This window comes from Citrobacter amalonaticus (assembly GCF_037053465.1).
Taxonomy (GTDB): Bacteria; Pseudomonadota; Gammaproteobacteria; order Enterobacterales; family Enterobacteriaceae; genus Citrobacter_A; species Citrobacter_A amalonaticus_H.
Window position 1 is genome coordinate 1 of the sequence record NZ_JBALIF010000006.1, and the last position, 331,298, is coordinate 331,298.

The 331,298-nt window shown below is 52.7% G+C and carries 311 protein-coding genes, 2 tRNA genes and 7 pseudogenes; 178 read left to right on the forward strand and 142 right to left on the reverse strand.

Going from position 1 to position 331,298, the window contains the following annotated elements; genetic code table 11:
- The 5 genes and pseudogenes from WB371_RS23810 to acnA all read left to right on the forward strand — a co-directional run.
- Positions 1-74 (forward strand): annotated as a pseudogene (locus WB371_RS23810) (IS200/IS605 family transposase); the annotation flags it as partial.
- Positions 75-400: 326 nt separating this feature from the next.
- The gene (locus tag WB371_RS11475; protein WP_336220486.1) at positions 401-541 is read left to right on the forward strand and encodes a YmiA family putative membrane protein; all 141 of its coding nucleotides are present in this window, start codon (positions 401-403) and stop codon (positions 539-541) included.
- 2 nt (positions 542-543) lie between these two features.
- Positions 544-714, forward strand: coding sequence for a hypothetical protein (locus WB371_RS11480; RefSeq protein ID WP_336220195.1), 171 nt, complete (start codon positions 544-546; stop codon positions 712-714).
- Between the two features lie 130 nt (positions 715-844).
- On the forward strand, positions 845-940 hold the full coding sequence (gene ymiC / locus WB371_RS11485) for a small membrane protein YmiC (RefSeq protein WP_336220196.1): 96 nt from the start codon (positions 845-847) through the stop codon (positions 938-940).
- 173 nt (positions 941-1,113) lie between these two features.
- Entirely contained in the window at positions 1,114-3,789 is a 2,676-nt protein-coding gene (acnA, locus tag WB371_RS11490; RefSeq protein ID WP_336220197.1) for an aconitate hydratase AcnA, read from the forward strand.
- 58 nt (positions 3,790-3,847) lie between these two features.
- Here acnA and ribA read toward each other — a convergent pair whose 3' ends face one another.
- Positions 3,848-4,438, reverse strand: a complete 591-nt coding sequence (ribA, locus tag WB371_RS11495) for a GTP cyclohydrolase II (protein WP_044257729.1) — start codon at positions 4,436-4,438, stop codon at positions 3,848-3,850.
- 196 nt (positions 4,439-4,634) lie between these two features.
- On the opposite strand from ribA, the gene pgpB reads away from it, so the two are divergent.
- The 5 genes from pgpB to yciH all read left to right on the forward strand — a co-directional run bounded on the left by pgpB (position 4,635) and on the right by yciH (position 8,271).
- Positions 4,635-5,399 carry a phosphatidylglycerophosphatase B gene (gene pgpB, locus WB371_RS11500; protein WP_336220198.1) on the forward strand — a complete coding sequence of 255 codons (765 nt, stop codon included), beginning with the start codon at positions 4,635-4,637 and terminating at the stop codon, positions 5,397-5,399.
- Between the two features lie 150 nt (positions 5,400-5,549).
- Entirely contained in the window at positions 5,550-5,858 is a 309-nt protein-coding gene (locus WB371_RS11505) for a LapA family protein (protein ID WP_336220199.1), read from the forward strand.
- 6 nt (positions 5,859-5,864) lie between these two features.
- Positions 5,865-7,034 (forward strand): lipopolysaccharide assembly protein LapB, encoded by a 1,170-nt coding sequence (gene lapB, locus WB371_RS11510; protein WP_336220200.1) that lies wholly within the window; start codon positions 5,865-5,867, stop codon positions 7,032-7,034.
- A gap of 173 nt (positions 7,035-7,207) precedes the next feature.
- The gene (gene pyrF / locus WB371_RS11515) at positions 7,208-7,945 is read left to right on the forward strand and encodes an orotidine-5'-phosphate decarboxylase (protein WP_336220201.1); all 738 of its coding nucleotides are present in this window, start codon (positions 7,208-7,210) and stop codon (positions 7,943-7,945) included.
- Positions 7,945-8,271 carry a stress response translation initiation inhibitor YciH gene (yciH, locus tag WB371_RS11520; RefSeq protein WP_336220202.1) on the forward strand — a complete coding sequence of 109 codons (327 nt, stop codon included), beginning with the start codon at positions 7,945-7,947 and terminating at the stop codon, positions 8,269-8,271. The genes pyrF and yciH overlap by 1 nt, the downstream gene beginning before the upstream one ends.
- A gap of 122 nt (positions 8,272-8,393) precedes the next feature.
- Here yciH and osmB read toward each other — a convergent pair whose 3' ends face one another.
- The 9 genes from osmB to WB371_RS11565 form a co-directional block, all read right to left on the reverse strand.
- Entirely contained in the window at positions 8,394-8,612 is a 219-nt protein-coding gene (gene osmB, locus WB371_RS11525; RefSeq protein ID WP_336220203.1) for an osmotically-inducible lipoprotein OsmB, read from the reverse strand.
- A 258-nt stretch (positions 8,613-8,870) separates the two neighbouring features.
- Complete coding sequence (locus tag WB371_RS11530) at positions 8,871-9,620, reverse strand: DNA-binding transcriptional regulator YciT (RefSeq protein WP_336220204.1); 750 nt, start codon at positions 9,618-9,620, stop codon at positions 8,871-8,873.
- Between the two features lie 79 nt (positions 9,621-9,699).
- Complete coding sequence (locus WB371_RS11535) at positions 9,700-9,882, reverse strand: hypothetical protein (RefSeq protein WP_336220205.1); 183 nt, start codon at positions 9,880-9,882, stop codon at positions 9,700-9,702.
- A 176-nt stretch (positions 9,883-10,058) separates the two neighbouring features.
- On the reverse strand, positions 10,059-12,050 hold the full coding sequence (gene pdeR, locus WB371_RS11540) for a cyclic di-GMP phosphodiesterase (RefSeq protein WP_336220206.1): 1,992 nt from the start codon (positions 12,048-12,050) through the stop codon (positions 10,059-10,061).
- Positions 12,051-12,298: 248 nt separating this feature from the next.
- Positions 12,299-14,233: an exoribonuclease II gene (locus WB371_RS11545; protein WP_336220207.1), complete on the reverse strand. Its 1,935-nt coding sequence runs from the start codon at positions 14,231-14,233 to the stop codon at positions 12,299-12,301.
- Between the two features lie 89 nt (positions 14,234-14,322).
- Positions 14,323-15,462: a CMD domain-containing protein gene (locus tag WB371_RS11550; RefSeq protein WP_336220208.1), complete on the reverse strand. Its 1,140-nt coding sequence runs from the start codon at positions 15,460-15,462 to the stop codon at positions 14,323-14,325.
- A gap of 197 nt (positions 15,463-15,659) precedes the next feature.
- Positions 15,660-16,448, reverse strand: coding sequence for an enoyl-ACP reductase FabI (gene fabI / locus WB371_RS11555; RefSeq protein WP_336220209.1), 789 nt, complete (start codon positions 16,446-16,448; stop codon positions 15,660-15,662).
- 229 nt (positions 16,449-16,677) lie between these two features.
- Positions 16,678-17,304: a helix-turn-helix domain-containing protein gene (locus WB371_RS11560; RefSeq protein ID WP_336220210.1), complete on the reverse strand. Its 627-nt coding sequence runs from the start codon at positions 17,302-17,304 to the stop codon at positions 16,678-16,680.
- A 78-nt stretch (positions 17,305-17,382) separates the two neighbouring features.
- Positions 17,383-18,048 (reverse strand): helix-turn-helix domain-containing protein, encoded by a 666-nt coding sequence (locus tag WB371_RS11565; RefSeq protein WP_336220211.1) that lies wholly within the window; start codon positions 18,046-18,048, stop codon positions 17,383-17,385.
- 343 nt (positions 18,049-18,391) lie between these two features.
- Between WB371_RS11565 and WB371_RS11570 the strand changes: the two genes are divergently transcribed.
- The 5 genes from WB371_RS11570 to WB371_RS11590 all read left to right on the forward strand — a co-directional run bounded on the left by WB371_RS11570 (position 18,392) and on the right by WB371_RS11590 (position 23,704).
- The gene (locus WB371_RS11570; RefSeq protein WP_336220212.1) at positions 18,392-18,922 is read left to right on the forward strand and encodes a fimbrial protein; all 531 of its coding nucleotides are present in this window, start codon (positions 18,392-18,394) and stop codon (positions 18,920-18,922) included.
- Between the two features lie 63 nt (positions 18,923-18,985).
- Positions 18,986-19,660 carry a molecular chaperone gene (locus tag WB371_RS11575; RefSeq protein ID WP_336220213.1) on the forward strand — a complete coding sequence of 225 codons (675 nt, stop codon included), beginning with the start codon at positions 18,986-18,988 and terminating at the stop codon, positions 19,658-19,660.
- Between the two features lie 51 nt (positions 19,661-19,711).
- Positions 19,712-22,222: a fimbria/pilus outer membrane usher protein gene (locus WB371_RS11580; protein ID WP_336220214.1), complete on the forward strand. Its 2,511-nt coding sequence runs from the start codon at positions 19,712-19,714 to the stop codon at positions 22,220-22,222.
- Between the two features lie 10 nt (positions 22,223-22,232).
- On the forward strand, positions 22,233-23,180 hold the full coding sequence (locus tag WB371_RS11585) for a fimbrial protein (protein ID WP_336220215.1): 948 nt from the start codon (positions 22,233-22,235) through the stop codon (positions 23,178-23,180).
- 11 nt (positions 23,181-23,191) lie between these two features.
- Positions 23,192-23,704 carry a fimbrial protein gene (locus WB371_RS11590; RefSeq protein WP_336220216.1) on the forward strand — a complete coding sequence of 171 codons (513 nt, stop codon included), beginning with the start codon at positions 23,192-23,194 and terminating at the stop codon, positions 23,702-23,704.
- Between the two features lie 58 nt (positions 23,705-23,762).
- On the opposite strand, the gene sapF is transcribed toward WB371_RS11590, so the two are convergent.
- The 6 genes from sapF to pspF form a co-directional block, all read right to left on the reverse strand.
- On the reverse strand, positions 23,763-24,569 hold the full coding sequence (gene sapF / locus WB371_RS11595; protein ID WP_336220217.1) for a peptide ABC transporter ATP-binding protein SapF: 807 nt from the start codon (positions 24,567-24,569) through the stop codon (positions 23,763-23,765).
- A 1-nt stretch (position 24,570) separates the two neighbouring features.
- Entirely contained in the window at positions 24,571-25,563 is a 993-nt protein-coding gene (sapD, locus tag WB371_RS11600) for a peptide ABC transporter ATP-binding protein SapD (RefSeq protein WP_336220218.1), read from the reverse strand.
- Positions 25,563-26,453, reverse strand: a complete 891-nt coding sequence (gene sapC, locus WB371_RS11605; protein WP_336220219.1) for a peptide ABC transporter permease SapC — start codon at positions 26,451-26,453, stop codon at positions 25,563-25,565. Before sapC ends, sapD begins: the two co-directional genes overlap by 1 nt.
- Positions 26,440-27,405 carry a peptide ABC transporter permease SapB gene (gene sapB / locus WB371_RS11610; RefSeq protein ID WP_336220220.1) on the reverse strand — a complete coding sequence of 322 codons (966 nt, stop codon included), beginning with the start codon at positions 27,403-27,405 and terminating at the stop codon, positions 26,440-26,442. Before sapB ends, sapC begins: the two co-directional genes overlap by 14 nt.
- Positions 27,402-29,045: an ABC transporter substrate-binding protein SapA gene (gene sapA, locus WB371_RS11615; RefSeq protein ID WP_336220221.1), complete on the reverse strand. Its 1,644-nt coding sequence runs from the start codon at positions 29,043-29,045 to the stop codon at positions 27,402-27,404. Before sapA ends, sapB begins: the two co-directional genes overlap by 4 nt.
- A 112-nt stretch (positions 29,046-29,157) precedes the next feature.
- A complete protein-coding gene (pspF, locus tag WB371_RS11620) occupies positions 29,158-30,132 on the reverse strand; it encodes a phage shock protein operon transcriptional activator (RefSeq protein WP_336220222.1) in 975 nt (324 codons plus the stop codon).
- Between the two features lie 166 nt (positions 30,133-30,298).
- On the opposite strand from pspF, the gene pspA reads away from it, so the two are divergent.
- From pspA to WB371_RS11695, 15 genes are all read left to right on the forward strand, one after another.
- Positions 30,299-30,967: a phage shock protein PspA gene (gene pspA / locus WB371_RS11625; protein WP_336220223.1), complete on the forward strand. Its 669-nt coding sequence runs from the start codon at positions 30,299-30,301 to the stop codon at positions 30,965-30,967.
- 52 nt (positions 30,968-31,019) lie between these two features.
- Positions 31,020-31,244, forward strand: a complete 225-nt coding sequence (gene pspB / locus WB371_RS11630; RefSeq protein ID WP_336220224.1) for an envelope stress response membrane protein PspB — start codon at positions 31,020-31,022, stop codon at positions 31,242-31,244.
- Positions 31,244-31,603: an envelope stress response membrane protein PspC gene (pspC, locus tag WB371_RS11635; RefSeq protein WP_336220225.1), complete on the forward strand. Its 360-nt coding sequence runs from the start codon at positions 31,244-31,246 to the stop codon at positions 31,601-31,603. Before pspB ends, pspC begins: the two co-directional genes overlap by 1 nt.
- Positions 31,604-31,621: 18 nt before the next feature.
- Complete coding sequence (pspD, locus tag WB371_RS11640; protein WP_336220226.1) at positions 31,622-31,846, forward strand: phage shock protein PspD; 225 nt, start codon at positions 31,622-31,624, stop codon at positions 31,844-31,846.
- Positions 31,847-32,007: 161 nt separating this feature from the next.
- Positions 32,008-33,717, forward strand: coding sequence for a sugar phosphorylase (locus WB371_RS11645; protein ID WP_336220227.1), 1,710 nt, complete (start codon positions 32,008-32,010; stop codon positions 33,715-33,717).
- Positions 33,718-33,730: 13 nt separating this feature from the next.
- Positions 33,731-35,023, forward strand: a complete 1,293-nt coding sequence (locus WB371_RS11650) for an ABC transporter substrate-binding protein (RefSeq protein ID WP_336220228.1) — start codon at positions 33,731-33,733, stop codon at positions 35,021-35,023.
- A 20-nt stretch (positions 35,024-35,043) separates the two neighbouring features.
- A complete protein-coding gene (locus tag WB371_RS11655; protein WP_336220229.1) occupies positions 35,044-35,925 on the forward strand; it encodes a sugar ABC transporter permease in 882 nt (293 codons plus the stop codon).
- Entirely contained in the window at positions 35,912-36,754 is an 843-nt protein-coding gene (locus WB371_RS11660) for a carbohydrate ABC transporter permease (protein WP_336220230.1), read from the forward strand. The genes WB371_RS11655 and WB371_RS11660 overlap by 14 nt, the downstream gene beginning before the upstream one ends.
- A gap of 28 nt (positions 36,755-36,782) precedes the next feature.
- Positions 36,783-37,835: a zinc-binding alcohol dehydrogenase gene (locus WB371_RS11665; protein ID WP_336220231.1), complete on the forward strand. Its 1,053-nt coding sequence runs from the start codon at positions 36,783-36,785 to the stop codon at positions 37,833-37,835.
- Between the two features lie 19 nt (positions 37,836-37,854).
- Positions 37,855-38,643, forward strand: coding sequence for a sugar phosphate isomerase/epimerase (locus WB371_RS11670; protein ID WP_336220232.1), 789 nt, complete (start codon positions 37,855-37,857; stop codon positions 38,641-38,643).
- A 9-nt stretch (positions 38,644-38,652) separates the two neighbouring features.
- Positions 38,653-39,708 (forward strand): Gfo/Idh/MocA family oxidoreductase, encoded by a 1,056-nt coding sequence (locus WB371_RS11675; RefSeq protein WP_336220233.1) that lies wholly within the window; start codon positions 38,653-38,655, stop codon positions 39,706-39,708.
- A complete protein-coding gene (locus WB371_RS11680; protein WP_336220234.1) occupies positions 39,705-41,966 on the forward strand; it encodes a glycoside hydrolase family 65 protein in 2,262 nt (753 codons plus the stop codon). The genes WB371_RS11675 and WB371_RS11680 overlap by 4 nt, the downstream gene beginning before the upstream one ends.
- 11 nt (positions 41,967-41,977) lie before the next feature.
- Positions 41,978-42,640, forward strand: coding sequence for a beta-phosphoglucomutase (pgmB, locus tag WB371_RS11685; RefSeq protein WP_336220235.1), 663 nt, complete (start codon positions 41,978-41,980; stop codon positions 42,638-42,640).
- A 10-nt stretch (positions 42,641-42,650) separates the two neighbouring features.
- Positions 42,651-43,730 carry an ABC transporter ATP-binding protein gene (locus WB371_RS11690; RefSeq protein WP_336220236.1) on the forward strand — a complete coding sequence of 360 codons (1,080 nt, stop codon included), beginning with the start codon at positions 42,651-42,653 and terminating at the stop codon, positions 43,728-43,730.
- A gap of 74 nt (positions 43,731-43,804) precedes the next feature.
- Positions 43,805-44,710 (forward strand): OmpG family monomeric porin, encoded by a 906-nt coding sequence (locus tag WB371_RS11695; RefSeq protein ID WP_336220237.1) that lies wholly within the window; start codon positions 43,805-43,807, stop codon positions 44,708-44,710.
- Between the two features lie 135 nt (positions 44,711-44,845).
- Here the strand turns inward: WB371_RS11695 and WB371_RS11700 are convergent, their stop codons facing one another.
- On the reverse strand, positions 44,846-45,856 hold the full coding sequence (locus WB371_RS11700; protein ID WP_336220238.1) for a LacI family DNA-binding transcriptional regulator: 1,011 nt from the start codon (positions 45,854-45,856) through the stop codon (positions 44,846-44,848).
- Positions 45,857-46,026: 170 nt separating this feature from the next.
- Positions 46,027-46,818, reverse strand: coding sequence for a PhzF family phenazine biosynthesis protein (locus tag WB371_RS11705; RefSeq protein WP_336220239.1), 792 nt, complete (start codon positions 46,816-46,818; stop codon positions 46,027-46,029).
- 143 nt (positions 46,819-46,961) lie between these two features.
- On the opposite strand from WB371_RS11705, the gene WB371_RS11710 reads away from it, so the two are divergent.
- From WB371_RS11710 to WB371_RS11725, 4 genes are all read left to right on the forward strand, one after another.
- Positions 46,962-48,359, forward strand: coding sequence for a YcjX family protein (locus tag WB371_RS11710; RefSeq protein ID WP_336220240.1), 1,398 nt, complete (start codon positions 46,962-46,964; stop codon positions 48,357-48,359).
- Positions 48,356-49,417, forward strand: coding sequence for a YcjF family protein (locus WB371_RS11715; RefSeq protein WP_336220241.1), 1,062 nt, complete (start codon positions 48,356-48,358; stop codon positions 49,415-49,417). Before WB371_RS11710 ends, WB371_RS11715 begins: the two co-directional genes overlap by 4 nt.
- A 149-nt stretch (positions 49,418-49,566) precedes the next feature.
- Positions 49,567-51,111, forward strand: coding sequence for a transcriptional regulator TyrR (gene tyrR / locus WB371_RS11720; protein WP_336220242.1), 1,545 nt, complete (start codon positions 49,567-49,569; stop codon positions 51,109-51,111).
- An 895-nt stretch (positions 51,112-52,006) separates the two neighbouring features.
- Positions 52,007-54,052, forward strand: coding sequence for an autotransporter outer membrane beta-barrel domain-containing protein (locus WB371_RS11725; RefSeq protein ID WP_336220243.1), 2,046 nt, complete (start codon positions 52,007-52,009; stop codon positions 54,050-54,052).
- Positions 54,053-54,129: 77 nt separating this feature from the next.
- Here the strand turns inward: WB371_RS11725 and tpx are convergent, their stop codons facing one another.
- Positions 54,130-54,636 carry a thiol peroxidase gene (gene tpx / locus WB371_RS11730; RefSeq protein WP_336220244.1) on the reverse strand — a complete coding sequence of 169 codons (507 nt, stop codon included), beginning with the start codon at positions 54,634-54,636 and terminating at the stop codon, positions 54,130-54,132.
- A gap of 121 nt (positions 54,637-54,757) precedes the next feature.
- Between tpx and ycjG the strand changes: the two genes are divergently transcribed.
- Entirely contained in the window at positions 54,758-55,723 is a 966-nt protein-coding gene (gene ycjG, locus WB371_RS11735) for an L-Ala-D/L-Glu epimerase (protein WP_336220245.1), read from the forward strand.
- Here the strand turns inward: ycjG and mpaA are convergent.
- A complete protein-coding gene (mpaA, locus tag WB371_RS11740; protein ID WP_336220246.1) occupies positions 55,698-56,426 on the reverse strand; it encodes a murein tripeptide amidase MpaA in 729 nt (242 codons plus the stop codon). The two genes, ycjG and mpaA, sit on opposite strands and share 26 nt — an antisense overlap.
- A 183-nt stretch (positions 56,427-56,609) precedes the next feature.
- Here mpaA and mppA point away from each other — a divergent pair, with 183 nt between their 5' ends.
- A complete protein-coding gene (gene mppA / locus WB371_RS11745; RefSeq protein WP_336220247.1) occupies positions 56,610-58,223 on the forward strand; it encodes a murein tripeptide ABC transporter substrate-binding protein MppA in 1,614 nt (537 codons plus the stop codon).
- A 33-nt stretch (positions 58,224-58,256) separates the two neighbouring features.
- Here mppA and WB371_RS11750 read toward each other — a convergent pair whose 3' ends face one another.
- Positions 58,257-59,027, reverse strand: coding sequence for a DeoR/GlpR family DNA-binding transcription regulator (locus WB371_RS11750; protein WP_336220248.1), 771 nt, complete (start codon positions 59,025-59,027; stop codon positions 58,257-58,259).
- Positions 59,028-59,124: 97 nt separating this feature from the next.
- Here WB371_RS11750 and WB371_RS11755 point away from each other — a divergent pair, with 97 nt between their 5' ends.
- A complete protein-coding gene (locus tag WB371_RS11755) occupies positions 59,125-59,508 on the forward strand; it encodes a VOC family protein (protein ID WP_336220249.1) in 384 nt (127 codons plus the stop codon).
- A gap of 58 nt (positions 59,509-59,566) precedes the next feature.
- Here the strand turns inward: WB371_RS11755 and WB371_RS11760 are convergent, their stop codons facing one another.
- Both WB371_RS11760 and WB371_RS11765 read right to left on the reverse strand, forming a co-directional pair.
- Entirely contained in the window at positions 59,567-60,124 is a 558-nt protein-coding gene (locus tag WB371_RS11760) for a LuxR C-terminal-related transcriptional regulator (protein WP_336220250.1), read from the reverse strand.
- A 131-nt stretch (positions 60,125-60,255) separates the two neighbouring features.
- Positions 60,256-61,284 carry a mechanosensitive ion channel family protein gene (locus WB371_RS11765; RefSeq protein WP_336220251.1) on the reverse strand — a complete coding sequence of 343 codons (1,029 nt, stop codon included), beginning with the start codon at positions 61,282-61,284 and terminating at the stop codon, positions 60,256-60,258.
- A gap of 239 nt (positions 61,285-61,523) precedes the next feature.
- Here WB371_RS11765 and WB371_RS11770 point away from each other — a divergent pair, with 239 nt between their 5' ends.
- Positions 61,524-61,784: a DUF2534 family protein gene (locus tag WB371_RS11770; protein WP_336220252.1), complete on the forward strand. Its 261-nt coding sequence runs from the start codon at positions 61,524-61,526 to the stop codon at positions 61,782-61,784.
- Between the two features lie 48 nt (positions 61,785-61,832).
- On the opposite strand, the gene uspE is transcribed toward WB371_RS11770, so the two are convergent.
- The 3 genes from uspE to ogt form a co-directional block, all read right to left on the reverse strand.
- Positions 61,833-62,783 carry a universal stress protein UspE gene (gene uspE / locus WB371_RS11775; protein ID WP_336220253.1) on the reverse strand — a complete coding sequence of 317 codons (951 nt, stop codon included), beginning with the start codon at positions 62,781-62,783 and terminating at the stop codon, positions 61,833-61,835.
- A 151-nt stretch (positions 62,784-62,934) separates the two neighbouring features.
- Positions 62,935-63,687 (reverse strand): fumarate/nitrate reduction transcriptional regulator Fnr, encoded by a 753-nt coding sequence (gene fnr, locus WB371_RS11780; protein ID WP_336220254.1) that lies wholly within the window; start codon positions 63,685-63,687, stop codon positions 62,935-62,937.
- 194 nt (positions 63,688-63,881) lie between these two features.
- The gene (ogt, locus tag WB371_RS11785; protein WP_336220255.1) at positions 63,882-64,397 is read right to left on the reverse strand and encodes a methylated-DNA--[protein]-cysteine S-methyltransferase; all 516 of its coding nucleotides are present in this window, start codon (positions 64,395-64,397) and stop codon (positions 63,882-63,884) included.
- A 418-nt stretch (positions 64,398-64,815) separates the two neighbouring features.
- Here ogt and smrA point away from each other — a divergent pair.
- A pseudogene (gene smrA, locus WB371_RS11790) lies at positions 64,816-65,380 on the forward strand (DNA endonuclease SmrA).
- On the opposite strand, the gene WB371_RS11795 reads toward smrA, so the two are convergent.
- A complete protein-coding gene (locus WB371_RS11795) occupies positions 65,377-66,183 on the reverse strand; it encodes an IclR family transcriptional regulator domain-containing protein (RefSeq protein ID WP_336220487.1) in 807 nt (268 codons plus the stop codon). The pseudogene smrA and the gene WB371_RS11795 overlap by 4 nt on opposite strands.
- A 170-nt stretch (positions 66,184-66,353) precedes the next feature.
- Between WB371_RS11795 and WB371_RS11800 the strand changes: the two genes are divergently transcribed.
- The 6 genes from WB371_RS11800 to pcaC are packed head-to-tail and all read left to right on the forward strand — an operon-like array spanning position 66,354 to position 71,417.
- The gene (locus WB371_RS11800) at positions 66,354-67,043 is read left to right on the forward strand and encodes a 3-oxoacid CoA-transferase subunit A (RefSeq protein WP_336220256.1); all 690 of its coding nucleotides are present in this window, start codon (positions 66,354-66,356) and stop codon (positions 67,041-67,043) included.
- Between the two features lie 10 nt (positions 67,044-67,053).
- A complete protein-coding gene (locus WB371_RS11805) occupies positions 67,054-67,710 on the forward strand; it encodes a 3-oxoacid CoA-transferase subunit B (RefSeq protein WP_336220257.1) in 657 nt (218 codons plus the stop codon).
- Between the two features lie 9 nt (positions 67,711-67,719).
- Positions 67,720-68,922 carry a 3-oxoadipyl-CoA thiolase gene (gene pcaF, locus WB371_RS11810; protein WP_336220489.1) on the forward strand — a complete coding sequence of 401 codons (1,203 nt, stop codon included), beginning with the start codon at positions 67,720-67,722 and terminating at the stop codon, positions 68,920-68,922.
- A 9-nt stretch (positions 68,923-68,931) separates the two neighbouring features.
- Positions 68,932-70,296: a 3-carboxy-cis,cis-muconate cycloisomerase gene (locus WB371_RS11815; RefSeq protein WP_336220258.1), complete on the forward strand. Its 1,365-nt coding sequence runs from the start codon at positions 68,932-68,934 to the stop codon at positions 70,294-70,296.
- On the forward strand, positions 70,274-71,038 hold the full coding sequence (pcaD, locus tag WB371_RS11820) for a 3-oxoadipate enol-lactonase (protein ID WP_336220259.1): 765 nt from the start codon (positions 70,274-70,276) through the stop codon (positions 71,036-71,038). The genes WB371_RS11815 and pcaD overlap by 23 nt, the downstream gene beginning before the upstream one ends.
- Positions 71,028-71,417 (forward strand): 4-carboxymuconolactone decarboxylase, encoded by a 390-nt coding sequence (gene pcaC / locus WB371_RS11825; RefSeq protein WP_336220260.1) that lies wholly within the window; start codon positions 71,028-71,030, stop codon positions 71,415-71,417. The genes pcaD and pcaC overlap by 11 nt, the downstream gene beginning before the upstream one ends.
- 41 nt (positions 71,418-71,458) lie before the next feature.
- Here the strand turns inward: pcaC and WB371_RS11830 are convergent, their stop codons facing one another.
- On the reverse strand, positions 71,459-72,691 hold the full coding sequence (locus WB371_RS11830) for a sensor domain-containing diguanylate cyclase (RefSeq protein WP_336220261.1): 1,233 nt from the start codon (positions 72,689-72,691) through the stop codon (positions 71,459-71,461).
- Positions 72,692-73,480: 789 nt separating this feature from the next.
- On the opposite strand from WB371_RS11830, the gene WB371_RS11835 reads away from it, so the two are divergent.
- From WB371_RS11835 to dbpA, 4 genes are all read left to right on the forward strand, one after another.
- Positions 73,481-74,605, forward strand: coding sequence for a methyl-accepting chemotaxis protein (locus WB371_RS11835; protein WP_336220262.1), 1,125 nt, complete (start codon positions 73,481-73,483; stop codon positions 74,603-74,605).
- A 115-nt stretch (positions 74,606-74,720) separates the two neighbouring features.
- Complete coding sequence (zntB, locus tag WB371_RS11840) at positions 74,721-75,704, forward strand: zinc transporter ZntB (RefSeq protein WP_336220263.1); 984 nt, start codon at positions 74,721-74,723, stop codon at positions 75,702-75,704.
- A 275-nt stretch (positions 75,705-75,979) separates the two neighbouring features.
- On the forward strand, positions 75,980-76,162 hold the full coding sequence (locus tag WB371_RS11845; protein ID WP_336220264.1) for a hypothetical protein: 183 nt from the start codon (positions 75,980-75,982) through the stop codon (positions 76,160-76,162).
- A 29-nt stretch (positions 76,163-76,191) separates the two neighbouring features.
- On the forward strand, positions 76,192-77,565 hold the full coding sequence (gene dbpA, locus WB371_RS11850) for an ATP-dependent RNA helicase DbpA (protein ID WP_336220265.1): 1,374 nt from the start codon (positions 76,192-76,194) through the stop codon (positions 77,563-77,565).
- Between the two features lie 45 nt (positions 77,566-77,610).
- Here dbpA and ttcA read toward each other — a convergent pair whose 3' ends face one another.
- From ttcA to nifJ, 5 genes are all read right to left on the reverse strand, one after another.
- Positions 77,611-78,546 carry a tRNA 2-thiocytidine(32) synthetase TtcA gene (ttcA, locus tag WB371_RS11855; protein ID WP_336220266.1) on the reverse strand — a complete coding sequence of 312 codons (936 nt, stop codon included), beginning with the start codon at positions 78,544-78,546 and terminating at the stop codon, positions 77,611-77,613.
- Between the two features lie 195 nt (positions 78,547-78,741).
- On the reverse strand, positions 78,742-79,176 hold the full coding sequence (gene uspF / locus WB371_RS11860) for a universal stress protein UspF (protein ID WP_336220267.1): 435 nt from the start codon (positions 79,174-79,176) through the stop codon (positions 78,742-78,744).
- A gap of 81 nt (positions 79,177-79,257) precedes the next feature.
- Entirely contained in the window at positions 79,258-79,470 is a 213-nt protein-coding gene (locus tag WB371_RS11865) for a KTSC domain-containing protein (RefSeq protein ID WP_336220268.1), read from the reverse strand.
- Between the two features lie 154 nt (positions 79,471-79,624).
- Complete coding sequence (gene ompC / locus WB371_RS11870; protein ID WP_336220269.1) at positions 79,625-80,764, reverse strand: porin OmpC; 1,140 nt, start codon at positions 80,762-80,764, stop codon at positions 79,625-79,627.
- A 358-nt stretch (positions 80,765-81,122) separates the two neighbouring features.
- The gene (gene nifJ, locus WB371_RS11875) at positions 81,123-84,647 is read right to left on the reverse strand and encodes a pyruvate:ferredoxin (flavodoxin) oxidoreductase (protein WP_336220270.1); all 3,525 of its coding nucleotides are present in this window, start codon (positions 84,645-84,647) and stop codon (positions 81,123-81,125) included.
- Between the two features lie 351 nt (positions 84,648-84,998).
- On the opposite strand from nifJ, the gene WB371_RS11880 reads away from it, so the two are divergent.
- The gene (locus tag WB371_RS11880; RefSeq protein ID WP_336220271.1) at positions 84,999-85,718 is read left to right on the forward strand and encodes a C40 family peptidase; all 720 of its coding nucleotides are present in this window, start codon (positions 84,999-85,001) and stop codon (positions 85,716-85,718) included.
- A gap of 147 nt (positions 85,719-85,865) precedes the next feature.
- Entirely contained in the window at positions 85,866-86,138 is a 273-nt protein-coding gene (locus WB371_RS11885; protein WP_336220272.1) for a DUF333 domain-containing protein, read from the forward strand.
- Positions 86,139-86,145: 7 nt separating this feature from the next.
- Here WB371_RS11885 and hslJ read toward each other — a convergent pair whose 3' ends face one another.
- Positions 86,146-86,568: a heat shock protein HslJ gene (gene hslJ, locus WB371_RS11890; protein WP_336220273.1), complete on the reverse strand. Its 423-nt coding sequence runs from the start codon at positions 86,566-86,568 to the stop codon at positions 86,146-86,148.
- Positions 86,569-86,678: 110 nt separating this feature from the next.
- A complete protein-coding gene (locus WB371_RS11895) occupies positions 86,679-87,668 on the reverse strand; it encodes a 2-hydroxyacid dehydrogenase (protein WP_336220274.1) in 990 nt (329 codons plus the stop codon).
- A gap of 197 nt (positions 87,669-87,865) precedes the next feature.
- On the opposite strand from WB371_RS11895, the gene WB371_RS11900 reads away from it, so the two are divergent.
- From WB371_RS11900 to WB371_RS11935, 8 genes and pseudogenes are all read left to right on the forward strand, one after another.
- Positions 87,866-90,505 (forward strand): YdbH family protein, encoded by a 2,640-nt coding sequence (locus WB371_RS11900; RefSeq protein ID WP_336220275.1) that lies wholly within the window; start codon positions 87,866-87,868, stop codon positions 90,503-90,505.
- Positions 90,502-90,693, forward strand: coding sequence for a YnbE family lipoprotein (locus WB371_RS11905; protein ID WP_336220276.1), 192 nt, complete (start codon positions 90,502-90,504; stop codon positions 90,691-90,693). Before WB371_RS11900 ends, WB371_RS11905 begins: the two co-directional genes overlap by 4 nt.
- A 4-nt stretch (positions 90,694-90,697) precedes the next feature.
- The gene (locus WB371_RS11910; RefSeq protein WP_420704045.1) at positions 90,698-91,024 is read left to right on the forward strand and encodes a YdbL family protein; all 327 of its coding nucleotides are present in this window, start codon (positions 90,698-90,700) and stop codon (positions 91,022-91,024) included.
- Between the two features lie 89 nt (positions 91,025-91,113).
- A complete protein-coding gene (locus WB371_RS11915; protein WP_336220277.1) occupies positions 91,114-91,722 on the forward strand; it encodes a CDP-alcohol phosphatidyltransferase family protein in 609 nt (202 codons plus the stop codon).
- Positions 91,719-92,636: a phosphatidate cytidylyltransferase gene (locus tag WB371_RS11920; protein WP_336220278.1), complete on the forward strand. Its 918-nt coding sequence runs from the start codon at positions 91,719-91,721 to the stop codon at positions 92,634-92,636. The genes WB371_RS11915 and WB371_RS11920 overlap by 4 nt, the downstream gene beginning before the upstream one ends.
- 145 nt (positions 92,637-92,781) lie before the next feature.
- Complete coding sequence (locus tag WB371_RS11925; protein WP_336220279.1) at positions 92,782-94,539, forward strand: bifunctional alpha/beta hydrolase/class I SAM-dependent methyltransferase; 1,758 nt, start codon at positions 92,782-92,784, stop codon at positions 94,537-94,539.
- Between the two features lie 481 nt (positions 94,540-95,020).
- The gene (locus WB371_RS11930; RefSeq protein ID WP_336220280.1) at positions 95,021-95,908 is read left to right on the forward strand and encodes an aldo/keto reductase family oxidoreductase; all 888 of its coding nucleotides are present in this window, start codon (positions 95,021-95,023) and stop codon (positions 95,906-95,908) included.
- A pseudogene (locus WB371_RS11935) lies at positions 95,901-96,396 on the forward strand (GFA family protein). The gene WB371_RS11930 and the pseudogene WB371_RS11935 overlap by 8 nt, the downstream one beginning before the upstream one ends.
- Here the strand turns inward: WB371_RS11935 and azoR are convergent.
- Positions 96,344-96,949, reverse strand: coding sequence for an FMN-dependent NADH-azoreductase (azoR, locus tag WB371_RS11940; protein ID WP_336220281.1), 606 nt, complete (start codon positions 96,947-96,949; stop codon positions 96,344-96,346). The pseudogene WB371_RS11935 and the gene azoR overlap by 53 nt on opposite strands.
- 201 nt (positions 96,950-97,150) lie before the next feature.
- Here azoR and hrpA point away from each other — a divergent pair, with 201 nt between their 5' ends.
- The gene (hrpA, locus tag WB371_RS11945; RefSeq protein WP_336220282.1) at positions 97,151-101,053 is read left to right on the forward strand and encodes an ATP-dependent RNA helicase HrpA; all 3,903 of its coding nucleotides are present in this window, start codon (positions 97,151-97,153) and stop codon (positions 101,051-101,053) included.
- Between the two features lie 405 nt (positions 101,054-101,458).
- Entirely contained in the window at positions 101,459-102,073 is a 615-nt protein-coding gene (locus tag WB371_RS11950; protein WP_336220283.1) for a helix-turn-helix domain-containing protein, read from the forward strand.
- 24 nt (positions 102,074-102,097) lie between these two features.
- Here WB371_RS11950 and WB371_RS11955 read toward each other — a convergent pair whose 3' ends face one another.
- Both WB371_RS11955 and WB371_RS11960 read right to left on the reverse strand, forming a co-directional pair.
- The gene (locus tag WB371_RS11955) at positions 102,098-102,961 is read right to left on the reverse strand and encodes a LysR family transcriptional regulator (RefSeq protein WP_336220284.1); all 864 of its coding nucleotides are present in this window, start codon (positions 102,959-102,961) and stop codon (positions 102,098-102,100) included.
- Positions 102,962-103,658: 697 nt separating this feature from the next.
- On the reverse strand, positions 103,659-104,978 hold the full coding sequence (locus WB371_RS11960; protein ID WP_336220285.1) for an MFS transporter: 1,320 nt from the start codon (positions 104,976-104,978) through the stop codon (positions 103,659-103,661).
- A gap of 389 nt (positions 104,979-105,367) precedes the next feature.
- On the opposite strand from WB371_RS11960, the gene WB371_RS11965 reads away from it, so the two are divergent.
- Positions 105,368-106,162: a YdcF family protein gene (locus WB371_RS11965; protein WP_420704051.1), complete on the forward strand. Its 795-nt coding sequence runs from the start codon at positions 105,368-105,370 to the stop codon at positions 106,160-106,162.
- A gap of 30 nt (positions 106,163-106,192) precedes the next feature.
- On the opposite strand, the gene gap is transcribed toward WB371_RS11965, so the two are convergent.
- A complete protein-coding gene (gene gap, locus WB371_RS11970; protein WP_336220286.1) occupies positions 106,193-107,194 on the reverse strand; it encodes a type I glyceraldehyde-3-phosphate dehydrogenase in 1,002 nt (333 codons plus the stop codon).
- A gap of 187 nt (positions 107,195-107,381) precedes the next feature.
- Between gap and cybB the strand changes: the two genes are divergently transcribed.
- From cybB to WB371_RS12000, 6 genes are all read left to right on the forward strand, one after another.
- Positions 107,382-107,915, forward strand: a complete 534-nt coding sequence (gene cybB / locus WB371_RS11975; protein WP_336220287.1) for a cytochrome b561 — start codon at positions 107,382-107,384, stop codon at positions 107,913-107,915.
- Positions 107,916-108,138: 223 nt separating this feature from the next.
- Positions 108,139-108,420, forward strand: a complete 282-nt coding sequence (locus WB371_RS11980) for a hypothetical protein (RefSeq protein ID WP_336220288.1) — start codon at positions 108,139-108,141, stop codon at positions 108,418-108,420.
- A gap of 46 nt (positions 108,421-108,466) precedes the next feature.
- Positions 108,467-109,126, forward strand: coding sequence for a helix-turn-helix domain-containing protein (locus tag WB371_RS11985; RefSeq protein WP_336220289.1), 660 nt, complete (start codon positions 108,467-108,469; stop codon positions 109,124-109,126).
- A gap of 179 nt (positions 109,127-109,305) precedes the next feature.
- A complete protein-coding gene (locus tag WB371_RS11990) occupies positions 109,306-109,581 on the forward strand; it encodes a metal/formaldehyde-sensitive transcriptional repressor (RefSeq protein ID WP_336220290.1) in 276 nt (91 codons plus the stop codon).
- A gap of 28 nt (positions 109,582-109,609) precedes the next feature.
- Positions 109,610-110,728: an S-(hydroxymethyl)glutathione dehydrogenase/class III alcohol dehydrogenase gene (locus WB371_RS11995; RefSeq protein WP_336220291.1), complete on the forward strand. Its 1,119-nt coding sequence runs from the start codon at positions 109,610-109,612 to the stop codon at positions 110,726-110,728.
- A gap of 165 nt (positions 110,729-110,893) precedes the next feature.
- A complete protein-coding gene (locus tag WB371_RS12000; RefSeq protein WP_336220292.1) occupies positions 110,894-112,582 on the forward strand; it encodes a methyl-accepting chemotaxis protein in 1,689 nt (562 codons plus the stop codon).
- 51 nt (positions 112,583-112,633) lie between these two features.
- Here WB371_RS12000 and WB371_RS12005 read toward each other — a convergent pair whose 3' ends face one another.
- On the reverse strand, positions 112,634-113,557 hold the full coding sequence (locus tag WB371_RS12005; protein ID WP_336220293.1) for a LysR substrate-binding domain-containing protein: 924 nt from the start codon (positions 113,555-113,557) through the stop codon (positions 112,634-112,636).
- Positions 113,558-113,682: 125 nt separating this feature from the next.
- Here WB371_RS12005 and WB371_RS12010 point away from each other — a divergent pair, with 125 nt between their 5' ends.
- Positions 113,683-114,585: a manganese-dependent inorganic pyrophosphatase gene (locus tag WB371_RS12010; RefSeq protein WP_336220294.1), complete on the forward strand. Its 903-nt coding sequence runs from the start codon at positions 113,683-113,685 to the stop codon at positions 114,583-114,585.
- A gap of 428 nt (positions 114,586-115,013) precedes the next feature.
- Here the strand turns inward: WB371_RS12010 and pcaG are convergent, their stop codons facing one another.
- Together pcaG and pcaH are read right to left on the reverse strand one after the other, a co-directional pair.
- Positions 115,014-115,634, reverse strand: a complete 621-nt coding sequence (pcaG, locus tag WB371_RS12015) for a protocatechuate 3,4-dioxygenase subunit alpha (protein ID WP_336220295.1) — start codon at positions 115,632-115,634, stop codon at positions 115,014-115,016.
- Positions 115,631-116,371 (reverse strand): protocatechuate 3,4-dioxygenase subunit beta, encoded by a 741-nt coding sequence (gene pcaH / locus WB371_RS12020; protein ID WP_336220296.1) that lies wholly within the window; start codon positions 116,369-116,371, stop codon positions 115,631-115,633. The genes pcaG and pcaH overlap by 4 nt, the downstream gene beginning before the upstream one ends.
- 237 nt (positions 116,372-116,608) lie before the next feature.
- Here pcaH and WB371_RS12025 point away from each other — a divergent pair, with 237 nt between their 5' ends.
- The 3 genes from WB371_RS12025 to WB371_RS12035 all read left to right on the forward strand — a co-directional run bounded on the left by WB371_RS12025 (position 116,609) and on the right by WB371_RS12035 (position 120,295).
- A complete protein-coding gene (locus WB371_RS12025) occupies positions 116,609-117,952 on the forward strand; it encodes a VOC family protein (protein WP_336220297.1) in 1,344 nt (447 codons plus the stop codon).
- A 296-nt stretch (positions 117,953-118,248) separates the two neighbouring features.
- The gene (locus WB371_RS12030; RefSeq protein ID WP_336220298.1) at positions 118,249-119,904 is read left to right on the forward strand and encodes a glucan biosynthesis protein; all 1,656 of its coding nucleotides are present in this window, start codon (positions 118,249-118,251) and stop codon (positions 119,902-119,904) included.
- Between the two features lie 166 nt (positions 119,905-120,070).
- The gene (locus tag WB371_RS12035) at positions 120,071-120,295 is read left to right on the forward strand and encodes a YdcH family protein (RefSeq protein WP_336220299.1); all 225 of its coding nucleotides are present in this window, start codon (positions 120,071-120,073) and stop codon (positions 120,293-120,295) included.
- Positions 120,296-120,343: 48 nt separating this feature from the next.
- Here WB371_RS12035 and WB371_RS12040 read toward each other — a convergent pair whose 3' ends face one another.
- From WB371_RS12040 to ydcK, 8 genes are all read right to left on the reverse strand, one after another.
- A complete protein-coding gene (locus tag WB371_RS12040) occupies positions 120,344-121,120 on the reverse strand; it encodes a DeoR/GlpR family DNA-binding transcription regulator (RefSeq protein ID WP_336220300.1) in 777 nt (258 codons plus the stop codon).
- A 15-nt stretch (positions 121,121-121,135) separates the two neighbouring features.
- Positions 121,136-121,768, reverse strand: a complete 633-nt coding sequence (locus WB371_RS12045) for a ribulose-phosphate 3 epimerase family protein (protein WP_336220301.1) — start codon at positions 121,766-121,768, stop codon at positions 121,136-121,138.
- Between the two features lie 11 nt (positions 121,769-121,779).
- Complete coding sequence (gene sgcA, locus WB371_RS12050) at positions 121,780-122,211, reverse strand: SgcA family PTS sugar transporter subunit IIA (protein ID WP_336220302.1); 432 nt, start codon at positions 122,209-122,211, stop codon at positions 121,780-121,782.
- A gap of 130 nt (positions 122,212-122,341) precedes the next feature.
- Positions 122,342-123,148 carry a BtpA family protein SgcQ gene (gene sgcQ / locus WB371_RS12055; RefSeq protein WP_336220304.1) on the reverse strand — a complete coding sequence of 269 codons (807 nt, stop codon included), beginning with the start codon at positions 123,146-123,148 and terminating at the stop codon, positions 122,342-122,344.
- A 12-nt stretch (positions 123,149-123,160) separates the two neighbouring features.
- Entirely contained in the window at positions 123,161-124,474 is a 1,314-nt protein-coding gene (gene sgcC / locus WB371_RS12060; RefSeq protein ID WP_336220305.1) for a PTS sugar transporter subunit IIC SgcC, read from the reverse strand.
- A 12-nt stretch (positions 124,475-124,486) separates the two neighbouring features.
- Positions 124,487-124,765, reverse strand: coding sequence for a PTS sugar transporter subunit IIB SgcB (gene sgcB, locus WB371_RS12065; protein WP_336220306.1), 279 nt, complete (start codon positions 124,763-124,765; stop codon positions 124,487-124,489).
- A complete protein-coding gene (locus tag WB371_RS12070) occupies positions 124,762-125,883 on the reverse strand; it encodes a M42 family metallopeptidase (protein ID WP_336220307.1) in 1,122 nt (373 codons plus the stop codon). Before WB371_RS12070 ends, sgcB begins: the two co-directional genes overlap by 4 nt.
- 223 nt (positions 125,884-126,106) lie before the next feature.
- The gene (gene ydcK / locus WB371_RS12075; protein WP_336220308.1) at positions 126,107-127,084 is read right to left on the reverse strand and encodes a YdcK family protein; all 978 of its coding nucleotides are present in this window, start codon (positions 127,082-127,084) and stop codon (positions 126,107-126,109) included.
- A 112-nt stretch (positions 127,085-127,196) separates the two neighbouring features.
- Here ydcK and tehA point away from each other — a divergent pair, with 112 nt between their 5' ends.
- The 3 genes from tehA (at position 127,197) to WB371_RS12090 (ending at position 129,618) form a co-directional block, all read left to right on the forward strand.
- Positions 127,197-128,201 carry a dicarboxylate transporter/tellurite-resistance protein TehA gene (gene tehA, locus WB371_RS12080; protein ID WP_336220309.1) on the forward strand — a complete coding sequence of 335 codons (1,005 nt, stop codon included), beginning with the start codon at positions 127,197-127,199 and terminating at the stop codon, positions 128,199-128,201.
- The gene (gene tehB, locus WB371_RS12085) at positions 128,198-128,794 is read left to right on the forward strand and encodes a tellurite resistance methyltransferase TehB (RefSeq protein WP_336220310.1); all 597 of its coding nucleotides are present in this window, start codon (positions 128,198-128,200) and stop codon (positions 128,792-128,794) included. Before tehA ends, tehB begins: the two co-directional genes overlap by 4 nt.
- A gap of 155 nt (positions 128,795-128,949) precedes the next feature.
- The gene (locus tag WB371_RS12090; RefSeq protein WP_336220311.1) at positions 128,950-129,618 is read left to right on the forward strand and encodes a DUF3313 domain-containing protein; all 669 of its coding nucleotides are present in this window, start codon (positions 128,950-128,952) and stop codon (positions 129,616-129,618) included.
- A gap of 34 nt (positions 129,619-129,652) precedes the next feature.
- Here the strand turns inward: WB371_RS12090 and WB371_RS12095 are convergent, their stop codons facing one another.
- Positions 129,653-130,546 carry a DMT family transporter gene (locus tag WB371_RS12095; RefSeq protein ID WP_336220312.1) on the reverse strand — a complete coding sequence of 298 codons (894 nt, stop codon included), beginning with the start codon at positions 130,544-130,546 and terminating at the stop codon, positions 129,653-129,655.
- A 172-nt stretch (positions 130,547-130,718) separates the two neighbouring features.
- Between WB371_RS12095 and WB371_RS12100 the strand changes: the two genes are divergently transcribed.
- Positions 130,719-131,594: an AraC family transcriptional regulator gene (locus WB371_RS12100; RefSeq protein ID WP_336220313.1), complete on the forward strand. Its 876-nt coding sequence runs from the start codon at positions 130,719-130,721 to the stop codon at positions 131,592-131,594.
- On the opposite strand, the gene WB371_RS12105 is transcribed toward WB371_RS12100, so the two are convergent.
- Positions 131,571-132,737: a benzoate/H(+) symporter BenE family transporter gene (locus tag WB371_RS12105; RefSeq protein ID WP_336220314.1), complete on the reverse strand. Its 1,167-nt coding sequence runs from the start codon at positions 132,735-132,737 to the stop codon at positions 131,571-131,573. The genes WB371_RS12100 and WB371_RS12105 overlap by 24 nt on opposite strands.
- 92 nt (positions 132,738-132,829) lie before the next feature.
- Between WB371_RS12105 and WB371_RS12110 the strand changes: the two genes are divergently transcribed.
- Both WB371_RS12110 and WB371_RS12115 read left to right on the forward strand, forming a co-directional pair.
- Positions 132,830-133,366, forward strand: a complete 537-nt coding sequence (locus WB371_RS12110; RefSeq protein WP_336220315.1) for an XRE family transcriptional regulator — start codon at positions 132,830-132,832, stop codon at positions 133,364-133,366.
- Positions 133,367-133,444: 78 nt separating this feature from the next.
- Positions 133,445-135,406 carry a U32 family peptidase gene (locus WB371_RS12115; protein ID WP_336220317.1) on the forward strand — a complete coding sequence of 654 codons (1,962 nt, stop codon included), beginning with the start codon at positions 133,445-133,447 and terminating at the stop codon, positions 135,404-135,406.
- Between the two features lie 3 nt (positions 135,407-135,409).
- On the opposite strand, the gene WB371_RS12120 is transcribed toward WB371_RS12115, so the two are convergent.
- From WB371_RS12120 to WB371_RS12135, 4 genes are all read right to left on the reverse strand, one after another.
- A complete protein-coding gene (locus tag WB371_RS12120; protein WP_336220492.1) occupies positions 135,410-135,640 on the reverse strand; it encodes a DUF2554 family protein in 231 nt (76 codons plus the stop codon).
- A 125-nt stretch (positions 135,641-135,765) separates the two neighbouring features.
- Positions 135,766-135,894, reverse strand: a complete 129-nt coding sequence (locus tag WB371_RS12125; RefSeq protein WP_336220318.1) for a DUF2474 domain-containing protein — start codon at positions 135,892-135,894, stop codon at positions 135,766-135,768.
- Positions 135,894-136,904: a cytochrome d ubiquinol oxidase subunit II gene (gene cydB, locus WB371_RS12130; RefSeq protein ID WP_336220319.1), complete on the reverse strand. Its 1,011-nt coding sequence runs from the start codon at positions 136,902-136,904 to the stop codon at positions 135,894-135,896. The genes WB371_RS12125 and cydB overlap by 1 nt, the downstream gene beginning before the upstream one ends.
- The gene (locus WB371_RS12135) at positions 136,904-138,307 is read right to left on the reverse strand and encodes a cytochrome ubiquinol oxidase subunit I (RefSeq protein ID WP_336220320.1); all 1,404 of its coding nucleotides are present in this window, start codon (positions 138,305-138,307) and stop codon (positions 136,904-136,906) included. The genes cydB and WB371_RS12135 overlap by 1 nt, the downstream gene beginning before the upstream one ends.
- A gap of 168 nt (positions 138,308-138,475) precedes the next feature.
- Between WB371_RS12135 and WB371_RS12140 the strand changes: the two genes are divergently transcribed.
- The 6 genes from WB371_RS12140 to patD all read left to right on the forward strand — a co-directional run bounded on the left by WB371_RS12140 (position 138,476) and on the right by patD (position 145,572).
- Positions 138,476-139,885, forward strand: coding sequence for a PLP-dependent aminotransferase family protein (locus tag WB371_RS12140; RefSeq protein ID WP_336220321.1), 1,410 nt, complete (start codon positions 138,476-138,478; stop codon positions 139,883-139,885).
- A gap of 323 nt (positions 139,886-140,208) precedes the next feature.
- Positions 140,209-141,354: a putative ABC transporter substrate-binding protein YdcS gene (gene ydcS, locus WB371_RS12145; protein WP_336220322.1), complete on the forward strand. Its 1,146-nt coding sequence runs from the start codon at positions 140,209-140,211 to the stop codon at positions 141,352-141,354.
- Between the two features lie 17 nt (positions 141,355-141,371).
- The gene (locus tag WB371_RS12150; protein ID WP_336220323.1) at positions 141,372-142,385 is read left to right on the forward strand and encodes an ABC transporter ATP-binding protein; all 1,014 of its coding nucleotides are present in this window, start codon (positions 141,372-141,374) and stop codon (positions 142,383-142,385) included.
- Positions 142,386-143,330, forward strand: a complete 945-nt coding sequence (locus WB371_RS12155; RefSeq protein WP_336220324.1) for an ABC transporter permease — start codon at positions 142,386-142,388, stop codon at positions 143,328-143,330.
- Positions 143,320-144,126 (forward strand): ABC transporter permease, encoded by an 807-nt coding sequence (locus WB371_RS12160; RefSeq protein ID WP_336220325.1) that lies wholly within the window; start codon positions 143,320-143,322, stop codon positions 144,124-144,126. Before WB371_RS12155 ends, WB371_RS12160 begins: the two co-directional genes overlap by 11 nt.
- 21 nt (positions 144,127-144,147) lie before the next feature.
- Complete coding sequence (gene patD / locus WB371_RS12165) at positions 144,148-145,572, forward strand: aminobutyraldehyde dehydrogenase (protein ID WP_336220326.1); 1,425 nt, start codon at positions 144,148-144,150, stop codon at positions 145,570-145,572.
- Positions 145,573-145,666: 94 nt separating this feature from the next.
- Here the strand turns inward: patD and yncL are convergent, their stop codons facing one another.
- The gene (gene yncL, locus WB371_RS12170; RefSeq protein ID WP_336220327.1) at positions 145,667-145,762 is read right to left on the reverse strand and encodes a stress response membrane protein YncL; all 96 of its coding nucleotides are present in this window, start codon (positions 145,760-145,762) and stop codon (positions 145,667-145,669) included.
- 190 nt (positions 145,763-145,952) lie between these two features.
- On the opposite strand from yncL, the gene WB371_RS12175 reads away from it, so the two are divergent.
- Positions 145,953-146,126 (forward strand): GhoT/OrtT family toxin, encoded by a 174-nt coding sequence (locus WB371_RS12175; protein ID WP_336220328.1) that lies wholly within the window; start codon positions 145,953-145,955, stop codon positions 146,124-146,126.
- Here WB371_RS12175 and WB371_RS12180 read toward each other — a convergent pair.
- The 3 genes from WB371_RS12180 to WB371_RS12190 are packed head-to-tail and all read right to left on the reverse strand — an operon-like array spanning position 146,123 to position 152,551.
- The gene (locus WB371_RS12180) at positions 146,123-148,270 is read right to left on the reverse strand and encodes a virulence factor SrfC family protein (RefSeq protein WP_336220329.1); all 2,148 of its coding nucleotides are present in this window, start codon (positions 148,268-148,270) and stop codon (positions 146,123-146,125) included. The two genes, WB371_RS12175 and WB371_RS12180, sit on opposite strands and share 4 nt — an antisense overlap.
- Positions 148,267-151,248, reverse strand: coding sequence for a virulence factor SrfB (locus tag WB371_RS12185; RefSeq protein WP_336220330.1), 2,982 nt, complete (start codon positions 151,246-151,248; stop codon positions 148,267-148,269). The genes WB371_RS12180 and WB371_RS12185 overlap by 4 nt, the downstream gene beginning before the upstream one ends.
- 4 nt (positions 151,249-151,252) lie before the next feature.
- The gene (locus WB371_RS12190) at positions 151,253-152,551 is read right to left on the reverse strand and encodes an SrfA family protein (RefSeq protein ID WP_336220331.1); all 1,299 of its coding nucleotides are present in this window, start codon (positions 152,549-152,551) and stop codon (positions 151,253-151,255) included.
- A gap of 243 nt (positions 152,552-152,794) precedes the next feature.
- Between WB371_RS12190 and WB371_RS12195 the strand changes: the two genes are divergently transcribed.
- Positions 152,795-153,028, forward strand: a complete 234-nt coding sequence (locus WB371_RS12195; protein WP_336220332.1) for a YdcY family protein — start codon at positions 152,795-152,797, stop codon at positions 153,026-153,028.
- Positions 153,029-153,118: 90 nt separating this feature from the next.
- On the opposite strand, the gene WB371_RS12200 is transcribed toward WB371_RS12195, so the two are convergent.
- Positions 153,119-153,568: a DMT family transporter gene (locus tag WB371_RS12200; protein ID WP_336220333.1), complete on the reverse strand. Its 450-nt coding sequence runs from the start codon at positions 153,566-153,568 to the stop codon at positions 153,119-153,121.
- The gene (locus tag WB371_RS12205; RefSeq protein ID WP_336220334.1) at positions 153,565-154,083 is read right to left on the reverse strand and encodes a GNAT family N-acetyltransferase; all 519 of its coding nucleotides are present in this window, start codon (positions 154,081-154,083) and stop codon (positions 153,565-153,567) included. Before WB371_RS12205 ends, WB371_RS12200 begins: the two co-directional genes overlap by 4 nt.
- A 38-nt stretch (positions 154,084-154,121) precedes the next feature.
- On the opposite strand from WB371_RS12205, the gene WB371_RS12210 reads away from it, so the two are divergent.
- Together WB371_RS12210 and WB371_RS12215 are read left to right on the forward strand one after the other, a co-directional pair.
- Positions 154,122-154,697, forward strand: a complete 576-nt coding sequence (locus tag WB371_RS12210; protein WP_336220335.1) for an XRE family transcriptional regulator — start codon at positions 154,122-154,124, stop codon at positions 154,695-154,697.
- Between the two features lie 230 nt (positions 154,698-154,927).
- Entirely contained in the window at positions 154,928-155,593 is a 666-nt protein-coding gene (locus WB371_RS12215; protein WP_336220336.1) for a GntR family transcriptional regulator, read from the forward strand.
- Positions 155,594-155,649: 56 nt separating this feature from the next.
- Here WB371_RS12215 and pqqU read toward each other — a convergent pair whose 3' ends face one another.
- Complete coding sequence (pqqU, locus tag WB371_RS12220; protein WP_336220337.1) at positions 155,650-157,770, reverse strand: TonB-dependent receptor PqqU; 2,121 nt, start codon at positions 157,768-157,770, stop codon at positions 155,650-155,652.
- A 263-nt stretch (positions 157,771-158,033) separates the two neighbouring features.
- On the opposite strand from pqqU, the gene WB371_RS12225 reads away from it, so the two are divergent.
- Positions 158,034-159,095 carry a YncE family protein gene (locus WB371_RS12225; RefSeq protein WP_336220338.1) on the forward strand — a complete coding sequence of 354 codons (1,062 nt, stop codon included), beginning with the start codon at positions 158,034-158,036 and terminating at the stop codon, positions 159,093-159,095.
- Positions 159,096-159,252: 157 nt separating this feature from the next.
- On the opposite strand, the gene ansP is transcribed toward WB371_RS12225, so the two are convergent.
- Entirely contained in the window at positions 159,253-160,695 is a 1,443-nt protein-coding gene (gene ansP / locus WB371_RS12230; RefSeq protein ID WP_336220339.1) for an L-asparagine permease, read from the reverse strand.
- 324 nt (positions 160,696-161,019) lie between these two features.
- Between ansP and WB371_RS12235 the strand changes: the two genes are divergently transcribed.
- Positions 161,020-161,637: a glutathione S-transferase family protein gene (locus tag WB371_RS12235; protein WP_336220340.1), complete on the forward strand. Its 618-nt coding sequence runs from the start codon at positions 161,020-161,022 to the stop codon at positions 161,635-161,637.
- A gap of 96 nt (positions 161,638-161,733) precedes the next feature.
- Here the strand turns inward: WB371_RS12235 and WB371_RS12240 are convergent, their stop codons facing one another.
- Both WB371_RS12240 and WB371_RS12245 read right to left on the reverse strand, forming a co-directional pair.
- A complete protein-coding gene (locus WB371_RS12240; protein WP_336220341.1) occupies positions 161,734-163,044 on the reverse strand; it encodes an MFS transporter in 1,311 nt (436 codons plus the stop codon).
- A gap of 73 nt (positions 163,045-163,117) precedes the next feature.
- Positions 163,118-164,314 carry an L-talarate/galactarate dehydratase gene (locus WB371_RS12245; RefSeq protein WP_336220342.1) on the reverse strand — a complete coding sequence of 399 codons (1,197 nt, stop codon included), beginning with the start codon at positions 164,312-164,314 and terminating at the stop codon, positions 163,118-163,120.
- A gap of 318 nt (positions 164,315-164,632) precedes the next feature.
- Here WB371_RS12245 and WB371_RS12250 point away from each other — a divergent pair, with 318 nt between their 5' ends.
- On the forward strand, positions 164,633-165,637 hold the full coding sequence (locus WB371_RS12250) for a LacI family DNA-binding transcriptional regulator (RefSeq protein ID WP_336220344.1): 1,005 nt from the start codon (positions 164,633-164,635) through the stop codon (positions 165,635-165,637).
- Positions 165,638-165,701: 64 nt separating this feature from the next.
- Positions 165,702-165,929 (forward strand): tautomerase PptA, encoded by a 228-nt coding sequence (pptA, locus tag WB371_RS12255; protein WP_336220345.1) that lies wholly within the window; start codon positions 165,702-165,704, stop codon positions 165,927-165,929.
- A 46-nt stretch (positions 165,930-165,975) separates the two neighbouring features.
- Here the strand turns inward: pptA and WB371_RS12260 are convergent, their stop codons facing one another.
- On the reverse strand, positions 165,976-166,338 hold the full coding sequence (locus tag WB371_RS12260) for a DUF4406 domain-containing protein (protein ID WP_336220346.1): 363 nt from the start codon (positions 166,336-166,338) through the stop codon (positions 165,976-165,978).
- A gap of 151 nt (positions 166,339-166,489) precedes the next feature.
- Between WB371_RS12260 and WB371_RS12265 the strand changes: the two genes are divergently transcribed.
- Complete coding sequence (locus WB371_RS12265; RefSeq protein ID WP_336220347.1) at positions 166,490-167,245, forward strand: DeoR/GlpR family DNA-binding transcription regulator; 756 nt, start codon at positions 166,490-166,492, stop codon at positions 167,243-167,245.
- Here the strand turns inward: WB371_RS12265 and WB371_RS12270 are convergent, their stop codons facing one another.
- Entirely contained in the window at positions 167,246-167,815 is a 570-nt protein-coding gene (locus WB371_RS12270; protein WP_336220348.1) for a flavin reductase family protein, read from the reverse strand. It abuts the gene before it with no gap.
- A gap of 139 nt (positions 167,816-167,954) precedes the next feature.
- Here WB371_RS12270 and nhoA point away from each other — a divergent pair, with 139 nt between their 5' ends.
- Positions 167,955-168,800 carry an N-hydroxyarylamine O-acetyltransferase gene (nhoA, locus tag WB371_RS12275; protein WP_336220349.1) on the forward strand — a complete coding sequence of 282 codons (846 nt, stop codon included), beginning with the start codon at positions 167,955-167,957 and terminating at the stop codon, positions 168,798-168,800.
- A 36-nt stretch (positions 168,801-168,836) separates the two neighbouring features.
- On the opposite strand, the gene narI is transcribed toward nhoA, so the two are convergent.
- The 7 genes from narI to WB371_RS12310 form a co-directional block, all read right to left on the reverse strand.
- Complete coding sequence (gene narI / locus WB371_RS12280) at positions 168,837-169,517, reverse strand: respiratory nitrate reductase subunit gamma (RefSeq protein WP_336220350.1); 681 nt, start codon at positions 169,515-169,517, stop codon at positions 168,837-168,839.
- Entirely contained in the window at positions 169,514-170,209 is a 696-nt protein-coding gene (gene narW, locus WB371_RS12285) for a nitrate reductase molybdenum cofactor assembly chaperone (protein ID WP_336220493.1), read from the reverse strand. The genes narI and narW overlap by 4 nt, the downstream gene beginning before the upstream one ends.
- Positions 170,209-171,753, reverse strand: a complete 1,545-nt coding sequence (narH, locus tag WB371_RS12290; RefSeq protein ID WP_336220351.1) for a nitrate reductase subunit beta — start codon at positions 171,751-171,753, stop codon at positions 170,209-170,211. The genes narW and narH overlap by 1 nt, the downstream gene beginning before the upstream one ends.
- The gene (locus tag WB371_RS12295; RefSeq protein WP_336220352.1) at positions 171,750-175,490 is read right to left on the reverse strand and encodes a nitrate reductase subunit alpha; all 3,741 of its coding nucleotides are present in this window, start codon (positions 175,488-175,490) and stop codon (positions 171,750-171,752) included. Before WB371_RS12295 ends, narH begins: the two co-directional genes overlap by 4 nt.
- A 131-nt stretch (positions 175,491-175,621) precedes the next feature.
- The gene (locus WB371_RS12300; protein ID WP_336220353.1) at positions 175,622-177,010 is read right to left on the reverse strand and encodes a NarK family nitrate/nitrite MFS transporter; all 1,389 of its coding nucleotides are present in this window, start codon (positions 177,008-177,010) and stop codon (positions 175,622-175,624) included.
- A gap of 214 nt (positions 177,011-177,224) precedes the next feature.
- Entirely contained in the window at positions 177,225-177,803 is a 579-nt protein-coding gene (locus tag WB371_RS12305) for a TetR family transcriptional regulator (protein ID WP_336220354.1), read from the reverse strand.
- A 67-nt stretch (positions 177,804-177,870) separates the two neighbouring features.
- Positions 177,871-178,668 carry an IclR family transcriptional regulator domain-containing protein gene (locus WB371_RS12310; protein ID WP_336220355.1) on the reverse strand — a complete coding sequence of 266 codons (798 nt, stop codon included), beginning with the start codon at positions 178,666-178,668 and terminating at the stop codon, positions 177,871-177,873.
- Between the two features lie 259 nt (positions 178,669-178,927).
- Between WB371_RS12310 and WB371_RS12315 the strand changes: the two genes are divergently transcribed.
- The 8 genes from WB371_RS12315 to WB371_RS12350 all read left to right on the forward strand — a co-directional run bounded on the left by WB371_RS12315 (position 178,928) and on the right by WB371_RS12350 (position 186,755).
- Positions 178,928-180,052: a muconate cycloisomerase family protein gene (locus tag WB371_RS12315; protein WP_420704046.1), complete on the forward strand. Its 1,125-nt coding sequence runs from the start codon at positions 178,928-178,930 to the stop codon at positions 180,050-180,052.
- Positions 180,053-180,064: 12 nt separating this feature from the next.
- Complete coding sequence (gene catC, locus WB371_RS12320) at positions 180,065-180,355, forward strand: muconolactone Delta-isomerase (RefSeq protein ID WP_336220356.1); 291 nt, start codon at positions 180,065-180,067, stop codon at positions 180,353-180,355.
- Positions 180,356-180,421: 66 nt separating this feature from the next.
- The gene (gene catA, locus WB371_RS12325) at positions 180,422-181,348 is read left to right on the forward strand and encodes a catechol 1,2-dioxygenase (protein WP_336220495.1); all 927 of its coding nucleotides are present in this window, start codon (positions 180,422-180,424) and stop codon (positions 181,346-181,348) included.
- Between the two features lie 52 nt (positions 181,349-181,400).
- A complete protein-coding gene (locus WB371_RS12330) occupies positions 181,401-182,783 on the forward strand; it encodes a Rieske 2Fe-2S domain-containing protein (RefSeq protein ID WP_336220357.1) in 1,383 nt (460 codons plus the stop codon).
- On the forward strand, positions 182,783-183,268 hold the full coding sequence (gene benB / locus WB371_RS12335) for a benzoate 1,2-dioxygenase small subunit (RefSeq protein WP_336220358.1): 486 nt from the start codon (positions 182,783-182,785) through the stop codon (positions 183,266-183,268). Before WB371_RS12330 ends, benB begins: the two co-directional genes overlap by 1 nt.
- Positions 183,269-183,277: 9 nt before the next feature.
- Complete coding sequence (gene benC, locus WB371_RS12340; protein ID WP_336220359.1) at positions 183,278-184,294, forward strand: benzoate 1,2-dioxygenase electron transfer component BenC; 1,017 nt, start codon at positions 183,278-183,280, stop codon at positions 184,292-184,294.
- A gap of 9 nt (positions 184,295-184,303) precedes the next feature.
- A complete protein-coding gene (locus WB371_RS12345; RefSeq protein WP_336220360.1) occupies positions 184,304-185,077 on the forward strand; it encodes a 1,6-dihydroxycyclohexa-2,4-diene-1-carboxylate dehydrogenase in 774 nt (257 codons plus the stop codon).
- Positions 185,078-185,267: 190 nt separating this feature from the next.
- Positions 185,268-186,755, forward strand: coding sequence for an MFS transporter (locus tag WB371_RS12350; protein WP_336220361.1), 1,488 nt, complete (start codon positions 185,268-185,270; stop codon positions 186,753-186,755).
- A gap of 1 nt (position 186,756) precedes the next feature.
- Here the strand turns inward: WB371_RS12350 and WB371_RS12355 are convergent, their stop codons facing one another.
- The 3 genes from WB371_RS12355 to yddG form a co-directional block, all read right to left on the reverse strand.
- The gene (locus WB371_RS12355; RefSeq protein WP_336220496.1) at positions 186,757-187,143 is read right to left on the reverse strand and encodes a GFA family protein; all 387 of its coding nucleotides are present in this window, start codon (positions 187,141-187,143) and stop codon (positions 186,757-186,759) included.
- Between the two features lie 139 nt (positions 187,144-187,282).
- Positions 187,283-188,389, reverse strand: a complete 1,107-nt coding sequence (gene ompC, locus WB371_RS12360; RefSeq protein ID WP_336220362.1) for a porin OmpC — start codon at positions 188,387-188,389, stop codon at positions 187,283-187,285.
- Positions 188,390-188,918: 529 nt separating this feature from the next.
- On the reverse strand, positions 188,919-189,800 hold the full coding sequence (gene yddG, locus WB371_RS12365) for an aromatic amino acid efflux DMT transporter YddG (protein ID WP_336220363.1): 882 nt from the start codon (positions 189,798-189,800) through the stop codon (positions 188,919-188,921).
- A gap of 236 nt (positions 189,801-190,036) precedes the next feature.
- Between yddG and fdnG the strand changes: the two genes are divergently transcribed.
- The 3 genes from fdnG to fdnI are packed head-to-tail and all read left to right on the forward strand — an operon-like array spanning position 190,037 to position 194,630.
- Positions 190,037-193,084 (forward strand): formate dehydrogenase-N subunit alpha, encoded by a 3,048-nt coding sequence (gene fdnG / locus WB371_RS12370; RefSeq protein ID WP_336220364.1) that lies wholly within the window; start codon positions 190,037-190,039, stop codon positions 193,082-193,084.
- A 12-nt stretch (positions 193,085-193,096) separates the two neighbouring features.
- The gene (gene fdxH, locus WB371_RS12375; protein ID WP_336220365.1) at positions 193,097-193,981 is read left to right on the forward strand and encodes a formate dehydrogenase subunit beta; all 885 of its coding nucleotides are present in this window, start codon (positions 193,097-193,099) and stop codon (positions 193,979-193,981) included.
- On the forward strand, positions 193,974-194,630 hold the full coding sequence (gene fdnI, locus WB371_RS12380; RefSeq protein ID WP_336220366.1) for a formate dehydrogenase-N subunit gamma: 657 nt from the start codon (positions 193,974-193,976) through the stop codon (positions 194,628-194,630). The genes fdxH and fdnI overlap by 8 nt, the downstream gene beginning before the upstream one ends.
- A gap of 90 nt (positions 194,631-194,720) precedes the next feature.
- On the opposite strand, the gene WB371_RS12385 is transcribed toward fdnI, so the two are convergent.
- From WB371_RS12385 to sra, 5 genes are all read right to left on the reverse strand, one after another.
- On the reverse strand, positions 194,721-195,005 hold the full coding sequence (locus WB371_RS12385; protein WP_336220367.1) for a HigA family addiction module antitoxin: 285 nt from the start codon (positions 195,003-195,005) through the stop codon (positions 194,721-194,723).
- Positions 195,005-195,283: a type II toxin-antitoxin system RelE/ParE family toxin gene (locus WB371_RS12390; RefSeq protein ID WP_336220497.1), complete on the reverse strand. Its 279-nt coding sequence runs from the start codon at positions 195,281-195,283 to the stop codon at positions 195,005-195,007. Before WB371_RS12390 ends, WB371_RS12385 begins: the two co-directional genes overlap by 1 nt.
- 179 nt (positions 195,284-195,462) lie before the next feature.
- Positions 195,463-197,175: an ABC-F family ATP-binding cassette domain-containing protein gene (locus tag WB371_RS12395; protein ID WP_336220368.1), complete on the reverse strand. Its 1,713-nt coding sequence runs from the start codon at positions 197,173-197,175 to the stop codon at positions 195,463-195,465.
- A gap of 308 nt (positions 197,176-197,483) precedes the next feature.
- The gene (locus WB371_RS12400; RefSeq protein WP_336220370.1) at positions 197,484-199,181 is read right to left on the reverse strand and encodes an NAD-dependent malic enzyme; all 1,698 of its coding nucleotides are present in this window, start codon (positions 199,179-199,181) and stop codon (positions 197,484-197,486) included.
- A 170-nt stretch (positions 199,182-199,351) separates the two neighbouring features.
- Positions 199,352-199,495 (reverse strand): stationary-phase-induced ribosome-associated protein, encoded by a 144-nt coding sequence (gene sra, locus WB371_RS12405; RefSeq protein ID WP_336220371.1) that lies wholly within the window; start codon positions 199,493-199,495, stop codon positions 199,352-199,354.
- Positions 199,496-199,723: 228 nt separating this feature from the next.
- Between sra and WB371_RS12410 the strand changes: the two genes are divergently transcribed.
- The 3 genes from WB371_RS12410 (at position 199,724) to WB371_RS12420 (ending at position 202,810) form a co-directional block, all read left to right on the forward strand.
- Complete coding sequence (locus tag WB371_RS12410) at positions 199,724-200,155, forward strand: OsmC family protein (RefSeq protein ID WP_336220372.1); 432 nt, start codon at positions 199,724-199,726, stop codon at positions 200,153-200,155.
- Between the two features lie 239 nt (positions 200,156-200,394).
- Positions 200,395-200,724: an acid-activated periplasmic chaperone HdeB gene (hdeB, locus tag WB371_RS12415; protein WP_336220373.1), complete on the forward strand. Its 330-nt coding sequence runs from the start codon at positions 200,395-200,397 to the stop codon at positions 200,722-200,724.
- Between the two features lie 154 nt (positions 200,725-200,878).
- Positions 200,879-202,810: a methyl-accepting chemotaxis protein gene (locus WB371_RS12420; RefSeq protein WP_336220374.1), complete on the forward strand. Its 1,932-nt coding sequence runs from the start codon at positions 200,879-200,881 to the stop codon at positions 202,808-202,810.
- A gap of 197 nt (positions 202,811-203,007) precedes the next feature.
- Here WB371_RS12420 and WB371_RS12425 read toward each other — a convergent pair whose 3' ends face one another.
- From WB371_RS12425 to ycgZ, 3 genes are read right to left on the reverse strand one after another with little or no spacing between them, the layout of a single operon-like run.
- The gene (locus tag WB371_RS12425; protein ID WP_336220375.1) at positions 203,008-203,274 is read right to left on the reverse strand and encodes a biofilm development regulator YmgB/AriR family protein; all 267 of its coding nucleotides are present in this window, start codon (positions 203,272-203,274) and stop codon (positions 203,008-203,010) included.
- 44 nt (positions 203,275-203,318) lie between these two features.
- A complete protein-coding gene (locus WB371_RS12430) occupies positions 203,319-203,624 on the reverse strand; it encodes a hypothetical protein (protein ID WP_336220376.1) in 306 nt (101 codons plus the stop codon).
- A gap of 50 nt (positions 203,625-203,674) precedes the next feature.
- The gene (gene ycgZ, locus WB371_RS12435) at positions 203,675-203,914 is read right to left on the reverse strand and encodes a regulatory protein YcgZ (RefSeq protein WP_336220377.1); all 240 of its coding nucleotides are present in this window, start codon (positions 203,912-203,914) and stop codon (positions 203,675-203,677) included.
- A gap of 340 nt (positions 203,915-204,254) precedes the next feature.
- On the opposite strand from ycgZ, the gene WB371_RS12440 reads away from it, so the two are divergent.
- Positions 204,255-205,475 carry a diguanylate phosphodiesterase gene (locus tag WB371_RS12440; RefSeq protein ID WP_336220378.1) on the forward strand — a complete coding sequence of 407 codons (1,221 nt, stop codon included), beginning with the start codon at positions 204,255-204,257 and terminating at the stop codon, positions 205,473-205,475.
- A 150-nt stretch (positions 205,476-205,625) separates the two neighbouring features.
- Positions 205,626-206,360, forward strand: a complete 735-nt coding sequence (locus WB371_RS12445) for a MerR family transcriptional regulator (RefSeq protein ID WP_336220379.1) — start codon at positions 205,626-205,628, stop codon at positions 206,358-206,360.
- Here WB371_RS12445 and WB371_RS12450 read toward each other — a convergent pair.
- Positions 206,357-207,694: a glycoside hydrolase family 10 protein gene (locus tag WB371_RS12450; RefSeq protein ID WP_336220380.1), complete on the reverse strand. Its 1,338-nt coding sequence runs from the start codon at positions 207,692-207,694 to the stop codon at positions 206,357-206,359. The two genes, WB371_RS12445 and WB371_RS12450, sit on opposite strands and share 4 nt — an antisense overlap.
- 184 nt (positions 207,695-207,878) lie before the next feature.
- On the opposite strand from WB371_RS12450, the gene WB371_RS12455 reads away from it, so the two are divergent.
- Positions 207,879-208,058 (forward strand): helix-turn-helix domain-containing protein, encoded by a 180-nt coding sequence (locus WB371_RS12455; protein ID WP_420704047.1) that lies wholly within the window; start codon positions 207,879-207,881, stop codon positions 208,056-208,058.
- Positions 208,059-208,311: 253 nt separating this feature from the next.
- On the opposite strand, the gene WB371_RS12460 is transcribed toward WB371_RS12455, so the two are convergent.
- Positions 208,312-208,764, reverse strand: coding sequence for a hypothetical protein (locus WB371_RS12460; RefSeq protein ID WP_233992252.1), 453 nt, complete (start codon positions 208,762-208,764; stop codon positions 208,312-208,314).
- 205 nt (positions 208,765-208,969) lie between these two features.
- Positions 208,970-209,674, reverse strand: coding sequence for a hypothetical protein (locus WB371_RS12465; protein WP_336220381.1), 705 nt, complete (start codon positions 209,672-209,674; stop codon positions 208,970-208,972).
- A gap of 488 nt (positions 209,675-210,162) precedes the next feature.
- Between WB371_RS12465 and tam the strand changes: the two genes are divergently transcribed.
- Positions 210,163-210,921: a trans-aconitate 2-methyltransferase gene (tam, locus tag WB371_RS12470; RefSeq protein ID WP_336220382.1), complete on the forward strand. Its 759-nt coding sequence runs from the start codon at positions 210,163-210,165 to the stop codon at positions 210,919-210,921.
- 153 nt (positions 210,922-211,074) lie between these two features.
- Here the strand turns inward: tam and WB371_RS12475 are convergent, their stop codons facing one another.
- From WB371_RS12475 to glsB, 5 genes are all read right to left on the reverse strand, one after another.
- Positions 211,075-212,532 carry a tagaturonate reductase gene (locus tag WB371_RS12475; RefSeq protein ID WP_336220383.1) on the reverse strand — a complete coding sequence of 486 codons (1,458 nt, stop codon included), beginning with the start codon at positions 212,530-212,532 and terminating at the stop codon, positions 211,075-211,077.
- A gap of 103 nt (positions 212,533-212,635) precedes the next feature.
- Complete coding sequence (locus WB371_RS12480) at positions 212,636-213,166, reverse strand: GNAT family N-acetyltransferase (RefSeq protein WP_336220384.1); 531 nt, start codon at positions 213,164-213,166, stop codon at positions 212,636-212,638.
- A gap of 85 nt (positions 213,167-213,251) precedes the next feature.
- Entirely contained in the window at positions 213,252-214,688 is a 1,437-nt protein-coding gene (locus WB371_RS12485) for a GGDEF domain-containing protein (protein WP_336220385.1), read from the reverse strand.
- A gap of 184 nt (positions 214,689-214,872) precedes the next feature.
- The gene (locus WB371_RS12490; RefSeq protein ID WP_336220386.1) at positions 214,873-215,235 is read right to left on the reverse strand and encodes a DUF4186 domain-containing protein; all 363 of its coding nucleotides are present in this window, start codon (positions 215,233-215,235) and stop codon (positions 214,873-214,875) included.
- Positions 215,235-216,161, reverse strand: coding sequence for a glutaminase B (gene glsB, locus WB371_RS12495; protein ID WP_336220387.1), 927 nt, complete (start codon positions 216,159-216,161; stop codon positions 215,235-215,237). The genes WB371_RS12490 and glsB overlap by 1 nt, the downstream gene beginning before the upstream one ends.
- Positions 216,162-216,441: 280 nt before the next feature.
- Between glsB and WB371_RS12500 the strand changes: the two genes are divergently transcribed.
- Entirely contained in the window at positions 216,442-217,641 is a 1,200-nt protein-coding gene (locus WB371_RS12500) for a sugar transporter (protein WP_336220388.1), read from the forward strand.
- A 35-nt stretch (positions 217,642-217,676) separates the two neighbouring features.
- Here WB371_RS12500 and WB371_RS12505 read toward each other — a convergent pair whose 3' ends face one another.
- Positions 217,677-218,342 carry a MarC family NAAT transporter gene (locus WB371_RS12505; RefSeq protein WP_336220389.1) on the reverse strand — a complete coding sequence of 222 codons (666 nt, stop codon included), beginning with the start codon at positions 218,340-218,342 and terminating at the stop codon, positions 217,677-217,679.
- A 257-nt stretch (positions 218,343-218,599) separates the two neighbouring features.
- Between WB371_RS12505 and marR the strand changes: the two genes are divergently transcribed.
- Genes marR through marB form a run of 3 tightly spaced genes read left to right on the forward strand, consistent with a single transcriptional unit; the run spans position 218,600 to position 219,686 of the window.
- Positions 218,600-219,034 (forward strand): multiple antibiotic resistance transcriptional regulator MarR, encoded by a 435-nt coding sequence (marR, locus tag WB371_RS12510; RefSeq protein ID WP_336220390.1) that lies wholly within the window; start codon positions 218,600-218,602, stop codon positions 219,032-219,034.
- A 19-nt stretch (positions 219,035-219,053) separates the two neighbouring features.
- The gene (gene marA / locus WB371_RS12515) at positions 219,054-219,434 is read left to right on the forward strand and encodes an MDR efflux pump AcrAB transcriptional activator MarA (RefSeq protein WP_336220391.1); all 381 of its coding nucleotides are present in this window, start codon (positions 219,054-219,056) and stop codon (positions 219,432-219,434) included.
- 33 nt (positions 219,435-219,467) lie between these two features.
- On the forward strand, positions 219,468-219,686 hold the full coding sequence (gene marB, locus WB371_RS12520; RefSeq protein ID WP_336220392.1) for a multiple antibiotic resistance protein MarB: 219 nt from the start codon (positions 219,468-219,470) through the stop codon (positions 219,684-219,686).
- A gap of 35 nt (positions 219,687-219,721) precedes the next feature.
- Here the strand turns inward: marB and eamA are convergent, their stop codons facing one another.
- Entirely contained in the window at positions 219,722-220,624 is a 903-nt protein-coding gene (eamA, locus tag WB371_RS12525; protein ID WP_336220393.1) for an O-acetylserine/cysteine exporter, read from the reverse strand.
- A gap of 195 nt (positions 220,625-220,819) precedes the next feature.
- Here eamA and ydeE point away from each other — a divergent pair, with 195 nt between their 5' ends.
- Positions 220,820-222,007: an efflux MFS transporter YdeE gene (gene ydeE, locus WB371_RS12530; protein ID WP_336220394.1), complete on the forward strand. Its 1,188-nt coding sequence runs from the start codon at positions 220,820-220,822 to the stop codon at positions 222,005-222,007.
- Positions 222,008-222,045: 38 nt separating this feature from the next.
- Here the strand turns inward: ydeE and urtE are convergent, their stop codons facing one another.
- From urtE to WB371_RS12560, 6 genes and pseudogenes are all read right to left on the reverse strand, one after another.
- The gene (gene urtE / locus WB371_RS12535; protein ID WP_336220395.1) at positions 222,046-222,744 is read right to left on the reverse strand and encodes an urea ABC transporter ATP-binding subunit UrtE; all 699 of its coding nucleotides are present in this window, start codon (positions 222,742-222,744) and stop codon (positions 222,046-222,048) included.
- Positions 222,745-222,753: 9 nt separating this feature from the next.
- Complete coding sequence (gene urtD, locus WB371_RS12540) at positions 222,754-223,551, reverse strand: urea ABC transporter ATP-binding protein UrtD (protein WP_336220396.1); 798 nt, start codon at positions 223,549-223,551, stop codon at positions 222,754-222,756.
- The gene (urtC, locus tag WB371_RS12545) at positions 223,551-224,624 is read right to left on the reverse strand and encodes an urea ABC transporter permease subunit UrtC (protein ID WP_336220397.1); all 1,074 of its coding nucleotides are present in this window, start codon (positions 224,622-224,624) and stop codon (positions 223,551-223,553) included. The genes urtD and urtC overlap by 1 nt, the downstream gene beginning before the upstream one ends.
- Positions 224,624-226,198, reverse strand: a complete 1,575-nt coding sequence (gene urtB / locus WB371_RS12550; RefSeq protein WP_336220398.1) for an urea ABC transporter permease subunit UrtB — start codon at positions 226,196-226,198, stop codon at positions 224,624-224,626. Before urtB ends, urtC begins: the two co-directional genes overlap by 1 nt.
- Before the next feature lie 186 nt (positions 226,199-226,384).
- Positions 226,385-227,644, reverse strand: a pseudogene (gene urtA / locus WB371_RS12555) (urea ABC transporter substrate-binding protein); the annotation flags it as partial.
- A gap of 283 nt (positions 227,645-227,927) precedes the next feature.
- Positions 227,928-228,329, reverse strand: a complete 402-nt coding sequence (locus WB371_RS12560) for a rhodanese-like domain-containing protein (RefSeq protein ID WP_336220399.1) — start codon at positions 228,327-228,329, stop codon at positions 227,928-227,930.
- 73 nt (positions 228,330-228,402) lie between these two features.
- Here WB371_RS12560 and ftrA point away from each other — a divergent pair, with 73 nt between their 5' ends.
- Together ftrA and mgtS are read left to right on the forward strand one after the other, a co-directional pair.
- On the forward strand, positions 228,403-229,395 hold the full coding sequence (ftrA, locus tag WB371_RS12565; protein WP_336220400.1) for a transcriptional regulator FtrA: 993 nt from the start codon (positions 228,403-228,405) through the stop codon (positions 229,393-229,395).
- A 104-nt stretch (positions 229,396-229,499) separates the two neighbouring features.
- Entirely contained in the window at positions 229,500-229,595 is a 96-nt protein-coding gene (mgtS, locus tag WB371_RS12570) for a protein MgtS (RefSeq protein ID WP_336220401.1), read from the forward strand.
- A gap of 460 nt (positions 229,596-230,055) precedes the next feature.
- On the opposite strand, the gene WB371_RS12575 is transcribed toward mgtS, so the two are convergent.
- Together WB371_RS12575 and dcp are read right to left on the reverse strand one after the other, a co-directional pair.
- A complete protein-coding gene (locus tag WB371_RS12575) occupies positions 230,056-230,994 on the reverse strand; it encodes a diguanylate cyclase (RefSeq protein WP_336220402.1) in 939 nt (312 codons plus the stop codon).
- Positions 230,995-231,272: 278 nt separating this feature from the next.
- Positions 231,273-233,318: a peptidyl-dipeptidase Dcp gene (gene dcp, locus WB371_RS12580; RefSeq protein WP_336220403.1), complete on the reverse strand. Its 2,046-nt coding sequence runs from the start codon at positions 233,316-233,318 to the stop codon at positions 231,273-231,275.
- Positions 233,319-233,454: 136 nt separating this feature from the next.
- On the opposite strand from dcp, the gene ydfG reads away from it, so the two are divergent.
- The 3 genes from ydfG (at position 233,455) to ydfZ (ending at position 235,360) form a co-directional block, all read left to right on the forward strand.
- Positions 233,455-234,201 (forward strand): bifunctional NADP-dependent 3-hydroxy acid dehydrogenase/3-hydroxypropionate dehydrogenase YdfG, encoded by a 747-nt coding sequence (gene ydfG / locus WB371_RS12585; protein ID WP_336220404.1) that lies wholly within the window; start codon positions 233,455-233,457, stop codon positions 234,199-234,201.
- 87 nt (positions 234,202-234,288) lie between these two features.
- A complete protein-coding gene (locus WB371_RS12590) occupies positions 234,289-234,975 on the forward strand; it encodes a GntR family transcriptional regulator (RefSeq protein WP_336220405.1) in 687 nt (228 codons plus the stop codon).
- Positions 234,976-235,156: 181 nt separating this feature from the next.
- Positions 235,157-235,360, forward strand: a complete 204-nt coding sequence (ydfZ, locus tag WB371_RS12595; RefSeq protein WP_336220406.1) for a putative selenium delivery protein YdfZ — start codon at positions 235,157-235,159, stop codon at positions 235,358-235,360.
- Between the two features lie 49 nt (positions 235,361-235,409).
- On the opposite strand, the gene WB371_RS12600 is transcribed toward ydfZ, so the two are convergent.
- The 4 genes from WB371_RS12600 to WB371_RS12615 all read right to left on the reverse strand — a co-directional run bounded on the left by WB371_RS12600 (position 235,410) and on the right by WB371_RS12615 (position 240,245).
- Positions 235,410-236,876 carry a mannitol dehydrogenase family protein gene (locus WB371_RS12600; protein ID WP_336220407.1) on the reverse strand — a complete coding sequence of 489 codons (1,467 nt, stop codon included), beginning with the start codon at positions 236,874-236,876 and terminating at the stop codon, positions 235,410-235,412.
- Between the two features lie 188 nt (positions 236,877-237,064).
- Positions 237,065-238,402: an MFS transporter gene (locus WB371_RS12605; protein ID WP_336220408.1), complete on the reverse strand. Its 1,338-nt coding sequence runs from the start codon at positions 238,400-238,402 to the stop codon at positions 237,065-237,067.
- 58 nt (positions 238,403-238,460) lie between these two features.
- Positions 238,461-239,675 (reverse strand): starvation-sensing protein RspA, encoded by a 1,215-nt coding sequence (gene rspA / locus WB371_RS12610; RefSeq protein ID WP_336220409.1) that lies wholly within the window; start codon positions 239,673-239,675, stop codon positions 238,461-238,463.
- 243 nt (positions 239,676-239,918) lie between these two features.
- On the reverse strand, positions 239,919-240,245 hold the full coding sequence (locus WB371_RS12615) for a YnfA family protein (protein WP_336220410.1): 327 nt from the start codon (positions 240,243-240,245) through the stop codon (positions 239,919-239,921).
- A gap of 153 nt (positions 240,246-240,398) precedes the next feature.
- Here WB371_RS12615 and WB371_RS12620 point away from each other — a divergent pair, with 153 nt between their 5' ends.
- Both WB371_RS12620 and speG read left to right on the forward strand, forming a co-directional pair.
- Positions 240,399-240,740 carry a DUF1283 family protein gene (locus WB371_RS12620; RefSeq protein WP_336220411.1) on the forward strand — a complete coding sequence of 114 codons (342 nt, stop codon included), beginning with the start codon at positions 240,399-240,401 and terminating at the stop codon, positions 240,738-240,740.
- Between the two features lie 35 nt (positions 240,741-240,775).
- Positions 240,776-241,336: a spermidine N1-acetyltransferase gene (gene speG, locus WB371_RS12625; protein ID WP_336220412.1), complete on the forward strand. Its 561-nt coding sequence runs from the start codon at positions 240,776-240,778 to the stop codon at positions 241,334-241,336.
- Between the two features lie 16 nt (positions 241,337-241,352).
- Here speG and WB371_RS12630 read toward each other — a convergent pair whose 3' ends face one another.
- Positions 241,353-242,063, reverse strand: a complete 711-nt coding sequence (locus WB371_RS12630; RefSeq protein WP_336220413.1) for a YnfC family lipoprotein — start codon at positions 242,061-242,063, stop codon at positions 241,353-241,355.
- A gap of 104 nt (positions 242,064-242,167) precedes the next feature.
- Here WB371_RS12630 and WB371_RS12635 point away from each other — a divergent pair, with 104 nt between their 5' ends.
- From WB371_RS12635 to osmV, 9 genes are all read left to right on the forward strand, one after another.
- Positions 242,168-242,473 (forward strand): DUF1161 domain-containing protein, encoded by a 306-nt coding sequence (locus WB371_RS12635; RefSeq protein ID WP_420704048.1) that lies wholly within the window; start codon positions 242,168-242,170, stop codon positions 242,471-242,473.
- Positions 242,474-242,702: 229 nt separating this feature from the next.
- The gene (gene ynfF, locus WB371_RS12640) at positions 242,703-245,138 is read left to right on the forward strand and encodes a selenate/tellurate reductase subunit YnfF (RefSeq protein WP_336220414.1); all 2,436 of its coding nucleotides are present in this window, start codon (positions 242,703-242,705) and stop codon (positions 245,136-245,138) included.
- A gap of 10 nt (positions 245,139-245,148) precedes the next feature.
- Positions 245,149-245,766, forward strand: a complete 618-nt coding sequence (gene dmsB / locus WB371_RS12645; protein WP_181821597.1) for a dimethylsulfoxide reductase iron-sulfur subunit DmsB — start codon at positions 245,149-245,151, stop codon at positions 245,764-245,766.
- A gap of 1 nt (position 245,767) precedes the next feature.
- Positions 245,768-246,625, forward strand: coding sequence for a dimethyl sulfoxide reductase anchor subunit family protein (locus WB371_RS12650; protein ID WP_336220415.1), 858 nt, complete (start codon positions 245,768-245,770; stop codon positions 246,623-246,625).
- A gap of 42 nt (positions 246,626-246,667) precedes the next feature.
- Positions 246,668-247,282: a Tat proofreading chaperone DmsD gene (gene dmsD, locus WB371_RS12655; RefSeq protein ID WP_336220416.1), complete on the forward strand. Its 615-nt coding sequence runs from the start codon at positions 246,668-246,670 to the stop codon at positions 247,280-247,282.
- Between the two features lie 295 nt (positions 247,283-247,577).
- Positions 247,578-248,288, forward strand: coding sequence for an osmoprotectant ABC transporter permease OsmY (gene osmY / locus WB371_RS12660; RefSeq protein WP_336220417.1), 711 nt, complete (start codon positions 247,578-247,580; stop codon positions 248,286-248,288).
- A gap of 27 nt (positions 248,289-248,315) precedes the next feature.
- Complete coding sequence (gene osmX, locus WB371_RS12665) at positions 248,316-249,218, forward strand: osmoprotectant ABC transporter substrate-binding protein OsmX (protein WP_336220418.1); 903 nt, start codon at positions 248,316-248,318, stop codon at positions 249,216-249,218.
- A 9-nt stretch (positions 249,219-249,227) separates the two neighbouring features.
- Positions 249,228-249,875 (forward strand): osmoprotectant ABC transporter permease OsmW, encoded by a 648-nt coding sequence (gene osmW, locus WB371_RS12670; protein WP_336220419.1) that lies wholly within the window; start codon positions 249,228-249,230, stop codon positions 249,873-249,875.
- Entirely contained in the window at positions 249,875-251,029 is a 1,155-nt protein-coding gene (gene osmV, locus WB371_RS12675; protein WP_336220420.1) for an osmoprotectant ABC transporter ATP-binding protein OsmV, read from the forward strand. The genes osmW and osmV overlap by 1 nt, the downstream gene beginning before the upstream one ends.
- 77 nt (positions 251,030-251,106) lie before the next feature.
- Here osmV and bioD read toward each other — a convergent pair whose 3' ends face one another.
- The 3 genes from bioD to WB371_RS12690 all read right to left on the reverse strand — a co-directional run bounded on the left by bioD (position 251,107) and on the right by WB371_RS12690 (position 254,176).
- A complete protein-coding gene (gene bioD, locus WB371_RS12680) occupies positions 251,107-251,802 on the reverse strand; it encodes a dethiobiotin synthase (protein WP_336220421.1) in 696 nt (231 codons plus the stop codon).
- A gap of 125 nt (positions 251,803-251,927) precedes the next feature.
- A complete protein-coding gene (gene mlc / locus WB371_RS12685; protein WP_336220422.1) occupies positions 251,928-253,148 on the reverse strand; it encodes a sugar metabolism global transcriptional regulator Mlc in 1,221 nt (406 codons plus the stop codon).
- A 128-nt stretch (positions 253,149-253,276) separates the two neighbouring features.
- Positions 253,277-254,176, reverse strand: a complete 900-nt coding sequence (locus WB371_RS12690) for a LysR family transcriptional regulator (protein WP_336220423.1) — start codon at positions 254,174-254,176, stop codon at positions 253,277-253,279.
- Between the two features lie 121 nt (positions 254,177-254,297).
- On the opposite strand from WB371_RS12690, the gene WB371_RS12695 reads away from it, so the two are divergent.
- Positions 254,298-255,551, forward strand: a complete 1,254-nt coding sequence (locus WB371_RS12695) for an MFS transporter (RefSeq protein ID WP_336220424.1) — start codon at positions 254,298-254,300, stop codon at positions 255,549-255,551.
- A gap of 53 nt (positions 255,552-255,604) precedes the next feature.
- On the opposite strand, the gene WB371_RS23815 is transcribed toward WB371_RS12695, so the two are convergent.
- A complete protein-coding gene (locus WB371_RS23815) occupies positions 255,605-255,715 on the reverse strand; it encodes a KPN_01571 family protein (protein WP_420704049.1) in 111 nt (36 codons plus the stop codon).
- 113 nt (positions 255,716-255,828) lie between these two features.
- Here WB371_RS23815 and WB371_RS12700 point away from each other — a divergent pair, with 113 nt between their 5' ends.
- The 4 genes from WB371_RS12700 to WB371_RS12715 all read left to right on the forward strand — a co-directional run bounded on the left by WB371_RS12700 (position 255,829) and on the right by WB371_RS12715 (position 258,889).
- Positions 255,829-257,313, forward strand: coding sequence for a carboxypeptidase M32 (locus WB371_RS12700; RefSeq protein WP_336220425.1), 1,485 nt, complete (start codon positions 255,829-255,831; stop codon positions 257,311-257,313).
- 149 nt (positions 257,314-257,462) lie between these two features.
- Positions 257,463-257,789 (forward strand): acid resistance repetitive basic protein Asr, encoded by a 327-nt coding sequence (asr, locus tag WB371_RS12705; protein WP_336220499.1) that lies wholly within the window; start codon positions 257,463-257,465, stop codon positions 257,787-257,789.
- Positions 257,790-257,886: 97 nt separating this feature from the next.
- Positions 257,887-257,967 (forward strand): hypothetical protein, encoded by an 81-nt coding sequence (locus WB371_RS12710; RefSeq protein ID WP_336220500.1) that lies wholly within the window; start codon positions 257,887-257,889, stop codon positions 257,965-257,967.
- A gap of 100 nt (positions 257,968-258,067) precedes the next feature.
- Positions 258,068-258,889, forward strand: coding sequence for a serine protease (locus tag WB371_RS12715; protein WP_336220426.1), 822 nt, complete (start codon positions 258,068-258,070; stop codon positions 258,887-258,889).
- Between the two features lie 38 nt (positions 258,890-258,927).
- On the opposite strand, the gene mdtI is transcribed toward WB371_RS12715, so the two are convergent.
- From mdtI to pntA, 5 genes are all read right to left on the reverse strand, one after another.
- Complete coding sequence (gene mdtI / locus WB371_RS12720; protein WP_336220427.1) at positions 258,928-259,257, reverse strand: multidrug/spermidine efflux SMR transporter subunit MdtI; 330 nt, start codon at positions 259,255-259,257, stop codon at positions 258,928-258,930.
- A complete protein-coding gene (gene mdtJ / locus WB371_RS12725; protein WP_336220501.1) occupies positions 259,244-259,609 on the reverse strand; it encodes a multidrug/spermidine efflux SMR transporter subunit MdtJ in 366 nt (121 codons plus the stop codon). Before mdtJ ends, mdtI begins: the two co-directional genes overlap by 14 nt.
- A gap of 107 nt (positions 259,610-259,716) precedes the next feature.
- Positions 259,717-259,887 carry a hypothetical protein gene (locus WB371_RS23820; RefSeq protein WP_420704050.1) on the reverse strand — a complete coding sequence of 57 codons (171 nt, stop codon included), beginning with the start codon at positions 259,885-259,887 and terminating at the stop codon, positions 259,717-259,719.
- Positions 259,888-260,082: 195 nt separating this feature from the next.
- Positions 260,083-261,471, reverse strand: coding sequence for a Re/Si-specific NAD(P)(+) transhydrogenase subunit beta (gene pntB, locus WB371_RS12730; protein WP_336220428.1), 1,389 nt, complete (start codon positions 261,469-261,471; stop codon positions 260,083-260,085).
- Between the two features lie 10 nt (positions 261,472-261,481).
- Positions 261,482-263,011, reverse strand: a complete 1,530-nt coding sequence (pntA, locus tag WB371_RS12735) for a Re/Si-specific NAD(P)(+) transhydrogenase subunit alpha (RefSeq protein ID WP_336220429.1) — start codon at positions 263,009-263,011, stop codon at positions 261,482-261,484.
- Between the two features lie 526 nt (positions 263,012-263,537).
- On the opposite strand from pntA, the gene ydgH reads away from it, so the two are divergent.
- The 3 genes from ydgH to folM all read left to right on the forward strand — a co-directional run bounded on the left by ydgH (position 263,538) and on the right by folM (position 266,831).
- The gene (ydgH, locus tag WB371_RS12740; protein ID WP_336220430.1) at positions 263,538-264,482 is read left to right on the forward strand and encodes a DUF1471 family protein YdgH; all 945 of its coding nucleotides are present in this window, start codon (positions 263,538-263,540) and stop codon (positions 264,480-264,482) included.
- Positions 264,483-264,668: 186 nt separating this feature from the next.
- Complete coding sequence (locus tag WB371_RS12745) at positions 264,669-266,051, forward strand: amino acid permease (protein WP_336220431.1); 1,383 nt, start codon at positions 264,669-264,671, stop codon at positions 266,049-266,051.
- 57 nt (positions 266,052-266,108) lie between these two features.
- Entirely contained in the window at positions 266,109-266,831 is a 723-nt protein-coding gene (gene folM, locus WB371_RS12750) for a dihydromonapterin reductase (RefSeq protein ID WP_336220432.1), read from the forward strand.
- Here the strand turns inward: folM and WB371_RS12755 are convergent.
- Positions 266,828-267,163, reverse strand: coding sequence for a GlpM family protein (locus WB371_RS12755; protein ID WP_336220433.1), 336 nt, complete (start codon positions 267,161-267,163; stop codon positions 266,828-266,830). The two genes, folM and WB371_RS12755, sit on opposite strands and share 4 nt — an antisense overlap.
- Positions 267,164-267,289: 126 nt before the next feature.
- Here WB371_RS12755 and rstA point away from each other — a divergent pair, with 126 nt between their 5' ends.
- From rstA to tus, 3 genes are all read left to right on the forward strand, one after another.
- On the forward strand, positions 267,290-268,036 hold the full coding sequence (gene rstA / locus WB371_RS12760; protein WP_336220434.1) for a two-component system response regulator RstA: 747 nt from the start codon (positions 267,290-267,292) through the stop codon (positions 268,034-268,036).
- The gene (gene rstB / locus WB371_RS12765) at positions 268,037-269,338 is read left to right on the forward strand and encodes a two-component system sensor histidine kinase RstB (protein ID WP_336220435.1); all 1,302 of its coding nucleotides are present in this window, start codon (positions 268,037-268,039) and stop codon (positions 269,336-269,338) included.
- A 74-nt stretch (positions 269,339-269,412) separates the two neighbouring features.
- Positions 269,413-270,345, forward strand: coding sequence for a DNA replication terminus site-binding protein (gene tus, locus WB371_RS12770; protein WP_336220436.1), 933 nt, complete (start codon positions 269,413-269,415; stop codon positions 270,343-270,345).
- On the opposite strand, the gene fumC is transcribed toward tus, so the two are convergent.
- The gene (gene fumC / locus WB371_RS12775; protein WP_336220437.1) at positions 270,339-271,742 is read right to left on the reverse strand and encodes a class II fumarate hydratase; all 1,404 of its coding nucleotides are present in this window, start codon (positions 271,740-271,742) and stop codon (positions 270,339-270,341) included. The two genes, tus and fumC, sit on opposite strands and share 7 nt — an antisense overlap.
- A gap of 140 nt (positions 271,743-271,882) precedes the next feature.
- Positions 271,883-273,529 carry a class I fumarate hydratase gene (gene fumB, locus WB371_RS12780; protein ID WP_336220438.1) on the reverse strand — a complete coding sequence of 549 codons (1,647 nt, stop codon included), beginning with the start codon at positions 273,527-273,529 and terminating at the stop codon, positions 271,883-271,885.
- 215 nt (positions 273,530-273,744) lie between these two features.
- Between fumB and manA the strand changes: the two genes are divergently transcribed.
- On the forward strand, positions 273,745-274,920 hold the full coding sequence (gene manA, locus WB371_RS12785; protein ID WP_336220439.1) for a mannose-6-phosphate isomerase: 1,176 nt from the start codon (positions 273,745-273,747) through the stop codon (positions 274,918-274,920).
- A 101-nt stretch (positions 274,921-275,021) separates the two neighbouring features.
- Positions 275,022-276,509 (forward strand): YdgA family protein, encoded by a 1,488-nt coding sequence (locus tag WB371_RS12790; protein ID WP_336220440.1) that lies wholly within the window; start codon positions 275,022-275,024, stop codon positions 276,507-276,509.
- 242 nt (positions 276,510-276,751) lie between these two features.
- Here the strand turns inward: WB371_RS12790 and WB371_RS12795 are convergent, their stop codons facing one another.
- Entirely contained in the window at positions 276,752-277,780 is a 1,029-nt protein-coding gene (locus WB371_RS12795) for a Mal regulon transcriptional regulator MalI (RefSeq protein WP_336220441.1), read from the reverse strand.
- A gap of 176 nt (positions 277,781-277,956) precedes the next feature.
- Here WB371_RS12795 and malX point away from each other — a divergent pair, with 176 nt between their 5' ends.
- The 3 genes from malX to add all read left to right on the forward strand — a co-directional run bounded on the left by malX (position 277,957) and on the right by add (position 281,837).
- Complete coding sequence (gene malX / locus WB371_RS12800; RefSeq protein ID WP_336220442.1) at positions 277,957-279,549, forward strand: PTS maltose transporter subunit IICB; 1,593 nt, start codon at positions 277,957-277,959, stop codon at positions 279,547-279,549.
- 10 nt (positions 279,550-279,559) lie between these two features.
- Positions 279,560-280,732, forward strand: a complete 1,173-nt coding sequence (locus tag WB371_RS12805; RefSeq protein WP_336220443.1) for a MalY/PatB family protein — start codon at positions 279,560-279,562, stop codon at positions 280,730-280,732.
- A gap of 103 nt (positions 280,733-280,835) precedes the next feature.
- Positions 280,836-281,837: an adenosine deaminase gene (gene add, locus WB371_RS12810; RefSeq protein ID WP_336220444.1), complete on the forward strand. Its 1,002-nt coding sequence runs from the start codon at positions 280,836-280,838 to the stop codon at positions 281,835-281,837.
- 40 nt (positions 281,838-281,877) lie between these two features.
- Here add and WB371_RS12815 read toward each other — a convergent pair whose 3' ends face one another.
- Complete coding sequence (locus WB371_RS12815; protein ID WP_336220445.1) at positions 281,878-282,918, reverse strand: oxidoreductase; 1,041 nt, start codon at positions 282,916-282,918, stop codon at positions 281,878-281,880.
- A gap of 242 nt (positions 282,919-283,160) precedes the next feature.
- On the opposite strand from WB371_RS12815, the gene blr reads away from it, so the two are divergent.
- From blr to gstA, 12 genes are all read left to right on the forward strand, one after another.
- On the forward strand, positions 283,161-283,286 hold the full coding sequence (gene blr / locus WB371_RS12820) for a division septum protein Blr (protein WP_336220502.1): 126 nt from the start codon (positions 283,161-283,163) through the stop codon (positions 283,284-283,286).
- A gap of 298 nt (positions 283,287-283,584) precedes the next feature.
- Positions 283,585-283,800 (forward strand): transcription modulator YdgT, encoded by a 216-nt coding sequence (gene ydgT / locus WB371_RS12825; protein WP_336220446.1) that lies wholly within the window; start codon positions 283,585-283,587, stop codon positions 283,798-283,800.
- A 78-nt stretch (positions 283,801-283,878) separates the two neighbouring features.
- Complete coding sequence (locus tag WB371_RS12830) at positions 283,879-284,319, forward strand: DUF2569 domain-containing protein (RefSeq protein ID WP_336220447.1); 441 nt, start codon at positions 283,879-283,881, stop codon at positions 284,317-284,319.
- Between the two features lie 76 nt (positions 284,320-284,395).
- Positions 284,396-284,977 (forward strand): electron transport complex subunit RsxA, encoded by a 582-nt coding sequence (gene rsxA / locus WB371_RS12835; RefSeq protein WP_336220448.1) that lies wholly within the window; start codon positions 284,396-284,398, stop codon positions 284,975-284,977.
- The gene (gene rsxB, locus WB371_RS12840) at positions 284,977-285,555 is read left to right on the forward strand and encodes an electron transport complex subunit RsxB (RefSeq protein WP_336220449.1); all 579 of its coding nucleotides are present in this window, start codon (positions 284,977-284,979) and stop codon (positions 285,553-285,555) included. Before rsxA ends, rsxB begins: the two co-directional genes overlap by 1 nt.
- Positions 285,548-287,482, forward strand: coding sequence for an electron transport complex subunit RsxC (gene rsxC / locus WB371_RS12845; protein WP_336220450.1), 1,935 nt, complete (start codon positions 285,548-285,550; stop codon positions 287,480-287,482). The genes rsxB and rsxC overlap by 8 nt, the downstream gene beginning before the upstream one ends.
- Positions 287,483-288,541 (forward strand): electron transport complex subunit RsxD, encoded by a 1,059-nt coding sequence (gene rsxD / locus WB371_RS12850; RefSeq protein ID WP_336220451.1) that lies wholly within the window; start codon positions 287,483-287,485, stop codon positions 288,539-288,541. It abuts the gene before it with no gap.
- A 3-nt stretch (positions 288,542-288,544) separates the two neighbouring features.
- Complete coding sequence (rsxG, locus tag WB371_RS12855; protein WP_336220452.1) at positions 288,545-289,165, forward strand: electron transport complex subunit RsxG; 621 nt, start codon at positions 288,545-288,547, stop codon at positions 289,163-289,165.
- A 3-nt stretch (positions 289,166-289,168) separates the two neighbouring features.
- The gene (locus WB371_RS12860) at positions 289,169-289,867 is read left to right on the forward strand and encodes an electron transport complex subunit E (protein WP_336220453.1); all 699 of its coding nucleotides are present in this window, start codon (positions 289,169-289,171) and stop codon (positions 289,865-289,867) included.
- Positions 289,864-290,499, forward strand: coding sequence for an endonuclease III (gene nth / locus WB371_RS12865; RefSeq protein ID WP_336220454.1), 636 nt, complete (start codon positions 289,864-289,866; stop codon positions 290,497-290,499). The genes WB371_RS12860 and nth overlap by 4 nt, the downstream gene beginning before the upstream one ends.
- 606 nt (positions 290,500-291,105) lie before the next feature.
- Entirely contained in the window at positions 291,106-292,611 is a 1,506-nt protein-coding gene (dtpA, locus tag WB371_RS12870; protein ID WP_336220455.1) for a dipeptide/tripeptide permease DtpA, read from the forward strand.
- A gap of 104 nt (positions 292,612-292,715) precedes the next feature.
- Complete coding sequence (gene gstA / locus WB371_RS12875; RefSeq protein WP_336220456.1) at positions 292,716-293,321, forward strand: glutathione transferase GstA; 606 nt, start codon at positions 292,716-292,718, stop codon at positions 293,319-293,321.
- A 45-nt stretch (positions 293,322-293,366) separates the two neighbouring features.
- On the opposite strand, the gene pdxY is transcribed toward gstA, so the two are convergent.
- From pdxY to anmK, 5 genes are all read right to left on the reverse strand, one after another.
- Positions 293,367-294,227 (reverse strand): pyridoxal kinase PdxY, encoded by an 861-nt coding sequence (gene pdxY, locus WB371_RS12880; protein WP_336220457.1) that lies wholly within the window; start codon positions 294,225-294,227, stop codon positions 293,367-293,369.
- A 65-nt stretch (positions 294,228-294,292) separates the two neighbouring features.
- Positions 294,293-295,567, reverse strand: a complete 1,275-nt coding sequence (gene tyrS, locus WB371_RS12885) for a tyrosine--tRNA ligase (protein WP_336220458.1) — start codon at positions 295,565-295,567, stop codon at positions 294,293-294,295.
- A gap of 126 nt (positions 295,568-295,693) precedes the next feature.
- A complete protein-coding gene (gene pdxH / locus WB371_RS12890; RefSeq protein ID WP_336220459.1) occupies positions 295,694-296,350 on the reverse strand; it encodes a pyridoxamine 5'-phosphate oxidase in 657 nt (218 codons plus the stop codon).
- A gap of 58 nt (positions 296,351-296,408) precedes the next feature.
- Positions 296,409-296,732 (reverse strand): C-type lysozyme inhibitor, encoded by a 324-nt coding sequence (gene mliC / locus WB371_RS12895; RefSeq protein ID WP_336220460.1) that lies wholly within the window; start codon positions 296,730-296,732, stop codon positions 296,409-296,411.
- Between the two features lie 93 nt (positions 296,733-296,825).
- Positions 296,826-297,947 carry an anhydro-N-acetylmuramic acid kinase gene (gene anmK / locus WB371_RS12900; protein ID WP_336220461.1) on the reverse strand — a complete coding sequence of 374 codons (1,122 nt, stop codon included), beginning with the start codon at positions 297,945-297,947 and terminating at the stop codon, positions 296,826-296,828.
- Positions 297,948-298,217: 270 nt separating this feature from the next.
- On the opposite strand from anmK, the gene slyB reads away from it, so the two are divergent.
- Positions 298,218-298,685, forward strand: coding sequence for an outer membrane lipoprotein SlyB (slyB, locus tag WB371_RS12905; protein WP_336220462.1), 468 nt, complete (start codon positions 298,218-298,220; stop codon positions 298,683-298,685).
- A 44-nt stretch (positions 298,686-298,729) separates the two neighbouring features.
- On the opposite strand, the gene slyA is transcribed toward slyB, so the two are convergent.
- Positions 298,730-299,170: a transcriptional regulator SlyA gene (slyA, locus tag WB371_RS12910; protein ID WP_336220463.1), complete on the reverse strand. Its 441-nt coding sequence runs from the start codon at positions 299,168-299,170 to the stop codon at positions 298,730-298,732.
- Positions 299,171-299,365: 195 nt separating this feature from the next.
- Between slyA and WB371_RS12915 the strand changes: the two genes are divergently transcribed.
- From WB371_RS12915 to WB371_RS12925, 3 genes and pseudogenes are all read left to right on the forward strand, one after another.
- Positions 299,366-299,602: a DUF1656 domain-containing protein gene (locus WB371_RS12915; RefSeq protein WP_336220464.1), complete on the forward strand. Its 237-nt coding sequence runs from the start codon at positions 299,366-299,368 to the stop codon at positions 299,600-299,602.
- A gap of 2 nt (positions 299,603-299,604) precedes the next feature.
- Positions 299,605-300,462, forward strand: a complete 858-nt coding sequence (locus WB371_RS12920) for an HlyD family secretion protein (RefSeq protein ID WP_336220465.1) — start codon at positions 299,605-299,607, stop codon at positions 300,460-300,462.
- Positions 300,463-302,503, forward strand: a pseudogene (locus WB371_RS12925) (FUSC family protein). It begins immediately after the preceding gene.
- On the opposite strand, the gene sodC reads toward WB371_RS12925, so the two are convergent.
- From sodC to WB371_RS12940, 3 genes are all read right to left on the reverse strand, one after another.
- Positions 302,479-303,000, reverse strand: a complete 522-nt coding sequence (sodC, locus tag WB371_RS12930) for a superoxide dismutase [Cu-Zn] SodC (protein WP_336220466.1) — start codon at positions 302,998-303,000, stop codon at positions 302,479-302,481. The pseudogene WB371_RS12925 and the gene sodC sit on opposite strands and share 25 nt — an antisense overlap.
- Positions 303,001-303,079: 79 nt before the next feature.
- On the reverse strand, positions 303,080-303,976 hold the full coding sequence (locus tag WB371_RS12935) for an aldo/keto reductase family oxidoreductase (protein ID WP_336220467.1): 897 nt from the start codon (positions 303,974-303,976) through the stop codon (positions 303,080-303,082).
- Positions 303,977-304,025: 49 nt separating this feature from the next.
- Entirely contained in the window at positions 304,026-304,265 is a 240-nt protein-coding gene (locus WB371_RS12940) for a DUF1289 domain-containing protein (protein WP_336220468.1), read from the reverse strand.
- 101 nt (positions 304,266-304,366) lie between these two features.
- Between WB371_RS12940 and WB371_RS12945 the strand changes: the two genes are divergently transcribed.
- The 5 genes and pseudogenes from WB371_RS12945 to WB371_RS12965 all read left to right on the forward strand — a co-directional run bounded on the left by WB371_RS12945 (position 304,367) and on the right by WB371_RS12965 (position 312,197).
- The gene (locus WB371_RS12945) at positions 304,367-304,966 is read left to right on the forward strand and encodes a TetR/AcrR family transcriptional regulator (protein ID WP_336220503.1); all 600 of its coding nucleotides are present in this window, start codon (positions 304,367-304,369) and stop codon (positions 304,964-304,966) included.
- Positions 304,967-305,023: 57 nt separating this feature from the next.
- Positions 305,024-306,121 carry an alkene reductase gene (locus WB371_RS12950; protein ID WP_336220469.1) on the forward strand — a complete coding sequence of 366 codons (1,098 nt, stop codon included), beginning with the start codon at positions 305,024-305,026 and terminating at the stop codon, positions 306,119-306,121.
- A 98-nt stretch (positions 306,122-306,219) separates the two neighbouring features.
- Positions 306,220-306,627 (forward strand): lactoylglutathione lyase, encoded by a 408-nt coding sequence (gene gloA, locus WB371_RS12955; protein WP_336220470.1) that lies wholly within the window; start codon positions 306,220-306,222, stop codon positions 306,625-306,627.
- A gap of 101 nt (positions 306,628-306,728) precedes the next feature.
- Positions 306,729-307,376, forward strand: a complete 648-nt coding sequence (rnt, locus tag WB371_RS12960; RefSeq protein WP_336220471.1) for a ribonuclease T — start codon at positions 306,729-306,731, stop codon at positions 307,374-307,376.
- 145 nt (positions 307,377-307,521) lie between these two features.
- Positions 307,522-312,197, forward strand: a pseudogene (locus WB371_RS12965) (ATP-dependent helicase).
- 61 nt (positions 312,198-312,258) lie between these two features.
- On the opposite strand, the gene grxD reads toward WB371_RS12965, so the two are convergent.
- Positions 312,259-312,606, reverse strand: a complete 348-nt coding sequence (gene grxD, locus WB371_RS12970; protein WP_042319226.1) for a monothiol glutaredoxin 4 — start codon at positions 312,604-312,606, stop codon at positions 312,259-312,261.
- Between the two features lie 336 nt (positions 312,607-312,942).
- On the opposite strand from grxD, the gene WB371_RS12975 reads away from it, so the two are divergent.
- A complete protein-coding gene (locus tag WB371_RS12975) occupies positions 312,943-313,776 on the forward strand; it encodes a C40 family peptidase (RefSeq protein ID WP_336220472.1) in 834 nt (277 codons plus the stop codon).
- Between the two features lie 126 nt (positions 313,777-313,902).
- Positions 313,903-314,484 (forward strand): superoxide dismutase [Fe], encoded by a 582-nt coding sequence (sodB, locus tag WB371_RS12980; RefSeq protein ID WP_336220473.1) that lies wholly within the window; start codon positions 313,903-313,905, stop codon positions 314,482-314,484.
- Positions 314,485-314,528: 44 nt separating this feature from the next.
- Here sodB and WB371_RS12985 read toward each other — a convergent pair.
- Both WB371_RS12985 and WB371_RS12990 read right to left on the reverse strand, forming a co-directional pair.
- Positions 314,529-315,694, reverse strand: a pseudogene (locus tag WB371_RS12985) (MFS transporter).
- Positions 315,695-315,864: 170 nt separating this feature from the next.
- Positions 315,865-315,954, reverse strand: a complete 90-nt coding sequence (locus WB371_RS12990) for a YnhF family membrane protein (protein WP_336220474.1) — start codon at positions 315,952-315,954, stop codon at positions 315,865-315,867.
- A gap of 294 nt (positions 315,955-316,248) precedes the next feature.
- Between WB371_RS12990 and purR the strand changes: the two genes are divergently transcribed.
- Positions 316,249-317,274 (forward strand): HTH-type transcriptional repressor PurR, encoded by a 1,026-nt coding sequence (gene purR, locus WB371_RS12995; RefSeq protein ID WP_336220475.1) that lies wholly within the window; start codon positions 316,249-316,251, stop codon positions 317,272-317,274.
- Here the strand turns inward: purR and punR are convergent.
- On the reverse strand, positions 317,271-318,203 hold the full coding sequence (gene punR / locus WB371_RS13000) for a DNA-binding transcriptional activator PunR (protein ID WP_336220476.1): 933 nt from the start codon (positions 318,201-318,203) through the stop codon (positions 317,271-317,273). The genes purR and punR overlap by 4 nt on opposite strands.
- A 110-nt stretch (positions 318,204-318,313) precedes the next feature.
- Between punR and punC the strand changes: the two genes are divergently transcribed.
- Both punC and cfa read left to right on the forward strand, forming a co-directional pair.
- Positions 318,314-319,519 (forward strand): purine nucleoside transporter PunC, encoded by a 1,206-nt coding sequence (gene punC / locus WB371_RS13005; RefSeq protein ID WP_336220477.1) that lies wholly within the window; start codon positions 318,314-318,316, stop codon positions 319,517-319,519.
- Between the two features lie 290 nt (positions 319,520-319,809).
- The gene (cfa, locus tag WB371_RS13010) at positions 319,810-320,958 is read left to right on the forward strand and encodes a cyclopropane fatty acyl phospholipid synthase (protein ID WP_336220478.1); all 1,149 of its coding nucleotides are present in this window, start codon (positions 319,810-319,812) and stop codon (positions 320,956-320,958) included.
- A gap of 38 nt (positions 320,959-320,996) precedes the next feature.
- Here cfa and WB371_RS13015 read toward each other — a convergent pair whose 3' ends face one another.
- The gene (locus tag WB371_RS13015) at positions 320,997-321,638 is read right to left on the reverse strand and encodes a riboflavin synthase subunit alpha (RefSeq protein ID WP_336220479.1); all 642 of its coding nucleotides are present in this window, start codon (positions 321,636-321,638) and stop codon (positions 320,997-320,999) included.
- 217 nt (positions 321,639-321,855) lie between these two features.
- On the opposite strand from WB371_RS13015, the gene mdtK reads away from it, so the two are divergent.
- From mdtK to WB371_RS13030, 3 genes are all read left to right on the forward strand, one after another.
- Positions 321,856-323,229 carry an MdtK family multidrug efflux MATE transporter gene (gene mdtK / locus WB371_RS13020; protein ID WP_336220480.1) on the forward strand — a complete coding sequence of 458 codons (1,374 nt, stop codon included), beginning with the start codon at positions 321,856-321,858 and terminating at the stop codon, positions 323,227-323,229.
- 151 nt (positions 323,230-323,380) lie between these two features.
- A tRNA-Val gene (locus WB371_RS13025) sits at positions 323,381-323,457 on the forward strand.
- A gap of 11 nt (positions 323,458-323,468) precedes the next feature.
- A tRNA-Val gene (locus WB371_RS13030) sits at positions 323,469-323,545 on the forward strand.
- A 243-nt stretch (positions 323,546-323,788) separates the two neighbouring features.
- On the opposite strand, the gene WB371_RS13035 is transcribed toward WB371_RS13030, so the two are convergent.
- From WB371_RS13035 to WB371_RS13055, 5 genes are all read right to left on the reverse strand, one after another.
- Positions 323,789-324,715: a LysR family transcriptional regulator gene (locus WB371_RS13035; RefSeq protein ID WP_336220481.1), complete on the reverse strand. Its 927-nt coding sequence runs from the start codon at positions 324,713-324,715 to the stop codon at positions 323,789-323,791.
- 79 nt (positions 324,716-324,794) lie between these two features.
- Positions 324,795-325,544: a helix-turn-helix transcriptional regulator gene (locus WB371_RS13040; protein WP_336220482.1), complete on the reverse strand. Its 750-nt coding sequence runs from the start codon at positions 325,542-325,544 to the stop codon at positions 324,795-324,797.
- An 82-nt stretch (positions 325,545-325,626) separates the two neighbouring features.
- Positions 325,627-326,595 carry a hypothetical protein gene (locus tag WB371_RS13045; protein WP_336220483.1) on the reverse strand — a complete coding sequence of 323 codons (969 nt, stop codon included), beginning with the start codon at positions 326,593-326,595 and terminating at the stop codon, positions 325,627-325,629.
- A complete protein-coding gene (gene bamE / locus WB371_RS13050) occupies positions 326,592-327,407 on the reverse strand; it encodes an outer membrane protein assembly factor BamE domain-containing protein (RefSeq protein ID WP_336220484.1) in 816 nt (271 codons plus the stop codon). The genes WB371_RS13045 and bamE overlap by 4 nt, the downstream gene beginning before the upstream one ends.
- Before the next feature lie 67 nt (positions 327,408-327,474).
- Positions 327,475-331,298, reverse strand: a 3,824-nt coding sequence (locus WB371_RS13055) for a YadA-like family protein (RefSeq protein ID WP_336220485.1), incomplete at its 5' end; no start/stop codon positions are given.

A 331,298-nucleotide genomic window follows, 5' to 3' on the forward strand; every position in this document is an offset into this window, starting at 1 on the left:
GATATGTACGGTACCAGGACAAGGTAGCCAAAGAGGAAGAAGAAAGACAAATACAGCTGGGACTGGAAGGGTAGTGTTTAAGCCCCCTTTTAGGGGGCTGTGTCAAAGCCACCTGCTATGCAGGTGGTTTTTTACTAAATCACACTCCGCCTTATAACCGGCAATGAGAATATCATATCCCTACTTATTTTATGGAAATGATGTCATAAAGTAGTGTCTTATTCCCCGCCTCGCAAATTTCCCCTTTCAAATATTTATTTTTGATCAAAAGATTGATTTATTCTCGGGAAACGATGCGTAAATTCACTGGATCTTTGGCTAAAGTTTCATTAGGATTTGTCTCATCTGATGATTAATTGTGCCAATTGTTGGTGCTGAAATGATAAGTGATACCGATTATATGAGGTTGGCAATGCCGTCTGAAAACCAGGAACCACGTCGGGACCCTGAGATGAAACGCAAAGCGTGGCTTGCGGTCTTCCTGGGCTCAGCGCTGTTTTGGCTCGTGGTTGCGCTGCTGATCTGGAATGCATGGGGGTAGAGATGGCTGTTCATGAGCAGCAACAAACCTCACCCCCTACATGTCAGCCATGTGACAGCTCGGGTGAAGAAAAAATCGCGCGCGTGAAGACCACTCCTGAATCCTGGAAATTGACGCAACAGCAGCAGGCTTTTATTGATTTATTCAATGAAGACGAACAACCGAAACAATAATCGGCCCCGTTCCTGTTACCGTTTTTTTGTACACGCGAAGAACGCGCAGTGCATTTTTATTTATACACCACAGCAATAAAGCGTTGAGACAATCTCAACATAATGTATTAATCACAGGTTGGTGTAGCCTATGCTTACTTCAAATATGAAATACTGGTCCTGGATGGGCGCATTTTCCGTTTCTCTGCTCTTTTGGGCGGAACTCATCTGGATTGTGACCCGTTAAGCTCAAACCTCGCTACGGCGAGGTTTTCGTTTCCCCTTATTGTACTTCCCGTCAGTTTTTTCCTCTTTTATCAATTTGGGTTGTTATCAAAACGTTACGATGAGTTTGTGTTATCTTTAATATTCACCCTGAGGAGAATCAGGGCTTCGCAACCCTGTTATTAAGGAGGAGCTATGTCGTCAACCCTACGAGAAACCAGTAAGGACACGCTACAGGCCAAAGACAAAACTTATCATTACTACAGTCTGTCGCTGGCTGCGAAATCTCTGGGCGATATCACCCGTCTGCCCAAATCACTTAAAGTCTTACTGGAAAACCTGCTGCGCTGGCAGGATGGCGATTCCGTGACGGAAGAAGATATCCAGGCGCTGGCGGGCTGGTTGAAAAATGCCCATGCCGATCGTGAAATTGCGTACCGTCCTGCACGTGTGCTGATGCAGGACTTCACCGGCGTGCCGGCGGTGGTGGATCTCGCCGTGATGCGCGAGGCGGTAAAACGTCTGGGCGGCGATACCGCAAAAGTGAACCCTCTTTCACCCGTGGATTTGGTTATCGACCACTCCGTCACCGTTGACCATTTTGGTGACGACGATGCTTTCGAAGAAAACGTTCGTCTGGAAATGGAGCGTAACCACGAGCGCTATGTGTTCCTGAAATGGGGCCAGCAGGCATTTAGCCGTTTCAGCGTCGTCCCTCCGGGAACCGGGATCTGCCACCAGGTTAACCTTGAATATCTCGGCAAGGCGGTCTGGAGTGAATTGCAGGATGGCGAATGGGTCGCTTATCCGGATACGCTGGTCGGCACCGATTCACACACCACTATGATCAATGGCCTGGGCGTTTTAGGCTGGGGTGTCGGCGGCATCGAAGCGGAAGCGGCAATGCTCGGCCAGCCTGTCTCCATGCTGATTCCGGATGTGGTGGGGTTCAAACTGACCGGAAAACTACGTGAAGGGATCACCGCAACAGACCTCGTGTTAACCGTTACCCAGATGCTGCGAAAACACGGTGTCGTCGGTAAATTTGTTGAATTTTATGGTGACGGTCTGGATTCTTTACCATTGGCCGATCGCGCCACTATCGCCAATATGGCGCCAGAATACGGCGCGACCTGCGGCTTTTTCCCCATCGATGGCGTGACGCTGGATTACATGCGTCTGAGCGGTCGTACTGAAGATCAAATCGATCTGGTCGAGAAATACGCGAAAGCGCAGGGCATGTGGCGCAATGCCGGTGATGAACCGGTCTTTAGCAGCACCCTGGCGCTGGATATGAATGACGTCGAGGCGAGTCTCGCCGGACCAAAACGTCCACAGGATCGCGTTGCATTGAGCGATGTGCCGAAAGCGTTTGCCGCCAGCAGTGAACTGGAACTCAATACGGCTCAAAAAGATCGCCAGCCAGTGGACTATGTGCTGAACGGTCATACATACCAATTGCCTGACGGGGCGGTGGTGATTTCAGCGATCACGTCCTGTACCAACACCTCTAACCCCAGCGTGCTGATGGCCGCAGGTCTGCTGGCGAAAAAAGCCGTAACGCTGGGGCTGAAACGTCAGCCGTGGGTCAAGGCCTCGCTGGCACCCGGTTCAAAAGTGGTGTCGGATTATCTGGCGAAAGCCAAACTGACGCCGTATCTCGATGAGCTGGGGTTCAATCTGGTGGGTTATGGCTGTACCACCTGCATTGGTAATTCGGGCCCACTGCCGGAACCGATTGAAACCGCCATCAAAAAGGGCGATCTGACCGTCGGCGCTGTACTCTCTGGTAACCGCAATTTTGAAGGCCGTATTCACCCTTTGGTTAAAACCAACTGGCTGGCGTCGCCGCCGCTGGTCGTTGCCTACGCGCTGGCCGGGAATATGAACATCAACCTGGCAACCGATCCGCTCGGGCATGACCGTAAAGGCGACCCGGTTTACCTGAAAGACATCTGGCCGTCAGCGCAGGAAATTGCGCGAGCAGTCGATCTGGTCTCCAGCGAGATGTTCCACAAAGAATATGCGGAGGTATTTGAAGGGACACCAGAGTGGAAGGGGATAAACGTTGATCGTTCAGATACCTACGGCTGGCAAAACGACTCGACCTATATTCGGCTGTCACCCTTCTTTGATGATATGCAGGAACAGCCAGCGCCGGTGAGAGATATTCACGGCGCGCGAATTCTGGCGATGCTGGGGGATTCGGTGACCACGGACCATATTTCACCTGCCGGAAGTATTAAAGCCGACAGCCCGGCCGGGCGTTATCTGCAAAGTCACGGGGTGGAACGTAAGGATTTCAACTCCTACGGTTCACGGCGCGGTAACCATGAAGTGATGATGCGCGGGACGTTTGCCAACATCCGTATTCGTAACGAAATGGTACCCGGTGTGGAAGGGGGAATGACGCGGCATCTGCCCGGCGCAGACGTGGTGTCAATCTATGACGCAGCAATACGGTATCAACAAGAAAACATTCCGCTGGCGGTGATTGCCGGGAAAGAGTATGGCTCAGGCTCCAGTCGTGACTGGGCGGCCAAAGGTCCGCGTCTGCTGGGGATCCGCGTGGTGATCGCTGAATCATTCGAACGAATTCACCGTTCCAACCTGATCGGAATGGGGATTTTGCCGCTGGAATTTCCAAAAGGGGTGACGCGCAAAACGCTGGGGCTGACCGGTGAAGAGTCAATTGATATTGCCAGTCTGCAAAACCTGACGCCTGGCGCCGCGGTTGCGGTGATATTAACCCGTGTGGATGGTCGTCAGGAGGTGGTGCAATGCCGTTGTCGCATCGATACGGCGACCGAGCTCACCTATTACCAGAACGACGGGATCTTGCATTACGTTATCCGTAATATGCTGAAGTAAGACGTAAAAAAGCCTGCATTCTGTATGCAGGCTTTTAATGACTGCGGGTTACGCCGCGCTATTTACTCAGCAGGTGCCCCATCTTGGCGGCCTTGGTATCCAGGTAGTGTTCATTATTGGGATTACGACCGACAATCAGCGGCACGCGCTCAACAATGTTAATTCCCGCTTCGGTGAGAATTTCGACTTTCTTTGGATTGTTGGTAAGCAGCCGGACTTCATCAACGCCCAGCAGTTTAAACATATCCGCGCAGAGGGTGAAGTCGCGCTCATCAGCAGCAAACCCTAACTGGTGATTGGCTTCAACGGTGTCATAACCCTGATCCTGCAACGCGTAGGCGCGAATTTTATTGAGCAGGCCGATATTGCGTCCTTCCTGGCGGTGATAGAGCAGAATACCGCGGCCTTCTTCGGCGATATGGGTCAGCGCCGCTTCCAGTTGAAAACCACAATCGCAGCGCAGACTGAACAGGGCATCGCCCGTCAGACATTCTGAATGGACACGCGCCAGCACGGGCGTTTGACCTGAAATATCACCATACACGAGCGCGACGTGATCGTGTCCGGTTGCCAGTTCTTCAAATCCCACCATCAGGAAATCGCCCCATGGGGTTGGCAGTTTGGCTTCTGCCACTCGTTTAAGCTGCATGTGTTTCTCCAGATAATGCAGGCACGCAATGTTGTGCCGTCGCCTGTTGGCTTATCTGTTTATTTTGCCATAAGGCGACGGAGTTCACCTAATCGCTGCCGCGCAATCGTCATGCGAATGGCACAAATCTGTCAATTTTTCCGGGCGGGTGATTTTTCAGTTATGATTGTGAGACTTATCGGTCAAAGAGGTGTTCATGCTGTCGATTGCAAAGCGTACTGCGGTGGGGGCGGGATTATTGTTAATAATGCCCGTCGTCGTGTGGGTTTCCGGATGGACCTGGCAACCGGGTCATCATGTCGCGTGGCTCAAAGCGATGTACTGGATAACGGAAACTGTTACCCAACCGTGGGGCATTATCACGCATGTCACTCTTTGCGGCTGGTTTTTCTGGTGTTTACGTTTTCGCCTTAAAGCGGCGGTGATGCTATTCGCCATTCTGGCGGCAGCAATTCTGATTGGGCAGGGCGTTAAGTCATGGGTGAAGGACCGGGTCCAGGAGCCGCGTCCCTTTGTTATCTGGCTTGAAAAAACACACGATATCCCGGTCGATGAGTTCTACACTTTAAAGCGTAAGGAACGCGCTAATCTGGTGAAGGAACAGCTCTCGACGCAGCCGGAGATCCCGGTGTTTTTACGTCAGCACTGGCAAAAAGAGACGGGATTTGCCTTCCCGTCGGGACATACCATGTTTGCGGCGAGCTGGGCGTTACTGGCCGTTGGATTACTCTGGCCGCGCAGGCGAACGGTCACGATTGTCATTCTGCTTGTATGGGCAACGGGGGTGATGGGCAGTCGTTTGCTGCTTGGCATGCATTGGCCGCGCGATTTGGTGGTGGCAACGTTGATGTCGTGGGTGCTGGTTACGCTGGCAACCTGGCTTGCGCAGAAGATTTGTGGGCCGCTTGCCCCTCCGCCACAAGAGAAGCAAGAGATTGCTGAACGCGCACAGAAAATCTGATTTCGCTTGATTTTATGGGGTTTGCCCCCAAATCATCCGTTAACGGGGCGCTTCCCCATTTCGCACGCGCCATGAAAATGGTAATTTAAAAGGCTAACTGCGGTAAGTTGAACACGATTTATTCGCTTAAACCACATAACGGGAAGTAATGTGAAATATTTACTCATTTTCTTACTGGTGTTGGCGATATTTGTTATCTCGGTAACATTGGGTGCGCAGAACGATCAACAGGTCACCTTCAATTACCTGCTCGCTCAGGGTGAATATCGTATCTCTACGTTACTGGCCGTTTTGTTTGCCGCTGGTTTTGCCATCGGTTGGCTGGTTTGCGGTCTGTTCTGGCTACGGGTTCGTGTTTCTCTGGTGCGCGCAGAACGCAAAATTAAACGACTGGAAAACCAACTTTCGCCGACGACGGACGTGGTGGTGACACCGGGTACGTCGGTCGTGAAGGAATAATCGTTTATGCTGGAGTTGTTGTTTCTGCTTTTGCCCGTCGCTGCCGCCTACGGCTGGTACATGGGCCGCAGAAGTGCGCAACAAACAAAACAGGATGAAGCTAACCGTCTCTCCCGCGATTACGTTGCGGGCGTTAACTTCCTCCTGAGCAACCAACAGGATAAAGCGGTAGACCTGTTCCTCGATATGTTGAAAGAGGACACCGGTACCGTTGAGGCCCATCTTACCCTCGGAAATCTGTTCCGCTCTCGCGGTGAAGTTGACCGCGCCATCCGTATCCACCAGACCCTCATGGAAAGCGCCTCGCTGACTTATGAACAGCGGCTGTTAGCCGTCCAGCAGTTAGGGCGAGATTACATGGCGGCCGGACTGTATGACCGGGCAGAAGACATGTTCAACCAGCTCACTGACGAAACGGATTTCCGCATCGGTGCGCTACAGCAGCTATTGCAGATTTATCAGGCCACCAGTGACTGGCAGAAAGCCATTGACGTGGCGGAGCGGCTGGTCAAACTGGGGAAAGAGAAGCAGCGTATCGAAATCGCCCATTTCTACTGTGAACTGGCGTTGCAACAGATGGGCAGTGACGATATGGATCGGGCAATGGCCTTGCTGAGAAAAGGCGCCGCGGCGGATAAAAACAGCGCCAGGGTTTCGATCATGATGGGCCGGGTCTGGATGGCGAAAGGCGATTACGCTAAAGCGGTTGAGTGCCTCCAGCGCGTCATCTCCCAGGATAAAGAACTGGTCAGTGAAACGCTGGAAATGCTCCAGACCTGCTATCAGCAATTAGGTAAAAATGACGAGTGGGTGGAATTTTTACGTCGTGCGGTAGAAGAGAACACCGGAGCGGCCGCGGAGCTGATGCTGGCAGACATTCTCGAAGCCCGCGAAGGAAATGATACCGCGCAAGTCTATATTACCCGCCAGCTCCAGCGTCATCCGACGATGCGCGTTTTCCACAAGCTGATGGATTACCACCTTAATGAAGCTGAAGAGGGCCGGGCGAAAGAAAGCCTGATGGTACTGCGTGATATGGTGGGCGAACAGGTACGCAGCAAGCCGCGCTACCGCTGCTCAAAATGCGGCTTCACCGCCTATACCATGTACTGGCATTGTCCTTCCTGCCGCGCGTGGTCAACGATTAAGCCTATTCGTGGACTTGATGGGCTGTAATTTTTAAAAACATCGCATTTTAGTTACAACATACTCATGGTTTTTTGCGCCGCTATTCAGGCATCAGAGCCACATCGCCTGGCAGAGGCACAATCGCGGCTGTTAATTTTTACGTCTGAACGGTAGAATGCACGCCGTTTACCCATTTGCCCCCTTAGCAAGAAGGCCTGGTTATGACGTTTACTGCTTCATCCTCTTCCCGCGCTGTTACCGATTCTCCTGTCGTTGTTGCTCTCGATTATAATAACCGTGATAACGCCCTGGCGTTTGTTGACCGAATCGATCCGCGCGACTGTCGTCTGAAAGTCGGCAAAGAGATGTTCACCCTGTTTGGGCCGCAATTCGTTCGCGAGCTTCAGCAACGTGGGTTTGATATCTTCCTGGACCTCAAATTCCATGATATCCCCAATACCGCAGCACATGCCGTTGCCGCTGCCGCGGAGCTGGGCGTGTGGATGGTGAATGTCCATGCGTCAGGCGGGGCGAGAATGATGACCGCAGCGCGTGAAGCGCTTCTGCCGTTTGGCAACGATGCACCGCTATTAATCGCCGTGACGGTATTAACCAGCATGGAAGCCAGCGATCTGGTTGATATTGGCGTGACACTGTCACCTGCTGAGCATGCGGAACGTCTGGCGGCACTCACGCAGAAGTGTGGTCTTGATGGCGTGGTCTGTTCCGCGCAGGAGGCTGTCCGTTTCAAACAGGCCTTTGGTCAGGATTTCAAACTGGTTACGCCAGGTATCCGCCCTGCGGGCAGTGATGCGGGCGATCAGCGGCGAATTATGACGCCTGAGCAGGCATCTGCCGCAGGTGTTGATTATATGGTGATAGGTCGTCCGGTGACGCAGTCTGCGGACCCTGCACAGACGCTCAGCGCGATCAATGCATCACTGAAGCAGGGGGCGTAATGAACGATTCCAATAGTCGTCTGGTTTACTCTACAGAGAGCGGGCGAATTGATGAGCCGAAAGCTGCGCCTGAGCGCCCGAAAGGAGACGGTATTGTTCGTATTCAGCGCCAGACCAGCGGCAGGAAGGGAAAAGGCGTTTGCCTGATTACCGGCGTTGACCTCAATGATGCCGAACTTACAAAACTGGCGGCCGAGCTTAAGAAAAAATGTGGTTGTGGTGGCGCCGTAAAAGACGGCGTTATTGAAATCCAGGGCGACAAACGTGATTTAATTAAGTCCTTACTGGAAGCAAAAGGCCTGAAAGTAAAACTGGCGGGCGGATAACGAAACAGCCACGATATATTCTTATCGTGGCTTTTATATTTACTGTTAATTAGCGTGTAGTACAGACCTGAAAAAATAATCGAATTATTATATCGAGCCGGTCAACCGTAGATTATTTACGATTATTTACCTACCTGGTGTCCGATAATACCCCCCACAGCGGCGCCACCCAGCGTACCCAGGGTGCTACCATCGGTTAAGACAGCACCACCTAATGCCCCAGCGCCCGCACCAATAGCGGTATTTCGGTCACGTTTAGACCAGTTAGAACAGGCACTCAGAGACATTGCCAGGGCAACAGCCAGTACTGCGGCGGTCATTTTTTTGCTCGTTATTAACATAATACTTTCTCCTGAATTAACGATTCATGAAAGTAAGCTCTCTTTAACTATAGTTAAAATATCCGCATTAAAAAGAGTATTCATGAAACCTTATTGCACAGGGTAATATCACGCAGGTGATAGTCACTTCCTGTTATATCGCTAATAACAATTTTACGACTTTTGCGGGTGAACAACAGGTAAATAGTCTTAAACAGGTTGTCAGAATGGTCTTAGAGCGCAAATGATCTACGTAAAGGCAAATCATTTGCGGAGAATTTATTCAGCGTTGATGATATTCACGATCAGACCGCGATTTTTCATATGCATCTGATCGCTGGCGCTGATTTTTGCATCAGTAATAACACGGCTAAACCGCTCAATCGGGCCCAGGGGATAGGGATGAACGGCACCAAACTTAGAACTGTCGGTCAGAACGATGGCCTCAGAGCCTTTTTCCAGAACCGCATTGACCACATCCGCACGCATCATATCGCGTCCAGTAAAGCCCGTATCGCTCTGCCAGCCATCAATGCCAATAAACGCCTTACTGAAATGGACCTGCTGGATAAACTGGCGCGTTAACGGACCCACCATGCTTTCGCTTTTTTTCTGATAAATGCCGCCGAGTAAAATGACTTCGCAGGGCGTCTCTTTCAACAGATGGGCAATATAGCTGCTGACAGTAATGATGGTGACGTTTTTCTGTTCTGCCAGCGTTCTCGCCAGAAGCGCATTACTGCTGCCATTTTCGATAAATACCGTCTCGCCCGGGTTGACCAGCGAGGCTGCAAACTCCGCAAGCTGGCGCTTGAGGGTGTAGTGGGTCATCATTCGGGTTTCCACGTCTTCACTGTCCAGTGAAACCGCAAAACCGTGGGCACGACGCAGATAGCTCTGCTTCTCAAGGGCATTCAGATCCTGTCGAATGGTGACTTCTGAAACGCCGGTGATTTTTGCCAGTTCAGAAACGCTCATCTGGCCTTTATCAATCACCATTTGCAAAATGGATTGTTGTCGGGAGTTCATAACGTTTAATTTTTATAGCGGTAATCATACCGGGGTTTATACACATGCGGCGGCGTGACAACACCGTGCACGAAAAAACTCAGATCTCCCACGGAGCCCTGGGTTTATTCGCTGTCGTGGCGGCGTTTTCCTGCACCTGGTTTAATAGTTCTGCCTTCAGTATTTCAAGGTTATTGATGGCGGAATGAACATCACCCGCGACCAGGATATCAAGCACGGTATCAATTCGTTCAGCAACCCGTTTAGCGTCGATATCAGACATGAGAGGATCCTTGGGCAAAATAGTATTGAATTTAATGATGCAAAAAATAGCGACAAAAGAGAAGGGAAAATTCAGCCTCGGCCAAATCATTGAGTAATATTATATATTCTGTGATGACCAACAGATTGGGTGTACCGCCACCCCCACAATCTGGCATTGTACGGGGTATCGGCAAACTAGCGTGTTTTCTTATTGAGATAACGTTTGTACCAGCGCTCAAACGCCACGGCAGGCATTGGTTTTGCGAACAAAAATCCTTGTCGCTCGTTCACGCCATTTTTTGTCAGGAACGCATCCTCTTTAGCGCTCTCCACGCCTTCTGCAATCACCTGAAGATTTAACGCCTGCGCGACAGCGACGATGGCGCGCACCATGGATTGCGACACCGAATTTTTATGAATGTCCCTGACGAAAACCTGATCCAGCTTGATGGCATCAATGGGGAAACGCGCCAGTTGCGAGAGAGAAGAATAGCCCGTCCCGAAATCATCGAGATGCACCTGGGCCCCTAACCGACTGAACTGCTGAATGACCGATAACGCAAGTTCCTCGTTCTCTATCAGGCAGCTTTCTGTCAGCTCGACATCGATAGGGCAGTATTCAAAATTCAGCTCATGCAGCACCTGCTTCAGGTCAGTAAAAATGGTCTGATCCGCCAGTTGGCGGGCGGAAATGTTAACCGCCACGCGCAGGTTTATCCCCTTATCGCGCCATTTCGCGACCTGACGCACAACGTCAAGAAGCACCCAGCGACCGAGCGGTACGATTAGCCCGGACTCCTCAGCATAGGAGATAAAATCCATCGGCGGGATCAGTCCGCGTTCAGGGGATTGCCAGCGCACCAGCGCTTCCAGACTGCGGACTTCACCGCGCCAGGTCAGTTTGGGCTGGTAGTGAATCAGTAACTGATCGTTTTCCAGCGCTTTACGTAGATTAGTATCCAGCCACAGATATTCGAACACACGTTCGTTCATTTCGGGGGAGAAGACGCAGAACTGACCGCGTCCACCTTCTTTTGCGGTGTACATCGCCGTATCGGCATTACGAATCAGGTCGTCACTGTCTTCGCCATGTTGTGGGGCCATGGCAATGCCAACAGAACAACTGATATACACCTCTATTAAGCCGATACGGAAGGGCTGGCGCAGTCGGGTCAAAATGCGCGATGCGACTGCCTCAAGCGAACTCTGAGAGGTCTGACTGGCAAGGATAATAAACTCATCGCCACCAAGGCGCGCCAGCAACTGGTTTTCCTCCAGACAGCTCAGCAGGGCGAGCGACACCGCCTGTAACAGTTGATCGCCAAACATATGCCCGTAGGCGTCGTTGACCTTTTTGAAGTTATCCAGGTCGAGGTAGACAAGACCCACCTGGCCGTCACCAGTCTGTTCGAGGGCGTCATTGATCAACTCGTGGATGGCGTTGCGGTTAGGCAACCCGGTGATGGTGTCGGTATTCGCCAGTACGCGTAGACGTTCCTGCGCGCGACGTTCTTCGGTAATGTCGGTCCCGGAACAGATAAGGTAAATTTCGTTCTTCCCGCTGCCGCTGTGTACGAATTTATTGCGAAACAGAAACAGGCGTTGACCTTTGCGGGTCTTTACCCAGCGTTCGACCTCATAGGCGTTACCGTTGCGAAAAAAAGCGCCGATGTTATGACGTGATACCGCGGCTTCCCGACGACTCATAAAAAGTTTAAAGACGCTCTGGCCGATCACTTCCTGTTCTTTGAGGCCGGTGTACTCTTCACATAGCCGGTTAAAGCGTTGAATCTTGCCCTTGCTGTCGAGGATCACGATGGCGGAGTGAGCTTCCGAAACCACCTGCTCGGCAAACGACAGTCCTTTCACCAGATCGCGCGCCACGGAAGGGGTATCGTGCCAGGCTGAGGCACTGCCTGCCCACTCATGCTTACTAATTTTACGCCCGACGAGATGAACAGGCACATCGCTGTTCTTGATGGGGAGCGTCATCATCAGGCTGGAGGTGATAACGGTCATGTCGCGAATCTGCTCTGCCTGAGCAGGAGAAAGTTCAACCTCCTGGGGGCCGTCAGCACTTTCGGTGACGGACAATTGCAGGACGTTTGAATCTTCTGACAGACGCCAGTAAGGCGTGTGCGTGCCCATATAGCTATACAACGTCGCAGACTCCCGAGTATCTTTCATGTTGCACACCATCCCGCTTAACGCGCATGGGATCCTCAATGGAAGGGTCGCCACCGTTCATGAAAACTTACGTAGGCTGAACATCTTGTTTTGTTTATGTATTTATTTGTAATTCAGAACCGAAAAAAAGCATAGGAACGGATGAAAATATATTCAGCCGACAGTCAAAGTGTAGTGAGTGAAAAGGGAATTGCAGAAAAAGAAAACGGCCTTTCTGAAGGGAGAAAGGCCGTTGCGAAACCGAGAAGTCAGGCTACCGGGCGGGCGATGATGCTACGTGTTTCCATCCGCACTTCGGCGATGGTGACATCAATGACATCCGTCACTTTCCAGACGGCTTCCCCTTTAATCTGGATGGTGCCGCTCTCCTGGCTGCAAACCAGTTCGTCACGAACAGCGTGCAGGAACGGCGCAGGGATAAAGGCAATGGCGCCGTTATCCACCAGACGCACGCGCATACCACCCCGACTGACATCAATAATCTCTGCCGCGAAACGCGTATCCGTCCCGGCCTTGTCGCTCAGGAAACGGGCATAGAGCCAGTCGCCGACATCACGTTCCGCCATGCGATTCAGACGACGACGCTCGGCCATTTGTACGGTCGTCTCTTCCTGCGGGCGATCAATGCTTTCACCTTTGATCACCGCTTTCAGCAGGCGGTGGTTGATCATATCGCCATACTTACGAATGGGGGATGTCCAGGTGGCATAAGCTTCGAGGCCCAGCCCAAAGTGAGGACCGGGTTCGGTGCTGATCTCCGCGAAGGACTGGAAGCGACGGATCCGGCTGTCAAGGAAGCCAGACGGTTGTGCATCCAGTTCACGGCGCAGTTTGCAGAAACCTTCCAGCGTCAGCACTTCTTCTGCATTCACATGCATACCGTGAGATTGCAGCAGCGCGGCCAGCGCATCGGCATTGGCCGGGTCGAAGCCGAGGTGAACGTTGTAAATGCCAAAACCGAGTTTGTCGCGCAAAACGCGTGCGGCGCAGATATTTGCCGCAATCATGGCTTCTTCTACCATGCGGTTCGCAATACGGCGCGGTTCTGCGACAATATCGAGCACTTCGCCTTTTTCGCCGAGAATAAAACGGTAATCCGGGCGATCTTTAAACACCAGCGCATGGTTATGACGCCACTCGCCCCGGCTCAGGCAGATGCGCTGCAGCAGACGGATTTGCTGTGCGATCGCTTCGCTTTCAGGCTGCCAGCTACCGGTATTTTCCAGCCAGTCAGAGACGTTGTCATAAGCCAGTTTTGCTTTTGACTCAATGGTGGCGGCAAAAAAGGTGATGTCATCTTCGATAGTGCCGTCAGCGGCAATGGTCATGCGACAGGCGAGAGCCGGACGCACTTCATTGGCACGCAGGGAGCAGAGGTCGTCAGACAATTCACGCGGCAGCATAGGGATATTGAATCCCGGCAGGTAGTTAGTAAACGCGCGGATTTTCGCCTCGTTATCGAGTTTGCTGCCTTCGGCAATCCAGGCGGTGGGATCCGCAATCGCAACGGTCAGTTGCAGTTTGCCGTCAGCCAGCGCTTCGGCATACAGCGCATCGTCCATATCTTCGGTGCTGGCGCTGTCGATGGTGACGAAATTCAGCGCCGTCAGGTCCTGACGTTCCAGACCTTCATCCAGCATTTCAGTCGCCACGCCGTCCGGTGCTTCTTTTTCAAGATTGTGGCGCGCCAGCGTCACCCACCACGGCACGAAGTGATCGTCTGCAAAGGTGATGAACTGGGTTAATTCGGCGTAAAACGTACGGTCGCCTTTAAGCGGATGACGGCGCATTTCAGCAACAGCCCAGTCACCCTCTTTGAATTCATGTTCCACACCGCGCGCTGCGCGGCAGGGGATGGCGTCTTTCAACAACGGATGGTCCGGGACGATAGACAGACGATCGTTCTTACCCTGAATTTTACCGACAAAGCGAGTCAGGAACGGCTCAACCAGTTCTTCTGGCTCTGCCGATTCACGATCTTTTTCCGTGTGGATGACAGCGATAATGCGGTCGCCGTGCATCACTTTTTTCATCTGCGGCGGCGGAATGAAATAACTTTTTTGCGCATCGACTTCCAGGAAGCCAAAGCCCTTTTCCGTCGCTTTTACTACCCCTTCAGCACGGGGCGTCTGGGAATGCAGTTGCTGTTTAAGCTGCGCTAGCAGCGGGTTGTCCTGAAACATATTCGTCTATTTTCGTGGCCAAAAGAGCGGCTGACAGTTTTACGCGAAAGTACCTGATGCGGCAAGCGCTCTTTATCGTATTGGCAGGGTTAATCAGTCTCACCCAGCGCAATGGTCAGACGATTCAACCATCCACATAAACCTGACCACGCCAACAGTGTGATGGCCTGGTCAACGGATGCACAGTCGTCCACCAACGGGATGAACTGGGCGGCGCTGAAACGGTCGGGTGCCCGGGTGAGTAATTGTATCGCCTGGGACAATGCACGCTCCTGAGGATGCTGTCGCTCCCAGTGCTCAATCTCGCGCTCGTTCTGACGTAGTGATTCAGCTACAGGTGAAGATTTTGCCTGTTGATAAAAGCAGAATGCACTGCCGTTGATTCGCGCGGTCAGCAGCGTAGCGAAGGTCTGTGAGGTAGATTCGCTCGACAGCGTACTCGTTAACAGGGTAGCCAGCAGGGCGAGCAGCGCCGGTTGATGCGCCAGATTAGGCGCGATGTGCTGAAGCTGGGGGAGTGGTTGATAGCGTGACAGACACTCAAACTGCTCAGGTGTGGCATAGCATGGTTCAACCTGTTCATGCGCTGAACGCCACCGGATATCTTGCTGCTGGAACAAACCCTGATCGGCAAAGGATTGCGTATCCAGTCCTGGAACCCAACGAACAGCCTGTCCCAGCCATGCCTGAAAAGTGGCAATCACCCGCGCCTGAAACCCGATATAACCAATGATTTGGTTCATCAGTACGATATCCCAGGCAGAAAGCCCCACGTCGCTCAAATGCTGGCGCGCCCGGTTATCAATCACCGACGGTGAATGAGCAAGCTGGCGTGCGTACTGGGTAATTTGCGCCAGCCGGTGATTACTCTCGCGGGACGAATCCGGTCCGGGAAGCGGCGTCAGGCGGGCGGCATAGTGATTGCAAAGTCGCTGCACGCCATACACCTGGGCGACCGTTAACGCCGTACTCATTCGCTCATAGGCGCTAAAAGTATGCAGGCGGTTGAGCAAAACGGTGTCGGGAAATAATTCGCAAGCCAGTTGACGGGCAGGTTGCAGCCAGGACTGAAAGGGTAACAGCGACGCTTCGGGTATCCCCAAATCCAGCAAAAATCGGTCATCAACATGCGCGGCTTCCGGGACCAGTGGCAGCACGTCATGCGGCCCGGTACTGGATTGCGTTTCATGATACCAGTGGCTTTTACCGCTGAATCGGCGTTGTTCCATGGGCGTTCCTTGGTCTGTATGTGGCGACCCGGACACGTCGTCAATTCACGCCGGATCGTTTTCGCTGCTTAATCCTGGCGTAAGCGGGGGAAGGGATAAAAGATTGTTGCGTGATAACAAATATCAAAAAGCTATATTGCGGAGAAAATGAGAGCGCAGGGGCGGCATGACGCCGCCCACAAGGGAAGTGCGAACGATTATTTCAGTTCCAGTTCGTTCATTGCGGCGATGCTGAAGCCGCCGTCAACGTGAACCACTTCACCAGAAATACCGCCGGACAGGTCGGAACACAGAAACGCCGCAGTGTTACCGACATCTTCGATAGTGACGGTGCGACGAATCGGGGTAACTGCTTCGCAATGCGCCAGCATCTTACGGAAATCTTTAATACCGGAAGCCGCCAGAGTACGGATCGGACCTGCAGAGATGGCGTTTACACGCACACCTTCCGGACCCATCGCATTCGCCATATAACGAACGTTGGCTTCCAGAGACGCTTTCGCCAGACCCATCACGTTGTAGTTCGGGATTGCGCGCTCAGCGCCCAGGTAGGAGAGCGTCAACAGGGCAGAGTCCGGATTCAGCATAGAGCGGCATGCTTTTGCCATTGCGACAAAGCTGTAGGCGCTGATGTCGTGGGCAATTTTAAAACCTTCGCGGGTGACTGCGTTCACATAGTCGCCGTCCAGCTGATCGCCAGGGGCAAAACCGATGGAGTGAACGAAACCGTCAAATTTCGGCCAGGTTTTTGCCAGTTCTGCGAACAGGGTATCGATGCTTTCATCTTCTGCCACATCGCACTGCAGAACGATGTTTGAACCCAGTTGAGCAGCAAATTCTTCCACGCGGCCTTTCAGTTTGTCGTTCTGGTAGGTGAATGCCAGCTCCGCGCCTTCGCGGTGCATTGCCTGTGCGATACCCCAGGCGATGGACAGTTTGCTGGCAAGACCGGTTATCAGAATGCGCTTACCGGAAAGAAAACCCATAGCTTAAATCCTTATGTTGTCACTTATCTTTGGCTTTATATTCATATAGTTATGGTATAAAAAGCCATAATAAATCGAGAGCAGGCCGAAATTATAGCCCACTATACGCATGGATTGTCACGTGATTTTTACATTGAATCCGCTCAGAAACGAATGGCAGAACACCAAATCGGTACCGTCCGTTTCTATCTGGACCGGTGTACGAAGAGTTCCCGGCCCATCATGACCGTCAGTATTTAGCGGGCAGGCGACGTATCCTTAGCAGCCGGCCGTCTTCTATTTCGATATAACCGCCAGCTTTCAGGTTGGCGAGAATCTTCATAATACTGCTGCGTGATACATGCATTTTCTCGCGAATGTAGCGTTCAGCGGCGATGTTCAGGCGAATCGACTCGGGCTCGTTGCTGAGCGCCATGAGCTGCTTGCAGATCACTTCATAAACCGTCGGGGCGCACAACTGACAGCTATGGGCGTAAAGTTTATTGTTCAGCTCCATCATGTGGCGGCTGAGCGTCTCCCAAAGCCCCTTGTTCTCAATAATGCGATGGGCCTCTTCCTGCTTCAGTATCGCGATTCTGGAGGTCATCTTCGTCACTATATAGGCATCATGCAGCGCGAGTCCGACGATGTTTTTTGCCGCGACCGTCGCGATGAGAAGATTATCGCTATTGCGATGGATCTCAACCGTTCCTGTTATCAGGACATAACAGAAGACAATACCATCCTTAACAAGAGGTAATCTGAGTCCTTTTCCATAACTTCTGGTTGGCGCCCGATCCGCCAGGGCTTCTGCAAGTTCTGTGCTGAAAGAAGAAGACGGGGTCAGCGATGTTGTGAGTGAAAGGTTATCATTCATATAGACAAAATCAATAACTGATTAAAATTTAGTTGCGAAAGATATAAAACACTGAGCAGTAATAGATTTTCAGGCTAATTAAAATTTTTTCGGTAAAAAATTGATTTTTTTTAGCTTGCTTTCGCTGAGTTCAATATATCCGCCAGTACACAGTTCTGAAAGGATTCGCAGAATACCACTACGTGACAGGTAACTCCGGCTTTGAATGTAGTGAAGAACCGTTGTCGATTCGCGGATATTTTCAGGCTCTTCCAGTAACTCATGCAGGAGCGTTCTTATTGTTTCATAGGAGTTAACTTGCGACAAACGGACGTAATGTTCGTAAATGCGACTTGAGATATAAATGAGCAGAAAGGCAAGTGAGGGCCATAACGCCTTTTTCCCAATAATATCTAATGCTTTTTCCAACGGAAGGGTGCTGATAACTGCATCCTCTGAGGGAACGAGAATTAATCTGCTATCAGTCATCGACAGGTTTGATAGCCCAAAAATAAAAGGTGCATTTTCGGTATTCAGCACCAGTTTGTCTGACTGACGGCAAAGGTCTACATGCCCGTTGTGCAGCAGGACACACTGAGGTTGGCCATCTTCGGATAATTTCAATGACAAATCTTCATGTATCGGCATGTATGCTGAAACGGCAGAAAGCGCATCAATTATATCATGTAAGTGTTGTAAGGGTTTTAATTCTCTATGCATATCTCGATCATAGGTTTTCTTTTTAACAGGGGTAATTTTTTCCATAATTGAACATCCGGTTGTAAATTATATTCCAGGTGCGGGATTATGAATGGATAATTTCATTTGATGAAGAGGAGGTTGGCTCTAAAAATACACAATGAATATGTTGAGAGTATTCTAAAGATGCTGTATTTGACGGTGTATTTTTGGACCAACAAAGCAATTGAAATGATGCCGCTCAATGAATTATATTTACTGCGTTCGCCGTAAGTGGCTAAATATAAACTTATTGGTCGAAAATAAGTTCTGAATATTTTCAGTGCATTAGTGTAATAATGGCGTCGGCATTTGCTGACGTTAATTAGGTGTAATTTAAAGTAATCTAGCTCTAAAAAGGAAATTTGTAATGAAAATGAATTTAATCGCTTTTGCTCTGGCGGCGACTGCTGCTGTTTCTATGTCCAACGCTTTCGCAGCAGCCGGCACTGTGAATTTTTCTGGTCAGATTCTTGATGCTGCTTGCACCGTTGACGTTGCGTCTCAGAATCAGACCGTGACACTCGGACAGTACAATAAATCTGAGTTTACTAACGCTGGCGATGTCACCGCTGCTAAAAAATTCAGCATCGTATTGAAAGATTGCCCGGCTGCTGTAACGCAGGCGCACGTCCGTTTTGATGGTACTCCGGAGACCACAGACTCTACGCTGCTGGCTATTGACAGCTCTGCAGCAGGTGCTGCTACGGGTGTCGCTATCAACATGATGAGTGCTGATATGACTCAGTTGCCGCTGCACGGTGATAATAACTACCGCTATACGCTGAGCAGCACTGCTCCAAACTCTCTGGATTTCTACGCACAGTACAAATCCACTGCACAAACCGTGACTGCGGGTCCGGCAAACTCTGTTGCCAGCTTCTCAGTGGTTTATAACTAATTTCTTTGATCGGAAATGCCCGTGAGGCCGTTTACGGCCTCATTTTTTTACCCGAGGTTTAAAATGAACTTTCTCCGCAATATTTTTATTGTCAGCACCCTGATGGCTGCTGGTGTGTCTACAGCAAATGCCGGGGTTGTTATTGGCGGCACGCGCGTGATTTATGATGGCAATAAAAAGGAAGCATCCATCAGTGTGAATAACCCGGATACGAAGCCTTATTTAATTCAGTCCTGGATCGAAACGCAGACTGGTGGAGCAGAGAAAGCGCCTTTTATTATCACGCCCCCCCTTTATCGTCTGGATAAAGATCAACAGAACGTTGAGCGAATTATTTTAACCGGAGCACTCCCCCAGGACAAAGAAAGTCTGTACTGGCTAAATATTAAAGCCATCCCGTCTGCGCCCAAAGTTGAGAATTCCCTGCAAATTGCGGTGAAGACCAGTATTAAATTAATTTATCGTCCGGCGAGCCTGAAGGGTTCTGCACCCGAAGACGTGGCCGATCAGCTTCGCTGGAGCCGGGCAGGTAATAATCTGCAGGTCACCAACCCGACGCCGTATGTTATCAACTTTAACAGTATCAGCGTGGCGGGAAAAAAACTGGACGACGTAAGTTATGTGCTACCAGGGGCGAGTGCGCAGTTTAAATTGCCGGGGGTTACCGCTGGCGCACTGACCTTTACCGTTATTAACGACTTCGGTGGCCCAGGCAAAGAACACCACGCATCGCTGTAACAGCTATGCCGCATTAATTAATGGATTTTGAGTTTAATGATTATAAATAAAATGCATTCATTCAAACCTGCCAGGCTGGCGTTGTGCATTGCGGTTGCGGTCTGTGGTACTGCCTGGTCCGTATATGCTCGTGACGAATTCAACCCCGAACTTCTTGAGATGGTTAATTCGGCGTCAGGAAAAACCGATCTATCAGTATATGAATCGGGTTCGCAGGCGCCGGGCATCTACCATGTTGATGTTATTCTCGACGAGCAGCAGGTGGATACACTGGATATTACCTTTCGCAGCGTCACTGACAAGAACGGTGATACTCTCCTGCAACCCTGTCTGAGTGTCGAACAACTGAAAAACTGGGGCGTGAAAACAGCACTGTTTCCGCACCTCGACGCCGGGGATAAATGTGCCGATCTCAGCGCCATTCCACAGGCGTCAACGGATTTCCAGTTTAGTACCCAGCGTCTGCTCATCAGTATCCCGCAAGCCGCGCTGTCACCTCAGGCGCGCGGCTACGTCCCTCCGGAACAGTGGGACGAAGGCATCACCGCAGTGATACTGAACTATGCCCTCAGCGGTGCAAATAGCTGGCAGCGGGGTAATAACGGGCAAAGCACTGACAGCCAGTTCGCTAACCTGCGTCCTGGCATCAATATTGGGCCGTGGCGCTTAAGAAATTACACGACCTGGAGCCGTGATAGCGAAGGGCAGGATAACTGGGATACCGTTTACACTTATGCTCAGCGGGACATTATCGCGCTGAAGTCTCAGCTTACTGCTGGCGATAGCTCTGCGCCGTCCGATGTTTTTGATGCGATATCGTTTCGTGGGATCCAACTTGCCTCTGATGACGATATGCTGCCCGATTCACTTAAAGGCTATGCGCCGGTGGTACGTGGGATTGCACGCACCAATGCGCAGGTCGTGATACGTCAAAACGGTTACCAGATTTACCAGAGTTATGTCGCACCAGGCGCGTTTGAAATCACTGACATGTACCCGACCGGTGGCGCAGGCGATCTTGACGTGACCATTAAAGAAGCAGACGGTAGCGAGCAGCACTTTGTGGTGCCATTCGCTTCTCTGCCAGTATTGCAGCGTGAAGGGCGATTGAAATACGCCATCACTGGCGGGCAATACCGCTCTTATGACAGCAGTGTCGAGAAAACGCCCTTTGCCCAGGGCACCGTGATCTACGGTCTCCCGAAAGGCTTTACCTTGTACGGTGGGGTTGAGGAATCGAGCAAATACCAGGCTCTGGCTGCCGGTATTGGTAAAAACATGGGTGAGCTGGGTGCGCTCTCAATGGATGTCATCCAGGCCTGGTCCACACCGCAAGACGTAGAAAAGTCGAGCGGCCAGTCCTGGCGGGCACGCTACAGCAAAAACATTCTTGAAACGGGTACCAACTTTGCCATTGCGGGCTACCGGTATTCAACCAGTGGCTATTACGGAATGCAAGAAGTTCTCGACTCCTACAGCAACCAAAGCACGATGATTGATCGCCGTCGCAACCGCATGGAGCTGACCATGAGCCAGACCCTCGGTCAGGATCTGGGATCGCTGATGCTGAGCGCTGTCCGGGAGGATTACTGGAACTCTGAACGCTCCATGCAGTCCTGGAGCGTTGGCTATAACAATGCCTGGAATGGAATTAACTATGGGCTGACGTACACCTACACCAAAAACGGTTCTTCAACGGGAAATGGTGATGAAGCGTACTACGACAAGGATCAGCAACTGGCGCTGAACGTCAGTATCCCGCTGGATAAATTCCTGCCGCAGACGTGGGCTAATTACAGCATGAACGCCAGTAAAGAGAGTGGTACAACGCATACCGTGGGTCTGAGCGGGATGGCGCTGGAAAACAATGCCCTTAACTGGAACGTGCAGCAGGGTTACGGCACCAACGATGTTGGCTATACCGGCAGTATGAACGCTGACTACAAAGCGACCTACGGCGAAGTGACCGCCGGGTATAGCTACGACAAAAACAGCGATCGCCTGAACTACGGTCTGCAGGGCGGGATTCTGGCGCATGCCGACGGTGTGACGTTCAGCCAGCCGTTAGGGGAAACGAATGTGCTGATTAAAGCCCCTGGCGCCAAAGGTGTGAGCGTTCAAAACCAGAGTGGGGCAAAAACGGACTGGCGTGGCTATACCGTCGTCAATAACGTAACTGTGTTCCGTAAAAACGATGTGGCGCTCCTGACCGACTCTTTGCCGGATGACGTTGAGCTTGAGTTAACCAATAAAACCGTGATTCCAACCCGTGGCGCGGTGGTGCGGGCAGATTATGTGGCTAATGTCGGGATGCGGGTGTTAATGACGCTGACCCAGGCAAATGGGCAACCGGTGCCGTTTGGTGCCGTGGTAAGTATTGGTGGACAGAATCAGCAGAGCTTTATTGTGGGTGATGGTGGGCAAGTTTACATAACGGGTTTGAAAAATCAGACCGGAAACTTAACTGTGCAGTGGGGAGAACAGAAACGTTGCATTACAAAATATTCTGTTCCTGAGCATAGTCAAAACAATTTAATTTCTTTATCTGAAATTTGCCGTTAAGGTAAACATTATGAATTTAAGCAATATATTGAAATTTTTTATTATTACCTTATTATTTTCTGTCAAAGTTATGGCAGCCTGCAATAATAACATTAGCACGTACACCAAAACGGTAAGCTTTGGTAATGTTATTGTGCAACGTGACACCGCACCAGGAACTGTAGTGGCGACACAGGCTGTAAATGCACCAGTTAATTTTTCTTGTGGTGGTGCTGGTCCATATCTTTATCAGGAATCAATGCGCACATCATTAACATCTTACGGAAATAATATATACGAAATTGGTGTTCCGGGGTTTGGGATAAGGGTGTCAGAGAATGGCACCGATGGTACTTTGCATCACTACTTCCCCATATCTATTAATGGCTGGACGAATGGATCTGGTACGAATCAAACAAATCTATATAAATTTGAGTTGGTAAAAACTTCAGCAATATCCTCTTCTGGCAATCTTAGGGTTGGAACTATTGCTGATACAGCAATGTATAACCAATTTTATATTGGATATTTCAATGTGGGTGGCGGTACGATACAAGTCGTACAGTGTAATATAAATACACCAAACTTAAACTTTCCTATTGGCAACATATCAGCTTCCTCTTTCGGAAGTACAGTAGGTACTACGCCATCAGGCGCCCAAAATACCCAAAACCTGGGGTTGAATTGCGACGCAGGCACCAATATTAACGTCAGCTTTACGGGGACACAAAACCCGGATGTCGGCACTACAAGCGTACTGGCATTGACAGGACAGGGCAATACAGACGTCGCGAAAGGCGTCGGCGTACAGATTCTTTATAACGGCTCACCGCTGGTACTGAATAATCGTATTGTATTGAAGCAATCCTCAGGCGGTCAGGAAACGTTTCCGTTAACGGCGCGCTATTACCAGACTAAAACTTCAGTGACGCCAGGGACGGCGAATGCCTCGGCCACACTTAATTTGACGTATCAATAATGGAAATAATTATGAATAAATTTAAAATAGCCGCGGTTAGCGCAATACTGACGGGAATGTCCGCAGCTTATGCCGCCGATCCGGTCACGCTGTATATTATGGGCAATGTGGTTGCTTCACCTTGCCAGATTAGCAGCGACAGCGTGACGAAATCTGTGGATTTAGGCCAGAACCTTCAGGCATCGGATTTATCCACTGCGGGTTCATCAACAGCATGGGTTAATTTTAATATCAACCTGACGTCATGCCCGGCCGGAACAACTAAAGCCACCATGACGATGCATGGTTCAGCGGATACCAATAATCCGGCGGATATGTATGCGAGCACCGGAACAGCCAATAATATCGCTGTCCAGTTGCAAAGTCAGGCTGGCGATCTGCTTGGGGACGGAAAGTCAATCACTGGAAATATAGCGAACAACGCTTATTCCTATGCCCTGCGAGCGCGTGCCTATACAAAAAATGGCGGCGTAACGCCGGGAACAATTATTTCAACCGTCACAGCCACGTTTGTATATCAGTAATTATTGTCTGGTTCAGTTCAGGTAATATTAAAGAGGCGAGAATTCTCGCCTCTTTAGTTTACCTGTCTTTCCGCCACGCATCTGCGGTCAGTGCCTCACCAAAGTGACCCGCGATGAGTCGTTTGGTCAGTTCATGCAGCGGGGAGGCCAGAACGTCTGCGGTACTGCCGCGCTCGACAACTTCCCCCTGGTGCATCACCAGCACCTGATCGCTGATGTGCTTCATCATGCCCAGATGCTGGGTGACGTAAATATAAGAGATACCCTGTTTCTCCTGCAATTCCAGCATCAGATTGATTAACTGCGAACGCATCGACATATCGAGCGACGCCAGCGCTTCATCGGCAATAATCACTTTCGGACGCAGGATTAATGCACGCGCAAGGCCCAGACGCTGTTTTTGCCCCGGCGCCAGCATGTGCGGGTAGTAGCTGACGTGATCGGGCAGCAATCCCACCATACGCATGGTCTCAATAATCTGTTTACGCCGCTGTTCCGGGTCAAGATCCGTATTCAGGCGCAATGGAAAATCGAGGATTTGCGAAATACGCTGGCGCGGGTTAAGCGACGTTGACGGATCCTGGAAAATCATACGGATACGCTGGCTGCGAAACGAATAATCGCCAAAGTTAAGGGGAGTGTCATCAATCAGCAACTCACCGCTGGTGGGTTCAACCATACCTGCCAGCATTTTTGCCAGGGTAGATTTCCCGGAGCCGTTTTCACCAATGATCGCCAGCGTCTGGCGCTCGCGCAGCGTAAAACTCAGCGGCTTTACCGCCTCAACGGTCTGACGGCGAAACCAGCCAGTCCGGTAGCGGAACGTTTTACTCAGATTGCGCACTTCAAGCAACGTCTCGACCATGTCACTCACTCTCCATGTTTAACGGGAAATGACAGGCGTAGAGATGATTCTTTGCACCGGTCAGACGCGGCGTTTCAATACATTCTCGCTGCGCGTAGGGACAGCGTGGACCCAGGCGGCAGCCGATAGGTAATTGTTCCAGCAAAGGAATGGCTCCGGGCATCGTATTAAGACGACTTTTGTGCGGCATGGCGCTGCCAAAATCAGGAATGGCGCGGATCAACGCCTGGGTATACGGGTGATGTGGCGTCGTTACCAGCTCTTTGCTGGGGGCGGTTTCCACCGTCTGACCACAGTACAGAACGTTGATTTTGTCCGCCCACTGGCTGAGCATTTGCAGGTCATGGCTGATCAGCAGAATAGTGGTATTACTGTTCTGGTTCAGTCGCGTCAGCAGGCGGAAGATTTGCGCCTGCGTGGTGGGTTCCATGGCGTTAGTCGGCTCGTCGGCGATCAACAGACGCGGCTGATTGGCCAGCGCAATGGCAATCATCACCTTTTGGCATTCACCCTCGGTCAACTCATAGGGGAAGCTACGCATCGCGTCCTTGTGATCTTTAATACCGACACGGTGCAACAGTTCTATCGCGCGACGTTTTCTCCAGCCAATGCGTTGCCACCAGCGGCCTTTGTAGGTCCAGGCCGGAATGTTTTGCATCAACTGACGGCCCACCCGCTCTGAGGGATCGAGACACGACTGCGGCTCCTGGAAGATCATCGAGACGTTATGTCCCACCAGCTTACGGCGTTCGCGCGCAGAGAGGCGCAGCAGGTCGATATCGTCAAAACGCATACGGTCGGCGGTAACGCGCCAGTTATCTTTGGCAACGCCGCAGATGGCTTTGGCTATTAAGCTCTTGCCGGAGCCGGACTCACCCACCAGCCCACGAATTTCACCTTCGCTGAGCGTCATACTGACGCGGTCAACGGCTTTAACCCACTCTTCGCCCGTTTTGAACTCAATCGTCAGGTTGCGGATATCCAGTAATGGCATTATTCCACCCCCGCAATAATGGCGCGACGGATCCCGTCACCCAACAGATTTACCAGCAGGACGCTGATCATGATCGCCGCGCCGGGCAGCATGACGGTCCACGGCGCAACATAGATCAGTTCCAGTGCATCGCCCAGCATTGCACCCCATTCCGGAGAGGGGAGTTGCGCGCCAAGATCGAGAAAGCCCAGCGCGGCGATATCGAGGATAGCCATCGACAGCGCGCGCGTGATTTCAGTGATAAGGCCCGCGGTAATGTTGGGCAGAATGGCGAACCAGAGAATATTCAGCGTGGAGGCGCCATCAAGGCGTGCGGCGATAACATACTCTTTTTCCAGCTCATCGTGGACCATGCTGTAGACCGAACGGACCATGCGCGGCAGCAGCGCCAGCCAGACGGCAAACATAGCATGGGTCAAATGCGGTCCGGCGAAGGCGACCACAATAATCGCCAGTAGCAGAGACGGAATTGATAACAGCGTATCCAGGATATGGTTCAGCACGGCAGAGCGCAGACCGTGCGTCGCGCCGGCCACCACGCCGAGCAGCAAACCACACAGCGTGGCAGCCACGGTCACAATAAACGCGCCGCCGACGGTAGGGGCCGCGCCACTCAGCAGTCGGCTGAGTACATCGCGGCCAAGATCGTCAGTACCGAGAAAGAAAGAGACTTCGCCATAGCGCGACCAAGAAGGCGGCAGCAGTTGATAGCCGAGAAATTGCTGATCGATGCCATAGGGCGCAAACCAGCCGCCAAACAGGCACAACACCACCAGCCCCGCGCAGCCATACAGACCGATCATCGCGGTGGTATCACCATAAAATTTGCGCCATGCGGTGCGCAGCGTACCCGGCGGTCGCTTTTCGCTATAAACGCTATCGTAAGGCATACCATTCCTTATGTTTCAGAGGGTTAGCCATAGCACCCAAAATATCGGATATTACGTTAACGATGATAACCAGCGAACCCACCACCATCACACCGGCGGAAATGGCGGCGTAATCCTGTTGGCGAATCGCGTAAATCAGCCAGCGGCCAAGTCCCGGCCAGCTAAAGACCATCTCGGTAATCATCGCCAGCGTCAGCATGGTTGAAAATTGCAGGCCGAGACGTGGAATAACCGGCGGCAGGGCGTTATGCAGCACATGACGGCGCAGAATGGTAAAGCGCGACAGACCCCGCGTCGCCGCCGCTTTAACATAGTTTTGATCAAACACTTCGATGGTACTGATGCGCATCAGGCGAATCACCTCAGTGGTCGGCGCCACCGCCAGCGTCAGCACGGGCAAGACCATATGCCGTAAGGCGCTCATCAGCATCTCATCACGCCAGGGGGAATCAGAAATCCAGGCATCGACAAGGGCAAGACCGGTGACAGGCTTGACCTCGTAGAGCAGATCAAAACGCCCCGAAACGGGCAGCCAGCCGAGCGTAAGCGAAAAGAAAAGCGTCAGCAGGAGCGCCAGCCAGAATACCGGAATAGAAAAACCAAGCAGGGCGAGGGCGCTGATGAGGTGATCTTGCCATTTGTTACGGGTGATCCCCGCCAGCATTCCCACCGGGATGCCAACCATCAACGCAAAACCGAATGCCAGCGTACACAGCTCCATAGTGGCCGGGAACACCTCTTTTAGCTGTTCGGAGATAAGCTGTCCATTGATGCTCGAAACACCAAAATCCCAGTGAATGAGACCATTGAACCAGAATACCCAGGCATTCCACAACGATGCGCCCTGTAGCGGCGCATGGGGAGTGAAATAGCTGAGGCTGAAGCCGATAAAGGTCAGAAAAAACAGGGTAACCATCAGCAACAGCAAACGACGCAGGGTGAAGATAATCATGGTTTTTTCACCTCATCGTTTTTCTCGCGCGACACCCCCGCGAAAGAGGCGCTACCAAACGGACTCAGCACCAGACCTTTAATATCGTAACGATAGGCCTGCAAACGTAATGACGAGGCAAGCGGCAGAATAGGTAATTCTTTGGCGAGAATGTTCTGCGCTTCATCGTAAGCATCGATGCGGGCGGAAAGTTGCTGAGAAGAGAGCGCCTTACGAAGCACGCTGTCGAACTCCGGATTACACCAGTGGGCGAAATTGGTTTGCGAATTGATGGCCGCACAGCTGAGCAGCGGGCGGAAGAAACTGTCCGGATCGTTACTGTCGGTTGCCCAGCCGGACAACGTCAGATCATGGTTCATGTCCATCAACCGCGCCTCCTGAAAGCGACCTTCAACCGGCACAATCACCACTTTTACGCCCACCTGCGCCAAATCCGCCTGGATAAGCTCGGCAGTTTTCAGCGGGCTGGGGTTCCAGGCCTGTGAGCTGGTGGGTACCCACAGTTGGAGCGTCAGGTTTTCCAGGCCCAGCGCCTTTAATTGCTCGCGGGATTTGGCCGGATTGTATTCTGTAATTTTAGCTTCGTTGTCATATGCCCACGAGGCGCGAGGTAAAATTGAGGCCGCTGTTTCTGCGGTGCCGTAATAGATAGACTGCATCAGACGCTGGTTATTAATGGACAGCGCCAGTGCATGGCGAACCGCCGGATTATTCAGCGGCGGTTTGTCGGTGTTAAAGGCGAGGTAGGCGATGTTCATCCCCGGGCGCAGCGTCAGACGCAGGCGCGGATCGTCGCGCAGGATCGTTAGCTGACTGGCGGCAGGCCAGGCCAGTACGTCACATTCGCCGGTGAGCAGTTTTGACAGACGACCGGTTCCACCGGAACCTAAATCCACAACCACCTGCGGCATCAGCGGTGTACCACGCCAGAATTTTTCATGGCGCTGCAGACGGATAAATTGCCCGGCGCGATATTCGGAAAGCTGAAATGGGCCGGTGCCAACCGGCTGGCGATCGAGCAACTCCTGACGATCCTGCTTTGTTAGCTGGGCTGCATACTCGGCGGACATCACCGAAGCGTAGTGCGTTGCCAGATGCCATAAGAAAGAGGCATCCGGCTGCGTCAGGCGAAATTCAACGGTGTTATTGTCGAGTTTGCGCACGCTTTGTACGTTGTCGGCAAATTGCAGACTGTCGAAATAGGGGAAATTGCTGCCATTAACGTTATGCCACGGGTGTTTGCGATCAAAGATGCGCTGAAAGGTGAACACCACGTCGTCGGCGTTCAGTTTACGCGTCGGGGTAAACCACGCGGTTTTCTGAAACGGCACGTCACTTCGCAGGTGGAAACGGTAAGTGGCGCCGTTGTCCAGCACCTCCCAGCGTTCAGCCAGTTCTGGCACCAGGCGATAGGTATAAGGATCGACATCGAGAAGTCGGTCATAAAGTTGTGCCGCAAGCGTGTCGACAATCAGCCCGCTGCTTGCTTTCTGTGGATTGAAGGTGTTGACCTGTCCACTCACGCAATAGACAAAGCCGCTGCCGCGGATATCTTCACGCGAAGGCATTTCAGGCGCAGCAACAGCCTGACCACCCAGGAGTCCAGCCATCACGATCAGAGACGATAAAACCAGGCGCATAATTTTTAAGGTTTTTAGATTCGATTTGCAAAGTGTATCGCACTATCGCCCGCCAGGTACAAATGTCTGCGGGCGACTGACGTAAATATGCGCAATTATGCAGAAGGACGCGCTAAATCTGATGTTTTTTGAGCAGTGCGCGCAACTGGTGATAGGTCAGACCCAGCAGTTCTGCCGCCCGCTTCTGGTTAAATTTTGCCTGTTGCAGACTGGTTTGCAGCAACGCTTTCTCCTGTTGCTGCTGAAATTCACGTAAATCGAGGGGCAGAGAGGGGCCGGTTGTCGTCGTTTCCACCCCCTCGCTTTTAATGGTTTGTCGCTGAAAAGGATCAATAACAATGTCATCCAGTGGCGCATCGCTGGTGCCATGGCGATACACCGAGCGTTCCACCACGTTCTTCAGTTCACGTATGTTTCCCGGCCAGGTGTAATTCAGCAGCATCTCTCTGGCGTGTGGGGAGAAGCCAGGGAAGAGGGGCAAACGAATTTCACGGCACATCTGAATAGCAAAATGGTCTGCCATGAGCATGATATCCGCCTGTCGTTCTCGTAGCGGCGGCAGTTGCACAACATCAAACGCCAGCCTGTCGAGCAGATCGGCGCGGAAAGTTCCTGCTTTGACCATTGCCGGGAGATCGGCGTTAGTGGCGCAAACCAGACGCACATTCACCTGTAAAGGCTGGCTGCCGCCGACGCGTTCGAGTTCGCCATACTCAATCACCCTGAGCAGTTTTTCCTGCACCAGCATAGGGGCGGTGGCCAGTTCATCCAGAAACAGCGTGCCGCCATCGGCGCGTTCGAAACGTCCTGGGTGACGCTTTTGCGCGCCGGTAAACGCGCCGGCTTCATGGCCGAACAGCTCACTGTCGAGCAGGTTTTCGTTCAACGCGGCGCAGTTAAGTGAAATAAACGGACCTTGCCAGCGAGAGGAGAGGTAGTGCAGACGGTTGGCTATCAGCTCTTTCCCTGTTCCGCGTTCGCCGATAATCAGCACGGGCTTATCCAGCGGCGCCAGGCGGGAAACCTGTTCCAGCACTTCCAGAAAGCTGTTCGCTTCCCCTAACAGATTATCTTTATATTCGGCCATGATGAATTTCACCACTTGTTAGTGTATTTCACCACTTTACCCTGTTTGTTGGTTAAGGTAAAACGATGAATATTAATTAAAATCAATTTGTTAAAAAGTTGGCACGCGGATTGTATTAGAGAATCAGCAGGGCATCGCCCGACATCAAAAATGTGAGGATTGAATTATGGGTATTTTTTCTCGTTTCGCCGACATCGTGAATGCCAACATCAACGCACTGCTTGAAAAAGCGGAAGATCCGCAAAAGCTGGTTCGTCTGATGATTCAGGAAATGGAAGATACGCTGGTTGAAGTGCGTTCTAACTCAGCACGCGCACTGGCGGAAAAGAAACAGTTATCACGCCGCATTGAGCAGGCCACGACGCAGCAGGCAGAGTGGCAGGAAAAAGCTGAACTGGCGTTACGTAAAGAGAAAGAGGATCTGGCGCGCGCTGCGCTGATCGAAAAACAGAAGCTGACCGACCTGATTGCTTCTCTGGAGCATGAAGTGACGCTGGTGGATGACACGCTGACGCGCATGAAAAAAGAGATTGGTGAGCTGGAAAATAAACTCAGCGAAACTCGCGCTCGTCAGCAGGCGCTGACTCTGCGCCATCAGGCGGCAAATTCGTCACGTGACGTGCGTCGCCAGCTTGACAGCGGTAAGCTGGACGAAGCGATGGCGCGTTTTGAATCGTTCGAACGCCGTATCGATCACATGGAAGCTGAGGCGGAAAGCCACAATTTTGGCAAGCAAAAAACGCTGGATCAACAGTTTGCCGACCTGAAAGCGGATGATGAAATCAGTGAACAACTGGCGCAACTGAAAGCGAAAATGCAGCAAGACAAGCAATAATAAAATCTGGCGGTGCCCAGGCGCCGCCGATCATCACCTGTAAGGAGTACTCATGAGCGCGCTATTTCTGGCCATTCCGTTAACCATTTTCGTGCTGTTTGTCTTACCGATTTGGTTATGGCTGCATTACAACAACCGTTCCAGTCGGGGGGATTTATCGCAAAGCGAACAGCAACGTTTAGTCCAGTTGACTGACGACGCGCAGCGCATGCGTGAACGTATCCAGGCGCTGGAGGCCATTCTTGATGCGGAACATCCAAACTGGAGGGATCGCTAATGAGCGGAATTGATCTGAATAAAAAATTGTGGCGCATCCCGCAGAAGGGGATGGTGCGGGGTGTGTGTGCCGGGATCGCGCAATATCTGGATGTGCCGGTCAAGCTGGTGCGCATCCTGGTGGTGCTGTCTGTCTTCTTTGGACTGGCTTTTTTTACGCTGGTCGCCTACCTCATTTTGTCGTTTGTGCTTGATCCGATGCCGGATGACCTGGCCGCAGGAGAGCAGCAGCCGACCAGCGGTGAACTGTTAGATATCGTCGATAAAGAACTGGCCGCAGGCGAGAAGCGTTTGCGTGAAATGGAACGTTATGTCACCTCGGACGCGTTTACTTTACGTAGCCGCTTCCGTCAGTTGTAAGTCATTAAGAGGGCTGAGATGAATAATCGCTGGCAACGTGCCGGGCAGAAAGTAAAACCCGGCATCAAAATCGCAGGAAAACTGGTGCTTCTGACTGCGCTGCGCTATGGCCCGGCTGGAGTTGCTGGGTGGGCGGTGAAATCCGTCGCCCGACGTCCACTGAAAATGTTGCTGGCGTTGGCGCTGGAACCGTTATTGAGCCGTATGGCGGCGACGCTCTCAAAACGCTACGCTGGTCGTTAACCGCTATCGGTTATTATCGTAACAATTAAATCACATCTGGCTTATTAATTTGCGGCAGCTCACAAATACGATTGTTGGGCTGCGCAATTGCTTTTAATTCTCTGGTAATTCCCCCTTTGCTGCATTGACAGGTAATTTTTGCGGGAGTAGTCTCTTTTGTCATGGGACCGCTACCACGGAAAAGTAAAGTGAGTCAGAAAATACAGTGTTACCTGAGAGATATCTATGGCGAGACATTTACAGTGCGTCACTATGAAGTGCTAAAGGCGCGCATAGATAAGTCTTGTCGTTTAATTAATAAAAGGCGCAAACTGCATTGGGATGAGGGTGATGTGGTTCTGATTACCTATGCCGATCAATTTCGCAGTCATAACCGCAAGCCGCTGCCGACGTTTAATCTGTTTTATCGGCAATGGCTGGAAACCCTATTTTCTCATGTTCATTTATTACCTTTTTATCCATGGTCGTCCGATGATGGATTCTCAGTGATTGATTATCATCAGGTCGGGAAGGAAACAGGGGAGTGGAAGGATATTGATGAGTTGGGGCATTCCAGCAGACAGATGTTTGATTTTGTCTGCAACCATATGTCGGCGAAAAGCGAATGGTTCAAAAACTATTTAAATCAGAATCCTGAATATGATGATTTCTTTATTTCCATCCATCCCGACATTGATCTCAGCGCCGTTACGCGGCCACGCGCACTCCCGCTGTTGACCCCGTTTACGCTGAAAGATAATACGGTACGGCATCTCTGGACCACTTTCAGTGACGATCAGATTGACCTTAACTATGCGAATCCTGACGTTCTGCTCGCGATGATTGATGTCTTGCTGACCTATCTGGAAAAAGGGGCCGATTATGTCCGACTGGACGCCGTGGGCTTCATGTGGAAAGAGCCTGGCACGTCGTGCATTCATTTGCCGAAAACCCACCAGTTAATCAAACTGTTCCGCGCAATTGCCGATGAAGTCGCACCAGGAACGGTCATCATTACAGAAACCAACGTTCCGCATCGGGACAATATTTCGTATTTCGGCAATGGTAAAGATGAGGCGCAGATGGTGTATCAATTTTCGCTGCCGCCATTGGTATTACATGCCATTCACCGCCAGGACGTGTCGACGCTATGTGCCTGGGCCACGTCATTACAATTACCTTCCCGACAGACCACCTGGTTTAACTTTCTTGCTTCCCATGATGGGATTGGGCTTAACCCACTGCGCGGTCTGTTACCGGAAGAGGAAATTTTAAATCTGGTGGCCGATTTACAACAGGAAGGGGCGCTCGTTAACTGGAAAAATAATCCTGACGGTACGCGCAGTCCCTATGAAATTAATGTGACTTATATGGATGCGCTCAGTCCTCAGCGCGCCAGTGACGACGAACGACTCAACCGTTTTTTACTTGCGCATGCTATTTTGCTCAGTTTTCCTGGCGTTCCTGCTATTTATATTCAAAGCGTTATGGGATCGCGAAATGATTATGAGGGTGTGAAGACGCTGGGATATAACCGGGCGATTAATCGTAAAAAATATGACGCTGAAAGTATCTCGGCTGAGCTGGAAGATAATAATACGTTACGTCATCATGTATATCATGAGTTATCCCGGCTTATAAAACTTCGACGCCACCATAAAGCCTTTCACCCGGATAGCTTTTTTGCGATAAACACTATTACGCCTGCCGTGATGCAAATTAAGCGTGAAACGGATACAGGAGAAAGTGTCACTGCTTTATTTAATGTCAGCGATAAAAATCAAACGATAACTTACAACGGTCAACAGGGATTTGACCTTATCAGTGAAGCGAATATTCTGGATGGGGAAATAACGCTGCGCCCCTGGCAGATTATGTGGATTAAAAAATAAAAAGGAACGTCTGATGCTCAAAACGAAAATTGTGCTGTTATCAGCACTGGTTTCCTGCGCCCTGATTTCAGGATGTAAGGACGATAAATCCGCCCCTGTTTCAATTGAATTTATGCACTCCTCGGTGGAACAGGAACGCCAGGCCGTGATTACGAAACTGATCGAACGCTTCGAAAAAGCGAATCCGGGGATCAGCGTAAAACAGGTGCCAGTGGAAGAAGATGCTTACAACACGAAAGTCATTACCCTGGCGCGAAGCGGCGCTTTACCGGAAGTCATCGAAACCAGTCATGACTACGCCAAAGTGATGGACAAAGAATCGCTTATCGACCGTGATGCGGTGGCGAATGTGATCCATGAGGTGGGCGAGTCGGCATTCTATGACGGCGTGTTGCGCATTGTGCGTACCGAAGATGGCGAAGCGTGGACAGGTGTACCGGTCAGCGCGTGGATCGGGGGTATCTGGTATCGCAAAGACATACTTGCACAGTCCGGCCTGCCGGAACCTAAAAACTGGCATGACTTGCTCAATGTCGCGCAAAAACTTAACGATCCGGCGAAGAAGAAATATGGCATTGCGCTGCCGACGGCGGAGAGTGTACTGACCGAGCAGTCTTTCTCGCAGTTTGCGCTTTCCAATCAGGCCAACGTGTTTGACGCCCAGGGAAAAATTACCCTCGACACGCCAGAAATGACTGAAGCGCTGGCGTTTTACCGGGCGCTTGCCGCCAACACGATGCCGGGTTCTAACGACATCATGGAGGTGAAAGATGCGTTCATGAACGGCACGGCGCCAATGGCGATGTATTCCACCTATATCCTTCCTGCGGTGATCAAAGAGGGTAATCCGCAAAATGTAGGCTTTGTGGTGCCGACAGAAAAGAGCGCGGCGGTATACGGTATGTTGACTTCGCTCACCATCACCGCGGGTCAGAAGACTGAAGAGACCGAAGCGGCTGAGAAGTTTGTCGCGTTTATGGAGCAGGCGGACAACATCGCTGACTGGGTCATGATGTCGCCTGGCGCGGCGCTGCCAGTGAATAAAGCCGTGGTGGGAACCGCGACATGGAAAGATAACCCGGTGATCAAAGCACTAGGAACCTTGCCAGATCAACTGATTGCCGAGTTACCTCACATCCAGGTGTTTGGCGCGGTGGGCGATAAGAACTTTACCCGCATGGGGGATGTCACCGGTTCCGGCGTGGTGAGTTCGATGGTGCATAACGTCACGGTTGGCAAGGCCGATCTTCCTGCAACCATCAAGGCAAGCCAGAAAAAGCTGGATGACCTTATCGAGCAACGCTAACAGGGAAATGGAACGCCGTGATGAAAAGGTTCTTTTCAGGTCGCTCTGATATGCCATTTGCCATGTTGCTACTGGCGCCCAGCTTGCTGTTGCTGGGCGGTCTGGTGGTCTGGCCGATGATATCGAATATTGAAATCAGTTTTATGCGCCTGCCGCTTAATCCGCGATTTGAGGCCACCTTTATCGGGTTGAGCAACTACACCCGTATTTTATCCGATCCCGGCTTCTGGCATTCGTTGTGGATGACGGTCTGGTATACCGCACTGGTTGTGCTGGGAAGCACGGTACTCGGGCTGGGCGTGGCGCTGTTTTTTAACCGCGAGTTTCGTCTGCGTAAAACGGCGCGTTCACTGGTGATCCTCTCCTATGTCACGCCCTCGATTTCGCTGGTTTTCGCGTGGAAATACATGTTCAACAGCGGTTACGGCATCGTGAATTATCTCGGGGTCGATCTTCTGCATCTTTACGATCAGGCGCCGCTGTGGTTCGACAACCCCGGCAGCAGCTTCGTTCTGGTGGTGTTGTTCGCTATCTGGCGCTACTTCCCGTATGCCTTCATTTCGTTCCTGGCGATTTTACAGACTATCGATAAATCGCTGTATGAAGCCGCCGAAATGGATGGGGCGAATGTCTGGCAACGTTTTCGGATCGTGACGCTGCCCGCCATTATGCCTGTGCTGGCTACCGTGGTGACGTTACGCACTATATGGATGTTTTACATGTTTGCCGACGTTTATCTGCTGACCACTAAAGTCGATATTCTCGGGGTGTATCTCTATAAAACAGCCTTTGCCTTTAATGACTTAGGAAAAGCTGCGGCGATCTCTGTGGTGCTCTTCGTCATTATTTTCGCTGTCATCCTGCTGACCAGAAAACGGGTGAACCTCAATGGCAACAAATAAGCGCAAGTTAGAACGTATCGGCTTTTACTGCGGATTGATCGTCTTTTTGATTATCACGCTGTTTCCCTTTTTCGTGATGCTGATGACGTCGTTTAAGAGTGCGAAAGAGGCGATATCGCTCCATCCCACGTTGTTACCGCAGGAGTGGACGCTGGAGCACTATATCGACATTTTTAATCCGCTGATTTTTCCCTTTGTCGATTATTTCCGTAACAGCCTGGTGGTGTCCGTCGTCTCGTCGGCGGTGGCGGTATTCCTTGGCGTACTTGGTGCCTACGCGCTCTCGCGTTTGCGCTTCAAGGGACGGATGACCATTAATGCCAGTTTCTACACCGTGTATATGTTTTCCGGCATTTTGCTGGTGGTGCCGTTGTTCAAAATCATCACCGCACTGGGCATTTATGACACCGAAATGGCGCTGATTGTCACTATGGTGACCCAGACGTTACCTACCGCCGTGTTCATGTTGAAAAGCTATTTCGACACGATCCCGGATGAAATAGAAGAAGCGGCGATGATGGATGGCCTGAACCGCCTGCAAATTATCTTCCGCATCACTGTGCCGCTGGCAATGTCCGGGCTGGTCTCGGTGTTTGTCTACTGCTTTATGGTGGCCTGGAACGACTATCTGTTTGCTTCGATTTTCCTCTCCAGCGCCAGCAATTTCACCTTACCCGTCGGTCTGAATGCGTTGTTCAGCACGCCGGATTATATCTGGGGACGCATGATGGCGGCGTCGCTGGTGACGGCACTACCGGTCGTCATCATGTATGCGCTTTCGGAACGTTTTATTAAGAGTGGGTTGACCGCTGGTGGCGTGAAGGGCTAAAGCGGCCTGTTTAATCAAGGAGTTGTAAATGAAAAAGTTAGTAGCGACTGCACCGCGTGTTGCGGCGCTGGTGGAGTATGACGATCGTCCAATCAGCGCCAATGAAGTTCGCATCAAAGCGGTCTATGGCGCGCCAAAACATGGGACCGAAGTGGTGGATTTCCGCGCCGCCAGTCCGTTTATTGATGAAGATTTTAACGGCGAATGGCAGATGTTTATGCCGCGTCCAAAAGATGCGCCTCGCGGCATTGAATTCGGTAAATTCCAGCTCGGCAATATGATTGTTGGCGACATTATTGAACGCGGCAGCGACGTGACGGAGTATGCCGTCGGCGATCGCGTATGCGGTTACGCCCCGCTTTCTGAAACGGTGATTATTAACGCGGTAAACAACTATAAACTGCGCAAAATGCCGCAGGGAAGTTCATGGAAAAATGCCGTCTGCTATGACCCGGCCCAGTTCGCCATGAGTGGCGTGCGCGACGCCAATGTGCGTGTAGGGGATTTTGTCGTTATTGTCGGCCTGGGCGCCATCGGCCAGATAGCCGTACAACTGGCGAAAAAAGCAGGCGCGTCCATTGTGATTGGCGTTGACCCGATTAGCCATCGCTGTGAAATTGCCCGTCGTCATGGCGCTGACTACTGTATGAACCCCACCGGAATGGATGTCGGTAAAGAGATCAAAGCACTCACCGGCAAGCAGGGCGCGGACGTGATAATCGAAACCAGCGGCTTTGCGGATGCCCTGCAGTCGGCGCTGCGCGGGCTGGCCTACGGCGGCACCATCTCCTACGTCGCGTTTGCCAAGCCGTTTGCTGAAGGCTTTAACCTGGGACGCGAAGCGCATTTTAATAACGCCAAAATTGTCTTCTCCCGCGCCTGTAGTGAACCGAACCCGGACTATCCGCGCTGGAGCCGCAAGCGTATCGAAGAGACCTGCTGGGAACTGCTGATGAACGGTTATCTGAACTGTGAAGATCTCATCGATCCGGTGGTGACCTTCGCCAACAGTCCGGAAAGCTATATGCAGTATGTCGACAGACATCCGGAGCAGAGCATCAAAATGGGCGTCACCTTTTAATCGTCAGGGAAGATAACAGATGAAAATCGGCACACAGAATCAGGCATTTTTCCCGGAAAATATTCTGGAGAAATTTCGCTATATCAAAGAGATGGGTTTTGATGGTTTTGAAATTGACGGCAAACTGCTGGTTAACAACCTTGCGGAAGTCAAAGCGGCGATCAAAGAAACGGGCCTGCCGGTGACGACCGCCTGCGGCGGCTATGACGGCTGGATTGGCGATTTCATCGAAGAACGTCGTCTCAATGGCCTCCGGCAGATTGAACGTATTCTTGAAGCGCTGGCGGAAGTGGGAGGAAAAGGCATTATCGTTCCCGCTGCATGGGGCATGTTTACCTTCCGTCTGCCGCCTATGACGTCGCCGCGCAGTCTGGAGGGCGACCGAAAAGCGGTCAGCGATTCGTTACGCTATCTGGACAAGGTGGCGGCGCGCACAGGAACAACTGTTTATCTGGAGCCGCTCAACCGTTATCAGGATCACATGATCAACACCCTGGCGGATGCGCGTCGTTACATCGTAGAAAATGCGCTGGAACATGTGAAAATCATCGGCGATTTCTATCACATGAATATCGAAGAAGATGACATGGCGAAAGCGCTGCACGACAACCGCGACCTGCTGGGGCACGTGCATATCGCGGACAACCACCGCTATCAGCCAGGTACTGGCACCCTGAACTTCCACCGACTGTTTGATCAGCTGCGCGAAGATAATTACCAGGGGTATGTGGTGTATGAAGGTCGGGTGCGCGCAGACAATCTGCCTGAAGCCTACCGTCAGTCTTTGGCCTGGCTGCGTACCTGCTAAGAGGTTGCCGTGAAAAGTGCAATGAAACGTCCTCCGCTGCGCGTCGCCATTATTGGCGCCGGGCAGGTTGCGGATAAGGTTCATGCTTCGTATTACGGCACGCGTGAGGATCTGGAACTGGTGGCTGTCTGTGACAGCCGCCTGTCTCAGGCACATGCGCTGGCGGAGAAATACGGTTCAGCGCAGGCCTGGGAAGATCCGCAGGTGATGTTACAGACGGTGAAGCCCGATATCGTCAGCGTCTGTTCGCCAAATCGCTTCCACTTTGAACACACCCTGCTGGCGTTAGAAGCGGGTTGTCATGTCCTGTGCGAAAAGCCGCCCGCGATGACGGCGCAACAGGCACTGACCATGTGCAAGACCGCGCGTCGGATGGGCAAAGTGCTGGCCTATGATTTTCACCACCGTTTTGCCCTGGATACACAACTGCTGCGCGAGCAGGTCATGGCAGGTGTGCTCGGCGAAATTTATGTGACCAACGCCAGAGCGCTTCGTCGCTGCGGCGTACCCGGGTGGGGTGTTTTCACCAATAAAGCCTTACAGGGCGGCGGGCCGCTGATCGATCTGGGCGTCCATATGCTCGACGCGGCGATGTATGTCCTGGGCTTCCCGTTGGTGAAGCGGGTATGGGCGCACAGTTTCCAGAAAATCGGGACACAGAAACATTGTGGACAATTTGGTGAGTGGGATCCGTCAACCTATACCGTTGAGGATTCGCTCTTTGGCACCATTGAGTTTCATAACGGCAGCATACTGCGTCTGGAAACCTCCTTTGCGCTGAATATTCCCGAACAATCCATTATGAATGTGAATTTTTGTGGCGATAAAGCGGGTGCCACCCTGTTTCCCGCCCAGGTGTACACCGATCGCAATGGCGAACTGGAGACGCTTTTTACGCGTGAGCAGGCTGACGATCAGCGCCATTTCCGCAGTATGGAGGCCTTTGTAAACCATGTGCAGGGCGCCCCCGTCACCATCGCAGATGCCGAGCAAGGATTCGTGATACAGCAACTGGTGGCCGCGCTTTATCAGTCTGCCGAAACAGGGATGTGTGTGGAACTATGAGCAAACCAGTCAAATTATCAGAACCGGGATTTTGCCCACAACAGTTGAATAAATACGCCTCATTAATGACCGTGGGTAACGGCTATATGGGTATTCGTGGCAGCCACGAGGAGGCCTACACCCAACAAACGCGGGGGATGTATCTGGCGGGGTTGTATCATCGTGCGGGAAAGGGCGATATCACCGAAATGGTGAATTTGCCGGATGTGACCGGTGTTGACATCTTCCTGAACGGCGAGGCTTTTACTTTACTTGCCGGAACACTTGAACACTGGCAGCGTGAAATTGACTTCTCTGGCGCAGAGCTGGTGCGGTCGCTTATCTGGCGTGCGCCGGACGGGGCGCGATATGCCATTGAAAGTCGCCGTTTCGCCTCGGCTGAACAGTTGCCATTGCTGGCGATGACATTATCCATTACGCCCCTTGATGGCGATGCCACCATAACACTCTCCACCGGTATCGACGCGACCATGACCAACCATGGTCGTCAACATCTGGATGAAGCACAGGTGCGGGTCTTCGGTCAGCATTTGCTGCAGGGGATCTACACAACCCAGGATGGCGCGAGCGATATCTCCGTTTCGACACACTGTTCCGTCAACGGGGAAGCGCATCCCTGCTTCACGGCAAAAGAACGACGGCTGATGCAGCATACTCACGCGCAGGTGAAAGCGGGTGAACGACTGACGCTGGAAAAACTGACATGGCTGGAATGGACAACAGGACGCGATGTGTCACTCGACACCTGGGGACAGCAGGGACTCAGGCGTCTTGAGGCCTGTGCTGCTCAGGGTTACCAGGCGCTGCTGGCGCAATCGGCGGCTAACTGGCGAAACTGGTGGCAGCATCATCGGGTCCAGGTGAGCAGCGTCAACGAAGAGGATCAGCGAGCGCTGGATTTTGCGCTTTATCATCTGCGTATCATGACGCCTGTTCATGATGAGCGTTGCAGTATCGGCGCAAAGGGCATGACCGGTGAGGGGTATAAGGGCCATGTTTTCTGGGATACCGAAGTGTTCCTGTTGCCTTTTCATCTGCTCACTGAACCGGCGATTGCGAGAAACTTACTGCGTTATCGTTGGCGTAATCTGGCGGGAGCACGCAAAAAGGCACGCACGAACGGCTGGCAGGGTGCGCTGTTTCCGTGGGAAAGCGCGCGCAGCGGAGAGGAGGAGACGCCAGAATTCGCCGCCATCAATATTCGAACCGGTTTACGTCAGAAGGTCGCTTCCGCCCTGGCGGAACATCATCTGGTGGCTGATATCGCCTGGGCTGTGGTGAATTACTGGCAGGCGACAGGTGATGAGCAATTCATGTCCCGCGAAGGGCTCACGCTGTTGCTGGAAACAGCGCGGTTCTGGATCAGCCGTGCCGTTGAGGTGAATGGCCGGCTTGAAATTCATGATGTCATTGGCCCGGATGAGTACACCGAACATGTCAATAACAATGCCTTCACCAACTACATGGCGTATTACAACGTGATGCAGGCGCTCTGTTTCGCCCGTCGTTTTGGTGTTACGGATGAGGCGTTTATCGCGCGCGCGGAGCACTTTTTGCAGCACCTCTGGCGACCGGAACGGCAAAAAGACGGCATTTTGCCCCAGGACGATACGTTCCTCAGCAAGCCTGTGATTGACCTGGCAAAGTACAAGGCAAAGGCCGGAAAGCAAACGATTCTGCTGGATTACTCGCGGGCGGAAGTCAACGAGATGCAAATCCTGAAACAGGCGGATGTGGTAATGCTGATGTATATGCTCCCGGAGCTTTTCACCCCGGATGTCTGCCAGGCGAACCTGAATTTCTATGAGCCGCGGACCATTCATGACTCCTCTTTAAGCAAAGCCATCCACGGGATTGTGGCTGCGCGTTGCGGGAATACCCGTCAGGGGTATCAGTTCTGGCTCGATGGCGCACAGATCGATCTTGGCGATGATCCGCACAGTTGCGATGACGGCATCCACGCTGCCGCAACGGGGGCCATCTGGCTGGGGGCGATTCAGGGATTTGCTGGCGTACAGGTGTGTAACGGCGAGTTGCATTTCAATCCGGCTCTGCCTGATGAGTGGCAGCAACTGACGTTTCCTCTTGGCTGGCAGGGAAGTGAACTCTCCGTTTCCCTGACGCATCAGGATGTCCATATTGAAAGTTCAGCGCCAGTGACGCTGTTTCTGAAGGGGAAGCCCGTTACCGTGGCGAACGAATACCACGTTTCATGGGCCGATTTTATTTTATCTGCCAATGGGACCGCTACCACCTAGCGGGAGGATGAATGAAACCACAGGCCGTTATTTTTGATCTCGATGGTGTGATTACCGATACCGCCCATTTGCATTTTCTGGCCTGGCGGCAGGTCGCCACAGAGCTGGGTATTGGAATTGATGAGGCGTTTAACGACACCCTGAAGGGCATCAGTCGCCCGGAGTCGCTGCGGCGTATTTTGCGCCACGGCGGAAAAGAGGGCGTTTTCACCCAGGCTGAGTGCGACAAGATTGCCGCGCGCAAAAATGCGTTGTACGTCGATTCACTTCAAACGTTGACACCAAATGCGGTATTGCCCGGTATTCGGGAACTGCTTCAGGCATTACGCACGGAGCGGATCAAAACGGGACTGGCGTCGGTCTCGCTAAATGCCCCTGCGATCTTACAGGCGTTACAGTTGACGCCCTGGTTTGATTTTTGCGCCGATGCCGCACAAATCCAGCGCTCAAAACCCGATCCAGAGATTTTTCTGGCGGCGTGCCGCGGTCTGGATGTTAACCCCCGTGAATGTATTGGGATCGAGGATGCGCAGGCGGGTGTTGAGGCGATCAATGCCTGTGGCATGCGCTCCGTGGGGATTGGTGTCAACTTAACCGGCGCAGACTTGCTGCTACCGACAACGGAATGTCTGACGTGGTCACGGTTATCGACTTTCTGGCAACACGACAAATAAAGGAATCAACATGGCACAGCTTTCGTTACAGCATATTCAAAAAATCTATGACAACCAGGTGCATGTGGTGAAAGATTTTAACCTGGACATTGAAGATAAAGAGTTCATCGTTTTTGTCGGTCCGTCAGGATGCGGTAAATCGACGACCCTGCGCATGATTGCCGGGCTTGAGGAGATAAGCGCTGGCGAACTCCTGATCGACGGCAAGCGGATGAACGATGTTCCCGCAAAGGCGCGCAATATTGCGATGGTCTTTCAGAACTACGCGCTGTATCCACACATGACCGTTTACGACAACATGGCGTTCGGTCTGAAGATGCAAAAGATAGAGGCCGCCACCATCGACGAACGCGTTAACTGGGCGGCGCAAATTCTTGGTCTGCGCGACTATCTGAAGCGTAAACCCGGCGCGTTGTCTGGAGGACAGCGCCAGCGTGTGGCTCTCGGACGCGCGATTGTCCGGGAAGCGGGTGTGTTTCTGATGGACGAGCCGTTGTCGAATCTTGATGCCAAACTGCGGGTGCAGATGCGTGCCGAGATCAGCAAACTGCATCAGAAATTGAATACCACCATGATCTACGTGACGCATGACCAGACGGAAGCGATGACGATGGCGACGCGGATCGTGATTATGAAAGACGGTATTGTTCAGCAGGTAGGGGCGCCAAAAAGGGTTTATCACCAGCCCGCAAATATGTTTGTTGCCGGTTTTATTGGCTCTCCGGCGATGAATTTTATCCGTGGCACGCTTGATGGCGATAAATTTGTTACTGAAACCCTTAAATTAACGCTCCCGGAAGATAAATTAAAAATATTAAAAACGAAAGGGTATGAACATAAAGCCGTTGTCATGGGGATTCGTCCGGAAGATATTCATCCTGAATCTAAAGAGTTAAATAGTGTACCTGCGAAAATCAGCGTCGCAGAGCTGACGGGCGCTGAGTTTATGCTGTACACCACCATTGGGGGGCATGAGTTGGTCGTCCGTGCCGGTGCGGTAAATGACTATTCAGCAGGAGATAACATTACTATCCATTTTGATATGGCGAAATGCCATTTCTTCGATATGGAAACTGAACTCGCAATTTAATAATAATTTATCCGGGGGGAAACCCCTGGTTTTAACAACATTTTATATTTTTTGAAATTTCACAAGGAATAAAAATGAAAACCTTACTGACCTCTACAGCGCTATTGCTGGGCGCAACCATACCCTGCGTGCAGGCCGCTGAAAACAACGACTGGCATTTTAATATCGGCGCCATGTACGAAATTGAAAACGTCGAAGGCTATGGCGAAGATATGGACGGACTTGGCGAACCTTCGGTGTATTTTAATGCCGCAAACGGTCCGTGGAAAATATCGCTGGCCTATTATCAGGAAGGACCGGTCGATTATAGCGCTGGTAAACGTGGCACCTGGTTTGATCGCCCGGAACTGGAAGTTCGCTATCAGGTTTTAGACAGCGACGATTTCAGCTTTGGCTTAACCGGCGGTCTGCGTAACTACGGTTATCACTATGTGAATGAACCAGGGAAAGACACGGCTAATATGCAGCGCTGGAAAGTCCAGCCGGACTGGAATGTGAAACTCACTGATGACTTACGTTTTAGTGGCTGGTTTGCGATGTACCAGTTTGTGAACGATCTGAGTACCACAGGCTATTCGGACAGTCGTGTCGAAAGCGAAACCGGGCTGAATTATACCTTTAATGAAACGGTTGGGCTGACGGTTAACTATTACCTGGAGCGCGGCTTTAACCTTGCCGATCACCGTGATAATGGCGAGTTTTCAACCCAGGAGATCCGTGCGTATTTACCCATCTCGCTTGGCAATACTACGTTGACGCCCTATACCCGTATTGGCCTCGACCGCTGGACAAACTGGGACTGGCGGGACGATCCGGAGCGTGAAGGGCACAATTTCGACCGTCTGGGATTACAGTACGCGTATGACTTTCAGAATGGGCTATCAATGACCCTGGAATATGCCTATGAGTGGGAAGACCATGATGAAGGTGAAAGCGACAGATTCCATTATGCGGGCGTAGGGGTTAACTACGCATTTTAACGATAGCGGGGCAGATAGTGCCCCGCAGATTGTTGATATAAGATGGTAATATTAATTCGTTATACAACCTTGTAGGGCCGATAAGCTTGCGTCATCGGGCATTTCATCTATTTCAGCAGTTTCTGGGCCAAATTGTTATGCCAGCGCTCCCGTAAGGGAAAGTTGTGTTTTCACCGTAATATTCTGCTGCCCCTTTTTGCCACGGATTAACCTGAAAAGCAGGGCGCAACTCTCTTCACCCAACTCCTGCGTTGGAATATCAATCCCGTCGGGGGCGGGGTTTAAAATAAATGACAACATTTCATTACTGTAACCGACCACGGCAAGTTGCTGAGGAATAGAAATAGCTAATTCAGCCGCAGCGCGATATAAGCTCATCAGTTTTAAACTGTCTGTAGCGAATACCGCGTCAGGTAATTCGGCGCTGGTTAACAGTTTTCTGGCGGCACAGAGCGCGCTTTCATGGGTGTAGCCACCATCAATAATCCATTCGTCACGCACCGCAATACTATGCGCAGTCAGGCTGGCTTTATAGCCGTTAACCCGATCGACTGAAACATGGTATTCAAGCGGAGCGTGTAAACAGGCGATATGGCGATGACCACGGTTAATCAATGCGTCCGTGAGCGCAATACTGTCACGGTAATTATCCGTATCGACCGAATAGACATGATGATATTCACCTTCAACCTTACCAATCACCACCACCGGAATATCGTATTTATCCAGCCGCGCGAAAAATGACTCATCCGCTGGCGAACTGAGCATGATAATCCCTTTGATCATCTTCTGCTTAATTTTGCTCTCGCACTTTTGCAGGTCATCTTCGGTACTCCGCGAGGTTTGCAATATCACATCGAAACCTTCTTCTTCCGCTTTCGCGGTAATGGCGTGCAGCACTTCCGAGAAGAACGGATTTCCGGCGGTCGTTTTGGCAGAACGCGTGGAAATAACCATAATGGCATCGAAACCTGAGGAGGTCAGGGCGCGGGCCAGCTTATTGGGTTGGTACTGCAATTCATCGATCGCGCGCAATACCTTTTCCCGCGCTTCCGGTGAAATGTTTGTTTGCTTGTTCAGTACGCGTGAGACTGTCGATTTTGATACACCCGCCACGCGGGCAATATCATAAATAGTGGGGGACATAGTCCTGAAACTCCATCGGAGAGTTAATACCCTACATCTTATGAAGTTAGCTCCCTAATGACAACACAGCGTGGTTAATTGTGCAGCGCAGGGCTGAACAGGCGTGGGGTATTTTTTCTAAACTATCCGCACGCGCTTTGTTATTGATACGCTGAAAATATGAGCGGTGTTCAGTGCAACAAGATTTTCCCGATCAGATACGTTGTGGCTTGCCCACTGATGTAAACCCGGTCACCGCCGTACTGGCAACGTAGCACACCGCCACGCTCAAGTCCCTGCCAGGCTAACATCACCGCTTTATTGCGTTTTTCCGCCCAGTAAGGAATGAGCATACTGTGCGCTGAACCGGTGACAGGATCTTCGGCAACGGCTTCACCCGGACAGAAAAAACGGCTGACAAAATCATAGTCTCCATCGCCCGGGGCCGTTACACACACCATTTTCCCTAAAGGCAGCATGGCATTGATGTCAGGACGTAACGACATGACCTGCTGTTGACTCTCCAGCACGACCAGATAATCCCGCGCGACGCGCACCTCTTTCCATTGCTGAATCCCCAGCGCTTCGGGCAATAAAGACGGTGGCGCAACGGGATCGGTTTGCCATGCCGGAAAATCCAGCGTCAGCCAGTCGCCGTTGCGGGTTACGTTCAGTGGGCCGACAAAGCGGGTAGCAAAATGAATAACCGCGTCAGGATAATCGAGATGCTGAAAGATAACGTGCGCGGCGGCGAGTGTGGCATGTCCACACAGATTGATTTCCCCCTGAGTGGTAAACCAGCGCAGTTCAAAACCCTTATCTGTTGCGACGAAATAAGCGGTTTCAGACTGGTTATGCTGCTTCGCCATTTTCAGCAATGTTTCATCGGGTAACCACTCGCTCAGGGGACAGACTGCCGCGGCATTGCCACCAAACGTGGTGGTAGTAAACGCATCCACCATGTAAAAATCGATTTGTTGCATGGCTAAACCTCTTTATTTCACTCGGGGTGGAGACACTCTATCACGCCTCGGTCTGACAACACGGTTGAATATCAACGACCTGACCCCATATAAAAAGCCATGCGTTATACTTTTTTCTGGTCTTCAGGCACAACGGGATGGCGATGAAGAGACTCACTACTGAACTCAATGCGCTGGTCAATCGCGGCGTAGACAGGCATTTGCGCCTTGCGGTAACCGGGTTGAGCCGGAGCGGAAAAACCGCTTTTATTACCGCGATGGTTAATCAGTTGCTCAATATCCACGCGGGCGCACGATTGCCTCTGTTAAGCGCGGTACGGGAAGAGCGCCTTCTTGGTGTAAAGCGTGTGCCGCAACGTGATTTTGGCATCCCGCGTTTTACCTACGATGAAGGACTGGCACAGCTCTACGGCGATCCGCCCACGTGGCCGACGCCCACCCGGGGTGTCAGCGAAATCCGTCTTGCGCTGCGCTACAAATCCAATGATTCGCTACTGCGCCATTTTAAAGAGACCTCCACGCTCTATCTGGAGATCGTCGATTATCCCGGGGAATGGCTGCTTGACCTGCCGATGCTGGCGCAGGATTACCTGAGCTGGTCGCGGCAAATGACCGGACTGTTGACCGGACAACGCGCAGCGTGGTCGGCGAAGTGGCGGCAGATGACCGAGGGGCTGGATCCCTTAGCGCCCGCCGATGAGAATCGTCTCGCAGATATCGCCGCTGCCTGGACGGACTATTTGCACCAGTGCAAGCAGCAGGGGTTGCATTTCATTCAACCGGGGCGGTTTGTCCTGCCCGGCGATATGGCTGGCGCCCCGGCACTGCAATTCTTTCCGTGGCCGGATGTGGACGCGTGGGGTGAATCAAAACTGGCACAGGCAGATAAACACACTAACGCCGGGATGCTGCGGGAGCGTTTTAATTACTATTGCGAAAAGGTGGTGAAAGGGTTCTATAAAAACCACTTCCTGCGTTTCGACCGCCAGATTGTGCTGGTGGATTGCCTGCAGCCGCTCAACAGCGGGCCGCAGGCGTTCAACGACATGCGTCTCGCCTTAGCCCAGTTGATGCAAAGTTTCCATTATGGTCAGCGTACGCTGTTTCGTCGGCTGTTTTCGCCGGTCATCGACAAACTACTGTTTGCCGCGACCAAGGCGGACCATGTCACAATTGATCAGCACGCCAACATGGTATCCCTGCTACAACAACTGATTCAGGATGCCTGGCAAAACGCAGCATTTGAGGGCATCAGCATGGATTGTCTGGGGCTCGCTTCCGTGCAGGCAACAACCAGCGGACTGATTGACGTTAACGGTGAGAAGATCCCGGCGTTACGCGGCAATCGTCTAAGCGATGGCCTGCCGCTGACGGTTTATCCCGGTGAAGTTCCGGCACGACTGCCGGGACAGGCATTCTGGGACAGCCAGGGTTTTCAGTTTGAGGCGTTTCGACCGCAGATAATGGATGTTGATAAGCCGTTGCCGCACATTCGACTGGATGCTGCGCTGGAATTTTTGATAGGAGATAAATTGCGATGAGCGAGCCGTTAAAACCGCGGATTGATTTCGCCGGTCCGCTCGACGTCGAGCAGAAGCCGGCATTTAAGGCACAACAAACGTTCAGTGATGCGCAAGCGCAAACTTTTGCCCCCGCCACCGTAGATGAACCTCTGGAAGAAGAGGGGCAGGCTGAAGCGGTAATTGATGCGGCGCTACGCCCGAAGCGCAGTTTGTGGCGCAAGATGGTGATGGGCGGTCTGGCGCTGTTTGGCGCAAGCGTGGTCGGGCAGGGCGTGCAATGGACGATGAACGCCTGGCAAACCCAGGACTGGGTCGCGCTCGGAGGATGTGCGGCCGGGGCGTTGATTATTGGCGCGGGCGTCGGGTCGGTGGCAACCGAATGGCGGCGTCTGTGGCGTTTACGCCAACGCGCCCATGAGCGTGACGAAGCCCGCGAACTCCTGCACAGTCATGGGACCGGAAAAGGTCGGGCGTTCTGCGAGAAACTGGCGCAACAGGCTGGCATCGATCAGTCGCACCCGGCGCTGCAACGCTGGTATGCCTCAATTCATGAAACGCAAAACGATCGTGAAGTGGTCAGTCTGTATGCCCATCTGGTGCAACCGGTGCTGGATGCCCAGGCGCGTCGTGAAATCAGCCGCTGTGCGGCGGAATCGACGCTGATGATCGCAGTCAGTCCGCTGGCGCTGGTGGATATGGCCTTTATCGCCTGGCGTAATTTGCGGCTGATTAACCGCATCGCCACGCTGTATGGTATCGAGCTGGGTTACTACAGCCGGTTACGTTTGTTCCGTCTGGTGCTTATCAATATCGCGTTTGCGGGCGCCAGTGAACTGGTGCGCGAAGTGGGGATGGACTGGATGTCGCAGGATCTCGCTGCCCGCCTGTCGACCCGTGCTGCGCAGGGGATTGGGGCAGGGCTGTTAACGGCGCGTCTGGGTATTAAAGCGATGGAACTCTGTCGTCCGCTGCCGTGGCTGGATGATGACAAACCGCGCCTGGGTGATTTCCGCCGTCAGTTGATTGGTCAGGTCAAAGAAACGCTGCAGAAAAATACAGCTCCACGAGAGAAGTAATCACACAGCAGGCGTTGAACGCGTAACTTTACGCCAAAACGCCTGTTTTTCCGTCATGCTGTCAATATTTGTTGACAGAAACCTTCCGGCTTACCCATTCCTGGCTTATCATCTTATTCAAAGCTCATTATTCAGGTGAAGGTTCCTCCATGCGTCTGGAAGTGTTTTGTGAAGACCGACTTGGTCTGACCCGCGAATTACTCGATTTACTGGTGCTGCGCAGCATTGATTTACGCGGTATCGAGATTGACCCGATTGGGCGAATCTACCTTAATTTTGCCGAACTGGAGTTCACAAATTTCAGTAGCCTGATGGCGGAAATCCGCCGAATTTCCGGCGTCACGGACGTGCGGACTGTGCCGTGGATGCCATCCGAGCGTGAACACCTGGCGCTGAGTGCCTTGCTTGAAGCGCTGCCTGAACCCGTTCTTTCACTGGATCTGAAAAGTAAAATTGAGATGGCGAACCCGGCAAGCTGCCAGCTTTTTGCCCTCAATCCTGAGCGGATGCGAAATCACACCGCTGCGCAACTGATTAACGGTTTTAACTTCCAGCGCTGGCTGGAGGGCAATCCGCAGGCTTCCCATAACGAACATGTGGTGATCAACGGACAGAATTTCCTGATGGAAATCACGCCGGTTTATCTGCAAGGGGAAAGCGACGAAACGATGCTCACCGGAGCTGTGGTGATGCTGCGTTCCACCATCCGGATGGGGCGCCAGTTGCAGAATCTGGCGACCCAGGATGTCAGTGCTTTTAGCCAGATCGTCGCCGTGAGCGCGAAAATGAAGCACGTGGTTGAACAGGCGCGTAAACTGGCCATGCTCAGTGCGCCGCTGCTGATTACCGGCGATACCGGGACGGGTAAAGATCTGTTTGCTCACGCCTGTCATCAGGCGAGCCCGCGAGCGAGTAAACCTTATCTGGCGCTCAACTGCGCCTCGATTCCGGAAGATGCGGTAGAAAGCGAACTGTTTGGCCATGCGCCGGAAGGGAAAAAAGGCTTCTTTGAGCAGGCGAACGGCGGCTCTGTACTGCTTGATGAGATTGGTGAAATGTCGCCACGCATGCAGACAAAGCTGCTGCGTTTTCTCAATGACGGTACGTTCCGCCGCGTCGGTGAAGATCACGAAGTGCATGTGGATGTGCGTGTGATTTGCGCCACGCAAAAAAATCTCGTCGAACTGGTGCAAAAAGGGTTGTTCCGCGAAGATCTCTATTATCGCCTTAACGTGCTGACACTGAACCTGCCGCCACTGCGCGATTGCCCACAAGACATCATGCCGCTGACTGAGCTGTTTGTGGCGCGATTCGCCGATGAGCAGGGCGTACCACGGCCTAAACTGTCTGCCGATCTGAGCACCGTCTTGACCCGCTATGGCTGGCCTGGCAACGTCCGGCAGTTGAAAAACGCCGTTTACCGGGCGCTGACTCAGCTTGAGGGCTACGAACTGCGGCCACAGGATATTTTGCTGCCGGATTACGATGCCACTACCGTTTCGGTAGGTGAAGATGCGATGGAAGGTTCGCTGGATGATATTACCAGCCGCTTTGAACGCTCCGTGTTAACGCAGTTATACCGTAATTACCCCAGCACGCGTAAGCTGGCGAAACGTCTTGGCGTCTCCCATACCGCCATTGCTAATAAGCTACGTGAGTATGGTCTGAGCCAGAAAAAAGGTGAAGAGTCGTAATAACGAAAGAGAGTGGGACTAATACCGACTTAAGCCACGAATTAAAAGAACCAATAATTAAATAATTGGTTCTTTTTGTTTCTAAATATGAATAACTGAATTATATATACACAGAATTAAGACTGTACTCAACTTGGTCTGTATTGATAAAAGTGATATTTAACAATGCATTAGGTGTTTTTTAATTTGCAGGTAAGCCATTGTCCGAAATTGGATGTATTTTCAGTGGTGTTTTTGATTAGCTAACGCTACCTTTCTGTTTGTTCGTTATTTATAATTTTATTAAGGAGGCGTGTGCCTAATGGAAAAGGTAAGGTCAGGAACTTTTAAATTCAAACGTAAATTTAATCCAATTAATATATTTATTTTAGGTGTGTTGTATTCTGGTGGTTCTGTTGTTGCAAATGCACAGGAAATTACCAGTGATACAGATATTACCACAGGGACAATAACAGATGGGCTGCTAATTGACACATCTCCGGTTACATTAAATATAAGTGGCAGTAATACAGTTATCAGTAATTCTGACAGCAATGCAATATATTTAAAAAATTCGGCAGGCGCGGGTTCAATTATCAATATTTCTGATGGCGTACAGATATATGGTTTTGGTAGCGATCATGATGGTATTTTGATTGAGGCGTCAGGAAATGAATTAAATATCACCGGCTCATTTGTGATGGGAGGATACTCAGGTGTTGAAATGGGTACTCCCTCTAATACTGATACTAAGATGACTGTTGATGATTCCATCATTGGAAGCTCCGGAGGAGTAGCTAATGATACTGGAATGAAAATCAGTGGTATAAATTCAGAATATGTTATTAAAAATAGCACGATAGTCAGTAAAGTAGGTCGTGCTATTGACTTTACAGTACCAAATACCTCATCCCTGATGATAAGTAACTCGAACATCCTGGGTGGCACATATGGACTGGAATATGTCGATGGCAATGCGAGCACTGTAGTATTTGATAATTCTATAGTAACCGGAGATAGCGCTGTTTATGAGCAGCTCTGGCAACAGAACGATGATAGTAACATCAATAACAGCCTGACATTTCAGAATGGTACGCAAATCAAAGGTGTGACAAATGGTATCCTCGGCGATGATTTTGGTTCAAATAATACTATTAACGTAGATGCGTCTTCAGTTCTTGCGTCACAAGGCAATGCTATTAAATTAGGCGGCGGCTATACATTACAGGTGACTAATGGCTCAACCATCACTGGTGATAATGCCATTGTGCTGAACGGCACCACCACTGGCACAACTGTCGAAATTGTTGATTCTACGGTCACGGGGACAACAAATCTGTTGCAGTATGACGATATTGCCAGTCAGACCGATACGGTCAGCTTTACCGGCTCGACGCTGTCCGGCGCCATCACTTCCGGTTCCGCGGCTGACCAGTCGGTCACCATTGACAGCTCGAACTGGCACGGTAATGCCAGCAGAACGGGTACCGGCGCTCTGGCGCTAAATCTGAGCAATGGCGCAACCTGGACCAACACCGCGGATACAGATGTTTCCAGTGTGAGTCTTTCCGGCGGAAGTACTCTGGTTATGGATGGTGGAAATGTCACCACGGGTAGCCTGACGGACACGATTCCCCCCAGACCCGCCCCCGGGAACACACTGGGTGCGACAGCCGATCCGGCTGCATCGACGATTTACTCGACCTGGAACGCGGCAACGGGGTCGGCATACATTCTGACGGCGGATACTGCGACGGGTACTTTCAATGCGGGTGTGACGTCGAATTCCAGCGGTGCAGCAGGTGATATGACCGGTAACACCATTGTGCAAGTGGCGGATGCTTCCGGTGCGACGTTCAATGATATGCAGAGTGATGTCGGTGTGTATCGCTATCAGTCCCGCACAATCAACAACGCGGATGGTTCAACCAGCGTGATTCTGGATAATATTTCGCCAGACCCAACGCCAGCTCCGACACCAGACCCGACACCAGACCCGACACCAGACCCAACGCCAGATCCGGCACCGACGCTCTCGACGGCGGCACAGGCGGTGGTGGATACGCGTGCGGCGGCTCTGAATCTGTGGAATGACGAACAGGACGCCCTGAATTTGCGTATGGATAACGAACGTCGCACGGGCACGTCTGACGGTAATCTGAACGCGTGGGGTAGCTATTATGGCGGCTATCACCGTCAGCAGATGAACATGGCAAGCTCCAGTTACGACCAGACCAATAATGGTTTTATGGTCGGCGCGGATAAGCGTGTGGATATTGCCCCGGGCAATCTGTTGTTCGGTTTTGCCGTGACCCGGGGCTTCTCCGATGTGAACATGCATGATGGCGGCAGCGTGGGGACAGACATTGACAGCTATGGCGCCTCGCTCTATACCTCGCTACGCATGAACAATGGTCTGTTTTTTGATGCCAGCATCAAAGGGACGCATCTGAAAAATGATCTCAGCGTGACCTCTCTGGATGGTGGAAAAACCAGCGGTGACTACGCCACCAACGGCTTTGGCGGGTCACTCAAAGCGGGCTATCACCAGCAAATTAACGCATGGTATGTCGAGCCTTATGCCCAGGTCTCTTACGCCCGCTACAACGGCGTGGATTACACGCTGAAAAATGGCCTGCATTCGGAAGATAACGGCTATACCTCTCTGGCCCTGGAAGGAGGGGCAAATGTCGGTATGACGCTGGCGCTGAACAATGGTGTGGAAATTCGCCCGTATGTTCATCTGGCCGTGGCGGGAGAAACGGAAGACAACAACGACATGCACATCAACGGCGTGAAAATTGACGACAGTACCGATGGTTCACGCGGTATCGCCGGTTTAGGTGCGGATGTGAAGTTCAGTAAGAATCTGGGTGCATGGGCGGGTGCAAACTACGCTAAAGGAGAAGACAATTACGAATCTCCATGGCAACTGAATGCCGGTGTCAGCTACACCTGGTAATGGCACAACCTCATAAATGAAAAAGCCACCGGACAGCAATGACATCCGGCGGCTTTTTTTATTGGCCCAGCCAGGCCTTACGCTTTCAGCACATCCAGCGCTGCGACATAGTCAGGCTCAAGGGTGATTTCATTCACCAACTGGCTGAAAATGACGTTGTCGTTTTCATCAAGAACCACGACCGCACGCGCCGCCAGACCTTTCAGTGGGCCTTCACTAATTTCGACACCGTAATTTTTCAAAAACTCAGCGTTACGCAGAGTGGACAGCGTGATAACGTTGCTCAGACCTTCTGCGCCGCAGAAGCGAGACTGCGCGAATGGCAGATCAGCGGAAATACAAAGTACGACGGTGTTGTCGATTTCGGTGGCCAGTTGGTTAAACTTACGTACCGATGCCGCACAAACGCCGGTATCAATGCTTGGGAAAATGTTCAGCACTTTACGTTTACCAGCAAACTGGCTCAGTGTGACGTCAGACAGATCTTTTGCCACGAGGGTAAAAGGCTGCGCTTTGCTACCCGCTGGAGGAATGGCGTTGGCGACTGCCACCGGGTTGCCCTGGAAATGAACGGTTTGTGACATGGTTATCTTCCTGTTTACATATAATTAACGTTGCCGCTAGTTTATGCCAACAGTTAATAACACGGCAAACGCTATTTCTGCATAGCGCACAATCGACCACGTTGATGTCTAAGGAGAACAAATGAGATCTGTGAAGGTGTATGAGGAAGCCTGGCCGCTACATACCCCCTTTGTCATTGCGCGTGGTAGTCGCAGCGAAGCGCGTGTTGTCGTGGTTGAACTCGAAGAAGATGGGATAAAAGGTGTAGCGGAATGTACACCCTATCCGCGCTATGGTGAAAGCGATGCCTCAGTACTTGCGCAGATCATGAGTATTGCGCCACAACTTGAAAAAGGATTAACACGAGAGGACTTACAAAAACTGCTTCCGGCAGGTGCGGCCCGTAATGCCGTAGACTGCGCGCTGTGGGATTTAGATGCGCGAAAGCAGGGGATAACCCTTGTGGAAACGCTGGGTGTCACGTTACCCAAAACGATTGCGACCGCGCAGACGGTAGTGATTGGGACGCCGGAGCAAATGGCCGCGAGTGCGGTAGCCCTGTGGGAAACGGGAGCAACGCTACTGAAAGTTAAACTCGACGATCGGTTGATTAGCGAACGCATGGTTGCCATTCGCGCCGCGGTACCCGAGGCGACGATTATTGTTGATGCTAATGAATCATGGCGGGCAGATGGACTGGCGGCGCGTTGTCAATTGCTGGCCGATCTGGGCGTAGCGATGCTGGAACAACCGCTTCCTGCTCAGGATGACGCAGCGCTGGAAAACTTTATTCATCCCTTGCCAGTCTGCGCTGACGAGAGTTGTCACACCCGCAGCAGCCTTAAAGCTCTCCATGGGCGCTATGAAATGGTCAACATCAAGCTGGATAAAACCGGCGGACTAACCGAAGCGTTGGCGCTGGCAACGGAAGCGCGCGAGCAGGGGTTTACGCTCATGCTGGGTTGCATGTTATGCACCTCGCGCGCAATCAATGCGGCCTTACCCTTAACGCCACAGGTCAGCTTCGCCGATCTCGATGGCCCGACCTGGCTTGCTGTCGATGTGGAACCTGCGCTGCACTTTACGACAGGTTTACTGCATCTTTAGGATGCCAGCGCAGTAGGTTTGACATCGCCCCCAGGTATTTCTCGCTGGCTTCATCAGATGAAATCGGCGGGAATTCTGCAGTAATACAGCGCAAACCGAGATCGGCACACCAACTACCGAAAGAACCCGGCGTCTCGTAACCGACGCTGGTAACCAGCGGCAGTTCGAATGCCTGAGCCAGCCATTCCCCCAGTTCACTGCTGCCAGGATCTTCAATACAGGTCAGTGGGTCATGAAAAGAGACCACCCAGGCAGGCTGAACATGGTGAATCAACTGACATAACGCCTGGGTTTCAGGTTCCGATCCCGGATGCTCACCCGTTAATAACACCACATCCCGGGCTTCGGCTGCGCTGTTCCAGCGATAGACCGTTTCACCCGCTTTCCAGTTAGCCGCAGGGAAATTGCGATTGAGATCGACGCCGTTGGCATTGGCCCGTAAACCCAACTGGCAACCATCCGGATTGACCGAAAGGATCACATGGTGACGGCGCAGTGCAGGGGTTAGCGTGCGTAACGCACAGGAGAGGGTCACCACGGAAGAGTTTTCGTCACCATGGGTTCCCGCAATAATCAACCCACTGTCACGGTCGGCCGCGGGGGCAGGAAACCAGATGAGCGGCGCACCCAGCAGTGAGCGCCCGTAATGTTCGGTTCCGGGCGGGAAGGCGCCGCGTTCGGCACGAGGACGGGTAACGGTCATAAGCGTCTCTGAATGCAGGGATAATTACTCGCAGTGTTGTGCATAATTTACCGATAATCAAATCGTTTTGTTCAACATACGTTTTTAGTCGCAATATCAATTTTCTGCAGGAAGTTATTTGCATTTCCATAAGCTGAAACAAATAATTACGCCATTATTGATAAGCCGGATTGAGGGAACCTTATGAAGCACTCTGTTTCAGTAACCTGTTGTGCGCTGTTGGTGAGCAGCATTTCACTGTCTTATGCTGCGGATGTTCCTGGCGGTACAGTACTGGCAGAGAAGCAGGAGCTCGTTCGCCATATTAAGGATGAACCCGCCACGCTGGATCCGGCGAAAGCCGTAGGGCTACCGGAAATACAGGTGATTCGCGATCTGTATGAAGGTCTGGTAAACCAGAATGAGAAGGGCGAAATCATTCCGGGTGTCGCCACCCAATGGAAGAGCAATGATAACCGTATCTGGACCTTTACACTGAGAGACAATGCCCGGTGGTCCGACGGCACGCCCGTGACCGCACAGGATTTCGTCTATAGCTGGCAACGTCTGGTGGATCCTAAGACCCTTTCGCCTTTTGCGTGGTTTGCGGCACTGGCGGGAATCAATAACGCGCAGGCGATTATTGATGGTAAAGCCGCACCGGATACCCTGGGGGTGACCGCCATTGATGCGCGCACGCTGAAAATCCAGCTTGACAAACCGTTGCCGTGGTTTGCCAACCTCACCGCCAGCTTTGCGTTTTATCCGGTGCAAAAAGCGAACGTCGAAAGTGGCAAAGAGTGGACAAAACCGGGAAATCTGGTGGGTAACGGCGCCTATGTACTAAAAGATCGCGTCGTAAATGAAAAACTGGTGGTGGTCCCGAATACGCACTACTGGGATAACGGCAAAACCGTGCTGCAAAAAGTGACGTTTCTGCCGATTAACCAGGAGTCCTCGGCCACCAAACGCTATCTGGCAGACGATATTGATATCACCGAATCATTTCCGAAAAATCTCTATCAAAAGCTCCTGAAAGACATTCCGGGGCAGGTGTATACGCCGCCGCAACTGGGCACCTATTACTACGCTTTTAATACGCAAAAAGGCCCGACGGCGGATTCCCGCGTGCGACTGGCGCTAAGTATGACCATTGACCGTCGGATCATGGCGGAAAAGGTACTGGGAACCGGGGAAAAACCGGCCTGGCATTTCACACCTGATGTGACTGCTGGCTTTACCCCGGAGCCGTCACCTTTTGAACAGATGAGTCAGGAGGAGTTGAATGCGCAGGCGAAGACGCTGTTACGCGCCGCAGGGTACGGCCCACAGAAACCGCTTAAGCTGACGCTGCTGTATAACACTTCAGAGAATCACCAGAAAATCGCTATTGCCGTGGCATCCATGTGGAAGAAAAACTTAGGTGTGGATGTAAAACTGCAAAATCAGGAGTGGAAAACGTATATTGATAGCCGCAATACCGGTAACTTTGATGTCATCCGCGCCTCCTGGGTGGGGGATTACAATGAACCCTCCACTTTTTTGTCGCTGCTGACGTCAACGCACTCCGGTAATATTTCCCGCTTTAATAATCCGGCATATGACAAAGTTATAACCCAGGCGACGATGGAAAATACCGATAAAGCGCGAAACGCGGACTACAATGCGGCGGAAAAAATACTGATGGAGCAGGCGCCGATTGCGCCGATTTATCAATACACGAATGGCCGTTTGATAAAACCGTGGCTGAAAGGTTACCCAATCACCAACCCGGAAGATGTGGCCTACAGCCGCACGATGTATATTATTAAGCACTAAATCTGTCAGCGGGCGCGTTAACGCGCCCGCTGTTCATACGGTATAGATGCGAATATCATGTTCGCGAAACGCTTCGCAGTACTCCTTGCTGATGTTTTCTTCCACCACAATGACATCAATTTCACTGCTTTTGGCGACCACGTAGCGCGCTATCGCCGGGATCTTATCGGCTGTCAGCGCCACGATCGTTTCGTTGCACTGCCCGATCACCGCACGTTTGAATTCACAGTCGGCGTAATCAAAGCCGGTCAGTCCCGGTTCTGGCGCCATTGCGCAACCACCGATAAATCCCTGGTCGAATAACATTCCCTGAAGCTGGGCGATTGCTGTCGCACCGACCGATCCGCCGGAAGCGCGTTGTAATTGCCCTCCGAGTATAATGACGTCATAAAACGGTTTTTTCAGCAGTACAGCGGCAATTTCAGGTGAGTTTGTCACCACGGTTAAGGAAAGCTCGGACGGAAGCGCCTCGGCCAATGCCAGATTGGTGGTTCCCGTATCGATAAAAATGCAACCCCCGGATTTGACCAGTCTTGCACATTTTTGCGCGATACTGCTCTTTTTGTCTGATTTCTTTGTTTTACGCTCTGAATAGTCAACTGACTCCGGCAGCATTAACACCGCGCCGCCATACACTTTTTTGCAAATCCCTTCTTTGCTGAGTTCATGCAGGTCGCGACGGATCGTGTGTTCTGACACGTTCAGCCGCGAGGCGAGATCGCTGCACACCACACGACCATTTTTCTCCAGAATCTGTTGAATAAGAGCTTGTCGCTGCTCCGGGAAAGCTGCATAATCGAGCATAATAAGAACCTTTAATAGGTATCATCGAGCAATAAAAATCATAATCGGGCATCGGCGGCGTGCTGTCAACCTGAGTGATTACTGAGGAGAAAGGAAAATGAAAATTGCGCATATAGCGTTATGGACCACTGAACTGGAACAGCAGGCGCAGTTCTGGTGCGAGTTTTTCGATGGAGTCACCAATGAGAAATATTGCAGCACCAACAATCCAGGATTTGAGTCGTACTTTGTGACGATTGGCGAGGGCATTTCGATTGAGCTGATGACCAGGCCCGATTTGCGCTCAGTGCGTTCTGACAACCAAACGACAGGGTGGGCGCATCTGGCGATGAGTGTCGGTAGTAAAGAAAAAGTCGATGCGCTGGCGAAAAAAGCGCAGGAGCAGGGGATACTGGTTTCATCTCCGCGAACAACCGGAGATGGCTATTATGAAGCGGTAATAAAAGATCCTGATGGGAATTTGATTGAAATTGTTCTGTGAGTTGATGACGAAACGTGCGAAGCGCAAAGCCTCAGGCGCTGTGCCTGAGGCCAGAAAATTAATGATAATGGCACCAGTGTCTGATCAGACTGATTTTATCACTAAGCCCCATTTTTCTCATTGCCAGACTTTTATAGGTATACACAGTCTTGTAATCTAACTGCATTACCCCGGCTATCTGCCTGACAGAATTTCCGCTGATATACAGTGAGATAATCATGAATTCTTTCCAGTTCAGTTTTTTTTGCGACTCAACTGGTTTTTTATCATCACATAAACGTATCGCTGTTTTTCGTTTAAGCAGGAATTGCGTCAGTTTGAGTTCTAACTCAGCCAGAGTACTATTAATTTCACAGTATGACATTCTTCTGTCTGCTATTTTTAATGACAGAAAATTTAATAGCTGTGAATTACCAATAATCAACGTTTTTTCTGCTTTACTACAGGTTAAAGCATGTAATTCAGAGACGTCAATCCATGGCTTCTCAAAAATAAAAATATCAATGTTTAATGAAGAGTTAACGTCTGGAGTGATTTTTGTTATTATTTTTTGAATTATATGCTCTACCGCAATCCTGGCGTAACTGCCATCGCCATAAATAGAAATGTTTCCCATCTGGTATCATCCATAAATATAATATAAACATGCCGCTGAGGTTGTTGAAGAGGCATTGCGGCAAGAAAGCATATTCTGGAGAAGGGAAGTCATTATATCAAATGCAATACTATCCATTTTTAGACTTAATTTTAGTGCATTCTCTTGTCACGGTTTTGTTGCACATAAAGTGTCTGACTGGGGAAGGCGAAATCGGCGCCATGGGCTTGAACAATATCAATAATTTCAAGGTAAACCTGTTGCTGAACTGCCAGCCACTCTTCCCAGATTATGGTTCGTGTAAAGCAATAAACCATAATATTTAATGAAGAGTCGCCAAAACCGTTGAAATAGACCAGCAGCGTTTGTTGTTGATCGATATCGGAACGGCATTTCAACATTTGTCGTACCGCTTCAACGACAGCACCGATTTTACTGGCGTCCTCGTAACGCAGACCAATCACAGTCTCAATTCTGCGGTTAGTCATGCGACCGGGATTTTCCACACTGATTGAGGAGAAAATCGAGTTAGGTACGTATAACGGTCGGTGATCAAAGGTGGTAATTTTTGTCATTCGCCAGCCGATTTCGGTCACGGTTCCTTCAATATTCCGGTCCGGAGAACGAACCCAGTCACCGATGCTAAAGGGACGATCAAAATAGAGCATAATGCCAGAAAAGAAATTACTTAAAATATCCTTACCGGCCATACCCACGGCAATACCACCAATACCACCAAAGGTGAGGAGTCCTGACAAACTCATTCCAAAATGCTCACCGTAAAGCAGAATGATGACGATAATGAGCGTGATTTTGATAATCCGCGACAAGATCCTGGCGCTGGTAACATCCCGTCCTTTTTTGATCTGCGATTTTTCAAACTGATTGATAACAAGAAATACTTTCACGGTCAGAATCAGGGCGATTAATGAGGTACAGATAAAATCAATCATGCCTGATGAAACAACGGTGATGTCATAATGCGCAATAAGCGTGTTGGCGATACGGCCAATTGTACCGATCATCAGGACGTAAATAAGAAACTGTCCCGCATGAAAAATGAATCCTTTTCTTCGCTTATGTGCATGGCGAAACCAAAAGTTCATCAGTACTAACCCCATGACGCTACTCAAAATGATCGTCATGTTAACGATGTTTTTTACGAACAGATCGGCAAACATATTTATATCTGTCCTGGCGGACCCTCAAAAATAACCACAATAACCCTTTATTTATTAATGATACTCAGAATAAACAGTCGAGTCATCATTCAAAATGGGTAATAAATAGCGGTATCAGCGCGTTTACATCATGATATTTTTATTGTAATAAATATGTCGGTTGCTTTGTGGCAGACAATGGCTTGTTGTCATGGTATTGTTATGTATTAGTAACGGGTTTTTACAGGCAGAAGGACACGATGATGATGAACAAGCTGAAGACGGCAAAGGGTAAAAAGTTTCTGTTTTGCCTGCTGGGTGTATTTATCATTGCTGCATCGGTGGTGACGCGCGCCACCATTGGTGGGGTGATCGAGCAATATAATATCCCATTATCTGACTGGACGACATCGATGTATGTTATTCAATCATCAATGATTTTTGTATACAGTCTGGTCTTTACTGTGCTGCTTGCCATTCCGTTGGGGATCTATTTTCTCGGTGGCGAGGAGACGCATTAAAAAATCAGGCCCGAATTTTCGGACCTGATTTACTGCATCTTTCGCGAATTAATCGTCTTCGTCGTCGTCCAGTTCAACGGGCGTCTGATACTGATCGGGTTTGATGACCAGCAGGTCACAGCGCAAATGGTCGATCACCTGTTCAGCGGTATTACCGAGGAACGCGGCAGAAATTCCGGTACGACCCACGGTGCCCAGTACAACAATCCCCGCCTGTAAATGTTCTGCCAGGTCCGGGATCACTTCTTCCGGCAATCCTTTCTCAACATGCGTAACTTTCTCGTCAATGCTGAATTTCTGGCGTAATGCTTTCATAGCCAGAAGGTGTTGACCGCGAATCGCATCGTTATACACGCTGGGATCAAATTCCGGTAATTCGATAGCGATATTAATGGGGGTTACCGGGTAGGCTCCAACCAGATGCACTTCTGTATGATTGACCTGCTCAGCAAGCTGGAGTGTTTCTTTGACCAGCTTTTCATTCAGCGCATTGTGGTAGGGTTCTTCGCTGGCGAGGTTGACGGCGACCAGCGCTTTGCCGCCTTCTGGCCAGGGCTGGTCTTTCACCATCCATACCGGGCTTGGGCATTTACGCAACAGGTGCCAGTCGGTTGGGGTAAAGATGACCGCCTCCAGTCTGTCGTGTTGGTGCGTCATCTTGAGGACCAGATCGTGTCCACCGCTGATGACTTCCTGGATAATGGCTTCAAACGGACGGTTGTGCCAGACCACTTTAATCTCAATCGGAACACCTGTTTCGAGATAGTATTTTGCTTGTTCGCGTATCCAGGCTGTTCGTTGGCTAATGACGCCCTGGCGCATTGCCGTCCGCTCATCGGGCGACAGCAGGGTGGTCATTTCGTAAGAAAAGTCATAGATCGGCAAAAAGGCTTTAATTTTGCCACCAATCCGTTGATGCAAATACACCGCACGCCGTAAAGCAGGTTGATCGTCCTGATTCGGATCGATAACCACCAGCATGTTTTGATACATAGCCATACAGGGTCTCCTTACAACTGTCATCGCAGTTTGTAACTAAAAGAGTAACCCAAGAATGTGAATTGAAACAGGGAAGAACCTTCTGCCAGATCAATAAATCAGGAAAATTTAACGATTTGACAGAAGGGTATCAGAAGGAATTGCAGAAAGATTAGGCAACGTTACGCGTATGACCTGCAAGTTCGGCCAACGCATCACTATTTTCGATGGTGATGTATTTACCTTTCACTGCCAGCATCCCGCTTTTCTGGAACCGACCCAGCAGACGACTGATCGTTTCAACCGTCAGGCCCAGGTAGTTGCCAATATCGCCACGGGTCATGGTCAAACGGAACTCACGTGGTGAAAAGCCGCGCTGCGCAAAGCGACGAGACAGATTATAGATGAATGCAGCCAGACGCTCTTCCGCATTTTTCTTGGACAACAACAGGATCATGTCCTGGTCGCCTTTGATTTCACCGCTCATCAGACGCATCATTTGCTGACGCAGGTTCTGCATTTTACCGGAAAGATCGTCAAGGGTTTCGAACGGGATTTCACAGACCATTGAGGTTTCCAGCGCCTGCGCAAAGCTTGGATGGTGACCGCTGCCAATCGCATCAAAGCCAACCAGGTCACCCGCGAGATGGAAGCCAGTGATCTGCTCATCGCCTTGCTCAGTAATGGTGTAGCTCTTGATGGTGCCGGAACGAATGGCATAGAGCGACTTCAGCTCATCACCCGCTTTAAACAGCGTCTGGCCTTTCTGAATCGGCTTTTTACGCTCGATGATATTATCAAGCTGATCAAGCTCATGCTCATTAAGTGTGAACGGGATGCAAAGCTGGCTGATGCTGCAATCCTGGCAATGGATAGCACAACCGCCAGACTGAATGCGCCGTATAATTCGCTTTTCCGGGATCATAGTTCTGCTCAAGCCGTAATTGATATTTGTCAATTTTAACATCTTTTTGCTGACCACGTAAGTCTGAGCGAACTGCATTAGCGGATTATTCCGACATGTACGAGTGGAATATTTCTATCTCATTGAAAAACCATGTTTTTACTGTGACATCATTGTGCAAAAGTGTGAGCAAGAAGGCACGAATTGCCTGGAATCTAGAGCAACAGATAACCTTCATGGCGTAATAACCACTCTTTTCGCTGCACGCCGCCTGCATATCCGGTCATCGTACCGTTTCGACCAATGACGCGATGGCAGGGCACGACAATACTGATTGGGTTTGAGCCGTTTGCCGCACCTACTGCGCGTGCTGCGCCAGGACGTCCTAACTGTTCGGCCATTTGCCCGTAGTGCATGACCTGGCCACAAGGAATGGTGCGCAATGTCTGCCAGACTTCACGTTGAAAGGGCGTTCCGCCCGTTGCCGTTGGCAGTGTGTCGATCACGCCGAGGTTGCCAGCAAAGTAGTCAGACAGTTTATCGCTCAGGCCGCCAGGATTTGTCGCGCTGATACGGGTGTAACCCTGCACGCGATAGTGAATATCCAGCAATTGCGCCATGCGATCGCTGTGCTGTTCCCACTCAACGGCGCGCAAATTGAATTGTTCGTCGCAGATAATCCACAGCGGACCAAGCGGGGTCGCAATCTTATCTTCCAGTAACGTTAACATCTGTCGCCTCTAAAGCGTGAAATTCGTCGTGTATCACACTATCACGACAATTGTCAGGGGCGCTATCCCTCTGATTGGGGATAAAAAAATAGAGCCTGTCGACATCCGCCAGACTCTACAGTACACACAGCAGTGTATCCTTCATCATTGCCCGATCTTTTCCTGAGCGGTTAAGTTTTTATAGCAAGAACAGATTGGCTCTGCCAGCGATCAAGAGTGACTGATTTCACGAAAATCTAAGTCAAATCAAGCGGATTAAATGACAGTGTTGCACCTGTTTAACACGGCTTAACTCGCAGGGATAAGCAGACCAAAAAAACAGGGCAAAACGCGGTTTACTGGAAACATCTGTAAAGCGTTGTCGCATCAGAGGGGGACAGCTATGATAGTCACTGTCTTAACAAGCGGGGGAGAAAACATGAACCTTGACGACAAATCGCTGTTTCTTGACGCCATGGAGGATGTCCAGCCGCTAAAACGATGTGACGACGTGCGCTGGCAGCCTGTGCGCAATACGCGGGCACCACGGCGTATTGATACCCTCCAGCTTGATAATTTCCTCACCACCGGCTTTCTGGATGTGGTCCCGCTGGCGCAGCCGTTAGCATTTCGTCGCGAAGGGTTGCAACAGGGGGGTACTCGATAAACTACGTAACGGAAAGTACAGTCAGCAGGCCAGTCTGAATCTGTTGCGCCAGCCAGTAGAAACCTGCCGCCAGCAGCTATTTAGCTTTATTCACCAGTCCTTACAGAATGGGTTACGCAACGTGCTGATAATCCATGGCAAAGGGCGAGACGATCGCTCTCATGCCAATATCGTGCGAAGCTATGTGGCGCGTTGGCTGACAGAATTTGACGACGTCCAGGCCTATTGTACCGCGCTGCCGCATCATGGCGGCAGCGGTGCCTGTTACGTCGCATTGCGTAAAACCGTACAGGCGAAGCAGGACAACTGGGAGCGCCACGCCAAACGCAGTCGCTAATTTAACAATAACGACAGCTCCTGCGCGGCTTTTTGCAGTTCGGGAAGGACACGAGAGCATAATTCTTCCGCAGACACCTGCCCGGCGTGGACGCCCACGTTCAGCGCCGCCAGAACCTGCCCCTGGCTGTTGATCAGCGGTACGGCTATCGATCGCAACCCCATTTCCAGTTCCTGATCGTTCAGGGCATAGCCTTGTTGACGAACTTTTTTCAGCTCCACGCGTAGCGCAGACACGGAATCCACGGTTTGTGAGGTGTAGCGGATCATCGTAATTCGCCCGAGGATATCGTTCAGCTTCTCTTCAGAAAGATGGCTAAGTAAGACGCGCCCCATCGAGGTGGACCACGCAGGCAGACGGCTGCCGATATCCAGATCAATCGTCATGATGCGTGAACTGGACGCGCGAGCAATATACAGAATGTCGTCACCGTCGAGAGTAGCGATAGAGCAGGACTCATTAAGCATTTCGCTCAGATGCTTCAACACCGGTTGCGTGGTCCTCGCCAGCGGCGTGGAGGCCAGATAGGCGTGCCCAAGCGCCAGAATGCGTGGACGAAGTTCGAAATTCTTTCCATCCTCGGCATAGACAAAGCCCAGTTTTCCCAGCGTATACAGACAGCGTCTTACCGCTGCCCGCGGGATGCCCGTTTTCTGGCTAATCTGCGATATCGACATAACCCGGCGTTGAGCTGTAAACGCCTGAATCACCTCCAGGCCGCGCGCCAGCGAAGCCATATAATTCGGATCGCCTTTAAACGGATCCGCTTCATTGTTCAGTCGGTCATCAGGGTGTTTTTCCACTGTTTTTGCCTCGGAGTTCGCCATGGATCACATTCTTCAAACAAATATAAATGATGTTCGATTATCGCACCATATTTCGATTATCGCCCTTGCCTGACTCCGTTAAGTGGGTCACATTTTGTGCGAACAACGCAAAAATGTGCGAAAACCGCACCACGAGGAGCGAACGGATGATTGATAAAAGTGTGCCTTCGGTGGAGGAGGCCATTGCCGGGATCCCGGACGGCGCCACCATTATGATCGGGGGTTTTGGCACCGCCGGGCAACCAACCACGCTGATTGACGCGCTCATTGCGCAGGGGGCGCGCGACCTTACCATCATCAATAACAATGCGGGTAACGGTGAAATTGGACTGGCGGCACTGTTGAAGGCGAAGCGGGTGCGCAAAATGATTTGCTCCTTTCCGCGCCAGGTTGATTCGCAGATTTTCGATGGCCTGTATCGTCGTGGGGATGTGGCGCTGGAGCTGGTGCCGCAGGGCAATCTGGCGGCGCGAATTCAGGCTGCCGGAGCAGGATTAGGCGCAATCTACACGCCCACGGGATACGGTACGCCGCTGGCGGAAGGTAAAGAAACGCGGCATATCGACGGAAAAGATTATGTACTCGAATATCCAATCAGAGCGGATTACGCGTTGATAAAAGCACATCAGGCCGATCGCTGGGGAAATCTGGTGTACCGCAAGGCGGCGCGCAATTTTGGTCCCATCATGGCAACCGCGGCGCAAATCACCGTGGTGGAAGTGAATCAGATTGTGCCGCTGGGAGAACTGGATCCGGAACACATCATCACGCCCGGAATTTTTGTCCAGCGCGTATTTTCTCTGGAAAACGAAACCCACACGGCCTTACGCGCTTAAGGAGTAAACGATGAAAAAATTGTCCCGCGACGAAATGGCCAAACGTGTCGCGCAAGATATCCCGGAAGGGGCATACGTTAATCTGGGAATCGGTCTGCCAACTCGCATTGCCAACTATTTACCCGCCGAAAAAGAGATTTTCCTGCACAGCGAAAATGGCTTGCTCGGCATGGGACCAAAACCGGCGGAAGGCGAGGAAGATCCGGAACTGATCAACGCCGGAAAAGAGTACGTCACGCTGTTGCAGGGAGGCTGTTTTTTTCACCACGGCGATTCCTTCGCCATGATGCGTGGCGGTCATCTTGATATCTGCGTTCTGGGGGCTTATCAGGTCTCGGCGACGGGCGATCTGGCCAACTGGAGCACCGGCGCGCCGGATGCTATCCCCGCTGTAGGAGGCGCAATGGATCTGGCCATTGGCGCGCGTCAGGTGTTCGTGATGATGGATCATCTCACCCGCGATGGGGAATGCAAACTGGTCGAACACTGTACTTATCCGCTAACCGGCATAGGCTGCGTCAGCCGTATTTATACTGACCTGGCGATTATCGATATTACCGAAAAAGGTCCGGTGGTCCGCGAAATCGTTAACGGGCTTTCCTTCGAAGAACTACAACGTCTGACGCCCGTCAAACTGGGTTTTGCAGAGCTGGCGCACAGCGCATAAGGAACTATGATGAATCAGGCATTTATCTGTGATGCAGTGCGAACGCCGTTTGGTCGCTTCGGAGGGACGCTGGCAAGCGTCAGAGCTGACGATCTGGCCGCCGTCCCGTTAAAAGCGTTGCTTGAGCGGCATCCGGCGCTGGATCCGGCGCTGATTGATGATGTGGTTTACGGCTGCGCAAATCAGGCGGGGGAAGATAACCGCAACGTCGCGCGAATGGCGCTGCTGCTGGCCGGGTTGCCAGAAAGCGTACCGGGCAGTACGGTAAACCGCCTGTGCGGCTCCAGCCTCGATGCGATTGGTATTGCGGCAAGAGCCATCAAAAGTGGCGAAACGCAGATAATGATTGCCGGTGGTGTTGAGAGCATGTCCCGCGCGCCTTTTGTCATGGGCAAAGCGGAAAACGCATTCAGCCGTAACATGAAAATCGAAGACACAACCATCGGCTGGCGCTTCATCAATGCGCACATGAAAGCATTGTACGGTGTGGATTCCATGCCGGAAACGGCGGAGAACGTCGCCCGGGAATTTGGCATTTCGCGAGCCGACCAGGATGCTTTCGCACTGCGTAGCCAGCAGCGTAGCGCACTAGCCCAGCAACAAGGTCTCTTTACTGATGAACTGATTTCAGTGACAGTGTCACAAAAAAGAGGCGAGCCGCTAATTTTTAGTCGCGATGAGCACCCTCGCCAGACGTCGCTGGATGCGCTCGCCAGATTAAAAGGCGTGGTCTGCGCCGACGGGTCAGTGACTGCAGGCAACGCGTCAGGCGTTAACGACGGGGCCTGTGCGCTGTTAATTGCCAGTGAGCAGGCTATAACGCAACAGGATCTACAACCGCTGGCGCGTATTGTTGGCGTGGCAACCGCCGGAGTGGCGCCCCGAATCATGGGCTTTGGCCCGGCGCCTGCGGTGCGTAAAGTGCTGGCGCAGACCGGGTTAACGCTCGGTCAGATGGATGTTATTGAACTTAACGAAGCGTTTGCCGCGCAAGCGTTGGCGGTGATGCGTGACTTAGGGTTGCCGGATGATGCTGCGCATGTCAATCCAAACGGCGGCGCGATTGCTCTGGGTCATCCTTTGGGAGCATCAGGTGGACGTCTGGCGATGGCGGCCGCTTATCAGCTACAGCGAACCGGTGGCCGCTATGGTCTTTGCACAATGTGCATTGGCGTGGGTCAGGGGATCGCACTAATTATTGAACGCGTGTAAGGAGCCGGAATGACCTTGCTAACGCCGTTGATGCGCGGAAATGCGCTGACGGCTGAATTTACAGACTCGCAGCTTCTACAGGGAATGCTGGATTTTGAGGCGGCGCTTGCCCGGGCGCAGGCAGACTGTGGCGTGATCCCGGCAACGGCAGTCGCGCCGATTGCACAAAGCTGTCGCGCCGAATTGTTCGATCTGCCCGCGCTGGCTGAATCGGCGCGATCTGCCGGGAATCTCGCCATTCCGCTGGTCAGACAGTTAACGGCCAGGGTAAAACAAATCGATCCTGAGGCGGCGCGTTACGTCCACTGGGGAGCGACCAGTCAGGATGTGATTGATACCGGTCTTATTTTACAACTGCGTTCAGCGTTGAATCACACGCAGCGGTCGCTGGCCAATCTGATGGAGGCTTTTGCCCAACAGGCGCTACGCTATCAGCACACGGTGATGCCCGGACGCACCTGGTTGCAACAGGCGTTACCGGTGACCTGGGGATTGAAGCTTGCCGGAACGCTCGATGCATTGCTTCGCTGGCAGGAGCGTCTGCGGCAATTGCGGCCGCGCGTGCTGGTATTGCAATTCGGCGGGGCGGCGGGAACGCTGGCGTCGCTGAGGCAAGACGGACTGGCGGTGGCAGAGCGGTTAGCGCAGGAACTTACGTTGACGCTCCCGGATACGCCCTGGCACACCCAGCGGGACCGCCTGCTGGAAGTGGGGGGGTGGTATGCCGGGGTCGGTGGCACGCTGGGAAAGTTTGCCCAGGATTTCTCGTTACTGATGCAAACCGAGGTGGCTGAAGTCAGCGAGCCTGCTGTTGCGGGCAGAGGCGGTTCGTCGGCGATGCCGCACAAACGAAACCCCGTCAGTTGCGCAGCGATTTTAACCAGCGTGCAGCGAACGCCTGGTTTGATGGCAACCCTTTTCAGCGCTCAGTTACAACAGCATGAACGTGCCCTTGGCGGCTGGCAGGCTGAATGGGAAGTGCTACCGGAAATTGCCATGCTGGTTGGACATGCGCTGGAGGAGACCCAACAGCTTGCCCTGAATATGCAGGTCTTCCCACAAAAGATGCGTGACAACCTGGAGATAACTCACGGCCTGATGATGGCGGAATCCGTCACGCTGGCGTTAGCGGCTTTTATCGGTAAACAGGATGCGCATCATTTGATGGAGGCGCTTTGCCAGCAGGCCGTTGAGCAGGGCCGTTCGTTGCGTGCTGTGTTAGTCGAAAATCCGCGCGTTATGGCGCATCTCCGAGAATCTCAATTAACGGCGTTACTGGATCCAATGACGGCGACCGGTAGCGCGGAACCGTTTGTTCAACGTGTGCTTACACGCTTTAAGGAACAGCAGCATGGAACTGAATTACCAGATTGATGGGCCAGAGAATGCGCCAGTGGTGGTGTTGTCCTGTTCGCTGGGAACGACGCTTGCCATGTGGGAACCCCAGATGGCAGCACTGGCCGCGTGCTACCGGGTATTGCGCTATGACACGCATGGTCATGGCGCAACACGTCAGTCGGGGCAAACCAGCCTCGCGCAATTAGGTCAGGATGTGATTGATCTGCTGGACCACCTTGATATTCCAGCGGCGCATTATTGCGGGATTTCGATGGGCGGTCTGACAGGCCTTTGGTTGGCGCGTTTTCACCCTCAGCGCATGTTAAGTGTGACAGTGATAAATAGCGCTGCGCGCATTGGTAATGAAACGGGATGGCAAAGCCGGGCACAGAGCGTTCGCCAGGCGGGGCTACGCGATATTGCCGCCAGTTCGCCGCAACGCTGGTTTACCCCGTCATTTTGCCAGTCAGCCCCGGAAACGGTCGCCGCATTGTGTCAGCAACTGGCCGCATCGAATGCAGAAGGCTATGCCGCCTGCTGTGATGCGCTGGCGGCAGCCGACTTGCGGGAGGAGATTGGGCAGATAGCCTGCCCGGTACTGTTGATTGCCGGGGAACGTGATCCCGTCACCACCGTTGCCGACGCGCGGTTCATGCATCAGCGTATCAGCGGTTCGCAAATGACCGTGGTGAATGCGTCACATCTGTCCACCATTGAAGCGCCAGAGGCTGTGAACGCGGCGCTATTATCATTTCTGGGAGATCAGTATGAACGATGAAGAGCGTTATCAGCAGGGAATGCGCGTGCGCTGCGCGGTGCTGGGCAATGCGCATGTCGATCGCACAGTGGAAAATTTGACGCCGCTGAATGAAGAGTTTCAGGATTTCATTACCCGGTATGCGTGGGGCGATATCTGGAGTCGCCCTGGACTTGAGCGGCATACGCGCAGCATGATCACCATAGCGATGTTGATTGCGCTTAACCGGGAGGCGGAACTCAAAATGCATCTTAACGCCGCATTCAATAACGGTGTGACGCGTGAGGAACTGAAAGAACTGATTATGCATTCGGCGCTGTACTGCGGTCTGCCTGCGGCAAATGCGACGTTGCACCTGGCGCAGCAGGTTTTTGCCGAGCGGGATGCTGGCAAAAAGTAACGTAGCCCTGGCGACGGGGAATGTTGCCAGGAAACAGATTCTCAGGCCGCCAGTACCCGGTTGCGTCCGCCATTTTTGGCCCGGTATAACGCCGAATCAACGCGTTTAAACAGGTCGTCAATACTCTCATTCGGTTCATGATGGGCGACGCCAATGCTCACGGTAAAACGCGGCAGGCCAGCAAGACCAATTTTGGCCACAGACGCGCGAATATCTTCGGCTAGCTGGAGTGCGGTCTCCAGCGGGGTGCGCGGCAGCAGCAGGACAAACTCCTCGCCGCCCCAGCGGAACACCAAATCGCCTTTGCGGGCACAGGACTCCAGATTTCTCGCCAGCGCGCAGAGCACTTCATCGCCTTTCAAATGGCCATACAGATCGTTAATACTTTTGAACCTGTCGGTATCAATGAGCAATAAACTGTAATCCTGCGTGATCGACAGGTGTGACATCTGCCCCTGGTCGGTTAATTGAAAGAACTGACGACGATTGAGTAGCCCTGTCAGCGCATCATGCATGGCTGCTTCCTCAAGCGCCTGTTCGAGGCGCTTTTGTTCAGTGATATCGTGAATGATGCAGAGCATTAACCGTTCGCCATAGATTTCGAGCGGTCCGGCATAGGTCTGAACATGGCGGGTCGAGCCATCCGCGATTTTGTGAACAAAATTTAAGGGCTTATGTCCGCCGGGCAGCCGCGCGATCTCCTGCATTACCGGTAAAATCTGTCGACCCAGCATGTTGATTTCCCAGGTGTGCTTTTGGCACATTGCGTCGAGGCTGTAACCATAGAAATTCAATGCTGCCAGATTGGCATCCACAATCAGTCCTTCTCTGGCGGGATCGATAAGAAGCATTGGGGCCGAATTGGTCAAAAAGAAACGGGCATAAAATCCCTGTTTTTTTCGTTGGTAGCTTGCCGAACGGCTCGCTTTCAGTCCCTGCATTGCGGAATTTTCCATCCCTTCATAAAAAATGACCTCTCCCGTTTCCGGTAGCTCTTTAACGGAAAGCCGACAGCTAAGCGCGACCGGGGCATCTGCGCGTACCACCGTAAGAATTTCAACAATATCGCGCTGGTTGCGTAAATCTGAAACATAGCTAACTAACTGGCATTGTGCATGGGTTGAAAAACACCCTTTGCGCAGTTGGCTGAAGGTGAGGTGCTGCATCATTTCTTTTGCGCTGCGATTCGCGAAATATAATTCCTCGGTACACGGAGAGACAACCCAGACCGGGAAGGTTAATAAATCGAGTGCATTGAGGTTGTGTGCAATCATAAGTAATCCTGTTATTTTTTTATTACGTTGCGGTCATGCGACACTATTTATTCAAGCGTGATGCATTTGCTGCTGACAACGCGCTGAATACTCCGGGATTGCGAGTAAACAGAGTACGATTTGCCTGCGGTTGGCTAAACCGGTTAGCGGCAGTTTTGTCAGTCGCTTATTGAGAGGGCGTACAGAAATCGCAACATGTATCGCAAACATCGCTGTGGATAAACAGCAGAGCAGGGATTCCCGATGCACAGAAACAGCCACTTTACCCATGCTATCAAGGGATACAAAGGCAGCAATGAAAGCAACAAGGTATGAGATCCCGATTAATAGTGGGCCCCATGATATGTGCAGCATCGGGCTTTCCATCGAAAAAATGGTGTGATGTTAAATCTAGCAGGGATTCATGCTTTCGCATGGTAGAGAAAGCGACAAACCTATAACTTTTTCGTATTGCCGAACGCCTCCGTTTGCATCTGGCGAATAAACGGGTAAATCGACGCATCAAAACATTAAATGATTTAATCATTTAAGCAATTTTTAACTTTCATTATTAATGATGTTGCATGGCTTAACTTTTCAGGAGAGCAATCTTATGATTCAGGCAGGAAAATCGCGATTCAAAAGCAGAACAGGGTGACCTAAGGCAAATCAAAGAGTCATAATTCGAAATTAAACTAAATTTAACGTTTCCAGGATTGATTATTGCCATATCGTGAAAAGCGCGTGAAAATCACCATGCCTGATGCTATATAAATATGACCAGCAATATATAATCCTAACAGGCTTAAAATGTTAAAAAACATTAGCGTCAGAACATTTATTATTGTATTCATGTTGCTCACATTCTTTCTGCTTAATATTGTTCAGATAATGAATTTCGTCAGTCTCAAAATATTAATTCCGGTCAATGTGATCTATCTTGTGGCGGCGATCTCACTCTGGTGTTATATGACAATATATCTGGTCACGCCCATCAATACCGTCAAAAAAAGTATAGAAGATGTCACCTCGGGAAATCTTGCGGTGAATATTCCTGAATTTGGCAATAACTGTGCGGGGCGGCTGATTCCAGGTATTAATAGCTTATCCTGCAATATTGCCACACTGGTGCGTGAAATCCGGAGTTCATCGAAAACAGCATTGTCACTCTCGGAGCAACTGGCTGCTCGCAGCGCGGAATTATCTGTGAAAACCGAGCAGCAATCCGCGTCGCTTATCCAGACTGCCGCCAGTATGGAGCAGATGGCGGCCAGCACCCGCAATAACGCAGACAATACCCGGCTTGCCAACCAGCAGGCTGACAGCGCAACACAATGTGCGCAACGGGGCAGTGAATTAATGGTTCAGGTTGCCAGTAATATGCATTCCATAACGGAATGCGCCCAGGAAATGACGGAAATAATCACCCTGATTGATGACATTGCATTTCAGACCAATATTCTGGCGCTGAATGCTGCTGTTGAAGCTGCACGCGCGGGAGAACACGGGAAAGGATTTTCAGTAGTGGCGACGGAAGTCAGAAACCTGGCGCACCGAAGTGCGCAAGCGGCAAAAAATATCCGGGTGCTGATCGACGTCACTCATCAAAATGTCCGGCAAGGCGCTAGTGTGGTGGGGGAAACAGAAAAAAATATGCAGGAAATTGTCCAGGGAGCCGGGCAATTAAGTCAGTTGATTAGTGAAATATCAGCAACAACATCGGAGCAAGAAAAAGGGATTAATCAGATCGCTCAGGCAATGAGTGAACTGGAAAAAGTCACCCAAAGTAATGCATTGATGGTGGATGAATTATCCGGCTCCTCCGATGTACTGAAATCTCAGGTTGTCGATCTGCAATCGAAAACACATAAATTTTATTTAAGCGATATGACAGAAGACATTTCGTCCCCCTCCCGGGTAGGATTCGCGCGTTGAGGCACGCAGGAACATCGTTTTTATGAATCATTTCAGCACAATGGGATAATAACAGGTTGCTTAACATACGCCGAAGGCTAGACTAACCAGAAAAGCGCGATGTATGGGAGGCGAAATGGAAGCCATTAAAGGGTCTGAAGTGAGTGTGCCGGATGCGGTGTTTGCATGGCTACTCGATGGCAAAGGCGGCGTGAAGCCCTTAGAAGATGACGATGTTATCAGTAACGAACATCCGTGCTGGCTTCACCTGAATTACACACATACGGAAAGCGCGCAATGGCTGGCTACCACCCCGTTACTACCAAATAACGTCCGGGACGCGCTGGCAGGCGAAAGCCTTCGCCCGCGTGTCAGTCGCATGGGTGAGGGTACACTCATCACGCTGCGTTGCATCAATGGCAGTACCGACGAACGTCCGGACCAGTTGGTGGCAATGCGTTTGTACATGGATGAACGGCTGATTGTCTCTACGCGACAACGTAAAGTGCTGGCGCTGGATGATGTGGTTAGCGACCTGCAGGAAGGGACCGGGCCTGTCGATTGTGGCGGCTGGCTGGTTGATGTGTGTGATGCGCTGACGGATCATGCCAGTGAGTTTATCGAAGAACTTCACGATAAAATTATCGATCTTGAGGATAATCTGCTCGATCAACAGATCCCTCCGCGCGGGTTTCTTGCTCTGCTGCGTAAACAATTGATTGTCATGCGCCGCTATATGGCGCCTCAGCGTGACGTCTATTCCCGACTGGCCAGCGAGCGTCTGCCATGGATGAACGATGATCAGCGTCGCAGGATGCAAGATATCGCCGACCGTCTGGGAAGAGGACTGGATGAAATTGACGCCTGTATCGCCCGCACAGGCGTGATGGCCGATGAAATCGCGCAGGTTATGCAGGAGTCTCTGGCAAGGCGTACTTACACCATGTCGTTGATGGCAATGGTTTTTCTGCCCAGTACGTTTCTGACCGGTCTTTTTGGCGTTAACCTCGGGGGGATCCCCGGTGGAGGATGGCAATTTGGTTTTTCACTTTTTTGTATTCTGTTAGTGGTTCTGATTGGTGGTGTTACTTTATGGTTGCATCGTAGTAAATGGTTGTAAAAACGAGCGTTTTAAGAGATTTCGGAGCCTAAAAATGGCTTTTAAATTGAGCAAAGTCAATAAATGAGATTTTTGTTCGGGGCAATATTCCTCTTGCAGGTGAATGCAACGTCAAGCGATGGGCGTTGCGCTCCATATTGTCTTACTTCCTTTTTTGAATTACTGCATAGCACAATTGATTCGTACGACGCCGACTTAAATAAGTCGGCTTTTTTTTGTCTGCCTGTTTTCAACGGCTACCCTAAAAGGGAGTCAATGAAATACAGGAGGCCCTCATGTTACGTATCTTCCCTCACGATCATAACGCTATTCACTTCTCTGACCCGGTGCCCACCGATCCGGTTCCGATACCTGATCCTATACCCCGACCACAGCCGATGCCGGACCCACCGCCCGATGAAGAACCGATTAAAATGTCGCATCGCGGGCGCGAATCTGCGAGGATACGCGCCTGCTGACTGTGAGTCGTTAACCGCGAGAATAAATTGTGACCGCTTTTTCTACCCTGAATATGTTGCCTGCTGCCCAGATTGAGAATTTGAACGAGTTGGGGTATTTATCCATGACACCTGTCCAGGCGGCGGCGCTACCGGCGATTCTGGCGGGAAAGGATGTTCGGGTGCAGGCGAAGACCGGGAGTGGGAAGACGGCGGCGTTTGGCCTCGGCTTGCTGCAACAGATTGATGCCAGTCTGTTTCAGACGCAGGCGCTTGTACTCTGTCCGACGCGTGAACTGGCTGACCAGGTTGCAGGGGAGCTACGTCGCCTTGCGCGGTTCTTGCCGAATACCAAAATTTTAACGCTTTGTGGTGGACAGCCGTTTGGCGCGCAGCGTGACTCGCTTGCGCATGCACCGCATATTATCGTGGCGACGCCCGGACGTTTGCTGGATCATCTGCAAAAAGGCACAGTTTCTCTCGACACGCTGACGACGCTGGTCATGGATGAAGCGGATCGGATGCTGGATATGGGATTCAGTGATGCCATTGACGACGTGATTCGCTTCGCTCCTGAATCGCGTCAGACATTACTCTTTTCCGCTACCTGGCCCGACGCGATTGCGGCCATTAGCGGCCGTGTTCAGCGTAATCCGATAGCTATCGAAATTGATACGGTGGATGCGCTTCCCGCCATTGAACAACAGTTCTTTGAAACGTCTGCGAGCGGCAAAATTCCGCTGCTGCAAAAATTACTCAGCCAACACCAACCGGCTTCCTGCGTGGTGTTTTGTAATACCAAAAAAGATTGTCAGGCGGTATGCGATGCGCTGAATGCGGCAGGGCAAAGCGCGCTTGCGCTGCATGGCGATCTGGAGCAACGCGACCGCGATCAGACCCTGGTGCGTTTTTCCAACGGCAGCGCCCGCGTGCTGGTGGCGACGGATGTGGCCGCGCGCGGGCTTGATATCAAATCGCTGGAGCTGGTAGTGAATTTCGAACTGGCGTGGGATCCGGAAGTGCACGTGCATCGTATCGGGCGTACTGCGCGCGCCGGGAACAGTGGTCTGGCGATCAGTTTTTGTGCTCCTGAAGAAGCGCAGCGGGCGAACATTCTGTCAGAAATGTTACAGCTCAAACTTAACTGGGTTTCAGCGCCGGCGAATGTCACGGTGACCCCACTGGAGGCTGAAATGGCGACGCTGTGTATCGACGGTGGTAAAAAAGCCAAAATGTGTCCGGGCGATGTATTAGGCGCACTGACGGGCGATATTGGTCTGGATGGCGCGGATATTGGCAAGATTGCCGTTCATCCGGCGCATGTTTATGTCGCGGTACGCCAGTCAGTGGCAAACAAGGCCTGGAAACAGTTGCAGAACGGTAAAATTAAAGGCAAAAACTGCCGGGTTCGGCTGTTGAAATAAGGCTGTCGCTTTGCCGGATGCGCGCTGCATCCGGCATATTGCAACTTACTTCACTTCCACGACGTTCAGCCGTAATTCATCACGCTGATTGTCGTCTTCTTCCGGCTGCCAGCCCGCGGGCTGAAGCGGGATCTCTTCGCGGTCAAACGCCAGATCGCCACCGTCGACGACTTCGGCACCGTGTTTAATCCCTTTGAAATCGAACAAATTAATGTCGCTCAGGTGCGAGGGAACAACGTTCTGCATTGCGCTGAACATGGTCTCGATACGACCTGGATAGCGCTTATCCCAGTCACGCAGCATGTCAGCGATGACCTGACGCTGCAGGTTCGGCTGCGATCCACACAGGTTGCAGGGGATGATAGGGAACGCTTTTGCCTGGGCAAAACGCTCGATGTCTTTCTCGCGGCAATAAGCCAGCGGGCGGATCACGATGTGTTTACCATCATCGCTCATCAGCTTCGGTGGCATACCTTTCATTTTCCCGCCGTAGAACATATTCAGAAACAGAGTTTGCAGGATGTCGTCACGGTGATGGCCCAGCGCGATTTTCGTTGCGCCCAGCTCCGTTGCGGTACGGTAGAGGATCCCGCGCCGCAGGCGTGAGCAAAGAGAGCAGGTGGTTTTACCTTCCGGGATCTTCTCTTTGACGATGCCATAGGTATTCTCTTCGACGATTTTGTATTCGACACCAAGCTGCTCAAGGTATTCAGGCAGAATATGCGCCGGGAAACCGGGTTGTTTCTGGTCCAGGTTAACCGCCACCAGTGAAAAATTGACTGGCGCGCTTTGCTGCAAATTGCGCAAAATTTCCAGCATGGTGTAGCTGTCTTTGCCGCCAGAGAGACAGACCATAATGCGATCGCCTTCTTCAATCATATTGAAATCGGCAATCGCTTCGCCCACGTGACGACGCAGGCGCTTTTGTAATTTGTTCAGGTTGTACTGATCTTTCTTGCTAATATCTTGATTTTGCGACATTTAATAGAGGCTCAATTCATAGGATGGCATCAGAAGAGTATGCATCACGCCGGAAAGTCCGGCAAAGCTGTCTGATATAAAAACTGTGGTCTGTATGGTACGGATAAGCGAGAAAAATGTCAGCACATTTAGCGCGTATGGGAGGGGGGATAAAATGAAGAAACAAAGCCCGCACCGGGATGCGGGCTGAAGAGATTAACGCACCACAAGGACTGAGCATGAGGCATGCCGTACAACGGCTGCCGCGTTAGACCCTAACAGATAAGTGGCAATGTCCGGACGGTGAGAGGCAATAATCACCATATCTGCTGGCAACTTTTTCGCCATTTCAAGGATTTTGTCTTTTGGCGAACCTTCAGCGACGTGGATTTGCACTCTGTCTGACGGGATAGCGAACTTCTTGATAATCTCTTCCAGTTGAGATTTCGCTTCGGCTTTCAGATCGTCCATGGCGGGCAACTCAGCAGAGTAGGCCAGGCCCAGCGAAGCATAGTAAGGCAGTGAAGGGATAACGGTCAGGAAATGAACCTGTGCATCGTCAATTTTCGCCTCAGCTTCGACGTGGTTAATCACGCGTTGAGTTAATTCTGAATCTGAAATATCGATGGGGACAAGAATCGTTCTGTTCATAAAACCTCCTGTTTTAGTATCCATATAAAGTGTAACGCTTTATCGCAGGTTAAGCATAATGACAGAGCTCACATTTTGGCATCACTTACTTTTGATTTCCGGGAATTTGCCTTTAATGACGCCGTCATAAAAGCGTCCTTTCGATACAACCGTCAGGAAATTTTGATAAATATGCGGCGGAACGCCGCGATAGCGCAAAATGCCCGTCTGATAGAAACGAATTTCCAGCGTAGCGGTCTTTTCGTCATAGCCGACGGAGGCGATACGTGATGAGTTTACAGGCTGGTGGTTCATGATGGCACCCTCGGCGGCAGATCGTATTAATAATGTATCATCTAACCGGCAGGGGGATTAGTCTCTGAGATATAGCGTTTTGCTATAGGCGACAGATTTTGGTTATAGGAAATATTGAAAAGGAGAGCCCGCCGTTGCCAGCGGGCGAAATAACTTAGAACTGATATACCATACCTACAGCAACAACGTTATCGGTGTTGATGCCGTTGCTACGATAGAAATTATCGTTGTCATCTAACAAGTTAATTTTGTAATCAACGAAGGTAGACATATTCTTGTTAAAGAAGTAATAGGTACCTACGTCAATATAATTAACCAGCTCCTGGCTATTATCAGCACCCTGGCCCGTCAAGTCTTTGCCTTTGGAGACGACGTATCCCAGAGACGGACGTAAGCCGAAGTCAAACTGATATTGCGCAGTGGCTTCGAAGTTTTGCGTTTTATTCGCAACACCGTTATCATCACCGTAAGGCGTCATATTACGGGTTTCGGAATACATGGTCGCCAGGTAGATGTTGTTCGCATCGTATTTCAGACCTGCTGTCCACGCATCTGCTTTATCGCCACCTGCAACTTTACCGCCCGCAGTGACTTGTTCATTAGTACGGTCAGAAGTGGTATACGCCGCACCCATGCTAAAGCCCATGCCGAAATCATAGGTAGAGGAGATACCGAAACCGTCACCGTTGGAATTCTGCAGATTACGTGAGCCACCGTTAGCCGTTCCTGACTGAGAGAAATCATCTTCATTGGTAGACTGGTTTTCGTTTTTACCCTGATACTGCAGGGCGAAGCTCAGGCCATTGACCAGTCCGAAGAAATCGGTGTTGCGGTATGTGGCCACACCATTCGCACGACCCACCATAAAGTTGTCTGCATAGGTGTAGGAGTCGCCGCCGAACTCAGGCAGCATATCGGTCCAGCCTTCGATGTCATACATAACACCGTAGTTACGACCGTAATCGAATGAACCGTAATCACCGAATTTCAGACCAGCAAAGGCCAGACGAGTAAAGCTGTTGCCATGATCGCTTTCAGTGGTGTTGGTATTCACCTGATATTCCCACTGACCAAAGCCCGTCAACTGGTCGTTGATTTGCGTTTCGCCCTTAAAGCCGATACGCATATAGGTTTCGTCGCCATCACTGTTTGAATTGTTGGAGAAATAATGCTCAGCGTCAACTTTACCATAAAGATCAAGCTTGTTACCGTCTTTATTATAAATTTCAGCGGCATGTGCTGCGCCTGCAGCTAAAAGCGCAGGGATGATAAAGGCCAGTACTTTTCTATTCATGGGAATAATCCTTTCGTTTTTATTTGACTCCCGGAGAGGAGTTAAAACATGCTAAAGGAGAAGTTCCGTAAAAGGATAAATATCAATTGTTACACGCTGAGTAAAACCTTTAATAATTAATTCAGTTGAAATGATGATAATTATTATGAATATTTTTACTCGAAATATACAAAATAAAAATTATACAACGCATTAAGAATGCGATATTCTGCGCGCGTTATATGCCTTTATTGTCACAGATTGCTTTTTTGTTGGTCAATTGCTAAAAATACTGATTTGCGAACTAACAAAATGACAAGCCCGAACGGATGTTCGGGCTTTTTTTTGGGCGTCGAGACAGTTAGCGACGTCGATGCGATCAGTCGCTACCGGTTTTTTCCGCTTTACCGGCCAGTTGCGCCAGAAAATCGTACCGTTTTTGCAGATCCGCCGCCGCATCTTTCCATAACTGCTCAGCAACCTCTGGCTGCTGTGCGTTCAGACGACGGAAACGTTGCTCGTTGAGCAATGTTTCTGCCAGCGCGTCTGACGGTGGGCGAGAGTCCAGCGCCAGCGGCAGTTTACCTTCATCTGCACGGCGTGGGTCAAAGCGGTAAAGCGGCCAGAAGCCCGTTGCGGTCAACTGACGCATCTGATCGTGACTCAATGCCAGGTCGTAACCGTGTTCCTCGCATGGACTGTAGGCAATGATTAGCGACGGACCAGGATACGCTTCCGCTTCCTGAATAGCCTTAACGGTCTGGTTGAGCTGTGCGCCGAGCGAAATCTGCGCCACATATACATGGCCGTACATCATTATACTGACGCCCAGATCTTTACGCGCTTTACGCTTACCGTGCTCACCAAATTTCGTTACAGCGCCCAGTGGCGTCGCTTTTGATGCCTGCCCCCCGGTATTGGAATAGCACTGTGTATCGAGCACCAGAATATTGACGTTTTCGGTGAGGCTCAGCACATGATCCAGCCCGCCGAAACCAATATCGTAAGCCCAGCCATCGCCACCAATCAGCCAGATCGACTTCTCGACCAGCGCATCGGCATCGGTGAGCAGTTCACGCGCGCCGTCGACATCTTTAAGGTGCTGACGCAGAGCGGTCACCTGTTCGCGGCGCTCTTCAGGCGTGGCGTCTGCATGAAGCGCGGCATTCAGTTCCGCAGGGAGCCTGTCGGCAAACTGTTCCAGCAGACGCAGAACGCGTACCCGATGCTGATCAACTGTCAGACGAAAGCCCAGACCGAACTCTGCGTTATCTTCGAACAGCGAGTTCGCCCACGCGGGGCCGCGACCATTGGCATCCGTGGTATAAGGTGTCGAAGGGAGGTTGCCGCCGTAGATAGATGAACAACCGGTAGCGTTGGCAATCAGCATTCTGTCACCATAAAGCTGGGTCAGTAGCTTGATATACGGTGTTTCGCCACAGCCGGAGCAGGCACCCGAATACTCGAAAAGTGGTGTAATGAGCTGCGACGTGCGGATATCGATGCGTTCTAGTGTGCTGCGATCAATTTCCGGCAGGTCGAGGAAGAAATCATAATTCACTTTTTCTTCCTCTACGTGTTCAAGGCGGGACATCATATTGATGGCCTTGATCTCCGGGTTCTGGCGATCTTTTGCCGGGCAGACTTCTACGCAAAGATTACAACCCGTACAGTCTTCCGGCGCGACCTGCAGCACGTATTTCTGTCCGCGCATATCGCGGGACTTCACATCCAGAGAGTGCAGGCTGGACGGCGCATTCTCCATCGCTTCGGGAGAAACCACTTTGGCGCGAATTGCCGCGTGCGGGCAGGCGGCGACGCAGTGGTTACACTGAGTACAAAGCGCTTCTTTCCAGACTGGGATCTCTTCGGCGATATTGCGTTTTTCCCATCGGGTAGTGCCCATTGGCCAGGTTCCATCAGGAGGGAGTGCTGAGACGGGAAGGGCATCGCCTAGGCCGGCAAGCATCGCGGCGGTGACGGTTTTTACAAAATCTGGCGCCGCATCGGACACCACCGGAGGACGGTTAGCACTGTGCGGATCGACCGCCAGCAGCGGCACTTCAGCTACCGACTCGCGTGCCAGCGCCAGCGCCTGCCAGTTGCGCTCAACCAGATCCTGACCTTTGCTGCTGTAACTTTTGGCAATCGCGCCCTGCAGTTCAGCCAGCGCGCTGTCGCCGGGCAGGATTTGCGTCAAATGGAAAAATGCCATTTGCATGACGGTGTTAATACGTGCCGCCAGTCCACATTCGCGGGCGATTTTGGCTGCGTTAATGACGTAGAAACGGGCTTTTTTCTGATTCAGCACCGCCTGTACTTCCTGTGGCAGTCGCGGCCAGACCTCATCGGCCGGATACGGTGTGTTCAGCAGGAAAATGCCGCCCGGTTTCAGGCGCTCAACCATCTGGTATTTGTCGATAAACTGTAACTGATGACAGCCAACAAAATCGGCCTGAGAAACCAGATACGCCGAGCGAATAGGTTGTTCACTGACGCGCAGATGCGAAACCGTCAGGCCGCCGGCCTTTTTAGAGTCGTAAACGAAGTAGCCCTGCGCATACCACGGCGTTGAGTTACCGATTATCTTGATGTTGTTTTTGGTCGCCGATACGCTACCGTCGCTTCCCAATCCATAAAATAGCGCTTCGAGCTTCGCGGTGGCAGGTAAGGTGTTATCTGGCAGCGGGAGTGAGAGATTGGTGACATCATCGTAGATACCGACGGTAAACCGTGGTTTGGGTTTCGCCTGGTTCAGTTCATTAAATACCGCCAGCACGCAGTCCGGACCAAATTCTTTAGATGAGAGGCCATAACGACCGCCAATAACGCGGGGCAGCGTTTCGCGTTCGCCACTATTAAACGCTTCCGCCAGGGCGGTCATAACATCAAGATACAACGGTTCGGCCTGTGCGCCCGGCTCTTTGGTTCGATCGAGAACGGCAACTGCCCGTACGGACTCAGGCAGGGCCTGCAACAAATGTCTGGCTGAGAACGGGCGGAAGAGACGAACCTTCAACACGCCAACTTTTTCACCGCGCGTCAGCAGTTCATCAACCACTTCTTCACTGGTGCCGATGGCTGAGCCCATCAAAATAATGACCCGTTCCGCCTGCGGGTGGCCATAGTACTCGAACGGCTTGTACTGGCGACCTGTAGCCGCGGCAAAATCATTCATCGCCTGTTCGACATGATCGTAAACGGCGTTATACCACGGGTTGGTTGCCTCACGGGACTGGAAATAGGTATCCGGGTTTGCCGACGTTCCGCGAATCACCGGATGTTCAGGATTGAGCGCCCGGGCACGGTGCGCGTCGATTTCGGCCTGAGGCATCAGGTCCAGGATGGTGTCATCCGCCAGGGGAACAATTTTGTTAATTTCATGCGACGTGCGGAAACCATCGAAAAAGTGAATAAAAGGCACCCGGCTTTTCAATGTGGCGATTTGCGAAATTAAGGCAAAGTCCTGCGCTTCCTGTACGCTCGCGGCGCACAACATCGCGCAGCCGGTCTGACGCACGGCCATTACGTCTGAATGATCGCCAAAAATGGAGAGCGCATGTGTTGCCACCGTACGCGCTGCGACATGCAGTACAAACGGCGTTAATTGTCCCGCCAGTTTGTACAGCGTAGGTATCATCAACAATAACCCCTGGGAAGAGGTAAAGGAGGTCGACAGCGCGCCCGTTTGCAATGCGCCATGAACGGTGGCGATAGCCCCCGCTTCGGACTGCATTTCGACAACGCGAGGGGTATCACCCCAGACGTTTTTTAGCCCGTTGCCAGCCCAGGCATCCGCCTGTTCAGCCATCGTGGAACTGGGCGTAATGGGGTAGATGGCGATAACTTCACTGGTACGAAACGCCACTGAGGCGACTGCACCATTACCGTCAATAGTAATCATATGACACCCTTACATTGCGCAAAAAGAGGGACGCACGAAACCACTCAGCGTCCTGATAGTTATTCTTTCAGTATAGGACTTTCCTGTATTCCCTTGAAGTTATGCGGCTTTCGAGTGCACAAATTGACACAAAGGTCGCAAAAAAGAACCTGTTGTTTATCCGTCGGCCACGGTTCCGGCCTTTAAATTATTAACAATGAGTTAACCCATTGCACAGAATTACTCTCTCTCTGTCCAATACTGGATTCCAATTTTGTTTGAGGATTTACTTAATCCGTTTATTATCCTCGCCGCTGTCCTGAAGACGTGAATGTTTTACTCAGACTTTTTAAGTTTGCGTTCATGTCGATAGTGTCTGTACTCAACACGCTTCATAACGGATATGTCTTACAAATCCATAAGTTAGCTGCAGTTGGTGAGCGCTGTTTAATCACGGATACAAGCGTTAAAAACATAATAATTTCAATTCACCCTGAGGGTGGATTTTTTTGTGCGCAAAAAAGGTCTGGATGTGATTATTTAATTAAATGTTTTTATCAAATTATGATTCGTATATTTTTACTTGCATTACTTATTTCTGCCTCGTCATCGTCATTTGCTTTCGTAAAAACTCAGGTAAAAGACTGGGGCTGGAATACACCTTCTCAACTCTCTTATTCTGAAGGGTACTTTTCACAAGCGCCTGTTCCGAATAAGAAAGCGCAACTTAAGCGTCGCATTATGAATGAATTTGCGGTGTGGAGAGGAACGGATTATCGCTGGGGTGGGGATAGCCGCAACGGTATTGACTGTTCAGCGTTCACTCGCAGAATAATGGCATCGGTTATTCACCGGCATTTGCCACGTACCGCGCTGGAGCAAAGCCACATCGGACTGAGAGTGAGTCAACGTGAACTTAACGTCGGCGATCTGGTGTTTTTTGAGACCAAACCGCATGTTCAACACGTGGGCGTTTATGTTGGTAATGATTCTTTTATTCATGCGTCGAGTTCAGAAGGTGTGACGTTGTCACATTTATCGAATCAATACTGGCAGGATCACTATGTGACCGCCCGTCGCATCAGCGCATAATGCCGCTGCGATCATAAACCGGGCAGTATTATGCAACAAAATGCGAACGAGGCGCATAATTGAGCGTATTGACTCTCGACGCGCTGGATTCAGATGCCTATTATTAGTGCGGTTTTAGTTACGCTTTCGAAATATGAGGGGAGTCAAATGCGTGCAGCGTTTTGGGTAGGATGTGCCGCGTTATTATTGTCGGCATGCAGCAGCGACAATGAACCTGTTCAGCAAGCGACGGCAGCACATGTCGCGCCGGGGTTAAAAGCGTCAATGACCAGTACCGGAGAGGCCAATTGTGCCATGGTTGGCGGTTCGCTGTCCGTTGCTCGTCAACTGGATGGTTCTGCCATCGGCATGTGCGCACTCCCCAACGGCAAACGTTGCAGCGAACAATCCCTTGCCGCGGGAAGCTGTGGCAGTTACTAAGCCCTGATTACTGCACTAAATCAGCCAGTTTATAGCTGAGCGTATGTTCCGCCGTTGCCAGGGTCAACTGGTTAGCCGTGAGATCGACCTGCGCGCCATTTTTGAGCATCGTGCTCAGCGTGTTATCGAGCGTATTGAGCTGCGGGTCGGCGCACATCATGCGCGTCATGGCCATCTGTTTGACTTTCAGTTCACCGTCTGAAAGCGATCCCTGGCCGTTGAACCGGTTGCACATGTTGCCGGAGACCGTCATCTTTTCTCCAAAGCTGAGCTCCAGAGGTTGAGGCGTCGTAGTGACCGGCTTACCGTCCACGCTCTCCAGAACAAAGCGGTGGTGCTGTAACTGTTCAGGGCTGACAGACACTTTTCCATTACTTACACAGCCTGCTGCCAGCAGGCTTAGCGCAATCAGCGCGACGCTCTTCTTCATATTCACTCTCTGGTGTAAATGGTAATTACCTTCGACAGGATAACGCTTTTATCCGTTCAGGCATTGGGGATAATCTGAAATGCCCTCCTGCAAACAGGAGGGCGACAGGATCAAAACAGTGCGTTAGGACAGGTCTCTCCGTTCGCTAACTGCTGCAAATTTTGCAGGGTGGTTTCAGAAATACTGGTCAACGCCTCTGCGGTCAGAAAAGCCTGATGCCCGGTAAACAGCACGTTATGGCAGGCTGACAGGCGACGGAATACATCATCCTGGATGACGTCATTGGATTTGTCTTCAAAGAAGAGATCGCGCTCGTTCTCATACACATCCATGCCCAGCGAACCAATTTTCTGATTTTTCAGCGCTTCAATCGCCGCCTGAGAATCGATTAACGCACCGCGACTGGTGTTAATCACCATCACACCGTCTTTCATTTGTTCAAACGCGGCATGGTTTAGCAGGTGATAGTTCTCCGGCGTTAACGGGCAGTGCAGCGAAATGACGTCAGATTCGGCAAACAGCGTCGTCAGATCGACATATTCCACTCCGATTTCCAGTGCCGCCGCGCTGGGATACGGGTCGAAGGCCAGAAGACGCATGCCAAAGCCTTTCAGAATGCGCAGGGCAGCAATCCCGATTTTGCCAGTACCAACCACGCCAGCCGTTTTTCCGTACATGGTAAAGCCCGTCAGCCCTTCCAGTGAGAAGTTAGCGTCGCGGGTACGTTGATAAGCGCGATGGATGCGACGGTTCAGGGTCATCATCATTCCCACTGCGTGCTCCGCGACAGCTTCCGGGGAGTAGGCCGGGACACGAACCACCTGCAAACCCAGCTCTTTCGCGGCGTCCAAATCGACGTTGTTAAAACCGGCACAGCGTAGGGCGATATACTTAACGCCATGCTTTTTCAGTTCTTCCAGTACCGGGCGGCTGCCATCGTCGTTAACGAAGATACACACGGCTTCGCAGCCATGGGCGGTCCTGGCCGTTTTTTCCGTTAGCAGAAAGTCAAAGAATTCAAGCTCAAAGCCATAAGTCTCGTTAACCTGTTGCAGGTACTTCTTGTCGTACTGTTTGGTACTGTATACGGCGAGTTTCATAAGACTTTCTCCTGTGATGTCAAATCACACTTATCGAATTCAAATTATTTTATATAATATCAAATATTATTGAAAGTAATACATGGTATGAATAATTTTAGAGCATCTATTCTTAATCTGGGCATGTTTCACCAAACATGCCACAATAGCGGCCTAATTCGGCTTAATTTTTCGCTAAATCAGGATATTAACTGCCCATGAAGGGTAAATATAAAGTCGCTCTGGCGCTTCTTTTACTCGTGATCCTCATTCCTCTCACACTGGTGATGACGCTGGGATGGTGGGTTCCGACGCTGGCAGGCATCTGGCTGCCGGTCGGGACCCGTATCGCGCTGGATGCAAGTCCACGTTTTACGCGCCAAGGGTTATATATTCCCGATATACGCTATCTGGCAGGCGAGTGTCAGTTGGCGCGGGTCAGTCAGGCGCAACTGTCTCATCCCAGCCGTTGGCAGTTAAATATAGGCACTCTCGAAATCGATTCTGCCTGTCTGGCAAAATTGCCACAGTCCGAAACGTCTCCCGCGGCTCCGCGCACTCTTGCTGAATGGCAATCGATGCTGCCGAATACCTGGATAACCATCGATAACGTCATTCTGGCGCCCTGGCAGGTCTGGCAGGGCAAACTGAACGTCTCACTGACACCCACGATTCAGCAACTTCGTTATCAGGGTGAGAAGGTGAAATTTCAAGGCCAGTTGCGTGGGCAAACGCTGACGGTGAGTGAGCTGAATGTGATGGCATTTGAGGGGCAACCTCCTGTTAAACTGGTCGGTGAATTTACGTTGCCGCTGGTGCCGGACGGGCTGCCGGTCAGCGGCCATACTGTTGCGACGCTCAGTTTGCCGCAGGAACCGTCGCTGGTTGATGCCGAACTGGAGTGGCGAGAAAACGCCGGGCAACTGATTGTCATGGCGCGGGACAATGCCGATCCGCTGCTTGATTTACCCTGGGAACTGACGCGCCAGCAGGTGACCATCAGCGATGGCCGCTGGTCCTGGCCCTATGAAGGTTTTCCGCTGAGCGGTCGTCTGGGCCTGAAAGTGGAGAACTGGCAGGAAGGTACCGAGAAAGCGGTCATCAGCGGGCGGATGAATGTGTTGACGCAGGGGGACGCGGGCAAAGGAAACGCAGTGCTTTCATTTGGCCCGGGCAAACTGAGTATGGATAACAGCGCTATGCCGCTGCAACTGGTCGGCGAAGCGAAACAGAACGATTTAATTTTCTATGGCAAACTGCCTGCGCAATTAAGCGGAAGTCTCGCCGATCCCATGCTGGCATTTGAACCCGGCGCACTGCTGCGCTCGCGCGGACGCGTGATTGACTCACTGGACATTGACGAAATTCGTTGGCCGTTGGCAGGCGTCAAGGTGACGCAGCGGGGTGTGGACGGGCGATTGCAGGCTATTTTACGTGCCCATGAAAATCAAATGGGTGATTTTGTCCTGCATCTGGATGGCCTGGCGAATGATTTTCTGCCTGATGCCGGTCGCTGGCGGTGGCGTTACTGGGGCGAGGGCAGCTTTACCCCGATGCATGCCAAATGGGATGTTGCCGGGAAAGGTGAGTGGCATAACAACACCATCATCCTGACGGATCTCTCCACGGGTTTCAATCAGCTTCAGTACGGCACAATGAAAATAGAGACACCGCGACTGGAGATGGATAAGCCAATCGAGTGGGTGCGTGATGATGCGCATCCTCGCTTTAGTGGCGCGATGTCCTTTGATGCGGGCAAAACCCTCTTTTCTGGCGGCAGCGTTCTGCCTCCCTCGACGCTTAAATTCAGCGTCGAGGGACGCGATCCAACGTTTTTCCAGTTCAAGGGGGACTTGCATGCCGGTGCGATCGGACCTGTCAGGGTAAACGGCCGCTGGGATGGTCTGCGGTTACGCGGGCAGGCATGGTGGCCGAAGCAGTCTCTGGAGGTATTCCAGCCGCTGGTTCCGCCGGACTGGAAAATGACATTACGGGAAGGCGAGCTGTATGCCCAGATGGCGTTTTCAGCCGCCGCAGAGCAGGGGTTTGAAGCGGGCGGTCACGGTGTCTTAAAAGGCGGTAGCGCCTGGATGCCGGATAACCAAATTAATGGCGTCGACTTTGTGTTGCCGTTTCGCTTCAACGCAGGCACGTGGCAGTTAGGTACACGTGGGCCGGTTTCACTGCGTATTGCCGAGGTCGTCAACCAGGTCACCGCCACGGATATTACCGCCGATCTGCAAGGGGCGTACCCGTGGAGTGAAAGCAATCCACTGCTGCTGACCGATGTCAGTGTGGATGTCCTTGGCGGTAAAGTCTCCATGCAGCAGCTACGTTTGCCGCAGCACGATCCGGCTCTGGTGCGAGTACAAAATATCTCCTCCAGCGAACTGATAAGCGCTGTAAATCCAAAACAGTTCGCCATGTCAGGCCCGGTGAGCGGCGCGCTGTCTTTGTGGCTCGATAATGAAAAATGGATAATTAAAGACGGCTGGCTGACCAATCCTGGTCCTATGACGCTGCGAATTGACAAAGACACCGCGGATGCCGTGGTAAAAGACAATATGGCGGCAGGTGCGGCGATCAACTGGTTGCGATATATGGAGATTGCGCATTCATGGACCAAAATTAATCTGGATAATCTGGGGGTTTTGACAATGCAGTCACAAATCACCGGGAACAGTCGGGTGGATGGCAAAGTCGGAACGGTGAATCTGAACTACACCCACGAAGAAAATGTGTTTACGCTTTGGCGCAGCCTGCGCTTTGGCGATAATTTACAGGCGTGGCTTGAACAAAACGCGGCGCTGCCAGAAAAGACCTGTCAGGCAGGCAAGGAATGTGAGGAACCTCAATGAAAACGATGACCGCTGTGCTGGCGCTTCTTTCGCTATTGACATTAACCGGCTGTACGCCGCGTATTGAAGTCGCCGCGCCAAAGGAGCCAATCACTATCAATATGAACGTCAAAATTGAGCATGAAATATACATCAAAGTCGATAAAGACGTTGAGAGTCTGCTCAAATCGCGTAGCGACTTGTTCTGAGGTCATGATGAAAAAAATCGCACTACTGTCAACGTTGATTCTGAGTCTACTGGGCGGAAACGCCTTCGCGCTGACCTTAAATGAGGCCAGAACCCAGGGGCGAGTCGGTGAAACCCTGGACGGTTATCTGGTGGCGCTGAAACAGGATGCGCAAACGCAGGCGCTGGTAAATGAAATCAACAAAGCGCGAAGCGTAAGCTATCAGCAACTCGCTGAAAGCCATCATCTTCCCGTCGATGAAGTGGCGAAACTGGCCGGGCAAAAACTGGTTGAGCGTGCAAAGCCGGGAGAATACGTGCAGGGCATCAATGGTAAGTGGCTCAAAAAATAGCATCCAGAGTCTGAATTTTCAGCTGGAGGTGGTTAAAGCACATAGAATGGTGGCAATATCATAGGGTCAATAATTATCAGGGAACGATAATGACCCTCTATCAGATTAAACCTGTATTTCAGACTCTTTTACGCCCCCTCATGTTTTGGCTACACCGTCATCGAGTGACAGCCAATTACATCACGCTTGCTGCGGTCGCTCTCTCTGTTCTTACCAGCGTAACGCTCCTTTTGTTTCCCAATTGTGAGTTACTCATTCTTCTGCCTGTCGTGCTGTTTGTGCGAATGGCGCTCAATGCTCTGGATGGGATGTTAGCAAGAGAATGCAACCAACAGTCTCGTCTGGGAGCCATTCTCAATGAAACGGGGGATGTTATTTCTGACATAGTACTCTACCTGCCATTTATATTGCTTCCGCAGAGCAGCACGATTCTTGTCCTTGTCATGCTGTTTTGCTCAGTGATGACAGAATTTTGTGGCGTGTTAGCGCAAGTGGTCAATGGGATCCGAAGCTATGCAGGCCCCCTGGGAAAAAGCGATCGCGCGCTAATGTTTGGTGCGTGGGGCCTTTTATTATCTGTCTGGCCGCATCTTGCGCAATGGAACAATCTGGTATGGGGTGTTGCTATCATCTTACTGCTGTGGACGGTTTATAACCGATGTCAGGACGGACTCCACAATAATGAGGAAGCAAGATGATGTTACTCGAGAAATCGTTGGCGATCGTTTTTGCGCTGTTACTTGTGGCGAGTATGGTGAATGTGCTTCTGACGCGGATCTTCCCGCAGAAAAACTGGCGTGAATTGACGTTACGTATCAGGACATGGTGGCTTATCGTCGTTGTATTCTCTGTGGCGTTGCTAAGCCCAACTTGGTTAGCGCTGACTTTTTTTGCCTTAGTCAGTTTTATGGCATTTAAAGAATTTCTGACGTTGACACCGTCACGACAATCCGATCGAATGCCACTGTTGTGGATGTTTATTGCCATTCCCGTTAACTATTGGCTGATTGGCATTAACTGGTATGGCATGTTTGTCGTGTTTATTCCCGTCTTCGTTTTTTTATTTTTACCTGTAAGGATGGTTATTACGGGAGATACGCAGGGATTTTTGCGTATAGCCTCCCAACTCCACTGGGGTTTAATGACCACCGTTTTTGCTTTAAGTCATGTTGCATTTTTACTGGTCTTACCCGCGGATGGTAAACAAACCGGGGCTTTATTGGTTCTGTTTCTGGTCGGACTGACAGAGATCAACGACATTACGCAATATCTATGGGGTAAGTCACTTGGGCGGATTAGGGTCACGCCGAAGGTGAGTCCTAATAAAACGTTAGCGGGGCTGGTTGGGGGCGTTGTCACGACTGCGCTGGTTGCCATGCTGTTGGGACCTCTGCTTACGCCACTCAGTTGGTCAATGGGGTTATTGACGGGTGTGATTATTGGGATAACCGGTTTTTGCGGCGATGTGGTGATGTCTGCGGTGAAGCGGGACATTGGCGTAAAAGACACGGGTACGCTATTACCGGGTCATGGAGGGATCCTTGACCGACTGGATTCGCTCATTTTTACCGCCCCTGTTTTCTTCCATTTCATTCGTTACTTCTATTACTAACTGATGATTACTCGTTTACTTCGCGTTATGTTCACGCTGTGCATTGTCTGGCCAATAATCTGGACATGACCCCTTGGCGTGTTTATGAACGATCTTAAACGTCAGTTGCTGGCACTCTCACACAAAACACAAGGAAATTATCCCAATGACCGAGACAAGGATGCCTGAAGAGAGACACTTTTTAACCAGCGATAATACAACACTGTTTTATCGTTACTGGCCTGCAACATCGTCAGTCGCTACCCCGAAAGTCATTGTTCTGTTTCACCGTGGACATGAGCATTCTGGTCGGTTGCAACATATTGTCGATGAACTGGCGATGGCAGACACCGCATTTTATGCCTGGGATGCCCGCGGTCATGGGCGCTCGCCAGGTCAGCGCGGATATAGCCCATCCCTGGCACGCTCAGTACAAGATGTTGATGAGTTTGTCCGCTTTGCGGCAAGCGATAGTCAGGCGACTCTGGAGGATGTGGTGGTTGTGGCACAAAGTGTCGGCGCAGTGTTGGCTGCCACCTGGGTACATGATTATGCCCCAACTATTCGGGGTCTGGTGCTTGCATCGCCAGCCTTTAAGATAAAGCTGTATGTGCCCTTTGCGCGTACCGGGTTGGCGGCGCTGTATCGTTTGAGAGGTCTTTTTTTCGTCAATTCTTATGTGAAGAGTAAATTACTGACACATGATCCTGAACGGGTCGCGAGTTTTGATTCTGATCCCCTGATTACCAGACCTATCGCGGTTAACATACTGCTTGAGCTTAACAAAACGGCGAAGCGGATCGTCAGCGATGCCAGTGCAATCACTTTGCCGGTGCAAATGCTGGTCTCCGGGGAGGATTACGTTGTTCACCGCCAGCCGCAGATCGACTTTTATCAACGCCTGCGAAGTCCGTTGAAAGAGTTGCATGTGTTACCCGGTTTTTATCACGATACGCTGGGCGAGAAAGAGAGACATCTGGCGTTGGATAAAATGCGCGAGTTTATCCATACGCTTTTTGCGCGCGCTCTTATACGCTTTGACTACTGTAATGAAGATCGCTGGAGCCCTGGCGCCGATACCTGGAGAATGCTAAGCGGTGGGCCGGAACCGTATTCCCTGGACGACATCGCCTATCGCGGTTTGCGCTATGGCATGAAGATGCTGGGAACACATTCCACAGGACTTCGTCTGGGGTTTGAGACTGGTTTTGATTCCGGAAGTACGCTCGACTATGTCTATCGTAACCAACCTCAGGGCAACAACGTGCCTGGGCGTTTAATTGACAAATACTACCTCAATAGCATTGGGTGGAAAGGGATTCGGCAGAGAAAAACGCATTTGCAGATCCTGATTCGACAGGCCGTTTCCAGACTTATTGAGCAAGGAAAAGCCGTACGCGTAGTGGATATTGCCGCTGGGCATGGACGCTATGTTCTCGATGCACTCGAAAGCGAAACGGCAGTGGAAGAGATTGTATTGCGGGACTACAGCGAATTGAATGTCGCAAGAGGTCAGGAAATGATTGCCGCCCGTGAAATGTGCTCTCGTGCTCGTTTTGAACAGGGCGATGCCTTTAATCGTAATGAATTAGCCGCACTTAAGCCTCGTCCAACGCTTGCCATCGTTTCGGGTTTATATGAATTGTTTCCGGATAACACGTTGGTGCGCAATTCACTGGCTGGTCTCGCAGATGTCATCGAGCCAGGAGGGATATTGATCTACACCGGACAGCCCTGGCATCCGCAGCTAAAAACCATTGCCTGGTCACTTACCAGTCATAAGGATGGCAAGGCGTGGGTGATGCGTGTGAGGACACAAGGTGAAATGGATGCGTTGGTACGAAATGCCGGTTTCGAGAAATGTACTCAGCTCATTGATGAATGGGGCATTTTTACCGTATCTATGGCGGTGCGCCGGGCATGATGACAATTCAGCGTACTGTGTATATTCAGGGTATGGGCTGGCTTCTCTTATTGCCTGTGTTGGGTGCTATGGGGTCAATGGCACTTGCGAATCGTTACGGGTAATCGCAGGGTTATGGCTGTGCGTTATCTGTGCGGTTCGCGTTTGTAAGAAAGACACTGAACAGTTGGCGTTTTTATTTACGCACTCCTATTTGTCCCTCATTAACGAAGAAAATAATGCTCTTGCGGGTGAAGCACTTTCCGCTATCTGGCAGCCTGAGAAATTACTGGCATTAACCTTAACACAGAGAGAAAAGGGGGCCATGAAAATGTGCCGTACTTCGTTGTACTGGGTTATCGTTTTGTGGGTGGGGTGGTTGCTGCTACTTTTTTAATACCAGGCTGATGGCTTTGCTGTTTTGTTGCGCCAGGCGTAATAATTTGCAGGGTAAGTTCCTATACTCTCTTTTCTTACGCGCTATTGAGCAGAAGGGGCAGTTATGACAAGTCACGGCAATTCAGACACGTTTTCTCTTGGTTCCCGGCAGGTCAAACGCTTAGGTTATGGGGCAATGCAACTGGCTGGGCCGGGGGTTTTTGGACCACCCAAAGATCGTCATGTCGCATTAACGGTGCTTCGGGAAGCGATTGCCCTGGGCGTCAACCATATTGATACCAGCGATTTTTACGGTCCGCACGTTACCAACCAAATCATTCGTGAAGCGCTGCATCCGTATCCGGATGATCTGGTGATTGTTACCAAAATCGGTGCCCGGCGCGGAGAGGACGCTTCCTGGCTACCCGCTTTCTCACCTACAGAACTCAGGCAGGCGGTTCACGACAACCTGCGTAATCTTGGACTGGAGGCGCTGGATGTCGTTAACTTCCGCGTGATGATCGGTGACGGCCACGGTACGCAGGAAGGGCCGATTGAAGAGAGTTTCTCCGTTTTAGCGAAGATGCAACAGGAAGGGTTGATTAAGCACCTGGGGCTGAGCAATGTCACGGCAAAACAGGTGGCGCAAGCGCGTGATATTGCGGAGATTGTCTGTGTGCAGAATGAATACAACATTGCAAACCGTCAGGATGATGCGCTGATTGACGCGCTGGCAGCTGAGCGCATTGCGTTCGTTCCCTTTTTCCCGCTCGGTGGATTCACACCGCTGCAATCCTCCACGCTTTCAGAAGTGGCGATGAGCCTGAATGTAACGCCGATGCAGGTCGCGTTGGCCTGGTTGCTTCATCGTTCACCGAACATTCTGCTGATACCAGGAACCTCGTCGGTCGCGCATTTGCATGAAAACATGGCGGCAGGGAAACTTCATCTTTCAGATGACGTTCTGGCGACGCTGGATGGAATATCACTAAAAGGGCAGACGAATGGCTGAGAAAAGAGCGGCACAATGCCACTGCGGCGCCGTCAGATTTACCGTTGAGCTGAGTGACGGATTTAATACTGTCCGACGCTGCAATTGTTCATTTTGTCGGATGCGGGGAGCGGTTGTGGTCTCTGCTCCCCTGTCGGGAATTGAGATCCTCGCAGGAGAGGACAAGCTCACGGAGTACCGTTTCAACACCGGTACGGCAAGGCACTTCTTTTGTTCTGTGTGCGGGATTTACACCTTTCATCAACGACGGTCCAGTCCGGATCAATATGGCGTTAATGTCGCCTGTATTGAAAATGTGTCGCCGTTTGATTTTTCCTGTGTGGAGGTCACCGACGGGATGAACCATCCCAGCGATGGGGCAAGTCAGGGAGTGGTGGGGTATTTACGCTATCAGAGTAAATAAAAGGCCTCCCGCATGGACGGGAGGCCTTTTAATCAGGCTGCAACGACGCTGTCGATCGCAGCTTTCGCGTCAGACTGGGCCTTAGACGCCACTTCCGGACCGTAGGCGATCCCTTCTGCGAACACGAAGTTCACATCCGTGATACCAATGAAGCCGAGGAACACTTTCAGGTACGGGGCGATCAGATCGGTCGGCGTGTCTTTGTGAATACCACCGCGGCTGGAAAGGATCACTGCGCGTTTACCGGTCACCAGGCCTTCCGGACCTTTCTCGGTGTAACGGAAGGTGACGCCAGCACGAGCAATCAGATCGAAGTAGTTTTTCAGTTGTGTCGGGATATTGAAGTTGTACATCGGCGCGGCGATAACAATCACATCATGCGCTTTCAGTTCGGCAATCAGCTCATCAGAAAGCGCCAGCGCCTCTTGTTGACGGGGGGTCAGCGGCGTATCGCTCGGGCGCAGGGCACCTACCAGCTCGCCATCCAGCACCGGAACCGGGCTGGCAGCCAGATCGCGGACGGTTACCCGATCAGCCGGATGCTTTTCACGCCACTGTTCAACAAAATAATCAGACAACTGACCAGACTGAGAGTACCCTGCCAGAATACTGGATTTAAGAACTAAAACCTTGCTCATGGGTGATTCCTTACATGTGTTTGAATGGGCGATGCGCCGTTGCGTGTTGCCACTTTATTCACAATCCTGTCGCAGAGATAGCGCAATATATCGAAGTCTATGTTCGAATTTATTGAACAACACATAAAATGCGCTGATGTGGTACGCTATACCTATTATTTTGAAGAGATTTAACCAGGCAGAGCACTGCCTTTTAACGCTATGACAGAACAACAAAAATTAACCTTCCACAGCTTGCAACAGCAACTCGACTCGCTGATGTTGCGCGACAGGCAGCGATTTTCGCGTCGCCTGCAGGGGGTAAAGAAGGTTAAAAATCCTGATGCACAACAGGCCATTTACCAGGAGATGGCAAAAGAGATCGAACAGGCAGCCGGTAAAGTCGTGCTGCGTGAAGCGTCGCGCCCGGCGATTACCTACCCGGAAAATCTGCCCGTCAGTCAGAAAAAACAGGCGATTCTGGAGGCCGTCCGCGATCATCAGGTCGTCATTGTGGCCGGGGAGACCGGGTCCGGTAAAACGACGCAGTTGCCGAAAATTTGTATGGAACTTGGACGCGGTGTGAAAGGGCTGATTGGTCACACCCAGCCGCGTCGCCTGGCGGCGCGTACGGTGGCGAACCGTATCGCGGAAGAGCTGCAAACAGAACCTGGCGGCTGTATCGGGTACAAGGTTCGTTTCAGCGATCACGTCAGCGACAACACTATGGTCAAGCTGATGACGGACGGTATCCTGCTGGCTGAAATTCAGCAGGATCGTTTACTGATGCAGTACGACACGATCATCATCGATGAGGCGCATGAACGCAGCCTGAACATCGATTTCCTGCTTGGCTATCTGAAAGAGCTGCTGCCGCGCCGTCCGGACCTGAAAATAATCATTACTTCCGCGACTATCGACCCGGAGCGCTTTTCACGTCATTTTAATAACGCGCCAATTATTGAGGTCTCCGGCCGCACGTATCCTGTTGAAGTACGCTATCGTCCGATCGTGGAAGAGGCTGATGACACCGAGCGTGATCAGTTGCAGGCAATTTTCGACGCGGTCGATGAACTTGGACGGGAAAGCCCCGGCGATATTCTGATCTTCATGAGCGGAGAGCGTGAAATCCGCGATACAGCTGATGCGCTGAATAAGCTCAATTTGCGCCACACCGAAGTGTTGCCGCTGTATGCGCGACTGTCGAATAGCGAACAAAACCGCGTTTTCCAGTCGCACAGCGGTCGGCGTATCGTGCTGGCGACCAACGTGGCGGAAACCTCGCTGACGGTGCCTGGCATCAAATACGTTATCGATCCAGGGACTGCGCGTATCAGTCGTTACAGCTATCGCACTAAAGTGCAGCGTCTGCCGATTGAACCCGTCTCGCAAGCCTCTGCGAATCAGCGTAAAGGACGCTGTGGGCGTGTCTCCGAAGGGATCTGCATCCGGCTCTATTCGGAGGATGACTTTCTGTCGCGTCCGGAATTTACCGATCCGGAAATTCTGCGGACCAACCTGGCGTCCGTCATCCTGCAAATGACCGCACTGGGGCTCGGTGATATCGCCGCGTTCCCGTTTGTTGAAGCGCCGGATAAGCGCAATATTCAGGACGGTGTGCGCCTGCTGGAAGAACTGGGGGCGATTACCACGGATGAACAGGCTTCAGCGTACAAACTGACTCCCCTGGGTCGGCAACTGTGCCAGCTTCCGGTGGACCCGCGTCTGGCGCGGATGGTGCTGGAAGCCCAACAGCACGGCTGTGTGCGTGAGGCGATGATCATCACCTCAGCGCTGTCAATTCAGGACCCGCGTGAACGACCGATGGATAAGCAGCAGGCCTCTGATGAGAAACATCGCCGCTTCCATGACAAAGAGTCCGATTTCCTCGCGTTTGTGAATCTGTGGAATTATCTTGGCGAACAGCAAAAAGCGCTGTCATCCAATGCGTTTCGCCGTTTGTGCCGGACGGATTACCTGAATTATTTGCGCGTGCGTGAGTGGCAGGATATCTACACCCAGTTGCGTCAGGTGGTAAAAGAGCTGGGGATTCCGGTGAACAGCGAACCGGCTGAATACCGCGAGATCCATATCGCGCTGCTCACCGGGTTGCTGTCGCATATTGGGATGAAAGATGCCGATAAGCAGGAGTATACCGGCGCGCGTAACGCCCGTTTCTCTATCTTCCCTGGTTCCGGCTTATTCAAAAAGCCGCCGAAATGGACAATAGTGGCTGAACTGGTGGAAACCAGCCGTCTGTGGGGACGCATCGCCGCGCGAATCGATCCGGAATGGGTGGAACCCGTCGCCCAACACCTGATTAAACGCGCCTACAGTGAACCGCACTGGGAGCGTGCGCAGGGGGCGGTCATGGCAACGGAGAAAGTGACCGTATACGGTCTGCCCATTGTCGCCGCGCGTAAGGTGAACTACAGCCAGATTGACCCGGCCTTGTGCCGCGAGCTGTTTATCCGTCATGCGCTGGTGGAAGGCGACTGGCAAACGCGTCATGCTTTCTTCCGCGAAAATCTCAGATTGCGCGCGGAAGTGGAAGAACTGGAACACAAATCGCGTCGTCGGGACATTCTGGTGGATGACGATGCGCTGTTTGAGTTCTATGACCAGCGCATCAGCCACGACGTCATTTCTGCCCGTCATTTCGATAGCTGGTGGAAGAAAGTCAGCCGTGAAACGCCGGACCTGCTCAACTTTGAAAAGAACATGCTGATCAAAGAGGGGGCGGAAAAAATCAGCAAGCTGGATTACCCGAATTTCTGGCATCAGGGCAATCTTAAGCTGCGGTTAAGCTATCAGTTTGAACCGGGCGCTGATGCGGACGGGGTCACCGTGCATATTCCGCTCCCGCTGCTCAACCAGGTGGAAGAGAGCGGATTCGAGTGGCAAATTCCGGGATTGCGCCGCGAACTGGTGATTGCACTGATTAAATCATTGCCAAAACCGATACGCCGCAATTTTGTGCCTGCGCCGAACTACGCCGAAGCGTTTTTAGGCCGCGTAACGCCACTGGAGCTACCGCTGCTTGATGCTCTTGAGCGCGAGCTGCGGCGCATGACCGGCGTGACGGTTGACCGTGAAGACTGGCACTGGGATCAGGTGCCCGATCATCTGAAAATCACTTTCCGGGTGGTGGATGAGAAGAACAAAAAGCTACAGGAAGGTCGGTCGTTACAGGATCTTAAAGAAAGGCTGAAGGGGAAAGTGCAGGAAACGCTTTCTGCCGTGGCGGACGACGGCATCGAACAGAGCGGGCTGCACATCTGGAGTTTTGGCAAACTTCCGGAAAGCTATGAGCAAAAGCGCGGCAACTACAAAGTTAAAGCCTGGCCCGCGCTGGTGGATGAGCGCGACAGCGTGGCGATCAAGCTGTTTGATAATCCGCTGGAGCAACAGCAGGCTATGTGGGCGGGTCTGCGCCGTTTGCTGTTACTGAATATTCCGTCGCCTATTAAATATCTGCATGAAAAGCTGCCCAATAAAGCCAAACTGGGGCTCTATTTCAACCCGTACGGGAAAGTACTGGAACTTATCGACGACTGTATTTCCTGTGGCGTAGATAAGTTGATCGACGCCAACGGCGGTCCGGTCTGGACGGAAGAGGGCTTTGCCGTTCTGCATGAAAAAGTTCGCGCCGAACTGAACGAGACCGTTGTGGAGATTGCCAGACAGGTCGAACAGATCCTGACTGCGGTCTTTAATATCAACAAAAGGCTGAAAGGGCGTGTGGATATGACGATGGCGTTGGGCCTTTCGGATATCAAAGCGCAGATGAGCGGTCTGGTGTACCGCGGCTTTGTCACCGGCAACGGCTTTCGACGTCTGGGGGATACGCTGCGCTATCTGCAGGCGATTGAAAAACGTCTTGAGAAACTGGCCATCGATCCTCATCGCGACAGGGCGCAGATGCTCAAAGTCGAAAGCGTCCAGCAGGCGTGGCAACAGTGGTTGAACAAGCTGCCACCGGCGCGCCGTGAAGACGAAGAGGTCAAAGAGATCCGCTGGATGATTGAGGAACTGCGCGTGAGCTACTTTGCCCAGCAACTGGGAACGCCGTACCCGATCTCGGATAAGCGTATACTCCAGGCGATGGAGCAAATTTCACTTTGACCATGACGCCAGCGTTGAGGTTTTCAGCGCTGGCGTCATTCATACAGTATCGCTACTTATGCCATCTCGCCGGCCTGCGCGCACGTCAACATAAACCCACCCAATAACAAAAACCAGGTATATATCGGCCGCGAATCTCTCGTTTGTGCAAGGTGATAAGTCGGCTAATAACGATGAGTAATGCACATACCTCACAGAATGTTCGAATACCCATTTGGCGTGCCCTGTTTATTTTAAAGACAATTTAGAAAGAATTAATTCAGCAGCAATGTGTAATATTGTGAGGAACAGGAGATAATATATGAATTATTTATTTACATTTTTTCGTAAAAATACATATGTCGACAGCACACTTTTCAGAACCTGCTGGATATGATGAAAGCAATGCGGAGGAGGGTAGATATAATGCAAAAACCAATTGAAGACATTGATGCGGTGGTCAACCATTTTTTAAATAATCAGGACAGGCAATCAGAGGTTTTGACATTTAGCGGGGAAATGGATAGTTGTAATTTACTCGATAATGATTCAGTCATCATTATTCTTGAAGGACATTTAAACCTGGAGAGGACATCTGATGGAATAGTGATAGCATCACTCTCCGGTAAAAACGTAATAAAACTATTTCATGTCGAGATTTATAAGCATTTGCGATTAACGGGTGACAGTAGTTTTTCCTATCTGCAATACCGCAGAGAGGACTTTTATAATGGCATTGAACGTCACTGTTTGTGGAAAAATCTTTATCACATAATGGCGTATGCATCCATGCTTATTTATTCCAGAATGAATATGTTAATGAACTGTAGTGTCTACGATATGGTAAAGTATTACTTGTATAAAATTGAATCCAGCACCGAACTCAAATTAAAAGAAAATATTTGCACATATATTATCCTCAGAACCGGATATTCAAGGAGCGCCGTAATGACTGTTCTTAACGAATTAAAAAAAGGCGCCTACATAGAAATCAATCGTGGCAAATTAAAGAAGATTAATTTTTTGCCAGTAAAATTTTAACCCGATTAATTATCAGGTGAGTGATTAAAACAGCCTGTCTATGTATTTGATGATGTTCTTAATCGCTGGAGCATGTTTCGTTTTCGTCTGATAATAATAATGCATATTCATTTTCATGTGGTCCATCAGAATAGTGTTCTGGCGATTGATATTCATCATCTCGCAGGTGGTAAGGGGCAGTAACATGAAGCCGGCTCCGTTGCTGGTCATCACCATGAAGTCCAGCAGAGAGCCTTGCACAGCCTGCACCTTCGGGTGGAAGTTAACGTACTTTTCCAGCCAAAAGGCGATTCTTTGATGGCTGATTGTCAGCATGTTTTCCCTGACAAGCAGAGGGATTTTTTCCAGATTTTTTAGGTCATCTTTATTTTCTTTATTAGTGATCAGAAGCATTGCACTACTGTGATGGCATTGGGTGGCAATTTTATCTGGAACAGGAAAGTGAGTGGTGCTAATGATGATGGTACGGTTATTCAGTTCATCGTTTTCCAGCGTTTCTTGTCGGACGTTCATCCTGACTACGGTATAACTAAAATCGCTTTTACCTAAACTGCATTCAAGTATATCAGCCAGGTTGTCGGGGAATGATTTATCAATCACGATAGTGATCCTGTTGCCTTGCATTGGACCGAGAAGTTCTTTTTCGGTATTGACGATTTTGCGATACAGTGGCTCGGTCTGCTCATAAATCTCTTTAGCATAATCGGTTGGGCTGAATAAACCATGTTGACGCAGAAAAAGTTTCTTGCCAAAAAATGTTTCTAGCTCGTTAATTGTTTTTCCTAAAGGTGAGCGAGTAATAAATAACTCTTCACAGGCTTTATTTAAACACTGCTTTTCCATGACGGTCATAAAGTATTTGAGTTTCTTGGTTAATAGAAAATTCATGTTCAACCCCATTTTAGTAGTGTGATGGCGATCTCAACACCTTTAAATGTTAAATAACGGACAACTTCTGATTTTTTTCTTTATGAAGTTGCTCCTTCATTACTTAAAGCTATCACTCAATTTTACTCCTGAAAATGCCTGTTTTGCTCATTTCTGCGCTTTTTTTGCAGAATGTTGTAATAGTCATTTGCGCAACCTCTTGTAGTATGGGTGTTAATGTTTTGTCACATATTGTGTGCATTATTGGATGTTGTGGCACAAATGATTTTTGTGTCAAAGGGATTATGATAAAAGTAATAATAAAATTTTACTGTCATGGATTGTTACGACAAATGGCCCATCTGTCATCATCATTAAAAATGATGGAAATGGAAAGAAATTAATGAGTGGGTGGATGATGTAATTATATTTTCATCTAATGGGTGAACGCTGGAGAATTTATTTTCAGGAAGTGGTTGGTCTGATTGTAAATAATATTCCAGATACTGATTCCCTTATTGCTGACATTTGCCGTTGTTGTTGATCCGTCACTCGCTCAATCTCAGTATTCACCACTCAGTGACGAGTTGAATAAAAGTGCACGCTGCTCGTTGCAAACCCTCTTTAGCAATCTATTGATCAGGCAAGACCAGTCAGGCCTATTAACCGTCATTGAGTTCAATAAAATCAGCGGCCCGAAGAACGGGCCGCAGGCCTGTTACACCCTGTCAGGCTGGGCATTGATCGCCGGGCTACGTTTTACCCGGCTGGCAAAGAAAATCGCCACCAGTGAAATCGCCACGGTGGTGACCAGATACCATGCGACTGGCACCCAGTCGCCGTCATATTTTGCCAGCAAGCCGGTCGCGATAAGCGGAGCCGTACCGCCCGCCAGCGCTGCGCCAATCTGATAACCAAGAGTAATGCCGGTGTAGCGCACATTTGCGCTGAAAATTTCTGAGCACAATGTGCCGAGCACGGCTGTGACCGGCGACCAGAGAATACCGAACATCACTATCGTTGCCAGCATAATTCCCCAGGTGGTGCCGGTATTGAGCAGCAGGAACCATGGCACGATAAACAGGCCCAGCAGGAAGACACTTATGGCATACATGCGCTTACGGCCAATTTTGTCCGACAACAATCCCATCAGCGGGATCATTACCGTGGCAATAAGGGCACCCACGGTAACCGCTTCCAGCGCCTGGGATTTCTGATACGCGAGCGTGGTGGTGGCGTAGCTGACCACAAAGGTCGAGAAAATGTAGAACGGCGCGGTTTCGACCACCTTCAGTCCGGCGGCGATTAAGACTTCACGCCAGTGGTGGGTTAGCGTGTCACGTAGCGGCGCTTTCGCCACCTGGCCGGAGGCTTTAACTTTTTTGAAATCTGGCGTTTCATCAATATCCCGGCGTATCCACAGTCCTAACAGCACCAGCACGGAGCTGAGCAGGAAGGGAATACGCCAGCCCCAGGAGAGAAAATCATCTTCACTGAACAGGGTCATCAACGACACGATAAACGTCGCCATGAGCATACCGATGGTGACACCCGCCTGTGGAATGCTGCCGAAAAAACCTTTGCGCTTTTCCGGGGCGTATTCATACGCCAACAGCAACGCGCCGCCCCATTCGCCGCCAATCCCCATCCCCTGAATAATACGCATCAGGATCAGCAGGACAGGCGCCCAGATGCCAATCATGTCGTAGGTCGGCAACAGACCAATCATTACCGTGGCGCCGCCCATCAGCGAAAGCGTTAACACCAGCGTTTTCTTGCGCCCAATGCGATCGCCTATGTGCGCGAAAATCACGCCGCCAATCGGTCGAATGAAAAAGGTTAGCGAGAAAGAGAGGTAGGAGAGGATAAGTCCTATGACCGGATCGACCATTGGGAAGAAAATTTTATTAAATACCAGCGCCGCAGCGGTGCCATACAGGAAGTAGTCAAACCACTCAATCGCGCTACCGGTAAGACTGGCGATGAGTACCTTCTTATTTTTTTTCAGAATTGCCGTGCTACTTTCATGGGTTGTCATTGACGGAAAACCTCGACCAGAGAATAAAAGGGTGGCACCCCATAGTGCGACAGGTGCAACTTGTTACGTGGAGAAGTTGTTAAATTGTTAATTAAACTAGGTGTGTTTGTAACATTTAACAAGCAATGCCGTACGGTAACAGGTTAAAAAGAGGGCAATTTGCCAGGGGAATTTTCTGTTATGACAGAAGATTTGACGTCGATGATTTAAGAAATGATAAATAAACAGCATAATCCACAGGTGCAACCGGCCGATTTTTAGACGATTTGTGTTATTTCACCGGGATGACAAAAAAGCGCCGATATTTCAAGCATAAACCTTTCAGAGAGATCTGCTGTTTATCCGATTCCGGTGCGGTACTCTGCAGGGAACAGAAGAGGAGCCTGATGATGCAACCTTTCCCGACACTTTCCGCCACGACCGTTGAGGCGATCAATACCCTGGGGCAATGGCTGGCACAGGATGACTTTTGCGGCGAGGCCGACCGTCCGGCAGATTGTGTGGTGCTGGCGGGCAATGCCGTTATTCCGACCATTGAGGCAGCTTGCCGCATCGCCTCGCAACAGCGTATCCCGTTACTTATCACCGGCGGAATTGGGCACTCTACAACGTTCCTGTATGCCGCTGTAGCTCAACACCCGCGCTATAACACCATTCAAACTACTGGCCGTCCGGAAGCCGCTATTCTGGGCGATATCGCCCGTCAGTTCTGGCAGATCCCGGCGAAGAACATCTGGCTGGAAGATCGGTCAACCAACTGCGGGGAGAATGCCCGTTTCAGCGCAGATATCATTGCGCAGGCCGCCGGACCGATTAATACCGCCATCGTTGTGCAGGATCCCACCATGCAGCGGCGCACCGTAGCAAGCTTTCGCCGCGTCACCCGCGATAATCTGGACGCGCCGCGCTGGTTAAGCCATCCTGGATTCACCCCCGTTTTGTGCCAGCATGACGATGGCGTGAGGCTGGCAAACGCCAGTGAAGGTGTCTGGACTGTTGATCGCTATCTGGCGCTGGTTGTCGGTGAAATCCCACGTTTGCGAAATGATGAAACGGGTTACGGACCGCGTGGTCGCGACTTCATCGTGCAGGTGGATTTTCCGCCAGAAGTTGAGGCGGCCTGGCGGATCCTGCGCCAGGATAACGCGTTGAACGATGCCATGAACCATCGCTCACTGTGCTAAATGGGGCGGAGGTTATCCTCCGCCTGCTGACTAGAGTTTGACGAATTTATCCAGAGTGCGAATAAGCTGCGTCACAAAGCCGTATTCGTTGTCGTACCAGGCGACGGTTTTCACCAGTTGCAGATCGCCCACTTCGGTTATTTCGGTCTGTGTGGCGTCAAATACGGAGCCGAAGTGCGATCCGATGACGTCGGACGAAACAATCTCCTCATCGGTGTAGCCGAAAGATTCATTGTTTTGCGTTGCTTTCTTCAGTGCGTTGTTAACTTCTTCAGCCGTCACTTTCTTATCCAGAATGGACACCAGTTCGGTGACCGACCCGGTTTTAACCGGTACGCGCTGGGCGTGGCCTCTTAATTTGCCGCTCAGCTCTGGAATGACCAGCCCAATCGCTTTTGCCGCGCCAGTGGTATGCGGAATGATATTTTCCGCAGCCGCTCGGGAGGCGCGTAAATCTTTGCCACGTGGCCCATCGACCAGCGACTGTGTTCCGGTGTAAGCGTGAATGGTGGTCATGGTCCCCACTTTGATGCCAAAGCTGTCATGCAGGGCTTTGGCCATTGGCGCCAGGCAGTTGGTGGTGCAGGAGGCAACCGAAACAATGACATCGCTGGCGTTAAGCGTGTCATCATTGACGTTGTAGACGATGGTTTTCATCTCGCCAGCCGGCGCGGAGATAAGCACCTTTTTCGCACCAGCATCAATATGGGCCTGCGATTTTTCCGTTGAGGTATAGAAGCCGGTGCATTCGATAATGACTTCGGCACCCCTGGCTTTCCACGGGATGTTTTTGGCGTCTTTCTCTGCATACACCGCAATCTCTTTACCATTAACGATCAGCGCATCTTCGGTGAAGTCGACGCTCCACGGGAACGGCCCGTAGTTCGAATCATGTTTAAGCAGATAGGCGAGGATTTTAGGGGAGGTGAGGTCATTAATCGCGACCACATCAACATCGCTTTTGACTTCCAGTAAACGACGCAACACCAGACGACCAATACGACCAAAACCATTAATGCCAATTTTACTCATGATTTACTCCTGTGAGGATGTAGCGGAGGTGCATTTTCCCTTACAGGCATAGTCCAGTATGGCGTGGTGGGCAATCGCAGTTCTTGCCGTTAAGGGTAACTTACTGATTAGCAGCGAAGAAAAATTAATGAATTTTTAACAAAACCTCGTTATGTTGTCGCTTTGTCGTTTTTACTCAGGAAGTGTTATGGGCAATAAGTATTCAAGCCTGCAAATTGGGATTCATTGGCTGGTCTTTTTACTGGTGATAGTGGCGTACTGTGCGATGGAGTTTCGCGGTTTCTTTCCACGAAGTGACCGACCTGTCATTAATATGGTGCACGTGTCATGCGGAATCGCCATTCTGCTTCTGATGGTGGCGCGTTTGCTGATCAGACTGAAATACCCGGCACCGCCAATTGTGCCGAAACCCAGGCCGATGATGACCGGGCTGGCGCATCTGGGGCATCTGGTCATTTATCTGCTCTTTATCGTGCTGCCGATCGTTGGCCTGGTGATGATGTACAATCGCGGTAATCCCTGGCTGGCGTTTGGTATCGTAATGCCCCATGCGGCGGAAGGAAACTTTGACCTGGTTGACACGTTAAAATCCTGGCATATCACGCTGGCTAATATCGGCTACGTGGTGATTGCCCTTCATGCCGCTGCCGCACTGATGCATCACTACTTCTGGAAAGATAATACCTTGTTACGCATGATGCCGCGCAAACGGCAGAAATAACCCCTGCGTCGCCAGTATCCGCGGGTGTGACGGCCCGCGATTTTTCAACGCTGGACGGTGCCTGGTTCTGAATCATCTCATCCGTTGTTCTGAACAGGATACCTGTACTCCGGGTGCAAGGATTTTCTTAACTTCATAATCCATATTTAAACCCTGAATAGATTGTTATGCGTTACCTATTAAATTAGCCTCAGCGCACCCGTCAAAAACAGAGGCTCGCGTTATGAAATCATCAGGCAAAACTAACGTCACGGCGAATGAAGCGAACAAAAACGCGGTCGTTCTTCGCTGTGATGAAGATTTTGAACATTGGTATCTTAAACAATTTGATTATACGATGTTTACCGATATGGAAATCCAACAAGCTATGGAAGAGGTGAGGCCGGAAAAATATCCCTGTATCCCGTTAATCCAGGATGGGGGAAATGAGGTGACCTATCTCGGTGAAGACCTGGTAACATTTTTGTTCCGAAAGCTATGCACCGTCACACTGTCACCACAATAACGGCTTCTCTGCTAATCTACTTATAAACACTTCTGTGGGTAACAAAATGATCAGCAATGTCGATAATTCGGAACTGTCCTGGCCTGTGAGCTCGCGTATAGATGACACTTATCTTAAGATTTTGTTTGAAACGCTGGAACCTTACTTAACCTATGCAAGTTATCCTGCCGGAAAACGCATTAGCTTCAGTGCCGCCCGACAGACGGACTGTTTCTTTATCCGTACAGGCGCGATCACACTCTATCGCCAGCCGGATGATATTCTTCTTGATGTCATTGAAGCGCCGACCATCCGTGGGATTATTCCCGTTCACAAAAACTCTGAATCGATGTTTGTCATGCGGGCCATTGATGCTGTCGAGATTGCTACTCTTGCAAAAGAACAGTTTTACGACTTACTCACAAAACACAGTTTATGGGAAGCCTATGCCCGGCATCTGCAGCTTATCGCCAGCATAGCGACAGAGATATTGTTTAAAATCGCGTCGCCGACCGTTTTTCAGGTTGTTCGTTACCAGCTTTATGAGCTGATAAGTAAACCGGAGGAAATCAGGCTGGCGATCACGGCTGAGAGTTACATTCGCGGTAAAACACGACTTTCGCGTTCGGCCATAATGAACACGCTTTCTGCATTAAAGACGGGTGGATACATCAGTATTGAGAATGGACATCTGATGAGTATTAAGTACATTCCGGCACAGTTCTAAGCCTCTTCAGTCCGCAACAAGCCACGGCGCATAACGCTTAATCATTTGCTGATTACGTGATGCGTCACTCGACCCTATCCGCGTGTTATCACCCACTAATCTGTTTAAATACAGTCTTTACATTTCATTAACTCAGTGACTCTGATACCATACCCCCCTATAGTATTGAAGGGGACGGTATGCCGCATTCACCAGAAGATAAAAAACGTATTCTGACTCGCGTCCGGCGAATCCGGGGGCAGGTCGAGGCCCTGGAGCGGGCGCTGGAATCGGGAGAACCCTGTCTGGCTATTTTGCAACAAATTGCCGCCGTACGGGGCGCATCCAAAGGCTTAATGGGCGAAATGGTAGAAATTCATCTGCAAGATGAATTAGTCAGCGGTGACACCACCGCCGATCAGCGCGCCCTACGGATGGCTGAAATCGGCCATCTTCTTCGCGCCTATCTAAAATAAATCCATCACCTCGCAAAAGGGAAGAGATATGAAATCACGTGCAGCAGTCGCTTTTGGCCCCGGTCAGCCGCTCAAAATCGTTGAGATTGACGTCGCGCCGCCTGCAAAGGGCGAAGTTCTGGTCAAAATTACCCATACCGGCGTGTGTCATACCGATGCGTTTACGCTGTCGGGAGATGACCCGGAAGGCGTTTTTCCGGCGGTACTGGGACATGAAGGTGGCGGTATTGTGGTGGAAGTCGGTGAAGGCGTTACCAGTCTGAAACCTGGCGACCACGTTATTCCACTCTATACCGCAGAATGTGGTGAGTGTAAATTTTGTAAATCAGGAAAAACCAACCTTTGCCAGGCGGTACGCGCCACGCAAGGGAAAGGTCTGATGCCGGATGGCACCACCCGTTTTTCATACAACGGCGAACCGATTTACCACTACATGGGCACCAGTACGTTCAGCGAATACACGGTTTGTGCGGAAATCTCTCTGGCAAAAGTGAACCCGCAGGCGCCGCTGGATAAAGTGTGTCTGTTAGGCTGCGGTGTTACTACGGGGATTGGGGCGGTACACAATACCGCAAAAGTGAAAGAAGGAGATACCGTCGCGGTCTTTGGTCTTGGTGGTATTGGTCTGGCAGTAATTCAGGGCGCGGTACAGGCGAAAGCTGGCCGAATTATCGCCGTCGACACCAACCCGGAGAAATTCACGCTTGCGGGTGAAATGGGGGCGACCGATTTCATCAACCCGAACGACTACGATAAACCGATTCAGGACGTGATTGTGGAACTCACCGACGGCGGCGTGGATTTCAGCTTCGAGTGTATCGGCAATGTAAACGTCATGCGCGCGGCGCTGGAGTGTTGTCATAAAGGATGGGGTGAAAGCATCATCATTGGCGTAGCTGGCGCGGGACAGGAGATTAAAACGCGTCCGTTCCAGTTGGTAACGGGACGGGTGTGGCGCGGTTCTGCCTTTGGCGGGGTCAAAGGCCGTAGCCAGTTGCCGGGCATGGTGGAAGAGGCGATGGCCGGGAAAATCCAGTTGGATCCCTTTATTACACACCGTTTACCGCTGGAGCAGATCAACGAGGCATTTGATCTGATGCACGAAGGAAAATCCATCCGCACCGTTATCCACTTCGGCGATAACTGATTCATCCGCCAGCGGAAATCTCCGTTGGCGCTTTCCGTTTTTAACATAAATGTTGTCAAAGTGTGACGAATCCGGCGCTTTTTGCGGTAAGTAAACGCCTCTGAATGCCGATGACTATCTTACGGGCGTGTATCACGCATAAATCCTACAAGAGAGTCGACGGTCATGGACAACACATCATCGATGCAAGCACCGCATAAGCTGGGCTTCCTGCATCAAATACGGCTGGTTCCGCTGTTTTCCTCTATTCTCGGTGGCATCCTGTTACTGTTCGCACTGAGCTCAGGGCTGGCGGGGTATTTCCTGATGCAGGCCGACAGCGATCAGCGCGATGTCACGGATGAGATCCAGGTGCGGATGGGATTATCTGACAGTTCAAACCATCTTCGCACGGCGCGAATCAATATGATTCATGCCGGTGCCGCGAGCCGAATCGCTGAAATGGATGACATGAAAGCGAACATTGCCGAGGCGGAAAAACGCATCAAACAATCTGAAGAGGGGTTTAACACGTACATGTCGCGTGCGGTGAAAACCCCGGCAGATGAAGCGCTGGATGGTGAACTGAACAGCAGCTTCAAAGCTTATGTTGCCGGTATGCAACCGATGCTTAAGTTCGCCAGAAACGGCATGTTCGAAGCCATCATCAATCACGAAAGCGAGCAGGCAAGAAAGCTTGATGACAATTACAACAACGTCCTGCTGAAAGCGATTGAACTGCGTACCGCGCGCGCGAACCAGTTAAGTGAGCAGGCGCAACAGCGTATGCAACTCGGTGTGATGTTTATGATTGGCGCCTTTGCACTGGCCCTGGTGCTGACGCTGATGACGTTCGTTGTGCTACGTCGTACCGTAATTCGTCCCTTGCAGCGCGCGGCCCAACGTATTGAGCAAATTGCCGCGGGCGATCTCACTGTGCAGGATGAACCGACAGGGCGCAGCGAAATTGGGCGTTTGAGCCGTCATCTGCAACAGATGCAGCGCTCGCTGGTGCAAACCGTTGGTACGGTGCGTCAGGGAGCGGAAGAGATTTATCGCGGCACCAGTGAAATCTCGGCGGGCAATACCGATTTATCTTCGCGTACGGAGGAGCAGGCGGCAGCCATCGAGCAGACGGCGGCCAGCATGGAAGAACTGACCGCTACAGTGAAGCAGAATGCTGATAATGCGCACCATGCCAGCAAACTGGCGGAAGACGCCTCCGGTAAAGCCAGCCGGGGCGGGGAAATGGTGTCCGGCGTGGTCCATACGATGGGGAATATTTCAACCAGTTCGAAAAAGATCTCTGAGATTACCGCCGTCATCAACAGTATCGCTTTTCAGACCAATATTCTGGCGCTGAACGCCGCGGTTGAAGCCGCGCGTGCCGGTGAACAGGGGCGCGGGTTCGCCGTCGTCGCCAGTGAGGTTCGTACGCTTGCCAGCCGAAGTGCCCAGGCGGCGAAAGAGATTGAAGGGCTTATCAGTGAATCTGTCCGGCTGATCGAAAAAGGTTCCGGTGAAGTGGTTGCAGCGGGTAATACCATGACCGACATCGTGGAAGCGGTGAAACGCGTCACTGACATTATGCTGGAAATCGCCGCGGCCTCGGACGAACAAAGCCGCGGTATTGTCCAGGTCAGTCAGGCCATCTCCGAGATGGATAAGGTGACCCAACAGAACGCCTCGCTGGTAGAAGAAGCTTCTGCGGCGGCGGCATCGCTGGAGGAACAGGCTGCTCGACTGACCGAAGCCGTAGGGACATTCCGTTTGCCGGGCAGTCGTACAGTCAAACGGGCCGCGACCGTGAACACGCCGCTTCAACCTGTCACATCCCCCGTCACCGATCGCGAAGAAAACTGGGAAACATTTTAAGGATAATCCCGGAAGGAATGCGAAAGCGTCCCTTCCGGCCAGTCTGAGTGGTTATAACGGCATCGATTTACGAATGGCGGCGATCAGGCTCTGCGCGCCCGTGGAGAGCGGGGAATCCACGCGGGTCAGAATGCCAATCGGCTCGCCTGCGCCCTGCGTCGGAACCGGCAGTGACACCAGCGTCGCCTGACGCAAATCCTCTTTTACTGCCCCTGACGGGACAAACCAGACGTAGTCATAATCGACGGTCAGTTGCCGGGATAGCGATGCAGAAAGCGTTTCGATACAGCCCGTTGGCATCTTACAGCCCTGACTTTGCAACAGGGTTTCGGCATTCTGCCGGGGAACCGTTCCTTTTGGCGAGACCACCACCGGCCACTCCATCACGCGACTGAGCGTCACATTTTCCTGTAACAGCGGGTGGTCAGGGCGCACAACCAGCTTTAACGACTCCAGAAACAGCAGTTCGTAGTTCAGGCCGCTCATCAGTTCCGGATCGGACATCCGGCCGATGCCAATGTCAATCTCAGCGGATTTCAGTCCTGCCAGCAGCATGGTGTTATTCATCGTCGCCACCTGCAGCGTGGTCTCTTTCTGCTGCTGATGAAACGCCCCGATGACCGAAGGAAGAATACCCAGCGCTGCGGTGGGCAACGCGCCAATTCTTACAACATCATTGTTAAGGCCTTCTTTACGATTCAGCGCCTGACCCGCGGTGTTAAGCGCATCAAGCACTTTCACCGCGTGCGTTAAAAACTGCTCTCCGGGTAGCGTCAGCTGCGCGCCGAGACGTCCGCGTTCGAACAGGCGGGTTCCGGTGAGTTGCTCCAGTTCATTAAGCGTCTTGGAGAGCGCAGGCTGGCTAAGGTTAAGGGTTTCGGCTGCGCGCCCCAGGGTTCCTTGTTGAGCGACAGCGACAAATGTATGAAGATGGCGCAATCGGATGCGCTGACTGAACAGACTATTTTTTTCCATAAGTGATGTTAAGAACAGAGCGATGACGGTGACAAGTAAAGTTGTTTGTTTTTGATAACTTGATTGCAAAATATTATTAACATTTAACTTATTTAAGTAACAGCACTTTCTCTTCGGAGGGTAAAATGATCCATGTCATAGGCCACCTTAATCCCGATAGCGACGCCATTTGCAGCGCTTACATGACCGCTCGCTGGCTGAATATGCGCGGCCTTCAGGCCACGGCCTGGCGCCTGGGAGAAGCGAATCGTGAAACCCGTTTTTTGTTCGAGCGCGCAGGGCTGGAAATGCCTGCGCTGCTGGAGATGCCGCTAACAGACCTTGACGTCTGGCTGGTGGACTTTACCGAACCGACGCAGGGGCCAGAGACGCTTCAGGACAGTAATATTGTGGGCATTATCGACCACCACCGTTTAGGGGGACTGGTCACGCGTTTGCCGCCTGAAGTGTGGGTTAAACCGGTTGGCAGTAGCGCCACGCTCCTCTGGCAACTGATGTCGGAAACGGAGAGAGCGCAGATAACCTCTGCACAGGCATTATTGCTGCTGGGTGCCATGTTGAGTGACACTGTCGCGCTTCGCTCGCCGACCACCACTCCCGACGACCGCCAGGCAGTCGACGAGTTGGCGACGCTTGCCGGTGTCGATTTGACGACCTTTAGCGCCGATCTGCTGAGTGCGAAAACCAGCGTGGAAGGGCTCAGTGCGAGCGAACTTCTGCAAAAAGACATCAAGCGTTTTACCATTCACGGCCAGCAGGTGAGCGTCGCGCAGATTGAGCTGTATGCGTTGAGCCAGGTCGCCGACATGATGGTGCCACTGCGAGAAGAGATGGCGGATTACGCAATGCGTAGCGGGGCGGATCTGGTTGTGCTGATGCTTACCGATATCAACGCTGAGAATTCACAGCTCTGGTTTGCCGGTCAGCGCCAGCCTCAACTGTCACAACCGGTGACAGTGGAAGGGATGTTGAGTCGTAAAAAGCAGATGCTGCCCTGGCTGGACAGTCACGTCAGCGCGGTTAAATAGGGATAACGGGCTAAGAGGCTCAGCCCATTGATGCCCTATGGTTGTAGGCCGGATAAGGCAACAGCCGTCATCCGGCAAGAGCTGAAATGCCCGATGACGCAAGCTTATCGGGCCTACGGGATTTGTGGCCGGATAAGGCGACAGCCGTCATCCGGTAAGAGCTGAAATGCCCGATGACGCAAGCTTATCGGGCCTGGGAGATTTGTGGCCGGATAAGGCAACAGCCGCCCTCCGGCAAGAGCTGAAATGCCCGATAACGCAAGCTTATCAGGCCTGGGAGATTTGTAGGCCGGATAAGGCGACAGCCGCCCTCCGGCAAGAGCTGAAATGCCCGATGACGCAAGCTTATCGGGCCTGGGAGATTTGTAGGCCGGATAAGGCGATAGCCGTCATCCGGCAAGACCTTCAGACTCAGCCCGTTTTTCTCATCAGACGTCAAAAAAGACGGTTTCGTTTTCGCCCTGCAAATGAATATCGAAGACATACACGATGTCGCTGCCGCGCTGTTCACGGCGGGCAATCAGGGTCTGACGGCGAACCTCCCACTCAATCAGATTGAGCACCGGATCGCGCTGGTTCGCTTCGTGCTCATCGGCAAAGTACATGCGGGTGTTCAGGCCAATGTTGATACCGCGCGCGACAATCCATAAGTTGACGTGGGGGGCCATCATCCGCCCGTCGCGGCCGACCACGCTGCCTGGTTTGATGGTATCAAAGCGCCACACGCCGCTGTCGAAGTCTGAACAGGTTCGTCCCCAGCCGCGAAAATCCGCGTCGAGCGGTTTCTCTTCCTGACGGTCAGCCGGGTGGTTATAACGCCCGTGAGCATTGGCCTGCCAGATCTCCAGCAATACATCGCGTACCGGCGTGCCGGAGCCATCAATCACCCGGCCTTCGATCACAATTCGCTCGCCTGCGGTATGGCTGTTAGTCAGCGTGGAACTGACGTTTTTCTCGAAAATATGAAAACCTGCCGCGTCCGGGGCGAGGCCGATATGCACATACGGTCCGGCCGTTTGCGACGCGGTTTCTGCTAAATAGTTTTTCATCGTGCTGCTCCCTGCGTCCGGTTTTCAAACAAGGTCGCGCGCTGCCCGCGCAGGACCAAATCAAAGCGATACGCCAGACAGTCAAGCGGGACGGCGGCGTGCGTATCCAGTTCGGCAATCAGCGTGCGGATAGCGTCATCATTGTTGAGGGTTTTCACAATGGGGCACTGTTTGATCAGCGGATCGCCTTCAAAATACATCTGGGTAATTAAACGCTGGGCAAAGGCATCGCCAGAGAGCGAAAAATGGATGTGTGAAGGTCGCCAGTCGCTGGCCTGATTGCGCCAGGGATAGGGGCCTGGCTTGATAGTACGGAAAAAGTAATAGCCGTTCTCGTCCGTTAACACGCGTCCGCAGCCGCCAAAGTTAGGATCGATCGGCGCCAGATACTGATCCTTTTTGTGGCGATAGCGTCCGCCCGCATTGGCCTGCCAGACTTCCACCAGCGTATTTTTCATCGGGCGGCCAAAACCATCACGCACGTAACCGTGGACAATAATACGTTCGCCAATCGGCAGGCCATCCTGGACGTAATTCATGATGAGATCATTATCCAGCGGACCGAGATCGTTGTTACTGAACACGGGGCCGGTGATTTCAGATAATGAGTTTTGCAGCGAGATCAACGCGTTGCGTGGTGACCGCAATACGCTGGTTTTATAGCCGGGGGCAAACGCCGGTGGATGGCAGTTGTAGTCGCGATGGATCACCTCACGAGGAAACACCTTTTCTGACATAGCGAACTCCAGTACAGGGAAGAAAATTATTGTTTTAGTGATGCCTGATGGAGTGTGTGTAAAAATATTGTTAATTAAAAGTGAATTTATACCGTTTATTTCATAACCTTTGGCTATGAACTTGCATGAGCGCAGCGACCGGGCGAATTCTGGTGAGATCACACTTTGTAAATTCTTCCCACCAGAGTGAATGGCGTTTCCTACACTCCAGGTAACATTCACTGGAGACATGACATCATGGCGAACACCATCACGGCAGATGAGATTCGGGAACACTTTTCGCAGGCAATGTCAGCGATGTACCAGCAGGAAGTTCCGCAATACGGCACGCTACTGGAACTTGTGGCGGATGTGAATCTGGCCGTCCTCGAAAATAACCCGACATTGCACGAAAAGCTGGCGAATGCGGATGAACTGGCGCGCCTTAACGTGGAGCGCCATGGGGCTATTCGTGTCGGCACGGCGGCAGAGTTATCGACGCTGCGGCGTATGTTTGCCGTTATGGGGATGTTCCCGGTCAGCTATTACGATCTCTCGCAGGCGGGCGTTCCTGTTCACTCGACAGCGTTTCGTCCCATTGACGATGCTTCGCTGTCGCGAAACCCGTTTCGCGTCTTTACGTCGCTATTGCGCCTGGAACTGATAGAAAACGCGACATTGCGCCAGCGCGCGGCGGAGATCCTCGCTCAGCGCGATATCTTTACGCCACGCTGTCGTGAATTGCTCGACGTCTGGGATGAACAACAGGGGTTCAGTGACTCACAGGCGCGGGAGTTTGTGAAAGAGGCGCTGGAGACATTTCGCTGGCATCGTCATGCCACCGTGGATGAGCCGACTTATCATGCGCTCCATAGCGAACATCGCCTGATTGCCGATGTTGTCTGCTTTCCTGGCTGTCATATTAATCACCTCACGCCAAGAACGCTGGATATCGATCGGGTGCAGTCAATGATGCCGGAGTGCGGGATTGAACCCAAAATTCTTATCGAAGGGCCTCCGCGTCGTGAAGTCCCGATTTTGCTGCGCCAGACCAGCTTCAAGGCGCTGGAAGAACGGGTATTGTTCGCGGGGGAAACCCAGGGAACGCATACCGCACGCTTTGGCGAGATAGAACAGCGCGGCGTGGCGCTCACCCAAAAAGGCCGTCAGCTCTATGATGAACTGCTGCATAAAGCGGGCACCGGTAAAGATAACCTGACGCATCAGCTGCATCTGCAGGAGGTGTTTAAGGCCTTCCCGGATAGCGAGTTTCTTTTGCGTCAACAGGGACTGGCGTGGTTTCGCTATCGTCTGACCCCGTCAGGCGAGGCGCATCGCCAGGCGATTCATCCTGGCGACGACCCGCAACCTTACATTGAACGTGGCTGGGTACAGGCGCAGCCCATCACTTATGAAGATTTCCTGCCGGTGAGTGCCGCAGGTATTTTCCAGTCGAATCTGGGCAATGAAACGCAGGCGCGCAGCCATGGTAATGCCAGCCGTGATGCTTTTGAGGAGGCGCTGGGTTGCCCGGTATATGATGAGTTTGCGCTTTATCAGAAAGCGGAAGCGCGAAGCAAAAGGCGTTGCGGTCTGCTTTGAGCCAGGTATCCCTTATATTGCCCCGCTGACGGGCGAATAACGCTGACGGGCACCTCTGCCCGTCGGCATCGATTCGCTTTGCAAAAGTTTAACGTTTATGCGGGAAACTTTACCCGGGAATCAGTTTGTTCTCATCGACGCTAAATATTTTCCGTTTTGTTCAGATTTGCAGCGGCCAACAATTGGATTATTAATGAATTTTGTCTAGAGTGGGCGGTCAGAAATATTCATTCTCTTGCCGCTGCCAGGTGCCAGCGCGGGATTCTTCACATGACCAGAAGGATTTACTTTCAGGTATGAATCGCAGACGTTTTATTAAAGGTTCAATGGCAATGGCCGCCGTGTGCGGCACCGGCGGCATGGCTTCACTCTTTACCCGTGCGGCCTGGGCGGCGGAATCCGATATTGCAGACGGGCAAACCGTGCGGTTTGATTTTTCCGTATTGCAGTCCATGGCGCATGATTTAGCGCAGAAACCGTGGGGTGGCGCCCCGCGCGCATTGCCGAATACGCTGGCTAATCTGACACCGCAAGCTTACAACAGTATTCAGTATGATGCGGCGCAGTCCCTGTGGAATAACGTGGAAGGCCGCCAATTGGATGCACAGTTCTTCCATGTCGGGATGGGCTTTCGTCGCCGCGTGCGCATGTTCTCTGTGGACGCCAGCACCCATCTGGCGCGTGAGATCCACTTCCGTCCGGATCTGTTCAAATATAACGATGCCGGTGTCGATACCAAACAACTGGAAGGGCAAACCGATCTCGGTTTTGCCGGATTCCGGGTATTTAAAGCGCCAGAACTGGCGCGCCGCGACGTCGTCTCTTTCCTGGGCGCGAGCTATTTCCGGGCGGTTGATGATACCTACCAGTACGGTTTGTCCGCCCGCGGCCTGGCGATTGATACCTACACTGACACCAAAGAAGAATTTCCTGACTTCACCGCGTTCTGGTTTGACACGGTTAAACCCGGCGATACCACTTTTACTGTTTACGCGTTACTGGACAGCCCGAGTATCACCGGCGCTTACAAATTCGTGATTCACTGCGAAAAGAGCCAGGTGATCATGGATGTCGAAAACCGTCTGTATGCCCGCAAGGACATCAAACAGTTGGGCATAGCGCCGATGACCAGTATGTTCAGTTGCGGCAATAACGAACGCCGCATGTGCGACACTATTCACCCGCAAATTCACGATTCCGATCGCCTGGCGATGTGGCGTGGCAACGGTGAGTGGATTTGCCGCCCGCTGAATAACCCGCAGAAGCTGCAATTCAACGCCTACTCCGATAACAACCCGAAAGGGTTCGGCCTGCTGCAACTGGATCGCGATTTTACCCACTATCAGGACATCATGGGCTGGTACAACAAACGTCCAAGCCTGTGGGTGGAGCCGCGCAATAAATGGGGCAAAGGTACCATCGGCCTGATGGAGATCCCAACGACAGGCGAAACGCTGGATAACGTGGTGTGTTTCTGGCAGCCGGATAAAGCCATCAAAGCGGGGGATGAACTGCAATACCAATACCGTCTTTACTGGAGCGCACAGCCGCCGGTGCGTTCGCCCCTGGCGCGGGTGATGGCGACCCGCACAGGTATGGGTGGATTCCCGGAGGGGTGGGCACCGGGCGAGCACTATCCGGAGAAATGGGCGCGTCGTTTTGCTGTTGATTTCGTGGGCGGCGATCTGAAAGCCGCCGCGCCGAAGGGTATTGAGCCGGTGATCACCTTATCAAGCGGCGAAGCGAAGCAGATCGAAATTTTGTACGTTGAGCCGTTCGACGGTTACCGCATCCAGTTTGACTGGTATCCCACCTCGGACTCAACCGACCCGGTTGATATGCGGATGTTCCTGCGCTGTCAGGGGGAGGCAATCAGCGAAACCTGGCTTTATCAGTATTTCCCACCGGCACCCGATAAACGACGCTATGTCGACGATCGCGTGATGCGCTAATCTGCTCAAACGCCCTTTGTATCCCAGAGGGCGTAAACCTTTAAATCGCCTGAAATCGCTGTCAGGAATTAAACACGATCTCGTTCGCATTTTTCCCTAAGTTAAATGGGTAAGCTGAGGATGTGTATTTCTTATACACATGGTTTATTACTCACAGGGAGAGCATATGTTTCCAGAATACAGAGATCTGATTTCCCGACTGAAAACCGAGAATCCTCGCTTTCTGTCTCTTTTTGAAAAGCACAATAATCTTGATCATGAAATTGCCAGGCTGGAAGGTGCCGATGGTCGGGGTTACAATCTCGATGTCGTTCGTCTGAAAAAACAGAAACTCCAGCTAAAGGACGATATGCTCAAAATTTTGCAGCAAGAGAGTATGAACGCGGAATAGTCTATGTTCATAAGCCGCCTGAACGGGCGGCTTTTTTGTGTCTGAAATTTAGCGGGAGGGCAGCACTAACTGGCATCCCGCCTGCCGGTAGCGTTGAGCAATGCTTTGCGGCAACGCGCTGTCACTGATAATGGTTTTAATGCAGGACAGCGTTGCAACGGCATGCGGTTCGACGGCATCAAATTTTGAGTGATCGGCCATCAGTATCACCTCGCGGGAACGTTGAATAATCCGCGTTTTGACCCCGACTTCAAACATGGTGGCATTTGTGATCCCCGTTTCCAGCGACAGGGCATCACAGGAGATGAAAGCGCGTTCGACAGAAAACGCGTTGATCATCTCCAGCGCCAGACTTTCCCCTACGGAAAAGTAACCCGGTCGAATCAGTCCGCCGATGATATAGCTTTCCACATGCGGGAAGCAGCCTAACTCGTTGGCGATTTTAATGTCATTACAGATGACTTTCACCCGTGCGTTAGCCAGACATTTCGCCAGCTCAAGACAGGTTGAACCAGAATCAAGAAAGAAGCAGTCGCCGTCTTTAATCATGGTTCGGGCCAGCATCGCTATCTCTTTTTTCGCTTCCGCCTGCAGCGTGCGTTTGACATCAAAAACGTACTCTTTGTCATCGGTGCTGTCGTCAAAATCCAGGCAGCCGTGTCCCCGAATCATGCCGGGATACTGGCTGGCGATATACTGGAAATCGCGGCGAACGGTGGCTTCTGCATAGCCAAACAATTCCATCGCCTGCTGGGTGGAGAGATGACGATGTTGCCACAGGTAGTGCAGCATCTGTTTGATTCGATCGGGGCGCTGTTGGCTCATCGCAGATATCTCCTTCTACAGGGCCGCAAACCGGGATAACGTGGCGTGATAGTCCTCCGAAGAGAACAGGGCGCGGCCAATAACGACATGCTGTGCGCCGGCGTTTGCCAGTAATGACGCCGCAGAAAGCGTGATGCCGCCATCGGCCCAGCATTCTGCATCAGGAAACAGCGCGCGCGCGACACTGACCTTCCTGCACATGGCGGGAATAAACGCCTGGCCTCGTCCATCCGGTTCACTGGTCATTACCATCAGTGCATCCAGGTGTGGAGCCAGATAATCATACGCCTCAACCGGCGTGGCGGGATTAAACGCCAGCCCGGCTTTCGCGCCGAGGTGCCGAATGTCCGCCAGCGTTTCAGAGGGGTATTCCAGTGTCTCAGCATGGACGAAAACCCATGCAGGCTTGTACGCAGCGAGTGCGGAAAGCCACGTCTGCGGGCGGGAAATCATCAAATGAAATGAGAGCGGAAGGTGCGTCTGGCGGGCAACGGCCTGCACGGTTTTAAGGCCAAAAGTGATGTTATTTATAAAGCTGCTGTCTTCAATATCCAGATGCAGGGAACCGATATGAGCATCGGCGAGCGCGGACAGTTCGCTGCCGTATTGCAGTGGATTGGCCGAGGCGAGAGAGGGGTGAACAATCATGATAGTCTCCGTCAACCGGACACCCGCGCAAACAGCGCGTCATCGCTGGCGGCTTCCCGCACCGCTGCGAGCCGTTCAGGTGAATCAATAAACTGGCTGATCCGCTGAATGGTATGAATATGCGCATTGGCATCGGTCGCGCTGACGCACAGCAGGAGCCAGACCGGATCACACTCTTCATTGCCAAAACAGACGGGCGTGCTGAGGGTTGTGATACTCACCTGGTTATAATTTGCGCCTTGTTCCGGGCGGGCGTGGGGCAAAGCAATGCCGGGCGCAATGAGATAGTACGGCCCCCAGTTCAGCGTGTTGTCAATGATACCGTCTACGTAGCCGGGCTGCGCCGCTCCGAACGCGACCAACGGGCGAGCCGCGATTGCCACGGCTTCTCGCCAGTCTTTAGCCTCACGTTGTGCCTGTACCCACTTAACATCGTTAATCATCAGTCGTTGACTCCTTGCCGGTTAGGGTTACTCTGGTAGCGATCCCCGTCGGGACTTTTGACGAAGACGACAGGGATCGCAGAAGGGTAATGACTCTCTGCCGGGGATAAGCGCTCTGCTTATCCCCTTTTTATTGCCGGATCTGGTGTACTTTCTCCATAAACTGACTGACGCGCGCCTGGTCGACAAAGTTGGCGAATACGCCGTCTTTTTTGAAGGTTGTCGCCGTGACGCAGCCGTCGGCGATGCTCAGTTGCTCTTCCACGTTTTCCAGACACACGCCGGTATTGGCCAGCACGACAGTTTCCGGAACGGTTTCTTTCACTCGTTTCAGCAGTGCGCTGTCGGTGCGTGCGCCTGCGGTCAGGCCAGAGACGCAAAGCGCATCCGGATGGTTGTTAAACACCGTCGATTTTGCAATTGAACAGATATCGCGGTTGCCAAGATAAACCGCTGCTTCAGGCACAATATTGAACAGGGTTTTGACATGGCCTGCGCCTATACGGTGCTGATGACGGATGGTTTCCCCGACGTTGGTATCCCAGACGCCAAAATCGCTGGCGTAGGCGCCGGTAAATATTTCGCGGATAAATTTCGCCCCGGTTGCCATGGCGAGATCGAACGAGGCGACCGGATCCCACAACACGTTTACGCCAAACGGAATACGGATCTCGTTCATTAATTGCCCGATGATTCGCGCCATGGCTGCGGTGGTTTCCGGACGGACTTTGGTCAGATAGGGGAGACTAAACTCGTTGGAAAACATAACGGCATCCACACCGCCATTCTGTAACGCCATGAGATCGTCATGGGCGCGGTCGGTCACCCAGTTCATCCCTTTTTGCGCGTCAAAACTCGGGTCGCCAGGCAATGCGCGCAAATGGCACATGGCGATGACGGCTTTTTCCGTTCCAATGACTTCTTTAAGCCAACTCATTGAAGCTACTCCTTATTCCGATAATTCACGTTTACGTAAGAACAACACAACACTGGCCACAAGACCGACAGCGACGACAACGCCAATGATCCCAAGCGACATCAGTTCCGAAATCGACCAGCCAAACAGATTGCCAACGGATAGCGCGGAGATTTGCGCACTCTCACCGGCAAAGCTGAAACCGCCTTTCAGCGCCATCTCAGTAAAGTACGGGGCAAATTGCGTGGCGATGAGCAGGACGGTAATCATGACAATTACGCCGCTGATTAAGGTGCGAATCAGGTCGCCGCGATGGATAACCGTCGCCATACAGATAAAGAACGGCGCCACCGGCAGGTCAGCAAGCGGCAGCACTTTATTGCCCGGTAAGATACTCGCCAGAATCAACATGATAGGGATCAGTAACAGACCGACCGCAATGGTGGTGGGGTGGCCCAGCGTCACGGCGGTATCCAGACCGATGTACACTTCACGTCCTTTGAAATGCGTCTGGAAGAATTTTCGCGCCCCGTCGGAAATGGGCAGCAATCCTTCGACAATCAGACGGATCATGCGCGGGAACAGCACCATAATCGCAGCGACGGTAATCATCAGGCTGGCGCAGCCTTTGAAACCTTCTCCGGCGGCAAGACCAAAGATCAGCCCAAGCACCACGCCGATGATGACCGGGTCGCCCACCATCCCGTAGCGCTTCTGGATCTCCTGTGCGTCAATGTTGCGTCCTTTCATAAAGGGGATTTTTTCGTAAATCGCATCCAGCAGGACGAACAGCGGCACCGAGCTTGAACCATAGCCCTGTGGGATGGAAATCCCTTCCAGACCAACAATGTTTTGCACCCGTTTGGCGGTCCAGTCGGCCATTTTTAGCGACAACGCCGCATGGCAAATCGCGCCCAGAACACCATAAATCAGACTGCCGGTCATTAACTGGACGACGGTGCCGGTAATGGCGTAGTGCCAGTAGTTATAGATATCGACGTTCATGGTTTTGGTCAGGCGGGTGACCAGCATCGCGACGTTGAGCAGGAAAATCACCGGAATGATCATAGCGCCAATAGCGGTTGCATACCCCACGCCGGAAGCCGGTCCTGCGCCGACGTCAAACACGTGCAGCGTCAGGCCGAAGCGTTCAATCATCACTTTGATAGGCGGGCTGAGGCTGTCGATCGCCATCACGATCACCAGCCCCATGCCCACAAACCCAATACCAACCGTCACCCCGGCTTTGATGGCCTGAAGCCAGGGGATGCGGAAGATCAGACCTATCACAATCATGATGATGGGAACGAAAACGGTACCGCCGAGAGACAGGATGTAGTCAAACATATTGCCTCCTTGCTACTGCGTTAACAGTGCCTTGATTTGTTGTTTCAGCGCGTCATCGTTAATGCCCGTCAGCAGGGCCGCGCCGTTTAAGGTCGGTACGCCATAGTCACTGTTGGTGCGCATGGACGTGACAATAAGGTCCATACCGTTACAGTTAAGCGGGATCTCATTGAGGCAACACTGCGCTGTGCTTGCCGCAATGCCTTCCTCAGCCAGAAACTCCTGCAGCTTGTGCGCAATCATGGTGGAGGTGGACATGCCAGTACCGCATGCCACAAGGATCTTTTTCATAGTGGGTGTGCCTCTTGTGTAGTGCCTGAATCAGGCTCAACGGGAAAATGCTCTGCGGGCATGCCGGTAAGAGCGGTTAATAAGCGAATGCAGTCAGTCAAATCGCGCAGACTGGCGACCTCCGCGGGAGAATGGGTATAGCGACAGGGAATAGAGAGGCTGGCGCAGGGAATGCCGTCCTGTTCAACCTGTATGTAGCCCGTTTCGGTAATCACGCCTGGCGCCACTTCACGCTGGACAGGGATGTTGTGCTCACGGGCGGTTTGCTCCAGCATCCGGATGAGGCGCGGCGGGGTGATGAGTCCTGCCAGCGTTCCACGACCGTGGTAGTTCAGACAGGTAATGCCAACTCCCTGATTAATCCGTACCTCGGAATAGTCATGCAGATCCGGCGTATCGCAGGATGGAGTGATATCAATACCAATGGCGAGGTCTGGCTTCACGCGGCGTAATACCGGCACGATGCCCCGGATATTGAACTCTTCCTGTACGGATGCCACCAGCCAGACGGCGATATCCAGCGATGCCACGCCAATCGCCTCGGCAACACCCAGCAGCGCAGTACAGCCCAGGCGATCGTCCAGCGCTTTACTGCACACCAGATCGTTTGCCAGCAACTGTGGCGGGTTATACAGGGTAACGGGCGTTCCCACCTGAATACCCATGCGCATCGCATCGGCTTTATCCTTAGCGCCGATATCGATCCATAACTTATCAACAGAGGGGGATTGCGTGCGTTCATCCCCCTTCGCAAAGTGATAAGCCTTGATGCCAATACAACCCATCACCGGCCCGTGGTCTCCGGCCAGCGTGACCACTGAACCCGACATGGTGACCTGCGCCGGACCGCCCACGCGCTCGAAGCGCAAAAATCCGGATGGCTCAATTTTTCGCACCATAAAGCCGACTTCATCCATGTGCGCAAAGATCATCAGCCGCAGCGCATTGGGGTTATCACTGCCATAACGAGCAACGACATTGCCCAGCCGATCGCGCCAGACCTCTTTCGCCTGGCGTTTAAATTCGCGTTGCATGAGGTCAGCAACGCTGTTTTCATGCCCCGAAATGGCGTTAAGTTGCAACAGCGAGAAGAGCGTTTCCTGCACAGAAAATGACATAGGTTTCTCCGTAGAACGTAAAACAATCACTCATTGAGCGTTTTATAGGCGCTGGGTGGCTGAATAATTGTGATAAATCTCACGTGAAATGACCGAAAGCAGGAGGAATAAAAAATAATGTGATGAAGATGGAATAAAAACGCTCAAATTAAATGAAAGAGTGAAGGGGAATGACAGGGGTTAGAAGAGTGTGCATGCAAAAGCGCGCTGGCGGCGCGCCTGGCTACAGTGAACCGACTAACGGTGTGCGGGTGATCTGCTCACCGTTACAGACTTTCGGCCCGCGCAGGTGAATGGCATCACCGGGCGTCGCGTCCACCGTTGTCTGCCCGCGAATATCGACATGGTTTTCAATCAGCACTTCTCCCTGAATGCGCGAATCGCCCTCAATCAGAATGTGGTCGTCAAGTAAAATGGGCCCTCCGCGCAGCAGGGCGTTCCCCCCGACCAGAACATGATGTTTCAGCACACAGTTGCCTTCCACTCGCGCCTGTTCCGCCACCTGTGAGCTGTAACGCAGCGTCGGGATAGCGTCTTCTTCTGTGCCCGCCACGACCTGCGCGCAGCCGTAAACTTTTGCACAATCGCAGATCCAGACGTTATTTTCCTCGTTACCCTCTATCACCGCGTTGTCAAAAACCTCGGCCCGGTGCTCAATGAACGCATAGCGGATACTGGCGTCGCCGTAGATTTGCACCTGATGAACGATGCGCGAGCAACTGATGGTCGCACGGTCGTAAATTTGCAGGGTTCGATCGCGCTCGACGGTCAATCCCCGCGCTGCAATGATCTCCGTTTGCTGCAGAATGCGGGCATCACCAGACAGGCGGCAGTCGCCGCGAACAATGGATGACTGAATAGTGACGTTGTCACTTATCGTGGCGCCATGACTTAACTCCGCATGGTCAATCCAGGCGTTATCGCTGATGCGCACATTGTCATGAATCAGGCAGGGCTGGGTTACCCGGACATCCCCGGAGATAACGCTTCCGCCGAAGGCCAGCGTATTTTCATCATAAATCCAGCAGTGTCCGGTCTGAGCCAGAACGCTTTCATCGTCCACCCAGCCTCCCGCGTCACCGGCTTTCACATCATTAAAGTCAGCAACGGCGATAATCTGGCGTAGTAATACGCTCTTTTTATTGCCATTATCCTGATAGCTGAAGGCACGCTGCGTGTTGCTGAGTCGGTATTTATGCATGAAGGTATTCCGCCTGGTTGCTTACTATAACCGTAGCAAATTTTGCGGTGCTGGCTAAAAGCGGCGACATTCCATAAAATGCATCTAAAATATACTTTAAAATATAAACAAAATGAGTAACAAAAAAGACAGTGATTGTGTTCTCAATCTTCCCGCAGGCTACTTTGGCATGGTGTTGGGAACGATTGGAATGGGGTTTGCCTGGCGCTACGCCAGTCAGATTTGGCCCGTCAGCCACGGCATTGGCGACGGTCTGGTGATTCTGGCGATGGTTATCTGGGGGCTGTTGACGCTCGCATTTATCACCCGTCTGCTCCGTTTCCCGCACAGCGTACTCGCTGAAATTCGCCATCCGGTGATGAGCAGTTTTGTCAGTCTTTTTCCTGCGACAACCATGCTGGTGGCGATTGGCTTTGTGCCCTGGTTTCGCGCGCTTGCCGTCGGTCTGTTCAGTGCAGGAGTGGTGATCCAACTGGTTTATGCCGCCTGGCAAACCGCCGGGCTGTGGCGCGGTTCGCATCCGCATGAGGCGACGACGCCAGGACTGTATTTGCCAACAGTGGCCAACAACTTTATCAGCGCGATGGCCTGCGGAGCGCTCGGCTATACCGATGCCGGTCTGGTCTTCCTGGGCGCTGGCGTCTTTTCCTGGCTGAGTCTGGAACCGGTAATTTTACACCGTTTACGCACTGCCGGAGAATTACCCACCGTGTTGCGAACCTCGTTAGGAATTCAACTTGCCCCTGCGCTGGTGGCCTGCAGCGCCTGGCTGAGTGTTAATGGCGGGGAGGGCGATACGCTGGCGAAAATGCTGTTTGGCTATGGCTTGTTGCAACTCCTGTTTATGCTGCGGTTGATGCCCTGGTATCTGTCACAACCGTTTAATGCCTCATTCTGGAGCTTCTCGTTCGGCGTGTCGGCGCTGGCGACCACCGGATTGCACCTGGGCCACGGCCGCGAGTCGGGTTTTTTCCATGCCCTGGCGTTGCCATTGTTCATCTTTACCAACGTTATTATTGCATTACTGCTGATACGCACGTTCGCATTGCTGATGCAGGGAAAACTGCTCATTCGCACAGAACGCGCGGCATTACTGAAATCTGAGGATAAAAAATGACCCTTCGTGATGAAAATTATTTTACTGAAAAATACGACCTCACCCGAACCCACTCCGAAGTGTTAGACGCGGTGAAAGTCGTAAAACCAGGTAAAACACTGGATTTAGGCTGTGGGAATGGTCGCAACAGTGTTTATCTGGCAGCAAAGGGATATGACGTGACCGCGTGGGATAAAAACCCAATGAGCATCGCCAACGTCGAGAGGATTAAAGCACAGGAAGGGCTGGATAATTTACAGGCGAAGGTCGTCGATCTCAATGCGCTGACGTTCGGGGGGGAATATGATTTTATTCTTTCCACCGTAGTGCTGATGTTCCTTGAGGCAAAAACTATCCCGGGTTTAATCGATAACATGCAGCGCTGCACGAAACCAGGCGGATATAACCTGATTGTGGCTGCAATGGATACCGACGACTTTCCCTGCACGGTCGGTTTCCCGTTTACTTTTAAAGCAGGGGAACTTCGTCGTTATTATGACGGATGGGAATTGCTCAAATACAATGAAGATGTCGGCGAATTACACCGCACGGACGAAAACGGCAATCGGATTAAACTGCGTTTCGCCACGCTGTTAGCCCGCAAAATAGCGTAAATGAAATCCTTCTAACCCCCTCTGCGCCCGAGGTTTTTCTGAAATGTGGGCGCGCTGAAAAAAATGTGCTTTGCATTACATTTTTAGTCCAGCGCAGGTGGTTTCCCTTTGCTACTATTTCAATTGCATATCTGCATATTTTAAGGGATCGATTCATGCGTACTCATACTTTATTTAAAGTTGCAGCGCTAACTGGTTTATTGGTGTTATCTGGCTGTGCGTCAAAAGTCACGCAGCCTGAGAAATACTCTGGGTTTTTAAAAGACTACTCCGGCCTTAAGGAGACAAAATCTGCAACGGGACAGCCCGTTCTGCGTTGGGTGGATCCTGCCTACAACGAAGCGAAATATGACAATATTGTCTGGAACCCGATAACCTATTATCCGGTTCCAAAGCCGACGACTCAGGTCGGACAGAAAGTCCTCGATCAGTTATTGAACTATACCAACACGAAAATGAAAACGGCCGTTGCTCAGCGTAAGCCGCTGGTGACCACGCCCGGGCCGCGCAGCCTGATTTTCCGTGGAGCTATTACCGGGGTCGACACCAGCAAAGAAGGGTTGCAGTTCTATGAAGTGGTGCCAATTGCGCTGGTGGTGGCAGGTACGCAAATGGCTACCGGTCACCGCACTATGGATACGCACCTCTATTTTGAAGGTGAGTTGATTGACGCGGCAACGAATAAGCCGGTGATTAAAGTCGTACGTCAGGGTGAAGGTAAGGACCTGAATAACCAGAGCACGCCAATGGCGTTTGAAAACATGAAACAGGTTGTGGATGACATGGCGACAGACGCCAGCATGTTTGATATCAACAAGAAATAATCCTCTGATGCGCCATCGTCTGATGGCGCATCTTTTACGCCAGCCGGCGACGTAGCAACGTGGTTGGGCGAGCGAACATCACCAGATTACCGAGCAGAATCAGCACCAGTCCCGCTACCGCATTCATCTGCCAGACATAGCCTTCATATACTGTGGAAATTGACAGGGCGACCAGCGGAAAAAGCAGCGTACTGTACGCGGCGTTGCCCGGACCAATGCGTCCCACCAGGGTAAAATAGGCCCCGAAAGCGATAACCGATCCGAAAACGGCCAGATACAGCAGGGCGCCAAGGTAGCTGAAGGTCCACTGAGGGCTGAAATTATCCCCGCGAAGCAGCGCAATAACGGCGATCATCAGCGTGCCGTAGAGCATGGCCCAACTGTTGGTGGTCATAATCTCCAGCCCTTTTTTCTGATGGCGCAGGCTAATCATATTTCCCAGTGAGAAGCCAAACGTCCCCAGAGCACTCAGTCCAATCCCCAGCAGCAGTGTTCCACTGAAACCGCTGTTTGTCAGATCCTGCCAGAAGAGGGTGACGATACCAGTGAGGCCGAGTATGGCGGCGCAGTAAAAGCGCAGCGGTGGTTTTTGCCCAAAAAAGAAGAAGCTGTTCACGGCGTTAAAAAGTACCGCCATCGAGAAAATAACCGATTCAAGTCCGGTACTGATCCAGGCTGCGGCGGTGTAAAAACACCAGAAATTAAAACAGAAAACACAGCTTCCTTGCAGCAGACAGAACAGGTGATCGCGCGCTGAGAGCTTACGCAGTTTGCCGCGCACCAGCATAATTAACATCATCAGCGCCGTTGCTACCGCAAAACGCCAGAAAATAGAGACCGGTGCGGGCACGGGCCCTTGTTGCAGATAAATGGCGATCCACGTCGTACCCCAAATCACCACCACCAGACAGTACAGTAATGCGTTCATTGCGCTTTTCCTTTTTCAACCGATAACTGACTGTCGCAGTTTTCACGAACAATGCGCTTTCACCATGTTGCGCCAGACTTGCAAAATCTTGCGCTTTTTTCACCCGGACCGCTGGTAACGCCAGTAACCTGCGATAGACTGAAAGCCTGCTCAATGTCGCTAATGTGGTGGTATGTCCCGGTCCTACGAAGCCTTTGAAAAATTGCGTCGGCACAATGCCGTGCTGCATGAATCGGTTGCCTTGCAGTCGGGTATTCAACTGGCAGCGTGGTCGAACAAACGCGACACCATCACCCAGTATTGCGATCACCACACGCTCAGCTTGTACGTGGCGGATGGCTATGAGAGCTACCATAAAACGGCGACGGGCTGGAAGAATGGCGGGGGACCGGACCGCTTTTGCCTGCTGCCGAAAGAGAGTGAATCCACCTGGGATATCCGTGACGATCTTTCGTTTGTACATCTCTACTGTACAGACGAGCATCTGCGGGAAGTGGGTGAAAAAGTCTGGGATAAAAGCCCGTATAGCTTCACGCTGGATGAGCGCACGTTTGGTAACGACCCGGGGATTACCGCAGTTTACCGACAGTTTTTGTTGGGTAACGACTGGCAGCAACCGGCAAATCACCTGACGCTCAGCGCGGCCTCGTCGCTGCTGATGACACATTTGATTCAGCATTACAGCAATGTGCAGTGGCGGTTGCCGACCGTCACCGGGGGACTGGCGCCGGTGACCTTACGCAATGTGCTTGCGTATATCGATGCACATCTGGCAGAACCGTTAACCCTGGCCGATCTGGCCCATGAAGCGGCACTCAGCGAATTCCATTTCGCCCGAATGTTCCGCCAGTCGATGAACATGGCCCCGCACCAGTACGTGATGCAGCGGCGTATGGCGCTGGCTAAACAACTGGTGTGTCATACGCAGCGCCCCCTTACGGAGATTGCGCTGGCCTGCGGCTTCAGCTCGCCGAGCCATTTCAGTAATCGCTTTAAGCAGGTAACAGGAACGACGCCATCGCAGCTACGCGCGGCGCGCCAGGCGTAAAACACAGTAACTGATCCCGCCTGCGGCCAGTCCCCAGAATGCCGGACCAACTCCCCAGAGTGTCAGTCCACTGGCCGTCACCAGAAATGTAATGATGGCAGCATCTCGTTCATTTTCATGGTTCAGCGCCTGATGCAGACTGCCTGACAGCGTTCCCAGCAGTGCCAGCCCTGCCAGCATTTGCATACCACTCACCGGCAACGCCGCCATAATGCCGGTAATGGAGCCACCAAAAAAACCGGCTAACAGATAGACCCCCCCGGCTGCCGCCGCTGCCAGCCAGCGCTTTGTTTTATCAGTGTGGGCCTCCGGACTTTGGCAAATGGCGGCGGTGATGGCTGCAATGCAGATGGAGTAGACGCCGAAGGGTGAAAACAGCAGCGCCAGCAATCCCGTGACCACGATAAGCGGTGAGACAGGGACATCGTAGCCCGCCGCTTTCAGGGTAGCCACACCAGGGGCATTCTGTGATGCCATCGTCACCAGAAAGAGGGGCACAGCAATACCCAGAGCGTGCGACAGTGAAAACGTCGGGGCAATAAACGTGGGAAGAACAGGAGAGAGAACAATGGATGAAGTGACAATGTCACCTTTAAGTGAGGCAATGAGCGCGCCGACGACCAGTGCGGCAATCACCGCATAGCGTGGGGCAACGCCCTTCAGTATCAGCCAGGCCAGCAGCATGCTGCCACAAAGAATGAAATCGCCATCCAGACTGGAAAAGGCCTGTAAGCCAAAACGGAGCAGAATACCTGCCAGCATTGCCGCCGCCAGCGAATGCGGAATGATATTCATCAGACGTGCAAACAGCCCCGTCACGCCGAACAGCACGATCAGCGCGTTGGCGACAATAAATACCCCAATGGTTTCCGGTAATGTCAGCCCCTGCAATCCGGTCACCAGCAGCGCAGCGCCAGGCGTTGACCATGCGGTGAGTATCGGGGCGCGATACCACAGGGTTAACGCCAGCGTACTGACACCCATCGCAATCCCCAGTGCGGTCATCCACCCCGCGATTTGCGCTGCGCTGGCCCCGGCAGCGACCGCCGCCTGCCAGATGATCGCGGCGGAACTGGCGTAGCCAACCAGCACGGCGACAAAACCAGAAAGCAGAACAGGTAACGGAAGGGAAAATGAACGCATAGCCACCTCTTGTGCGTTATAACGGTCATTTAATCTAACATTTGAGCGTTATAACGTACAAGTGGTAAGCTGGCCTTTTAGGGAGAACGCAAATGGATAATCTGACTCACTATCTGGCGAAAACACTCAGAACGCTACGTAAAGAGCGGGAGTGGAGCTTATCGCGTCTGGCGGACGCGACGGGCGTTTCAAAAGCGATGCTCGGGCAAATCGAGCGCAATGAATCCAGTCCAACCGTCGCAACGTTATGGAAGATTGCCACCGGGCTGAATGTCCCATTTTCCACCTTTATTTCCCCCCCGGAATCTGAGCCGCTGCCGACGTTTGACCCGCAGCAGCAGGCGATGGTCGTGACGCCGTTATTCCCGTGGGATCCGCAACTGTGCTTCGATCATTTTTCCATTTTGCTGGCCCCCGGCGCGCTCAGCGAATCCACGCCGCATGAAGCGGGGGTGATTGAACATGTCGTGGTGATTCACGGTGAGCTGGAGATGTGCATTGATGGGCACTGGCACACCATCCGCACTGGTGAAGGGGTTCGGTTTGCCGGTGACAAAGCCCATGCCTATCGCAACAGCAGTGAACAACCGGTTCACTTTCATTCGCTCATCCATTACCCGCGCAGTTAAGCGGGAAAACTATTTCGTAACGCCGCGCTTCTGACTACAATAGCCGCCATTTTGCTGCTACTGGATAAGAACAACGCTATGCGCCAGCACCCACATCGCCTCGAATTGTTAAGCCCGGCTCGGGACACCGCGATTGCCCGCGAAGCCATTTTACACGGTGCTGACGCCGTTTATATTGGCGGCCCCGGTTTTGGCGCCCGTCACAACGCCAGCAATAGCCTGAAAGACATTGCTGAGCTGGTGCCGTTTGCCCATCGTTTTGGCGCAAAGATCTTTGTCACGCTAAACACCATTCTTCACGACGATGAGCTGGAGCCCGCGCAGAAACTGATTACCGATCTCTATCAGAGCGGCGTTGATGCGCTTATAGTGCAGGATATGGGCATTCTGGAACTCGACATTCCGCCCATCGAACTGCATGCCAGTACCCAGTGCGACATTCGCAGCGTTGAAAAAGCGAAATTTTTATCTGATGTCGGCTTCACCCAGATAGTGCTGGCGCGCGAACTGAGCCTGGAGCAGATTCAGGCCATCCATCAGGCCACCGACGCTACCCTTGAATTCTTTATCCACGGCGCGCTGTGTGTGGCCTATTCCGGGCAGTGTTACATCTCTCATGCGCAGACGGGACGTAGCGCCAATCGCGGCGACTGTTCCCAGGCGTGCCGTTTACCGTACACCCTGAAAGACGATCAGGGACGGGTGGTGTCGTACGAAAAACATCTGCTGTCGATGAAAGATAACGATCAGAGCGCCAATCTGGGCGCGCTGATTGACGCCGGTGTACGCTCCTTCAAGATTGAGGGGCGTTACAAAGACATGAGCTATGTGAAGAACATCACCGCCCACTACCGTCAGATGCTTGACGCGATCATTGACGAGCGTGACGATTTGGCCCGAGCCTCTGCCGGACGCACAGAACATTTCTTTATTCCGTCGACGGAGAAGACGTTTCATCGCGGCAGCACCGATTATTTCGTGAATGCGCGCAAAGGCGACATTGGCGCATTCGATTCGCCGAAATTTATCGGTCTTCCGGTCGGCGAAGTCCTGAACGTAGCGAAAGATCATATCGATGTGGAGGTCAGTGAACCGCTGGCCAACGGCGATGGGCTGAACGTGCTGATTAAACGCGAGGTTGTCGGTTTTCGTGCCAATACCGTTGAGAAAACCGGGCATAACCGTTACCGCATCTGGCCAAACGACATGCCCGCAGAACTGCATAAACTTCGGCCGCACCATCCGCTGAACCGCAATCTCGATCATAACTGGCAACAGGCGTTGACCAAAACGTCAAGTGAGCGTCGGGTCGCGGTGGATATTGAACTGGGTGGCTGGCAGGAGCAGCTAATCCTGACGTTGACCAGCGAAGAGGGCATCAGCATTACGCATATGCTGGAAGGACAGTTTGATGAGGCCAACAACGCAGAAAAAGCGCTGAGCGGGCTGAATGAGGGACTGGCCAAACTGGGGCAGACGATTTACTTCGCCCGCAACATCACGGTGAATCTGCCGGGGGCGCTGTTTGTGCCTAACAGCCAGTTGAATGCCTTCCGCCGGGAAGCGGTAGACATGCTCGATGCCGCACGTCTTGCAGGCTATCAGCGCGGCGTTCGCAAAGCGGTCTCAGATCCTGCGCCCGTTTATCCGCAGACGCATCTCAGTTTTCTCGCCAACGTCTACAACCACAAGGCGCGCGAGTTCTATCATCGCTACGGTGTTCAACTGATCGACGCGGCCTACGAAGCGCATGAAGAGAAGGGAGATGTGCCGGTGATGATCACCAAACACTGCCTGCGCTTCGCGTTTAACCTGTGCCCGAAACAGGCGAAAGGCAATATCAAAAGCTGGAAAGCGACCCCCATGCAACTGGTGAACGGCGACGACGTATTAACGCTGAAATTTGACTGTCGCCCGTGTGAAATGCATGTGATCGGCAAAATCAAAAATCACATTCTGAAAATGCCGCTGCCAGGCAGCGTAGTGGCATCCGTCAGCCCGGAAGAGCTGATGAAAACCCTGCCGAAGCGAAAGCGTTAAAATTTAACGGAAGTGAGTCTCAGGCTTGCGTGATTTTAGCCAGTGATGGTGCTCACGCAGGCTTTCGGCAGACTCTTCGGCCCTGGCACGCAGCTCATCGCTGTCCGCCTCATGACGTAACTGATGATCCACATTTTTCACCCACAGGAATTCGTGACCGTTATGGCCTGCCATAAGCTGACCGGAAAACAACGCGCAGGTGAGTAAAATAACGGAAAACGCTTTTGTAAACATCATGCCACACTCTGGTTCAGTCTGCGGGTATGATGCCAGTCATTTCGTCTGGTTATTATTCAACTTCTCAAGTTAGTGCAAAGGGTTTGTCAGCAACGGGTAAGCGTGAAGCCTACCCGTTATACTTAGTGAGATTTAAAGCCTGCAGCCGTCATGATCACACGGAAGAACATGCCCACCGCAGCCAGCGCCAGCACGCTACCGCCCCAGATGATCGCCAGCCACATCAGGCGCTTCCAGACAGGTTGTTGCATCAGTGATACCCCTCGCCATGTTGAACTTTTCCACGGAACACGTAGTAGCTCCAGAAGGTATAGACCAGAATAATCGGGATTATCAGTAAGGCGCCGACCAGCATAAAGCCCTGGCTCTGCGCGGGCGCTGCCGCCTGCCAGAGGGTAACAGACGGCGGAATAATATGAGGCCAGATACTGATCCCCAGCCCGCTGAAACCGAGAAAAATTAACCCCAGCGTCAGTACAAACGCCAGCGCGTGGCTGTCTGGTTGATTCAGTGTTCGCCACAGCCAGAAACCGATCGCCGCGACCAACAACGGTACTGGCAACAGGAACCACAGGTTGGGCAGTGTAAACCAGCGCTCAGCGATAGCCGGGTGCGCCAGCGGCGTCCACAGACTGATGATGGCGATCACCACAAGCATCGCCAGCAACAGCTTTTTCGCCACGACACGCATCTTATCCTGCAACGGGTTTTCACTCTTCATCACCAGCCAGGTAGCGCCCAGCAGCGCATACGCGACCACCAGGCCCACGCCGCAGAACAGTGAGAAGGGCGTTAACCAGTCAAACGGACCGCCGCTGAAACTGCGACCCGTGACCGGGAATCCGTTAATCACCGCGCCAACCACTACGCCCTGGCTGAATGTCGCCAGAACCGACCCGCCGATAAACGCTTTATCCCAGAATGGGCGATGAGCCGGTGTCGCCTTAAAACGAAATTCAAAGGCGACGCCGCGAAATATCAGCCCGATCAGCATCAGGGTCAGCGGGATCGTCAACGCATCAATAATCACCGCATAGGCCAGCGGAAAAGCGCCAAACAACCCGGCGCCGCCAAGAACCAGCCAGGTTTCATTACCGTCCCAGACCGGAGCGACGCTGTTGACCATCACATCACGATCCTCTGCGTCGCGCGTAGAGGGAAACAAAATACCAATGCCTAAATCGAATCCATCCATCACGATGTACATCAGCGTGGCGAAGACGATGATGACAAACCAGATAACCGATAAATCAATACCCATTAGCGATGTGCCTCATGTTGAGAATCGAGGACGGCAGCCGACAGCGGTCTGGCAGGCGTGCCGGTTGGCGGTGTCGTGGCGTCATCATCCTGCGGCCCTTTGCGGATAAGACGAATCATGTAGCTGTAGCCGACGCCAAACACGGAGCTGTAGACAACAAAGAACGCCAGAAGCGAAATACTCATGTGCAGGTCGCCGTGAGCGGAAACCGCATCAGCAGTGCGTTGCAGACCGTAGACCACCCACGGCTGGCGGCCCACTTCGGTCGTCACCCATCCGGCCAGAATGGCGATAAGTCCGGACGGTCCCATCCATAACGCAAAGCGCAAGAAAGGACGCGAAGTATACAGCCGCTGTTTGTAGCGTAACCACAGTGCGCAAACGCCCAGCAGAATCATCAGCATGCCGAGGCCCGCCATAATGCGAAACGACCAGAAGACGATCGTTGAGTTCGGGCGATCTTCTTTCGGAAATTCTTTTAACGCCGGAACCTGTTTATCCAGACTGTGGGTCAGGATCAGACTGCCCAACGCCGGGATTGCCAGTCCGTAACGGGTGCGCTCTTGTTCCATATCCGGCCAGCCAAACAGCAGCAGTGGGGTGGCCTCTCCTGGCGGGTTTTCCCAGTGACCTTCAATCGCCGCAATTTTGGCGGGCTGATGTTTGAGGGTGTTCAGACCGTGCATGTCGCCAATCAATGCCTGAACCGGAGCGACAATCAGCGTCATTGCCAGTGCCATCGAGAACATGGCGCGAATGGCAGGAGTGTTGTTTCCACGCAGCAGATGCCAGGCTGCCGAAGCGCCAACAAACAGCGCGCTGCTCAGAAACGCCGCCACCGACATGTGCAGCAAACGATAGGGGAAGGACGGGTTAAAAATGACCGCAAACCAGTCCACGGGCACGACCTGTCCATTCACAATCTCAAAGCCCTGTGGCGTTTGCATCCAACTGTTTGAGGCCAGGATCCAGAAGGTGGAAATAATAGTGCCTAGCGCAACCATGCAGGTGGAGAAAAAGTGCAGGCCGGGGCCGACTTTATTCCAGCCAAAGAGCATCACGCCGAGAAAACCGGCTTCCAGGAAGAACGCAGTGAGCACTTCATAGGTCAGTAATGGCCCGGTAATACTGCCCGCGAACTCGGAAAACCCGCTCCAGTTCGTGCCAAACTGGTAGGCCATCACCAGACCCGAAACTACGCCCATCCCAAAGTTGACGGCGAAGATTTTCGACCAGAAGTGATAAAGCGAACGCCAGACCGGATTTTTGCTTTTCAGCCAAAGTCCTTCCAGCACGGCAAGATAACTGGCAAGGCCAATGGTGATTGCCGGAAAAATTATGTGGAAGGAAACCGTAAATGCAAACTGGATCCTCGCCAGGTGAAACGCATCAAGACCAAACATGCAAAGCCCCACACTTAAAATTGATTCAGCGCAATTTTATGCCTGTAGCGTATTGAGTGGCAGGAACAGTCCAGGCTTTTAAAACCATAACAGTTACCAGGATGTTGAGTATTTTATTCACTGATATACACTCAGGTGTCACCTGCATGGACATTCGAGCGTATAACGATGAAAAAATATCAACGACTGGCAGAACAGATCTGCGAGCAGATTGCGTCTGGCGTCTGGCAACCCGGCGATCGACTGCCGTCACTGCGTGAACAGGTCGTCAGCAGCGGAATGAGTTTTATGACGGTGGGCCATGCCTATCAGCTACTGGAAAGCCAGGGGCGGATTATTGCCCGTCCACAGTCCGGCTACTACGTCGCGCCTCGTCCCGTACGTCAGCCAACTGTCCCCCCGGCGCAGATCATGCGTGATGAGGCGGTGGACATTAACACCTCTATTTTTGAGATGCTCCAGGCCAGCCGTGACGCGTCGGTGATGCCATTTGCCTCGGCGTTTCCGGATCCGCGTCTGTTTCCGCTACAGCAACTGAACCGCTCGCTGGCCCAGGTCAGTAAAACGGCCACCGCCATGAGCGTGATTGAAAACCTGCCGCCGGGTAACGCAGAGTTACGCCATGCCATTGCCCGTCGCTATGCGTTACAGGGGATGACCGTCTCACCTGATGAAATTGTGATTACCGCCGGGGCGCTGGAAGCGCTCAATCTGAGTCTGCAGGCGGTGACGGAACCGGGTGACTGGGTGATTGTGGAAAACCCCTGTTTTTATGGCGCGCTGCAGGCGCTGGAACGGCTGCGGTTAAAAGCGCTGTCGGTGGCGACAGATGTGAAAGAGGGGATCGATCTGACGGCGCTGGAACAGGCTTTACAGGATTATCCGGTGAAAGCCTGCTGGCTTATGACTAACAGCCAGAATCCGCTCGGCTTCACCCTCAGTCCGGAGAAAAAAGCGCGCCTGATTGAGATACTCGATCGCCATAATGTGATGTTGATTGAAGATGATGTTTACAGCGAACTCTATTTTGGCCGGGAAAAACCGCTACCGGCCAAAGCATGGGATCGCAAGGATAACGTGCTGCACTGCTCGTCGTTCTCCAAATGTCTGGTGCCGGGATTTCGCATTGGTTGGGTCGCCGCAGGTAAGCATGCTCGCCTGATCCAGCGCTTACAACTGATGAGCACGTTATCGACCAGTTCCCCCATGCAACTGGCGCTGGTGGATTACCTCTCCACGCGTCGCTATGACGCCCATCTTCGTCGCCTGCGTCGCCAGCTTGCAGAGCGCAAACAGCAGGCCTGGCAGACGTTACTGCGCCACCTGCCTGCGGAGGTGAAAATTCATCATAATAACAGCGGCTATTTTCTCTGGCTGGAACTGCCGGAATCGCTGGATGCGGGAGAACTCACTTCGCTGGCGTTGGCTCATCAGATAAGCATCGCGCCGGGAAAAATGTTTTCGACATCGGATACCTGGAAATGTTTTTTCCGTTTCAATACGGCCTGGGGATGGGGAGAACGCGAAGAAGCGGCGGTAAAACAACTCGGCCTGCTTATTCGTGAACAAATGAAATAAATCCAGCGCGCCATTCAATATAAACGCGTGGCGCGTTGTTATTTTAAAATAGCGGTAATATGGCTTCGACCTTATTTCCTCCGCGCCATCACAGGAACCCGCAATAGCGTTCATTTTTTCGACGTTTTCCCTAACCCCTTGTCTGTACACCAGAAGATGACCACATATCGGCCTGTTTCAGGGCGATATGCGCGTTATGTCACAACCTGATTAAATTTTTTCACCCCGGGAGGTGCGCTGCAGACGCGCCGACTATTCTCAGGAAAGGACATATATTTACGGCAAGGCTGCCGCTCAATATTTTGCGACAGGAGTAAGATCTTATGTGCAAGAAATTTGCCCGCAGCAGCCTGTGTGCGCTCAGTATGACGCTTTTCACCGCTCACGCCGCCGAACCACCAACCTCATTAGATAAACCGGAAGGCCGCCTGGACATTATCGCCTGGCCGGGATACATCGAGCGCGGTCAGACCGATAAACAGTACGACTGGGTGACGCAATTCGAAAAAGAGACGGGCTGTGCGGTAAACGTCAAAACGGCCGCCACGTCGGATGAAATGGTCAGCCTGATGGCAAAAGGCGGTTACGATCTGGTTACGGCTTCCGGTGATGCCTCGCTGCGTTTGATCATGGGGAAACGTGTGCAGCCGATTAATACGGCGCTTATTGCGAACTGGAAAACCCTCGATCCGCGCTTAGTCAAAGGCGACTGGTTCAACGTGAAGGGTAATGTCTACGGCACACCGTATCAGTGGGGACCCAACCTGCTGATGTACAACACCAAAACGTTCCCGACGCCGCCTGATAGCTGGAGTGTGGTGTTTGTCGGGCAAAACTTGCCGGACGGCAAGACCAACAAAGGCCGCGTACAGGCCTATGACGGACCGATTTACATTGCCGATGCTGCGCTGTTCGTCAAGGCAACGCAGCCGCAACTGGGTATCAGCGACCCGTATCAGCTCACGGAAGCGCAGTATCAGGCGGTACTGAAAGTTCTGCGCGACCAGCACAGTTTGATTCACCGGTACTGGCACGATACCACCGTACAGATGAGCGACTTCAAAAATGAAGGTGTGGTGGCCTCCAGCGCCTGGCCGTATCAGGCAAATGCCCTGAAAGGCGAAGGACAACCCATCGCCACCGTCTTCCCGAAAGAGGGCGTCACTGGCTGGGCGGATACCACCATGCTGCACAGCGACGCGAAACATCCGGTTTGCGCCTACAAATGGATGAACTGGTCGCTGACGCCTAAAGTACAGGGCGATGTCGCGGCGTGGTTTGGGTCGCTTCCGGTTGTCACCGAAGGCTGTAAAGCCAGCACGCTGCTCGGTGAAAACGGGTGTGAAACTAACGGCTACAGTTACTTCGACAAAATCGCCTTCTGGAAAACACCGGTTGCCGAGGGCGGAAAATTCGTGCCGTACAGCCGCTGGACGCAGGACTATATCGCCATTATGGGCGGTCGCTGATTTCACTGGGGTGATTTATGACGTACGCAGTGGAGTTTGATAACGTCTCGCGTCTTTACGGTGACGTACGGGCCGTCGATGGCATCAGTATTGCGATTAACGACGGTGAATTTTTTTCCATGCTGGGGCCATCCGGCTCCGGCAAAACCACCTGTCTGCGCCTGATTGCCGGATTTGAACAGCTCTCCGGCGGATCGATTGCGATCTTTGGCAAGCCGGCGAGCGAGTTACCGCCGTGGGCGCGGGATGTGAACACCGTGTTTCAGGACTATGCGCTGTTTCCGCACATGTCGATCCTCGACAATGTCGCCTATGGCCTGATGGTTAAAGGCGTCGACAAGAAGCGTCGTCACACGATGGCACGTGACGCGCTGGAAAAAGTCGCCCTCGGATTTGCGTATGAGCGTAAACCCTCGCAGCTCTCCGGCGGCCAGCGTCAGCGGGTGGCGATTGCCCGCGCGCTGGTGAACGAACCGCGCGTGTTGCTGCTGGATGAACCGCTCGGCGCGCTGGATCTGAAACTTCGTGAACAGATGCAACTGGAGCTAAAAAAGCTCCAGCAGTCGCTTGGGATCACCTTTATTTTTGTCACCCACGATCAGGGTGAGGCGCTGTCGATGTCTGACCGCGTGGCGGTATTCAACAACGGGCGAATTGAACAGGTGGATTCGCCGCGCGAGTTATATCTGCGCCCGCGCACGCCGTTTGTCGCGGGATTTGTGGGCACATCCAACGTCTTCGACCCGGTGATGTCATCAACGGTCTGTGGCATGGCGGGCAGCTATTCGCTGCGCCCTGAGCATATTCGGCTGAACGTTCCTGGTGAGATCCAGACGCTGGGAGTGATTCAGGCAGTACAGTTTCAGGGGGCGGCAACCCGCGTGGAGTTAACACTCTCAGGCGGTGGAAAGCTGCTGGTCAGTCAGGCCAACCAGAGCGGTGAATCACTGTCAGCAACCCTTGTACCCGGTCAGCAGGTGATGGCGTCATGGCCGCGTGAGGTCATGGTGCCGCTGGTTGAGGAGAGGTAAATGGCAATGAATGTCCTCTCTGCGCCTTCTCACACTGGCAGGCTGAGTCAAATTTCTGGCTTATTCTGGCGCAAGCCAGGACTGGGACTGTTTCTGCTGCTGCTCGGACCGCTGATGTGGTTTGGCATTGTCTACTTCGGCTCGCTGATGACGCTGCTGTGGCAGGGGTTTTATACCTTTGATGATTTCACCATGTCAGTGACCCCGGATCTGACGCTGGCGAATCTCCGGGCGCTGTTTAACCCGGCCAATTACGACATCATCATCCGCACCCTGACAATGGCGATTGCGGTCACCATCGCCTGCGCGATTCTGGCGTTTCCCATGGCGTGGTACATGGCGCGCTACACCAGCGGGAAAATGAAAGCCTTTTTCTATATTGCCGTGATGCTTCCGATGTGGGCGAGCTACATTGTGAAAGCCTACGCATGGACGCTGCTGCTGGCTAAAGACGGCGTGGCGCAATGGTTTTTAACCCATCTCGGGCTGGAATCCGTATTGACCAGTATTCTGACGCTGCCTGCGGTGGGCGGAAACACGCTCTCAACATCCGGATTGGGCCGGTTTATGGTCTTCGTTTACATCTGGCTGCCGTTCATGATTTTACCGGTGCAGGCGGCGCTTGAGCGTCTGCCGCCGTCGCTGCTTCAGGCGTCCGCCGATCTGGGGGCGCGTCCCCGGCAAACTTTCCGCTATGTGGTTTTGCCGCTGGCAATCCCCGGTATCGCTGCGGGTTCAATTTTCACCTTTTCCCTGACCCTCGGCGACTTTATCGTGCCGCAACTGGTGGGCCCGCCGGGTTATTTTATCGGCAACATGGTCTATTCCCAGCAGGGGGCGATTGGCAACATGCCGATGGCCGCCGCGTTCACGCTGGTGCCGATTGTACTGATAGCCCTTTACCTGGCGTTCGTGAAACGCCTGGGAGCATTCGATGCACTCTGAACGCGCACCGTGGTTCCTCAAACTGGCCGCCTGGGGCGGGGTGGTTTTCCTGCACTTTCCGATTCTGATTATCGCAACCTATGCTTTTAATACGGAAGACGCGGCCTTTAGCTTTCCCCCGCAGGGGCTAACGCTGCGCTGGTTCAGCGTCGCCGCGCAGCGTAGCGATATTCTGGATGCAGTGACGTTGTCACTTAAAATTGCGGCGCTGTCGACTGCGATTGCACTGGTGCTTGGCACACTGGCTGCGGCGGCGCTCTGGCGGCGTGATTTCTTTGGAAAGCAGGCCATCTCCCTTTTACTGCTGCTGCCGATTGCGTTGCCAGGGATAGTCACCGGGCTGGCGTTACTGACCGCGTTTAAGGCGATGGATCTCGACCCCGGCTTTTTGACGATTGTCGTGGGGCACGCCACGTTCTGTGTGGTGGTGGTGTTTAACAACGTGATTGCGCGCTTTCGCCGGACCTCATGGAGTCTGGTTGAAGCATCAATGGATCTGGGGGGGAACGGCTGGCAAACCTTCCGCTACGTGGTACTACCGAATTTAGGGTCGGCACTGCTGGCGGGGGGAATGCTGGCGTTTGCGCTGTCGTTCGATGAAATCATCGTGACGACCTTTACCGCTGGTCATGAACGGACGTTACCGCTGTGGTTGCTCAATCAGTTAGGGCGACCGCGCGATGTGCCGGTGACGAACGTCGTGGCGCTGCTGGTGATGCTGGCGACAACGTTTCCAATTTTAGGGGCCTGGTGGCTAACGCGTGAAGGCGACAGCGTCGCCGTAAACGGTAAATAAACAACGACATGGGAAATTGCTATGCAACATCAATTACTGATTAACGGCGAGCTGGTCAGCGGTGAAGGTGAAAAACAGCCCGTCTATAACCCGGCCACCGGCGAGATATTGCTGGAAATTGCCGAAGCGTCAGCGGCTCAGGTGGACGCCGCAGTCCAGGCTGCCGATCGGGCCTTTACTGAGTGGGGCCAGACCACGCCAAAGGCGCGCAGCGAAATGTTGCTGAAACTGGCGGATGTGATCGAGGCGAATGCGCAAGAGTTTGCCGAACTGGAATCCCGTAACTGCGGCAAGCCGTTGCACTGCGCGCTCAATGATGAGATCCCGGCGATTGTCGATGTGTTTCGCTTTTTTGCCGGGGCCGCCCGTTGCCTGAACGGACTGGCGGCCGGGGAGTATCTGGAAGGGCACACGTCCATGATTCGCCGCGATCCGGTGGGCGTGGTGGCCTCCATCGCGCCGTGGAACTATCCGCTGATGATGGCGGCGTGGAAGCTGGCGCCCGCGCTGGCGGCCGGTAACTGCGTGGTGATCAAACCGTCGGAAATTACGCCCCTGAGCGCGCTGAAGCTGGCGGAATACGCGAAAGATATTTTCCCTCCGGGGGTGCTCAATGTGCTGTTCGGCAGAGGCAAAACGGTGGGCGATCCGCTGACGGGGCACAAAAAAGTCCGGATGGTCTCGTTAACCGGTTCGATCGCCACCGGTGAGCACATTCTCAGCCACACCGCGCCGTCAATTAAGCGCACCCATATGGAACTTGGCGGGAAAGCGCCGGTGATTGTGTTTGACGACGCCGATGTGGATGCGGTGGTGGAAGGCGTTCGCACCTTCGGTTTTTACAATGCCGGACAGGACTGTACCGCCGCCTGTCGCATTTACGCACAGAAGGGGGTTTATGATGCGCTGGTTGAAAAACTGGGGGCCGCGGTTGCCAGCCTGAAAACCGGCGCGCCGGAAGAGGCGTCAACAGAACTGGGGCCGCTGAGTTCGCAGGCTCATCTTGAACGCGTCACCAGCGCGGTCGAAGAGGCCAAAGCGCTGGGCCATATCCAGGTCATTACCGGCGGGAAAAAAGTGGACGGGCCAGGCTATTACTTCGCGCCAACGCTTTTGGCCGGCGCTAAGCAGGAGGATGCCATCGTTCAGCGGGAAGTGTTTGGTCCGGTGGTCAGCGTGACGGTATTCGAGGACGAAGAGCAGGTGCTGGAATGGGCAAATGACTCGCAATATGGGCTGGCTTCCTCCGTCTGGACGCGTGACGTGGGCCGGGCGCATCGGGTCAGCGCGCGACTGCAGTACGGTTGTACGTGGGTCAACACCCATTTCATGTTAGTCAGCGAAATGCCGCACGGTGGTCAGAAACTTTCGGGTTATGGCAAGGACATGTCACTTTATGGGCTGGAGGATTACACCGTGATCCGCCACGTGATGGTTAAACATTAAGGATAATTGACGCCACAGGGCGACAGCAGGATCGTCAGTCGAAGGCAGAGAGAGACGTTCTCTCTGCCCGTCTGCGCTGCAAGTATTCAGAGGATTAAATAAACCAGCCAAATCTCAATGAGATAAGAGCAAACAAAACGACAGCAGCAAAGAGATTTATCAACACAACGGTTTTACTGGAAACATTCATTTTTGCCACCCTGGGTTATTGCCCCTATCTGTATAGTCCGGTATTGCACAATCTGCAATAGTACAAAACGAAGACTTAACGTCAGTGGTGATAAAAAACGGAAAATTCCTAACCAGGGATAAAACTTGATGTACGTCAAAAAAAAGAGCATATTGCGCGCGTTTTATTGCTCTGGCGGGATGCCCTGTAAATGTCTTTGTACCAAAAAATGTTGATGTTCTATGCCGCGATGTCGGCGATTGCGTTTCTGATCACCTGGTTTCTCTCACACGATAAAAAACGCATCCGCTTTCTGAGCGCCTTCCTGGTCGGGGCGACCTGGCCGATGAGTTTCCCGGTGGCGCTGCTGTTTTCACTGTTTTAACTCGCCAGCAATGCCATCAGCGCCTGCCTGTCGGCATCAGTCAGATCCTGCGGGTGCTGATACCCCTTGTTCTCATTTGCCCGGGTATACAGCGCGACCAGCCAGTCATAGACATAGCGGCTGGCGGCGTGGACTGGCTGATCTTCAAGTTGCGTTAAACGCGCCATCGGCTGGCGTTTTTCCGCGCTGAAGATTGTCGCGCCTTGCGAAATTCGACTGGCGGGGCGATCTTTCTCTTCTGAACCAGCATAGCCAAGCCAGGCGATGAAATTGGCGATACAGGCGTGTAACTGTGCGCCGCAAACCTCTTCACGCTGCAATATTTGTTGTAATTGCTGTGGTAGTTGCAGGCGGTAGCTGGTTGTAATCAGAATGTCGATCACCTGTCTGAGCGTTGCCGGGGAGAGTCCCAGACGCTGGGCGTGGCTGTCATCCCGGCTCCACTGGCGAAGATGGTTAAGCCACAGCCGGTGCGCCTGATAGCCTGTCTCGTGGTGCTCAAATGTTGCTGGCGCGTCGCGAACGTCCGCAAAAAGATCAATAGCGTCATTGAACAGGCTGCTGACCTGTTCTTCACGCGGTTGCTGGACGCGAAGCAGGGTTTCAAAATGATGAACCGCCGGTAGCAGTCCGTTGAGCAGATCGCCGTGATGCGCTGCCTGTTGTTGAAGCTGGCGTATCACCGCTTCGTGGCTGACCGGTCCGGCAGGCTGAGACAACATCAGTTCACGAAGATGCTGCTGATGTTGCTTACACAACGCCTGTAAACGCGCCTGCCTTTGCGGTGCTGAAGTGGCCTGCGACAGCCATTCAATTAACCGCAACAGGCTGTGTTTATCCAGCGCCTGTAAGGTTCCCCAGTGTTGTCCTGGTTTGCCCATCAGATGCTGAACGGCCTCATCCAGATTTTGCCCTGTCGTGAAACGCGCATCCTGTGGCGTAATCGCCCACACCACGCCGGGCAACGCCGTTTCGCGTACAGGCTGGGTGTCATGAACCCAGTTAAGGAGTGTCCTCGCCGCAGCGGATGTCTGTGTCCGGGTCGCGGTGGCATTGCAGATCACCAGCACATCGGGTTGCAGGTGCTGCCGGTAATGCTCCAGCAGCCAGCCAAGCTTAGCCTGCCAGAGCGGCTGTGTGTGGTGAGGAGGGGCGACGGGAATATCGACAATATCGACGTTGTCCAGCACGCCATCATCGACGTTCAGCACCAGTTCCCGGGTGAGCAGGGCCAGCGATTCCTGCGCCAGACTGACGGCGTTAAGCCGCGTTTCATCCCCAAGCGGATGGACGACCACATCGCTTTGCACCTCTTGCGATGCCAGAGCATTTTGGGTGATAAAACTTTCTGACGGCAAACCAAACTGGTCGACCAAAAGACTCAGCGGCGCTGCGACGACGCCCGCGTGACCGGTTTGCTGGAGAATCTGCGCCAGTTTCAGCCACTGCTGCGTCAGTTCCGGTTGCTCTCCCCACAACAGCGACCATGCGCTGGCGCGGGTGGCGAGATCGACGGTCGGTAGCAATTGGGCAAACTGGTGCCACAGGCCGTCATCAATGTGCTGTTGCGACGCCGGGACGCAACGTCGCCAGAAACGGGCAATATTCGCCACCTCCTGCGCCGTCACGCCCTGATCCGGGTGCAACTGGCGCAGCGACTGCCACTTCTCCATGCGCGATTCAATAATCGCCTTTTCGACCTGCCGGTTACCGGGCTGGCTATACGCCTGGGCGATAAAAATCTGTACCAGTTCCGCTTCCGTGATGAGATGCAGACGCAGCGGCCACTCATCGTCAGATGCGCTTTGTTGTCGCGTAAAGCGCAGCGCCATGTTAGTGGGGGCGTGACCGGGATTAAGGTGGCTGAAATAGTCGAAGCTACGATCTGGCGTTATCACAGTAACCTTGCCATTTCCGTTACCGCACAGTGCGGTAATGAGATGCGCTTTTGCCGCCTGCGAATAGCCATACAATCCAATGCTGGCGCGGATATCCCGGGCGTTATTAAGGGCAGACTCCACCGCCGCGGCGGCGTTAAGCTGTGCCAGCAGCGCATCCGCTTCATCATCCAGCGTCGTTGCGTGCTGGCGGGTACGGTTAACCCACGCGATGGCGGCCTGAGTGGTATTCAACGTCTTGCTCATTTCAGGTACACGCTCCCGCTGTCAATCCAGTAGTGGCTGCCGCTGTGTCGGCGGTCGGCCAGGGTATTTAATTTCAGTGTCAGAAAGGAAGCCGGGACCGGCGTGCCGTCCTGCAACCAGGCGTCGCTCAGGACAAATGACTCCGGCCCGCTCTCTTTGTTACCGCCGCGCAGTTGCAGACGGACGTTTAACACGCCGTCCCCGGCAATATTTTTCGCCAGTTCGGCAGAGTTGATACTCAGGGTATACAGCGGCGTTGCAGGCCAGCGGCTGTTCGCCAGTTGGCGAAATCCGAGGGTGACATTACCGCGAAGCGGGAAGTGAACGCGGGTATCAAGCTTCGCGCCGGGCTTATCCAGGTCGATATCCTGATACCAGACGTTTTCGTCACGCAGCGTATTCACCGTATTGTCGAGCACGCCGAGATAGCGTACGGTCGAGTAAGCGCCAATATCAGCGGCTTTAAAATTGAAGCGCGGCAAGCGCAGATCCAGCGCCAGACTGCACAGCATGGCGCCGACGGCGGCGGTGGATTTCGGATTACCGATGCGTCCCTGTTGGCTGAACGGATACCATTCATGCACCCGGTAGTTGTCCATCCACACCATCCGGTTAACGGGGACGGGCTGCAAATGGCGGATCAGCGCCTGAACAGCAGGAAGGCAGGCCGGTCTGCCGGTGACCAGGAGCACATCGCAGCAATAGTGTGAAATGGCTTCACACACCGCATGCAGCGGCGAGGTCAATGTGAACTGACCGGCCAGCATCGCCTCCTGAAGTTCGCTGAACTGGACCTGTAACGGGACGCTAAAGAGATCAAACGCCGCTGACCCTGTTGGTAACGCATGTTCAATCGCCTGCTGAACATAGTTGAGCACGTTGCGGGTCGGGCGGTGGTTCAGCAGATCGCCAAAGGTTGCATGAAGTCCGGCTAACGGATCGTTAGCGTCGCTTTTTTCCCAGGCTGACAGCACCGCATGACCGAGGGGCATAAAGAGTTGCAGCGCGGTTTGTTGGCGCAAAACCGCCTGGGTGTCAATGCGTCCGGAGTCGCCAAACAGCGTGGCGAGCAGGGCGGCGGCGTCGGTGACGCCCGCCTGTTGCAGGCGAGTTTGCAGCGCGGGCAGGATGCATTTCTGAATAACGTCCAGCAGCAGGTCGTCTCCTGCAACCTTGAAACCTTCCCGGAATAACAGGTGCGGGGTAATTTTTACGTTCGCGCCAATACCGTCATCCAGTTGATAGTGGACAATGGCCATATCGGTGGTGCCACCGCCGATATCAATTGAGGCCACGCGCAGCGCCCGCCCTTTGGTCTCTCCCGGCTCCGGCAGCCGATCCGGGCGGGCAAGGGTATTAAAGAACGCTTCGTTGCGCCCGGCGTAATGCGAAATCGCTTCGTTATATAACCAGACCAGTTGCCCACAGCTTGCCTCATCCCATTCCATCTGGATCTCCGGTACCGGAACGAGGCTCTTTTCCTGTTGCTTACGGCTGCTGAAATCGTCGTCCTGCGGGTGCCAGCCCATTGCTTTCCAGACAATGGCAATCGCCTCGAACATGCGCAGGCGGAAGATCTCGCGTTCCTGTTTTGGCATTGCGGAAGGAAGCGTGAGGATGAGCGTTCGCAACTGGCGGGGCGACGCCGGAAACCCCAGACGCAGGCGGGTGGCGACGCTGTTAATTTGCCCCAATGCCTGCGCGAGGATCTCGCAGAGCATGTGAGTCATTAGCGTGCTGCGGCTGTACTGCGGAGAAAACACCGGCAGACGGTCATCCTGCGGCAGCGAGTAGAGCGGCTGGCCGTCGTCGTTCATCAGGTTCATCAGCGGAAAGGCGGTGGCGAGCGGTTCACGCTGGGTTTTGCTGTTCATCTGACTGAAGCGCCAGTCATGCAGGACCGGCGTTTCGTCCCACAGATAGCGCCGGGGGCTGGAGATGCCGCTGTTACCATCGGTTCCGACGCGCTGCATGGCCAGTTTGCGCGCCTCATCCCCGACGCGCACAATAGACGGCCAGATAAACGCATCTTCACGCCCGCTTTCGACGGAGAAATGCTGTTTGCCAAATCGTGCTTCGGAAAACTCAAGCCGACTGGTGAACAAAGGATCGTTAAGATACTGCGGTTCGCTCAGCGACCGGACCTGCAATTCCGCCGTCTGGCGCAGCCCGTCGTTGGCGTCACCGTGATCTTCAATCAATACGCCACAGGTATGGGTGTTTCCAACATCCAGAATCAGGTCCACCGGGATCGCCGGGGTACTCAGCGTGTGCGTCACCAGTTTAACTTCCGGGACCGTGAGCTGTTCACCCAACAGCGCCAGTAAATTCAGCCAGTGCGCCTGGTACTCAAAGTTACGCAGCGCCTGATTAATCGCCTGCTCGGTCCGGTTTTCCACCTGTGTGACATGATGGAGAAACGCTTCACGCAACCAGCCGTCGATCCAGGTCTGATCGAGAAAATCAGCGATCTCGTCATCCCGCCATGCCAGTGCAAAACGAGTTCCGTTCAGCAAATCGTTTTCGCACGGAGCGAGGGCGGCGGGCGTATTGCCGCTGAGCTGGCTGTCCAGGGCGAGCGTCAGGCGATGGGTATTGCCCGCGCTATCGGGTGCGGCGAGTTTACGTACCTGCACCCGTGCCCAGTTATCTGGCCCCTCAACGAAGGTTCGGGGGGGGTTAAAACGCAGGAAGGGCAGCGGCAGCCAGACGCCGTCCAGGACGTCCAGTGAATAATGCAGCGTTTGCGTACTTTCCGGTTTCACCACTTCCGGCTGCGAACCAGGGCGCGCTGGCAGGGTATAGCGGCCGTTAGCCAGATCGTAATCCAGGCGCAGCAGCGGCCCGTTCGCGGTTTTACGCACAAAGCGACCATGATGCGCGGATTCTTGTGGCGTCAGTCCAAAATCAAGAAACTGAACGCCGCTGTTTGCAATGAGCGAGACGCTCTGTTTGTAATCACACAAATTTACAAGCATAAAATCAGGCACCTGTCTTTTTGAACGTCAACGGGATCTCTGCTTTTGCATCAAAGCGGGCAGTACAGACAGCGACGTCATTGGTCCCGGCTTTACAGGTAATTTCCGGCATCGGGTAACGTGAACCGTCCGTGCAGCGCGCGTTACCGCGACTTTTAATCATTAATTCACCATTCTGATGCAGGCCAGAGAACAGCTCCGCGCGGCAGACGATGTTATCGCCATGAACCACCCGCGCCGTGCCTTTGTTGTTTTGAATCTGATAGCGCAGCGACGGCGCTTTTCCGGTGACGGGATCTTTCACCTCAATCATCACGCGCCAGTTACCATTCAGAAAACGGGTCGTTCCGGCTTTCATCTGGCTTGCGTCCATGACCAGCGCGTCTTTCGGGATGGCGGCAATCACCACGGGTTCGTCCACAGGTTTCGTTTTTTTAGCGACCGCGATGACCTCCGCCTGGTGCAGCGGCAGCGTGGCGAGCGCGGGCAACGGGGCCATGTCTGGCTGCGGCATATTGACAGTCTCTGTTGGTACGGCGGGTGTCTGTGTCTGCCACAGCACAGGGGCGGCAATCGCCGCGACGATCACGGCGGCAACCGGCAGGCTCCACAGCGGCAAACGACGCGTCGGTTTAGCGGCGACGGGCGGGGTATTTTCTTCGGTTACGGTAAGCACAGGCTCCGGCATGATGACCGGTTCAGGCTCGCTGACAGGAACTATCGGCGCAGAGAGTAGCGGTTCATCCGCGCGGGCAAAAGTGACGTCTGGCGCCGGTTCTTCGGTCACTTCCGGTTCTGTATGCAACTCGGGTTGCGGCTCTTCCTGCTTGCGCAGGCACGCAAGGACATCCTCACGGCTGTTCTCATTGAGATTGATAAAGCCCCAGAAGGTAATCACCGGCTTGCCATCCACCAGAAAAACGTGATTCTCCCCAGGGAACTGGACGGCTTTTTCCAGCAGTGAGCCGAACAATTGCAGCGCGGTTTTACCGGACTGGAGGCTCTTGCGACTCAGGACGGCAGCGCTTTCCAGGGTGGCGGAAAGGTGGCGCAGCGCGCGAAAACGGGTCTCATCATCGGCGGCTTTCCATGCGATGGGCTGGCCTTCAAGGGGGGAATACCAGTCGACCCGGTCGCCACCGTCATTCACTTGTGGAATGGCGAGACAATCAACCATCGCCAGTTGTTTACGCAGACGGAGCGTTTCGCGAATTTGTAGCGCTGAATCAAAGACGGCCTGACCGCCACCGCCGACGGCCTGATAGTCGTCCAGATTGCCGCTACGCAAGAGTGTTTTTGCCACGTTTTAATCCCTAAGACTTTTTCACCCATCTACTTTACGGTTTCGTGCTGCGAGCAAACGGCGGAAGAGAGGCCAAAAGGGGCGAATTTTCACGGCATAGATAGATTGACGAGTTCAAAAAGACTTAAGGGAAATTCAGCCCTAATGAGCAGATTATTAGCGTAAACTGAGACGGATTTGCTATAAGTGGCAGAGCCTGATGGCAGTGATTTTTCAAAAGCGAAACTGAATTAAGGAGTTTTTATGTCAAATCTGGAAGAGGTGAGTGCCCGTGTGGACGCCGCCATTGAGGAGTGTGTGGTAAGCCATATGAACGAACTGTTGATCGCGTTAAGCGATGACGCGCAGTTGAGCCGTGAAGATCGCTATACGCAACAGCAACGTTTGAGAACGGCTATTGCGCATCACGGTCGTCAGCACAAGGAAGATATGGAAGCACGTCGCGAACAGCTAACCAAAGGCGGCTCGATTCTTTAATTTTGGTGCAGTGTGCCGGATGACGCTGCGCTTATTTGGCATAGGGCGATGAGGATGTGTAGGCCTGATAAGCGTAGCGTCATCAGGCGTTCAAAACTGGCGTCTGGCGACCAGCCAGGCGCCGACCACCAGCATTACGGCACCGCAAACCGGGCCGATCAAGGATTTGAGCGGGATGCCGTGGCTGCGTAGAATATCCAGCACCAGACCGCCAATCAACTGACTGGCAACCAGTACGGCGATGGTGGTCGCTGCCCCCAGATGCTGATAACCGCTGATGCTGGCGAAAACGAAGAAGGATCCCAGCAGACCGGGGATCAGTGTCCACCAGCGCACGCTGGCAACCAGTTCACCGAATCCTGCCATTCCCTGTTTAAACCACAAAATGCTGACGAACAGTACGATACCGACCAGCGAGTTCAGCAACATGGCGATAAGTATTGTTGACGACGTCTGGGTGATCCGCACCATCAGCGTGTTCTGCACCACCAGCCCAATGCCAGCGGCAATCAGAAAGGCGAGGGTGAGCGACTGGTTCATCCGCGGGCGTCCGGTTGCTGGCGGTCGTCAAGCTGCAACTGCATAAAGGTCAGGTCGAGCCAGCGCCCAAATTTAGTGCCGACCTGCGGCATTTGCGCGGTAGTTTTAAATCCGAGCGTGTCATGCAGGTGCAACGAGGCGTGGTTTTGCGATTCAATTCCGGCCACCATCACATGCTTACCGCAGGCGCGGGCTTGCTCAATCAACCGGCTGAGAAGTTGACGCCCCAGACCTTTACCCTGATGCGCCGGATGAACATAAACGGAATGTTCCACAGTGTGGCGAAAGCCATCGAAATTGCGCCAGTCGCCAAACGAGGCATAGCCCGTGACAACGTCACCTTCAACGCTCACCAGGACCGGATAACCCAATGATTGTCGCGCTTCATACCAGGCGATGCGGTTATCGGTGTCGACGGTCTGGTCGTTCCAGATAGCCGCCGTATGCACTACCGCATGGTTGTAGATCTCTGCGATGGCGGCGCAGTCCTCTTTAGTGGCGAATCGAATGGACATGTTGAACCTCGGGAAGGTGTTCACTATAGTGTTACGATATGAATACTATTGAAGACAGCATAAATCAACGGATCAGTGCAAGAATTCGCATTGAACGAGAGTCTCGCGGCTGGTCGCTGACCGATCTGGCCGAGCGGGCAGGCGTGTCGCGGGCGATGATCCACAAAATTGAGCGCGGCGAGAGCAGCCCGACGGCGACGCTACTTGGCAGACTTTCCGGCGCGTTTGCTATCAGCATGTCCACGCTGATTGCGCGTGCTGAAATGCAGGAGGGCAAACTCTCCCGCTTTGCCGATCAACCCGTCTGGCACGATCCGCAGAGTCATTATCTGCGCCGCCATGTGTCTCCGCGTAGCGATCTGCCGATTGATCTTGTGCAAATCGAGCTTCCGGCGGGCAGTGACATCCCGATGCCCGCGTCATCCTACGTTCAGGCCCGTCAGTTGATCTGGCTGCAACAGGGAGAACTGATATTTGTGGAAGGTGAAACGCGACACGAGATGAAAGCGGGAGACTGCCTGGAACTGGGGCCGCCAAACGACTGTCGTTTTATCAATGAGACGACGCAACCCTGCGTTTACCTCGTTGTGCGCTTAAACCTGAGCGGGAGTTAAAGATCAACGTCGTGGAATATCGCTATGGCGGCACAGGCCGCCATAAAAAATGTGCAAAACTGAAAAACCCAGCTTTAATTATATCACCGCGTAGCAGACGGAAAATCTGATAAGGCAGTTAACATAACGCGGATAAATTATTTTTTTACTATTTATAAACCAGGCGAAACTTTACCAATTAAACCCGGAGGTTTAATTGCGATTGGCTATTTTATGAGGTGAAGAAATAAATGCCTGGTCTGGAAAAGTTGCAACACATCAGTCTCACTACGCAAGTTGAAAAAGGGCTAAAAGACAGACTCAGTATTGGTGCGCTACGCCCTGGCACCAGACTTATCACGAAGAACATTGCAGAGGAGTTAGGGATCAGCATTACCCCGGTACGGGAGGCGCTTTTACGCCTGGTTTCCTCGAGCGCATTAGCCATTGCCCCCGCACAGGCTTTTATGGTTCCGGACATCAATATGATGCGGTTTAACGAAATTATTCATATTCGCAGTGAACTGGAAGGTATGGCGGTGGCAGCGGCCGCCGGGCAGGTTACACCGGAGCGAATGGAGATTCTGCAATCGCTACTGGCGGCTTACCAGCAGTCGTTTGTCAATGGCACAACAGAAGAGCGTCTTCTGGCGAATCGGGCTTTTCGCTTTAAAATCTACCAGTTTGCCAATATGCCGATATTGACGGAATTAATTGAACAGCTCTGGGTGAGAATGGGCCCGAGCCTGCATTTTCTCTATGACGCAGCAGAAAAAGAGACACTCAGGAATAACGTGGAGCAGTATCAACATTTGCTGGACAGGATAAGTGTGGGAAATAAAGAGGACAGTTGCCAGTGTTTATTGGATATCATCCATGAGAATGTAGCAATAATTAAACAACAATATATTAATTAAGTATCAATAAAATATAGCGGGGTTTTTCCCCGCTATTGTCGCATTAATCTGCAGGCTTACTCAAAATGCCAGGCCAGATTGACCCCGACACCGTAGTTACGTCCCGGCGCGGGTTCGTAGTAACGGCCATTCGATTCATTGACGATGACCGAGCTGACATACTCTTTATCGAACAGGTTGTCGACGCGACCAAACAGGTCCACCGTAAGGCTGCTGACGTTGAATTTATAGCCCGTGTTCAGGCCCACGACGGTATAAGAGGGTGCTTTGGCGGTATTCTCATCGTCGGCCATGATATCCCCCATGTAGTGTGCATCCGCTCCTGCATACCAGCCTTCGTCCGGTACGTAGCCCAGAGAGGCGAAACCCATGTTCCGCGCGATGCCTGGCATCCGGTTACCATTGCAGTTTTGGTCGCTGCATACGTTGCTGCGATAGGTTGCATCAAGCCAGGTCCAGGAGGCGTTGAATCGCCAGTTGCCGGCAAAGCGCTGGTCCCAGGCAAGTTCTGCACCCTGGCGGCGGGTTTTTCCGGCATTTTTGTACGTTGTGCGCCCGCCGCTGCTCGAATCCACCACCAGTTCGTCATCGGTATCCGTCTGAAACAGGGCGGCGGTGAGTAATCCATCGCCAATCCGGGTTTTACTGCCCATTTCCAGCGTGTTGTTGGTCGACGGTTTGAGATCCAGATTCATCCCGCTTTGACCGTCAGCGCGATAAGACAGCTCATTAATGGTCGGTGTTTCGAAGCCACGGCCTGCGGCAAGATAGACGTTCCATGCGTCCGTTAACGCATATTTCAGCGACGCGGCAGGCAACCATTTGTGATAGCTGGCATCTCCGCTGTCATCGCCATTGCCTGGCGTGATGTAATGGTCGTTGGAGTCAAACCAGACCGAACTGTAGCGGACGCCCGCATCCAGCGACAGTTTCTCGGTCAGTTGCCATTGGCTCTGCAAATAGGGATCCACGTTCCACATCAAATTGCGTTCATCGCGGCGCAGGTCGCCTTTCTGACCGTACTCTGGTACACCGTTATTCAAACGATAGTTGTTATAGCCCTTACGGTTTTCACTCATATTTTCGTAGTTCAAACCGGTAGTGAAGGTGACGGGAACGCCAAACACGCCACGGTGCGTCCAGCGACTGTCGATCCCCTGGTAATGCCGCTGCAAGCTGATAACGCCACCGGCATGAGAAGGGCGAAGCTGCGGTGCCATCGGGATCGACTGATACTGAGTAGTTTCCCGTTCACCGGCGTACAGCATTACGCTCATGTCATCAAAGGCACTGAGCTGGCGCTCATAGCGCAACCCGGCCTGCGTCTGTTTGATTGTCTTTCGCGTGTGGTATTGCTCTGCGCGGGGAGATTGCTGCGGATTGTCCCGCCACTCCGATTCCGTCAGCCCGCCGGGATCGTCAGCGTGGATATCAACGCTGTTAACAATCAGGCTCAGTTTGCTGGCATCGTCAATCCGCACGCCCAGCTTTGCATTCGCCAGATTTTTCTGCGCGCCGCTGCGATCGCGATAACCGTGCGTGGTGAAACGCGTGGTGGAAACCGTGTAATCCACATCGCCTGCCTGGGTGCCGTCACCCATCGCACCAGTCGCTTTCAGACCGTAACGCCAGCTACCGAAACTGCCGTAATAGCTGCTCGCTTCAATCGTCGGCGGCTGCTGTCCGGTTTGTGTCGTGACATTCATCACGCCGCCGGAGGCGTTGCCATACAGGGCAGAGAAGGGGCCACGCAGCACGTCGACATTCTGCACGCTCGTGAGATCGATATTTGATGTCTGGCCCTGTCCATCCGGCATGGTGGCCGGGATCCCGTCGACATACAGACGGATGCCCCGAATACCATAGGTGGAGCGTGAACCGAATCCACGTATGGAAATCTGTAAATCCTGCGCATAGTTTTGCCGGTTTTGCACCTGAAGTCCGGGTACGCGGGTCAACGATTCAGACAGGTTGATGCGTGGCGTTGCCAGCCGCATATCTTCACCGTCCACCACGCTGACGGCGGCCGGGGTATCGAGTTCTGAAATTGCCTGTGGCGAGGCGCTGACGATGAGGGTCTGTTCTTCTGCGGCATCGTCTGCGACAACCTGTGAGGAGAACACCAGCGGGAGAAAAAATGCGGGAACTGCAGTGTATCGTGTGGAAATCATCTTCATGAAAAAGGCCAGTTAAAGTGAACGTACCCAGCGGTATGTGAGTTCAATGTTAACGAATTTGTAAATGTTTGAAAATTTTAACGGCACGATGCGTTAAAAATTAAGGAAAAATTTAAAAAGATTGTAGTCAGGATGCGAAGAAATGCTCCACATTCATATGAATAATGATTACCATTCCCATCTATAAAGCAGAGCAATACCATGATGTTGCTCATTGAAGCGATGTGAAGCAGCAAATTAGCGATTTATCAAAGGGAGTCGTCATGCATTTTCGTCATCTGTTTTCACCGCGTCTGCAGAGTACTTTGCTGTTAGGTTCACTGCTGGTTGCTTCTTCGTTTAGTGCTCAGGCTGCAGAAGAAATGCTGCGTAAAGGCGTGGGCAAGGGCGCCTACGAAATGGCCCTGAGCCAGCAGGAAAACGCGCTGTGGTTGGCCACCTCCCAGAGCCGCAAGCTGGATAAAGGCGGCATCGTCTATCGTCTGGATCCTGTTACGCTGGAGGTGACTCAGGTTATCCATAACGATCTCAAGCCGTTTGGTGCCACCATCAACAATACGACGCAGACGCTGTGGTTCGGTAACACGGTGAACAGTGCCGTCACCGCCATTGATGCGAAAACGAGCGAAATAAAAGGTCGTCTGGTTCTCGATGCCCGGAAGCGTTCAGAGGATGTGCGTCCGCTGCAACCGCGTGAACTGGTGGTTGATGAAGCCACTAACACGGTCTACATCAGCGGTCTCGGCAAAGAGAGCGTCATCTGGGTGGTGGATGGAGACAAGATCGCGCTGAAAGAGACGATTCAGAATACCGGTAAGATGAGCACCGGTCTGGCGATTGACAGCAACGCGAAACGTCTGTACACCACGAATGCGGACGGCGAGTTCATCACCATTGATACCGCCACTCACAAAATCCTCAGCCGTAAAAAACTGCTGGATGACGGCAAGGAGCATTTCTTTATTAACCTGAGCCTGGACACTGCCGGACATCGCGCGTTTGTGACCGACTCGAAAGCGGCAGAAGTGCTGGTCGTCGATACCCGCAATGGCGCCGTCCTGGCGAAAATCGCCGCGCCGGAATCACTGGCCGTGTTGTTTAACCCGACGCGTAATGAAGTGTACGTGACACATCGTCAGGCGGGTAAAGTGAGCGTGATTGATGCGAAGAGCTACAGCGTGGTGAAGACGTTCGATACGCCAACCTTCCCGAACAGCCTGGCGCTGTCGGCCGACGGGAAAACGCTGTACGTTAGCGTGAAGCAGAAATCGACGCGCGAGAAAGAAGCCACCGAGCCGGATGATGTGATTCGTATCGCCCTGTAAGACGCCGGGAGGTTATGAAGACTACCGCCTGATGGCGCTTCGCTTATCAGGCCTACGCCTGAATGGTGTTGTAGGCCGGGTAAGGCGAAGCCGTCACCCGGCAGATCCGTGAAGGGACAATCTGATAAGGCCTGCCCGAAAGTGCAGGCCTTATTATTTATGGCGCGTTACGGTGTATTTCCGCTACGCGCTTACGCACACCATACCAGCCGGCGACCAGCAGAATGGCGATGAGCGGCAATGAAGCAATGGTATACGTCCCGTTCGGGTAATCGAACGCCATCAGCACCAGCACGCTTATCAAAAACAGCAGCGTTAACCACGAAGTAAACGGCGCGCCTGGCAGTTTAAAACTGACATCAGCCGCTTTCCCTTCTTTGATTGCCTGACGTAACCGTAGCTGGCAAACGACGATAAAACCCCATGACGCGATAATGCCCAGCGAGGCAAAGTTCAGCACGATTTCGAAGACCTGCGAAGGGACCAGATAGTTAAGGAATACCCCCACCACATACACGACCAGCGTTGCCAGGATCCCGGCATACGGAACATGCTGGCGGCTCATCTTACTCATGAATTTCGGTGCAGAACCGCCCATCGCCATCGAACGCAAAATACGTCCGGTGCAATACAAACCGGAATTCAGGCTGGAGAGCGCGGCAGTCAGCACAACGATGTTCATGATGCTGCCGATATAGGGAACGCCCAGTTTCGAGAAGAAGGTGACAAACGGGCTTTGGCCCGCCTGATACGCATTCCACGGCAGCAACAGCACCAGCAGCAGCACAGAGCCGACATAAAACAGGCCGATTCGCCAGATAACACTGTTGATGGCTTTTGGCACCATCGTCTGCGGATCCTTACACTCACCCGCGGCGGTTCCGACCAGTTCGATGGAAGCGAAGGCAAAAACCACCCCTTGCACCAGCACCAGCGCAGGCAGCAAACCGTGAGGGAAGAAGCCGCCATTATCGGTAATCAGATGAAACCCCGTGGCGTTTCCATCCAGCGGTTTTCCTGAGCCAAGGAAAAGGGTTCCCACCACCAGAAAAAGAACAATGGCCAGCACTTTAACCAGCGCAAACCAGAACTCCATCTCGGCAAACCACTTCACGCCGATCATGTTCATGGTGCCGACAATCGCCAGCGCCCCCAGCGCAAAGACCCATTGCGGTACATCGCCAAATGCGCCCCAGTAGTGCATATACAGCGCCACCGCGGTGATGTCGACGATACCGGTCATCGCCCAGTTGATGAAGTACATCCATCCCGCAACATAGGCCGCTTTCTCACCAAGAAATTCACGTGCCCAGGAGACAAAACTGCCGCTGGAAGGGCGGTGTAAAACGAGTTCGCCCAGCGCACGAAGAATAAAGAATGAGAAAATCCCACATACCAGATAAACCAGCGCCAGCGCAGGGCCAGCCATCTGCAGGCGCGCGCCTGCGCCCAGAAATAAGCCCGTACCGATGGCGCCGCCGATGGCGATCATCTGTACCTGGCGGTTGCCCATTGCTTTGTGATAACCCTCTTCATGGGCATTCAACCAGCGGCGTTTCGCAGCGCGCTGTTCCGACGCCGTGGTGTCTTGTGTATTCATTACGTTTTCTGTTCCCCTGTCTGATTGCTAAGGCTATTTATCGCGCACCAGGTGCTGCGATGCCGGTGAGTTTTCCCGTCATTCTGTGTAGGGATAAAGACACCGGCGGAGCATCCTACCTGCAAATAATACCCGGTGCAAAATAGTCGTTTTCGAATGGTCATATCGGGTAATAATCAATCAAAACTGATGACAGAATCTGGTTGGGAGGTGTGTGTTCTGGCGGAACGTGAATGCGCATGCCATTTTCCATTCAGCCCCCAGAAAGCGATACCAGAAGTGCAGTCTGCTCTACACTTAACCTTTTACCCTGTAGGAGGCAGCATGATAAAGGTGTATGGGGCACCGGGCTGGGGGTCCGCAATCAGTGAATTAATGCTTACGCTGGCCGACATTCCGTATCGCTTTGTTGATGTCAGCGGATTTGATCGCGAAGGACCGCAGCGCGACCTGCTGAAAAAAATCAATCCGTTGTGTCAGGTGCCAACCCTGACGCTGGAAAATGGCGAGGTGATGACCGAAACGGCGGCGATAGCGCTGATGGTACTCGACAGACGCCCCGATCTCGCTCCGCCAATTGGCCGTACTGAACGCCAGCAGTTTCAGCGTTTGTTAATCTGGCTTGTGGCGAATGTCTATCCCACGTTTACCCTGGCGGACTATCCCGAGCGCTGGGTTACCGATGCGCCTGCACAGTTGAAAGCAAGCTGTATTGAATACCGCAAATCACTTTATCGCTGGCTGAATGCGCAATTGAGCGCAGAACCGTATGCGTTTGGCGAACAGCTCACGCTGCTGGATTGCTATCTCTGCGTTATGCGCACCTGGGGACCTGGACATGACTGGTTCCAGGACAATACGCCTAATATCAGTGCGATAGCCGATGCCGTGTGCCAGCGCCCTGAACTACGCCAGGTCCTGAAAAACAATGAAATTATCTGAGAACGGGCGACTGCGGCAGGAAATGACATAAAAAACGCTGTTCCGACGGAGTGCAATCCCGGAACAGCGGGGGCGAAGCATTCGCCATACGGACAATCAGGCAACTGACGGTGTCAGTGTAATGCGATCCAATGGTCCGACAATAAACAGATAGGAGATGAGACCAATAAGTCCCATTGCACCGACATACAGGATTGCAAAGTCGAATGACTGGGTATTAGCCAGAATTACCCCAATCACCAGTGGCGTAATGATACTTGCCATGTTGCCACACATATTGAATACCCCTCCGGCGATGCCCAGTACCTCTTTCGGTGAGGTATCACTGAGGACACACCAGCCGAGGTTGCCGAAACCTTTAGCAAAAAATGCCAGACTCATCGCGGCGATCACCACGAATTCCGACGAGGTGTAGTTGGCAATAACAATGACACAGGAGAGCAGCATCCCGCAGATAACCGGCAATTTACGCGCGACAGTCAGGTTGTAACCGCGCTTGAGTAACCAGTCGGAAAAAACGCCCCCCAACAGGCCGCCAATAAACCCGGCAATGGCCGGAATACTGGCGACAAATCCCACTTTCAGAATCGACATCCCCTTGGCCTGATACAAATAAGTTGGAAACCAGGTCAGGAAGAACCAGGTGATGGAGGTGACACAGAACTGCCCAATGTAGACTCCAATCATCATCCGGTTGACGCAAACGCTTTTGATTTGTGCAAAAGTGACTTTTTGCGGCTCTTTTTTACTGCCGAGCATCGGTTCACCACCGCCATCGCGAATATAGTCAATTTCTTGTTGGTTGACTTTAGGGTGGTGCATAGGGTCTTTGACGTTAATTAACCAGAATATGCCAAGGATCACGCCAATAGCACCGATATAATAAAAGACAAAATGCCAACTTAAATTATGCAGAATAATGGTCATCAGCGGGGTAATAATCCCCAGCGAGATATATTGTGCTGCCTGATAGACCGACGTCACAAAACCGCGTTCATTATTCGGAAACCACTGCACGCTCAAGCGGCTGTTTGCCGGGAAAGCCGGGGCTTCAATAGCACCCATCAGTAAACGCAAAATAATCAGAACAATCAACGGGCTGGCATACAGATAAATGGTGCCCTGAAACATGGTGACCAGCGACCATCCGATGAGTGCGCAGCCATAGACGAGGCGAGAACCGTACCGGTCTAATAACCAGCCGCCGGGTAATTGCATAATGACATAGGCAATCCCAAAAGAGGAAAAAGCCAGACCCATAGCTTCCGGGTCAAAACCCAACTCTTTACTCATAATAGGCGCGACGACAGATAACGTGGCGCGATCGGCATAATTAAAGACGGTTGCGAGAAATAAAAATATCAGAATGCTGTAACGCACTTTGCTGCGCTTTATTATAGTGTTCATTCTCTACTCCTCAGGTAAGGGCAGAAAGCGTTGTGTAGGGTAAGCGAGCGGGAAGGCGTCCCGCCCACAGACATTAAGGACGTTTACCAAATTCGCAGCTTAATTGTGTCCAGCGGCGAGCCTGTTCGCTCAGGGTGAAGCCCAGACCATGACGATCCGAAATCCACATACGCCCGTCGCGCAGCTCAAGCTGCTCATTAAACAGTGGGTTCAGCCATTCGAAATGTTCCAGCCACGGTTCCAGCGGATAGGCTGCAGAGAGATGAAGGTGAACTTCCATGGCAAAATGTGGGGCGAGTTTACGACCGTGCTTTGCAGCCAGATCCATGATCTTCAGGAACGGTGAGATACCGCCAACACGTGGGGCATCGGGCTGAACGAAGTCGCTGGCGTTGCCGAGAATGAGCTGTTCATGTTCACGGAAGCTGGTAAGCATTTCGCCGGTCGCGATGGGCGTGTCCAGTGCGGCGGCAAGCTGAGCGTGGCCTTCTACATCGTAGGCGTCCAGTGGCTCCTCAATCCAGATGAGATTGAACTGCTCCATTTTTCGTCCCATGCGAATGGCGGTTTCACGATCCCATTGCTGGTTGGCGTCCACCATTAGCGGGAAGTCGTCACCCAGGGCTTCGCGCACGGCGGTTAAGCGGCGGATATCCTCAGCGCAGTCTGGCTGTCCCACTTTCAGCTTGATACCGCCGATGCCGTTTTCACGTGAAATCACCACATTTTTCAATACCTGATCGAGCGGTGTATGCAGGAAACCGCCTGAGGTGTTGTAGCACTGCACGGAATCGCGGTGCGCGCCTAACAATTTAGCCAGTGGCAAGCCGGCACGTTTGGCTTTCATATCCCAGAGGGCGATATCGATAGGGGAGATGGCCTGAACCGCCATGCCGCTACGTCCTACAGATGCGCCAGCCCACAACAGTTTGGTGTAGATCTTATCGATGTCATTAGGATCTTCCCCCAGCAGATTGTCGGCAATCTCTTTCGCATGCGCATAAATGCCCTGACCGCCTGCACGTTTTGAATAGCTGAATCCCACGCCATCGAAGCCATCACGGGTACGGATCTCGGCGATGATGATAGCTACCTCGGTGAGAGGTTTCTGGCGTCCGGTCAACACTTTCGCGTCACTTACCGGCGTTGCCAGTGGGAGAAACGCCAGTGACAACTTTACCCACTCGATACGGTCACCGGTTTCCGCTGCGGTACGTGCATTGGCCGCTTTGGCATAGGTTACCGCTTCAGAATTCGCGCTTAAAGACATGTTACTCTCCTTATTGATACAAAATGATTGCGCTAACATTTCTATTATTAGGCTTTTTATAAATCCAGAGAGTTGATGTTGATTTGAACAATTGATCACATATGGCGAATAAAGAAGGAGATTTCCTGCAAACAATGTCACGTTCCAGACGTCTCTGTTAAAATGCACAACATACAATGATGGCGCTAACATTTTATGTATAGCACGTTACAGCTAACATGCTGTATTTGCGGCGTTTCCGGGGTTGAAGCTGGAATTAGCCCTAAGCATGATGAATAATGCATCGATAAATCAGCAATTTTTACAAGGGCATCAACCGTGAAGAGCACTAAATCCCCTCGCGCGCCGACGCTGGAAGATGTTGCCCGCAGCGCTGGATTATCGTCCATGACGGTGAGCCGCGCGCTGAACACGCCGCAACTGGTGCGTCCGAAAACCGTTGAAAGAGTGATGCAGGCGGTGCGTACCACGGGCTATATTCCCAACGCACTGGCAGGAGGGCTGGCGTCGCGGCGCAGCAAATTAATCGCTGTCGTCGTACCACAAATCAATAACAACATGTTTGTGGATACCATTCAGTCGTTGAGCGATGAGCTGGCAAGGCGTGGCTATCATATTCTGCTGTGTGTCGCGGGTTATACCGAACAAACGGAAGCGGAACTGGTGGCGACGTTGCTTTCTCGCCGTCCCGACGGCGTGGTATTAACCGGCATTCATCACACCAGCGAACTAAAAAAAGTGATCCTGAACGCAGCCATTCCGGTAGTCGAAATTTGGGATCTGACGCCAACGCCGCTCGATATGCTGGTCGGCTTCTCCCATGAAAAGGTCGGCCAGGCTACGGGTGAGTATCTGTTGCGTAAAGGGTATCGTCGACCCGGTTTACTGTGGACGGCCGATCGCCGGGCCGGCCAGCGTAAACAAGGGCTGTGCAGCGTACTGGCTGGACATAATATCTCTGAAGTGCCGCAGATCGATGTGCCGCTTCCTGCCTCACTGTCACTTGGACGCAGCGGACTCTCGCAGCTTTTTGCCGAAGGGGCGTTCGATGTGATTGTCTGTAGTTCCGACACCCTTGCGCAGGGGGCGATGATGGAAGCGGAAAGCCGGGGCTTACGCATTCCGCAGGATCTGGCCGTCATCGGGTTTGGCGATCTCGATTTTGCCGCCAGTAACCGTCCGTCAATCACCACTGTCAGCGTGGACCGGCGTGCCATTGGACAGCGCGCTGCTACGCTATTGGCTAACCGGATAGAACAGAGAGCGGGCGAAGAGGCCATTATCGATATTGGTTTTCACCTGGTTGAGCGTGAGTCCGCATAAACCGACACAGGCTTCAGTTCAACTGTGCTAGTTTTACTCGCACACTACCAATAAGGAATCTGCCATGCCGCACGTTGATATTAAATGTTTTCCCCGCGACCTTAATGATGAACAAAAAGCGGCGCTGGCCGCAGACATTACCGACGTCATTATTCGTCATCTGAACAGTAAAGAGCGCTCGGTGAGCGTGGCGCTTAATCAAATTCCCGAAGAGCAGTGGCAGGGGATTTGGGACAGCGAAATTAAGCCGCAGATGGAAGAATTGATTAAAAAACCCGGCTACAGCATGTAAAAAATTATGCCCGGACGCGAACGCTGACCGGGCGTACATTTTACCGTCAGAGCAACGGAATATCCTCAAGCGCGGTATAGATGTTTAGCCCATGCTCACGGGCGACCTCAATATCCATATCGGCCCCGCGTGACGCACCCGCAATTCGATATATCGCATCACAGCGCGTAATAAGACGGTGGGCGACCGGGTAGATCATTGACTCGCTGATGTCGTCATCCAACGCGGTGGATCCGGCTGCTTTTGCCAGCGGTAACGCCAGCCATTCGCCAATCACCGGAACATGCCCGCGCTGATATACCGCCAGGGCCGCTTCTTCGAGACGCAGAAGGTTGGCGTCCATCAGTTCTTGTTTACCTTCCGTACCACTTCGCCAGGGGCCAGCGATTAAAATTAATTGTGCGGTCATGTCGAGTTCTCATTCAGTGTTTGCATGAAGCAGAAATGCGTATTTCTGCACGTTTTGATTGCCTGATCGGCTTTCTGTTTGTACAGTAAACATCATAAACAGCAAATTCGTGCACGATCAAGATCAATCGTGCATATTCAGGAAAAAACGTATGCTCACCGATCAGCGTAAGAAAGTGATACTGGAGCTGCTGGCCGCAGAAGGTCAGGTGTTGTCGAAAGCGCTTAGCCAACGGTTTGCGGTCTCTGAAGACACTATCCGACGCGATTTGCGGGAACTCGCTGCCGACGGTTTTTTACAGCGCGTGCATGGCGGGGCGCTGCCATCCTCGTCCGCCACTGGCTCCTTTCTCGAAAGAAAGTCGTTGAAAACGGATGCAAAAAGGCGACTTGCGCAGAAGGGGGCCACGCTCATTTCCCCAGGCCAGGTGGTGATTATTGACGGCGGTACAACGACCACAGAGCTTATCGCCTGTCTGCCTGACGATCTCAATATCACTGTGGTGACCCATAGTCCGGGGATCGCGCTGGGCCTTGTTAATCATCCACTTATCGAGATCATACTGATCGGCGGTCGGGTGTTTAAACACTCCATCGTCACGGTTGGGGCGGCGGCGATGGAGGGAATTGGCAACATTCAGGCCGATCTCTTTTTCATGGGGGTCACGGGCATCCACCCGGAGGCGGGCTTAACCACCGGAGATTACGAAGAAGCGTGCATCAAACGTGCATTTTCCGGCAGAGCCGCAGAAACCATTGTCCTCGCCTCACCGGAAAAGATAAGCACCGCCTCGCCATTTACGATTGGCAGCGTCTCCCTCATCAATACCGTCGTCGTTGAGGAAAACACCGACGACGGCTGGGTTAAGGCGATGGCGGCGAAAGGGATTACGGTAGTGAAAGCCTGATTATCCCGCGGTGACGCGTTTGCCGCTGGTGACAAAGGTCCCTGCGCCGAGGTGATGCAGGGTATTGAGTTTGTCGTCATCAAACTGCCAGCGGCCATCGATAAATACCCGTTCGTCCGCGGCGGCGCTGACCACTTCACCGAATAAGGTGTCGTACTTCTCCTGCGCTGCCGTGGCGGGCAGCAGCCGACACTCCATCCAGGCGAGACATTTCTCCTCTACGACCGGCAAGCCTAATACCGGCCCCGTAACCACCGGAATGCCATAACAGTTGAATTTATCTTCGTCGCGCCCGGTCACGCTGCCGACGGCATACGTCCAGTTAGTTGCCGCCACGCCGGGAATGACGATGCCAAACATACCGCTGTATTCAATTAATTCACGCGACCAGGCCGTTTTATCAACCACAATCGCGATTCGCGGCGGCGCAAATTCAACGGGCATTGACCAGGCGGCTGCCATAATATTTCGCCTGTTGCTGATAGTGTCACGGCTGGTAATCAGCACCGTAGGGCCATGATTGAGCAGGCGGCTGGCATGGCGTAATTCGACAGGATGGAATCGGCTCATAAGATTGTCTCGCAACGGTTTTTTCTGAGTATTAATGAAAACCGGCATTGCGCCAACCGGGGAATAACATCTGTCTCACTCTTTTGGGACATCGTTTATACTCGGTGAATTAACTGAAAGTCTCACCACAGGAAACCTGATGACACCGATCCTGAATGCGTATTTTGCCCGATTAAACTGGTCCGGGCGCACTGAAGTTGGCATCGAGACGCTTCGGGCACTGCACCTGCAACATAACTGTACGATCCCCTTTGAAAATCTGGATGTTCTGCTGCCGCGGGAAATGCAGCTTGACGATCTGTCGCTTGAGGAGAAACTGATTACGGCGCGTCGCGGCGGCTATTGTTTTGAGCAAAATGGCGTGTTTGAACGGGTGTTGCGCGAACTGGGCTTTATGGTCCGCAGTCTGCTGGGACGCGTGGTGCTGGCGAATCCGCCAAGCCTGCCGCCACGTACACACCGTCTGCTGCTGGTTGAACTGGACGGCGAAGCCTGGATTGCCGATGTCGGTTTTGGTGGTCAGACGCTGACCGCGCCGATTCGTTTACAGGCGGATATCGCACAGCAAACACCGCACGGCGAATACCGCTTGTTGCAGGAGGGGGATGACTGGATATTGCAGTTCCGCCATCACGAACACTGGCAGTCGATGTACCGTTTCGATTTGGTTACGCAGCAGCAAAGCGATCATGTGATCGGTAATTTCTGGTCAGCGCACTGGCCGCAGTCGCATTTTCGCCACCATCTGCTGATGTGCCGTCATTTGCCGGACGGCGGGAAGCTGACGCTGACCAACTTTCATTTCACCCATTATGAAAATGGGCGGGCGGTCGAGCAGATCCATCTGCCGGATGCTTCATCACTATATTCGCTGATGCAGGAACGTTTTGGCCTGGGTGTGAATGACCCCAGACATGGCTTTACCGAAGCGGAATTAGGCAGAGTGATGGCGGCGTTTGATACCCATCCGGAAGCCGGAAAGTGAGATGTCGCCCGGCAGATTGCCCGCCGGGCAGAAGCATTAGCGGCGGGAACGGACCATCTGGTAGCGGCGCGTAAAATACTCAAACGGCGCGCTCCAGACGTGAACCAGACGGGTGAACGGGAAGAGCAGGAAGATAGTCATCCCCAGCACCAGATGCACGCGGAAGACAAACGCCACGCCCGTCAGCATTTCAGATGAACCACCGCGGAAGGTCACAATACTTTGCGCCCAGCCCACCAGTTTCATCATTTCGCTGCCGTCTGGATGCTGTGCGGAAAACGGGATGGTGCTTAATCCCAGCAGACACTGAATCAGTAAAATACTCATGATCAGAATGTCTGCCGTTGTGGAGGTTGCGCGTACGCGTTGATTGGTCAGGCGGCGCCAGAGAAGTCCCGCACCGCCAATCAGCGTCAGCACGCCACACACGCCGCCCATGATCATGGCCATTTGTTGTTTAACCGCGATGGGCAGAAACCAGGCATACATCCAGTGCGGGGTTAACATGCCGAACAGGTGCCCAAAGAAGATCCCCAGAATGCCGATGTGGAAGAGGTTTGACCAAATCACCATTCCGCGCTTATCCAGCATCTGGCTGGATGAGGCGCGCCAGGTGTATTGCCCATAGTCATAGCGCAGCCAACTGCCGAGGAAAAAGACCGTCGCACAGAGGTAAGGATAAATGTCGTAAAAAAAGACGTTCAGGTACTGTATCATTTCGGGCCTCCCGCGCTGACATCGACATATTGCGGTGCGACGTCCTGGCTAAAGCGTCGTTGATAGTGCTGCAACGGAGAACTGTCACAGGCCGTGGCGTTGTCTTCAATAAATTTCACCTGTTCTTCTTCCCAGACGGCGTCGAGTGCCTGACGGGTATCGTCACGCGTTTCGTTGTCGACCTGCTTAGTGACACTGTCACTGGAAAGCGGGCTGCCAGCCAGTGAAAGCAAAGCGTCAAATAGCTGATACCACGGCGTGCCGCGCTGTTTTAATCGTCCGCCCAGCAGCGCCAGAATCGGGGCGACGTTCTGCAATCCTTCGCGGGCTTGCGCTTCCGGCAGCACGCTCAGGTATTCGAGATATAACGGCAGATGATCCGGAAGTTCGCGACAGTCGAGCTGCAAACCCACTTTTTCGTACTGCGCCAGCAGGTCAACCATCGCCTGACCGCGATCGCGGGATTCCGCATGCACATGCTCAAACAGCAGCAATGAGGTGGCACGGCCACGGTCAAAGACTTCGCACCACTGCGCCTGTTTATCGAGCAGCGGCGCGCTGAGCAGTTCGCGGGTGAACCCGGTGAGCATCGGTGCATCGTGGCGCACCAGGGCGAGCGCATCGTCCTTACATTCCCACAGTAGTTCATCCGGGTATTCCATCAGCAGGCCAATCACCTTGAGGATTTGCATCATTCCCCCTCCGCCTTGTCACGCACTTCGGTGATGTTGATGGCGTCAATGCGGCTGCTGTTGAACAGATTGAATTTGGTATCTGAACCGTGGCAACCGTCGCCAAAGGTGAAGCCGCAGCCGTTGCGTTCCGGGAAAGCATCACGTGCCATTTCGCGGTGGCTGGTCGGGATCACAAAGCGGTCTTCGTAGTTGGCGATCGCCAGATAGCGGTACATCTCTTCAATCTGCTCCACGCTTAAGCCCACTTCATCGATCGCCCGGGTGTCGGTAACCCCTTCCACGGTTTGTGAACGCATGTAATGGCGCATTGCCATCATGCGTTTCAGCGCGCGCAGCACCGGGCCGGTATCGCCCGCGCTGAGCATATTGGCGAGGTACTGTACCGGGATACGCAGGCTTTCGATCGCCGGAAGAACGCCGTCGCTTTTCGGCAGGCCACCGGCGTCGGCATACGACTGAATGGGCGACAAAGGCGGTACGTACCAGACCATCGGCAGAGTGCGGTATTCCGGATGCAATGGCAGGGCCAGCTTCCAGTCCATCGCCATCTTATAGACCGGTGAACGCTGCGCCGCGTCGATGACATTTTGCGGAATGCCCTGTTTAAGCGCCTCTTCAATAACCGCCGGGTCATTTGGATTCAGAAACACGTCGCACTGGCGCTCATAGAGATCGGTTTCGTGTTCTGTGCTGGCGGCTTCTTCAATGCGATCCGCATCATAGAGCAGGACGCCAAGATAGCGGATACGTCCGACGCAGGTTTCGGAACAGACGGTTGGCTGACCGGATTCAATGCGCGGATAGCAGAAAATACATTTTTCCGACTTACCGCTTTTCCAGTTGAAGTAGATTTTCTTGTACGGGCAGCCGCTGATGCACAACCGCCAGCCCCGGCACTTATCCTGATCGATCAGCACAATGCCATCTTCTTCACGCTTGTAGATAGCGCCGCTCGGACAGGTGGCGACACAACTGGGGTTGAGGCAGTGTTCACACAGGCGCGGCAGATACATCATGAAGGTGTTTTCAAACTGCCCGTACATCTCTTTTTGCATGTTGTCGAAGTTACGGTCGCGGGCGCGTTTTTCAAATTCGCCGCCAAGCAACTCTTCCCAGTTCGGCCCCCAGATCACTTTGTCCATGCGCTTGCCGTCTATCAGCGAGCGGGGACGGGCGGTGGGCACATGTTTTCCTTCCGGCGCGCTGTGCAGGTGCTGATAGTCGAAGGTAAACGGCTCGTAATAGTCATCGATTTGCGGGATGACCGGGTTAGCAAAAATTTTGGTAATCACACCCATTTTGCCGCCCAGACGGGGTCTGATCTTGCCGTTTACGTCGCGCATCCAGCCGCCTTGCCATTCTTCCTGATCTTCCCAGTTTTTCGGGTAACCGATGCCCGGTTTGGTCTCGACGTTGTTAAACCACGCGTACTCCATGCCTTCACGTCCGGTCCAGACGTTTTTACAGGTGACGGAGCAGGTATGACAGCCAATGCATTTATCGAGATTCAGTACCATGCCAACCTGTGAACGGATCTTCATTTTTTCGTCTCCTGTACCTGATCCCGACCTTCATCATCCAGCCAGTCAATATGTTTCATTTTTCGAATCATGATGAACTCGTCGCGGTTGGAGCCGACGGTGCCGTAGTAGTTAAAACCGTAAGCGAGTTGCGCATAGCCGCCAATCATATGGGTTGGTTTAGGGCACACGCGGGTGACAGAGTTGTGGATACCCCCGCGCATGCCGGTAACTTCCGAACCGGGGATATTCATGATGCGCTCCTGGGCGTGGTACATCATGGTCATGCCTGGCGGGACGCGCTGGCTGACCACCGCACGGGCCGTCAGTGCGCCATTGGCGTTGAACGCCTCGATCCAGTCGTTATCTTCAATACCCAGTTCTTTCGCGTCCGTTTCGCTGATCCAGACAATTGGTCCGCCGCGCGATAAGGTCAGCATTAACAGGTTTTCGCTGTAGGTGGAGTGGATCCCCCATTTCTGGTGCGGCGTCAGGAAATTCAGCGCCTTCTCCGGAAAGCCGTTGGGTGGAATTTCGCGCATTTGACTGACGCTGCGGGTGTCGATCGGCGGACGATATGCCACCAGGCTTTCGCCAAACGCCCGCATCCATTGATGATCCTGGTAGAGCTGCTGACGGCCCGAAAGCGTGCGCCACGGGATCAGCTCATGAACATTGGTATAGCCCGCGTTATAGGAGACATGCTCACTCTCCAGACCGGACCAGGTCGGGCTGGAGATGATTTTTCGCGGCTGCGCCTGAATATCGCGGAAACGAATTTTTTCGTCTTCTTTGTTCAGCGCCAGGTGCGTATGCTCACGGCCGGTCATTGCGCCGAGCGCTTCCCAGGCTTTCACCGCCACCTGACCGTTGGTCTCCGGCGCAAGAGCGAGGATCACTTCCGACGCATCCAGCGCCGTTTCAATCAGCGGGCGGCCTTTGGCCGGGCCTTCACGTTTGGTGTAGTTAAGCTTGCCGAGGAAATCGACTTCCGTCTGCGTATTCCATGAGATCCCCTTGCCGCCGTTGCCAAGCTTATCCATCAGCGGCCCGAGTGACGTAAAACGCTCATAGGTGGCGGGATAGTCACGTTCCACCACCGCGATATTCGGCGCGGTTTTACCGGGGATCAGCTCGCATTCCCCTTTACGCCAGTCCTGAATATCAAAAGGCTGTGAGAGTTCCGCCGGCGAGTCGTGCTGTAGTGGTTGCAGCACCACGTCGGTTTCTTGTCCAAGATGGCCGACACAGACTTCGGAAAAGACTTTCGCGATCCCTTTGTAGATTTCCCAGTCGCTTTTCGACTCCCACGCCGGATCCACCGCCGCAGACAACGGGTGAATAAACGGATGCATATCCGAGGTATTCATGTCGTCTTTCTCGTACCAGGTGGCGGTGGGCAACACGATATCGGAGAAGAGACAGGTGCTGGACATGCGAAAATCGAGCGTCACCAGCAGGTCAAGCTTGCCCTCAATGGCCGACGACTGCCATTCCACTTCTTCAGGTTTAATTCCGTCGCTGGAGCCCAGCGCGTCCCCCTGAATACCGCTTTCGGTGCCCAGTAAATATTTGAGCATGTATTCATGGCCCTTACCGGAAGAACCGAGCAGGTTAGAACGCCAGATAAACATATTGCGCGGGTGGTTTTTGCCGCTGTCGGGCTGTTCGCAGGCAAAACGGATATCGCCGGATTTCAGCGCTGCAACAGTATATTCCACAGGCGTTAACCCGGCTTTTTCGGCGCGGGCTTTGACCGTCAGCGGATTGAGGTTGAGCTGAGGTGCCGAGGGGAGCCAGCCCATGCGTTCCGACCGCACGTTGAAATCGATCAGATGACCGGAGAATGTTGAGGCATCCGCCAGCGGCGAGAGCAGTTCCTGCGCGGTCAGTTTTTCATAGCGCCACTGGCTGGCGTGATTATAGAAAAATGAGGTGCTGTTCATCTGGCGCGGCGGACGGTTCCAGTCCAGCGCGAAGGCCAGTGGTAACCAGCCGGTTTGCGGACGCAACTTTTCCTGACCGACATAGTGCGCCCAGCCGCCGCCGCTTTGTCCCACACAGCCGCAGAAGACGAGAATGTTGATCATCCCGCGGTAGTTCATGTCCATGTGATACCAGTGGTTAACACCGGCACCGAGGATAATCATCGAGCGTCCGTGGGTTTTATGCGCCGTATCAGCGAACTCACGGGCGATGGTTTCAATCTGGAAACGCGGCACGCCCGTTATCTGTTCCGCCCATGCCGGGGTGTACGCTTTCACCTCGGAATACGCTTTCGCACCGCAGGCGTCTTCCAGACCGCGATCGAGGCCATAGTTTGCCAGTATCAGATCGTAAACGCTGACCACTGGAGAACGACGACCATCGGCAAGCGTCAGGTATTTCACCGGTAACTGGCGCACCAGCACCGGCTCTTGCTTCACGCTGCGAAAATGCGGGTTTTCATTGCCGCCAAAATAGGGGAACGCCACGCCCAGCACGTCATCGCGCTGCTCAAGTAATGACAGCGTCAAGGTGATGTCTGCGTCAGCCGCCAGCGATTCCAGATTCCATTTGCCTTTTTCTCCCCAGCGAAAGCCGATTGAACCGTTGGGAACCACCAGTTCGCCGTTATGATTAACCGCAACGGTTTTCCACTCCGGGTTATTGCTTTCGCCCAGGCCATCGACCAGATCGGAGGCGCGCAGCATCCGTCCCGGTACAAAACTGCCATCTTCGCGGGGATCCAGTAATACCAGCATTGGCATGTCGGTATAGCGGCGGCAGTAGTTGAGGAAGTAGTCGCTGGGATTGTCGAGGTGGAACTCTTTTAAGATAACATGACCCATTGCCATCGCCAGCGCGCTGTCGGTGCCTTGCTTTGGTGCCAGCCACTGATCGCTCAGCTTAGCAACTTCGGAGAAGTCGGGGGTAATAGCCACTGTTTTCGTGCCTTTGTAGCGAACTTCGGTAAAGAAGTGCGCATCCGGGGTGCGCGTTTGCGGCACGTTAGACCCCCAGGCAATGATGTAACTGGAGTTATACCAGTCAGCAGATTCCGGTACGTCCGTCTGCTCTCCCCAGGTCATGGGCGAGGCGGGCGGTAAGTCGCAGTACCAGTCGTAGAAACTGAGACAGGTGCCGCCCAGCAGTGAAAGATAGCGCGTACCGGCCGCATAAGAGACCATCGACATCGCCGGGATCGGCGAAAAACCAGCGACACGGTCTGGTCCAAACGTTTTGATGGTCCAGACGTTGGCGGCAGCAATCAGTTGATTGAGCTCTTTCCAGTTCGAGCGAATAAATCCACCACGACCGCGCACCTGTTTGTAGCTCTGGCATTTTTGCGGGTCATTCATGATCGATTCCCATGCCAGTACCGGATCGGTATGCGTGGACAGCGCTTCGCGCCACAGTTCAATAAGACGCTTGCGCACCAGCGGGTATTTCAGACGGTTGGCGCTGTACAGATACCAGGAGTAACTGGCGCCGCGCGGGCAGCCGCGGGGCTCGTGGTTGGGCAGGTCGGGGCGGGTGCGGGGATAGTCGGTCTGCTGGGTTTCCCAGGTGACCAGACCATTTTTGACGTAAATTTTCCAGCTACAGGAGCCGGTACAGTTCACGCCGTGGGTTGAGCGCACAATTTTGTCGAATTGCCAGCGCTGACGATAGCTGTCTTCCCAGTCACGGTTGGTATGCATCACCTGGCCGTGCCCCTCAGCAAAGGTATCGCCTTTTTGTTTGAAGTAACGGAAGCGATCCAACAGTTTACTCATGACATTTCTCCTGCTCCGTAAGGTCCTGTAGGCCAGATAAGACGCCTCGGCGTCGCCATCAGGCATAAAATTCTTGCCGGATGGCGGCGCAAGCGCCTTATCCGACCTACAAACCATCGGTGAATATGTTGTTATTTTTGCTTCGGTTTACGGCGACCATAAACCAGCCAGGTTATCAGGACGCAGACGATGTAAAACACCAGGAAAATCTTCATTGCGCCGACGGGGGAGCCGGTCATTGCCAGCGACGTGCCGAACGCTTTGGGGATGAAGAAGCCGCCAACGGCACCAATGGCTGAGATAAAGCCCAGCGCGGCGGCGGTGTCAGTCACCGCCTCACGCTGGGCTTGTTCGTCGCTGCCACCACGCAGTTTCACCTTATAAATCGTGAGCTGGCGGAAAATAACGGCAATCATCTGGAAGGTGGAACCACTTCCCAGACCTGCGGTTAAGAACAGCCCCATAAAGACCAGATAGAAAGCGATAAAGCTCCCGGATCCGGAGCCAGGAAGCGTCAGGAACAGCAACGCTGAAAAGAGGGCCATAAAGATAAAGTTAATCAGCGTCACGCGAACGCCGCCGAATTTGTCGGAGATAACGCCACCAGCAGATCGAGCCAGCGCGCCAATGAACGGGCCAAAGAACGCCAGTTTGAGGATGTTCACATCCGGGAACTGTGTTTTCGCCAGCATGGCGAAACCGGCTGAAAAACCAATAAACGATCCGAAGGTCGCCAGATAGAGCAGACTCAACAGCCAGAGATGAAACCGCTTCAGCACCGGGAGCTGAGAGGCAATTGACGCTTTGGAACTGGCAATATCATTGGTGCCAAGCCACGCAGCAAGGGTGGCAATGGCTAATAGCGGTACCCAAATCCAGGCGGCGTTTGCCAGAGAGAGCAGCGAACCATCGGGTTGCGGTACGCCCTGAACGCCAAGAAAAGCAAACATGGGCAGGAAGATCACCAGCGGGGCGACCAGTTGCATTACACTCACGCCAAGATTTCCCAGACCACCGTTCACGCCCAGGGCGCTGCCTTGTTTTGCTTTCGGGAAAAAGAAGCTGATGTTGCCCATGCTGGAGGCAAAGTTTGCGCCGGCGAAACCGCATAACAGCGCAATCACAATAAATACCCCGAAAGGGGTGGCCGTGTTTTGCACTGCAAAACCCAGCCAGACGCACGGAATAATCAGGATGGCGGTACTAAAAACGGTCCAGCGGCGTCCACCAAATAGTGGCACCATAAAGGAGTAGGGAACGCGTAATATTGCGCCAGAAAGAGACGGTAATGCGGTTAATAAAAAGAGTTGGTCGGTGGTGAAATTAAAACCAATTTTATTGAGATTAACGGCGACGGCGCTGAATAGCATCCAGACGCAGAAAGCCAATAATAAGCAAGCAACTGAAATGCATAGATTTCTTCGTGCAATGTGTTTTCCTTTATTCTCCCAAAATGCCGGATTCTCGGGTGCCCAGTCACTCAACAGATAACGGTTGTTTTTCTCATTTTGTTGCGCCATATACCCTCTCACATGCCCATGTCGTTCATGAAAAAAGACAAAACGGTTTCGTAAAGGGCGCTATTCGCCCTTTTTAGAATTTATTAATACTTTTATGAATATTGATGAAAGGATAGATAAAAAAGCGCAACTACGCGGAGTGAAGGGGAGATAACAGGTTGCTTAAGTGTTACTGAATGTAAATAAAAGATGTATGCATTTAACATCTTAACCATCAGGAAAAGAGTTCGAGGGTAATCATATGATCCAGATGCCGCTCAAATGCGGGATCGGCCATTTCCTGGATGCCAAGCACATACATACCATCAAGACCGCACACCAGCGCGATTAAGCGCCAGGCAACGTCCGCAGGTGTTGCACGGGTAGAAAACTCACCGGCGGCGAGTCCTTGTTCAATAAGCGCGGTGGTTTCCTCATGCCACATTCGCATGGTCAGAAGATAGGCGCTTTTAATGTCCGGATCTTTGTCCGCGAGGATTTGCGCTTCCCGCCAGAGCTTAATGTAGGGTTCGAATCCGCCGTCGTCGCTACCCAGCATCGCGTGTAATCGCAGGCGCCAACTGGCGTCATCCGGCACCACCCCGGCATCAAGCAGCGTTCGAATAAGGCGAATAAAGGCCTGAGACTTCAGTTCTCCTGCGCAGGTGAAGTGGTGATGGACTTGTCCGGTCGCAACGTTAGCCTCTGTGGCAATTCGCCTGACCGTCATGGCAGAAAAACCCTCTTCCAGGGCCACGCGCATGGCGGCCTGTAAAATAACGTCGCGACGCTCGTCTTTGTTCAGATAACTCATACACCATCCTCATCTTCCTGATGGTGCAGTGTAACAATAAGCTGGACAACCGTTCAATTGTGACAGGCTACAACTGAAGCGAAAGCTCCATGGCGGCTCGCCGCAGGGGGGCCAGCGCTTTCTCTTTCAGTGCCGCGGCGCTCATTGACGATGCAGGAACGCCCACGTTCAGCGCGGCGACCACCGTACCCGCCCGCGAGAGCAGTGGAACGGCGAGCGAACAGAGTCCGACTTCCATTTGCCGATCAGCCAGGGCGTATCCCTGAATACGCACTCGCGCAATTTCTTCCCGCAGTGAGGGCAAATCGCAGAGGGTGTGCGGGGTGTAGCGCAGTAGCTGTGCTCGTGACAACGTCACTTCAAGCTGTTCCTCTGGCAGGGCGCTAAGCAATACGCGCCCCATGGAGGTCGCCCAGGCGGGCAATCGGCTGCCGCGGCCGATGTCGATGCTGAGCAGGTTATTGACCGCTGCGCGGGCGATATACAGGACGTTATCGCCATCGAGCGTGGCCGCCGAGCAGGATTCGCCGAGCGATTTTCCCAGATTATCCAGCACCGCCTGTGCCACTTTTGCCAGCGGCGTGCCCGCGAGATAGGCATGCCCCACGGCGAGGACGCGTGGCAATAATTCGTAACTGCGTCCATCAGGGCTGTGCACCATTCCCAGCGCCGCCAGGGTATAGAGACAACGACGCACTGCGGCGCGGGAGATCTGCGTTTTCTGGCTTAGCTGGGAAATGGTCAGCCGCTGACGCTGGGGGGTAAAGGCATTAAGCACCTCCAGACCGCGGGCCAGAGACAGCATAAAGTTAGGATCTGACTTCACGGCATCATTGCTGATAACCGACTGATTTTTATCGCTCATTGAGTCTTTCTCCTGCGCAATGCAAATCTTCAACCGCTCAACTATACCGTGAGTCGTGGTGCTGGCAGGGGAATATCCCCGTTTTACCACAGGGATCACATTATTAACTTCAACGTAACAACCGCGCCGATTATCGCACAACATTTCGATAATCGCCGTTGACCATGTCAGTAACGCGCACCTATTGTCAGAAGCATCGTCACCCCAGGTTATCGCCGGTGACACAAAAAGTGATGACATAGCTGCTCAGGAAGAAACGATGACTGCGACCATTGAACGTATTGAAAGCTGGCTGGTTGATGTACCAACCATTCGCCCGCACAAACTGTCTATGACCACCATGGGCTGCCAGACGCTGGTGATTGTCCGCCTCACGCGTTCTGATGGAATTTTCGGCATTGGCGAAGCGACCACCATTGGTGGACTGAGCTACGGCGTTGAAAGTCCGGAGGCCATCCAGTCTGCCATCACTCACTATTTCACTCCACTGTTGAAGGGGCAGCCAGCAGACAATCTCAACGCGCTGACCGCACGTATCAATAGTGCAATCAAAGGCAATACATTTGCCAAATCAGCCATTGAAACCGCGTTGCTGGACGCGCAGGGGAAAGCGCTGGGGTTGCCGGTTTCCGCACTGTTGGGCGGCGCGCTGAACACGACATTATCCGTATTATGGACGCTGGCGAGCGGAAATACCGAGAGCGATATTGCGGAGGGGCAGCGCCTGCTGGACGAAGGGCGGCACCGGGCGTTTAAGTTGAAAATCGGCGCCAGGGAGCTGGCGACCGACCTGCGCCATACCCGCGCCATTGTGGAAGCGCTGGGCGATCGCGCCAGCATCCGTGTGGATGTCAACCAGGCGTGGGATGCCACTTCCGCCGCCAGAGGATGCCGGGAATTGGCCGCCATGGGCGTTGAGTTGATTGAACAACCGGTGAGTGCTCAGGACAGCGATGCGCTGGTTCGTCTCAGCCAGACGATTGAAACGGCGATCCTCGCGGATGAATCGGTGGCGAGCCATTTCGACGGCTATCGCCTGGCCCAACACGGTTTCAGCGGGGCGTACGCGCTGAAAATTGCCAAAGCGGGCGGACCTGACAGCGTAGTAAAACTGGCGCACGTGGCGCAGGCGGCGGGCATCGGGCTGTACGGCGGCACCATGCTGGAAGGCACTATCGGCACCGTGGCGTCACTGCATGCGTGGTCCACGTTGCCACTGCCGTGGGGGACGGAAATGTTCGGACCGCTGCTGTTAAAAGACGACATTGTCAGTACGCCCTTATCCTTTGCCGATGGCGGCGTGACGTTGCCGCAGACGCCGGGACTTGGGGTCGAACTGGATGAAGAAAAACTGCATTTTTATGCCCGCAAGCGTCGGGAATAACAGGAGACCAGCATGTTATTTAAAGTGGATATGACCGTGAATATTCCTCACGGAATGCCGACAGATGAAGTCGAAGATATTAAATCACGGGAAAAAGCCTATTCCCAACAATTGCAACGCGACGGGAAATGGCGACATATCTGGCGCGTGGCGGGTCTGTATGCCAATGTCAGCATATTTGATGTCGAGGATGCCGAGGAATTACATCAATTATTAATGGCGCTGCCGTTATATCCCTTTATGGATATTCGTGTCGAAGCATTATGTCGCCATCCTTCATCGATTCACAGTAACGACCAATAGTAGCAAATACATCCTGCCGGATAATACCGGCATAAACCCTACAGACAATAATAAGCGAGAAGCATGATGAGCCACTCCTTTATCCAACAAGACGACGTGCAAAAATTATTACGTGAAGGTGCCGGGTTAAATGGCCCTGAAGGTAATGAACGTTTTAAATCCATTATTCACCGCCTGCTCAGTGATATTTGTACACTTATTGACGATTATAATGTCACCCAGGAAGAATTCTGGCAGGCGGTGAATTATCTCCATGAACTGGGCGGACGCCAGGAGGCGGCGCTGTTAGCGGCGGGACTGGGGCTTGAACATTTTCTCGATCTGCGCCAGGAGGCCATCGAGTCCCGTTTGTCCTCTGAATCCGGGACGCCGCGTACCATCGAAGGGCCGTTGTATGTCGCCAATGCGCCGCTGGCGGAGGGTTACGCGCGAATGGATGATGGTAAAGACGCGGGGGAAGTGATGTGGTTGTACGGACAGGTCAAAGACGTTCATGGGCAACCGGTAGCTGGCGCGATTGTCGATATCTGGCATGCCAATACGCTGGGGAACTACTCGTTCTTTGATCAAAGCCAGAGTGAGTACAACCTGCGTCGGCGCATTCGTACCGATGCCGGAGGGCGCTACAGCGCGCGCAGTATTCTGCCTTCGGGTTACGGTTGCCCGCCGGATGGCCCAACGCAGAAACTGCTTAATCAACTGGGTCGCCACGGCAACCGCCCGGCGCATATCCATTTCTTTGTCGCAGCACCGGGCTTTAAGCATCTGACCAGCCAGATTAACCTGAGCGGCGACCCGTATTTGTGGGATGACTTTGCGTTCGCCACGCGCGAAGGACTGATTGCCGGGCCGGTGAAGGTCAGCGATCCGGCACGGATCCAGCAACGCGACCTGGACGGTGAACATACCGAAGTGTGCTTCGATTTTACCCTGTGTGCGGCGCAAAACGCGGATGAAGAGCAGCGAATTACCCGACTGCGCGCGCAGGAATAACGAATAACCCCACTGTTTTATTAATCCTGAATTGTGCAGGAGGGATCAACGCATGCAAAAAACGCTGTCGGCATTACAAGACAAAATCACGCAGGCATTAATTGTCGACCGTGATAAACATATTTATCGCTGTCATCGTTCGATATTTACTGACGAGCAGCTATTTAATTTAGAAATGAAACATATTTTCGAAGGTAACTGGGTGTTTCTGGCGCATGAAAGTCAAATTCCGCAGCCGGGTGATTATTTTACCCTGACGCTGGGCCGCCAGCCGGTCATTATTACCCGCGATAAAAAGAACGATCTGCATGCCTTAATTAATAGCTGTGCGCACCGTGGCGCCATGTTATGTCGGCGCAAAACGGGCAATAAAAACTCATTTACCTGTCCGTTTCATGGCTGGACGTTCAGCAATAACGGCAAATTGTTGAAGGCAAAAGATGAAAGTACCGGCGGTTATCCAGAAACGTTTAAGCACGAAGGATCGCACGATCTGAAGGCGCTTCCGCGCTTTGCTGAATATCGCGGTTTTTTATTCGGTAGCCTGAGTGACGATGTGCTGCCGCTTGAAGAATACCTCGGTGAGACGCGCAAAATCATCGATCTGATTGTCGACCAGGCCCCGGAAGGGCTGGAGGTGCTGAAAGGCTCATCCAGCTACGTCTATGAAGGCAACTGGAAGCTGGGCGCGGAGAACGGGGCCGATGGCTACCACGTCAGCGTGGTGCACTGGAACTACGCCTCCACAATGTCACGGCGTAACTATGAAGCGGAAGGAACTCGCGCGGTCGATGCCAATGGCTGGTCAAAAAGTCCTGGCGGCGGCTACGGGTTTGAACACGGGCATATGCTGCTGTGGACGCGCGCCATGAACCCGGAAGTGCGCCCGGTTTACGATCATCGCGAACGGCTACAGGCGGAGTTTGGTGAGAATCGCGCCGACCAGATGGTCAATGAGACACGCAATTTATGCCTCTATCCCAATGTGTATCTGATGGATCAGTTTTCGACGCAGATCCGCGTGGTTCGCCCACTGGCGGTGGATAAAACAGAAGTCACCATCTGGTGCTTTGCGCCGAAAGGGGAATCCGATCAGGCGCGGGCGTTACGAATTCGCCAGTATGAGGATTTCTTCAACGTTAGCGGCATGGGAACGCCGGACGACCTGGAGGAGTTTAGCGCCTGTCAGCGCGGTTATCTGGGCGAAAATCTGCCCTGGAGCGATCTCAGCCGTGGCGCATTGCACTGGGTGGATGGGCCCGACGCGCACGCAGAACAGGCGGGCTTTACGCCGGTGTTAAGCGGCGTCAAATCCGAGGATGAAGCGCTTTACATTGCACATCATCACCACTGGCAAAACGTGATGCTGGCGGCGGTGGCAAAGGAACAACGGCAGTATGAGCAGTCGATTACCCAACGCGTGGAGGTGAGCTGATGTTTACGCTTGAACAGGTTCGTCAGTTTCTTTACTACGAAGCGCAACTGCTGGATGACCGCCAGTGGGACGCATGGCTGGATTGCTACAGCCCAAAAGTGGTCTTCTGGATGCCGGCGTGGGGGGACGACGACAAGACCACGCAGGACCCGCAGCGTGAGATCTCGCTGATCTACTATCCCAACCGCGATGGGCTGGAAGACAGGGTGTACCGCATTAAAACTGAACGATCTGGCGCCAGCACGCCGGAGCCGCGCACTACCCATATGATTAGCAACATTGCGTTGCTGGGCGAAACCGAAAACGGCTGTGAAGTGCGCTACAACTGGGCGACCTACAGCCATCGCTATCAGCAAACCGATGTTTACTTCGGTACAACGCACTGCACGCTGATTGAGTGTGACAACCAGCCGCGAATCACGCGCAAAACCGTCCGACTCAATAACGATTACATCCGTCAGGTGATTGACGTTTACCATATTTAAGAGGTGCTTATGAGCTTTACAATTGCCCTCAATTTTGAGGACGGCATCACCCGCTTCATTCAGTGCAATGCGGGTGAAAAGGTACTGGATGCCGCGTATCGCCAGAAGATGAATCTGCCGATGGACTGCTCTGACGGCGTTTGCGGCACCTGCAAATGCCACTGTGCCAGCGGCGATTATGCCCTTGGTGAAGACTTTCTGGCAGAGGCCCTGAGCGACGAGGAAGCCGCTGCGCGTCAGGTTCTGACCTGTCAGATGATCCCCTCCAGCGACTGTGTCATTGACGTTCCGGTAGCCTCCGCACAGTGCAAAACGGGCATCACCACCACCGACGCAGACGTCGTGGCGATCAATGCGCTTTCCGATACGGCGATTGAACTGGTGGTGCGCCCAGAGACGCCGCTTCACTTTCTGTCCGGGCAGTATATTAATATCCAGATCCCCGGGACGCCGCATCTGCGCGCCTATTCGTTCAGTTCGCTGCCGGGAAGTCAGGAAGGGCGGTTTTTAATCCGCAATGTTCCCGGCGGGCTAATGAGCCAATGGCTGACCCAGCGCGGCCAGCCCGGAGATACCCTCACCCTCAGCGGTCCGATGGGCAGTTTTTATTTGCGGCATACCGTGCGCCCGGTCTTGATGCTTGCCGGTGGAACGGGGCTTGCCCCCATGCTCTCGATGCTGGAAACGCTCGCGCAGAGGCAAAGTCAGCGCCAGATAACCTTACTTTATGGGGTGACCAGCGATGTCGATCTGGTGAAAACCGAGGCGCTGGACGCTTTTCGGCAAAAACTTCCCGGCTTTCGCTGGCTACCGGTGGTGACGGATGCGCAAAGCGCTTGTCCACAGCGCGGCTTTGTCACCGATCACCTGAGCGATGAAATGCTCAATCAGGGCGAGGTGGATATCTATCTTTGTGGCCCGCCGCCGATGGTGAATGCCATCACAATGGCGCTGCGTGAGCGCAATATTACGCCCGCGGGTTTCTGGTATGAAAAATTTATTGCCAGCCAAAGTGCGGCGGCGTGAGGAGCGAAGATGCGATTTAACCATAAAGTCGTGGCGATTACCGGGGCCGCCCAGGGGATTGGCCGGCAAACCGCTATTCAGGCCGCGAAGGAAGGGGCGCGGTTGTTGCTTATCGATCGTGCCCGTCATGTCCACGAACTGGCGGCGGAGCTTGCTTCAGAAGGTTGCCAGGCGCTGGCGCTGGAGGCGGATCTTGAGCAATGGGAAAGTACAGAACGGGCTTTTGCTACCGGCGTCGCCCACTTTGGTCAACTGGATGTGCTGGTGAATAACGTCGGCGGAACCATCTGGGCAAAACCGTTTGCGGAGTATCAGCCGGACCAAATTGAAAAAGAGATCCGCCGCTCGCTGTTTCCGACACTCTGGGGCTGCCGGGCGGCACTACCGTGGATGCTGAAACAGGGACGCGGCAGTATTGTGAATATTTCCTCTGTCGCCACCGGCGGGGTGAACCGCGTGCCATATTCAGCCGCAAAAGGCGGTGTGAATGCGTTAACGCGCGCGATTGCGATGGAGTACAGTACGAGCGGCATTCGCATTAACGCGGTGGCGCCTGGCGGGACAGAGGCACCTGCACGCGTGGTGCCACGCAACGTGGAGAAACCTTCCGCACAAGAGCAGGTCTGGTATCAGCAGGTGGTGGATCAAACGATCGACAGCAGTCTGATGCAGCGTTACGGCACGCTGACGGAGCAGGCCAATGCGATTTTATTTCTTGCCAGTGACGAAGCGAGCTATATCACAGGCATCACCTTACCGGTTGCCGGGGGCGATCTTGGTTAGTGTCACCAGACAGTAAGCCAGGCATACTGTCTGGCTTGCCGTCGTCCTCATCGGCGTCACCTTTCCCGCACACGGCAATCCTTCATTATTGATAATCACGACGCTGAACAAAAAGTTGGACATATGTTCAATTTCCCGTAGGATCGTCAGAGCTGGACATGTGTCCAGCTTTGTACCGGAAGGGAGTTTTATGTTTCGTCAGTGGTTAACGTTAGTGATTATTGTGCTGGTCTACATTCCTGTTGCGATAGATGCAACGGTGCTGCACGTTGCCGCGCCCACGCTGAGCATGACGCTGGGCGCCAGTGGTAACGAACTGCTGTGGATCATTGATATTTACTCGCTGGTGATGGCAGGGATGGTTCTGCCGATGGGCGCGCTCGGCGATCGCATCGGTTTTAAACGCCTGCTTATCCTCGGCGGGGCGCTGTTTGGTCTTGCGTCACTGACCGCGGCATTCGCGCACACGGCCAGTTGGCTTATCGCCACCCGTGCAGTTCTGGCGATTGGCGCGGCGATGATCGTTCCGGCGACGCTGGCGGGGATCCGCGCGACATTTTCCCAGGCGCGCCATCGTAATATGGCGCTTGGCGTCTGGGCGGCGGTCGGATCGGGCGGCGCGGCATTCGGTCCGCTGGTCGGCGGTATGCTGCTGGAGCATTTCTACTGGGGCTCGGTATTCTTAATTAATGTGCCGATTGTTCTGGTCGTTGTGGCGCTCACCGCACGTTACGTTCCGCGTCAGGCAGGACGTCGCGATCAGTCGCTGAATCTGGGGCACGCCATTATGTTGATCGTGGCCATTTTACTGTTGGTTTATAGCGCGAAAACCGCACTGAAGGGACATATGGCGACCAGCGTTATTGCGCTTACGCTGTTGACTGGGGCGCTTTTGCTGGCCCAGTTTGTACGCATTCAGCTTGCCGCCTCGCGCCCAATGATCGATATGCGTCTGTTTACCCACCGTATCATCTTAAGTGGCGTGGTGATGGCCATGACGGCGATGATCACGCTGGTCGATTTTGAACTGTTAATGGCACAGGAGCTGCAGTTTGTACACGGTCTGTCGCCCTATCAGGCGGGGCTGTTCATGCTGCCGGTGATGCTTGCCAGCGGTTTTAGCGGTCCGATTGCCGGAATGCTGGTCTCACGGCTGGGGTTGCGGAAGGTCGCCACCGGGGGAATGGCGTTAAGTGCGCTCAGTTTCTATGGTCTGGCGGCGACAGATTTTAGCACGCAGCAATTTCAGGCCTGGGTGCTAATGGCGCTGCTGGGTTTCAGCGCCGCCAGCGCGCTACTGGCCTCAACGGCGGCGATTATGGCTGCCGCGCCCGCCGAAAAAGCGGCGGCGGCGGGGGCAATCGAAACGATGGCCTACGAACTGGGAGCGGGTCTGGGAATTGCTATTTTTGGTCTGCTGCTCAGCCGCAGTTTTTCAGCGTCGATTGCGCTTCCTGGAGGTCTGGATGCAGAGGAAATTGAACGCGCCTCGTCTTCAATGGGCGAAGCCGTGCAGTTAGCGAAGACGTTCCCTGACGCCATGGGTGAAAGTATTCTGTTGGCCGCGAAACAGGCGTTTACCTGGTCACACAGCGTGGCGCTCAGCAGTGCCGGAAGCATGCTTATCGTGCTTGCTATCGGCATGTGGTTCAGCCTGGCGAAAGTGAAACGCGATTAACTCAGTGGGTAAGCTGACAGAGGTTATCCATTGCTTCAACCTCTTTGCCGCTCAGACGAGCGTACTGTCCGGTGAGTCGCCAGAACGCCGGTTGTGTCTCGGTATAGATCTCGGCGGCCAGGATCAGGCGGCGGCGATCGACCTCGTTGAATTCGAGCAGAGTCCAGGGGACGAAGTAGCGTAGGGTGTCAGTCAGCTTTATCCACAGCGGACAGCCGCATCCGGAGCAGAAGTAGCGTTCACCGCGTGCAGAAGAGGAAAAATAAGCCGGTTCGGGCGCATCAGGGTCCATCATAGGGTGCCCACTGGCTTCCAGATACATGGCGATACCGCCGGACCATTTCTGGCATAACGTACAGTGACAGGCATAGACATCAAGTGACTCAATGTCCACGGTGAAATGGCTTTGCCCACAGAGACAACGTCCTGTATACGTTTGCACGGCATACTCCTTATGACCGGTTTACTCTCTGGAAAAAAAACCAGCCCGTAGCGGGCTGGCTTCTTGTACTGCTCAATTCTACAAATTAGAACTGATAGGTCAGGCCAACAGCAACGATGTCGTCGGTGGAGATACCGGCAGCACGGGTGAAGTTGTTGTCATCCAGCAGGTTGATTTTGTAATCAACATAGGTAGACATGTTTTTGTTGAAGTAGTAGGTCGCGCCAACATCAACATATTCAACCAGATCCTGGTCGCCGTAACCGCCAATGTCTTTACCTTTGGATTTCAGGTAAGCCAGGGACGGACGCAGACCGAAGTCGAACTGGTACTGAGCAACCACTTCGAAGTTCTGCGCTTTGTTAGCAATACCGTTTACATCACCGAAAGTGGTCATGTTACGGGTTTCAGCATAGGTGGTTGCCAGGTAGATGTTGTTCGCATCATATTTCAGACCAGCAGCCCATACTTCAGCGTTTTTACCCGCTGCATAGAATACGTTGTCGCCGTTACGAGTCTGGGAATCGGTACGGTCAGATTTCGCGTACGCAGCAGTTGCAGCGAAGCCTTCATATTCGTAGCTGGTGGACAGACCGAAACCGTCGCCGTTTTGCTCAACGAGTGCAGAACGACCGTTGTTGGTTTCGCCAGAAGCGCCATTTTTGCCCTGATACTGCAGCGCGAAGTTCCAGCCTTCAACCAGACCGAAGAAGTCGGTATTACGGTAGGTTGCAACGCCAGTAGTACGGCCAGTCATGAACACGTCAGTCTGGGTCCAGGTGTCACCACCGAACTCAGGCAGAACGTCGGTCCATGCGCCAACGTCGTATGCTACGCCGTAGTTACGACCGTAGTCGAAAGAACCGAAGTCAGCGAATTTCAGACCAGCAAACGCCAGACGGGTTTTGTTGCTGTTTGAACCACCGGTAGATTCGGCACGGTTACCTTTGAATTCATATTCCCACTGGCCGAAACCGGTCAGTTGGTCATTGATCTGAGTTTCGCCTTTGAAGCCCAGACGCGCATAAGTTTTGTCGCCGTCATCACCGTTGTTGTCAGAGAAGTAGTGCAGAGCGGTAACTTTACCGTACAGATCCAGTTTGTTGCCGTCTTTGTTGTATACTTCTGCTGCATTTACAACGCCTGCTGCCAACAGGCTAGTCACTGCCACTGCAACTAATTTAAGTTTCATTATAAAAATCCTTATAATTTTCTTGGTATGATTCCTGAACCATTGCTAAACGAGGCTGCTCATCAATGGCAAACTATTTTTAAATTAGGGGGCAGTACGAATTCAATAATAAGTTTCATAACATTGCTAAATATTTATAGTTGTGTGATCCAGATCGCTTTAATACACAGCAAGAAATTAATCGCCATATGAGATAACCCTGAATGAAATATTTCCGCACGGAACTATATGTGCGTAATTTGTTATTATCTCAATTAGTTCGCAATGTATACTATATGCGGTGAATTTATTTGATTTGCATTATAAAATTCATTTTTTATCATTATTTTATCAATTCATTAACACACGAGCTCGTCTCAGAAGCGGTTCAGTCACGAATTTAAATGAATCCTGAATGAGTTCTAAATTAAGGTATGGCAGTCATATCAGAAAAAGGCAAATAAGAAGAAGGGAATGAAAATAAACATTGCAGGTTAATTATTGATTGTTGAATTATATGCGTGCCAGTGAAAAACTGACACGAAGCCTTTTATACCCGTCGTGTTGCCCACCAGCAAAGCAGAGATCCGGCACAGACCATCATGGCACCCTGCCAGAAGGAGAACGACAGCGGGGCGCTCAACAGCACAGCGGCAAGCGCTGACGACAGGACAGGTGTGAAATAGGAGCCCACCGCCATAATGGTGACATTACCGTGCAAAATACCGACGTTCCACGCCGCATAAGCAAACCCCAGGGTTAATGCCGCAGAAAAGAGTTTAATCACAACAGGTGTACTGAATATCATTTCAGGTTGTGGCGTCAAAAAATAGTGGAACCACAAACTTAACGCTGTCAGCAGGACAAACACGGTAATTCCATTAAATCCTCGTGCATATTTGTTGGTCACGGTGCAGTAGGTTGCCCAGATAAACGCGCCGAGAAACGCAAGAAAATAGCTTAATGGACTGGAGGTGACATTGCTGAGAATTTCATCGGGATTAAGTCCATTCTCACCACCAAGAACCCAGCAAACCCCAATCAACGCAAGGAATAATCCTGGTATGATGCCCCAGTTTGTCTTTTGTCCATTAAACAAAATGGCGAATAAAATAGTCAGGCTGGGCCATAAATAATTGACCATTCCCACCTCAATGGCCTGATGACGCGTTGCGGCATACCCCAAAGACAATGCCAGACAAATTTCATAACTGACAAACAGCATGCTACCGGCGATCAAATAGCCAATGGGAAAGCGACGAATATTGGGAAATCCAACGGTAAATATCAACAGCAGTCCACTTAATGAATAGATAGCCGCCGCGCCACCCACCGGGCCAAGACCTTCACTGACGCCACGAATCAGACCGACCATTGTGCTCCATAGCACAATAGCGATAAGCCCAATGAGCGTTGCTTTTTGTTTCGTCATTCTGATTGCCGTGTTTCATAACTTGCGAAAAATGAAGCTGAACTATATAGCACTTTTTTACCTGAACACGCCAGACACAAGGTGAAAGAGCGATACCACTATGGTGGTACATAAAACAGACATAAGGGGCTATTTAGTAGCGGAACCGTTTCGTTATTGATTTGACTCAAAAAAAATACGGCCTTTGCTGTTAGTTTCCGGGCGGAAATTACCACTGTGGAAAAAAGGGGAAAGCAATGGACGTCAGCCGCAGAAAGTTTTTCAAAATCTGCGCGGGCGGTATGGCCGGAACAACAGTTGCTGCACTGGGATTTACCCCCAAAATGGCGCTGGCTCAGTCGCGAAATTATAAGTTATTACGTGCGAAAGAGATCCGAAACACCTGCACATACTGTTCCGTGGGTTGTGGGCTATTAATGTATAGCCTGGGTGATGGAGCAAAAAACGCCAAAGAAGCGATTTACCATATTGAAGGGGATCCGGATCATCCGGTGAGCCGCGGAGCATTGTGTCCGAAAGGCGCAGGCTTGCTGGACTACGTCCATAGCGAGAATCGCCTGCGTTATCCGGAGTATCGCGCGCCGGGTTCCGACAAGTGGCAACGCATTAGCTGGGATGAAGCCTTCACCCGCATTGCGAAGCTGATGAAAGCCGATCGCGACGCCAACTTTATCGAGACAAACGAACAGGGGGTGACGGTCAACCGCTGGCTTTCAACAGGGATGCTTTGCGCTTCCGCAGCCAGTAATGAAACCGGTATGTTGACGCAAAAATTTGTGCGCTCGCTCGGCATGCTGGCCGTCGACAACCAGGCACGCGTCTGACACGGACCAACGGTAGCAAGTCTTGCTCCAACATTTGGTCGCGGTGCGATGACCAACCACTGGGTTGATATCAAAAACGCCAATGTCGTCATGGTCATGGGCGGTAACGCTGCTGAGGCTCATCCGGTGGGATTCCGCTGGGCGATGGAAGCGAAAAACAACAATGACGCCACGCTGATTGTGGTCGATCCCCGTTTTACCCGTACTGCCTCGGTTGCAGATATTTACGCGCCGATTCGTTCCGGTACGGACATTACCTTTCTGTCCGGCGTACTGCTGTACCTGATAGAAAACAACAAAATCAACGCCGAATACGTCCGCCATTACACCAACGCCAGCCTGCTGGTACGGGATGATTTTGCCTTTGATGATGGTTTATTCAGCGGCTATGACGCGAATAAACGCCAGTACGATAAGTCATCCTGGAACTACCAGTTCGAAGAAAACGGCTACGCTAAACGCGATGAAACCCTGTCGCATCCACGCTGTGTGTGGAATTTGCTGAAACAACACGTCTCCCGCTATACGCCGGACGTGGTGGAGAACATTTGCGGTACGCCAAAGGCCGACTTTCTGAAAGTCTGTGAAGTGCTGGCCTCAACCAGTGCCGCCGATCGCACCACAACCTTCCTGTATGCGCTGGGCTGGACCCAACATACCGTCGGTGCGCAAAACATCCGCACAATGGCGATGATCCAGTTGCTGCTGGGCAACATGGGCATGGCCGGTGGCGGCGTCAATGCACTGCGAGGTCACTCTAATATTCAGGGGTTAACCGATTTAGGTCTGCTCTCTACCAGTCTGCCTGGCTATCTGACGCTGCCTTCAGAGAAACAGAGCGACTGGCAAACGTGGCTGAATGCCAACACGCCAAAAGCAACGCTGGCGGACCAGGTTAACTACTGGAGCAACTATCCGAAGTTTGCCGTCAGCCTGATGAAATCGTTCTACGGCGATGATGCGCGCAAAGAGAATGACTGGGGCTTTAACTGGCTGCCGAAATGGGACCAGGCCTACGACGTCATCAAATACTTCAACATGATGGATAGTGGGAAAGTGACCGGCTACATCTGTCAGGGCTTTAACCCGGTTGCGTCCTTCCCGGACAAAAACAAGGTGGTTCGTAGCCTGAGTAAACTGAAGTATATGGTGGTGATCGACCCGCTGGTGACCGAAACATCAACGTTCTGGCAAAACCACGGCGAATCCAACGATGTCGATCCGGCGGCTATCCAGACCGAAGTGTTCCGTCTGCCGTCCACCTGTTTTGCTGAAGAAGATGGCTCTATTGCCAACTCTGGCCGCTGGTTGCAGTGGCACTGGAAAGGGCAGGATGCACCGGGTGAAGCGCGTAACGACGGCGAAATTCTGGCCGGGATCTTCCATCGTCTGCGCGACATGTACCGTACGGAAGGCGGCAAAGGCGCAGAACCGCTGCTCAAAATGCGCTGGGACTACAAACAGCCGGATCATCCGGAGTCAGAAGAAGTGGCAAAAGAGAATAACGGCTATGCGCTGGCCGATCTCTATGACGCTAACGGTGTGTTGATCGCGAAGAAAGGGCAACTGCTCAGCAGTTTCGCGCAGTTGCGTGATGACGGTACGACGTCGTCTTCCTGCTGGATTTATACCGGTAGCTGGACGGAGCAGGGCAACCAGATGGCCAACCGCGACAATGCCGATCCGTCTGGGTTAGGTAATACGCTGGGTTGGGCATGGGCGTGGCCGTTGAACCGTCGCGTGCTGTACAACCGTGCGTCTGCGGATATCAACGGTAAACCGTGGGATCCGAAACGGATGCTTATCCAGTGGAACGGAACGAAATGGGCGGGGAATGATATTCCTGATTTCAACACCGCGCCTCCGGGTAGCGCTACCGGTCCATTTATCATGCAGCCGGAAGGCATGGGGCGACTGTTTGCTCTGGATAAACTGGCAGAAGGTCCGTTCCCTGAACACTATGAGCCGATGGAAACGCCGCTCGGCACTAACCCGTTGCATCCTGACGTGGTTTCCAGTCCGGTGGTGCGAATCTATGAAGACGATGTGCAGCGTTTAGGTAAGAAGGACAAATTCCCGTATGTCGGAACGACCTATCGCCTGACCGAACACTTCCACACCTGGACCAAGCATGCGTTGTTGAATGCGATTGCGCAGCCGGAACAGTTTGTGGAAATCAGCGAAACGCTGGCGGCGGCAAAAGGTATCGCCAATGGCGATCGCGTCACGGTAAGCAGCAAGCGCGGGTTTATCCGTGCGGTGGCGGTCGTTACGCGTCGTCTGCGTACGCTGCAGGTTAACGGTCAACAGGTTGAAACCGTCGGTATTCCGCTGCACTGGGGTTTTGAAGGGGTGGCGCGAAAAGGCTATATCGCCAACACCCTGACACCAAACGTCGGTGATTCAAACTCGCAAACGCCGGAATACAAAGCGTTTTTAGTTAACATCGAGAAGGCGTAAGGGGGCGAACATATGTCTTTGGAAACGCAGGACATCATCAGACAGTCCGCAACCAACACCATCACGCCGCCGCCGCAGGTACGTGATTATAAAGCGGAGGTCGCCAAGCTCATTGACGTCTCCTCCTGCGTAGGCTGCAAAGCCTGCCAGGTGGCCTGCTCTGAGTGGAACGACATTCGTGACGAGGTGGGGCATTGTGTCGGGGTGTACGACAATCCCGCCGATCTCAGCGCCCGCTCCTGGACGGTGATGCGTTTTAGCGAAACCGAACAGAATGGAAAACTGGAATGGCTGATTCGTAAAGATGGCTGTATGCACTGTGAAGATCCGGGCTGCCTGAAGGCGTGCCCGTCTGCGGGGGCAATCATCCAGTATGCCAACGGGATTGTCGATTTTCAGTCCGAACATTGCATTGGCTGCGGCTATTGCATCGCCGGGTGTCCGTTTAATATCCCGCGCCTCAATAAAGAGGATAACCGCGTTTACAAATGTACGCTTTGTGTCGATCGTGTCAGCGTCGGCCAGGAACCGGCCTGTGTCAAAACCTGTCCGACCGGGGCGATTCATTTCGGCACCAAAAAAGAGATGCTGGAGCTGGGTGAACAGCGCGTGGAGAAGCTGAAAGCGCGTGGTTATGAACATGCTGGCGTCTATAACCCACAGGGCGTCGGCGGCACCCACGTGATGTATGTTCTGCATCATGCGAGTCAGCCAGCGCTGTATCACGGCTTGCCGAACGACCCGAAAGTCGACACCGCAATCAATCTGTGGAAAGGGGCGCTGAAGCCTTTAGCCGCCGCCGGGTTTATCGCAACCTTCGCCGGATTGATTTATCACTACATCGGTATTGGCCCGAACAAGGAAGTGGACGATGACGAGGAGGATCATCATGAGTAAGTCGAAAATGATTGTGCGCACGACGTTCATCGATCGCGCCTGTCACTGGACGGTGGTGATTTGTTTCTTCCTGGTGGCGCTGTCGGGGATTTCGTTTTTCTTCCCGACACTGCAATGGCTGACGCAAACCTTCGGCACACCGCAGATGGGACGTATTTTGCACCCGTTCTTTGGTGTGGCGATCTTTGTCGCGCTGATGTTCATGTTTGTCCGCTTCGTTCATCACAATATTCCGGATAAGCAAGACCTTCCGTGGCTGAAAAACATTGTGGAAGTGCTCAAAGGCAACGAACACAAAGTGGCGGATGTCGGTAAGTACAACGCCGGGCAGAAGATGATGTTCTGGTCAATTATGAGCATGATTTTTGTGCTGTTGGTGACCGGGGTCATCATCTGGCGTCCGTACTTTGCGCAATTCTTCCCGATGCAGGTAGTGCGTTACAGCCTGCTGATCCACGCGGCAGCGGGCATCATTTTGATGCATGCCATCCTCATCCACATGTATATGGCCTTCTGGGTGAAGGGGTCAATTAAAGGGATGATCGAAGGGAAGGTAAGTCGCCGTTGGGCGAAGAAACATCACCCGCGCTGGTATCGTGACGTTGAGAAGGCCGAAGCGAAGAAAGAGAGCGAAGAAGGGATAGTGTAACCGCTTTCTGACGATAAGGCGCTACGCAGGTAGCGCCTTAAATGACTTGCCGGATGGCGGCTAACGCCTTATCCGATCAACACAGATCGCTTACTGTACAGCCAGCCGCCGTAAACGAGAAACGTCCACGTTTTTTTGCGCTTCCGCCAGGCTCCAGGCATTTTGCAGATTCAGCCACATCTCAGGCGAACTGCCGATCACCACAGAGAGCTTAATTGCCATTTCCGGGGTCAGCGCGGCTTTGCCCGTCAACAGACGGCTGGCCGTTGAGGGCGCAATCTCCATTGCTCTGGCAAATTCACGCAAACTGACGTTCAGCTCGTCCAGCGCTTCCTGAATAATATCCCCGGGGCGGGGATGGTTCGCCATTTTCATCAGTGATAATCCTCGTAATCCAGAATGTACGCATCGCCATTGACGAATTCAAACGTCAGACGCCAGTTGCCCGAAACCGATATCGCCCAGACCTGGTCACGATCGCCATTCAGACAATGCAACCGGTAGCCGGGCATATTGATATCGTTCACACAACCTGCGGCGTCAATCACGGCAAGGCGGTGTCGTAAACGTTTGACGTGTTTTGCCATCACGCCAGACGTTTTGCCGAGAAGAAACAGGTCGCGTAGTCCTTTATGTCTGAAGCTCATGATCATCCATCTCACCTCGTTCCCTCAGAAGGAACAGTATCATTACGTTGCGTGTGGCGCAACAACTTTCGCCACGGTTTAGCGAATTGTCGGGGTAAACAAAACAAGAGAAAAGGTGAGGGGATGAATTCTGGAAAGCGTTACGCAAAATGCCCGGTAAACAGTGCGCTACCGGGCGTTGAGGGTTAAAGTCGCGCCATGATGTCGGCAATTTCCTTGCGCCATTGCACCTGCAACTGTGGCTTCTGGTGTCGGGGTTTACGCGCCAGATCGTCCGCCAGCCGCTGTTCCAGCGCGATCAGTTTCTCCAGCAGCGCGTTCTCATCAGCCTGCTCAGCAACACCCTGCACAGCCGCCTTATCATCAGAGAGCGGTTCCACAACGGTTTCGCGGATTCGGGCATTCATCGCGTCCAGATCGTGCCATTCGCTCAGTTCCCCCCCATCCACAAACCAGAAGCGATTACAGCTTTGACGAATGAGCTGGCGATCGTGACTGACCAGCAACACGCCGCCTTCAAAGATTTGTAATGTCTGCGCCAGCGCTTCTTTGCCTTCCATATCCAGATGGTTAGTCGGTTCATCGAGCATCAGCAGGCTGAAACGTGCCAGGGACAACCCAACAAACAGCAGGCGCGAGCGCTCGCCGCCGCTTAGTGTACTCACCATTTGTTGATGGCGTATCCAAGGGAACCCCGCGCCGATCAGCGCCATTTTGCGAATATCTGGCGGTGGGGCGAAGGGTTCAAGGGCATCGAACAACGTCGCATCATCCGGAAGTTGATGCAACGTCTGGTCGTAATAGCCCAGCGAAACGCGAGGATGCAGCACCAGTGAGGCCGACGTTTGTGCGGTCTGATAGTGTTGCCAGATGAGCTTCAACAGCGACGATTTACCACAGCCGTTACGTCCGACAATGGCGACTCGATCGCCACTTTTCAGACGAATTCCGGCAATGTTAAACAGCGTTGAAGCCTCCGGAGCCGGTTTGACCGGCAGATTAGCCATTTCAAGCAGACGATCGGCGCGCAGCGCATCGCCGTGCAAGGTTAGCGTCCACGGACTTCCTGCCGTCAGTTCCGTTTGCACCGCTTTCAGGCGAGAAACCTGCTTTTCCATCTGTTTGGCTTTACGGGAGAGGTCTTCGTTGTCATACACCTGACCCCAGGTTGCCAGTCGTTTAGCGCTGGCGGTGACGCGATCGATCTCCTTTTGTTCCGCTTTATAGCGCAATGCATCGCTGGCATCCCGCTGTGCAAGAGCCTGACGGGCTTCACTACAGGGTTGTGCAAAGCCATGCAGGGTGCGATCCCGCAGGACCCACGTTCCATTAGTCACGGCATCCAGAAGCTGCGGATCGTGAGACACCACGACAAAACTGCCGGACCAGTGCTGTAAAAACTGCTCCAGCCACAAAAGCGTAGGCAGGTCCAGATGGTTACCCGGTTCATCAAGCAGTAACAGATCCGGATTACGCATCAGTGCGCGGGCCAGCAGCAGTCGCGTATGCTGACCGCCGCTCAGGGTCTGCGCCGTTAAGGTTAAATCTTGTGGACGAAAACCCATCTGTGCGAGCAGGGCTTCGATCCGCCAGAGCTGTCCGGCGCGATCCTGTTCAGGCAGTTGCGCCAGCACCGCCTCCTGCAACGTCAGCGGCAGAATTTCGTCGGGCAAATGCTGTTCAGCGCGGGCAAGGTGGCAGTGATTCGCTACGGCGAGCGTTCCGCTGGTCGGGGCTATCGAGCCGTCGAGAACTTTCAGCAGTGTACTTTTGCCACAGCCGTTATCGCCGATTAACCCAATACGGTCGCCTTTTTTCAGGGTAAAGGTCAGGCCGTCGAAAAGCGTGCCAAACGCCGTATCAACGTGGAGAGATTGCGCGGTTAGTAATGTGCTCATTGTTGCTTACTCAAGAGTTACAGGCGTCAAAACGCCTCGTCAAACATCGCTGACGATAACCCGGTAAGCCCGAGAGAAGGGGAATTCAGAAGGTAGCTTCGCTCAAGCAGAAGTTATCGCAGCACGATACCGATAACGCTTGAGCACTGGCGATCGCCAAAAGCATGTGAAACGATCAAACGTTCACAGTACAGCATAAGTATCCTCCTTTTATTTATCCGAATGTTAATCGATGGTGAAAGTGTAAACGCAAGAGGCGGGATGACGCAAGGAGGAAGGCCCGGCAGCGTGCGCCACCGGGCAGAGTGTCAGATGGAGGTGCGACGGTAATCGCGATATTCCGCCTGCCAGAAGTTTTCCTCGATCGCCTGTAACAGCGCTTCGGCGGAGGTTTTCACCGCCACACCTTGCTGCTGCGCCATCTTACCCACTGCGAAAGCAATGGCGCGGGAAACGGTCTGAATGTCTTTCAGCTCCGGCAGTACCAGACCTTCACCGTTAAGCACCATCGGCGAGTACTGCGCCAGCGTTTCACTCGCAGACATCAGCATCTCATCAGTAATGCGGGAGGCGCCGGAGGCAATCACACCCAGTCCGATTCCCGGGAAAATATAGGCGTTATTACACTGGGCAATGGGATAAACGTTCTCTTTCCAGACCACAGGCGCAAACGGGCTGCCGGTGGCAACCAGCGCATTGCCTTCCGTCCAGGTAATGATGTCCTGCGGCGTGGCTTCCACACGCGAAGTGGGGTTAGACAGCGGCATCACGATAGGGCGCGGGCAATGCTTGTGCATTTCGCGGATGATCTCTTCGGTGAACAGTCCCGTTTGTCCGGACACGCCAATCAGGATATCCGGCTTGACGTTACGCACCACATCGAGCAGGGAAAGCACATCGTTATCAATGTCCCAGCTTTGCAGGTTTTCGCGCTTCTGCACCAGTTTAGTCTGGAAGGAGAGGAGATTCGGCATCTGGTCGGTCAGTAGACCAAAGCGATCCACCATAAAGACTTTCTGGCGGGCGGCCTCTTCACTCAATCCTTCACGCTGGGTCTGGGCGATGATCTGTTCAGCGATACCGCAACCGGCGGAGCCTGCGCCAAGGAAGACAATTTTCTGCTCGCTGAGCTGGCTGCCCGCCGCACGGCTGGCGGCAATCAGCGTACCGACGGTGACGGCTGCGGTGCCCTGGATATCGTCGTTGAAAGAGCAGATTTCGTCGCGGTAGCGGGTCAGCAGCGGCATGGCGTTTTTCTGTGCGAAGTCTTCGAATTGCAGCAGAACGTTCGGCCAACGCTGTTTAACGGCCTGAATGAATTCATCGACAAACGCATAGTATTCGTCGTCAGTGATGCGAGGATTACGCCAGCCCATATAGAGTGGGTCGTTGAGCAGTTGCGGGTTGTTGGTCCCGACATCCAACACGACGGGCAGGGTGTACGCCGGGCTGATCCCACCACAGGCGGTATAAAGGGACAGTTTGCCGATAGGAATCCCCATCCCGCCAATTCCCTGGTCGCCAAGACCAAGAATACGCTCACCGTCGGTCACCACGATCACTTTGATGTTATGGTTCGGTACATTTTGCAGGATGTCGTCCATATTGTGACGGTTCTGATAAGAGATAAACACGCCGCGCGCACGACGATAAATCTCAGAGAAGCGTTCACAGGCGGCACCAACGGTTGGGGTGTAAATAACCGGCATCATCTCTTCGAGATGGTTATGCACCAGCCGATAAAACAGGGTTTCGTTGGTATCCTGAATATTGCGCAGGTAGATGTGTTTATCGATTTCGGTTTTAAATCCCTGATACTGGATCCAGGCACGTTCCGCCTGTTCTTCGATTGACTCGACCACTTCCGGCAGTAACCCCAGCAGGTTGAAGTTACGGCGTTCTTCCATGCTGAAGGCGCTTCCCTTATTCAGTAAGGGAAATTCCAGCAGTACAGGGCCAGCGTAAGGGATATAAAGGGAACGCAGTTTTTTGCTTTTGGTTTCCATGTCACTCACTCTTTTTTGACGATACGTCCCTGGCGCTTTTTATAATATGCTGCCATTCCACCAGGGTATCGGGCACAGAGTATAAAGCATTGCTAATGGATAAAGGCTTTTGTAAGCAAAAACACCATCGCGGTTGCGATGGTGTTTATCGTCATATTCGGGCTGTCAGGTTACTTCTTACTGTCTGCGTGGCGTTTTCTGCCGGTTGAATGTTTCACCACGCTGGATTTTTCACCTTCGCTCACCAGTTTGCGCTGATTGGAAATTTTGTGGTCCAGTCCAAGAATATGACGGGCCTGACGGTTCGATTTCATTCTAACTCCTTAATCCTGTTAATGGTTTCAAGGATGAGTCCATGTGACGCTGGACGAAATACAACCCTTAATATCGTCGGTAGCACAGGCTACCAACCTGGTTGATGGTCGGACAAATTGTCTGAAAGGTCAATGTTTCACCCGGAAATTAAGAAGCCTCTGTTATCTGTCACGAAACAGCGTGAGCATCCTATACTTGTAGTCCCGACGACAAAAAGGAGAGTAATAATGACAATCCATAAGAAAGGTCAGGCACACTGGGAAGGCGACATCAAACGCGGTAAAGGAACCGTTTCGACAGAAAGCGGTGTGCTGAACCAGCAGCCTTATGGTTTCAATACCCGTTTTGAAGGGGCGAAGGGCACCAACCCGGAAGAGCTGATTGGTGCCGCGCATGCGGCCTGTTTCTCGATGGCGCTCTCGTTAATGCTTGGTGAGGCGGGTTTCACGCCGGATGCTATCGACACTACGGCGGACGTGTCGCTGGATAAAGTCGATACAGGCTTTGCCATCACGAAAATTGCCCTCCACAGTGAAGTGAAAGTACCGGGTATCGATGCCACGACGTTTGACGGCATTATTCAGAAAGCGAAGGCCAGTTGCCCGGTGTCGCAGGTGCTTAACGCCGAAATTACCCTCGATTACCAGTTGAAGTCCTGACCGCTGGTTTGCCCGGTCATACACACTAGCTGACCGGGCATACACGCAGAGGCGCTCCTACTATCGCGGTGAAATAACCATCAAACATCAGGATCGGTATCGCGAAATATCAAAAACAGCCATAACAAGTGTGCGTGTATTTATTTCTGTGAGGGGAAGGGTATTATTCTCTTCGTTCTACATTAACGGTTTAAAGCGCTCATGTAGAGGTTATTTATATCATTAACGGAGTAATAATAATGAACAAATTTTCCCTTTCTACTGCCGGTATTTTAGTCGCAGCGCTATTGACCAGTGTCAGTGTAAATGCAGCCACTGCTAACGCTAAAACTGACGTTACACCTAAAAATATGAGCTGCCAGGAATTCATCGACCTGAATCCTCAGACCATGGCGCCGGTTGCCTTCTGGGTTTTGAACGAAGATGAAGACTTTAAAGGCGGCGACTATGTCACCTTTGATGAAACGGTTACCACCGCCGTTCCGCTGACGGTTGATATTTGCAAAAAACACCCGCAGAGCGAATTAACTAAAATAAAAGACGAAATTAAAAAAGAATTAAGCAAATAAGATTAAGATCTTATTTAAACCCAGCCTGAGTGCTGGGTTTTGCTATTTGTGACAATGTCACGCCATCATTTTTGTCAATCGTGGATTTTGTTTAAAGCTCTAATAATGCGTGCCGATACTGAATATAAATTAGCCTGAAAAAAAGGATGTTTATATGGTCTGGTATCCGTCTCGTATTTCTACACGTTTAACACTCGGGGGGATTGCGTTACTTGCGGTAACGACATTACTCATAGTTGTGACTATGCTCTGGCGCGGGCAGCCTCGCGTCGTTGACATCAATACGGCGTTAATTGAGGAGACCGGGCACGGCCTGACGCGCCAACTCAGCAACGTACTTTCCCGAATTGAGGGTGAAACCGTCACGCTGTCGCGGCTGGCAGAGGTGTTGCCGAACGATGAAGCGCTTTATCGCGCCGTGGTGCCACATCTACTCGGCGATGCTGATAATTCGATTATCACCGGAGGCGGGATCTGGCCTGAACCGGATGCGTTTACCCCAGGCATTGAGCGCCGCAGTTTTTTCTGGGCGCGTGATACGCACAATAAACTCGTCTTTTCCGATGAATATAATGCACCGGGCGGCAACGGTTATCACGGTGAAAGCTGGTATCAGGGAGCGAAAGGGCATTCGCAGGATACCTGCGTCTGGTCTGATGTTTATCAGGATGCTATCTCCGGGATCAACATGGTGACCTGTAGTATCCCTTATTTGCAGGAAGGGAAGTTTGCCGGTGTGGCGACGACGGATATTCGTCTCGATAATGTTGCCCGTTTTATGCAGCAACAGGGCGGGCAGACGGGCGGGTATGCATTTGTTGTCGATAAGCAGGGGCAGATTCTCTATTTTCCGCACAACGAACAGGATTCGTTCAAAACCGTCGCTGAGCTGGTGAAGGCTTCGCAATGGCTTACGCCGGTTGCTCAACGTTTAAACTCGCTGCGCAGTGCAACCTCTGAGATTGCTTCCGTGACACTTGTACACGACGGAATTCTCAATGTACCTTCACGCGTGATGTTGTTCCCTATGGCTGACACCGGTTGGGTGATAGGTCTGGTGACGCCGCAAGAGCGGATTGTCGGGCTGGCAAAAGTGATGATGCGTGATGTCCTGGAAGTGTTGATTCCTGTTATGACGTTGCTGCTGGTGGGTTCATGGATGGTTGTCCGTCGGCTCATTTCTCGTCTTGATGACACACGTCGCGCGCTGGACGATATCGCGCAGGGCGAGGGAGACCTGACCCGTCGTTTAGACGTAAAAGGCAAAGATGAAATATCGGCCATTGCGCAAGCGTTTAACCTCTTCGTCGATAAAATTGCCGCCATTATGCTAACCGTGCGCAGCAGTAGTGAAGTCGTGGCAAATAACGCCGTGAGTCTTGCCGACAGTAATACCGAACTGTCATCTCGTGTGACCCAGCAGGCAGCAGCCCTGGAAGAAAGCGCGGCTGCGATGGAGCAACTCAATGCGACCGTTCATCAAAATACAAGCAATACGCAACTGGCGGACGAACTTGCAGAAAATACGGCGCAAACCGCTAATCGCTGTGGTGAAGTGATGCAGGGGGTCATTTCGACTATGGATAATGTCAGTGCCTCATCGGGCCGGATGGTCGAAATTGTTTCGGTAATCGACAGTATTGCATTCCAGACCAATATTCTGGCACTGAATGCGGCGGTGGAAGCCGCCCGGGCCGGTGATGCCGGACGGGGATTTGCCGTTGTTGCCTCCGAAGTAAGAACGCTTGCCCAACGCAGTGCCACCGCCGCGCAGGAGATAAAAGCCCTCATTGATGAGTCGGTATCACATGTTGATGACAGCAGTCAGCACATTCATCACGCCGGCGATCGCTTGCAGGAGCTGGTGGGCCACGTTCGTCAGGTGCGCCAACTGATGGGAGAGATTCGCATCGCTGGTGAAGAACAGCGTAAAGGCGTCGCGGAAGTCACGCTCGCGGTCACGGAAATGGACAGTACCGTTCAGCAAAACGCGTCGTTAATTGATGATGCCGCCGCGCGGACGCAAATCTTAAAAGCGGAAGCGGAAGAACTGGCAGCGCAGGTATCCTCGTTCAAACTGCCGTAACACATTGAGACTGGCCCGGTGAGTCTCTGTCTCACCGGAGCTGACTTTATGTGAAATACAAAAGGCAAGCCGGAAAAGGAAGAACGGGAACAGCGGGATAATAAGCACAGGCAGGGCGGTGAACGGTCAGAGATAACATGCTCATACCAGAAGGTGGTGGCGTTCTGGTATGAGCCATCAGCGATGTCAATGAGTTGTCAGATATCGTCCATGGTATAGCCCACGACAATCTCCAGCGTTTTGCGCAGGATATCCGCATTCACAACGCTGTTCGTTGTTTCCAGCTCATGAACAAGCCACAAAATAATCGACTTATGGGTAATGTGCCCGTCAGAGGCCAGAATACTGCTAATAGCGTTTTCTAAAACGGCTGACTCATCCGCAAGGCGATCGCCAGCATTGCGGAAGAACTCTGACATAGCTGTGTCGGGTAGAGCTGCGTAAAAATCGGACTGTTTAAGCATTGCTTGTCTCATGCGCTTTTACCGTAATGTTGATGAGAGAGAGGCTAGTGCATTTTTTTTGCGCTATTTGGCCCACGTGAACCGAATAGCTGTAGCACATTGCCCGGTTTATTTTCTGCATTTGAATCTGATACACGTGCATCTTTACGTCGGCGTGAGATCATCATGTTGACCTCAGCAATGACGCTCCGTATGGCTTCACACCGTTTGCTGTCGCTTTCATTAGCCTCCATATTTCCCAGCGTGATAATCAACGCCTGGCTGCTAATGGGGCTATGGTTTTTCAGCAGCGTTAATACGGCTTCACCGATAATTTCATCTGTCAGTTGCTCAATTTCACTTCTGTTCATAACTGCATCTCTGGTTGCCGCCTGAATAGTGCGGTCGGCGTGAACCTCCACTAACGATCAAAAAGCAGACCGATCAGCGTGTGATAGTGGTGTTCCTCTTCCTGACTGTTCGCTTGCTCCAGACGACTCAGCAATTTTGTACAAAGCGATTTCCTGTTCAGGCTCTTGCCGTCGGTGAGGATTTCCACCACAACTTGACCCAGGGTTTCCTGCTGAGTCGGCAGATTAGCTTTATTGAAGTACTGAGCAATCGCATTTGCTGAATCGGAAAGGGTGCTGTTGTGATGCATTTGTGACTCCCGTTGTTCAATAATCAATAAAGTTGTTATTTAAGTTATACAACTATAGAAAACATGTACACAGAACGCGTACAAATTAGCATACTAATTTTTATCGATTTGTGCTATTTGTTAAATATCATAATGTTACACTATCAAATGTGACTTTTAATCCTGCATTCAATTTGTACAATATTCGCGGTGATTTTTTACATACAGATAAAAAATCTGCACAGAAGAAGATGGGGATTTTTCTTTGTGAACAAAGTGTTACCTACTGGTGAAGTTTTACGGGACTGACAGAACATGTTCTGTTAGGGTGTTTTTTCACTTCTACCTGTCTGGAAAACTCATGCTCATCACGGTCATTTACCGTAGTCATATATGCCACAACCTCTCTTTTAGTGCTGTGCAGGAGATGGTCGTCACCGCCAGCAGTAACAATGAACGCGCAAACGTCACCGGAATTCTGTTATTCAATGGTAACCATTTTTTCCAGTTGCTTGAGGGACCGGAGGAGGGGGTGCTGTCTATCTATAACAGCATTTGTAACGATAACCGACACCACAATCTGGTGGAGTTAATGCGAGACTACGCTCCATCACGACGCTTTGGGAAAGTGGGGATGGAATTGTTTGACCTCAGGGAGCACAACCGGGAAGACGTTCTGCAAACGGTACTCGATAAGGGGACGACAAAGTATCAGCTCGCCTTTAACGACCGGGCGCTTCAGTTCTTTCGGACATTCGTCGAATCTACTGAAACAGAGAACTATTTTGAGATCCCTCCCGCCAACACCTGGGAATTCATTGCTGACGGAGAGGGATGGGTACACGAGACGTCCGGGAGAACCGATAACGCGGCCTGTCGGTTTGCTTTTCAGCCAATTGTTGATCCGTTCAGCCGCCAGATCGTCTCCCTGGAAGCCTTAGTCAGAACCCATGACGGCAAGGGACCAGAGGTTTGGTTTGCAGAACTGACGGGCACAGCGCTTTATGAAGCGGATCTTGAAGCTAAAAAAGTAGCATTCGCCGTTGCCGGGAAGCTCAGTTTTAACGATCTGGCGCTCTCTGTTAATCTTTTACCTATGACGCTGGTGAACATTCCCGGTGCGGTAGAAACACTGCTTCATGCCATTGAAAGTAATGGACTGGTGGCAGAGCAGGTAACCGTCGAGTTTACGGAAAGCGAGGTGATATCACGCTTAGATGAATTTACGGGAGCCGTGAGACAGCTCAAAAGCGCAGGGATCAGTGTCGCCATTGACCACTTCGGTGCCGGGTTTGGCGGACTTTCGCTACTGACGCAGTTTCAACCGGATCGTATTAAGATTAACCGCGCGCTTGTCGGCGATGTGCACAAAAGTGGTCCTCGTCAGGCCATCGTCCAGGCTATCGTCAGATGCTGTTCGTCACTGGAAATAGCCGTCTCGGCGGTGGGCGTTGAGAAACCCGAAGAATGGATGTGGCTGGAATCGGCGGGGATCAGCCAGTTTCAGGGACATTTATTCGCCAGCCCGCGACTGGAAGGGGTTTCCCCCATTTGCTGGCCAGAGAGAACCACCGATCTTTAATCTCTTGTTAAATTCAGTGACATTTTTCCCGACCAGCAATCACTAAGCAAAATGCCGTACAGAGCACTGTACAGATAAATTATATTTGTACAGTGTGACCGCATTGGTTAACTTATAAAAGGAAAGACGGTTTTCAGTAAGAGGGATGCTATGGCTTATTACAGTATTGGTGATGTAGCAGAACGATGTGGAATCAACCCCGTCACACTGCGCGCCTGGCAAAGACGCTATGGATTACTGAAACCTCAACGCAGTGAAGGGGGGCACCGTCAGTTTGATGAAGACGATATCCGGCGCATCGAAGAAATTAAACGCTGGATAAAAAGTGGTATCCCTGTCGGCAAGGTCAAAGCCTTACTGGAAGAGAACCACATTGCAGCGCATGATGGCTGGCTGGCATTGCAGGAAGAGGTGATGGCGCTGCTTCGCCGCATTAATCCTGACAAACTGCGTATGCGCATTAGCGAACTGGGCGAAACGTTGCCCGTTAATGATGTCATCGACCATATCCTTGTTCCTGTCCGTCAACGACTCAATCTTGAACAGGCCACGGCGCGAATTATGGGAAGTTTGCTGGATGGCGTTCTGATTGATTATGTCGTGTCGCGGCTGATTGATTTGCGTCAGCATGCTGATAAAGAAGCGTTTTTGATTTCCTGGGATGCAGAGGATCGCACGCGACTCTGGCTTGAAGCATGGCGACTGGCGCACAAGGGATGGAACATTCATGTTCTTCCTGAGCCTCTTGAATCACCCCGTCCCGAGATGTTCCCGGGACAGGATATTTTTGTCTGGATAGGCAAAGCACCGTCACGACGTCAACAAGAGCAACTGGCAAGCTGGCGAGAGCAGGGATATAGCGTTGCTCTGCACGCTGACAGTTAATGATTCGCGACCGCCCAGCGATTGCGTAAGTAACTGACGGCCTGCTGTGTTTGCGGTTGATTCAGATTATTTTCACGAAACAGAATCGTGCCGCTAATTTGTGGCATTGATTCGTTCAGGTCGAGCTGTTTCTTGAGTTCCGGAACGCCACCATTCACCGCCCAGTCAGGTTCATTGCGCGACGGTTCACCCACCTTATACAGGGCAACGCCAATATAGAGCCGCGTTTTTGTCGGCTTCACCACATCCGCCCACCATTTTGCCAGCACATCATAGCGGGCCGCATCGCGTGAGAAGGGCCAGTAGATTTGCGGGGCGATATAATCGAGCAGTCCCTGCTGAACCCAACGTCGGGTGTCAGCGTAAGATTCATCATACGCCGCAGCGCCGCGGGTATCAGACCCGGCAGGATCGTGTGAACGGTTGCGCCAGACGCCTGCCGGACTTACGCCGAATTCTACATCAGGATTAATTTGTCTGATCGTGCGCGAGACTTGTTCGATTAACTGCTGGGTGTTATGCCGCCGCCAGTCTGCTTTTGAAGCAAATCCCTGACCGTATCGCTGCCAGGTGACACTGTCGTTGAGGGCAGAGCCAGGGGATTCCGCGTAAAAGTAGTCATCAAACTGAACGCCATCAACGGGATAACGTTTCACCACTTCAGCAACAATGCTGGTGATCCAGTCGCGCGCTTCCGGAATGCCGGGGTCAAGCACATAACGGTCGCCCGCGGTACGGATCCAGTCGCGATGCAGAACAAACACACTCGCAGGTTGAAGTGATACGGTCCGGTTAAGTTCAGTGGTTGTCGACGGTTTAATATTGGTCGAAACGCGATAAGGGTTGAACCAGGCATGAACGAGCATCCCGCGTTTATGTGCCTCATCCAGCATAAATTGTAGTGGGTCGTAGCCCGGATTTTCGCCGATTTTGCCGGTAAGCATATCTGACCAGGGCAAAATGGATGAAGGCCAAAGGGCCGTGCCGTCCGGTTTCACCTGGAAGAAAACGGTATTAATACCCAGCGTCTGTAAATTATCGAGCTTGTCGGTTAACGCTTTTTTTTGCATAGCAATACGCGTCGATGCGCTACCGACATTGATCGATTGCACGGGCGGCCAGTCGAGGCGGGAAACCGTCGCCAGCCAGACACCGCGAACCGGTTGTTTCATTTTCTGCGCTTTAGCAGGCGAACTGGGGGTTGATAAAGGTGGCGACACCAGAGAGACGGGCGGTTTTGATGAGCAACCCGCAAACAAAATGGCTGCGGCCATCAATGCGCTGATTTTACTAACACGACCACAAAAGACAAAGCCACGAGAACCGATATCCATATACGCCAGTTTTCCGATTATCACCAAAGAGAAATTATTGTGGCCCGAATCGGTGTTAAGTCAAGCAGGAGAGCAGGGAATGCAAGTTCATGGGCTGTCGGGCCGTCTAATTTAACATAATATACATTATGCGCACTTATCACAAGGAGTTTTCTATGGCTATACATACGCCGGGATGTTCAACGTGAAAGAAATCAACCGCCTCAAAATCCTTCAGGATGTCATCGATCGCAATCTGCGTCCTGGCCAGGCTGCGGAGATGCTCGGCATTACACCACGTCATTGCAGCCGACTGCTGAAACGCTATCGTCAACTCGGACCGCTTGGCAGGCATGAACAACCAGAGTCGTGGCCGCACTGGTAACCGTCTGTTGCCAGCGTCACCCTTCAGGACCGACTGGTTAAGGAACTCAGGCTTAAGGGAATCTGTACTATAGGAAGCGGCCAATGGATTTGCAGAAGAATACATTGCGGATTACAACCGACGCTTTGCCAAAAGCTGGCGCAAAGCAAAATGGATGAACTCGAACGCGATGGTAAGCGTGATCGGAGCAAAAAGATGCCCAGAGGAATTCAGGGCCAGCCTAAAACGCTGACCCCTGCTCTTTTGTATTCAACTACACAAAATAGTCAGGACACTGCTTGCTAATTGTTTCAGAAATTTCTCGGATCAGTTCAGCGCACCCAAGAATAAAAGCATCATCTGCTTTGATGAGAGATCTTACCGCTGAAACATCCCCTTCTTCGTAAACTGGAGTGTGGGGCGTTTCAACAGCAAATTCAAGAACATTGATCTTGGTTACAAGTTGCCTGTAACTTGCACCATCTCCGTGTTTTAACGCATTAATAGCAAGGTAGTAATTATCAAATTTTTCTTTAAGCTCATGCTTTCCTGCAGCATCAAGAATAGTGCGAACTTCTTTAAATCCATTTTGGCAACTCAATCCATTTTGTAAATGCGCTTCAAAAATGGAAAACATACCAACGGCAAAAATTGACCTCTGGAGTTGCAGCATCTGCAGCTGTTTAATGTGTACGGTTGCTGAACTTGTTTGAAGTTGTTCAATCACTTCAGTTTCTGCCTGTTCAAGACTATAGAGTGTAAACGAGGTACTTCTTTCAATAAGTTCACAAAAGGAATGCATAGCTAATCCACGCGAATAAGACGTACAAAACCACTTTTGATCGCCTTTCAGAAATCGACCGGGGCGCTATAGTCGGCAACAAGCGCCCCGGACGCATACTTGAATTTGTCAAACCATCGATTAATTACTTTTAGCGACCTTTCATTGATGCCAGGGTTGCAATGCCAACAAGAGGCAGGCCAATTAATTGCAATGGTGATGTAATAACATCCGCAGCAATAGTTGCAGGATACAAGATCACACCAGCGGCAGCTGGGGATATAGACATTTTTGTCTTGTAAAATTCAATTTTGACTGGCTGATGGAAAATCAATATTTTGCTATTATCTTGTTGGGTGTTTTTCTTATGGATATTACCTGAAAGGAAACGTACTAACTCACACGCATTATCGGCATAACAATGAAAACCATAATTTTTCAATGAATTACGAACCGTATCAATTATTGGCGTGGCACTTTGATATTCAACATAAATATTTCCAGTAAATGAACTACCATTTTCTGTAATAGCAAAGCTCCCTCCGGCGCTGGCTGTAAGGTTTTTTTTATCAATTGTGTCATCATTAAGAATACTTATAATTGACTCACCTCCGCTGGATAATAAGTAATCAAAATTTCTCCCAATAAAAACCCAACCTTCCTTTTTATTACTGTCTATCCCTTTTGAAAACCCAACGATTTCATCATTACTATATGTTGTGTGTTGTCTTTTACCATCACCAATCATCTCATGGAGAGAGTAAGTTAAACACCCTGATAAATTTAGAGTCAACAACAGTAAGAATAAAAACCTACAAACATTGACATTAACGTTAAATATTCTATTCATTTTCACTATTTCAATCCATTTTAGTCTAATGACATTTCCGCGCGGCATCCATATCGCAGCGTATGTGACCTGCACTTCTGGCACCTTGTCCGGCAGGCTCTGATAGTTCAATATTCATTTGTAAAAATAATGACATTTCCAGTTGCTATAAAAATTTTATATAAATCTCCACCAAATTCTCTTGCAAAACTCACCTCTCAATACACCTCCTGAAAGAGATTATGCACGAACTCGTAAAATACATGAAATAGTCCTTGTATAAAAAAGGATTAAATACTGCTTTCTGACCCTGTTAAAGCCGCAACTTGAATTGCCACATCTGAAAAATACACACTAATTAATAGAGATAGCAGTTATAAAGATACACAGATTGCAATATTAACGGGTAAGCTGCCCTGTCCGATTGAATGGCATCCGGACTTTCGGCAACGTTGTTATACTATGATGAGTAGAGTTCACGCTATGCGCGCTTTTTCATCACAGGAGAATGGCCAATGTCCGACTGGAATCCGTCGCTGTATATGCAATATGGCGCTGAACGCTCCAGACCTGCCGCAGAATTGCTGACACGCGTTCAGCCTGCGACCGTCACTTGTGCAATTGATTTGGGTTGTGGCCCAGGTAACAGCACCGCATTACTGCAACATCGCTGGCCTGCTGCGAGTATTACTGGCGTCGATACGTCACAAGCAATGCTAGATGAAGCACGTAAGGCATTGCCACAGTGTCATTTCGTGCAGGCGGATATTCGCCAGTTTCAGCCCATCACAGCACCTGATGTCATTTACGCCAACGCATCGCTTCAGTGGATCCCCGATCACTATACGTTGTTTCCGCATTTGGTTTCGTTGTTGAAAAATGAAGGTTTTCTGGCCGTACAGATGCCGGACAACTGGCTGGAACCTTCACATGTCCTGATGCGCGAGGTGGCTTTCGAGCAGGATTATCCCAATCGTGGTCGCGACCCCCTGCCCGGCGTTCATGCTTATTACGATATTCTGAGCGAAGCCGGCTGCGACGTGGACATCTGGCGAACGACTTACTACCACAAAATGCGTTCCCATCAGGCTATCATTGACTGGGTCAGCGCCACCGGACTGCGTCCATGGCTACAGGATCTGAACGAACATGAGCAACAGCGATACCTGATGCGTTATCACCAGTTATTGCAGGAGCAGTATCCGCTCCAGGAAGATGGGCAGATACTGCTGGCATTTCCGCGCCTGTTTATTGTTGCTCAGCGCAAGTTCTGAGTTCCTGGTAAGCCATTTTAAGTGACGTTGTCACATATTCTGTTTATTCCCTTTTGTGGTGAAGCTTCAGGGTTCGGGGGTTGGTGCGGAATTTTCAGAATGTTGTAACTACTGTTATTCAATGAAAAACCCGGCCAGCGCCGGGTCAATCTTTTAACCTTCACACAGCGGCCTTACCGCCTCACGCATGCCTTTGGTCAGGATCGCATCGAGATCGGCAGCCACCTGCCCGACTAATCCCTTAACCGGGGTCAGGTCCAGCCCCCAGTGTTCCCCGTCGGTCAGAACTGCGCTCACCAATTGTTGTGTCGTGATCTGACGGGCGCCATGCTGGCTCCAGAGTTGCCGGAAGCGGTCAATCCAGTGAACATCATCCTGAACGGGGTAAGTTTCACCGTTACGTTCTCCACGATAAAATGCTATCAGCGCGGCTAACGCAAAGGTCAGACGTGCCGGAAGCCGGCCATTCGCCTGCTGCCCCGCCAGCAACTGCGGAAGAATGCGCGTACGGAATTTCGTCATTCCATTCAGGGCAATGGATAATAACTGGTGCTTAATGTACGGGTTGCGAAAACGTCCGGTGACTGCACGGGCAAACGATTCCAGTTCGTCCCGAGGCAAATCGAGAACCGGAATAATCTCTTGATAAATAGCGTTCTCAACAAAGGCGCAAATTTCAACGTCATTCATCGCCTCGCCCACGGTATCCAGCCCAGCCTGGAAAGCAACCGGCACCAGCGCCGTGTGCGCCCCGTTCAGAATAGCGACCTTACGCTCCTTATAAGGTTTGATATCGTCCACAATCAGAACATTCAGCGAGTATTTGTCGAGACGCAGTTCTGTTGCCAGTGATTTCGGCCCCTGAATGACAAACAGATAAAAGTGCTCCGCTGTATCCAGGAAATTATCGTGATAACCCAACCCGGCTTCCAGTTGCGCCGCTTCATCGCGCGGATAACCCGTGACGATTCGGTCCACCAGCGTGGAACAGAAGACGTTTGCCTCTTCCAGCCAGGTAATAAATGCCACCGGCAATGCCCACTCTTGCGCATAGCGCAGCACCAGCTCGCGCAGCGCTTCACCGTTATAATCAATCAGTTCACAAGGGATGATGATCCAGCCTTTATCCAGTGCCCCATTGAAATGGCGGTAGCGTTCAAACAGCAAACGCGTCAGTTTCGCCGGGTAGCTTACTGCGGGCGCGTCATCAAATTTATCGCCGGCGTGGTAACTGATCCCCGCCTCTGTGGTATTCGAAAAAACAAAGCGCATCTCAGGATTGTGCGCCAGCTTCAGGAATTCATCGTAATCACTGTAAACGCTGATTTCGCGATTCACCGAGCGAATCAGACGCGCATCGCTGACGGCGTCGCCCTGCTCATTCAGACCACGGATGATCGTCGTATACAGGCCATCCTGAGTACTGAGTGACGGTGGGAATGAACTTTCGATGGGACGAACAATGACCACGCCGGCATTCAGGTCGGTATGCTCATTCAGCAAATCAATTTGCCAGTCTACAAAGGCTCGCAGGAAATTACCTTCACCAAACTGAATGATGCGTTCAGGATAGTGGGCACCAGGAAAATCGCAACGGTTAAGTGTTTTCACAATGGGTTCCCTTTCGATTAGTCATACAACCTGATTAAATTGGTAGAACAGGTTAGCAAAACTTTTCGTCAGTGAAACCCTGTTTTGATCAATTCACTATGACTTATTCGACTGCTTTATAGAAAACTGTCGTCCCCGTTAGCGCGCCATCAGGCATCAGGGCATAGTCGGGTATCACCCCCGCCTTCTGCCAGCCGCAGGAGTGGTAGAACAACTCGGCGTCACTGCCTGTTGCCGTATCCAGCACTAACCGTGTTTTCTGCTGTTCGCGGGCCAGCCGTTCGAGCCTGTTCATGAGCTGTCGGGCCAGGCCCTGACGCCTCGCGCTGGAATGAACAAGCAGTTTGGCAACGTCGGCACGATGCGGCTGGTTTTCCGGCTGCTGGAGAATAAGTTGCACTGTACCGACAATCCCGCCTGCGCGATCATCAACCGCAAGGACAAGGCGCTCTCCTCTCTCCACGCTGTGTGCGACATCCTCCCAGAACGCCAGTGCTTTGGCTCGTTCAAAGGGTAAAAGAAAGCTGACCGACGCGCCGTGATTCACACAGTCGGTTAATACTTCACAGAGCTCATCAATTCTTGAGCGAATAGCGTGCGCATCGAGTAGATAACAGGGTTTAGATGGGGTCATGCTGTCTCCTTAGGTGAGCCAACACGATGCACTTAACATTGCGATAACACAATAAGACGTGTCATAGGTTATTGTTATTACGAACTTATGCCAGATCCCGTTGCGCGAAAGCATCGGTTTCGGCTTTACGGGCACTGGTGCGATTTCGCCCCTCGTTCTTGGAGCGGTAAAGGCATTCATCTGCTTCGACCATCAACGAGTTAAACAGGTCAGTCAGGGTATTCTCCCCCATTGTGCCATTGCCAATCCCGATACTGACCGTCAGAAAAATGTTTTGTTGATGCCATTTGAAAGGCCTTTGCGCCACGGCATTGCGAATATTTTCTGCCAAGAGCATGCCCTCTTCAGGCGATGACGACGGCACAACGACAGCAAACTCTTCGCCTCCCATGCGCGCCACCAGCCCGCGCTCTCCCACCGTTTGCTGGATATGTTGGGCGAAGACGCTGAGCACCTGATCGCCGCATTCATGCCCATAGCTGTCATTAATGCTTTTGAAATAGTCGATATCCAGCAGCATGGTGGTTATGTGCTGCGTGGTTGGATATTCCTGGCGTTTCAGCGCTTCATAGAGGCCGGAACGGGAATAGACCTGCGTCAGGAAATCGAAGTCGGCACGTAACGAAACCTGCTTCATCAATGAATTGATCGCCGCCACGCTCACCGACACCATAATGGGGCAAATCGCCATAGTGGCAATGCCCAGACGGGCGGAAAACATCTGCGGTACATAAAGTGGAGACGCCACGGCGATATTGATAATTGAATTGGCCACCAGCACAATTTCCACCGCACCGGTAATAAACGTTAATAAGCAGGTTACCTGCGGCGTATACCGCACGGCGCACCAGATAAGCGCAGGCAATGGAAAGGCCAGACTTCCCGCTCCCCCAATAATAACCGATGCCATGACTGAGATAATCAGCGCCACCATCGGCATCAGTTGTTCTGCCTTAAAGCGTTTTACGACCCCCGGGATCCCGAGGGTTAACATACAGGGAACAATCAGCACCCCTGTTGAAAATTGCTCACTAAACCAGTCGGCGAACAGCGGCCAGAATGTCAGCCTGTCAATGCCGACCGAGCCAATGGCCCCTATTAGTGCGCAGGCCAGCGCCGCCAACAGACAATAATTAAACAGGCGTAAGGCACTGACGGGCTCATATTTATTTTTGCCCAGACGTTTATCACGAATCACCAGTTGGGCGACGATGACGATAAAGATCATATTGGATAAATTAATCACCAGGGACACCCAGCCCCATTCGGTGGTTACCGCATCATAACCCAACATTGCCACGTAACTGACCGCATAATAATGCAGCTTATTGAGCCAGACATAACGAGCAAACACACCTGCCATCACGCCATTGAGCGGCCAGAACAATGACAGTTCATGGACCAGACGCAGTTCTGCGCCAATAAAATAGAACAGAGTGGTTAACGCAAAAATAGCGATAATATTACGAAGCGGGCGCTCTTCCTGAAACAAACGGAAAGAAGGAATGTGAAGTGCAAGCATTAACTATCAATCCATATATTTGCCACAGGCAATTATCTCTGCGTAATTGATTAAATTAATGATGAGAATAGCATGATTTGTTCTCAAAGATAGCCGCCCCATTGACGTTGTCAGTATTTATTTAGCGCAATCCTTGAGTAATAAACCTTGTTTATTATAAGGGATTTCAGTAACTGGTTAATTATTACGGTTTATTCATTTGAATAACCAGCCAGTGATGAATGACGGCCACCACATACTGTTGCTGTTCTTCGCTTAGCGGCTCGCCCTGAGCGATATAGTGCCATTTTGCCAGACACCCCCGGCAACAGGTCGCAGTGGCATGTTGAGCGATAAACACCGGATGTCCGCGCATGGGGGTTTGTTTGCCGTCATTAGCAGGCATCGCCGGCGCCAGACGCTTCGCCACAAAATCCGCCGCATGCTGATCGATAACCGCCGCGCCTTTATCCCAACAATATTGCCGCTCTTTCGTCCCCAATCGAAAACGGGCACGAAACGGTGAACGCGACAGCCGGGCAAAGAGGGAATCAAAGGAGGTATTCATCAGTAAACCGAACGTCCTAAGCGCTGGGTGAGCTGTTCCAGCGCCGCAATTCCCGCCAGCGAATTGCCGGTCGGATCCAGCTCCGGGCTCCACACCGCGATAGCCATCTCATGCGGTACGATGGCGACAATTCCACCGCCGACGCCTGATTTTGCCGGTAATCCCACGCGCCAGGCGAACTCCCCGGCATTCTGATACATTCCGCTGGTCGCCATCAACGCATTGATCTGACGCGCCTGTAGCGGGGTCACGACCGGTTCTTCCAGATGAAACGCCTTCCCCTGACTGGCGAGAAAAACAAATGTCTTTGCCAGCTCAACACAACTCATTTTCAGGGCGCAGTAATGGAAATAATTCTGCAACACGGTGGTGACGTCATGATGAAAGTTACCGAACGATTTCATCAGCCAGGCGATAGCCGCATTGCGGGCGGAGTGCTCGAACTCCGAGCGCGCAACCACCATATCATAGGCAATATCAGGGACGCCGCTGAGCGAACGGACCACTTCCAGCATCCGCTGGCGCGGCGCGCTCAGCCGTCCCTGTAACATGTCGCAAACCACCAGCGCCCCGGCATTAATAAAGGGGTTACGCGGGATCCCCTGCTCCATTTCTAGTTGCACCAGCGAGTTAAACGGCGAACCCGACGGATCTTTCCCCACGCGTTGCCAGATCTCATCTTCTGAATAGTGGCGCATCGCCACCACCAGACTGAGCACTTTCGAAATCGACTGTATGGAGAAACGTTCTGTGGCATCTCCCGCCTGCCAGAACTGCCCCTCTACGGTACAAACGGCAATTCCCAGGCGGGAACCGTCAACCGAGGCAAGCGCAGGAATATAATCAGCAACCTTTCCCTGACCAATGAGCGGACGAACTTCCGCCAGAATGGTCTCTAAAATTGAATTGTCCAGGGCGATAGCCACACCAGGTTCCTTGCATGCAAATCTGAAAAGGCCTGCGAGTATAACAGAGCGAAACCGGCCACGTCAGGGAGATCCCGCCAGGCATGCGGGAAAGTATGCCCGGTCATGTCAATGTCTGGTCTGGCGTCCTGGGTCGATGACGCCACAACTGGAAGCCTTTTTGCGTTGCTAACAGCGTCGCGCTAAAAACGAGATCCGAATCACAAAGCGTTTGTCTTTTCGCCAGCAAACGTTTTAAGATCGACCTCTCACCTTTTCGCAACGAATCCGATACCCCTTTATGACAATGAACCCGGTTTCCCGCAAAGTCGCCTGGCTACGGGTAGTGACGCTGGCTATTGCGGCGTTTATTTTTAATACCACCGAATTTGTTCCTGTGGGTCTGCTGTCCGACATCGCACAAAGTTTTCATATGCAGACGGCGCAGGTTGGGATCATGCTGACGATCTATGCCTGGGTTGTCGCCCTGATGTCGCTGCCGTTCATGCTGCTGACCAGTCAGGTTGAGCGTCGCAAACTGCTGATTGGACTGTTTATTCTGTTTATCGTAAGCCACGTGCTCTCTTTTCTGGCGTGGAATTTCACCGTCCTCGTTATTAGCCGCATCGGCATTGCCTTTGCCCATGCCATCTTCTGGTCAATTACCGCGTCGCTGGCGATTCGCCTCGCGCCGGCAGGCAAGCGCGCACAGGCGCTGAGCTTACTTGCCACCGGTACGGCGCTGGCGATGGTGCTGGGCCTGCCTCTCGGACGTATTGTCGGCCAGTATTTTGGCTGGCGTACCACCTTTTTCGCCATCGGCCTGGGGGCGTTAATTACCCTGATTTGTCTGATTAAGCTGCTGCCGCCACTGCCCAGTGAGCATTCCGGATCGCTGAAGAGTCTGCCGCTGCTGTTTCGTCGCCCGGCGCTGGTGTGCCTTTATCTGCTGACCGTCGTCGTGGTGACGGCCCATTACACGGCCTACAGCTACATTGAGCCTTTTGTACAGAGCGTCGCCGGGCTTAGCGCCAGTTTCGCTACCGTACTATTACTGCTTCTGGGCGGTGCGGGGATCATCGGTAGCGTCATCTTTGGTAAGTTCGGTAATCAGTATGCTTCGGTGCTGATAAGCGTTGCGATCGGCCTGCTGGTGGTATGCCTGTCGTTGCTGCTGCCTGCCGCAGACAGCGAAATGCATCTTGCCGTTCTCAGCATCTTCTGGGGAATTGCCATTATGGTAATTGGCCTCGGGATGCAGGTTAAAGTGCTGGCGCTGGCGCCCGACGCCACAGATGTTGCAATGGCGCTGTTTTCCGGCATTTTCAATATTGGTATCGGCGCGGGTGCGCTGGTGGGGAATCAGGTGAGCTTACACTGGTCGATGGCGAGTATTGGCTATGTCGGTGCGGTTCCGGCGGTCGCCGCCTTGATCTGGTCGGTCATTATCTTTCGCAAGTGGCCCGTTTCCTTAGACAATCAGGAACAGCCACAGCATTGACAGCAAGAGGCCCGGTTATCACAACCGGGCTTCTTTTAATGGTAGGTTTTAATAATTTCCAGCACGCCGTTGATAATAAACTGCACGCCCATACAGACCAGCAGGAAGCCCATCAGACGAGAGATCGCTTCAATACCGCCTTTGCCCACCAGACGCATAATCGCACCGGAACTGCGCAGACATCCCCACAGAATCACTGACACCAGCGCAAAGATCAGCGGCGGTGCGACGGTAATCACCCAACCTGGGAAATCACCGCCATCGCGAACCGTCGAGGCGGAGCTGATGATCATCGCGATAGTCCCCGGTCCCGCCGTACTGGGCATGGCCAGCGGAACAAACGCGATATTTGCCGTTGGTTCATCTTCCAGTTCTTCCGACTTACTCCGGGCCTCAGGCGATTCATGGGCCTTCTGCTGAGGAAACAGCATACGAAAACCGATAAACGCCACAATCAGTCCCCCGGCAATACGCAAGCCCGGAATGGAGATCCCAAAGGTATTCATCACTAACTGACCGGCATAGTAAGCCACCATCATAATGGCAAAAACATATACCGAGGCCATATATGACTGGCGGTTACGTTCCGCGCTGTTCATGTTCCCGGCAAGGCCGAGAAACAGCGCAACGGTGGTCAACGGATTCGCCAGGGGGAGAATCACCACCAGTCCCAGCCCTATTGCTTTAAACAAATCGATCATTATGGCGTCAATTCCTGTTTCATCTGTGTCAGCGGCAAGTATAAGTGGAAAACCATGACCTTAGCCATCTTGCCGCTGTAAGCATTCGTTATGCCCGTCAAACATAACAGGTAATTATCATTAACTTATTAAAATGTGACGTGGCGCAGGTTTGAACCGTTTTAGCAAATCGTGTGATCGGTAAATCCATCCGTTTGACTTATGATTGCCTGGGCAATATTATCTGCCGTAACTAAATACTTGCCAGGGCAACCATCGTGAAAAGCACCAGTGACTTATTCAATGAAATCATCCCACTGGGGCGGCTGATCTACATGGTCAACCAGAAAAAAGATCGTCTGCTCAACGACTATCTTTCGCCACTGGATATCACCGCATCGCAATTTAAGGTGCTTTGCTCTATCCGTTGCGCGGGTTGCATCACCCCGGTTGAACTGAAAAAAGTGCTGTCCGTCGATTTAGGCGCGCTGACGCGTATGCTCGACCGTCTGGTCTGTAAAGGCTGGATCGACAGACTGCCTAACCCGAATGACAAACGCGGCGTGCTGGTGAAACTCACTGAACACGGCGCAGCAATTTGTGAGCAATGTCATCAATTAGTAGGACAAGACCTGCACCAGGAATTAACAAAAAACTTAACGGCCGACGAAGTGGCAACGCTTGAGCATTTGCTTAAGAAAGTACTGCCGTAAAACAAAATGAGGTATGACGATGTCCAGACGCAATACTGACGCTATCACCATTCATAGCATTTTGGACTGGATCGAAGATAACCTGGAATCGCCGCTCTCACTGGAAAAAGTGTCTGAGCGTTCAGGTTACTCCAAATGGCACCTGCAACGGATGTTCAAAAAAGAGACCGGCCATTCATTAGGCCAGTACATCCGCAGCCGTAAAATGACCGAAATAGCGCAGAAATTAAAAGAAAGTAACGAGCCGATTTTATATCTGGCCGAACGTTACGGTTTTGAGTCACAGCAAACGCTGACCCGAACCTTCAAGAACTATTTCGACGTTCCGCCGCATAAATACCGTATCACCAATATGCATGCGGAATCCCGGTATCTGCTGCCGCTGAACCACTGTAATTAATCATCGCCTGTAAACGACGTAATCGAGGAAATCATGAAACTGTTGTCTTCTGCAATGCTGGCCCTGCTGCTTGTTGTCTCAGGTCAGAGCGTTGCGGAACAGTCCGCGCAGCCCACCACGACAAACAGTCGTGACACGATGATTGTGCCTGGGGCACAGGAGCAATCGCCGTTCGATTTTAATCATATGGACGCGGGAAGTGATAAGTCCGACGAACTGGGCGTGCCCTATTACAACCGGCACCGCCGCTGATTCGTTTTCGCCCTGCTGACAAGCGGGGCTTTTTTTTATCCTCTCAGCTGTGCCGTTCTGCGTCGCCAGCGCATGCCAAACACGTTAATGTACAGCCCGGCCATAATCAGCACTGCGCCCAGCAGTTGCAGCGCGCTTAACGTTTCGCCCAGCAATACCGCGGCGCTCGCCAGCCCCACCACCGGCACCAATAGCGAGAGCGGCGCCACACGCCAGGTCTCATAGCGACCGAGCAGCGTTCCCCAGATACCGTAACCCACAATGGTTGCCACAAACGCCAGATAGACCAGCGATAAAACCGTCGTCACATCCAGCGCATAAAGACTCTGTATCATCTGCGCGGAACCGTCGAGGAACCACGAGGCCAGAAAGAAAGGGATAATCGGAATCAAGGCACTCCAGACCACCAGTGACATCACCGCCGGGCGTGAGGCGTGCTGCATGATTTTTTTGTTAAAGATATTGCCACAGGCCCAGCAAAATGCCGCTGCCAGCGTCAGCATAAAACCGAGCAGCGCCACCTGCTGTCCGTTGAGGCTGCCTTCAATCAGCACCAGCACGCCAAAAACGGCAAGCGCAATCCCGGCGACTTGTTTGCCCTGCAAACGTTCGCCAAACGTGAACGCGCCGAGGACGATGGTGAAAAACGCCTGTGCCTGTAACACCAGCGAGGCCAGTCCGGCGGGCATACCGAATTTGATCGCGCAAAAAAGAAAGGCAAACTGGCCGAAGCTTATCGTCAGGCCATAGCCCAACAGCAACGAAAGCGGAATACGAGGACGCGCGACGAAGAAAATCGCCGGAAAAGCCACCAGTAAAAAACGTAGCCCTGCCAGCATCAGCGGCGGCATCGCGTGCAGACCGACCTTGATCACGACGAAATTGAGTCCCCAAACCACGACTACCAGTAAAGCCAACAGCCCGTCTTTACGCGTCATACCGCCGCTCCGCGAAGTTTAAATTTTTGTAAACAGGTTAAAGTAACGGAAATCATTGTCATGTAACAGATCATTAATTCTGGTAGGGGATCCTGCTCATTTTCCGGCCGCTTATCAGGTATACATCACAATTTTGCCGTGCTATTTCTTTACGTCATTACAAAAAAATAACGAAACGCACTGTCGGGCAGCTAAATGAACACAACACTGAGACGATCCACCCTCGCCTTACTCGCCTCCTCACTGTTACTGACCATTGGTCGAGGCGCCACGCTGCCTTTTATGACCATTTATCTGAGTCGCCAGTACGACCTGAGCGTGGATTTAATTGGCTATGCCATGACCATCGCGCTGACCATCGGGGTGGTATTTAGCCTCGGCTTTGGCATTCTGGCGGATAAATTCGATAAAAAGCGCTATATGCTGCTCGCCATTTCCGCGTTTGCGCTGGGCTTTATCGCCATTCCGCTGGTTCATAGCGTGGTGCTGGTGGTGCTGCTCTTCGCGCTGATTAACTGCGCCTATTCGGTGTTTGCCACCGTACTGAAGGCGTGGTTTGCCGATAATCTTTCGCCCGGCGCGAAGGCGAAAATCTTCTCGCTGAACTACACGGTGCTGAATATCGGCTGGACCGTCGGACCACCGCTCGGTACGCTGCTGGTGATGCAAAGCATTAATTTACCCTTCTGGCTCGCCGCCTTCTGTTCCGCCTTCCCGCTGGTGTTTATCCAGATGCTGGTCCGGCGATCCATGGCGCCCGTCAACGCCGAAAACAGCGTGGCGTGGTCGCCATCCGTGTTGTTGCACGATAAAGCGTTATTCTGGTTCACGCTGTCGGCTTTTTTGGCCTCGTTTGTCAGCGGCGCGTTTGCTTCCTGTATCTCCCAGTATGTGATGGTCGTTGCCGACGGCGACTTCGCCGAAAAAGTCGTTGCGGTCGTATTACCGGTAAACGCCGTGGTGGTGGTCGGATTGCAGTACGCCGTAGGCCGCCGACTGACCCCGGCGAACATTCGCCCGCTGATGGGCTTTGGCACGCTCTGTTTCGTCATTGGCCTCGGCGGTTTTATGATTTCCGGCGACAGCTTACTGCTCTGGGGAGCCGCCGCGGCGATTTTCACCCTGGGCGAGGTGATCTACGCGCCGGGCGAATACATGTTGATTGATAACATCGCCCCCGCAGGCATGAAGGCCAGCTATTTCTCGGCGCAATCACTGGGCTGGCTGGGGGCAGCGGTCAACCCGCTGGCAAGCGGGGTTATTCTGACCTCTTTTCCTGCCTGGACCCTGTTCGCGGTGCTGATCGTGGCAATTATCGCCGCATGGCTGTTAATGCTCAAAGGCATGCGCGTGCGGCCCTGGGGACAACCGGCCCTGTGCTGATCGCCTGCCGTGCAGGCGCAGACCTGCACGGTTGCTCGTCAGATAGCCACTAACCCGCGAACGCCTTCTGACGCCATATTTTCGCCGCGTCCGCGTTGAATAATGCTGCCACGCGACATCAGGAGATACTGGTCCGCCAGCTCTGCGGCGAAATCATAAAACTGTTCAACCAGCAGTATCGCCATATCGCCGCGACGGGCAAGCTGGGTGATCACCTGGCCTATCTCTTTGATAACCGAAGGTTGAATACCCTCCGTGGGCTCATCAAGGATCAGGAGCTGCGGTCGGCTCGCCAGCGCCCGCCCGATGGCAAGCTGCTGCTGTTGCCCACCTGAGAGATCCCCGCCGCGCCGCTGCTTCATCTCGTTGAGTACCGGAAACAAGGCGTAGATCTCCTCTGGCACCGACCTGGCTTCCCGGGAGGAAAAGCGCGACAGCCCCAGCAGCAGGTTCTCTTCGACGGTCAGTCGCGGGAAAATCTCCCGCCCCTGCGGGACATAAGCCACACCCGCCTGTACCCGCTGATGCGGCTTGCGATGGGTAATCTCTTTCTCCTGCCAGATAACCGTACCGCTACGCGCAGGAACCAGCCCCATCAGACATTTGAGCAACGTCGTTTTCCCTACGCCGTTACGTCCCAGCAGACACGTCACCTCGCCGGGCTGCGCGTCAAAGGTGACGCCGCGCAGAATATGGCTGCCGCCATAGTATTGATTCAGTTCCTTCACCTGTAACATCTGCACTCCTTAACGCCCGAGATAAACGTCAATGACCTGTTCATTGGCCTGCACTTCGCGCAGACTGCCCTCCGCCAGTACGCGCCCCTGATGCAGTACCGTGACATGGTCGGCGATGGTTTCAACAAAGCCCATGTCATGTTCCACAACCATCAAAGAGTGCTTGCCCGCCAGCGTGCGGAACAATTCGGCGGTATATTCGGTTTCGGCATCGGTCATCCCTGCGGCCGGTTCATCCAGCAGCAACAGATGAGGTTCCTGAACCAGCAGCATGCCAATCTCCAGAAACTGCTTTTGTCCGTGTGAGAGTAGCCCGGCACGGCGGCTCCGTTCCGCCCGCAGGCGCAGCAGTTCGAGCATCTCATCAATACGGTCGCGCTGTTCGCCATTGAGGGTGGCCCGCAGCGACGCCCACACCGATTTATCGTTTTTCATCGCCAGTTCGAGGTTTTCTTCCACGGTTAACGCTTCAAACACCGTAGGTTTTTGAAACTTACGGCCAATTCCCTGACGGGCGATAGTGATGGGGTCCAGCGTGGTCAGATCCGTAGTCTGGTCATACAGCGCCTTACCGCTTTGCGGTCGCGTTTTGCCGGTAATCACATCCATCAACGTGGTTTTACCGGCGCCGTTAGGACCAATAATGCAGCGCAATTCACCGACGCCGATGTTCAGCGTCAGATCGGTTAACGCCTTAAATCCCTCGAAGCTGACGTTGATGTTTTCCAGTTGCAACACCGGGTCCGTTTGCCGGCGATAGCGGTCGCCCGGCATCTGGCGAGTAAAAAGTCCTTCATCTGGCTGCATTATTTTTCTCCTTTGCGGAACAAACCCATTACGCCACGCGGTAAAAACAGCGTGACACCAATGAAAATAAGCCCCAGAAATAACTGCCAGTATTCCGGCATCATGACGGTGAAGAGGCTTTTCGCGCCGTTGACCCCTACCGCGCCGATCACCGGGCCAATCAGGGTGCCGCGTCCGCCGAGCGCCACCCAAATGGCGGCTTCAATAGAGTTCGTCGGCGACATTTCGCCAGGATTAATAATCCCGACCTGCGGGACATACAGCGCTCCAGCCAGTCCGCAGAGCACCGCAGAGAGCGTCCACACCAGCAGTTTGAAGCCTTTCGGATCATAGCCGCAGAACATCAGGCGGTTTTCCGCATCGCGCACGGCGGTAAGGATCCGGCCGACTTTACTGCGCGCCAGAGCAAAGCCCAGCCACAGTGCCAGCACCAGCAGCACCACCGTTGCCAGAAACAATCCAATACGGGTGGTGGTTGCGGTGATCGGTAATCCTAATAAGGTGGTAAATCCGGTGAAACCGTTGTTGCCGCCGAATCCGGTCTCATTACGAAAGAACAGCAGCATCCCGGCAAAGGTCAACGCCTGGGTCATGATCGAGAAATAGACGCCTTTGATTTTTGAGCGGAAAGCAAAATAGCCAAAGAGCAGCGCCAGTCCCCCAGGAACCAGCACCACCAGCGCCATCGCCCACGCAAAATGCTGCGTTCCCCACCAGAACCAAGGCAGCTCGCTCCAGGAAAGAAAGGACATAAAGGCAGGCAACCCGTCTCCGGATGCCTGACGCATCAGATACATTCCCATCGCATAACCGCCAAGCGCAAAGAAAATACCGTGTCCCAGCGACAGCATACCGGCGTAGCCCCAGACCAGATCCAGCGCAACCGCCACCACGGCGTAACAGAGGATCTTTCCGGCAAGCGTCAGCGTCCATACCGGGATCGCCAGCGGATTTTCAGCAGGCAGTAGCGCCAGAAACGGCAGGATAATCAGCGCCAGCAGGATAAATACCCCCAGCAGTTGACTGACGCGCGGGGCTTTCCGCGCCAGGGTTAACGTCATTGGCATCGTCATTACTCGGTGACCCTCCCTTTTAAGGCAAACAGTCCCTGAGGACGTTTCTGGATAAACAGAATGATCAGCACCAGAATTGCGATCTTCCCAAGTACCGCGCCCATCTGTGGCTCAAGGATTTTGTTGAATACGCCGAGTCCAAACGCGGCGGCCACGCTCCCTGCAAGCTGGCCCACGCCACCGAGTACAACGACGAGGAAGGAGTCGATGATATAGCCCTGACCCAGTTCTGGCCCGACGTTGCCAAGTTGCGACAGCGCAACGCCGCCCAGCCCGGCAATCCCCGAACCCTGGCCGAACGCCAGCATATCCACGCGTCCGGTCGGCACGCCACAGCAGGCAGCCATGCTGCGGTTTTGCGTGACGGCGCGAACGCGCATGCCCAGCCGCGTTTTATTTAATAAAAGCCAGGTGAAGAACAGCACCAACAGTGCGAAACCCAGCACCACAATGCGGTTCCACGGCAACACCAGGTTGGCGTAGACCTGCACACCGCCGGAGAGCCACGCCGGATTAGCGACTTCAAGGTTTTGTGCGCCGAAGGTCATGCGCACCATCTGGATCAGCATCAGACTGATCCCCCATGTTGCCAGCAGCGTTTCCAGTGGGCGTCCGTAGAGATGGCGGATCACGCTACGTTCGAGGATCATGCCTGCCACGGCGGTAAACAAAAAGGCGACGGGCAAGGCGACAAGCGGATAAAAGGCCAGCCACTGAGGCGTAAACTGGGCCATCAGTTGCTGAACCATCCACGTACTGTACGCCCCGAGCATCAGCATTTCGCCGTGGGCCATATTAATGACGCCAAGCAGACCGTAGGTGATCGCCAGCCCCAGCGCCGCCAGCAGCAGCACCGATCCCAACGAGAGCCCCATAAATGCCTGGCCGAGCAGATCGCCGATCGCCATCCTTTTTTGTATGCGTTTGAGACTGTCACTCGCCGCTTCCCGCACGCTGGCGTCTGGCTCATGCGCTTTGTCAGTAAAAGCGTACAGCCGAGTCTGCATTTCCGGGTCGCCGGAGTCCCCCAGCAACGTTATCGCCTGGCGGCGAATGTCGGCAGACGGACTGGCCAGTTGCAGAGAAGCCAGTACGTGGTTCAGACGAGATTTCACCTCCGGATCGGTTTCCTGCGCCAGTCGCTGCTGGATAAACGGCAGCATGGCAGGCTGCGCGTCCCGTTGCAGCGTTTGTGCTGCCGCCACTCTTTTCGTGACACTGTCACTCATAAGTTGATGTGTTGCCAGCGCTCCCGCGACGAGATTGCGCAGGCGGTTCGTCAGGCGCAGCTTTTTCAATTCACCCGCGGGCTGACTCGCGCTTCCCAGTGCCACGGCATGCGCACCTTTCAGGGTGAAAGCCTGTTTTGCGCTGTCATAAAGCACATTTTCCTGGTTTAGCGCCGTCAGGAAAGGCAGACGCTGTTGTTCAGGCGATGCCGCCCACTGCGCAAGCAGTTGCGCCTGGCTGGTCCGGCTGGCGGCGACAAACCTGTCGGCGTCATTAGCCTGCGCAAACCACGGTAAAAGACCGGTTGCCAGCAGCACACCGCGAAGAAAACTCAAGGCTTTCATATCGGGATCTCCAGAAGTCGCCCTCCGTGGGAGGGATAAGAACGTTGACAAACCTTGCGGCGCTTTCGTCGGATGACACCTTACCCGGCCTGCATCGGCTTACCCTTGCTCCGTCCAGGCCCGATAAGCTTGCGCCATCGGGCATTTCGCCGTCTGTCCTGCGAAGGGCTTATCATTAGTTCTGGCGGTTTTCACCGGCTGTTCTGACTTCTTATCGTTGCCTGCAATAAACGGGCTCCACGGCTGGGCGCGAACCGGTTCTTCGGTTTGCCACACCACGTTAAACTGACCGTTGCCTTCGATTTCACCAATCATCACCGGTTTATACAGATGGTGGTTGGTGGCATCCATTGTCAGGGTAAAGCCAGACGGTGCCTGGAACGATTGCCCGGCCATCGCCGCACGGACTTTATCGACATCCGTCGTCCCCGCTTTTTCCACCGCCTGCGCCCACATATGCAATCCGACGTATGTCGCTTCCATCGGATCGTTGGTCACCACGGTGTCGGCATTTGGCAGCTTGTGCGCTTTGGCATACGCCCGGTAATCGTCGACAAATTTCTTGTTGGTGGCGTTATCAACCGATTCGAAGTAGTTCCATGCCGCAAGATTACCGACCAGTGGTTTGGTATCGATACCGCGCAGCTCCTCTTCTCCAACCGAGAATGCGACAACCGGAACATCGGTGGCTTTTAAGCCCTGATTCGCCAGTTCTTTATAAAACGGCACATTGGAGTCACCATTAATGGTGGACACCACCGCGGTTTTACCGCCCGCCGCGAACGTTTTAATATTGGCGACGATGGTCTGATAATCACTGTGACCGAACGGGGTATAAACCTCTTCGATATCCTTATCGGCTACGCCTTTTGAATGCAGAAATGCACGCAGGATTTTGTTGGTAGTGCGGGGATAAACGTAATCGGTGCCGAGCAGGAAGAAACGTCTGGCGCTCCCGCCATCCTCGCTTAGCAGGTATTCCACCGCCGGAATGGCCTGTTGGTTTGGCGCTGCGCCCGTATAGAAAACGTTCGGCGACATCTCTTCCCCTTCGTACTGAACGGGATAAAACAGCAGGCCGTTCAGCTCTTCAAAGACCGGTAATACCGATTTACGCGACACCGACGTCCAGCAGCCGAAGACCACCGCCACCTTATCCTGGCTTAATAACTGCCGCGCCTTTTCAGCAAACAGCGGCCAGTTTGAGGCCGGATCAACCACCACAGGTTCCAGCTTTTTGCCTAATACGCCCCCTTTGGCGTTGATCTCATCAATCGTCATCAGCGCCACATCTTTCAGCGGCGTTTCGGAGATAGCCATCGTGCCGGACAACGAGTGCATGATCCCCACTTTGATGGTGTCGGCGGCCTGAACGCTAAAACTGAGCCCCATTGCGGCAACCGAGGCTGAGAGGGCAAAAGCTTTGAGTAATGTACGACGCTGCATAATTTCACTCCTGAAAATAAAACGGCTGTGAGTTCTGGTGCGATCCGACAAACAACACGGCGCAAAAAGAGATTCAGGAGAGATAAGGCAAAAAGGATGCCAGGATGGTAAAAGAGATGAAAAGAGCGCCCTCGCCCGTACTGAAAGGCTTCAGGCAAGGGATGAACCATGGTGAATCAGCGTTGCATTATTTATGTGCAACGCTGTGTTCATTATTGAGGCAACTCACCAGACCTTGTGGGCCATTTCGGTGATACGTTTAATGAGGCAAAATATTCACGTTTCAGTCACTACCGCTGGCAAATGCGTAGCCTTCATCTTCCCAGCCGGTAATCCCGCCAATCATGACCTTCACCGGCAATCCCAATTGCGCAAGTTTCACCGCTGCGCGGTCAGCGCCATTGCAGTGCGGCCCGGCGCAGTAAACCACAAAAAGCGTTTGCGCCGGCCACTGAGCCATCCGCTCTGCGGAGATCTGCGCATGCGGAAGATGAATGGCGCCGGGGAGATGGCGACGGGCAAACATCTCCGGTTTCCCCACCACGTGCAATAAAACGAAATCCTGCTCTCCGGGTCTGATGCTTTCATACACATCGGCGCAATCCGTCTCCAGACTCAGACGTGTGCGGAAATGGTTCAGGGCTATCTCAGATGCAGCGGCGGGAAATTCGGTGACATAACTCATTGTGCTTTCTCCTCAGGGATAATTGTGTTTACAATAATTTAACCAACCGAGTGAGCTTGCACCGCTGTCAACTATGCCAAAAAACGCCAGGATCATGCCAAAATCAACGCGCCCGCTTGTGGTTGCGCTCGCCTATGACGGACTTTGTACCTTTGAGTTTGGCGTCGCGGTCGAAATCTTTGGTCTGCCACGCCCGGAAATGGGCGATAACTGGTACCGGTTTGCCGTCGCAGCCGTAGAGGATGGCCCGCTCAGCGCCACTGGCGGCGTGCGGATTGTGGTGGATGGCGGGCTGGAGCTGTTAGCGCAAGCCGATATTATTATCGTTCCAGGCTGGCGGGACAGCGATGCGCCGGTGCCGGACGCCCTCTGTGATGCCCTGCGTGCCGCCTGGTCACGAGGCTGCCGGCTACTGTCAATTTGCTCCGGCGTTTTTGTGCTGGCCGCCACGGGCTTACTGGACGGACAAAAGGTCACGACCCACTGGCGCTATACGGAAAAACTCCAGCAGCGTTTCCCGAAAATCGACGTGCTGGAGGATGTCCTCTATCACGACGCAGGCCAGCTATTGACGTCAGCCGGTAGCGCGGCGGGTATCGATTTGTGTCTCTATCTGGTCCGGGGAGATTATGGCCTCGACATTGCCAATAGCGTCGCCAGACGCCTGGTGGTCCAACCCCATCGCGACGGGACTCAGCCGCAACAACTGCTGCGCCCCGTCGCCCGCGATCGTGAAAGCCAGACGCTGGGCCGATTGTTTGATTTTCTGCATCAGAACCTGACGCTCAATCATGACACTGCATCGCTGGCGAAACGTGCGGGAATGAGTCCGCGTACCTTCCTGCGCCGCTTTACTGACTGTACGGGCATGACGCCAGCGCGCTGGATCCTCAACGAACGGTTATTGCGGGCGCGTGATTATCTGGAAAATTCGCCGCTCAGTGTTGAACTGATCGCGGAGCAAACGGGTTTCGGCAGCGCTGCGCTGTTACGTCATCATTTTCGACACACATTTAGCGAATCCCCTTCCCGGTATCGTAAAAAATTTACTTTTCATGGTAAATAATCACTTAATTCAGCTTTTGTTTAGGTTCAATCTGCTATTATCCCTTCACACCAACAGAAATAAGGTAAGCGAGGAAAAACACTAGCCAATAACTGGAGGCAACTATGCTGGGTAATATGACCGTTTTTATGGCCGTTCTGGGCGTTATTTTATTTTCCGGTTTTCTGGCCGCATATTTCAGTCACAAATGGGATGACTAATGAACGACGATAGTTCCACACCGATAAGGCCCCTTGTCGCATGATTGCACAAGGGGCCATTTTTATATGGGCGAGCATAAAAAAAACCGCCGGAAATCCGACGGTGAATGCTTGCATGGATAGATTTGTGTTCTACTTTTTTCGTTGTCCTGCAATCCCTGCAGTAACACCGAATCACACTCACTTTATCATGGCGTTTCTCAATGAATGTTAAACGACGGGATTCAGGACTCGCGAGTTTCTCGCTTCCACTCTTTTTTGCTCTCGCAGCAGGCGGTACGGGAAGGCCACGGCCCGGCTGAGCGCGTATGGTTTAAGTCCTGCGTTTCGGGACGAGAATTCCAGCGTTTCCTCTTTAATTTTTTCCGCTCGACTTGCTGCATACCACCTCCGGCTTTTGCTGTTTTAGTCCATTAATCAACTTGTTAATTGAAATTAGCATAACAAATGCAGACTTATGTCAGGCAACGGCCTGTTTTGTAAAGACGGCGTGCGCCGGCGCATAATTGACAACATTCACAATCCGCTGGTGGTTATCAATAAACATGCAGCGATTTCTGCCCGTCTGTTTTCCCTCGTACATCGCTTTGTCAGCACGCCCTAAAACGGTATTCAACGACTCGCCAGGCCAGGCGCGGGTGACACCGCCGGTGGCGGTAATATCCAGTGTCCCTCCAGGATAATGAACCGGAGTCGCGGCAATGGACTGACACAGACGTAAACCTGCCTGCCTCGCCTCTTCATCACATTTTGCTCTGATGGCAATAACAAATTCCTCCCCACCGTAGCGGTATGGGGTCTCATCATGACGCGTCCAGGCCGTCAGATTAGCCGACAGCATCCGTAACACCACATCGCCCACCAGATGACCGTAAGCATCATTGATCGATTTAAAGCGATCGATATCTAACAGCAACACGTATAAATTCAGCGGTCCTGACTCTTTCAGTTGACGGTCAAAGGTCTCATCAAGGATACGGCGTCCTGGAAGACCGGTTAATATATCCATATTACTGCGTAAATTGACCAGATATATTTTATACTGCATCACATTTGCGGTGAAAGTTAATAAACTTTCCTCAAAGCGTTCGAAATGGGATGTCGTCCAGCATTTTTCTGTCACCGCCTGCATTAATTCACGCCCTGTCATATGCATTTCCATATGCGCCTGCTTTATTTCGTGTACATATTCCCGTTCGTCATTTTTAATGACGGAATGATTTTTCAGCCACTGGCCGAAATGGCACTTGCAATGTGCGCGGGAATCAACAATATCTGGCTGTGACTTATCCCCGGTGACGACACAGCGAAACATTTTCACCAGCCACTGGTAATGCGCGTCAACAGACCGATTCAGATCCAAGAGAATGGTATCAATTTCTACTGTTTTTTTAATCATCGCCGCTCCTTATCACCTTTTCCATTTGTAAAAAGAGTGTAACGAGATAAAAGCAAGGTTATGTCAATTTATTCATAGAAAAGAGGAAAGCCGTGCTTCAGAGCAATATGCTAATTTAAACCCGATACCACCGCCCCAAGCTGGAATTATCTTCTGTCTGTCCACTGCAGAATAACGGTATGGACGGATAACTGAGTCAAAGGGTTAAACAACGGGCTTCGAAAAAGAAGCCCGCATAGCATATCGACAATACGCTCCGCTCGCTTTACCCAAAGGGATTATTCCGCCAGCCCACGGTGTTTGAGCATATGGCTGATGTCCGGGGTATTTCCGCGCCAGGCGGGATAGAGGCTCTCAAGATCCTCGCTGTTTCCGCGTGACAAAATCAGCTCACGAAAACGCTGACCGTTTTCCCGCGTCAGACCACCGTTCTCAACAAACCACTGATAGCCGTCATCCGCCAGCATCTGCGTCCACAAATAGGCGTAATAGCCCGCCGCGTAGCCGCCACCAAAAATATGGGCAAAATAGCTGCTGCGATAACGAGGTGGAATGGCAGGGAGATAGAGTTGCTCATCTGCCAGCCGCTGTTGTTCGAAACAATCGACGTCTTGTTTCGACGCGTCAACCGACAAACTGTGCCAGGCCATATCCAGCAGCGCGGCGCTGAGCAGTTCGGTCATGTCATAGCCCTTATTAAACAGGCTCGCCCGGCGCATTTTCTCCTGGACTGCCTCTGGCATTTTCTCGCCTGTCGCATAATGACGGGCATAGCGGTCAAAGACCACAGGATGACTCGCCCAGTGTTCGTTGATCTGCGACGGAAACTCTACGAAGTCACGCGGCGTATTGGTGCCCGAGAGCGAGGCGTAGCGCTGTGAGGCGAACAGCCCGTGCAGGGTATGGCCAAACTCGTGGAACAATGTAATGACATCGTCCCAGAATAACAGCGCCGGCTGGCCCGCTGAGGGTTTCTGATAATTGCAGACGTTATAAATCACCGGGAGCGTCTCGTTAAGCGTCGATTGCTCGACGAAATTGCCCATCCACGCCCCGCCGCTTTTTGAGTCCCGGGCAAAGAAATCGCCGTAAAACAGCGCCATTCCCTTGCCATTATGGTCAAAAATTTCCCAGACGCGGACATCCGGGTGATAAACCGGAATATCAAAGCGCTCGATAAATTTGATATCAAACAATTGGTTAGCGGTCCAGAACACGCCTTCGCGCAGAACAGTATTCAGTTCGAAATACGGCTTGAGTTGCGATTCATCTAACGCATATTTCGCCCTGCGCACCTGCTCAGCATAAAACGACCAGTCCCAGGCCTGCGCGGTGAATCCGCCCTGCTCATCATCGATCACCTGTTGAATATCGGCCAGCTCACTCAGTGCCCGCTTGCGCGCTGTGGGCACGATTGCCCGCATGAAGGCCAGCGCCGCCTCGGGTGTTTTTGCCATCTGGTCGGCGATTTTCCACGACGCATAGTCTGGAAAACCCAGTAATTTCGCCTGCGTGGCGCGAATAACCACCAGCCGCTGAATCAGTGTCCGCGTGTCGTTTTCGTCGCCCTTTTCTGCGCGCGTCCATCCGGCGTTAAACAGGTTCTCCCGCGTCTGGCGATCGCGCAGCGAACTCAATGCCGGCTGTTGCGTGGTGTTGAGTAACGGAATCAGCCACCCTTCGGTCAGCCCTTTTTCACTGGCCGCCTCGCGCGCGGTGGAAATCTCTTCCGCGCTGAGTCCTTCCAGTTGATGGGCATAATCCACGACCAGTCCACCGGATTTGTTCGCCGCCAATAGCCGCTGGTTAAACTGACTGGTCAGGGTCGCCGCCTCTGTATTGAGCGCCCGGAGCGTGGTCTTATCCGTGTCGCAAAGTTTTGCCCCGGCAAGAACAAAACGCTGATGCATCACCTCGGTCAGGCGCACGGACTCGCTATCGAGACCTGATGAATGACGCTGTTGCCAGACCAGGTCGACGCGGGCAAACAGCGCGCTGTTAAGCCAGATATCGTTCGCCAGTTCAGCCAGTTCTGCAGAAAACGCTTCATCAAGACGCTGAAGTTCATCGCTGGTATGTGCGGCGGTCATGGCGAAGAAGACACTGGTTACGCGCGTGAGCAGTTCGCCGCTTTTCTCCAGCGCCAGCAGCGTATTGGTAAAATCCGGCGCATCGCTATTGGCAATAATGGCGGCGATGTCCGCACGCTTCTGCTTCATCCCTTCGTCAAATGCGGGACGGTAATGTTCGATCTTAATCAGATCAAAGCGCGGAGCCTGATACGGCAACAGGCTGTGGGTAAAGAACGGATTCGTTAACGACATCTTTCACTCCTGAAAACGATTTGTTCATTAGAGTAGGCTTCATGGTCTAAGACCGCAATCCTGTAAACCAGCATTACCCGCGAGGGGAATCGCGTGCTATGGTAGTACCACGTAAAAAGCGTTGAGGAACAGTGAGATGATCGTTTTAGTAACCGGAGCAACCGCAGGTTTTGGTGAATGCATTACACGTCGTTTTGTTGAGAACGGGCATAAAGTCATTGCCACTGGTCGTCGCCAGGAACGTCTGCAGGAACTGAAAGAGTCGCTGGGTGATAATCTGTATATCGCGCAACTGGATGTCCGTAACCGTGCAGCCATCGAAGAGATGCTGGCATCCTTACCCGCCGGGTGGCGTGACATCGACCTGCTGGTCAACAACGCCGGTCTGGCGCTCGGTCTTGCACCGGCGCACAAGGCCAGCGTTGAAGACTGGGAAACCATGATCGACACCAATAATAAAGGGCTGGTTTATATGACCCGGGCCGTTCTGCCGGGCATGGTGGAGCGTAACCGCGGCCATATCATCAACATTGGCTCTACGGCGGGTAGCTGGCCTTATGCCGGTGGCAACGTCTACGGCGCGACGAAAGCGTTTGTTCGCCAGTTCAGCCTGAATCTGCGCACAGACCTGCACGGCACCGCCGTTCGCGTTACCGATATTGAACCCGGTCTGGTTGGCGGCACGGAATTCTCAAACGTTCGCTTTAAAGGCGATGATGATAAAGCGGGTAAAACCTATGAGAACACCGTCGCCCTGACGCCGGAAGATGTGACTGAAGCCGTCTGGTGGGTCGCCACACTCCCTGCGCATGTCAATATCAACACGGTAGAAATGATGCCTGTCACCCAGTCCTTCGCCGGACTGAGCGTTCATCGCAGTTAATTTTGCCTCCCGGCCTGCGGGCCGGGTATAGCTCGCAGTAAAAAAGTGGTAGAATTGGCGGGTTAACTTTCTAAAAAGTAAGAGCGAATGACCGTCGAAACGCAACTCAACCCTACACAGCCCGTAAATCAGCAGATTTATCGCATTCTTCGTCGTGACATTGTGCACTGCCTGATTGCACCGGGTACGCCGCTGTCCGAAAAAGAGGTGTCCGTTCGCTTCAATGTCTCTCGCCAGCCGGTGCGCGAAGCCTTTATCAAGCTCGCGGAAAATGGTTTGATCCAGATCCGCCCCCAGCGCGGCAGTTACGTTAACAAGATCTCCCTCTCCCAGGTGCGAAATGGCTGTTTTGTTCGCCAGGCCATTGAATGTGCGGTTGCTCGCCGTGCCGCCGCGCTGATGACCGATAGCCAGTGTTACCAACTGGAACAGAATCTCAGCCAGCAGCGAATGGCTATCGAACGCAAGCAGTTGAACGATTTCTTCGAGCTGGATGACGATTTCCATCAGAAACTGGCAACGATTGCGGACTGTCAGCTTGCCTGGGACACCATTGAAAATATCAAAGCGACCATCGACCGGGTGCGTTATATGAGTCTTGATCACGTCTCTCCGCCCGACATGTTGCTCCGCCAGCATCTGGATATTTTTTCCGCCCTGGAGAAACATGATGCCGATGCCGTCGAAAAAGCCATGACGCAGCATCTGCAGGAAATTGGCGAGTCGGTCCTGCTGATTCGCCAGGAAAACAGCGACTGGTTCAGCGAAGAGTGATTCTCCTGCCTCATCTCCGCCGGGATGAGGTTCTGCCTCCTCCAGCATGTCCACATCAAAAAAGATGTGAGATTGATCAAAAACAAAAAATATCCTGACTGATAAGCGTATTTATATAGCGCCCGTTACGTGGGACCAGAGCCCACGGGCTTTGACGGTAAGTTAGAAAGGAGAAAACACCATGATGACATACGATCGTAACCGCAACGCAATCACCACTGGCAGCCGCGTCATGATTAGCGGTACAGGCCACACCGGTCGCATCAAAGCGATTGCAACCGAAGGTCTGGATGCTGCTCAAATTCGTCGTGAAAAAACGGTAGAGGTGGAAGGTTGTGAAGGCAAGTTCGCGCCCGTTGAACTGATTCGTCTCGGCATGAACTAATGGTGTGAGTGCCGGATAATGCCATGATTATCCGGCAGTCTTAGCGCCGTTACTTGATGTTAGCGGCATACTTCGCCACGGTGGCTTTCGCGCCTTCCGCAAGTAAGGCCTGATAAGCCTCTTTTACCGCCTTCGTGAACCGTTCTTCATGTGGCAGTTCATTGCCGAAGATCGCCTCAATACCCAGCAATGCCTCGACGCGGCGTTCACCATCCGCACTGTTTTGCACCGCCTGCTGAATCACCGGCAATAGCGGGTCGTTGACCTCAATAGCATTCCCCTGCTCATCCACCCCGCCGACATAACGCATCCAGCCCGCCACGCCCAGCGCCAGCAAATCAAAACGGCGATTGTGCGTAAGGTGCCAGCGCACAGAATCCAGCATACGCTGAGGCAGTTTCTGGCTGCCGTCCATGGCAATCTGCCAGGTCCGGTGGCGCAATGCCGGGTTGCTGTAACGCTCAATAAGCAGATCGGCATAACGGGTCAGATCCACGCCCTGTACTTTCAGCGTTGGCGCCTGTTCGTTCAGCATCAACGCGCGTGCGGCAACACGGTAATTCTCGTCACCCATACAATCGTTAATATGCTGATAACCGGCAAGATATCCAAGATAAGCGAGGAATGAGTGGCTGCCATTGAGCATACGCAGTTTCATCTCTTCAAATGGAATGACGTCAGAAACCAGCTCGGCCCCTGCTTTTTCCCACTGTGGACGACCAGCAACAAAATTATCTTCAATCACCCACTGACGGAACGGTTCACAGGCCACGCCTGCCGGATCGCGAACCCCGGTCAGTTTTTCGATTTTATCCAGCGTCTCTGGAGTGACCGCCGGAACAATGCGATCCACCATGGTGGACGGGAACGTCACGTGTTGTTCGATCCATGCCGCAAGGTCTGCATCCACTGCGCGCGCATAGGCAGTGACCACATTTCGCATGACATGACCGTTTTCCGGCATGTTATCGCAGGACATCACAGTGAACGCAGGGAGGCCCGCCGCCTTACGGCGCGCCAGCGCTTCAACCACTACGCCCGGAGCCGATTTCGGCTGATGCGGGTTTTGCAGATCGGCGGCGATCATCGGATGATCCAGCATCAGTTGCCCGGTCGCCGGAGAATGGCAGTAACCTTTTTCAGTGATTGTTAATGAAACAATGGCAACCTGCGGTTCACACATTGCTGCCAGTACGGTTTCCAGTCCATCAACTTGCGCATGCAGCGCCTTCTTCACCACACCCACTACTCTTGCGGTCCATGCATCGGCTGACATTTCTGCCACGGTGTAGAGGTTATCCTGCTGCTTCAGATCGGCAATCTGCTGTTCTCCGCCAATCAGGTTAACTTCGCAATATCCCCAGTCGCTGTTGTGCTCTGCCGCGAGGATGTCGGTGTAAACCCCCTGGTGGGCGCGGTGAAAGGCACCAAAGCCCAGGTGAACAATACGCGGAACCAGTGCGTGACGATCGTAGAGAGGAAGCGTCGCTTTTGCCGTTAAGAGCTTGTTTTGCATTGTATGGCCTACTTTGAATGTGATCAGGACAGTCTCAGGGTAACGCCTGCAGGGTTGTCTGTTTTGATTTGAATTAAGCTTTTTGTAATTGGTATGACATCATTTTTAAGTTATGTGACAGGATTCTTTTCCTTATCCTCCTGATTCTCCTGGGCTGGCTGCTTACATGCAGCCAGCCCGGATTGGGATTAACCGTGTTTGTGCCAGTCCTGGTACTCACGTTTGAGTCGCAGCGGCGCCGTTTCCGGCATCATCAGCAGACCAATAATCGACACAACACCGAGGACAATCACGTAGCTGGCTAAACCGTAGTAATGTCCACCCGTCACCTGCAAAATTTTCACCGCAACCAGTCCCAGCACTCCGCTACCGATAAGCGATCCCAGTTGCCAGATTAGGGCAATGCCACTGCAGCGGATGTGGGTCGGGAATAATTCCGGGAAGAATGACGCTTGTGGTGCGTAACACATACTGTGACCGAAGCTAATGACGATTATCATCACCAGTTGCGTCAACCAAAAGCTGTCCTGGTTAATAGCCAGGAAGAACGGAATAATCATCACGACCTGGATCAGCGCCCCCATGATATACACCGGTTTGCGGCCAATTCTGTCGCAGAGCGCCCCCATCATCGGGATGGCAAGCACCTCGATAACCACAGCGATAATCATGGTTTCCATCAGGATATTGGCATCCAGATTGTTAGCCTTGCCATATGCCAGCACAATCACCGTGAACATGGCGAAGGTACAGGCTTCAATAAGCTTGGCGCAGACGCCTTTCACAACAATCCCGGGGAAATCGCGAACCACCTCAATCAACGGACGAGATTCTTCCGCTTTCGTTTCACGAATCTGGGCGAATACCGGCGATTCATCGATTCGCAGGCGGATAAAGAGGCCGACGATAACCAGCAGCAGGCTTAACAGGAACGGAATACGCCAGCCATAATCCATCATGGCGTCCGCAGATAAGGTGGCATTGAGTAAGGCAAACAGCGCCATTGGCAACAGAAAGCCCACCGGCGCGCCGATTTGTACCCAACTGGCGAAGAAACCACGGCGTTTCGGTTCTGCGTATTCAGCGGTCATCAGGACTGCCCCGGCCTGCTCACCGCCGACACCAAATCCCTGCAATACGCGGATGAAAATCAGCATAACCGGAGCCCAGACGCCGATTTTTTCATATGTCGGCAATAAACCAATGCAGAACGTTCCCAACCCCACGATTAAGATCGTAATCACCAGCGCTTTTTTACGTCCGACCTTATCGCCGATATGACCAAAGACAATACCGCCCAGCGGCCTTGCCAGAAAGCCCACGGCATAAGTTGCAAAAGCGGCCAGCGTACTGATTAAAGGATCGTCACTGGGAAAGAACAGATGCCCAAAGAACAGTACCGCCGCCGTGCCATAGGCAAAAAAGTCATAATATTCGGCTGCAGTACCAATCGCCGAGGCAGACGCAACGCGACGTACGACGGGTTTGCTATCAACATCATTTTTAATATCAACGGAACTAACCATAAATATTTACCTTCGTTGGTCCAGAGGTGATCAACATCCCTGTTGCAGAAATTTTAACTTACCAGTTCCACAAGGTGCCATCTTCAAGCCGGGCGACCGGCAGACAGGCGGGGTCATAGGGATATTTCGCCGCCAGTTTTTCATCGAACCCGATACCCAGTCCCGGCTTATCGCCCGGATGCATATAGCCGTTATCAAAGCGCCAGTTGTGCGGGAAGACCTCCAGCATCTGCTCTGAATAGCCCATGTATTCCTGCACGCCGAAGTTCGGCACCCACAAATCAAAGTGCAGCGCAGCGGCCATACAAACCGGAGAAAGATCGGACGGCCCATGCGATCCGGTACGCACCTGGTAGAGAGAGGCAAAATCAGCGATACGGCGCATACCGGTAATCCCACCCGCGTGGGTGATCGTCGTGCGGATGTAATCGATAAGCTGTTCTTCGATAAGCTGTTTGCAGTCCCAGATGCTGTTAAAGACTTCCCCCACGGCAACTGGCGTGACCGTGTGCTGACGAATCAGACGGAAGCACTCCTGGTTCTCGGCGGGCGTCGGATCTTCCATCCAGAACAGGCGGTAATCTTCAATGCTTTTGCCAAAGCGCGCGGCTTCAATGGGTGTCAGACGATGGTGCATGTCATGCAGCAGATGTTCGTTAAAGCCGAACGTATTGCGCACCGCGTCGAATAATTTCGGTGTGAAATCGAGATATTTTTCCGTCGACCACAGTTGTTCTTCCGGCCACTGGCCTTTGGTGGCAGGTTCATAAGCCTGCCCTTTCCCTTTTGCCATGCCGTAAGTGGTTTTCATACCCGGCACGCCGCACTGCACGCGAATGGCTTTAAAACCCATTTCTTTATGACGCGCGTAATCTTCAAGCACTTCATCAACGGTATGGCCGGTCGTGTGGCAATAAACCATTACTCCCTCGCGCGACGCCCCACCCAACAGTTGATAGAGCGGCATATTGGCGGCTTTCGCTTTGATATCCCACAGCGCCATGTCGACCGCAGAAATGGCCGACATAGTTACCGGACCGCGACGCCAGTACGCGCCTTTATAAAAGAACTGCCAGATATCTTCGATGCGATGCGCGTCACGACCAATCAACTGCGGACAAAGATGATCCTTCAGATAAGACACCACGGACAACTCACGTCCGTTGAGCGTGGCATCGCCCAGACCGGTGATACCGTCATCAGTGGTGATTTTCAGCGTGACAAAGTTACGCCCCGGACAGGTGACAAAAACCTCAGCCCCTACAATCTTCATTTTCTCTTCCTGACTCAGTGTGGTGATGGGGCTAACTTACGCAATACACATACTACCATACAAGTATAATTAGCCTGTTTTTCCAGCAAGATCACAAAAATGCCGAAGGTTACCGGATGAGATTTAACGAGGAATTATCAGGGTTGTGACGGTTCATTCAGCCTGAACCGTCTGATTTTTAAGTCAAAATAACGTTCGTGACGCCATTTGGATTAGCAATATCACCAGCAAGGAGAACAAGGTTTAAGCGCGTCCCCAGCCTGCGACAATAATCAACATTCCACACAATGCGATAACCGCGCCGGTCCAGTCATAGAGGCTCAGCTTTACGCCATCCACTACCCGCAGCCAGATAAGCGCGGTACAGACATAAACGCCGCCATAGGCCGCATAGACACGGCCACTGGCCGCCGGATGCAGCGTCAGTAACCAGACAAACAGCGCCAGTGCAATACCTGCCGGAATAAGCAACCCGATGGTTGCGCCTCGCTTCAACCAGAGCCAGGGCAGAAAGCAACCTATGATTTCGCAGAGCGCAGTGGCAAAAAACAGCAATGTAGTTTTGATCATTGGAATCGTTCATTTATCTGTGGTTAAGGCATGATACGACATAATCTTTGTCTCTTATCCATCTCCTTCTGCCGGGTATTCCCGACACCGGGAATGGTGTAGAATTTCACTGCCAGTGATGATTTTTTACCCCACTCATGAAAGGAATTTGCCATGAATATTACACTTAGCAAACGCCTGTGCCTGACGGCAGCGCTGCTGCTTGGTGCTGTCGTATACACCACTTCTGTGCAGGCGGAGACCAGCAGGCTGGTGATTGAATCCGGTGACAGTGCCCTGAGCCGTCAGCAAGCGACAATGCAGAAAGAACAGTGGAATGACACCCGCAACCTGCGTCAGAAAGTGAACACGCGTACGGAAAAAGAGTGGGATAAAGCCGATGCCGCCTTTGACAACCGCGACAATTGCGAACAAAGCGCCAACCTGAATGCGTACTGGGAGCCCAACACCCTGCGTTGTCTGGATCGTCGAACCGGTCGCGTTATCGCACCATAAAATATACGATTGAGAAGAGAAGTTAAGGATTCAGTATGACAAGCGCCCTCAGTGTTAAGTTGCGCCCGCTGGAGCGTGAAGATTTACGTTTTGTTCATCAACTTGATAACAACGCCAGCGTGATGCGCTACTGGTTTGAAGAGCCTTACGAAGCGTTCGTTGAGTTGTCCGATCTTTACGATAAACATATTCACGATCAGAGCGAGCGCCGCTTCGTCGTGGAATGTGACGGTGAAAAAGCCGGCCTGGTTGAACTGGTTGAGATCAACCATGTTCACCGCCGCGCAGAGTTTCAGATCATTATTTCCCCGGATTATCAGGGTAAAGGGCTCGCCTCACGAGCTGCCCGTCTGGCAATGGACTACGGGTTTACCGTCCTTAACCTCTATAAGTTGTATCTGATCGTCGATAAAGAAAACGAAAAAGCTATCCACATCTACCGAAAGCTGGGCTTTAAGGTTGAAGGTGAACTGATTCATGAATTCTTTATTAATGGTGAATATCGCAACACCATCCGGATGTGCATCTTCCAGCATCAGTACCTGGCCGACCATAAAACACCAGGAGCAACGATGCTAAAACCGACCGCGCAGTAACCGCTGCGCGGCGGTTTCAGTAGTAATCGATTGTATTCTTGATGGTGTAATTTCGTTTAACCGAAGGCTTAACACTCTCATCGGTTATGACCAGCGTGCAGTCCGTGGGATTGGCGTGGTAGTCATAGTCACAGGTCTGCGTAACATTCCCCAGCGGATGGTTGTTAAGCAGACTGACTGCCGTGTAATCGAGCTTTTTGCGCGGATCGTTTGACGGTCTGGCGCTGACCGTCAACGTTTGATCCTGACTTACGGTTGTCTTGCCGAGTGGATAGCCGTCCGCATCGTAGCGATATTGCACCTTCATCTCTTTTCCGGTCGCCGAGACCACGAAGCCATTGTCATCGGTATCCCAGACGACACCGGCGGAAGGCAGTTCCGCAAGTTGACATTTCCCCTGCAGGCGCACTTTTTTCTCCATCGTTTCGGCATCACGATAAAAGTTTGCGTCAAGCACCAGCGCCACGCCGGTATTGTTTTCGAGATCGTGTAACTCCAGTGACTCAAAACAACCTTCTTTTGAGAGTATCCCATTGACGCTTTTCGCCACTTCGCCCTTCTCATTAAGCAACGTCTGGCTGAAATCTTTAACCGGCCCGCGCAAAGGGTCAAAGTCGAATTCATTGGAGAAACTGGCCATTTCCGGCGTAAAAGAGAGCGTCACTGTACTGTTGTCACAGCCCGCCAGACCGATGCCGATCGCGAAAAGAAAGATCTGATTTTTCACAGGTTCTCCAACAGCAAAAGATGATTCTCAATCATATTAGCAAATACAGATGTTTACATTAGAAATGCTATGCTTATTTTGTCCATATCTAACAGGAGTTGCTGATGAAATTATCCCGAGGAATACTGACATGTCTACTGCTGAGCGCTTCTCCGCTGGTGTTTGCTGCCCCTGACTCATGCGAACGTGTGAAAAGTGATATTCAGCAGCGCATCATCAATAACGGCGTCCCTGAAGCGAATTTCTCACTGACTATTGTGCCAAACGATCAGGCGGACCAACCGGATTCACAGGTCGTCGGTCACTGCGCGAACGATACGCATAAGATCCTCTATACACGAACCAGCAGTGGCAACGCGCCAGCCAACAGCGCGCCAGCTCAGGAAGGCTCCACCACGGAACCCCAGTAATACCAGCGATTTTCGGCCCTCCGCTCCCGGAGGGTTACCTCACTTTGATATGGATTAATAACCCTTACCCATTAAGGGGTACACTCATCACATCATCAGTATGTGAATGATTACGCTATAGAAATATGTATATAGCGTAATCGATGTCGTGAGGAGTGATATCCACACCGCGCTCAGATCGTCTCGTCATACACCACCAACATTATTCCAATCAGTAAAGTGAGCAATCATGAAAATCAGCACGCCTGAGGTCCTTATGACGGCAAATGTCAGCCGTCGAAGCCTCGTGAAAACCTCCGCGATTGGCAGCCTTGCGCTTGCCAGTACCGCTTTCACCCTCCCTTTCTCCCGTATCGCTCGCGCCGCAGACGGTCTGGCACCCGCCCCGGTCGAAGAAAAAGCGGTCTGGAGTTCCTGTACCGTAAACTGCGGCAGTCGCTGCCTTTTGCGTCTGCACGTGAAAGATGACTCGGTTTACTGGGTTGAATCTGACACCACCGGTAACGATGAATACGGCAACCATCAGGTTCGCGCTTGTCTGCGTGGTCGCTCGATTCGTCGGCGGATGAACCACCCGGACCGGCTGAAATACCCGATGAAGCGTGTCGGCAAACGGGGTGAAGGCAAGTTTGAACGCATCACCTGGGAGGAAGCGCTGGACATTGTCGGCGACAATCTGAAGCGGATCCTGAAAGATTATGGTAATGAAGCGGTACATGTGCTGTACGGTACTGGCGTGGATGGCGGAAACATCACTAACTCCAACGTGCCCTATCGCCTGATGAACTCCTGCGGTGGCTATCTCAGTCGCTACGGCAGCTACAGTACCGCGCAAATCAGCGCCGCCATGAGCTACATGTTTGGCAGTAACGATGGCAACAGCCCGGATGATATTGCCAACACGAAACTGGTGGTGATGTTCGGCAACAATCCTGCCGAGACGCGCATGAGCGGCGGCGGGGTCACCTGGTATGTTGAACAGGCGCGCGAACGCTCTAACGCGCGAATGATCGTCATCGACCCGCGTTATAACGATACCGCCGCCGGACGCGAAGATGAATGGCTGCCGATCCGCCCAGGAACCGACGCCGCGCTGGCCTCGGCTATCGCCTGGGTACTGATTACTGAAGATTTAGTGGATAAGCCGTTCCTCGACAAATATTGCGTCGGTTACGATGAAACCACCCTGCCAGCCAGCGCGCCGCGTAACGCACACTATAAAGCCTACATCCTTGGCGACGGGCCGGACGGGATTGCCAAAACGCCGGAATGGGCATCCCACATCACCAGCATTCCAAAAGAGAAAATCATCCACCTGGCGCGTGAGATAAGCGCCGCCAAACCGGCGTATATCTGTCAGGGCTGGGGACCGCAGCGTCACTCCAACGGCGAGCAAACTGCGCGGGCGATCGCCATGCTGTCGGTGCTGACCGGCAACGTTGGTATTAACGGTGGTAACTCAGGCGTTCGTGAAGGCACATGGGATCTGGGCGTTGAGTGGTTTTCGATGCTCGACAACCCGGTAAAAACGCAAATTTCCGTGTTCACCTGGACAGACGCCATCGATCACGGCGCTGAAATGACCGCCATACGCGACGGCGTGCGTGGTAAAGATAAACTGGATGTCCCGATCAAGTTTATGTGGTGTTACGCCAGCAATACCTTGATTAACCAGCATGGCGATATTTCCCATACCCATGAAGTACTTCAGGATGACAGCAAGTGTGAAATGATTGTCGGTATTGAACACTTTATGACAGCGTCAGCAAAATACTGCGATATTCTGCTGCCAGACTTAATGCCCACAGAGCAGGAAGACCTGATCTCCCATGAATCTGCGGGCAACATGGGCTATGTGATCCTCGGTCAGCCCGCGACCTCAGCGAAATTTGAACGCAAGCCGATTTACTGGATGCTCAGTGAAGTGGCCCGTCGTCTCGGTCCGGATGTTTATCAGACCTTCACCGAAGGACGTTCACAGCAGGAATGGGTGAAATACCTGCATGCAAAAACCAAAGAGCGCAATCCGGAAATGCCGGATTACGAGGAGATGAAACAAACAGGCATCTTCAAGAAAAAATGCCCGCAGGAACACTACGTTGCGTTCCGCGCTTTCCGTGAAGATCCCCAGTCTAATCCGTTGAAAACGCCCTCCGGAAAAATTGAAATTTACTCAGAGCGACTGGCCACCATCGCCAGTACCTGGGAACTTAAAGAAGATGAGATCATTCATCCGCTCCCCGCTTATGCGCCAGGCTTTGACGGCTGGAACGATCCTATCCGTGAAACCTATCCGCTGCAGTTGACCGGGTTCCATTACAAAGCGCGCACCCACTCCAGCTACGGCAACATCGACGTCCTACAGCAGGCCTGTCCGCAGGAGATCTGGATCAACCCGATTGATGCCAAATCGCGGGGAATTGCCCATGGCGACACCGTTCGCGTATTTAACAATAACGGTCAGATGCTGATCTCCGCCAAAGTGACGCCGCGTATTCTCCCCGGTGTAACGGCGATTGGTCAGGGCGCATGGCTGAAAGCCGATATGTTCGGCGACAAAGTTGATCACGGCGGCTCTATCAATATCCTGACGTCGCACCGCCCATCGCCTTTGGCGAAAGGCAATCCTTCGCACAGTAACCTTGTTCAGGTTGAAAAGGTTTAAGGAGTAACCGATGACAACCCAGTATGGATTTTTTATTGATTCCAGCCGTTGCACCGGTTGTAAAACCTGCGAACTGGCCTGTAAGGACTACAAAGACTTAACGCCGGATGTCAGCTTCCGCCGCATTTATGAATATGCGGGCGGCGACTGGCAGGAAGATAACGGCGTCTGGCATCAGAATGTGTTTGCCTACTATCTCTCCATTTCATGCAACCACTGCGAAGATCCGGCCTGTACGAAGGTCTGTCCGAGCGGCGCGATGCACAAGCGGGAAGATGGGTTTGTGGTGGTGGATGAGGATGTGTGCATTGGCTGTCGTTACTGCCATATGGCCTGTCCGTACGGTGCGCCGCAATACAACGCGGCCAAAGGGCATATGACCAAGTGCGACGGCTGTCATGACCGCGTGGCTGAAGGCAAGAAGCCGATTTGCGTCGAATCCTGCCCGCTGCGCGCGCTGGACTTCGGTCCGATTGACGAACTGCGTAAAAAACACGGAGATCTGGCGGCGGTGGCCCCGCTGCCTGGCGCGCACTTCACCAAACCCAATATTGTTATTAAACCGAATGCCAACAGCCGTCCGACCGGGGATACCACCGGTTATCTGGCGAATCCGAAGGAGGTCTGAAATGGGAAATGGATGGCATGAATGGCCGCTGGTGCTGTTTACGGTACTCGGCCAGTGCGTGGCAGGCGCACTGATTGTGAGCGGGCTGGGCTGGTTTGCGATAAAAGAGGATACGGCGGCCAGGCAACGCCTCGTTCGCAGTATGTTTTTCCTGTGGCTGGTAATGGGCCTGGGATTCCTGGCCTCTGTCATGCATCTGGGGTCGCCGATGCGCGCCTTCAACTCGCTCAACCGCATTGGCGCATCCGGGCTCAGTAATGAGATTGCCGCAGGTTCGGTCTTTTTCGCCGTTGGCGGGCTATGGTGGCTGGTCGCCATGTTGGGTAAAATGCCGACTGCGCTGGCTAAACTCTGGCTACTGCTCAGCATGGTGCTTGGCATCGTCTTTGTCTGGGCAATGACTCGTGTTTACCTGATCGATACCGTTCCCACCTGGTATACTGGCTATACAACGGTGGCCTTTTTCATGACGGCGTTACTCAGCGGCCCGCTGTTCGCGGCATTACTGTTACGCGTCGCGCGGGTGAGCTTTAACGGCACAACCTTCGCCAGTATCAGCGTTCTGGCGCTGCTGGTCAGCGTGGCGGTTATTGTCCTGCAGGGCATGTCGCTGGCGACGATCCACAGTTCGGTTCAGCAGGCTTCTGCACTGGTTCCGGATTATGCCACTTTACAGGTGTGGCGCGTGGCTCTGCTCGCCGCGGGACTGGGCTGCTGGATCTGCCCGCTGGTTCGTCGCAAACAACCGCACGTCGTGGGATTGTTGCTCGGGCTTCTTCTGGTGTTGGGCGGCGAAATCATTGGCCGCGGCCTGTTTTATGGCCTGCACATGACCGTAGGTATGGCGGTGGCAGGTTAACAAACTTGTGCGGGGAGACCCGCACTTTTCAGGATGATGTTAATGACAGATTTTACTCAACGTGATGATTTTTCCCTGACAGCACGCGTGCTGGGCGCACTGTTTTACTTTACGCCAGACAGCGCCGAAGCCGCACCTCTGGTGTCAGCGCTAACCACAGAGGACTGGCAGGCGCAGTGGCCGCTTGAGCAGGAGACGTTGTCGACACTGGCCGGGATGTTTAAAGCCAGTAGCGATGAGTCCCTGAGCGGGGCCTTTCAGCGCCTTTTTGTCGGACCGTATGCCCTGCCGGCACCGCCCTGGGGGTCCGTCTGGCTGGATCGGGAAAACGTCCTGTTTGGTGAATCCACGCTGGCTCTGCGCCAGTGGATGCGCGAAAACGGCATTCACTTTGAGATGCAGCAAAACGAGCCGGAAGATCATTTTGGCTCATTGCTGCTGATGGCGGCATGGCTTGCCGAAACGGGCCGTCATCAGGAGTGCGAACAGCTCCTTGCCTGGCATCTGTTCCCGTGGTCGTCCCGTTTCCTTGAGGTGTTTATTGAAAACGCTGATCATCCTTTTTATCAGGCACTGGGTGAACTGGCGCGCTACACCCTGGCGCAGTGGCAGTCTCAGTTATTAATCCCGGTAGCGGTTAAACCCCTGTTCCGCTGACCATCTCGAAGGCAGGATTTTCCTGCCTTTTCTGATACCTGCAATATCGCCACCAGTTACAGTGTCACTTTTCAATCTTATTTTTAAGACAATTCTTTATCTACCCTGCTCATCCGTTATCCCATAAGGCCAGATCGCCGCTGACAATCAATCGTCTGTAAATCGAATTTGTCTCCCCCGCTGGAATCCTTCCCAACCTGTTGCTATAGCTCAAAACACCCTGCCGGAACATGGCATAACAACATGCGACGATTTCTCGCCGCCATAACGCATGCAAACAGGGAGACACACTGCAATGCACACATCCACGTTAAAACGCGTGTTGGGCTTTAGTCTGGTCATCGCGCTGATATTGGCGCTACTGGGCTGGGGAATTGGCCTGGAAACCCTTCAATCGCGTCAGGTTGATCTGCTTTACCTGGGTGAACAGCACCTGAAATTAGTGTTTATTTCAATGTTCTTCGCTCTGCTGGTCGGTATTCCCAGCGGTATTTTACTGAGCCGCCCTGCCGCCAGAGGCGTGGCGGAATATGTCATGCAGATCTTTAACATCGGCAACACGTTGCCGCCGCTCGCCGTCCTCGCGCTGGCCATGATTATTATCGGCATTGGCGATATCCCCGCCATCGTTGCGCTGTTTCTGGCATCCCTTCTGCCGATTGTCCGTAACACCTATGCGGGTCTGAGCGCAGTCCCCCCGTCGCTGACTGAAGCGGCTAAAGGTATCGGTATGACCAAATGGCAGCGGCTTCGCCAGGTTGAACTTCCCAGCGCATGGCCGGTAATGTTGTCCGGGATCCGTATTGCAACGGCGATTAACGTCGGTACGGCGCCGCTGGCCTTTCTGATTGGCGCCAGCAGTTATGGGGAGCTTATCTTCCCCGGTATCTATCTGAATGACTTCCCGACGCTCATTTTAGGGGCGACCGCCACTGCACTTTTTGCCCTGATCCTCGACAGCCTGCTCGCCTGGCTTGGGCGCGCCCTGAGTCCACACACTGCCTGACGACAACGATAACAACAAGGAACGCAAATGACTCTCAGAAAACATCTGCTGGCGTGGCTTGCCGCCACGCTGTTCATCAGCACGCAGGCGCACGCCGCGCCCCTTATTCTTGCCACCAAAAGCTTTACTGAGCAGCATATTCTCTCGGCGATGACCGTTCAGTATCTGCAAAAGAAAGGATTTCAGGTTCAGCCACAAACCAATATCGCGACGGTGATTTCACGCAATGCGATGATCAATAAGCAGATTGATATGACCTGGGAATATACCGGCACGTCGTTGATTATCTTCAACCATATCAATAAGCGGATGAGCCCACAGGAATCCTACGATACCGTGAAACGCCTTGATGCCAGACTGGGTCTGGTGTGGCTAAAACCCGCCGATATGAACAACACCTATGCGTTTGCCATGCAACGTAAACGTGCCGAGGCCGAAAACATCCATACAATGTCGGAAATGGTGGCGAAAATTGAACACATTCGCCAGACCGATCCCGACAAGAACTGGCTGCTGGGCCTCGATCTGGAATTCGCCGGGCGCAGCGATGGTATGAAGCCATTGCAACAGGCCTATCAGATGGAACTCGACCGACCGCAAATCCGCCAGATGGACCCGGGACTGGTGTACAACGCCATTCGTGACGGCTTTGTCGAGGCAGGACTTATCTACACGACAGACGGGCGTGTGAAAGGGTTTGATCTTAAGGTACTGGAAGATGATAAAGGATTCTTCCCAAGTTACGCTGTCACGCCTGTGGTACGTAAAGACACACTGGAAGCCAATCCGGGTCTTGAGGAGGCGCTCAATACCCTCTCAGCCGAGCTGAACAACGATGTGATCAGCACGCTGAATGCAAAGGTCGATATCGATCACCAGTCACCTCAGCAGGTTGCCCGTGAATTCCTGCAACAAAAGAATCTGCTGTAAGGAGCGCATATGGACACGATTCATTACATGATGGATAACGCAGGCTATCTTGCCACCCTGACCTTCCAGCATCTGTGGCTGGTGGCGCTGGCTGTCAGTCTGGCTATCGTTATTGGCGTGCCATTGGGGATCCTGATTGTGCGCCATAAATGGCTGGCAACACCCGTTCTGAGCGTCGCCACGCTATTGCTGACCATTCCCTCTATTGCCCTGTTTGGCCTGATGATTCCGCTGTTTTCGCTGATCGGTCACGGTATTGGCGCATTACCCGCCATCACTGCGGTATTTCTTTACTCGCTACTCCCGATTGTGCGGAACACCCATACCGCACTGGACAGCCTTCCGCCGGGCCTGCGCGAAGCCGGACGCGGAATTGGCATGACCTTCTGGCAACGTTTACGTTGGGTGGAGATCCCGATGGCATTGCCGGTGATTTTCGGCGGGATCCGCACCGCCGTGGTAATGAACATCGGCGTGATGGCGATTGCTGCGGTGATTGGCGCTGGTGGCCTGGGATTACTGTTACTGAACGGCATCGGCGGTAGTGATATTCGGATGCTGATTGCCGGCGCACTGATGATTTGTTTTTTAGCGATTGTACTCGACTGGCTGTTACACCGCCTGCAAGTCGTCCTGACACCAAAGGGGATACGATAATGATAAAACTGGAAAACCTCACCAAACAATTTCCGCAGAAAAAAGGTCAGCCACTGAAAGCCGTTGATAACGTTAATCTTAACGTACCGGAAGGCGAAATGTGCGTACTGCTGGGGCCGTCCGGCTGCGGCAAAACCACCACCCTCAAGATGATCAACCGTCTGATTGCCCCCAGCAGCGGCAACATTTTGATCAACGGAGAAAACACGGACGGCATGGATACCGTCACGTTGCGTCGCAATATTGGTTATGTGATTCAGCAAATTGGTCTGTTCCCCAATATGACCATTGAGGAGAATATCACCGTCGTTCCCCGCATGCTGGGCTGGGATAAGGCACGTTGCAAGAACCGTGCGGAAGAGTTGATGGATATGGTGGCGCTGGATGCGAAGAAATTTCTGCACCGCTATCCGAAAGAGATGTCCGGCGGCCAGCAACAGCGTATCGGTGTGATTCGCGCGCTGGCAGCGGATCCGCCGGTCCTGCTGATGGATGAACCGTTTGGCGCTGTCGACCCGATTAACCGCGAAGTGATCCAGAACCAGTTCCTGGAGATGCAGCGCGCGCTGAAGAAAACCGTCATGCTGGTGAGCCATGATATCGATGAAGCGCTGAAACTCGGCGATCGCATCGCCGTATTCCGCCAGGGACGTATCGTGCAGTGCGCCAGCCCGGATGAACTGTTAGCCAAACCAGCCAATGATTTTGTCGGCTCGTTTGTCGGCCAGGATCGCACGCTAAAACGTCTGTTGCTGGTTTCTGCGGGTGATGTCACCGATCAACAACCAACCCTCACCGCCCAGCCGTCGACCTCGTTAAGTGAGGCTTTTGGGATTATGGATGACAATGATATCCGTGCGATCACCGTGGTGGATAGCGAAGGTAAACCGCTGGGCTTTGTGAAACGCCGCGAAGCGCGACAGGCCACGGGCACCTGCGCAGACATCCTGCACCCCTTCCGTATCACCGGCAAAGCAGAAGATAATCTGCGTATCGTATTGTCAAAACTGTACGAAAGTAACACCAGTTGGATGCCCATCGTCGACGAGGAGGGTCGTTATAATGGTGAAATCTCGCAGGATTACATCGCCGATTATCTCAGCTCCGGGCGTACCCGTCGGGCGCTGAATATTCACGAAAACAGTGCTCCGTGAAACGGCGGGCAAACAGTAAAGAGCCCGAAAGCGCAAGCTTATCGGGCCTACAGTGGAGCCAACAATCTAAGGGGGGATCAGGCGGTGATTCTGTCTGCGGACAACACGCTTCCCAACATTGACAAGCGGATATAATGACCGAGTTCTCGCTGCTCAGCGCGCGGCAGATACGGCAGTTCGCCAATCAATGGCGCTGGCAGCTTTTTGCTTAACACATCGATAATTTCTGCGTAATGCGCCAGCCCCGGATTGATGCGGTTCGCCACCCAGCCAATGAGCGGCAAACCATCGTTAGCAATCGCCTGGGCGGTCAGTAACGCATGGTTGATGCAACCTTCCTGAATACCTACCACCAGGAGAACAGGCAGTTGTTCCTGTACAACCCATTCCGACAACGGACGCAGATCGTTCATCAGGCTACGCCAGCCCCCGGTGCCTTCCACGACAACGTGGTCAACCTTTTCATTTAAATTTGCCAGCCCATTAGACAGTAAAGTGTAATTAATGGGGCAACTGTGGGCCACGCTACTTTCATCTTCGCTCAGGGCGATCGGATTGACAGCCTCGTAGGGCAAATCCAGCGTTGAGACGCTTTGCAGCACCAGCGCATCTTTGTTGCGCAGCCCCTCTGGCGTCTCTTTACTGCTCTTGGCGACGGGCTTGTATCCCGCAACGCTCTTTCCCCCCGAGGCTAACGCTTGTAGCAATGCGCGGGAAACAACCGTCTTCCCGACAGAAGTGTCTGTACCTGTAATAAAGAAACGCTTCAGCATCGCTAACTCCACCGTTATGCTTCGAAAATATAAATCAGGGAAATAATACAATAGGGAAATTCTAAGGTAAGCCCGGCGGAATCAGCTTGAGTTAGCGCAATTTTTGGTAGAACAGTGGAAAAATCTTACCCCTGCAACAGACGGATCAGTAAAGAACCGTTATACATCGCGTCCTTCACCAGCGCAGCACCAGCCATGGTTCCCTGGTTCGAAAATTGTGTGCTTTCAACCACTATATTTTTGCTGTAAGCCGGTAACGCCTGCTGACGGATACTGTCGGCAATCGCCGGAAACAGCACGTCAGCCGCTTTACTGAGCGGTGAACCGATAAGTATTTTTTGCGGATTAAACAGGTTAACCATGATGGCCAGGATGCGTCCCACATGGTTGCCGACACCACTGATAATGTCTTTTGCCAGCAGATCGCCCTGCAACGCGGCCTGACAAAGTGAATCGACCGTCAGCGGTTGACCGTGAAGCGAGGAGCTCATGGATTGCGCCATGCGCAGTTGTGCCAGTTCGAGAACGCTTTCCACGCTGGCAATGGTTTCCAGACAGCCATGGTTACCGCAGTAGCAACGTTTACCATACGGATCGACCTGCGTATGGCCGATCTCCACCAGACTGCTGCTGCCCGCATGCAGTAAGTGACCATCCGTAATTACGCCTGCGCCTACGTTATGATCGATAACCACCTGAATCACATCTCGCGCACCGCGCGACGCGCCAAACAGCGCCTCAGCCATTGTCCAGGCGCTGATATCGTGCTGAATATAAACCGGCACGCCAGTGTGCTGCGCAAGGGTTTCTCCCAGCGGCATCTCTTTCACATCATCGTAAAACGGCATGCGATGCACGATGCCATTCTCGGTGTCAATGATGCCCGGTAAGGTGATGGCGATTGACGTCAGGCGTTCGAGCTTCTGCTGATGGCGAATAAAAAATTGATCGACCAGGATAACGATGCGCGTCAGTAGCGGAGTATCGTCGTTCAGCGGGAGATCGAGACACTCCTCCACCACCAGCTTACTGCTGAGATCGCGCAGGGCAAGGAAAATTTCACCGCGACTGATGCGAATAGATAAATAGTGCCAGGCTTCCGTCTCCACAACCAGCCCCACAGCAGGTCGTCCGCGACTGCCGGCTTCTTTAATTTCCAGCTCCTGGACCAGATGCGCTTCGAGCATTTCACGGACAATCTTGGTAATACTGGCAGGAGCAAGTTGCGCAAGTCGGGAAAGATCAATACGCGAAACCGGTCCCAGCTGATCAATCAGACGATACACCACGCCCGCATTGGTCTGCTTTATTTGATCGATATGCCCAGGCTGACTATCAGCAACCACCTCTTACTCCCTTTATTTTCGCGCTCCGAAATAATCTGCGGGCTATGGTGAAGTACTTCAAGATACAACGTCAACTTTTTACTTAGCCGTGTGATTAACTGCACATTTTCAGCCGTTATAAAATTAATTTAAGTACCCCTGACAGCGTGAAGCAGTTGCTGACGAAAACGTATCGCCGCCTCACTTTGCTCATGATGTTTTGACCACACCAGCCACATTTCCGATACGGCATCGTCTTCTGCAATGGGGACCCAACACATTTCGTGAAGCTGAACCTTTTTAAACGATGCCGGGAGGATCGACACCCCCAACCCGGCCGCCACGAGACCGATGATAGTCATGGCTTCCCCCACTTCCTGAGTAATGACCGGCGACAGCTTATAGTGGCGCATCAACCCCAGAATATCGTCATAAAGGCCAGTCCCCACATGCGGGTCGAAAAAGACAAAGGGTTCTTTAGCCAGCTCCGCCAGGGTGACCACGGGTTTTTGCGCCAGCGGATGCGCCCGCGGGATCATCGCCATCAGCGGCTCGTGCAAAATCACCTCATGGCAGAGCACATCCGGTAACGGGGTATTGCGCATCAGTCCCACATCAAGCCCCCCTTCGGTGAGCGGCGCAAGCTGTTCGCGAGTGTTCATCTCCCGCGTTTGCAGATGCATATCCGGGTAGTTTTGGCGGAATAACGACAGGGTATCGGCAACGGCACGGATAAACGGCGCTGACGAAGTAAATCCAATACGCAACTCCCCTGCCTCCCCCTGATGCAGCCGCTCGGCGCGGGCGGCTGCATCGTTCACCAGTCCCAGAATCTGACGACTGTCGGCAAGAAACTGCTTCCCGGCAGCCGTCAGTGCGACGCTCCGGTTGGTTCGCGCAAGCAGCCGCGCGCCAACCTGCTGTTCAAGCACCTGGATCTGTTGGCTTAACGGCGGTTGTGAAATGTTCAGACGGGCCGCCGCGCGACCAAAATGCAATTCTTCGGCGACAGCGACAAAGTAGCGGAGATGACGCAACTCAATATTCATATTTTTAAAGTATTATTTGAGACTATTAATATATTAGACAGAATATTGAGTTTTTCCTACTCTACTCAACAAGGTTATGCCCGTCCCCTCAAAACACGGGTTTGTTGAGCAAGGATTTCAAGTGAGTCGTACTACTACAGTCAATGACGCGACGGCGGGCGACATTGATGAGCAACACATTTCTCAGCCGGTGCAGTTTATCCAACGCGGTACGTCTCCCTTTATGCGCGTCACGCTGGCGCTCTTTTCTGCCGGGCTGGCAACCTTCGCGTTGCTGTACTGCGTTCAGCCTATTTTGCCCGTGCTTTCCCATGAATTTGGTGTGTCACCTGCCAACAGCAGTATCTCTCTGTCTATTTCCACCGCGATGCTGGCCATTGGTCTGCTGTTTACCGGCCCGCTGTCGGATGCCATTGGGCGTAAGCCGGTGATGGTCACCGCGCTGCTGCTGGCCTCCTGTTGTACATTACTCTCGACGATGATGACCAGTTGGCACGGGATTCTGATTATGCGCGCGCTGATTGGCCTTTCACTGAGCGGCGTTGCCGCAGTTGGGATGACCTATCTGAGTGAAGAGATCCACCCCAGTTTTGTGGCGTTCTCGATGGGGCTGTACATCAGCGGCAACTCGATTGGCGGGATGAGCGGACGTCTGATTAGCGGCGTGTTAACGGATTTCTTCAACTGGCGGATAGCGCTGGCGGCAATTGGTTGCTTCGCACTGGCATCTGCACTGATGTTCTGGAAAATCCTGCCCGAATCGCGCCATTTTCGCCCTACTTCACTGCGTCCGAAAACGCTGTTTATCAACTTCCGCCTGCACTGGCGAGACCAGGGGTTACCGCTGCTGTTCGCGGAAGGTTTTCTGCTGATGGGGTCGTTTGTCACCCTGTTCAACTACATCGGTTATCGCCTGATGCTCTCCCCCTGGGAGCTTAGTCAGGCGGTCGTTGGTTTACTTTCTGTCGCCTATCTGACCGGCACCTGGAGCTCGCCAAAAGCGGGCGCGATGACCGTCCGCTACGGGCGCGGTCCGGTGATGCTGTTCTCTACCGCCGTTATGCTCATTGGACTGTTATTGACGTTGTTCAGTTCGCTGTGGCTGATTTTCGCCGGAATGTTGCTCTTTTCTGCGGGCTTTTTTGGCGCCCATTCGGTCGCCAGCAGCTGGATTGGTCCCCGCGCGCGACGCGCTAAAGGCCAGGCCTCTTCGCTCTATCTGTTCAGTTATTATCTGGGATCAAGCATCGCGGGTACGCTCGGCGGCGTATTCTGGCATAACTATGGCTGGAACGGCGTCGGTGGTTTTATCGCGATTATGCTGGTGCTGGCAATTCTGGTCGGTACGCGGCTGCATCAACGCCTGCACGTCTAGCCTGAAAGAAAAGCCCGGGGGAATCGGGCTTCTCACCGCTCAACCTTAAGTGGCTACCACATTCCTGAAATCGATGTAAGACCCATCAATTCTCTGACCGCATCCACTGCCAGAAGAGCAAAGACGACCCAGATAATCGGATTCATTTTTCTGTGTGTGTTCATTTTTTATTGGACGGGGCGAATGCACCGCTTCGTTACTATAAAAAAAGGTTAACATGAAAGCTAACTACCCATTATGGTGGGCATCCAACCTGCACATTCGTCGAAGAGGATCCATGGCTAATAAAAACTATCAACAGCTTACCCGCACCTTCCTGCGACTCTCCCGCTTCTCTCACCTCTCCGCCATTGCCAGTTGGGATATGTTTGCAATGATGCCCCCAGGCGGCAGCACGGCACGCGGTGACGCGCTGGCGGAACTGAGCGTGCTGGAACATCAGATTCTGACCAGTCCTGACGTCTCGCGGTGGATTGCGGAGGCGGCACAGGAAGATCTCAATGACGTCGAACAGGCCAACCTGCGCGAAATGACGCGCCTGCATACCCAGGCCGCCATACTACCAGCGTCACTGGTCGAGGACAAATCCCTCGCGGGAAGCCGCTGTGAACACGCCTGGCGCAGCCAGCGTCCGGCAAACGACTGGCAGGGATTTTCGGTGAATCTGAAAGAGGTCGTGAAGCTCAGCCGCGAAGAAGCCCGGCTGCGCGCCGGGGCGAAGGGCTGTTCACCGTATGACGCGCTACTGGATATCTATGAGCCGGATATGACCAGCGCGCAACTGGACGGACTGTTTGCGGACATCAAATCCTGGCTGCCGGATCTCCTGCGTCGCGTGGTCGAAAAACAGGCGCAACAACCGCTGATCGCCCCGGTCGGCCCCTTCCCAATCGCCGTGCAGCGTGAACTGGGTCTGGAGACAATGTCGATGCTCGGTTTCGATTTTAACGCCGGTCGTCTGGATATTAGCGCTCATCCATTCTGTGGCGGCGTTCCCGAGGATGTACGTATCACCACGCGTTATGATGAAAATGAGTTGCTGAGCGCCCTGTTCGGCGTTATTCACGAAACGGGTCATGCCCGCTATGAGCAAAACCTGCCGCGTAACTGGCTGGGACAACCTGTCGCCCTTGCCCGTTCCACGGCTATCCACGAATCGCAGAGCCTGTTCTTTGAAATGCAGGTGGGCCGCAGCACCGAGTTCCTGCAACAACTGCTTCCCGCCGTCAAACGCCATTTTGGCGATCAGGCCGCGTTTGATGAGCAAAACTTTATTGCCTGGAATCAGCGGGTGAAACCGGGCTTTATCCGTGTGGATGCCGATGAAGTCAGCTATCCGGCACACGTCATCCTGCGTTATGAAATTGAGCGCGCGTTAATCAATGGCGATATCGAGGTTGAAGATATTCCTGCGCTGTGGAATGAGAAAATGCAGGCCTGGCTGGGACTTTCCACCGAAGGGAACGATCGCAACGGCTGTATGCAGGATATTCACTGGACCGATGGCGGGTTCGGTTACTTCCCGTCTTATACACTCGGCGCCATGTATGCGGCGCAGTTGTTCAGCGCGGCCAGCCGCGCACTGCCCGATCTCAACCAGCAGATGGGGTGTGGCGATTTCAGCGCGCTGTTTGAGTGGCTACGCCAGAATATCTGGCAGCACGGGAGTCGCTTTACAACGGAAAAGTTAATTGCTCAGGCCACCGGTGAAGCCCTGAGCAGCCGCTATTTTCGCGCCCATCTCGAATCCCGCTATTTGTAAACCCTTCGTCGGGCCGCGTGTGCCCGACGTTGTACATATCGTTACACGTCGAAACCAATGACTCACGGAAACCCTCAGGTTACAGGAATATAGTCATTTCAACGGCCCCGCAGTGGGGTTGAATGAAAAGCCAAATCGAGGGTATGAAAATGAAAAAAGTATTAGCTCTGGTTGTTGCCGCTGCTATGGGTCTGTCTTCTGCTGCGTTTGCTGCTGAAACTACATCAACTGCCCCGGCGGCAGCGCCGACAGCAAAAGCGGCTCCGGCAAAAACCACGCACCACAAAAAACATCAAAAAGCGGCTACACAGAAAGCGCCAGAACAAAAGGCCCAGGCTGCTAAAAAACACCCAAAAAAAGCCGCAGCCACGACTGAGCAAAAAGCGCCAGAGCAAAAGGCCCAGGCCACTAAAAAGCACACCAAAAAGCACACCACATCAAAGACCGCTAAGCCAGCCGCCCAACCGGCCGCTTAATTCCTGATGATGTTATCTGGCGCGTCCCCTCGCGCCACGGTGTAACGGCGCTGAACGCATTTCTGGTTTAGCGCCGTCTTTTTCGGAGGGTAACAATGTGCGCCGTTATCGCTTTGAGTTTATCCTCATCACCCTGATTTTTTGTGCGCTCATTGCGGCCCGGTTTTATCTCTCCTGATTGTAGTTCTCTGATTTTACTCTCACTTTCCCGCCGTTCCGTCTATAGTATTTACTGAGGGTTTTCTTTTAATAATCATAATTACCCACCAGAGTGTGATATGCGTAAAACCGTTGCTGTATTACTGGGCTCATTATGTTTTTTACCCGGCGTTGCGCAGGCAGATAAACCTGATGCGGACTCCGATACCAGTGAAGTTAAAACATTGTTTTTTGGTCAGGACGATCGTGTGCCGGTCAGCGATCCTACGCAATCGCCGTGGGATGCTATCGGGCAACTCGAAACCGCCAGCGGAAACTTGTGTACCGCAACATTAATCGCCCCCAATCTGGCATTGACCGCCGGGCATTGCTTATTAACGCCGCCAAAAGGGAAACCGGATAAAGCCGTTGTCCTGCGCTTTGTCTCGCAAAAAGGGATCTGGCGCTATGAAATTCACGGTATTGAAGGAAGAGTGGATCCAGGTCTTGGAAAACGTCTGAAAGCCGATGGTGATGGCTGGATTGTGCCGCCGGCCGCCGCGCCGTGGGATTTCGGGCTGATCGTGCTGCGCAATCCCCCTTCCGGCATCACGCCGTTACCGCTTTTTGAAGGCGATAAAGCAGATCTCACCGCCGCGCTTAAAGAGACAGGCCGTAAGGTCACTCAGTCGGGATACCCTGAAGACCATCTCGACACGCTTTATACTCACCAGGATTGTATAGTGACGGGCTGGGCACAGAAAACGGTGCTATCGCATCAGTGCGACACCCTGCCAGGCGACAGCGGTTCCCCGCTGATGTTGAAAACCGATGCAGGCTGGCAACTCATTGGTGTTCAAAGCTCGGCACCGGCGGCAAAAGATCGCTGGCGGGCGGATAACCGCGCGATTTCTGTGACTGGTTTTCGCGAAAAGCTCGATGCGCTGGCGCAGCAGGAATAAGACGTTTAGCGCTGCCCGCGACGGCGGGCAGCGAGAGATCAGGCAAGTTTAATCATCACCATACCGGCCAGCAGAAGCACCACGCCAATCCAGCCTTTATGATTCAGACGTTGACCAAACAGTACCCAACCGGCCGCCAGCGTCGCGGCAATACCAAACCCACCCCACAGCGCATAGGCGACTGACAGATCAATCCCTTTTACCGCCTGAGATAGCGCGCTGAATGCGGCAAGCACCGCAGCCAGTGACAACATGCCGTATAACTTACGGCGAAATCCGTCAGAAAACTTTAAAAAGACGTTGGCAATAATTTCCAGCACGATGGCGATACCCAACCAGGCGGCATGCACCCACTCAAACTGTTGCATGAGTCACCTCCTTCGCGGCTGGACGCGGCTTGCGCGTACCGGATTTAATCAACACGATCCCAAGGACCAGCGTCGTCAATCCGGCAATTTTCATTGCCGATAATGCTTCATCAAATAACAGCACGCTGAACAGCGTGATAAATAAAATACCAATCCCCTCCCACAACGCATACGCGACACCGAGGGCGATTTTTTTAACGGCGAAAGAGAGAAATATATACGACAGTGCAATCATCACCAGCATTAAAATAAACCCGGCGTTGCCGTTGCTCACGCTCGCCCATTTCATCGACAGTGTGCCGGTAATTTCAGCGGCAATAGCCAGACCTAATAAAATCCAGTAAAACATGATGCTTCTCCTGCTTGAGAATATAATCCATTGGGCTTGCCCAAAGCAGCAAACCAGAAAATAAAATCAGTGCGCTAAACGCGTCGCGTCAGCGTAGGCAGAAGAAAGGACTAAAGCGCGTTGCGCCAGTGCTGCTCACCTGCAAGCAGGAAAGAGGAGGAAGTGCGAAGAAGAACCTGGGTAGAAAAAAACGTCCTGAACATATTGTCCATAATATTACAATTATCCGCAGTGTTGCTTCTCGTCATCGCGGATGATAATTGTCCTCGGTAGTTAAACACGCCTGATTTGTATCATAGCCCAGGAATTAACTCAAAACCTTTTCATTTCTTTACCTGGTTCATCTGATTTTTCCGGGGCGAGACCCGATGTGAGTCACATTATTTTACACAGCATGTTCACTGCAGTGAAATTGACAGGAAAAAGAGGAATTGTCGTAAACGGAACAATTCCTCTGTTTTTTCGGAGGGAGACGATTAAAGCGCTTTCAGAATCGCATCCACGCTGGCTTTGGCATCGCCAAACAGCATATGGGTGTTCTCTTTAAAGAACAGCGGATTCTGCACACCGGCGTAACCGGTATTCATCGAACGCTTAAAGACGACCACATTCTGCGCTTTCCACACTTCCAGTACCGGCATACCGGCAATCGGGCTGTTTGGATCGTCCTGCGCCGCCGGGTTCACGGTATCGTTCGCGCCAATAACCAGTACGGTGTCGGTATCGGCGAAATCGTCGTTGATCTCATCCATTTCCAGCACGATGTCGTACGGTACTTTCGCTTCTGCCAGCAGGACGTTCATGTGGCCCGGTAAACGCCCCGCAACCGGATGGATGCCAAAACGCACCTTGATACCACGCGCACGCAGCTTCTCAGTGATTTCCGCTACCGGATACTGCGCCTGAGCCACCGCCATACCATAGCCCGGGGTGATGATCACCGTATGCGAGTTTTTCAGCATATCGGCGGTATCTTCCGCACTGATTTCCCGGTGCTCGCCGACTTCTTCGTCACCGCTGGAGGCGGAACCATCCGTACCAAAACCGCCTGCGATAACGCTGATGAACGAGCGGTTCATCGCCTTACACATGATGTAAGAGAGAATCGCACCGGAAGAACCCACCAGCGCCCCGGTCACGATCAGCAGGTCGTTGCTGAGCATAAAGCCCGCCGCCGCCGCCGCCCAACCGGAGTAGGAGTTCAGCATGGAGACCACCACCGGCATATCAGCCCCGCCGATAGAGGCGACCAGATGCCAGCCAAACGCCAGCGCAATGATCGTCATCACCAGCAGCGCCAGAACCTGCAGGCCAACGCTTTCAGTGCGAACAAAAACCACCAACAGCAGGAAAGAGACCACCAGTGCCGCCAGGTTCATCTTATGGCGATTCGGCAGCATCAGCGGTTTAGAGGAAATCTTACCGCGCAGTTTACCAAATGCCACCACGGACCCCGTAAAGGTCACCGCCCCGATGAAGATGCCGAGGAACACTTCGGTCAGGTGGATATTGACCAGAATCGGCTCCAGACCGGCTTCGTGATACAGATAGCTGTTAAAGCCGACCAGCACCGCAGCCAGGCCCACAAAGCTATGCAGGATCGCCACCAGTTCTGGCATCTCGGTCATTTCGACTTTTTTCGCCAGACGTATACCGATAGCGCCGCCGATGATCATCGCCACCAGAATCCAGGCAACATTGCCGGTATCCGGGCCAAAAATCGTGGCGAGCAGCGCAATCGCCATCCCGGCGATACCGAAGTTGTTCCCCTGCTGAGACGTTTCATGTTTTGAAAGTCCCGCCAGACTGAAAATAAACAGGATCGCGGCAACAATGTATGCAGCTGTAACTAATCCTCCAGACATGTGTTACCCCTTAGTTTTTCCGGAACATTTTCAGCATGCGCTGAGTCACGGTGAAGCCACCGAAAATATTAATGCTGGCGATCAGTACCGCGATGAAGCTCAGGAAGCTTACCCAGCCACCCTGGCCAATCTGCAATAGTGCACCAACCACGATGATCCCTGAAATGGCATTGGTCACGGACATCAGCGGCGTATGCAGCGCGTGAGAGACATTCCAGACCACGTAGTAACCCACCACGCAGGAAAGCGCGAACACGGTAAAGTGACCGAGGAACTCTTTCGGCGCGACGTCCGCCAGCCAACCGAACAGAATGATCGCCAATGCCATCAGCGCATATTTACGCCACGGCGAGGCCGGTTTCTCGGGTTCTTTTTCTGCCGGCGCGGCTTTCGCAGCGGCCTTAGGCTGCGCAGAAACCTGAATCGGTGGCGCAGGCCAGGTTATCTCCCCGTCACGAACCACCGTCACACCGCGCACCACCACGTCGTCAAAATCAACGGTGATGTTGCCGTCTTTTTCTTTGCACAGCAGTTTCAGCAGGTTAACGAGGTTGGTACCGTAGAGTTGTGATGACTGCGTCGGCAGACGTCCAGGCAAATCGGTATAGCCGATCACTTTGACGCCATTGGCGGTAGTGGTCACCTGGTTAGCCACGGTGTATTCGCAGTTCCCCCCGTTTTGCGCCGCCAGATCGACAATCACACTGCCCGCTTTCATAGCGTCAACCATTTCCCGGGTGATCAGCTTCGGTGCCGGTTTACCCGGGATGAGCGCGGTGGTTACGATAATGTCGACTTCTTTCGCCTGTGCGGCAAAGAGTTCCATTTCCGCTTTGATAAACGCCTCGGACATCACTTTGGCATAACCATCGCCGCTGCCCGCTTCCTCTTTAAAATCCAGCTCGAGGAATTCAGCGCCCATACTCTGGACCTGTTCCTTAACTTCCGGACGGGTGTCAAAAGCGCGCACAATCGCGCCCAGGCTGTTTGCCGCGCCGATGGCGGCCAGACCAGCGACGCCCGCGCCAATGACCATCACTTTTGCCGGCGGCACTTTGCCCGCCGCGGTGATCTGTCCGGTGAAGAAGCGACCAAACTCATGTGCCGCTTCGACAATCGCGCGATAACCTGCAATGTTGGCCATGGAGCTTAAGGCATCCAGCGACTGCGCACGCGAAATACGCGGAACGGAATCCATCGCCATCACCGTCACATTACGCTCAGCCAGCTTTTGCATTAATTCTGGATTCTGCGCAGGCCAGATAAAACTGACCAGCGTGGTGCCAGGATTCAGTAACGGAATTTCATCGTCTTGCGGCGCGTTGACCTTCAGAATGATCTCTGACTGCCAGACAGCGCTGCTATCAACAATCTCCGCGCCCGCGTCTACAAAAGCCTTATCGTCAAAACTCGCCAGTCCACCCGCGCCGCTCTCTACCGCGACGGTGAAACCCAGCTTCAGCAGTTGCTCAACCGTCTTCGGCGTTGCTGCTACGCGGGTTTCATTGGTAAACCGTTCTTTTGGTATGCCAATTCGCATAATGTTCCCTTCCATCGGTATTTTTGATGATGGTTTGTCAGTGAACGTGGAATGACGCTCGCCACTCCACGCAGGAGGTAGGTTTTACCCCGGCAAAATAAAACAGTAACAAACTTCCTATAACGTACTGAAAATAGCGCCTGTGATCTAGCGCCAAAAAACAGAATTTGCCAGGTAATTTGCAAAATATGAACGATTCAGCCCTCAGACCGGGATAATGACCTTCAATTCTTCGCGAAAGACCAATAAATCGCTCAGGTGGAACGGCAAAACATGATTTAGCGCCACAGAAGATCAATCAATTAACATTAAATTAACTTATGAAATTCAGCCTCTTTATCAGTTTACGTCGTGAAATGGCCATTTTTTCGACATATCATAAATTGTTATCGACCTTGTGACTTTATTCGTTATGTAGATTGAAAAATGACGCAGACATTCACCGGGTTTAAATGCAATAATCAGCCACGTTTCTAGTCAATAACAATACCAGTACCTGGTTTGCGCAAGGCGAAGGATTATTTTTATGAAGCTTAAGAACACTCTCCTGGCGTCCGCTCTTCTTTCTGCGACGGCTTTTTCCGTCAACGCAGCAACAGAATTGACGCCGGAGCAAGCAGCAGCACTGAAACCGTACGACCGTGTCACGGTCACGGGCCGTTTTAATGCGATTGGCGATGCGGTGAAGGCCGTTAACCGCCGTGCGGACAAAGAAGGTGCCGCCTCATTTTATGTTGTCGATACATCCGATTTTGGTAACAGCGGTAACTGGCGTGTTGTTGCAGACTTCTATAAAGCCGACGCCGAAAAAGCCGAAGTCAGCCAAAACCGCGTCATTAATGGCATCGTTGAATTACCGAAATCTGAAGCCGTACTGATTGAGCCGTTTGATACCGTGACGGTGCAGGGTTTCTATCGCAGCCAGCCGGAAGTGAATAACGCCATTACGAAAGCTGCCCGTGAAAAAGGCGCTTACGCTTTCTATATCGTGCGTCAGATTGATGCGAACCAGGGTGGCAACCAGCGTATAACCGCATTCATTTATAAGAAAGATGCGAAAAAACGTATCGTGCAGAGCGCGGATGCCATCCCGGCCGATTCCGATGCAGGCCGTGCTGCGCTGGCAGCCGGTGGCACAGCCGCGAAGAACGTTGAGATCCCAGGTGTTGCGACTACCGCATCACCGAGTGCCGAAGTGGGTCGCTTCTTCGAAACGCAGTCAACCAAAGGTGGACGTTACACCGTCACACTTCCGGATGGCACCAAAGTTGAAGAACTGAACAAAGCCACAGCCGCTATGATGGTGCCGTTCGACAGCATCAAGTTCACCGGCAACTACAACAGCATGACGGAAGTCTCTTATCAGGTCGCCAAACGTGCGGCGAAGAAAGGGGCGAAGTACTATCACATTACCCGCCAGTGGCAGGAACGTGGTAACAACATGACCGTGAGCGCTGATTTGTATAAATAAGCAGCATTTGTAGCAAAATAAGGCGGCTTTATGCCGCCTTTAGTATTATTAGTCACAAATCTTTCTCCGACCATTGCATGCCGTCTCTTCTCTTCGTAAAATCCCGCGCCTTAGTGGCTTTCACCATTTTTATGCGTTTTGCCACAATAATTATTCTCCAATGTACGTTTTTATCACTGGATTATCATGGAAAAAAAACTGGGACTGAGCGCACTCACCGCGCTGGTTTTAAGCTCAATGCTTGGCGCAGGTGTCTTCAGTCTGCCGCAGAACATGGCCGCTGTTGCCAGCCCGGCCGCGTTGCTCATCGGTTGGGCGATTACCGGGGCTGGAATATTACTGCTGGCGTTCGCCATGCTGATCCTGACCCGTATCCGTCCGGAACTGGATGGCGGGATCTTCACGTATGCCCGTGAAGGCTTCGGAGAACTGATTGGTTTCTGCTCGGCCTGGGGCTACTGGCTGTGCGCGGTTATCGCCAACGTCTCTTATCTGGTGATCGTTTTCTCCGCTCTCAGCTTCTTTACCGACACGCCTGAACTTCGTCTGTTCGGTGACGGAAACACCTGGCAGTCTATCGTTGGCGCCTCCATTTTGCTGTGGGTGGTTCACTTTCTGGTATTACGTGGCGTACAAACTGCCGCCAGCATCAATCTCGTGGCAACACTGGCAAAACTGCTGCCGCTGGGCCTGTTCATTGTGCTGGCCTTTATCGCTTTCCGGCTTGACGTCTTTACTCTCGATTTTAGCGGGGTCGCATTGGGTGTACCCGTCTGGGAGCAGGTAAAAAACACCATGCTTATTACCCTTTGGGTATTCATCGGTGTGGAAGGTGCGGTTGTGGTCTCTGCCCGCGCTCGTAATAAGCGCGATGTTGGCCGCGCGACGCTGCTGGCAGTACTCGCCGCGCTGGGCGTGTATCTGCTGGTCACCCTGCTCTCACTTGGCGTGGTTGCCCGGCCCGAACTGGCGGAGATCCGCAACCCGTCAATGGCGGGGCTGATGGTAGAAATGATGGGGCCGTGGGGAGAAATTATCATCGCTGCGGGACTGATTGTCTCCGTTTGCGGGGCCTATCTGAGCTGGACGATTATGGCGGCAGAAGTTCCGTTCCTCGCGTCAACGCATAAGGCCTTCCCGCGTATTTTCGCCCGCCAGAATACGCAAGGCGCGCCTTCGGCTTCACTGTGGCTCACCAATCTTTGTGTTCAGATCTGTCTGGTGCTCATCTGGCTCACCGGCTCGGATTACAACACGCTACTGACCATTGCCTCAGAAATGATCCTGGTCCCCTATTTTCTGGTGGGCGCGTTCTTACTGAAAATCGCGACCCGCCCACTTCATCGGGCGGTGGGTGTCGGTGCGTGCATTTATGGCTTATGGTTATTGTATGCGTCCGGGCCGATGCACCTGTTGCTGTCGGTCGTGCTTTACGCGCCGGGCCTGCTGGTGTTCCTGTACGCACGCAAGACGCATACACATGATAATGTGCTCAATCGCCAGGAAATGGTTCTGATTGGTCTGTTACTGATTGCCGCCGTTCCGGCAACCTGGTTGTTGGTAGCGTAAACGCCTCCCATCGTTTGACGCTAATTCCCTGGTCCACAGGCGTATAAGGAGTTTTCGATGGGTAAGCAACTTCCTCAGCCAGTGCTGATTACCGGTGGCGGTCGCCGCATTGGTCTTGCGATCGCCTGGCACTTTCTGAACCAGAAACAGCCGGTGATCGTCAGTTACCGGACACATTATCCCGCTATTGACGGGCTTACTAATGCCGGCGCGCTGTGCATCCAGGCGGATTTTTCCACCAATGAAGGCGTTCTGGCCTTTGCCGACAAGGTTAAAGAGAACGCGACAGGCCTGCGCGCCATCATCCATAACGCCAGTGCGTGGATGGCGGAAAAACCCGGAACACCGCTTTCTGACGTACTGGCGTGCATGATGCAAATTCACGTCAATACGCCCTACCTGCTCAATCATGCGCTTGAAGGGATGCTGCGTGGTCGCGGTCATGCCGCCAGTGATATTATTCACTTTACCGATTATGTCGTAGAGAAAGGCAGCGACAAACATATCGCCTACGCCGCCAGCAAGGCTGCACTGGACAACATGACCCGTTCGTTCGCCCGCAAACTGGCCCCAGAGGTCAAAGTGAACGCTATCGCCCCTTCGCTCATTTTGTTTAATGACGGTGACGATGCGCAATATCGCCAACAGGCACTCAACAAGTCGCTGATGAAAACCGCCCCTGGCGAGAAAGAAGTGATCGACCTGATTGATTACCTTCTGACCAGTTGCTTTGTGACCGGTCGCAGTTTAGCCGTGGACGGCGGCCGCCATCTGCGTTAGTGCAATCTCACCCAGCAGAAAATCAACAGCCAGGCGCTCAGACACCAGCAGAGAACCGCCCCGCCGAGCGCCACCGGTAGCTTCAGAAAGCCGGTGAAATACCACAGCGACACGAGATAGACAAAATAGGGAATGATCGACCACATGCTAAACACAATGGTCGTTCTTAGCGCCTCAATGCCGCGCTCACTGGCCACTATGTAGTGGGCAATTAACGCAAAGGTCGGAAACAACGGGATCAGCCCTGCAATATAGTAATTTTTCGTTTTTGCCAGTAAACCAATCAGCACCACTACCAGCGCACCCAGGGCGGCTTTAATCACAAGACCCATTACCTTGCCTTTACACATCAATAACATCGACGGTTAGCATAGCGGAAGCGGTTACGTTTAGGAAAGATTAATGGAAGCAAAAGCCGTGGCGGTGTATGTTGGCGTTTTCTGATCGGCAGAAAGATAATGAACACGATTGTATTTGTTGAAGACGACCCGGAAGTGGGCGCGCTCATTGCGGCTTATCTGGCAAAGCATGATCTTGATGTGGTGGTCGAACCGCGAGGCGATCTGGCAGAGGCGAGAATTCTCGAGGTTCAGCCGGATCTGGTGCTGCTGGATATTATGCTGCCAGGCAAAGACGGCATGACGCTTTGTCGCGATCTGCAAGGACAATGGCAAGGCCCTATTGTTCTGCTCACCTCCCTCGACAGTGACATGAACCATATTCTGGCGCTGGAAATGGGCGCCTGTGACTATATTCTGAAAACCACGCCCCCCGCCGTCCTGCTGGCGCGTCTTCGCCTGCATCTACGCCAGAACGAGCAGTCAGGCCAGACAAAAGGCATTCAAAGCGCGGCAGCGACGCCGCACAAAGCCCTGCGTTTTGGCTCCCTGACCATTGACCCGGTTAATCGTGCGGTGCAACTTAGCGGCGAACAAATTGCGCTATCTACTGCCGACTTTGAGCTGTTATGGGAACTCGCCACCCATGCCGGGCAAATCATGGACCGCGATGCGTTGCTGAAAAACCTTCGTGGCGTGAGCTACGACGGCATGGATCGCAGCGTGGACGTCGCCATTTCTCGCCTGCGTAAAAAGCTGCTGGATAACGCCACCGAGCCCTATCGTATTAAGACTGTGCGTAATAAAGGTTACCTGTTTGCCCCACACGCCTGGGACGAAAGCACATCACATCCATCGGGGATTTGAATGAAAAAACTGTTCGTGCAGTTTTATCTCCTGCTTTTTGTCTGCTTTCTGGTGATGACCCTGCTGGTCGGCCTGGTGTATAAATTCACCGCAGAACGGGCGGGTCGCCAGTCGCTCGATGATTTGATGAAAAGCTCGCTGTATCTGATGCGTAGCGAATTACGCGAAATCCCACCGCGCGACTGGAGCAAAACGCTCAAAGAAATGGATTTAAACCTCTCGTTTGATCTTCGCGTGGAGCCGCTGTCCCAGTTCAGGCTGGATGCGCAAAGCATGCAGCGCCTGCGTGAAGGTGACATCATTGCGCTCGACGATCAGTACACCTTCATTCAGCGCATCCCGCGCAGCCACTATGTGTTAGCCGTTGGGCCGGTGCCTTATCTCTATTTTCTCCATCAGATGCGCCTGCTGGATATCGCGCTGATAGCCTTTATCGCCATTTCACTCGCCTTTCCGGTGTTTATCTGGATGCGCCCGCACTGGCAGGATATGTTGCGCCTGGAATCCGCCGCACAGCGATTTGGGAAGGGTCACTTAAGCGAACGCCTGCATTTTGACAGCGGCTCCAGTTTTGAACGGCTTGGCGTAGCGTTTAACCAGATGGCGGATAACATCAATGCGCTGATCGCCAGTAAAAAGCAGTTGATTGACGGGATTGCCCACGAATTACGCACCCCGCTGGTGCGCCTTCGCTATCGGCTGGAAATGAGTGAAAATCTTAGTGAGCAAGAATCTCTGGCGCTCAATCGTGATATCAGTCAGCTCGGAGCGTTAATTGAAGAACTGCTTACCTATGCGCGCCTCGACAGACCGCAGAATGAACTGCACCTCAGCGAACCTGACCTGCCCGCCTGGCTTACTGCCCACATTGATGATGTGCAAAGCGTCAATCCTGAGCGGAAGTTGCACATCTCGCAGCTTGTCAGCGGCGATTATGGCGCGCTGGATATGCGCCTGATGGAACGCGTGCTGGATAATTTGTTGAACAACGCGCTGCGATATTGCCGGTCTACCGTGCAGATACAGCTTTTACTTAACGGGAATCACGCCACACTGATCGTTGAAGACGACGGCCCAGGTATTGCGCCAGAGGCCAGAGAGTCGGTTTTTGAGCCTTTTGTCCGACTCGATCCGAGTCGCGATCGTGCAACCGGAGGTTGCGGTCTGGGCCTGGCGATTGTTCACTCCATCGCCCAGGCCATGGGTGGCACAGTGGCCTGCGATGAAAGCGAGTTGGGCGGTGCCCGTTTTCGCTTTTCCTGGCTTGTCTGGCACACGCTTCCCGAATTTCCCTCTGCCTGACACTGACCGCACGGTAGTCACAGGTGAAAAACCGTGTTATACAGTTAGTATGTTGTAACTAATGAGAGTGCGCAATGGCCCGCTACGATATCGTCGATCGACTGAACACGACCTTCCGCCAAATGGAACAGGCGCTAGCGACCCTGACGGAAGAACTCAGCCAGCATCAGCTCATGGTTGCCCGCGTTTTTTCACTGCCTGAAGTGACCAAAGAGGCCGAACATTCGCCGCTGGAGTGTATCGCAGTGAAACAGCATCTGGGTAAAGAAGCGCAGACGCTGGCACTGACACATTATCGTCATCTGTTTATCCAGCAGCAGTCGGAGACGCGCAGCAGTAAAGCGGCGGTTCGTCTGCCTGGCGTAGTGTGCTATCAGGTTGATAACGACAGCCAGCGTTCTCTGGAACATCAGGTGCAACAGATAAACCAACTGAAAACGACCTTTGAACATATTGTGACAAAGGAATCTGGTTTACCCTCCGCGGCGCGCTTTGAGTGGGTACATCGCCACCTGCCAGGGTTGATCACCCTGAATGCCTACCGCACATTAACCGTTATTAACGACCCGGCCACGTTGCGTTTTGGATGGGCCAACAAACATATCATTAAGAATCTGAAGCGCGATGACGTTCTGGCACAACTGGAAAAGAGCCTTAATACCCCGCGCAGCGTTCATCCCTGGACACGTGAAGAGTGGCAGGCAAAACTGGAACGTGAATATCAGGATATCGCCGCCTTGCCACAACAGGCGAAACTCAAAATTAAACGTCCGGTGAAGGTCCAGCCCATCGCCCGCGTCTGGTACAAAGGCGAGCAAAAACAGGTTCAGCATGCCTGCCCGTCTCCACTGATTGCGTTAATCAATGCACAGAACGGCGCAGGCATTCCGGATATCGGGGAACTGATGAATTACGATGCGACGAACGTTCAACACCGTTTTAAACCACAGGCGCAGCCGCTGCGACCGATCATTGAGCGACTGCACCTGTATGTGGCTGATTACTGATTTAGTTTCATGCTGCCGACCATTAATTCTGGCCGCACCCAGCTATCAAATTCCGCTTCACTGAGATAGCCGAGCGACAGCGCGGCGGCTTTCAGCGTTAGCCCGTCTTTATGCGCTTTTTTGGCAATTTCCGCCGCCTTGTCGTAACCAATATGGGTATTCAGGGCGGTGACCAGCATCAGCGATTCATTCAGCAACTGGTTAATCCGCGCCCGGTTCGGTTCAATCCCCACCGCACAGTGTTCGTTGAAGCTTTCCATGCCATCCGCCAGCAGGCGAACCGATTGCAGGAAATTGTGAATAACCATCGGGCGATAGACGTTTAGTTCGAAATTACCCGACGCGCCGCCCATATTGACCGCCACATCGTTTCCCATGACCTGGCAGCATAACATCGTGAGCGCCTCGCACTGCGTCGGATTGACTTTCCCTGGCATGATCGAACTACCCGGCTCGTTCTCCGGAATGGCGATTTCACCGATACCGCAGCGCGGCCCCGACGCCAGCCAGCGCACATCATTGGCGATTTTCATCAGCGATGCCGCCAGGCCTTTTAGCGCCCCATGGGCATGCACCAGCGCATCACAGGTCGCCAGCGCTTCAAACTTGTTGGGCGCTGTCACAAAAGGCGCATGGGTGATCGCCGCCAGCTCCTCTGCCACCCGGCGTGCGTATTCCGGATGTGTATTCAGCCCGGTCCCCACAGCCGTACCGCCCAGCGCCAGTTCAGCCACATGCGGCAGGCTGTGTTCAATGTGCCGCAGGTTGTGCTCCAACATCGCCACCCAGCCGGAAATCTCCTGCCCCAGCGTCAGCGGTGTCGCGTCCTGGAGGTGTGTACGACCAATTTTGACGATACCCGCAAACGCCAGGGATTTTTCGTTAAGCGTCTTTGTTAAGGCTTTCAGTTGCACAATGAGGTGTTGATGCAGCGCCAGCAGTGCAGCGACGTGCATTGCCGTCGGAAAGACGTCATTTGAGCTCTGGCTTTTATTGACGTCATCATTGGGATGAATTTTGCGCTCCATGCCGCGCACGCCGCCCAGCAGCTCGCTTGCCCGGTTCGCCAGCACCTCATTCATGTTCATGTTGCTTTGCGTCCCTGAGCCCGTTTGCCAGATAGACAGTGGAAACTCATCGGGATGTTTACCTGCTAACACCTCATCTGCAGCCTGTATAATCGCAGCCGCTTTTTCTGAGCTCAGCAGTCCTAAATCGTCGTTAACCTTTGCCGCTGCACGCTTGGTGAGCGCCAGCGCGTGGATCAGCAAGACGGGCATTTTCTCCGTAGAAATGCGGAAATGCTCAAGCGAACGTTGGGTTTGCGCGCCCCACAGCTTCTCTGCCGGGACATCAATCGCGCCCATCGAATCTTTCTCGCTGCGTACCGTTGCCATGACCTGCTCCTTACATAATGAATTGATTAGGTTATGTGTCGACATTGCCCACTTGATCGCGGTCTTATCAGTATCAACGATCACAGCACACCCGTTTGGTGGTTTGTGCGAAAAAAAACCGCCCCGAAGGGCGGCTGACGTTACTTAACGCAGCGTGCGCACTGCGACGTCTGAATCTGCTGGAAGAAGTCGTTTCCTTTATCGTCAACGAGGATAAAGGCCGGGAAATCTTCCACTTCAATTTTCCAGATGGCTTCCATTCCCAGTTCCGGATACTCCACGCACTCCAGACTCTTGATGCTGCCCTGCGCCAGTACGGCTGCCGGGCCGCCGATGCTGCCAAGGTAGAACCCGCCGTGTTTATGGCACGCGTCGGTCACCTGCTGACTGCGGTTACCTTTTGCCAGCATGATCATGCTTCCGCCCTGCGACTGAAGCTGATCGACATAGGAGTCCATGCGTCCGGCGGTAGTCGGACCGAGCGAGCCGGAGGCATAACCTTCCGGTGTTTTCGCCGGACCTGCGTAGTAGATCGGATGATCTTTCACATACTGCGGCAGCCCTTCGCCATTATCCATCCGCTCTTTAAGTTTCGCGTGGGCAATATCACGCCCCACGATGATGGTGCCGTTAAGCGAGAGTCGGGTCGAAACCGGATATTGCGACAGCTGCAAAAGGATCTCTTTCATGGGGCGATTCAGGTCAACACGAACCGCCTCACCTTCACCCGCTTTGCGCAGTTCTTCGGGGATATATTTCCCGGGGTTGTGCTCCAGCTTCTCGATCCAGATCCCTTTACGGTTAATTTTCGCTTTGATATTGCGATCCGCCGAACAGGAGACCCCCATCCCGACCGGACAGGAAGCGCCATGACGCGGCAAACGGATGACGCGAATATCGTGGGCGAAATATTTCCCGCCAAACTGAGCGCCTAATCCGAGGTTTTGCGCTTCCACCAGCAGCGCTTTTTCCAGCTCCACATCACGGAACGCCTGGCCGTGTTCGTTCCCTTCCGTCGGCAGTTCGTCATAGTATTTGGCTGACGCCAGCTTCACGGTTTTCAGGTTCGCTTCCGCTGACGTTCCACCGATAACGAAAGCGATGTGGTACGGCGGGCAGGCCGCTGTCCCCAGCGTGCGCATCTTCTCAACCAGATAGTTTTTCAGCTTACCGGGGGTCAGCAGCGCTTTGGTTTCCTGATAAAGATACGTTTTGTTTGCAGAGCCACCGCCTTTGGCGATGCAGAGGAATTTGTACTCGTCGCCATCGACCGTATAGAGGTCAATTTGCGCAGGCAGGTTTGTCCCCGTATTGACCTCTTTATACATATCCAGCGCGGCATTCTGCGAATAACGCAGGTTGTCCTCGATGTAGGTGTTGTACACGCCACGCGCCAACGCCGCTTCATCGCCGCCACCGGTCCAGACGCGCTGACCTTTTTTACCAACGATAATGGCCGTGCCGGTATCCTGACAGGTCGGCAGAATGCCTTTCGCCGCGATGTCAGAGTTACGCAGGAACTGCAACGCCACGTACTTGTCGTTTTCGCTGGCTTCCGGGTCACGCAGAATATCCGCAACCTGCTGCTGGTGTGCGGGGCGCAGCATAAACGAGGCGTCATGGAAAGCCTGACGAGCGAGCAACGTTAAGGCTTCCGGGTCAACTTTGAGGATTTCTTGCCCCTCAAATTCCGCCACGGAAACGTGTTCACTGGTCAGCAGGTAGTATTCGGTATCATCCTTTTTGAGGGGAAAAGGATCCTGATAATGAAAGGGTTTGTTTGACATTGTTCTCTCACTTACTGCTCGGTCTGATTATCTTGGGCTTCAGGGCAGGTGTTCCTTTGCCCTCTTTAAAAGCGAGTTACACTATCCTACACAAATTTTTAACAAAAACTGAGACAAGTACGACTTTTTGCGCCCACAGGTTACATCCATTAGGTTTCTTGGTTTAATAACCGAATGACGTTCTTCTCTATTCCAAATTGAAACAGGGCATTGAAATGCAAAAACTCATCAACTCGGTGCAGAACTACGCCTGGGGAAGTAAGACCGCGCTGACAGAACTCTACGGCATAGCAAACCCGCAACAGTTACCGATGGCAGAACTGTGGATGGGCGCGCACCCTAAAAGCAGCTCAAAGGTTGAAGACGCCAGCGGTCGTGCCGTCTCGCTGCGTGAAGTGATTGAAAGCGATAAATCCGCATTGCTTGGCGATGCCGTAGCTCAACGCTTTGAGGAGTTACCTTTCCTGTTTAAGGTTCTGTGTGCCGCACAGCCGTTGTCCATTCAGGTGCATCCGAACAAACGCAACTCTGAAATCGGTTTTGCCAAAGAGAATGCCGCCGGGATCCCGATGGATGCCGCAGAGCGCAATTACAAAGATCCGAATCACAAGCCGGAGCTGGTATTTGCGCTGACGCCGTTCCTCGCCATGAACGCGTTTCGTGAGTTCTCTGAGATTGTATCGCTCCTGCAGCCGGTCGCAGGCGCACACACCGCTATCGCACACTTCCTTGAGCAGCCTAATGCCGAACGCCTCAGCCAGTTATTTGCCGGACTGCTGAATATGCAAGGGGAGGAAAAATCACGAGCCCTGGCCATTCTCAAAGCAGCGCTGAACACCCAGCACGGCGAACCCTGGCAGACCATCCGTCTGATTGCCGAATTTTACCCGGATGACAGCGGCCTCTTCTCACCGTTGTTATTGAACGTGGTGAAGCTGAATCCAGGTGAGGCGATGTTCCTGTTCGCCGAAACGCCGCATGCCTACCTGCAAGGGGTGGCGCTGGAGGTGATGGCGAACTCCGATAACGTGCTGCGCGCGGGCCTGACGCCGAAGTACATCGATATTCCGGAACTGGTCGCGAACGTGAAGTTTGAAGCCAAACCGGCAAACCAGCTACTGACGACGCCAGTGAAAAACGGCGCGGAGCTCGATTTCCCTATCCCGGTCGATGATTTCGCCTTCTCACTTCATGATCTGTCCGCGCAGGAAACTGAGATTGACCAGCAAAGCGCGGCCATTCTGTTCTGCGTGGAAGGCGAAGCGGTACTGAGTAAAGGCGAGCAACGTCTGGTGTTGAAGCCTGGAGAATCGGCGTTTATCAGCGCCGCAGAGTCGCCTGTCGCAGCCAGCGGCGCGGGGCGTTTAGCGCGGGTTTACAACAAACTCTAGCAACTTACTGAATTTTGTAACCACTCTTGCTAAGCTAATAAACGGCTTATGACTTTGCCAGGCGGTACCTACCGCCTGGTTTCATTTTATGGATAAACAATATGAAAAAATCGCTGGTAGCTGCAGGAGTGATCGTTGCACTCGGCGTCGTCTGGACAGGCGGTGCATGGTACACGGGTAAGAAGCTGGAAACGCATCTTTCTGAGATGGTCAACCAGGCCAATGAACAGATTAAACGAACCGCACCGGAAGCGAACGTGGAGTTGGCTTACCAAACCTATCAGCGTGGTGTATTCAGTAGCCAGCTACAGTTGGTGCTTAAGCCAGTGGCGGGTAAAGAGAATCCCTGGCTGAAAGCGGGCCAGAGCGTGGTGTTTAACGAATCCGTTGATCACGGCCCCTTCCCGTTCGCTCAGTTGAAAACCTTTAACCTGATCCCGTCCATGGCTTCGGTGAAAACCACCCTGGTAAACAATGATGTCAGCAAACCGCTGTTTGATATCGCGAAGGGCGAAACGCCTTTTGAAATCAATTCGCGTATTGGCTACAGCGGTGACACCCGTTCAGTGATGTCGTTAAAACCACTGAATTACGAAAAAGATGCTGAGAAAGTGGCATTCAGCGGCGGCGAATTCATCTTCAACGCGGATAAAGAAGGCAAGGTGGTTTCCCTTTCCGGTGAAGCCCAGAGTGGTCTGGTTGACGCGGTGAATGAGTACAATCAGAAAGTGCAGCTTTCTTTCAACAACCTGAAAACCGAAGGTTCAAGCACGCTTGCCAGCTTCGGCGAGCGCGTCGGCGATCAAAAATTGTCGCTTGAAAAAGTCTCAATTTCTGTTGAAGGCAAAGAGTTAGCGCTGCTGGAGGGTATGGAGATCAACGGGAAAACCGATCTCGTCAACGACGGCAAAACCATCAACAGCCAACTGGACTATGTGCTGAAAAGCCTGAAGGTGCAGAATCAGGATTTGGGTAGCGGCAAACTGACACTGAAAATCGGCCAGATTGACGGCGCGGCGTGGCATCAGTTTAGCCAGCAGTACGACGAGCAGACTCAGGCACTGTTGTTACAACCCGATATAGCGAGTAACCCGGAACTGTATCAGCAAAAAGTCACCGAAGCATTCTTCAGCGCCCTGCCGCTGCTGATGAAAGGTGAGCCCGTGATCACCGTGGCACCGCTGAGCTGGAAAAACGCCAAAGGCGAAACGGCGCTCAATTTGTCGTTGTTCCTCAAAGATCCCTCAGCCGCCCAGGGCGAGCCGCAGACGCTGGCAGAAGAAGTTGACCGGACCGTCAAATCTGTTGACGGCAAACTGTCGATTCCGGTGGATATGGCCATTGAATTCATGACTCAGGTGGCAAAACTGGAAGGCTATCAACAGGATGAAGCTGAAAAACTGGCGAAACAACAGGTGAATGGTCTGGCGGCGATGGGGCAAATGTTCCGTATCACGACGCTGGAAAACAACACTATTGGCACCAGTCTGCAATATGCCAACGGACAAGTGACGCTCAACGGTAAGAAAATGCCGCTGGATGAATTTGTCGGTATGTTCGGCATGGCGTTGCCAGTACCGCAGGAGTAATGACGACTGACAAGCAGTGAAATGCCCGATGGCGCAAGCTTATCGGGCCTACAAATAACGTAACTATCTTATTGTAGGCCGGATAAGGCCTCAGCCGCCATCCGGCAAAGCGCGAAATGCCCGATGGCGCATGCTTATCGGGCCTACAAATAACGTAACTTTCTCATTGTAGGCCGGATAAGGCCTCAGCCGCCATCCGGCAAGACCTTCATAAACAATCTGCCCCTTCTCTGTGGAAGAGGTTATTTTTGCACCACAAGCCGTGCGGATAAGGTTTGTGTCCGGGAATGGCTCTCTTCGTTTGCAACACGCTGCAGGATCCGCTCCGCCAGGGTATACCCCATTTCTCTCGCTGGCGTTGTCGCCCAGATAATCGGCAAATCATCCAGCGCGTTTTCAGCCACATCCGCAAAAGCCCCTAACGACACCTGTTGCTCAAAGTAGCGATCGACGCCCATCTCACCACTTTGTCGCCCCGCCCGCATGAGGCCAAACCACGCCCCCATTGCGATCGTTTCGTTGTAGCACACCACCGCGCTGATGGTGGGATTATGGCGCAGCAAAGCGGTAATGGCTTCCGCCGCCTGTTTTTGACTGGAGGCGCATTCCAGCACCCAGTCACTGTGAAACGGTAAACCATACTTCAGCAACGTTGCGCAATAGCCGCCCACGCGTTCAGCGCGTGTTAAAGACGAACTTTGCCCTCCCAGCCATGCGATACGCTGATGACCGTGGCGGATCAGATGTTCTGTCAGCAATTGCGCCGCCTGCATATTATCGGGGCGCACGGTATCCACATCATCAAGGTAACTGGCGCGCGAGGCAAAAACGACCGGGATCCCCTTCTCTTCTGCCATAACCCGCAGCGTATCGCTGCTGCCTGCCGCCCCCGCGATCACCACGCCATCGACCCCCTGATTGAGCAGCAGCGTAAAGCGCTGTGCCAGAACGTCACTGTCGTTGCCGCCATGCAGCAAAAACACCATTCGCCCCTGCGCTTCCAGTGCCTCCGTCAATCCTGCCGTCAACTCGGCATAAAACTGTGCCGAGAGATCGCGAACAATCAGTCCAATAACCCCGCTTTGTCCACCGCGTAACGCGGAGGCCTGGCGATTACGTACAAAGCCCAGTTGTTCTATCGCTGCATTCACCCGCTCGCCGGTGGCCGTTGAAATACGTCCCTTGCCACTGAGCACCAGTGAAACGGTGCTGACGGAAACCCCGGCTGCGAGTGCAACATCGTGAATAGTGATTTTTTTGGCTATAGCCATAAAAACGGCAAACTCCCTGATAACGTGATCGATAAAACGTTTTATCAATTACTTTTAGTTATACGCGCTATCACCGTTCGATAATGTGATTTCTGCCGCACTAAAATGAGGTAAAACGTTTTATCTTCTTGCTCAAATTTACTCATGACCGATGGATTTTCACAAGGAGTCGTTAAATGACGGCGAAAACCACACCAAAAATTACATTATGGGAATTTTTTCAGCAGTTGGGTAAAACGTTCATGTTGCCCGTTGCCCTGCTGTCGTTTTGCGGGATTATGCTGGGGATTGGCAGCTCATTAAGTAGCCACGATGTGATTACCCTGCTGCCGGCATTAGGTAATCCGGTACTGCAGGCCATCTTCACCTGGATGAGCAAAGTCGGCTCCTTCGCCTTTAGCTTCCTGCCTGTGATGTTTTGTATCGCAATCCCTCTGGGGCTGGCGCGTGAAAACAAAGGCGTGGCGGCGTTTGCCGGATTTGTCGGTTACACGGTGATGAACCTCGCGGTGAACTTCTGGCTGACGGCGAAAGGCATTCTGCCCACGACCGACGCCGCGATTCTGAAAGCGAACAATATCCAGAATATCCTGGGTATTCAGTCCATTGACACCGGTATTCTCGGCGCAGTGATCGCCGGTATCATAGTCTGGATGCTGCATGAACGCTTCCATAACATCCGTCTGCCGGATGCGCTGGCCTTCTTCGGCGGTACCCGCTTCGTCCCCATCGTCTCTTCTGTCGTGATGGGGCTGGTTGGGTTGGTGATCCCTCTGGTATGGCCTGTTTTCGCGATGGGCATCAGTGGCCTGGGTCATATGATCAACAGTGCCGGTGTTTTTGGTCCTATGCTGTTTGGTACTGGTGAACGTCTGCTGTTACCCTTTGGTCTGCATCATATTCTGGTGGCGCTGATTCGCTTCACCGACGCGGGCGGCACGCAAGAAGTGTGTGGTCATACAGTCAGCGGCGCATTGACGATTTTCCAGGCGCAACTGAGCTGCCCGACCACGCAAGGCTTCTCTGAAAGCGCCACACGCTTCCTGTCTCAGGGTAAAATGCCCGCGTTCCTGGGCGGCTTGCCGGGTGCGGCGTTAGCGATGTACCACTGTGCACGTCCTGAAAATCGCCCTAAAATTAAAGGGCTGCTGATTTCCGGTCTGATCGCCTGTGTGGTTGGCGGGACGACTGAACCGCTGGAATTCCTGTTCCTGTTTGTCGCACCGGTCCTGTATGTGATTCATGCGCTGCTGACAGGCCTGGGCTTTACCGCAATGTCTGTGCTGGGCGTAACTATCGGTAATACCGACGGAAATATCATCGACTTTGTGGTGTTCGGCATTCTGCATGGCCTGTCCACGAAATGGTATCTGGTGCCGGTTGTGGCGGCCGTCTGGTTCGTGGTGTATTACGCAATTTTCCGCTTCGCCATCACCCGCTTTAATCTTAAAACACCGGGTCGCGACAGTGAGATTGCCAGCACGCCAGAAACTGCGGTTGCCAGCGCGCCGGGTAAGTCCGGGTATAATGTGCCTGCAATCCTGGCGGCATTAGGCGGAGCAGATAACATCGTGAGTCTGGATAACTGCATTACGCGTCTGCGTCTGTCAGTGAAAGATATGTCACTGGTTAATGTGCAGGCGCTGAAAGATAATCGCGCAATTGGCGTCGTTCAGTTGAACCAACATAACCTGCAAGTGGTAATTGGCCCGCAAGTTCAGTCCGTAAAAGATGAAATGGCCGGTCTTATGAACACCGTTCAGGCATAAGGGCACGCATATGTACGATTTTTCGAGGGTTGTAGACCGGCACGGTACATGGTGTACGCAGTGGGATTACGTTGCCGACCGTTTTGGCGCTGCCGACCTGCTACCATTTACCATCTCTGATATGGATTTCGCGACGGCTCCGTGCATCCTGGAGGCGCTGAACCAGCGCCTCGCACATGGCGTGCTGGGTTACAGTCGCTGGAAGAATGACGAGTTCACTGGCGCCATCGCACACTGGTTCGCGACGCGCCATAATAGCGTTATTGACAAGCAGTCACTGGTATATGGCCCTTCTGTTATCTACATGGTTTCACAGCTTATTCGCCAGTGGTCGTCCGCCGGAGACGGCGTGGTTGTTCATACGCCAGCCTACGATGCGTTTTACAAAGCCATTGAAGGCAACGAGCGTCATGTGGTTCCTGTCGCGTTAGAAAAACAGGATGGCGACTGGTATTGCGACATGACCAGGCTGGAAGCGGCCCTGGCGCGACCGGACAGTAAAATCCTGCTGCTGTGCAGTCCGCAAAACCCAACGGGTAAAGTCTGGACTCGCGCGGAGCTGGAAATAATGGCGGAGCTGTGTCATCGCCACGGCGTAAGAGTGATTTCCGACGAGATTCACATGGATATGGTCTGGAGCGATCGACCGCATATTCCGTGGAGCAATGTGGCGCGCGGCTGTTGGGCGCTATTCACCTCTGGATCAAAGAGCTTCAATATCCCTGCACTGACAGGAGCCTATGGCCTGATTGAAGATGCCGATAGCCGCAATACCTATCTCAATGCGCTGAAAGGTCGGGATGGCCTGTCGTCACCAGCCGTACTGGCTCTGACGGCACATATCGCAGCTTATGAACAGGGCGCGCCGTGGCTGGATGCGTTGCGGGAATATTTGAGAAATAATCTGCGCTATATCGCAGAGACGCTGAACAGCGCTTTCCCGGAACTCAACTGGCAGATTCCTCAGTCAACCTATCTGGCGTGGCTGGATCTTCGCGCCCTGAACATTGATGACGCCGCATTACAAAAGGCGCTGATTCAGCAGGAAAAAATCGCCATTATGCCCGGATATACCTATGGCGATGAAGGCCGCGGTTTTGTGCGACTGAATGCCGGCTGCCCCCGTTCAAAGCTGGAAAAAGGCGTGACTGGATTAATTAACGCCATTCGTTCAGTACGATGACGATCGGTTGCGCAATGGATTTTTTTCATTGCGCAACATAGCTTTTCGCCTGCGTTTATTTTTATAATGGCGCGCACTTTTATAATAGAAAATGAGTGCGACCATGATTGATACTTCCCTGCCGTTAACTGATATTCATCGCCACCTCGATGGCAACATCCGGGCTCAAACCATTCTGGATCTTGGCCGCCAGTTTAATTTAACGCTCCCGGCGCAAACCCTTGAAACACTCATTCCGCACGTACAGGTCACCGCCAATGAACCGGACCTCGTCAGTTTTCTGTCAAAACTGGACTGGGGCGTAAAGGTATTAGCCTCGCTTGACGCCTGTCGTCGCGTCGCTTTTGAAAACATTGAAGACGCCGCGCGCAATGGTCTGCACTATGTTGAGCTGCGCTTTTCCCCCGGTTATATGGCAATGAGTCATCAACTGCCGGTGGCAGGCGTTGTTGAAGCGGTTATCGCGGGCGTTAATGAAGGCTGCAAAGCGTTTGGAGTACAGGCGCGTCTGATTGGCATTATGAGTCGCACATTCGGTGAAGCCGCCTGCCTGCAGGAGCTGGACGCGCTGCTGACCCACCGCGATCGGATAACCGCACTCGATCTGGCCGGTGATGAACTGGGTTTTCCCGGTAGCCTGTTCCTCTCGCACTTCAACCGCGCCCGTGACGCGGGCTGGCACATCACCGTTCACGCAGGTGAAGCGGCGGGTCCGGAAAGCATCTGGCAGGCAATTCGGGAACTCGGCGCTGAACGCATTGGACACGGCGTCAAAGCGGTTGACGATCCGGCGCTGATGGATTTTCTGGCGGAACAGCGCATTGGCATTGAGTCCTGCCTGACCTCGAATATTCAGACCAGCACCGTGGCATCCCTGTCGGTACATCCGCTGAAAACCTTCCTGGAACATGGCGTTTTAGCCAGTCTGAACACTGATGACCCGGCAGTCCAGGGGGTGGATATCATTCACGAATATACCGTAGCCGCACCGGCAGCGGGATTGAGTCGTGAACAGATTCGCCAGGCGCAGATAAACGGACTGGAAATGGCTTTTCTGAGTACGGCGGAAAAACAGGCGCTACGCGAGAAAGTCGCGGCTGCGTAACGGAAAGTTGCCCGGTAAGACTCACCGGGCATTTTATCTGTCAGGCAAGACAGAGCGTTGAACGATGCTTCGCTGACTCGATGCCTAACTCAATCAATTCCATAATCTGAATGGCCTGACTTGCCGGAACCGGGTTTTCACCGTTGCCATTGAGCGCATCACGGATCCCGGCGTAATAGGCCGGGTAATTCCCCGGAACGGTCAACCAGGTCTCTTCCACCTGCGTTTCACCATCGACGCGAGTCACAACTCCGTCACGCATGTCATATCCCCAGTCTTCCTGCGGCAGCCGCTCGCCGTTTTTCAGACGTTCTTCCTGTGGGTCAAGGCCGAACTTAACATAGCTACCACGCGTTCCATGCACGATATAGCGCGCGGATTCTGCCGCCGCCAGCATCGTACCGTGCAAAATGACCCGCCGCTGCGGATAGGAGAGCGTGGCGTGAAAATAATCGGTTGACTGAGCACCCGGGCGTAACTGGGCCAAATCCACCGTCATGCTGACCGGCAAACCAAACAGATTGATTGCCTGATCCAAAAGATGCGGCGCGAGATCGTACCAGATACCACTGCCCGGGCCGCCTTGCTCGCGCCAGCGGTCGCGGACCTGCGGACGGAAGCGATCGAAATGCGATTCAAAGTAAACCACTTCGCCCAGCACACCTTCTGCCAGCATTGTTTTCAGGGTCAGAAAATCACTGTCCCAGCGACGATTATGGAAGACTGACAGCACCCGCCCCAGGCTTCTGGCCAGCGCATCCAGCTCACGTGCTTGTGACAGTGTCACGGTGAACGGTTTATCCACCACGACATGTTTACCTGCTTCCAGCGCAGCTTTTGCCAGCGGAAAGTGCGTATCGTTAGGCGTGGGAATGACGATGAGATCAATATCTGGATCGTTGAACAGGTGTCCGGGCTCAGAGACAACGGCGACGGAAGGCCAGTCCGCTTTGACTTTTGCTGCATCACTACTGGAAATAGCCGCCAGTTCCAGTCCCGGCGTACCGTCAATTAAGGGCGCATGGAACGTTTTACTGGCGTATCCGTAGCCAATCAATCCTACACGGATGTTGTCACTCATAAATTTGCCTCTCGTTTCAGTCTGTAACTATTTCACACCATCCTTGTCGCACTCACAATAGTTTAATAAGTTCTGTGGCAGAAAGACCGTTTTTTTAACTTAAGTCAAACAAGTGTCATTTTCGGAAACTTTGACGTCATAAAGTCGTTGAAATCGTTCCCGAACCACTTGCCGCGATAAATATTGATAAGTAACATCAACGTCCTGTGTTTAAGGATAAATCAAAGCAAATGTCGTCAGTTATCGATCGTATTATTGAATTAACGGGTTGGGTTGTTCTTGCTGTCTCTATGGTGCTACTGGGAGTAGCCAGCCATATCGATAATTATCAGCCTCCCGAGCAGACTGCCGTCGTTCAGCAGAAATAACGTAAGCGTAAGCCAGGCGGCCCAGGCCGTCTGGTATATCCCTTTTCCTGATACAAATGGCGGAAAAAACTGAAAAGTTAACGCAAAAGGGTATTTGTAACACTTACTGCGCTGGCGCTTATTGCCAGTTGTTGAGAAGCGCGGTAACCTTCGATGTCATCTCGCTTTGTGCGTTAAATACCGCTTAAGTCACACTGTTTTTGCATTCGCATTCCGTCTTCATTAGTTAAGTAGCAGTTGTTTATTTTTAAGTTCACCGTTCGTAGGCTTTATTTTTATATAATTGGGATACCTGTTTATGACCGTTCAGGATTATTTATTAAAATTCCGCAAAATTAGTTCGCTCGAAAGTCTGGAAAAATTGTTTGATCATTTGCACTACACCCTTACCGACGAACAAGACATTATAAATATGTACCGCGCTGCCGATCACCGTCGTGCTGAGCTGGTTTCGGGCGGTCGCCTGTTCGATGTCGGCCAGGTCCCCAAATCAGTATGGCGTTACGTGCAATAAGAGAGTAGCGCTCGCCAGCAAAAGCTTTATAATAATCGCCCCAAAAAGAACGGTACGTCTGGCAATTGCGGAGATTTTATGACCACAACACCGGTACAGCGCATTGGAGGCTGGTTACTGGGCCCATTGGCCTGGCTTTTAGTCGCATTGCTGAGTGCCTCACTGGCCCTGTTTCTGTACGCCACGGCACTCGCCTCTCCTCAAACGTTTACCATGCTGGCGGAACAAACAACCGGTAACCTGATGCTGTGGGGCGTTTCCTTTCTGACCGCTATAGCAATGTGGTATTACACCCTGTGGCTGACAATCGCCTTCTTTAAGCGCAGACGTTGCGTTCCGAAACACTATATTATCTGGCTGCTGATCTCCGTTTTACTGGCGATAAAAGCGTTCGCGTTTTCACCCGTACCCGACGCATTAGCGGTGCGCCAGTTGTTGTTCCCGTTGCTGGCTGCGGCCCTGTTAGTGCCCTATTTCAAGCGTTCAACGCGGGTGAAATCCACGTTTTTGAATCCGTAATAACCTTACAGTTAACCTGTTGTCGCCTGCTGTGGATTGTCAGATAATAGGCGGCTTTTTTATTTCAGGCCGAAAAATGACTGATTACCTGCTGCTGTTTGTCGGAACTGTACTGGTCAATAACTTTGTACTGGTTAAGTTTCTGGGCCTTTGCCCCTTTATGGGTGTTTCCAAAAAACTGGAAACCGCAATGGGAATGGGGCTTGCAACCACCTTTGTGATGACGCTGGCCTCTGTCTGCGCCTGGCTGATTGACACCTGGATCCTGATCCCGCTCGATCTCATCTACCTGCGCACGCTGGCGTTTATTCTGGTGATCGCGGTCGTGGTGCAATTTACTGAGATGGTGGTGCGCAAAACCAGTCCAGCGCTCTATCGCCTGCTGGGGATCTTCCTGCCGTTGATTACCACCAACTGTGCGGTTTTGGGTGTGGCGCTGCTGAACATCAATCTGGGTCACAACTTCCTGCAATCGGCTTTGTATGGTTTTTCCGCCGCCGTGGGTTTCTCACTGGTGATGGTGCTCTTTGCGGCAATTCGTGAGCGTCTTGCCGTCGCGGATGTTCCGGCTCCGTTTCGCGGTAACGCGATTGCGCTGATTACCGCCGGGTTAATGTCTCTCGCCTTTATGGGCTTTAGTGGTTTGGTGAAGTTGTAATGAATGCTATCTGGATTGCCGTTGCCGCCGTGAGCCTGCTGGGTCTGGTGTTCGGCGCCATTCTGGGTTATGCCTCCCGCCGTTACGCGGTTGAAGATGATCCTGTCGTTGAAAAAATCGATGAAATTTTACCGCAAAGCCAGTGTGGGCAATGTGGTTATCCTGGCTGTCGGCCTTATGCAGAAGCGATTGGCAGTCAGGGAGAAAAAATTAACCGCTGTGCGCCAGGCGGCGAAGCGGTAATGCTAAAAATTGCGGAATTGCTGAACGTGGAGCCGCAGCCAATTGATGGCGATGAACAAGACATTACCCCTGTTCGGATGCTGGCGGTGATTGATGAAGCGAATTGCATTGGCTGCACCAAGTGTATTCAGGCCTGTCCGGTTGACGCTATCGTCGGCGCAACCCGTGCTATGCATACGGTAATGAGCGATCTGTGTACGGGATGTAACCTCTGCGTTGATCCGTGCCCAACGCAATGCATTGAACTGCGTCCGGTCGCCGAAACCCCTGACAACTGGAAGTGGGATTTGAACTCCATCCCCGTTCGCATTATCCCCGTGGAACAACATGCTTAAGTTATTCTCTGCTTTCAGAAAAAATAAGATCTGGGATTTCAACGGCGGCATCCATCCGCCAGAAATGAAAACCCGGTCAAACGGAACACCGCTGCGTCAGGTTCCTCTCGCGCAGCGTTTTGTTATTCCGCTCAGGCAGCATATTGGCGCTGAAGGCGAACTGTGCGTGGCCGTGGGTCAACACGTGCTGCGCGGACAACCGCTCACCCGTGGTCGTGGGAAAATGCTTCCGGTTCACGCCCCCACCTCCGGTACAGTGGTAGCAATTGCCCCCCATTCTACTGCCCATCCTTCCGCGCTCGCTGAACTGAGCGTAATTATCGATGCCGATGGCGAAGATCGCTGGATTGAACGTGAAGGATGGTCCGATTACCGCGCTCACTCTCGTGAAGAATTAATTTCCCGTATTCATCAGTACGGTGTTGCTGGTCTTGGCGGCGCGGGTTTTCCGACTGGTGTGAAGTTGCAGGGGGGCGGCGATAAAATTGAAACGCTGATCATCAACGCCGCTGAATGTGAACCTTATATTACCGCCGATGATCGCCTGATGCAGGATTGCGCGGCACAGGTCGTCGAGGGGATTCGCATTCTGGCGCATATCCTGCAGCCGCGTGAAATCCTGATCGGGATTGAAGACAATAAACCGCAGGCGATCTCGATGCTCCGCGCGGTGCTGGCCGATGCGCATGACATCGCATTACGCGTAATCCCGACAAAATATCCGTCGGGCGGCGCTAAACAGCTCACGCAAATTCTGACCGGTAAGCAGGTTCCGCACGGTGGACGTTCATCCGATATCGGCGTGCTGATGCAAAACGTCGGTACGGCGTATGCAGTTAAGCGCGCAATTATCGATGGCGAACCGATTACCGAACGCGTGGTGACGCTGACCGGCGAAGCAATCAGCCGTCCCGGTAACGTCTGGGCCAGGCTTGGAACACCGGTCAGCCATTTGCTCAATGATGCGGGTTTCTGCCCTTCTGCCGAACAAATGGTGATCATGGGCGGTCCGTTGATGGGTTTCACGCTCCCGTGGCTTGACGTCCCGGTGGTGAAAATCACCAACTGCCTGTTGGCGCCTTCGGCAACCGAGATGGGCGAGCCGCAGGAGGAGAAAGGCTGTATTCGCTGTAGCGCCTGCGCTGATGCCTGCCCTGCCGATCTTCTCCCCCAGCAGCTTTACTGGTTCAGTAAAGGTCAGCAGCATGACAAAGCCACGGCGCATAACATTGCCGATTGCATTGAATGCGGTGCCTGCGCGTGGGTCTGCCCCAGCAATATTCCGTTAGTACAATATTTCCGCCAGGAAAAGGCCGAGCTTTACGCCATTGCCCAGGAAGAGAAACGCGCCGCAGACGCCAAAGCGCGCTTTGAGGCGCGTCAGGCTCGTCTTGAACGTGAAAAAGCCGCGCGACTGGAACGTCATAAGAAAGCCGCGGTGCAGCCAGCGGCGAAAGATCACGATGCGATTGCCGCAGCCCTGGCCCGCGTGAAAGAAAAACAGGCGCAGGCGACACAACCGGTGATGATTAAAGCGGGTGAAAAACCCGATAACAGCGCCGCCATCGCCGCTCGCGAAGCGCGTAAGGTGCAGGTTCGGGCAAAACAAGCAGAAAATACCGTCGTGACGGATACCGATCCGCGTAAAGCCGCGGTCGAGGCGGCGATTGCGCGGGCGAAAGCACGCAAACAGGAACAGCAGGCCAGCGCTGAACCCACTGCGCCAGTTGATCCGGTTGACTCGCGTAAAGCCGCAGTTGAAGCAGCGATTGCGCGGGCAAAAGCACGCAAGCTTGCACAACAGGCCAGCGCTGAATCCACCGCGCCAGTTGAACCGGTTGACTCGCGCAAAGCCGCGGTTGAAGCCGCTATCGCCCGGGCAAAGGCTAAAAAAGCCGCACTGCAGCAGGTTGTAAACGAGGAATAAATGGTATTCAGAATCGCAAGCTCCCCCTATACACACAATCAGCGCCAAACTTCGCGCATTATGCTGCTGGTTTTACTTGCCGCAGTGCCGGGAATTGCCGCCCAGCTGTGGTTTTTCGGTTGGGGAACCCTGTTCCAGATTGTCCTCGCCTCGGCAAGTGCGCTGTTGGCTGAAGCTGCCGTACTCAGACTGCGCAAGCAGCCGGTTGTCGCAGTATTAAAAGATAACTCCGCACTGCTGACAGGTTTGTTACTGGCGGTCAGTATCCCGCCTCTCGCGCCGTGGTGGATGGGTATTCTCGGTACGGTTTTCGCGGTGATCGTTGCTAAACAACTGTATGGCGGTCTGGGGCAAAATCCGTTTAACCCGGCGATGATTGGCTACGTGGTCCTGCTTATCTCTTTCCCGGTGCAGATGACAAGCTGGCTGCCGCCGCAGGATATCGCTGCGACAACGCCAGGTCTGGTGGATGCGCTGCAAATCATTTTTACCGGGCATACCGCCAGCGGCGGCGATATGACGACGCTTCGCATGGGGATTGACGGTATCAGTCAGGCGACACCGCTGGATACCTTTAAAACATCGCTTCATGCCGGACATACGGTGGAGCAAATTCTGCAATACCCCATTTTCCACGGTATGTTTGCGGGAGCGGGCTGGCAGTGGGTCAATCTGGCCTGGCTTGCGGGCGGTGTTTTTTTGCTGTGGCAAAAAGCCATTCGTTGGCATATCCCGGCAAGCTTCCTGCTTTCATTAACGATTTGTGCAACACTGGGTTGGCTGTTTGCCCCCGATTCGCTTGCCTCACCACAGATTCATTTGCTTTCCGGCGCAACGATGCTCGGTGCGTTCTTTATTCTGACCGATCCGGTGACGGCGTCGACCACCAATCGTGGCCGTCTGCTGTTCGGTGCGCTTGCAGGATTACTGGTGTGGTTAATACGCAGTTTCGGCGGTTATCCGGATGGCGTGGCTTTTGCCGTATTGCTGGCCAATATTACCGTTCCCCTGATCGACTATTACACGCGCCCTCGCGTTTACGGACATCGCAAAGGATAAACCATGCTGAAAACGATTCGTAAACATGGCATCACCCTGGCGCTGTTCGCTGCCGGCTCAACCGGACTGACCGCTGCCATTAACCTGATGACAAAAACGACGATTAACGAACAGGCCGCGATTCAGCAAAAAGCGCTGTTTGATCAGGTGCTCCCTGCCGATCGCTATAACAACCGTTTGCAGGACAACTGTTTTATTGTGAACGCCCCTGAGCTGGGTAAAGGCCAACATCGTGTTTATATAGCCGAGCAGGATGGTCAACCGGTGGCAGCAGTACTTGAAGCTACGGCGCCGGATGGCTATTCCGGCGCAATCCGGTTGCTGGTCGGAGCTGATTTTAATGGCACCGTTTTAGGTACTCGGGTAACGGAACATCATGAGACACCGGGGCTGGGCGATAAAATTGAACTGAGGCTGTCTGACTGGATAACCAGCTTCAGCGGGAAACAAATTCAGGGTGTCAATGACAGCCACTGGGCAGTGAAAAAAGATGGCGGTGATTTTGACCAGTTTACCGGGGCCACCATTACGCCACGCGCAGTGGTCAATGCCGTCAAGCGAGCGGGGATTTATGCCCGGACGCTGCCCGCACAACTGCCTCAACTTCCTGCCTGTGGAGAATAAATCATGAGCGAAATTAAAGAGGTTATCGTTCAGGGATTGTGGAAAAACAACTCAGCGCTGGTGCAATTACTTGGTCTATGCCCTCTGCTGGCGGTAACCTCCACTGCAACCAATGCGCTGGGTCTGGGTCTTGCCACCACCCTGGTATTGACCCTGACTAACCTCGCGGTTTCCACATTGCGTCGCTGGACACCGGCTGAAATTCGCATCCCTGTTTATGTGATGATTATCGCGTCGGTGGTAAGCGTGGTGCAGATGCTGATTAACGCTTATGCCTTCGGCCTGTATCAGTCTCTGGGAATTTTTATTCCACTGATCGTAACTAACTGTATCGTTGTGGGTCGTGCTGAAGCCTTCGCAGCCAAAAATGGGCCTGCGCTTTCCGCACTGGACGGTTTCTCCATTGGAATGGGGGCGACGGCAGCGATGTTCGTGCTGGGTTCACTGCGCGAAATTATCGGTAACGGTACGCTGTTTGATGGTGCTGATGGACTGCTCGGCAGTTGGGCGAAAGTGCTGCGGGTGGAAATTTTCCATACCGACTCCCCTTTCCTGCTGGCGATGTTACCCCCTGGCGCATTTATTGGCCTCGGCTTGATGCTGGCCGTAAAATATCTTATTGATGAGAAAATGAAAAAACGTCGCGCCAGCGCGGCGGTAACGACGGAGTTGCCCTCCGGTGAACCAGGGAATGTGTCATGAATCAAGCAAAACGGCTGGAAATATTAACGCGATTACGGGATAACAATCCCCATCCAACAACGGAACTCAACTTCAGTTCCCCGTTCGAGTTACTGATCGCTGTTCTGCTGTCAGCACAGGCAACGGACGTCAGCGTCAATAAGGCGACGGCAAAGCTTTATCCGGTCGCCAATACGCCAGCCGCCATGCTTGAGCTCGGCGTTGAAGGCGTTAAATCCTACATCAAAACCATCGGCCTGTTTAACAGCAAAGCAGAAAACGTCATTAAAACCTGTCGAATCCTGCTTGAACAGCATCATGGCGAAGTCCCTGAGGATCGCGCGGCGCTGGAAGCCCTCCCGGGTGTGGGACGTAAAACTGCTAATGTCGTGTTGAACACCGCCTTCGGCTGGCCGACCATCGCCGTAGACACGCATATTTTTCGCGTTTGTAATCGCACCCAGTTTGCGCCGGGTAAAAACGTTGAACAGGTGGAAGAGAAATTACTGAAGGTCGTCCCGGCCGCGTTTAAGGTCGACTGTCATCACTGGCTGATCCTCCATGGCCGTTACACCTGCATTGCCCGCAAACCGCGCTGTGGTTCCTGTCTCATAGAAGATCTGTGTGAATTCAAAGATAAGGTCGATATCTGAACTTCCGGGGGTGAGGCCGCCCCCACCATAACATTTAGTTATCCTCTCCACACTGTCATTTTGACCATCAATGATTCTGCTTCAATTCGTTTATGCAACGAAATATGCCTGGGTTTAAACACTTAATCAGGGTAATCATTTTTTTAATACCAAAAAATTCTATCCAAATGTGAAGCAGATCAACCTGGTAACGCAATGTTAATTATTTAACCTTTTCAGGTTAAAACCACATTCAAATGACCCGGGGACAACTTTTATACACAAAACATTACACTGGCTATTTTTCAGATAATGGCCTATATCACTGCCTTTTACCTCAAATAGCAGAAGATATTGCCTGATACCCCAAATCAGCGCTATCACACAGCGTAAAAAACTGCCATTTTCTGATTATGAAAATTTAACGCTGGATAACATTTCCGAATCAGGAGGAATTCACCATGCGAGATATATGTAACAGATTATTACAAAAGACTTGTCTGAACGTGCAAGATAGTGAACATTACCTGCCGTTTCCCCTCCCACTATAACAATCTCACGGCTGTCCAGGTGACCTCACGTGACAGAACACCCCCGTTAATATGGGATGTAAAAAAAGAGGTAAAAGTGTCTACTGCAAACAAGAAACCAACTGAAGGCGTGAGTCTCAACGCGTTCAAACAACCGAAAGCGTTCTATCTCATCTTCTCTATCGAGCTCTGGGAACGTTTTGGTTATTACGGCCTGCAAGGGATCATGGCCGTCTACCTGGTGAAACAACTGGGTATGTCCGAAGCGGACTCCATCACTCTTTTCTCTTCCTTTAGCGCCCTGGTTTACGGTCTGGTCGCTATTGGGGGTTGGTTAGGAGATAAAGTTCTGGGTACCAAGCGCGTCATTATGCTCGGTGCAATAGTATTGGCTATCGGTTATGCCCTGGTGGCATGGTCCGGGCATGATGCCGGTATCGTTTATATGGGGATGGCCGCCATCGCCGTTGGTAACGGTCTGTTCAAAGCTAACCCGTCCTCTCTGCTTTCCACCTGCTATGAAAAAGATGACCCGCGTCTTGATGGTGCATTTACGATGTACTACATGTCCATCAACATCGGTTCATTCTTCTCTATGCTGGCAACGCCATGGCTGGCCGCGCGTTACGGCTGGAGCACCGCGTTCGCGCTGAGCGTCGTCGGTATGCTGATTACCTTGCTGAACTTTGCCTTCTGCCAGCGTTGGGTTAAGAATTACGGTTCAAAACCTGACTTCGAGCCGATCAACTTCCGCAACCTGCTGCTGACCATCATTGGTGTTGTTGCCCTGATCGCTATCGCGACCTGGCTGCTGCATAACCAGCAGATCGCCCGTATGGTTCTGGGTGTTATCGCTCTGGGTATCGTGTTTATCTTCGGTAAAGAAGCCTTCGCAATGCAGGGCGCTGCGCGTCGTAAAATGATTGTCGCCTTTATTCTGATGCTGGAAGCCATCATCTTCTTCGTTCTGTACAGCCAGATGCCGACCTCTCTGAACTTCTTCGCGATCCGTAACGTTGAGCACTCTATCCTGGGTATCGCGTTCGAACCTGAGCAGTATCAGGCGCTGAACCCGTTCTGGATTATTATCGGTAGTCCAATCCTCGCCGCTATCTACAACAAGATGGGCGATACCCTGCCGATGCCGACCAAGTTCGCAATCGGTATGGTGCTGTGCTCCGGTGCGTTCCTGATCCTGCCGCTGGGCGCGAAATTCGCCACCGACGCGGGCATCGTCTCCGTTAACTGGCTGATCATGAGCTACGGGCTGCAAAGTATCGGTGAGCTGATGATTTCTGGTCTCGGTCTGGCGATGGTCGCGCAACTGGTGCCACAGCGCCTGATGGGCTTCATCATGGGTAGCTGGTTCCTGACCACTGCCGGCGCGAACATCATTGGTGGTTATGTCGCCAGCATGATGGCGGTTCCGGAAAACGTGACCGACCCGCTGATGTCTCTGGAAGTCTACGGCCGTGTGTTCCTGCAGATTGGTGTGGCTACCGCAGTTATCGCTGTTCTGATGCTGCTGACTGCGCCGAAGCTGAATCGCATGACCCAGGACGATGACGCGCGTGAGAAGGCATCCAAAACCGCTACCGCGTAAATTTTCGGGAAACTGACATTGGGCCGCTAACTGTGCGTTAGCGGCTTTTTTTTTCGCTGGACTCGAACTAGGATACGTTAAACCTCAGTTGAAAGGAGTAACCGATGAAACTGTTCTACAAGCCGGGTGCCTGTTCCCTTGCCTCTCATATTACCCTGCGCGAGAGCGGGAAAGACTTCACACTGGATGGCGTGGATTTAATGAAAAAGCGTCTGGAAAACGGCGATGATTTTTTCGAGGTAAACCCGAAAGGACAGGTCCCCGCGCTGTTGCTCGATGACGGTACAGTACTGACGGAAGGCGTGGCGATTATGCAATACCTCGCCGACAGCGTACCTGACCGCCAGTTGTTAGCCCCCGTGAACAGTATTGCGCGTTATAAGACGCTGGAGTGGCTTAACTTTATTGCCACAGAGGTGCATAAAGGCTTCACGCCGTTGTTCCGTCCTGATACGCCTGAAGAGTACAAGCCAACGGTACGGGCGCTGATGGAGAAGAAAATGCAGTATGTTGATGCATCGCTGAGTGACGGTCAGTGGCTTTGCGGCTCACGTTTCACTATTGCCGACGCCTACCTGTTCACTGTGCTGCGCTGGGCGTATGCGCTGAAACTCAATATGGATGGATTCAGCCATATAAGCGCCTATATGAAACGCGTGGCGGAACGTCCGGGGGTTGCTGCGGCGCTGAAAGCGGAAGGGTTACAGTAATCGGGTTATGCCGGATAACGCCAGGCTACATATCCGGCATTCTCTTCAGAGCTGTGTGGCGCTGAAGTAATGTTCTGGTTGTGCAATACGATCCTGAGCGGCAACCACCTGCAATTCATATTCCTGCATTGCTTTGGTCGCAACCATAATCTCATACACCGCCGCAGTCACATGTTCCAGCGCCTGCTGAATGGTTGCCCCCTGCAGCAGCTTCACTAACAGTAACCCACTGGTCACATCGCCCACGCCAACCGGTTGACGCGCACCAAAATCCACCAGTGGACGACTGATATGCCAGGTTTCATCCTTTGTCACCAGCAGCATTTCAAAGCGCTCCTGACTGTAGCCTGCTCGCGCCAGATGTTTCACCAGCACAATCTCCGGCCCCTGCGCAATTAACTCACGGGCGGCGCCAACGGCGTCATCTACGCTGTTAACCGCATGCTCGCATAGAATTTCCAGTTCAATCAGGTTTGGCGCAATAATGTCGCTGGCGGGCAGCGCGTGACGCACATGGAATTCGGCGACGCCCGGCGCAACAATACAGCCTTTTTCCGGATGCCCCATCACCGGATCGCAAAAATACTTCGCCCCCGGATTGGCGGCTTTCACCTGGCGTACAATTCCCAGAATATGCTCGCCCTGCTCTGCCGAACCGAGGTAACCACTCAGCACCGCGTCGCAGCGTTTGAGCTGATCGATATCGGCAATACCCTGCACGATCTCCGTCAGGTGAGCGGGCGGCATTACGCAGCCGGTCCACTTGCCGTATTGCGTATGATTTGAAAATTGAACGGTGTTAAGCGGCCAGACGTTAGCCCCCAGGCGGCGCATTGGAAATTCCGCAGCACTGTTGCCAGCATGTCCAAAAACCACGTGGGACTGAATGGCGAGGATGTTTTTCATTTTTTCTTACCACAACCCTGAAAAGATAAAGGGGCGTGGTTTCCCACGCCCCTGATAACCTTCGATTACTTCCAGCAAACCAGGCAGTAATTCTTCTTACCGCGACGCAACAGCGTATAGCGGCCATACAGACGATCGCCATCCACAAAGGTATATTCCGGATCGGACTGTTTCTCACCGTTAATGGTAATCGCGTTCGAGGCGATGGTTTTACGCGCCTGCCCGCGAGACGGCTGCAGTTCAGAGTCCACCAGCGCCTGCATCAGATCCGCGCCTTTTTCCATCTCCACCATCGGCACGCCATCCTGCGCCAGTTGTTCAAAGTCCGCTTCGCTCAAATCGCTCAGTGTACCGTTGAACAAGCTTTCGGTAATACGTTTTGCCGCAACCAGACCTTCTTCGCCATGAACCAGACGAGTGACCTGCTCAGCCAGAACGTACTGGGCGCGCGGAGCTTTTCCGCTGTTTTTATCTTCTTCTTCCAGCGCATTGATCTCTGCAATGTCCATGAAGGTGAAGAACTTCAGGAAGCGATACACATCCGCATCCGCGGTGTTGATCCAGAACTGGTAGAATTTATACGGACTGGTTTTCTTCGGATCCAGCCATACTGCGCCGCCTTCGGTTTTACCGAACTTGGTACCATCTGCTTTGGTGATCAGCGGAACCGTCAGACCGAAGACCTGGTTCTGATGCAGACGACGGGTCAGATCGATACCGGAAGTGATGTTACCCCACTGATCGGAACCGCCGATTTGCAGCGCCACGCCGTGCAGTTTGTTCAGGCAGGCAAAGTCATAACCCTGTAGCAGGTTGTAGGAGAATTCGGTAAAGGAGATCCCCTGATCGTCACGGTTCAGACGCTGCTTCACCGCTTCTTTGTTGATCATCTGATTAACAGAGAAATGCTTACCGATATCGCGCAGGAAGGTCAGCACGTTCATGTTGCCGAACCAGTCATAGTTATTTGCTGCGATAGCAGAGTTTTCGCCGCAGTCAAAATCCAGGAACGGCGCAACCTGTTTACGGATTTTGTCGACCCACTCCTGAACCGTATCTTCAGTGTTCAGTTTACGCTCAGCAGCTTTAAAGCTCGGGTCGCCAATCAGACCGGTTGCGCCGCCGACCAGCGCCACAGGTTTGTGACCCGCCTGCTGGAAGCGTTTCAGGCATAACAAAGGAACCAGATGCCCCAAATGCAAGCTGTCAGCGGTAGGATCGAAGCCGCAATAGAGCGCGATCGGGCCTTGCGCCAGTCGCTCTGCTAACGCTTCCTCGTCCGTCACCTGGGCTACCAGCCCCCGCTCTTGCAATTGTTTAATCAAGTTACTGCTTGCCATCAAAATCTCCATGTTTAAAACGACTGCACCTTTGCCGGTACACGACTTTTCGCCAGACGCGAAAGCTCTATAGAATAAAGCGCTGACGCGGACAGCGCTAGCGCTTAACACAACAATTTTCCGGGTTTATGGCGCGAGCCGATCAATTTTCCATGCGTTATTTTCGCGCTGGTATAAAAAGCGGTCGTGCAGACGGTGCTCTCCCCCTTGCCAGAACTCCATCTGTTCGATGCTGACGCGAAAACCGCCCCAGAAACTGGGCAGCGGTATTTCACCCTGCTGGAATTTCTGTTTAAGTTCGAGGAATTTGCTTTCGAGGATGCCGCGCGCAGAAATGCGGCTGGATTGTTTAGAGACCCATGCCCCAATCTGGCTGTCGCGCGGGCGACTATGGAAATACTTCACCACTTCCAGCGTGGATAATCGATCCGCTTTACCGGTCACCATCACCTGGCGTTCCAGCATGTGCCAGGGAAACAGCAGGCTGACTCGCGGATTATTTTCGATTTGATGCGCTTTGCGGCTTCCCAGGTTGGTGTAAAACACCAGCCCTTTTTCATCGTAGTGTTTCAGCAGCACAATGCGCTGATAAGGCTGACCGTTCTCATCGACGGTGGCGACGACCATGGCTGTCGGATCGACCAGTCTGGCATCGCATGCCTGGCCCAGCCAGCGCTCAAAAAGGGTTAATGGTTCGGCGGGAAGATCGCTGCGGCGCAAGCCGCCTTTGGTGTATTCACGGCGCAGATGCGCGATTTGCTGCAATTCGTCGTTATCAGACATGGTGTTCGCTACGGATTGTCAGTGGGTGGCGCTATTGTGCGCCGCCCTGCTGGAAATCTCAACGCTTCGGATTTTGCAACTGACAGTTATTCAACACAATGTTGTCACGTTTATAGACCGTTACCTCGTTACCTTTTGACCAGAACACGTAAATTCCGTCGGTATAGCGTGCGCCGGAGGCAGAGATCCCCTGTTTCAGATTGAGCAGTTTGTTGTCATACACAAAACTCACCTCCTGACGGGTGTTGTTTAATTTCACCGTCAGCGGTTTTTCTTCACACTGGTATTCCAGCGTGTCGGTTTGCAGGCGTTCGACAAACTGGTTATAAGCGCTACACCCCGACAGCATCAGCGGCAGACAAACGAGTAACAGTTTTTTCATAGACGTATCCTGATGACTTTCCTGGTCCCGGAGGGTGAATTCACCCTCCTCGATCCCTGTAGTGTAACGGCAGAAGACGCAATTAAAATTCAGTTAACTCTGAGTTCGCGGGGTGGCGGGAAAAATCGCGCCCAGCACACTTGCCTCGCGCGCGCCTGTCACTGACGGTAGATTCCCCGGTAGCCCGGCAATGGTGCGCCATGCCAGCCAGGCAAACGCCAGGGCTTCCATATCATCACCGCTAATGCCCGCTTCATCGGTGGTGGTCACTTCTGTTCCCGGCAATAATGCAGCCAGTCGCGCCATCAACAGTGGATTACGGCTACCGCCGCCGCAGACCATCAGCCTGTCGCAGCCCCCGCTGAGCAAAACCTGCTCCGATATTGTTACCGCGGTCAGTTCTGTGAGCGTGGCCTGTACATCGCGCGGATGGATCCCCGGGAAAGCCGACAACTGGCGCTCTATCCAGCCATAGTTAAAGTATTCCCGGCCGGTACTTTTTGGCGCAGGCAGTGAAAACCACGGATCGCTGAGCATACTCTGCAACAGTGGAATCATCACCGTTCCGAAGCTGGCCCACTGCGCGTCTTTATCATACGGTTTACCGCACTGCCGCCAGATCCAGGCATCCATGAGCATATTGCCCGGCCCCGTATCGTAGCCACGTACAGGTTGTCCAGGGATCAACATTGACAGGTTCGCAATCCCGCCAATGTTGAGCACCATTCTGCGCTCGGTCGGATGGCCGAGCAGCGCCTGATGAAATGCCGGGACCAACGGCGCGCCCTGTCCGCCAAGCGCGATATCACGCCGACGGAAATCGCCTACCACCGTGATCCCTGTGCGCGCCACAATCTGATTGTTATCACCGATTTGCATCGTATGCGGTGCCGGGCCGCCGGGTTCATGCCATACCGTTTGTCCATGGCAGCCAATCGCTACAATGTCCTGCGGCCGGAGTTTTTGTTGTTCCAGCAGCGCATTCACCGCATCCGCAAACAGCCTGCCAAGCTGAACATCCAACTGGCCTAACTGAGAAAGCGTCAGCGGCTGGCCCTGGCAAATATCAAGAATTGCCTGCTTCAATGAAACGGGCATCGGCCAGGTCAGACTGGCCTGCTGGGCAACCATTGTGTTATCTATTGTCGCCAGTACGACATCGACACCATCAAGGCTGGTGCCGGACATCACGCCAATATAACGGCCCGATTTCATACATGTTCCTTTTTAAACATTATTTAGCGTCAACACTCCACCACAAACAGGTAGCCAATGCTACGCTTCATTAGCGTTTTTCAGCGAAACCAGGGCGTCAGTGAATTTCCTCGCCCACTCAATCGTTCGTTTAAAATTGGTTAAGCTGGCTGTTATTATGATTTCTTTTATCTTTCCATCAGAATATGTGACCTTAGACGCACAAATGCCATATAATTTGACCATGAGGGATGCTTGGGTAGCGTTTCATGGTGAACAGGAGATTTATAAATGATTAAACGTGTACTGACCGTTTCAGTGGTGGGTTTATCCTTAGTGGGTTGTGCCAATACCGATAGCCTTTCAGGTGATGTGTATACTGCCTCTGAAGCAAAACAGGTTCAGAACGTCACCTACGGCACCATCGTTAACGTTCGTCCGGTTAAAATTCAGGCGGGCGATAATGAAAACGTCATCGGCGCGATTGGCGGCGCAGTGCTGGGCGGCTTCCTGGGTAATACCGTTGGCGGAGGTACTGGTCGTTCACTGGCAACCGCAGCGGGTGCTGTCGCAGGTGGCGTAGCCGGACAAGGCGTTCAGGGCGCCATGAACAAAACGCAGGGTGTTGAGCTGGAAATCCGTAAAGACGATGGCAACACCATCATGGTCGTACAGAAACAGGGTGATACGCGTTTCTCTGCGGGACAGCGCGTTGTGCTGGCAAGCAACGGTCGTCAGGTTACCGTTTCTCCGCGCTAAGCGAATTAACGTGTGGTCAGCAACTGACCACACGTTTCATGACCTCAATCGTGCGACTGCAACTCAAGAATATTGTGTTCAAGACGAGCGATAAGTTTAATCAACAGATCAATTTCCTGCGCTGAAATCCCTGCCAGAATCTCACCTCGCGTTTTATTGATGACCGCTTCCATATCGGCAATCAGCGGTTCTGCCTTTTCCGTTAGCTTAATGCGCTTGGCGCGGCGATCGCTGACACAGGTCTGCCGCGAAATAAGCCCCTTTTCTTCGAGCTGATCCAGCGTACGCACCAGTGATGGCTGCTCAATGCCAATCGCTTTTGCCAGTTGTATCTGCGACTGATCCGGTGGCAGTTGGTGAATATTATGCAGTGTTACCCAGTGTGTCTGCGTCAATTCCAGAGGCTTAAGACGGTGGTCTATCAAAGCACGCCAAATGCGCACCAACCGTGCCAGATCAGAACCTAATGGCGATTCCAATTTCATCTCCTTATAATTAGCTTGCTAAGATATTATACTGATTTTAGAATAGTGTGCAGCATTTGTATTGCTAAAACAAATGTATTGCTGCATTTGGTTACCGTCAGACATATTTTTCAGACATTACTCGAAAAGAGCGCACTCCTTTCGGTTTTTTGCTAAACCTGAAGGAATGCCCTCTAACGCAAAGGATTATTGCTTGTGACCTCCGCACTCAATGCAACAGGAATGCCATTACAGGATCTGGTGATCGGCGCCTCTGTTTACTTCCCGCCGCTGTTTAAAGCCTTCGCGCTGGGATTTTTGCTTTGGCTATTTATTCACCGCCTGCTTCGTGACCCTATCTATTCTGGCAAATTCTGGCATCCACTTCTGATGGATCTGTCGCTTTTTGCCCTTTGCGTTTGTTCTGGTCTTTTATTACTGGTCGTGTGGTAATTATGTCGCTGAAAACAATTAAATATTTTTCTACAATTGCCGTTGCCGCCATCGCCGTTCTGGTCGGATGGTTTATGTGGAATTATTATATGCAATCCCCGTGGACCCGCGACGGGAAGGTTCGCGCGGAACAAGTCAGTATCACACCGCAGGTGTCCGGGAGTATTGTCGATTTAAAGGTGACGGATAACCAGTTTGTTGAGGCTGGCGATTTACTTTTCAGTATCGACAAAACCCCCTTTCACATCGCTGAGCTCAACGCGCAGGCGCAGCTTGCCAAAGCCCAGTCCGAACTGGCAAAAGCCAACAATGAAGCCAATCGCCGCCGCCATCTGTCACAGAACGTGATTTCCGCAGAAGAGCTGGATACGGCAAATCTGAACGTCAAAGCGATGCAGGCAAGCGTCGATGTTGCCCGGGCGACGCTGAGGCAGGCACAGTGGCAATTGAGTCAGACCGATGTCCGTGCGCCGGTCTCTGGCTGGGTAACCAACCTTTCAACCCGAACGGGTAACTTTGCGACCACCGGCAAGCCGCTGTTTGCACTGGTCGACAGCCACTCCTTTTATGTGATGGGCTATTTTGAAGAGACCAAACTTCGCCACATTCGCGAAGGTGCCCCGGCACAGATTACCCTCTACAGCGGCAATATTAAGTTACAGGGTCACGTTTCCAGTATTGGGCGGGCTATTTACGATCAAAGTGTGGAAAGCGATTCAGGTCTGGTCCCGGATATTAAACCTAATGTGCCCTGGGTACGCCTTGCACAGCGCGTTCCGGTGCGGATCGAATTTAATGAGCTTCCCCGCGATGTCACCCTGGTTTCCGGCACAACCTGTAGCGTGGCGATTGGAAAATAGATGAAGTGGCCTCAGCTTAGTCTGGCAAAGACACCCTGGTTTAAAGCGACCGCCGGGCAATGGCGTTATGCCCTGCGAAACAGCATCGCAATGTGTCTGGCGCTGTCATTCGCCTATTACCTCAATCTGGACGAACCCTACTGGGCGATGACTTCCGCAGCGGTGGTGAGTTTCCCCACCGTTGGCGGAGTCATCAGTAAAAGCCTGGGACGTATTGCCGGAAGCCTGCTCGGGGCAACCGCCGCGTTGATTCTGGCCGGACACACGCTTAACGAGCCGTGGCTATTTCTGTTGAGCATGTCCGCGTGGATCGGATTTTGTACCTGGGCCTGCGCGCATTTTACCAATAACGCGGCGTACGCTTTTCAACTGGCAGGCTACACGGCGGCAATTATCGCCTTCCCGATGGTCAACATTGTCGAAATAACCCAACTCTGGGATATCGCCCAGGCGCGTGTTTGTGAAGTCATCGTCGGCATTCTCTGCGGGGGCATGATGATGATGATCCTGCCCAGTACCTCGGACGGCACCGCGCTGTTGACGGCGCTTAAAAATATGCATGCCCGTCTGCTGGAACATGCCAGCCTGCTCTGGCAACCCGAAACCACCGATGCAATTCGTTCGGCTCATGAAGGGGTGATTGGGCAAATATTGACGATGAATTTACTGCGTATTCAGGCGTTCTGGAGTCATTATCGTTTCCGTCGCCAGAATGCCCTACTCAACGCCCTTTTACATCAGCAACTGCGCCTTACCAGTGTTATCTCAAGCCTGCGCAGAATGTTACTGAGCTGGCCCAATCCGCCAGCGCATACGCGCGAAATCATCGAACAGCTTCTGACCGCGCTGGCGCGCTCGCAAACCGACAGCTACACCGTCGCACGGATCATTGCCCCGCTGGCCCCTGACAATGCGAGCGATTTTCGCCATGTCGCATTCTGGCAACGGCTGCGCTATTTCTGCCGTCTTTATCTGCGAAGCAGTCATCAGCTACGACGGGTCGAACAAGGAGAGCCGCCGTCCCGGATGGCTATTCCGCGCGCGCCCGCACTGGCAAGACACACTGACAACGCCGAAGCGATGTGGAGTGGTTTTCGTACGTTTACCACGCTGATGGTCATTGGCGCCTGGAGCATCGGTTCCCAGTGGGAATCCGGCGCAGCGGCGCTAACCCTGGCCGCTATCAGTTGTGTGCTCTATTCCGTGGTGGCCACCCCGTTCAAATCACTGTCGCTGCTGATGCGTACCCTGGTGTTGTTGTCGCTGTTTAGCTTTGTCGTGAAGTTTGGCCTGATGGTGCAGATTAGCGATCTCTGGCAGTTCTTACTGTTTCTGTTTCCTTTACTGACAACAATGCAACTGCTGAAACTGCAGATGCCCAAACTGGCCGGGCTCTGGGGACAGCTCATCGTGTTTATGGGATCGTTTATCGCCGTCACCAATCCGCCAGTCTATGACTTTGCCAGCTTCCTGAACGACAACACGGCGAAGATCGCAGGTGTTGCTTTATCATGGCTGGCTTTCGCCATTTTGCGACCGGGCTCGGATGCGCGCAAAAGTCGCCGCCATATCCGTGAGCTGCGACGAAATTTTGTTGATCAATTGAGTCGTCATCCCGCGCACAGTGAAAACGAGTTCGAGTCTCTCACGTATCACCACGTTAGCCAGTTAAGTAACAGCCAGGACGCGCTGGCCCGCCGCTGGCTGCTACGCTGGGGTGTCGTGTTACTGAACTGTTCGCATGTGGTCTGGCAGCTTCGCGACTGGGAGTCGCGTTCTGATCCGTTATCCCGCGTACGGGATATCTGCATCTCATTACTGCGTGATGTGATGAGTGAGCGAGGTGTTCAGCAGCGTCCCCTTGCCGCCACGCTGGCAGAACTTCAGCGTATCTGCGAGACGCTTTCGCATCATCATCAACCGGCAGCGCAAGAACTGGCGGCAATCATCTGGCGCTTGCATTGCTCGCTATCCCAACTGGAACAAGCGCCACCGGAGGGAACACTTGCGCCCTGATTATTGGATGACGCCACAGGCATAACGCGCCCCGCCGCCGCCCAACGGTTTGGGCTGATCGGACATATTATCGCCACCGATATGGATCATCAGCGCTTTATCTTTTACCTCTTTAAGCGATTTCAGGCGTGTGGCTGTAACGGGGATAATGGCCTTGCCTTCGTTGTTCACCACCAGCACAGGCAGATCGCCCAGATGCCCTTCACCATCCGGCCCGCTGTGTTTACCGGTTTTATGAGGGTCAAAATGTCCTCCTGCTGCTTCTGCTGCGGAGGCTTTTCCGTCTTTGATGGCAGGCTGGCAGCTACCGTTCGCATGAATATGGAAGCCATGCTCTCCCGGCGGGAGCGCTTTAAGATCAGGCGTAAACTCCAGCCCTTTTTCAGTTTCTGCAATGATCACCTCACCGATGGACTGTCCAACGCCCTGTGAGGTGACCAGATTCATTTCAACTTTCTCACTGGCGGCATGCGCCCCCGTGCAGGCTATCAGGGTTAACACAGCCAGACTTAATCGCTTCATAGAACCTCCGTTTTGTGTGCGTGTCGGTTAAGTGTAAACCAGTGACGCATTTTTGAACGGAAGAAGGAGAATTCAGCGATTAAGGTACATCGTAGCCCAGTGCTGCTTTGCGGATACGGAACCACTGCTGACGGCTCATGGTCAGTGACTCTGCTTCGATCGCCGCACGGACGCGTTCAATTTTACCCGAGCCGATAATCGGCAGCGGTTGTGACGGCAGCCGCAGGATCCAGGCATACACCACCTGCTCAATGGATGACGCATTCAGTTCTTCTGCCACGATCGCCAGTTCGTTACGCAGCGGCTGGAATTCATCGTCATTGAACAGACGTCCGCCGCCGAGACAGGACCAGGCCATTGGGCGTATGCGTAACTGCTGGAGCTGATCGAGGGTACCATCAAGCAACAACGGCTGGTGAACCGGGGAGATCTCGACCTGATTGGTCGCCAGGGTGAAAGGCAGCCGCGATTGCAGCAGCGTAAACTGGGCTGGCGTAAAGTTGGAGACACCGAAGTGGCGCACTTTTCCACTCTGGTGCAGGTGGTTGAAGGCTTCCGCCACCTCATCCGCATCCATGAGCGGATCGGGGCGGTGGATCAACAGCAGATCGAGATGGTCAGTTGCCAGATTCGCCAGCGACTGTTCTGCACTTTTGACAATATGGTCGCGATCGGTGATGTAATGGCCCAGCGCATTCTCCGGGCGTGCGGTCGTGGCAATACCGCATTTCGTCACAATTTGCATCCGCTCACGCAAATGAGGCGCCAGCTTCAGCGCCTCGCCAAACGCCGCCTCACACTGATAGCCACCGTAAATGTCCGCGTGGTCAACGGTGGTGATACCCAAATCGAGGTGTTCTTCAATAAAAGTGACCAGTTCCCGGGCGGACATGTTCCAGTCCATCAGGCGCCAGTAACCCATCACAAAGCGGGAGAATTTCGGACCTTGCGGTGCAATAGTAATACGCGAAACCATAACTGCTTCCTCATGAAGTAAACTGTTTCGAGTATATACAATTAGCGAGTTAAAAGAGTGAAGGCTGTTGAGGTTCTTCTGGCGCGGCGGGTTTGTTTGCGCGTAATTTACGCAGCAGGCGTTGGCGGCATAACCGCAAGACTTCTTGTTTTTGTCCATCGCTCATGGTTTGCCAGTTGAAGCGTTCCTCTCTGCTGCGCTGGCATCCACGGCAAAAACCGCGCTCATCGGACTGACAAATTCCCCGGCACGGACTCTGGACGGGAAAAAACTCTAACTGCTCCGCCACGCCCTCTCCTCATTAACAGGTTATTCCTCTATTGAAGACGTAAACTTCATTTCTGGCAACCCGACTTGCATTAGACCGACTGGTCTATTACACTCATGCTCATGAACAAGCAAACTGAATACGATACCCGCGAACACTTACTGGCAACCGGCGAGCATCTCTGCATGCAGCGCGGCTTTACCGGCATGGGTCTGAGCGAGTTGCTCAAAACCGCCGAAGTGCCTAAGGGATCGTTTTATCACTATTTTCGCTCGAAGGAAGCCTTTGGCGTCGCCATGCTGGAACGGCATTTTGCCGGTTACCATCAGCGCCTGGCTACCCATTTCGATACGGGGGCGGGCAATTACCGCGATCGTATTCTGGCTTACTATCAGGAAACCCTGAATCAGTTTTGCCAGCAAGGAATTATAAGCGGGTGTCTGACAGTAAAACTTTCCGCTGAAGTGTGCGATCTCTCTGAAGATATGCGCACCGCGATGGATAAAGGCGCCGGAAAGATTATGACCATTCTGGCGCAGGCGCTGGATAAAGGCCGCAACAACCACTGTTTGTCGTTTGCAGGGGAACCGCTGCAACAGGCGCAAATTCTTTATGCGCTCTGGCTTGGGGCGAATCTGCAGGCCAAAATTTCTCGTAGCGCCATTCCGCTTGAAAATGCGCTGGCACATGTGAAAAGAATCATTGCAACGCCTGATGTGTAACAGGCGTTTTATTTACATCATCACTAGACGACCGGTCTATTTATAACGGAAACCACTATGTCATCTGAAAAACTGTTTATCCCACTGAAAGTGGGCGCGATCACCGCAGCAAACCGTATCTTTATGGCCCCGCTGACGCGTCTGCGCAGTATTGAGCCTGGCGACATCCCTACTCCGTTAATGGCCGAGTATTATCGCCAGCGTGCCAGTGCAGGTCTTATCATCAGCGAAGCGACGCAGATCTCCGCCCAGGCGAAAGGTTACGCCGGAGCGCCCGGACTGCACAGCGATGAACAGATCGCCGCATGGAAGAAAATCACCGCTGGTGTTCATGCCGGGAATGGTCATATGGCGGTTCAGTTATGGCACACAGGACGTATTTCTCACACCAGCCTGCAGCCAGGCGGACAAGCTCCGGTTTCCGCGTCGGCAATCAGTGCGGGAACCCGCACCTCTTTGCGCGATGAAAATGGTCAGGCGATTCGTGTTGATACGTCGATGCCGCGCGCCCTGGAGACCGCTGAAATCCCCGGTATCGTTAACGACTTCCGTCAGGCAATTGCCAATGCGCGCGACGCCGGTTTCGATCTGGTCGAGCTACATTCCGCGCACGGCTATCTGCTGCATCAGTTCCTCTCTCCGTCGTCTAACCATCGTACCGACCAGTATGGCGGCAGCGTGGAAAACCGCGCACGCCTGGTGCTTGAAGTGGTGGATGCCGGGATTAAAGAATGGGGCGCAGATCGCATCGGTATTCGCGTGTCCCCTATCGGCAGCTTCCAGAATGTCGATAATGGGCCGAATGAAGAAGCCGATGCGCTGTACCTGATCGAAGAGTTGGGTAAACGTGGTATTGCCTATTTGCACATGTCTGAACCGGACTGGGCAGGCGGTCAGCCATACAGCGAAGCGTTCCGTGAAAAAGTGCGTGCGCGTTTCCAGGGGCCGATTATCGGTGCCGGTGCCTATACGCCTGAAAAGGCAGAAGCACTGATCGAGAAGGGTCTCATCGATGCCGTCGCTTTTGGCCGCGATTATATCGCTAACCCGGATCTGGTCACGCGTCTGCAACATAAAGCCGAACTTAACCCGCAGCGCAGTGAAAGTTTCTACGGCGGCGGCGCGGAAGGCTATACCGATTACCCGACGCTCTGATCCCGCTCTCTCGAATCCTTCATTGATAGCGGCGTAAAAACGCCGCTATACTAAAACAACATTTTGAATGTATTGACCATTTTTTAAGGGGATAAACAATGCGTTTACTGCATACGATGCTGCGCGTCGGCGACCTGCAACGTTCAATCGATTTTTACACCAACGTCCTGGGCATGAAGCTTCTGCGCACCAGCGAAAACCCGGAATACAAATACTCGCTGGCTTTCGTCGGCTATGGTGAAGAAAGTGACGAAGCGGTCATTGAACTGACCTATAACTGGGGCGTGGACAACTATGAGCTGGGCACCGCTTATGGTCATATCGCCCTGAGCGTGGATAATGCCGCTGAAGCCTGCGAGCGCATTCGCCAGAATGGCGGCAACGTCACCCGTGAAGCGGGCCCGGTAAAAGGTGGGACCACCGTTATCGCGTTTGTTGAAGATCCGGACGGTTACAAAATCGAACTGATCGAAGAGAAAGACGCCGGTCGCGGTCTGGGTAACTAATCCCTTTCGGGCGCAGGTTCTCTGCGTCCGTAGTTTTACTGCATCACAGCGCTTTTTTTGGCATAATGCGCGCTGCAATTTTTCTGTACTAAGAGACCCTGATGTCCGATAACGCTCAACTTACCGGTCTGTGCGACCGTTTTCGTGGTTTTTATCCTGTCGTCATTGATGTTGAAACGGCTGGATTTAACGCCAAAACCGATGCGCTGCTTGAAATCGCTGCCATCACACTGAAAATGGATGAACAGGGCTGGCTGATGCCGGACACCACGCTGCATTTCCATGTTGAGCCTTTTGAAGGCGCGAATTTGCAGCCCGAAGCACTGGCGTTTAACGGCATCGACCCCTCTAACCCGCTCCGCGGCGCGGTGAGTGAATATGACGCCCTGCACGCTATTTTTAAAATGGTGCGCAAAGGTATTAAAGACAGCGGCTGCAGCCGCGCCATTATGGTTGCCCACAATGCGACCTTCGATCATAGTTTTATGATGGCTGCCGCCGAGCGTGCCTCACTTAAACGCAATCCTTTCCACCCGTTTGTGACCTTCGATACTGCCGCTTTGAGCGGTCTGGCGTTAGGCCAGACGGTACTGTCTAAAGCATGCATTGCCGCAGGCATGGCATTCGACGGCACCCAGGCGCACTCGGCGCTGTATGATACCGAACGCACCGCCGTGCTGTTTTGTGAAATAGTCAACCGCTGGAAGCGGCTGGGCGGCTGGCCGTTGCCCCTGCCAGAAGAAGCCTGATTTAACCGCCTGATAGCGCCGGTTATCAGGCTTGCTCCCTCCCCCTTCAAATACTGTATATTTGACCAGTCTCAATTTGCCCCCCTCATTTTCCGCTATTCTGTAAAAAGGTTTTGATCCGCTCACACCGCAAGGGACAGGGAAGATGCCAGAAAAAAACGTGCCACCACCTCACCTGCCGGATATTTTTTCACAGGTCACCCGCGACTGGTTTACCTCCACATTTCAGCAGCCGACGCCTGTGCAGTCTCAAACGTGGGAGGTTACCGCAGCCGGGCAACATGCATTAGTCATTGCTCCCACCGGCTCAGGTAAAACCCTTGCGGCTTTTCTTTACGCGCTGGATCGTCTGTTCCGCGAAGGCGAAAAATCGTCCAATCGTTCACCGGCGGTTAAAGAAAAGAAAACGACCCGCATCCTCTATATTTCTCCCATAAAAGCCCTGGGTACGGATGTGCATCGCAACCTGCAAATTCCACTTCAGGGGATAGGTGAAGCCCGAAAAAAAACCGGTGCGCCTAAAGTGTCTGTTCGGCCAGGCATCCGTACGGGCGATACGACGGCTCAGGCGCGGGCAAAGCTTACCCGTTCCCCTCCGGATATTCTGATCACCACACCTGAATCACTTTATCTGATGCTCACCTCCCGCGCTCGCGAGACGCTTCGCGGAGTGGAAACGGTGATTATCGATGAAGTACACGCCGTGGCAGGAACAAAACGCGGCGCACACCTGGCGCTGAGTCTTGAAAGGCTGGATGCTCTGCTTGCGAGTCCGGCCCAGCGTATCGGTCTTTCTGCAACGGTGCGCTCCGCCAGCGAGGTCGCGGCGTTCCTGGGCGGCGATCGCCCGGTTACCGTCGTGAATCCCCCCACGACGCGTCATCCGGATATCCGCATCGTCGCGCCTGTTGCCAATCTGGATGATGTGCTGTCAGACAACACGGACAGCAGCGACGCAATTCACGCGGGAAGAGAGGGTTCCATCTGGCCACGTATCGAAGCGGGTATTCTTGATCAGGTGCTTAGCCACCGTTCCACCATTGTGTTTACGAACTCGCGGGGGCTGGCGGAGAAACTGACGGCCCGGCTCAACGAACGCTATCTCTCCCGGCAACAACCTGCGCCAGATCCCCAATCTGCCCCCCTACACTTCGAATCACTGACCGGCTCCACCAGCAACCGGGTACAGGATACAGCGGATTACATTGCCCGTTCGCATCATGGTTCCGTCTCCAAAGAGCAACGCGCCGTCACAGAGCAGGCCCTGAAATCTGGCGAGCTTCGCTGTGTGGTGGCGACGTCAAGCCTGGAGCTGGGCATCGATATGGGCGCTGTCGATCTGGTTATTCAGGTCGCCACACCGCTGTCTGTTTCCAGTGGTCTGCAACGCATTGGGCGAGCGGGTCACCAGGTGGGCGGCGTGTCAAAAGGGCTGTTTTATCCAAGAACCCGCCGGGATCTGATCGACTCGGCGGTGATTGTCGACTGTATGTACGCCGGGCATCTGGAAGCGCTGACACCGCCCCGCAATCCGCTCGATATTCTGGCGCAACACACCGTTGCCGCCGCGTCAATGGACGCACTTAACGTCGATGCCTGGTATAACCTCGTTCGCCGGGCCGCGCCGTGGAAGGATTTGCCACGAAGCGCCTTTGACGCCACGCTGGATATGCTGGCAGGCCGCTATCCCTCAGCTGATTTTGCAGTCTTTAAACCCCGAATTATCTGGAACCGGGAAACCGGACAGCTCTCGCCCCGGCCCGGCGCACAGCTTCTGGCGGTAACCAGCGGCGGCACCATCCCGGATCGGGGCATGTTCAGCGTTTTGTTACCTGAGGGTGATGAGCAGGCTGGTTCAAGGCGCGTCGGGGAACTGGATGAAGAGATGGTATATGAGTCACGCGTCAATGACATTATCACGCTTGGCGCCAGTTCATGGCGGATACAGCAAATTACCCGCGATCAGGTTATCGTCGTTCCTGCACCGGGCCGTTCTGCCAGACTTCCGTTCTGGCGCGGAGAAGGCGTCGGACGTCCGGCGGAACTCGGCGAGCGCATTGGCGACTTTATTCATGCAATGGAAAATGAACTCACCGGGCAACCACGCTATGCACACCTGAACGACGACAATGTGCTGTCCAATATCAGAAGCCTTATTGACGAGCAAAAAAATGCCACTGGCGTTCTCCCCTGGAGTCGTCATCTGGTCCTTGAACGTTGTCGCGACGAATTGGGCGACTGGCGCGTCATTTTACATTCGCCTTATGGTCGTCGGGTACATGCTCCCTGGGCGCTGGCCGTCGCCGGGCGGATTCAGACATTAAGGGGCGCGGACGCCTCTGTTGTCGCCAGCGATGACGGCATCATCGCAAGAATCCCGGATACCGATGGCAAACTACCTGACGCGGCGATTTTTCTGTTCGAACCTGAGAGCCTGCTGCGCGTTGTCCGGGAAGCCGTCACCAGCACCGCCCTTTTTGCCGCACGATTCAGGGAATGCGCAGCCCGTGCGCTGTTAATGCCAGGCCGAACGCCGGGCCGCCGTTCCCCGCTCTGGCAGCAACGCTTACGAGCGGGCCAGCTTCTGGAAATCGCCGCAGGATATCCTGATTTTCCGGTGATCCTCGAAACCGCCCGCGAATGTCTTCAGGACGTCTACGATCTCAACTCGCTGGAAAAGGTCATGAGGCGGCTTAATACCGGTGAAATTCATCTTTCAGAAGTCACCACATCAACCCCCTCGCCGTTTGCCACCGACCTGCTGTTCGGTTATGTCGCTGAATTTATGTACGCCACGGATACGCCGCTCGCGGAGCGGCGAGCCTCTGTACTGACGCTTGACAGCGAATTACTGGGCAACCTGTTAGGCCAGGGCGATCCGCTGGAACTGCTCGATCCGGACGTCATTCGTCAGGTGGAAGATGAACTCCAGCGCCGCGCCGCAGACCGAAAAGCCCACGGGCTGGAAGGCGTTTATGATTTACTCCGCGAACTCGGGCCGATGACCGTCGAGAATATTGCGCTAAGGCACGAGGGCACACTCGCTGAAATCAACACATTTATTGATACGCTGGCCCACGACAAGCGCATTTTTTCTGTTGTCATCGCAGAGACGGTCCGAATAGCCTGCATGGACGATGCCGCCAGACTGCGCGATGCGCTTGGCGCTCGTTTGCCAGAAGCGCTTGCGCAGACATGGTTGCATCCGGTAAAAACGCCGCTGCGGGATCTTTTTATTCGCTTTAGCCGTACGCATGCCCTCTTTACCAGCGCGGAGGTAGCCAACGAATTTGGCCTCGGCGTGGCTGTCGCCAACGATCTTCTGCGTCAGCTCAAGGACCAGCGAGTCGTGATTAATTTGCGCGCCACTCCTCCAACCTCGTCCGGAGGGGCTACCGCCGTCACCTGGGCAAATGAAGAGGTTTTCCGCCGGCTGCGGCTGCGCTCATTGCATGCCGCAAGGGAGGCGACTCGCCCGGTGTCTGCCAGTAGCTATGCTCGTCTGCTTCTGGAGCGCCAGAGCGTGATGTCTACTGCTGACGGCAATCCCTCGCTGAGTCCTGCAACGGCATCGGGTATGCTGGAAGGACGTGACGGTGTCACGCGCGCCATTGAGCAACTGGCCGGTCTCCCGCTACCCGCTTCTCTGTGGGAAAGCCAGATCCTGCCCGCTCGCGTTCGGGACTATTCGCCAGATATGCTTGATGAACTCCTGGCCACTGGCGAAGTTATCTGGTCGGGACAGAAAAAACTCGGTGACGATGATGGTCTGGTGGCGCTGCATTTGCGTGATTACCTTGCCGAAACGCTACCGCCGCCTGTCGTTGATAACGCAGCGCTTTCCGACATACAGCACGCGATTTTATCGGTGCTTGCCGGGGGCGGTGCATGGTTTGCCCAACACCTGGCGGCGTTGATTCAGACACAGACTGACCGGTTATCTGATGAGTTAGCCTCGCCAGGTTCGTTGCATGAGGCACTTTGGGGACTCGTCTGGCAGGTTATGTGACCACGGATATCTGGGGGCCGCTGCGTAGCCTGACGCGAGGTGCTGCGTTGTCACGTCCCCAGCCCCGTCGCGCGGCACGTATGCGTCGTGGCCGCCCACTTTCAGTTCCCCGGGCGGCCTCTGGCACCCTCTCTGCTTCCTGGAATACGCCCACTCTTGCCGGGCGCTGGTCGCTTCTGCACGCAGAGAGTCTGAATGACACAGAAAGAATGCTGGCCACTACGGAGAACATGCTCGATCGCTATGGCATTATTACACGCCAGGCCGTCATCGCTGAGAATGTTCCCGGCGGATTCCCTGCTATGCAGATGCTCTGTCGAAGTATGGAAGATTCTGGTCGTATCCTGCGTGGGCGATTCGTGGAGGGGTTGGGCGGCGCGCAGTTTGCGGATCGTACCACTATCGATCGTCTACGCGATCTCGCCACGTCTGTGTCAGAAAGTCGGACGTTTAGCGCGGTAGGTTTATCTGCAAGCGATCCCGCCAGTCCGTGGGGTAATTTTTTGCCATGGCCCGCGCACTCCTCTTCTCTGGCTCCGACCCGTCGTAGCGGCGCATTTGTCGTGATTTGCGCAGGAAAACTGTGCCTGTATCTGGCTCAGGGTGGGAAAAAGATGATCGTCTGGACAGAAAAAGAGGAACCGCCTTCACCGGCCATTTTCAGGGCGCTGGCTGGCGCATTAATGCGTGAACCGCGCCTGCGTTTTACCCTGACCGAGATTAATGACAAACCGGTAAGGCAATCCAGCTTATTTACCCTGTTACGCGAAGTGGGGTTCTCCAGTTCACCACAAGGGCTGGACTGGGGGTAAGGCGACACAAATAAAAAGGAGCTAAACCTGTCCGGAGAAGCTCCTCATGATACGTTACTGATTACTCAGCATCGGATTCTTCAGATTTGTATTTCGCAGCGGTCTCTTTAATCAACTGCTGCAGTTCGCCGCGCTGGTACATTTCAATCAAAATGTCACAGCCGCCAACCAGTTCACCGTCAACCCACAACTGCGGGAAAGTCGGCCAGTTTGCATATTTCGGCAGTTCAGCACGAATATCCGGGTTTTGCAGAATGTCTACATAGGCAAAACGCTCACCACAGGCGGAAAGCGCCTGCACAGCCTGGGCTGAGAACCCGCAGCTTGGCAGTTTGGGAGACCCTTTCATGTACAGGAGAATCGGGTTTTCAGCGATCTGGCGCTGGATTTTTTCGATAGTGGTGCTCATTGTCTTGCTTCCTTAACTTCTTTTACGGCAGTTGCCTGACATTGTAGCGTTTCAGAGCAACATCGGAAAATAACATTTTCATCACGCTTTACTATTTTATCGTCTTAACGTTTACGTTGCATTCCAAACAAGGGATTAACATCTTTTTCTGCCAGAATTGTGCACTAAATAACCCGATTTACGTTATGTAGGCGCTTTTTTTTGCACTCAATATCCGAAACACTATTTTTAACAATAAAAGCTATTAACTTTCTCCATTTCTATAGATTAGAATCATCAGGTTTTGTAAATCACACGCAGGAATGATTGCGACCTGCCTTAACAGAGGATTGCTCAGTGGCGCGGATAAACCGACTCTCCATCACGCTCTGTGCTTTACTATTTACAACAATTTCTTTGATGCCAATGGCTCACGCTTCCAGGCAAGCCAGGGACACGGCTGATCTTTCGCATAATAAAAAACCAGCCGTAAAGAATAAAAGCACCGCGACAGCAAAAAAGACGAATAAACCCAGTCAAAAAACCGTTAAAAAAACCACCCGTAACGTCAGCACTAAAACCGCCGCCTCTGCCAGTAAAAAGCAGATGACAGCGGCAACGAAAACCAGCAAAACCGCCAGTCGGCGTAGCAAAACGTCTGTTGCAAAAACAGCCGCCGTCACCTGGACTGAAAAATGCACCCCGCGCAAAGGGCGAAAACCGCATTGCGTGAAGGTAAAAAGCGCGGTGCCAGGCACCCTTGCCGATGCGCACAAGGTGAAAGTACAAAAAGCGAAAAGCACGGCGATGAACAAGCTCATGAGCCAGATAGGCAAGCCCTATCGCTGGGGTGGAACGTCACCGCGCACCGGCTTCGATTGCAGCGGTCTGGTTTATTACGCCTATAAAGACCTTGTGAAATTCCGTATTCCGCGCACGGCAAATGAGATGTATCACCTGCGCGACGCCTCGCCAATAGAACGTGGTGAGCTGGAAAATGGCGATCTGGTGTTCTTCCGCACGCAAGGTCGCGGGACTGCCGATCACGTCGGCGTTTATGTGGGTAACGGTAAATTTATACAGTCTCCGCGCAGTGGGCAGGAGATCCAGATTACTTCTCTGAGCGAAGACTACTGGCAACGCCATTACGTAGGCGCGCGCCGGGTCATGACACCGAAAACCATTCGCTAAAACTTTACCCTGTTGTTAACGCAACAGGGTAAGTTCATCTTTTTTCTCACCTTTCAATTTGCTACCCTATCCTCACGCTCAATAGGGTTATTGCGCGTACTCATATTAATAATAAGGAGAGAAGCAATGTCGTTCGAATTACCTGCACTACCGTATGCCAAAGACGCCCTCGCGCCGCACATTTCTGCTGAGACGCTGGAATATCACTATGGCAAACACCATCAGACTTATGTGACAAACCTGAACAACCTGATCAAAGGTACCGCCTTTGAAGGTAAGTCACTTGAAGATATCGTTCGTAGTTCGGAAGGGGGGGTATTTAATAACGCCGCTCAGGTCTGGAACCACACCTTCTACTGGAACTGCCTGGCACCTAATGCCGGCGGCGAACCAACCGGTAAACTGGCCGAAGCCATCGCCGCCTCTTTTGGCAGCTTTGCGGATTTCAAAGCACAGTTTACTGATGCAGCAATCAAAAATTTTGGCTCTGGCTGGACCTGGCTGGTCAAAGGAAAAGATGGCAAACTGGCTATCGTTTCAACTTCAAACGCCGGTACGCCGCTGACCACTGACGCTACTCCGCTGATGACGGTCGACGTATGGGAACACGCCTATTACATTGACTATCGCAATGCGCGCCCTGGCTACCTGGAACATTTCTGGGCGCTGGTGAACTGGGAGTTTGTTGCGAAGAACTTCGCTGCATAATAATGATAACGCAGAAGGTCATCCCTTCTGCGTTTTAGCAAATGTTAACTGGCGACACACACCTGTTCAGGCTGTTTTCTTGCCGAGACAAACACCAGCAACAATGCCAGACCCGCCACAATCGCGCCCATCACCGGAACAAAGCTGTAACCTAATCCGCCCGAAATCACAGCACCGCCAGCAGCAGCCCGAGCGCATTCCCCAGATTGAACGCGCCGATATTCACCGAAGACGACAGACCAGGCGCTTCATGAGCAACCCGCATAACGCGCATTTGCAAAGGCGGAACCACCGCAAAAGTCGCCGCCCCCCAGACCACCATGCTGACTGCGGCCCCCAGTTCATTCTGCGCAAGGAACGGGATGGCCAGCATAATCACCATCAGCAGCAGTAAAAAACCTTTCAGCGTGCCGTTGACCGACCGGTCAGCCAGTTTACCGCCAAGGTAGTTGCCGATGGAAAAACCGACCCCAATGAGAACCAGCATCGCGGTGACAAAAACCGGAGTCGCATGGGTAATGCTATGCAGTACCGGAGCGATGTAGGTGTAGAGCGTGAACATCGCGCCAGCGCCGAGAACCGTAGTCAGCAGCGCGGAAAGCACCTGAGGCCGCATCAGTACCGCCAGCTCCTTCTTCACTTCCGGGCGCGTACCCGCACCACCCTTTGGTAGTGAGAAAAACAGGCTCAGCATAGCAATAACCCCCAGCCCCGCAGTTGCCATAAACGACATACGCCAGCCGATTGTTTCACCCAGCCAGGTTGCCGCCGGGACTCCGCCAATATTCGCAATCGTCAGCCCCATAAACATCGTGGCTACCGCGCTGGCCTGTTTGTGTTTTGGCACCACGCTTGCGGCGACGACGGACCCCAGACCGAAGAACGCGCCATGGTTCAGACTGGTTAAAATGCGTGACAACATTAGCGTGGTGTAATCCGGCGACATGGCTGAAAGCACATTGCCAAGGGTAAAGATGGCCATCAGAAAAATAAGCGCGTTGCGACGACCACGATGCGACAGCAGCAGCGTCATCAGCGGCGCGCCGACCATCACCCCAACCGCATAGGCGCTTATCAGCATGCCTGCGGCGGGAATAGATACATCAACGCCGCGGGCAATAACAGGCAGCAGTCCCATTGGAGAGAATTCCGTAGTGCCGATACCAAACGCGCCAATCGCCAGCGCCAGTAACGGATAATTGATTTTCATGCAGTGATGACTCCGGCTTTTCGCGACAAAACGCGATGCTAAGTAAGTCTAAAAAGCATGACATCAATCACAAAAAAAGAGAAGTTAACAAAAATACAAAAGACTTTTGCAGATTAGATAACAATTTTACGGGAAGGCTTGAGGGAGCGAACGCTCCCCCGAGGGGTAAATCAGTGCAGTGCTGCTGTCAAACCACCTGCGACGATCAGAGCCAGAACGATAATCGTGGTCACTAATGAAAATTTCAGATCGGTACTCATCAACTTTTCTCCTTTTTATTCCCACACAAAAAGTGATATAGCGCATTTTTGCATACCTGAGTCCAAAAATCTCCCACGATTTAGAGTGATATGTGCTTTTATTACTTCCCCTTTTCGTCAAGATCAGACAAAATTCGTCGCTACTTGTTTAGCGTACCGGCCATTGACCCCTTTCCTGACGTTCCGTGTCGTTTTTCCGGCGGGCCGCAACCCTGATGTTGCGATCAGGGTGTGTAAAGGCAAACGTTTACTTAGCGTAGTTTAATGTTCAGGTTGGGTCTGGAGTGAGATGTAATGGCAACAATTAAAGATGTAGCGAAACGAGCAAACGTTTCCACTACAACCGTATCACACGTAATTAACAAAACGCGCTTCGTTGCAGAAGAGACGCGCAATGCAGTGTGGGCGGCAATCAAAGAGCTGCACTATTCCCCCAGCGCCGTTGCCCGTAGCCTGAAGGTCAACCATACCAAGTCTATCGGCCTGTTGGCGACAAGCAGCGAAGCCGCCTATTTTGCTGAAATCATTGAAGCGGTTGAGAAAAACTGTTTTCAGAAAGGCTATACCCTGATCCTCGGTAATGCGTGGAACAATCTCGAAAAGCAGCGTGCTTATCTGTCTATGATGGCGCAAAAGCGCGTTGATGGCCTGCTGGTGATGTGTTCTGAATACCCGGAATCCCTGCTTTCGATGCTGGAAGAATATCGCCATATTCCGATGGTGGTGATGGACTGGGGCGAAGCCAAAGCGGATTTCACCGATACGGTGATTGATAACGCCTTTGAGGGCGGCTATATGGCCGGTCGATACCTGGTTGAACGCGGGCATCGTGAAATTGGCGTTATTCCCGGACCGATGGAGCGTAACACCGGTGCCGGGCGTCTGGCTGGCTTTATGAAAGCAATGGAAGAAGCGTTGATTAAAGTGCCTGAGGACTGGATTGTTCAGGGTGATTTCGAGCCAGAATCTGGCTACCGTGCAATGCAGCAAATCCTGTCGCAATCACATCGCCCAACCGCGGTCTTCTGCGGCGGTGACATCATGGCAATGGGCGCGCTATGCGCTGCTGATGAAATGGGTCTGCGTGTTCCGCAGGACGTTTCGCTGATCGGGTATGATAATGTGCGTAATGCCCGCTTCTTCACGCCAGCCTTAACCACCATTCACCAGCCAAAAGATTCGCTGGGTGAAACGGCCTTTAACATGCTGTTAGACCGTATCGTTAATAAGCGTGAAGAATCGCAGTCAATCGAAGTCCATCCGCGCCTGGTAGAACGTCGTTCTGTTGCAGATGGTCCTTTTCGCGATTATCGCCGTTAAGCCCCTTTCGCGGGAGCCTCGTCGGGTTCCCGCAACCACTCTTTGTTCAGCGTTTCGCTGTCTCCCAGATAATCCAGTAACCAGCTCAGGGCCGGTGACGTGTCATTCTGCTGCCAGGTCAGACAACATGCCGCGTCCGGGAACGGGTTTTCCAGCGTCAACGCCACCCATTTCCCCGTATTGAGGCGCGGTTTGGCAAAATGTGTAGGCACCATGCCGATACAAAGTCCGGCGCTGATACAGGTTGCTGAGGAATCCCAGTCCGGCACCACCACCCTGCGCTGGTTATCCAGTAACCAGGTCACGCGCTTTGGCAGCGTTCGGGAAGTATCCTCAAGCACCAGAGAGGGCCAGTTGCGTAATGTATCATCGCTGATGGGGCCAGCCATTGTTGCCAGTGGATGGTCACTGGAGACCACGCAACACCAACTGAGCTTGCCCATATCGCGAAAGGTATAGCGACCCCCAACAGGAATAGCCTGGGTTGCACCGATGGCAAGCTCTACCCTGCCATCTGAAAGCGCGTCCCAGACGCCGTTAAACACTTCCGGGAAGACCCGGAGCTCCACATCATCAAAGTGGCGATAGAAATCGACAATCATTTGTCGCGTGCGCTCCGGACGCACAATGTTATCAACCGCGATGGAAAGCTCTCCCCGCCAGCCGTTGGCAATCTGCTGACACTGCTGTCGGGTAACCTGCATTTTTTTGATAACAGAACGCCCTTCCTGCAAAAACCACGCGCCCGCCGGGGTGAGTACGACATCACGGTGACGGCGTTCAAACAACGGAACCGCCAGCCATTCCTCTATTTGGCGCACCGTGTAGCTGACCGCTGAAGGCACCCGGTGCAGCTCCTGGGCGGCGGAACTGAAGCTTCCGTTGCGCGCCACCGCGTCAACCACTTCCAATGCATATTCTGACCACATAATTTGCCTGCAAAATTTTTGAATGCAATAACCAAATATTAGCGTTTCACAAGCTGAAATACACTCCCTACACTCTGCGCCGGTGTTATTCATTAAAATAAGAGAACATTATGCAACCAGGAAAAGGGTTTTTAATCTGGCTGGCCGGGCTTAGCGTGTTAGGGTTTCTGGCAACAGATATGTACCTCCCCGCTTTTGCCGCCATTCAGTCTGACCTGCAAACCCCCGCCTCCGCCGTCAGCGCCAGTCTCAGTCTGTTTTTAGCAGGCTTCGCCATCGCACAGCTTTTGTGGGGACCACTTTCAGATCGTTATGGTCGCAAGCCGATTTTACTGCTGGGATTAACCATCTTTGCGGCGGGGAGTCTGGGCATGTTATGGGTAGAAAATGCGACAGGATTACTGGTGCTGCGTTTTATTCAGGCTGTCGGGGTCTGCGCCGCGAGCGTTATCTGGCAGGCGCTGGTCACGGATTACTATCCAGCACATAAAACCAACCGTATCTTCGCGACAATCATGCCACTCGTGGGGTTATCCCCTGCACTGGCACCGCTGTTAGGAAGCTGGATCCTGACTCATTTCTCCTGGCAGGCGATTTTTGCCACGCTGTTTGCCATTACCCTGATTCTGATGCTGCCTGCGCTGCGTTTAAAACCGATCGTAAAAACTCGTACTGACAGCAAAGACACACTGACCTTTACCACGTTACTTCGCACAAAGGCGTATCGCGGAAACGTGCTGATTTACGCGGCCTGTTCTGCCAGCTTCTTTGCCTGGTTAACCGGCTCGCCCTTCATCCTGAGTGAGATGGGCTACAGTCCGGCAGTGATTGGGCTCAGTTATGTGCCACAAACTATTGCCTTTCTGATTGGCGGTTACGGCTGCCGTGCTGCGCTGCAAAAATGGCAGGGTCAGCAGCTTCTTCCCTGGCTACTGGTACTTTATGCGCTGAGTGTGGTGGCGACCTGGGCAGCAAGCTTTATTCATCACGTCTCCTTGACGGAGATCCTGATCCCGTTCTGCGTGATGGCGATTGCCAACGGTGCGATCTACCCGGTTGTAGTCGCTCAGGCACTACGCCCTTTCCCGCAGGCAACTGGCCGCGCCGCAGCCCTGCAAAATACCCTGCAACTGGGATTGTGCTTCCTTGCCAGCCTGCTGGTGTCCTGGCTTATCAGCACACCGTTACTCACCACCACCGGCGTTATGCTGTCGACGGTATTCCTCGCAGGTCTGGGGTATAAAATGCAGCAACAGTTTGATGGGGTCAGCGAGAAACATGAGAATACAGAGATCGCCCATAACGAATCTCATTGATATATGAAATGAATATCGTTAATTAGGAGGCTAAGAATTTTTGGTTGAATCATCAAATTTTGAGGCCTATACTAAATTCCGGTGGTTAAATTACGATAATTATTATGTGTTAACGGGAACCAGCGTGTTCCCGATTCACCATGGATGGCCTTTTCGGCAAGGGTTCCTCCCTTCCTCTGTTCTACGTCGGATAATAGACTCACGGAATGTTTCCGTGAGATTTCTCACAAAGCCAAAAAAGCGTCTACGCTGTTTTAAGGTTCTGATCACCGACCAGTGATGGAGAAGCTATGAGTTCATCGTGTATAGAAGAAGTCAGTGTACCGGATGATGACTGGTACCGTATCACTAACGAATTATTAAGTCGCGCTGGCATTACCATTAACGGTGCTTCACCCGCCGATATACGCGTCAATAACCCCGCTTTTTTCAAACGCGTATTGCAGGAAGGCTCACTCGGTCTGGGTGAAAGTTATATGGATGGCTGGTGGGATTGCGACAGGCTGGATCATTTTTTTAGTAAAGTATTACGAGCAGGTCTGGAAAACCAGTTGCCGCGCCATTTTAAAGACACTCTTCGCATTGCTGGCGCTCGCCTGTTCAATTTACAAAGCAAAAAACGGGCATGGATCGTGGGTAAAGAACATTACGATCTCGGCAATGACCTGTTTAGTCGTATGCTCGACCCCTATATGCAATATTCCTGCGCCTACTGGAAGGATGCAAAGACGCTGGAAGCCGCACAGGAAGCAAAATTACGGTTAATCTGCGAGAAGTTGCAGTTGCAGCCCGGCATGCGCGTGCTGGATATTGGCTGCGGCTGGGGCGGTTTGTCACACTATATGGCGACGAACTATAACGTCAGCGTGGTTGGCGTGACGATTTCCGCTGAGCAACAGAAAATGGCGCAGGCGCGTTGCGCCGGGCTCGACGTGTCGATTCTGTTGCAGGATTATCGCGATTTACACGATCAGTTCGACCGTATCGTTTCGGTCGGTATGTTCGAACATGTGGGGCCGAAAAACTACAACACCTATTTCGAGGTGGTTGATCGCAATTTGAAACCCGATGGCCTCTTTTTGCTTCATACCATCGGTTCGAAAAAAACCGATAATAATGTCGACCCGTGGATCAATAAATACATCTTCCCCAACGGCTGCCTGCCGTCAGTACGCCAGATTGCCAGGGCCAGCGAAGCGCATTTCGTGATGGAAGACTGGCATAATTTTGGTGCCGATTACGACACCACGTTGATGGCGTGGCACGAACGCTTCCTTGCTGCCTGGCCGGAGATTGCCGATAACTACACCGAGCGCTTCAAACGGATGTTCAGCTATTACCTGAATGCCTGTGCCGGGGCGTTTCGCGCACGCGACATCCAGCTCTGGCAGGTGATGTTCTCACGCGGTGTCGAAAACGGTCTGCGCGTTGCCCGCTAAGCTCAAGCCCCCTGCCTTCCTGCGGGGGCCTTTTCGTTTTACGCTTCGTTTTCCGTCTTCATTGTTGCAGCGTCACGCGCCGCCAGCACGCGTTCAACCGTATCAACCACAGCCTGCGTTTGCGGATCAATTTCAATATTCACGCGCGCGCCCAGCTTTTTCTTACCCAGCGTCGTGCGTTCCAGCGTTTCCGGAATGAGATGTACGCAGAAACGCGTCGCGGTGACTTCCCCAACCGTCAGGCTTATCCCATCGATACCAATGAATCCTTTATACAGGATGTATTTCATCAGCGTCGGATCCTGAACTTTAAACCAGATCTGGCGATTATTTTCTGATGTCAAAATCTTTGATACTTCCGCCGTTGTCATAATGTGACCCGACATCAGATGCCCACCGATTTCGTCGCTGAATTTTGCCGCGCGCTCAACATTCACCAGGTCGCCCACGTTCAATTCACCCAGATTGGTAATACGCAGCGTCTCTTTCATTAAGTCAAAGCTGACGCGGTTACCGTTAATTTCGGTCACAGTCAAACAACAACCGTTATGTGCCACCGATGCCCCCGTTTCCAGCCCGTCCAGCATGTATTCAGGTAATTCCACTACATGGGTGCGAAAATTGGGTTTTTCATCGATCGACACCAGTTTTGCGGTGCCCTGCACAATACCTGTAAACATACCTGCAACTCCTGAACTCAGTTAAACCATTTCTGCCTGCCACAATAGCAGTTGGAAAATCAGGTTGCCAGCAAAGTGCCCGGCGCGGCTGTTTTTTCACTGGAGAAATATCGATTCGTCGCTACAATAGACTGAAATTTCCCCTGCATCTTCTTCTTGCTGCCCCCCGTGGCGGCTTTTTTATCTCTCAAATAAAAACAAAACGATAGGTGTATACGTGCAGAAGTATATCAGTGAAGCGCGTCAATTATTGGCTCTGGCAATTCCGGTGATTCTTGCGCAAATCGCCCAAACCGCAATGGGATTCGTTGATACCGTCATGGCAGGTGGCTACAGCGCCACCGACATGGCGGCCGTCGCCATTGGTACCTCAATCTGGCTGCCTGCTATTCTGTTCGGTCACGGACTGCTGCTGGCGCTGACCCCGGTGATCGCACAGCTCAATGGTTCTGGCCGACGTGAGCGCATTGCGCATCAGGTTCGACAGGGTTTCTGGCTGGCAGGTATTGTCTCGGTCCTGATTATGATCGTGCTGTGGAATGCCGGGTACATTATCCGCGCCATGCATAATATCGACCCCGCTCTGGCGGATAAGGCGGTCGGCTATTTGCGCGCATTATTGTGGGGCGCGCCAGGTTATCTATTTTTCCAGGTTGCACGTAATCAGTGTGAAGGTCTGGCGAAAACAAAACCCGGCATGGTAATGGGCTTCCTCGGCCTGCTGGTCAACATTCCGGTAAACTACGTCTTTATTTATGGTCATTTCGGCATGCCGGAACTGGGCGGTGTTGGCTGTGGTGTGGCGACTGCCGCCGTCTATTGGGTGATGTTCAGCGCCATGATCTGGTATGTAAAACATGCGCGCTCCATGCGAGATATTCGTAATGAAAAGCGCTTCAGCATGCCGGACAACGCGGTGATGATGCGGCTGGTGCAGTTGGGGTTACCCATTGCGCTGGCGTTGTTCTTTGAAGTGACATTGTTCGCCGTTGTGGCGTTACTGGTTTCACCGTTGGGCATTGTTGATGTCGCAGGTCACCAGATTGCCCTGAACTTTAGCTCATTGATGTTCGTACTGCCGATGTCACTGGCCGCGGCAGTGACGATCCGCGTAGGGTATCGTCTCGGACAAGGCTCGACGCTGGATGCGCAAACAGCGGCGCGGACCGGTCTGGGCGTTGGGGTGTGTATGGCATGTCTTACCGCAATCTTTACGGTAACACTGCGCGAACATATCGCCCTGCTCTATAACGACAACCCTGCAGTAGTGGCCTTAGCGGCGCAACTGATGTTTCTGGCCGCGGTTTATCAGATATCCGATTCTGTTCAGGTTATCGGCAGCGGGATCCTGCGAGGGTATAAAGACACACGCTCTATTTTCTTTATCACCTTTACCGCGTATTGGGTGCTGGGATTACCGAGCGGTTATATACTCGCGCTGACCGATCTGGTGGTTGAGCGGATGGGGCCAGCAGGATTCTGGATGGGCTTTATCATCGGCCTGACGTCTGCTGCAGTGATGATGATGCTGCGGATGCGCTTCCTGCAACGTCAGCCTTCGGCGGTGATTTTACAGCGCGCGGCACGATAAACAGGCAATAGCCGCCTGTTGGCGGCTATTCTCGCGTCATTTTGCGCACTTCCTCCGCAATCGAGTGAAATCAGGAAGAAAATTACCATTTCCCTCTTGCCTCATCCCGGCTCTGCCGCTAATATTCGTCCCCGTTGTCACTTACAACATTGCGTTCATAGCTCAGTTGGTTAGAGCACCACCTTGACATGGTGGGGGTCGTTGGTTCGAGTCCAATTGAACGCACCATCCCAAACAGTGCGTCCGTAGCTCAGTTGGTTAGAGCACCACCTTGACATGGTGGGGGTCGGTGGTTCGAGTCCACTCGGACGCACCATTTCATGGTTTTGCAATCTGGTGTACTCTTTTTCCTCGTTGCTTTTTCAGCCAGTTTTCCTTCATTACAAAAAACACTTAAAACAGGTAACGCGTTTTAGCCCCTTATCTCCCTCGCCGTCCAGCATCGACCACACACATCCGCTGTTTTTAGAACACGTTAGTGCACAAAAATCCCCCTGACTTGCGCCGGATTAACCACATCGCGTCGTTTTCGCCAGTTTGGTTTTGTTGTTCATTATGCTCAATGTAAGTTTTTACAAACAGATATTATTTTATTTAGCAACATATCATTCTTGTTTTTGGAGTGAATATGCGCATAAAGGTCAAAATTCTTTTTCTGTAGAAAATCACAGCGAACTTCTTTGATCGGAAACAGCTCGCAAACCAATGGAAGGTAGACCCTTGGAAACAAGGTAAGATAGTCATAGGAAATGCAAAGCAATAAAAGGTTGATCATCGATTCACTTTTTAAGTGGATATCATAAACATGATCCAGGAGAATATGTTCAATCCCAGAAATAATATTCAAATTATAGTTAGCATTATTCAGCCTGACAAACTTCTCCTGCCTGAATTCGTCCAGCGTTATACTATCACCAATCCTTGGATGCGCTTTGTTTGCAATAATACAAACTTCATATTTAAAAATCTCTTGCGCTCGTATCGTTCTATCTGCATATAAACTCATGCCTATATCAATATCCACTTCCAGATTTCGTATTTTGCTCACCCTGAAATCAGGATCGTTACGTTGCTGGACGAATTCAACATTGCATTCATTTGGAATAATACCACTGAGTATTAATTGATGGCTAACCCAAAACTCACTTAACGGCTCAGTCCGAATGATGACTTTGCGCTTATTCCAGATCTCATCATCTATTGTGTTCTTCCCATCAGAGACATCAACAATAGCATCAAGAATAGGTTTAAACCGCTCATAGAGATTAATCGCAACGGCGGTAGGAGTAACGCCATTTATTGTACGGATAAACAGCGGATCGTTAAAACTTTTGCGTAATTTTGCCACCGCATAGCTGACAGCGGATGGCGCAACATCGAGCACGTCGGCAGCACCGGTCATGCTTTTTGTCTCGATAATCGCAACCAGATATTTAATTAAGTTGTAATCGAAATTCATTTGTTCAGGCATGATACTATATCGCATACTCCTCATCGTTATCAGTAGTATAACCTGCCATTTCTGCTAAAGCGCATTTTTATGTACCTCACGCTTCATCGTCCACTTACTCCATCAGCTTACTATAATTATTTACAACCTTACGATGGCGCTTATCCTCACTATCAATACACAGAATTGATATTAGTTCTTTATAATGAATCACATCCTGATAATGTGACATCCCCAGCTTTGACATTGCTGAATTACGTTGGCAATACAGCGTTTTTGGGCTGATACCCAGTTCTTTAGCACACTTCGCAACATCATCGCCTTTCATGATGGTTTGAAGCGCCCTGATCTCATTATTGGTCAAGAATCTCCGTTTCCGTTGCTCCCGACGATGAGGCAACATCAATAGTGAACTCACCCATTTATCAGCAATGTTGTAATTACTATGATGGATTACCTGTAGGCTCCTTCTGATGTAACCAATAGACTCCTTTCTATTGATGATAAACTTTACGTCGATGGTCGCAATGAAGTCCAGAAAGAGTTCAGGGAGACGGTCGGCAAAAATCAGAATTCTCTTACGAGGAACCGATAAGATCTTCCAGCCATAGACCAAAAAATCAATAATGCCATCAACAACAAAATTGTCATTAGATTGAACATTTAATATAAGCGATGTAATTTTTTGAGTATGGCTTCTACGCCAAATGACAAATTCAATAAAACTATAGAAGCCAAAAACCTCGCAATTTTTACATATACTATTCACAAGATCTATCATTGCATTGCGGCTAAAATGGCAGCGATCGACAACGATAAAAGTCTCACTACTCTCACCATTAGGTATATAAGTTATATCAGTCATAAAATCCTCAGCTCTATTTCCAAAGAAATATGTAAGCATCACGGATAGCAAAAACCAGAGGTATATAATTAAAATTCAAGGATTAGATTTTTCTACGTAACTTCTTATCAGTCTTCTTGGGCAGAGGCTGTGAATCAATTATCTTCACATCAACAAAATATTCCTTGCCAAAGATTTGACCATTTCCAAGCCAGTTCACACCCCGAGAACGGAACAACACATTGCTGCTATCCTGAACGAGTTCATGGTTATGTGCATCGGCCACTGAAAAAGTATTCCCCGTTACTGACCTAATCACAATCGGTTGATTAGCGGTTGCGTTGGAGAATATTGTCACAGTGCGCAGATATTCCGGCGCATAATTCGCAATAATTTGCTGAGCCTGAACCTGATATTCACCCCAGCTTTTCCCTTTTTCAGCAGACAGATTGCTGGCAAGTACTGCATACAATTGCGCGGTGGCTTGTGACATTGCAATGCGCACCCGCGCATCTTGCGCGAACTGAGCCTGATTAAATATTTTTGCCGGCGCCGCAGCTTTTGCTGTGGCATTTTTAGTATCGGCGTCAACTTTTTTATCACTCGCTGCGGATGGCTTCTCTTTATCCTTACCTTTCGTGGATTCATCTGCCGGCGCTTTTGCATCTTGTAAATATACTGCATTATTCACAGGCATAAACAATGACGATGCCAGGTAGGCCACACAGGCCGTTTGTTGTTGCCCGCGGTCACCGTTAACCAACAATGAAAGCGTATTGCCTTGTTTCGGGAGCTTCGCAGGATCAACGTTATTCTTGAGTAAAAGCGCATTAACCTCCTGCTGGCTCTTGTCGCCGCGCGCCAGACCACAAATTTGCGCCATCACGAAATCATTGCGTTGCCCATTGACTAAAGGTGTCATATTCACCAATGTATCGGTGATAATATTCCATGCCGGAACACTGACCGTTTTAACCGCAATATCTTCCGGGGTTGCCAGTGCAGAAGTCGCTACCAGCAGAGCAAGGCCGCCGGTCGCGGCCTTAGTATAATTTAAAAACAACATTTTCATTCTTTACCTGAGTTAGTATCAATAACATCAACAACAATTCGGCGATTTTCCGCCAGACATTCAATAACCGCGGGAGACGGTTTTCCAGGACACTGGACTTTAGGTTGTGAATCGCCTAAACCTCGCGTTTCAATCATCCCGGCAGGGATGCCATTTTGCACAAACAAGCTTTTCACCGTTTCCGCGCGCGCCAGCGACAGCGCCTGATTGCTCAGTGGCGAGCCAATACGATCGCTATGGCCACTAATCACAATATGCTTGCCGCTGAAGCCTTCAGCTTTTACATCAGCCGCTAAATGATTGATTCGTTGGGCACCCGTCGAGAGTAGCTGAGTGCTGCCGAACGCAAATAACCCTTCAGTACCCAACTCCTGGTGTTTCACCTGATGGGAGGCAATTGGCCGGGTATCGTTTAACTGGCTAAGACAGTTATCCGGTTTGAAGTAGAAACTTCTGGCCTTCATGTCAGAGTCAAAAAGAACTTTATACTGACAGGTCAGAACAGATTTATCCGCTTTGGTAAAATGGAAAATATAGTCCCATTCTTTAACCCGGAAAGTTCCCTCTTTAAAGTGTGGAATGCCGATCAATTCATATAATTGATTTTTGGTCATTCCCGACTGAACCTGTTTTAAATTATCCAGATTCACATAACTGCCTTCACTGCGAACGGCGGTTTCCGGGGCAGGAAATACCGGCTTATTGGTTTTTCCTCGGGTATCTACATCACTCACAGAATGAGTACAGCCACTAACTAACGTCATACCGAAGGCGAGTGCGCCCAGACGAAGCGCTTTTAATTTCGTCAACATAATTATGATTCCGTATTTTATTGCATTCGATATTCCCCGGCGGTTAGCCGGGGAATAATCAACCTAATTACCACTGATAACCAACGCCAACCGCTGCACCAACGTCACCCTGAGAGTTTGTTGTGCCAGAAAGTTTGGCGACCCACTTACCATTGTCAGACACGGCTGAGACACCCAGAGCGACTGCAGACTCTCCCTGATAGGTACCGCCGCCCAGTGCCACCATACTGGCGCCTGGGGAGTAAGCCTGAGGCAACCCTGCCATCGCCATGGCGCCTGCTATACCGCCTTTCAGTTTGTCATCCTGCTTTTCGACCATATTTTTCAGGCTATTAAACTGATTGTTGGTGTACTGGTTTGCGCTACTGATGCCCTGTTTCAGCTGGTTCACGTTCACCGCATCGGTGCCACTGGTGCCAGGTCCGACGTTAGTAATCTGACGCTCACTGCCAACAGACCCCACCGAAATGGTGTTCTGACGATCGGCTATCGATCCTGTCCCCAGCGCAACCGAGTTGCTCGCACTTGCAGAAGCGCCATTCCCCAGCGCGACGCTGTTGTCCGCCAGCGATGCCGAATTCGTCCCTATCGCCATGCTGTTATTCCCTTTGGCGTGTGCGCCAGCACCACCGGCTATCGCGTCATATCCCGTTGGAGCAGGCTTCGGCAAGCTGCTGGTGTTGTTCACCTGGAACATGCCGTCCTGACCATCGGAAATATTCGTCACCGTATTCTGAATATTGACGATATCTCCGGTAGCCTGCTGCAACTGAGATACGTTGACGGCATCGGTCGCGGCGGTCCCTGCAGCTACGTTAGTGATCTGGCGCTCATTTCCAGCAGAACCGACGGAGACGGTATTCGCTCTGTCTGCGACAGACCCGGCCCCCAGCGCCACTGAATTGTCCGCCACGGCACTGGCGTTTTGCCCCATTGCCACGCTTGTCGCCCCTGATGCGCTGGAGTTTGCCCCCGTTGCAATCGCCCCGTCGCCAGAGGATTGCGCGCCATTCCCCGTTGCTATCGAGTTATCCCCTGAAGCAACCGTCGCCTGACCCAACGCAACCGCATTGGATCCTGATGCCACAGCATCAGTTCCTGTGGAATTCACCTTCAGATAACGCATTGTCGGCACGACGTTGTCGTAGACCACGTTTTCGATATTGGTGACACGACCATCAATGTTGTTCACCTGCTGGTTCGTGGCGTACAACTGGGATCCGTTCACCGCATCGGTACTGGTTTCCGACAACTCGCCAGCGGCCACATTGGTTATCTTGTTGACCGTCACCGAACCGTGCTTAGCGCTGAACGCATTAACTGCGGGATCCCATAACAATGCATCCTGCTGCAGACCGGTAATATCCGTATTGATACTGTTGATTGCCGTATTCGTCGCAAACAGCTGAGAACCGTTCACCGCATCGGTGCTGTCCGCTGCCAGCGCGCCAGCCGCAACGTTGGTGACCAGACGTTCATTGCCCACAGACCCCATGCTGACCTGACTGGTCGGGTTAATCCCCGCAAAGGCATAGTCCGTTCCGGCAATGGTTGTCCCCGCCGTACCGCTCGTTGCCCCGGTCACAGAACCGGCCCCCAGCGCCACATCCCCGGCATTGTTCGCCACTGCGCCCATACCGATCGCCACCGCATCCTGACCCAGCGCCTGAGAATCCGCGCCGGTGGAATTGGCGTGGAAGTATTTGGTGCCGGTGTTATAGATGTTGTTGATCTGGTTATTGGTTTCAGTGAGCTGCGAGAAGTTCACCGCATCGCTCGGCGCTGTGCCGTCCGCCACGTTGGTGATGGTGGTCCCCCCCGAGTGCGTACTGTTGTCGTAGGTGTCCCCACCCAGCGTGATGCTGTTGTAGTTCACCGTTCCGTCGATGTTGGTGTCATATTTCACCGAACCGGCATCCAGACTGGTGACACTGCTGTTGAGGCTATTGATCGCACTGTTAGTGGCAAACAACTGCGAACCGTTCACCGCATCGGTGCTGTCCGCAGACAGCGCACCAGCCGCGACGTTGGTCACCAGACGTTCATTACCCACAGACCCCACGCTGACCTGACTGGTCGGGTTAACACCCGCAAAGACATAGTCCGTTCCGGCAATGGTTGCCCCCGCCGTACCGCTCGTTGCCCCGGTCACGGAACCGGCCCCCAGCGCCACATCCCCGGCATTGTTCGCCACTGCGCCCATACCGATCGCCACCGCATCAGACCCCAGCGCCTGAGAATCCGCGCCGGTGGAATTGGCGTGGAAGTATTTGGTGCCGGTGTTATAGATGTTGTTGATCTGGCTATTGGTCTCAGTGAGCTGCGAGAAGTTCACCGCGTCGCTCGGCGCTGTGCCGTCCGCCACGTTGGTTATCTTCGTACCGCCCGTATGGGTGCTGTTGTCGTAGGTGTCCCCACCCAGCGTGACGCTGTTGTAGTTCACCGTTCCGTCAATGTTGGTGTCATATTTCACCGAACCGGCATCCAGATTGGTGACGCTGCCGCTCAAATTATCGATCGCGCTGTTGGTAGCAAACAACTGCGAACCGTTGATCGCATCCGTACTGGTTGCCGTAATTTGCCCTGCCGCCACATTGGTGACCTGACGTTCAGCACCTGCCGCACCGACGCTCACAACGCTGGTTGGGTTCACCCCGGCAAAGCTGTAGGCCACGTCGTTAATCGTCGTTCCCGGCGTTGCAACCGCACTGCTGACGGTGGAGTCGTTCCCCAGCACAACCGCGCCATCAAACCCCGTCCCCACGTTAACGTTGTTACCCATAACGAACACGTTATTGGAGTCAATATAGTTTTCGTTACCAAACGAGTAGCTGTCAGCGCCGTTGATGATCGTCGGGTCACCAAAAGCACCCGAGCGGTCGCCGTTCACCACAGTGCCATAGCCGATACTCAGGGAGTTCGTCCCGTTCGCCTGCGCCATCACCCCTGTTGAAACAGCATTGGTACCTGAAGCCTGCGCCCCCACCCCGGCAGCAATGGAGTTAAAGCCCGTCGCGCCATCATCGTTGTAGTTCGCTATGTTGACGCCATTGTCATTAAAGCTGTAGTAGTGCGCCATACTGGCTTTAAGCTGGGCGACGTTGACTGCATCCGAATCCTCGGCGCCTGCTGCAACGCCAGTTATCTGACGCGTAAGCCCATTCACCGGATCGCCAACGCTTACCGCCGACAGCGAGCTCCGCCAGACCGGGCTGGTGCTGGTAGACATATAGAAGGTGTCGGGATCCCAACCCGCCACGCCCGCCGCCGTGCTGGCAACCGAACGACTGCCTAATGCAACGCCGTCGTCAATGCTGGCAGAGGCATTATTCCCCAACGCCAGACTATTTATCCCGCCGGAAACGGCGTTATAACCCACGGCAGTCGAACCCTGACCGGTGGCAAATGCATCCTCCTGAGTCAGCCCCGTATCATTGGTGCGCACATAGCGAATGCCGCGGCCATTGATAGTGGTATAAGTGTCGCTCTGATCCCCCGCGAAGTTGTTTACGGTGGTAGAGAGGTCATTAACGCTGTTGTTGGTTTCAGTGAGCTGCGAGAAGTTCACCGCGTCGCTCGGCGCTGTGCCGTCCGCCACGTTGGTTATCTTCGTACCGCCCGTATGGGTGCTGTTGTCGTAGGTGTCCCCACCCAGCGTGACGCTGTTGTAGTTCACGGACCCATCGATATTGGTGTCATACTTCACCGAACCGGTATCCAGGTTAGTGATACTGCTGTTGAGGCTATTGATCGCGCTATTAGTGGCAAACAACTGAGAGCCGTTCACCGCATCGGTGCTGTCCGCAGACAGCGCGCCAGCCGCGACGTTGGTCACCAGACGTTCATTGCCCACAGAGCCCATGCTGACCTGACTGGTCGGGTTAATCCCCG

Excerpts from the sequence above, each read along its gene's own strand:
- WB371_RS12210 (WP_336220335.1), top strand. The coding sequence starts at position 154,122 with ATGAATACTATTGAAGACAGCATAAATCAACGGATCAGTGCAAGAATT.
- WB371_RS12440 (WP_336220378.1), top strand. The coding sequence starts at position 204,255 with ATGCTCATCACGGTCATTTACCGTAGTCATATATGCCACAACCTCTCT.
- sgcB (WP_336220306.1), bottom strand. The coding sequence starts at position 124,765 with ATGAAAAAGATCCTTGTGGCATGCGGTACTGGCATGTCCACCTCCACC.
- slyA (WP_336220463.1), bottom strand. The coding sequence starts at position 299,170 with ATGAAATTGGAATCGCCATTAGGTTCTGATCTGGCACGGTTGGTGCGC.
- sgcC (WP_336220305.1), bottom strand. The coding sequence starts at position 124,474 with ATGTTTGACTACATCCTGTCTCTCGGCGGTACCGTTTTCGTTCCCATC.
- rstA (WP_336220434.1), top strand. The coding sequence starts at position 267,290 with ATGAACACGATTGTATTTGTTGAAGACGACCCGGAAGTGGGCGCGCTC.
- ftrA (WP_336220400.1), top strand. The coding sequence starts at position 228,403 with ATGCCAAAAAACGCCAGGATCATGCCAAAATCAACGCGCCCGCTTGTG.
- WB371_RS12110 (WP_336220315.1), top strand. The coding sequence starts at position 132,830 with ATGGATAATCTGACTCACTATCTGGCGAAAACACTCAGAACGCTACGT.
- WB371_RS11700 (WP_336220238.1), bottom strand. The coding sequence starts at position 45,856 with ATGTCCCCCACTATTTATGATATTGCCCGCGTGGCGGGTGTATCAAAA.
- WB371_RS12000 (WP_336220292.1), top strand. The coding sequence starts at position 110,894 with ATGGACAACACATCATCGATGCAAGCACCGCATAAGCTGGGCTTCCTG.
- WB371_RS12620 (WP_336220411.1), top strand. The coding sequence starts at position 240,399 with ATGAATATTACACTTAGCAAACGCCTGTGCCTGACGGCAGCGCTGCTG.
- WB371_RS12245 (WP_336220342.1), bottom strand. The coding sequence starts at position 164,314 with ATGTCTTTAAGCGCGAATTCTGAAGCGGTAACCTATGCCAAAGCGGCC.
- sapD (WP_336220218.1), bottom strand. The coding sequence starts at position 25,563 with ATGCCATTACTGGATATCCGCAACCTGACGATTGAGTTCAAAACGGGC.
- ydgT (WP_336220446.1), top strand. The coding sequence starts at position 283,585 with ATGACCGTTCAGGATTATTTATTAAAATTCCGCAAAATTAGTTCGCTC.
- WB371_RS11670 (WP_336220232.1), top strand. The coding sequence starts at position 37,855 with ATGAAAATCGGCACACAGAATCAGGCATTTTTCCCGGAAAATATTCTG.
- bamE (WP_336220484.1), bottom strand. The coding sequence starts at position 327,407 with ATGTTGACGAAATTAAAAGCGCTTCGTCTGGGCGCACTCGCCTTCGGT.
- WB371_RS12945 (WP_336220503.1), top strand. The coding sequence starts at position 304,367 with ATGAACAAGCAAACTGAATACGATACCCGCGAACACTTACTGGCAACC.
- mpaA (WP_336220246.1), bottom strand. The coding sequence starts at position 56,426 with ATGACCGTTACCCGTCCTCGTGCCGAACGCGGCGCCTTCCCGCCCGGA.
- WB371_RS12815 (WP_336220445.1), bottom strand. The coding sequence starts at position 282,918 with ATGAGTGACAACATCCGTGTAGGATTGATTGGCTACGGATACGCCAGT.
- azoR (WP_336220281.1), bottom strand. The coding sequence starts at position 96,949 with ATGAGCAAGGTTTTAGTTCTTAAATCCAGTATTCTGGCAGGGTACTCT.
- sapA (WP_336220221.1), bottom strand. The coding sequence starts at position 29,045 with ATGCGCCTGGTTTTATCGTCTCTGATCGTGATGGCTGGACTCCTGGGT.
- WB371_RS12035 (WP_336220299.1), top strand. The coding sequence starts at position 120,071 with ATGTTTCCAGAATACAGAGATCTGATTTCCCGACTGAAAACCGAGAAT.
- WB371_RS12790 (WP_336220440.1), top strand. The coding sequence starts at position 275,022 with ATGAAAAAATCGCTGGTAGCTGCAGGAGTGATCGTTGCACTCGGCGTC.
- WB371_RS11480 (WP_336220195.1), top strand. The coding sequence starts at position 544 with ATGGCTGTTCATGAGCAGCAACAAACCTCACCCCCTACATGTCAGCCA.
- WB371_RS11580 (WP_336220214.1), top strand. The coding sequence starts at position 19,712 with ATGCATTCATTCAAACCTGCCAGGCTGGCGTTGTGCATTGCGGTTGCG.
- speG (WP_336220412.1), top strand. The coding sequence starts at position 240,776 with ATGACAAGCGCCCTCAGTGTTAAGTTGCGCCCGCTGGAGCGTGAAGAT.
- WB371_RS13035 (WP_336220481.1), bottom strand. The coding sequence starts at position 324,715 with ATGCGATATAGTATCATGCCTGAACAAATGAATTTCGATTACAACTTA.
- ydfZ (WP_336220406.1), top strand. The coding sequence starts at position 235,157 with ATGATGACATACGATCGTAACCGCAACGCAATCACCACTGGCAGCCGC.
- WB371_RS12445 (WP_336220379.1), top strand. The coding sequence starts at position 205,626 with ATGGCTTATTACAGTATTGGTGATGTAGCAGAACGATGTGGAATCAAC.
- WB371_RS11725 (WP_336220243.1), top strand. The coding sequence starts at position 52,007 with ATGATAAGTAACTCGAACATCCTGGGTGGCACATATGGACTGGAATAT.
- WB371_RS11690 (WP_336220236.1), top strand. The coding sequence starts at position 42,651 with ATGGCACAGCTTTCGTTACAGCATATTCAAAAAATCTATGACAACCAG.
- WB371_RS12860 (WP_336220453.1), top strand. The coding sequence starts at position 289,169 with ATGAGCGAAATTAAAGAGGTTATCGTTCAGGGATTGTGGAAAAACAAC.
- WB371_RS12410 (WP_336220372.1), top strand. The coding sequence starts at position 199,724 with ATGACAATCCATAAGAAAGGTCAGGCACACTGGGAAGGCGACATCAAA.
- WB371_RS12500 (WP_336220388.1), top strand. The coding sequence starts at position 216,442 with ATGACAATGAACCCGGTTTCCCGCAAAGTCGCCTGGCTACGGGTAGTG.
- WB371_RS11680 (WP_336220234.1), top strand. The coding sequence starts at position 39,705 with ATGAGCAAACCAGTCAAATTATCAGAACCGGGATTTTGCCCACAACAG.
- WB371_RS12755 (WP_336220433.1), bottom strand. The coding sequence starts at position 267,163 with ATGGGTCTTGTGATTAAAGCCGCCCTGGGTGCGCTGGTAGTGGTGCTG.
- WB371_RS12140 (WP_336220321.1), top strand. The coding sequence starts at position 138,476 with ATGAAAAAATATCAACGACTGGCAGAACAGATCTGCGAGCAGATTGCG.
- ansP (WP_336220339.1), bottom strand. The coding sequence starts at position 160,695 with ATGAATACACAAGACACCACGGCGTCGGAACAGCGCGCTGCGAAACGC.
- gstA (WP_336220456.1), top strand. The coding sequence starts at position 292,716 with ATGAAACTGTTCTACAAGCCGGGTGCCTGTTCCCTTGCCTCTCATATT.
- WB371_RS12400 (WP_336220370.1), bottom strand. The coding sequence starts at position 199,181 with ATGGAAACCAAAAGCAAAAAACTGCGTTCCCTTTATATCCCTTACGCT.
- WB371_RS12650 (WP_336220415.1), top strand. The coding sequence starts at position 245,768 with ATGGGAAATGGATGGCATGAATGGCCGCTGGTGCTGTTTACGGTACTC.
- WB371_RS12350 (WP_336220361.1), top strand. The coding sequence starts at position 185,268 with ATGTTTCGTCAGTGGTTAACGTTAGTGATTATTGTGCTGGTCTACATT.
- WB371_RS12390 (WP_336220497.1), bottom strand. The coding sequence starts at position 195,283 with ATGATCATGAGCTTCAGACATAAAGGACTACGCGACCTGTTTCTTCTC.
- WB371_RS12195 (WP_336220332.1), top strand. The coding sequence starts at position 152,795 with ATGTCAAATCTGGAAGAGGTGAGTGCCCGTGTGGACGCCGCCATTGAG.
- pntA (WP_336220429.1), bottom strand. The coding sequence starts at position 263,011 with ATGCGAATTGGCATACCAAAAGAACGGTTTACCAATGAAACCCGCGTA.
- WB371_RS12330 (WP_336220357.1), top strand. The coding sequence starts at position 181,401 with ATGCAAAAAACGCTGTCGGCATTACAAGACAAAATCACGCAGGCATTA.
- WB371_RS12270 (WP_336220348.1), bottom strand. The coding sequence starts at position 167,815 with ATGAGCCGATTCCATCCTGTCGAATTACGCCATGCCAGCCGCCTGCTC.
- WB371_RS11915 (WP_336220277.1), top strand. The coding sequence starts at position 91,114 with ATGACCCTCTATCAGATTAAACCTGTATTTCAGACTCTTTTACGCCCC.
- osmB (WP_336220203.1), bottom strand. The coding sequence starts at position 8,612 with ATGTTAATAACGAGCAAAAAAATGACCGCCGCAGTACTGGCTGTTGCC.
- mliC (WP_336220460.1), bottom strand. The coding sequence starts at position 296,732 with ATGAAAAAACTGTTACTCGTTTGTCTGCCGCTGATGCTGTCGGGGTGT.
- WB371_RS11750 (WP_336220248.1), bottom strand. The coding sequence starts at position 59,027 with ATGCTCGATTATGCAGCTTTCCCGGAGCAGCGACAAGCTCTTATTCAA.
- WB371_RS11710 (WP_336220240.1), top strand. The coding sequence starts at position 46,962 with ATGAAGAGACTCACTACTGAACTCAATGCGCTGGTCAATCGCGGCGTA.
- WB371_RS12310 (WP_336220355.1), bottom strand. The coding sequence starts at position 178,668 with ATGAGCGATAAAAATCAGTCGGTTATCAGCAATGATGCCGTGAAGTCA.
- WB371_RS12615 (WP_336220410.1), bottom strand. The coding sequence starts at position 240,245 with ATGATCAAAACTACATTGCTGTTTTTTGCCACTGCGCTCTGCGAAATC.
- yciH (WP_336220202.1), top strand. The coding sequence starts at position 7,945 with ATGAACGATTCCAATAGTCGTCTGGTTTACTCTACAGAGAGCGGGCGA.
- WB371_RS12070 (WP_336220307.1), bottom strand. The coding sequence starts at position 125,883 with ATGTCATTTTCTGTGCAGGAAACGCTCTTCTCGCTGTTGCAACTTAAC.
- WB371_RS12745 (WP_336220431.1), top strand. The coding sequence starts at position 264,669 with ATGGAAAAAAAACTGGGACTGAGCGCACTCACCGCGCTGGTTTTAAGC.
- pdxY (WP_336220457.1), bottom strand. The coding sequence starts at position 294,227 with ATGAAAAACATCCTCGCCATTCAGTCCCACGTGGTTTTTGGACATGCT.
- WB371_RS11950 (WP_336220283.1), top strand. The coding sequence starts at position 101,459 with ATGCAAAAACCAATTGAAGACATTGATGCGGTGGTCAACCATTTTTTA.
- ydeE (WP_336220394.1), top strand. The coding sequence starts at position 220,820 with ATGAACACAACACTGAGACGATCCACCCTCGCCTTACTCGCCTCCTCA.
- WB371_RS12215 (WP_336220336.1), top strand. The coding sequence starts at position 154,928 with ATGCCTGGTCTGGAAAAGTTGCAACACATCAGTCTCACTACGCAAGTT.
- WB371_RS12385 (WP_336220367.1), bottom strand. The coding sequence starts at position 195,005 with ATGAAAATGGCGAACCATCCCCGCCCCGGGGATATTATTCAGGAAGCG.
- mppA (WP_336220247.1), top strand. The coding sequence starts at position 56,610 with ATGAAGCACTCTGTTTCAGTAACCTGTTGTGCGCTGTTGGTGAGCAGC.
- rsxG (WP_336220452.1), top strand. The coding sequence starts at position 288,545 with ATGCTGAAAACGATTCGTAAACATGGCATCACCCTGGCGCTGTTCGCT.
- dmsD (WP_336220416.1), top strand. The coding sequence starts at position 246,668 with ATGACAGATTTTACTCAACGTGATGATTTTTCCCTGACAGCACGCGTG.
- osmV (WP_336220420.1), top strand. The coding sequence starts at position 249,875 with ATGATAAAACTGGAAAACCTCACCAAACAATTTCCGCAGAAAAAAGGT.
- WB371_RS12150 (WP_336220323.1), top strand. The coding sequence starts at position 141,372 with ATGACGTACGCAGTGGAGTTTGATAACGTCTCGCGTCTTTACGGTGAC.
- WB371_RS12305 (WP_336220354.1), bottom strand. The coding sequence starts at position 177,803 with ATGAGTTATCTGAACAAAGACGAGCGTCGCGACGTTATTTTACAGGCC.
- ycjG (WP_336220245.1), top strand. The coding sequence starts at position 54,758 with ATGAGATCTGTGAAGGTGTATGAGGAAGCCTGGCCGCTACATACCCCC.
- pyrF (WP_336220201.1), top strand. The coding sequence starts at position 7,208 with ATGACGTTTACTGCTTCATCCTCTTCCCGCGCTGTTACCGATTCTCCT.
- WB371_RS12950 (WP_336220469.1), top strand. The coding sequence starts at position 305,024 with ATGTCATCTGAAAAACTGTTTATCCCACTGAAAGTGGGCGCGATCACC.
- cybB (WP_336220287.1), top strand. The coding sequence starts at position 107,382 with ATGGGCAATAAGTATTCAAGCCTGCAAATTGGGATTCATTGGCTGGTC.
- WB371_RS11830 (WP_336220261.1), bottom strand. The coding sequence starts at position 72,691 with ATGATTGCACACAACCTCAATGCACTCGATTTATTAACCTTCCCGGTC.
- benC (WP_336220359.1), top strand. The coding sequence starts at position 183,278 with ATGAGCTTTACAATTGCCCTCAATTTTGAGGACGGCATCACCCGCTTC.
- WB371_RS11990 (WP_336220290.1), top strand. The coding sequence starts at position 109,306 with ATGCCGCATTCACCAGAAGATAAAAAACGTATTCTGACTCGCGTCCGG.
- WB371_RS12260 (WP_336220346.1), bottom strand. The coding sequence starts at position 166,338 with ATGACCGCACAATTAATTTTAATCGCTGGCCCCTGGCGAAGTGGTACG.
- fabI (WP_336220209.1), bottom strand. The coding sequence starts at position 16,448 with ATGGGTTTTCTTTCCGGTAAGCGCATTCTGATAACCGGTCTTGCCAGC.
- purR (WP_336220475.1), top strand. The coding sequence starts at position 316,249 with ATGGCAACAATTAAAGATGTAGCGAAACGAGCAAACGTTTCCACTACA.
- cfa (WP_336220478.1), top strand. The coding sequence starts at position 319,810 with ATGAGTTCATCGTGTATAGAAGAAGTCAGTGTACCGGATGATGACTGG.
- tyrR (WP_336220242.1), top strand. The coding sequence starts at position 49,567 with ATGCGTCTGGAAGTGTTTTGTGAAGACCGACTTGGTCTGACCCGCGAA.
- osmX (WP_336220418.1), top strand. The coding sequence starts at position 248,316 with ATGACTCTCAGAAAACATCTGCTGGCGTGGCTTGCCGCCACGCTGTTC.
- WB371_RS11645 (WP_336220227.1), top strand. The coding sequence starts at position 32,008 with ATGGGACCGCTACCACGGAAAAGTAAAGTGAGTCAGAAAATACAGTGT.
- ynfF (WP_336220414.1), top strand. The coding sequence starts at position 242,703 with ATGAAAATCAGCACGCCTGAGGTCCTTATGACGGCAAATGTCAGCCGT.
- ycgZ (WP_336220377.1), bottom strand. The coding sequence starts at position 203,914 with ATGCATCACAACAGCACCCTTTCCGATTCAGCAAATGCGATTGCTCAG.
- rstB (WP_336220435.1), top strand. The coding sequence starts at position 268,037 with ATGAAAAAACTGTTCGTGCAGTTTTATCTCCTGCTTTTTGTCTGCTTT.
- WB371_RS12635 (WP_420704048.1), top strand. The coding sequence starts at position 242,168 with ATGAAATTATCCCGAGGAATACTGACATGTCTACTGCTGAGCGCTTCT.
- pspB (WP_336220224.1), top strand. The coding sequence starts at position 31,020 with ATGAGCGCGCTATTTCTGGCCATTCCGTTAACCATTTTCGTGCTGTTT.
- WB371_RS11545 (WP_336220207.1), bottom strand. The coding sequence starts at position 14,233 with ATGTTTCAGGACAACCCGCTGCTAGCGCAGCTTAAACAGCAACTGCAT.
- pcaG (WP_336220295.1), bottom strand. The coding sequence starts at position 115,634 with ATGAAAAACTATTTAGCAGAAACCGCGTCGCAAACGGCCGGACCGTAT.
- WB371_RS11960 (WP_336220285.1), bottom strand. The coding sequence starts at position 104,978 with ATGACAACCCATGAAAGTAGCACGGCAATTCTGAAAAAAAATAAGAAG.
- ribA (WP_044257729.1), bottom strand. The coding sequence starts at position 4,438 with ATGCAGCTTAAACGAGTGGCAGAAGCCAAACTGCCAACCCCATGGGGC.
- patD (WP_336220326.1), top strand. The coding sequence starts at position 144,148 with ATGCAACATCAATTACTGATTAACGGCGAGCTGGTCAGCGGTGAAGGT.
- cydB (WP_336220319.1), bottom strand. The coding sequence starts at position 136,904 with ATGGGTATTGATTTATCGGTTATCTGGTTTGTCATCATCGTCTTCGCC.
- punC (WP_336220477.1), top strand. The coding sequence starts at position 318,314 with ATGCAACCAGGAAAAGGGTTTTTAATCTGGCTGGCCGGGCTTAGCGTG.
- ydfG (WP_336220404.1), top strand. The coding sequence starts at position 233,455 with ATGATCGTTTTAGTAACCGGAGCAACCGCAGGTTTTGGTGAATGCATT.
- WB371_RS12155 (WP_336220324.1), top strand. The coding sequence starts at position 142,386 with ATGGCAATGAATGTCCTCTCTGCGCCTTCTCACACTGGCAGGCTGAGT.
- WB371_RS11715 (WP_336220241.1), top strand. The coding sequence starts at position 48,356 with ATGAGCGAGCCGTTAAAACCGCGGATTGATTTCGCCGGTCCGCTCGAC.
- WB371_RS12030 (WP_336220298.1), top strand. The coding sequence starts at position 118,249 with ATGAATCGCAGACGTTTTATTAAAGGTTCAATGGCAATGGCCGCCGTG.
- osmY (WP_336220417.1), top strand. The coding sequence starts at position 247,578 with ATGCACACATCCACGTTAAAACGCGTGTTGGGCTTTAGTCTGGTCATC.
- WB371_RS11760 (WP_336220250.1), bottom strand. The coding sequence starts at position 60,124 with ATGGGAAACATTTCTATTTATGGCGATGGCAGTTACGCCAGGATTGCG.
- WB371_RS23815 (WP_420704049.1), bottom strand. The coding sequence starts at position 255,715 with ATGAACACACACAGAAAAATGAATCCGATTATCTGGGTCGTCTTTGCT.
- WB371_RS12450 (WP_336220380.1), bottom strand. The coding sequence starts at position 207,694 with ATGGATATCGGTTCTCGTGGCTTTGTCTTTTGTGGTCGTGTTAGTAAA.
- ymiC (WP_336220196.1), top strand. The coding sequence starts at position 845 with ATGCTTACTTCAAATATGAAATACTGGTCCTGGATGGGCGCATTTTCC.
- WB371_RS11895 (WP_336220274.1), bottom strand. The coding sequence starts at position 87,668 with ATGAAACTCGCCGTATACAGTACCAAACAGTACGACAAGAAGTACCTG.
- WB371_RS11905 (WP_336220276.1), top strand. The coding sequence starts at position 90,502 with ATGAAAACGATGACCGCTGTGCTGGCGCTTCTTTCGCTATTGACATTA.
- WB371_RS12010 (WP_336220294.1), top strand. The coding sequence starts at position 113,683 with ATGATCCATGTCATAGGCCACCTTAATCCCGATAGCGACGCCATTTGC.
- uspF (WP_336220267.1), bottom strand. The coding sequence starts at position 79,176 with ATGAACAGAACGATTCTTGTCCCCATCGATATTTCAGATTCAGAATTA.
- pcaF (WP_336220489.1), top strand. The coding sequence starts at position 67,720 with ATGAATCAGGCATTTATCTGTGATGCAGTGCGAACGCCGTTTGGTCGC.
- tam (WP_336220382.1), top strand. The coding sequence starts at position 210,163 with ATGTCCGACTGGAATCCGTCGCTGTATATGCAATATGGCGCTGAACGC.
- WB371_RS12115 (WP_336220317.1), top strand. The coding sequence starts at position 133,445 with ATGCGCCAGCACCCACATCGCCTCGAATTGTTAAGCCCGGCTCGGGAC.
- WB371_RS12235 (WP_336220340.1), top strand. The coding sequence starts at position 161,020 with ATGATAAAGGTGTATGGGGCACCGGGCTGGGGGTCCGCAATCAGTGAA.
- nifJ (WP_336220270.1), bottom strand. The coding sequence starts at position 84,647 with ATGATTACTATTGACGGTAATGGTGCAGTCGCCTCAGTGGCGTTTCGT.
- WB371_RS12295 (WP_336220352.1), bottom strand. The coding sequence starts at position 175,490 with ATGAGTAAACTGTTGGATCGCTTCCGTTACTTCAAACAAAAAGGCGAT.
- pdeR (WP_336220206.1), bottom strand. The coding sequence starts at position 12,050 with ATGAAAGATACTCGGGAGTCTGCGACGTTGTATAGCTATATGGGCACG.
- WB371_RS12420 (WP_336220374.1), top strand. The coding sequence starts at position 200,879 with ATGGTCTGGTATCCGTCTCGTATTTCTACACGTTTAACACTCGGGGGG.
- WB371_RS12920 (WP_336220465.1), top strand. The coding sequence starts at position 299,605 with ATGTCGCTGAAAACAATTAAATATTTTTCTACAATTGCCGTTGCCGCC.
- pdxH (WP_336220459.1), bottom strand. The coding sequence starts at position 296,350 with ATGTCTGATAACGACGAATTGCAGCAAATCGCGCATCTGCGCCGTGAA.
- malX (WP_336220442.1), top strand. The coding sequence starts at position 277,957 with ATGACGGCGAAAACCACACCAAAAATTACATTATGGGAATTTTTTCAG.
- WB371_RS11570 (WP_336220212.1), top strand. The coding sequence starts at position 18,392 with ATGAAAATGAATTTAATCGCTTTTGCTCTGGCGGCGACTGCTGCTGTT.
- ttcA (WP_336220266.1), bottom strand. The coding sequence starts at position 78,546 with ATGTCGCAAAATCAAGATATTAGCAAGAAAGATCAGTACAACCTGAAC.
- WB371_RS12105 (WP_336220314.1), bottom strand. The coding sequence starts at position 132,737 with ATGCGTTCATTTTCCCTTCCGTTACCTGTTCTGCTTTCTGGTTTTGTC.
- add (WP_336220444.1), top strand. The coding sequence starts at position 280,836 with ATGATTGATACTTCCCTGCCGTTAACTGATATTCATCGCCACCTCGAT.
- WB371_RS12025 (WP_336220297.1), top strand. The coding sequence starts at position 116,609 with ATGGCGAACACCATCACGGCAGATGAGATTCGGGAACACTTTTCGCAG.
- WB371_RS12160 (WP_336220325.1), top strand. The coding sequence starts at position 143,320 with ATGCACTCTGAACGCGCACCGTGGTTCCTCAAACTGGCCGCCTGGGGC.
- WB371_RS11885 (WP_336220272.1), top strand. The coding sequence starts at position 85,866 with ATGCGTGCAGCGTTTTGGGTAGGATGTGCCGCGTTATTATTGTCGGCA.
- WB371_RS12090 (WP_336220311.1), top strand. The coding sequence starts at position 128,950 with ATGCGTACTCATACTTTATTTAAAGTTGCAGCGCTAACTGGTTTATTG.
- WB371_RS12175 (WP_336220328.1), top strand. The coding sequence starts at position 145,953 with ATGTCTTTGTACCAAAAAATGTTGATGTTCTATGCCGCGATGTCGGCG.
- pgpB (WP_336220198.1), top strand. The coding sequence starts at position 4,635 with ATGCTGTCGATTGCAAAGCGTACTGCGGTGGGGGCGGGATTATTGTTA.
- rnt (WP_336220471.1), top strand. The coding sequence starts at position 306,729 with ATGTCCGATAACGCTCAACTTACCGGTCTGTGCGACCGTTTTCGTGGT.
- nth (WP_336220454.1), top strand. The coding sequence starts at position 289,864 with ATGAATCAAGCAAAACGGCTGGAAATATTAACGCGATTACGGGATAAC.
- WB371_RS12125 (WP_336220318.1), bottom strand. The coding sequence starts at position 135,894 with ATGCAACAACCTGTCTGGAAGCGCCTGATGTGGCTGGCGATCATCTGG.
- WB371_RS12120 (WP_336220492.1), bottom strand. The coding sequence starts at position 135,640 with ATGTTTACAAAAGCGTTTTCCGTTATTTTACTCACCTGCGCGTTGTTT.
- WB371_RS11965 (WP_420704051.1), top strand. The coding sequence starts at position 105,368 with ATGCAACCTTTCCCGACACTTTCCGCCACGACCGTTGAGGCGATCAAT.
- WB371_RS12560 (WP_336220399.1), bottom strand. The coding sequence starts at position 228,329 with ATGAGTTATGTCACCGAATTTCCCGCCGCTGCATCTGAGATAGCCCTG.
- WB371_RS12315 (WP_420704046.1), top strand. The coding sequence starts at position 178,928 with ATGACTGCGACCATTGAACGTATTGAAAGCTGGCTGGTTGATGTACCA.
- grxD (WP_042319226.1), bottom strand. The coding sequence starts at position 312,606 with ATGAGCACCACTATCGAAAAAATCCAGCGCCAGATCGCTGAAAACCCG.
- sodB (WP_336220473.1), top strand. The coding sequence starts at position 313,903 with ATGTCGTTCGAATTACCTGCACTACCGTATGCCAAAGACGCCCTCGCG.
- WB371_RS11590 (WP_336220216.1), top strand. The coding sequence starts at position 23,192 with ATGAATAAATTTAAAATAGCCGCGGTTAGCGCAATACTGACGGGAATG.
- WB371_RS11585 (WP_336220215.1), top strand. The coding sequence starts at position 22,233 with ATGAATTTAAGCAATATATTGAAATTTTTTATTATTACCTTATTATTT.
- yddG (WP_336220363.1), bottom strand. The coding sequence starts at position 189,800 with ATGACGAAACAAAAAGCAACGCTCATTGGGCTTATCGCTATTGTGCTA.
- WB371_RS11800 (WP_336220256.1), top strand. The coding sequence starts at position 66,354 with ATGATTGATAAAAGTGTGCCTTCGGTGGAGGAGGCCATTGCCGGGATC.
- WB371_RS12185 (WP_336220330.1), bottom strand. The coding sequence starts at position 151,248 with ATGCTTGTAAATTTGTGTGATTACAAACAGAGCGTCTCGCTCATTGCA.
- WB371_RS12095 (WP_336220312.1), bottom strand. The coding sequence starts at position 130,546 with ATGAACGCATTACTGTACTGTCTGGTGGTGGTGATTTGGGGTACGACG.
- WB371_RS11550 (WP_336220208.1), bottom strand. The coding sequence starts at position 15,462 with ATGGAACAACGCCGATTCAGCGGTAAAAGCCACTGGTATCATGAAACG.
- WB371_RS13045 (WP_336220483.1), bottom strand. The coding sequence starts at position 326,595 with ATGAAAATGTTGTTTTTAAATTATACTAAGGCCGCGACCGGCGGCCTT.
- pqqU (WP_336220337.1), bottom strand. The coding sequence starts at position 157,770 with ATGAAGATGATTTCCACACGATACACTGCAGTTCCCGCATTTTTTCTC.
- WB371_RS12575 (WP_336220402.1), bottom strand. The coding sequence starts at position 230,994 with ATGATTAAAAAAACAGTAGAAATTGATACCATTCTCTTGGATCTGAAT.
- WB371_RS12180 (WP_336220329.1), bottom strand. The coding sequence starts at position 148,270 with ATGAGCAAGACGTTGAATACCACTCAGGCCGCCATCGCGTGGGTTAAC.
- WB371_RS11985 (WP_336220289.1), top strand. The coding sequence starts at position 108,467 with ATGATCAGCAATGTCGATAATTCGGAACTGTCCTGGCCTGTGAGCTCG.
- manA (WP_336220439.1), top strand. The coding sequence starts at position 273,745 with ATGCAAAAACTCATCAACTCGGTGCAGAACTACGCCTGGGGAAGTAAG.
- WB371_RS12395 (WP_336220368.1), bottom strand. The coding sequence starts at position 197,175 with ATGAGCACATTACTAACCGCGCAATCTCTCCACGTTGATACGGCGTTT.
- hslJ (WP_336220273.1), bottom strand. The coding sequence starts at position 86,568 with ATGAAGAAGAGCGTCGCGCTGATTGCGCTAAGCCTGCTGGCAGCAGGC.
- lapB (WP_336220200.1), top strand. The coding sequence starts at position 5,865 with ATGCTGGAGTTGTTGTTTCTGCTTTTGCCCGTCGCTGCCGCCTACGGC.
- WB371_RS12600 (WP_336220407.1), bottom strand. The coding sequence starts at position 236,876 with ATGCAAAACAAGCTCTTAACGGCAAAAGCGACGCTTCCTCTCTACGAT.
- ompC (WP_336220269.1), bottom strand. The coding sequence starts at position 80,764 with ATGAATAGAAAAGTACTGGCCTTTATCATCCCTGCGCTTTTAGCTGCA.
- WB371_RS11560 (WP_336220210.1), bottom strand. The coding sequence starts at position 17,304 with ATGAATGATAACCTTTCACTCACAACATCGCTGACCCCGTCTTCTTCT.
- benB (WP_336220358.1), top strand. The coding sequence starts at position 182,783 with ATGTTTACGCTTGAACAGGTTCGTCAGTTTCTTTACTACGAAGCGCAA.
- WB371_RS12700 (WP_336220425.1), top strand. The coding sequence starts at position 255,829 with ATGGCTAATAAAAACTATCAACAGCTTACCCGCACCTTCCTGCGACTC.
- osmW (WP_336220419.1), top strand. The coding sequence starts at position 249,228 with ATGGACACGATTCATTACATGATGGATAACGCAGGCTATCTTGCCACC.
- WB371_RS11815 (WP_336220258.1), top strand. The coding sequence starts at position 68,932 with ATGACCTTGCTAACGCCGTTGATGCGCGGAAATGCGCTGACGGCTGAA.
- mgtS (WP_336220401.1), top strand. The coding sequence starts at position 229,500 with ATGCTGGGTAATATGACCGTTTTTATGGCCGTTCTGGGCGTTATTTTA.
- WB371_RS11660 (WP_336220230.1), top strand. The coding sequence starts at position 35,912 with ATGGCAACAAATAAGCGCAAGTTAGAACGTATCGGCTTTTACTGCGGA.
- WB371_RS12935 (WP_336220467.1), bottom strand. The coding sequence starts at position 303,976 with ATGGTTTCGCGTATTACTATTGCACCGCAAGGTCCGAAATTCTCCCGC.
- tehB (WP_336220310.1), top strand. The coding sequence starts at position 128,198 with ATGACCCTTCGTGATGAAAATTATTTTACTGAAAAATACGACCTCACC.
- narW (WP_336220493.1), bottom strand. The coding sequence starts at position 170,209 with ATGCAAATCCTCAAGGTGATTGGCCTGCTGATGGAATACCCGGATGAA.
- urtC (WP_336220397.1), bottom strand. The coding sequence starts at position 224,624 with ATGACGATGCCAATGACGTTAACCCTGGCGCGGAAAGCCCCGCGCGTC.
- sapB (WP_336220220.1), bottom strand. The coding sequence starts at position 27,405 with ATGATTATCTTCACCCTGCGTCGTTTGCTGTTGCTGATGGTTACCCTG.
- urtE (WP_336220395.1), bottom strand. The coding sequence starts at position 222,744 with ATGTTACAGGTGAAGGAACTGAATCAATACTATGGCGGCAGCCATATT.
- WB371_RS11955 (WP_336220284.1), bottom strand. The coding sequence starts at position 102,961 with ATGAATTTTCTATTAACCAAGAAACTCAAATACTTTATGACCGTCATG.
- pspA (WP_336220223.1), top strand. The coding sequence starts at position 30,299 with ATGGGTATTTTTTCTCGTTTCGCCGACATCGTGAATGCCAACATCAAC.
- sodC (WP_336220466.1), bottom strand. The coding sequence starts at position 303,000 with ATGAAGCGATTAAGTCTGGCTGTGTTAACCCTGATAGCCTGCACGGGG.
- WB371_RS11925 (WP_336220279.1), top strand. The coding sequence starts at position 92,782 with ATGACCGAGACAAGGATGCCTGAAGAGAGACACTTTTTAACCAGCGAT.
- WB371_RS12100 (WP_336220313.1), top strand. The coding sequence starts at position 130,719 with ATGTCCCGGTCCTACGAAGCCTTTGAAAAATTGCGTCGGCACAATGCC.
- WB371_RS12040 (WP_336220300.1), bottom strand. The coding sequence starts at position 121,120 with ATGAGCCAACAGCGCCCCGATCGAATCAAACAGATGCTGCACTACCTG.
- pspC (WP_336220225.1), top strand. The coding sequence starts at position 31,244 with ATGAGCGGAATTGATCTGAATAAAAAATTGTGGCGCATCCCGCAGAAG.
- rsxC (WP_336220450.1), top strand. The coding sequence starts at position 285,548 with ATGCTTAAGTTATTCTCTGCTTTCAGAAAAAATAAGATCTGGGATTTC.
- WB371_RS11805 (WP_336220257.1), top strand. The coding sequence starts at position 67,054 with ATGAAAAAATTGTCCCGCGACGAAATGGCCAAACGTGTCGCGCAAGAT.
- narI (WP_336220350.1), bottom strand. The coding sequence starts at position 169,517 with ATGATACAGTACCTGAACGTCTTTTTTTACGACATTTATCCTTACCTC.
- mdtI (WP_336220427.1), bottom strand. The coding sequence starts at position 259,257 with ATGCAACAGTTTGAGTGGGTGCATGCCGCCTGGTTGGGTATCGCCATC.
- gloA (WP_336220470.1), top strand. The coding sequence starts at position 306,220 with ATGCGTTTACTGCATACGATGCTGCGCGTCGGCGACCTGCAACGTTCA.
- WB371_RS12135 (WP_336220320.1), bottom strand. The coding sequence starts at position 138,307 with ATGTTTGGTCTTGATGCGTTTCACCTGGCGAGGATCCAGTTTGCATTT.
- WB371_RS12345 (WP_336220360.1), top strand. The coding sequence starts at position 184,304 with ATGCGATTTAACCATAAAGTCGTGGCGATTACCGGGGCCGCCCAGGGG.
- sapC (WP_336220219.1), bottom strand. The coding sequence starts at position 26,453 with ATGCCTTACGATAGCGTTTATAGCGAAAAGCGACCGCCGGGTACGCTG.
- ompC (WP_336220362.1), bottom strand. The coding sequence starts at position 188,389 with ATGAAACTTAAATTAGTTGCAGTGGCAGTGACTAGCCTGTTGGCAGCA.
- WB371_RS12715 (WP_336220426.1), top strand. The coding sequence starts at position 258,068 with ATGCGTAAAACCGTTGCTGTATTACTGGGCTCATTATGTTTTTTACCC.
- sra (WP_336220371.1), bottom strand. The coding sequence starts at position 199,495 with ATGAAATCGAACCGTCAGGCCCGTCATATTCTTGGACTGGACCACAAA.
- tyrS (WP_336220458.1), bottom strand. The coding sequence starts at position 295,567 with ATGGCAAGCAGTAACTTGATTAAACAATTGCAAGAGCGGGGGCTGGTA.
- WB371_RS11575 (WP_336220213.1), top strand. The coding sequence starts at position 18,986 with ATGAACTTTCTCCGCAATATTTTTATTGTCAGCACCCTGATGGCTGCT.
- punR (WP_336220476.1), bottom strand. The coding sequence starts at position 318,203 with ATGTGGTCAGAATATGCATTGGAAGTGGTTGACGCGGTGGCGCGCAAC.
- WB371_RS11765 (WP_336220251.1), bottom strand. The coding sequence starts at position 61,284 with ATGTTTGCCGATCTGTTCGTAAAAAACATCGTTAACATGACGATCATT.
- fnr (WP_336220254.1), bottom strand. The coding sequence starts at position 63,687 with ATGATCCCGGAAAAGCGAATTATACGGCGCATTCAGTCTGGCGGTTGT.
- folM (WP_336220432.1), top strand. The coding sequence starts at position 266,109 with ATGGGTAAGCAACTTCCTCAGCCAGTGCTGATTACCGGTGGCGGTCGC.
- fumB (WP_336220438.1), bottom strand. The coding sequence starts at position 273,529 with ATGTCAAACAAACCCTTTCATTATCAGGATCCTTTTCCCCTCAAAAAG.
- WB371_RS11995 (WP_336220291.1), top strand. The coding sequence starts at position 109,610 with ATGAAATCACGTGCAGCAGTCGCTTTTGGCCCCGGTCAGCCGCTCAAA.
- slyB (WP_336220462.1), top strand. The coding sequence starts at position 298,218 with ATGATTAAACGTGTACTGACCGTTTCAGTGGTGGGTTTATCCTTAGTG.
- anmK (WP_336220461.1), bottom strand. The coding sequence starts at position 297,947 with ATGAAATCGGGCCGTTATATTGGCGTGATGTCCGGCACCAGCCTTGAT.
- pcaH (WP_336220296.1), bottom strand. The coding sequence starts at position 116,371 with ATGTCAGAAAAGGTGTTTCCTCGTGAGGTGATCCATCGCGACTACAAC.
- pspF (WP_336220222.1), bottom strand. The coding sequence starts at position 30,132 with ATGGCCGAATATAAAGATAATCTGTTAGGGGAAGCGAACAGCTTTCTG.
- WB371_RS12505 (WP_336220389.1), bottom strand. The coding sequence starts at position 218,342 with ATGATCGATTTGTTTAAAGCAATAGGGCTGGGACTGGTGGTGATTCTC.
- ogt (WP_336220255.1), bottom strand. The coding sequence starts at position 64,397 with ATGTTAACGTTACTGGAAGATAAGATTGCGACCCCGCTTGGTCCGCTG.
- WB371_RS12990 (WP_336220474.1), bottom strand. The coding sequence starts at position 315,954 with ATGAGTACCGATCTGAAATTTTCATTAGTGACCACGATTATCGTTCTG.
- WB371_RS11900 (WP_336220275.1), top strand. The coding sequence starts at position 87,866 with ATGAAGGGTAAATATAAAGTCGCTCTGGCGCTTCTTTTACTCGTGATC.
- rsxB (WP_336220449.1), top strand. The coding sequence starts at position 284,977 with ATGAATGCTATCTGGATTGCCGTTGCCGCCGTGAGCCTGCTGGGTCTG.
- hdeB (WP_336220373.1), top strand. The coding sequence starts at position 200,395 with ATGAACAAATTTTCCCTTTCTACTGCCGGTATTTTAGTCGCAGCGCTA.
- WB371_RS11910 (WP_420704045.1), top strand. The coding sequence starts at position 90,698 with ATGATGAAAAAAATCGCACTACTGTCAACGTTGATTCTGAGTCTACTG.
- WB371_RS12200 (WP_336220333.1), bottom strand. The coding sequence starts at position 153,568 with ATGAACCAGTCGCTCACCCTCGCCTTTCTGATTGCCGCTGGCATTGGG.
- WB371_RS11655 (WP_336220229.1), top strand. The coding sequence starts at position 35,044 with ATGAAAAGGTTCTTTTCAGGTCGCTCTGATATGCCATTTGCCATGTTG.
- tehA (WP_336220309.1), top strand. The coding sequence starts at position 127,197 with ATGAGTAACAAAAAAGACAGTGATTGTGTTCTCAATCTTCCCGCAGGC.
- WB371_RS11530 (WP_336220204.1), bottom strand. The coding sequence starts at position 9,620 with ATGAACTCCCGACAACAATCCATTTTGCAAATGGTGATTGATAAAGGC.
- sgcQ (WP_336220304.1), bottom strand. The coding sequence starts at position 123,148 with ATGAGTTGGCTTAAAGAAGTCATTGGAACGGAAAAAGCCGTCATCGCC.
- gap (WP_336220286.1), bottom strand. The coding sequence starts at position 107,194 with ATGAGTAAAATTGGCATTAATGGTTTTGGTCGTATTGGTCGTCTGGTG.
- WB371_RS13040 (WP_336220482.1), bottom strand. The coding sequence starts at position 325,544 with ATGACTGATATAACTTATATACCTAATGGTGAGAGTAGTGAGACTTTT.
- tus (WP_336220436.1), top strand. The coding sequence starts at position 269,413 with ATGGCCCGCTACGATATCGTCGATCGACTGAACACGACCTTCCGCCAA.
- WB371_RS12225 (WP_336220338.1), top strand. The coding sequence starts at position 158,034 with ATGCATTTTCGTCATCTGTTTTCACCGCGTCTGCAGAGTACTTTGCTG.
- sgcA (WP_336220302.1), bottom strand. The coding sequence starts at position 122,211 with ATGATTAACGATGTTAAGTGGGTACAGGCACAACGTGAGGCTAAAGAC.
- WB371_RS11695 (WP_336220237.1), top strand. The coding sequence starts at position 43,805 with ATGAAAACCTTACTGACCTCTACAGCGCTATTGCTGGGCGCAACCATA.
- WB371_RS12690 (WP_336220423.1), bottom strand. The coding sequence starts at position 254,176 with ATGAATATTGAGTTGCGTCATCTCCGCTACTTTGTCGCTGTCGCCGAA.
- WB371_RS11930 (WP_336220280.1), top strand. The coding sequence starts at position 95,021 with ATGACAAGTCACGGCAATTCAGACACGTTTTCTCTTGGTTCCCGGCAG.
- uspE (WP_336220253.1), bottom strand. The coding sequence starts at position 62,783 with ATGGCTATGTATCAAAACATGCTGGTGGTTATCGATCCGAATCAGGAC.
- WB371_RS12425 (WP_336220375.1), bottom strand. The coding sequence starts at position 203,274 with ATGCTTAAACAGTCCGATTTTTACGCAGCTCTACCCGACACAGCTATG.
- WB371_RS11535 (WP_336220205.1), bottom strand. The coding sequence starts at position 9,882 with ATGTCTGATATCGACGCTAAACGGGTTGCTGAACGAATTGATACCGTG.
- rspA (WP_336220409.1), bottom strand. The coding sequence starts at position 239,675 with ATGAAGATTGTAGGGGCTGAGGTTTTTGTCACCTGTCCGGGGCGTAAC.
- WB371_RS11865 (WP_336220268.1), bottom strand. The coding sequence starts at position 79,470 with ATGAACCACCAGCCTGTAAACTCATCACGTATCGCCTCCGTCGGCTAT.
- rsxA (WP_336220448.1), top strand. The coding sequence starts at position 284,396 with ATGACTGATTACCTGCTGCTGTTTGTCGGAACTGTACTGGTCAATAAC.
- narH (WP_336220351.1), bottom strand. The coding sequence starts at position 171,753 with ATGAAGATCCGTTCACAGGTTGGCATGGTACTGAATCTCGATAAATGC.
- WB371_RS12795 (WP_336220441.1), bottom strand. The coding sequence starts at position 277,780 with ATGGCTATAGCCAAAAAAATCACTATTCACGATGTTGCACTCGCAGCC.
- ydcS (WP_336220322.1), top strand. The coding sequence starts at position 140,209 with ATGTGCAAGAAATTTGCCCGCAGCAGCCTGTGTGCGCTCAGTATGACG.
- rsxD (WP_336220451.1), top strand. The coding sequence starts at position 287,483 with ATGGTATTCAGAATCGCAAGCTCCCCCTATACACACAATCAGCGCCAA.
- sapF (WP_336220217.1), bottom strand. The coding sequence starts at position 24,569 with ATGGTCGAGACGTTGCTTGAAGTGCGCAATCTGAGTAAAACGTTCCGC.
- WB371_RS11565 (WP_336220211.1), bottom strand. The coding sequence starts at position 18,048 with ATGGAAAAAATTACCCCTGTTAAAAAGAAAACCTATGATCGAGATATG.
- urtD (WP_336220396.1), bottom strand. The coding sequence starts at position 223,551 with ATGCAGCCAGATGAAGGACTTTTTACTCGCCAGATGCCGGGCGACCGC.
- fdnI (WP_336220366.1), top strand. The coding sequence starts at position 193,974 with ATGAGTAAGTCGAAAATGATTGTGCGCACGACGTTCATCGATCGCGCC.
- WB371_RS11475 (WP_336220486.1), top strand. The coding sequence starts at position 401 with ATGAGGTTGGCAATGCCGTCTGAAAACCAGGAACCACGTCGGGACCCT.
- WB371_RS11920 (WP_336220278.1), top strand. The coding sequence starts at position 91,719 with ATGATGTTACTCGAGAAATCGTTGGCGATCGTTTTTGCGCTGTTACTT.
- WB371_RS12005 (WP_336220293.1), bottom strand. The coding sequence starts at position 113,557 with ATGGAAAAAAATAGTCTGTTCAGTCAGCGCATCCGATTGCGCCATCTT.
- WB371_RS12490 (WP_336220386.1), bottom strand. The coding sequence starts at position 215,235 with ATGAATACCTCCTTTGATTCCCTCTTTGCCCGGCTGTCGCGTTCACCG.
- pcaD (WP_336220259.1), top strand. The coding sequence starts at position 70,274 with ATGGAACTGAATTACCAGATTGATGGGCCAGAGAATGCGCCAGTGGTG.
- hrpA (WP_336220282.1), top strand. The coding sequence starts at position 97,151 with ATGACAGAACAACAAAAATTAACCTTCCACAGCTTGCAACAGCAACTC.
- nhoA (WP_336220349.1), top strand. The coding sequence starts at position 167,955 with ATGACACCGATCCTGAATGCGTATTTTGCCCGATTAAACTGGTCCGGG.
- asr (WP_336220499.1), top strand. The coding sequence starts at position 257,463 with ATGAAAAAAGTATTAGCTCTGGTTGTTGCCGCTGCTATGGGTCTGTCT.
- WB371_RS12300 (WP_336220353.1), bottom strand. The coding sequence starts at position 177,010 with ATGGCGCAACAAAATGAGAAAAACAACCGTTATCTGTTGAGTGACTGG.
- WB371_RS12045 (WP_336220301.1), bottom strand. The coding sequence starts at position 121,768 with ATGATTGTTCACCCCTCTCTCGCCTCGGCCAATCCACTGCAATACGGC.
- catA (WP_336220495.1), top strand. The coding sequence starts at position 180,422 with ATGAGCCACTCCTTTATCCAACAAGACGACGTGCAAAAATTATTACGT.
- marB (WP_336220392.1), top strand. The coding sequence starts at position 219,468 with ATGAAACTGTTGTCTTCTGCAATGCTGGCCCTGCTGCTTGTTGTCTCA.
- ydcK (WP_336220308.1), bottom strand. The coding sequence starts at position 127,084 with ATGCATAAATACCGACTCAGCAACACGCAGCGTGCCTTCAGCTATCAG.
- fumC (WP_336220437.1), bottom strand. The coding sequence starts at position 271,742 with ATGGCAACGGTACGCAGCGAGAAAGATTCGATGGGCGCGATTGATGTC.
- pntB (WP_336220428.1), bottom strand. The coding sequence starts at position 261,471 with ATGTCTGGAGGATTAGTTACAGCTGCATACATTGTTGCCGCGATCCTG.
- WB371_RS12265 (WP_336220347.1), top strand. The coding sequence starts at position 166,490 with ATGCTCACCGATCAGCGTAAGAAAGTGATACTGGAGCTGCTGGCCGCA.
- WB371_RS12205 (WP_336220334.1), bottom strand. The coding sequence starts at position 154,083 with ATGTCCATTCGATTCGCCACTAAAGAGGACTGCGCCGCCATCGCAGAG.
- pcaC (WP_336220260.1), top strand. The coding sequence starts at position 71,028 with ATGAACGATGAAGAGCGTTATCAGCAGGGAATGCGCGTGCGCTGCGCG.
- catC (WP_336220356.1), top strand. The coding sequence starts at position 180,065 with ATGTTATTTAAAGTGGATATGACCGTGAATATTCCTCACGGAATGCCG.
- WB371_RS13015 (WP_336220479.1), bottom strand. The coding sequence starts at position 321,638 with ATGTTTACAGGTATTGTGCAGGGCACCGCAAAACTGGTGTCGATCGAT.
- WB371_RS11770 (WP_336220252.1), top strand. The coding sequence starts at position 61,524 with ATGATGATGAACAAGCTGAAGACGGCAAAGGGTAAAAAGTTTCTGTTT.
- WB371_RS12805 (WP_336220443.1), top strand. The coding sequence starts at position 279,560 with ATGTACGATTTTTCGAGGGTTGTAGACCGGCACGGTACATGGTGTACG.
- acnA (WP_336220197.1), top strand. The coding sequence starts at position 1,114 with ATGTCGTCAACCCTACGAGAAACCAGTAAGGACACGCTACAGGCCAAA.
- pspD (WP_336220226.1), top strand. The coding sequence starts at position 31,622 with ATGAATAATCGCTGGCAACGTGCCGGGCAGAAAGTAAAACCCGGCATC.
- WB371_RS11845 (WP_336220264.1), top strand. The coding sequence starts at position 75,980 with ATGTTACGTATCTTCCCTCACGATCATAACGCTATTCACTTCTCTGAC.
- WB371_RS12480 (WP_336220384.1), bottom strand. The coding sequence starts at position 213,166 with ATGACCCCATCTAAACCCTGTTATCTACTCGATGCGCACGCTATTCGC.
- yncL (WP_336220327.1), bottom strand. The coding sequence starts at position 145,762 with ATGAATGTTTCCAGTAAAACCGTTGTGTTGATAAATCTCTTTGCTGCT.
- WB371_RS11980 (WP_336220288.1), top strand. The coding sequence starts at position 108,139 with ATGAAATCATCAGGCAAAACTAACGTCACGGCGAATGAAGCGAACAAA.
- urtB (WP_336220398.1), bottom strand. The coding sequence starts at position 226,198 with ATGAAAGCCTTGAGTTTTCTTCGCGGTGTGCTGCTGGCAACCGGTCTT.
- pgmB (WP_336220235.1), top strand. The coding sequence starts at position 41,978 with ATGAAACCACAGGCCGTTATTTTTGATCTCGATGGTGTGATTACCGAT.
- WB371_RS11705 (WP_336220239.1), bottom strand. The coding sequence starts at position 46,818 with ATGCAACAAATCGATTTTTACATGGTGGATGCGTTTACTACCACCACG.
- bioD (WP_336220421.1), bottom strand. The coding sequence starts at position 251,802 with ATGCTGAAGCGTTTCTTTATTACAGGTACAGACACTTCTGTCGGGAAG.
- fdxH (WP_336220365.1), top strand. The coding sequence starts at position 193,097 with ATGTCTTTGGAAACGCAGGACATCATCAGACAGTCCGCAACCAACACC.
- WB371_RS12430 (WP_336220376.1), bottom strand. The coding sequence starts at position 203,624 with ATGAACAGAAGTGAAATTGAGCAACTGACAGATGAAATTATCGGTGAA.
- dcp (WP_336220403.1), bottom strand. The coding sequence starts at position 233,318 with ATGTCGTTAACGAATCCGTTCTTTACCCACAGCCTGTTGCCGTATCAG.
- eamA (WP_336220393.1), bottom strand. The coding sequence starts at position 220,624 with ATGACGCGTAAAGACGGGCTGTTGGCTTTACTGGTAGTCGTGGTTTGG.
- dmsB (WP_181821597.1), top strand. The coding sequence starts at position 245,149 with ATGACAACCCAGTATGGATTTTTTATTGATTCCAGCCGTTGCACCGGT.
- marA (WP_336220391.1), top strand. The coding sequence starts at position 219,054 with ATGTCCAGACGCAATACTGACGCTATCACCATTCATAGCATTTTGGAC.
- WB371_RS12485 (WP_336220385.1), bottom strand. The coding sequence starts at position 214,688 with ATGCTTGCACTTCACATTCCTTCTTTCCGTTTGTTTCAGGAAGAGCGC.
- WB371_RS11835 (WP_336220262.1), top strand. The coding sequence starts at position 73,481 with ATGTTAAAAAACATTAGCGTCAGAACATTTATTATTGTATTCATGTTG.
- WB371_RS12240 (WP_336220341.1), bottom strand. The coding sequence starts at position 163,044 with ATGAACACTATAATAAAGCGCAGCAAAGTGCGTTACAGCATTCTGATA.
- zntB (WP_336220263.1), top strand. The coding sequence starts at position 74,721 with ATGGAAGCCATTAAAGGGTCTGAAGTGAGTGTGCCGGATGCGGTGTTT.
- pptA (WP_336220345.1), top strand. The coding sequence starts at position 165,702 with ATGCCGCACGTTGATATTAAATGTTTTCCCCGCGACCTTAATGATGAA.
- WB371_RS12830 (WP_336220447.1), top strand. The coding sequence starts at position 283,879 with ATGACCACAACACCGGTACAGCGCATTGGAGGCTGGTTACTGGGCCCA.
- WB371_RS12590 (WP_336220405.1), top strand. The coding sequence starts at position 234,289 with ATGACCGTCGAAACGCAACTCAACCCTACACAGCCCGTAAATCAGCAG.
- WB371_RS11755 (WP_336220249.1), top strand. The coding sequence starts at position 59,125 with ATGAAAATTGCGCATATAGCGTTATGGACCACTGAACTGGAACAGCAG.
- tpx (WP_336220244.1), bottom strand. The coding sequence starts at position 54,636 with ATGTCACAAACCGTTCATTTCCAGGGCAACCCGGTGGCAGTCGCCAAC.
- ydgH (WP_336220430.1), top strand. The coding sequence starts at position 263,538 with ATGAAGCTTAAGAACACTCTCCTGGCGTCCGCTCTTCTTTCTGCGACG.
- WB371_RS12605 (WP_336220408.1), bottom strand. The coding sequence starts at position 238,402 with ATGGTTAGTTCCGTTGATATTAAAAATGATGTTGATAGCAAACCCGTC.
- WB371_RS11650 (WP_336220228.1), top strand. The coding sequence starts at position 33,731 with ATGCTCAAAACGAAAATTGTGCTGTTATCAGCACTGGTTTCCTGCGCC.
- WB371_RS11665 (WP_336220231.1), top strand. The coding sequence starts at position 36,783 with ATGAAAAAGTTAGTAGCGACTGCACCGCGTGTTGCGGCGCTGGTGGAG.